Source organism: Pseudaestuariivita sp., assembly GCF_052825805.1.
The window spans coordinates 107,701-461,368 of record NZ_JBRBVB010000010.1 but is presented as its reverse complement, the minus strand read 5'-3'; the positions used below and the strand labels follow the sequence as shown (position 1 = coordinate 461,368).

The 353,668-nt window shown below is 65.7% G+C and carries 344 protein-coding genes, 3 tRNA genes, 5 pseudogenes and 1 riboswitch (1 of these 353 cut by a window edge); of the genes and pseudogenes, 166 read left to right on the top strand and 186 right to left on the bottom strand.

Translation table 11 applies throughout. The features are described from left to right. Positions 1-205 precede the first annotated feature (205 nt). Positions 206-631, top strand: a complete 426-nt coding sequence (locus ACU0B3_RS13880; protein ID WP_446261452.1) for a hypothetical protein — start codon at positions 206-208, stop codon at positions 629-631. Between the two features lie 59 nt (positions 632-690). Here the strand turns inward: ACU0B3_RS13880 and ACU0B3_RS13875 are convergent, their stop codons facing one another. Both ACU0B3_RS13875 and ACU0B3_RS13870 read right to left on the bottom strand, forming a co-directional pair. Then, on the bottom strand, positions 691-1,203 hold the full coding sequence (locus ACU0B3_RS13875; RefSeq protein WP_446261451.1) for a DUF992 domain-containing protein: 513 nt from the start codon (positions 1,201-1,203) through the stop codon (positions 691-693). Positions 1,204-1,399: 196 nt separating this feature from the next. Next, positions 1,400-2,233, bottom strand: coding sequence for a DUF6206 family protein (locus ACU0B3_RS13870; protein WP_446261450.1), 834 nt, complete (start codon positions 2,231-2,233; stop codon positions 1,400-1,402). Positions 2,234-2,541: 308 nt separating this feature from the next. Between ACU0B3_RS13870 and ACU0B3_RS13865 the strand changes: the two genes are divergently transcribed. Then, positions 2,542-3,063 carry a hypothetical protein gene (locus tag ACU0B3_RS13865; RefSeq protein WP_446261449.1) on the top strand — a complete coding sequence of 174 codons (522 nt, stop codon included), beginning with the start codon at positions 2,542-2,544 and terminating at the stop codon, positions 3,061-3,063. 21 nt (positions 3,064-3,084) lie between these two features. Here the strand turns inward: ACU0B3_RS13865 and ACU0B3_RS13860 are convergent, their stop codons facing one another. The 3 genes from ACU0B3_RS13860 to ACU0B3_RS13850 form a co-directional block, all read right to left on the bottom strand. Next, a complete protein-coding gene (locus ACU0B3_RS13860; protein WP_446261448.1) occupies positions 3,085-5,373 on the bottom strand; it encodes a glycosyl hydrolase family 28-related protein in 2,289 nt (762 codons plus the stop codon). A 205-nt stretch (positions 5,374-5,578) separates the two neighbouring features. Further along, positions 5,579-5,995 (bottom strand): DUF4864 domain-containing protein, encoded by a 417-nt coding sequence (locus tag ACU0B3_RS13855; protein ID WP_446261447.1) that lies wholly within the window; start codon positions 5,993-5,995, stop codon positions 5,579-5,581. Positions 5,996-6,075: 80 nt separating this feature from the next. After that, complete coding sequence (locus ACU0B3_RS13850; RefSeq protein WP_446261446.1) at positions 6,076-7,653, bottom strand: lysine--tRNA ligase; 1,578 nt, start codon at positions 7,651-7,653, stop codon at positions 6,076-6,078. A gap of 142 nt (positions 7,654-7,795) precedes the next feature. Between ACU0B3_RS13850 and ACU0B3_RS13845 the strand changes: the two genes are divergently transcribed. After that, complete coding sequence (locus ACU0B3_RS13845; RefSeq protein WP_446261445.1) at positions 7,796-8,221, top strand: tellurite resistance TerB family protein; 426 nt, start codon at positions 7,796-7,798, stop codon at positions 8,219-8,221. A gap of 252 nt (positions 8,222-8,473) precedes the next feature. After that, a complete protein-coding gene (locus ACU0B3_RS13840) occupies positions 8,474-8,842 on the top strand; it encodes a L,D-transpeptidase (RefSeq protein WP_446261444.1) in 369 nt (122 codons plus the stop codon). Positions 8,843-9,039: 197 nt separating this feature from the next. On the opposite strand, the gene dacB is transcribed toward ACU0B3_RS13840, so the two are convergent. Further along, positions 9,040-10,395: a D-alanyl-D-alanine carboxypeptidase/D-alanyl-D-alanine endopeptidase gene (gene dacB / locus ACU0B3_RS13835; protein WP_446261443.1), complete on the bottom strand. Its 1,356-nt coding sequence runs from the start codon at positions 10,393-10,395 to the stop codon at positions 9,040-9,042. Between the two features lie 349 nt (positions 10,396-10,744). Here dacB and ACU0B3_RS13830 point away from each other — a divergent pair, with 349 nt between their 5' ends. Further along, positions 10,745-11,608, top strand: a complete 864-nt coding sequence (locus ACU0B3_RS13830; RefSeq protein WP_446261442.1) for a DMT family transporter — start codon at positions 10,745-10,747, stop codon at positions 11,606-11,608. On the opposite strand, the gene ACU0B3_RS13825 is transcribed toward ACU0B3_RS13830, so the two are convergent. Next, positions 11,570-12,163: a nicotinate-nucleotide adenylyltransferase gene (locus tag ACU0B3_RS13825; protein ID WP_446261441.1), complete on the bottom strand. Its 594-nt coding sequence runs from the start codon at positions 12,161-12,163 to the stop codon at positions 11,570-11,572. The genes ACU0B3_RS13830 and ACU0B3_RS13825 overlap by 39 nt on opposite strands. A 59-nt stretch (positions 12,164-12,222) precedes the next feature. Further along, complete coding sequence (locus ACU0B3_RS13820; protein ID WP_446261440.1) at positions 12,223-13,149, bottom strand: LysR substrate-binding domain-containing protein; 927 nt, start codon at positions 13,147-13,149, stop codon at positions 12,223-12,225. 128 nt (positions 13,150-13,277) lie between these two features. On the opposite strand from ACU0B3_RS13820, the gene ACU0B3_RS13815 reads away from it, so the two are divergent. The 3 genes from ACU0B3_RS13815 to ACU0B3_RS13805 all read left to right on the top strand — a co-directional run bounded on the left by ACU0B3_RS13815 (position 13,278) and on the right by ACU0B3_RS13805 (position 16,584). Further along, on the top strand, positions 13,278-13,823 hold the full coding sequence (locus tag ACU0B3_RS13815) for a phosphoribosyl-AMP cyclohydrolase (protein WP_446261439.1): 546 nt from the start codon (positions 13,278-13,280) through the stop codon (positions 13,821-13,823). 289 nt (positions 13,824-14,112) lie between these two features. Then, positions 14,113-15,768, top strand: a complete 1,656-nt coding sequence (gene ettA / locus ACU0B3_RS13810; RefSeq protein WP_446261438.1) for an energy-dependent translational throttle protein EttA — start codon at positions 14,113-14,115, stop codon at positions 15,766-15,768. 189 nt (positions 15,769-15,957) lie between these two features. Further along, positions 15,958-16,584, top strand: a complete 627-nt coding sequence (locus ACU0B3_RS13805) for an NYN domain-containing protein (protein WP_446261437.1) — start codon at positions 15,958-15,960, stop codon at positions 16,582-16,584. 44 nt (positions 16,585-16,628) lie between these two features. On the opposite strand, the gene ACU0B3_RS13800 is transcribed toward ACU0B3_RS13805, so the two are convergent. Together ACU0B3_RS13800 and ACU0B3_RS13795 are read right to left on the bottom strand one after the other, a co-directional pair. Next, positions 16,629-17,234, bottom strand: coding sequence for an SOS response-associated peptidase (locus tag ACU0B3_RS13800; protein ID WP_446261436.1), 606 nt, complete (start codon positions 17,232-17,234; stop codon positions 16,629-16,631). Beyond that, on the bottom strand, positions 17,235-17,843 hold the full coding sequence (locus ACU0B3_RS13795) for an arylesterase (RefSeq protein WP_446261435.1): 609 nt from the start codon (positions 17,841-17,843) through the stop codon (positions 17,235-17,237). Between the two features lie 70 nt (positions 17,844-17,913). Between ACU0B3_RS13795 and ACU0B3_RS13790 the strand changes: the two genes are divergently transcribed. The 4 genes from ACU0B3_RS13790 to ACU0B3_RS13775 are packed head-to-tail and all read left to right on the top strand — an operon-like array spanning position 17,914 to position 22,704. Continuing rightward, the gene (locus tag ACU0B3_RS13790) at positions 17,914-18,600 is read left to right on the top strand and encodes an ABC transporter ATP-binding protein (protein ID WP_446261434.1); all 687 of its coding nucleotides are present in this window, start codon (positions 17,914-17,916) and stop codon (positions 18,598-18,600) included. Continuing rightward, on the top strand, positions 18,597-21,125 hold the full coding sequence (locus tag ACU0B3_RS13785) for an ABC transporter permease (protein ID WP_446261433.1): 2,529 nt from the start codon (positions 18,597-18,599) through the stop codon (positions 21,123-21,125). The genes ACU0B3_RS13790 and ACU0B3_RS13785 overlap by 4 nt, the downstream gene beginning before the upstream one ends. Positions 21,126-21,157: 32 nt before the next feature. Continuing rightward, positions 21,158-21,988, top strand: coding sequence for an inositol monophosphatase family protein (locus tag ACU0B3_RS13780; protein ID WP_446261432.1), 831 nt, complete (start codon positions 21,158-21,160; stop codon positions 21,986-21,988). Continuing rightward, positions 21,988-22,704: an SGNH/GDSL hydrolase family protein gene (locus ACU0B3_RS13775; protein WP_446261431.1), complete on the top strand. Its 717-nt coding sequence runs from the start codon at positions 21,988-21,990 to the stop codon at positions 22,702-22,704. Before ACU0B3_RS13780 ends, ACU0B3_RS13775 begins: the two co-directional genes overlap by 1 nt. A 111-nt stretch (positions 22,705-22,815) precedes the next feature. Here the strand turns inward: ACU0B3_RS13775 and gcvP are convergent, their stop codons facing one another. The 9 genes from gcvP to ACU0B3_RS13730 form a co-directional block, all read right to left on the bottom strand. Then, positions 22,816-25,656: an aminomethyl-transferring glycine dehydrogenase gene (gene gcvP, locus ACU0B3_RS13770; RefSeq protein ID WP_446261430.1), complete on the bottom strand. Its 2,841-nt coding sequence runs from the start codon at positions 25,654-25,656 to the stop codon at positions 22,816-22,818. Positions 25,657-25,773: 117 nt separating this feature from the next. After that, the gene (gcvH, locus tag ACU0B3_RS13765; RefSeq protein ID WP_446261429.1) at positions 25,774-26,133 is read right to left on the bottom strand and encodes a glycine cleavage system protein GcvH; all 360 of its coding nucleotides are present in this window, start codon (positions 26,131-26,133) and stop codon (positions 25,774-25,776) included. 16 nt (positions 26,134-26,149) lie between these two features. Then, a complete protein-coding gene (gcvT, locus tag ACU0B3_RS13760; RefSeq protein WP_446261428.1) occupies positions 26,150-27,265 on the bottom strand; it encodes a glycine cleavage system aminomethyltransferase GcvT in 1,116 nt (371 codons plus the stop codon). A 149-nt stretch (positions 27,266-27,414) separates the two neighbouring features. Next, positions 27,415-27,500: riboswitch (glycine riboswitch) on the bottom strand. A gap of 78 nt (positions 27,501-27,578) precedes the next feature. Further along, the gene (locus ACU0B3_RS13755; RefSeq protein WP_446261427.1) at positions 27,579-28,253 is read right to left on the bottom strand and encodes a hypothetical protein; all 675 of its coding nucleotides are present in this window, start codon (positions 28,251-28,253) and stop codon (positions 27,579-27,581) included. A gap of 385 nt (positions 28,254-28,638) precedes the next feature. Beyond that, positions 28,639-29,769 (bottom strand): M56 family metallopeptidase, encoded by a 1,131-nt coding sequence (locus ACU0B3_RS13750; protein WP_446261426.1) that lies wholly within the window; start codon positions 29,767-29,769, stop codon positions 28,639-28,641. Then, positions 29,756-30,151 carry a BlaI/MecI/CopY family transcriptional regulator gene (locus ACU0B3_RS13745; RefSeq protein ID WP_446261425.1) on the bottom strand — a complete coding sequence of 132 codons (396 nt, stop codon included), beginning with the start codon at positions 30,149-30,151 and terminating at the stop codon, positions 29,756-29,758. Before ACU0B3_RS13745 ends, ACU0B3_RS13750 begins: the two co-directional genes overlap by 14 nt. Positions 30,152-30,210: 59 nt before the next feature. Continuing rightward, a complete protein-coding gene (locus ACU0B3_RS13740) occupies positions 30,211-31,587 on the bottom strand; it encodes an MATE family efflux transporter (RefSeq protein WP_446261424.1) in 1,377 nt (458 codons plus the stop codon). After that, complete coding sequence (locus ACU0B3_RS13735; protein WP_446261423.1) at positions 31,580-32,089, bottom strand: PaaI family thioesterase; 510 nt, start codon at positions 32,087-32,089, stop codon at positions 31,580-31,582. Before ACU0B3_RS13735 ends, ACU0B3_RS13740 begins: the two co-directional genes overlap by 8 nt. Then, on the bottom strand, positions 32,086-32,514 hold the full coding sequence (locus tag ACU0B3_RS13730) for a PaaI family thioesterase (RefSeq protein ID WP_446261422.1): 429 nt from the start codon (positions 32,512-32,514) through the stop codon (positions 32,086-32,088). The genes ACU0B3_RS13735 and ACU0B3_RS13730 overlap by 4 nt, the downstream gene beginning before the upstream one ends. A 100-nt stretch (positions 32,515-32,614) precedes the next feature. On the opposite strand from ACU0B3_RS13730, the gene ACU0B3_RS13725 reads away from it, so the two are divergent. Next, entirely contained in the window at positions 32,615-32,983 is a 369-nt protein-coding gene (locus tag ACU0B3_RS13725; RefSeq protein WP_446261421.1) for a MerR family transcriptional regulator, read from the top strand. A gap of 200 nt (positions 32,984-33,183) precedes the next feature. Here ACU0B3_RS13725 and ACU0B3_RS13720 read toward each other — a convergent pair whose 3' ends face one another. The 7 genes from ACU0B3_RS13720 to ACU0B3_RS13690 form a co-directional block, all read right to left on the bottom strand. Next, positions 33,184-33,450: a DUF2160 domain-containing protein gene (locus ACU0B3_RS13720; RefSeq protein WP_446261462.1), complete on the bottom strand. Its 267-nt coding sequence runs from the start codon at positions 33,448-33,450 to the stop codon at positions 33,184-33,186. A 140-nt stretch (positions 33,451-33,590) separates the two neighbouring features. Next, positions 33,591-34,388, bottom strand: a complete 798-nt coding sequence (locus ACU0B3_RS13715) for a carbohydrate ABC transporter permease (RefSeq protein ID WP_446261420.1) — start codon at positions 34,386-34,388, stop codon at positions 33,591-33,593. After that, positions 34,385-35,248 (bottom strand): carbohydrate ABC transporter permease, encoded by an 864-nt coding sequence (locus ACU0B3_RS13710; protein ID WP_446261419.1) that lies wholly within the window; start codon positions 35,246-35,248, stop codon positions 34,385-34,387. The genes ACU0B3_RS13715 and ACU0B3_RS13710 overlap by 4 nt, the downstream gene beginning before the upstream one ends. A 61-nt stretch (positions 35,249-35,309) precedes the next feature. After that, positions 35,310-36,380 carry an ABC transporter ATP-binding protein gene (locus tag ACU0B3_RS13705; RefSeq protein ID WP_446261418.1) on the bottom strand — a complete coding sequence of 357 codons (1,071 nt, stop codon included), beginning with the start codon at positions 36,378-36,380 and terminating at the stop codon, positions 35,310-35,312. Next, positions 36,381-37,439: an ABC transporter ATP-binding protein gene (locus ACU0B3_RS13700; protein WP_446261417.1), complete on the bottom strand. Its 1,059-nt coding sequence runs from the start codon at positions 37,437-37,439 to the stop codon at positions 36,381-36,383. It lies immediately after the preceding gene. Positions 37,440-37,524: 85 nt separating this feature from the next. Then, a complete protein-coding gene (locus ACU0B3_RS13695) occupies positions 37,525-39,261 on the bottom strand; it encodes an ABC transporter substrate-binding protein (protein ID WP_446261416.1) in 1,737 nt (578 codons plus the stop codon). Positions 39,262-39,406: 145 nt separating this feature from the next. After that, on the bottom strand, positions 39,407-40,381 hold the full coding sequence (locus tag ACU0B3_RS13690) for a metal ABC transporter solute-binding protein, Zn/Mn family (protein ID WP_446261415.1): 975 nt from the start codon (positions 40,379-40,381) through the stop codon (positions 39,407-39,409). Positions 40,382-40,531: 150 nt separating this feature from the next. Here ACU0B3_RS13690 and ACU0B3_RS13685 point away from each other — a divergent pair, with 150 nt between their 5' ends. The 5 genes from ACU0B3_RS13685 (at position 40,532) to ACU0B3_RS13665 (ending at position 44,418) form a co-directional block, all read left to right on the top strand. After that, positions 40,532-40,999 carry a transcriptional repressor gene (locus ACU0B3_RS13685; protein ID WP_446261414.1) on the top strand — a complete coding sequence of 156 codons (468 nt, stop codon included), beginning with the start codon at positions 40,532-40,534 and terminating at the stop codon, positions 40,997-40,999. Continuing rightward, complete coding sequence (locus ACU0B3_RS13680; RefSeq protein WP_446261413.1) at positions 40,990-41,748, top strand: metal ABC transporter ATP-binding protein; 759 nt, start codon at positions 40,990-40,992, stop codon at positions 41,746-41,748. The genes ACU0B3_RS13685 and ACU0B3_RS13680 overlap by 10 nt, the downstream gene beginning before the upstream one ends. Then, positions 41,745-42,536, top strand: coding sequence for a metal ABC transporter permease (locus ACU0B3_RS13675; protein WP_446261412.1), 792 nt, complete (start codon positions 41,745-41,747; stop codon positions 42,534-42,536). The genes ACU0B3_RS13680 and ACU0B3_RS13675 overlap by 4 nt, the downstream gene beginning before the upstream one ends. Positions 42,537-42,601: 65 nt before the next feature. Continuing rightward, positions 42,602-43,588 carry a TIM barrel protein gene (locus ACU0B3_RS13670; protein WP_446261411.1) on the top strand — a complete coding sequence of 329 codons (987 nt, stop codon included), beginning with the start codon at positions 42,602-42,604 and terminating at the stop codon, positions 43,586-43,588. Next, positions 43,585-44,418 (top strand): PfkB family carbohydrate kinase, encoded by an 834-nt coding sequence (locus tag ACU0B3_RS13665; RefSeq protein ID WP_446261410.1) that lies wholly within the window; start codon positions 43,585-43,587, stop codon positions 44,416-44,418. The genes ACU0B3_RS13670 and ACU0B3_RS13665 overlap by 4 nt, the downstream gene beginning before the upstream one ends. Here the strand turns inward: ACU0B3_RS13665 and ACU0B3_RS13660 are convergent. Both ACU0B3_RS13660 and ACU0B3_RS13655 read right to left on the bottom strand, forming a co-directional pair. After that, positions 44,400-45,245, bottom strand: a complete 846-nt coding sequence (locus tag ACU0B3_RS13660) for an amidohydrolase family protein (protein WP_446261409.1) — start codon at positions 45,243-45,245, stop codon at positions 44,400-44,402. The two genes, ACU0B3_RS13665 and ACU0B3_RS13660, sit on opposite strands and share 19 nt — an antisense overlap. After that, positions 45,242-46,270 (bottom strand): aldo/keto reductase, encoded by a 1,029-nt coding sequence (locus ACU0B3_RS13655; RefSeq protein ID WP_446261408.1) that lies wholly within the window; start codon positions 46,268-46,270, stop codon positions 45,242-45,244. Before ACU0B3_RS13655 ends, ACU0B3_RS13660 begins: the two co-directional genes overlap by 4 nt. A 90-nt stretch (positions 46,271-46,360) precedes the next feature. Between ACU0B3_RS13655 and ACU0B3_RS13650 the strand changes: the two genes are divergently transcribed. The 3 genes from ACU0B3_RS13650 to ACU0B3_RS13640 are packed head-to-tail and all read left to right on the top strand — an operon-like array spanning position 46,361 to position 49,736. Continuing rightward, positions 46,361-47,161: a BtpA/SgcQ family protein gene (locus ACU0B3_RS13650; RefSeq protein WP_446261407.1), complete on the top strand. Its 801-nt coding sequence runs from the start codon at positions 46,361-46,363 to the stop codon at positions 47,159-47,161. Further along, the gene (locus tag ACU0B3_RS13645) at positions 47,158-48,249 is read left to right on the top strand and encodes a M42 family metallopeptidase (RefSeq protein WP_446261406.1); all 1,092 of its coding nucleotides are present in this window, start codon (positions 47,158-47,160) and stop codon (positions 48,247-48,249) included. Before ACU0B3_RS13650 ends, ACU0B3_RS13645 begins: the two co-directional genes overlap by 4 nt. Next, a complete protein-coding gene (locus ACU0B3_RS13640) occupies positions 48,249-49,736 on the top strand; it encodes an FGGY-family carbohydrate kinase (RefSeq protein ID WP_446261405.1) in 1,488 nt (495 codons plus the stop codon). The genes ACU0B3_RS13645 and ACU0B3_RS13640 overlap by 1 nt, the downstream gene beginning before the upstream one ends. A gap of 259 nt (positions 49,737-49,995) precedes the next feature. Here the strand turns inward: ACU0B3_RS13640 and ACU0B3_RS13635 are convergent, their stop codons facing one another. Both ACU0B3_RS13635 and ACU0B3_RS13630 read right to left on the bottom strand, forming a co-directional pair. Further along, entirely contained in the window at positions 49,996-50,907 is a 912-nt protein-coding gene (locus ACU0B3_RS13635; protein WP_446261404.1) for a carbohydrate ABC transporter permease, read from the bottom strand. Beyond that, positions 50,904-52,007 carry a carbohydrate ABC transporter permease gene (locus ACU0B3_RS13630; RefSeq protein ID WP_446261403.1) on the bottom strand — a complete coding sequence of 368 codons (1,104 nt, stop codon included), beginning with the start codon at positions 52,005-52,007 and terminating at the stop codon, positions 50,904-50,906. Before ACU0B3_RS13630 ends, ACU0B3_RS13635 begins: the two co-directional genes overlap by 4 nt. A 408-nt stretch (positions 52,008-52,415) precedes the next feature. On the opposite strand from ACU0B3_RS13630, the gene ACU0B3_RS13625 reads away from it, so the two are divergent. After that, positions 52,416-52,709 (top strand): hypothetical protein, encoded by a 294-nt coding sequence (locus ACU0B3_RS13625; protein WP_446261402.1) that lies wholly within the window; start codon positions 52,416-52,418, stop codon positions 52,707-52,709. 243 nt (positions 52,710-52,952) lie between these two features. On the opposite strand, the gene ACU0B3_RS13620 is transcribed toward ACU0B3_RS13625, so the two are convergent. Then, positions 52,953-54,578, bottom strand: a complete 1,626-nt coding sequence (locus ACU0B3_RS13620; RefSeq protein ID WP_446261401.1) for an extracellular solute-binding protein — start codon at positions 54,576-54,578, stop codon at positions 52,953-52,955. 208 nt (positions 54,579-54,786) lie between these two features. Between ACU0B3_RS13620 and ACU0B3_RS13615 the strand changes: the two genes are divergently transcribed. The 4 genes from ACU0B3_RS13615 to aat are packed head-to-tail and all read left to right on the top strand — an operon-like array spanning position 54,787 to position 57,886. Beyond that, positions 54,787-55,860, top strand: coding sequence for an ABC transporter ATP-binding protein (locus ACU0B3_RS13615; protein ID WP_446261400.1), 1,074 nt, complete (start codon positions 54,787-54,789; stop codon positions 55,858-55,860). Further along, positions 55,853-56,299: an RbsD/FucU family protein gene (locus ACU0B3_RS13610; RefSeq protein WP_446261399.1), complete on the top strand. Its 447-nt coding sequence runs from the start codon at positions 55,853-55,855 to the stop codon at positions 56,297-56,299. Before ACU0B3_RS13615 ends, ACU0B3_RS13610 begins: the two co-directional genes overlap by 8 nt. Before the next feature lie 3 nt (positions 56,300-56,302). After that, a complete protein-coding gene (locus tag ACU0B3_RS13605) occupies positions 56,303-57,205 on the top strand; it encodes a ribokinase (RefSeq protein ID WP_446261398.1) in 903 nt (300 codons plus the stop codon). A gap of 33 nt (positions 57,206-57,238) precedes the next feature. After that, positions 57,239-57,886 carry a leucyl/phenylalanyl-tRNA--protein transferase gene (gene aat / locus ACU0B3_RS13600; protein WP_446261397.1) on the top strand — a complete coding sequence of 216 codons (648 nt, stop codon included), beginning with the start codon at positions 57,239-57,241 and terminating at the stop codon, positions 57,884-57,886. Here aat and ACU0B3_RS13595 read toward each other — a convergent pair. The 6 genes from ACU0B3_RS13595 to ACU0B3_RS13570 form a co-directional block, all read right to left on the bottom strand. Then, on the bottom strand, positions 57,850-58,221 hold the full coding sequence (locus tag ACU0B3_RS13595; RefSeq protein ID WP_446261396.1) for a DUF2155 domain-containing protein: 372 nt from the start codon (positions 58,219-58,221) through the stop codon (positions 57,850-57,852). The two genes, aat and ACU0B3_RS13595, sit on opposite strands and share 37 nt — an antisense overlap. Next, complete coding sequence (gene mlaD / locus ACU0B3_RS13590; protein ID WP_446261395.1) at positions 58,218-58,664, bottom strand: outer membrane lipid asymmetry maintenance protein MlaD; 447 nt, start codon at positions 58,662-58,664, stop codon at positions 58,218-58,220. The genes ACU0B3_RS13595 and mlaD overlap by 4 nt, the downstream gene beginning before the upstream one ends. Before the next feature lie 16 nt (positions 58,665-58,680). Beyond that, a complete protein-coding gene (locus tag ACU0B3_RS13585) occupies positions 58,681-59,064 on the bottom strand; it encodes an NADH:ubiquinone oxidoreductase subunit NDUFA12 (RefSeq protein WP_446261394.1) in 384 nt (127 codons plus the stop codon). An 80-nt stretch (positions 59,065-59,144) separates the two neighbouring features. Next, on the bottom strand, positions 59,145-59,510 hold the full coding sequence (locus ACU0B3_RS13580; protein WP_446261393.1) for a Rid family hydrolase: 366 nt from the start codon (positions 59,508-59,510) through the stop codon (positions 59,145-59,147). A gap of 208 nt (positions 59,511-59,718) precedes the next feature. Beyond that, positions 59,719-60,978: an ATP-dependent Clp protease ATP-binding subunit ClpX gene (clpX, locus tag ACU0B3_RS13575; protein ID WP_446261392.1), complete on the bottom strand. Its 1,260-nt coding sequence runs from the start codon at positions 60,976-60,978 to the stop codon at positions 59,719-59,721. Positions 60,979-61,130: 152 nt separating this feature from the next. Further along, positions 61,131-61,757: an ATP-dependent Clp protease proteolytic subunit gene (locus tag ACU0B3_RS13570; RefSeq protein WP_446261391.1), complete on the bottom strand. Its 627-nt coding sequence runs from the start codon at positions 61,755-61,757 to the stop codon at positions 61,131-61,133. Positions 61,758-61,942: 185 nt separating this feature from the next. Between ACU0B3_RS13570 and ACU0B3_RS13565 the strand changes: the two genes are divergently transcribed. Beyond that, positions 61,943-63,166, top strand: a complete 1,224-nt coding sequence (locus ACU0B3_RS13565) for an FAD-binding domain-containing protein (RefSeq protein ID WP_446261390.1) — start codon at positions 61,943-61,945, stop codon at positions 63,164-63,166. 90 nt (positions 63,167-63,256) lie between these two features. Here ACU0B3_RS13565 and ACU0B3_RS13560 read toward each other — a convergent pair whose 3' ends face one another. Continuing rightward, entirely contained in the window at positions 63,257-63,850 is a 594-nt protein-coding gene (locus tag ACU0B3_RS13560) for a riboflavin synthase (protein ID WP_446261389.1), read from the bottom strand. A gap of 98 nt (positions 63,851-63,948) precedes the next feature. Between ACU0B3_RS13560 and ACU0B3_RS13555 the strand changes: the two genes are divergently transcribed. From ACU0B3_RS13555 to ACU0B3_RS13545, 3 genes are all read left to right on the top strand, one after another. After that, positions 63,949-65,238: a capsule biosynthesis protein gene (locus ACU0B3_RS13555; RefSeq protein ID WP_446261388.1), complete on the top strand. Its 1,290-nt coding sequence runs from the start codon at positions 63,949-63,951 to the stop codon at positions 65,236-65,238. 475 nt (positions 65,239-65,713) lie between these two features. Continuing rightward, positions 65,714-66,871, top strand: coding sequence for a polysaccharide biosynthesis/export family protein (locus tag ACU0B3_RS13550; protein ID WP_446261387.1), 1,158 nt, complete (start codon positions 65,714-65,716; stop codon positions 66,869-66,871). 3 nt (positions 66,872-66,874) lie between these two features. After that, positions 66,875-68,899 (top strand): capsular polysaccharide biosynthesis protein, encoded by a 2,025-nt coding sequence (locus ACU0B3_RS13545; protein ID WP_446261386.1) that lies wholly within the window; start codon positions 66,875-66,877, stop codon positions 68,897-68,899. Here the strand turns inward: ACU0B3_RS13545 and ribD are convergent. The 12 genes from ribD to ACU0B3_RS13485 all read right to left on the bottom strand — a co-directional run bounded on the left by ribD (position 68,896) and on the right by ACU0B3_RS13485 (position 82,346). Then, the gene (ribD, locus tag ACU0B3_RS13540; protein ID WP_446261461.1) at positions 68,896-69,966 is read right to left on the bottom strand and encodes a bifunctional diaminohydroxyphosphoribosylaminopyrimidine deaminase/5-amino-6-(5-phosphoribosylamino)uracil reductase RibD; all 1,071 of its coding nucleotides are present in this window, start codon (positions 69,964-69,966) and stop codon (positions 68,896-68,898) included. The two genes, ACU0B3_RS13545 and ribD, sit on opposite strands and share 4 nt — an antisense overlap. Before the next feature lie 20 nt (positions 69,967-69,986). Then, positions 69,987-70,457, bottom strand: a complete 471-nt coding sequence (nrdR, locus tag ACU0B3_RS13535) for a transcriptional regulator NrdR (RefSeq protein WP_446261385.1) — start codon at positions 70,455-70,457, stop codon at positions 69,987-69,989. 141 nt (positions 70,458-70,598) lie between these two features. Beyond that, on the bottom strand, positions 70,599-71,330 hold the full coding sequence (locus tag ACU0B3_RS13530; RefSeq protein WP_446261384.1) for a hypothetical protein: 732 nt from the start codon (positions 71,328-71,330) through the stop codon (positions 70,599-70,601). A gap of 51 nt (positions 71,331-71,381) precedes the next feature. Next, positions 71,382-71,822 (bottom strand): secondary thiamine-phosphate synthase enzyme YjbQ, encoded by a 441-nt coding sequence (locus ACU0B3_RS13525; RefSeq protein ID WP_446261383.1) that lies wholly within the window; start codon positions 71,820-71,822, stop codon positions 71,382-71,384. 9 nt (positions 71,823-71,831) lie between these two features. Further along, positions 71,832-72,113 (bottom strand): HlyU family transcriptional regulator, encoded by a 282-nt coding sequence (locus tag ACU0B3_RS13520; RefSeq protein ID WP_446261382.1) that lies wholly within the window; start codon positions 72,111-72,113, stop codon positions 71,832-71,834. 118 nt (positions 72,114-72,231) lie between these two features. Then, the gene (gene rpoD / locus ACU0B3_RS13515) at positions 72,232-74,217 is read right to left on the bottom strand and encodes an RNA polymerase sigma factor RpoD (protein WP_446261381.1); all 1,986 of its coding nucleotides are present in this window, start codon (positions 74,215-74,217) and stop codon (positions 72,232-72,234) included. A 167-nt stretch (positions 74,218-74,384) separates the two neighbouring features. After that, positions 74,385-76,325, bottom strand: coding sequence for a DNA primase (gene dnaG / locus ACU0B3_RS13510; protein ID WP_446261380.1), 1,941 nt, complete (start codon positions 76,323-76,325; stop codon positions 74,385-74,387). 45 nt (positions 76,326-76,370) lie between these two features. Continuing rightward, positions 76,371-76,910, bottom strand: coding sequence for a sarcosine oxidase subunit gamma (locus ACU0B3_RS13505; RefSeq protein WP_446261379.1), 540 nt, complete (start codon positions 76,908-76,910; stop codon positions 76,371-76,373). Continuing rightward, positions 76,903-79,827, bottom strand: coding sequence for a sarcosine oxidase subunit alpha family protein (locus ACU0B3_RS13500; RefSeq protein WP_446261378.1), 2,925 nt, complete (start codon positions 79,825-79,827; stop codon positions 76,903-76,905). The genes ACU0B3_RS13505 and ACU0B3_RS13500 overlap by 8 nt, the downstream gene beginning before the upstream one ends. Further along, a complete protein-coding gene (locus tag ACU0B3_RS13495; protein WP_446261377.1) occupies positions 79,817-80,092 on the bottom strand; it encodes a sarcosine oxidase subunit delta in 276 nt (91 codons plus the stop codon). Before ACU0B3_RS13495 ends, ACU0B3_RS13500 begins: the two co-directional genes overlap by 11 nt. Positions 80,093-80,167: 75 nt before the next feature. Further along, the gene (locus ACU0B3_RS13490; protein WP_446261376.1) at positions 80,168-81,421 is read right to left on the bottom strand and encodes a sarcosine oxidase subunit beta family protein; all 1,254 of its coding nucleotides are present in this window, start codon (positions 81,419-81,421) and stop codon (positions 80,168-80,170) included. A gap of 184 nt (positions 81,422-81,605) precedes the next feature. Then, the gene (locus tag ACU0B3_RS13485) at positions 81,606-82,346 is read right to left on the bottom strand and encodes a YebC/PmpR family DNA-binding transcriptional regulator (protein ID WP_446261375.1); all 741 of its coding nucleotides are present in this window, start codon (positions 82,344-82,346) and stop codon (positions 81,606-81,608) included. 117 nt (positions 82,347-82,463) lie between these two features. Here ACU0B3_RS13485 and ACU0B3_RS13480 point away from each other — a divergent pair, with 117 nt between their 5' ends. Continuing rightward, positions 82,464-84,236: an SLC13 family permease gene (locus tag ACU0B3_RS13480; RefSeq protein ID WP_446261374.1), complete on the top strand. Its 1,773-nt coding sequence runs from the start codon at positions 82,464-82,466 to the stop codon at positions 84,234-84,236. A 37-nt stretch (positions 84,237-84,273) separates the two neighbouring features. Here the strand turns inward: ACU0B3_RS13480 and ACU0B3_RS13475 are convergent, their stop codons facing one another. From ACU0B3_RS13475 to ACU0B3_RS13445, 7 genes are all read right to left on the bottom strand, one after another. Continuing rightward, positions 84,274-84,756: a YqhA family protein gene (locus tag ACU0B3_RS13475; protein ID WP_446261373.1), complete on the bottom strand. Its 483-nt coding sequence runs from the start codon at positions 84,754-84,756 to the stop codon at positions 84,274-84,276. A 9-nt stretch (positions 84,757-84,765) separates the two neighbouring features. After that, entirely contained in the window at positions 84,766-86,547 is a 1,782-nt protein-coding gene (locus ACU0B3_RS13470; RefSeq protein ID WP_446261372.1) for an SLC13 family permease, read from the bottom strand. Beyond that, positions 86,544-87,452, bottom strand: a complete 909-nt coding sequence (locus ACU0B3_RS13465; protein WP_446261371.1) for a DMT family transporter — start codon at positions 87,450-87,452, stop codon at positions 86,544-86,546. Before ACU0B3_RS13465 ends, ACU0B3_RS13470 begins: the two co-directional genes overlap by 4 nt. Then, on the bottom strand, positions 87,449-88,279 hold the full coding sequence (locus tag ACU0B3_RS13460) for a TIGR00282 family metallophosphoesterase (RefSeq protein ID WP_446261370.1): 831 nt from the start codon (positions 88,277-88,279) through the stop codon (positions 87,449-87,451). Before ACU0B3_RS13460 ends, ACU0B3_RS13465 begins: the two co-directional genes overlap by 4 nt. 44 nt (positions 88,280-88,323) lie before the next feature. Then, positions 88,324-88,408, bottom strand: a tRNA-Leu gene (locus ACU0B3_RS13455). Positions 88,409-88,471: 63 nt separating this feature from the next. After that, positions 88,472-89,023, bottom strand: a complete 552-nt coding sequence (locus ACU0B3_RS13450) for a tetratricopeptide repeat protein (protein WP_446261369.1) — start codon at positions 89,021-89,023, stop codon at positions 88,472-88,474. A gap of 31 nt (positions 89,024-89,054) precedes the next feature. Then, positions 89,055-89,531, bottom strand: coding sequence for an Lrp/AsnC family transcriptional regulator (locus ACU0B3_RS13445; protein WP_446261368.1), 477 nt, complete (start codon positions 89,529-89,531; stop codon positions 89,055-89,057). A 115-nt stretch (positions 89,532-89,646) separates the two neighbouring features. Between ACU0B3_RS13445 and putA the strand changes: the two genes are divergently transcribed. Genes putA through ACU0B3_RS13430 form a run of 3 tightly spaced genes read left to right on the top strand, consistent with a single transcriptional unit; the run spans position 89,647 to position 94,134 of the window. Next, positions 89,647-92,997 carry a bifunctional proline dehydrogenase/L-glutamate gamma-semialdehyde dehydrogenase PutA gene (gene putA, locus ACU0B3_RS13440; protein ID WP_446261367.1) on the top strand — a complete coding sequence of 1,117 codons (3,351 nt, stop codon included), beginning with the start codon at positions 89,647-89,649 and terminating at the stop codon, positions 92,995-92,997. A 31-nt stretch (positions 92,998-93,028) separates the two neighbouring features. Then, positions 93,029-93,769 carry a rhomboid family intramembrane serine protease gene (locus tag ACU0B3_RS13435; protein WP_446261366.1) on the top strand — a complete coding sequence of 247 codons (741 nt, stop codon included), beginning with the start codon at positions 93,029-93,031 and terminating at the stop codon, positions 93,767-93,769. Continuing rightward, positions 93,766-94,134, top strand: coding sequence for a GFA family protein (locus ACU0B3_RS13430; protein ID WP_446261365.1), 369 nt, complete (start codon positions 93,766-93,768; stop codon positions 94,132-94,134). Before ACU0B3_RS13435 ends, ACU0B3_RS13430 begins: the two co-directional genes overlap by 4 nt. 296 nt (positions 94,135-94,430) lie before the next feature. On the opposite strand, the gene ACU0B3_RS13425 is transcribed toward ACU0B3_RS13430, so the two are convergent. The 4 genes from ACU0B3_RS13425 to thyX form a co-directional block, all read right to left on the bottom strand. Then, the gene (locus ACU0B3_RS13425; RefSeq protein WP_446261364.1) at positions 94,431-95,213 is read right to left on the bottom strand and encodes an inositol monophosphatase family protein; all 783 of its coding nucleotides are present in this window, start codon (positions 95,211-95,213) and stop codon (positions 94,431-94,433) included. A gap of 71 nt (positions 95,214-95,284) precedes the next feature. Then, positions 95,285-95,596 (bottom strand): hypothetical protein, encoded by a 312-nt coding sequence (locus ACU0B3_RS13420; protein ID WP_446261363.1) that lies wholly within the window; start codon positions 95,594-95,596, stop codon positions 95,285-95,287. 160 nt (positions 95,597-95,756) lie between these two features. Beyond that, complete coding sequence (locus tag ACU0B3_RS13415) at positions 95,757-96,143, bottom strand: hypothetical protein (protein WP_446261362.1); 387 nt, start codon at positions 96,141-96,143, stop codon at positions 95,757-95,759. Between the two features lie 5 nt (positions 96,144-96,148). Next, complete coding sequence (thyX, locus tag ACU0B3_RS13410; RefSeq protein ID WP_446261361.1) at positions 96,149-97,057, bottom strand: FAD-dependent thymidylate synthase; 909 nt, start codon at positions 97,055-97,057, stop codon at positions 96,149-96,151. A gap of 181 nt (positions 97,058-97,238) precedes the next feature. Here thyX and ACU0B3_RS13405 point away from each other — a divergent pair, with 181 nt between their 5' ends. The 4 genes from ACU0B3_RS13405 to ACU0B3_RS13390 all read left to right on the top strand — a co-directional run bounded on the left by ACU0B3_RS13405 (position 97,239) and on the right by ACU0B3_RS13390 (position 100,922). After that, complete coding sequence (locus ACU0B3_RS13405; protein WP_446261360.1) at positions 97,239-98,321, top strand: hypothetical protein; 1,083 nt, start codon at positions 97,239-97,241, stop codon at positions 98,319-98,321. Positions 98,322-98,371: 50 nt separating this feature from the next. Continuing rightward, positions 98,372-99,682 carry a hypothetical protein gene (locus ACU0B3_RS13400; RefSeq protein ID WP_446261359.1) on the top strand — a complete coding sequence of 437 codons (1,311 nt, stop codon included), beginning with the start codon at positions 98,372-98,374 and terminating at the stop codon, positions 99,680-99,682. Between the two features lie 69 nt (positions 99,683-99,751). After that, a complete protein-coding gene (locus ACU0B3_RS13395) occupies positions 99,752-100,180 on the top strand; it encodes a VOC family protein (protein WP_446261358.1) in 429 nt (142 codons plus the stop codon). 4 nt (positions 100,181-100,184) lie between these two features. Then, entirely contained in the window at positions 100,185-100,922 is a 738-nt protein-coding gene (locus ACU0B3_RS13390) for a DUF1194 domain-containing protein (protein WP_446261357.1), read from the top strand. Here ACU0B3_RS13390 and ACU0B3_RS13385 read toward each other — a convergent pair. The 8 genes from ACU0B3_RS13385 to ACU0B3_RS13350 form a co-directional block, all read right to left on the bottom strand. Then, positions 100,897-102,690, bottom strand: coding sequence for an ABC transporter transmembrane domain-containing protein (locus tag ACU0B3_RS13385; RefSeq protein ID WP_446261356.1), 1,794 nt, complete (start codon positions 102,688-102,690; stop codon positions 100,897-100,899). The genes ACU0B3_RS13390 and ACU0B3_RS13385 overlap by 26 nt on opposite strands. Before the next feature lie 155 nt (positions 102,691-102,845). Further along, a tRNA-Gly gene (locus ACU0B3_RS13380) sits at positions 102,846-102,919 on the bottom strand. Between the two features lie 460 nt (positions 102,920-103,379). Then, positions 103,380-104,411 carry a GGDEF domain-containing protein gene (locus ACU0B3_RS13375; RefSeq protein ID WP_446261355.1) on the bottom strand — a complete coding sequence of 344 codons (1,032 nt, stop codon included), beginning with the start codon at positions 104,409-104,411 and terminating at the stop codon, positions 103,380-103,382. Continuing rightward, positions 104,411-104,992, bottom strand: coding sequence for a heme NO-binding domain-containing protein (locus tag ACU0B3_RS13370; RefSeq protein WP_446261354.1), 582 nt, complete (start codon positions 104,990-104,992; stop codon positions 104,411-104,413). The genes ACU0B3_RS13375 and ACU0B3_RS13370 overlap by 1 nt, the downstream gene beginning before the upstream one ends. A gap of 96 nt (positions 104,993-105,088) precedes the next feature. Beyond that, the gene (locus ACU0B3_RS13365; RefSeq protein ID WP_446261353.1) at positions 105,089-106,516 is read right to left on the bottom strand and encodes an aldehyde dehydrogenase family protein; all 1,428 of its coding nucleotides are present in this window, start codon (positions 106,514-106,516) and stop codon (positions 105,089-105,091) included. A gap of 185 nt (positions 106,517-106,701) precedes the next feature. Continuing rightward, complete coding sequence (locus ACU0B3_RS13360; protein WP_446261352.1) at positions 106,702-108,279, bottom strand: trimethylamine methyltransferase family protein; 1,578 nt, start codon at positions 108,277-108,279, stop codon at positions 106,702-106,704. Between the two features lie 88 nt (positions 108,280-108,367). Then, positions 108,368-109,096: an HAD family hydrolase gene (locus tag ACU0B3_RS13355; protein ID WP_446261351.1), complete on the bottom strand. Its 729-nt coding sequence runs from the start codon at positions 109,094-109,096 to the stop codon at positions 108,368-108,370. After that, positions 109,087-109,365, bottom strand: coding sequence for a DUF3572 domain-containing protein (locus tag ACU0B3_RS13350; protein ID WP_446261350.1), 279 nt, complete (start codon positions 109,363-109,365; stop codon positions 109,087-109,089). The genes ACU0B3_RS13355 and ACU0B3_RS13350 overlap by 10 nt, the downstream gene beginning before the upstream one ends. Positions 109,366-109,470: 105 nt before the next feature. On the opposite strand from ACU0B3_RS13350, the gene ACU0B3_RS13345 reads away from it, so the two are divergent. Continuing rightward, positions 109,471-110,853 carry a diguanylate cyclase gene (locus ACU0B3_RS13345; protein ID WP_446261349.1) on the top strand — a complete coding sequence of 461 codons (1,383 nt, stop codon included), beginning with the start codon at positions 109,471-109,473 and terminating at the stop codon, positions 110,851-110,853. Between the two features lie 24 nt (positions 110,854-110,877). Here ACU0B3_RS13345 and ACU0B3_RS13340 read toward each other — a convergent pair whose 3' ends face one another. The 4 genes from ACU0B3_RS13340 to ACU0B3_RS13325 form a co-directional block, all read right to left on the bottom strand. Then, on the bottom strand, positions 110,878-111,336 hold the full coding sequence (locus ACU0B3_RS13340) for a periplasmic heavy metal sensor (protein WP_446261348.1): 459 nt from the start codon (positions 111,334-111,336) through the stop codon (positions 110,878-110,880). After that, a complete protein-coding gene (locus ACU0B3_RS13335; RefSeq protein WP_446261347.1) occupies positions 111,336-111,737 on the bottom strand; it encodes a dihydroorotate dehydrogenase in 402 nt (133 codons plus the stop codon). Before ACU0B3_RS13335 ends, ACU0B3_RS13340 begins: the two co-directional genes overlap by 1 nt. Continuing rightward, complete coding sequence (locus ACU0B3_RS13330; protein WP_446261346.1) at positions 111,730-112,323, bottom strand: RNA polymerase sigma factor; 594 nt, start codon at positions 112,321-112,323, stop codon at positions 111,730-111,732. The genes ACU0B3_RS13335 and ACU0B3_RS13330 overlap by 8 nt, the downstream gene beginning before the upstream one ends. Positions 112,324-112,387: 64 nt before the next feature. Further along, positions 112,388-112,924, bottom strand: a complete 537-nt coding sequence (locus tag ACU0B3_RS13325) for an EF-hand domain-containing protein (RefSeq protein WP_446261345.1) — start codon at positions 112,922-112,924, stop codon at positions 112,388-112,390. A gap of 191 nt (positions 112,925-113,115) precedes the next feature. On the opposite strand from ACU0B3_RS13325, the gene ACU0B3_RS13320 reads away from it, so the two are divergent. Together ACU0B3_RS13320 and ACU0B3_RS13315 are read left to right on the top strand one after the other, a co-directional pair. Beyond that, positions 113,116-113,508, top strand: coding sequence for a DUF983 domain-containing protein (locus tag ACU0B3_RS13320; protein ID WP_446261344.1), 393 nt, complete (start codon positions 113,116-113,118; stop codon positions 113,506-113,508). After that, complete coding sequence (locus ACU0B3_RS13315; protein ID WP_446261343.1) at positions 113,505-114,203, top strand: NUDIX hydrolase; 699 nt, start codon at positions 113,505-113,507, stop codon at positions 114,201-114,203. The genes ACU0B3_RS13320 and ACU0B3_RS13315 overlap by 4 nt, the downstream gene beginning before the upstream one ends. A gap of 144 nt (positions 114,204-114,347) precedes the next feature. Here ACU0B3_RS13315 and ACU0B3_RS13310 read toward each other — a convergent pair whose 3' ends face one another. From ACU0B3_RS13310 to modA, 6 genes are all read right to left on the bottom strand, one after another. Beyond that, complete coding sequence (locus ACU0B3_RS13310; protein ID WP_446261342.1) at positions 114,348-115,250, bottom strand: EamA family transporter; 903 nt, start codon at positions 115,248-115,250, stop codon at positions 114,348-114,350. Positions 115,251-115,259: 9 nt separating this feature from the next. After that, a complete protein-coding gene (locus ACU0B3_RS13305; protein WP_446261341.1) occupies positions 115,260-116,129 on the bottom strand; it encodes a fatty acid desaturase in 870 nt (289 codons plus the stop codon). 189 nt (positions 116,130-116,318) lie between these two features. Then, positions 116,319-117,359 carry an aldo/keto reductase gene (locus ACU0B3_RS13300; RefSeq protein ID WP_446261340.1) on the bottom strand — a complete coding sequence of 347 codons (1,041 nt, stop codon included), beginning with the start codon at positions 117,357-117,359 and terminating at the stop codon, positions 116,319-116,321. Positions 117,360-117,364: 5 nt separating this feature from the next. Beyond that, complete coding sequence (gene modC / locus ACU0B3_RS13295; RefSeq protein WP_446261339.1) at positions 117,365-118,465, bottom strand: molybdenum ABC transporter ATP-binding protein; 1,101 nt, start codon at positions 118,463-118,465, stop codon at positions 117,365-117,367. Continuing rightward, positions 118,462-119,142: a molybdate ABC transporter permease subunit gene (gene modB, locus ACU0B3_RS13290; RefSeq protein WP_446261338.1), complete on the bottom strand. Its 681-nt coding sequence runs from the start codon at positions 119,140-119,142 to the stop codon at positions 118,462-118,464. The genes modC and modB overlap by 4 nt, the downstream gene beginning before the upstream one ends. Further along, positions 119,139-119,909 carry a molybdate ABC transporter substrate-binding protein gene (gene modA, locus ACU0B3_RS13285; RefSeq protein WP_446261337.1) on the bottom strand — a complete coding sequence of 257 codons (771 nt, stop codon included), beginning with the start codon at positions 119,907-119,909 and terminating at the stop codon, positions 119,139-119,141. The genes modB and modA overlap by 4 nt, the downstream gene beginning before the upstream one ends. 114 nt (positions 119,910-120,023) lie before the next feature. Here modA and ACU0B3_RS13280 point away from each other — a divergent pair, with 114 nt between their 5' ends. Beyond that, positions 120,024-120,671 (top strand): ImuA family protein, encoded by a 648-nt coding sequence (locus tag ACU0B3_RS13280; protein WP_446261336.1) that lies wholly within the window; start codon positions 120,024-120,026, stop codon positions 120,669-120,671. Positions 120,672-120,716: 45 nt separating this feature from the next. On the opposite strand, the gene ACU0B3_RS13275 is transcribed toward ACU0B3_RS13280, so the two are convergent. Next, positions 120,717-121,097 carry a DUF2147 domain-containing protein gene (locus ACU0B3_RS13275; RefSeq protein ID WP_446261335.1) on the bottom strand — a complete coding sequence of 127 codons (381 nt, stop codon included), beginning with the start codon at positions 121,095-121,097 and terminating at the stop codon, positions 120,717-120,719. 135 nt (positions 121,098-121,232) lie between these two features. Here ACU0B3_RS13275 and hisA point away from each other — a divergent pair, with 135 nt between their 5' ends. The 5 genes from hisA (at position 121,233) to ACU0B3_RS13250 (ending at position 125,005) form a co-directional block, all read left to right on the top strand. After that, complete coding sequence (hisA, locus tag ACU0B3_RS13270) at positions 121,233-121,955, top strand: 1-(5-phosphoribosyl)-5-[(5-phosphoribosylamino)methylideneamino]imidazole-4-carboxamide isomerase (RefSeq protein WP_446261334.1); 723 nt, start codon at positions 121,233-121,235, stop codon at positions 121,953-121,955. Between the two features lie 149 nt (positions 121,956-122,104). After that, the gene (locus ACU0B3_RS13265) at positions 122,105-123,472 is read left to right on the top strand and encodes a Hint domain-containing protein (protein WP_446261333.1); all 1,368 of its coding nucleotides are present in this window, start codon (positions 122,105-122,107) and stop codon (positions 123,470-123,472) included. Between the two features lie 34 nt (positions 123,473-123,506). Then, positions 123,507-123,881 (top strand): hypothetical protein, encoded by a 375-nt coding sequence (locus ACU0B3_RS13260; RefSeq protein WP_446261332.1) that lies wholly within the window; start codon positions 123,507-123,509, stop codon positions 123,879-123,881. A 48-nt stretch (positions 123,882-123,929) separates the two neighbouring features. Next, complete coding sequence (gene hisF, locus ACU0B3_RS13255) at positions 123,930-124,694, top strand: imidazole glycerol phosphate synthase subunit HisF (protein ID WP_446261331.1); 765 nt, start codon at positions 123,930-123,932, stop codon at positions 124,692-124,694. Then, a complete protein-coding gene (locus ACU0B3_RS13250; protein ID WP_446261330.1) occupies positions 124,691-125,005 on the top strand; it encodes a phosphoribosyl-ATP diphosphatase in 315 nt (104 codons plus the stop codon). The genes hisF and ACU0B3_RS13250 overlap by 4 nt, the downstream gene beginning before the upstream one ends. A 123-nt stretch (positions 125,006-125,128) precedes the next feature. Here the strand turns inward: ACU0B3_RS13250 and ACU0B3_RS13245 are convergent, their stop codons facing one another. The 3 genes from ACU0B3_RS13245 to ACU0B3_RS13235 all read right to left on the bottom strand — a co-directional run bounded on the left by ACU0B3_RS13245 (position 125,129) and on the right by ACU0B3_RS13235 (position 129,147). Beyond that, the gene (locus ACU0B3_RS13245; protein WP_446261329.1) at positions 125,129-125,599 is read right to left on the bottom strand and encodes a CoA-binding protein; all 471 of its coding nucleotides are present in this window, start codon (positions 125,597-125,599) and stop codon (positions 125,129-125,131) included. Positions 125,600-125,786: 187 nt separating this feature from the next. Further along, positions 125,787-126,872, bottom strand: coding sequence for a DUF2235 domain-containing protein (locus ACU0B3_RS13240; protein ID WP_446261328.1), 1,086 nt, complete (start codon positions 126,870-126,872; stop codon positions 125,787-125,789). After that, positions 126,847-129,147 (bottom strand): xanthine dehydrogenase family protein molybdopterin-binding subunit, encoded by a 2,301-nt coding sequence (locus ACU0B3_RS13235; RefSeq protein WP_446261327.1) that lies wholly within the window; start codon positions 129,145-129,147, stop codon positions 126,847-126,849. The genes ACU0B3_RS13240 and ACU0B3_RS13235 overlap by 26 nt, the downstream gene beginning before the upstream one ends. Before the next feature lie 195 nt (positions 129,148-129,342). On the opposite strand from ACU0B3_RS13235, the gene ACU0B3_RS13230 reads away from it, so the two are divergent. Together ACU0B3_RS13230 and ACU0B3_RS13225 are read left to right on the top strand one after the other, a co-directional pair. Then, positions 129,343-130,218 (top strand): phytanoyl-CoA dioxygenase family protein, encoded by an 876-nt coding sequence (locus ACU0B3_RS13230; protein WP_446261326.1) that lies wholly within the window; start codon positions 129,343-129,345, stop codon positions 130,216-130,218. Between the two features lie 24 nt (positions 130,219-130,242). After that, positions 130,243-130,836: an HD domain-containing protein gene (locus ACU0B3_RS13225; protein WP_446261325.1), complete on the top strand. Its 594-nt coding sequence runs from the start codon at positions 130,243-130,245 to the stop codon at positions 130,834-130,836. A gap of 259 nt (positions 130,837-131,095) precedes the next feature. On the opposite strand, the gene ACU0B3_RS13220 is transcribed toward ACU0B3_RS13225, so the two are convergent. Further along, positions 131,096-131,617, bottom strand: coding sequence for a helix-turn-helix domain-containing protein (locus tag ACU0B3_RS13220; protein WP_446261324.1), 522 nt, complete (start codon positions 131,615-131,617; stop codon positions 131,096-131,098). 451 nt (positions 131,618-132,068) lie between these two features. Here ACU0B3_RS13220 and ACU0B3_RS13215 point away from each other — a divergent pair, with 451 nt between their 5' ends. The 15 genes and pseudogenes from ACU0B3_RS13215 to ACU0B3_RS13145 all read left to right on the top strand — a co-directional run bounded on the left by ACU0B3_RS13215 (position 132,069) and on the right by ACU0B3_RS13145 (position 141,833). Continuing rightward, positions 132,069-133,580, top strand: coding sequence for a transposase domain-containing protein (locus ACU0B3_RS13215; protein WP_446261323.1), 1,512 nt, complete (start codon positions 132,069-132,071; stop codon positions 133,578-133,580). A 21-nt stretch (positions 133,581-133,601) separates the two neighbouring features. Then, positions 133,602-133,820, top strand: a complete 219-nt coding sequence (locus ACU0B3_RS13210; RefSeq protein WP_446261322.1) for a hypothetical protein — start codon at positions 133,602-133,604, stop codon at positions 133,818-133,820. 147 nt (positions 133,821-133,967) lie between these two features. Beyond that, positions 133,968-134,186 (top strand): hypothetical protein, encoded by a 219-nt coding sequence (locus ACU0B3_RS13205; protein WP_446261321.1) that lies wholly within the window; start codon positions 133,968-133,970, stop codon positions 134,184-134,186. Between the two features lie 108 nt (positions 134,187-134,294). Further along, the gene (locus ACU0B3_RS13200; protein ID WP_446261320.1) at positions 134,295-134,585 is read left to right on the top strand and encodes a hypothetical protein; all 291 of its coding nucleotides are present in this window, start codon (positions 134,295-134,297) and stop codon (positions 134,583-134,585) included. Further along, the gene (locus ACU0B3_RS13195) at positions 134,582-134,833 is read left to right on the top strand and encodes a hypothetical protein (protein ID WP_446261319.1); all 252 of its coding nucleotides are present in this window, start codon (positions 134,582-134,584) and stop codon (positions 134,831-134,833) included. The genes ACU0B3_RS13200 and ACU0B3_RS13195 overlap by 4 nt, the downstream gene beginning before the upstream one ends. After that, positions 134,830-135,039: a hypothetical protein gene (locus ACU0B3_RS13190; protein WP_446261318.1), complete on the top strand. Its 210-nt coding sequence runs from the start codon at positions 134,830-134,832 to the stop codon at positions 135,037-135,039. Before ACU0B3_RS13195 ends, ACU0B3_RS13190 begins: the two co-directional genes overlap by 4 nt. 9 nt (positions 135,040-135,048) lie before the next feature. Then, positions 135,049-135,240, top strand: a complete 192-nt coding sequence (locus ACU0B3_RS13185; RefSeq protein ID WP_446261317.1) for a phage protein GemA/Gp16 family protein — start codon at positions 135,049-135,051, stop codon at positions 135,238-135,240. A 467-nt stretch (positions 135,241-135,707) separates the two neighbouring features. Continuing rightward, the gene (locus ACU0B3_RS13180) at positions 135,708-136,040 is read left to right on the top strand and encodes a helix-turn-helix domain-containing protein (protein ID WP_446261316.1); all 333 of its coding nucleotides are present in this window, start codon (positions 135,708-135,710) and stop codon (positions 136,038-136,040) included. Next, positions 136,037-136,933 (top strand): annotated as a pseudogene (locus ACU0B3_RS13175) (Mu-like prophage major head subunit gpT family protein). The gene ACU0B3_RS13180 and the pseudogene ACU0B3_RS13175 overlap by 4 nt, the downstream one beginning before the upstream one ends. Then, positions 136,888-137,232 (top strand): annotated as a pseudogene (locus ACU0B3_RS13170) (phage protease); the annotation flags it as partial. The pseudogenes ACU0B3_RS13175 and ACU0B3_RS13170, both read left to right, overlap by 46 nt. Continuing rightward, positions 137,201-137,446 (top strand): annotated as a pseudogene (locus ACU0B3_RS13165) (phage protease); the annotation flags it as partial. The pseudogenes ACU0B3_RS13170 and ACU0B3_RS13165, both read left to right, overlap by 32 nt. 47 nt (positions 137,447-137,493) lie before the next feature. Further along, positions 137,494-137,871, top strand: a pseudogene (locus ACU0B3_RS13160) (phage protease); the annotation flags it as partial. Further along, positions 137,871-138,224, top strand: a complete 354-nt coding sequence (locus tag ACU0B3_RS13155) for a hypothetical protein (RefSeq protein ID WP_446261315.1) — start codon at positions 137,871-137,873, stop codon at positions 138,222-138,224. The pseudogene ACU0B3_RS13160 and the gene ACU0B3_RS13155, both read left to right, overlap by 1 nt. A 194-nt stretch (positions 138,225-138,418) precedes the next feature. Next, positions 138,419-141,565 (top strand): valine--tRNA ligase, encoded by a 3,147-nt coding sequence (locus tag ACU0B3_RS13150; protein ID WP_446261460.1) that lies wholly within the window; start codon positions 138,419-138,421, stop codon positions 141,563-141,565. 10 nt (positions 141,566-141,575) lie between these two features. Beyond that, a complete protein-coding gene (locus tag ACU0B3_RS13145; protein ID WP_446261314.1) occupies positions 141,576-141,833 on the top strand; it encodes a CBU_0592 family membrane protein in 258 nt (85 codons plus the stop codon). Positions 141,834-141,957: 124 nt separating this feature from the next. On the opposite strand, the gene ACU0B3_RS13140 is transcribed toward ACU0B3_RS13145, so the two are convergent. The 6 genes from ACU0B3_RS13140 to ACU0B3_RS13115 form a co-directional block, all read right to left on the bottom strand. Further along, complete coding sequence (locus ACU0B3_RS13140) at positions 141,958-142,482, bottom strand: DUF2937 family protein (RefSeq protein WP_446261313.1); 525 nt, start codon at positions 142,480-142,482, stop codon at positions 141,958-141,960. Between the two features lie 24 nt (positions 142,483-142,506). Continuing rightward, on the bottom strand, positions 142,507-143,427 hold the full coding sequence (locus ACU0B3_RS13135; RefSeq protein ID WP_446261312.1) for a serine hydrolase domain-containing protein: 921 nt from the start codon (positions 143,425-143,427) through the stop codon (positions 142,507-142,509). After that, a complete protein-coding gene (gene proS / locus ACU0B3_RS13130) occupies positions 143,424-144,758 on the bottom strand; it encodes a proline--tRNA ligase (RefSeq protein WP_446261311.1) in 1,335 nt (444 codons plus the stop codon). Before proS ends, ACU0B3_RS13135 begins: the two co-directional genes overlap by 4 nt. A gap of 204 nt (positions 144,759-144,962) precedes the next feature. Beyond that, positions 144,963-145,661, bottom strand: coding sequence for an AraC family transcriptional regulator (locus ACU0B3_RS13125; RefSeq protein ID WP_446261310.1), 699 nt, complete (start codon positions 145,659-145,661; stop codon positions 144,963-144,965). Between the two features lie 63 nt (positions 145,662-145,724). Then, positions 145,725-146,012, bottom strand: coding sequence for a putative quinol monooxygenase (locus ACU0B3_RS13120; RefSeq protein ID WP_446261309.1), 288 nt, complete (start codon positions 146,010-146,012; stop codon positions 145,725-145,727). A 12-nt stretch (positions 146,013-146,024) separates the two neighbouring features. Beyond that, a complete protein-coding gene (locus tag ACU0B3_RS13115) occupies positions 146,025-146,438 on the bottom strand; it encodes a hypothetical protein (RefSeq protein ID WP_446261308.1) in 414 nt (137 codons plus the stop codon). Positions 146,439-146,771: 333 nt separating this feature from the next. On the opposite strand from ACU0B3_RS13115, the gene ACU0B3_RS13110 reads away from it, so the two are divergent. Further along, complete coding sequence (locus ACU0B3_RS13110; RefSeq protein WP_446261307.1) at positions 146,772-147,287, top strand: fasciclin domain-containing protein; 516 nt, start codon at positions 146,772-146,774, stop codon at positions 147,285-147,287. 53 nt (positions 147,288-147,340) lie between these two features. Here the strand turns inward: ACU0B3_RS13110 and ACU0B3_RS13105 are convergent, their stop codons facing one another. Next, positions 147,341-147,802, bottom strand: a complete 462-nt coding sequence (locus ACU0B3_RS13105; RefSeq protein ID WP_446261306.1) for an Lrp/AsnC family transcriptional regulator — start codon at positions 147,800-147,802, stop codon at positions 147,341-147,343. Positions 147,803-147,911: 109 nt separating this feature from the next. On the opposite strand from ACU0B3_RS13105, the gene ACU0B3_RS13100 reads away from it, so the two are divergent. The 6 genes from ACU0B3_RS13100 (at position 147,912) to ACU0B3_RS13075 (ending at position 154,813) form a co-directional block, all read left to right on the top strand. Further along, a complete protein-coding gene (locus tag ACU0B3_RS13100; RefSeq protein ID WP_446261305.1) occupies positions 147,912-148,163 on the top strand; it encodes a DUF6356 family protein in 252 nt (83 codons plus the stop codon). After that, a complete protein-coding gene (locus tag ACU0B3_RS13095) occupies positions 148,163-148,921 on the top strand; it encodes a class II glutamine amidotransferase (RefSeq protein ID WP_446261304.1) in 759 nt (252 codons plus the stop codon). Before ACU0B3_RS13100 ends, ACU0B3_RS13095 begins: the two co-directional genes overlap by 1 nt. Before the next feature lie 66 nt (positions 148,922-148,987). Further along, positions 148,988-150,064: an AI-2E family transporter gene (locus ACU0B3_RS13090; protein WP_446261303.1), complete on the top strand. Its 1,077-nt coding sequence runs from the start codon at positions 148,988-148,990 to the stop codon at positions 150,062-150,064. Beyond that, positions 150,061-150,768 (top strand): chromosomal replication initiator DnaA, encoded by a 708-nt coding sequence (locus ACU0B3_RS13085; protein ID WP_446261302.1) that lies wholly within the window; start codon positions 150,061-150,063, stop codon positions 150,766-150,768. Before ACU0B3_RS13090 ends, ACU0B3_RS13085 begins: the two co-directional genes overlap by 4 nt. A gap of 64 nt (positions 150,769-150,832) precedes the next feature. Beyond that, the gene (locus ACU0B3_RS13080) at positions 150,833-153,001 is read left to right on the top strand and encodes an RNA degradosome polyphosphate kinase (RefSeq protein WP_446261301.1); all 2,169 of its coding nucleotides are present in this window, start codon (positions 150,833-150,835) and stop codon (positions 152,999-153,001) included. 267 nt (positions 153,002-153,268) lie between these two features. Continuing rightward, positions 153,269-154,813 (top strand): Ppx/GppA family phosphatase, encoded by a 1,545-nt coding sequence (locus tag ACU0B3_RS13075; RefSeq protein ID WP_446261300.1) that lies wholly within the window; start codon positions 153,269-153,271, stop codon positions 154,811-154,813. A gap of 291 nt (positions 154,814-155,104) precedes the next feature. Here ACU0B3_RS13075 and ACU0B3_RS13070 read toward each other — a convergent pair whose 3' ends face one another. The 6 genes from ACU0B3_RS13070 to ACU0B3_RS13045 form a co-directional block, all read right to left on the bottom strand. Beyond that, a complete protein-coding gene (locus ACU0B3_RS13070; protein ID WP_446261299.1) occupies positions 155,105-155,446 on the bottom strand; it encodes a hypothetical protein in 342 nt (113 codons plus the stop codon). Between the two features lie 38 nt (positions 155,447-155,484). Then, complete coding sequence (locus ACU0B3_RS13065; protein ID WP_446261298.1) at positions 155,485-156,489, bottom strand: endonuclease/exonuclease/phosphatase family protein; 1,005 nt, start codon at positions 156,487-156,489, stop codon at positions 155,485-155,487. Further along, entirely contained in the window at positions 156,490-157,182 is a 693-nt protein-coding gene (locus ACU0B3_RS13060) for a TerB family tellurite resistance protein (protein WP_446261297.1), read from the bottom strand. 92 nt (positions 157,183-157,274) lie between these two features. Further along, complete coding sequence (locus tag ACU0B3_RS13055) at positions 157,275-157,769, bottom strand: N-acetyltransferase family protein (RefSeq protein WP_446261296.1); 495 nt, start codon at positions 157,767-157,769, stop codon at positions 157,275-157,277. Further along, positions 157,760-158,377, bottom strand: a complete 618-nt coding sequence (locus tag ACU0B3_RS13050) for a VOC family protein (RefSeq protein WP_446261295.1) — start codon at positions 158,375-158,377, stop codon at positions 157,760-157,762. Before ACU0B3_RS13050 ends, ACU0B3_RS13055 begins: the two co-directional genes overlap by 10 nt. A gap of 4 nt (positions 158,378-158,381) precedes the next feature. Next, positions 158,382-158,882, bottom strand: coding sequence for an MAPEG family protein (locus tag ACU0B3_RS13045; protein ID WP_446261294.1), 501 nt, complete (start codon positions 158,880-158,882; stop codon positions 158,382-158,384). A gap of 132 nt (positions 158,883-159,014) precedes the next feature. On the opposite strand from ACU0B3_RS13045, the gene ACU0B3_RS13040 reads away from it, so the two are divergent. From ACU0B3_RS13040 to tmpT, 4 genes are read left to right on the top strand one after another with little or no spacing between them, the layout of a single operon-like run. Beyond that, complete coding sequence (locus tag ACU0B3_RS13040) at positions 159,015-160,016, top strand: membrane dipeptidase (protein ID WP_446261293.1); 1,002 nt, start codon at positions 159,015-159,017, stop codon at positions 160,014-160,016. Further along, the gene (locus tag ACU0B3_RS13035; RefSeq protein ID WP_446261292.1) at positions 160,013-161,665 is read left to right on the top strand and encodes a hypothetical protein; all 1,653 of its coding nucleotides are present in this window, start codon (positions 160,013-160,015) and stop codon (positions 161,663-161,665) included. The genes ACU0B3_RS13040 and ACU0B3_RS13035 overlap by 4 nt, the downstream gene beginning before the upstream one ends. Next, positions 161,641-162,147, top strand: a complete 507-nt coding sequence (locus ACU0B3_RS13030) for a hypothetical protein (RefSeq protein ID WP_446261291.1) — start codon at positions 161,641-161,643, stop codon at positions 162,145-162,147. Before ACU0B3_RS13035 ends, ACU0B3_RS13030 begins: the two co-directional genes overlap by 25 nt. Continuing rightward, the gene (gene tmpT / locus ACU0B3_RS13025) at positions 162,140-162,799 is read left to right on the top strand and encodes a thiopurine S-methyltransferase (protein ID WP_446261290.1); all 660 of its coding nucleotides are present in this window, start codon (positions 162,140-162,142) and stop codon (positions 162,797-162,799) included. Before ACU0B3_RS13030 ends, tmpT begins: the two co-directional genes overlap by 8 nt. Here the strand turns inward: tmpT and truA are convergent. Beyond that, positions 162,786-163,559, bottom strand: coding sequence for a tRNA pseudouridine(38-40) synthase TruA (gene truA / locus ACU0B3_RS13020; RefSeq protein ID WP_446261289.1), 774 nt, complete (start codon positions 163,557-163,559; stop codon positions 162,786-162,788). The two genes, tmpT and truA, sit on opposite strands and share 14 nt — an antisense overlap. A gap of 108 nt (positions 163,560-163,667) precedes the next feature. Between truA and ACU0B3_RS13015 the strand changes: the two genes are divergently transcribed. The 8 genes from ACU0B3_RS13015 to ACU0B3_RS12980 all read left to right on the top strand — a co-directional run bounded on the left by ACU0B3_RS13015 (position 163,668) and on the right by ACU0B3_RS12980 (position 172,861). Further along, positions 163,668-165,083: a YcjX family protein gene (locus ACU0B3_RS13015; protein WP_446261459.1), complete on the top strand. Its 1,416-nt coding sequence runs from the start codon at positions 163,668-163,670 to the stop codon at positions 165,081-165,083. Then, positions 165,080-165,532 (top strand): N-acetyltransferase family protein, encoded by a 453-nt coding sequence (locus tag ACU0B3_RS13010; RefSeq protein WP_446261288.1) that lies wholly within the window; start codon positions 165,080-165,082, stop codon positions 165,530-165,532. The genes ACU0B3_RS13015 and ACU0B3_RS13010 overlap by 4 nt, the downstream gene beginning before the upstream one ends. Continuing rightward, positions 165,529-166,542: a YcjF family protein gene (locus tag ACU0B3_RS13005; protein WP_446261287.1), complete on the top strand. Its 1,014-nt coding sequence runs from the start codon at positions 165,529-165,531 to the stop codon at positions 166,540-166,542. The genes ACU0B3_RS13010 and ACU0B3_RS13005 overlap by 4 nt, the downstream gene beginning before the upstream one ends. Before the next feature lie 46 nt (positions 166,543-166,588). Next, positions 166,589-168,214: an FAD-dependent oxidoreductase gene (locus ACU0B3_RS13000; RefSeq protein ID WP_446261286.1), complete on the top strand. Its 1,626-nt coding sequence runs from the start codon at positions 166,589-166,591 to the stop codon at positions 168,212-168,214. A 57-nt stretch (positions 168,215-168,271) separates the two neighbouring features. Then, positions 168,272-168,715 (top strand): hypothetical protein, encoded by a 444-nt coding sequence (locus ACU0B3_RS12995; RefSeq protein WP_446261285.1) that lies wholly within the window; start codon positions 168,272-168,274, stop codon positions 168,713-168,715. A gap of 413 nt (positions 168,716-169,128) precedes the next feature. Further along, a complete protein-coding gene (gene ileS / locus ACU0B3_RS12990; protein WP_446261284.1) occupies positions 169,129-172,125 on the top strand; it encodes an isoleucine--tRNA ligase in 2,997 nt (998 codons plus the stop codon). Next, complete coding sequence (locus ACU0B3_RS12985; RefSeq protein WP_446261283.1) at positions 172,122-172,370, top strand: DUF3253 domain-containing protein; 249 nt, start codon at positions 172,122-172,124, stop codon at positions 172,368-172,370. The genes ileS and ACU0B3_RS12985 overlap by 4 nt, the downstream gene beginning before the upstream one ends. A 38-nt stretch (positions 172,371-172,408) precedes the next feature. Next, the gene (locus ACU0B3_RS12980) at positions 172,409-172,861 is read left to right on the top strand and encodes a methylated-DNA--[protein]-cysteine S-methyltransferase (protein ID WP_446261282.1); all 453 of its coding nucleotides are present in this window, start codon (positions 172,409-172,411) and stop codon (positions 172,859-172,861) included. A gap of 481 nt (positions 172,862-173,342) precedes the next feature. Here ACU0B3_RS12980 and ACU0B3_RS12975 read toward each other — a convergent pair whose 3' ends face one another. Continuing rightward, positions 173,343-174,176, bottom strand: coding sequence for a prephenate dehydratase (locus tag ACU0B3_RS12975; protein WP_446261281.1), 834 nt, complete (start codon positions 174,174-174,176; stop codon positions 173,343-173,345). 119 nt (positions 174,177-174,295) lie between these two features. Here ACU0B3_RS12975 and ACU0B3_RS12970 point away from each other — a divergent pair, with 119 nt between their 5' ends. The 6 genes from ACU0B3_RS12970 to ACU0B3_RS12945 all read left to right on the top strand — a co-directional run bounded on the left by ACU0B3_RS12970 (position 174,296) and on the right by ACU0B3_RS12945 (position 181,429). Then, positions 174,296-174,820 carry a c-type cytochrome gene (locus ACU0B3_RS12970; protein WP_446261280.1) on the top strand — a complete coding sequence of 175 codons (525 nt, stop codon included), beginning with the start codon at positions 174,296-174,298 and terminating at the stop codon, positions 174,818-174,820. Positions 174,821-175,013: 193 nt separating this feature from the next. Beyond that, positions 175,014-176,957 carry an extracellular solute-binding protein gene (locus ACU0B3_RS12965; protein WP_446261279.1) on the top strand — a complete coding sequence of 648 codons (1,944 nt, stop codon included), beginning with the start codon at positions 175,014-175,016 and terminating at the stop codon, positions 176,955-176,957. Positions 176,958-176,961: 4 nt separating this feature from the next. Beyond that, positions 176,962-178,047 (top strand): microcin C ABC transporter permease YejB, encoded by a 1,086-nt coding sequence (locus ACU0B3_RS12960; RefSeq protein ID WP_446261278.1) that lies wholly within the window; start codon positions 176,962-176,964, stop codon positions 178,045-178,047. Between the two features lie 81 nt (positions 178,048-178,128). Next, on the top strand, positions 178,129-179,229 hold the full coding sequence (locus ACU0B3_RS12955; RefSeq protein WP_446261458.1) for an ABC transporter permease: 1,101 nt from the start codon (positions 178,129-178,131) through the stop codon (positions 179,227-179,229). Then, on the top strand, positions 179,226-180,806 hold the full coding sequence (locus ACU0B3_RS12950; protein ID WP_446261277.1) for an ABC transporter ATP-binding protein: 1,581 nt from the start codon (positions 179,226-179,228) through the stop codon (positions 180,804-180,806). The genes ACU0B3_RS12955 and ACU0B3_RS12950 overlap by 4 nt, the downstream gene beginning before the upstream one ends. Before the next feature lie 380 nt (positions 180,807-181,186). Then, positions 181,187-181,429 (top strand): hypothetical protein, encoded by a 243-nt coding sequence (locus ACU0B3_RS12945; RefSeq protein WP_446261276.1) that lies wholly within the window; start codon positions 181,187-181,189, stop codon positions 181,427-181,429. Positions 181,430-181,538: 109 nt separating this feature from the next. Here ACU0B3_RS12945 and ACU0B3_RS12940 read toward each other — a convergent pair whose 3' ends face one another. Further along, entirely contained in the window at positions 181,539-183,059 is a 1,521-nt protein-coding gene (locus ACU0B3_RS12940) for a D-alanyl-D-alanine carboxypeptidase family protein (protein ID WP_446261275.1), read from the bottom strand. Between the two features lie 274 nt (positions 183,060-183,333). Continuing rightward, positions 183,334-184,038, bottom strand: a complete 705-nt coding sequence (locus ACU0B3_RS12935) for an HAD family hydrolase (protein ID WP_446261274.1) — start codon at positions 184,036-184,038, stop codon at positions 183,334-183,336. Between the two features lie 120 nt (positions 184,039-184,158). Between ACU0B3_RS12935 and clpS the strand changes: the two genes are divergently transcribed. The 4 genes from clpS to hemF all read left to right on the top strand — a co-directional run bounded on the left by clpS (position 184,159) and on the right by hemF (position 187,209). Next, a complete protein-coding gene (clpS, locus tag ACU0B3_RS12930) occupies positions 184,159-184,473 on the top strand; it encodes an ATP-dependent Clp protease adapter ClpS (protein WP_446261273.1) in 315 nt (104 codons plus the stop codon). 7 nt (positions 184,474-184,480) lie between these two features. Further along, a complete protein-coding gene (locus ACU0B3_RS12925; RefSeq protein ID WP_446261272.1) occupies positions 184,481-185,452 on the top strand; it encodes a class I SAM-dependent methyltransferase in 972 nt (323 codons plus the stop codon). 9 nt (positions 185,453-185,461) lie between these two features. After that, on the top strand, positions 185,462-186,262 hold the full coding sequence (locus ACU0B3_RS12920; protein ID WP_446261271.1) for an SDR family NAD(P)-dependent oxidoreductase: 801 nt from the start codon (positions 185,462-185,464) through the stop codon (positions 186,260-186,262). A 68-nt stretch (positions 186,263-186,330) separates the two neighbouring features. Continuing rightward, complete coding sequence (gene hemF / locus ACU0B3_RS12915) at positions 186,331-187,209, top strand: oxygen-dependent coproporphyrinogen oxidase (protein ID WP_446261270.1); 879 nt, start codon at positions 186,331-186,333, stop codon at positions 187,207-187,209. A gap of 87 nt (positions 187,210-187,296) precedes the next feature. Here the strand turns inward: hemF and ACU0B3_RS12910 are convergent, their stop codons facing one another. Then, the gene (locus ACU0B3_RS12910) at positions 187,297-187,737 is read right to left on the bottom strand and encodes a nucleoside deaminase (protein ID WP_446261269.1); all 441 of its coding nucleotides are present in this window, start codon (positions 187,735-187,737) and stop codon (positions 187,297-187,299) included. 71 nt (positions 187,738-187,808) lie between these two features. Here ACU0B3_RS12910 and ACU0B3_RS12905 point away from each other — a divergent pair, with 71 nt between their 5' ends. The 10 genes from ACU0B3_RS12905 (at position 187,809) to dtd (ending at position 197,286) form a co-directional block, all read left to right on the top strand. Next, complete coding sequence (locus ACU0B3_RS12905) at positions 187,809-188,609, top strand: pseudouridine synthase (protein ID WP_446261268.1); 801 nt, start codon at positions 187,809-187,811, stop codon at positions 188,607-188,609. Between the two features lie 77 nt (positions 188,610-188,686). Then, positions 188,687-189,529 carry a TerC family protein gene (locus tag ACU0B3_RS12900; RefSeq protein ID WP_446261267.1) on the top strand — a complete coding sequence of 281 codons (843 nt, stop codon included), beginning with the start codon at positions 188,687-188,689 and terminating at the stop codon, positions 189,527-189,529. Between the two features lie 147 nt (positions 189,530-189,676). After that, positions 189,677-190,567, top strand: coding sequence for a 5-bromo-4-chloroindolyl phosphate hydrolysis family protein (locus ACU0B3_RS12895; RefSeq protein WP_446261266.1), 891 nt, complete (start codon positions 189,677-189,679; stop codon positions 190,565-190,567). A gap of 33 nt (positions 190,568-190,600) precedes the next feature. Then, positions 190,601-191,800 (top strand): toxic anion resistance protein, encoded by a 1,200-nt coding sequence (locus ACU0B3_RS12890; RefSeq protein WP_446261265.1) that lies wholly within the window; start codon positions 190,601-190,603, stop codon positions 191,798-191,800. Positions 191,801-192,377: 577 nt separating this feature from the next. Beyond that, the gene (locus tag ACU0B3_RS12885; protein ID WP_446261264.1) at positions 192,378-193,439 is read left to right on the top strand and encodes a DUF2927 domain-containing protein; all 1,062 of its coding nucleotides are present in this window, start codon (positions 192,378-192,380) and stop codon (positions 193,437-193,439) included. A gap of 42 nt (positions 193,440-193,481) precedes the next feature. Further along, positions 193,482-194,594 (top strand): SPFH domain-containing protein, encoded by a 1,113-nt coding sequence (locus ACU0B3_RS12880; protein WP_446261263.1) that lies wholly within the window; start codon positions 193,482-193,484, stop codon positions 194,592-194,594. Positions 194,595-194,601: 7 nt separating this feature from the next. Continuing rightward, positions 194,602-195,015, top strand: coding sequence for a Rid family hydrolase (locus tag ACU0B3_RS12875; protein ID WP_446261262.1), 414 nt, complete (start codon positions 194,602-194,604; stop codon positions 195,013-195,015). A gap of 33 nt (positions 195,016-195,048) precedes the next feature. Next, entirely contained in the window at positions 195,049-195,666 is a 618-nt protein-coding gene (locus ACU0B3_RS12870; RefSeq protein WP_446261261.1) for a cytochrome b/b6 domain-containing protein, read from the top strand. Between the two features lie 61 nt (positions 195,667-195,727). After that, positions 195,728-196,846, top strand: a complete 1,119-nt coding sequence (locus tag ACU0B3_RS12865) for a primosomal protein N' (replication factor Y) - superfamily II helicase (protein ID WP_446261260.1) — start codon at positions 195,728-195,730, stop codon at positions 196,844-196,846. Beyond that, positions 196,843-197,286: a D-aminoacyl-tRNA deacylase gene (gene dtd / locus ACU0B3_RS12860; protein ID WP_446261259.1), complete on the top strand. Its 444-nt coding sequence runs from the start codon at positions 196,843-196,845 to the stop codon at positions 197,284-197,286. Before ACU0B3_RS12865 ends, dtd begins: the two co-directional genes overlap by 4 nt. Positions 197,287-197,408: 122 nt before the next feature. Here dtd and ACU0B3_RS12855 read toward each other — a convergent pair whose 3' ends face one another. The 6 genes from ACU0B3_RS12855 to ACU0B3_RS12830 all read right to left on the bottom strand — a co-directional run bounded on the left by ACU0B3_RS12855 (position 197,409) and on the right by ACU0B3_RS12830 (position 207,161). Beyond that, positions 197,409-198,596, bottom strand: coding sequence for an HlyD family efflux transporter periplasmic adaptor subunit (locus ACU0B3_RS12855; RefSeq protein ID WP_446261258.1), 1,188 nt, complete (start codon positions 198,594-198,596; stop codon positions 197,409-197,411). Beyond that, the gene (locus ACU0B3_RS12850; protein ID WP_446261257.1) at positions 198,593-200,806 is read right to left on the bottom strand and encodes a type I secretion system permease/ATPase; all 2,214 of its coding nucleotides are present in this window, start codon (positions 200,804-200,806) and stop codon (positions 198,593-198,595) included. Before ACU0B3_RS12850 ends, ACU0B3_RS12855 begins: the two co-directional genes overlap by 4 nt. Beyond that, entirely contained in the window at positions 200,803-202,125 is a 1,323-nt protein-coding gene (locus ACU0B3_RS12845) for a TolC family protein (RefSeq protein ID WP_446261256.1), read from the bottom strand. Before ACU0B3_RS12845 ends, ACU0B3_RS12850 begins: the two co-directional genes overlap by 4 nt. A gap of 96 nt (positions 202,126-202,221) precedes the next feature. Then, the gene (locus tag ACU0B3_RS12840; RefSeq protein ID WP_446261255.1) at positions 202,222-205,095 is read right to left on the bottom strand and encodes an Ig-like domain-containing protein; all 2,874 of its coding nucleotides are present in this window, start codon (positions 205,093-205,095) and stop codon (positions 202,222-202,224) included. A gap of 260 nt (positions 205,096-205,355) precedes the next feature. Then, positions 205,356-206,450, bottom strand: a complete 1,095-nt coding sequence (locus tag ACU0B3_RS12835; RefSeq protein ID WP_446261254.1) for a Gfo/Idh/MocA family protein — start codon at positions 206,448-206,450, stop codon at positions 205,356-205,358. A 9-nt stretch (positions 206,451-206,459) separates the two neighbouring features. Continuing rightward, entirely contained in the window at positions 206,460-207,161 is a 702-nt protein-coding gene (locus ACU0B3_RS12830) for a GntR family transcriptional regulator (RefSeq protein ID WP_446261253.1), read from the bottom strand. A 107-nt stretch (positions 207,162-207,268) separates the two neighbouring features. On the opposite strand from ACU0B3_RS12830, the gene ACU0B3_RS12825 reads away from it, so the two are divergent. From ACU0B3_RS12825 to ACU0B3_RS12795, 7 genes are all read left to right on the top strand, one after another. Next, on the top strand, positions 207,269-208,423 hold the full coding sequence (locus tag ACU0B3_RS12825) for an LLM class flavin-dependent oxidoreductase (RefSeq protein WP_446261252.1): 1,155 nt from the start codon (positions 207,269-207,271) through the stop codon (positions 208,421-208,423). After that, positions 208,423-209,310: an aldo/keto reductase gene (locus ACU0B3_RS12820; RefSeq protein ID WP_446261251.1), complete on the top strand. Its 888-nt coding sequence runs from the start codon at positions 208,423-208,425 to the stop codon at positions 209,308-209,310. The genes ACU0B3_RS12825 and ACU0B3_RS12820 overlap by 1 nt, the downstream gene beginning before the upstream one ends. Next, entirely contained in the window at positions 209,310-209,828 is a 519-nt protein-coding gene (locus ACU0B3_RS12815) for a flavin reductase family protein (protein WP_446261250.1), read from the top strand. Before ACU0B3_RS12820 ends, ACU0B3_RS12815 begins: the two co-directional genes overlap by 1 nt. A 95-nt stretch (positions 209,829-209,923) precedes the next feature. Beyond that, positions 209,924-210,580 (top strand): TRAP transporter small permease, encoded by a 657-nt coding sequence (locus tag ACU0B3_RS12810; protein WP_446261249.1) that lies wholly within the window; start codon positions 209,924-209,926, stop codon positions 210,578-210,580. A 175-nt stretch (positions 210,581-210,755) separates the two neighbouring features. Next, on the top strand, positions 210,756-212,231 hold the full coding sequence (locus ACU0B3_RS12805) for a TRAP transporter large permease (RefSeq protein ID WP_446261248.1): 1,476 nt from the start codon (positions 210,756-210,758) through the stop codon (positions 212,229-212,231). Between the two features lie 62 nt (positions 212,232-212,293). After that, positions 212,294-213,364: a TRAP transporter substrate-binding protein gene (locus ACU0B3_RS12800; RefSeq protein ID WP_446261247.1), complete on the top strand. Its 1,071-nt coding sequence runs from the start codon at positions 212,294-212,296 to the stop codon at positions 213,362-213,364. 72 nt (positions 213,365-213,436) lie between these two features. Continuing rightward, positions 213,437-213,826 (top strand): VOC family protein, encoded by a 390-nt coding sequence (locus tag ACU0B3_RS12795; protein ID WP_446261246.1) that lies wholly within the window; start codon positions 213,437-213,439, stop codon positions 213,824-213,826. A gap of 63 nt (positions 213,827-213,889) precedes the next feature. Here the strand turns inward: ACU0B3_RS12795 and ACU0B3_RS12790 are convergent, their stop codons facing one another. Then, positions 213,890-214,360: a tetratricopeptide repeat protein gene (locus ACU0B3_RS12790; RefSeq protein ID WP_446261245.1), complete on the bottom strand. Its 471-nt coding sequence runs from the start codon at positions 214,358-214,360 to the stop codon at positions 213,890-213,892. 15 nt (positions 214,361-214,375) lie between these two features. On the opposite strand from ACU0B3_RS12790, the gene ACU0B3_RS12785 reads away from it, so the two are divergent. After that, positions 214,376-215,653 carry a cytochrome-c peroxidase gene (locus ACU0B3_RS12785; RefSeq protein ID WP_446261244.1) on the top strand — a complete coding sequence of 426 codons (1,278 nt, stop codon included), beginning with the start codon at positions 214,376-214,378 and terminating at the stop codon, positions 215,651-215,653. 167 nt (positions 215,654-215,820) lie between these two features. Here ACU0B3_RS12785 and ACU0B3_RS12780 read toward each other — a convergent pair whose 3' ends face one another. Beyond that, a complete protein-coding gene (locus tag ACU0B3_RS12780; protein WP_446261243.1) occupies positions 215,821-217,143 on the bottom strand; it encodes an aspartate aminotransferase family protein in 1,323 nt (440 codons plus the stop codon). A 115-nt stretch (positions 217,144-217,258) separates the two neighbouring features. Here ACU0B3_RS12780 and ACU0B3_RS12775 point away from each other — a divergent pair, with 115 nt between their 5' ends. Together ACU0B3_RS12775 and ACU0B3_RS12770 are read left to right on the top strand one after the other, a co-directional pair. After that, the gene (locus tag ACU0B3_RS12775; protein WP_446261242.1) at positions 217,259-218,218 is read left to right on the top strand and encodes a TAXI family TRAP transporter solute-binding subunit; all 960 of its coding nucleotides are present in this window, start codon (positions 217,259-217,261) and stop codon (positions 218,216-218,218) included. A 207-nt stretch (positions 218,219-218,425) separates the two neighbouring features. After that, positions 218,426-219,190, top strand: a complete 765-nt coding sequence (locus ACU0B3_RS12770; RefSeq protein WP_446261241.1) for a penicillin-binding transpeptidase domain-containing protein — start codon at positions 218,426-218,428, stop codon at positions 219,188-219,190. Between the two features lie 36 nt (positions 219,191-219,226). Here the strand turns inward: ACU0B3_RS12770 and ACU0B3_RS12765 are convergent, their stop codons facing one another. Continuing rightward, entirely contained in the window at positions 219,227-219,805 is a 579-nt protein-coding gene (locus ACU0B3_RS12765) for a ferric reductase-like transmembrane domain-containing protein (RefSeq protein ID WP_446261240.1), read from the bottom strand. A gap of 16 nt (positions 219,806-219,821) precedes the next feature. Next, the gene (locus ACU0B3_RS12760) at positions 219,822-220,307 is read right to left on the bottom strand and encodes a twin-arginine translocation pathway signal (RefSeq protein ID WP_446261239.1); all 486 of its coding nucleotides are present in this window, start codon (positions 220,305-220,307) and stop codon (positions 219,822-219,824) included. Between the two features lie 232 nt (positions 220,308-220,539). Here ACU0B3_RS12760 and ACU0B3_RS12755 point away from each other — a divergent pair, with 232 nt between their 5' ends. After that, positions 220,540-223,158, top strand: coding sequence for a TRAP transporter permease (locus tag ACU0B3_RS12755; protein ID WP_446261238.1), 2,619 nt, complete (start codon positions 220,540-220,542; stop codon positions 223,156-223,158). A gap of 68 nt (positions 223,159-223,226) precedes the next feature. Further along, a tRNA-Arg gene (locus ACU0B3_RS12750) sits at positions 223,227-223,303 on the top strand. Between the two features lie 66 nt (positions 223,304-223,369). Here the strand turns inward: ACU0B3_RS12750 and ACU0B3_RS12745 are convergent. Beyond that, positions 223,370-223,594 carry a hypothetical protein gene (locus ACU0B3_RS12745; protein ID WP_446261237.1) on the bottom strand — a complete coding sequence of 75 codons (225 nt, stop codon included), beginning with the start codon at positions 223,592-223,594 and terminating at the stop codon, positions 223,370-223,372. A 185-nt stretch (positions 223,595-223,779) separates the two neighbouring features. Here ACU0B3_RS12745 and ACU0B3_RS12740 point away from each other — a divergent pair, with 185 nt between their 5' ends. The 5 genes and pseudogenes from ACU0B3_RS12740 (at position 223,780) to ACU0B3_RS12720 (ending at position 227,188) form a co-directional block, all read left to right on the top strand. Beyond that, entirely contained in the window at positions 223,780-224,298 is a 519-nt protein-coding gene (locus ACU0B3_RS12740; RefSeq protein WP_446261236.1) for an RHS repeat-associated core domain-containing protein, read from the top strand. A 217-nt stretch (positions 224,299-224,515) separates the two neighbouring features. Further along, positions 224,516-224,980 carry a hypothetical protein gene (locus ACU0B3_RS12735; protein WP_446261235.1) on the top strand — a complete coding sequence of 155 codons (465 nt, stop codon included), beginning with the start codon at positions 224,516-224,518 and terminating at the stop codon, positions 224,978-224,980. Between the two features lie 5 nt (positions 224,981-224,985). Then, a pseudogene (locus ACU0B3_RS12730) lies at positions 224,986-225,183 on the top strand (RHS repeat-associated core domain-containing protein); the annotation flags it as partial. Positions 225,184-225,436: 253 nt separating this feature from the next. Next, positions 225,437-225,883, top strand: a complete 447-nt coding sequence (locus tag ACU0B3_RS12725) for an RrF2 family transcriptional regulator (RefSeq protein ID WP_446261234.1) — start codon at positions 225,437-225,439, stop codon at positions 225,881-225,883. 93 nt (positions 225,884-225,976) lie between these two features. Next, positions 225,977-227,188: an MFS transporter gene (locus ACU0B3_RS12720; RefSeq protein WP_446261233.1), complete on the top strand. Its 1,212-nt coding sequence runs from the start codon at positions 225,977-225,979 to the stop codon at positions 227,186-227,188. Between the two features lie 81 nt (positions 227,189-227,269). Here ACU0B3_RS12720 and comE read toward each other — a convergent pair whose 3' ends face one another. The 8 genes from comE to ACU0B3_RS12680 form a co-directional block, all read right to left on the bottom strand. Then, a complete protein-coding gene (comE, locus tag ACU0B3_RS12715) occupies positions 227,270-227,824 on the bottom strand; it encodes a sulfopyruvate decarboxylase subunit beta (RefSeq protein ID WP_446261232.1) in 555 nt (184 codons plus the stop codon). 1 nt (position 227,825) lies between these two features. Then, complete coding sequence (gene comD, locus ACU0B3_RS12710; protein WP_446261231.1) at positions 227,826-228,323, bottom strand: sulfopyruvate decarboxylase subunit alpha; 498 nt, start codon at positions 228,321-228,323, stop codon at positions 227,826-227,828. A gap of 8 nt (positions 228,324-228,331) precedes the next feature. Then, positions 228,332-229,315, bottom strand: a complete 984-nt coding sequence (locus ACU0B3_RS12705) for an alcohol dehydrogenase catalytic domain-containing protein (protein ID WP_446261230.1) — start codon at positions 229,313-229,315, stop codon at positions 228,332-228,334. Further along, positions 229,312-230,619, bottom strand: coding sequence for a histidinol dehydrogenase (gene hisD, locus ACU0B3_RS12700; RefSeq protein WP_446261229.1), 1,308 nt, complete (start codon positions 230,617-230,619; stop codon positions 229,312-229,314). The genes ACU0B3_RS12705 and hisD overlap by 4 nt, the downstream gene beginning before the upstream one ends. A 287-nt stretch (positions 230,620-230,906) precedes the next feature. Further along, positions 230,907-233,432, bottom strand: a complete 2,526-nt coding sequence (locus ACU0B3_RS12695) for a TRAP transporter large permease subunit (protein WP_446261228.1) — start codon at positions 233,430-233,432, stop codon at positions 230,907-230,909. A gap of 117 nt (positions 233,433-233,549) precedes the next feature. After that, positions 233,550-234,665, bottom strand: coding sequence for a TRAP transporter substrate-binding protein (locus ACU0B3_RS12690; RefSeq protein ID WP_446261227.1), 1,116 nt, complete (start codon positions 234,663-234,665; stop codon positions 233,550-233,552). 121 nt (positions 234,666-234,786) lie between these two features. Continuing rightward, a complete protein-coding gene (locus ACU0B3_RS12685; protein ID WP_446261226.1) occupies positions 234,787-235,455 on the bottom strand; it encodes a TerC family protein in 669 nt (222 codons plus the stop codon). Then, complete coding sequence (locus tag ACU0B3_RS12680; protein ID WP_446261225.1) at positions 235,452-237,074, bottom strand: GMC family oxidoreductase; 1,623 nt, start codon at positions 237,072-237,074, stop codon at positions 235,452-235,454. The genes ACU0B3_RS12685 and ACU0B3_RS12680 overlap by 4 nt, the downstream gene beginning before the upstream one ends. A 117-nt stretch (positions 237,075-237,191) precedes the next feature. On the opposite strand from ACU0B3_RS12680, the gene ACU0B3_RS12675 reads away from it, so the two are divergent. Beyond that, positions 237,192-237,962 (top strand): IclR family transcriptional regulator, encoded by a 771-nt coding sequence (locus tag ACU0B3_RS12675; RefSeq protein ID WP_446261224.1) that lies wholly within the window; start codon positions 237,192-237,194, stop codon positions 237,960-237,962. 189 nt (positions 237,963-238,151) lie between these two features. Here ACU0B3_RS12675 and ACU0B3_RS12670 read toward each other — a convergent pair whose 3' ends face one another. From ACU0B3_RS12670 to hisC, 5 genes are all read right to left on the bottom strand, one after another. After that, the gene (locus ACU0B3_RS12670; protein WP_446261223.1) at positions 238,152-239,381 is read right to left on the bottom strand and encodes an acyl-CoA dehydrogenase; all 1,230 of its coding nucleotides are present in this window, start codon (positions 239,379-239,381) and stop codon (positions 238,152-238,154) included. 63 nt (positions 239,382-239,444) lie between these two features. Continuing rightward, entirely contained in the window at positions 239,445-240,161 is a 717-nt protein-coding gene (locus ACU0B3_RS12665; RefSeq protein ID WP_446261222.1) for a 4'-phosphopantetheinyl transferase family protein, read from the bottom strand. Then, entirely contained in the window at positions 240,158-241,135 is a 978-nt protein-coding gene (locus tag ACU0B3_RS12660; RefSeq protein WP_446261221.1) for an extensin family protein, read from the bottom strand. Before ACU0B3_RS12660 ends, ACU0B3_RS12665 begins: the two co-directional genes overlap by 4 nt. After that, positions 241,132-242,064, bottom strand: a complete 933-nt coding sequence (locus ACU0B3_RS12655; protein ID WP_446261220.1) for a prephenate/arogenate dehydrogenase family protein — start codon at positions 242,062-242,064, stop codon at positions 241,132-241,134. The genes ACU0B3_RS12660 and ACU0B3_RS12655 overlap by 4 nt, the downstream gene beginning before the upstream one ends. After that, positions 242,061-243,158 carry a histidinol-phosphate transaminase gene (gene hisC / locus ACU0B3_RS12650; RefSeq protein ID WP_446261219.1) on the bottom strand — a complete coding sequence of 366 codons (1,098 nt, stop codon included), beginning with the start codon at positions 243,156-243,158 and terminating at the stop codon, positions 242,061-242,063. The genes ACU0B3_RS12655 and hisC overlap by 4 nt, the downstream gene beginning before the upstream one ends. Before the next feature lie 232 nt (positions 243,159-243,390). On the opposite strand from hisC, the gene ACU0B3_RS12645 reads away from it, so the two are divergent. Beyond that, positions 243,391-244,224: a 2OG-Fe(II) oxygenase gene (locus tag ACU0B3_RS12645; protein WP_446261218.1), complete on the top strand. Its 834-nt coding sequence runs from the start codon at positions 243,391-243,393 to the stop codon at positions 244,222-244,224. A gap of 528 nt (positions 244,225-244,752) precedes the next feature. On the opposite strand, the gene rpsD is transcribed toward ACU0B3_RS12645, so the two are convergent. Next, positions 244,753-245,373: a 30S ribosomal protein S4 gene (rpsD, locus tag ACU0B3_RS12640; protein ID WP_446261217.1), complete on the bottom strand. Its 621-nt coding sequence runs from the start codon at positions 245,371-245,373 to the stop codon at positions 244,753-244,755. A 291-nt stretch (positions 245,374-245,664) separates the two neighbouring features. On the opposite strand from rpsD, the gene ACU0B3_RS12635 reads away from it, so the two are divergent. The 4 genes from ACU0B3_RS12635 to gcvA all read left to right on the top strand — a co-directional run bounded on the left by ACU0B3_RS12635 (position 245,665) and on the right by gcvA (position 249,985). Continuing rightward, positions 245,665-246,489, top strand: coding sequence for an EAL domain-containing protein (locus tag ACU0B3_RS12635; RefSeq protein ID WP_446261216.1), 825 nt, complete (start codon positions 245,665-245,667; stop codon positions 246,487-246,489). Positions 246,490-246,711: 222 nt separating this feature from the next. Further along, positions 246,712-247,887 (top strand): acetyl-CoA C-acetyltransferase, encoded by a 1,176-nt coding sequence (locus tag ACU0B3_RS12630; protein WP_446261215.1) that lies wholly within the window; start codon positions 246,712-246,714, stop codon positions 247,885-247,887. Between the two features lie 115 nt (positions 247,888-248,002). Then, positions 248,003-248,725: an acetoacetyl-CoA reductase gene (gene phbB / locus ACU0B3_RS12625; protein WP_446261214.1), complete on the top strand. Its 723-nt coding sequence runs from the start codon at positions 248,003-248,005 to the stop codon at positions 248,723-248,725. 315 nt (positions 248,726-249,040) lie between these two features. Further along, complete coding sequence (gene gcvA / locus ACU0B3_RS12620; protein ID WP_446261213.1) at positions 249,041-249,985, top strand: transcriptional regulator GcvA; 945 nt, start codon at positions 249,041-249,043, stop codon at positions 249,983-249,985. A 328-nt stretch (positions 249,986-250,313) separates the two neighbouring features. Here the strand turns inward: gcvA and ACU0B3_RS12615 are convergent, their stop codons facing one another. From ACU0B3_RS12615 to ACU0B3_RS12605, 3 genes are all read right to left on the bottom strand, one after another. Then, on the bottom strand, positions 250,314-250,481 hold the full coding sequence (locus ACU0B3_RS12615) for a YdcH family protein (protein ID WP_446261212.1): 168 nt from the start codon (positions 250,479-250,481) through the stop codon (positions 250,314-250,316). Positions 250,482-250,587: 106 nt separating this feature from the next. Next, positions 250,588-251,355 (bottom strand): tRNA1(Val) (adenine(37)-N6)-methyltransferase, encoded by a 768-nt coding sequence (locus ACU0B3_RS12610; RefSeq protein ID WP_446261211.1) that lies wholly within the window; start codon positions 251,353-251,355, stop codon positions 250,588-250,590. 15 nt (positions 251,356-251,370) lie between these two features. Further along, positions 251,371-251,586: a putative signal transducing protein gene (locus tag ACU0B3_RS12605; RefSeq protein ID WP_446261210.1), complete on the bottom strand. Its 216-nt coding sequence runs from the start codon at positions 251,584-251,586 to the stop codon at positions 251,371-251,373. Between the two features lie 63 nt (positions 251,587-251,649). Here ACU0B3_RS12605 and ACU0B3_RS12600 point away from each other — a divergent pair, with 63 nt between their 5' ends. Next, positions 251,650-252,636 carry a polyprenyl synthetase family protein gene (locus tag ACU0B3_RS12600; protein WP_446261209.1) on the top strand — a complete coding sequence of 329 codons (987 nt, stop codon included), beginning with the start codon at positions 251,650-251,652 and terminating at the stop codon, positions 252,634-252,636. Here the strand turns inward: ACU0B3_RS12600 and ACU0B3_RS12595 are convergent. Together ACU0B3_RS12595 and ACU0B3_RS12590 are read right to left on the bottom strand one after the other, a co-directional pair. Continuing rightward, positions 252,629-253,471 (bottom strand): 4-(cytidine 5'-diphospho)-2-C-methyl-D-erythritol kinase, encoded by an 843-nt coding sequence (locus tag ACU0B3_RS12595; protein WP_446261208.1) that lies wholly within the window; start codon positions 253,469-253,471, stop codon positions 252,629-252,631. The two genes, ACU0B3_RS12600 and ACU0B3_RS12595, sit on opposite strands and share 8 nt — an antisense overlap. Then, entirely contained in the window at positions 253,458-255,164 is a 1,707-nt protein-coding gene (locus ACU0B3_RS12590) for a tetratricopeptide repeat protein (RefSeq protein ID WP_446261207.1), read from the bottom strand. Before ACU0B3_RS12590 ends, ACU0B3_RS12595 begins: the two co-directional genes overlap by 14 nt. Positions 255,165-255,436: 272 nt before the next feature. Between ACU0B3_RS12590 and ACU0B3_RS12585 the strand changes: the two genes are divergently transcribed. Further along, positions 255,437-256,222: a LytTR family DNA-binding domain-containing protein gene (locus tag ACU0B3_RS12585; protein ID WP_446261206.1), complete on the top strand. Its 786-nt coding sequence runs from the start codon at positions 255,437-255,439 to the stop codon at positions 256,220-256,222. A 3-nt stretch (positions 256,223-256,225) separates the two neighbouring features. Here ACU0B3_RS12585 and ACU0B3_RS12580 read toward each other — a convergent pair whose 3' ends face one another. Further along, positions 256,226-257,875 carry an electron transfer flavoprotein-ubiquinone oxidoreductase gene (locus ACU0B3_RS12580; RefSeq protein WP_446261205.1) on the bottom strand — a complete coding sequence of 550 codons (1,650 nt, stop codon included), beginning with the start codon at positions 257,873-257,875 and terminating at the stop codon, positions 256,226-256,228. Positions 257,876-258,084: 209 nt separating this feature from the next. On the opposite strand from ACU0B3_RS12580, the gene greA reads away from it, so the two are divergent. Both greA and ACU0B3_RS12570 read left to right on the top strand, forming a co-directional pair. Next, positions 258,085-258,555 carry a transcription elongation factor GreA gene (gene greA / locus ACU0B3_RS12575; RefSeq protein ID WP_446261204.1) on the top strand — a complete coding sequence of 157 codons (471 nt, stop codon included), beginning with the start codon at positions 258,085-258,087 and terminating at the stop codon, positions 258,553-258,555. A gap of 82 nt (positions 258,556-258,637) precedes the next feature. Then, positions 258,638-259,666, top strand: coding sequence for a hypothetical protein (locus tag ACU0B3_RS12570; protein WP_446261203.1), 1,029 nt, complete (start codon positions 258,638-258,640; stop codon positions 259,664-259,666). A 76-nt stretch (positions 259,667-259,742) separates the two neighbouring features. On the opposite strand, the gene ACU0B3_RS12565 is transcribed toward ACU0B3_RS12570, so the two are convergent. The 9 genes from ACU0B3_RS12565 to ACU0B3_RS12525 form a co-directional block, all read right to left on the bottom strand. Then, positions 259,743-261,824: a molybdopterin-binding protein gene (locus ACU0B3_RS12565; protein WP_446261202.1), complete on the bottom strand. Its 2,082-nt coding sequence runs from the start codon at positions 261,822-261,824 to the stop codon at positions 259,743-259,745. After that, complete coding sequence (mobB, locus tag ACU0B3_RS12560) at positions 261,821-262,318, bottom strand: molybdopterin-guanine dinucleotide biosynthesis protein B (protein ID WP_446261201.1); 498 nt, start codon at positions 262,316-262,318, stop codon at positions 261,821-261,823. Before mobB ends, ACU0B3_RS12565 begins: the two co-directional genes overlap by 4 nt. Beyond that, complete coding sequence (gene mobA, locus ACU0B3_RS12555) at positions 262,315-262,905, bottom strand: molybdenum cofactor guanylyltransferase MobA (protein ID WP_446261200.1); 591 nt, start codon at positions 262,903-262,905, stop codon at positions 262,315-262,317. Before mobA ends, mobB begins: the two co-directional genes overlap by 4 nt. Next, positions 262,902-263,783: a formate dehydrogenase accessory sulfurtransferase FdhD gene (locus tag ACU0B3_RS12550; protein ID WP_446261199.1), complete on the bottom strand. Its 882-nt coding sequence runs from the start codon at positions 263,781-263,783 to the stop codon at positions 262,902-262,904. Before ACU0B3_RS12550 ends, mobA begins: the two co-directional genes overlap by 4 nt. Positions 263,784-263,785: 2 nt before the next feature. Then, entirely contained in the window at positions 263,786-264,391 is a 606-nt protein-coding gene (locus ACU0B3_RS12545) for a hypothetical protein (protein WP_446261198.1), read from the bottom strand. After that, positions 264,391-264,525 (bottom strand): aa3-type cytochrome c oxidase subunit IV, encoded by a 135-nt coding sequence (locus ACU0B3_RS12540; protein ID WP_446261197.1) that lies wholly within the window; start codon positions 264,523-264,525, stop codon positions 264,391-264,393. The genes ACU0B3_RS12545 and ACU0B3_RS12540 overlap by 1 nt, the downstream gene beginning before the upstream one ends. Positions 264,526-264,648: 123 nt before the next feature. Beyond that, the gene (locus ACU0B3_RS12535; protein ID WP_446261196.1) at positions 264,649-265,107 is read right to left on the bottom strand and encodes a hypothetical protein; all 459 of its coding nucleotides are present in this window, start codon (positions 265,105-265,107) and stop codon (positions 264,649-264,651) included. A gap of 3 nt (positions 265,108-265,110) precedes the next feature. Then, positions 265,111-266,142 (bottom strand): MBL fold metallo-hydrolase, encoded by a 1,032-nt coding sequence (locus tag ACU0B3_RS12530; protein ID WP_446261195.1) that lies wholly within the window; start codon positions 266,140-266,142, stop codon positions 265,111-265,113. Next, entirely contained in the window at positions 266,139-267,860 is a 1,722-nt protein-coding gene (locus tag ACU0B3_RS12525; protein WP_446261194.1) for an acyl-CoA dehydrogenase, read from the bottom strand. Before ACU0B3_RS12525 ends, ACU0B3_RS12530 begins: the two co-directional genes overlap by 4 nt. 150 nt (positions 267,861-268,010) lie before the next feature. On the opposite strand from ACU0B3_RS12525, the gene ACU0B3_RS12520 reads away from it, so the two are divergent. After that, positions 268,011-268,940, top strand: a complete 930-nt coding sequence (locus ACU0B3_RS12520; protein ID WP_446261457.1) for an L-threonylcarbamoyladenylate synthase — start codon at positions 268,011-268,013, stop codon at positions 268,938-268,940. A gap of 164 nt (positions 268,941-269,104) precedes the next feature. Here the strand turns inward: ACU0B3_RS12520 and ACU0B3_RS12515 are convergent, their stop codons facing one another. Further along, complete coding sequence (locus ACU0B3_RS12515; protein WP_446261193.1) at positions 269,105-269,683, bottom strand: YqgE/AlgH family protein; 579 nt, start codon at positions 269,681-269,683, stop codon at positions 269,105-269,107. 98 nt (positions 269,684-269,781) lie between these two features. On the opposite strand from ACU0B3_RS12515, the gene ACU0B3_RS12510 reads away from it, so the two are divergent. Then, positions 269,782-270,603 carry a protein-disulfide reductase DsbD domain-containing protein gene (locus ACU0B3_RS12510; protein WP_446261192.1) on the top strand — a complete coding sequence of 274 codons (822 nt, stop codon included), beginning with the start codon at positions 269,782-269,784 and terminating at the stop codon, positions 270,601-270,603. Positions 270,604-270,607: 4 nt separating this feature from the next. Here ACU0B3_RS12510 and ACU0B3_RS12505 read toward each other — a convergent pair whose 3' ends face one another. The 4 genes from ACU0B3_RS12505 to ACU0B3_RS12490 all read right to left on the bottom strand — a co-directional run bounded on the left by ACU0B3_RS12505 (position 270,608) and on the right by ACU0B3_RS12490 (position 276,901). Further along, entirely contained in the window at positions 270,608-274,000 is a 3,393-nt protein-coding gene (locus ACU0B3_RS12505) for an efflux RND transporter permease subunit (RefSeq protein ID WP_446261191.1), read from the bottom strand. Positions 274,001-274,003: 3 nt separating this feature from the next. Further along, positions 274,004-275,464 (bottom strand): efflux RND transporter periplasmic adaptor subunit, encoded by a 1,461-nt coding sequence (locus tag ACU0B3_RS12500; protein WP_446261190.1) that lies wholly within the window; start codon positions 275,462-275,464, stop codon positions 274,004-274,006. 103 nt (positions 275,465-275,567) lie between these two features. After that, positions 275,568-276,113 carry a molybdenum cofactor biosynthesis protein B gene (moaB, locus tag ACU0B3_RS12495; protein ID WP_446261189.1) on the bottom strand — a complete coding sequence of 182 codons (546 nt, stop codon included), beginning with the start codon at positions 276,111-276,113 and terminating at the stop codon, positions 275,568-275,570. After that, complete coding sequence (locus ACU0B3_RS12490; RefSeq protein ID WP_446261188.1) at positions 276,110-276,901, bottom strand: uracil-DNA glycosylase; 792 nt, start codon at positions 276,899-276,901, stop codon at positions 276,110-276,112. The genes moaB and ACU0B3_RS12490 overlap by 4 nt, the downstream gene beginning before the upstream one ends. 113 nt (positions 276,902-277,014) lie before the next feature. On the opposite strand from ACU0B3_RS12490, the gene ACU0B3_RS12485 reads away from it, so the two are divergent. The 6 genes from ACU0B3_RS12485 (at position 277,015) to plsY (ending at position 281,473) form a co-directional block, all read left to right on the top strand. Further along, positions 277,015-277,974, top strand: a complete 960-nt coding sequence (locus ACU0B3_RS12485) for an aspartate carbamoyltransferase catalytic subunit (protein ID WP_446261187.1) — start codon at positions 277,015-277,017, stop codon at positions 277,972-277,974. Continuing rightward, positions 277,971-278,414 (top strand): hypothetical protein, encoded by a 444-nt coding sequence (locus ACU0B3_RS12480; RefSeq protein ID WP_446261186.1) that lies wholly within the window; start codon positions 277,971-277,973, stop codon positions 278,412-278,414. Before ACU0B3_RS12485 ends, ACU0B3_RS12480 begins: the two co-directional genes overlap by 4 nt. 14 nt (positions 278,415-278,428) lie before the next feature. Next, complete coding sequence (locus ACU0B3_RS12475; RefSeq protein ID WP_446261185.1) at positions 278,429-278,959, top strand: hypothetical protein; 531 nt, start codon at positions 278,429-278,431, stop codon at positions 278,957-278,959. 107 nt (positions 278,960-279,066) lie between these two features. After that, positions 279,067-279,582, top strand: coding sequence for an aspartate carbamoyltransferase catalytic subunit (locus ACU0B3_RS12470; protein ID WP_446261184.1), 516 nt, complete (start codon positions 279,067-279,069; stop codon positions 279,580-279,582). Beyond that, the gene (gene pyrC, locus ACU0B3_RS12465) at positions 279,579-280,862 is read left to right on the top strand and encodes a dihydroorotase (RefSeq protein WP_446261183.1); all 1,284 of its coding nucleotides are present in this window, start codon (positions 279,579-279,581) and stop codon (positions 280,860-280,862) included. Before ACU0B3_RS12470 ends, pyrC begins: the two co-directional genes overlap by 4 nt. Next, positions 280,862-281,473 carry a glycerol-3-phosphate 1-O-acyltransferase PlsY gene (plsY, locus tag ACU0B3_RS12460; protein WP_446261182.1) on the top strand — a complete coding sequence of 204 codons (612 nt, stop codon included), beginning with the start codon at positions 280,862-280,864 and terminating at the stop codon, positions 281,471-281,473. Before pyrC ends, plsY begins: the two co-directional genes overlap by 1 nt. Here plsY and ACU0B3_RS12455 read toward each other — a convergent pair. Together ACU0B3_RS12455 and ACU0B3_RS12450 are read right to left on the bottom strand one after the other, a co-directional pair. Continuing rightward, positions 281,470-282,246, bottom strand: a complete 777-nt coding sequence (locus tag ACU0B3_RS12455; protein WP_446261181.1) for an alpha/beta fold hydrolase — start codon at positions 282,244-282,246, stop codon at positions 281,470-281,472. The two genes, plsY and ACU0B3_RS12455, sit on opposite strands and share 4 nt — an antisense overlap. Before the next feature lie 6 nt (positions 282,247-282,252). After that, positions 282,253-282,849 carry a DsbA family protein gene (locus ACU0B3_RS12450; RefSeq protein ID WP_446261180.1) on the bottom strand — a complete coding sequence of 199 codons (597 nt, stop codon included), beginning with the start codon at positions 282,847-282,849 and terminating at the stop codon, positions 282,253-282,255. 104 nt (positions 282,850-282,953) lie between these two features. On the opposite strand from ACU0B3_RS12450, the gene ACU0B3_RS12445 reads away from it, so the two are divergent. After that, positions 282,954-283,970 carry a ribose-phosphate pyrophosphokinase gene (locus ACU0B3_RS12445; protein ID WP_446261179.1) on the top strand — a complete coding sequence of 339 codons (1,017 nt, stop codon included), beginning with the start codon at positions 282,954-282,956 and terminating at the stop codon, positions 283,968-283,970. A 34-nt stretch (positions 283,971-284,004) separates the two neighbouring features. Here ACU0B3_RS12445 and ACU0B3_RS12440 read toward each other — a convergent pair whose 3' ends face one another. From ACU0B3_RS12440 to ACU0B3_RS12410, 7 genes are all read right to left on the bottom strand, one after another. Then, positions 284,005-284,532 carry a GrpB family protein gene (locus tag ACU0B3_RS12440; RefSeq protein WP_446261178.1) on the bottom strand — a complete coding sequence of 176 codons (528 nt, stop codon included), beginning with the start codon at positions 284,530-284,532 and terminating at the stop codon, positions 284,005-284,007. Continuing rightward, positions 284,529-284,879: an H-type lectin domain-containing protein gene (locus tag ACU0B3_RS12435; RefSeq protein ID WP_446261177.1), complete on the bottom strand. Its 351-nt coding sequence runs from the start codon at positions 284,877-284,879 to the stop codon at positions 284,529-284,531. Before ACU0B3_RS12435 ends, ACU0B3_RS12440 begins: the two co-directional genes overlap by 4 nt. Before the next feature lie 153 nt (positions 284,880-285,032). Beyond that, positions 285,033-285,431, bottom strand: coding sequence for a F0F1 ATP synthase subunit epsilon (locus tag ACU0B3_RS12430; RefSeq protein ID WP_446261176.1), 399 nt, complete (start codon positions 285,429-285,431; stop codon positions 285,033-285,035). Positions 285,432-285,487: 56 nt separating this feature from the next. Further along, complete coding sequence (atpD, locus tag ACU0B3_RS12425; RefSeq protein WP_446261175.1) at positions 285,488-286,912, bottom strand: F0F1 ATP synthase subunit beta; 1,425 nt, start codon at positions 286,910-286,912, stop codon at positions 285,488-285,490. Between the two features lie 16 nt (positions 286,913-286,928). Next, positions 286,929-287,810, bottom strand: coding sequence for a F0F1 ATP synthase subunit gamma (locus ACU0B3_RS12420; RefSeq protein ID WP_446261174.1), 882 nt, complete (start codon positions 287,808-287,810; stop codon positions 286,929-286,931). Between the two features lie 12 nt (positions 287,811-287,822). Further along, positions 287,823-289,358, bottom strand: coding sequence for a F0F1 ATP synthase subunit alpha (atpA, locus tag ACU0B3_RS12415; RefSeq protein WP_446261173.1), 1,536 nt, complete (start codon positions 289,356-289,358; stop codon positions 287,823-287,825). Next, a complete protein-coding gene (locus ACU0B3_RS12410; RefSeq protein WP_446261456.1) occupies positions 289,359-289,925 on the bottom strand; it encodes a F0F1 ATP synthase subunit delta in 567 nt (188 codons plus the stop codon). It abuts the gene before it with no gap. A 352-nt stretch (positions 289,926-290,277) separates the two neighbouring features. Here ACU0B3_RS12410 and ACU0B3_RS12405 point away from each other — a divergent pair, with 352 nt between their 5' ends. Beyond that, on the top strand, positions 290,278-291,732 hold the full coding sequence (locus ACU0B3_RS12405; RefSeq protein WP_446261172.1) for a calcium-binding protein: 1,455 nt from the start codon (positions 290,278-290,280) through the stop codon (positions 291,730-291,732). A 147-nt stretch (positions 291,733-291,879) separates the two neighbouring features. Further along, positions 291,880-293,364, top strand: a complete 1,485-nt coding sequence (locus tag ACU0B3_RS12400; protein WP_446261171.1) for a calcium-binding protein — start codon at positions 291,880-291,882, stop codon at positions 293,362-293,364. Between the two features lie 281 nt (positions 293,365-293,645). Here the strand turns inward: ACU0B3_RS12400 and ACU0B3_RS12395 are convergent, their stop codons facing one another. After that, positions 293,646-294,389 carry a methyltransferase domain-containing protein gene (locus tag ACU0B3_RS12395; protein ID WP_446261170.1) on the bottom strand — a complete coding sequence of 248 codons (744 nt, stop codon included), beginning with the start codon at positions 294,387-294,389 and terminating at the stop codon, positions 293,646-293,648. Between the two features lie 244 nt (positions 294,390-294,633). Here ACU0B3_RS12395 and clpA point away from each other — a divergent pair, with 244 nt between their 5' ends. Together clpA and ACU0B3_RS12385 are read left to right on the top strand one after the other, a co-directional pair. Then, the gene (gene clpA / locus ACU0B3_RS12390) at positions 294,634-296,958 is read left to right on the top strand and encodes an ATP-dependent Clp protease ATP-binding subunit ClpA (RefSeq protein ID WP_446261169.1); all 2,325 of its coding nucleotides are present in this window, start codon (positions 294,634-294,636) and stop codon (positions 296,956-296,958) included. Next, positions 296,955-297,926, top strand: coding sequence for a M23 family metallopeptidase (locus ACU0B3_RS12385; RefSeq protein ID WP_446261168.1), 972 nt, complete (start codon positions 296,955-296,957; stop codon positions 297,924-297,926). Before clpA ends, ACU0B3_RS12385 begins: the two co-directional genes overlap by 4 nt. Positions 297,927-298,113: 187 nt before the next feature. Here ACU0B3_RS12385 and ACU0B3_RS12380 read toward each other — a convergent pair whose 3' ends face one another. The 3 genes from ACU0B3_RS12380 to ACU0B3_RS12370 all read right to left on the bottom strand — a co-directional run bounded on the left by ACU0B3_RS12380 (position 298,114) and on the right by ACU0B3_RS12370 (position 303,159). After that, positions 298,114-301,290 carry a peptidoglycan -binding protein gene (locus ACU0B3_RS12380; protein WP_446261167.1) on the bottom strand — a complete coding sequence of 1,059 codons (3,177 nt, stop codon included), beginning with the start codon at positions 301,288-301,290 and terminating at the stop codon, positions 298,114-298,116. Between the two features lie 3 nt (positions 301,291-301,293). Beyond that, positions 301,294-302,562, bottom strand: a complete 1,269-nt coding sequence (locus tag ACU0B3_RS12375; RefSeq protein ID WP_446261166.1) for a biopolymer transporter ExbB — start codon at positions 302,560-302,562, stop codon at positions 301,294-301,296. Between the two features lie 66 nt (positions 302,563-302,628). Continuing rightward, positions 302,629-303,159, bottom strand: coding sequence for a gamma-glutamylcyclotransferase (locus ACU0B3_RS12370; protein WP_446261165.1), 531 nt, complete (start codon positions 303,157-303,159; stop codon positions 302,629-302,631). A 77-nt stretch (positions 303,160-303,236) separates the two neighbouring features. On the opposite strand from ACU0B3_RS12370, the gene ACU0B3_RS12365 reads away from it, so the two are divergent. Then, positions 303,237-304,202, top strand: coding sequence for a DUF2125 domain-containing protein (locus ACU0B3_RS12365; RefSeq protein WP_446261164.1), 966 nt, complete (start codon positions 303,237-303,239; stop codon positions 304,200-304,202). A 199-nt stretch (positions 304,203-304,401) separates the two neighbouring features. Here the strand turns inward: ACU0B3_RS12365 and ACU0B3_RS12360 are convergent, their stop codons facing one another. The 8 genes from ACU0B3_RS12360 to ACU0B3_RS12325 all read right to left on the bottom strand — a co-directional run bounded on the left by ACU0B3_RS12360 (position 304,402) and on the right by ACU0B3_RS12325 (position 313,828). Next, a complete protein-coding gene (locus ACU0B3_RS12360; RefSeq protein WP_446261163.1) occupies positions 304,402-306,321 on the bottom strand; it encodes a beta-galactosidase in 1,920 nt (639 codons plus the stop codon). Then, complete coding sequence (locus ACU0B3_RS12355; RefSeq protein ID WP_446261162.1) at positions 306,318-306,926, bottom strand: 2-dehydro-3-deoxy-6-phosphogalactonate aldolase; 609 nt, start codon at positions 306,924-306,926, stop codon at positions 306,318-306,320. The genes ACU0B3_RS12360 and ACU0B3_RS12355 overlap by 4 nt, the downstream gene beginning before the upstream one ends. Then, positions 306,923-307,828: a 2-dehydro-3-deoxygalactonokinase gene (locus tag ACU0B3_RS12350; RefSeq protein WP_446261161.1), complete on the bottom strand. Its 906-nt coding sequence runs from the start codon at positions 307,826-307,828 to the stop codon at positions 306,923-306,925. The genes ACU0B3_RS12355 and ACU0B3_RS12350 overlap by 4 nt, the downstream gene beginning before the upstream one ends. Then, positions 307,825-308,592: an SDR family NAD(P)-dependent oxidoreductase gene (locus tag ACU0B3_RS12345; protein ID WP_446261160.1), complete on the bottom strand. Its 768-nt coding sequence runs from the start codon at positions 308,590-308,592 to the stop codon at positions 307,825-307,827. Before ACU0B3_RS12345 ends, ACU0B3_RS12350 begins: the two co-directional genes overlap by 4 nt. Beyond that, on the bottom strand, positions 308,589-310,673 hold the full coding sequence (locus tag ACU0B3_RS12340; RefSeq protein WP_446261159.1) for an alpha-galactosidase: 2,085 nt from the start codon (positions 310,671-310,673) through the stop codon (positions 308,589-308,591). Before ACU0B3_RS12340 ends, ACU0B3_RS12345 begins: the two co-directional genes overlap by 4 nt. A 1-nt stretch (position 310,674) precedes the next feature. Continuing rightward, a complete protein-coding gene (locus tag ACU0B3_RS12335) occupies positions 310,675-311,523 on the bottom strand; it encodes a carbohydrate ABC transporter permease (protein ID WP_446261158.1) in 849 nt (282 codons plus the stop codon). A 1-nt stretch (position 311,524) separates the two neighbouring features. After that, positions 311,525-312,520, bottom strand: a complete 996-nt coding sequence (locus ACU0B3_RS12330; RefSeq protein ID WP_446261157.1) for a carbohydrate ABC transporter permease — start codon at positions 312,518-312,520, stop codon at positions 311,525-311,527. Positions 312,521-312,601: 81 nt separating this feature from the next. Further along, positions 312,602-313,828: an ABC transporter substrate-binding protein gene (locus ACU0B3_RS12325; RefSeq protein WP_446261156.1), complete on the bottom strand. Its 1,227-nt coding sequence runs from the start codon at positions 313,826-313,828 to the stop codon at positions 312,602-312,604. A gap of 174 nt (positions 313,829-314,002) precedes the next feature. Between ACU0B3_RS12325 and ACU0B3_RS12320 the strand changes: the two genes are divergently transcribed. Both ACU0B3_RS12320 and ACU0B3_RS12315 read left to right on the top strand, forming a co-directional pair. After that, positions 314,003-314,806 carry an IclR family transcriptional regulator gene (locus ACU0B3_RS12320; protein WP_446261155.1) on the top strand — a complete coding sequence of 268 codons (804 nt, stop codon included), beginning with the start codon at positions 314,003-314,005 and terminating at the stop codon, positions 314,804-314,806. 30 nt (positions 314,807-314,836) lie between these two features. Continuing rightward, the gene (locus ACU0B3_RS12315) at positions 314,837-315,892 is read left to right on the top strand and encodes an ABC transporter ATP-binding protein (protein ID WP_446261154.1); all 1,056 of its coding nucleotides are present in this window, start codon (positions 314,837-314,839) and stop codon (positions 315,890-315,892) included. A 159-nt stretch (positions 315,893-316,051) separates the two neighbouring features. Here ACU0B3_RS12315 and ACU0B3_RS12310 read toward each other — a convergent pair whose 3' ends face one another. From ACU0B3_RS12310 to groES, 6 genes are all read right to left on the bottom strand, one after another. Continuing rightward, positions 316,052-317,179: an alpha-D-ribose 1-methylphosphonate 5-triphosphate diphosphatase gene (locus ACU0B3_RS12310; protein WP_446261153.1), complete on the bottom strand. Its 1,128-nt coding sequence runs from the start codon at positions 317,177-317,179 to the stop codon at positions 316,052-316,054. Next, on the bottom strand, positions 317,169-317,930 hold the full coding sequence (locus ACU0B3_RS12305) for an esterase/lipase family protein (protein ID WP_446261152.1): 762 nt from the start codon (positions 317,928-317,930) through the stop codon (positions 317,169-317,171). The genes ACU0B3_RS12310 and ACU0B3_RS12305 overlap by 11 nt, the downstream gene beginning before the upstream one ends. Before the next feature lie 20 nt (positions 317,931-317,950). Beyond that, a complete protein-coding gene (locus ACU0B3_RS12300) occupies positions 317,951-318,802 on the bottom strand; it encodes a DMT family transporter (protein WP_446261151.1) in 852 nt (283 codons plus the stop codon). Between the two features lie 45 nt (positions 318,803-318,847). After that, positions 318,848-319,831 carry a 4Fe-4S dicluster domain-containing protein gene (locus ACU0B3_RS12295; protein ID WP_446261150.1) on the bottom strand — a complete coding sequence of 328 codons (984 nt, stop codon included), beginning with the start codon at positions 319,829-319,831 and terminating at the stop codon, positions 318,848-318,850. A 93-nt stretch (positions 319,832-319,924) separates the two neighbouring features. Continuing rightward, a complete protein-coding gene (gene groL, locus ACU0B3_RS12290; RefSeq protein WP_446261149.1) occupies positions 319,925-321,571 on the bottom strand; it encodes a chaperonin GroEL in 1,647 nt (548 codons plus the stop codon). A gap of 67 nt (positions 321,572-321,638) precedes the next feature. Continuing rightward, complete coding sequence (groES, locus tag ACU0B3_RS12285; protein WP_446261148.1) at positions 321,639-321,926, bottom strand: co-chaperone GroES; 288 nt, start codon at positions 321,924-321,926, stop codon at positions 321,639-321,641. Between the two features lie 207 nt (positions 321,927-322,133). On the opposite strand from groES, the gene ACU0B3_RS12280 reads away from it, so the two are divergent. Then, complete coding sequence (locus ACU0B3_RS12280) at positions 322,134-323,129, top strand: TraB/GumN family protein (RefSeq protein WP_446261147.1); 996 nt, start codon at positions 322,134-322,136, stop codon at positions 323,127-323,129. Positions 323,130-323,215: 86 nt separating this feature from the next. Continuing rightward, entirely contained in the window at positions 323,216-323,734 is a 519-nt protein-coding gene (locus ACU0B3_RS12275; protein WP_446261146.1) for a hypothetical protein, read from the top strand. 216 nt (positions 323,735-323,950) lie between these two features. On the opposite strand, the gene ACU0B3_RS12270 is transcribed toward ACU0B3_RS12275, so the two are convergent. From ACU0B3_RS12270 to ACU0B3_RS12245, 6 genes are all read right to left on the bottom strand, one after another. Continuing rightward, entirely contained in the window at positions 323,951-325,972 is a 2,022-nt protein-coding gene (locus tag ACU0B3_RS12270; RefSeq protein WP_446261145.1) for a M3 family metallopeptidase, read from the bottom strand. A gap of 53 nt (positions 325,973-326,025) precedes the next feature. Continuing rightward, positions 326,026-327,072, bottom strand: coding sequence for a HesA/MoeB/ThiF family protein (locus ACU0B3_RS12265; protein WP_446261144.1), 1,047 nt, complete (start codon positions 327,070-327,072; stop codon positions 326,026-326,028). Next, positions 327,072-327,533, bottom strand: coding sequence for a dUTP diphosphatase (dut, locus tag ACU0B3_RS12260; protein ID WP_446261143.1), 462 nt, complete (start codon positions 327,531-327,533; stop codon positions 327,072-327,074). Before dut ends, ACU0B3_RS12265 begins: the two co-directional genes overlap by 1 nt. Beyond that, on the bottom strand, positions 327,530-328,723 hold the full coding sequence (coaBC, locus tag ACU0B3_RS12255) for a bifunctional phosphopantothenoylcysteine decarboxylase/phosphopantothenate--cysteine ligase CoaBC (protein ID WP_446261142.1): 1,194 nt from the start codon (positions 328,721-328,723) through the stop codon (positions 327,530-327,532). The genes dut and coaBC overlap by 4 nt, the downstream gene beginning before the upstream one ends. Before the next feature lie 93 nt (positions 328,724-328,816). Further along, positions 328,817-329,572 (bottom strand): ChaN family lipoprotein, encoded by a 756-nt coding sequence (locus tag ACU0B3_RS12250; protein ID WP_446261141.1) that lies wholly within the window; start codon positions 329,570-329,572, stop codon positions 328,817-328,819. Positions 329,573-329,622: 50 nt separating this feature from the next. Then, on the bottom strand, positions 329,623-330,501 hold the full coding sequence (locus ACU0B3_RS12245) for an RNA polymerase factor sigma-32 (protein WP_446261140.1): 879 nt from the start codon (positions 330,499-330,501) through the stop codon (positions 329,623-329,625). 210 nt (positions 330,502-330,711) lie between these two features. On the opposite strand from ACU0B3_RS12245, the gene ACU0B3_RS12240 reads away from it, so the two are divergent. Together ACU0B3_RS12240 and ACU0B3_RS12235 are read left to right on the top strand one after the other, a co-directional pair. Then, a complete protein-coding gene (locus tag ACU0B3_RS12240) occupies positions 330,712-331,584 on the top strand; it encodes a glutathione S-transferase N-terminal domain-containing protein (RefSeq protein WP_446261139.1) in 873 nt (290 codons plus the stop codon). Between the two features lie 96 nt (positions 331,585-331,680). Continuing rightward, positions 331,681-333,195, top strand: a complete 1,515-nt coding sequence (locus ACU0B3_RS12235; RefSeq protein ID WP_446261138.1) for a YifB family Mg chelatase-like AAA ATPase — start codon at positions 331,681-331,683, stop codon at positions 333,193-333,195. A 76-nt stretch (positions 333,196-333,271) separates the two neighbouring features. On the opposite strand, the gene gshB is transcribed toward ACU0B3_RS12235, so the two are convergent. Genes gshB through rsmI form a run of 3 tightly spaced genes read right to left on the bottom strand, consistent with a single transcriptional unit; the run spans position 333,272 to position 335,514 of the window. Continuing rightward, entirely contained in the window at positions 333,272-334,219 is a 948-nt protein-coding gene (gene gshB / locus ACU0B3_RS12230) for a glutathione synthase (protein ID WP_446261137.1), read from the bottom strand. Between the two features lie 60 nt (positions 334,220-334,279). Next, positions 334,280-334,681, bottom strand: a complete 402-nt coding sequence (locus tag ACU0B3_RS12225; RefSeq protein WP_446261136.1) for a YraN family protein — start codon at positions 334,679-334,681, stop codon at positions 334,280-334,282. Next, positions 334,678-335,514: a 16S rRNA (cytidine(1402)-2'-O)-methyltransferase gene (rsmI, locus tag ACU0B3_RS12220; protein ID WP_446261455.1), complete on the bottom strand. Its 837-nt coding sequence runs from the start codon at positions 335,512-335,514 to the stop codon at positions 334,678-334,680. Before rsmI ends, ACU0B3_RS12225 begins: the two co-directional genes overlap by 4 nt. A 115-nt stretch (positions 335,515-335,629) precedes the next feature. Between rsmI and ACU0B3_RS12215 the strand changes: the two genes are divergently transcribed. From ACU0B3_RS12215 to ACU0B3_RS12205, 3 genes are read left to right on the top strand one after another with little or no spacing between them, the layout of a single operon-like run. Then, the gene (locus ACU0B3_RS12215; protein ID WP_446261135.1) at positions 335,630-336,799 is read left to right on the top strand and encodes a penicillin-binding protein activator; all 1,170 of its coding nucleotides are present in this window, start codon (positions 335,630-335,632) and stop codon (positions 336,797-336,799) included. Then, complete coding sequence (locus tag ACU0B3_RS12210) at positions 336,789-339,569, top strand: [protein-PII] uridylyltransferase (RefSeq protein WP_446261134.1); 2,781 nt, start codon at positions 336,789-336,791, stop codon at positions 339,567-339,569. Before ACU0B3_RS12215 ends, ACU0B3_RS12210 begins: the two co-directional genes overlap by 11 nt. A gap of 1 nt (position 339,570) precedes the next feature. Beyond that, on the top strand, positions 339,571-340,251 hold the full coding sequence (locus tag ACU0B3_RS12205) for a uracil-DNA glycosylase family protein (RefSeq protein WP_446261133.1): 681 nt from the start codon (positions 339,571-339,573) through the stop codon (positions 340,249-340,251). A 100-nt stretch (positions 340,252-340,351) separates the two neighbouring features. On the opposite strand, the gene ACU0B3_RS12200 is transcribed toward ACU0B3_RS12205, so the two are convergent. After that, positions 340,352-341,053: an FkbM family methyltransferase gene (locus ACU0B3_RS12200; RefSeq protein ID WP_446261132.1), complete on the bottom strand. Its 702-nt coding sequence runs from the start codon at positions 341,051-341,053 to the stop codon at positions 340,352-340,354. 230 nt (positions 341,054-341,283) lie between these two features. Between ACU0B3_RS12200 and murJ the strand changes: the two genes are divergently transcribed. Next, a complete protein-coding gene (gene murJ / locus ACU0B3_RS12195) occupies positions 341,284-342,831 on the top strand; it encodes a murein biosynthesis integral membrane protein MurJ (RefSeq protein WP_446261131.1) in 1,548 nt (515 codons plus the stop codon). Positions 342,832-342,836: 5 nt separating this feature from the next. Here murJ and ACU0B3_RS12190 read toward each other — a convergent pair whose 3' ends face one another. Then, a complete protein-coding gene (locus ACU0B3_RS12190; RefSeq protein ID WP_446261130.1) occupies positions 342,837-343,541 on the bottom strand; it encodes a rhomboid family intramembrane serine protease in 705 nt (234 codons plus the stop codon). A gap of 127 nt (positions 343,542-343,668) precedes the next feature. Here ACU0B3_RS12190 and trpS point away from each other — a divergent pair, with 127 nt between their 5' ends. Next, positions 343,669-344,694, top strand: a complete 1,026-nt coding sequence (gene trpS, locus ACU0B3_RS12185) for a tryptophan--tRNA ligase (RefSeq protein ID WP_446261129.1) — start codon at positions 343,669-343,671, stop codon at positions 344,692-344,694. A 207-nt stretch (positions 344,695-344,901) separates the two neighbouring features. Here trpS and ACU0B3_RS12180 read toward each other — a convergent pair whose 3' ends face one another. Continuing rightward, on the bottom strand, positions 344,902-345,399 hold the full coding sequence (locus ACU0B3_RS12180) for a GNAT family N-acetyltransferase (RefSeq protein ID WP_446261128.1): 498 nt from the start codon (positions 345,397-345,399) through the stop codon (positions 344,902-344,904). Positions 345,400-345,476: 77 nt separating this feature from the next. Between ACU0B3_RS12180 and ACU0B3_RS12175 the strand changes: the two genes are divergently transcribed. The 11 genes from ACU0B3_RS12175 to ACU0B3_RS12125 form a co-directional block, all read left to right on the top strand. Then, the gene (locus ACU0B3_RS12175) at positions 345,477-346,724 is read left to right on the top strand and encodes a DUF2157 domain-containing protein (RefSeq protein WP_446261127.1); all 1,248 of its coding nucleotides are present in this window, start codon (positions 345,477-345,479) and stop codon (positions 346,722-346,724) included. Then, positions 346,721-347,266 carry a GDYXXLXY domain-containing protein gene (locus ACU0B3_RS12170; RefSeq protein ID WP_446261126.1) on the top strand — a complete coding sequence of 182 codons (546 nt, stop codon included), beginning with the start codon at positions 346,721-346,723 and terminating at the stop codon, positions 347,264-347,266. Before ACU0B3_RS12175 ends, ACU0B3_RS12170 begins: the two co-directional genes overlap by 4 nt. 80 nt (positions 347,267-347,346) lie before the next feature. Next, the gene (locus ACU0B3_RS12165; RefSeq protein ID WP_446261125.1) at positions 347,347-348,207 is read left to right on the top strand and encodes a branched-chain amino acid aminotransferase; all 861 of its coding nucleotides are present in this window, start codon (positions 347,347-347,349) and stop codon (positions 348,205-348,207) included. A 71-nt stretch (positions 348,208-348,278) separates the two neighbouring features. Continuing rightward, positions 348,279-349,661 (top strand): S1C family serine protease, encoded by a 1,383-nt coding sequence (locus ACU0B3_RS12160; RefSeq protein ID WP_446261124.1) that lies wholly within the window; start codon positions 348,279-348,281, stop codon positions 349,659-349,661. A gap of 96 nt (positions 349,662-349,757) precedes the next feature. Further along, positions 349,758-350,321, top strand: a complete 564-nt coding sequence (locus ACU0B3_RS12155) for a NifU family protein (protein WP_446261123.1) — start codon at positions 349,758-349,760, stop codon at positions 350,319-350,321. Further along, positions 350,314-350,742 (top strand): GFA family protein, encoded by a 429-nt coding sequence (locus ACU0B3_RS12150; RefSeq protein ID WP_446261122.1) that lies wholly within the window; start codon positions 350,314-350,316, stop codon positions 350,740-350,742. The genes ACU0B3_RS12155 and ACU0B3_RS12150 overlap by 8 nt, the downstream gene beginning before the upstream one ends. Before the next feature lies 1 nt (position 350,743). Next, a complete protein-coding gene (tsaB, locus tag ACU0B3_RS12145) occupies positions 350,744-351,316 on the top strand; it encodes a tRNA (adenosine(37)-N6)-threonylcarbamoyltransferase complex dimerization subunit type 1 TsaB (RefSeq protein WP_446261121.1) in 573 nt (190 codons plus the stop codon). Further along, complete coding sequence (locus ACU0B3_RS12140) at positions 351,313-351,729, top strand: GNAT family N-acetyltransferase (RefSeq protein ID WP_446261120.1); 417 nt, start codon at positions 351,313-351,315, stop codon at positions 351,727-351,729. The genes tsaB and ACU0B3_RS12140 overlap by 4 nt, the downstream gene beginning before the upstream one ends. A gap of 147 nt (positions 351,730-351,876) precedes the next feature. Then, positions 351,877-352,872 carry a BMP family lipoprotein gene (locus tag ACU0B3_RS12135; RefSeq protein WP_446261119.1) on the top strand — a complete coding sequence of 332 codons (996 nt, stop codon included), beginning with the start codon at positions 351,877-351,879 and terminating at the stop codon, positions 352,870-352,872. 64 nt (positions 352,873-352,936) lie between these two features. After that, positions 352,937-353,302, top strand: coding sequence for a nuclear transport factor 2 family protein (locus ACU0B3_RS12130; protein WP_446261118.1), 366 nt, complete (start codon positions 352,937-352,939; stop codon positions 353,300-353,302). 46 nt (positions 353,303-353,348) lie between these two features. Further along, positions 353,349-353,668 carry the start of an ABC transporter ATP-binding protein gene (locus tag ACU0B3_RS12125; protein ID WP_446261117.1) on the top strand. 1,216 nt of this gene lie beyond the right edge of the window, so the window shows 320 of its 1,536 coding nt (coding positions 1-320); its start codon is at positions 353,349-353,351; its stop codon lies off the right edge, out of view.

Below are 353,668 nucleotides of genomic sequence, written 5' to 3'. Positions count from 1 at the left end.
GTTGGGTTGTGGCGCCCGGTGGTGTTTTTTTTTTATTTGTGGGGGGGCGGCTGCCCCACCGTACCCGGGGTTATTGGGTGGTTGATTCTGTGGGGCACGCCCGAAACTGGTTAACGAACGTGTTATGGCTTGCCTCGCCGCGCCCAAAGCAAATCCACTGCACCTAGCCCCTCGCCCGCATCCTCCATCGCCCTAACTCACGGTGATGCGACTGATCCTTCTGCTCACAATTCTGCCTGTCCCCGCCCTTGCCTGGGATCACACGATCGGCCCGATCTGCACGCTTTGGCACGACACGCCCGAGGCGTCGATCCGGTTGACGCATGACCCGTCTCAGCCGCTCTATACGCTGACTGTCACACGCAAGCGGCCTTGGCTCGACAGTCCCTGGTTCGCGATGCGCTTTGCGGGCGGGCAGGAAAACGTGATCTCCACCAATCGCCATGCGCTCTCTGAGGATGGGACCAGCCTGACGGTCGCGGACAGTGGATTTGGCAATGTCCTCAATGGCTTGGAATTCAACACGCGCGCCTATGCCGTGACGGAGGGCGAGTTCGCAGCCTTCTCCTTGGACGGCGCCGCGCCGCATGTCGCGGCATTTCGGGACTGCGCGCCCGTCGCCGGCGTCTGACAAGAAAACCCCGGAACAGTTGCCTGTCCCGGGGTCCTCAAGGCACCGGTCTCCCCGGCTTAACTTGCCCGCGGTGCCAGCTCCAGCGAGGTCATGCCCACCGCCAGATTGAGTCCCTTTTTGCCCTCGATGCGCAGGGGCTGGAGGCCGACGTTCTTTTGCGTGCTTCCGATCAGAGCGTTGGCGCCGAGGCCGATGCCCAGTGCGGCGTCCGCGGAGAAGCCCACGAATTCACCGGTGATGGGGTCGTCGGACACGGCCGAGTCCTTGGGCGAGTAGACGACCCACGACATGAAGCTTTCGTCGCTGATGCCGACGTCGACGCCGAGTTTCTTGAGCTTGCCGTCGTAGAAGCGCTCGGTGCCGTCTTCGGCGATGAAACGGCAGTCGGCTTTCTTGGACGAGCCGAGCAGAAGACCGAAGCCGCCGGCGACGGTGCATTCTAGTTTGCCGAGGCGGACGGCCTCGGACTTGAGCTTGTCGGCGTCCGGGCCATTGGACTCGGCGATCACGGCCGAGGGGAGGGCGATCAGCGCGGCTGCGGCGCCAGAAATCGTGCGTGCAAAGGTCATCGTATGATCCTCTTTTCTGTCTGTCCCGGTCGGGAGCCCGCCGGGGCCGAAGCGCGTGGGCTTTGGCGAGGAGGGGTTTAGAGGAACATATGACGTGAGAAAAACGTGAAATAATTGCCTTAAAGAAGAGCATTACTCACGCTAAGGGCTCAGGCTGTTTCGATCAGACCAAAGCGGATACCGTCGCAAACGGTCCTCAGACGTTCGGTGCACCCTGCAGGCCCATCGCGCGGCGCAGGCCGACCCAGAGGCCGGAGAGGCGCGGCGGGATTGCAAGCCTGGCCAGCGTTTCATCGGTCCAGGGGCCCATCTCCCGCCGGGCAAAGTCGCGCCCCCAGTTGAGGAACGCCTCGGCATCATCCGGGCGCAGGCGGCAGGCCGAGCCGACAAGACCCACCAACGTCTCGGACGGGGAGTACCATTCGTCCTGGATCGCGGTGACGCGGGACTGGATGAGGGGGCCGACCGATCGCATCAGCCGGCTCTCCGAAAAGGTAAGCAGCAGCTTGCCCAGTTCGTCCCGCGAATACTCGATGAGCGGCGGAAAGGTGTCGAAGAAAATCGCCTCCCCCTCCACAATCGCAAAATTGCGGATCGAGGGGTGAAAGCCGACGCGCTGCGGGTGATCGCGCACGGCCAGCCAGAACCGCGCGATGACCTGCCCCGCCGCCTCGGCATCTGCCAGCGCCGCCTCGAGCGTACCTTGCGCGATGCGCGGACGCATCATGCTGGCGTCGGGCAGGCCCTCTTGCAGGATGACGGGAGCGCCGTCGACGACGTGAAACTCCGTCCGCGGCACGCGCACGCCGGCTCCGGTGAGCACGCCGACATAGGCGTCATGCGCCTCGGCCATGCGCGTGAGCACGGCTGCGTCTTTTGGTGCGCGGTAGACCTTGATGACGCGGCCTTTCAGCGGGCCGTCTTTCACGCGGAACGGCTGGGTAAAGTACCCCAGCCGTGAGATCGCACCGCCCCCTTCCGCGCGGTGTGCGGCAATGGCATCGGCAAGGGGGTCAGAAACGGATGTCATCGCAAAAGGCTCCGGCGGCTTGGGACCCGGGGGCTGACCCCCGGTGACACGCAGGCGCTATACGCAATCATTCGAGGCAACACCACCGGGGCAGTTAAGCGCGGTTAACGCTTCTTAAACCAAGTTAACCGACCTTGGCGCAGGTGATGACACGCAAGGCTCCGATACCCAGATGCCTCGCGACGCTGGCCCTGCTGGCGGCGCCTGGCCTGGTGTCCGCCGGCGCATGGCCGCGGGAGGAAGGAACGGCCTTCCTCAGCTTTTCACACAGGGTCGGTATCTCGACGGTCGCCCCGTTCACGACCCCAATGACCCAATACACAGCGCTCTATTTCGAGTACGGCGCGACGCCAAAACTCAAACTTGGCATCGACGCAGGCCGCTCCGTCTCGGGCGGCGGCAAGCTGGTGCTATTTGCCGGCTGGCCGATCTTTACCACCGACGATGGCCACGCACTGAGCATCGACATCGGCGTCGGTCAGATCGAAGGGGCGCAAGTGCTGCGACCCGCCATCTCCTACGGCAAGGGCTTTCAGCGCCGCGGCCTCAACCTATGGGCGGCCGCCGACGCCGCCGCTGAGGTCAAGGTTGCCACGAGGGAAGCGGACTACAAACTCGACCTGACCTTTGGCCTGGCCTGGCCGTCCGGCCTCAAGGCCTTTGCCCAACTGCAAACCGGCCAACCCTCGGAGTTCGACGCCTTTGCCCGTGTGGCCGGCAACGTGGTGGTCCCCAACCGATTTGGCTTTGCGACCGAGTTCGGCGTCGAATACGGCGTTTTCAACGACGACCTCATCCAGTTCAAAGTCGGCGTCTGGAAGGACTTTTGACCCGCCAGACGCCGCCGAACCTTAGCTGTCCATACGGACCTTGACGGCGATGCGGCCCGACACCGCCTCGCCCCACTTGGCGTGCACCTCCTGCCCGCCGGACCCGCGCCCGACGTCGAAGTAGGGCGCGATGTACCGCGTGCTGCCACCCGAAGACCGAATGCGCTCGCGGTTGGCGAAGCCCTCGACCTGCCGGGTCCGCGCCTCGAACGGCAGATAGTCCGAACAGTCGATCTCCCAGGTGCTCTCGGCAGAGTTCTGGTCGTGCTCGATCAGCGCCGGGTTCATCACCTGATCGCGCACGTTGTGGTAAGTGTTCCCCTCAAACAGCACGTCCTTGTTGCGCGAGTGATCGAGGTTCGAGAACGTCGTATCCACCCGCGCCGGCCGGTTGATCGACCCTCCAAGCGCACGGAACATATTGCCGGTCACCGCGATCCCATTCAGGAAATTGCCGCTGCCGTAGGGTTTGACCACCAGGAACGCGAACCACGGCGCAACGCGCGTCGTCAGACAGATATTGTTGGTGATCGAGCAGCCGGCAAAGCTGAACCCGCTGGAAAAGTCCGGCGTCTCATCGCTCTCGTTCGTCCACTCGATAAAGCAATTGTCGATGTAGTTGCTGCTGATCGTGGTGTTCACGGTGTTGCCGGCCAGCACGATGCCGGCGGTACGGATGCCGTTGGTCGCGCTGTCGCCCTGAAAGAAGTGGTTGCCCGTCACGATGTTTTGCGCCGAGCGCAGGACCGCGAAATGGCGCAAACGCGTCGAGCGGTTGTTGCGCAGCTTGACGTCGTTGGAATTGCCGTTGAGCGCAATCGTGACCCGGTTCTGCGCCAGCTCGGTGAACTCGCCCGACAGGAACTGGCAGCGGTCCACCAGCAGGCCCTGACAACCCGTGCCACACGACCAGATGCCCCGGTTCATCGGGCGGTCGATGATGCAGTCGCGCACGTTGAACGTCGCGCCCGTCGGCGCCAGCGCAATGCCCGACGCCTCGAAATTGCACACGAACTCGATGTCCTGCAGCTCGAATTTCGAAAGCTGATCGAACCCGGTGAAATCGAGCACCGGCTTGAACCGGCGAAAGGTATAGTTTTGCGTGCCTTCCGCGTCATAAAGCGGCGCTGACAGGGTCAGCCGCTGCGCGCCAACGTTGCGCGACATGACATAGATCTCGCGCCCCACACCATTGCCGGTCACGAGCGAGCCGACAGGGATGTTGGCGATGTTGCTGACGTTGCGCAGCTCCTTGTTGTCGCTCGTCGAATAGGTCCCCTGGCTCGACCGCACATCCGTCGCCCACGGCCCGCCCGAGCCCTCGACGTAGAATGTGCCATTGCGGATCTGCCGGCGCTCCTTGAACACCGTGACCGAGCCCACGGCGGCCTGCATGTCGATCGGTTCACTGACCGACACGACCCGCCCGCGCATGTCGAGCGTCTCGTGATCGACCGAGCTGAAAAGCGCCTGCACAGCCTTCCTGAAACCGACCTCCTCGTCATCGAACGCCTCGAGATAGGGCGGCAGGGAGAAATCCTTGACCAGCCGCAGGATCGCTCCGGACGGCATCGACAGACGGCCGATGAACTCCATCTCCGAATGAAGCGTCAACGTGCTGTTCACCCGGTAGGTGCCCTCTGGCACCAGAATACGCCGCCCGTTGGCCGCATCGTCCGCGGCCTCGAAGGCGTCCGTGTTGTCAAAGACACCGTTTCCGATCGCGCCATAGTCGCGCACATCCACATACGGCACCATGTCGCGCAGAAAGGCGCTCGTCAGATCCTCGATCACAAAATCATCGATCCGCACGACACCGCCGTTCGGCCCGGTCAGATCGATCCCGAAATGCCCGTAGTCCGGCTGCATCCCCCAGACGAGGTCCACCCCGTCCCGGTCTCCGGTGCCGACGATGGCCGACACCTCGACCACATCACCATAGGTCGAGATTGACTGCTGCGGCCCCGCGAGCGGCACACCAGTCACCGGGTTGTTGTTGCCCCGGCCCGCCCAGGCGCCGATACGCACATTCGGCAACGCGCCGCTGACGGCCTTCAGCCGCACCGTGATCCGCAGATAGCACCCCGGCAGGATCGGCGTGCGCCCGGTGTAAAGCACGCGCGTCGTCCCGCTCTGCTTAACGAGTTCCAGACAGCCGCCAAAGTCCTGATCTGCCGGCACAAACGCCGCATTCGCCGCATTCTGGTAGGTTGGCGATCCCGGCCGCCCGTCGCCGCTGGAATATGCCCCGAGCCCGTCCGCAAACGGCGCCGGCATAAATTCGATCCCATCCGAAATCGCCTTGTTCATCTCACCCTTTCCCGGCCTCAGCAGGCCTCGATCTGCCTCGCACGTCGGTGAGCTCCGACGCGGGAAAAGGGTGTAAGGCGCATACGTTAACGCGGCCTAGGACCAGCGCGCGCTACTCTGACTTGCGCGCACGGCGTCAACTTCTTCTGGCTAAAAATATCCAAATTCCAACGGGCTCAAACCGCGCCAACGCCGAAAGAAAAGCCTATACTGCGACGTCCGGCGCCGGCAGCTTGGTGACCCCGTCGATCTGCCACCCGTCCGGCCCCTCGGTCATGTAATACTCCAGCACATGCCCCTGCCCCGCCTGGTCGCGGACCAGCACACGCTGGCGCGTGATGCCATCCGCCTGATCCCGGTCGAGAAACTCTACTTCCGAAGGGCGCCAGACCATCGGATAGCCTTGACGGACCATCATGCCAAACCTGTCCGGGGTGCCGAAGAGGCGCTTGATGTTGGGCGAGGCGTAGGTGAACGCCTCGGCGAAATCATCGACCTTGAAGGCTTCGATCTGGCTGGTGATCGTCTCCTCGACCGTGGTCCGGGCGCCCTCGGCCCATGACGCGCCTGCAAGCCCCACAGTCAAGCTCGCAGCCAGCACCAATCCCAAAATCCGTGTCATCACGCGCCTCCATCCGGTTCTGAATAAGAACTCTAGCGCAAAATGACGTGCCGTCCACGTAAGGTGGGCCGAGGCCCACCTTACCCCGCCAGCTCTCCGGCCAGGGCCTTGTCGATGAGCGCCACCGTCTCCGGCACGCCGTAAAGCGCGATGAAGCCGCCGAAACGCGGCCCCTGCGAGGCACCCAGCAGCACTTCGTAAAGCGCTGTGAACCAGCCGCGCAGCGGGTCGAACCGGTCGCGCCCCACGGCATAGACCACCGATTGCAGCGCCTCGTCCTCGACCGGACCATCGTAGGCGGCCAGCGCCTCGCGCAAGGCCGTCAGCGCCTCCCGCTCCTGCTCGTCCGGCCGGCGCGGCTGGCGTGTGGGCTTCACATGGTCGTTGAAATACCGCACCGCAAAGCGCGCGGCGGCATCAAGGTCGGGATGCGTCTCCGCCGACGCCTCCGGCGCATAACGCTTGATAAAGCCCCAGAGCGTCTCGGTGTCCTGCGCCCCCGACACCGCCGCGAGGTTGAGCAGCATCGCAAACGGCACGACCAAAGTGCTCCCGGGCACATTATGCCCGTGGATGTGAAAGACCGGGTTGCCCAGACGCTGCTTGGCCTCCTGATCGGCATAGCCGCGCAGCTGCTGGTGGTACTCGTCGACTGCCTTCGGGATCACATCAAAGTAAAGCCGTTTGGCCGTCTTAGGCTTTTGGTACATGAAATACTGCAGGCTTTCCGGCGCGGCGTACGCCAGCCAGTCTTCCATCGAGAGGCCATTGCCCTTGGACTTGGAAATCTTCTGCCCCTGATCGTCGTTGAAGAGCTCGTAGGACAGCGACTCCGGCGGCGTCTTGCCCAGCGCGCGGCAGATCTTGGTCGACTGCGTAACCGAGTCGATCAAATCCTTGCCAGACATCTCGTAATCGACGTCCAGCGCCGCCCAGCGCATGGCCCAGTCTGCCTTCCACTGCATCTTGACGTTGCCGCCCGTGACAGGCAGCTCGACGCGCTCGCCGTCCGGCTCCTCGTAGACGATCGTGCCCTTGGCCACATTGCGCTCCAGCGTCGGCACTTGCAGCACATGGCCCGTCTTGGGCGACACTGGCAAAAAACACGAATAGGTCGCGCGCCGCTCCTCACCCAGCGTCGGCAGCATGATCTCCTGAATCTTGTTGAACCGCTCCAGCGCCGTCAGCAGCATCTCGTCGAACTTGCCCGCCTCGTAGTGCTCGGTGGCCGAGATGAACTCGTACTCGAACCCGAAGCTGTCGAGGAAGTCGCACAGCATTGCGTTGTTGTGCTGCGCAAACCCGGCATGCGTGCCAAAGGGATCGCGGACCTTGGTGAGCGGCAGGTTCAGGTCCTCGGCCAGCTCCGCCTGCATCGGCACGTTGCCCGGCACCTTGCGAAAGCCGTCCATGTCGTCCGAAAAGCAGATGAGGCGCGTAGGGATGTCCGACAGGACCTCGAAGGCGCGGCGCACCATCGTCGTGCGCGCGACCTCGCCAAAGGTCCCGATATGCGGCAGGCCCGACGGGCCGTAACCTGTCTGAAAAAGCACATAGCCCTTCTCGGGCGGCGCCTTGTGATACCGTTTGAGCACCCGGCGCGCCTCTTCGAATGGCCAGGCCTTGGCCTCCATGGCAAGCTCGCGCAGATCGGACATCTGAAACCTCCAAAGGTGGGTGCAAATCGGGCGGGTCGGCCCTGCGCCGCCACCCAGGCGCCTGACCTATTGCCCCGGCGCGCGCACGTCAATAAACTGAAGAAGCTTTGCCGCCCGCGGCCCTTTCCGTCAGGACACTTCCATGCCAGCCCCCGACACCGAACTGCTCTCCGCGCAGGACTGTCTCGTTGCGTTGATGATCGCCGTCTCCGCCTCCGATTCCAACCTGCGCACGGTCGAGCTGAAAAAGATCGAAAGCGCGGTCGAAATCCTGCCGGTCTTTGCCGACTACGATACCGACCGGATGCGGGAGGCGGCGCAGATCGTGTTCGATCTTTTCGAGCAGGAGGACGGCCTCGACGCGCTCTTCGGCCTTTTGCGCGAGAACCTGCCGCAGCGCCTTTTCGAGACGGCCTATGCGCTTGCATGCGACGTTGCAGTCGCCAAGGGGACGCTTGGCGAGGCTGAGCTGCGGCTCCTCGAGGAGATCCGCTACGAGCTGGACCTCGACCGCCTGCACGCCGCCGCGATTGAGCGTGGGGCGCGGGCGCGGCACCTGTCGCTGTAGCGCCTCGAGGCAGGCACGCCCCAAGGGCCGGAAATTCTCCCTGACCTGTGTACAGCCCTGTGGAGGGTCTGGAAAACCCGACTTTGCAAGTCGTTGGCACAGTTAACATTTGACCGGGTGCATGCCGCCGGGGCAACTTGTGGATATCTTCAATCGCCAAATTTGGGGATATCCATGACAGGCTCTTTCCGTGTTTCCCGTGTGTTGACGTTTTGTGTCTTTTTCCTTGCCCTTGCCCTTTCAGCGCCCGCCGTGCTTGCCGCGCCGCTCGTGGCCAAGGTCGACGTGTCAAGCCAGACGATGACCGTCTACCACCACGGGCAGATCGTCTATCGGTGGCCGGTCTCGACGGCGCGGTCGGGCAAGTGGACGCCGCGCGGCACATGGAGCGGCAAGTGGCTGTCCAAGAACCACAAATCGTCGCTCTACGACAACGCGCCGATGCCCTACGCGATCTTCTTTCGCGGGCACTACGCGATCCACGGTACGAACCAGATCTCCAAGCTGGGACGCCCGGCCTCGGCGGGCTGCGTGCGTCTGCACCCGGACCATGCCGCGATCCTTTTTCATATGACGCAGAGCCTCGGGCCGAAGAACCTCAAGGTCGTGATCCAGAACTGATTGGGGCAGGCGCACTTAAGGGCGCACAATCTGAGAACTAACTTTTTTATCTACGGGCGTTCACGCGCCGACCCGAGGGGTGGCGCATCGCGCCGCCCCAGTGGGGCGGGTCGGCGCGGCCTGACAGTGCCTGTCAGGCGGTTGCTCTGAATTAAGCGGCTGTCTGAAACGTTGAAGGTTGCCCCTTTGCCGGCCCTTCAGCTCCCGTAAACCCTACCCCACCTCTGCAGCAGCACCTGCTGCAGCTTCTTGGCCCGGGTGTTGTAGGTGCGCCCGCCCTCGGGGCGCTCACGTTCCGCGCGCGAAACGGCGTTCCGGCGCGGCATGTCGGCGGCGAAGATCGTGAACACGAGCGGCGTGCCATCCGCGGCGGTCGCATAACCCGAGAGCGCCGAGACGAAGTTGAGCGTGCCTGTCTTGGCATGCACCTTGACCGGGTGGCCGTTGATGACCTTGCGGTCCGGGCCGCGCATCGGGATCGACTTGAGGAGCGGCGCGATGCCCGTGCCGCGCGCCCGGTAGAGCACCGTGTTCATCGCCGAAGCCGGCAGGCGGGAGGCGTCGCCCAGCCCCGAGTGATCGACGAGGCTCGCGCCGCGCAGGCCATAGCGCTCGTTCGCCCAGCGCCCCATCTCGGTGGCAGAGGCGCGCAGGGAGCCCGCAGTGCGTCCGCGCCGGGCGGTCGCCGCAAGACCCAGCACCTCGGCCGTGAGGTTGGTGGAAAAGCGCAGCATGTCGCGCGCGATCTCTTCGAGCGGACCCGACAGATGGCGCGCCACCTGCCGCCCCCCGGGCGTGCCGCGCTGCATACGGGCGGCGGGCAGCGTAACGCCTTCGGCGCGGGCCAGCGTGCGAAAGACATCGCCAGCATAAAGCTCGGGCTTGCGCACTGGCAACCACCGGGCGCCGCCACCGCCGAGCGCACCGCTTGCCACGCTCCAGCTGTCGAAATCACCGCCGTCGCGGTACTCGTAGACCGGCAGGCGCCGGTCAGCGACGACCATCCGCGAGACCGTGACCACCGGACGGCGCGAGCCTGACCGCGCGTCCATGCTCACCGTGTAGCGCCCGCCCGAGCGGCGCCACTCGAAATGCACGCGGTTGTAGTTGAGGTTGAGCCCCGAGATCGCCGGATTGTAACCCACGTGATTTGGCTGGCCCTTGTCGATGTCATCGAACTGGGGCAGCGCGCCGCCCCAGACGCGGAACGCGCCGGAGACGCCCGTCACTCCCGCCGCACGCAGCTGCCCGGCCAGCGCCGCCAGCGCGTCGGTGTCGAGCGTCGGATCGCCCCCACCCGCAAGGATCAAATCCCCCTGCACGACCCCGCCCGCGACGGGGCCCGTCGCCAGGAGCCGCGTCTCGAACCGGTGGGAGGCTCCCAGCACGTCAATCGCATAGAGCGCCGTCAAAGTCTTCATCACCGAGGCAGGCGGCAGCGACGTGCCGGCATTCAGCTCTTCGCGGACCTGGCCCGTGCGGGCGTCGAGCACCTGAAAGCCGACGACGCCGCTCACACCCGATTGCGCGACCAGCTCTGCGCCGCTGGCCATGCGCGGCCGCTCCACGGGACGTGTCCCGTCCGAGGCGCGGGGCCCGGGACGGAGCTGCGGTTTCAGGGACCGGTCGGGTGCATTGGCGCAGGCCGCGGTCGCGGCAACTGAGGCCAAGGCAGCCAGTACGTGCCTGCGGGAATACAAACTGCTCATGGCGCGAGGTTAGCCACATCGCTGCGCGCGGCACAACGGCTCTGGAGTGGCGGGACGCTCACAATTGGGTGCTCCGTGGCCCGGGCGCGGCAGTGGCATCGGTGAGTCCAGCTGGCGGTTTAATCTATGACATGCGGCGCGGCGGCTTGTTCTCCCGTTTCGCTCGGCCGGCAAAGCATTTAGGGACTGCGCCATGTGGAGACTGGCACTCCTTTTGTGCTTTGGCATGTCGCTGATCCCGGCGGGCGACACGGCGGGCAAGCTCTTGCAGGCCGAGGGCGTGGCCGCGCCGTTTGTGGCCTGGGCGCGCTTTGTGGTGGGCGCGCTTGCGGTGCTGCCGTTCCTGCCGCGCGCGGAGTTTGCCTGCCTGCGCGATCCGCGCCTGTGGTTTCGCGGCGCGCTCATCGGGGCGGGTATCTTTTCGATCCTGACCGCGCTCTCACGCGCCCCGCTCGCGGATGCCTTCGCCGGGCTCTTTGTCGGTCCCATCGTGAGCGTCGTGCTTTCGGCACTGCTGCTCAAGGAGCGGGTCTCCGCGCTGCGCTGGCTCCTCGTGCTGGCCGGGTTTGCGGGCGTGCTCATGGTCGTGCGCCCGACGGGCAATGCCGAGCCATTCCTCGCCTTTGCCGTGCTCGCGGGGCTCTTTTACGGCGGGTTCCTGACCGCCTCGCGCTGGTTGGCCGGTGCGTTCACGCCCAAGACGCTGCTGGCCAGCCAGATGCTGGCCGCGATGGTGCTGCTGACGCCGCTCGGGCTCTGGTTCTGGCCGGAGATGTCACCGAAGATCATCGCGTTGCTGCTGGTATCCGGGCTCTGCTCGATGGGAGGCAACCTGACGCTGATCCTCGCCTACCGGCAGGCGTCGGCGGCGCAGGTGGCGCCCTTTGTCTACGTCCAGCTGCTGGCGGCCACGGCGCTGGGATACCTCGTGTTCCAGGACGTGCCCGCGCCGCTTACGTGGGCGGGAATGGCGGTGATCGCGCTCGCGGGGATCATCTCGACCCAGTTGCCGCCGCCCTCAGCGCACCCAGGCGCCCGAGGCGCGGATCGCCGTTGAGCTCTCCCTCCGCATCGCCAGGTTGACGAAGGCCCAGGCGGGCGCCTCGGCCTGCGCCAAAAGCCGCGCCTTGCGGCCTCTGAGACGGGCGTGGCGATAGACCTGCGCCGCCGGCGCGTGTAGCGCCGCCTGCCGGTCACCCGGACGCGCAAAGACACCCACGGGAACGGTGTGCAGGATGTCCTCCCAGTCCTGCCAGCGGTGGAACTGCACCAGGTTGTCCGCGCCCATCAGCCAGACAAAGCGCTGACGTGGCGCACGCCCGGTCAAGAGCGCCAGCGTCTCGGCGGTGTGGCGCGTGCCAAAGTCCCGCTCGAAGGTGCTGACACGGATGCGCGGGTGGTTGATCACCTTGTGGGCCGCTGCCACGCGCCGGTCGAACTCCGCCGGTCCCTGCGATTTCAAGGGGTTGCCCGGTGACATGAGCCACCAGACCTCGCTCAGGCCAAAGATGCGCAGCGCTGCCTTGGAGATGTGCAGATGCCCGGCATGCGCGGGATCGAACGATCCCCCCAAAAGGCCGATGGCCCGCCGTGTGTGTCCACCGCCAAACATGCGCGCAAAATGGCCCTGCAGCCATGCGATTGTCCAGAGTGCCGGATGCACCCCCTTGCTCAGCGAAAGCGCTCATCGCGCGCAGCCCGGATCTCCTGCTTGACCGCGATGAGGTGCCCCGCCAGCTCGCGAAAGTCGCTCTGGTTGGCCGCCGAGCGCCGCCAATGCAGGTGAATGTCGTGACGAGCGTTCGGGTGGTCGATCCGCCGCACGATAAACTCCGGGTCGCGGATCGCCTCGGCCAGCGCGTAAAGCGACGGCAGCACCGCAACGCCTGCGCCCATCACCGCCATCTGACGGATCGCATCGAGGCTCGAGCCCTCGTAGGCGCGGCTGACAAACGTTCCGGCCTCCGCCGCGAGCCGCCCCACGATGTCGTGCAGCGTAAAGTCGGGGTTGAGCGCCAGGAGCGGCCGGTGCGCCAGATCGTCCAGCGTCACCGGGCCCTCTTCGGCAGACAGGGGATCGTCGCTCGCCGCACAAATCCACAGCGTCTCGGCAAAAAGCGGAACGCTCTCGACGTTCGGCAGGTTGGTGGGGGTGCCGATGGCCGCGTCGATGCTGCCCTCGTTCAGCATCGCCAAGAGCTGGACCGTCGCGCCCTCGCGCACAACCAGTCGCAGGTCCGGGTACTGGCGGTGGAGGCGGCGGTTGGCGGTCGGCATGAAATAGGCTCCAATCGACGGCAGAACACCAATCGTCAGCTTGTCGCCAAAAAGCCCCATCGCCCCGAGCGCAATCGCCCGGAACTCGGTGGCGTCGTGCAAGAGCCTGTGCGCCCGCGGCAAAAGCGCCGCGCCAGTCGGGGTCAGCATCACCCGCCGCGAGGTCCGCTCGAAGAGCGCGATGCCCAGCTCGGCCTCCATCGTGGCGAGCTGCTTGGACAGGCTCGGCTGGCTGACGTTGAGCGCCGCCGCTGCCGCGCCAAAGCCGCCCTCCTCGGCGACGGCCACAAAGTACGACAGCTGTCGCAGGGTAGGACGCATGGCACCTCCAACAGAAGACATAGCGCAGGGCTATCGATCACAGGATTTCTTTCCATTGGTTTATCGATCCCGTCAACCCCACCTTGGCTGCACAGACGGAGACCCCGTCTGCTTAACCAGGAGACACCATGAAAAAGACCGTGACCTTTGCCGCCGCAGCCCTTCTTGCCGCCACCAGCCTGCCGGCGATTGCCGCAACCGAAGACACCACCGCCGAGCTGACCGTCTCGGACGTCGTTGCGTTCAAGACCGCCTGGGGTGAGGGCATCGTCAAAATCGGCGCCATCCACACCGAAGGTGGCGACTACCGCGCGGCGGCCACCGATCACATCGAAAACTTCTACGCCTATGGCGAGCGTCCGGTGCTGTTCAAGCCGACTCTGGCGGCTGACGACCAGTTCCGCGGCGACTTCGATGAGGCGTTGTCGTACTTTGTCGGCGGCGAGATCGCCGAGGACGGCGGCTTTGCCATCGCGCCCTACACGAACGTGCGGTGGGAGAGCGAAGGCATCGTCATCAGCGGCGACACGGCCATGGCGATGGGCAACTACTACTTCATGACCACCGAAGAGATGGAAGTGAAGGTCGAGTATACCTTCGGCATCGAGCGCATGGACGACGGTGATCTCAAGTTCGTCCTGCACCACTCCTCGATCCCGTTCACGCCCAGTTGACCCGGGCGATACGGCCGGGCGGCACCCCCCGCCGTCTGGTCGTCCGATGCACCCGGGCCCATGTCTAGTGCCTTGTGACCAGTGACCTGAGACTTGTGATCCTTACACGCGTACCCCGTTTGGCCCGGGATCTGACGGGCGCACCACACCCTAAAGCGCCCCGAGGAAGGAAGGCTCCGGCACGCCCGGAGCCTTTCGCCGTTTTGGCGAGGCGCCCGCGCGCCACCAATTGCACTCCGCCCCCCTCGCCGCTACATAGCCCCGCAGCCCATCAGCGCGGAGAGGTTCCATGGCCAGCTACCAGTACGTTTACCACATGGACGGCGTGTCCAAGACCTATCCCGGCGGCAAGAAATGCTTTGAGAACATCCGCTTGTCCTTCCTGCCCGGCGTCAAGATCGGCGTCGTGGGCGTCAACGGCGCGGGCAAGTCCACCCTCATGAAGATCATGGCCGGCTATGATACCGACTTCACCGGGGAGGCGTGGGCCGCCGAAGGCGCCAAGGTCGGGTACCTCCCGCAGGAGCCGCAGCTCGACGAGACGCTCAGCGTGCGCGACAACGTCATGCTCGCCGTGGCGGACAAGAAGGGCAAGCTCGACCGTTTCAACGAGCTGGCTATGAACTACTCTGACGAGACCGCCGACGAGATGGCCGCCCTCCAGGACGAGATCGACTCGGGCAACCTCTGGGATCTCGACAGCCAGATCGACGTCGCGATGGAGGCCCTGCGTTGCCCGCCGGACGAGGCAGAGGTGGCGACCCTCTCGGGCGGCGAACGCCGCCGCGTGGCGCTCTGCAAGCTTCTGCTCGAAGCGCCCGACATGCTGCTGCTGGACGAGCCGACCAACCACCTCGATGCCGAGACGATCGCCTGGCTGCAACAGCACCTGATCGACTACAAGGGCACGATCCTGATCGTCACCCACGACCGCTACTTCCTCGACGACATCACCGGCTGGATCCTCGAGCTCGACCGTGGCCGCGGCATCCCCTACGAGGGCAATTACTCGGCGTGGCTCGAGCAAAAGGCCAAACGGCTCGAGCGCGAAGCCAAGGAGGACAAGGCAAAGCAAAAGACGCTGGAACGCGAGCTTGAATGGATGCGGCAGGGCCAGAAAGCCCGGCAGGCCAAGTCCAAGGCCCGCATCCAGGCCTACGAGGAAATGGCTGGCCAGTCCGAGCGCGAAAAGATCACCCGTGCCCAGATCGTCATCCCGAACGGGCCACGTCTCGGCTCGAAAGTCATCGAGGTGGAGAACCTGAAAAAGGCGATGGGTGACAAGCTGCTGATCGAGGACCTTTCCTTCTCCCTGCCCCCCGGCGGCATTGTCGGCGTGATCGGTCCCAACGGCGCGGGCAAATCGACGCTTTTCAAGATGCTGACCGGGCAGGAACAGCCCGACAGCGGCACTGTCAGCTACGGCGATACGGTGCAGCTTTCTTACGTCGACCAATCGCGCGACGACCTCAACGCAGACGACACCGTGTGGGAGGCGATCTCCGGCGGCGCGGAAATCATCGAGCTTGGCGACGCGCAAGTAAACTCCCGCGCCTATTGCTCGTCCTTCAACTTCAAAGGCGGCGACCAGCAGAAAAAGGTCGGGCTCCTGTCGGGCGGGGAACGCAACCGCGTCCACATGGCGCGCCTGCTCAAGGAGGGCGGCAACGTCCTGCTCCTCGACGAGCCGACCAACGATCTCGACGTCGAAACCCTGCGCGCCCTCGAAGACGCCATCGGCGACTTCGCCGGCTGCGCCGTGGTTATCTCGCACGACCGGTTCTTCCTCGACCGCCTCTGCACCCACATCCTCGCCTTCGAAGGCGAGGCGCATGTGGAGTGGTTCGAAGGCAACTTCGCCGACTACGAGGAAGACAAGAAACGCCGCCTCGGCGCCGACGCCCTCGAGCCGAAACGGATGAAGCACAAGAAGTTCGCACGGTAAAAAAAAGAGCGCCGAAGCGCTCTTTATGGTTACCCGAACTGACGTTTGCCCGTGTAGCCGGCGTCGTTCGAGGGGGTTTGTTACTGGTGATATGTCCACAAAACATGGCTTCGTCAAGAAAAGATGTAGGCAAATCGTTGACAGAATGCTACGCACGGCGCTCGGTCGCGAGTAGTTGTGGTGGACGGGATGGAACGTACAGAATATCGCGTGCATATCTTTGCTGACTTCTGGAATTATACGCTTTCGGTACAGCGCCATCGCGCCGGTTTTTCAACTGATTGGAAGAAACTGCCCAAAGTTCTGACGCGCGAAGCAGGACAACTGATCGATCCAACAGCGATGGCCGTTTATTCTGGCATGAATGTATACGGCTCATACAATGCTGAAACGGAAACAAGGCTGAAAAACTGGGCATCAAGCGTGTTGGACGTGTTTCCTGGCGTTAATGCAAAGTTCATTCCCCGAACCAGGAAGAAGGGGCCGCCCTTGTGTCCGAGTTGTCATGCGCCAGCTCATAAATGTGTGGGATGCGGTGCGGATATGCGAGGCACTGAGGAAAAAGGCATCGACACCCGGCTTGCTACTGATCTCGTCAGCCTCGCATGGCAAGACGCTTTTGACGTCGCAGTGTTGATCTCTTCTGATCAGGATTTCGTCCCTGCCGCTGAACTTCTTCAAGCAAAGGGTCTCAAAGTCATTCATGCTGCGGTCCCGCCCAGCGGCTGGCACCTTAAGCAAAAGTGCTGGGGCTCCATAGACTTGACACAACACGTGAATGATTTCGAGTTTCACAAGAAGTCTCGCACTCCGTGACTGAGATCAGATATCGAACCGATATAGCTTCTTTGTGGCACTTTCTATGATGCCAAGGCATTAGGGTCAGCGCATTTTTCGATCTTGAGGAGGCCGTCTGGCCAAGGCACCAGGACAGCCTTGGCCGCATCTTCGTCACCGCATAGCCATGCCTCTTGGCCTTCTGCGTCGAGGATCACGCCCATGCGGTGGTGGATCGGGGCGACGTCGGCGTTGGGCGCGCAGGTGACTGTGGCGACTTGCGGGACTTCGAGGCCGCCGGGCGCTTTCCAGATGTCGTAGACGGCGGCAAAGACGCAAAGCGCGCCGTCCTTTTGACGCAGGGACCATGCCTGTTTGCGGCGGGTGGCACCGGTCCATTCGTACCAGCCCGTCGCCGGCACCACGCAGCGTTTGAGACCCTGGAAGGCGGATTTGTCGAAGACGGTCTCGGAGCGCGCGTTGATCAGCGTCTCCATCACCGGGCGCCCGCGCGCGTTCTTGCGGCCCTGAGGGATCAGCCCCCAGCGCATCCGGCGCCAGCCTTCGGGCGTGAGGCAGGTCAGCTCTTCACCCGGCGCCATGTTGAGGCGCGGCGGCTCTTGCATCGCGTCCGGCACGGCCGGGTCGAACCCGGTCAGGCCCGTGTCGAGAAAGAGCCGGCCCGGCACTCACTCGACCTCGGCCAGAAGGTCCAGAACACGGGGTCCCATGGCCGCAACGATCCGCGCCACGCCGTCGGCGTTGGGGTGGATGCCGTCGCGCTGCATGAAGGACAAAAAGCCCGCCTCGTCGCTCGGTAGGCCGCGAAAGAACGTGTCCTGGTGGAGCGCGCCGTATGTCTCGGCCAGCTCGTCGTGCATGACGTCGAACGCCTGCTTGTAATCGGGACCGTAGTTGCTGGGCGCCTGAAGCCCGACCACCAGCACCTCGACCCCTTCGGCGGCTTGCAGGATGCCTTCGAGGTTGGCGCGGGACACGGCCGGATCGATGCCGCGCAGAAGGTCGTTGCCACCTAAAGCCAGGATCATCGCGTCGACCTCGGGCGTGAGCGACCAGTCGATGCGCGAGAGCCCGCCCGCCGTGGTGTCGCCCGAAACACCCGCATTGATCAGCGTCACATCCGCGCCCTGCCCGCGCAGCCAAGCCTCCATCTGCGGGACAAAGCCCTGTTCGCGGGGCAGGCCGTAGCCCGCGGTCAGGCTGTCGCCGAAGGCGAGGAGCGTGATCGGCTCGGCGCTTGCCGTGCTGACGCCAAGCCCCGTGGCCACAAAGACCACGCCGGCGACCTTGCTCAGCTGTGTGCCCGCTCCATATCTGAACTGATCCGTACAGCCAGCGAGCCGCCCGATGACCGACCCCGCCCTTGCCCTCACCGATGTGGAGCTTGCGCTCGATGGCAATGCCGGGCGGGTGGAGATCCTGCACGGCGTGTCGCTGACCGTCGCGCGTGGGGAGACGCTGGGCATGGTGGGTCCTTCTGGGTCGGGCAAGTCTTCGCTCCTTATGCTCATGGGCGGCCTCGAACAGGCCACCGGGGGCACGATCACCGCGCTGGGTCAGCGGCTCGACACGATGGACGAGGACGCGCTGGCGCGGTTTCGCAGGGATCATATGGGGGTTGTGTTCCAATCCTTCCACCTGATCCCGACGATGACGGCCTTGGAGAACGTGGCAACCCCGCTGGAGCTCGCCGGAGACGCGGACGCCTTTGACAAGGCGCGCGCCGAGCTGGTGGCGGTCGGCCTCGAAGGGCGCGCGGGGCATTATCCCTCGCAGATGTCGGGCGGTGAGCAGCAGCGCGTAGCGCTTGCGCGGGCAGCAGCGCCGCGTCCGGACATCCTGCTCGCGGATGAGCCGACGGGCAACCTCGATGAGACCAACGGCAGCGCGATTGTCGATCTGCTCTTTTCCCTGCGCGACCGGCACGGCGCGACGTTGGTGATGGTCACCCACGCGCCAGCGCTTGCGCGGCTCTGCGACCGGGTGGTCACGATGCGCGACGGGCGGCTCGAAACGCAGGCCGCCGCGGCATGAGCTTGGCCGTTGCAGCGCGGATTGCCCGGCGCGAGATGCGCGGGGGCCTCAAGGGCTTTCGCGTGTTCCTCGCGTGCCTCGCCATGGGTGTCGCCGCCATTGCCGCAATCGGGTCGGTGCGCGCGGCCATCGAGGCCGGGCTGGTCGCCGAAGGCGCGCGCCTTTTGGGCGGCGATGCGGAGGTGCAGTTCACCTACCGGTTTGCCGACGACGACGAGCGCGCCTGGCTCGAAGGTGTCGCCACAGAAGTTTCCGAGGTGGTCGATTTCCGGTCCATGGCCGTGGTGCCGAAGGAGGCTGGCGACGAGCGCGCGCTGACGCAGCTCAAGGGTGTGGATGACCTCTACCCGCTTGTGGGCGAGGTGGTGCTGGACCCGGCAATCCCCTTGTCCGAGGCGCTGGATGGGGCGGATGGCCTGCCCGGCGTCGTCATGGCGCGCAATCTGGTGGACCGGCTGGACATCAGCACGGGAGACCGCGTGCGGTTCGGCACGCAGGATTTCACCCTGACGGCCATTCTCGACGTGGAGCCGGATGCGGCAGGCGGCGGCTTTGCCCTCGGACCCCGGTCCATTGTGCGCACCGAAGCGCTGGACAATTCGGGCCTGATCGCGCCCGGCACGCTCTTTGATACGCACTACCGCATGATGCTGCCGCCCGGCACCGACCTCGACGCCATTGCGGCGGACGCAGAGGAGCGCTTTGACGGCACCGGCGGACGTTGGACCGACGCACGCAACGGCGCCCCTGGCGTGGCGCAGTTCGTGGACCGGCTGGGCGCCTTCCTCGTGCTGGTCGGGCTCTCGGGGCTCGCGGTGGGCGGCGTCGGCGTCTCTGCCGCCGTGTCCGCGTATCTCGCCACCAAAACCTCGGTCATCGCGACGCTGCGCACGTTGGGGGCGGACCGGGCAACGCTGTTCTGGACCTACGGCATCCAGATCGGCGTCCTGTCGGCTATCGGCATCGTGATCGGTCTGGCGCTCGGGGCGCTCTTGCCCGTGCTGGTCGCCCCGATCCTCAGCGCGCGCCTGCCGGTGCCAGCGGTCTTTACCATCTATCCAGCCGCGCTCTGGGAGGCGGCGATCTATGGCGCGCTTTCGGCGGCGATCTTTACCCTCTGGCCGCTGGCCCGCGCCGAAGAGGTCAAGGCCGCGACCCTCTTTCGCGACGCACTTGGACGCGCAAAGGTCCTGCCCCGCGTGCGCTATCTGATCGTCGTCGGCGCAGCGCTCGCGCTGCTCGTCTGGACCGCGATCTGGTTCAGCGAGGCGGCCGAGCTGACGCTCTGGACCTTCGGAGGCATCCTCGGCGCGCTCCTGTTGCTCACCCTCGCCGCGCTCGGCCTTCGGCGCCTGTCGCGCAGCGCCGCCACACGCGTGCGCGGACGCCCCGCCCTCCGCTGGGCGCTTGCCTCCATCGGAGGTCCGCGCAACGCCACGTCTTCGGTGGTGCTGTCGCTCGGGCTTGGCCTGTCGGTGCTGGCCGCCGTCGGCCAGATCGACGGCAACCTGCGCGGCGCCATCACCGGAGAGCTGCCCGACGTGGCACCCAGCTACTTTTTCGTCGACATCCAGCGTGACCAGATGCCGGGGTTCTTAGAACGTCTCGAAGGCGACACCCAAGTCGCCCGCGTCGAAAGCGCGCCCATGCTGCGCGGCATCATCACCGAGATCAACGGAGCGCCCGCGCGCGAGGTGGCTGGCGATCACTGGGTGCTCGACGGGGACCGGGGCGTGACCTACGCCGCCTCCATGCCGGACGGCACGACGATCACCGAGGGCGCTTGGTGGGCGACGGACTACACCGGCCCGCCCCAGATCAGCTTTGCCGCCGAAGAGGCCGAGGAAATGGGCCTCGCGCTCGGAGACACGCTCACGCTCAACATCCTCGGGCGAGAGATCACCGGGGAGGTCACCTCGTTCCGCGAGGTCGATTTCTCCACCGCCGGGATCGGGTTCATCCTGTCGATGAACGAGGCCGCCCTGCGCGGCGCGCCGCATTCGTTCATCTCGACCGTCTACGCCGAAGAGGCCGCCGAGGCCGCCATCCTGCGCGACCTCAGCCAGGCCTTTCCCAACATCACCGCCATCCGCGTACGCGACGCCATCGACCGGGTGTCGGGACTGCTGGCCGGCATCGCGTCGGCGACGTCCTGGGGCGCTGCGGTCACGCTGGTCACCGGCATGCTCGTCCTCATCGGCGCTGCGGCGGCGGGGCTGCCCGGGCGCATCTATGAGGCTGCCGTCCTGCGCACCCTCGGCGCCCCGCGCGCGCGCATCCTCGCCAGCTTCGCCCTCCGCTCGGTGCTGCTCGGCCTCGGCGCAGGCGTCGTCGCGCTGGCGGCGGGCCTTCTCGGCGGCTGGGCGGTCAGCACGTTTGTGATGGAGACGGACTTCACCGTCATCTGGCCCTCCGCCATCCTCGTCCTCGGCGGCGGCATCGTAGCGACCACGCTTACCGGCCTGCTCTTTGCCCGCGCCCCGCTCGAGGCCCGCCCCGCCCAGGTGCTGCGCGCGCGCGAGTAGCCAAAGCGCGCCCGTTGAGGCACAAGCCCCCCATGACCTTTACCGACACAGACCTCGATGACCTCCTCGCCATCCTGCGACAGGCGTCACGGGACGAGATCCTGCCCCGCTTCCGCCAGCTCGCCCCGTCCGACATCTCCGCCAAATCGGCCCATGACGACCTCGTGACCGAGGCCGACATCCGCGCGGAGAAGGCCATCACCGCCGCGCTCCGGGACCGGCATCCTGATGCGCTGGTGATCGGGGAGGAGGCGATCGCTGCCCGCCCATCTCTGCGCAACCAGCTTACCGACGCCAAACTCGCCTTCGTCGTCGACCCGGTTGACGGCACCTGGAACTTTGCCCGCGGCCTCGCGACCTTCGGCGTGATCCTGTCGGCCAACCGCCTGGCGGAGCCTGTGCTCGGCGCACTCTACGATCCGCTTTTTGACGACGCGATCTGCGCGCTCGAGGACGGCCCTGCGGTCTACATCCGCAAGGACCGAACCCGCGACACGCTCAGGCTCGATCCGGCGCCCTCACCCGGCCTGACCGGCTTCCTGCCGCTGAACCTCTTGCCCGAAGACAAACGCCCCGCGATGGCCGCCGTCTACCCAAGCGTGAACCGCGTCCTCAACCTGCGCTGCTCGTGCCACGAGTTTCGCCAGATGGCGCTCGGCCACGTCGACTTCATGCTCTCCGCGCGGCTCACGCCTTGGGACCACGCGGCAGGCGCGCTCATCGTGGCGCGCGCGGGAGGCGTCGTGCGCATGCTGGAAGGCGCCGCCTATCGCTCGGACGTGTGCGACGGGTACCTCCTCTGCGCTCGCTCCGAAGAAGTCTGGCACGACATCGCCGGCCGCCTGTCGTTCCTTCTGGATTGATGGCGCGCGCCACGCCGCTTATCGACTGGCCCCTGCGCGCCGCGCTCGCACCTCTGCTCATCGCGCAAGGGCTCCACGTCCGCCGCACCGCACGCACGCTACAAGAACCGCCCGGCCCCCGCGCCGGCACGCAGCCAGAAGCCGCGCACCACCTCCTGATCGTCGGCGACAGCTCCGCCGCTGGCGTCGGCTGCGAACACCAATCAGAAGCCCTCTCCGGCCAGCTCACCTCAGCCCTCGCGCCGCACATGCCGCTCAGCTGGGAGCTCCGCGCCCGCTGCGGCGACCGCACGAAGGACGCACTCGCCAAACTCGACGCACCGTTCGAAAGAACGCCCACCATCGCCGTCACCGCCCTCGGCGTGAACGACGTGACCAAAGGCACAAGCGTCAGCCAATGGACCGCGCGCCAAACGTTACTCCTCAACCGCCTTACAGCCCTCGGAGCCCAACACATCTACGCCTGCGCGCTGCCACCCCTCGGCCACTTCCCGCTGCTTCCGAACCCACTCCGCTGGCTGCTCGGCCGCCAAGCCGAAGCCTTCGACGCCCGTCTCCAAACGCTCTGCCGCGCGCACCCAAACGCACGCCATGTCCCCTTCGACTTCCCCATGGACATCGAGCACATGGCCCCCGACGGCTACCACCCAGGCCCGGCGATCTACGCCACCTGGGCCAATCACCTCGCGACTTTGATCCTCAAGGATCTCGGCTAAGGTCCTTCTCTGGTTCGAAAATACCTCCGCCGGAGGCTCCCACGTCTCAGCACACACCACGGCCACAAGTCTCGCGCCCCAAGCGAGGCGGCCCGAAAGGGCCGACGAGCGCTACTCCGCTGCCTCCGCAAACTCTTCCATCGGCGGACAGGTGCACACCAGATTCCGATCCCCATAGGCGTTGTCCACCCGGTTCACCGGCGGCCAGTACTTGTCCACGCGGAAAGCCCCCGGTGGGAAACACCCCTGCTCCCGAGAATACGGCCGGTCCCAATCGCGCACCAAATCCTCCATCGTGTGCGGCGCATTTTTGAGCGCGTTGTTCTCCGCGTCCCCTCCCTCCTCGATGGCCCGGATCTCCGCCCGGATCGACAGCATCGCATCACAAAACCGGTCGAGCTCCGCCTTCGTCTCACTCTCCGTCGGTTCCACCATCAGCGTCCCCGCAACGGGCCAGGACATCGTCGGCGCGTGAAAGCCCGAGTCGATCAGACGCTTCGCGATATCCTCCACCGTGACCCCGGCGCTCTCCGCAAAGGGGCGCACGTCTAGGATGCACTCATGCGCCACCCGGCCCTTGGCCCCGCGATAAAGGACGTCAAACGCCCCCTTCAGCCGATCCGCGATGTAATTGGCGTTCAGGATCGCCACGCGCGTCGCCTGCGTCAGCCCGGCCCCGCCCATCATCAGGCAATAAGCCCAGGAGATCGGCAGCAGCGAGGGCGAGCCAAAGGCCGCCGCCGACACCGCCCCCTCACCCTTCAAGGGATCACCCGGCAGATGCTCGGCCAGATGCGCCTTCACCCCGATCGGTCCCATCCCGGGACCGCCCCCGCCATGCGGGATGCAAAACGTCTTGTGCAGGTTCAGGTGGCTCACATCGCCGCCCAGATCTCCGGGACGCGACAGACCCACCATGGCGTTCATATTCGCCCCGTCGATATAGACCTGCCCGCCATGCTTGTGTGTGATCGCGCAGACCTCCTTCACCGTCTCCTCGAACACGCCATGTGTGGAGGGATAGGTGATCATCGTCCCCGCCAGATTGGCGCTGTGCTGCTCCGCCTTGGCCTGGAAATCCTCCAGATCGATGGAGCCCTGGGCATCACACTTCACCGCCACGACCTTCCAGCCCACCATCTGCGCGGAGGCAGGGTTCGTGCCATGCGCGTTCACCGGGATCAGGCACACGTTGCGATGCCCCTCGCCCCGAGCCGCGTGATAGCCCGCGATGGTCAAGAGCCCCGCATACTCCCCCTGCGCGCCCGAGTTCGGCTGCATCGAGAGGGCATCATACCCGGTGATCTCACACAGCTTGGCGCTCAGATCCCCGATCATCTCCGCATAGCCCAGCGCCTGATCCTCCGGGCAATAGGGGTGCAGCAAAGAGAACTCCCGCCAGCTCACCGGCATCATCTCGGCGGCGGAATTGAGCTTCATCGTACACGAGCCCAGCGGGATCATCGCCCGGTCGAGCGCCAGATCGCGGTCCGCCAGACGCCGCATGTACCGCATCATCTCCGTCTCGGCGCGGTTCATGTGAAAAACCGGATGCGTCAGGTACGGCGTCTGCCTGATCAGCTTATCCGGCATGTGGTAATGCGGGGTGTAGTCCTTGTCTGCGCGGTCGATCCCAAAGGCGCGCCACACCGCCTCGATCGTCTCCGGCCGCGTCCGCTCGTCCAGCGTGATCCCGACCTTCGTCTTACCCACCGCGCGCAGGTTCACCCCCTCGCGCACCGCCGCGGCCAGCACGCCCTTCTGCAAAAGCCCCACGTCCACCGTGATCGTGTCGAAATAGGTCGCAGGCCGCACGTCAAAACCCGCGTCCTTCAGCCCTTCGACCAGCCTTGCCGTTTTGCGGTGGATGCGCTGCGCGATGGCCTTGAGCCCCTCTGGCCCGTGGAACACCGCATAAAACCCCGCCATGACGGCCAGCAAGGCCTGCGCCGTGCACACGTTCGACGTCGCCTTCTCCCGTCGGATATGCTGCTCGCGCGTCTGCAGCGCCAGCCGGTAGGCCTTGTTGCCGTGACTGTCGATGGAAATCCCCACAATCCGCCCCGGCATCGCACGCTTATAAGCATCGCGGCAGGCCATATAGGCGGCATGCGGGCCACCATAGCCAATCGGCACGCCAAAGCGCTGGGTCGAGCCCACTGCGATATCAGCCCCCATCGCGCCCGGCTCCTTGAGCAGCGTCAGGCTCAGAGGGTCCGCCGCGATGATGCCAATCGCCTTCTCCCCATGCAGCCCCGCGATCTGATCGGTGAAGTCCCGCACGTGGCCATAAGTCCCTGGATACTGGAAGATCGCGCCGAAGACCGCTGCAGCGTCGAGGTCTTCCGGCGCGCCCACGATCACCTCGATCCCCAAAGGCGCCGCCCGCGTCTGCATCACCGCGATGTTCTGCGGATGGCAGTTCTCGTCGACAAAGAACCCCTTGGCCTTCGACTTCGCCACGCGCATCGCCATGGTCATCGCCTCGGCGCAGGCCGTCGCTTCATCGAGGAGGGACGCATTGGCCACCTCCAGCCCCGTCAGGTCGGACACCATCGTCTGAAAGTTCAAGAGCGCTTCCAGCCGCCCCTGCGAAATCTCCGGCTGATAGGGCGTATACGCCGTGTACCAGGCCGGGTTCTCGAGAATGTTGCGCTGGATCACCGGCGGCGTGACCGTACCGTGATAGCCCTGCCCGATGAGCGAGGTCAGAACCTTGTTCTTCGAGGCCACCGCCCGCATCCGGTGCATCAGCTCCCGCTCGCTCAGCGCCTTGCCAAAGTCGAGCGGCTGCTCCTGCCGAATGCCATCCGGCACCGTCTCGTCGATCAAGGCATCCAGCGACGGCGCCCCGACCACCGCCAGCATCTCCGCCATCTCCTGCGGCGACGGGCCGATGTGGCGCCGATTGGCAAAATCATACGGCAGATAGTCGGTGGGTTCGAACGGCATGTCACTCTCCTTGAAAATCGCGCCTCTCAAAAAGGCGCAAAGGCGGGGCTCAAAGGCGCACCCGCTCCTGCTTCATCTTCCGAAATAAACTCAAACCCGGACGGCAGCGGCCGGGCGCTAGCCCACGAACTTCTTGTAGGCCGCCTCGTCCATGTACTCGTCCATCTGGCTCGGGTCCGACGCTTTCATCTTGAAGAACCAGGCATCCCCAAGCGGGTCGTCGTTGACCTTGCCCGGCTCGTCCGTCAACACCGAGTTCACCTCCACGATCTCGCCATCGAGGGGCGCGAGGATGTCGGAGGCGGCCTTGACGCTCTCGATCACCACCACGTCGTCGTCCTTGGCGACCTCGGTGCCTTCCTCGGGCAGCTCGACAAAGACCACATCGCCCAGTTGCTCGGAGGCATGTTCGGTGATGCCCACCACGATCAGGCCGTCCTCTTCACGCAGCCACTCGTGTTCTTCTGTGAATTTCATCGCTTTCTCCTGTTGGTTATCTCTTGAAGCCCGCGAGCACGAACGGCAGGTCCGTGACCACCACCGGCAACCGTTTGCCGCGTACCTCGCCCCAGAGCCGCGTGCCCTTGCGCGCGGCGCCATCCGCGACGAGGCCCATTGCGACCGGCTCTCCGACCGTGGGGCCGAAGGTGCCCGATGTCACGCTGCCAACCTCGGTCCTGCCGTCTTCGGCATCGAAAAGGAGGACACCCGTCCGCATGGGCGCGCGCCCTTCGGGCTTGAGGCCGACGCGGTGCCGCGCAGCCCCGCTGTCGAGCTCGGCCAGGATGCGATCCGCCCCGGGAAACCCGCCACTGCGCGCGCCGCCGGACCTGCGCACCTTTTGGATGGCCCAGGACAAGCCGGCTTCGACCGGCGTGATATCGGCATCGATGTCCTGACCGTAGAGGCAAAGTCCCGCCTCCAGCCGCAGGCTGTCCCGCGCGCCGAGGCCGACCGGCACCACGCCCTCCTCTGCGAGCAAAGCATCCGCCAAAGCCTCCGCCGCCGCCTCCGGCACCGAGATCTCGTAGCCGTCCTCACCGGTATATCCCGACCGCGACACCCAGCACTCGGCACCGTCCAAAGCATAGGTGCCAACGTCCAGAAACCGCTTCGCGGCGACGTCCGGGTTCAGTGCCGCCAGCGCGGCCTCCGCCCCAGGTCCCTGCAGCGCGATCAGCGCGCGGGTCTCGATCAGCTTCACGTGGATGCCCTGCGGCTCCAAAGCAGCGCGCATCCGCACCACGTCCTCGGTCACGCAGGCCGCATTCACAACGACGTAGAGGTGATCGCCGCGGTTCGTGACCATCAGGTCATCCTCGATCCCGCCCGCCTCGTTGGTGAAAAACCCGTAGCGCTGCCGCCCTTCGCCAAGCCCCACGATATCTTGCGGCACCAATGTCTCGAACGCCTCGGCCACGCCTGTGCCGCGCAGGATCACCTGCCCCATATGGCTCACATCAAAGAGGCCCGCGCCCGTGCGCGTCGACTGATGCTCGGCCATGACGCCCTCGTACTGGACCGGCATCTCCCACCCGGCAAAAGGCACCATGCGGGCGCCCAGCCGGACGTGCAGGTCGTAAAGGGGCGTGCGTTTCAACTCGGTCATGCCGTCTCCGTGCCTGAGGTGCGGGGGATGACCCGGCACCGCGCCGCCCTGCACGATGCCGCGCAGACCAGCCGATGCCCCCTCTGTCCTTTGGCCTGAGATCGCTATCCCTTCGGCGGCTCCCGCGTGCGAGCACTCTCCAGAGTGTTGGTGCCAAATCGGTCCTTGCGCCTGAGAGTTTCCGGGGCGGTTGCTCCTTCGGCAGGGCCTCGCGCCCTTCTCCCGATCTGACGCCTCTTGATTGCGTACAAACGCATACGGCGTCAAGCGTTCCGATCGGAAACTTTTACGGCCGCGCGGGCGGGCGCTGAAATCACCGGCAGATGCCTACGACTTCGGCGTCTTTCCAGGGGATGATCGTCTCGGTCTGCGGCAGTGCCTGGATCGGGAAGGCTTCGGAGATCATCGCCCGCAGCCGCTCCGTGCGCGGGGCCTCGGGATCGAGGGAGGCGCAGCAGACGTATTCCTCCACGATGGCGCCCTGCTGCTCGTAACCGTAGTCGAGAAAGGCGCGTGTCGTCTCGGGATCAAAGAGGTAAGGGTCCGCCAGCGTCTGATGCTCGCGCACGGCCTTGAGCGGATGATAGCCCGTCCGGTCGCGGTTCTGCCACTGCCAGACATGGGTCAACTCGTGCGCCAGGAGCATCGCCTCGAAGAGGTGGAGGCGGTCCGGGTAGGTCGGCACGTAATCGTCGAGGTAGAAATCGCGGGTAAAGAGCACCCGGTTGAAGAGCACCGCCGCCGCCGGCGCGCCGGTCAGGATGTCCTCGGTCGGCTCGGGAAAGATGCGCTCCTGGCAGGTCACACGCGGGCGCTTGGGGATGCGGAACGTGTATGCCTTGAGCGGGGCGTTGTTCACCAGCCGCACCTTGGACGTATCGAGCTGATCGCCGTGGACGGCCTGCGCAAAAGCGCGCTCGGTCTCGGTCAGAGGACGACCGCAGGCCGCCGCCAACAGCAAAAGAAGCACGAGCAAGGGATACCGCATGGGCGCAGGCTATGCTGCCGCAGCGAGCTTGGAAAGCGCAGAACGCTGTGTTGGAATAGGACCGATTGAGCTCGCTTTACCGGTTTCTTGGATTTGGTGCCTAAAGTAGGCAGCCTTTGACCTGATACTCGCAGAACGGCCGTTCACGCGCCGCCCGTTTTGCCGAAGGCAAACCTACGGTTTGACGGGGGCGGGTCATGCTGGAAGCATGCTTATGACGCGGCCTGACAGTGCCTGTCAGGTGGGCGCGTTGACTTAGGCGGCGCGTATCAGATTGAGAGCAGCCTGCTACAGTCGCTCGATTTCATGTTTTAAAGACAGCAGCTCGCATGAAGATGCTTCATGGTTGGGACGACGCGCGCCACGACTTACACCACCTCTTACCCTAGAACCCGGCGGGACGTGCCGCGCGGCTCTCCATCCGTTCGAGGTTCACGATGGTCGACAGCATCAACCGGTCCTGGCTCCAGTCGGCGGGCTTCTTGAGCGAGCCGACCGCCATCGCGAGGCAGAGCGCCCCCGCGACCAGAGGCACCGACAGCCACCACCCGCTGGCCCGCGCGGCGGGCTGGCGTGTCATCGCGTTGATCCGGTGGCGCAGCACGTCGATGTTGCGCCGCCCGGTCAGAGCGCGCTCGATCCCGAGGAACGGCACGCGCCCCACCATCGCCGGCACATGGCCGCGCGCATCGACGCTCGCCTTGCACACCGCCAAAAGGCAGTTCGCATAGGCCCGCGTCGAGATCCGGCCCCGGCGCAGCAGCGCCTGGTCGACCGATAGCTCGCGCAGCCGCTCGAGCCCCCGCTTCCACGCGCCAAAGGCCGGGTTCCAGAAGAAGAGCGGACGCAAAAGCTCGAGGCCAAGCTCCCACTCGACATCCGCGCGCCGCATGTGCTGCAACTCATGCGCAAGCGCGATCTGCATGGCGCGGGCGTCCTCGACCATGCGGGCGGGCAGGACCACGTGCCGCCGCCAAAGCCCGCGCGTCGAGAACGGCACCGCCGTGTCGTGACTGATGCGGATGTCGAGCCGGCCCGCACGGCGCAGCACGAAACTGCCGAGCACCAGCTGCCGCAGGGCCATGACCCGCACCGCAGTGCGCAGCGCGCCTAGCGTTACGCCGATCACCACCAGCCAGGCCACCCACTGCGCCACCGAGCTTTGCCCCTCGGCGATTTGCAGCACCGCCGTCTCCCGCGCACCGAGAAGCGCCGCAAAGGTGACCGCGTCCATCCCGATCCGCCCGTCGAGAAACTGCGCCAGCACAAGGTCCGAGGCGTTGAGCGACAGCGCCGGAAACGCCCAAGACCAACCCGCCAGCAGCGCCAGCGCCAGCACCGGGCTCGCCAGCGTGACGAGCATCAAACCTTGGGTAAAGTTGACCTGCGTGCGGTAATTGTACCTCAGCCTTGAGCGCTGAAAGGCAAAACGGCCCACGCTCCACAGCACAAACGCAAGGGCGAGCACGATGTTGGCATCGATGTAGAGATCGACCAGATACTTAGTCGTCTGCATCTCCCAGTCTCCTGTCCAAAAGCGCTCGAATCTCCTCCAAACTCTCCTGGCTCAAGCCGGCGTCGTCCACGAGACGCGCCACGAGTGAGGCAGGAGTGTTGTCGAACAATTTTGCGGAGAGGTTCTGCAAGGACCGGGTCTGGTACGTGTCTTTGGACAGTGACGGCGCATAGACGAGCTGCTTGCCCACCTTGCGGCTGGTCACGAATCCCTTGTCATCCAAAATGCGCATGATCGTGGCGGCCGACGTGTAGGCCAGGTTCCGATCCGGCGCGAGGCGCGCCAGGATGTCGCGCACGCCCCCCTCCCCTAACGACCAGAGAACGCTCATGAATTCGAGCTCGACTTCGGTCAGCATGTCATGTGTCTTTTTGCGTCGCATGAGGTCCGAAGCCGCGCGTGGCGCTCTTTCTTTGGTTGGTCTACGAAAACCTTAGAAGATCACGAGGACCTTGGCGAGGAATTTGTCACCGGCCGTCTTGTCACCGAGCGCTCGAGCGCGGGGTACCGCAACCCCAGCGTGATGCCGCGCGCGGCGAACGACACCAGCAGAGCCCACCAAAGGCCAAGCGCGCCGTAGGACGGCATCAACAGCAGGACGGCGACGACATAGGCCAGGAACGACAGCACCATCATGTTGCGCATGTCCCGCGCGCGGGTGGCGCCGATAAAGATCCCGTCCAGCATCCAGGCCGCCCAGCCGACAAGCGGCGCGGCGACCATGAACGGCAGGTAGAGCGCGGCGACCTCCTGCACCTCCACGTCCTTGGCCATGACCGCGACCAGCCAGTTGCCCGCCAGAGCAAAAAAGAGCGCAAGCGCCACGCACGTGGCCGCCCCCCAGACACCGGCCACGATGGCCGAGCGCCGCAGGCGCGCGACATCGCGCCGGCCATAGGCGCGCGCCACCAAAGCCTCGGCGGCAAAGGCGAACCCGTCCATGGCGTAGGCGGTGATGTGCAGGAATTGCATCAGCACTTCGTTCGCCGCCAGCGTCACATCCCCGAACCGGGCCGACAGGAACACGAACGACGTAAAGGTGGCCGTCAGCAGCACCGACCGGATCATGATGTCGCGGTTCACCACCGCCATCTCGATTACCTTGGCGCGGTCAAAGACGCGCGGCCAGTCGCGCCAGTCTGGCCGTTTGAACGCATCCCGGCAGAACCAGAGCGCAAGGCCCACCCCGCAAAGCTCGGCAATGACCGTGGCGATCGCGACCCCGGGCACGCCCCAGCCGAGGCCGAGCACGAACCACAGATCGAGGAGAATGTTCACCCCGTTCATCACCAGTTGCACCCAGAAGACGCCGCCCGTCCGCTCCATCGCCACAAGCCAGCCCGTCAGGGCAAAGACGGCGATGGCCGCCGGCGCGGTCCAGATGCGGATGGCGAGGTAGGTCTGGGCGAGGCTTTCGACCTCGTCCGAGGCAGGGGAGATCCAGAACGCCCCGGCAAAGAGCAGCGTTTGCAGCGCGATCAAAAGCGCTCCCGCCCCGCCCGCGATCAGGAGCGCACGGGTGAGGAGCGCAGAGACTTCGGCCGTATCGCCCGCGCCCTCGGCCTGCCCCACCAGACCCGCCGTGCCCATGCGCAGAAAGCCAAAGAACCAGTAGATCGTCGTGAGAATGATCGCCCCGATGGCGACCGCTCCGATGGGCGCGGCTTCCCCCATCTGGCCGACGACTCCGACGTCCACCGCCCCGAGGATCGGGACGGTGGCATTCGACAGGACGATTGGACCCGCGATGCGAAAGACGCGGCCATAGGTGATCGGTTGAGGCGTGCCCGGGAGGTCGGGCGAAATGCTTTCAGCCATCACGGGATGGCATCAGGAAGTGCGCGGTCGCCTGCGCAAAGGGACGCGCGCGGTTATCCTGCCACGCCTCCACCCGCACGCTCGCGTAGCGCCTACCCGACCGGTTCACAAAGGCCCTTGCATAGGCATCGCGCGGCAGGCCCGAGCGCAGATAGTCCACGGTGAAGTCAATCGTCTTGGGCAAGCGCGGCAAGGCGCCGTCCTCGATCCTTGCGATGTCGAGCGCCCCTGACTCCAGGTCAGCCCAGAGGTTGGCCCAGCTGAGCGTGATGATCGAGGTGATCTCCAGAAACGCCGCCGTCGCCCCGCCATGCAGGGCCGGCAACAGAGGGTTGCCGATCAGATCGTCGCTGTAAGGCATGATCCCAGTCAGCTCATCGCCCCGCCGCTCGAACCGGATGCCGAGAAACTGGATATACGGCACCGACCCTACCAGCGCGCCCAGCGCCGCGTCGCGCCGCTGCTTGACCACCTGCACAGGCTCGGGTGTCGGGCGGCTCATCGCTCGGACTTGCTCACGGTAAAGGCGCCCGTGGCCGTCGCCACTGGCCGCGTCCTGTCGTGATCCATCGCTGTCGCCCGCACAAAGGCGACCGTGCGCGTGACGTGATAGCACTCCGCGACGGCCGTAATCGTCTCGCCGGGCGTGGCGGGACGCATATAGTCGATCCTGAGATCGAGCGTTGCGGTCGACGGCCCGGCCCTTGGATGGCTCACGACCGCCGTCCCAGCGCAGGTGTCCATCAGCGCCGAGACCGCCCCGCCGTGCACGACGCCGGTTTCCGGGTCGCCGATCAGGCGCGCGTCATAGGGCATCTCGATCTCCGCCCGGCCCGCCTCCACGGACACCAGCCGCATACCGAGCGCCCGCGCGTGCGGCAGCGCGTCGACAAAGTTCTGCAAGGGACCGGTGACCGTCTCGGACATGCCTTTGGTAGACCGCAAACCCCCCGCCGCCGCAAGGCAGTTGATCGCGCGCCCACGCAAGCCTAGGCTAATGCGACCGCCATGTTTGGGGAGACATGTGATGGACGACACGCGCCTCAGCTTCAAGGAGATGTGCGCCAGGTTCGATGTGACGCCGCGCACGCTACGCTACTACGAATACATCGAACTGCTCGCACCCGAGCGCGACGGCCGCGCCCGCTGGTACCACCCGCGCGACGTCGCCCGCATGACGTTGATCCTGCGGGGGAGGAAATGGGGCTTCCCGCTCGAGGAAATCCGCCAATGGCTGATGATCTACGAGGAAGACGGCACCGACGCGCAGAACCGGGCTTGGGTGGAGCTTGCGGATCGGCAGCTTGGCGAGCTCGCGCAGCAGCGCGCGGAGCTGGATGAGGCGATTGCCGAGTTGCAGGAGACGCGGGACAAGGTGGCCGCGAAGTTGGGGTAGCAACGCACGCAGCTGGCCGTTGGCAACCATTGCCAAGAAAAACAGAAGTTCACGCGCCGGCCCGAGGGGTGGCGCAATCGCGCCGCCCGTTTTGCCGAAGGCAAACCTTCGGTTTGACGGGGGCGGGTCGGCGCGGCCTGACGGTGCCCGTCAGGCGGGTCCTTTATTTTAATCGCTGAGTTCTCTTACTTCCGAGGTACTCACACCTTCCAAAACGTGAACACGCTCCACGCGATCGCTATACCCAGCGCGCCCCAAACCGGCATCCCGACAAGCGCCAGCCACACAAGGAAAATCCACGCAGCCCCCAGCAGCGAGATAAAGAGCCTATCGCCCCGCGTCGTCGTCAGACCCAGAACCCCGCGCCGTTCCGCGCCACCCGGGCGCCAAATCTCCAGCCCCACGAGAAGGCCCATCGCGCCAAAGATAAAGCAGAAGACCGCAAAGGTCGCAGGCGTCCAGGCCATCCAGAAGTCCGGCCACAAAGGGTCCGTCCAGGAAAAGCCCTTCGGCTCCGGTTGACTGGCCACGTTGCCCCAGCCTTGCGCCAAGGCAGGCACTGGCAGCAGCGCCGCAAGATACACAAACCGTTTCATCAGGGGCCTCCTCACACCCGCCCAAGGGCAAAGCCCTTGGCGATGTAGTTGCGCACGAAATAGATCACGATGGCACCGGGAATGATCGTCAATGTCCCCGCCGCCGCCAGAAGGCCCAACTCGTAGCCCGCCGACGACGCCGTCCGGGTCATCGTCGCGGCAATCGGCTTGGCCTCCACCGCCGTCAACGTCTTCGCCAAGAGCAGCTCCACCCAGGAGAACATGAAGCAAAAGAACGCCGCCACCCCCACGCCGGAGGCGATGTTCGGCAGGAAGATTTTGGCAAAGAACCGGGGAAAAGAATAGCCGTCCACATAAGCCGTCTCATCGAGCTCCTTCGGCACGCCGCGCATGAACCCCTCGAGGATCCACACCGCCAGCGGGATGTTGAAAAGGCAATGCGCCAGCGCCACCGCAAGGTGCGTGTCAAAAAGGCCGACCGCCGAGTAGAGCTGGAAGAACGGCAACGCGAACACCGCCGCCGGCGCCATCCGGTTGGTCAAAAGCCAAAAGAAGAGGTGCTTGTCCCCCAGGAACCGGTACCGCGAAAAGGCATAGGCCGCAGGCAGCGCCACCGCGATCGAAATCACCGTGTTCAGCGTCACGTAGATGATCGAGTTGATATACCCCCAGTACCACGTCGGATCGGTAAAGATCGTCACGTAGTTCTCGAACGTCACCTGCTCTGGGAACAGCGAGAAGCCCGCGAGGATGTCGTTCGTCGTCTTGATCGACATCACGACCAGCCAATAGATCGGCAACATCAAAAAGAGGATGTAGAGGATGGGGATCAGGCTCTTGGCTCTCATTGCGCGTCATCCTTCGTCATCAGCGTGTAGAAGACCCAGCTCACCAGAAGCGTGATCGCGAAGTAGATCAGGCTCATCGCCGCCGCGGGGCCAAGGTCGAACTGCCCGAGCGCGATCTTGACCAGATCGATCGACAGGAGCGTGGTCGAGTTGCCCGGCCCCCCACCCGTCAGCACGAAGGGCTCGGTGTAGATGTTGAAACTGTCCATGAACCGCAGAAGGATCGCGATGGTCAGAACCGACTTCATCTTGGGCAGCTGGATGTAGCGGAAGACCGACCAGCGCGACGCCCCGTCGATGCGCGCCGCCTGATAATAGGCGTCCGGGATCGACACGAGCCCAGCATAGGCAAGCAGCACCACAAGCGACGTCCAGTGCCAGACGTCCATCACGATGATCGTGATCCACGCCGCCAGAGGGTCCTGGGTCATGTCATAGTTGATGCCCAGCACGTCGTTCATAAAATACCCCAGCATCCCGATCTTGGGCAGGGCAAAGATGTTCCACATCGCGCCGACCACGTTCCAGGGGATCAGCATCGGCAACGCCATCAGCACGAGGCACACGGGCACCCAGATGCCTTTCTTCGGCATCGACAGCGCGATCAGGATCCCGAGCGGGATCTCGATGGCCAGGATGATGCCGGTGAACATGAACTGGCGCCCGAGGGCGGAATAGAACCGCTCGGAGTTCAAAAGCTGCTGGAACCAGTCGAGCCCCTGCCAGAAAAAGAGGTTGTCGCCAAAGGTCTCCTGCACCGAGTAGTTGACGACCGTCATGATCGGCACCAGCGCATTGAACGCCACCAGCAAGAGCACCGGCAGGACAAAGAACCACGCCTTTTGGTTTTCGGTCTTCATGTCTTGGCTCGCTCTGTGAGTTTGCGGGGGCGCATAATTTTGCTGCGAAAATTATGCCGCCTCATGCTGCACCTTGCGTGATGTTCCAGCCGTCTCGGTAGGCGCGCGTGCGGTCGGGGCGGAAGCTCAGATGCACGTCCGTGCCGGGGGCGGGCGGGGTGTCCTCGACCTTGGCCTTGACCGTCAGATCGCCCATCCGCGCCTCGACAATCGCATGCCTGCCGACGTCCGAGACGCGGGATACGGTGGCGGGCAGACCGGAGCTTCCCAACGTCACGAACTCGGGCCTTACGCCAATCTCAACCGGGCCATCACCAGACACGCGGCCATCCACGGCCAAAGGCGTATCGCCCAGCATCACCTGCCCCGCATCGACGCGGCCTGGCAGGATGTTCATCCCCGGCGATCCGATGAAGTGGCCGACAAAGGTATGCGCAGGCCGCTCGAAGAGCTCGACGGGCGTGCCGATCTGCACCACCTCCCCGTCCTGCATCACCACCACCTTGTCGGCAAAGGTCAGCGCCTCGGTCTGGTCGTGGGTAACGTAGATCATCGTCGCGCGCACACGCTGGTGCAGCTCCTTGAGCTTGGAGCGCAGCTTCCACTTCAGATGCGGGTCGATCACCGTCAGAGGCTCGTCGAACATCACGACATTCACGTCGTCACGGACAAGGCCCCGCCCCATGGAGATCTTTTGCTTGTTGTCGGGCGAAAGGTGCGCAGCACGGATGTCGAGCATCTCCTCGACCTCGAGCATCGCCGCGATCTCGGCCACACGCGCCCCGATCCGCGCCGCGTCCACACCCCGGTTCTTGAGCGGGAAGGCGAGGTTCTCGCGCACAGTCATCGTGTCGTAGATCACTGGGAACTGGAACACCTGCGCGATGTTGCGCTTGTCGGGCGGCAGCTGCGTGACGTCCTGCCCGTCAAAGAGGATGCGCCCCTCGGAGGGCGTCAAAAGCCCCGAGACGATGTTGAGGAGCGTCGACTTCCCGCAGCCCGACGGCCCGAGCAAGGCGTAGGCGCCGCCGTCCTCCCAGGTCACATCGACCTCCTTGAGCGCGTAGTCCTGCGGACCCGAAGGGTTCGGCATGTAGGAATGCCGGAGCTTGTCGAGCTTGATCTCAGCCATCTACGCCACCATCCGCCCGTCCGGCGCGAAATAGAAACACTGCGCGGGATCCATGAAAAAGCGGTGCGCCTCGCCCACCTGGTAGGGATGCACGCCCGGCGCGAGGGAGACCCAGTCGGACGCGCCCATGCGGAAATGCGCGCTCGTTTCCGAGCCCGAAAGCTCGGTCACGATCACCTCGCCTTCGAGCGGGACTTGCGCCAGACCTTCGGCCTGCGGGACGACGTGGTGCGGACGGATCGCGACGTGGTAGGTGCCGTCTCTCAGATCCGCTGCCGCGCCTTCCAGCGTCCAGCTGACGCCGCTCATCTGCGCCTGGCTCCCCCGTTTGGCGACCTCGGCCACGTTGATGGGTGGATCGGAAAAGACCTGCGCCGCGCTCAGCGTCGCGGGCTTGCGGTAGATGTCGGCGGTCGGGCCGAACTGCACCACATGGCCGTCCTGCATCAGCGCGGTCTCCCCGCCCAGGAGCAACGCCTCTTCGGGCTCGGAGGTCGCATAGACCACCACGGCCCCACGCCCTTTGAAGAGCTCGGGCAATTGCTCGCGCAACTCTTCCCGCAGCTTGTAGTCGAGGTTCGCCAGAGGCTCGTCGAGCAGCACCGCCCGGCTCTCCTTGGCAATCGCCCGCGCCAGCGCGGTGCGCTGCTGCTGCCCGCCCGAGAGCTCCGACGGGCGCCGTTTGAGCATCGGGCGCAACTGCAGGATGTCCGCGGCTTCCTCGACCCGGCCTGCGATCTCGCTTGTCGCCATGCCGGCGACGCGCAGGGGGGAGGCGATGTTCTCGAACACCGACATATGCGGGTAGTTGACAAAGAACTGGTGCACGAGGCTGACATTTCGTTTTTGCGTGTTCAGCCTGGTGACGTCCTGGCCGTCCATCACGATCCGGCCCGAGGCCATCGGATCGAGACCGGCGATCAGCTTGATCAGCGAGGTCTTTCCCGCGCCGGTCTGACCGAGCAGGACGTTGAAATGTCCCGGCTGCAAGGTCAGCGTGGTGGGCTTGATATGGGTGATCTGCCCGACCCGTTTTGTTATCTCGTGAAGCTCAATCATGGTGCCTGCCATCAAGTAGGATGGGTGATATCACCCATCCTACGTCTGTGCCGGAGGCGGGCGGACCCGCCTCCGAGGGAGGTGCTTATTGCGACTGCCAGCGCGCCACGAGGTCGTCATAGTTGACGGTCTCGCCCTGCGGCTTTTCGTTCGCCAGCTTGGGCTTGGCGCCGCCATTGGCGAACCACCACTCGGCGTCGCGCTCCTCGTTCAGGCGCGGGCCACAGCCGCCGTAGACGTTCTGCGCCTCATCCGCGCGCTGCATGCGGGCCATGGTGATATCCATCTCCTCGGCCAGGCGGTCCATCGCCTCTTGCGGGGTGAAGGCACCGGAGTTCACGTCCCCGATCTGCTGCCACCAGATTTGCGCCAGCTTGGGATAGTCCGGCACGTTGATGCCCGTGGGCGACCACGCCACCCGGTCGGGCGAGCGGTAGAATTCCACCAGACCGCCCAGTTTGGGCGCGCGTTCGGTGAAGCTTTCGTGGTTGACCGAGCTGTCGCGGATAAAGGTGAGACCAACGTGCGACTTCTTCACGTCCACCGTCTTGGAGGTCACGAACTGCGCGTAGAGCCATGCGGCCTGCGCGCGATCCGACGGGGTGGATTTGAGGAAGGTCCAAGAGCCCACGTCCTGGTAGCCGACCTTTTGGCCTTTTTCCCAGTAGGGGCCGTGCGGCGAAGGCGCCATCCGCCAGAGCGGGTTGCCGTCGGCATCCACCGTGTTGTTGCCTTCGGACTGCGGCTTGACCATGTCGGCGGTAAAGGCGGTGTACCAGAAGATCTGCTGGGCCACGTTGCCTTGCGCCAGCGCCGGAAGCGACTGGTAGAAGTCATAGGACGCCGCACCCGGAGGCGCGTAGTTGCGCAGCCACTCGTCCCACTTGCGGATCGCGTAGACCGCTGCCGGGCCGTTGGCCGCCCCGCCACGCGTCACCGACGCCCCTGCCGGGTTGCACGAGCCGGCCTCCATGCGGATGCCCCACTCGTCGATCGGCACGCCGTTCGGCTCACCTTTGGAGCCTGCGCCCGCCATCGAGAGCCACGCGTCGGTCATGCGCCAGCCAAGGTCAGGGGCGCGTTTGCCGTAGTCCATGTGGCCGTAGATCGTGGTGCCGTCGATCTCCTTGACGTCGTTCGAGAAGAACTCGGCGATGTCCTCGTAGGCCGACCAGTTGACTGGCACGCCGAGGTCGTAGCCGTACTTTTCCTTGAACGCCGCTTGCAGGTCCTCGCGGTCGAACCAGTCCTTTCGGAACCAGTAGAGGTTCGCAAACTGCTGGTCGGGCAGCTGGTAGAGGTTGCCGTCCGGGCCGGTCGTGAACTGGATGCCCATGAAGTCTTCGAGGTCCAGCGTCGGCGAGGTCGTGGCCGACCAGTCACCGGCCATTTGCTCGGTCAGGTTGTACGCGAGCTGCAGGCGCGAGTGCGTGCCGATCAGGTCCGAGTCGTTGACGTAGCCGTCATAGAGGTTGCGCCCGGTCTGCATCTGCGTCTGCACGGCCTGCACCACCTCACCCTCGCCGAGGATCTGGTGGTTGACCTTGATGCCGGTGATTTCCTCGAACGCCTTAGTCAGAACATCCGACTCGTAGCCATGTGTCGGAATGCCTTCGGACAGGACGTTGATCTCCATGCCCGAGAACGGCGCAGCGGCGTCGATGAACCACTGCATCTCGGACATCTGTTCGTCTTTGCTCAGGGTCGACGGCTGGAATTCGCTGTCGATCCACTTTTGCGCAGCCGCCTCGTCGGCGAATACGCTGGTGCTCCCTGCCGCGACGGCCGATGCCGTCAGCGCAAGGACAAGATACTTACGCATCTGTCTCCTCCCAAATGGTTTATGGGACCGGCCTAGGCCAGTCCCCTCCACTCAAGCGGTTTGCGATGCGCCTGTCAAACTAATTATTTAGTAGACATGTCTCGGATTGTTTACTCGCTATTTCAGATGTTTGCGGGTCGCACCCTCACCCGGACGCCAATTCTGCGCTGCACGTATCCAGCGCTGTGGTAAAGGCGCCCATGAGGTCGGAGACGAAATTCGGTCCCATCTCGAGGCTCCGTCCAAGCGGGTCGAAGTCCACGACGCTATGGGGTGTGTCGGGCAGCACGGTGGCGATCAGGCGCGTGTTCTTAGTGCGGTCGGCGAGCATGCAGACGGGTGTGTCGCCCGAGAGCTGCTCGGAGAGCGCCTTGATCCGCGCGGCGCTCGGCGCCGAGCCGTCGGCTGGCACGATGGCCTGCGCGATCTCGACCCCGGCGATCTCCGCGATGTAGGCGAGCGCGTCGTGGGTAGTCGCCAGCTTGATGCCTTCGACCCCGCCGGAGGCCGCCTCGATGGCCGCCTTTGCCGCCGTCATCTCAGCCGAAAAGATCGCTGCGCGGGCCTTGTAGGTGCCTGCCATGGCCGGATCGCGGTCCGCGAGAATGTCGGCGATATGTTTGGCCCAGAGGCCCATGTTGTCCGGGTCGAGCCAGGCGTGGGGGTCGACGTCCGCCAGCTCACCGCTCCCGCCATGGTTGTGCCCGTGATCGTGCCCATGGTCATGGCCATCGTGCCCTTCCATCTCCTGGAACGGGCGGAGGTGCACGCCTTCGACGCGCAGAAGCTCGACCGTCTCCACATCACCTGCCAGCGAGGCGCGCGCGCGCTCCAGCGCGGGGGTCAGGGACGGCCCGATCCAGACGAAGAGGTCCGCGGCATCCAGCGCCTGCGCCTGGGAGGGGCGCAGCTGGTGGTGGTGCGGATCGGCGTCCGGGCCGACGAGAACTTCGGGCGCAGTGACTGTGAGCCGGGCGACCATCCCCTGCACCGGCAGGATGTCGGTCACCACACGCGGGGTCTCCGCGGCGAGGGAGACAGGCGCGAGGGAAAGAGGTAGGATGGCAAGCGCAGCAGCAAGGCGCCGCAGGGCAGACAGGCGAAGACGGGGGCGAGACACGGCGAGAGACTCCAGACAGATCAAAAGGGTGAGGCCCGGGCAGCCGGACCCACGCTTGTTAGCGGCACTGTTATATTATATCAACTCCTCCTGTGACGGGCGCCCTGCCGCCGCGCGCAGCGGGAGCACACGACACGGCAAGGAGCATCCATGGACCCGATCGGTTTTTCCCAGCACGACCACACGCGGTGCATCGCCACGGGACTGGCCGAGGCGGAGGCGCAATGCGCGGCGAGGGGCGTGCAGCTGACGGCAACGCGGCGGCGCGTGCTGGAAATCCTGTTGACCGAACACCGCGCTCTGGGGGCCTACGAGATCCTCGACATCCTGCGTCAGGGCGGCCAGCGCGCGCAGCCGCCCGTGGCCTACCGCGCGCTCGATTTTCTGGTCACGCACGGGTTCGCGCATCGGATCGAGGGGCTGAATGCCTTTGTCGCCTGCACCTCTCCGGGAGAGGCGCACGCGCCGGCGTTTCTGATCTGCACCAAATGTGACAACGTGGCCGAAACCGCCGCCGACCCACGCGGCAGCGCGCTGGGGCGCACAGCCGCAAGCGCTGGGTTCGAAATCGAGACCACGGTGCTCGAAGCCAAGGGCGTCTGTCCCAAATGCCGGTGACACACTGTGAAGACCGCCTGATCGCTGCAGAGGGTCTGGGCCTGCGCTACGGCCAGCACGCGGTGCTGAGGCACGTGGACTTGCAGGTGGCGCGCGGCGAGATCGTCACCATCGTTGGTCCCAACGGGTCGGGCAAGTCGACCCTGCTCAAGGTTCTGATCGGCGCGCTCGAGGCGACGGAGGGCCGCGTGCGCCGCGCCCGGGGCCTGCGGCTGGGCTACGTGCCGCAAAAGCTGATGCTCGACCCCACGTTGCCGATGACGGTGGCGCGGTTTCTGAGGCTGCGGGCGGCGGGCGCCTGCGACGTGCCGGCGCTTTTGACAAGTGTCGGCCTCGGTGACGTGGCGCGCCAGCAAGTGTCGGAGCTCTCGGGCGGTCAGCTGCAGCGCGTGCTTCTGGCGCGGGCGCTGCGCGATGCGCCGGACCTCGTGATCCTCGACGAGCCGACGCAGGGCCTCGATCAGCCGGGGGCGGCGGAGTTCTACCGCCGTATCGAGACGGTGCGCGCGCAGACGGGTGCCGGCGTGCTGATGGTCAGCCACGATCTGCACGTCGTCATGGCGGCCTCGGACCGGGTGATCTGTCTCAACGGCCATGTCTGCTGCGAAGGCGCGCCGGCGCAGGTCGCCTCCGCGCCTGAGTACCGTGCGCTCTTCGGGTCGGGCACGGGTGGCACGCTGGCGCTTTACCGGCACGAGCACGACCACCACCACGATCATGGTCACGGCGGGGAAACGCCCGCAACATGAGCTGGCTCGACGATTTCATGGTCCGCACCACGCTGGCCGCCATCGGCGTGGCGCTCGCCGCGGCGCCCTTGGGCTGTTTCGTGGTCTGGCGGCGCATGGCCTATTTCGGGGACGCGACGGCGCACGCGACGCTGCTGGGCGTCGCGCTTGCGCTGACGATCGAGGTCCCGGTGCTGGCCGGAGCGCTGGTGACGGCGCTCCTGATGGCGGCGGCGATCACCCGGCTGACGAGCCGCCATCTGGCGGCGGACACGGCGCTGGGCGTCCTGTCGCACACGGCGCTGGCCTTTGGCCTTGTGGGGGCCGCCTTTGTTCCGGGCGTGCGGCTCGACCTCTCGGCCTACCTCTTTGGCGACATCCTCGCTGTCCTTCACTTTGACCTGGCATTGATCTGGCTCGGCGCACTTGTGCTGACGGGGTGGGTGATCTGGCGGTGGGAGGCGCTTTTGACGGCGACGCTCTCGCCCGAGCTGGCCGCGGCGGACGGCATCTCCCCCACACGCGAGCGGCTTGGCCTGACGCTGGCGCTGGCTGGCATGGTGGCCATCGCGATCAAGGTTGTCGGAGTTCTGCTTATCACCGCGCTGCTTCTGATCCCGGCGGCGGCCGCGCGTCCCTTTGCCAGCACGCCTGTGCAGATGGCGCTCGGGGCGGCGGGGATCGGCGCGCTGTCGGCGGTGCTCGGCCTGCAAGCGTCGCTGCACTTCGACACGCCGCCGGGTCCGTCGATTGTCTGCGTGGCGGCGGTTGTCTTTGCCCTGTCCCGGGCCGGGGCGGCTCTGCGGTAAACGCGCGCTTGTTCTGACGGCGCCAGCGCTTAGGATCGGGGGACCCCACCAGAGGAGCGCTCCCGATGTCTCTCACCTCCGACGTGCGCTATGCCGCGCGGCTCAACGCGTTCAAGATTGGTGCCGCCGCCTACTGGCCGGGCAAGAACGACGTGACCCTGCCGGACATTCTGGCGCGCGCGGCGACAGCGGGGTTGACGGCGGCGGACCTCAACTACCCCGACCATTTTGCCAAGGACGATGTGACCCACATCCGGCAGGCGCTGGACGATACGGGCATGGTGCTGAACGGGCTGGCGATGCGGTACTACACGGATCCCGGCTACAAGCTCGGCGCGTTCACGCATCCTGATCCCGCCACGTGCCAAGCCGCCATCGACGAGACCAAGCGCGGGCTCGACACTCTGGCCGAGCTGGGTGGGTCGCTTATGACGCTCTGGATGGGGCAGGACGGGTTCGATTACAGCTTTCAGATGGACTACGCGCGCGCCTGGGAGGACACCCTGCGCGCGATGGAGGAGGTGGCGGGTCACAACCCCGACCTCGACATCGCCATCGAGTACAAGCCGAACGAGCCGCGGGGCTTTGCCCTCATGCCGGATGCGGCGACGACGCTGCTCGCGCTCAAGGAGTTGGATCAGCCAAACATGGGCGTGACGCTGGACTTTGCGCACATGCTCTACGCCGACGAGATGCCGGCCTATGCAGCGGCGCTGATCGCGCGGCATTCGCGCATTCTTGGCGTGCATCTCAACGACGGGTACGGGAAGTGGGACAACGGTCTGATGGTCGGCGCGGTGCATCCGATCCAGACGATTGAGCTGCTCGTCGAGCTCGAGCGCGCGGGCTATGACGGGGTGATCTACTTCGACACCTTCCCGGACCACTCGGGGCTCGATCCGGTGTCGGAGGCCAGGACCAACATCGCCGCCGTCACCCGCATGCGCGAGATCGCGGCCGGGCTGGTGGATCATGCCGATCTGCGCGCGGCGATTGCCCGGCAGGATGCGCCGGAGGCGATGCGGATCGTGCAGAAGGCGCTCATGGGATGAGCGTGTTCGTCTGCGGGTCGCTGCACCTCGACGTGGTGCTGCGCGCGCCGCATCTGCCGGGGAAGGACGAGACGGTGACCGGGTCTGCCGTCGACTATGTCTTTGGCGGGAAGGGCGGCAATCAAGCTGTGGCTGCGGCGCGGATGGGCGCAGAGACCAGGTTTGCGGGCCGCGTGGGGTCGGATGCCTTTGCCGAGCGGTTGCGAGAGGGGTTGACGGCGGCGAGCGTTGATATTGCTCAGTTGCAGACGGGTGCAGGTGCCAGCGGGATGAGTGCGGCCATTGTGGATGCGGCAGGCGACTATGGTGCAGTGATCGTGTCGGCAGCCAATCTGGAGATCGACGTTTCTCAGATCGAGGTCCCGCCGGTCACTGAGGTTGTTCTTCTGCAGAACGAAGTGCCAGAGGCCGTGAACCTTGCTGTCGCTGAAAAGGCCAAGGCGATTGGCGCGCAGGTCTGGCTGAACGCTGCCCCTGCACGCCCCCTCTCGCCCGCCCTTCTGGGCGGTCTCGATATGGTTGTGGTGAACCGGGTAGAGGCTGAGGCGCTAGGTAAAATTGCTTGTCCAGTGCTGACGACGCTGGGGAGCGCAGGTGTGTTCTACCAAGGCAAGGCTTTCCCGGCCTACGCTGTCGAGGTTATCTCCACCCATGGCGCAGGCGACATGTTCCAAGGTGCACTGGCCGCAGAGTGGGTGCGCATAAAGGACATGGCCCAAGCCATCGACTTTGCCCAAGCTGCAGCTGCCTTGCATGTCTCGAGCGATCTCGACGCAAGGACCAGGCTCGACGCCCAAGCCGTGCGAGACTTTCAGTCCTCCGGCAAGTAGAACCGCGCCGCCGTACCGCCAAAGATCATCGCCTTCTCTGCCTCGGAAAGCTCCTCCGTAAACGCCTCCGCCGCGCCGATCCAGCGGTCGTACTCGGCCTGCAAACGGCACACCGGCCAATCGGACCCCCACATGACGCGCTCCGGCCCGAATGCCTCGATCACGTGCATGGCAAAGGGCCTCAGATCGTCCTCGGTCCAGCCATCCGCCGCTTCGGTCACCAGACCCGAGAGCTTGACGCAGCCCGAGGTATCCTCCGCGAGCCGGGTCATGCCAGCCGCCCAGTCGGTGAACGCATCTTTCCCGGCCATCTGATCACGGATCTGCGGCTTCATGCAGTGGTCGTAGACGACCCGCAGGTCGGGATAGCGCGTGATCAGCGTGTGAAAGTTCGCGAGATACTGCGGAAAGCCGAGCGCGTCAAAAGTCAGGTCCAGTTCGATGAGCGCCTGATACGCCCATTGCAAATCCTCGCGCAGCATCCAGTCCACGTCGGGGATGTCCTGGATCATCGGGCGGACGCCGAGGAACTTGGGGTGCTCGGCCAAACGCTCCAGATGCGCGCGGTGTTCGGGGTCCTCGAAGTCGACCCAGCCGACGACGCCCAGGATCGACGCGTCGGCGTCGGCCAAGCCCAGCATGTACTCGGTCTCATGCACGGTCGCGGCGGCCTGCACGAGGATCGTGCCCTCGATGCGGTGCTGCGCGCGCGCCTCGGCGAGATCGACCGGCGCGTAGGAGCGGTTCAGAACCGCGTTGTCCTTCGGCATCCAGTCGTAGTCGCCCCGCGCGGGCTGCCAGTAATGCTGGTGCGCGTCGATCCTCATGTGGGCGCGTCCTCGCGCATCAGGCCCTCGGATTTAAGGTCAGACCAGAGCGCCGCCGGGATGTCCGCCTGCGCCGCCTGCAAGTTGCTCTCCGTCTCCGACACGCCCTGCCCGCCGGGGATCACCGCCACATGCGCGGGGTGCAGCAGCGGGAACTGGAAGGCCGCGTCGATCAGCCGGACGCCATGCGCCTCGCAAACCTTCTCAATGGCGCTCACCTTGTCGAGGATCTCCTGCGGCGCGGGATCGTAGTTGTAATACGCCCCCTGCCGCGCGCCCGTCGCCAGAATACCAGAGTTGTAAGGCCCGCCCGTCACGATCCCGATCCCGCGTTTCTCGCAAAGCGGCAGGAAGCTATCGAGCGCACTCTGCTCCAGAAGAGTATACCGACCTGCCAGTAGGAAGAGGTCGAAATCCCCGCGCTCCGCAAGCGTCTGGCAGACTTCCCATTCGTTGATGCCGCCGCCGATGGCCTGCACCACGCCCTGATCGCGCAGCGACAGCATCGCGTCATAACCGCGGCCCTGAAAGAACTCCTCGATCCGCATGTCGGAGATCTCTTTGGAGCCGTGCGAAAAGATGCAGAGGTCATGCACGTAGAGGATGTCGACCCGGTCCACGCCCAGCCGGGAAAAGGAGTGATCGAAGGACCGCATGATCCCGTCATAGGTGTAGTCGTATTGCTCACGGCGCGAGGGGACGTCGAACCACTTCCCTTCTCCCGCGCGGTATTCAGGCGCGCAGGGCTGCATGAGCCGGCCCACCTTGGTCGACAGCACGTACTCATCGCGCTTTTTCCCGCGCAGGAACGGGTTGAGCCGTGTCTCCGAGAGACCCAGACCATACAAAGGCGCGGTGTCATAGTACCGCACGCCGCCCTCCCAGGCCGCATCCAGCGTGGCGCGCGCATCCTCGTCGCTGATCGCACGGTAGAGGTTCCCCAGCGGCGCCGTGCCAAAGCCAAGCTCGGTGAAAGTCACCCCGCCGTTGCCGATCCGATCCCAGTGCCGCGTTGCAAGTGCCATGCTCGTCTCCTCAAGGTGGAGCCTCAGCATAGCGCTCTTTTCCTTTGCGTGAAGGGGGCGGCGCGCTACCCTTGGCACAAGGAGATTTTCATGCAGACAGCCTTCACCCGATTGTTCGACACCCCCAAACCCGTCGTTGGGATGGTGCATCTGGGCGCGATGCCCGGCACACCTTTGCACGACCCGGACGCAGATTTGCTGGCGGACGCGCGCCGCGATCTGCACGCGCTGCAGGAGGCGGGGTTCGATGCGATCATGTTCGGAAACGAGAACGACCGGCCCTATGAATTCGAGGTCGACATGGCCTCAACCGCCACGATGGCGGCGATCATCGGCGCTTTGAAGCCAGAGATCACGGTGCCGTTCGGCGTAAACGTGCTCTGGGACCCGATGGCGAGCGTGGCTTTGGGAACCGCAACAGGCGCGGCATTTGTGCGGGAGATCTTCACCGGCACTTATGCGTCGGACATGGGGCCCTGGACGCCCGACGCGGGCAAGGCGATGCGCTACCGCGACCGGCTCGGGCGCAAGGATATGGCGATGCTCTACAACGTGTCGGCCGAATTCGCGCATTCGCTCGACACGCGCCCCCTGCCTGACCGGGCGCGCTCGGCGGTGTTCTCGTCGATCCCCGACGCGGTGCTGGTCTCGGGCCAGATCACCGGGGAGGCGGCGGAGCTGTCGGACCTCGAGGCAGTGAAGAAGGCGGTCAAGGACGTGCCGGTTCTTGCCAACACCGGGGTCAAGCACGAGACGGTCGCCGATGTGCTCACCGCGGGCGACGGGTGCATCGTCGGTTCCTCGCTCAAGGTGGACGGCGACACGTGGAAGGCGGTCGACCCCGAGCGGGCCAAGGACTTCATGGCGCGCGTGCGGAAGGCGCGCGGATGATCGAGGGACTGCGGCGTGACCTGACGGACCTGATGCGGGTCCCGGGCCTCTCCGGCCACGAGGACCGCGTGCGCCGGGCGATTGCTGGCAAACTGACGGCGCTGGGGCTGGAGAGCCAGAGCGACACGCTCGGCAATCTCTGGACGACGTTCCACGGGAGCGCGCCGTCGGTCATGCTCTTCACCCACATGGATCAGCTTGGCTTCATCGTGCGGCGGCTGGAGGCAGACGGCTTTCTCAGGATCGAGCGTCTCGGCGGCGTTCCCGTGCGCGCCCTTCCCGCGCAGGAGGTCCTCCTTTGCGGGCGCAAAGGCGACGTGCCGGGCATCATCGCGCACAAGAGCCACCACGCCACGCAGCCCGGTGAAAAGGATCAGGTGCTGCCGATCCAGAGCCTCTATATCGACGCCGGCTTCACCTCCGCAGAAGAGGCCCGTGCGGCAGGCGTCGAGATCGGCACACCCGTCGTCTACGCTCCCAGCGTCACCGAACTTGCCTACGACCGCATTGCCGGCACCTCCGTCGATGACCGTGCTGGCTGCGCCGTCCTGCTCGCCGTCGCCGAGGCCCTCGCCAAGCGCAGCAAAGGCCCCACCGTCCACGTCTGCTTCACCACGCTTGAGGAGTTCAACCTGCGCGGCGCACAGCCACTCGCGCAGCGGCTAGAGCCGGACATCGCGCTCCAGATCGACCTCGCGCTCGCCGCCGACACGCCCGACATGCCAGACGCCGGAGAGGTCACGCTCGGAGGCGGCCCATGCCTCAGCCTCTATTCCTTTCACGGGCGCGGCACGCTCAACGGCGTGATCCCGCATCCCGTGATCGTGCGCCTGATCGAAGAGAGTGCCGAGGCCGCATCCCTGCCCTTGCAACGCTCGGCTGCAACCGGCGTGCTCACGGACCTCAGCTACGTGCAGCTGACCGGGCATGGCGTGGCCAGCGCCGATCTCTGCTTTCCCATGCGCTACTCCCATTCCGCGCGCGAGGTCTGCGATCTGAAGGACCTTGCAGACCTCACCACGCTCCTCACCACGGCACTGGCGCGCATCACCCCCGACTTTTCCCTCGACCGCGATGAGGTGACCTGATGGCCTACACGCTCGGCGTCGACATCGGCACATACGAGACCAAGGGCGTCCTTGTGGACACCGCCACCGGCGATGTGGTCGCCATGGCCAAACGCGCGCACAAGATGCTTGTCCCGCAGCCCGGTTGGGCGGAACACCGCCCGGAGGAGGACTGGTGGGGCGACTTTGTCCACGTCACCAAGGCTTTGCTCGCCGAAAGCGGGATCGCACCGGAAGAGATCAAAGCCGTCGCCACCTCCGCCATCGGGCCCTGCATGTTGCCGGTGGACAAAGACGGCACCCCGTTGATGAACGGCGTGCTCTATGGCGTTGACACGCGCGCCGAGAAAGAGATCACCGAACTCACGGACCGCATAGGCGCGGACACCATCCTCGAGCGCTGCGGCAACGCGCTCACCTCGCAATCGGTGGGACCCAAGATCCTTTGGCTCAAGCGCAATCACCCGGAGCTCTACGCTCGCACTGCGCATGTGCTGACCTCTACCAGCTTTCTCGTGCAGCGTCTGACCGGTGAAGTGGTGATCGACCACTACACGGCGGCGAACTTTTCCCCGCTCTACGATGTCGGAACCCAAACCTGGGTGGACGATCTGGCGGGTGACATCCTGCCTTTGGAGAGGCTCCCACGCCTCCTCTGGTCGAACGAGATCGCGGGCACCATCACCGCCAAAGCCGCTGCTGAAACGGGCCTCGCGGTTGGTACACCCGTCACCGCCGGCACCATCGATGCCGCCGCCGAAGCCTTCTCCGTCGGGGTCGATGCGCCCGGCGACATGATGATGATGTACGGCTCGACGATCTTCATCATCCTGCGCACGGACGCCCGCGTCGCCGACCCGCGCCTTTGGTACGCGCCGTGGCTCTTCGAGGGCGAGCACGCCTCCATGGCCGGGCTCGCGACCTCCGGCACGCTCACCCACTGGTTCCGCGACCAGCTCGCGCGCGACCTCGACCCGGCGGAGGCGTTTCCCGTTCTGGCGGCTGAGGCGATGGACTCCCCGCCCGGCGCCAACGGCCTTTTGATGCTGCCGTACTTCTCGGGCGAGCGGACCCCGATCCACGACCCGCAGGCGAAGGGGGCTTTCTTCGGCCTCAACCTCACCCACACCCGCGGCGACATGTACCGCGCCCTGATCGAAGGCATCGCCCACGGCACGCGCCACGTCACCGACACCTTTGCCGAAGTGGGTCAGGCCCCTTCGCGGTTGCGCGCCGTAGGAGGCGGCACACAGAATGCGCTGTGGCTGCAAGCCACGTCCGACATCTCCGGCATCGACCAGATCGTGTGCGACAAGACGACCGGCGCCAGCTACGGGGACGCGTTTTTGGCAGCTGTGGCGGTAGGCTTGGTGGAGCGCGGCGATATCACCCGCTGGAACCCGGTTGCGCGGGAGGTGCAGGCCGCGCCTTCCCAGGTCTATGACCATGTGCATGCCCACTTCAAACGGCTATACCTGCAGACGAAAGGCATCGCCGCGGATCTCTGAGCAACTTGTCTGTGCGGAATAGAGGCGTAGCCGCCGCACATCGACGGGCCGCCCCCCGGCACGTCGATACGTCAAAATCAGCGCGTCGCTCGGAGGTCTTCCGACAGTTTCAGGGATAAATTTGCTTAGAACCAGCGAGGTTCGACGCACCGCGGCCCGACGGTGCGCTCTGACTTCATTGCCACCAGTCGTCAGCGGTTTCGCCTTGATTCCGCACGAGATAGCCCAGACGCAAAACAACACGCCCGCCGAAGCGCTCTTACTTCACAGCCCCCGCCGCCATCCCCTTGATGATGTACTTCTCCAAGAAGATCGCCACGAACACCAAGGGCAAGATCGCCGCTGACGACAGCGCCGCCATCGACCACCAGTTGATCCCTTGAGAGCCCGTCTGCGAGGCCACCATCACCGGCAAGGTCGTGGCATTCGTCGAGGTCAAAAGCGCCGCGAAAAAGTACTCGTTCCAGCACAGCACCAACGACAAGATGAACGCCGCCACCATGCCCGGCAGCGCAATCGGCAGCACGATCTGCAGGAACGCGCCCCAGATGCCGAGGCCGTCGACCAGCGCCGCCTCCTCGAGCTCCACGGGAATCCCCTGGAACTGGTCCCGCATGATCCAGATTACGATCGGCAGCACCGTCAGCGTGTAAAGCAGGATCAGCCCGATCCGGCTGTCGAGCAGCGCCAGCGACTTGTAGAGCACGAGGAACGGCAGGGCGAGCACCACCGGCGGCAGGATCATCTGGCTGAGAAAAAAGAAGGAGATGTCCGAGTTCCGCATGAAGCCGAACCGGTAGTTGAACCGCGAGAGCCCATAGGCCGCCAGCGAGCCCAGCACCACCGCCAAGGTCGAGGCGCTCACCGCGATCACCGCCGAGTTCCAGAACCGCTTGAGGAACTCCTCCCGCACGGTCGAGACCTCGCCGATCAGGCGGGGCGAGAGGCCCAGCGACTCCCACCCGCGCCAGCGCGGCTGGAAATCGACCCAAGGGATCAGGTTCCCGCGCATCACGTCCGGGGCCAGCTTGAAGGACGTCGTCAGTGTCCAGAAGATCGGGAAGAGGCAGATGAACGCCCAGAGGCAGAGCGCGCCATAGATGGCCACCCGGCTCATCCACCACTTCGTGCGCGGCGCGGCGCCCCCGTCATCCTTGAAAATCGCGCTCATGCCGGGCGCTCCATCCAGCGGCTCACCAGCTTAAGGAGAGCGGTCACAAAGATGATGATCAGGATCAGATACACAATCGCCAAGAGCGTCCCGTACCCCACATTCGACCGATCCCGGTACTCGCGAAAGATGAACGAGGTCACAGAGTCCGTCGCGCCCCCCGGCCCGCCCGAGGTCACGTTGATGATGATGTCCGCCAGCTTGAGCTTGAAGATGATGCGGATCACGATCGCCGTCACCGACACCGGCAGCATCAGCGGAAAGATCACCTCCTTGAAGCTCTGCCAGCCCGAGGCGCCGTCCACCTTGGAGGCCTCGATCACCTCCTTCGGCAGAGCCTGCAACCCGGCGAGCAGCATGATCATCATAAAGGGGATGAAGGTCCACGCATCCATCGCCATGATCCAGAACCGCGCGAGCTCAGGCGAGCCAAAGAAGCTCGGCTCGAAACCCAGCTCCCGGATCAGACGCGAGACAGGCCCGAACCGCACCTCCAGCATCGACTTGCCGATCATCCAGGACACGGCCACGGGGCTCAGCATCAGGGGAAGGAGGAAGACGACGCGAAAGAACTTCCGCGCCCTGATCTGCGCGTTCAAAAGCAGCGCGAGGCCGAAGGCGATCACGTATTCCACGCTGACGGCGGCCACGTAATAGACCATGTTTTTCAATGCGTTCCAGTAAAACGCGTCGTTCCACATCTGCACCACGTTGTCCCAGCCGTTCGGCTGCGGCCCGGCAGCGGACGCAAGGTTCCAGTTGGTGAACGAGATGTAGAGCGCAAAGAGCAGCGGAAAGATCACGAGGCTGATCACGAAAAGCGCGGCCGGCAGGACAAACAGCGTCCGCTTCCCCTTCTCCCCGTTCACCAGCACCTGCGCGATGCAAAGGCACGTCGCCCAAAGCATGTAGGCATAAAGGACGGGTCGCCAGGTCTCGAACCCCGCCCCGATCCGGCCCGTCTGGTAAAGAAACTGCCAGACCGCCAGCAGCACACACAGCCCCGCCGACCCCCAGACCATGGCCTTGCCCAGCCTCTTGCGGCCCTCAGAAATGTCATCCGCCGTAACGGTATGCAGCAGATCGCCTTCGGTGCTCATGAGGTAAGGTTAGCGGGGGGATGGGGGGTTGGGAAGGGTGGAGTTTGGGGCTCGGGTCTCTCATCTTTGCGGGTCTGTGAGCCAAGGAGCCAGCTCGTTCCCGCTGCGCCAAGGTCCGCTTTCAAGAAACCAACCGAGTCTTAGCGATCGTTTTCGCATGAGACATAAACGTACCTGTTTTGGCGAAACCGACCCGTCGGCCACGGTCAACATCAATCCGTAGCGAAATGCGGTACGAAAGGCCTAGTACGAATCCCAAACCATCACGTGTCCTCGCCTAACTTCCGCCTGACTATCACCGAAACCGTCACAAATTACTACCTCGGTGGGATTAGTTAGCGCGATACAGCCAAACTTTTCATTTTCTCTTTGAACTTCTATTGACAGAAATCGCTTCTGGTTTTCTGATTGCCAGAGATCCAGCAAGTCAAACAGGCCCCGCAATGTCTGGGATTCGAAATAGAAAATGTTCCTTTTGTTTTCATCCATGGTGCTATTCCTTTTGCGAGCCGCCGTAAAAGCGGCACGGTGAAATTGAGGCTATTGGCTTCATTGCTAAAGCAGGCTGCCGTGGCGCCGGGCTTGTTAGGAAGCAAATTGCTCACGCTTTTTTTTGCGCCGCAAACGTACCGCGCAAGTTGGATTGGAGCAACAGCTGGAAGGTCACACAAAAGGTCCAAAGGCGAAATAAGCTTGCCATAAACGGTCGTTGGTAGCGCAAACGGTGCAGCAAGCCAAATCATCGAATAATCCTATTGCACAGACTTATGACGAAGCTCGATTTGACCCTGCGACATTTTTTGCGGACGTTAAGTCAGTCGAAATTGGTGAGCAGGGCGGCATAAGTCTAAGTGAGCTTCAAGCCGTCATTCACTCTAATTCAGCAATGCAAAAAACGCGGCCCCCGTAGGGACCGCGCAAAACCTCAAACCATAACTCCCAGGATCACATCCCAAGCGACGCTTTGTACACCGCGATTTGGCTTTCGCGGCCGATTTGGTCGGTGATGTTTTCCCAAGCCGCTGCAATCGCGTCGGCGGTTTCCTGGGCGGAGCCGTATTGGCCGGCGTAGCCCTTGGCCAGTTCGTCCTCGGCAACCGAGTAGTACTGGAAGATGCCCGGGATGCGGGGTTCGATGGCGGCATTCGGATGGTTGTAGCTGTCCGCGTTCGAGCCGAGGTAGTCCTCGATGTACTCCCGGTCGTAGCCGGCCTCTTCCCACTCTTCGAACTGGAAGTGCGAGTTGCGGTAGGGCTGGAAGCCCGACGGATACGCCGATGCCCAGAGCGACAGGTCCTTGCCCCCGAGGTGGGCGGCGGCGGACCAGGCGGCCTTCTTCTTCTTCTCGTCGCCCTCGACGGTCGCCATGACGTAGATGCCCCAGCCGATATAGGCCATGTTGGGCGCCTCGTTGCGGGTCTCTTCCCACTCGCCGGACTGCGCGTTGTAGACGCGGTCGGAGGCCGGGTTGATCCCGAAGGCCGCCACATCGCCCACGACCGACGTGTCCGAGGTGCGCGCCGAAGAGCCGACGTCGCCCCACCAGGTCAGCATCGAGCCGGTGCCTGCGAGGAACTGCTGGAACGCGGTTGTGCCGGGGTCGGCGTTGATTTGGTCGGCGGGATAGGCGCCCGCCTCGATCAGGTCCATCACGTCCTGGATCGCCTGCACCCAGGCCGGGTTGTTGACCATCGGCTTCATCGTTTCGGGCTCAAAGAGCCAGGCCGGGCTGTTCGGGTGCTTGGCGTAGGCTGCCGCGCGGTTCTCGAGGAAGTAGAAGCCAAAGCCGCCCCAACCCTTGAGCGGGTCGAGGTAGCCGTGCGCCGGCAGGCCGGTGAGCGGGTCTTCCTTGCCGATGAGGTCCTTGGAGACCTGGTTGACCTCCTGCCAGGTCTCGGGGACCTTCTCGCCGCCAATGGCGCCCTCGCCGAAGTAGTCCTTGCGATACGCGAAGGTGTGGCAGTCGCCGTCGATGGAGACGCGGTAGGTCTTGCCGTCCCAGGTGCCGACGGGCGCCTTGAGGTAGTCGACATAGTCGTCCATGTCGATCTGGTCCTTGACCCAGTCCGGCATCTCGGACGCAAGGCCCTTGCCGAGCACGTCGCCTTCGAACGGGGCGCCCATCTCGACGATGTCAAAGTCCACGGTGCCGGTCGCGATCGACTGCTGGAGGCGCGCGTTATAGTCGGCCTGCGCCAGGTCGATCCAGTTGATCGAGGCGCCGGTGTAGGCTTCCCAGGGTTTGAGGAACCCGCGGAAGAGGAAGTTGTGCAGGTTCTGGTTGTTGAGCCCCATGAACGTCAGCTCGACGCCTTCGAACTCGCCCTCGGCCACGTTCTCGCGGGTGGCCCCGAGGCAAATCTCGCCGACCTTTTGCCAGTCGCTGTCGGTGGGGGAGCCCATGCCGACGCCGGGGATCTTGAGGATCTCGGCGCGCACGTTCGAGTGGCCATCCGCAAAGGCGCCCTTTGGCACCATCGCCGCGGCACCAAGCGCCGCCGTGCCTTTCAGCATCTGGCGCCGGTTCATCTTTTGCGCGGCACGGATGTAGTTGTAGAGTTCGACTTTCATGTATTCCTCCCTAGGAAATCGTCAGTCTTTTTCGTGGGTTAAGGTCTGCTTGCGCGTTATGGCGCGGGCAGCGAGACGGGGGCACGATGCCCCACCTTTCCGTCAAGTCAGTATGAAGGCGATTCAAAAGCTGTCAACAAAAGCAGACTTTTGGGACCGTGGACACCTGTGGATCCATTGTCTAACGTCACGCCATGGGAGGGCGTTTATGGCCAACGTGACGATCCGGGATGTCTTTAAATCCTATGGCGCGGTGCAGGTGCTGCACGGGCTGAATGTCGAGATTGCCGATGGCGAGTTCGTGGCGCTGGTCGGCCCGTCGGGCTGCGGGAAGTCGACGCTTTTGCGGATGATCGCAGGGCTCGAGCCGATCTCGGGCGGGACCATTTCCATCGGCCCGCGTGTGGTGAACAACCTGCCCCCAGCCGAGCGTGACATCGCGATGGTCTTTCAGACCTACGCGCTTTACCCGCACAAATCGGTGGCTGAGAACATGGGGTTCGCGCTCAAGGTGGCCGGCACCGACAAGGCGGAGATCAAGCGGCGTGTGACCCAAGCCGCCGAGATCCTGAGCCTCACCGAGTATCTGGACCGCAAGCCCCGGCACCTCTCGGGCGGTCAGCGCCAGCGTGTCGCCATGGGGCGGGCGATTGTGCGGGATCCGCAGGTCTTTCTCTTTGACGAGCCTTTGTCGAACCTCGATGCCAAGCTGCGCATCCAGATGCGGACGGAGATCAAAGAGTTGCACCAGCGGCTCAAGACGACGACGGTGTTCGTGACCCACGACCAGATCGAGGCGATGACGCTGGCCGACCGAATCGTGGTGATGCAGGGCGGCGTGATCGAGCAGATCGGCTCGCCTCTGGAGCTTTACGACAACCCGGCCAACGAGTTCGTCGCGACCTTCATTGGCGCGCCGTCGATGAACCTTCTGGAAGGGCGCGCGGCGGGTGGTGTGATCTCGCTCGGTGGCACCGACGTGGCCTTGCCGCCGGGGATCATTGCCTCGGGCGACGTCAAGCTGGGCATCCGGCCCGAGCACTTGATCCTGTCGGACAAGGGCCTGCCGATGGAGGTCAAGGTCGTCGAGCCGACGGGGTCGGAGACGATGGTTTTTCTCAACTTCCACGGTCAGGACGTCACGGCAGTCTTCCGCGAGCGGCACGCATTCGAGGCCGGTCAGACGGTGCATCTGTCTCCCGATCCGGCGCATATCCACATCTTTGACGCGGCGGGCCTGCGCCTGAGACGCGACGCACAAAAGGAGCCTGAACATGCTTAAAGGCATCCCCCCGATCCTCAACGCCGACGTGCTCTATGCGCTGCGCGCCATGGGCCACGGCGACGATCTGATCATCGCGGACACCAACTTTCCCTCGGACAGCGTGGCGCGGGACACAACGCTGGGCGAATTGCTCAGGATCGACGCACCTGCCGCCGAAGTGGTCCAGGCCGTGCTCTCGCTCTACCCCATCGACACCTTCGTGGACGATGCCGCCGCGCGGATGGAGGTGGTGGGCGAGCCGGACACCATCCTGCCGGTGATGGAGGAGGTGCAGGCCGAGGTCTCTGCCGTGGACGGGCCGACGATGATCGGCGTCGAGCGGTTCGATTTCTATGACCGCGCACGGGACGCCTACGCGGTGATCCAGACAGGGGAGCGGCGTTTCTACGGCTGCTTTGCCTTCCGCAAGGGTGTTATTCCGCCGGACGAGGGTTAAGCCATGGGCCGCGTGACGATCCTCGGCGTCTTTGTCGCCGACACCGCCTATCGCGCTGACCGGATGCCGGTGATGGGCGAGACGATTTTGGGGCATTCCTTTGCGCTTGGCCCCGGCGGCAAGGGCTCGAACCAGGCGGTGGCCTGCGCCCGCATCGGGGCCGAGACGCACATGCTGACCAAGCTGGGCGATGACGATTTTGCGCAGCTGGCGCTTTCGACGTGGGAGGGCGCGGGCGTCACGCCGCACGCCACGAAAGTCGCGGAGAGCTACACCGGGGCCGCGCACATCTTTATCGAGGCAGCGACGGGCAACAATGCGATCATCATCGCGCCGGGCGCCGCGGCGCTGATCGGCACGCAGGACGTGGACGGTTGGGCGGAGCTGATCACCTCGGCGGATGTCTTTGTCACTCAGCTGGAGCAAAGCATCGAAGCGGCCATGCACGCGCTCAGGATTGCGCGCGAGGCGGGCGTGACGACGATCCTCAACCCTGCCCCTGCTGCCGATTTGCCCGAGGGGATGCTGGCGCTTTGCGACTACGTCACCCCGAACGAGAGCGAGGCGGCGGCGCTGGTCGGCATGCCGGTCGAGACGCCGGACGATGCCGCCAAGGCGTGCGAGCTTCTCCGCGCCAAGGGGGTGGTCACCCCGATCATCACGCTAGGGGAGCAGGGCGCCTATCTCGATGGGCATGGACTGGTGCCGGCGATCGACGCTGGCCCGGTGGTGGAGACAACGGGCGCCGGGGACGCCTTCAACGGCGCCTTTGCCGCGGCTCTGTCCGAGGGGAAGACGCCGCTTGAAGCCGTCCAGATGGGGTGTGCAACGGCGGGGCTGTCGGTCACCAAGGCGGGCACCGCGCCCTCCATGCCCACCCGCGCCGAGGTCGACGCGCGGCTGTAGCAACGGCGCCGCGCTTGTCCTAGACTGCGGTCCATGTCGGACCGCAACCCGCCCCTCACGCCGGACCTCTTGATGCACGCCTATGCGGCGGGTGTTTTTCCCATGGCCGAGACGCGCGGGGCGCAGGACATCTTCTGGGTGGACCCCCGACGCCGGGGCATCCTGCCCATCGGCGGGTTTCACATCTCGCGTTCACTTGCGCGCCGGATGCGGCGCGGCGGGTTCGATGTGACGGTGGATGCCGCCTTCACGGACGTGGTGGCCGGCTGCGCGGACCGCGAAGAGACCTGGATCAACGCCGAGATCGCGCGCGTCTACACGGACCTGCACCTGTCGGGACACGCGCATTCGGTCGAGATCTGGCAGGACGGCGCGCTTTCGGGGGGCGTCTACGGCGTGGCGGTCGGGGGCGCGTTCTGCGCGGAAAGCATGTTCTCACGCCGCACGGACGCCTCGAAGATCGCGCTGGCATTTTTGATGGACCGCCTCAAACGCGCAGGCTTCGTGCTGTGCGACACGCAGTTCCTGACCGACCACCTCTCCTCGCTCGGCGGGATCGAGATCGCCCGCAGCGTGTACAAGCGGCATCTGGCGGAGGCGTTGCAGCTGAGGCCGGACTTCGCCGCGCCGGGGCCGGCGACGTCTCAGGAGGTGGTGCAGCGCAGCACCCAGACGTCGTAGCGGGCGTGATCCATGGGGTTGAGAGCCGGCGACGACGCGATCATCCAGCCGGAAAAGACGTCTTGTTCCTCGCCCTCTTCGCGCACGGTCAGGAAGGCAAAGGCATCCCCCGACCGGTTGCCCTGCGGGTAACGGCATTCGCGCAGCTGGATCGCGATGCGTCCGAGGGTCTGCACTTGTCCGTTGCCAAGCTGCATGTCGCGCACGCGGCCTGTGACCTTGTCGAGGGCGCGGAGGATCACGCCGTCTCCATTCGACGTCGCGACTTGGGCGCCGGCGGGCAGCGCGGCGAGGCTTGCGAGGAGGCTTGTGAGCAGAGCAAACGCGCGGATCATTCCTCGCCTCCCGCCACGAAGCGCAAAAGGAGCGAGATCAGCGAGACCGCGCCCTGAGTGTCGAGAATTTCGGAGCCCGGATCATAGTTGAAGGGCGAGCCGCCCGGTTCGATCTCGACAAAGGAGCCGCCGAGCAACCCTTCGGACGAGATGAGCACCGAGCTGTCGTCCGGGATCAGCACGCCCTCGCGGATGGCGAGCACCATGTCCGCGCGGTAGGTCTCCTGATTGAGCGCGATGCCGGTGACGCTGCCCACCTTGACGCCGGCAAGCCGGATGTCGGTGCCAACACGGATGCCTTCGAGCGAGCGGAAGGAGGCGGTCAAATCGTAGCTGCTGCCGCCGGTCTGTGCGCCGGTGACCCCCGCCGTGTAGACGACAAAGGAGACGGCGGCCGCGAGGACCGCGCCGCCGACGAGGACTTCGGATGTGGAATGTGCCATCGGGCAGCCTCGCGGGTTACTCGGGCGACCACGCCTCGTAATCGCGCCGCTCGGCGGGCTCGGCCCGGCGGATCGAGCCCGCGGGCGCGTAGGCCAGTGCCGTGCCGGTCAGGTTTTCCTTGTGCGGCTGTTCCCAAGACTTGTGCGCCAGCGGGCGCTCGGTCGGAGGTTCCGTGAACGTGTGGTGCAGCCAGCCGTGCCAGTCGGGATCGACGCGGGACGCCTCGGTCTCGCCGTTGTACATGACCCAGCGCCGCTTGCCGTCGCGGGTCTGGTAAAAAACGTTGCCCTGGCTGTCCTCGCCCACACGGACGCCCTTGCGCGAGGTGAAGAGCGACATTCCGAGCGTCGAGCCGTGCCACCAGGTTACGGCGCGCAAAAGCGTGGTCATCAGGCCCATCGGGTCACCTCATTGATGCGTTGATCGACGTATCGCCCATTCCGGCGCGGCGGTCCAGAGGCTGCACGCGCGCTGCGCGGTCAGGTGCCGGGCAGGACGGCGGTGACTTCGATCTCGATCCGGTATTTGGGGTCGATCAGGCCGCATTCGATCATCGTCGCGGCGGGCGGGTTCGCTCCGAAGGTGCGCGCCAGGAGGTCAAAGCAGGGCTCGAACTCGTGCCGGTCGGGCAGCATGTAGGTGACCCGGACCACGTGGGCGAAATCGGTGCCGGCTTCCTGGAGCGCGGTTTCGATGATACCGAGCGCGTCGGCGCATTGCTCGAGCACCGTGTCGCCCTGCCCGACCGTCCCGGCGACATGCACCAGCCCGCCCGCGACGACGGCGCGGCAATAGCCGACCTTGACTTCGAAAGCGCCGCCGGAAGAGATGCGTTTGATGGTCATGGGTGGGGGGCTCCTGTGCTGTGAAATTGAAGTGTGGGACACGGCAGTGCCCACCTTACCAGTAAGGTGGGCACTGCCGATCATGGGTGATGCTGTCGTCGTTGGTTGGACAGTGGATGGAGAGTTGGACGGTGGATGGGTGCGAGCACCCATCCTACGGCGTGGCGCTGATGCGTAGGATGGGTGATTTCACCCATCCCTCTTCGGCTCACCCCGCGGTGGCCTTCTCGCTCTCGGCGTGGATCATCAAGGGCGCTGCGTCCGAATTGACCGCTTCCTCGTTCACGACCACCTCGGTCACGCTGTCCATGCCTGGCAGGTCGAACATCGTGTCAAGCAGGATATCCTCCAGGATCGACCGCAGGCCCCGTGCGCCCGTCTTGCGCTCGATCGCGCGCTTGGCGATCGCGCGGAGCGCCTCGTCGGTGAAGGTCAGCTCGGTGTCTTCAAGCTCGAAGAGACGCTGGTACTGCTTGACCAGCGCGTTCTTCGGCAAGGTCAGGATCGTGACCAGCGCGTCCTCGTCGAGGTCCTCGAGCGTCGCGAGCACCGGCAGACGGCCGACAAATTCCGGGATCAGGCCAAACTTCAGCAGGTCCTCCGGCTCGAGCTCCTGGAAGGTCTCGCCCACGCCCGCGTCGCTGTCGTCGCGCACATCCGCTCCAAAGCCCATCGCCGAGCCCTTGCCGCGTTGCTTGATGATCTTGTCGAGGCCGGCAAAGGCACCGCCGCAGATAAAGAGGATGTTGGTCGTGTCGACCTGCAAGAACTCCTGCTGGGGATGCTTGCGCCCGCCCTGCGGGGGAACGGAGGCGACGGTGCCCTCCATCAGCTTGAGCAAAGCCTGCTGCACGCCCTCGCCCGACACGTCGCGGGTGATCGAGGGGTTCTCGGACTTGCGCGTGATCTTGTCGACCTCGTCGATGTAGACGATGCCGCGCTGCGCGCGTTCCACGTTGTACTCGGACGCCTGCAGGAGCTTGAGAATGATGTTCTCCACATCCTCGCCCACGTAGCCCGCTTCGGTCAGCGTCGTGGCGTCCGCCATGGTGAACGGCACGTCGAGGATGCGCGCGAGCGTCTGGGCGAGCAGCGTCTTGCCGCAGCCGGTCGGGCCGATCAGCAGGATGTTGGATTTCGCCAGCTCGATGTCGTTGGTCTTTTGGGCGTGGTTCAGGCGCTTGTAGTGGTTGTGGACCGCGACGGAGAGCACGCGCTTGGCCACGGACTGGCCGATCACGTAATCGTCGAGGACCTCGCAGATTTCCTTGGGAGTCGGCACGCCTTCGGAGGATTTGAGGCCGCCGGCCTTGGTCTCTTCGCGGATGATGTCCATGCAGAGCTCGACGCATTCGTCGCAGATGAACACGGTCGGCCCTGCGATGAGTTTGCGGACCTCGTGCTGAGACTTGCCGCAGAAGCTGCAATAAAGCGTGTTCTTGCTGTCGCTGCCGGAATTCGTTGCCATGTCACACCCTCTCGGTCTTCGCGCAGCCAGTCCCGATGGCCAGCAAGACACATCCCGATTGTCCGCCTGGCGAGCAGCCTACGCGCTCGCCTTTTGCACCACAATGTCAAAATCGCGTTAATCCCGGCGGCGTTGCGCCGGGCGCACGCCTCTCAGCTTTCTGCCGCCGCGGCACGGCTTTCAACGATTTCGTCAATCAAACCAAAGTCCTTGGCCTCTTCGGCCGACATGAAGGTGTCGCGGTCGAGCGCCTTCTCGACAGCCTCGAGGGTCTGTCCAGTGTGTTTGACATAAATCTCGTTCAGCCGCTTTTTCAGGCTCAGCGTTTCCTCGGCGTGGATCATGATGTCGGTCGCCGTGCCGCGGTATCCGCCGGAGGGCTGGTGCACCATCACGCGGCTGTTCGGCAGCGACATGCGCATGCCGGGGTCCCCTGCCGCCAAAAGGAGCGAGCCCATGGACGCTGCCTGCCCGATCACAAGCGTTGCGATCTTCGGTTTGATGTACTGCATCGTGTCGTAGATCGAGAGCCCCGATGTCACCACGCCGCCGGGCGAGTTGATGTACATCGAGATCTCTTTGCTGGGGTTTTCCGCCTCGAGGTGCAAAAGCTGTGCCACCATCAGCGAGGACATCCCGTCGTGCACGGGGCCTGACAGGAACACGATGCGTTCCTTGAGCAGCCGCGAGAAGATGTCGTAGGCGCGCTCGCCGCGGCTTGTCTGCTCGACCACCATGGGGACGAGCGTGTTCATGTAGGTGTCGATGGGATCACGCATGGTGCCTGCCTTTGTCCGTTCGCGCGCCTGCCCTTTGTCGGGCGTGACCTGCGTTTGCCTCAGTCTAGGGAGGAGTCTTAGTCTCGCCCGTCCCCGGCTTCAAGGGAGGGTGGTGCGGTGACCGGCATGCGCTCCAAGCGCTCGGCGCCATTGATGGCGGCAGCCCGGGCTCTAGACCCTAGTACATGACACAGAGCACATCCTTTGACACGACGCGCGAGGCCGGCCTTGCCCGCCTCACGGAGTACCTGCCCAAGGCCGGCGCCTATGCGCGCCTGCGCAACTTTGACCTGCCCGGGCATCCTCATGTCTCGCAGCTTTCGCCCTATATCCGGCATCGGCTTGTGACGGAGGCGGAGGTGCTGAGCGCCACGCTCGACCGCTACGCGCCCTCGACGGTGGAAAAGTTCATCCATGAGGTGTTCTGGCGCACGTACTGGAAGGGCTGGATGGAGATGCGCCCGTCGGTCTGGGACATGTATCAGGTGGGCCTCAAACAGGCGTGGAATGATGTGCAGACCTCGTCTGGTTTGCGGCAGGAGTGGGAGGCGGCGTGCAAGGGCGAGACAGGCATCGCCTGTTTCGATCATTGGGCCAGGGAGCTGGCGGAGACCGGGTATCTGCACAACCACGCGCGGATGTGGTTCGCCTCGATCTGGATTTACACGTTGCGGCTGCCTTGGGAGCTGGGGACGGACTTCTTTCTGCGGCATCTCTTGGACGGCGATCCGGCGTCGAACACGCTGGGCTGGCGCTGGGTCGGCGGGCTGCACACGCCGGGCAAGACGTATCTGGCGCGGGCGGACAACATTCGCAAGTACACCGAAGGGCGGTTCGACCCGCAGGGTCAGTTGGCCGCCTTTGCCGTGCCTTTGGACGGGGCCGAGAACCCGCCGCGCGCGCCTCTGCCGGAGGGCGATGTGCTGAAGGGCGGCGTGAAGACCGGCGTGCTGCTGACTTATGAAGACTGCACGCCGAGCCATGTGTGGGAGGCGGTGCCGTTCCCGGATGCCTGCGCACGGCTCGCACCGGAGACGCAGTCGGGTATTTTACACATGGCGCCGCTTGTCGTCTCGAAGCGAGACGCCGCGCTGGATGATGCGGTCTCTCGTTGGCCGGGCAGTCCTGATGTGGATGCCCTCGAGGGGGCCGAGGGGATCGTGGCCTGGGCCAAGAGTTCGGGGCTTTCGCAGGTTGTCACGTCGTATCCGCCGGTCGGGCCTGTTGCGGATGTTGTGCGCGTTGCGGCGCGGGAGCTGGAAGGGGCAGGGGTCGCCGTGACTTGCCTGCGGCGTGACTATGACAGCCGGGCCTGGCCGCATGCGACGGCGGGGTTCTTCAAATTCAAGACGAAGATCCCGAAGCTTTTGGATGCGCTTGAAAAGCGGCAGATGTCGCTTTCGTTGTAAGCGAGAGTGGGGGCTCTGCCCCATCTCATGAAATGCGCACGCATTTTATGAGATTCCCCGGGATACTTTTAGCCAGAAGAAGTCCTGGGGTCAGCCTGCCTCGGCAAGCCGGGCGACGTAGCGTGCGAGCGTGTCGATCTCGAGGTTGATGAGGTCGCCGGTCTTGATCTCGCCCCAGGTGGTGACCTCCTTGGTGTGCGGGATAAGGTTGATGCCGAAGCGGCGACCGGAGACTTCGTTCACGGTCAGGGACGTGCCGTTGAGGGCGACGGAGCCTTTGGGGGCGATGAACTTTGCGAGCTCCTCGGGCGCCTCCATGACGATGCGGGTGCTGCCCCCTTCGTCCCGCATTTCGACCACGGGGGCGGTGCCGTCTACGTGGCCGGAGACGATGTGGCCGCCAAGCTCGTCGCCCACTTTGAGCGCGCGTTCGAGGTTGATGCGGCGTCCGGTCTGCCAGGCGTTGTGACCGATGTTCGTCATCGCGACGGTCTCTGCCGAGATGTCGACGTCGAACCAATCGGGGCCAAGGTCCACTGCGGTCAGGCATACGCCGTCGCAGGCGATCGAGGCGCCGATGTCGATGCTCGCGGTGTCGTAGGCGGTGCCGATGCGGGCGCGCAGGTCGCCCTTTTGGTGGACTTCGCGCAAGATGCCGACGTCGGTGATGATCCCGGTGAACATGTGGCTCCTTTCCGGCGGATATGGCGGCAAGCTGCCATAATTTCGCCCAGCTCGATGGGTAGGGTCGTGTCAAACGCCTTATGAGACAGAGCGCCCCGATGAGCAACGCCGCCCCTTCCCGCGTCTTCCTGTTCCTGCAGGGACCGCACGGGCCGTTCTTTCACCGGCTGGGCTTGATGCTGCGCAAGGCGCGCGCCGAGGTGTGGCGTGTTGGCTTTAATGCAGGCGATCGCGCGTTTTGGTATCACCCGGCGTCCTACATCCCCTACACCGATGCTTTGGCGGACTGGCCGGAGCGATTCCGCGCGCTGGTGGCCGAAAAGGGCGTGACGGACATCGTGCTTTACGGTGACACGCGCCCGGTGCACGCCCGCGCGGTGGAGATCGCCGAAGAGCTGGGGTTGACCATCCATGTCTTCGAAGAAGGCTACATGCGCCCCTATTGGGTGACCTACGAGCGGGGCGGGTCGAACGGGAATTCGAGGCTCATGGATATGAGCGTCGGCGACATGCAGGAGGCGCTCAAGCTGAGCGACATGGAGGCGCCTCTGCCGCCCGCGCATTGGGGGGACATGCGCCAGCACGTCTTTTATGGCGCGCTTTACCACTTTTTCGTGCTCTTTCGTAATGGAGCTTACCGCAACCTGCGCTCGCACAGGGCGATTCCGGTGACCAAGGAGTTTCAGCTTTACCTCAAAAGACTTTTGCTGATGCCGTTCCTGGCGCTCGACCGATGGGTGTCGACGCATCGCATCAGGACGGGCGGGTTTCCCTATCACCTGACGCTCTTGCAGCTCGAGCATGACAGCAGCTTTCAGCAGCACTCGAACTTCGAGACGATGACGGACTTTCTGCGCGTCGTGATCGAAGGGTTTGCCGAGGGCGCGCCGGGGCATCATCATCTGGTGATCAAGGCACATCCGCTCGAAGATGGGCGCGTGCCGGTGCGTAAAACGGTCAAGGCGCTGGCGCGGGCCTGCGGGATCCGCGACCGCGTGCATTACGTGCGGGGCGGCAAGCTGGCGGCGCTTTTGAACGATGCGCGGACGGCTGTCACGGTCAACTCGACCGCCGGGCAGCAGGTGCTCTGGCGCGGCATCCCGCTCAAAGTGTTTGGCCGCGCGGTCTATTCCAAGCCCGAGTTCGTCTCGACCCAGCCGCTGACGGAGTTCTTTGCGCAGCCCTCGCGCCCGGACAACAAGGCGTACAAGGATTACCGCCGGTTCCTCTTGGAGACGTCACAACTGCCGGGCGGGTTCTATGCCGCGCGCGGCCGGCGCCAGCTGATGCGGCAGGTGGTGGACATGATGCTGGCGGGCGAGGATCCCTACGACGGGTTTGCCTCCGGCACTGCAGCCCCACGCCAGCAGCTGCGGTTGGTAAACTAGGCTGCACCTGTTCCGGGCGGCGTCACCGCGGGGAGTTGAGCAGCCGTCAAAGGCCGCCTTGGCCCTCGACAACGATCAAGCAACATTCGCGGAGTCGATCCGCCAAACTTGTTTGATCCCGGCACCCGTCCACCCATCCGCGATCGGCGATCGGCGATCGGCGATCTGTTATCCCCGCGAAAACGACTGCGAGGCTCGCAGACAGGATCAGCGCACCGGAACACCCTTCACTGCGCCGGTATGCCTGCGAGCCGCCAGACCGAGACGGGCACCCCTCGCACCAGGCGCTTCATGGGCCTTGCGGTCAAGAAACCGGGCCACACAACCCGTGGTAAACCTGCTCGGTGAACGCGCCACTCTTGCAACAGTCTTGCCTCCAGACCTGCATTGTCCATGCCCCCGCTGGATTTTTGACCGCCACATCTTTACCGTGAAAAGAAAAAACTGAGGCAGAACTAGGTCGAGGAGACCGGCAGTGACATCCAGACCCACTCGTCTGGCGCGCTCCGTCGCGCTGTTGGCGGCAGTCGCCGTCGTTGCGTCTTGTGGACTTCCCCGCGCGGGACCGAACAAGCGTGAAATCTTTGCAGGCAGCGTGATGCAGGAGGGCGACGCCTTTGTCGTCTCGGTCAACGACCGCGTGACCCGCGCCACCGCCGTGGCGCCCGCGCTCGGCTTTACCGAGCACTTTCAGAACGCCGGCCTTCTGACGTCGGACGTGATCCGGCCCGGCGACACGCTGGGTCTGACAATCTGGGAAAACGTCGACGACGGTCTTCTGGCGGGCGAGGCATCGAACTCCACCATCCTCGAAGAGGTGCAGGTCGACAGCGCCGGCATGATCTTTGTCCCCTACGCAGGGCGCATCCGCGCGGCCGGCAACACGCCCGAGGCGATCCGCCGCGTGATCACGCGCAAGCTCGAAGACCAGACGCCGGACCCGCAGGTGCAGGTGCGCCGCGTCGCGGGCGACGGCTCGACCGTGTCGCTGGTGGGCGCCGTCGGCGGACAAGGCGTCTACGCCATCGAACGACCCACGCGCACGCTCTCGACCATGCTGGCGCAGGCCGGCGGCATCACAATCCAGCCGGAAATCGCGCAAGTCACCGTGATCCGTGGCACGATGCGCGAAAAGATCTGGTTCGAGGACCTCTACGACGACCCCGGTTTCGACATCGCCCTGCGCGGCGGTGACCGCATCCTGGTCGAGGAGGACACCCGCGCCTTTACCACGCTCGGCACCACCGGCACGCAGGCGCGCGTCCCGTTCGAGACGCAGAACATCTCTGCCGTCGAGGCCATCGCGCAGGTCGGCGGCCTTCTGGCGGCGTCGTCCGATCCGACGGGCGTCTTTGTGTTCCGCAACGAGGCAGGCGAGATATCGAACCAGGTGCTCGGACGCAGCGATCTGCAGGGCGCGCAGCGGATGATCTACGTGCTCGACCTGACGCGGCCGAACGGGCTGTTCCTGGCGCGCGACTTCCTGATCCGCGACGGAGACACGGTCTACGTGACCGAGGCGCCGTTCTCGCAATTCTCGCGGGTGCTGACAGCCGTGACCGGCACGCTCGGCGCCGTGGCCACGACCACGACCACCGTCGAAGGGCTCTCGACCACGCTCGAGGGCGGCTGACACATGACGTCGTCCTCGGACGGCTCCAAACCCGCCGCCCCCCCGCGGCGGGTTTTTGCATTCAACGGCGGTTTTTTCACCCAGCGCCGCGTCAGGCGCATCATGGCAGCCGCCGGGCATCCGGTGCGGTTTGGCTTGCCCCGCGCCGAAGACGCCGTGGCGGTATGGGGCAACTCCCCCACCGCCCACCGGGGCGAGGCCATCGCCGCCCGCCGTGGCGCCGCGCTGATGCGGGTGGAGGACGCCTTCCTCCGATCAGTCCATCCCGGCCGCGCAGGCGCACCGCCCCTTGGTCTGCTTATCGACCACAGCGGCGTGCATTTCGACCAACGCGTGCCGTCGGACCTCGAAAAGCTCCTGGCCTCCCACCCGCTTGACGACGCGCAGCTCCTGCAGCGCGCCCGCGACGGGATGGCCCGGCTCAAGGAGCTTTCCTTGAGCAAATACAATGCCTTCCTGCCAGACGCCCAAGTGCCGGACCCCGGCTACGTACTTGTCGTCGACCAAACGCGCGGCGACGCGTCAGTAACGGCCTCCAAGGGCAACCGCGCGCTTTTTCAGGAGATGCTCGTCTTTGCGCAGGAAGAGCACCCCGGAGCCCAAGTCCTGATCAAAACCCACCCCGAGACCGCCGCCGGACACCGGGCGGGCTACTACACCGAAGCCGACGCCTCGGCTCGCGTTGCGCTTTTTTCGGCCCCCGTCTGCCCGCACGCTCTGCTCGAAGGCGCCGTCGGTGTCTACACGCTCTCCTCGCAATTCGGGCTCGAGGCGATCATGGCCGGCCACAAACCGCGCGTCTTTGGCCAGCCCTTCTACGCCGGCTGGGGGCTCACCGCCGATGAGACCCCCGTCCCGCGCCGCGAAAGACGGCTGACCCGGGCGCAGCTTTTCGCCGCCGCCTATATCCTCGCACCGACATGGTACGACCCGTTTCGCGCCGAGGTTTGCGACTTTGAAACCGCGGTCGACATCCTTCACGCGGAGGTTCGCCGCTGGCGCGAGGACCATCAGGGCTGGACCGCCTCAGGCATGCGCCTGTGGAAACGGCGCCCCCTGCAAAAGGTGTTCGGCCAGGACCGCGCCATGCGGTTCGACGACACGGCGCGCGCGCAAGAAAAGGCCCGCGAAGACGGGCGCCGACACATGACCTGGGCCTCCAAGCCCGCCGCGCCCGGCTCAATAAGGGTCGAGGATGGCTTCCTGCGCTCCCGCGGTCTGGGCGCCGAACTCGTCCCGCCGCTTTCGCTCGTCGCGGACGATCTCGGCATTTACTACGACCCGTCGCAGCCCTCGCGACTCGAAGACTGGATCGCCCGCCGCGCCAAACTGCGGCCCGATCAGGACAGACGGTCGGAACGCTTGCGCCGCAGCATCGTGGACGGCGGCCTGAGCAAGTACAATCTCACACGCAGCACTCCCAACCTACCGGAAGGCAGGCACATCCTCGTCCCCGGCCAAGTCGAAAACGACGCGTCGATTCTGACTGGGGCGGGCGCGGTGTGTACAAACCTCGGCCTCCTGCAGGCCGCGCGTGCGGCGCACCCGCACGCGGTCATCCTCTACAAGCCGCACCCCGATGTGGAGGCCGGCCTGCGCCCCGGCGCGATCCCAATGGATCAGGCGCAGGGCCTCGCAGACCTTGTCCTGGATCACGCCGACCCGATCGCGCTCTTGGACGAGGTGGACGAAGTCTGGACGATGACCTCCTTGCTGGGGTTCGAGGCGCTGCTGCGCGATGTCGCGGTCGTGACGCTCGGCGCGCCGTTCTACGCCGGGTGGGGCCTGACCCGCGACCTTGGCGAAACGCCGGAACGCAGGACGGCAGAGGTCTCCTTGAACGGCCTCATCCATGCGACGCTGATCGACTACCCGCGGTATTTCGACCCCGTGACCGGGAAGGCGTGTCCACCCGAAGTCGTCGTGTCGCGCCTCATCCACGGCCCGCTGCCCCGGGCTGGCGCAGGCTTGCGCCTCTTGTCAAAAGTTCAGGGAAAGGCGGCGAGCTACGCCCATTTGTGGCGCTAGCGCGCGCGCCAGACCTGCATCACGTCAGCGCCAAGCACGCGCGTCTCGGCAAGCGCAAACCGTGGCGCCTCGGAAAGGCGCTCAACGCCCATGGCCCCGAGACCGGGCTGGCCCTCCGCGCCCAGCGCGATCCCGGCGGAAAAGACGACAAGCCGGTCGACCAGCCGCGCCGACAAAAGCGACGCGGCAAGCTGCCCGCCACCCTCGCAAAAGACACGCGTTATGCCGCGCTCCGCCAGCGTAGTAAGGGCCGAAGTCATATCGACATGGCGGCCCGCCTTGGCACAGACAAAAAGCTCTACGCCCTTCGCGCGCCAATCCGCCATCCGGTGTTCTGGCGCGTCACCGGTGTGCAGAAGCCAGACCGGCAGATCGCGCGCGGTCCGTGCAAGCTGGCCCTCGGTCGGCAGATCGAGCCGCCGGGAGACCACGGTGCGCACCGGCTGCGGCATCGGTCCAAGTCCACGCACCGTCAGCGACGGATCATCCGCACGCGCCGTGCCGCCGCCCACCAGCACCAGATCATGCGCCGCCCGCATCAGGTGCACTTCGGCACGGGCCTCCGGCCCGGTGATCCACTGGCTTTCGCCCGTCGCCGTCGCGATGCGCCCGTCGAGCGAAAGGGCAAGTTTCAGTGTCACCATCGGGCGCTTACGCTCGATGCGGCTGAAGAAACCGGCGTGGTCCTCGGAAGCTTCAGCGGCGCAGACGCCCGTGACGACCTCGACCCCTGCCGCGCGCAGCTTGTCAAAGCCTGTGCCGCTGACGCGTGGATCGCTGTCGGGCATCGCGGCTACAACCCTGGCGATACCAGCTGTGATCAAAGCATCCGTGCAGGGCGACGTTTGGCCGTGGTGTGAACAAGGCTCCAGCGTGACATAGGCGGTGGCGCCCAGCGCGGCGGCGCCGGCTTGCGCAAGGGCTTCGGTCTCGGCATGGGGGCGGCCCGAAGCTTTGGTCCAGCCGCGTCCGACGACCCGCCCGTCCTTGACGATGACGCAGCCGACGGCGGGGTTTGGCCACGTCTGCCCCATGGTGCGGCGGCCCAGCGCAAGCGCCATCCGCATCCAGCGGGTGTGGTTCGCGCTCACGCCTCCGGCTTGGACGTGTCGGGGCGCAACTCGCTGACAAACTTGTCGAAATCGTCGGCGGCCTGGAAGTTCTTGTAGACGCTGGCAAAGCGCACATAGGCGACGGTGTCGATGCGCGCGAGCGATTCCATGACGATCTCGCCGATGGATTTGGAGGAGATGTCGGTCTCCCCCATCGACTCGAGCCGTCGCACGATGCCAGAGATCATCTGGTCGACGCGCTCAGGCTCGATGGGGCGTTTCTGAAGGGCGATGCGGATGGAGCGTTCAAGCTTGTCGCGGTCGAAATCCTCGCGGCGCCCGCTCGATTTGATGACCACCAGATCGCGCAGTTGAACACGCTCGTAGGTTGTGAAGCGTCCGCCACAGGCCGGGCAAAACCGCCGCCTGCGGATGGCGACGTGGTCCTCGGCGGGACGTGAATCTTTGACCTGCGTATCGACGTTACCGCAAAATGGACACCGCATATGCCCCTCGCTCCTCTGCCTTTTGGGGTTGGTCCCCAATTATCCACAGCCCTTATAGGGCCATTGGCAGAGTTTGGGTAGCCATGAAAGGCACACCCAGCATGTTGCGGCACGCTGGGTGTCTTGGGGGCGACAGTGGCGTCAGCCCATGATGAAGTCGTCGACGATGATGTAATCCTGGTCGGCAGGCCAAACGATGACATCGTCGATGACGATGTTTTGCCCACCCGAGAAAGGCAGAACGATGACGTCGTCGATGATGATGTCCTGGTCTGCGGACACCGGCAAAATGATGACATCGTCGATCACGATGTCGGCGCCCTCGCGGGCCATGATGAAGTCATCAATGATGATGAACCCCTCGGCGCGATCCGAGACGATATCTTCGATGATGATGAACTGGTCCGAGCGATCGTCGATGATGTCTTCGATGATGATGAAGTCTTTGGCGCGATCCGCGATGACATCGTCGATGATGATGAAGCCCGCCGGACCGTTGCCGCCCGCGCCCGCCATGTCATCGATGATGTCGTCGATGATGATGTAGTCCTTGGACCGGTCGGCGATGATATCGTCGATGATAATGTAGCCTTGCGGGCTCGGCTCGACCGTGACGGTGGCCTTGGACCCTTCGCGCGCCATGATGAAGTCTTCGATGATGATATAGCCCGCGGTGTCGCCGCCGGAGGTCACCATATAGTCGATGATATCCTCGATGATGATGAAGTCGCTTTTGCGGCCCATCACGAAGTCTTCGATGATGACGTAACCTTGCGCGTCACCTGCGGTGCCAAAATCGAACGTGTCGCCTTTGGCGCGGTCATCGATGATGTCGTCGATGATGATGTAATCGCCGTCGGTCTTTCTGGACATGGTCTACCCCTTACTCTCTCGCGCGGACCATGCAGGGCGGATGCCCCTGCGTCAATCCGCCGTGCTGGAAACAAACTGTGCGGCAATGCGGCGGAAATGTGGCGCGTCGCGGTGCTCGAAAAGGTAGATGCCCTGCCAGGTGCCGAGCGTCATGCGCCCGCGCAAGACAGGGATCGAAAGGCTGACGGGCAGCACGGATGCCTTGATATGCGCGGGCATATCGTCCGGCCCTTCGAGCGTGTGGCGCAGGTAGGTGAACGACGGATCGGTGGCCGGCGGGACAAAGCGCTGGAGCCAGGCAAGCAGGTCGCGCTGCACGTCCGGGTCGGCGTTCTCCTGGATCAGGAGCGAGCAGGACGTGTGCCGAACAAAGAGCGTAAGGACGCCGTCCCGTTTCGGCAGACGGGCGGCGACGTCGGAGGTGATCTCGTAGAGGCCCTGCCCGCGTGTCGAAACGGTGATCTCTCCGTGGGGTGCAAAGGGCTGCGTCACGGCGTTTGCTCAGGTCCGAAAGAGCGTGTCGCCCAGCTGGTCGATCATCAGCTCCGCCTTGCCCTTGGAGGCGGCCTTGGCCTGGTCCGCATCGTCAAAGAGGTCGGCGCGGATCAGGCTGTGCGACTTGGCCTCGCCGGCGATTTCCTTGTCGATGCGCGCGCCGACGCGCCACTTGCCGCCATCGCGCACAGGATCGGGCGTGATCGTGTAGCCTTTGTAGTCATAGCTCGCGGGCGGCTCTGCCTCGGGTTCGGACTTGCCCCCAAAGAGTTTCGACAGCAACGACATGTCGGGACCTCCGATTGACGATCAGACGTGGGGTGGATCAAACGTTGGTTAGATTAGTCGGTGGTTAGATCAGTCGGTGGTCGGTCGCCAAGCCCGAAGCGCGGCGACCGCCAATAAGTCACTGATCGAGGAAAGACCGCAGCTTCCGCGATCGCGAGGGGTGCTTGAGCTTGCGGAGCGCTTTCGCCTCGATCTGGCGGATACGCTCGCGGGTCACGCTGAATTGCTGACCCACCTCTTCGAGCGTGTGGTCGGTGTTCATGCCGATCCCGAACCGCATCCGCAGTACCCGCTCCTCGCGCGGGGTGAGCGAGGAGAGCACGCGCGTCGTTGTCTCCTTGAGGTTCTCCTGGATCGCCGAGTCGAGGGGCAGAACGGCGTTCTTGTCCTCGATGAAATCGCCGAGCTGGCTGTCTTCCTCGTCGCCGATGGGCGTCTCGAGAGAGATCGGCTCCTTGGCGATTTTCATCACCTTGCGGACCTTTTCGAGCGGCATCTGCAGCTTGTCGGCCAGCTCCTCGGGCGTCGGCTCGCGGCCGATCTCGTGGAGCATCTGACGACCGGTGCGGACCAGCTTGTTGATCGTCTCGATCATGTGGACCGGGATGCGGATCGTGCGCGCCTGGTCGGCGATCGAGCGGGTGATCGCCTGACGGATCCACCACGTTGCATAGGTGGAGAACTTGTAGCCGCGGCGATACTCGAACTTGTCGACGGCCTTCATCAGGCCGATGTTGCCTTCCTGAATGAGATCGAGGAATTGCAGGCCGCGGTTGGTGTATTTCTTGGCGATCGAGATCACGAGGCGGAGGTTCGCCTCGACCATTTCCTTCTTGGCCTGACGCGCCTCTTTCTCGCCCTTCTGGACCTGCTGGACGATGCGGCGGAATTCGCTGATGTCGAGGCCGACATACTGGCCGACCTGCGCCATGTCGGTGCGGAGCATCTCGACCTTGTCCGCCGAGCGCTCGATGAACATCTGCCAGCCGCGACCCGCCTTTTGCGACATCTCTTCGAGCCAGTTGGGATCGAGCTCGCGCCCGCGGTATTCACCCACGAACTCCTTGCGGTTGATGCGCGCCTGGTCGGCGAGTTTCACGATCGAGCTGTCGATCTGCATGATCCGGCGGTTGATGCCGTAAAGCTGGTCGATCAGCGCCTCGATGCGGTTGTTGTGCAGGTGCAGCCCGTTCACCAGCTCGACTATTTCCGAGCGCAGCGCCTGGTAGGCCGCCTCCTGCTTGTCCGAGAACGTGTCGTCCTCGTTCAGCGTGGCCGAGATGCGGTTGTCCTGCATTTCGGCGAGTTTGGTGTAATCCTCGGCGATGCGGTCGAGCGTTTCGAGCACCTGCGGCTTGAGCGCGGCCTCCATCGCGGCGAGCGACATGTTGGCCTGCTCGTCGTCGTCCTCATCGTCGTCCTTGGCAATCGGGTTGCCGTCGGCGTCGAGCTCCTGCTCCTGCGCCTTGGCGGCGGGCTGTGCGGCGCCACCGGCGGTCGGCACGACGGGTTCCTCGACCTCGCCATCCTCGCCCATCTGGCCAGAGAACGTCGTCTCGAGGTCGATCACATCGCGCAGCAAGATGTCTTCGCTCAGAAGTTCGTCGCGCCAGATGGTGATCGCCTGAAAGGTCAGCGGGCTCTCGCAGAGCCCCAGGATCATCGTGTTGCGCCCGGCCTCGATGCGCTTGGCGATGGCGATCTCGCCCTCGCGGCTGAGAAGTTCGACCGAGCCCATTTCGCGCAGGTACATGCGGACCGGGTCGTCGGTGCGGTCGAGCTTTTCGCTCTCCCCGGACGACAGCGCGACCTCTTTGTTCTGGGCGGTGGTGGCGACCTCGGTGGAGCCCTTGTCCTCTTCCTCGGCCTCCTCGTCATCCTCGGTGACCTGGATGCCCATCTCGGAGAGCATCGACATCACGTCCTCGATCTGGTCGGACGAGACCTGGTCGGGCGGCAGAACGGTGTTGAGCTGGTCGTAGGTGATGTAGCCGCGCTCGCGCGCCTCGGCGATCATCTTTTTGACCGCGGCCTGGCTCATGTCGAGCGAGATTTCGGAATCCTGGACGTCCGTCTTGCGGTCTTCAGTGTCCTTCGGGGCCATGTCGTGCTCCTTTAACAGGGCTGCGCCGCGGGGCTGCGCGGATTACAGGGCTGCGCCGCGGGGCTCCGCGGAGGCTTCTTAAGGCGAATCACTCGAATCATCCTGATTCGCAACTGATTCGGCCAGACGTATAGGGGTCAAAGGTGACAAAATCCTTCAAACCCGTGCTATTTCGACCCTTTTCCGTGGCCAATCTGATCCATCAGGGCGTCAAAGGCGGCGCGTTCGTCGCGCCTCATGCGGGCGCCGTTGGCGCCGGTGTCGTATTCGGTGGTGTCCGTTTGCCCGCTGCGCATGGCGCGGTCGCGGGCTTCGGCGGCCTGGGCGAGACGCCAGGTCAGGGTTTCGTCTACGGGGCCATCTAGGTCTTCGACGGCTTCGGCCAACTCCAGCGCGTGTCCGCGCATCGCCTCGAGCTTGGCGAGTTCTTCGGCGAGGGTGATTTGCGCGAGCTCCGCGCCATCCGCCGTGCGCAGGCAGGGCGTGACGCGGACATGGGGATTGGCCATCAGCGCGTCAACCTCCGCCGCGCCGACCTGGCCTGCGACGTCCTGGTCGAGCCTGTCCGAGCCGAGGTTTTGCAGCACGGCGTCCAGCACTGTGCGCTGCGCGGGATCACCGGGCGCGAGCGCCTCGAGCCCGCTTTCAAACCGCTCGGCCAGCGCCGGATAGCGCAGACAGATCGCGAGGATGACCGCAACGCGCGTGCGCTCGGGCGCGCCTTCGTCGGCGACCACCTGGCTCGCGCGCGTTCCTGCGACCGGTTGCACGGGCGCCTGCGCGCCGCGCCACGCACCTTTGCCGCCCTTGGGAGCGCTCCGCTGGGGGCGGAAGAGCTGCCAGCGCAAGTCCTTGATTTCCTGGCCATAGTGCTGTCGGATCGAAGGGTCCTTGATCGTTTGCAGCACCGTGCGGAGCGTTTTGTCGAGGGCAGCCTTGCGCTCGGGACTGTCGAAGACGCGGCCCTCGGTCTCCCTCCGCCAGAGGAGCTGGACCATCGGCAGCGCCGCATCCAACGTCTCCTGCACCGCCTGCGGGCCTTTGGCGCGGATCAGATCGTCGGGGTCCTGCCCCTCGGGCATAAGCGCAAAACGGAGTGACCGGCCCGCCTCTAGCAGCGGCAGCGCGAGGTCGATCACCCGGTAGGCGGCGCGCAGGCCGGCCGTGTCCCCGTCGAGCGCGATGATCGGCTCGTCCGAGATGCGCCAGAGGTGGGCCAGCTGGTGCTCGGTCACCGCCGTCCCGAGGGGCGCAACGGACGCCTCGAACCCTGCGCGCGCGAGCGCGATCACGTCCATGTAGCCTTCGGCCACGATCAGGGTCTGGCCCTTGCCCGCCGCCTCACGCGCGGGTCCGTGGTGGTAGAGCGTGCGCGATTTGTCGAAGAGCTCGGTCTCGGGCGAGTTGAGGTATTTGGCGTTGTCGCCCGGGTCCATCGCGCGCCCGCCGAAGGCGATGCAGCGTCCGCGCGGGTCGCGGATCGGGAACATGATGCGGTTTCGGAACGTGTCATAGGGCTTGCCGCCCTTTTGGCTCGGCTTGGCGAGACCGGCGGCGAGGATCAGGTCCTCCGCGATGCCCTTGCCGGTGAGGTGGTCCCAAAGGACTTGCCAGCCTTCGGGCGCAAAGCCGATGCCGAACCGCTCCGCTGCTGCGCCATCGAGCCCGCGCCCCTTGAGGTAGTCGCGTGCCGCCGCGCCCACGCCCTGCCGGAGGGAGAGGGCATAGAACTGCGCCGCCTGCTCCATCACTTCGGTCAACTGCGTGCGGCGGTCCTGCTTTTCCTTGGCCTTCGGGTCGCGGGCGGGCATCTGGAGACCTGCTTCGCCCGCAAGGATCTCGACCGCCTCCATGAAGCTCACATTCTCGGTCTCGCGCACAAAGGAGATTGCGTCCCCTTTGGCGTGGCAGCCGAAGCAGTAGTAATAGCCCTTGCGGTCGTCGACGTGGAACGAGGCCGTCTTTTCTTGGTGGAAGGGACAGGGCGCCCAGAGGTCGCCCTTGGCCTGGTTGGACTTGCGCTGGTCCCACATGACCTTGCGCCCGACGACGTCCCCGATGGAGAGGCGCGTGCGCAGTTCGTCGAGGAATCCGGGCGGCAGGCTCATGTGTGTGAGTATCGCCCGCCGCGCCCCGAGTTCAAGGATTCGGGGCTAGAGGCTGGCGCGCCCGGCAACCTTCTGCATCGCCGCTTCCAGCTCGTGCCACAGTGTCTCAGCCATCGAGCGGAAGGCGAGGATCGTAAACTCCTCCGCACCCGTCCGTGTGATCGAGGCCGCCACGTGCATCACCTCCCCGCGGGTCGTCGCACCTTCGGGGAAGGCCGCTACGCGCAGGTCGATGGGGACAAGCCGGGCCAGCACGTCCTCGGCGCCTGCTCCAGACAGCGTCACCGCCACCCAACCATCCGATTGGTCGGTCACGGCGGCGTGCTCGGAGACCGCGTCGGCAACGGTCTCTCCAGTCACCAGAAAGCCATCTTTACCAAACCAGATGATACTGCCTTTTCCGTGGTTTACGCTCTTGAGCGGCGCTGGCAGCGACTGGCCCAGCGCGTCTCCGACAGCGCCCGCCTTTCCCTTAAAAGGCAGGACAAGCGTCAGCGGGCCAAGGTCCACCTCCGCCAGCGTCACATCACCGATGCTCACGGGGTCCTGTCCCGCGAGGGGGCTGAGGGGGGTCAGGTCAATCACGCAAACGCCCTCCTTCGGGGTCAAAGGCCACGGGCGCAACCACCTCGCAGACAAAGGTCTGGCCGCGCACATGGTCGACCAGCTTGACCTTTTCGCCCATCCGGTCAGGCCCGCGCTTGAGGAAGGCCAGCGCCCGGCTCTCGCCCAGCGCCGGGCAGTACGCGACCGAGGTGACGTACCCCTGATCGTTCTTGCGGACCGACTCGGCGCCCTCGTCAAAGAGATGCGCCCCACCGACCATCGGCATCTCGCTGCCATCGACGCGGCGCAGCGCCACAAGCCGCTCGCGGTTTTCGTCCTTCAGGCCGGGACGCTCGGACATGGTCTTGCCGACGCAGTCCTTCTTCTTGCTGACCATGCCTTGCATGCCGATGTCGAAGGCGGTTGTGCGTCCGTGGATCTCCGCATGGGTGATGAACCCCTTTTCGATGCGCAGCACGTTGAGCGCCTCCATCCCGTAGGCGCCGCCGCCGAGCTTTTCCGCCTCCGCCACCAGCGCACGGAAGAGCGCATCGCCATAGCGTCCCGGCAGCGCGATCTCGTAGGCGTGCTCCCCTGAGAAGGAGATGCGGAAAAGCCGGCCTGCGATGCCCGCCACCGACACCGGCCCGCACCCCATAAAGGGCAGGTCCACCGGCGCGTCACAGATCGCATCGAGGAGCGCGCGCGCTTTGGGACCGGCGACGGCGAACTGCGCCCATTGCTCCGTCACGCTGGCAAACCGTACGTCGAGGTCTGGGCGCAGGCACTGCTGGACAAAATCCAGATGCTGCATCACCTGCCCCGCCGCCGCGGTGGTCGTCGTCATCACGTAGTGGTTCGGACCCAGCCGCGCGGTCGTGCCGTCATCCATGACATGGCCATCCTCGCGGAGCATCAGCCCGTAGCGCACACGCCCCTCTTTGAGGGTCGAGAACATGCCGGTGTAGACGAAGTCGAGAAATTCGGCGGCGTCCGGTCCCTGGATGTCGATCTTCCCCAGTGTCGACACATCACAGACGCCGACGCTCTCGCGCACCATCGCCGCCTCGCGGTCGCAGGCCTCGCGCCAGGTCGTCTCGCCCTCCTTGGGAAAGTAAGACGGGCGATACCAAAGCCCCGCCTCCATCATCGGCGCGCCCATTTCGACGCTTGCCTTGTGCGAGGTGGTAAAGCGCTCGGGCGCAAAGCCCTTGCCCTCGGCACCTGCGCCCATCGCCGCGATCGGCACCGGCACAAAGGGCGGGCGGAACGTGGTCGTCCCCGCCTCGCTCACCGTGCGCCCGGTCGCATCCGCGAGGATCGCCAGCGCCGGGATGCTCGACCCCTTGCCCTGATCCGTGGCCATACCTTGCGTCGTGTAACGCTTCATATGCTCGACGGAGGCAAAATTCTCCTTGGCCGCCTGCCGGATGTCCTTGACCGTCACATCGTTCTGGAAATCGAGCCAGGCGCGGCCTTTGCCCTCGACCGTCCAAAGCGGGCTGACATCGTAGGTGCCGTCCTCAGCTTTCGGCAGCGCGCTGGCTTTGGCGGTCAGACCAAGCGCCTCGCATGCCTCCGACGCGACCTTTGCACCATCCGTCAGACAGCCCGCGGTCGAGAACACCCCACGCGCCGCACCTGCCGGGTGCAGCCCCGGCACCGCGCCCTCGGGCGGCATGAAGGCCGCGATGCGCTCATCCCATACCGGGCGCCCGCCCATGTGGCACGTCAGGTGCACACCCGGGTTCCAACCGCCGCTCACGGCCAGGCACTCCGCCGGCACGCGGACCGAGCCGTTTGGCCGGCGCACCACAACCTCGCGCAAGCCGCGCCGCCCTTCGGCGCCGGCAACCACTGCCCCTTCGTAGACGCGCGCGCCCACGTCCTCGGCCTGCCCCTCGCGGCTGTCGACGACGCAAGTGACTTCCACCCCTGCGGCGATCAGGTCGCGCGCGGTGCGGTAAATCCCAGCGTTGTTGCCAAAGACGGCGACGCGCTTGCCCGGCGCCACGGCGTATCGGTTGACGTAGGAGCGCACGGCGCCCGCCACCATCACCCCCGGCCGGTCGTTGTTTGCAAAGGCGATCTGCCGCTCGATCGCGCCGCCGGCCAGCACAGCCTGCTGCGCCACGATCCGCCAGAAACACGCCTTGGGCGCTGCCTCCTGCAGCGGCACATGTTCCGACACACGCTCGAGCGCGCCGTAGGTGCCCTGATCGTAGGCGCCTGTCACCGTCGTGCGCGTCATCAGCCGCACGTTTGGCATGGACCGCAGCTCCGCCAGCACACCGTCGACCCACTCCGAGCCGGACGTGCCGCCCACCTCTTCCCGCTCCGAGAGCAGCCGCCCGCCCATGCGCGTATCTTCATCGGCGAGGATCACATCGGCCCCGGCGCGTGCCGCTGTCAAAGCCGCCATCAGCCCCGTCGGCCCGGCCCCGATCACAAGCAGATCGCAAAAGGCGTAAGCCTTCTCATAAACCGCCTCGCTCGGCTTGCCCGACAGCGCGCCGAGACCTGCCGCCCGACGGATGAACGGCTCGTAGACCTTCTCCCAAAACGACTTCGGCCACATGAACGTCTTGTAATAGAACCCCGCCCCGAAGAAGGGCGCCGCCAGATCGTTGACGCTCAGCACATCCATCGACAGCGACGGCCAGGCGTTCTGCGACTTGGCACTCAGCCCGTCATAAAGCTCCTGCACCGTGGCGCGCACGTTCGGCGCCGCGCTCGCGCCGCGCCCCACGGTCATCAACGCATTCGGCTCATCCGAGCCCGCCGTCACGACACCCCGCGGACGGTGGTACTTGAACGACCGCCCGACCATGCGCACGCCATTGGCAAGCAAAGCAGACGCCAGCGTGTCCCCGGCAAACCCCGAATACCCGACCCCGTCGAACGAGAACCGCAGCTTTTGCCCGCGGTCGATCAGACCGCCTGTCTCAAGCCGCATCATCAGCTCCCGCCTCTTCGGCCAGCCGCGTGCCCAGCACTTCGTGCGTCACCGTGTTGCGCGTCACCACGATCCACGCCCCGCAGCCCGCCGCGTGGCACCAAAGGTCCTCACACACACCCGCCGGGTTCTCCCGGTCGTGCACGTAGTCGTTCCACGCATCCTCACCCGCATCCGGCGCAGGCCGCTGCAAGGCGCCCGCGAACCCGCGGTAGTAGAACTCCCGGCGATCCCGCTCGCCGCAAACGGGACAGTGCAGTCTCATGGCGCGGCCTCCCCCTTATTCTTCCAAAATAAACTCAAAACGCGCCGCCGGCAGCCTGGCCCGGCATCGCAGGTGTCAGTGCAAGTTGTGCTGAGAGCCCGTGCCCTCTTCGTCCATCAGTCCGCGCCCGGTGCGGAACCGGTCCAGACGAAAGCCCTCGGCGCTCTCGTGCGGCTGGCCCGTCGCCATCAGATGCGCGAGCGCGTAGCCCGAGCCCGGCACCGCCTTGAACCCGCCATAACACCAGCCCGCGTTGATAAAGAGCCCGTCGATGGGCGACCGGTCGATGATCGGAGAGCCGTCCGGCGTCATGTCCATGATCCCGCCCCAGGACCGCAGCACGCGCGCCTCGCCGATCATCGGCATCAGCGTCATCGCCGCCTCCATCACGTGCTCCTTCATCGGCAGGTTCCCGCGCTGCGCGTAAGAGGCGTAAAAGTCGATGTCCCCGCCGAAGACCAGCCCGCCCTTGTCCGACTGGCTGATGTAAAAGTGCCCCATCCCGAAGGAGATCACATGGTCGATGCAGGGTTTGAGCCCCTCGGTCACAAAGGCCTGCAGCACCGTGCTCTCGATCGGCAGGCGCAGCCCGGCCATCGCGGCCACCTGGCTCGACCGGCCCGCGACCACCATCGCAACCTTCTTGGCCCGGATCGCCCCGCGCGAGGTCTGCACACCCGTCACCTTGCCGTTCTCGACGTCGATCCCGGTGACTTCACACTTCTGGATGAGGTCCACGCCCCGCTGGTCCGCGCCGCGCGCATACCCCCAGGCCACCGCGTCGTGGCGTGCCGTCCCGGCCCGGCGCTGCAAGAGCCCGCCATAGATCGGGAACCGCAGGTTCTCGAAGTTCAGATACGGCACTTCGGCGCGCACCTCATCGGCGCTCAAAAGCTGCGCATCGTCCCCCTGGTTGCGGATCGCGTTGCCGCGCCGGGCAAAGGCATCGCGCTGCCCATCCGAGTGGCACAGCATCAGCTGCCCGCGCTGCGAGAGCATCACGTTGTAGTTGAGATCCTGCTCCAGCCCCTCCCAAAGCTTGAGCGAATGCGAATAGAACTGCGAATTGCCCGGCAAAAAGTAGTTGGCCCGCACGATCGTCGTGTTTCGCCCGACGTTGCCGCCGCCCAGATACCCTTTCTCCAGCACCGCGATGTTCTTGATGCCGTGGTTCTTGGCCAGGTAGTAGGCGGTCGAGAGGCCATGCCCGCCACCGCCGATGATGACCACGTCATACTCGGACTTCGGCTCGGGATCGCGCCAGTGCGGCGTCCAGCCTGTGTTGCCGGTCAGCCCCTCTTTCAAAATGCGGAGCGCGGAAAAGCGCATCGTCGTCCTCCTCTGCCCGGGCACGAGTCGCCCGAAACTTCGAGGACGTTACCAACCCCTGAACACCTCTGCCCAGACGAAAAGCGTCACATCATGTCGCATCGCAGCGCTCTGCCCAAACGACGCGCGCGACGGAGCGCTCCGGCCAAACGACGCGCGCCAGACGGCGCGAGGAGTGGCCCCGTCAGAGTTGATCGAGCACCTCGTCGGACGCCTCGAAGTTCGTCGTCACCCGCTGGATGTCGTCATCATCCTCGAGTGCGTCGATCAGCTTCATCAGCTTCTGCATGCCCTCGAGGTCCAGCTCCGTGGTGGTCGTCGGCTTCCACACGAGCTTTGTCTCGTCGGACTCTCCCAAGTCGGCCTCAAGAGCGGTCGACACATCGTTGAGGTCGGTATCCGCGCACCAGATCACGTGCCCGTCCTCGGAACTTTCCACGTCCTCGGCACCCGCCTCGATCGCGGCCATCATCACGGCGTCCGCATCCCCGGCATCCGCGCCGTAGGTGACCTCGCCCTTGCGGTCGAACATGAACCCGACCGAGCCCGTCTCGCCGAGGTTTCCGCCGTTCTTGCCAAAGGTGGAGCGCACGGTGGAGGCCGTCCGGTTCACGTTGTCGGTCATCGCTTCGACGATAACGGCGACGCCGCCGGGACCGTACCCTTCGTACCGGATTTCCTTGTAATCCTCACCCTCACCGCCAATCGCCTTCTTGATAGCGCGGTCGATGTTGTCGTTCGGCATGGACTGGCCCTTGGCCACCTTGACCGCGAGGCGCAGGCGCGGGTTCTTGTCCGGGTCCGGGTCGCCCATCTTGGCGGCCACGGTGATCTCCTTGGAGAGCTTGGAAAAGAGCTTGGACCGCGCCGCGTCCTGCCGTCCCTTGCGGTGCTGGATGTTCGCCCATTTTGAGTGGCCTGCCATGGCGCGTCTCCCTCTCACTCTGCTGCTGGTGCCGCTTCTACGCAGGCAAGCCGGGCCTCGCAAGGGGAGGCGCGCCGGCCCTTGCGCCCGCGCTGCATTTGCCAACATGGTGCGCGTATGACGACTGACCAGATCATCCTCTTCACGCTCTTCGGCGCTGTCTTTGGCCTGCTTCTCTGGGGGCGGTTCCGCTATGACCTTGTGGCCTTCTCCGCGCTGGTGCTGGGCGTGATCCTTGGGGTTGTGCCGACCGAGGACGCCTTCTCCGGCTTCGGCCATCCCGCGACGGTGATCGTGGCGCTCGTGCTTGTCGTCTCCGCCGGGCTGGTGCGCTCGGGCGCGGTGTTTCTGATCACCCGGACGCTTGTGGACAGCTCTCGCTCGATGGGCGCGCATATCGCGCTGATGGGCGGGATCGGCGGCGTGCTGTCGGCCTTCATGAACAATGTCGCGGCGCTCGCGCTCCTCATGCCAGTCGACGTGCAGACTGCGCGCAAGGCGGGCCGCGCTGCAGGTCTGACGCTCATGCCCCTGTCGTTCGCGACCATCCTCGGAGGCATGGTTACGCTGATCGGCACACCCCCCAACATTATTATCGCGCAAATCCGCGCCGACAGCCTCGGCGAGCCCTTCCGGATGTTCGACTTCGCCCCAGTGGGCGGTGTCGCAGCCATCGCGGGGCTTGCCTTCGTCGCGCTGATCGGTTGGCGCTTCATCCCCCAGCGGGAAGGCGCGAGCGCCGGAGCGGAGGATCTGAAGGAGTACCTCGCCGAGCTTGTCATCCCGCAGGAGAGCAAGCTCATCGGCCAGCGTCTTTCCGAGCTCGAAGAGGCGGCCGAGAAAGCAGACGTGCAGATCGTTGGCATCAATCGCGACGGGAAGCGGCGGGCGGGCACCTCCCGCGGCGCCCTGCTGCAGGCACAGGACGCGCTGGTGGTCGAGGCGACGCCCGAGGCGCTCGATGAATTCCGCACCGCGCTCAAGCTCGATTTTGCCGACGAGAAACGCGAGGAGCTGCTCAAGGCTGAGGGCGACGGCGTGGCGCTGATCGAGGTGGTCGTGACCGACACCTCCCGCCTCTCTGGGCGCACCGCGCAAGCGGTGGGTCTCTCGTGGCGTCGTCGCACGGTGCTTTTGGGGATCGCGCGTAAGGGACGGCGGATCACGAAACAAATGCGCAAGGTGACGCTGAAACCCGGCGACATCCTCCTGCTCCTCGCCCCGCGCGAGCAGGCGGACGACGTGGTGCAATGGCTCGGCTGTTTGCCTCTGGCCGACCGGGGCCTTGCCGTGACCGAAGATACCAAGACTTGGGCTGCCATCGCCATGTTCGCAGGCGCCGTCGCGCTTGCCTCCTTCGGGCTGGTCTACCTGCCGGTCGCTCTGGGGTTGGTCGTGGTGGGCTATGTCCTGACAAAGATCCTGCCGATCACCGAAATCTACGACCACATCGAATGGCCCGTCGTGGTGCTGCTGGGCTCCATGATCCCGCTGGGCGCCGCTTTGGAGACCTCGGGCGGGACCGAGCTGATCGCCGGCGCGCTCGTGGGGCTGACCGAAGGTCTGCCGCCCTGGGCGATCCTGACCGTGCTGATGGTGGTGACGATGACGCTGTCGGATGTGCTCAACAACACCGCCACCACGATTGTCGCGGCCCCCGTCGGCATCCAGATGGCGAATTCGCTTGGCGTCTCCGCCGACCCTTTCCTGATGGCAGTGGCGGTCGCGGCCTCGGCGGCCTTCCTCACGCCGATCGGACACAAGAACAATACGCTCATCCTCGGACCCGGCGGATACCAGTTTGGCGATTACTGGCGCATGGGCTTGCCTTTGGAGCTGATCATCGTGGGCGTCTCGGTCCCGGCCATCCTGATATTTTGGGGGTTCTGAAGAGACACAATTTTCATGCGAAAATTGTGCACTCCACTCACTCGTCCTTCTTGGCCTTCGACGGTTTGCTCGCCAGAAAATACGTCAGCGCCGCGATCACCACGGCTATGGCGATGCCGTATCCCATAAGGTCCGTCTCTCCGTCCCAGCCCACCACCTGGCCGAGGAAGAGCACCCCAAGCACAACGACCACCACGCCGATCAGCTTGTCCTTGAGATCATCCAAAGTCTTGATCGCCAGCCAGCGCGGCAAAGGCACATCGCTGTCGATGAAGAGCTCGTAAAGCCCCAGCCCGATGATGAAGAACACCGTCCCCAGAAGGAACAGATCAATCACCTCGATCATCTCCAGCGTCAGCGCCTTGGCGCCCTTCCGCGAAACCTCTCCCGTCTCGATCGTGGCCAGCACCAGCTGCACCACCTCGGCAAAGCCGTAGATCAGGATCGTGACCGCCGCGAGGAGCGCGCCAAGCACCGCAAGGATCACCATAAAGCGCGTCGCGCCGAGAAACGAGTTCATGGCACCCTCCTAAAGCGGCCAGATAAACGGGATCACCGCGCTCGCCAGCAAGCCCACGCTGAGGTTGAGCGGAATGCCCACGCGCATGAAATCGGTGAACTTGTACCCGCCCGGGCCATAGACCAGCATGTTGGTCTGGTACCCGATGGGCGTGGCAAAGCTGGCGGAGGCCGCGACCATGACGGCGACGACGAGCGGGCGCGCATCGACGCCCATCGCCTCCGCGAGACCAATCGCAACCGGGGTCACCACCACGGCGACCGCGTTGTTCGAAACCAGCTCGGTCAGCACGGAAGTCAGCAGGTACACCGCCCAGACCAGGAGGAACGGCGAAAGCCCCTGCAGATAGGGTGCGATCAGACCGACAATCAGCGTCACCGCACCCGAGGCTTGCAGCGCGGCGCCCACCGCCAGCATCGCAAAGATCAGCGCGAGGAGCCGCCCGTCGACAAAGGAAAACGCCTCGTCCGCGTCAATGCAACGCGTGACCAGAACCAGCGCCACGGCGAGCACACTCAGCAGGAAGATCGGCGCCACGCCGAACCCCGCCAGCGCGACCAGCGCGACGAGCGCGGCAATCGCCAACGGCGCCCGGCTCCGCCGAAACGCCTGCGCCGAGGGTTTGGAGACATCGACCATGTCCATGTCGACCGCGAGCCGCTGGATGTCGCCCGGCGCCCCTTCGAGCAGCAGCGTGTCGCCCACGCGCACCACGATCTCGTCGAGCGCCCGCCCGATGTTTTGCGCCCGCCTGTGCACCGCGAGCGAGTAGACGCCATAGCGCCGCCGCAGCCGCAGCGTGCCTAGCGAGCGGCCGACCATCTTGCATCCCGGGGTCACGAGCACTTCGACGGTGGTCGTCTCGACGGCGGAGACCTGATCGACGCGCTTCAGCTCCTTGTTGCGCTGGAGCGAGAGCAGCTCGGTCATCTGCGTGCGCAGCACGACCCGGTCGCCGACTTCGAGCATCACGCCCTGCAGGTTGCGCCGCAGCGAGACGTCACCCCGGATCACGTCGATCAGCCGCACGCCTTCACGCTGGAACAGCTGCACCCCCGTCACCTCGCGCCCGATCAGGTTCGACTCCGGCGGGATCACCGCCTCGGTAAAGAACTTCATCCGGCTGCGGTCACTCAAAAGCTGCGCCATGGAATCGCGGTCCGGCAGCAGGCGCGGCGCGATGAAGCGTAGGTAGAGCATCCCCCACACGATCAGGATCAGGCCCAGCGGCGTCACTTCAAAGATGGTGAACGCCTCCAGCCCCTCTGCCCGCGCCACACCATCGACCAGCAGGTTCGTCGAGGTCCCGATCAGCGTGAGCGTACCGCCAAGGATGGCCGCATAAGAGAGCGGAATGAGCAGCTTCGAGGCGGACAGCCCCATCGTCTTGGCCAGCTGAACAAAGACCGGGATCATCACGACCACCACCGGAGTGTTCGACACCACCGCCGACATGAGGATGACAAAGGCCATCAGCACCGCCACAGCCAGCGCGGGTGACTTTGCCGCAAACCCGTCGGCGTAGCGCGTGAAGGCGTCGAGCCCGCCGGTCCGCACCAGCGCGCCCATGACGATGAACATCGCTCCGATGGTCCACGGCGCCGGGTTCGACAGGACATCGAGCGCCGCGTCATACGGCAACACGCCCGTGACGAGCAGCACGGCGACGCCAAAAAGGGCGACGACCTCCGCCGGGTAGACCTCCCGCACAAAGAGGACGAACATCAGCCCAACGACACAGAGCGCCACGATCGGCTGCGCCGGAGCAGAGACGGCAAGCGCCTCGATCATCGGCCCACCAGCCCGCGCCGCACCTCGCGCGGCTGCACCAGAAAGAGGCCAAGCAGCATGACGGCCAGCGCCAGCCAAAGCGCGCCCTGATACCGCTCCCCCAGAAGCAGCATCGACCAGATGACGCCAAAGAGCGTCACCAGATACGACGCCTGCGCCGCAAAGACCGGCCCCGCCCTCCCGACAAGGCTCACGTAGCCGGCATAGACCAGCGCGTGCACCAGCGAGGAGAGCACCAGCGCGCCATCGGCTGCCGTATAAGGCCCGCGCGGGTCGATCCACTGGCCCGACCAAAGGACGAGCGGCAGGCTCAGGATCACGCCGACGACCGACGCGCCAAAGAGCACCTGCACCGCGTCCATCCCGGCGGTACCGAACCGGGCGACCACGTTGCCCTCGACGCCGTAGAAAATCGGCGCGATCAGCGCGACCAGCACCCAGACCGAGAGCGCCGCAGCCACGGCTCCCGCACCCGGCGCGGCAAGCAGGATCACGCCCACAAGGCCGCACACTAGCCCCGTGAGCCGCGTCCAGCCGAACCGGTCGTTGCCCAGCAGAACCGCGATGGGAAATGCAAACATCGGCACCGTCGCGATCACGATCGACAGGACGCCGCCCGGCAGATGCACCGCCGCCGTGTAGGACGCAGAGTTCGGAAGCAGCGTACCGATCAGAGCGATCAGCACCCACATCGCAACCTGCGCTCGCCCCGCGCGCAGCAGCGGCGCCAACCGGCGCTGCACAAACAGGATCACGCCCAGCGCGACGGCCCCGATCGCGAATTGCCAAAATATAAGTCCAAGCGGCTGATACCCGGTCGAGACCGCCACCTTGGCCAGCGGGATCGAAAGCCCCCACCCCGCGCCAAGCGTCAGGAGCGCGGCCAGCGCCTGCGCGCGGTTCAAAGGCCCGTCACCGGCGCTGGACCGGCCTGCTGCAGACGCCCGCCATGTCGGACCATCTCGATCCGCGTGGCCTTGCCCGTCCGGTCATCGGTCTCGACATAGACGCCCGACAGGGTCGCCTCCTCGAGCGCCGGCTGGAACCGCCCCTTCGGCATCCCGGTGATGAAACGGCGCAGCGGCTCGGCCTTCTCCATCCCGATCACCGAATTGTAGTCGCCGCACATGCCGGCATCCGTCAGATACGCCGTCCCGCCCGGCAGGATCTGCGCGTCGCCTGTCGGCACATGCGTGTGCGTGCCGACCACCAGCGACGCCTTGCCGTCCACGTAATGCCCCAGCGCCATCTTCTCCGAGGTCGCCTCTGCATGCACGTCGATCAGCACCGCCTGCGCCTGCCCGCCCAACGGATAAGGCTTCACAGCCGTCTCGACCGCGCTGAAGGGATCGTCGAACGGGCGCTTCATAAAGACCTGGCCCAGCACCTGCACCACCAGCACCTTGCGGCCCCGCGTCGCCTCGAAAAGCCGCGCACCCCGGCCCGGCGCGCCCTTGGCGAAATTCAACGGACGCAGAATGCGGCTGTCCTCCTCGATGGCGCGCAGCATGTCCTTTTGGTCGAACGCGTGGTCACCCAGCGTCACACAATCCGCGCCCGCCTCGAACAGCACCTCGGCATGCGCTGCCGTCAGGCCCGCGCCGTTCGACGCGTTCTCGCCATTGACCACGACAAAATCGAGCTTCCATGCCGCGCGCAGCTTCGGCAACTCGGACGCCACCGCCGCACGGCCCGCACGGCCCATCACATCGCCTAGGAACATCAGTCTCATGCCAACCGGCTTAGCACCGCGGCAGACACGAACAAGGGCAAAGGTGGTACCCGCGGCCGGACTCGAACCGGCACGGCACAAGGCCTAGGGATTTTAAGTCCCCTATGTCTACCATTCCATCACGCGGGCACGCGTGCCTGTCTAGGCGAGGCCCGCGCGGGACAAAAGGTCAAATCTTTGCGCTAGAGAGGCTCAGAGCTTGATCTCGGGACCGCCCTCGGCGTCCTTGAGGAACCGCCGCTCGCTCATCCAGGGGTTGAGCTTGAGCGCCGCGCGCAGCACCGCCTGCGCCTCCTCGTCCCGCTCGAGCCCCATCAGCGTCAGCGCCTTGCCACTCATCGCGCCGAGGTGCCGCGGCTGCAGCTCGAGCGCCTTGTCGAGGTCCTCCAGCGCTGCCTCGAAATCGGCGCGCAGAAAGTTGGCGAAGGCGCGCTGGTTGTACCCCTCGGCATAGGCCGGGCAGTAGTTCACCAGCGCGTCGAAATTGATGATCGCGCCCACGTAGTTCGAGTACTGTCGCTGGCGCATCCCATCGTCGAGGAACCGCTGGGAGAGCCGGTCCGGCGCGTCGAGCCAAATCTCCCACAGCTGCGCGTTGAGCGGCCGCGCGACCTGCTCGGAAGGCGCCATCGCCAACTCGGCATAAAGCTTGTCGACCTCCGCGCTGCGGTCCGGCGTCTCGGGACAGGTCTCCGCCAGCACCGGGCCAGCCATCAGGGCGAGGAAGGCAATTGCATGTCTCATACGTTTGAGCATGGCGCAGCCGCGCCGCAAATCAAGCCCCGAGCGCCTCCGTCCCGGCCTCCTTGACCGCCTGCATCGCCACAAAGGTCGAGGTCGAGGCGACATGCGGCAGCTGCGAGATCTCTTCGGCCAGCACCCGGCGATAGGCCGTCATATCGGCCGTGCGCACCTTGAGCAGGTAGTCGAAATTGCCAGCGATCATATGCGCCTCCTCGACCTCCCCGATGCGCGCGACACCGGCGTTGAAGGCCGACAATGCCACCTCCCGCGTGTCGTTCAGCCGCACCTCGACAAAGGCGACATGCGCCAGACCCAGCCGGATCGGGTCGAGCAGCGCGCGGTAACCCACGATCACGCCGCTCGCCTCCAGCCGCTTGAGCCGCGCTTGCGTCGGCGACTTCGACAAATGGATGCGTGTGGCAAGCTCCGTCACAGTGATCCGTCCATCCCGCGCCAGCTCATCCAGGATGGCCCGATCGTATCCGTCCAAAGTCAGATCGTCTTCCAAAACATACGTCCTCAGGTCTTTCTCCCGGCATATGTCGAACCACAAGGAACTCTCCTGCACAATGCGGCATATAATCACCACATGACCCTAGGCACTTTATGTTAAGGAAGCCGCCATGTCCGAAGACCGCGCCGCCCTCCGCCAAACGATCGACGCCCTGACCTACGCAGACGAGGCACGCCAGATCGCCCGTATGACTGAGCTCGCCGCGCTGGACACGGGCGACCGCGCACGCATCGCAGCCCATGGCGCGGCGCTTGTCTCTCGCATCCGTGGCACAACCGATCCCGGGCTGATGGAGGTCTTCCTCGCCGAGTATGGCCTCTCGACCGACGAAGGCGTCGCGCTCATGTGCCTGGCCGAGGCGCTCTTGCGCGTGCCGGACGCCGAGACCATCGACGCGCTGATCGAGGACAAGATCGCCCCCTCCGACTGGGGCAAACACCTCGGACATTCGACCTCCCCCCTCGTCAACGCCTCGACCTGGGCGCTCATGCTGACCGGCAAGGTCATCGCCGACACGCCCCCCGGCCCGGTCGGCCACCTGCGCGGCGCCATCAAACGCCTCGGGGAGCCCGTCATCCGCAAGGCCGTCTCCCGCGCGATGAAGGAAATGGGCCGGCAGTTCGTGCTAGGCGAGACCATCGCCTCTGCCATGGACCGCGCCGCCAAGATGGAGGTGCAGTGCTTTACCTACAGCTACGACATGCTGGGCGAGGCGGCCAAAACCGAAGGCGACGCCGCCCGGTATCACGCCGCCTATGCACGTGCGATCGCTGCCATCGCCAAGGCTGCAACCCACGACGACATCCGCCAGAACCCCGGCATCTCGGTCAAGCTCTCGGCCCTCTCGCCGCGCTACGAGCCCGCCCAGCACGCGCACGTCATGGCCGTCGTCGCCCCGCGCCTGGCCGAGCTTGCACGGCTTGCCAAGAACGCGCGCATCGGGCTCAACGTCGACGCCGAGGAAGCGAACCGCCTCGGCCTCTCGCTCGACGTGATCGACGCGGTGCTGGCGGACCCGGCTCTGGACGGCTGGGACGGGTTTGGCGTCGTCGTGCAGGCTTACGGCAAACGCGCCGAGGCGGTGATCGACTGGCTCCATGCCACAGCACGCAAGCACAACCGCAAGTTGATGGTCCGGCTGGTCAAAGGCGCCTACTGGGACACCGAGATCAAGGCGGCGCAAGTCGCTGGCCTCGATGCCTTCCCTGTCTTCACGCACAAGGCGGCGACCGACATCTCCTACATCGCGAACGCGCGCAAGCTCTTGGGGATGACGGACCACCTCTACCCGCAGTTCGCCACGCACAACGCGCATACGGTGGCGGCGATCCTCGACATGCAGGCCCCGGCGGAGAGTTATGAGTTTCAGCGCTTGCACGGCATGGGCGAGGCGCTGCACCGGCTGGTGATGCAGGATGCCGGCACGCGCTGCCGCATCTACGCGCCCGTCGGCGCCCACCGCGACTTGCTTGCCTACCTCGTCCGGCGCCTGCTCGAAAACGGCGCCAATTCGTCCTTCGTCAACCAGATCGTCGACGAGGGCGTGCCGCCTGCGGTTGTGGCGCAGGACCCGTGGGAGGCGCTCGCCGCGACGCCCCGCACCCTGCCCACCGGCGCGGACCTCTACCCGGATCGCGCCAATTCCAAAGGCTGGGATCTGGATCACCCCCCCAAGCTGTCTGAGCTCGAGGATGCGCGCGCAGCATTTGCCGAGACCACATGGAGCGCCGCGCCCATGCTCGCCGAAACGGCCCACTCCTCGCCATCCGAAGTCGTGGAAAATCCCTTGGGCGCACCGTCCCCCGGCACCGTCCAGCCCGCAACTGCGGAGAACGTCGACACGGCCTTCTCAGCCGCAGAGCCCTGGGACGCTGCAGACCGCGCCGACATCCTCCGCCGCGCCGCCGACCTCTATGAAGAGCACCACGCCGAACTCTTTGCCCTCCTCGCCCGCGAGGCCGGCAAAACCCTGCCCGATTGCGTGGCCGAGCTGCGCGAGGCGGTCGACTTCCTGCGCTACTACGCCAACCAGCAGCCCGATGCCGCGCCCCTTGGCCGGGTCGTCTGCATCTCGCCGTGGAACTTCCCGCTGGCCATCTTCACCGGCCAGATCGCCGCGGCGCTTGTCGCCTGCAATGCCGTGCTCGCCAAGCCCGCCCCCCAGACGCCGCTCATCGCCGCCCGCGCGGTCGCGCTCCTGCACCAGGCCGGCGTACCGCGCACCGCGCTCCAGCTCCTGCCCGGCGGCACCAAGCCCGGCATCGCGCTGACCTCCGACCCGCGCGTCGACGGCGTCGCCTTTACCGGCTCGACCGCCACGGCCAAGGCGATCCAGAAAAGCCTCGCGGACGCCAACCCCCGCGCCGTGCTGCTCGCCGAAACCGGCGGGCTCAACGCGATGATCGTCGACAGCACCGCCCTGCCCGAGCAAGCCGTGACCGCCATCGTCGAAAGCGCGTTCCAATCCGCCGGCCAGCGCTGCTCCGCCCTCCGCTGCCTCTACGTGCAGCGCGACATCGCGGAGGATCTCATCACCATGCTCAAGGGCGCAATGGACGCGCTTCACGTCGGCGACCCTTGGGACATCGCAACCGACGTCGGCCCGGTCATCGACGCCGCCGCGCAAGAGCGCATCGCGGATCACATCGACGCCGCCCGCGCGCAAGGCCGCGTCCTGCACGCAACACCTTGCCCGGAGCACGGCACCTTCGTCGCACCTACCCTGATCGAGGTCACCGGCATCGCCGACCTCACCGAAGAAGTCTTCGGCCCGGTCCTGCATGTCGCAACCTTCGAGGCGGACGAGATCGACGCCGTCATCGACGCAATCAACGCCACGGGCTATGGGCTGACCTTCGGGCTGCAAACCCGGATCGACGACCGGGTGCAGCACATCGCTGAGCGGATCGAGGCCGGCAACATCTACGTGAACCGCAACCAGATCGGCGCTGTCGTCGGCAGCCAACCCTTTGGCGGCGAAGGGCTTTCCGGCACCGGACCCAAAGCGGGCGGCCCCCTCTACGTGGCCCGCTTCACGAAGCGAGACGCGCCAGTCGGCGCGGCGAGCGGCCCCGACCAAACCTCCCTGCCCGGCCCCACAGGTGAATCGAACCGCCTTGCCCTGCGCCCACGCCCTCCGTTTCTCTGCCTCGGCCCCGGCAAAGACGCCATCGCAGCCCAAGCGGACGCCGTGCGCGCCCGCGGCGGCGAGGCTGTCATGTTGGACAGCCCACTCGACCCCAAGGCACTCATTGACATACCCACCCTCGGCGGCGTCCTCTGGTGGGGTGACGCGGAAACCGCCAAGCCTCTCGCCCAAGCCCTCGCCCGCCGCGCGGGTCCCATTATCCCGCTCATCACCGGCCAACCCGACACCGCGCATGCCTGGTACGAGCGCCACGTGTGCATCGACACGACGGCGGCAGGCGGAAACGCCGCGCTTTTGGCGGAGGTCTCTTGACCGTGCGCGCCGGGCCTTTACCGTCCGGCGCATGTTTCCCATCCGTGATCACAACCCGTCCGGGCGCACGCCCTTCGTCACCTACGCGCTGATCGCGCTCAACGTCGGGATCTTCCTCAGCTACCAGCACCTGCTAAACTCGAACGAGATCCTGCGCGTCTATTTCGACTGGGCGATGATCCCCGCGCGCATGTCGGATGGAGAGGGGTGGAGCGGGCTTTTCACCTCCATGTTCATGCATGGCGGCTGGATGCACATCGCCGGCAACATGCTCTTTTTGTTCATCTTTGGCGACAACATGGAAGACGAGATGGGCCATGTCCCCTTCCTCGTCTTCTATCTCGCGGCTGGCCTCGCGGCGGGGCTGATCCACTTCATTTCTGAGCCCTACTCTCAAATTCCCACCGTGGGCGCGTCCGGCGCGATCGCGGGCGTGATGGGCGGGTACCTGCTGCTCTTTCCCAAGGCCAAGGTCGACATCCTCTTCATCTTCATCGTCTTTTTCCGCATCTTCCCGATCCCCGCCTGGATCATGCTGGGGCTCTGGTTCGGGCTGCAGGTGTTCAACGGCGTTGTCGTCGACACCTCCGCCGGGGGCGTCGCCTACTGGGCGCATGCGGGCGGGTTCATCGCCGGGATCGTCCTGACCGCGCCGCTCTGGCTGCGCCTCGGCGGCACGGCGTTTTGGGACCGCACCGAAGGTCACCCGCCGCATCCCGAGGCCAAATACACCCTGACCCGAAGCTCGATCCCGAAAGTGCCGCGCCGATGACCTACCGCCTAACCTGCCACTGCGGCGCGATCGAAGCTGACGTTACGCTGGCCGAAGAGGGCCTCGACAGCGCCCGCCGCTGCGACTGCTCGTTCTGCCGCCGGCGTGGCTCACCGGCAGTCAGCGCACCCTTGGACGGCATGACGTTCCTCAAGGGCAAGGACAACCTGACGCGCTACACCTTCGGCACGCACACCGCGCAGCACCACTTTTGCAAGACCTGCGGCATCTACATCTACCACCGCCGCCGCTCGAACCCCAACGAGCTCGGCGTGAACGTCTTCGCGCTCGAAGGCGTCATGCCGCCGGATTTGGGCGAAATCGGCTGGGTGGATGGGGTGAACCATCCGTCGGATCGGGAGTAGACGGGGCCGAGAGTTCAAACTTCGCGATTGGCTCCAGCGAAACTGACGTTCACGCGCCGTCCCGAGGGGTGGCGCAAACGCGCCGCCCCATTGGGGCGGGTCATGCCAGAGGCATGCCTTCGGCATGGCGCGGCCTGACGGTTCCCATCAGGCGGGTACTTTGAGTTAGGCGAGTGTCATACGTCGAACGGTGAAACTGGATTTTTTGGTCCCGCATCGAGTCCGGGACTTGGAGCGCATACGCCAAACGCTGGGAACTCTGCGCCTCGGACCTGATCCGGGGCCTCTTACCAAACTCAGGCCCGAATAACCTTCGCCAACCCGTCAAAGAGGTTCCCATTCGCGCACAGGATATTCCCGTCGATCGGCGCACGCCCTTCGTCGAGCGCCTCGACCAGACCGCCGGCCTCCTTGACCAGCAACATGCCTGCAGCCACGTCCCACGCGTTGAGGCGGCGCTCCCAGTAGCCCTCGTACCGGCCCGCTGCCACATACGCCAAATCGAGCGCGGCAGAGCCCCAGCGCCGCACGCCCGCGCAGGTCGGCATGATCCGCGCCAGCTCTTGCAACGTCTCCGGCAGGTCCGCACGCCCGCCAAACGGCAGCCCCGTGGCAAAGACGCTCTCGATCATCTTGGACCGCCCCGACACCCGGATGCGGCTGTCGTTCAGCCAGGCGCCTGCGCCCTTTTCGGCCCAGAAAAGCTCGTCCTTGGCCGCGTCAAAGACCACCGCCGAGACGACCCGGCCCTTGTGCTCGAGCGCGATGGAGACCGCCCAGTGCGGCAGCCCGTGCAGAAAATTGGTGGTGCCATCGAGCGGATCGACGATCCAGCGGCGCGTTGGGTCCTCGCCGTCCTCGCCGCCGCCCTCCTCGGCCAGCCAGCCATAGGTCGGGCGCGCGCCGCGCAGGGCCTCGCTCAGGATCTCTTCGGCGCGCAGGTCGGCCTTGCTGACGAAATCGCCCGCGCCCTTCATCGAGACCTGGAGGTTCTCGACCTCGCGGAAGTCCTTAACCAAAGACCGCCCGGCGGCGCGGGCGGCTTTCATCATGATATTGAGGTTTGCACTGCCTTGCATGGCTCGCTCCGACTGGCTCGCGGCGCTCATACGCCACGGGCCAGATCATCACAAGAGCAAGGCTTGCCGCCTCAGTGGCCGTGCCAGCCGTGGTGGCCGTGGGTGTGACCACCGACTGTGACCGAGCGTGTGTGCGTGTGCGTGACGGTCTTCGAGACGCTGACGCTTTCCGTGTAGGTGCGCGTCGGTGCGTGGTGGTGGACATGCACGTTCGGACGTCCGCAGGACACCGCGCCATGCAGCGTCACCGGCTGCAGCCCGTGCGGGCAAAAGTTATAGGCGTGGATGTGGACCGGGTGCGCGCCGGAATTGTGCCAGTCGCCCGCCTGAGCCGCCGCCGCCGTCAGCCCGAGAGCCGCAATCGTGGAAAGAAGGATACGCATGTCTGCCTCACAGTGGTTTACTTTGTTTTTATGGGATCAGGCATTTGGCAGACCTGTGGATAAGTCAAGGCAATCCCAAGGCATGGCGCCGTTTGGCGTCAGGTGTGGCGCTTTTGACTCTGCGTCAGGTGAGGCGGTTTTTGCGCGCACTGCACGCGGTTTAGCCTTTGGCGACCCGCCGCCTCAGCACCGCGATCAGCACGAGAACCCACCCCAGCAAACCTTGCCCGTGATGGCTCAGTGATGGCCGCTCGGCAAAGGTCAGAAGCCGCCACACATGCCCCACATCCGGCCACGCCTTAACCACGACCTGCTGCGGCAAGCCGTCGAAGATCAGCCGAAAATACTGGTAGTAGACCTGCGGGCTCAGCCAGACAAAGAGCGTGAAGACGATGAGCGCAAGCGCCACAGATAACACACGCGGCCATCGCGCTGCACCGCGCCAAACGATCAGAACCGCAAGGCCCGCCAACACTGCAGCGACAAGCACCAAACCAACCTGCCCCTGCAGGCTCAGCGTGAAAAAGCTGTCTTCGGCGTAGGGCACCAGACCTAGCCGCCAATCACCCCATCGAACTCACGCCACTCGCCCTTGCTCATGCCCGACGTCTCTTGCGTAACCGTCTCCCCGGCGAGCATCCTGCGCACGCAATCTAGCGCCTTGGCCGACAACGTCGCGCCGCCCAAGCGGTAGTCCTCGAAGGCGGCGTAGGCGGCGGGGACCCAGTCGCGGACGATGTTGCAGATCGCGTCGGCGTAGACGCGGATTTCGTACTGGGCGTGGGTGTCGGCGCGCAGGCGCAGGAAGTGCAGGAGGTTGTGCAGGTCGACCTTCCAGTACCACTGCGTGTAGATGTTCGCGGGCAGGTTCATCCGGGCAAGCTCGCGCGCGAGGCCCTGCTGGCCGTCCTGGCTGATCATCTCTTCGTAGTGGTCGTAGGCGCGCATGGCGTCGTCCGTGAGATAACGCAACACGCGCTCGGCCTCGGCGCCCGACAGCGCCTCCCCCCGGCCCTGGTTGTTGACCACAGACTGCGCCGCCAAAGCGTCGGGCGCGGGGATGTAGAACTCCCGGTCGAGGATCGAGTAGCGGGCCGAGTACTCGTTCACATTCGCCGTCCGGTGCCGGATCCACTGGCGCGCCACGAACACTGGCAGTTTCACGTGCAGCTTGATCTCGCACATCTCGAACGGGGTGGAGTGCCAGTGCCGCATCAGGTAACGGATCAACCCCTCGTCGTTCTGCACCGACTTGGTGCCCTTGCCATAGCTCACCCGCGCCGCCTGACAGATCGCGGCGTCGTCGCCCATGTAGTCGATCAGCCGGACAAAGCCGTGATCGAGCACCGGATGCGCGGTATAGAGGTGCTTTTCCGCGCCCTCCGAGACCGTCCGCAAGGTCGGGCGCGCGGTGCTGCGCAGGTCGGCGATTTCGGCCTCTTGGTCCGGGGTCAGGGGCATGGCGGCGACTCGCTTTGGCAGATGGCAGGAACCCTCACTTTATATGGTGGGTGCGGGTCGGCAAACCCATACATGCGGTATCGCGCAAAAGCCTCACCTCGCGCCAAGCGGGTGCTGGCTGAATTGACTTCCCTCCCCGGTGTTCGATGATGGCGCCAAACGCGAAGCCAAAGGGGCAGGCATGCGCAACATCAGTTTGGTTATGGCCGTCCTGACGGCGCTTGCGGCGTGCAGCGGCTCCACGGGCAAGGACAACCCGTTCGAGGAAGACCCGGAAACGACGGACGGCACAGGCGCGGGTGGAGAGACCGGCGGGGAGAGCGAACGCGGCTTGCCTCCCGGCACCGACAACCCCTCCCCCGGCGGGTCGATCTTCCGCAACGAGGCACGCGACGAGCAGGGCGGCGGCTTTGCCGAGAACATCCAGTATAACAACGACCAGGGCCAGGACGAGTTTAGCGTCGACAACCTCGCCTTTGACGGGGACAACGTCTACGTGCGCGGCGGCACGGCGGGCGCGAGCCAGTCCGTCGGCAACCTCGGGCCTTTCGCGGTCTACGAATCCGACGTCACCGCCACCGACCCGGTCACAGGCAACGTCCTGCCGGCCAACGCCTACCGCGCCATCTACGGGCGCTCGACGAGCGGCCAGACCGAGTTCGCCATCGTGCGCAGCGGCGGGTTTGCCTCCTTCGGGTTTGGCGGGTTCATCTACCAGAGGAATGGCGGCGTCGTGCTGCCGACCGAAGGCGACGCGCAATACCTCGGCGACTACGCCGCGGTGCGCGTCTTCAGCGGCGGCGGCGGGCTCGAGTATGTCGAGGGCACGGCCGAAGTGCGGATCGACTTCAAGGACTTCAACGAACAGCAGAGCGGCGTCGCGCTGGTGGTCTATGACCGGCGCCTTTTCGACAGTGCGGGCAACGACATCACCGACGCCTACCTCGCCGCCCTCGATGAAGAGAACCAGTCCGCGGCGCTCATCCGTCCGCAGGGCGCGGGCGGCGACGTGCTGCCGAACCTCGCGCCGTCCGTCTCCCCCGACATCGCCGACACCAACGGGGAGCTTTTGGGCGGCATGTTCAGCACCGTCAGCTACACGGACGGCACGACGACATCCCTGCAAAGCGGCCAGTATTTTGGCATCCTCGGCGGCGCCAACGCCGAAGAGATCGTGGGCGTCCTCGTCGTGACCGAAGAGGATCCGCGCCGCCAGAACGTGACTGCGCAGGAAACGGGCGGCTTTATCGTCTACCGCCAATGACGCGCATCGGCGCGCTTCTTCGGATTGCGTCCGTTTGCCTGTCGTTTGCCATGCCGGCATCCGCCGAGACCGTCACCCTCACCCCGTCCGAGATGCGCGCCGCCGCGGCGCGGTCGGTGCTTGAAGGCCGGGCGGATCAGGCTGCGGGTCTGGCCGAGGCGCTGATTGCGCGGGATGCAAACGACATCGATGCCTGGCTGGTCCTGTCGCGCGCGCGGCGTGATCTGGGACAACATGCGCAGGCGTTGGAGGCGGGCCGGGAGGCGTGGCGTCTCGCCGAAACGCGCCCCCACCGCCACGCCGCCGCGCTGGCCCAGGCGCAGGCGCTCTCGAGCCAGGGGCAGCGCACCCGCGCGCAGCTGTGGCTGCGCCGCGCGGTTGAGGCCGCACCGACACCGCAGGCCCGTGCCACCGCGATCCGCGACTTTCGCTATTTGCGCGCGCGCAATCCGTGGTCAACGACGCTGAGCTTTTCCATCGCGCCAAGCGACAACGTGAACGGCGGCAGCGCCTCGGCCACGTCCGAGCTCTTTGGCCTGCCGCTGGCCTTCGCGCTTGAAGGCAGCGCCCGGGCGCTTCCGGGAACCGAGGCGACGGCGGGCATACGCGGGCGGTACCGGTGGCAGAACACCGGCGCTGTGCAAGTCGACCTGCTTTATGCCGCACAGCAGAGCCGGGTCTGGCTCTCGGACACGGCGCGGGACCGCGCGCCCGATGCCGACGCGCGCGATTTCGACACTGCCGAGCTGGGCTTTGGCCTGCGTCTGTCGGGGACGGCGGCAGATGGGCGCAGCGCGTGGTCCGTGACCGGTGAGGCGCAGCGGTTCTGGTACGGCGGGACGCCCTATGTGAACAGCGTCAAGCTGACGGCGACCGGGCGCACGGCGCTCGGCCCGCGCACGCTGCTGGCCGGTTCGTTGGGACATGAATGGCAGGCCGGACTTGGCACGCGGCCCGACGCCGGGATCACCCGCGCCCGGATGACGCTGGCGCGCGCCCTACCCGGCGGCGCCCGCCTCAGTTGGTCGCTCGGGTGGGAAGAGAGCGCAGCCGACGCCGACTACCTGACCTACACACGCCGCGACACCGGTTTGCGCCTTGCGCTCGGCGCGCCGGTGCTGGGGATGGACGTTTCTTTCGGCGTGACGGCGGCTGAAAAGCGCCACGATCAATCCGCACTTACCGGCGGCGCACGGGTCGAGACCACCTTCGGCGGCGACGTGACTTTGGTCTTCCGTGAGGCGGATTTTCTCGGATTTGTGCCAGCGCTACGGCTCGAGACGCAGCGGACCGACGGCACGATCGACCTGCTCGATGGCGCCGAGACAGGGTTTGGCCTGAGCCTGCAATCGGCCTTTTAGGACGCCCTGCCTTGGCGTGCAGCGCCACTTTGCTATGTCTTGAGTCAGCTTAGACAAAAGGAAGACCCGATGACGCTGCGCTATCTGCACACCATGGTCCGCGTGAAGGACCTCGACGCCTCGATGGCGTTCTACGCCCTGCTTGGCCTCAAGGAAAAGCGCCGGATCGAAAACGACAAGGGCCGGTTCACGCTCGTCTTCATGGCGCCCGAAGGCCAGGAGGAGTGCCCGGTCGAGCTGACCTACAACTGGGACGGCGATGACGGGCTGCCGTCGGATTCGCGCCACTTTGGCCATCTGGCCTACCGGGTCGGCAACATCTACGAGGTGTGCCAGCACCTGATGGACAACGGCGTGACGATCAACCGCCCGCCGCGCGACGGGCATATGGCGTTTGTGCGCTCGCCCGACAACATCTCAATCGAGCTCTTGCAAGAGGGCGACAGCCTCGAACCGGCGGAGCCGTGGGCCAGCATGGAGAACACCGGACACTGGTAGGGTGATGCTGCGCGCGCTGGCGCTGACGCTGTGCGCGCTAGCCGGGGCGGTTGAGGCCGCGCCGTGCCGGCAAGCATTGGCGCTGGGGCTCGATGTGTCGGGCAGCGTTGACGCGCGCGAGTACCGCCTTCAGCTGGACGGCCTCGCCGCCGCGCTTTTGTCGCCGCGGGTGGTGGAAGCCGTGACGCTTGGCCCGGTGGCAGAGCTGCGGGTGATGGTGTTCGAGTGGTCCGGTCCCGAGGCGCAGCGCGTGGTGCTGCCCTGGCGCGCTGTGCGGAGCGAGGCGGACCTTGCCTCCCTTTCGGCGCAGCTGCGTTCTGTCACGCGGGTGCCGATGGACGAATCCACCGCCATCGGGTCCGCCCTCCGGTTTGCGCAGGCCGCATTGGCCGAGCAGTCGGCGTGCTGGCAGCTGACGCTGGACCTCTCCGGCGATGGCCTGTCCAACACCGGTCCCCATCCGCGCGACGTCACGCGGGCAGGGCTTGGGCGGATCACGGTCAACGGGCTGGTGATCGGTCAGGACGATGCGCCCGCCGGGGACATCCGCCAGACTGGCCTTGCCGAGCTCAGCGCCTACTACCGCGCCTACGTCCTGCACGGGCCGGACCCGTTTGTGGAGACCGCACTGGGGTTCGAGGATTACGCCCGCGCGATGGAGGCCAAGTTGCTGCGCGAGCTGTCGACCCTGGCTGTTGGGGCGGTAGACACGGGCCTTATTCCGCGGCCAGACCTGCGGTGAACTGGAGCCGCGCAAGCCGCGCGTAGAGCCCACCTTCGGCCACCAGCGCGTCGTGCGTGCCTTGGGCGACGATGCGCCCCTCCTCCATCACCACGATGCGGTCGGCCTGTTTCACGGTCGCGAGGCGGTGCGCCACCACCAGCGTCGTACGCCCTTCGGCCAGCCGCGTCACGGCGTCCTGCACCGCGCGCTCGCTTTCGGCATCGAGCGCGGAGGTCGCCTCGTCGAGCAGCAGCACCGGCGCGTCGCGCAGGATGGCGCGGGCGATGGCGATGCGCTGTTTTTGCCCGCCCGAGAGCATCACGCCCCGCTCGCCCACATAGGTGTCGAACCCCTCGGGCAGCGCGCTGATGAAGTCATGCGCGGCTGCCGCGCGGGCGGCCTCCTCGACCTCGGCATCGGTGGCCTCGGGACGCCCGAACCGGATGTTTTCGCGCGCCGAGGCGGCAAAGATCACCGGGTCCTGGCTGACCAGCGCCAGCGACTGGCGATACGCCTCGCGCGGCATCGCCGTCAGATCGGTCCCGTCGAGCGTGATCCGCCCGGCGTCGGGGTCATAGAACCGCAAGATCAGCTGGATGATCGTCGTCTTGCCCGCGCCCGACGGGCCGACAAAGGCCACCGTCTCGCCGGGTGCGATCTGCAGGCTCACCCCGTCAAGAGCGGCAGTCTGGGGGCGGGCGGGGTAGCGGAATGTGACATTTTCAAAGGCGATGGCGCCCTCGGCGCGGGCCTCGATCACGGGCGATGCCGCCGGGTCCGAGACGCTGTCCTCGGCCTGTAGCAGTTCTACCAGTCGCTCTGTAGCGCCGGCGGCGCGTTGCAGCTCGGACCAGATCTCCGACAGCGCCGCGACCGAGCCCGCGACCATTACGGCGTAGATCACGAATTGCACCAGCTCGCCTTGCGTCATGGCGTCTGCGCGCACGTCGCGGGCGCCGATCCAGAGCGTGCCGACGACGCCGGCAAAGACGAGGAAGATGACGATGGCCGTCATGATCGCGCGGGTCGTCACCCGGCGGTAGGCGGCGCTCAGCGCCTTTTCGGTCACATCGCCAAAGGCGTTGCGGCTGAGCGTTTCGTGGGTGAACGCCTGCACGGTCTGCACGGCGCCCAGCGCTTCGGAGGCGTTGGCGGAGCTCGCGGCGATCCAGTCCTGGTTCTCGCGGCTGAGCTTGCGCACGCGCCGCCCGAGCGTGAGGATCGGCACGACGACGGCGGGCACGATCAAGAGGACAAGCCCGGTGAGCTTGGGCGAGGTGTAGAGCATCAGCGCCAGCCCACCCATGAAGATCAAAAGGTTGCGCAGCGCGATCGACACCGACGAGCCGATCACCGACAGGATCAGCGTGGTGTCGGTGGTGATCCGCGACAGGACTTCCCCGGTCAGCAGCTTTTCGTAAAAGGCCGGCGACATGCCAATGACGCGGTCAAAGACGGCTCGGCGGATGTCGGCCACCACGCGCTCTCCGAGGCGGGTGACGAGCGCGTAGCGCAGCGCGGTGCCCAGCGCGAGGAGCGCCGCGATGCCCATGGCCGCACTGAAATACCGGTCGAGAAGCGCGCCATCCGCGACGCCAAAGTTGTCGACCACGCGCCGCACCGCGATGGGCAGCACGAGCGAGACGGCCGCAGTCAGAACCAGCGCGCCGACGGCGGCGAGGAGCAGCTTGCGGTAGGGCAGGATAAACGGCCAAAGCGCGCGCAACGCCTTGAGGTCGCTCGATTTGGCGCGGTCTTCCTGCACGTGTGGGGCGGCGTCGGCCATGGTCTCTCCCGAATGGTCTTTTGCTTTAAGACCCGGGGCCGCAAGCCGTCAAGCAGGCTTGACAGGGCGCGGAGGTCCGTGAGGTCGCACCTCGTGCGGTGTTGCGTGTGGGGGAGATGCCGGGGCTTCGATCTCGCACCGGCGCGAGCAGATCGTGGAGCGGGTAGCGGGAATCGAACCCGCACCTTAAGCTTGGAAGGCTCTTATGATACCATTTCACCATACCCGCGCAGCGCTGATCTAGCACCAGCCACCCGCGACGTTCAAGCCGGTTTCATGCGAAGGGTTGGGGCCGGTTGGGACAGCGTATTCGGCTAGACGTCTAGCCTTTTTCGAGGCGGCGCCGCCCAAGGACCAACTCTTGCTTATAGCTACTTTGAGCGGGCCAACCTTCGGGCGACGACCGACAGCGTCCTTTCACCACTAAGAACATCAACCATAAATCACTTACGTTCGGACGGATGAGCACGCGCCGGCCCGAGGGGTGGCGCATCGCGCCGCCCGTTTTGCCAGAGGCAAACCTTTGGTTTGACGGGGGCGGGTCATGCCGGAGGCATGCCTTCGGCATGACGCGGCCTGACGGTTCCCGTCAGGCGGGAGCTTTGATTGAAGCCAATTTGAATTGGGTTTATGAACTAATGCTAAAGCGCGCGGTCACAAACTCTGTCTCGAGTCTGACTGCATAGGCCTCACGCGCCACGCGGCTCCCAAAACGTCGCCCGGGCGCGGCCGGCGCGTTTGGAGGCGTAGAGCGCTGTGTCGACGCCGGAGATCAGTACATCGACGCTTCGGTCCGCGACGTCGGTGCTGCGCAGGATCCCGACGCTGGTGGAGATTTCCGCGGTCCCCGGCATGCCCTCGAGCGGGATCGGCGCGGTGATGGCGTCGATCAGACGCTGCGCAATGTCCGCGAGGCGCGCGCGGTCCAGAAGGCCGGGGAAGATCAGCATGAACTCGTCCCCGCCGACGCGCGCGACGATGTCGTCGCTGCGCGTCTCGCCCTTCATAATCTGCGCCACATGGGTCAGGACCTGATCGCCGGCGGCGTGGCCGTGGGTGTCGTTGACCTGCTTGAAGTAGTCGAGGTCGAGCTGCATCAGGCTGAACGGGTGGTCCATGTCCAGAAGCCGCGCAAGGTGCGTGTCAAAGGCACGCCGGTTGGCAAGGCCCGTGAGCGGGTCGGTCTGGGCCTGCTGCTCGACGCGGGACATCGCCTCCTTGAGGCGGAGGTTCAGCTGCCGCGTCTCTTCCATGGCGGCCGATTTTGCCTCGACCAGGTAGAGGAGCTCGATCGTCAGGTCGGTGGGCGCAAAGTCACGGCTGGTCAGGTCGAAATCCCGAACCCCGTCGAGGATCGAAATCCCGAACGACAGATCCATCAGGACGCCGCCGCCCTCGGGGTCAGGCGCCAGGACTGCCTTGAGACGGGTGTGCGGCGGCGCGCGCAGCTTGAGATGCAGCTTTTCCGCGACATGGGCGTAAAGCCCGGTCACGGCAGGCGCACCGCGCGGGCGCTCGATCTCGAACAGCGCGTCGAAGGCCGCGCCGGGGGCAAAGGGCGTTTCGCCCGCAAGCGCGCACAGCACCTTGGAGATCGTGGGACCGGCGTGCCGGATCACACCGCTGGCATCGAGGCGCAGGTGCATCGGGCAAAGCACATCGCGGGCAGCATCCGGCGCTGCGGCGCGGGCCGTGGCTGGACTATGTGTCGGAGCGGTCATCACGAGGCCACCAGGTGAAACCGGCGCCCTTCGGCAAAACGGCTTTCGATCAGGCGGACCTCGATGGTCTCGGTCTCGCCGCTGCGCCCGGCGTGTTCGAGGAACACCAGCGCGCCATAGTCGTCCGCCATCGCGCGCAGCATGCCGACGCAGATGTGACCGAACCCGGCAAGCGGGCTGGTCACCTCGAGCCGGAATTCGTTGGGGCGCAGCTCCCAAAGCTCGAGCCGCGGCAGCTCGAGATCCGGCAGCGCCAGCCGGGCGCGGTCCGGCAGATCGTCGAGGGAGTTGAGAAACTCCGCAAACGTCTCCCCTCCGAAGCGCAAAAGGCGGCGCAGGGCTTGCGTGTTGGGATGTGACACGAGGTAGGTCCCCATGTCCTCCAGCACCTCGGCGCGCGGTTTGCGCAGCACCTGCGCCATCGCGCCGAGCACTGCGGGCGTCACGTCGTCGTCATAGCTCAGCATCGCCTCGAACCCGTCGAGGCCGGTGCCGCTCAGCCGCATCACGCGTGTCCAGGTGTCCGCGCCATAGGCGTCGGTACAAAACCCCTGCAGGGCCTTGTTCATCAATCCATGCATCTCACTTCCCCTCGACGCGGACCATCGCGCAAAGGATTTAACGAAACGCGAACATCTAAAATGCGCCGAAAAGGTTTGTGCGGAGCGGGCGTCTGGTCAGCGCGCGCCACTGACGGATTTCACCGTCTGAAAGGCGCGGATTCCCCAGAGACCGGCCTCGCGGCCGTAGCCCGAGGCGCCGCGTCCGCCGAAGGGGGCTCCGGCAACTCGGCTTTGTCCGTTCACCTGGACCATGCCGACTTCGAGCGCTTCGGCGACGCGGGCTGCGCGCGCGGGATCGCCTGTTTGCACGTAGCCTGCGAGGCCGTAAGGCCCGTGGTTGGCAAGCGCGATGGCGTCGGCTTCAGTCTCGAACGGCGTGATCGACAGCACCGGGCCAAAAGCTTCGGTGGTGAAAAGCGCCATGTCTGGCGTGACGTCCGCAAAGACCGTGGGGCGGGGGAAGAAGCCGCCTTGCATGTGCCCTGACACGCCGCCGGTGACCAACCGTGCCCCTTCGGCGATGGACTGCGCGATGAGCGCGTCGACCCGCGCCAGCTGTGCGCGGCTGACGAGCGGGCCAAAGTGGTCGCCGGGCTGGCCAGGGTCGGCAAAGACCGCCTGTTCGGCCTGCGCCTTGGCGAGCTGGATGACTTCGGCGTAGGTGCCGCGCTGCACCAGCATGCGCGAGGCGGCGTTGCAGGACTGGCCCGAGTTTCGAAAGCAGTGCGCGACGCCTTGAGTTACTGCGAGCGCTACGTCGCAATCGTCAAAGAGCAGGTTGGGCGATTTGCCGCCCAGCTCCATCACCGCCGGTTTGAGGTCCTGCCCCGCCCGCGCCGCGATCTTGCGTCCGACCCCGGTCGAGCCGGTGAAGGAGATGACGTCGACGTCCGCCTCCACCAGCGCCTGCCCGGTCAGCCCGTCGCCCATCACGATCTGCACCTGGCCCGCGAGGCCGGCGGCGTCGATGATCTGCGCCAGGATAGAGGTGCTGAGCGGCGCCAGTTCCGAAGGTTTCAAGAGCACCGCGCAGCCCGCGCCAAGCGCGCCGCCGAGCTTGAGCGCGACCTGGTTGAGGGGCCAGTTCCAGGGGGTGATGAGCGCGGCAACGCCCAGCGGCTCGTGCCGCGTCCAGTGGCCCGGCGCGGCCTCGGTGCGGTCCGGGGCATTCGTCAGGGCGTCGCGGGTGGCCTCCAGGTGGCCGAGGGCGGCGGTCACCTGTTTGTCGCGGGCAAAGTCGATGGGCGAACCCATCTCGGCGCTGATGGCCTGGGCGAAGTCCTCTCGGCGCGCGGTGATCCCGGTGATCAAAGCGTCAAGTGCGGCGAGGCGCGTGGGGATGTCGTCCTTGAGCGGGCTTGAAGCGGAGGCCGTGCGGGCTTTCTCCACTGCCGCGGCGATGTCGCTTGCGTCTGCGCAAGGGACTGCGCCCGCCGGGGTTCCGGTGGCTGGCGCTTCACGCGCGGCCGAGCGCACGTGGTCCCAACGCTCGGGCCCGGGCCAGAGCGAGGCGGCGTCAGGGCGCGGCAGGCGGGTGGTCATGGCGGTGGGCCTTCAGCTCGTGTCGCGCCATAGGCCCGGCGCGCGGGTGCAGTGTCAAGAGCGGCACGTGGAAGGTGGGCAGGATCGCGGCGAGACGGAACCCGCACGCTTGCGGCACTGCCCACCTTACCTGAACGCTGCGCAATCCTTGGCGGCCTTGCGCTCACATGGAGCCGATCCCGCGCTCAGAAGTCCGTCGGCGCCCCGCCCTCGGCCTTGCGGCGCTCAACATAGGCACCGAGCTCCTCCCGCCGCGCCTCGTCCATGGCTGGAGGCTCGAAACTGTGCACGATCTCCTTGTAGACCCGGTGCGCACGCTCGGCCGTCCAGACTCCACCCGCGACCTCCCACGCCTCGAAGTTCTTCCAGTCCGACAGGAACGGCTGGTAAAACGCGGTCGTGTAACGGTCCTGCGTGTGCTGGATGCCAAAGAAGTGCCCGTCGTGCCCAACTTCGGCGATCGCATCCAGCGCCAGCGCATCGTCATCCGTCGCTGTCAGGCTTGGGTCGAGGTAACGCTGGATGTGCTGGAGCACTTCGCAATCCATGATGAACTTTTCAGGGCTCGCGATCAGACCGCCCTCGAGCCAGCCCGCCGCGTGATAGACCATGTTGGTGCCCGACTGGACCGCCGACCAGAGGGAGTTCGACGTCTCCCACATCGCCTGCCCGTCCGGCACGTTGGCGGCGCACACGCCCGAGGCGCGCATGGGCAAGCCGTAGAACCGCGCCATCTGGCCGGTGATCTGCGTGGCGCGCATGTACTCGGGTGTGCCAAACGCAGGCGCGCCGGACTTCATATCCACGTTCGAGGTGAACGTGCCGATCGCGCAGGCGCAGCCCGGCGCGACGTACTGGAAAAGGGCGATTGCGCAGAGCGATTCCGCCAGCGACTGCGCCACGGCGCCCGCCAGCGTCACCGGCGCCATCGCTCCCGCGAGCGTGAAAGGCGTGACCACCACCGCTTGCCCCCGCCGGATGCAGCGCAGGCACCCGTCGATCATCGGCTCGTCGTGCTTGAGCGGCGAGGTCGAGTTGATGTTGGTGTACATGTAGGGCGTAGCCTGGAACTCCTCCTCGGTGAGGCCGTTCGCGATCTTGACCATCTCCATGACGTCTTCCACGCGCTCCTTGCCGAGCGAGTAGGCGTGCATGACCTTGTCCGTCAGCGTCAGCTTGTCATAGAGCACATCGAGGTGACGCACGGAGGCATGGATGTCCACCGGCTCCACCGGGTAGCCGCCCGCAAAGTGGATGCAGTTGAAATACTGCGTCAGCTTGAGCAGGTCCTGGCACTGCTTGCGCGTGCCGGAGACCTTCTTGCCGATTTCGAGGTCAAAGTAATTCGGCGGCGAGGACACGTTCCCGAAGGCGATATGATTGCCACCGATCGTCAGCTTGCGGTCCGGGTTGCGCGGGGTGAGCGTAAAGGTGCTCGGCGCCTTGCCGATCATCTCCATCACGAACTCACGGCCGAGGTAGACGATGTTCCCGTCGATCCTGGCGCCTGCCTTGCGGAAAATCTCAAGCGCTTCCTCGTTGAGGAAAACCACACCGGTCTCTTCGAGAATACGCATCGCCGCGTCGTGCACGCGCGCCACGCCATCTTCGCTGAGCGGCTCGACGGGCGGGTCGATCAGCACCGGCTGCTTCCAGGGCATCTGCTCGATGACCGCCGTCCCCCGGCGCGCGGCATTGCCGGCACGGCCGCCTCCCCTGCTGCGGCGGCGGGGCGCTGTGTTCGGTGCGGTGATGGCGTCCATGGCAGGTCCTCCTCGGTCGTCCCTACCTCGCGCAGTCCCGCACCGCGACGCGCCATCAAAATCGACACATCGTGTCGCTTTTTGCAAATCAGGCGCCGGAACCGGCCCCGAACCCTTCTAGGCTCAGCGCCGCAGGCAACTCCGCCACTGAGCCAAGGACGACGTCTGCCCACGGCGCCAGCACCTCGGCGGGGGCCGTCCCGGTCAGGACCGCGATGGTGCGTGTGCCTGCCGCGCGCCCGGCCTCGAGATCGTGCACCGAATCGCCGACCATCGCGCAGCGCGCTGGCGACACATTCAGTCGCGACGCCGCTGCCAGGACCGGGCCGGAGTCCGGCTTGCCGCCATGCCCGCTATCGCTGCCAATGACCACATCGAGGTGATCCAGAACGCCCAGCGCCGTCAGATGCGCGCGCGCGGAGACCTCTGCGTCGTTGGTCATCACACCCAGCCTCAGCCCTGCCCCGCCGAGCGCGTCAAAGAGCGGCACAAGCGGCATCAACGGCACAACCTGCGCTTCGGCTCCCTCTTCGGCGATCCGCCGCTCGAGCGCATCCGGATCGAGACGCGGCACTACGGCACTGGCGAGCTCCGCAAGCTCCCGATTGGTCCCGGCAATCGCGGGCGAGGTGTCTTCAAACCGCCGCGCCGCAAGGTCGAGCTGCCAGACGCGGCTCAGCGCTTCCGCCTCTGCCGCGTTCTCGGCAAGCGAGGCCACAAGATCCGCCGCAAACCCGCCCCAGGTTCCTTGCAGATCCAGAAGCGTGCCGTCCTTGTCAAAGATCAGCCCGCCAAGGGCCCACCCGGTCAGGTCCAATGCACCTCACCTCCGCCCGGCAGCGCCATGCGCGCCTGCATCGGAGCCTCGTAGGCATGCCCGCCCGCATCGCAAAAGGCGACCACCCAGGCGTCGTCCATCAGCAGAAAGTCCAGCACGGACGCCAGAAACGCCGGATCGCCCGCCTGCGCGCGCACATCCGCAACCGACGCGCCCGTCGTGCCCAGAAACACCGGCAGCAAATCGTCGTTCTGCGCCAGCCATCCAAGGGCCTCCAGCGCCAGTGTCTCGGCAGCCTCCTGACGCATCGCGCGGCTCCTTTTGCAAAGTCTAAAGGGTTTCTTAACCCTTCCGCGCGCATGGTTGTCAAAACACGAACGTCAAAACAAGAACGGTGTCGAGGCGAGCAGAGCATGCCTGTGAAAATAGTGATGGCCGACCCGGTGCCGACAAACCGGATTGTCTGGAAGGTCCGCCTGAGCGCGGCCTTTTACCAGGTCGTGCAAGCGGCCACCGCGGACGAGGTGGTTGCCGCCACCGCCGATGCCAGCGCCGACCTCGTGCTGCTGGGACCGGGGTTCGACCTCGGCGCCTGCACCGAGGTGATCAAACGCCTTGCATCGGACGGGCGGGACGTGCCGATCGCCACCCTTCGTCCCGACTGCGCAACCTCTGACCGCACCGCGCTCCTGCGCGCGGGCGCTGGCGACGTGCTTGGCCACGGCATTTCGACCGACCACATCCTCGCCCGGCTCCGCGCACTCCTGCGCGCCGCGCAAGCAGACCGGGAGCTGTCGCTGCGGGACGGCACGTGCCGCGCGCTCGGCCTTGGGGATTTTGCTCCGCAGAGCGCACGCCCGGCCAGGATCGCCCTCGCCGGTGAGGACACGCTCGCCGTCGCCCGGCTTGCAAGCACGCTGAAACCCGCGATGCCTTCGGCGCTCTTTGAAACGGACCTGCGTACTTGCCTTCTGGCCGACACCGGTCAGGGCGCACCCGAGGCGTTTGTCGTGCTGCTGGCGCCCGGGCGGCTGGACGAGGGGCTTGGCCTCATCTCCAACATCCGCGCCCGGCCCGCCTCGCGCGGCGCGGCGATCCTGGCGCTCGCCCCACAGAGCCTCCTTGACGCGGCCTGCCGTGCGCTCGACCACGGCGCCAACGACCTCATCCCTGTCGAAGTCGAAACCGCCGAACTCGAGCTGCGCCTGAGCCGCCTCATCGCGCGCAAGCGTGTCGCCGACCGACTGCGCCATACCGTCGAAAGCGGGCTCAATGCCGCCGTCACCGACCCGCTCACCGGGCTCTTCAACCGCCGCTACGCGCTGCCGCACCTGCAACGCATGGCCGCGCGCGACGCCGCCGGCGGACAGGGTTTTGCGCTGATGATCCTCGATCTCGACCACTTCAAGGCGATCAACGACCGCCACGGCCACGCCGCCGGCGACGCCGTCCTCAAGGAAACCGCGCGGCGGCTGACTGAAAACCTGCGCGCGCAGGACCTCGTGGCGCGCATCGGCGGGGAAGAATTCCTGATCGCCATGCCCGACACTGGCGCCACCGCCGCCCGCGCCGCGGCCCGGCGCCTCTGCCGTCAAATCTCCGACCAACCCTTTGTCCTGCCCGGCGCGTCCACCGGCCTATCGGTCACGGCGAGCATCGGCGTCAGCCTCGGCACCCACGCCGCGCGCGGCGCACCCAGCGGCATCGACACGCTCCTCGCCGAAGCCGACCGCGCGCTTTACGGAGCCAAGGCCCACGGCCGCAACCAAATCCATCTGTCGCGCGACGCTGCCTGACGCTGCCTCACCGCGCGACCTAGCTCAGGGCTTAAGCCGCTTGTCCAGATGCGCTTCGAGCCGGTCGGCATACGCCGCCCTTGCCTCCGCAGGAAGCCCCGAAAGATAGGCGACAAGCGCCGCCCGCCCCGCCTGATGCGACGGCCGGGACCGCTCCAGATGCGCCTCGATGTGCTCCGCAAACGCGCCCGCATCAAAGGGATCGGCCCTGAGGAGCGCAAGACTCTCGGCAAAGGCCACGCGCCGGTCGGCACCATCCGCCCTGTCCCGCCGCTGCACCCGCGCCTCCTGCGCCAGCGCCTTGCGCGCCTCCGGCGGCAGCGCGGCGATATACGGCATCCGCATCGCACCGTCCGCCGACCTCGGGCCATGACGGCCCTGCAAGAGCACGCCGGCCACAAGCCCCACGACAACCAAATTGAACGCCAAAGACAGCGCCAACACCACCCGCATCCAGCGCGGCGCTCTGGACTTATCGGACATCACGTCCCCCCTTCGCTGGCATCGAGCGCAAAGAATTCCACTTCCGGCTCGGCCAAAAGCGAGAGGCTGGCAACATCGCCCAGCGCAAGCACCTGCAGCGGTGCATCGAGCGCCGCAGGCTGCGCCCATCCGATCCAAAGCCCGCCCAGCCCCGCAGTGACGAGCCCCGCCGCAGCCGGCCAGCCGCCAACTGCATCGAGCACCTGCCGCCACCAAGGCGCTTGCGCGACCTCGATTTCCGGCGGCCCCGCAAGCGGCTGCGCTGCGTAGGCGTCCTCCAGCACACGCGCCAGGAGGTCTGGCGATGCAGGCTCTTCGGCCTCTCGACGCTCTGCGAACAGGTCGTCGAGCCAGTTTGCTTCCGGCGCGGGCTTATCGGCCTTGGTACGGCGGTCAGTCATCGTCAAACCCCAGTTCTGCGCGCTGGCCGGAGAGGGCCCCTGCCAGGGCACGTTTGCCGCGCGCGGTCAGACTTTCGACCGCCTCCACGGAGATGTCCATGATCTCGGCAATTGCCGGATTGGCGAGGCCCTCGAGGTGGCGCAGCACCACGGCCTGCCGCTGCCTGTCGGGCAGCGCCTGCAGCGCCGCATCCAAGGCCGCAAACCGCGCCGCCTGCTGCATCTGACCTTCGGCGCCCGGCGCCGGGTCGCGCGGTTCCGCGACCGCGTCCAGCGGGACGGGCCGCGCCGTCCGGCGCTGCCGCAGCCGGTCGATGCAGAGGTTCGACGCCACCCGGTAGATCCAGGTGGACAGCTGCGCGCCGCCGCTCTCCCACCGCGGCGCAGCGCGCCAGAGCCGCAGCATCGCCTCTTGTGCCACGTCCTCGGCCTCCGCCCGGGTGCCCAGCATCCGCTGCGCAAGGCCCAGCACACGCGGCGTATGGCGCAGTGTCAGAACACGCGCCGCGCTGCGATCCCCCGCGGCAAAGGCGGCGATCAGGGCGTCGTCGTCGAGCGCGTCCTCGGTGTCGAGCGGCATGGCCATGGCTCCGGCGTAGCGGCTTTGCGGGCGCGCGGCAAACCTGCCCCGCGCCCGCAGTGCCTGGCGTTTACCCGCGGTCCGCGCGCGGGCCTTTGTGGCGGGGACCGCCGTCCCGGCGCGCCTTCATCTTGTCGAGGGCAGCGCTGTACTCGGCCTCTGACAAAGCGCCGCTGCCGTCGGTATCGGCCCGGCTCAGCAGACGTTCGGCGCGGTCTCCACCGCGTCTGTCCGATCCGCCACGCTCTGCAAGTTCGGCAAGGCTCAGCGCCCCGTCCCCATCGGCGTCGAGCCGCTCGATCATGCGGGCGGCGTGCCGGGCGCTGCGCACGGCGGCGCGCTTGTCCGCGGCAGCGGCGAGCTCTTCGGCAGAGACCGCACCGTTGCCATCAGTGTCAATCGCCGCAAACCGAGCCGCCCACCGCGCCGCGCCAAAGGCCTCCAGCTCCGCCGCGGTGACCGAGCCGTCCGCATCGGCGTCCAGCTCTTCAAAGGCCGGCGCAACCTGAGCACGCGGCTCTTTGGCCGCCAGATCGCCCGCCGCCAAGGTCAGCGACGCGCCACCCAGAAGGGCAATCGCCAGATAGTGTGTCCCGAATTTCGTCATGGTCTTTCCTCATCCTCAAAATGCCGCGCCGTGTCTCGGCGGGGTCTGCAGGGTTTCACGGGAGCGCCTGGGCATTCCGTCGGGGGTCAGGCGCATTTTCTCGAAACCGTGCCGGCGAAAGTTTGCGACATCGGGCCGCAAAGCGCCGGAACCCGCTTTCAATCACTGCGTCGACAGGCGTATGACGGGCCATGTGCAGTGAACATGCAGAGCCCGAAGGCCAGTCCCGCAAGGCACGATCCGCCATATGGCGCGGGTGGCGCAGGAAATGCCCGAAATGCGGAAGCGGCCCGGTCATGGAGGGCTACCTGACAATCCGCAAACGCTGCCCCGTCTGTCACGAGGACCTCAGCCACCACCGCGCCGACGACGGCCCGGCCTTTCTGACGATCCTGCTTGTCGGGCACCTGATGGCGCCTTTCCTGCATGTGGTGTTCTTCCGCTTCCAGCCAGAGCCGCTTGTGCTTTTTTCGATCTTTGCGGTCGGGTGCGTGGCCCTGTCGCTTTACCTGTTGCCTCGGCTCAAGGGCGCCATCGTGGGTTACCAGTGGGCGCGCCGGATGCACGGGTTCGGCGCCGCATGAGCGCGCCTGCCACGATCCGCAATGCGGCGACGGTGATCGTGCTGCGCGACCGCAAGACCGCCCCCAAAGTGCTGATGGGTCAGCGCGGCGCCAAAGCGGCCTTCATGCCGAACAAGTTTGTCTTTCCCGGTGGGGCGGTCGATGCGGCGGATGCGGATGTGCAATTGACGGCGCCTCTGAACGCGCCTTGCGCCGCGCGGCTGGCCGAAGATGCCGCGACGGACATGGGCGCGCAGCTTGCCGCCGCGGCGATCCGCGAACTCTTTGAGGAGACCGGGCTGGTGCTCGGCACGCCCGCCTCGTGGGAGGGTCCCTGTCCTGCCTCCTGGGAGGGCTTTGCCGCCACGGGTCACCGCCCCTCGGGCGCGCCGCTGACGTTTGTCTTTCGCGCGCTCACGCCGCCAGGCCGGCCGCGCCGGTTCGATGCGCGGTTCTTTCTGGTCGATGCCGAGGACCTTGCGTCGGACCCCGACGATTTCAGCCGGGCCGAGGACGAGCTCTCGCATCTGCAGTGGATCGCGCTGCCGGATGTGCGCAACTTCGATCTGCCGTTCATCACCGAGGTCGTGCTGGCCGAGATCTCGGGGCTTGCCGCCAGCGACGGCCCGCCGCCCTCGGTGCCGTACTTTCGGAATGATGACGAAGAGAGCCTGTTTTTGCGGCTTAAGGGCCGTGCGCCCAGTCTGCAGGACTGACGGAGCTGGCGGCCTTAGACGTTATACCCATCGCTCAATTCAAAGCACCCGCCTGACGGGCACCGTCAGGCCGCGCCGACCCGCCCCCCCTGGGGCGGCGCGTGCTCGACCGATGCGATTGCATCAAGCTATCCGCCACCGCCGTCAGAGGATCAGCACCAGCGCCAGGATGCTCGCGGTCAACAGTGCGATGCCGGCGAGCTCGCGCCGTGTGACCGTCTCGCGAAACACAAGCACGGAGGCGGCGAGCGAGAAGAGCAGCTCCACCTGGCCGAGCGCGTTCACATACGCCGCCGTCTGCAGCGTGTAGGCGGTGAACCAGCACAGCGATCCGGCCATCGAGGTCAGCCCCACCCACAGCGCCACGCGCCGCGCGGCGATCACGCGGGTGATCTGGCCCGGCTCGCGCAGCCGCAGCCACAGCGTCATCAGCCCGGTCTGCAGCGCCGTCACCGCCGCCAGCGTCACCGCCGCGCGCAGGATGGCGCTGTCGGTCATCACCTCGAGCGAGGCGGCGCGGTAGCTGTTAGCAGAAATCCCGAAGAGAAACCCCGACAAAAGTCCCAGCAGCATCGCCTTTGACGTGAGCCGGTCCCGCCAGCTGAGATCATCGCGCGGCGGATCGGAGAGCAGCAGCACCCCGGCAAACCCCAGCAGGATCGCGCCGAGACCGGCAGCGCTCACGCCCTCGCCGAGGATCACGAGGCCGAGAAAGGCGGCTTGCAGCACTTCGGTCTTTTTCAGCGTGATGCCTACGGCAAAGTTGCGCGACTGAAAGATCAGGACGACGCAGACCGTCGCAGCGATCTGTGCCACGCCGCCTGCCACGCCGTAGACCCAGAACGCGCCGCCCAGTTGAGGCAGGGACGTCCCGGAAGACCAAAGCCACAGCGCCAGCCCCGTCGCCACGAAGGGCGCCGAGTAGACGAAGCGCGCAAAGGTCGCCCCACCCGCCGAGAGCGCCGCCGACGCGAGGTGCTTTTGCAGCATAAACCGCAACGTCTGAAAGAAGGCAGCCGCGACGGTCGCGACGATCCAAAGGTCCATGACGGCCTTTTAGGCCCCGTCCCCCGGCGCGCGCCAGTGCGGATGCGGCACGTCATCCTTGGCCCGGAACAGGTGCTTGCCGAAAATCTCGGCATAAGACGCGTAGCGGTATCCGGCGTTGCGCCCCAGATACCGCGCCGAGTTTGCCGCATAAAGCTGCGGCAGCGTCTGCCAGGGCGCCGCGGGGTGCATGTGGTGCACGATGTGAAAGTTGTTGTTCAGAAAGAGGAGCGCGAGCAGGCCCCGATCCTCGATCACGACAGTGCGTCCGCCAACGTGGTCGTGTGCCTGGTGCTCGAGGAACGTGCGGATTTTCAGCACCGCCATCGCCCCATAACAGGCCAGCAGATACGCCCAGAGCGGCAGCGCGCTGAACGCCGCAAGCCACCACAGCACCAGCGCCACCGCCGGCACGTGCAAGAGCCAGCCCAGCGCCGCGCGCATGTCGCCGCGCAGGATCGCGCGCGCGTCACTGGCCATAAAGCTCAGCTGCCCCAGCACCGGCCCGATCAGCATCCGCCCGGCCAGCGTGTTGTTCACCCGCATCACCAGACGCAAGACGCCCGGCATCCGGTCCCAGACCGCGGGGTCAAGGTAGTTGGATTCCGGGTCGTCATAGGGGTCGGTCAGCACAGCGTCCCGGTGATGCGCCAGGTGCTGATCGCGGAACCTGAGGTAAGGCACGAAGAGCCCAAGCGCCGGGAACACAAGCGCCGCGTTGATCCATGGCCGGTCCGTCGGGTGTCCGTGCAGGGCTTCGTGGCTGAGGGAAGAATGCAGCGTGAGCGCCAGCACCAGAACGGGGATCGCCGCCCAAAGAGGCAGCCAGATCGTCGCCAGGACCCATGTCCCATAACATAGCATCAGCAGCGCCATCATCGGCCAATTGGCCGCAAGGCGCTGCGTTCCAGCCTGTGAGCCGGGCATTCCGTGACCTCGTCTGCGGTTTCGATGCGTCCCTGCGCGCGAGCGCACTGCGCCGCGTCACACTTTTATGACATAACCACAAACGGGCGCATCGGGCGAGCTTTTTCCGTCCTTGCCCGCCACAACCGAGGACATCTTTGCCTAATACGGCATCGGATGCGCCTGATGCGCGGCGTTGATCTCGTCATAGACCTCGTCAGACAAAGCCACGTCGCCCGACGCGAGGATCCGCGGCAGCTGCTCGAGCGTCGTCGCGCCAAAGATCGCCGACATCATGAACGGACGGTCCATCGCAAAGGCCATCGCCAGATGCACCGGGTCAATCCCGTGCCGCTCGGCGATGTCGAGATAGGCGCCCGCCGCCTCGAACGCGCGCTCCGTCTTGCGGCCACCCAGCGCACCCGTGATCGACATCCGCGAGCCCTCGGGCACCGCGCCGTTCTGGTACTTGCCCGTCAAAAGCCCCGCCGCCAGCGGCGAGAACGCAAAACAGCCCACGTCCTCGTACATGCTCAGCTCGTTGAGGTCCGTGTCGTAGAGCCGGCAGAGCAGCGAGTACTCGTTCTGGACAGAAACGACACGCGGGCCGGCCTCTTCCTCGGCTAGTCGCAGCCACTGCGCCGTCCCCCACGCGCTCTCGTTCGAGAGGCCGAACGCGCGGATGCGGCCCCGGTCGACCTCCTTTTGCAACGCGCCAAGGCAGTCGGCCATGTCCTGACGCACTTTGGCCGCCTCGCCCTCGGGGCTGTACGTCCAGTTCTGCCGGAACATGTAGCTGCCGCGGTTGGGCCAGTGAAACTGGTAGAGGTCGATGTAATCCGTCTGCAGCCGCTCGAGCGCACCGTCGATTGTGCCCGGAATGCTCTTCGCGCTGATCGCCGCGCCATCCCGGATGTGCTTGAGCCCGTTGCCCGAATGCTTGGTCGCGATCATCACGTCCTTGCGGCGTCCGGTCTTGGCCGCCCATGTGCCGATGATCCGCTCGCTGTCGCCCTGCGTGCTCGGACCCATCGGGTTGACCGGGTACATCTCGGCCGTGTCGAGAAAGTCGACGCCATGCGCGAGGCACATGTCGATCTGCGCGTGCGCGTCGTCCTCGGGCGTCTGCGTGCCAAAGGTCATCGTCCCGAGGCACATCTTGGGAACGGTCAGGCCCGTGCGGCCCATCGGATTGCGGTGCATGTCGGTCAGTCTCCAGCTTTGGCGAGCGGCGCGGCGCCGATGGCGCCCGGCGCCACGGCCACGGTTTTCAGGATCGCAAAGACCTCAGTCCCGGGGGCAAGGTCAAGGGCGCGCGCCGAGCGCCGCGTGATCCGCGCCAACAGCCGCGAGGGCCCGAGCGCCAGCTGCACCATCACGCCCGGCCCCCGCCCCTCCTCGATGCCGGTGACGGTTGCAGGCACGATGTTGAGCGCCGAAAGCCCCTCGGGCCGGGTGCGCGCAAGCATCACGTCGGTCGCCGGCACACGCAGCCGCAGCGGCGAGCCCTCGGGCGCCTCGACCTCCGGCACGAGCAGCGTCGCGGCGGGCAGCGCAATCTCCGACAGCCCGTCCCCCGCATGGCGCTTTGCAAGCGTCCCAGGCAGGACCGCGCCCGCGTTCTGCACCCCGAGGTGCGGCACCAGCGCCGGATCGGACAAAAGATCGGTCGCCGGCCCGGAGGCCACGACCGTGCCGCCCTCGAGCAGCACGAGCGTGTCGGCCAGCCGCGCCACCTCCGCGATGTCGTGCGAAACATAGAGGATCGGCACGCCCGCCTCCGCCCGCAACGCCTCGAGAAACGGGAGGACCTTGGCCTTGCGCGCCGCATCGAGGGAGGCTAGCGGCTCGTCCATCAAAAGCGCCCGCGGCTGGCACGCCAGCGCCCGGGCGATGGCCACGCGCTGCGCCTCCCCGCCCGACAGCGTCGCGGGGCGGCGGTCCATCAGCGGGCCAAGTCCCAGCATCTCCTCGATCCGGCTTAAGCGCTCCGGCGGCAATCCCGACGCGCCATAGGCGATGTTACGCGCCACGCTCATATGCGGAAAAAGCCGCGCCTCCTGAAAGACGACGCCAAGCTGGCGGCAGTGGCGTGCCACGCGCACGCCCACACCGTCGAGCCTCTCACCCGCTACGGTGATTTCCGCCGCGTCCGGCTCAAAGAGCCCGGCAACCGCGCGGATCACACTCGACTTGCCCGCGCCCGACCGACCAAAAAGCGCCGTGACCCCCGCGGAACTTGCAAAGCTGATGTCGAGCGCGGCGCCCCCCGCAAAGCGGTGTTTCAGCACGACGTCGAACCCGCTCATCGCGCCGTCTTCCGCGTGAGCAGTTCGGAGGCGACGACCGCGCCCAGCGACAGGATCAGCGCCACGACCACCAGCCTCAACGCCGCCGCGTCCCCGCCCGGCACTTGCAAGAACGCGTAGATCGCCGAGGGCACCGTGCGCGTCTCGCCGGGGATGTTCGCGACAAAGGTGATCGTCGCGCCGAACTCGCCCAGCGCCTTGGCAAAGGCCATCACGGCGCCGGCGACGAGGCCCGTGCGGGCGAGCGGCAGCGTGACCGTCAGAAAAACGCGCAAGCGCGAGGCGCCGAGCGTGGCGGCGGCCTCTTCAAGCCTGGGATCCACCGCTTCAAAGGCGAGCCGGATCGGGCGCACCATGAGAGGCAGCGACATGACCGACGCAGCCAGCACCGCCCCCGTCCAGCGAAAGGCCAGCGGCAGACCAAGCGTCTCGAGCAAGGCCCCGAGCGGCGCGGCCGGGCTGAAGGTCAGCAGCAGCAGGTAGCCCGTGACCACCGGAGGCAGGACCAACGGGATGTGGACCGCCGCGCTGAGCATGGCATGACCGCGAAACTGTCCGCGTGCGAGGAGCCAGCCAAGCCAGACGCCAACCGGTAGCGTCAGGAGCGTCGCCCAGAACGCGACCTTGAGCGACAGTCGCACGGCCTCCCACTCCGCCGGTCCAAGCCAGCCCGTCACGGCGCGCCGAACCCAAGCTCTTGCAACGCGTCCTGCGCTGGCGCCGTCGCCAGAAACGCGACAAAGGCGCCCGCCGCATCGCTCTGATCCCCACGCAGCACGGGCGCCGCGTGGTACGTGATTGGCGCGTGGCTCTGCACAGGAATGTCCGCCACCTTTCGGACACGCGGCTCGGCACGCAGGTCAGTGGCGTAGACGATCCCCAGCGGCGCCGCACCCAGCGCGACCAGCGCAAGCGCTGCGCGCACGCTGTCGGTGCCCGCGATACGGTCCTCCAACAAAGGCCATAGGCCGAGCGAGATCAACGCCTCGCGCGCGTAGGTCCCTGCCGGCACGGCATCCGGCAGGCCCATTGCCATCCGGCCTGAGCCAAGGCGGTCTGTCAGGTCCGCCGAAGTCAACGCCAACGGCTCGGCAGCCGCCGCAGGCGCAATGACCACGAGGCTGTTGCGGGCGAACACGCGGTCCGAACCTTCGGCCACCACGCCCTGCGAGACGCTCCAGTCCATCCACGCGGCGTCCGCCGACAGGAACACCTCCGCCGGCGCGCCTGCCGCGATCTGGCGCGCAAGCGTCGCTGTACCCGCGTGCACCGCGCGCAACTCCTGCCCCGTCTCAGCCCGCCAGAGAGGCGCGAGCGCGGCCACAGCCTCGCCCAGCGACGCCGCCGCGTAGACGTCGAGCGGCGTGTCAGACGCCGCAAGCCCCCCAGGCGCCGCACCAAGCGCCCAGAGCACACAAATCAGACGTCTCAGCCACATGCGCATGGCGGCAGAGTGTCCGAGCTTTCAGCCCTCTGCAACCGTCGCACATTCCAAAACAAATGTTGAGAACAAAATACGAACATGGTTAAGTCAGGCACCCAGCCAGAGGTGTTTGACATGCAGCTGACCCGCACGCCCTCCGAGCGCAGCACGCGCAAGACCGCCGCCGAGACGGTGGCCCTGACGCCGGACGTGCAGCTGGCGCGTGGGCGCACGCACGAGGTCTGCGGTCTGGCGCGGCGCAGCTTCGCGGTCTGGCTGGCGGCGCGGATGCAGGGACCGGTGTTCTGGATCAGCCCTGCCTGGGAGCAGGCGAGCCTCAACCCGGCGGGGCTTTGCACCTTTGCCGAGCCGGGGCGGTTCACGTTTCTGGCGCCGAACCGGGCGGAGGACGTGCTCTGGACGATGGAGGAAAGCCTGCGCGCGGGTGCGGTGCCGCTGGTGGTGGCCGAGCTGACGGGCCTGCCCTCGCTCACAGCCGTGCGGCGGCTGCATCTGGCGGCCGAGCAAGGCGGCGCGGCAGGGCTGGGTGCGGCGCCGATGGGCCTGCTTCTGACGCCCGATCAGGGCGGCGCGCCGGGGGTCGAGAGCCGCTGGCACATGGCACCCGCGCACGAGCCCCCGCGCCAGCCGCCCTTTGGCACCGACCTGCCCGGACGCTGGCGCCTGTCGCGGCTGCGCGCCCGCACCGCGCCCGAGGCGCATTGGTGGATCACCGGCCTGCCCGGGCCAGCCGAGATCGCGCGCGTCGCCGCCGCAGCGTGACGGTATGTAAGGTGGGCACATGCCCACCCTACGCCCGCTCAGAGGTCAGTTGACGCGCGACCAGGTCTGCTTCTTGCAGATCGGCCCGACGCAGCCGGAGACCTTGAGCGTGTTGCCCGACAGGGACATCTTGGAGCGGTAGACCTTGTCGGTCGAGGGCTGCCAGATCTTGCCCGACTTGTAGCTGCCGCCGCCTTGCGCAACCATGTCCCAGACCAGGTTCTTGCCTTTGTTCTCGGTCGCAAACTCGCCCGAACTGTTGAACGCCTTGGCGATCTTGCCGCAGATCTTCCCGCCGCAGCTGTACATCTGCACATGCGCGTAATTGCCGTCGTCGACTTGCGTCTTCCAGGTGCCCAGCACCGGATCGGCGGCAGCTCCGCCTGCCACAAGCGCCAGCGCGGCGGCTGCGATGAAGTGTTTCATAATGTCCTCCCTTGAGTGGTGCTGCGACGGTGCGCCACGCCCCCGGGCCAGATCAAGCCTGACGTGGCGTTGCATTGCATCGCGCCCCCGCCCGTGGCAGGAGCCTGCCGACGCCGACCACCAGGGATGCCCGCCATGATCCTCTACCCCGCCATCGACCTCAAGGATGGCGCCGCCGTACGCCTCGTGCATGGCGAGATGGAGAGCGCCACCGTCTTCAACGACAACCCCGCAGCGCAGGCTGAGGCATTTGTCGCGGCGGGCTGCCAGTGGCTGCATCTGGTGGACCTCAACGGCGCCTTTGCCGGGGAGCCGGTCAACGCCGCCGCGGTCGAGGCGATCCTCAAGGCGTGTGACGTGCCGGCGCAGCTCGGCGGCGGCATCCGCGACATGGCCACGATCGAGCGCTGGCTCGACAAAGGGCTGGCCCGCGTCATCCTCGGCACTGTCGCGGTCGAAAACCCCGCACTGGTGCGCGAGGCCGCCAAAGCCTTCCCCGGTCACGTCGCCGTCGGCATCGACGCCCGTCACGGCAAGGTCGCAACGAAAGGCTGGGCGGAGGAGACGGAGGTCGACGCCACGGACCTCGCCCGCTCCTTCGAGGACGCAGGCGTCGCGGCCATCATCTACACCGACATCACCCGGGACGGCGCCATGAAAGGCCCGAACGTGCCCGCGACCGCGGCCCTCGCGCAGGCCGTCTCGATCCCCGTGATCGCCAGCGGCGGCGTGTCCTCCATCGACGACCTCATCGCGCTACGCGACTGCGGCGCCGCCCTCAACGGCGCGATCTCCGGCCGGGCGCTTTACGACGGTGCGATCGACTTGCGCGAAGCGCTGGCCGCCCTCGCCGCCTAACCACTATACTCCTTATGCGTGCATGCAGGCCACACATGCGCGCTACACACCCGACCTTTGCCAATTTCCGCCCCATTCACAGGTTAACGCAAGGTTAACGGGACAGAAGACCCGGATACAAAAATCCGGGGCGCGGGACAGGCGCAGGTATGGGTATTGGTGAGGCAGGCAGTCTGACGCGCGCAGCGTTCGACGACGGGGAGGTGATCCGCGTCACGTTCGACGTGCCCATCGCCGACCCCGTCATCATCCTCACCAGCACCAACTCGGGCGGCAACGAGTTCGCCCTGACCGTCCTCTCCAAAGACATCTTCGGCTTCGAGTTCATGCTCGACGAGTGGGAGGACGAGGACGGCGACCACCTCGCGGTCGAGACGATCAACTGGCTCGCCGTCGACGCCGGCGTGCACCTTTTGCCCGACGGGCGCCTCCTCGAGGCCGGCCACACCACCGCCACGGACGCCACCTCGTCGGTCAAGCTCACCGCAGAGTTCGACGCCCCGCCCGTCGTGCTCACCAACGTGATGAGCTACAACGAGGCGGACACTGTCGACAGCGATCCGTTCAACATCACCAAGTCCGGCTTTGACCTCGCCCTGCAGGAGGGCGCTTGGTCCGACGGCACACACGCGCCCGAGACCGTCGGCTACATCGCCGTCGCCGCGGGCGTGCAGACCGACGGCCACTCCGGCTCGGCGATCCACGGCGGCACGCTCACAACCGGCGACACGACCTACGACCTCGGCGCCGACTTCAAGGACAAGGTGGTGCTGGCCGAAACCCAGTCGATGAACGAGACCGACGCCGGCACCGTCATCATCCGCGGCCCCGAGAGCCCCAGCACCATCTCGCTCAGCTTTGACGAGAACTCGGGCGCCGGCTCCACCGCCCACGCGGACGAGACTGTCGGCATCGTCGCCTTTGAACACGGACGCATCGCCTGCTTTACGCCCGGCACACGCATCCGCACGATCCGCGGCCCTGTCGAGGTCACCGAGCTGGTACCCGGCGACCTGATCTGGACGCAGGACGGCGGCCACCAGCCCCTCCGCTGGATCGCGCGCACGCACCTGCCCGAACAGCGCCTCGAGGCCGCACCCGAGCTCGCCCCCATTCGCATCCGTGCACACGCCTTCGGCCCGGGCCTCCCGGCGCGCGACATGCAGGTCTCACCGCAACACCGGATGCTGCTCACCGGGTGGAAGGCGCAGCTCTACTTCGGCCAGGCGGAGGTCCTCGCTCCTGCCAAGGCGCTCTGCAACGACCACAGCATCACGCCCGCGGCACCCGCGCCCACGGACTACCTGCACCTGCTCTTCGACCGCCACCACGTGATCGAGGCGGGCGGCTGCCTGACCGAAAGCCTGCACGCCGGCGAGCTTGCCAAGACCGAGCTTGACCCCGCCGCGCGCCACGAGCTCTTCACGCTCTTTCCAGCCCTCCGCCAATACGAGCGCAGCTACGGCCCCACAGCCCGCCCCTGCCTGACCGTGCAAGAGACCACCCGCCTCCTCTAGCGCCCCCGGCCCGCATCGCGTTACACGGACGCTGATGCTGACCTTCACCGCCTCCCTCGCCACATGGCTCGCCCTCGGCCTGCCGCCCGCCTGCGCCGTGCTTGCCTTTGCCCACGCGCGCGAGGCGCACCTGCGCCCGGCCCGCCTGCGCATCGGCTTCTGGAGTTGCCTCGCCGTGCTCATCATGACCGGCGCCTTCCTCGGGATGGAGGCAGCCGGCCAGACGCTCGCCGCTGACGGCTGCTCCGCCGGGGCAGACGGCCCCGTCTGCGCCACGATCCGCTCGGAGACCGCGCAAATCCTCGCCGACATCTTCGGACGGCTCGCCGCCTATCTGCCGCTCGTCGCGCTGCTCACAGCCGCCATCGGCGCCGCCGCGCTGATCCGCGCCCTGCGCGCCCGCACGTAGACGCCGCCGTCGCGCCGCGCTACACGGCAGGCAAAGGAGACGCGACATATGCTCAAGACCCGGATCATCCCCTGCCTCGACGTGGCAGAAGGCCGCGTGGTCAAGGGCGTGAACTTCGTCGACCTGATCGACGCCGGCGACCCGGTCGACGCCGCCCGCGCCTATGACGCCGCCGGCGCAGACGAGATCTGTTTCCTCGACATCACCGCCACCCACGAGAACCGCGGCACGATGTTCGACGTGGTCCGCCGCACCGCAGAGGAATGCTACATCCCGCTCACCGTCGGCGGCGGCGTGCGCTCCGCAGATGACGTGCGGCAACTCCTGCTCGCCGGCGCGGACAAGGTCTCCATCAACTCCGCCGCCGTGCGCGACCCGGACGTCGTGGCGCGCGCCGCGGACCAGTTCGGCTCGCAATGCATCGTCGTGGCCATCGACGCCAAGACCGTCGTGCCCGGCAAATGGGAGATCTTCACCCACGGCGGGCGCAAGGCGACCGGCATCGACGCCGTCGCCTTCGCCGAAACCGTCGCCGCCAAGGGCGCCGGCGAAATCCTCCTCACCTCCATGGACCGCGACGGCACACGCGACGGGTTCAACATCGGTCTCACACGCGCTGTCTCGGACGCGGTCGACGTGCCGGTGATCGCCTCCGGCGGCGTCGGCACGCTTGACCACCTCGTCGAGGGCGTCCGGGACGGCGGCGCGTCTGCCGTGCTCGCCGCTTCCATCTTCCACTTCGGAACGTTTACCATCGGCGAGGCCAAGGCTCACATGGCCGCCGCCGGCCTGCCCGTGAGGCTGGCCGCATGAGCGCGCTCAAGGACCTCGACGCCACCATCGCCGCTCGCATCGGCGCCGACCCCTCGAGCAGCTGGACCGCCAAGCTCCTCGCCCAAGGCCCCGAAAAATGCGCCGAAAAGTTCGGCGAAGAGGCCGTCGAGGCCATCATCGAAGCCGTCAAGAACGACAAGGACGGCCTCACCAGCGAAGCCGCCGACGTGCTCTACCACCTTCTCGTGATGCTCCACGCCCGCGGCCTCAGCCTTGCAGACGTCGAGGCCGAACTCACCCGCCGCGCAGGAACCTCCGGCCTCACCGAAAAAGCCAACCGTCCAAAATAGCGCACCGGTCCTTAGCTTCTCTGGTTCCAAAATACCTCGGGGGCCGTCCGAGTGGCGCCATCGGTACAAGCCCGATGGACGGCGGCAGAGCCCCAAGAAACGTAAGGTGGGCAGATGCCCACCCTACGGCAGCTTCGAAGAAATCACCCCAGTGTTGAACCCACCCATCCGCAACTCTCCAAAGAGCCGCTGGTACTCGATCTTGGGACAGCGGTCCTGGATCACATCACAGCCCCGCGCCTCGGCCAGCCGCGCCGCCTCCGCGTGCCGCACCCCGATCTGCATCCAGACGGTCCGCAAGGACGGCAGCACCTCGAGCGCCTCCTCGACCACCGGCAACACGTGCTCGGAGCGGCGAAAGATGTCGACCATGTCGACCTCCGCGTCGATCTCGGCAAGGCTGCCGTAAACGACCTCGCCAAAGAACGGCTTGCCTGCATGACCGGGGTTGACCGGCAGCACGCGGTAGCCTTTCAGCGACAGGTACCGCGCGACGTAGTACGACGGCCGCACCGGGTTCATCGACGCGCCGACAACCGCGATCACCTTGGTGCGGGTCAGGATGGCCTTCAGCTGCGAGTCGGTGTGCGTCATGCCCGCACCTTGCCGCCACCAAGGCGGACGCGAAACAAAAAAACGCCCGGGACGGACCCGGGCGCAAGGTACGGAACGAGGGACAGAGTCGCATCAAGGCAGACGGTTCCGTCGTCTGCGCGACCCTTCGAACATGGAAGCCACAGGCGGCAGGAAAAAGCGCATCTCACCAAAGTGTTACCCAGTGTCAGGGCGTCGGCAGACCTTTGCCCATGCTCACGGCCAGGCGCGGCGTCCGCGCCGCGCGGCGCAAGGCCACGCTGCTGTGCACCCGCTCGGACCCGTCCAGACCCACACGGCGCGCGCGCCTCAGCAGGAACATCCGCCCCGCCCCGGCCCAAAGCCCGATCGACGGCGCGTGAGGATCGCTCGGAAACCGCGTCTGCCAGCCCTCCGGCAGCGCCAGACCCGACGCCTCCGCCCGCCCCAACATCCAACACAAGGTTGCGTTCGACAGCCCGCGCGCGGGCGCGAAGCCGCCCAGCTGCCCCCCGATATCGCCATGGGTGCCGGGGAACCAGACCTGCTCGATCCGCGCCGCGTCCCTCGCATCCTGTGAAGACCACAGCACCGGGGCGTAGATCGCGCGACGTTCGTTCAGCGCAAGCGCGTGGCAGGCCCGGCGGACATTGGCGCCGAGCTCGGTCGAATGAAACGCATGCCGCCTCTCGGTCAAACGCCAGAGCAGCGGCAGGCGCAGGCCCAGCGCCTTGACCGTGTCCCAGACGCCGATCATCTCGATCGGCACATCGCGGTGGCACATCTGGCGCGCAAAGGCTTGCGCCTCGCCACTCGCAGGCCCCGTCTCATAAAATCCATAGATGTCGCGTGTGTTGTCCCGCGTCGCGCGCGGCGCGCGCAAAAGGCCGAGCCGGTCGATCACGCCGCCCAGCGAGCGCACCGCATAGGCGCCGCGCGAATAGCCAAAGAGGAAGATGCGGTCGCCCGGACGATAGGCCCGCGCGAGCCAGCGGTAGGCGCGGCGGATTTGGCGATTGAGGCCACGTCCGGTTGCAACGTCCCGAAGCGAGCGCCAGCTCTGCCACTGGATGCCCGGCTCGTAGTAGACCTGCACCCCGTCCATGCCCTGCAACAGGCGATAGGTCAGGCCGGCATTGGTCTCACCACCCGGCGCAAGCGAGGACATCGTACCGTCGAGGATCACGACAAGGGTGCGGGGGTCAGGCTTTGCCGATCGCGGCGCACTGTCAGCCCGGCGGAGACACCACCGGGCGCGTGTGAGTGCTCTATTCAGCCGCGAGGGGTTCGGCATCCTTCAGCATGTCCCACACCCGGAGCGGGGTGAACGGCATATCCGCCTGACGCACCCCCCGGGTCCAAAGCGCGTCGTGCACCGCGTTTGCCGTGGCCGCCATCGATCCGACGGTGCCGGCCTCGCCGCAGCCCTTCATGCCCATGACATTGGCCGTCGAGGGTACCGCTTCGGTCGAGAAAGCGATCATAGGTACAAGATCGGCCCTCGGCATGGCGTAGTCCATGAAACTTGCCGTGAGGAGCTGGCCCTCGTCGTCGTAGACCACGTGCTCGGTCAGCGCCTGGCCAATGCCCTGCACCACGCCGCCGTGGACCTGGCCTTCGACCAGCATCGGGTTGATCAGATTGCCGAAATCATCGACCACCGTGTATTTACAAAGGGTTACGACGCCGGTCTCGGGGTCGACCTCGACCTCCGCCACATGCGCCCCGTTGGGGAAGGAGCGGGCGTCGAGCTTGGTGCGCGCCTCGTGCTGCAAGAGGTCGTCCCGGCCCGCCTCGCGTGCCTTTTCGGCCACATCGAGCATGGTCATCACCACGTTCGAGCCCTCGACGCGGAAGGTTTCGTGATCGAATGTTACAGCATCCGTCTCTGCTCCGGTCAGCTCTGCCACAAAGGGCGCGAATGCCGCCACAATCGTGTCCACCGCGCCCAAGACAGCGGTGTTCTGCGTGGTGACCGAGCGCGAGCCGCCCGTTCCGCCGCCCTGTTTGATGCGGTCGCTGTCGCCTTGCACGATGCGGACTTTCTCGGGCGGGATGCCGGACTGGTCGTGCAGGAACGTGGTGTAGACCGTCTCGTGCCCCTGCCCGTTCGACTGCGTGCCGACGTAGAGGTCGACCATTCCGTCCTCGGCAAACTCGACGCGCGCGGTTTCCGACGGATCGCCCAGGATCGACTCAATGTAGTAGCAAAGGCCCAGCCCGCGCAGCTTGCCCTGCGCCTCGGAGGCGGCGCGGCGGCTGTCAAAGCCGCTCCGGTCCGCCGCCCGCTCCGCTGCCGCCAGCACGCGCTCGAAATCGCCCACATCGTAGGTCTCGTCGACCAGCGTCGAATAGGGAAACTGCTCGGGCTTGATGAAGTTCGTGCGGCGCAGCGCCCAGGGATCGACAGCAAGCTCGCGCGCTGCCTGGTCCATCAGGCGCTCCAAAAGGTAGATCGCCTCGGGCCGCCCCGCCCCGCGGTAGGCGTCGACCTGCGTGGTGTTGGTGTAGACACCCTCGACGTGCAGCCAAGCGGTCGGCATGTCGTAGACCCCGGTCAGCACCCGCGAAAAGAGCTGCGTCTGGATCGGCTGCGCGAATTGCGAATTGTAGGCGCCGAGGTTGCAGATCGTGTGGACCTTGTAGCCGGTGATCCGGTGATCGGCGTCAAAGGCGAGCGCGGCGGTGTGGGTCAGGTCGCGCCCGGCGTTGTCGCTCAGCATCCCTTCGGTCCGCTCGGAGGCCCAGCGCACGGGGCGCCCCAGCGCCTTGGCCGCAAAGGCGCAGAGCATGTTTTCGGGGTGCTCCATCGCCTTCATCCCGAAGCCGCCGCCGACGTCGGGGTTGGTCACGCGCACGTTGCTCGGGTCGAGGTCGAATTTCTCGGCCAGCTTGTCCTTGGTCCCCCAGACACCCTGCCCGTTCACGCAGAGATGCAGGCGCGTGCCGTCCCATTCGGCGTAGCAGGCCCGACCCTCCATCGCGTTCACGATCACACGGTTGTCGAAGACGTCCATGGTCACCACATGCGCTGCCTCAGCAAAGACCGCCTCGGTCTTGCCTTCGTCGCCCAGCCCCCAGTCAAAAGCGCGATTGCCCGGCGCCTCGGGGTGGATGGTCGGGCCGTCGAAATCGAGGCCCATGTGCACCGGCAGGTCGTCCACGTCGAGCATCACCAGATCGGCCGCGTCCCGTGCCTGCGCCAGCGTCTCGGCGACGATCAGCGCCACCGGCTCGCCCACGTGGCGCACCCGGCCTTTTGCCAGCTCGGGCCGCAGGGGCGCCGCGCCTTTGGAGCCGTCCCGGTTGGTGACCAGCGAGCCCGCCATGCCGAGGGTGAAGCCACCTGCCTCGAGGTCCTCGGCGGTCAGCACCAGGTGCACGCCCTCGGCCTCCCGCGCATCCGCGACGTCCAGCTCGGTGATCTCACCATGCGCCACCGAAGAGCGCACCACGTAGGCATGGAGCGCGTCCGCGGGCGCGATGTCGTCCACGTAGCGTCCACCGCCCGTCAGGAACCGCACATCCTCGATCCGGGTGACGGGTTGGGATTTGCCGAACTTTTCCATGGCTGCACTCCTCGTGGCGGGTTGGACGACCGGCGGGCACAGCTGCGCCGACGGACGGTCTCGCGAGACATTAGCCGCGCGCGCGCCCGTGTCCAGCGCTGGCCTGTTCGCGGCGCGCCCATGTCGCGGGCAGGCAGGCGCGATCGCCGGGGGTGTGCTTAGCTCGCAGGCATGTGCATGGCAGGGGAGGTGCCGATGCCGCTTGATCTGAGTGCCGGCCGTCTGACGGCCGAACAGCAGGACGCCTATTGGCGGGACGGGTTCCTGCACCCGATCCGGGTGCTGAGCCCCGAGGCCGCTGCCGCCTTTCGCGGCACGCTCGAACGGATCGAGCGGGACTGGCTCGCCGCCGACCTGCCGCAGCCGTTGAGCACCTACAAGCGCCTGAACAGCCACGTGGTCATGCCCTTTGCCGCCGAACTGGCGCGCGATCCGGCGGTGCTGGAGGTGGTGGAGGGGGTGCTTGGACCGGACATTCTGATCTATTCGGCGGAGCTTTTCATCAAGGAGCCGCACACACGGCACATGGTCTCGATGCACCAGGACCTGACGTACTGGGGACTGGGCGCGATCGACGGGCTCGTGACGGCCTGGATCGCGCTCTCGCCGGCGACGCGGGCGTCGGGCTGCATGGAGTTTGTCGCGGGCTCGCACAAGAACCCGATCCTGGCGCATACCGACACGCACGATCCGGCGAACCTGCTCAGCCGCGGTCAGGAAGTGCAGGTCGAGATCGCGCCCGAGGACCGCGTGGAAATCGCGCTTCAGCCCGGTGAGATGTCGCTGCACCATGGGCTGACGATCCACGGCTCGGGTCCGAACGGGTCGGACGACCGGCGCATCGGCTTCGTGATCCGCTATATCCGCCCCGACATGAAGCCCTTGGGTGGGCGCGACTATGCGATGACGGCGCGCGGGCGGGGCAATCCGGCGCATTTCACGCCGCTCCAGGAGCCGCGGGTCGCCTTTGCGCCGGACGCGCTGGCCTTGCACGAGGAGATCCGTCAGCATCAGGCCAAAGTCATGATGGCCGGCGCCACGGGCGCGTCGGCTGCGGGCATGTACGGATAGCCTAAGGGCAAGAGGGAGGCGGCGATGGAGCGCGTCAAATTCACGGCGATGAAGGACGGCGACGCGGAGGACTACGCGCTGCTGCACCCCTTGGAGGTGGATTACGCGAGTGGCACGGCGACGCGGCTGCTGGAGGCGCTGGTCTCGCTGGACGCCTCGCTGTCGGGCTATCAGGTCACGCGGCTCGGGCACTCGCTGCAATCGGCGACGCGCGCCGAGCGGGACGGGGCGGACACCGATTGGATCGTCTCGGCACTGCTGCATGACATCGGCGACATCTTTGCGCCCTACAACCACGACGAATACGCGGCGACGATCCTCAAGCCGTTCGTGCGCGAGCAATGCACCTGGGTCGTGGAAAAGCACGGCCATTTCCAGATGCTCTATTACGGGCATCACGTCGGCGGGAACCAGCACAAGCGCGAGGCGTACCGGGGGCATCCCTACTTCGACGATTGCGCGGCGTTTTGTGAACGGTGGGACCAGGCGTCGTTTGATCCCGGCTACGACACGTTTCCGTTGGCGCATTTCGAGGCGCGGGTGCACGAGGTTTTTGCCCGTAAGCCGTATGATCCTGCGGTGATCCGGTCCGGCGTGCGAGTGCCTTTGATGGCGTGACCTGAAGGAACTGCTGCGCCGTGCTGTTTTTTTGTGGGGGAAACCCCCACACCCCCGGATGGGGTGACGCGTTTCAGATGGTTTGATACCGGCGGCGGAATTGGGTCAAGCGAAATCAATGGGTTAGGGGCGGTGCGTTTCAGTTGGTTTGATACTTCTTGCCCGAAATGCAGCCAATTTGCAGCGAGGCGCCGCTACCTGCGTTCAAAAAATTGTTTGTTTTCAGTGTGCGAGGTGCGGAAATCGAAAACCAATCTGTTTACGGTTCACGCGTTGGGATTGCGGAGCTGATCGCATCGTAGGTGCGCGCTCTATCGCGACGCAATTCCTTTCCGAGCTCGTCTGTCCCTCCGATGAAATTAGAGAAATCGTACATCGCTCTGGCCGCCCACTCGGCAATATCGCGGTTGGCGATCTTCAGCTCCCCTTCGTCGGTTGTACGCTGAGTTGGTCCAGTTTCAAAAGCATCCAAATAAGCCAATTCGGTCAACAGGTCGGAAACCACATAATACACTCCGATCGCATATTCCTTGCGAGTTGAACCCGGCGCAAAACTATCTTCTGACCGCCCGACGAGCCAATCTACGGATACACCGAAATTGTCGGCAATCGCGACCAATGCTGTACGGCCCGGTAGCTTCGGCTTTTCAATTCTAAGGTAACTCTCAAGGCTTCCTTTGGAGATCCCGCATTGGTCAGCCATTTCCTGAACAGTCAAACGTCGCCTTAGCTTCAACATGTGAAGCCTGGCGCGAAAAGCATCAGCGAAGTTCTCGACCACTTCTGTTGATATCTTACAATTGTAAGCCCTTTACCTGACAGAAGTACGGAAAGCCGAGATCGGACCCTCCTTAAGACAGATCCTAACACCAACAATGGCAAGCGCGAAAGCGAATATCTGGACGTTCGCCTTGGTTTTATCCGTCAAGGAACAAGTCTCCATGCTTGGTGCAAGACCCATGGGATCCACATGCCAAACGTCAAAGCTGCCTTCGATGGCAGTTGGAACGGGGGACAAAGCGCAGCACTTGAAAAAGCGCGTCATCGAAGCATCGGAACGATAGACGGTGCTTGTCTACGTCCGTGATCTCACCGGCCTAACTTGGCTCCCGAAAACCAAAATGGGGGTCTTTAAGTGGTTGAGAACACGGGCGGTGGACCTTGACCGATCTGAGAAAAGCTTCCGTGTGCGACTGGCTGATTTACCTGACGAGGCTCGGCGAGAGTATGTCGTGCGCGAAGGTGTATCCCTCGGGCTCGACATGGGCGCGCGGGATGATGCTGCGCACGACCAATTTATGAAGGCGGTGCCGTCTTTGCGGGATGAAGCGGAGCGGAAGGCTGCGATCCTGCGGTTGACGGTGGCGCTCAAATCCGAACTGTCCTGGTCAAAGGTCCAGGCGGAGGTCGAGCGGCGGTTTGGTCAAAAGGGCACGTCGCTGGCGACGCTCAAGAAAATGGCGCGTGACCTGCGCGGCGTCGATCCGATCAACTATGCTCCCGCCCTGTTGCGAGACCAGCGGGGAGGGGCGGCCAAGGCGGCGTTCTGCGATGATGCCAAGCGGTTCTTTTTGACGACGATCCGCGATGCGTACAAAGACTTCCCGCTGAAACGGGCCTGGGCTGACACGCGGGATGTCGGGCGCAAGATGGGCTGGAAAGTCCCGTCGTATCCAACGGTCTATCGCTGGTGGACGCGCGATCTGACCGAGGCGCAGCGGCGTGTTACACGGCTCGGTCAGAGTGAGGCGGCGTGGTCGATGTACCAACCGAAACTGCGCGACAAGACAAGCCTCGCGCCGCTCGAAATCGTGTCGCTGGACGGGCGTACGCTCGACCTCTTTGTTGAGGGTCCGAACGGCACGCCGGTGCGTCCGGTGATGATCGCGCTTGTCGATGTCGCGTCCAATTTTGTTCTCGGGTACGAACTTTCGACTTCTGAAAATGCGGTGACAACACAGCGGCTTATCCGAACGGCTTGCGCGCGGTACGGCACGTTGGAATGGCTCTATCCCGACAACGGGTCGGCCTTTGCAGGCCATCTGATCGCAGGTGGCACGGACCACAAGTTCCGGCGGGTGGCGGGCGCTCCGGTGCAGCCGTTCGGGATCTGCAAGCTGCTCGGCATCAAGATCAAGTTCGCGTTGCCAGGCAATGCGCAGGCCAAGATCGCGGAGCGGACCTTTGCAGCGCTGTCGCGTTCGATTGATGACCGCCCGGAGTTCGCCAAGGCGCATGCCGGGCACCACGCCGGAGCCAGGCCGAAGTCGTCCACAGTGCCGGCCCCGTGGGAGCGTCTGGAACAGATCGTTGCGCGAGAAGTGCTGCGGCACAATGCGGAGGTCGGGCGGACGTCGCAAGGCGCTCAAGGCCGCTCTTTTGAGCAGGTGTTCCTTGATGGCTTGGCGCAAACCGTCCGGGTTCAACCCACACGGCGACAGCTCTATCTCGCCAGCCTTGAGTTCAAGCCGCGTTCTGTCGATCGCCACGGGCGCATCCGCTGGGATGGCTGGCACTATGGCGACGGCAGCACTTACGATGACCTGATCGTGCATCACGGCAAAGGCCGGATCGTCGTCGGGCGCGACCCGGACAACTTTGATGCACCGGCCATCGCTTTCGACGGCGACGGGCGGCTGATTTGCGAGGACATCGCGCCGGTCCGGGCGGGTGACTACAAAAGCAAAGACGGTGCGCGTGCGCTTCACGAAACGGCAAAAAAGGCCCGTCAGCTTGCGGCGTAAAGTGCAGAGCTGAACGCCTACATGGCTGACAAGGAATTCGCGGACGCGTTGGCTGCGCTCGATGACGTTGCACCGCCCGAGCCAACTGACACGCGCCCGGTCGTGGCAGGACACTTTGCCTCGCCATTGCGCAAGAGACCTGTGGACGCCAAGGCTAAGGCAGACGGCATACCGGGCGAATACATGAAGAATTTCAATGCTTTCTTGGCGTCCGAAAAGGGCGCCGAGAGAAAAGGCTGACCAGGCGCGGCAACGCATGGCCAGCCATAACCATGAGGGCACGCCCTCATTAGCACCGGGCGGGACAAGGGACGGCTCCGAAAGTCTATCGAGGAGCGCATCACCAAAACCCTCGACTATCTGCGCAAGTCCATCGGCCAATTCACGATGATCGCCGGTATTCCCGGTTGCGGAAAATCGCGGACGTGTGTCGACTATCTGCGCTCCCGTGCCAACGTGATAGCCCATGTCGCGGTGGCAGGAGAGTGCACCAAATTTGATTTGCTCTACACGCTGTCAGAACGCCTCTACCTTCCCGATCCGAACTCGCGGCGCATGGCTGAAAGTTGCCGCAGTCTTGGCCTCAGCGATCCTATTGGCGCATAACGCCTTTGGCGTGACGCTTAAACAAATCCACCATGTTAAGGTGTTCGCGAGAGATGGCGCACACATCAAGCCGGCGATGCAGGATTTGAAACTGGTTCCGGGAGCGCGATGATGGTGGATCGTATCGTGGGGATCACACTTGAGCTGCGCGCGGATCAATTCGAGCACATTTGGGCCGCAAGTGCGCAAGCGTTGGACTATCCGAACGCCGTTTTTAACGGATGTCTTGAGATTGATGAAGCGCTTGAACAGGGCGACCTAGCGCGCGCGGGAGCCGAGCTGGACGGCCTTAAGGCGGACGTTGTCACCATGTTGCAAATCGGCGCGGTACTGCACGCCGCCGGACGTCGCGCCGTAGTGTCCGACCCGGATGGCGAGCTGCGGGAGTGGGTGCAATGACGGATCGAACGCAACCGGCTGACGCGGTCGAGACGGCCGAGAAGGTGATCGAAGCACTGTCTCACCTTGTCACGCTCTGCCGCACTGTGCGCGACGGCGTGGCGCTACACGGCATGGGCAATGACGAAGTCATCGCCGCACTCACGATAGGCGGCGGCTACGCGGAGAGCGTGCTTGATGGTCCCGGCGAGGAGCTGGTGCGGATGGCCGGTCAGATCGACCATGTTTCCAAGGAGCTTCTCCAATGAAGATCACACCGAACATGCTGAAACTCTTCTGGGTCGCGGTGCGCAAGCTTGGCCTTTCGGACGCAACCGTGCGGACGGCGCTCGTGCAGATGGCGGGCGTCACCAGCTCGAAGGAGCTGGACCGCGCCGGGTTCGACGCGATGATGGGCTTTTTCCAGTATTGCGGGTTAGACCCGGTCACGCCGCAAGGGCAGGATTATGGCTAGCGCCCCGGCATGGCGAGCTTTGCGCAGATCGAGCTGATCCGCGCGCTTTGGAATGAGTACACGACGGGCGAGACCAGTGAAGCGGCTTTGAATAAATGGCTCCTGCGCTGCTTCAAGGTTGGTTCCCTGCGGTTCCTGACGGCGGCGCAAGGGCCCAAGGCGATCACGGCGCTCAAGGCGATGAAAGCCCGCGCGGCCTGATCGCAATTCTACGGAAGTTCCGGGGGCGGTGCTGACGGGCGCCGCCTCTTTTGCTAAAATTTGGATTATCGCGGGGAGAAGCCCGTAGAGCGCGCTCCTCCCGTTTTGGCTACCGTCCCTCGGAAAATCCCCACTCGCGCTTCCTGACCCGTTTAAATGGTGTTCTAAGGACGTGCTGAGCAAGTCGCGTCGCTTCATTTTGCAGCCGGGGTGGAGGTTTCGGGATTGCGCGCTTAAAGTCCACCTGCGCCTGAGTCAAATCGGCGAGCCTGCGACTATGTGCAGCGGGGGAGTTTCCGTCCCCCCAGGCGCACCTTCCAACCGACTACAGAGTGTTGTGGACTACGGTCCCGGGTCAGGACCCTTGTCCGGGGTGGCATGGTGCGCTTATGCCAACGGACCCCACAGATATTCCTTCCTGCGCCGACTGCCAGCTCTTGGGTTTGCCCGTAGCTGGCTGGCTGCTCATGATGGAGCGTGACCTAGGCGTCCAGAAGGTACGCGCGTTTCTGATCGAGCGCGGCGGGCGTGAGTTCGAAGTCCCGAGCCGCCCTGATCCTGATCCGACGCGTGAGTGGCTGCGCCGCGTCATGGGCAAGGGACGCATCACCGTTCCAAAAGGGCCGACCTCTCACGCCGCGCGTCAACGTCTGGCGATCCTTCAAAACCTCCGAGAGGGGCGGTCCATCAGCCAAACAGCGTTTCGTGTCGGGTGTCATCTGCGCACCGTGCGACGCCGCAAGGTCGAGTTCATCGAACGCAATCTTCTCATTTCACCTACGAAAGACACAGCGCCATGATCGCGGGCGGCGCTTCCATTGAACTGGCCTTCAAAGGCTTCAAGGCAAAATACACCGACGCCTACTCCAGCGCGGAAACTCACCGCGACAAGGTCGCGATGACCGTGCCGCCCTTCGCCTGCCAGGAAACCTATGGCTGGCTCGGCCAGTTCCCACAACTCCGCGAATGGCTGGGCGGCGACCGCGTCGTCAAGAACCTCGCCGCGCACGCCTTCACACTCGAAAACCGCAAGTTCGAGAGCACGGTTGGCGTCAAACGTGAGGACTTTTTGGGCGACCGGCTCGGCGTGTTCGCGCCAATGATGGCGGAGATGGGTCACCTCGCGGCGCTGCATCCCGAGGAGATGATCTTCGGTCTCCTCGCGTCGAGCTTCACCAATCTTTGCTTTGACGGCCAGCCCTTCTTTGACGCCGATCACCCGTCGACCGACAAGGACGGCAACCTGGTGACTGTGAGCAACGTCGCTGCTGGCGCGGCGACGCCCTGGTTCCTCCTCGACACCTCACGCGCAGTGAAGCCGCTGGTCTGGCAAGAGCGCGAGAAATACGACTTCCAGAAGGCCACAGCCGCAAACGACCATCATGTCTTTATGACCGATGAATACCTCTTTGGCGTCCGGGCGCGTGTAAATGCGGGCTACGGTCTGTGGCAGATGGCCTACGCCAGCCAGCAGCCGTTGACCCCGGCCAACTACGCCGCCGCCCGTGCCCAGATGTAGGAGTTCCGGGGCGACAGTGGGCGCATTCTTGGCATCAAGCCGACAGCGCTCGTGGTCCCGCCGACGCTGGAAAGCGACGCACTCCACGTGCTCAATACGGAGCATGTGGACGGCGGTGGGTCCAACCCATGGAAAGACACCGCCGAGCTGATCGTCACACCGTTCGCAGCATGATGGGCGCCGATCTGCAAACGTCGCATTGCGAGGCCGTAGCGGAACTAGCGGTCAGTCCCGTGCCCGACCTTGTCCACCTGTTGCCGCGTGGGGCGGTGGCTCGGTGCGATGGGCGGCGCTGGCACATGGTCAATGTTGGCCGTGTAGCGCGGGCGTCGATCCGGGAGGGCGTCGATCTGGTCATCGACTACGAGCACCAGGGCGAGGACCAAAGCCGCACCGGCCCCGTTCCGGCTGCCGGATGGATCCGGGATCTTGTCGCAAAAGATGACGGCCTGTGGGGCCGCGTCTCGTGGACCTCTAAAGCACGCGACGGTCGAATTTGCCGTCAAATTCGACCCGATCGCCAACCGCGCGTACCGGTACCTCAGCCCGGTGATCGTCTATTCCCGAGACGGGACCGTACACCGCATCAAGGGTGCAAGCCTAGTGCACCGTCCCAACCTTCACCTGACCGCTCTTGCAAGCGAGGAGACAGACATGACCGCAACAGCTGGACTTGAACGCATCGCCGACGCGCTTGGGCCCAAAAAAAATTTTAACAAGCCGAAAACGCGACCCTTGACGAAATGGTCGCCGCCATCAAACGTGAGCCTGATCCGGCCAAGTATGTGCCGATTGCGGCGTTGCGCGATGCCCTATCCAAGAGGAGTGAGGCGGCGCAAGCGGCGAACGCTGAGGGGGCCGAGCGTCGCGTTGAAGACGCGATGCGAGACGGACAAATGACACCCGCGATGCACGACTGGGCCGTGGCGCTGTGCGCACAGGACCCGAACAGCTTTGACGCGTTCATCTCTTCGTCGGCGGCTCCTTTTGCTCATCTCAGCAAACCGTCGGCGCTTGCAAATCGCCACCCCAACAAGCCCGTCGCCACAGCCGATCCGATGGCTGAAGCGATCTGCTCGCAACTTGGGCTGGAGCCGGGTCGCCTCGACTGATGGGCGATGCCGAGCAGCACCGTTCGCTGGCCGAATTGCGCGCATCCGTGGGCTCGGCGAGGGCCGCGCTGGAAAATGCCTTGGCGGCTGTCGATCACCTCGCAGAAATGCTCGAAACTTGTGGCTTGGACCTGCCGGAAGTGGACCGTTCACTGGCCGTTAAACGCCGTGTCAATCGACGCCGCAAAATCGACATGGACCCCGAATTGCATGCGTTCGTGGACGCTCGCATCGAAAGGCTGCCATACACGACACTCGCCAAACAGATCGCCGCCCACTTTCCGGCGGCGCGCCGCATCGGCAAATCGGCCCTCCACACCTATCACGTCAGGGAACGCGCACGCCGGGCTTGACCCATCCGAACACTTCCGGCCACATTCGGGCTCTTCCGAGTTCAAACCAACTGATTTGACGGGGTAAGAGCATTAGAAACACAACATGGGGGCCAGCCCCCATACCCCCGGGATATTTTCAGCCAGAAGAAGCGACGGGTTTTCCTTGGCCAAGCCTTTGGGTATGTGCGGCGCACGTAATGGAGGCTGGACCCATGGGGCTCGACAAGACGTTTGACGCAAGTGCCGCCGAGGCGCGGATTTCCAAGGCTTGGGAGGACGCAAATGCCTTTGCCGCGGGCAAGCACGTGGCCAATGCAGAGGACAGCACCTTTAGCGTCATGATCCCGCCGCCCAACGTGACGGGCGCGCTGCATATGGGCCATGCCTTCAACAATACGCTTCAGGACATTCTGGTGCGCTGGCACCGGATGCGGGGGTTCGACACGCTCTGGCAGCCGGGCACGGACCACGCAGGCATCGCCACGCAGATGGTGACCGAGCGGGAGATGGCCGCGAACGGTGAGAAGTCGCGGGCGGAGATGGGGCGCGAGGCCTTTACCGCGCGCGTTTGGGAGCAAAAGGTCAAGTCGCGCGGCACCATCATCGGCCAGCTCAAGCGGCTCGGTGCCTCCTGCGACTGGTCGCGCGAGGCGTTTACCATGTCGGGTGGTCCGGGCGCGCCGAAGGGGGAGGAGGGCAACTTCCACGACGCGGTCATCAAGGTCTTCGTCAAGATGTACGAGGACGGGCTGATCTACCGCGGCAAACGCCTAGTGAACTGGGACCCGCATTTCGAGACGGCGATCTCGGACCTCGAGGTGGAGAACGTCGAGGTGCCGGGGCATATGTGGCACTTCAAGTACCCTTTGGCGGGCGGTGCCACCTATGAATACGTGGAGAAGGACGAGGACGGGAACGTCACTCTGCGCGAGATGAGGGACTACATCTCGATCGCGACGACCCGGCCGGAGACGATGCTGGGTGACGGCGCGGTGGCGGTGCACGCTTCGGATGAGCGCTATGCCCCGATCGTGGGTCAGCTTTGTGAAATCCCGGTGGGACCCAAGCGGCACCGCCGCCTGATCCCGATCATCACGGATGAATACCCCGATCCCGACTTTGGCTCGGGCGCGGTGAAGATCACCGGGGCGCATGATTTCAACGACTATGCCGTGGCCAAGCGCGGCGACATTCCCTGCTACCGGCTGATGGACACCAAAGGCGCGTTGCGAAGCGATGGCGCGCCGTATGCGGAGGCGGCAGAGATCGCGGGCGCAGTAGCGCGCGGCGAGCGGACGCTGAGTGAGGCGGAGGTCGACGCGATCAACCTGGTGCCGGACGAACTGCGCGGGCTTGACCGGTTCGAGGCGCGTGACGCGGTGGTGCAGCAGATCACGGACGAGGGGCTGGCGGTGATGACCGTCGCCTCGGACCCGCGTCTGGGCAAAGCCGCGGTGGTGCCGGTTGCCCCCGAAGAGGGCGGCGAGGCGCGCACGGAGGCCGAAGAGCTGGTCCCGCTGGTCGAGGCCAAGGCGATCATGCAGCCCTTTGGCGATCGCTCCAAGGTGGTGATCGAGCCGATGCTGACCGACCAGTGGTTTGTCGACACCGATCAGATCGTGGGCCCGGCGCTGGACGCGGTCAAAAAGGGCGACGTGACCATCGTGCCGGAGAGCGGGGAGAAGACCTACTACCACTGGCTCGAGAATATTGAGCCCTGGTGCATCTCACGCCAACTTTGGTGGGGGCATCAGATCCCGGTTTGGTATGGGCAAAAGATGCCCAAAAAAGGTGAGCCTCTGCAGTTAGGCGAGCGCGTATGGTTCTGTGCAGAGAATGCCGAAGCAGCCACCAAAAAAGCAGAAGACTATTATGGTCGTCCAGTTGTCGTTTGTGACAGCCCAGCGGATCTTGAGAATTTCTCCGAGCAAGCACTCGCATCGATCTTCGAAGCTGGACCGATGGAAACCTACGAAGACGGAGTGAAGGTCGCTTCGCAAGAAAGTGGACCTCTCAAAATCTACCGCGACCCAGACGTCCTCGACACCTGGTTCTCGTCGGGGCTTTGGCCCATTGGCACGCTCGGCTGGCCGGAAGAGACGGAGGAGCTGAAGCGCTACTTCCCCACGTCGGTGCTGGTCACGGGGCAGGACATCCTCTTCTTCTGGGTTGCGCGGATGATGATGATGCAGATGGCCGTTCTCAGCGAAAAGCCCGTCTCGGAGAAAATCCCCTTCAAGGACGTCTACCTGCATGGCCTTGTGCGCGACGCCAAGGGCAAGAAGATGTCCAAGTCGGTCGGCAACGTCGTCGATCCCCTTGAGATCATTGACCAATACGGCGCGGATGCACTGCGGTTCGCCTCGGCGGCGATGGCGGCTCTTGGGGGTGTGCTCAAGCTCGATCTGAAACGGATCGAGGGGTACCGCAACTTTGGCACCAAGCTTTGGAACGCCGCGCGCTTCGCGGAGATGAACGAGGCGGTGGGGCCTGACCGGAAAGCCGCGAAGGACGTGCCAGATGCCAGCCTCGCCGTGAACCAGTGGATCATCGGCGAATGTGCCAAGGTGCGCGCCGAGGTCGACACCGCCATGGGCGCCTACCGTTTTAACGACGCGGCAAGCGCGCTTTACGGCTTTGTCTGGGGCAAGGTCTGCGACTGGTATTTGGAGCTCTCGAAACCGCTCCTCCAAGGCGATGACGCTCAGGCCAAGGCAGAGACGCGAGAGGTGCTCGGATGGGTGCTCGACCAGTGCCTGATCCTGCTTCATCCGATCATGCCCTTCATCACCGAAGAGCTTTGGAGCGCAACCGCCAAGCGCGAGACCATGTGCGTGCACGCGCCCTGGCCGGAGTACGGCGCTACCGTCGTGAACGCCGAAGCGGACGCGGAGATCACCTGGGTGATCGCGGCGATCGAGGGCATCCGCTCGGTGCGCGCGCAGATGAACGTGCCGGCGGGCGCGGTACTCGACGTGCTTACGGCGGATATTGAGGGTGCTTCGCGGGGCTACTGGGATCGCAACGCGGCGATGATCCAGCGGCTTGCGCGGGTGGGTGCGTTGCAGACGGTGGATGCTCTGCCGAAGGATGCGGTGACGGTGCCGGCGCCGGGCGCGACGCTTGGCCTGCCGCTGGCGGATGTGATCGACGTGGCGGCTGAAAAGGCGCGGCTCGAAAAGACCGCCGGCAAGCTTGCCAAGGAGATTGGCGGCATGGAGGGGCGTCTCAAGAACCCCAAGTTCGCCGCCAGTGCGCCCGAGGAGGTCGTCGCCGAGACCAAGGCCAACCTCGCCGCGCGGCAGGAGGAAGCGGGCCGCATCGCGGAGGCGCTCGCCCGTCTTGCGGAGATGAGCTGAGGGGGCCGACATGATGGAGCTTGCGTGGCACGACTGGGTCGGCTCGTTCGGCACGCTTATGGTCGTGTCAGCCTATTTTGGCACGCAGGCGCGGCTGATCAACTCGGAGGACCTCGCGTTCCCGGTGGTCAACCTTGTGGGGTCAGTGCTGATCGCGGTGTCTCTGTCCTACACCTTCAACCTCGCTTCGGCGCTGATGGAGGGGTTCTGGATCCTGATAAGTCTTTTCGGGATTTGGCAGGCGTTGCAGGCGAAGCGGTCGCGCTAGTAGCGGCCCAATACTCCGATGACAGTAGTTCACGCGCCGCCCCATCGGGGCGGGTCGGCGCGGCCTGACAGTGCCTGTCAGGCGGGTGCTTTGATTTAGGCGGAGTTCCTATTATGGCAGGCCCCTACCCCGCCCGACGCCGCGCAGGCGCCCGGCTCCGCCGCAGCGCGCGCCCCGGCAACCGCAGGCACCAGAGTAGCGCGGCAATGACCATGAGCCCGGCGGCAAAGCCGAGCCCGGCAAAGACCGCCCCTTCAAAGGTCACGGGAACCGCGGGCTTGTAGTCTTCCCACGCCCGCTGCGCGATGCCGGGATCGGTGAAGCGGGCGGCCTGTGTGGCGCGGGTAAAGGGACCTGCGCCCTTGAGCGCCGCGAGATCGGCCTCGAGATTGGCGTGGCGCGTGATGGTCGTGGCCATCGTCTCTGCCCTTTCGGCGCCTATGGCACCGCCTTGCGCCAGCTCCACCAACGCCTCGGACCGGCTGAGGCCGACGTCGGCGGCGTCCGCGTCGAACTCGGCGACCATCCGTCCCAGCTCGTCCACCGCCCCCGCCAGACGCTGCGCATATTGCTGCGAGAACTCGGGGAATTGCGACAGGCCCACCGCGCCCGTCAGTCCGCCAGCCAGCGCCAATGTGCGTGCGATCATGGCCGTTCCCTCCCCGGCTAACCTTCAGTTGGCGGCCTGCATGGCCTCGAACAGGACTTCGGACAGCTCAAGCGCCGCCGCGTCGTCGATGCAGGCATCATAGGCGGCCACGACCGTCCAGTCACCGGCCTGGGTCAGGGCAAAGGCGCCGGAATTGGCAAACCGTGGCACGCAAGTCCCGCCAAAGTGCCAAAACCGGGTGCCTTCGGACGAAAACCGGACAAAGGTGCCGAGACCGTAGAAGACCTGCGCCCCCTCGAAGATGTAGAGCGGCGTGTCCCGCGGGTCTTTGCGCGCGCCGTCGAACCAGTACGCATGCAGGCGGGCGTAGCCCAATGGCGCGATGTGCCAACCACCCCAGGCCAGCGCGTGGCCAGCCAGCTCGGACGCGCCGCCAGTGACGCCCGCCGGAGCCAGCACCCGGGCCGCGCAGGCGTCCTCGACGCCTTCCGGTGCAACCGCCGAGATCATCTCGGCAATCAGCGCGTAGTTCTCGTTGTTGTAGTCGAATTGACCGACGCGCTTGGCTTGCACTGCCCGCTCCCGTGCCCGGCGCGCCACGTCGCCGTTCGGCTCCTTGCCCATGTAGCGCAGCGAGCCGAGCAGACCTTGCGTGCTGTCCGGGCCGATGCCGCCGGTGTGCAGGACAAGCTCCTTGAGCGTGACGTCCGTCCCGCCTTCGGGCGTGTCGTCCCAGGCCAGCAGCCCCTCGTCCACAAGCTCGGCAGCGCATAGACCGGTGATGGCTTTGGAGAGCGACGACATTTCGGCAGGCGCATCCGCCGCCCAGCCATGATCGTAGCCTGTCAAGTCGCCCTCACGGATCACCGCCAAGGCGCCGTTCGGGATGTCATGCTTTTGCAGCCAGTCGTCAAACGCCTCCGAGGCCGGCTCCGCCGCGAGCGGCAGGGCCAGGAGCGTCACAACGGCAGCGAGCCGGATCACACGCCGTAGATCTCGCGGACGCGGGCGATGGCCATCTCGGGCGCCAGTTCCTCACGCTCGCCGGTGCGGCGCGAGGTGAGCTCCACCACGCCGTTCTTGAGCCCGCGCGGACCCACGGTGATGCGCCAGGGCAGACCGATGAGGTCCATCGTCGCGAACTTGCCGCCTGCCCGCTCCTCCCGGTCGTCGTAGAGCGGCTCGAGCCCGGCGGCGGTCAGCGCCTTGTAAAGGTCCTCGCAGGCGGCATCGGCGGCCGCATCGCCCTGCTTGAGGTTCACGATCCCGCAGTGGAAGGGCGTGACGCCCTCCGGCCAGATGATCCCCTTGTCATCGTGCGACGCTTCGATGATCGCGCCCAGAAGGCGGCTGACGCCGATGCCGTGCGAGCCCATGTGGACCGGGACCTGCTTGCCGTCGGGACCCTGCACGGTGGCGCCGAGGGGCTCGGAGTACTTGGTGCCGAAATAGAAGATCTGCCCCACCTCGATCCCGCGCGCCACGCGGCGGCGCTCTTCGGGGATGGCCTCAAACGTCGCCGCGTCGTGCGTCTCGTCCGTGCGCGCGTATTTCGAGGTGAACTCTTCGAGGATTGCCGCGCACTGCTCCTTGCTGTCGTAGTCGATGTCCCGGTCGCCGAACGTCAGATCGGTCACCGCGCTGTCGTAGAACACCTCGCTCTCGCCTGTGTCGGCAAGCACCAGGAACTCGTGCGTGTCGTCCCCGCCGATGGGGCCCGAGTCGGCGCGCATCGGGATCGCCTGCAACCCCATGCGCTCGTAGGTGCGCAGGTAGCTGACGAGGTGGCGGTTGTAGCTGTGGAGCGCGTCCTCGCGGGTCAGGTCAAAGTTGTACCCGTCCTTCATCAGGAACTCGCGTCCACGCATCACGCCAAATCGGGGGCGGATCTCGTCCCGGAACTTCCACTGGATGTGGTAAAGCGTCAGCGGCAGGCTCTTGTAGCTGGCCACATAGCTGCGGAAGATATCGGTGATCATCTCCTCGTTCGTCGGGCCATAGAGCAGATCGCGCCCGCCCCGGTCGGTGATGCGCAGCATCTCTTCGCCGTAATCGTCGTAGCGCCCGCTCTCGCGCCAGAGGTCCGCGCCCTGCAGCGTCGGCATCAAAAGCGGGATGTGCCCGGCGCGCTGCTGCTCCTCGTGCACGATCTGCTCGATCCGGCGCAGCACCTTGTAGCCCAGCGGCAGCCACGAATAGATGCCCGCGCTCGCCTGTTTGATCATGCCTGCGCGCAGCATGTAGCGGTGCGAGACGATCTGCGCCTCGGCAGGCGTCTCCTTGAGCACGGGCAGAAAGTAGCGGGTCAGGCGCATGGGGTGTGGACCTCGGGTCGGAAGAACTGTGGGTCACTGGTTACGCAAAGCCGGTGGGCTCCGCAATGCGCAGGTGGGGGTGCGAGCCGGTGGAGGGTTTGGAATTCGGGGGGGGGGCGTAGCAGGGATGGGGCCAGCGTTCATGTCCGCGTGGTGAAAAGGGCGCACGCCATTCCGGGCGGCACAAACGACTGCTCATCCGCCTCAGCCTCGCAAGGCTTTGCGAAACTCCGTCGGTGTCTTCTCTGCAAAGTTTCGAAACGCGCGGTTGAACGCGCTGAGGGAATTGAACCCGACCTCTCCGGCGATCTGAATCACCGACAACTCATCTTCGGCCAATAGCTGCACCGCATGGATCATCCGCAACCGCGACAAGGTCTCCGACCAAGTGAGCCCGACTTCATCGCGAAACCGTCGCTGCATGCTCCGCTCGGATAGATTGACGCTCCGGGCGATCATGCCCGCGGTGACGGGCTCGGAGAGGCGTGCTTCTGTCTGGTCAATCGCGTTCTGCATGACGGGCTCTGTTGCCGCGGGCCGCTTGACGTCGACCGACCTCGCCGAGAGATCAGCGCAGACATCCAAAAGCGCCCGAAAGAAGAGCTCAGCCTGGGGAGGATGTGTGGCCTCCGGTCCCCATCTCTTGCAATGCCGGATCATGTGTCGCGCCATCGGTGACATCTGAAAGACCGTCGCACGCGTGGGAAAGCTCGCGCAGAAGCCTGGCGACGTGAGCACGGAACAGGTCGTTACCGGTTTTCTGATATCGACGCGCATCGGCGTTTGTGCAGGCACCCACGCCGCGAAGCTGGGAGGGAGTATCAAGGTTTCGCGTCCCACGGTGACCCTCAGCGCGCCGCTCACCGCATAGAGCAGGTAGTCACGCTCGAACGCCGCGTCCAAGGGAGGACGCGGCGCAAGGTCTTGAAAAAAGCAGTATGCCGGAGGGGGGTCCGTCGCCATGGTCTAGATCGTATCCACCTCGGCGATCGTGGTCACGGGCGGCTTCGTCATCAAGGGACGCAAGCCCGCGCCAAGCGTGGCAAATGTCTCGCTCGACCGGTAGGCGTCGAAGTTTTCCATCGTCTCCCAATGCTGCAGGACCGCAAGGCCATCTTCCGAGGGTCTTCGGTACACTGCGTAGTGCGCACAGCCGGGCATCGCACGCACCGCATCGATCTGGTCAAAGAACAGCGCAACGGCGGCATCGAGATCGGCGGACGCGAACTCGGCCTCGACAGTGATGAGCTTCATGCGTGTTCCTCCTCACAGACTTTCGACGTTGCCGGTGGCGATCCGGGTGACGATGCCGCGAGGCTCGCCTTTGGCAGCGTCCAGGACGACAAAGCCGTCTGGACTGCGCAGAAGCTGCGTGCAGCTGTTGCGCGGACCATTCTCCCAGTCGATACAGTATTGATCGCCGTCAAGGCGCCATGTGCCGACCAGCTTCAATCCTGCGGGGAGCTGAGCTGCGGCGGAGCCGTTTTCGCCATAGTAAATAGGCGCTGTTCCACCCTCGGGCGCGCCCGGCGCTCCAGCGGGGATTTCAACGTAGAGCGTGTTGCCGGTAACGAGCGCATCCAGCTGGGCCGCGTCCATCACGGTATCTGCACGTGCAGGCGAAGATATCGTGGCAGCGGCAAAGAGCACTCCGATTTGAATCCGATTTTTCCGGGTCATGTTCCGATCCTCTTTTGATGATCAGAATTTATCTGGAGCTCCGATGGCGGTCTTGCGCGCGTTCGCCAAATGTGCGCCCTGAGCCGCCAATTGCGCGCCACGGGACGTCGCCGTTTTGCGTTGAGAACCGTGTTTGGTCGCAGGTCGCCTGCGCCGGACCCGTCGCACCCTTGCAGTGCAATCTGGAAACAGTTCACGCCTGCGTGAGCGGATTGAACCGATCCAGGAAACAGCACGTAACCCAAGGCACGTACGCCAAGGATACATCTCACCGTGTTTCTCAGTGTGGGCCTTGGGTGTGGGTTCGTAAAAACCAATTGGGAGATACCCCCTATGACCTTCTCTTTCAAGAAAGCCGCGCTGGCGGCGGGCCTTGTGTTTGCGGCCTCGACCGCGTCGGCGAAATCGATTGTCGAGATCGCCTCGGAAGACGAACGCTTTTCGACACTTGTGGCGGCCGTCTCGGCGGCGGGACTCGTGGAGACGTTGTCGGGTCCGGGTCCGTTCACCGTCTATGCGCCCGTGAACGACGCCTTTGCCGCGCTTCCCGAGGGCACGGTCGAGGACCTGCTGCTGCGTGAGAACCAGGACCAGCTGGTGTCGGTCCTGACCTACCATGTCGACGACCGGGCGCTGAGCGCGTCGGACTTTGCCGAGGGCGCGAATTTCTACCAGCCGGTGAACACGGCCGAGCGGCTCTGCATCGACGCGTCGAGCGCGGGTGTGACGATCACCGACTCGACGGGCGAGGCGGCCAACGTGATCGTCGCCAACATCGAGGCGGACAACGGCATCATCCACGTCATCGACAAGGTGCTGCTGCCGGGCGCGCGTCCGGCCTGCCACTAAGCTAATCCGAGGCCCGGGCGATCCCGCGCGGGCCTCACATGCCGACGCATGGATTAGACCGGTAGGGCGGTCACGTCCTTGAGCTCCTCCATCACGAAGGAGGCCGAGATGTCGGAGACGTCCACCCGTGAGATCAGCGTCTTGTAGACCCGGTCGTAATCGGCCACGTTGCGCACCCGCAGGCGGATCACGTAGTCGAGATCGCCGGTCATGCGGAACGCGCCCAGCACTTCGGGGATGGTCGTGACGGCGCGCTGGAATTCCTCGAGCCAGGCCGCGTCGTGCCGGTTGGTGCGCACCAGCACGAACACCATAAGCCCCAGTCCCACCGCCGCCGGATTGAGCCGTGTAACGCGGTCCCGGATCACGCCCGCCGCCTCCATCTGCCTCAGCCTGCGCCAGCAGGCGTTGCGCGAAAGGCCGGCCTGTTCGGCCAGCGCGTCCATGCTAAGGCTGGCATCGCGTTGCACGGCGTGCAGGATACGGCGGTCGGTATCGTCGATGACATAGGGCATATCTGGGATGATGTCCCATGTTGTGTGCAATTTCCAGCACAGAACGGGACACATGGCTGAATTTGGTGAGGCAAGCTGTCGTTAACACAATCCCATCTACGGAGCCTCCATGTTTGCCCGCCTGTTCACCGATCACCCCAAGGCCGTCGACGAGACCTATTTTCAGCACATGGGCGTGGCGCTCGGATTTGCTGGCACTTTGGCGCTGGCGGCGGGTGCGGCGCTGGTGCACGCGCTGATCCCGGCGCTCTGCGAAAAGACGGCGAGCACCACGATTGCGCGCCTCTACGCCAAGACGTCCAAGCGCGGGCCGGAGCCTGCCACCGCGACTGAGACAGCAAGCCCTGCCAAGGCGGCCTGATGTGCCGACTGCTCGCCTACCGCGGGCCGGCGATCCCGCTGGAACGGTTGCTGGTGACGCCCGCGCACTCGCTGGTGCGGCAGTCGCAATATGCGGCGGAGGCCAAGCTGGCCGTCAACGGCGACGGGTTCGGCATGGCGTGGTACGCGCCCGGCTGCGCCGAGCCCGCGGTCTACCGCGACACGCATCCGGCCTGGTCTGACGAGAACCTGCGCAGCCTCGCGCGGGCGGTCCGCACCGAAGTGTGCCTCGCGCATGTGCGGGCGGCGACCTTTGGCGCGACGGCGCGCACCAACTGCCACCCGTTCACCTTTGGCGCGTGGAGCTTTGCGCATAACGGCCAGCTTGCGGACTTTGCCGAGCGGCGGCGCGCCTACGAGGCGCTGGTGCCGGACGCGCTTTATGTGCATCGGCGGGGGAGCACGGACAGCGAGGTCCTGTTTCTGCTGCTCCTCGCCAATGGTCTAAAGACGGACCCCGAGCGCGCAACACAGCGCACGCTGGCGCAGATCGCCAAGGTCGGAGACGGCGCAAGGCGCCCGACGCGGATCGCCTGGGTGCTGAGCAACGGGCAGGATGTCTGGGCGCTGCGGTGGTCCTCGGACGGGCGCGCGCCGAGCCTCTACCGTTCGGACGCCCCCCTCGACAGCGGCGGCGCGGCGTTCAGCTCGGAACCGCTGGACGGCGCGGTGGAGCGCTGGACGCGGCTGCCGGAGGGCGCGCTGGTCAGCCTGACGCGGGAGACGCAGCCGGCCTGAGGCTTCCCCTTGCAATCGCCCCGGGCGGGCGCGACATTGGCGCAAACTTAGCCGGAGCGTCACACCATGGGCCTGCCCGTTCAGGATCAACTCAAGTATTGGGGCATCGCCGCGGCGGTGTTCATGGTGCTTCTCTGGGCGCTCGGGGATGTGCTGCTGCCGTTCGTGCTGGGCGGGGCGATTGCCTATTGCATGGACCCGATTGCCGACCGGTTGCAGCGCATGGGATTGAGCCGCGGCGCCGCCGTCGGCGTCATCACCCTGACCGCCGTTCTGCTGAGCATCGTGATCCTGATCCCCGCCGCGCGCATTCTGGTGAGCCAAGCCGTGCAGCTTTTCGAGGTGGCGCCGCAGCTCTTTGATTCGCTTCAGCGGTTCGTCGACGAGCGCGTGCCAAAGACCATCGGCAACGGCATCGAGGTGCCGGACACGTTCAGCACCATCGGCGACACGATCCGCAGCCGGGGCGGACAGCTTGTGGACACGCTGATCGGCTCGGTCTCGGGGCTGGTGAACGTGCTGGTGCTGTTCTTGATCGTGCCGGTGGTGGCGGTGTATCTGCTCGTGGACTGGGACAACATGATCGCCAAGATCGACGAGATGCTGCCCCGTGATCACGCCCCGACCATCCGCACGTTGGCTGCCGACATCGACAAGACGCTGAGCGCCTTCATCCGCGGCATGGGCTCAGTCTGTCTGATCCTCGGCACCTATTATGCGGTGGCATTGATGCTTGTGGGCCTACAATTTGGCCTGATCGTCGGGTTTGTTGCCGGTCTGTTGACATTCATCCCCTACGTGGGCGCGATCATCGGGGGCGCGCTGGCCCTTGGCCTCGCGCTCTTCCAGTTCTGGGGGGACTGGATGTCCATCGTGATCGTCGCCGTGATCTTCCAGGTCGGCCAGCTGATCGAAGGCAACGTGCTGACGCCCAAGCTTGTCGGGTCGTCCGTCGGGCTGCACCCGGTCTGGCTGCTGCTGGCGCTGTCGGTCTTTGGCTCGCTCTTTGGCTTTGTGGGGATGCTTGTCGCGGTGCCGCTCGCGGCGGCGATCGGCGTCGTCGCCCGCTTTGGCGTGGCGCAGTACAAGCACTCGCGGCTCTACCGGGGGCTCGAGACCTCCGAGGACGAGCCGCAGGAGTGACGCCGGACAAGACACCAGACCCCATGCCCGAACAGCTGCATTTCGACCTGCCCGTGCGCACTGCCCGGGGGCGCGGCGACTTTGTCGTCGCCGGTCCCAACGCGCTGGCGGTGGCGCTGGTCGAGGGCGCTGAGTGGCCGGCCGGGCGGCTCCTGCTGATCGGACCCGCGGGCGCGGGCAAGACGCATCTGGCGCAAGTCTGGGCGGAAAGCGCCGGCGCGCAGGTCCTCAAGGCAACCGAGCTGAGCAAAGACGACGTACCGGACCTCGCCCCCGGCGCCACCGTGATCGAGGATGCCGACACCGCCGCAGGGCATGACGCCTTCGAGACCGCGCTCTTTCACCTGATGAACCTTGCGCAAGCCGAGGGGGGGAGGCTCTTGGTCACCGCCAAGTCCCCGCCGCGCGACTGGCCCCTCGCCCTCCCGGACCTCAAGAGCCGGCTCGGCGCGGTGCAGATCGCCCGGATCGAGCCGCCCGACGACGCGCTCCTCGCGGCTGTGCTGCTCAAACACTTCAATGACCGGCAACTCTCGCCCACGCCCGAAGCGATCTCGTGGCTGCTGGCCCGCCTAGCCCGGCGGTTCGACGCCATCGGCGAGACTGTCGCGGCCCTCGATGCACGATCCCTGGCCGGAAAACGCGAGATCAATCGCGCACTGGTGCGTGACTTGGCCGCCGAGGCTCCCCATCTGTTTGACTGACCCGCGCCTCAGCTAGGCAAACAAGGTCATACGGCAGACACATTTTCAGGGTTAAAGCAGGGCCATGTCCGACACCGATTTTCTCAAAGCCGCCTTTCCCGCCCCGACCGATATGCCGGAGCTCGATCCCGAGACCCCGGCGCGCTTCTTCAACCGCGAGCTGAGCTGGCTGGGCTTTAACTGGCGCGTGGTCGAGGAGGCGCAGAACCCGCGCGTGCCGCTGCTCGAGCGGCTGCGGTTCCTGTCGATCTCGGCCTCGAACCTCGACGAATTCTACACAGTGCGCGTCGCGGGCCTGCGCGAGCTGGCGCAGAACGGCATCACGACCCCCGCCGCAGACGGCCTGACCCCGACCGAGCAGCTTGTGCTGATCAACGAAAACGCCCGCGCGCTGCTGGCCAAGCAGCAGGACGTGCTGGCCGATCTGACGGACGAGATGTCGGCCGAGAACATCCACATCCTCAGCCGCGAGGACCTGACGGACGAGGACCTGCCGCATCTCGAGGAGGTGTTCCTGTCGGGCGTCTTCCCGGTGCTGACGCCGCTCGCCATCGACCCCGCGCACCCGTTTCCGTTCATCCCGAACACCGGCTACTCGCTGGCGCTGCAGCTCGAGCGCAAGGGCGACAAGCGCCCGCTGCAAGCGCTCCTGCCAATCCCGGCGCAGATCGCGCGCTTTGTCGCGCTCAAGACGGGCACCGGCCAGTCCTATCTGCCGCTCGAGGAGCTGCTGCTCCTCTTCATCGAGCGGCTCTTTCCGGGCTATAAACTCAAGTCGCATTTCGATTTCCGCGTGTTGCGCGACAGCGACCTGGAGGTCGAGGAAGAGGCCGAGGATCTCGTGCGCGAGTTCGAGGTCGCGCTCAAGCGCCGCAAGCGCGGCGAGGTGGTGCGCCTGACCGTGTCCAAGGGTGCCGCGGGTCAGCTCAAAAGCGTGGTGATGGAGGAGCTCGGCGCAACCGAAGACGAAGTCATCGAGCTCGACGGCATGATCGGCCTCGCCGATCTCAAGGAGCTGGTGACGAACGACCGCCCCGATCTGCTCTGGCCCTCCTTCAAGCCGCGCGTGCCGGAACGGGTGCAGGATTTCGACGGCGACATGTTCGCCGCGATCCGCCAAAAGGACATGCTGCTGCACCACCCCTACGAGACCTTCGACATGGTCATCCGGTTCCTGCAGCAGGCCGCGCGCGACCCGGACGTGGTGGCGATCAAGCAGACGCTCTACCGGACCTCGAACGAGAGCCCCATCGTCTCGGCGCTCTGCGAGGCCGCCGAAGAGGGCAAGTCCGTCACCGCGCTTGTCGAGCTCAAGGCGCGGTTCGACGAGGCTGCCAACATCCGACAGTCCCGCCGGCTGGAACGGGCGGGCGCGCATGTGGTCTACGGCTTTCTCGACCTCAAAACGCATGCCAAGATCTCGACCGTGGTGCGGCGCGAGGGATCACGGCTCGTGACCTACACGCACTACGGCACGGGCAATTACCACCCGATCACGGCGCGCATCTACACCGACCTGTCGCTCTTTACCTGCGACGCGGCGCTGGGGCGCGATGCGACCAAAGTCTTCAACTACCTCTCCGGCTACGCCCAGCCGGAGGCGCTGGAAAACCTTGCGATCTCGCCAACCACGCTGAAGCCGCAGCTGCTCGAAAGCATCGCCGCCGAGGCCGTGAACGCCCGCGCCGGCAAGCCCGCCGCCATTTGGGCCAAGATGAACTCGCTCGTGGACGCGGAGGTGATCGACGCGCTTTACGCCGCCTCGCAGGCAGGGGTGGAGATCAGCCTCGTCATCCGCGGCATCTGCGGGCTGCGCCCCGGCATCAAGGGCCTGAGCGAGAACATCCGGGTCAAGTCCATCGTCGGCCGGTTCCTCGAACACTCGCGCATCGTCTGCTTTGCCAATGGCCACGCGCTGCCGTCGAAGAAGGCGCGGGTCTTCATGTCGTCGGCGGACTGGATGGGCCGCAACCTCAACCGCCGCGTCGAGACGCTGATCGAGATCGAGAACCCCACCGTCAAGGCGCAGATCGTCAGCCAGATCATGGCCGCCAACCTCGCCGACGTGGCGCAAAGCTGGATCATGGCGCCCGATGGCTCTTTTGTACGGCCAGATCCCGGCGAGGGGTTCGCGTTCAATTGCCACAAGTTCTTCATGGAGAATCCGTCGCTTTCGGGGCGCGGTTCGGCAGGGGCCAAGGACGTGCCGAAGCTGACGCATACCGAGGATTAGGGCGGGCAAGGCTTCACCGGAGATATTTGGCACAGAAGTTCACGCGCCGTCCGTTTTGCCGAAGGCAAACCTACGGTTCGACGGGGGCGGGACATGCCGAGGGCATGCCTTTGGCATGACGCGGCCTGACAGTGCCTGTCAGGCGGGCGATTTGATTCAGGCGGTTCCGTTTCTGGAAAAGCGTTTCACCAGCACTCCCCCAACCGATTGACGGCTGGAAATCCCTCCTTCATGGTCCGCGCCAAACGGCGAGCGTTTGGGGACGACATGGACGGCACAAGTGAGCCGCAGGAGCGTGACTGGGGGCCTTTCGGGCGCCCGCTCTTTGACGATGCCAGCAGCCGCAAACTCTCGCGCGTGGGTGTGGTCGACGTAGGCTCGAACTCGGTCCGGCTCGTGGTGTTCGACGGCGCAGCCCGTTCGCCCGCCTACTTTTTCAACGAAAAGATCATGTGCGCGCTCGGCGACGGCGTGTCGGAGACCGGACGCCTCAACACGACCGGCAAAGAGCGCGCGATGGCCGCAATGCAGCGTTTTCAACGGCTTGCCGACGGCATGGGGCTCGAGCCCCTGACGGCGGTGGCGACAGCGGCGATGCGCGACGCCGTGGACGGTCAGGCGTTCGCCGAAGAAATCGAGGCCGCCACCGGCATCAAGGTCTGGATCATCGACGGCGCCGAAGAGGCGCGGCTCTCGGCGCAAGGCGTGCTCCTTGGCTGGCCCGGCTCCTACGGCCTCGTCTGCGACATCGGCGGCTCGTCGATGGAGCTCGCGGAGATCGAGGGCGGCAAGGTCGGCAAGCGCATCACGTCCGATCTTGGCCCGCTCAAGCTCAAGGCGCTCAAGGGAGGCCAGCGCGGACGCCGCGCGGCCATCAAAGAGACCGTGGCCAAGCTCGCGGCGCACATGGGCCCGCAGTCCAACCGGCTCTTTCTCGTGGGCGGCTCCTGGCGGGCGCTCGCGCGGATCGACATGAACCGGCGCGGCTACCCCCTCAAGGTCCAGCACGAGTACCGGATGCGCCGCAAGGACGTGATGGAGACGGCCAAGTTCATCGCAGCCAGCGATCTCGAAGAGCTGCGGCAGGCGTGTGGCGTCTCGTCAGGCCGGATCGTGCTGGTGCCCTACGCCGTCGAGGTGCTCAAGGAGCTGCTGCACACCTTCAAGCCGCACGACATCGCGGTGTCGAGTTATGGGATCCGCGAAGGGATGCTCTACGAGCAGATGCCGCAGGCGCTGCGCGATCGCGATCCGCTGATCGAGGCGTGCCGGTTTGCCGAGGCCAAGGACGCGCGCCTGCCGGGGTTTGGAAAGACGCTCTACGAGTTTGTCAGCCCGCTCTTCAAATCGGCCCCAGAAGAGCGCAAGCGCATTATCAAGGCCGCCTGTCTGCTCCACGATGTCAGCTGGCGCGCCCATCCCGACTACCGGGCGGACCTGTGCTTTGACAACGCCACCCGCGCCAACCTCGGCGGGCTGCGCCACTCCGAACGCATCTACCTCGGCCTCGCGCTGATGTACCGCTACCGCAGCAAGCTAGACGATTCGCAGTTCGCCGGACTTTTGGATCTGCTCACGCCCGAAGACCGCCTGCAGGCCGAAGTGCTGGGCAAGGCCATGCGGTTCGGCGCGATGCTGTGGATGAGCCGCGACACGGAGATGGGGACGTTCAAGTGGTCGCCCAAGAAGAAGATCCTGCGCCTCAGCCTCAACCCCCACAGCTGGCCGCTTTACGGTGAAGTCGCGCAGGCGCGGTTGCAGTCTTTGGCCTCGTCGCTCGAGGCGGAGCTCTCGGTGCAGTTGAAGACGTGAAGTGAGAGCGAGGTCCCGGGTCGAGCCCGGGACGCGGAGGGCTACAGGCCCCGAACTTGATCCGGGGGTGTCTGACCATATAAGCCGATCCGAACGAGCTTTTCTCTAGTCTGAAAATAACAGAAATTCACGCGCCGTCCCGCGGGGTGGCGCAATCGCGCCGCCCCAGGGGGGCGGGTCGGCGCGGCCTCACGGTACCCGTGAGGCGGGCGCTTTGGTCTAGGCGAGTTTCCTTAAGCCTGAGCCGAGGTATTTTGATTTGTACCGAAGGCCCGCTTGCCAGACCGGACCCTAAAGCTCAATCTCACCCTCGACGTTCGGCTTACGGCGGATGATGATGTCGCCGTTCGGCAGGACTTCGGGCATCTCGTATTGCGTCCAGTCGTCGACCTGATCGAGCAGCGAGCGCAGGCCCGGACCCATTTCCTGCGCGAACGAGCGCAGCGCGGGTTCCATCTCTTCCATCAGCTGCTCGAGCTCGCCAAGCGCCGGCTCCATCTCCTCCATCAGACCGCGGAAGAAGAGTTGCGCGCCGCGCTCCATAAGCGTCATCCCCTCGTCTTCCTGCGCGCTGGCAGGCGCGGTCGTCAAAAGGCAAAGCGCGAGGGCGGGGGCAAGAAGCAGCTGTTTCATACATACAAAGATAGGCACAAACGCGCCGCAGTGAAGGGTCAGAGGTCAATATCGAGCGTGACCGGGAAATGGTCGGAGGCGGTGAGCAGGGCGTGGCGCAAGGATGGCGTTTCCCAACACTCGGGATCGTCGAACGGATGCCAGATGCGCCAGGCTGGCGCCCTGGTGCGCAAATCGGGGCTGACCATGATGTAATCGAGCAGCGCCTGCAGGTAGCGTTTTTCTTCGCGCAAGTAGAACCGCGCGGTGCTTGGGTGAGCGCCCAGACGCCGGACCAGCGCCTGCCGCGCGTGTGGGTCGTAGAGGCCGGCCGTGCCGTCCGCACCCATCACGATCTCCACCGACGAACGGCCGAAGAGGTGCTCGTACTGGTCGAGCCCGGGCCCGTCGTTGAGGTCTCCCATGACGATCAGGGGCGCGCCCTGCCCCAGCACCTCCTCGATCCGGCGCCGCAGCCAGATCGCCTGCGCCAGTTGCTTGCGCCGATTGGCGATCGAGATGCGCATGACGGCATCCGGCGTCTTGGCGCCGTGCGGTGCCTTGGATTTCAGGTGTGCGCCGATCAGGTTGAGACGCTGCCCGGAAGCGGTCTCGACCGCAAGCTCGAGCGGCGGCTTGGAGAACTGCACGAGGTCCGCCTGCGCATCGATGTCGAGGTCGATCTCGAACGTGCCGTCGAATCGGGGAGCCCTTTTGCTGTCTCGCGGGGCGTGCACCGCGCTCAGCACGTCCGGGTCGCAAAGCAGCGCGATTTCCTGCTGGGTGGTGTTGGTGAACCCGATCAGCGCGGTGCGCGCGCGCAGGCCGTAATGCGCGGCAAAGGCCTCCAAGGCGCGGGCGCCGTCCCGCGCGCGGTGGCTGTCGGGCGCCTCGATCACCATGACGGCATCCGCGTCGAGCGTCTGGAACACGTGGCCGAGCGCTTCGGCTTGCGCCGCGCGCGTCACGCCATGGCGGGCGGAGCGGTGGTCGTCGAGCAGCAGAGCGCCGGTGTCGTCAAAGAGCGCGTCGAACCATTCGACGTTGTAGGTGGCAAGCCGCATTCAGGCCGGCTCGGGCGCCGCCGTGCGCGAGATCGTCTCCCACGCCTTGTTGATGTCCTGCATGCGCCGCTCGGCGAGCTTGACCGCCTCGGGCGGCACGCCGCGCGCGATCATACGGTCGGGATGGGTGTCGCGCACCAGCTGCTTCCAGGTCTTGCGGATGGTCTCGAGCGAGGCATCGGACGGCACGCCCAGCACCACATACGGATCCTTTGGCGCGCCCGGCACGAAGCGTGCCTCGAGCGACTGGAACTCGGCCGGCGACAGCTCGAAGATCGTCGCAACACGTTCCAGAAACTCGTGCTCGGCGTCGTGGTAGTGCCCGTCCGCAACCGCGATGTGGAAAAGGCCCTCCATCAGCTCGGCAAAAGGACCCGAGCGTCCTGCGAACATCACCTTGATCTTGCGAGCGTATTCCTCGAACCCCGCCACGTCCTGCCGCGCGAGGTTAAAGACGCGCGCGGCGTTCTCGGCGTCGGCGGCGGGGATGTGAAAGACCTCGCGAAAGGCAACGACCTCGCCGCGCGTGACCAGCCCGTCGGCCTTGGCCATCTTGGCGCCCAGCGCGATCACGGCGATGGTGAACGCCACGCTCCGCTCGGGCGGCGTGCGCAGCCGCTCAAACACCTGCGCCAGCGGCTCGCCAGCCGCGAGCGCGGCCAGAGCGTCAGAGATACGGGCCCAGATGGACATGGAACGTTTGCGCCTGCGGTTGAAAAGTCGGTCTCAATTTTTACCGTCACAGCTTCGCAGCCCCCGCGCACGGGGGCAAGTCTGTCAGGCCGTCATGACAAAAATTTGTGGAAGAGGTGAAGATCGAGGCTCCGTCCAAACTTTACCCCCACCTTTGGCAGCACGACCTCGGTGTCGAATCCGTGCCTGCGGTGAAAGGCGATGGCCGGAGCGTTCTCGCCGCTCACACCACCGATCAGGACCGAGGCGCCGCCCGCCCGCGCGCTGAGCTCGATGTCCTTGAGGAGTTTGGCTCCGACGCCCGCGCCCTGCGCTTCGGGCGCGAGATAGATCGTGTGCTCGACCGTGCGCAGGTAGCCCGGACCGCCGCGAAAGGGCGCAAAGCCGCCAAAGCCGATGATCCGGTCGGTCTCGGCCACCATCCACGGCTGCCGACGTTCTTGCCGCAGATAGATGTCCGCCCGCAGCGCGCGCAGCGTCTTTTCTTCGGTCGTAAAGGTGATCGTGGTGTCGCGGATGATCGGGTTCCAGATCTCCGCCATCGCCTCGGCATCCTCCCGCGTGGCGCGGCGCAGCGTTACAGCCATCGCCTGCCGCCCGGCGTATCGAAAGAGGCGTGCATCGCGCTCCGGTCGCTTTGCTCGATCACCAGACGCGGGTCATCAATGAGCGGTGCCAATGCTTGGGCAAGCCCTTCCGCCTCAGGTGTCTCAAGCACCAGCTGCCGCAGCCGCACACCTTGCTGGGTGAGGAGCGGCGCCGGATGCGCCGTCCCATGCCAGCGGATCAGCGCCGGAAAAAGATTGGCAAAGGGCAGGATCCCACTCTCCGGCACCGCCATCTCCCAGCGCAGATCGCCCCGCGCCAGAGGCACAGGCACACCTGTCCCCGGCGCTTTGGCCGTTGCCGCGTCCATATCCTCCGTCCGGCAAATCCAGTTGGTCAGCCGTGGAAGGCCCCGGAAACGGTCGAGGTCGAACCAGCGCGGATAGTCCGGCTTAGGCGCGTCCGGGTCGATGGCAATGACCTCGAGGTAGAGCCCGTCTTCCAGCCCCAAGAGAAGATTGTGCGTGCCGAAATGCGCGTGCTGTCCGCCCGTTTGAAGCGGCACGCCAAGCGCGGTTTCGACCGCCGCGCGCCCCTCATCGAGCGTGGTGCAGGCAACGGCAAGGTGGTCAAGGGAGATCAGGGCCATGCGTTCAACTCCAGGTCTGGATCGAGACGATGACTGCCCAGAGCGCGGCAACAACTGTCGGATAAAGACCGGCGGCAAAACCGAAGACCCGCAGCGTGCCCGCGCGATGGAACCCAATCCAATAGAAAATCCGGCTGACCGCAAACGCAAGGCCCAGCACGAGGATCATCCCGGGCCCCGTGCCGCCCAGCAGGATCGCCACCGCCGGCCAGATACAGGCCGCCAGCACCAGCTGCTCGACCGTGTTGGTGAGCGCCCGGTTGTCCTTGGCCGCAGCCCCCTGCAGCGCACCGCCTGTCACCATCGCGTCGTCCGAATACCGCCGCATCACGACGCTCAGCATCATGGCCATCAGCACCAGACCCGGCGCGAGAAAGGCGGTGAAGATCGTCGGGATCACGCTGAACACCGGCAGCACCACCACCCAGCCGCCGAGGTAGATCACCAGCGCCGTCCAGACGAGCGCCGCCCCCACGCCGACAAAGACAAACCTGCGATCACCCATCTGACGCTCCCTCAAGTTGCTGCGCAAGGTTTCCCAGATCGCGCGGACCTGCAATGACTTTTGCCGTTTTTGCGCGCCGAGCGACGGTTTGGTGCTTTGCGACCTACCGCGCCTCGGGCTAGCGTGCACACTATGACGACACGCCCGCCCCGCATCGACAACCTGCAGTATTGCAACGTCTCGCCCAAGACCTTCGAGCAGATACGCGCGGGCGGGCTCGATGCCGTGCACGTGACCATCGCCTACCACGAGAGCTTTCGCGAGATGGTGCTGCGCCTCGAGGAGTGGAACCGGCATTTCGAACGGCACCCGGATCTGATCTTCAAAGGCACCACCGCCGAAGACGTCACGCGCGCGCAGGAGAGCGGGCGGACCGCCGTCTTTTTCGGCTTCCAGAACCCCTCGCCCATCGAGGATGACATCGGCCTCATCGAGATTTGCCACCAGCTGGGCGTGCGCTTCATGCAGCTGACCTACAACAACCAATCGCTCCTCGCGACGGGCTGTTACGAGGAGGAGGACACCGGCCTCACGCGATTTGGCAAGCAGGCGGTGGCGGAGATGAACCGCGTTGGGCTGGTGGTGGATATGTCGCACTCCGCCGAGCGCTCGACGCTGGAGGCGATCGACCACTCCGCCCGCCCCATCGCGATCACCCACGCCAACCCGGACTGGTGGCATCCCGCGCGGCGCAACAAGTCGGATGCCGTGCTCAAGGCCCTGACCGCACGCGGCGGAATGCTCGGTTTTTCGCTCTACCCGCACCACCTGGCGGGTGGGACCGGCTGCACGCTCGAAAGCTTCTGCCAGATGGTCGCGGAGGCCGCAGACCGCTACGGCGCGGAGAACCTCGGGATCGGCACCGACCTTTGCCAGGACCAGCCTGATAGCGTCGTCGAATGGATGCGCGTCGGCCGCTGGTCCAAGGTCATCGACTACGGCGAAGGCTCGGCCGACAACGCGGGCTTCCCACCCATGCCCGGCTGGTTCACGGACAACCGCGACTGGGACAACCTCGACGCTGGGCTGCGCGCAACTGGCCTTTCGGACGCAGAGGTCGACGGCATCATGGGCGGGAACTGGCTCCGCTTCTACGCCGAGAACTTCGGCCCCCTCACAGGAGACGCGGCATGAAGGACTTCACCCTCCCGCCCCAAACCGCCCTGCGCCCTCCGTCGGAGGTCATGCGCCTCAAACGCTTCGGCAACATGTTCCCGACGCGCCTGTCGTTCCTGCGCTCCCTCATGCGCCGCCTCAGCGCTGAGAACGCGCGCCCCGAGCGCCGCGTGTGGGAAATGGACGCGCGGGGTTTCGGCCACGCGGTCTACACCGTCACGCTTGGAGGCCACGCCTATTCGCTTGTCGCCATCTCCTCGGACCTGCCGCCTGAGATGCGCACCGACCGGGTGATCGCCACCGCCTGGGACGCGGCCTTTGTGCTTTATGACGGGGTGCCAGACGCCTCCGAGATCGCTCGCATCCGGGACAGCGCCCCCCGCCAGGAAGCGGGGCGGTTCACCGAGCGCGACCTCGTCCTCAGCCGCGCGAACAAGTCCGTCCGCCTCTTCTCCCACGTTGCCGAAGCGCTCAGGGGAGGCCGCCAACCAGACACACAAATGGTCCGCGACATAGGCTACCTGATGCGCACTACGGCGGTCTACGGCAACGGCAAGTTCGGCATTTCCGACCGCGCTCGCATCGCCGAGCGCCCCGGCCTCGACGGCCCCTTCGCGGTCGAGATGCTCACCGTCTGGCTCATCCGCGGCTTCACCCACGACCTCGTCGAACACGTCGGCGGCGGCACGCTTGAGCCGGCCACCAAACGCCACCTCGGGATCGGCAATGCGACGGGCCTTGGCATGGCGCCCTTCCTCGTCTCGCACCCGGTTCTGCTCAACAACTGGATGCTGGCGAGAGAGACCGCCCTGGCCCGCGTGCGTGCGGTTGAGGTGCTGACCGAAGATCAAAAGGAACGCATCAGAGCGCTCGCCCAGCGCGCCCAGACACACCTCTCCGAATGGTCCGCGCCGGACCCCGTCCACGACGACGCCATCCGCGCGCTTGAGGTAGACTTCGCCGCTTTCTGCGAGACACATCTGACGGATGCCACGCTCTCCGGCCCCTACCCGATCAACGCACTCTACGAGGCTGCGGACACCACCGCCTTACAAGAGCTGGTCGCCGCCCTCCTCATCGAACCCTTCCCCGAGCTTGTCGATGGCCTGACCGAGTGCATGGCCGATCCTTTCGGATACCTCGGCGCAGGGCTCGCGGGCACCGCAGACCTCAAATCTGCCATCGAGTCGTCCTTCGACTGGGCGCTGAACATCGACTACACCGACGCCGAGGAATGCCGCCGCTTCTGGTACGTCAGCGCCGAAAAGCTCGAGCCGCGCCTCGGAGACCGCCACGCAGAGCCCGGCGCAGACCGCGAAAGCCCGCTCGACATCGCCCGCCGCATCGCCGCGCTTTACGCCGATCTGCCGGACCAAAGCCAGCCGCTCGCAGCCTTCCTCGACGCGCACCCGCAGCACCTGATGGCCGTCGAGCGCGTCGAGATCGCGACCCAGCACCCCTACTCGGAAATCCGCGACAACCTAATTGCCGCCACCTGCCTGCCGATCGACATGCTCCGCGCCAAGCTCAGCTTTTTCGGTGCGACCAAGTTCGACCCCAAATCCGACCTCTGGACGCGCATCACGCTCTGCCAGGGCGCGCCGCTGGCCTCGGACCTCGGCACGGCGCGGGCGGATGATTGGTGGCTGCCGGTCTGGGACAGTTGAGCTTTTCGTGGAACGAGGTTGCCGCGCTTGCCGCCAAGGCCGCGCGTGGCGCGGGCGCCGACGCCGGCCAGGCGGCCGTGTTTGGAGCCGCGCTGGTGCGACATCTCGGACAGGCGCGCGATACCGGTGAGATCCTCGACGCTTTGGAGAGCCTACCGCGCGGTCCGATCCACGCAGGTCCCTTGCTTTGCCGCGCGAAGCGGGCAGAGGCGTCAACGTTCGACACCCGAGAGAGACTGCCGCAGGGTGTGGCGCGCAGCTATGCCGAAACCGTAGGCCAGCCCGGGACAAGCCCGCTCGAAGTGACCACGTTGGACCAAAGCTATACCCTTGGTGCGGACGAACCCGCGCCGATGCCCGAACGCCTGACCCTGCCCACACCCCTCCTGACCCGCCTCAACCGGCTGGCCAAGGAGACTTACGTGCCGAACTCCGACGCCTCGCGCGCGGGTGCAGGTGCGGGGACGAGCGACAATGACTGACGGGCCGGTCAGCGCCGAAGAAGCCGAGAGCTGGCACGCCCGCTGGCGCGACAAGCGTATCAACTTTCACCAATCGGAGGGTCATCCCAAGCTGCGCCGCTGGCTTCCCTCTTTGCAGTTGGTCGCGGGAGCTCGGCTCTTCCTCCCGCTCTGCGGCAAGACGGGCGACATCGGCTGGTTGCGAGGCCAAGGCTTTTCCGTCGCCGGCGCCGAGCTGTCGGAGATCGCCATTGCCGAGCTCTTCGCGGAGCTGAAGCTGACACCGGAGATCCGAGAAACAGGCGCGCTCAAGCACTACCACGCCGATCACATCGACATGTACGTCGGCGACATCTTCGCGCTGGACCTTAAGACGCTCGGCACAGTGGACGCCGTCTATGACCGTGCTGCGCTGGTGGCCCTGCCGCAGGACCTCCGCGCCGCTTACGCGCCGCATGTCACAACTATTACCGGCACAGCGCCCCAACTGCTGATCGCCTTTGACTACGACGCCAGCACCGTCTCAGGCCCGCCCTACCCGGTGCGCAAGGGTGAGATCACCCGGCTCTACGCCGGTCACCACGTCGAAAGCCTCGCCGACGACGACATGCCCGGCGGTCTCAAGGGCGTCAGTCCGGCGCGTGAGCAAGTCTGGCACCTCACCGCGCGCTGAACGGGTCCTCTGGATAGCCAACGCCCGTCAGGTAAAGCCCCTGCGGCGGCGCCACCGGCCCGCAGCGCGCCCGGTCCGCGGCCTCGAGCGCGTCCGAAACGTCATCCGCGCTCCAACGCCCGGCGCCCACACGCTCCAAAGTCCCGACGAAGCTGCGCACCTGGTTGTGCAGAAACGACCGCGCGCGAAATGTCAGGTGCACCTCGGCGCCAAAGAGACCCTCGACACGGCGCACCTCGGCATGATCCAGCGTCTTTACCGGCGATGCGGACTGGCACATCACCGAGCGGAAGGTTGTGAAGTCATGGTGCCCGACCAGCCTCTGCGCGGCCTTGTGCATGGCAGCGGCATCGAGCGGATGCTTCACTTGCCACACCTGCCCCGCCCCCACCGTCATCGGCGCGCGGCGGAGCGCGATGCGGTAGAGGTAGCGCCGCTCCACGGCTGAGAACCGCGCGTGCCAGTCCTCCGGCACACGCGCCGCGTCCACAACCGCCACGGGCGACGGCTTCAGGTGGTAATTCAGCGCCTCGGACAGCCGAAACGGCGTCCAGTCCTGCGCCATGTCGCACTGCGCCACCTGACCAAGCGCATGCACGCCGGCATCCGTCCGCCCGGCGGCAGCGATGCGCGGCACACCGCTCTCGAGCTGCGCAAGCGCCGCCTCCAACGCGCCCTGCACCGACGGCTGGTCCGCTTGCGCCTGCCACCCGGCAAAGGGCGCGCCATCGTATTCGACCTTGAGAGCGTATCGCGGCATGGGCGCGGCTTAGCGCGGCATTCCCGGCGGAACAATCCCCGGACCCGCGGTCTGGCGTTCAGGGACCACCGCCCCTATGTCTACCGCCACGACGCAAGGAGCATGCCATTGGTCATCACCCGGATAGCGGACGGCCTGACCCGCCAGGTCGAGGCGGTCGGGGACACGGTGTCCGGCGCGTTCTTCGAGCCGGTGATCCGCCTTGGCGTGACCGGGCTGGCGCGTGCGGGCAAGACGGTGTTCATCACCTCGCTGGTGGCGAACCTTCTGGACCGGGCACGGATGCCGCACCTTCTGGCGGCGCGTGACGGGCGGATCGAGGCGGCGTTCCTGCAGCCCCAGCCCGACGACACCGTGCCGCGCTTCGAGTTCGAGGATCACCTGAACGCGCTCACCTCCCGCACCCCGAGCTGGCCGGACAGCACCCGTGCGGTGAGCGAGCTGCGCCTGTCGCTGCGCGTACGCCCGACGGGCCTGCTGGGCGGGCTGACGGGTGCCAAGACGATCCACCTCGACATCATAGACTACCCCGGCGAGTGGCTGCTGGACCTCGGCCTGTTGGACAAAACCTACGCGGAGTGGAGTGCGGAGACGCTGGAGCGGCTCGCCTCCCGTCCCGCAGCCGACGCCTTCCGGGCGGCGTCCAATGAGGCGACCGGCCTCAAGGCGTGGAAAGAGCCGCAGGCCAAGGCGCTGGCCGAGACCTACACCGCCTACATGCGCGCTGCCCGGGCCGAGGGGTTCTACGACGTCACGCCCGGCCGCTTCCTGCTGCCGGGGGATATGGAGGGCTCACCCGCGCTGACCTTTGCCCCGCTCCCGCCCGAGACCAGCCCACCCCGCAAGGGGCTTTGGCGCGAGATGGAGCGGCGGTTCGAGGCGTACAAGGCGCGCGTCGTCAAACCCTTCTTCCGCGATCACTTCGCCCGGATCGACCGGCAGGTGGTGCTGGTGGACGCGCTGGGCGCGATCCATTCGGGGCCTGCCGCGGTGGAGGACATGCGCCGCGCGATGGCCGATATCCTCGGCGCGTTTCGTCCGGGGCGGAATGCCTTTCTGACGCAGCTTCTCTTTGGTAAACGCGTGGAGCGCATCCTCTTTGCCGCGTCCAAGGCAGACCATCTGCACCATAGCCAGCACGCCAGGCTGCAGGCGGTCATGGAGGCGCTTAACCGCGACGCCCGCGACCGTGCGCGTTTTGCCGGGGCGGAGACGGCGGCGATGGCGATTGCAGCGCTCCGCTCGACGACCGAAGAGATGGTGCCCCACGCCGGCACCGAGCTTCCTTGTGTGCGCGGCACCCTGCTCGACACTGGGAAGGAGGCGGCGTTCTACCCCGGCGCGCTGCCCGAGGATCCCTCACACCTTTTGACGCCTGCCCGTGACGGGGCGGAGGCATGGCTCGACGACGACTTTCAGGTGATGCGCTTTGCGCCCGCGCCTTTGACGCTCAAACCTGGCGAAGGCCCGCCGCATATCCGGCTCGACCGGGCCGCGCAGTTCCTGATCGGAGACCGGCTGTGAGCGCCGTTGCCCTGCGCCCGGGAGCCCCCCTCGACGCCGGCTGGATCGGCGGGCTCCTGACCGCGTTCGTCGAGGAAAATCCGTGGATGCCGCGCCTGCACACCGCCGCCGAGGACGTGGCGCACGCCGGTGATCTGATCGCGAGGGGGTGGGTGACGGTGGCCGAGGACCAAGCCTTCATCGCGCGCGACGGCGCCGTGGTGCACGCGCTTTACGTTGACGCCAAAGCGCGGCGGCAGGGTCTGGGCGGGCGCCTTCTCGAGGCAGCAAAGGCGCACTCGCAAGAGCTGCGGCTCTGGACCTTTCAGGCCAACACAGGCGCACAGGCGTTCTACCAGACACAAGGGTTCCGCGAGGGTCTGCGCACCGACGGACAAACCAACGACGAAGGGTTGCCGGACATCGAATTCGTCTGGGACCGCCCGGGCAGCGAGGAGCAGGCGGCATGAGCGAGACCCCGAAAGGCCCGGTCCTCTTTGAACGCGATACCGCGCCGTCCAAGCCCTCGCCCGCCGAAGCGCCGCCCGTCCCGGACCCGGTGCTGCCGGAGGGCAGAGACGCGCCAGACGGCGCGACGATGACGCAAGTTGCCGCGATCACGGCGGGCCGTCCCTCGCGGCTGGCGCGCTGGTTCTGGGGGCTCTTGGTGGCCCTGACGATGCTTGTCGTCTCGGTCTGGGCCTATGGCTTTGTGACCGATCTGCTCGCGCGGTTTCCACTGCTCGGCTGGGCGACGACGGGGCTGATGGCTGGCTTTGTGCTGGTGCTGCTGATCATCGGATTGCGGGAGCTCGCGGCCTTTTCCCGGCTCAGCCGGATCGACCAGTTGCACCGCGACGCCGCCGCAGCGCTCGAGGATCAGGACAGCGCCGCTGCGCGCAAGGTGGCAGGCGATCTGGTCCGGCTCTACGCCCGCCGGGACGAGACGCGCTGGGGCCGGGACCGGCTGGCCGAGCTGCTCCCTGACCAATTCGACGCGGACGCGATCCTGTCGCTGACCGAGGCCGAGCTCTTGGCCCCGCTCGACACCCGTGCTGAGGCCGAAGTGCAGGCCGCCGCCCGGCAGGTCGCGACCGTGACCGCGCTTGTGCCGCTCGCCTTTGCCGACGTGGTGGCCGCCCTCACCGCCAACATCCGCATGATCCGCCGCATCGCCGAAGTCTACGGCGGGCGTTCGGGCACGCTCGGCTCCTGGCGCCTGATGCGAGCGGTGATGACGCATCTCGTAGCGACTGGCGCAGTGGCCGTGGGCGATGATCTTATCGGCTCGGTCGCGGGCGGCAGCGTGCTGGCCAAGGTCTCCCGCCGGTTCGGCGAGGGTCTGGTGAACGGCGCGCTCACGGCGCGGGTGGGCGTGGCTGCAATGGAGGTCTGCCGGCCCCTCCCCTTCCGCGCTGAAACGCGGCCCTCGGTCTCCGCGCTCGTGACACGCAGTCTGACCGGCCTATTTTCGCGGTAGTGCCAGCGGGCTTTGCCGGCGCGCGACGACGCAAAGGAACACGCATATGGAATCACTGGCCGCCAACCTGCGCGAGATGCAACGACGCCCGCTGTCGGACGAACACATCGCCGAGATGCGCAAGCTCGGCACCGAGCGGACCTATGCCGAAGGTGACATCGTGGTCGAGATCGGCGACCCGGTCACGCATTTCATCTTTGTCGAGGAGGGTGACATCGAGATCCTCGATTCGATCACCCGCGAGCGGTATCTCGAGGCGTCCCTCGGGCCGGGTCAGTACCTTGGCGACATCGCGTTCCTGACCGGAGGGCGCTACACCGTGCCCTTCCGCGCCGCCGAGGACACCCGCGTGACGGTGATCGAACGGCAAAAGATGCTCGACCTGATGACGCGTGTGCCGGAGCTGTCGGACATCGTGATCACGGTCTTTGCCGCGCGCCGCCGCCGCCAGATCGAAGAGCAGGACACCGCGCTGCGGATCATCGGCGCCGAGGCGGACCGGGCGATGCGGCAGATTGCCGACTTTGCGACCCGCAACCGGGTGCCTGTGCAGCGGCTCGACCTCAACTCGGAGGGCGCGCGGGCGTTAGGCGCCGCCTGCGGGCTCGACCCGGGCGCGCCGGGTGTCGTCTTTGGCGGCAACCAGCTGATCGAAAATCCGTCCCGCGCGGGTCTTGCCGAGCTGATGGGCCTGTCGCTCGAGCTGGATCCGACCGACACGGTCGACGTGCTGATCGTCGGGGGCGGGCCTGCGGGGACGGCAGCGGCGGTCTACGCCGGGGCCGAGGGGCTGTGCGCGCTCGTGCTCGAGGATGTCGCCATCGGCGGGCAGGCCGGCACCTCGAGCCGGATCGAGAACTACATGGGGTTTCCCACGGGCATCTCCGGCGCGGACCTCGTGTGGCGCGGCGAAATCCAGGCGCGCAAGTTCGGCACCCGCTTTGCCATGCCCTACCGGGTGACCGCGCTCAGCGCCTGCGAGAAGGGCCATTTTCACGCCACGCTCGACCGGGGAGAAGTGGTCAGCGCCCGCTCGGTGCTTGTCGCGACCGGGGTGCAGTACCGCCGCCTGCCCTTGGACGGCATCGAGGAGCTCGACGGCGCCGGCATCTACTACGCCGCAACCGAGAGCGAGGCGCGTTATTGCAAGGACACCGAGGCCGTGGTGATCGGGGGCGGCAACTCGGCGGGCCAGGCGGCGATGTACCTCAGCCGCACCGCCAAACACGTGCACGTGCTGGTCCGCTCAGGCTCGCTGGCGGCGTCCATGTCGAGCTATCTGTCGTCGCGGCTCGAGGCGGACCCGCGCATCACGATCCACTACCACACGCAGGTTGGCGCGCTGCACGGCGATGATGCGTTGACCGCAGTGACTTTGCAGACCGGCGGCGAGACACCGCGCACGTGGGAGCTGGAGACCAGCGCGCTCTTTATCATGGTGGGCGCCGCGCCGAACACCGGCTGGCTGAGCGGGCTTGCGCAGCTCGACGACAAGGGGTTCATTCTGACCGGCGAGGCCGTGGGTGGTGCCTCTCCCTACGAGACCTCGACGCCGGGCATCTTTGCCGTCGGCGACGTGCGCGCGGGCTCCGTCAAACGCGTGGCCAGTGCCGTGGGCGAAGGCTCGGTGGTGATCTCGAAAATCTGGGAACACGTGAACCGCGACGGGTGATCCCGCAGATTTTCCGCAAGAAAAATCTGCGCCGTCCTAATGTCAGTGAGCCAACAGATGACGCGAGGCCCGATCGAGCCATACCACGCCCGCCCGCTCGCCGCAGGCGGCCATGTTGAGGCGCACGGTGCGCGGTTCAAGCTCTACCACCTGAACGGCGCACCGGAGGCCACGGTTCTGGACACGCTTGTTGCGGGTGCCCGACCCGAGATCGCGCAGATGGGCGACAGCAACGGGCTGGGCTTTGTGATCCTTCATACGGGCAGTGCGGGCGTCACGGGCAATGCCTTCTGGTGGGTGCAGGGCTCGGTCCTCTGCCAACACCACCTGCGCGTGCCCTTTGGCAGCGCGCCGCTCGGGCCGAGGCCGGTGGTCGGCTACGTGTGGGAGCTGGAGGTCATCGCGCGCGAGCAATCCGCCTGGCGCCGGCATATGATGGACGGCGCGCCGCAGCCCGGTGCATACCTCGACGACTGGGCCGGGACGCAGCATGCCCACTAAGACCGGCAAGCCGCAAACCTGATACACATCGCCTTATCCAAAGCGCCCGCCTGACAGGCACTGTCAGGCCGCGTCATGCCGAAGGCATGCCTCTGGCATGGCCCGCCCCCGTCAAACCGAAGGTTTGCCTTTGGCAAAACGGGCGGCGTGTAAACTTCGGTATCGCTATATCAGTTTCAAGGGCGCCAGCGATGGACGCACCCACACAGCACATTTTCCGCAAGAAAAATGTGCGGGCTCGCCACCTTTACGCGCCGCATCCCCAAGCGTATAGGACGGCGCATGACGCTTTGGATCCGCGCCATTCGAATTACATGCCCGGCGCTCTGACCAGAGCGGCCGGGACTGAGGTGCTGGCCCCGCCGCACCGCCCTCACTCGACATGACATTCCCCAAGAGGATGGACGATCTCCATGTGCGCCGACACGCCTGAGAGCACCCCCGACTACAAAGACACGCTGAACCTGCCCAAGACGGACTTTCCGATGCGCGCGGGCCTTCCCAAACGCGAACCTGCCTGGCTGCAACGCTGGGAAGAGATGGACGTCTACGGCCAGAACCGCGCCAAGACTGGCCGTACGCCCTTCACCCTGCACGACGGCCCTCCCTACGCGAATGGCCACCTACACATCGGCCACGCGCTCAACAAGACGATCAAGGACATGATCGTCCGCTCGCACCAGATGCTCGGCCACGACAGCCGCTACATCCCCGGCTGGGACTGCCACGGCCTGCCCATCGAGTGGAAGATCGAGGAGCAGTACCGCAAGAAGGGCAAGAACAAGGACGCCGTCCCGATCAACGAGTTCCGCGCCGAATGCCGCAAGTTCGCCGAAGGCTGGGTCGACATCCAGCGTGAGGAGTTCAAGCGCCTCGGGGTCACCGGCAATTGGGACGAGCCTTACCTGACGATGAACTTCCACGCCGAACGCGTGATCGCCGAAGAGTTCATGAAGTTCCTGATGAACGGGACTTTGTACCAGGGCTCCAAGCCCGTGATGTGGTCGCCGATGGAGCAGACGGCCTTGGCCGAGGCCGAGGTCGAGTACCACGATAAAGAGAGCTTCACGATCTGGGTGAAGTTTGAGGTTAGCGCCGCAGGAGAACCAGTTTACAAGGCCAAGTGGCGCAGCATTGGCGAACCGCCGCACATGGAGAAAGCAGCTTTTCCCGAAGAGCTTGTCGGTGCGAAGGTGGTGATCTGGACAACTACACCTTGGACCATGCCGTCCAACAAGGCAGTGGTTTTCGGTGAAAGCATTTCGTACGGGCTCTACGAGGTGTTTGAAACACCAGACGTTTGCTGGGCAGAAGTAGGAGAACGCTTCATCCTGGCGAACGAGCTTGCAGAGGACGTCTTTGAAAAGGCGCGTCTGTCGAAAGGCATGTACTCCAAGATACGTGATGTTACCCCAGCCGAACTATGGGCACTTGAACTTAAGCACCCCCTCGCGGGCGCCGAAGGCGGCAAGGGCGAGTGGGACGACATCCGCGACTTTCGCGCCGCCGAGTTCGTGACCGACACCGAAGGCACCGGGTTCGTCCACTGCGCCCCGTCCCACGGGATGGAGGAGTACGAGCTCTACCGAGACCTCGGAATGCTGAGCCAGGTCATCACCTACAACGTCAAGGATGACGGCGGTTTCCGCGATGACCTGCCGTTCTTTGGCGGCACGTACATCCTGAGCCGCAAGGGCGGCGAGGGGAACGCCAACACCGCCGTGATCGACAAGCTGGTCGAGGTCGGCGGGCTCTTGGCGCGCGGCAAGATCAAGCACTCGTACCCGCACTCCTGGCGGTCGAAGGCACCGGTGATCTACCGCAACACGCCGCAATGGTTCGCCGCCATCGACAAGCCTGTGGGCGACGGGCAAGACACGCACGGGAAGACGATCCGCGAGCGGGCGCTCACCGAGATCGACAACGTGAAATGGACGCCTGCCTCGGGACGCAACCGCCTGCACGCGATGATGGAGCAGCGCCCCGATTGGGTGCTCTCGCGCCAGCGCGCCTGGGGCGTGCCGCTGACGTGCTTTACCAAGAAGGGCGCTTTGCCGACCGACCCGGACTTCCTTTTGCGGAACGAGGACGTGAACGCGCGGATTGCCGAGGCGTTCGAGGCCGAAGGCGCGGATGCGTGGTACGAGGACGGCGCCAAGGAGCGCTTCCTCACAGGGCTCGTCGACCCAGACGCGTATGATCAGGTCTTCGACATCCTGGACGTGTGGTTTGACTCCGGGTCCACCCACGCCTTTGTCCTCCGCGACCGCGAGGACGGGACCGAGGACGGGATCGCCGACGTCTACATGGAGGGGACCGACCAACACCGCGGCTGGTTCCACTCCTCCCTCCTGCAATCGGTCGGCACGACAGGCCGGGCACCGTATCGCAACGTCGTCACGCACGGGTTCACACTCGATGAGAAGGGCATGAAGATGTCCAAATCCATCGGCAACACCATCGTGCCCGACGAAGTCATAAAGCAATACGGCGCCGACATCCTGCGGCTCTGGGTGGCGCAGACCGACTACACCGGCGACCAGCGCATCGGGCCGGAGATCCTCAAAGGGACCGCAGACAGCTACCGCCGCCTGCGCAACACGTTCCGGTTCCTCTTGGGCAATCTCGACGGATGGTCCGAGGACGAGCGCATGGATGTGGCAGAGATGCCGGAGCTCGAGCGCTTCATCGCGCACCGGCTGAGCGAGCTCGATGCCCATGTGCGGGCGGGCTATGCCAAGTTCGACTTCCAGGGGGTCTTCCAGGCGCTCTTCCAGTTCTGCACGGTGGAGCTGTCGTCCTTCTACCTCGATATCCGCAAGGACGCGCTTTACTGCGATGCGGAGACGAGCGAGACGCGGCGCGCGGCGCGGGCGATGCTGATGCTGGTGCTTGAGCGGCTGAATACGTGGCTGGCGCCGATCCTCGTCTTTACGATGGAGGAGATCTGGCTGGAGCGGACGGGCGACGGCTCGATCCACCTGCAGGACTTTGTCGCAACGCCCGACTGGACCGACGCGGCGCTGGCCGAAAAGATGGCCCGCATCCGCGCGGTGCGCCGTGCTGTGACGGGTGCCCTGGAGGTGAAACGGACGGACAAGACCATCGGTGCCTCTCTCGAAGCCGCGCCCACGGTCTACGTCGACGCCGAGACCGCCGCCGCCCTGCCGGACACAGCGACCTTGGCCGATCTTTGCATCACGTCTGCGATCACCGTGTCAACGGACCCTGCTCCTGCCGATGCGTTCACCATCGCGGACGCGCCGGGCGTTGCGGTGGTCTTTGCCAAGGCCGAGGGCGCCAAGTGCCAGCGCTGCTGGAAGATCCTGCCCGATGTTGGCAAGCATGGCTTCCCGGGCGTCTGCGGGCGCTGCAACGAGGCGCTGATCCTGAGGCGCGATGTTGCGTGACGGACAAGCCGTCCGATGAAGACATCCGTGCCGCGCTGCTGGAGCTTGCCTTCCAGCGCTGCACGGATAAGACCTTTTGCCCGTCCGAGGTGGCCCGCGCGCTGGCCGAAGACTGGCGTCCGCTGATGCCGGAGGTGCGGCGGGTCGCGGCGGAGATGACGGACCTGCGCGCCACGCAAAAAGGCGAACCTGTGGACGTTGAGACGGCCAAGGGTCCGATCCGACTGGGCCTGCGCAAAGGCTAGCCTTGCCCGCGGGCGCGTTTGCCTGCAACTCTGCCGCCATGCCGCGACTGACCGTAGACACGCCGACAGGGCCGATCACGCTGACCCAGGACGGGGACGCGCTGGTAGCTGCCGACTGGGAAAGCGGTGGCAGCGACTGGACGCCGCTCTTGACCCGCGCGGCGGACCAGCTGACCGCATATTTCGCGGGCGTGCGGCAATCGTTCGATGTGCCGTTAGACGTGCGGGCGTCGGACTTTCAACAGCAGGTCTGCGCGCAGATGGCCGCGATCCCGTTTGGCGAGACAACCACGTACGGCGCGATCGCCAAGGCGCTCGGCGCCCCGGCGCAAGCCGTGGGCCAGGCCTGCGGCGGCAATCCCCTGCCCGTCCTGATCCCCTGCCACCGCGTGCTCGGCGCGGGCGGATTGGGCGGCTACTCCGGGCGCGGGGGTGTCGAGACCAAGGTCTGGCTTTTGCGGCACGAGGGGGCCGGTGGGCTGCTCATCTGAGCGCGGGTTTTGGTGAGGGTGCGTTGACCGACGTGTCGATGACGTCCGCGGTGCGCACATAGCCCACCCTATAGCCGCCCATCAGCTGTCATCGGCAGTGCCCACCCTACACTGAATGGGGTGGGAAGACCGGCGGTTCGTACGCTTACTCGAGAGGCAGCGCACGTCTTACAGGCGCGTTTTCGGCAGTGCCCACCTTACTTTGACGAGAAGGGAGGAAAGGCGTTTTGAGCATACTCTTGCAGGGGCAGTTCCTCTGCTGCGACGTCTCAGACACTTGCTTTCGGCAGTGCACATCTGACGTTGAGAAGTTGGGAGGAAGTATGTTTCGAACACGCTGGCGTAGTCGGCCGTGTTCTCCTGCCGCCTTGTCCCGGACACATATTTTCGGCAGTGCCCTCCTTACCAGTAAGGTGGGCACTGCCGAATATGGTTAACGCAGAGCATGTGATCCAAGTGACTACACACCCAAATGCGCAGATCAATCGCGGCGCGGATCGCGCGGGTAGGTCCCGAGCACCTTGAGGTAGCTCGTGAAATACGCCAGCTCTTCGAGCGCCAGTTGTACGTTCCGATCGTCGGGATGACCCTCGATGTCGGCGTAGAACCGCGTCGCGGTGAACGAGCCGCCGACCATGTAGCTTTCGAGCTTGGTCATGTTCACGCCATTCGTCGCAAACCCGCCCATCGCCTTGTAAAGCGCGGCGGGGATGTTGCGGACCTCGAAGACGAAGGTGGTCATCATTCCCGTGCTGCCGCGGCGGTCCATCCGGGCGTCCGGCTCCATGATCAGAAACCGCGTGGTGTTGGTGTCTTCGTCCTCGATCCCCTCGGCGAGCACATCAAGTCCGTAGGTCCGTGCAGCCAGAGCCGACGCCAGCGCCGCCTCATCGTTGCGCCCGTTTGCGGCCAGATCGGCAGCCGCGCCTGCGTTGTCCGATGCAGCTTCGGGCGTGATTCCGTGTGCACGCAGGAACGCGGCGCATTGGGGGAGGAGCACAAGATGCGCGCGGGCTGTTTTGACATCCTTAAGCTTGACCCCCGGGCGGGCGAGCAGGGCGATCTTCACCCGCACAAAGGCTTCGTCGACGATGTGCAGGCCCGATTCCGGCAAGAGCCGATGGATGTCCGCGACCCGGCCATAGATCGAGTTCTCGACCGGCAGCATCGCGGCGCGGGCGCGGCCGGCGCGGACGGCCTCGATCGTGTCCTCGAAGGTGCGGCAGGGCAGGACCTCCCAGTCGGGACGCGCGGCCTGGCAGGCTTCGTGCGAATACGCACCCAGCGCGCCCTGAAAGGCGATCGGTCCCGGCATCTGGCACTCCCCCGCGCAATCGCCCGCAAAAAGGGCGTTTCGTCGCGCTGTGTATCTCTTGCCCTCCCCGCTTGGAAGCGCATATGTACGCGCGACACGCCAGAAAGGATTCAAGCTCGATGTTCGATACGATGACCCTGACAAAGATCGTCGGTGCCTTTTGCGGGGCCTTCCTGATCTTCCTGCTCGGCAAATCGCTGGCTGAGGACACGTATCACGTGGGCGCCGCGCACTACGGGGACGAGGACCACGCACCGGGCTATCTGATCGAGGTCGCCGAGGCCGAGGTGGACGAAGAGCCCGAGGAGACGGTCGATTTTGCCGTGCTTCTGGCCGAGGCCGACCCTGCCGACGGCGAGGGCGTCTTCCGCGCCTGCCGCGCGTGCCACAAGCTCGAAGACGGCGAAAACGGCACGGGTCCGCACCTTTACGCGGTGGTCGGGCGCGAGGTCGGCGCGGTTGACGGGTTCGGCTATTCGGGCGCGCTGTCCGAAGTTGCGGAGGTCTGGACGCCGGAGAACCTCAACGGATTTCTCGAGAACCCGCGCGGCTGGGCGCCGGGCACCTCGATGGGCTACTCGGGCCTGCGCAAGCCGGAGGACCGTGCCAACCTGATCGCGTATCTCGACACGATCGGCGGGTAAAGCTCCCAAAGTTCATCGTTTTAAGCGTCGTACCCGCCGGGTGCGGCGCTTTTTTGCGTGCGCACGGCCTCTTCACGAACCGTTCACAAATTCGCACCTTGAATATGGGCAAATGCCCGCGCAGGCTTACATGGCACGACAATAAAGGTGACCCGCGCCGCTTGGATGCCGCGGAAATATTGGGAGTTCTGCCATGTCTGACGATCTTCTTCTGCCCCCCACCGGATGGGCGATGAACCGCCGCTCTGCACTGGGCCTGATGGGCGCCTCCGCGCTGACCGCCGGGCTCATGCCGACCAGGGTGATCGGCCAGACGGCCAGCGGCGAGGAGATGATCACGAGCCATGGCTACTCCTTTTACGGCGATCTGAAATACGCGGCCGATTTTCCGTATTTCGACTACGTGAACCCGGACGCCCCCAAGGGCGGGCAGATCACGCTCTCCGAGCGCGGCACGTTCGACGGGTTCAACCGCTGGGCTTCCAAGGGCAACCCGGAGAGCAACTCGGGCGTCGTCGCGGAATCGATGTTCGCCCGCGGCGCCTTCGGTGCGGCCCCGCCTGCGGACTCGCTCACCGACAGCTACTGCCTGATCGCGCGCGAGGTCGAGTACCCGGCGAACAAGACCTACTGCGTCTTCCATATGCGCGATGACGTGGTGTTCTCGGACGGCTCGCCGCTGCGCGCGCAGGACGCCGCGTTCACGCACAACCTCTTTCTCGAGCAGGGCATCCGGTCCTATGCGCGCGCCGTCTCGCGCCGCATCACCGGGGTCGAGGTCATCGATGACCTCACCATCCGCTACACCTTTGCCGACGAAATCTCGCGCCGCTCGCTCATCAGCCAGGTCGGCGGCACGCCGATTTTTTCGGAGCGGTGGTTCAACGAGACCGGCGAGCGGCTCGACAGCCCGTCGGTCGCCTCGCCGCTGGCCTCGGGGCCCTACGTGGTTGAGGATTACGACATCAACCGCTACGTCGTTTACGCGCGCAATCCCAACTACTGGGCCTGGGACCACCCGACCAACGTCGGCCGGCACAATTTCGACCGCGTGCGGTTCGAGTATTTTGCCGATGCCACGGCGGAGTTCGAGGGTTTCAAGGCAGGCGTCTACACCTTCCGCAGCGAAGGCAGCACGCGCCGCTGGGCGACGGGTTACGACTTCCCGAACCTCAACGAAGGGCATGTGATCAAGCAGGAGATCCCTTCGGGCAACGCGCCGAACATGTCGGGAGTGATCTTCAACACGCTCAAGGCTCCGCTGGACAACCGCAACGTGCGGCATGCGTTGCAACTGGCGCTGAACTTCGAGTGGATCAAGGAATCGCTGCAGTACGATTTGACGACGCAAACGGTCTCGTTCGTGCAGAACCAGGACTGGGAGGCCAAGGGCCTGCCGGAGGGCAAGGAGCTGGCGCTGCTGGAAAGCCTCGGTGATCTCGTCCCGCCGGAGATGCTGACCGAAGAGGTCGTCACCCCGCACACCTCGGACCCCTCCAACCCCAACGACCGCCGCAACCAGCGCCGCGCGCTGCGGATGCTGGCTGCCGAGGGCTGGACGGTGAACGACGCGGGCCGGCTCGTGAACGAAGACGGCCAGACGATGGACCTGACGTTCCTGGTGATCTCGTCGTGGGACGACACGCGAAAGGCGATCATCGACCGCTACGTCAACACGCTGCAAGCCTGGGGCGTGAACGTGGTGGCAGACGAGGTGGACAGCGCGCAAGGCCAGCAGCGCTTCCTCGACAAGGATTACGACATCATCCACACGCGCATCCTGACGTTTGCGGCCGCCGGCACGGGGCTCAACCAGCTCTTTGGGTCGGAGACGGCGGAGGTGTCGTCCTACAACCCGTCCGCCCTGCGCTCGCCGCTGGTGGATGCCATCGTCGAAGCCGCGCTCGACACCGACAATCGCGAGGACGAGGTCACGGCGCTGACCGCCCTCGACCGCGCGCTGCGCTACGAGCGGGTGATCGCGCCTGGCGGGTTTGTGCCGGCCTACTGGGTCGCGCATTACGACATGTTCGGACGCCCCGAAGAGCTGCCGCCCTATGCGCTCGGCGTGCTCGATTTCTGGTGGTACGACGAAGAAAAGCACCAGGCGCTGATCGACCAGGGCGTGCTGTCGTAAACCGATGGGCGCCTACATCCTCAGACGTCTGCTGCTCATCATCCCCACCCTTCTGGGGATCATGATCATTAACTTTTCCCTGGTGCAGTTTGTACCGGGGGGACCGGTGGAGCAGATCCTTGCCCAGATGCAGGGCGAGGGGGATGTGTTCGAGAGCTTTTCCGGCGGCGGCAACGACGTCGGGGAAGAGACGTTCGGCTCGGACAGCGAGTACATCGGCGCGCGCGGGCTCGACAAGGAGTTCATCGCCGAGCTCGAAAAGCAGTTCGGCCTCGACAAGCCGCCGCTCGAGCGGTTCTTCATGATGCTCTGGGATTACATGCGCCTCGACTTTGGGGAGAGCTACTTCCGCTCGATCTCCGTGGTTGATCTGGTGCTCGAAAAGATGCCCGTGTCGATCTCGCTGGGGCTTTGGTCGACGCTGATCGCCTACCTCATCTCGATCCCGCTGGGCATCCGCAAGGCGGTGCGGGACGGCTCGTCCTTTGACACCTGGACGTCGGGCGCGATCATCGTGGCCTACGCGATCCCGGGCTTTCTCTTCGCGATCCTCCTGCTCGTGCTCTTTGCGGGCGGGTCGTACTACCAGATCTTCCCTCTACGTGGGCTGACGTCCGACGGGTTCGAGAACCTCAGCTTTATCGGCAAGATTGCCGACTACATCTGGCACCTGATCCTGCCGGTAACGGCGCTGACGATCTCCGCCTTTGCGACGCTCACCTTGCTCACGAAGAACTCCTTTCTCGACGAGATCAAGAAGCAGTACGTCATGACCGCCCGCGCCAAGGGCCTGCCCGAGAGCCGGGTGCTTTACGGCCACGTCTTCCGCAACGCGATGCTGATTGTGATCGCGGGTTTCCCGGCGGTGTTCATCGGTGTCTTCTTCACCGGCTCGCTCATCATCGAGACGATCTTTTCGCTCGACGGGCTGGGGCGCATGGGGTTCGAGGCGGCGGTGGCGCGCGACTACCCGGTGATCTTTGGCACGCTTTTCATGTTCGGTCTTATCGGCCTCGTGGTCGGGATCCTGTCGGACCTGATGTATGTGCTGGTCGATCCGCGCATCGACTTCGAACGGCGGGAGGGCTGAGCCATGGTTGCCAAACCGGATCTTCCCGAGACGCCGCACGACCAGCCGGTGCCCGTGCCGGAAGCGCCCAAACGCTTTGCCATGTCGCCGCTGAACCAGCGGCGCTGGCGCAACTTTCGCAAGAATGGGCGGGCGTTCTGGTCGCTGATCATCTTTTCGTTCATCTTTGTCGCCTCGCTCTTTGCCGAGTTCATCGCCAACGACAAACCGATCCTCGTGGAGTACCGGGGCGGCTACTACATGCCGATCTTCAACTTCTACGCGGAGACGGAGTTCGGCGGCGACTTTCGCACCGAGGCCGCCTATCGCGACATCGAGGTCCGCTGCCTGATCCGCTCCGGCGGGCTCGAAGACTGCTTTGACGACCCCGAGGGCATCGTCGAGCAGATCGAGGCCGGCACGTTCCAGGCCACCGACTTCGACGAAGGCTGGATGCTCTGGCCACTGATCCCCTATTCCTACGACACCTCTGTCGACCGCCCCGGCGCAGCCCCCCTGCCCCCGGGTGACGGAAACCTCCTTGGCACCGACGACACCAAACGGGACGTCTTTGCCCGCGTGCTTTACGGCTTCCGCCTGTCGATCGTGTTCACCATCATCGTGACCGTCGCCGCCTCCATCATCGGCATCATCGCGGGTGCGGTGCAGGGGTATTTCGGCGGACGCACGGACCTGATCTTTCAGCGCATCATCGAGATTTGGGGGGCGACGCCGTCCCTCTACATCATCATCATCATGTTCGCGATCCTGGGGCGCAGCTTCTGGCTCCTTGTGTTCCTGACCATCCTCTTTGGCTGGACCGCGCTCGTGGGCGTGGTGCGCGCCGAGTTCCTGCGCGCCCGCAACCTCGAATACGTGCGCGCGGCCAAGGCGCTGGGGGTCAGCAACTGGACGATCATGTTCCGGCACATGCTGCCGAACGCGATGGTGGCGACACTGACCATGCTGCCTTTCATCGTGACCGGCACCATCGGCACGCTCGCGTCCCTCGACTTTCTCGGGTTCGGCCTGCCGGCCTCGGCGCCCTCGCTGGGGGAGCTGACGCTGCAAGCGAAACAGAACCTGCAGGCGCCCTGGCTTGCCTTCACCGCCTTCTTCACCTTTGCGATCATGCTGTCGCTTTTGGTGTTCATCTTCGAAGGCGTGCGCGACGCGTTTGATCCTCGGAAGACCTTTCAATGAGCCTCCTCGACGTCACCGACCTGCGCGTCTCCTTTCGCGCCGATGGCAAAGTCACGCCCGCCGTCAAAGGCGTCTCGTTCAGCGTCAACCGCGGGGAGACCGTGGCGCTGGTGGGAGAGTCCGGCTCGGGCAAGTCCGTGACGGCCCTCTCCACCGTGTCGCTCTTGGGTGAGAACGCCATCGTCGAAGGCTCTGTCACCTATGAGGGCGAGGAGATGGTGGGCGCCGAGGAGCGCCTCCTCCGCAAGGTGCGCGGCAACGACATCTCGTTCATCTTCCAGGAGCCGATGACCTCTCTCAACCCGCTGCACACGCTGGAAAAGCAGCTCGGCGAAAGCCTCGCGCTACACCAGGGCATCGTGGGCGCGGAGGCGCGGGACCGTATCCTCGACCTGTTGCACAAGGTCGGCATCCAGAACGCCGAAGAGCGGCTCGGCGCCTACCCGCACCAGCTGTCGGGCGGGCAGCGCCAGCGCGTGATGATCGCCATGGCGCTGGCCAACAAACCCGATGTGCTGATTGCGGACGAGCCGACCACGGCGCTCGACGTAACGATCCAGGCGCAGATCCTCGAGCTGCTCTCCGAGCTCAAGGACAGCGAGGGGATGGGGATGCTCTTCATCACCCACGACCTCGGCATCGTGCGCCGCTTTGCCGACCGCGTCTGCGTGATGAAGGACGGCGAGATCGTCGAGACCGGTGCGACGGCGGCGATCTTTGATGCGCCCCAGCATCCCTACACGCAAAAGCTGCTGAGCGCGCATTCGGTCGGCAGCCCCGATCCTGTCGCTCCGGGAGCGGAGGTGGTGGCGGGTGCTGAGAACCTCAAAATCTGGTTCCCGATCCAGCGCGGCCTATTGAAACGCACCGTGGGTCACGTCAAGGCCGTCAACGACGCGACCTTTACCGTGCGCGCCGGAGAGACGCTCGGGGTCGTGGGCGAATCCGGCTCGGGCAAGACTACGCTGGCGCTCGCCATGATGCGGCTGATCGGCTCCGAAGGGGTGATCCGGTTCGACGGCGAGAACGCCCGCGACTGGTCCACCCGCAAGCTGCGCAGCAAGCGGCGCGACATGCAGATCGTGTTCCAGGACCCCTACGGCTCCCTTTCGCCGCGCATGACCTGCGAGCAGATCATCGCGGAGGGGCTGTCCATCCACAAGGTCGAGGGCGGTGAGAACCCCCGAGCCTTGGTGGCGCAGGTGATGAGCGAGGTCGGCCTCGACCCGGCGACGATGCACCGCTACCCGCACGAGTTCTCGGGTGGCCAGCGCCAGCGCATCGCGATTGCCCGCGCCATGATCCTGCGCCCCAAGCTGGTCGTGCTCGACGAGCCCACCTCGGCGCTCGACATGACGGTGCAGGTGCAGATCGTGGACCTTTTGCGCGATTTGCAGCGCAAGTACGGCCTCGCCTACCTTTTTATCAGCCACGACCTGAAGGTGGTCCGCGCGATGAGCCACAAGGTGATGGTCATGCGGCGCGGGGATGTGGTCGAGCATGGCGAAGCCGAAGAGATCTTCCACAATCCGCAGACCGACTACGCGCGCGAGCTTTTGAGTGCAGCGATGACCTGACGGGGGTTGGGCTTGCTCTGCCTCATATGGCAACCGATAGCTGGCTCAAGAACAACTGACATTCACGCGCCGTCCCGCGGGGTGGCGCATCGCGCCGCCCGTTTTGCCGGAGGCAAACCTACGGTTTGACGGGGGCGGGTCATGCCAGAGGCATGCCTTCAGCATGACGCGGCCTGACAGTGCCTGTCAGGCGGGTGCTATAATCTAGGCGCAAAAAAATAGCTGCACGGCCGCGCCCCCACCACCGTCGCCATTTCGTCATCAATGGCGCGGATACCGCCGGACTTTGCCGAAAAGGCGGCCCGGGCTGCCTGCATTTGTCCTTGATACCCAGAAGGGGTCGCGACGTGGCCACATCTTCGCCCGAATTGGAGGGCCATATGATCCTCAACACAACGATGGTTGAGGAGAACGACATGGCCCTTATCACGATGCTCTTTGGCGGTGTTGCCGGCACGTTCGCGGCTGTGACCGGCTGGCTCCTCTTTGGCCTCAGCCTCGGCAGCGCGGCGATGCTCTACGCGGCTCTCGCATTCTGCCTGCCCTGCGCCGTGATCGCGGTGGCCGCCGTCAAACGCGCGGATGCAGCGCCGAAGGGCCACCCGCTGCACGCGCGCGGGTAACCGCAAACCATAACTCCCTCAGTGTTCTACAGACCTCAGGCCGACCCTTCCCGGGCGGCCTTTTTCTTTGTCATGCAATGCTGTGCATGGTCTGGTGCGCTGGCACGGCTCAGGAAGCAGGGCCGACCATGAAACAGGTCGCACCGCGGCTTTGCAGGCGGCGGCAGGCCAGGTCCGCGTCCTCGCGGCTGAGCCCGGTGAAATTCGCCTCGAACCCGGTGGAGCGCTTGACGATGCGGCGCGCGCCGCCCGAGAGCACGCTGGTTTCAGCCAAAGCGGTCTTGAGCAGCACTTTTTCGGCGGCAAAGCGGCTGGGGTAGCGGCCGAGCGTGACACCCCAGTGCCGGCCGCCGGAGGTCGACAGACGCGTGACCACTTCCTGCACCGCCTGCCGCTGAGGCTCCGGCGCACGCGCGGCAGTCCCGCCTGTTGCGGCAAGGACCAGCGCCGCCGGGCGGGCGGAGGGTTTGACGCTGCGCTGAGGCGCGGGCGTCGCTGCGACTTGCACGGGCTCCGGCGTCGGCGCTGTGGGCGCGGGCGTGACAGTCACCGCGACGGCCTCGACCACAGCCGGGCTTGCAGCCTCGGTCACGGCCTCTGCGGCGGCGAGCGCCTGCGTCGCCTCGAGCGCGGCGTTCAGGTCCTGCGCCACAGCCGCCACAACGACCGAGGTGTCGGGGACCGCGCGCGCCTGCGGGCGGAGCGATGTCTTTACCGCGCCGACCACGCGGAGCGTCTTGCCGGCGCTGCCGGGCTTTTTCTGAACCGGGACCGCCTTGGCGGTCAGCGTGGCGCCTTGCGGACCCGGGCCGCGATAGGCCGGCATCTTGGGTTTGCGGAGCGCCACGCGGGTCGGCGCCCGTTTGAACCCCATGTCCAACAGCTCGGCCACGCGTGCGTTGCGCGTTGCCGTCGAGCGCCCGCCGAAGACCGTTGCGAGCACCCGCTCCCGTCCGCGCTCGGCGGAGGCGACGAGGTTGAACCCGGCGGCGCGGGTGTAACCTGTCTTGATCCCGTCGGCGCCCTTGTAGTTCGACAAAAGGCGGCTGTTGGTGTGGCTGACGTGGCGCACGCCCGCGTCGGCGGTCTTGCGCGAAAAGAGGTTGTAGTACTGCGGGTAGTCATAAATCACATGCCGCCCCAGGATCGTCATGTCCCGCGCGGTCGACATATGCCCGGTCTCGGTCAGGCCGTGCGCGTTCTTGAAGGTCGTGCGGGTCATCCCGAGCTGCTTGGCCGTGCGGTTCATCCGGCGGGCAAAAGCCGCCTCGGAGCCCGAGATCGCCTCGGCAATTGCGGTGGAGGCGTCGTTGGCGGACCGCACTGCAGCGGCGCGCACCAGATAGCGCAGCTTGATCCGCTGGCCGGGTTTCAGACCCAGTTTGGAGGGCGGCTCGGCGGCGGCTTTCTTTGAGACGCGCACGCGCGTGTCCATCGTGATCTCGCCGTTCTGCACCGCCTGAAAGACGACGTAGAGCGTCATCATCTTGGTCAGTGACGCCGGGTGCAGCCGGGTGTCGGCGTTGCGCGCGTGCAGGACCTCGCCGGTGCGCGCATCCATCACCATCGCCGCGTAGGGCGCGGATTTCACGGATGCCGGCACCAAAAGGAGCATCCACAAAAGCGACATGAAAATGAGCCCTGCTCGGGCGGACACTCGAAAGCGTTCCGTCACGGGTGACCTGCCTATATCTCTGCCTCGCGCCCCCGGATTTGCTCCGATGAGCTTTATAATTACCCGAAAGCTAGCACCTAAAGAGGTTTGAATAAACTCCTCATTTCAAACATTTTTTGTGCAGTGGCCGCTTGCAACACCGCAAAATATTGCGCTTTGAAAGCAGCAGACCGCAAGGACAGCCAATGGGGCGAAACTGCGGCGGAATGTGGCGCGAATGGGGCGGGCTTCACCCCTGCTGCGCGAGCCAATCCGGCAGCTCGGAGAGGTCCGTCATCTCGATGAATCGCGGCTGGTTTTCGGGGGCGTCCGCGTGCTCGAGGTGCCAGGCCAGGTCTTGCGGCACGAACACGCCCCACCCGCCCGCGTCGATCATCGGCAGCACGTCGGACTTCATCGAATTTCCGACCATCACGCCGCGCGCCGCGCCGTCTCCGTGCCGGTCAAAGATGCGGGTGTACTGCGCGGTCTGCTTGTCCGAGACGATCTCGACAGCAGCAAAAAGCTCGCCCAGCCCCGACTGTGCCAGCTTGCGCTCCTGATCGATCAGGTCCCCCTTGGTGATCAGCAGAACGCGGTGTGTCTCGGCGGCAGCCTCCACCGCCTCCCGCGCGTGCGGGAGGAGCTCGATCGGGTGTTCCAGCATCTCGTGGCCTGCATCGATCAGCGCGCGGATCACGGAGGCCGGCACCCGATCCTCGGTCACGTCGAGCGCGGTTTCGATCATCGACAGGACAAACCCTTTGATCCCGAACCCGTAGCGCCCCAGGTTGCGCCGCTCGGCCGCCTCCAGCCGCGCATCCAGCGCCTCCGCCTCCGCATAGGGGCGCAAGAGGTCGGCAAAGCGCGCCTGCGTGAGGCGAAAGAACTTTTCGTTGTGCCAAAGCGTGTCGTCCGCATCAAAGCCGACGGTGGTGATGTTTTTGGCAGGCATCTGCATCCCCATGGCCTTCGGCTCTTTTCTGACAGGCCCCGTACATTATATAGAGCGCTCTGACACGCAACCGCGCCAGGCTGTTCGATGATGCTGCACCCGACCTTGATGGCTGACAAGATGTCCGACGACCTGGATGGGACGGACATTGATCTTGCGACCAAGGTCAAACCCAAAACAAAGCGTCCGCCGCTCTACAAGGTGCTGCTGCTCAATGACGACTACACGCCGATGGAGTTCGTGGTGCATGTGCTCGAGCGGTTTTTCGGCCTCAGCCATTCGCAGTCCTTCGAGATCATGCTGACGGTCCACAAGAAAGGTGTCGCGGTGGTGGGTGTTTTCAGCCACGAGATCGCGGAGACCAAGGTGGCGCAGGTGATGGATTTTGCGCGCAAGCACCAGCACCCGCTGCAATGCACCATGGAAAAGGAATAGCCGGGCGGTGTCCGCACGGTTGGCGTTGGCGACGGAGGCCGGGCTCGACCTGACCGGTGACGTGCTGGTGGTCGGTGCGGTGCGCGGCCAGGACCTGAGCGCGCTGGACCGGGCATCCGCGACTCTGCTGTCGACGTTTTATCCCGATTTTGCGGTGCTTGAAGGTGCGGGCTGGCGTGTGCGGACGGACTGGCCGGAGCGCGCGGAGACCGTCGTTGTCTGCCTGCCCCGCGCCAAGGCGCTTGCACTGACCTGGGTGGCCAAGGCGGCAGAGATCGCGACACAAACGCTGGTGATCGACGGGCAAAAGACGGACGGCGTCGAGTCGATCCTCAAGGCTTTGCGCAAGGTCTCGGCACTCGATGGCACGCTCTCCAAGGGACACGGGAAGCTCTTCTGGTGCGCGCCAAGCGATCAGATTGCAGCGCTTGCGCCTCCGCCACCGCCGCCCGTCGAGGGATTCGCTGTGGCGCCCGGCGTCTTTTCAGCCGATGGGATCGACCCGGGCTCGGCGCTGCTGGCAGAGGCTTTGCCGGACAAGCTTGGACCGCGCGTTGCAGACCTTGGTGCGGGCTGGGGGTACGTGGCACGACAGGTCCTAGCGCGGGAGGGCGTTGAAACGCTGCACCTGGTGGAGGCCGACCATACCGCGCTCAGCTGTGCCAAGGTCAATGTCGCCGACGCGCGCGCGCAGTTTCACTGGGAAGACGCAACGACGTGGCGCGCGCCAGACCGGCTCGACACGGTGGTGATGAACCCGCCATTCCACACCGGGCGCGCGGCGACGCCGGACCTCGGGCAGGCGTTTGTGACGGCGGCGGCACGAGCGCTTGGCCCGCGCGGCACGCTGTGGATGGTGGCCAACCGGCATTTGCCGTACGAAGAAACGCTGGACAGGGCCTTTGCACAGGTCGACACCGTTACGGTGACAAATGGGTACAAAGTGCTGACCGCGCGGGCTCCGCGTCGCGGGCGCTGAGGAGGCCACATGGCGATTTCCATCGAAGGCAAGACCGCCATCATCACAGGCGCCGCGAACGGCGTGGGTCTGGCGCTGGCGCGGCACATGGCCGAAGCGGGCGCGAATGTCATGCTTGCGGACATGGACGAAAAACGCCTTGCCGACGAGCTGGGAGATGCACCCGACGAGGGCGAGATGCGCTACTTTGCCGGCGATCTGCGCAAGCGGCTGACGGTGGCGAACCTGCTGTCGGCAACCATCGAGGCGTTCGATCAGGTCGACATCCTCGTGAACGCGAGCCGTCAGGTGATGCCGACCGATCCGCTCGATCCCGAGGATACGTCGGTGGACACGCTGATCGAGCAGAACTTCATGACCGCCTACCGGATCACGCAGGCCGTGGCACGGCGGATGATCAAGCAGGCCGACGGGCGCGACGTCAAACAGGCGGGCGCGATCGTGAACATCTCGTCGATTGCCGCGCGCCGGGTGCATCCCGAATTGCTCGGGTATGCCGTGTCCACGGCGGCCTTGGATCAGATGACCCGCTCGATGGCGGTGGCGCTCGCGCCGCACCGGATCCGGGTGAACGCCGTGGCCATCGGCAGCGTGATGAGCGCGAGCCTGCAGGGCGCGCTCCGCGAGGATTCTCAGGCCCGCGAGGAGATCGAGGACATCACCCCGCTCCACCGCATCGCAAGCCCCGGGGAGTTGGCCGAAGCGGTGCGCTTTCTCGCCTCCGAGGCGGCGGGTTTTGTCACGGGCCAGGTGATGACGGTCGACGGCGGGCGCTCGCTCCTTGATCCGGTAAGCGCCGCGGCGCATTAGCGCCTTTCCGTTGTTGCGCCATTTGTGACATGATACCTGTCAGAAAGATCTGACAGGAGCCGCGCGCCATGACCATGCAATTCGACGCTGAAAAGACCCGCGCCAGCGCCTGGTTCCGGCAGCTCAGAGACGACATCGTGGCGGCCTTCGAAGGGCTCGAGACCAGGTATGCCGGCGAGAGCGGGCCGGGTGCCTTTGACGTCTCCGAGACGCGGCGCACGGCCGAGGATGGCAGTGACGCGGGCGGCGGGCTGATGAGCGTGATGCGCGGAGGCGCGGTCTTTGAAAAGGTCGGCGTGAACGTCTCCACAGTATACGGCACGCTTGGCGCGCGCGCGCAAAAGGCGATGGCCGCACGCGGCGTGCCGGGCATGGAGAGCGATCCGCGTTTCTGGGCCTCCGGCATCAGTCTGGTGGCGCATATGCAGAACCCGCACTGCCCGGCGGTGCACATGAACACGCGCATGTTCTGGACGCCCCATGCCTGGTGGTTCGGGGGCGGTTCGGACTTGAACCCCTGCCTCGAGTACGACGAGGACACGGCGCATTTTCACGCCACGCAAAAGGCGCATCTCGACCCGCATGGGGAGGAGCTCTACCCCAAGCTGAAGGCTTGGGCGGACGAGTATTTCTTTGTCCCGCACCGGGGTCGCGCGCGCGGGGTCGGCGGCATCTTCATGGATGATCGCAACACCGGCGACTGGGAGGCTGATTTTGCCCTGACCCAGGACATCGGGCGGGCGTTCCTGCCGGCTTACCTGCCGCTGGTCGAGAAGCGAATCGGCGATGCCTGGGGCGAGGAAGAGCGCGACGCACAGCTGCGCCACCGCGGGCTTTATGCCGAGTACAACCTTGTCTACGACCGCGGTACCAAGTTCGGGCTCGAGACCGGGCATGACGCGAATGCGGTGCTCATGTCCCTCCCGCCGCTTGCGAAGTGGAACTGACAGAGCGGAGCTGACGCGCTCTCATCTGTGGGGGCAGGCCCCCACACCCCCATCTCTTGGGGCTCTGCCCCAAACCCCGGGATATTTTTAGCCAGAAGAAGATCTGAGCTGCGCGAAAAAGGCTTTGAGTTGGGCCTCGGCTTCGGCGGCCTGGATGCCGTCGATGACTTCGGGGACGTGGTGGCATTGGGGGTGGGTGAAGAGGCGCGGGCCTTGGGCGATGCCGCCTGATTTTGGGTCGGCGGCGGCGTAGATCAGGCGGGCGAGGCGCGCGTGGCTGATGGCGGCGGCGCACATCGGGCAGGGTTCCAGCGTGACGGTAAGGGTCAGGCCGGTGAGGCGTTCGGTGCCGAGGGTCTGGCAGGCGGCGCGGATGGCGAGGACTTCAGCGTGCGCCGTGGGGTCCTTGAGGGCGCGCATCTGGTTGCGGGCCTCTGCGATGATCCGCGCGCCATCTGAGATGACGGCGCCGACGGGGACTTCGCCGTGCTTTGCAGCCTCTTCGGCCAGCGCGAGGGCGCGGGGCATGTGGCTGGCGAAGCTCTTTCCGGTGGAAGGTTGTCTGGCGCAAGTCATGGTGCGCAGGTATAGGCGAGGCCATGGCAGCTTCTCAACATCCCGGCGACCGGATCGCAAAGGTTCTCGCGCGCAGCGGCGTGGCCTCGCGCCGCGAGGCAGAGCGCATGGTTCTGGCGGGGCGCGTTGCGGTGAACGGCAAGGTCATCGACAGCCCGGCGCTCAACGTGACAGACGCGGACAAGGTGGCGGTGGATGGCAAGCTGCTCGGCGCGCCCGAGCCGGAGCGGCTGTGGCTTTATCACAAGCCGGTGGGGGTTGTGACCACGCATAAGGATCCCGAGGGGCGGCCGACGATCTTTGACGATCTGCCGGAGGGGATGCCGCGGGTGGTGAGCGTGGGGCGGCTCGATCTCAACTCCGAGGGGCTTTTGCTGCTCACCAACGACGGCGGGGTCAAGCGCAAGCTGGAGTTGCCGAGTACGGGCTGGCTGCGCAAGTACCGTGTGCGCGTGCATGGCGCGCCGACGGACGCGACCTTTGCGCCTTTGCGCGAGGGGATTACCGCCGATGGCGAGCGGTTTCAGCCGATGCAGGTCACGCTCGACCGGCAGCAGGGCGCGAATGCCTGGGTGACGGTGGCGCTGCGCGAGGGCAAGAACCGGGAGATCCGGCGGGCCATGGCGGCGGTGGACCTGAGCGTGAACCGGCTGATCCGGGTGTCCTACGGGCCGTTCCAGCTGGGGCAGCTCAAGCCCGGCGCGGTGGAGGAAGTGCGGCGCCGCGTGGTGCGCGACCAGCTGGGGCTGGAGCAGCCGCCCGAGGCCAAACCCAAACCCAGACGCGGGCCGCGACGGAGAGACGGTGGGCGAAAGTCCCCGTAAAGCCGCTCTGCCCTTTCTTGCGGCTAAGGGTTAAGCTTGGCCGGACGTAAAAAGACAAATACCCCGGGGGACCGCGCATGGCCGACCTTTTGACACCCGAGAACCTCGGCAACCTCGTGATGCTGATCTTTCTGCAGGCGGTGCTGGGGTTCGACAACCTGCTTTACATCTCGATCGAGAGCCAGCGCGCGCCGGTGGCGCAGCAGGCGGCGGTGCGGCGCTGGGGGATCATTCTGGCGGTGCTGCTGCGGATCGTGCTGCTATTTACCATGATCCAGCTGATCGACGCGCTGGCCGAGCCGTTTCACGTCTTCGAACCCGGCGGGTGGATCGAGGGGGGCGTGAACTTTGCCACCTGTGTGTTCGTCGTCGGCGGGATCTTCATCATCTATACTGCGGTGAAGGAGATCAGCCACATGCTGACAATCCATGACCTTTCGACCGATGTGGAGGCCAAGTCGGGCAAGTCCGCCGTGCAGGTCGTGATGCTCATCGTGTTGATGAACCTCATCTTTTCCTTTGACTCGGTGCTCTCGGCGCTGGCGATCACGGATGTCTTCGTGCTTTTGGCGACGGCGATCCTGCTCTCGGGCGCGGCGATGCTGCTGCTTGCGGACGGGGTCACGCGGTTTCTCGAAAAGAACCGGATGTACGAGGTGCTGGGCCTTTTCATCCTGCTGATCGTCGGGGTCGTGCTCCTCGGGGAGGCGGGTCAGGCCGCGGTGCATGGCGTCGAAAGCGTGGGTGTGCCGCATGACGAGGCCAAGGCGCTGGCGCTCAAGCTCTTTGGCTACGAGGTCATTCCGATGTCCAAGACCACCTTTTATTTCAGCGTAATTGTGCTGGTGGCGGTTGAAATCATCCAGTCGGGATACACACGTAAGCTCAACCACGAGCGCCGCACCGGCGCGCGCCACTGATCCTTGACGCCTGCGCTGGTGCGCCTAGGCTTGTCGTGACCCCCGGGGAAAGCTGCCGATGACCGGAACTGCCTTGCAAAAGATCGCCTATGTGGCGCTCATCGTCGTCCTGTTCGGTGTCAGCTCCGGCTGGCTGGGAGGGCTGTGATGGCACAGAGGTTTGGCGGCAAGTACTCCCCCGGCGGCAGCACTGAGGGCGATGAACGTCCCAGGGCGGAGGCGTTCGAGACGGCGCGTGTCGATCCGGCGGGGGCGCGGAGCAACGTGCTGTTTGTGCCTGGCGTCGTGCTGCTGTTCACCACGATCACCGATGGCGCGTTCACCATGGCGGCGGGGCTGCTTGGCGCGGCTGCGCTGACGCTGGCGGCCTGGCTCCTGCGCGACGGGCTGAGGGCGGAGGCGGAGTACCACAGCCGCAAGGTCGCCCGGCGCCCGGCCATTCCGCGCAAGATCTTTGCCAGTGCGCTGACAGGGTTCGGCGCGGCGTTTGCCGTTGTCGCACATGCCGGCGCCGCCCAGATCATCGCGCCGTTTATCATCGGGGCGGTGGCGACCGTGCTGCACGCGGCGGCCTTTGGCATCGACCCGCTCAAATCCAAAGGCATGGAGGGCGTCGACACCTTCCAGCAGGACCGGGTGGCACGCGCCGTGAAGGAGGCCGAAAGCCACTTGCGCGGCATGCAGGACGCCGTGAAACGCGCAGGAGACCGGCAGGTCGAGGCGCGGGTGGAGCGGTTCACCGACAAGGCGCGTGAGCTATTGAGGGTGGTCGAGGATGACCCCCGGGACCTCACGGCGGCCAAGAAATACATGGGCGTCTACCTGCTGGGTGCGCGCGATGCGGCGGTGAAATTCGCCGACATCTACGCGCGCAGCCGCGACACCCAGGCGCGCAGCGATTTCATGATGCTGCTCACCGATCTCGAAGAGAGCTTTGGCGACAAGACGCAAAAGCTCCTGCTCGACAACAACACCGACCTGACCGTCGAAATCGACGTACTGCGCGAGCGCCTCGCGCGTGACGGCGTGCGCCGCTGACCCCATTTCCCTTAGCTGCCAAGGAAGCTGAAGATGTCCGACACCACCCGCCAAAAGGCTCAGGAGACCCTCGCGCTTGTCGAGGAGGTCAACGCGGTCGTGCTGCCCGAGCCGGCTGACGCCAATGCCATTGTGCCGCTCGAGCAGGCCGACGCGCCCGTGGGCGCCGAGATCCGCAAGCGGATGGGCGAGATCGACATGGGCGACACGAACTCGATCGTGGCCTTTGGATCAAGCGCGCAGGCCGAGTTGCAGGAGATCAGCCAGGCGATGCTGGCGGACGTGCGCAACAAGGACGTGGGCCCGGCGGGCGACAGCCTGCGCGGGATCGTGACCACCATTCGCGGCTTTTCGGTCTCCGAGCTCGACATGCGCCGCGAGCGCTCCTGGTGGGAAAAACTGCTCGGACGCATGGCGCCCGCCGCCAAGTTCGCCGCCCGCTTCGAGGACGTACAGGGCCAAATCGACAAGATCACCGACAACCTTCTCAAGCACGAGCACACGCTTTTGAAGGACATCAAGTCGCTCGACATCCTCTATGACCGGACGCTGACCTTCTACGACGAGCTGGCGCTCTACATCGCCGCCGGCGAGGAAAAGATCAAAGAGCTCGACGCCAATGACATCCCCGCCAAGGAGGCCGAAGTGCAGGCCGCGCCCGAGGGCGAGCAGGTGATGAAGGCGCAGGAGCTCCGCGATCTGCGCGCCGCGCGGGACGATCTGGAGCGCCGGGTGCATGACCTGAAACTGACGCGGCAGGTGACGATGCAGTCGCTCCCCTCGATCCGGTTGGTGCAGGAGAACGACAAGAGCCTCGTGACCAAGATCAACTCGACCCTCGTGAACACTGTGCCGCTTTGGGAGACCCAGCTGGCGCAGGCGGTCACGATCCAGCGCTCGGCAGAAGCCGCCCGTGCGGTGCGCGATGCCAACGATCTGACCAACGAGCTTTTGACGGCCAACGCCCAGAACCTGCGCGAAAGCAACAAGATGATCCGCCAGGAAATGGAGCGCGGCGTCTTCGACATCGAGGCGGTCAAACAGGCGAACGCGGACCTCATCGGGACCATCGAGGAGAGCCTCCAGATCGCCGACGAGGGCAAGGCCCGCCGCGCCGCCGCCGAAGCCGAGCTGCAAAAGATGGAAGCCGAGCTCCGCGACACGCTGGCGGCCGCCAAGGCCAAGAAGACGGGTCTCGGCGACACTGCCGGCACCGCCGTGCCTGCCAGCTGAGGTGCAGCGGGCGGACGGATATGGTTCTGAACCGGCGCGCACTTCGGTGCGCGGCCGGGCTTTGGCTGGGTCTTGGCTGAGCCGCTGCGTGGTCCGAGCGTCTCGCAGGACTGCCGGCAACGTCGCGATGAAGACACCAGCTGCCCGTAAGGTCGGCAGTGCGGTAGAAACCGTTAAACATGCCTGCCGAGGAAAAGCGACGGACGCTGAAAACGCTTCAGCGCCGCCTTTCGCATGCAAAGTTCGAGGCACTGTCGCGTCTCAGTTGCCTGACCTTGGCCGCAACGTAGGTGACCTGTCCGTCCGTATGATCCGTTATCTGCGATGTAAGATGGGCACCGCCGCCACCGCTGTCATCGCTTTGGTACCTCCCCTCCCCCGGAAGGTGGGCACTGCCGAACGGCAGCACGCGCACCTTAAGGCTGGCACTGCCGTCACGGTTTCTACGGCCTTCGCTCCCTCCCTCCCCGGTAAGGTGGGCACTGCCGCTATTTCTTTGGCTTCGGGTCCGGCTTCCAAAGTCCGCACAAACCTTTCCCTCACCCATAAGGTAGGCAAAGCAGTTGCTTATGTGGCGATGGCACTCCCTTTCACGCCGTGCAAGAACCCCTCCCTCACCCGTAAGGTGGGCACTGCCGAACGGCATCAAGCGCCCCGTAAGGTGGGCCATGCGCAGACCAGCCGGGTCTGGCTCGCCGCAGGGGCGTGCGTGCTGCTGGCGGGGTGCGATATGGCGTCGTGGCCCACCGCCAATGCGCCCCGCAGCTCGCTCACGCCCGAAGTGCGCACGCCACAGCCGGCTCCGCCCCCGGCCCCCACAGCCCCATCCCAAGCCAGCCAGCAACTCGCCGCCTACTACGCGCGGATCGAGGCGGACCTCTTGGTACGCGGCCTCCTGCGCACCGACGGCGGCGGGATCGACACGCCCTACTCACGGCTCGACCTCGTGCGCAACTTTGAGCGCATCGCGTTCTTCGACGAATACGCGCGCGGCGGCGGTCTGCGGCAGTCCGACGGACGCGCGGGGCAGCTCAAACGGTGGGGTCAACCGGTGCGCGTAGGCGTCACCTTTGGCGCGTCCGTCCCCGACCGCGCCCGGGCACGCGACCGCAGCGAAGTCCAGCGCTACACCCAAAGGCTGGCGCGGGTCACCGGCCACCCGATCAGCTTTGGGGCGCCCGGCACCAACTTTCACGTCTTCATCGCATCCGAGGACGACCGGGCCAGCTTGCCTGCGCAGGTCCGGCAGATCGTGCCGAACATCAACCCCGCCGCGCTCGACCTCTTTGCCAACCTGCCGCGCTCGATCCACTGCTTTGTGATCGCCTTTGCCGGCGGGCCGAACCCGTTCGAGTACACCCAAGCCATCGCGCTGATCCGGTCCGAGCACCCGACCCTGCTGCGCCGCTCCTGCATCCACGAGGAGATCGCGCAGGGACTGGGCCTGGCCAACGACAGCCCCCGCGCGCGCCCGTCGATCTTTAACGACGACGACGAGTTCGCGCTGCTCACGACCCACGACGAAGAGCTGCTCGCCCTCCTCTACGACCCGCGCCTGCGCGCCGGCATGACGCTGAGCGAGGCCCGCCCCATCTACTCCGGCATCGCCACCCGCCCCACCGGCGGGCAGGCGCTTTGAGACCTTTCGACCTTTGAGTCACCACGCAGAAAGACCCGATCCATGAGTATTTTCGACTTCCTCTCCGGCCAGTTCATCGATGTCATCCACTGGACCGACGACAGCCGCGACACGATGGTCTGGCGGTTCGAGCGGCACGGGCACGAGATCAAGTATGGCGCCAAGCTGACCGTCCGCGAGGGACAGGCGGCGGTTTTCGTGCACGAGGGCCAACTGGCCGATGTCTTCACCCCCGGGCTCTACATGCTCGAGACGAACAACATGCCGATCATGACCTCGCTCCAGCACTGGGATCACGGGTTCAAATCGCCCTTCAAATCAGAGATCTATTTCGTGAACACCAACCGGTTCACCGATCTCAAGTGGGGGACCAAGAACCCGATCATGCTGCGCGACCCGGAGTTCGGCCCGACGCGCCTGCGCGCCTTTGGCACCTACACGGTCAAGGTGGCGAACCCCGCGCGCTTCATGTCCGAGATCGTCGGGACCGATGGGGAGTTCACGACGTCCGAAATCTCCTTCCAGATCCGCAACATCCTCGTGCAGGAGTTCTCGCGCACCATCGCCGCCTCGGGCATTCCCGTGCTCGACATGGCCGCCAACACCCGCGAGGTGGGCGAGCTGATCGCCAAGGCGATCTCCGGCACGATGGAGCAATACGGCCTCACTTTGCCCGAGCTCTACATCGAGAACATCTCCCTGCCGCCCGCGGTGGAAAAGGCTCTCGATGAGCGCACCTCGCGCGGGATCGCCGGCAATCTCGACGACCATATGAAATGGAAGGCCGCAGAGGCCATGACCCAGCCCGGCTCCGCCGCGGGTCAGGCCATGGGCATGGGCATGGGCGCCGGTCTCGGCATGCAGATGATGAACCAGTCCGTGCAAGGCCCCTGGGGCGCTGCGCCTCAGCCCGCCGCAGCAGCCCCTGCGCCACCTCCCCCGCCCGTCGAACACGTCTGGCACATCGCCGAGAACGGCGAGACCAAGGGTCCGTTTTCCAAAGCCCGCCTCGCCGAGATGGCCGGTTCCGGCGCTTTGAAGCGCGAGACATTCGTGTGGACCGCCGGGCAAGACGGCTGGAAGAAGGCCGAGGACGTGATGGAGCTCGCGCAGCTCTTCACCGTCATGCCGCCACCCCCGCCTCCGGGCGCCTGACGCAAAGGTGACTGACACGCGCGCCAACCGCGAGGTGATCGCCCCTGCCGCCTTGGCGGAGGCGGTTGCCGCCACGGGCTTCAGCCCCGCCGTGCGCGCCGGCGACGTCGTCTATTTCACCGGCGCCACGGGTGGCGAAGCGGACGGGACGATGCCCGAAGACGCCGCGACACAGACCCGCAACGCGCTGGAGAAGGTCCGCCTTGTGCTGGCGGAAACGGACGCAGACCTCGGCCACATCGTCGAGGTCACCGCCTATCAAACTGCCCTGCGGCGCGACTTTGCCGCCGTCGAGGCGGTGTTCCATGACGTGCTCGGCAGGCCGCTCCCTGCCTGGACCGCCGTGGGCGTGGCCGAACTCCGCCGCCCCGGCGCGGTGATCGAGCTGCGGATCGTGGCGCATGTCCCGCAGGTCTCGTGAAACTAATTGCGCCGCCCGCTCGTAGGTCCTGACATGCGCGCCGAAACCGCCATACCCCAAACGTCCCACGCACCCCGCCGAGTGCTGTTAACGGACGTTCTTGCCGGCCTCACCGCGCGCCTGCCAACCAAACGCACCACGCTCAAGCTTTTGCACTGGACGCTCCTGCCCTTCTTTGTCTGGTTCATCTTTGCCGACCCCGACGCGCTACGTGCCATGGGTCCGCGCGTCTTCCAGTTCCACTCGCTGATGGGGCTGGGCTTTGTCGTGATCGCGCTGATCTGGACGGGCTTCTACCTGCGCCATGGCCTCCTCAGCCGCCCGGGACCCAAGCTGCCGGGCTGGGCGCGCAAGGTCCATCGGGCCATGCATCACACGCTGATCTGGGGGATCTTCCTTGTCGCCTTCGGCGGCTTCCTCCTCGGCCTTACCTCGAGCTTTCTGATGAAGGCCGGCGGCTTTCTCCCCTTCGCCCCGCCGCTCAACATGCCGCAGGCCAATCACCTCATCGGCCTCGCGCACACCTATCAATTCTACGCCCTCGCCGCGCTCGGCCTCGGCCACGCAGGGTTTCACATTTGGCGCCACGTCCGGCTCAAGGACAACGCGCTCCGCATTATGGCCCCCAAGGCGCTGCACCGCTGGCTTTAACTGCCGGGCCAAAGGGGCGCTCCGCTCTGGTCCTCGCCCACGGCCCTGCTATCCTTGCCGCATGAGCGCCGAGACCCCTGCCCCGTCCATCACCCTCGAAGACCACCGCTTTCCCTGCGACAATTGCGGGGCAGACCTGCGGTTCGCGCCCGGCACGGACAAGCTCGAGTGCGACCACTGCGGCAACACCCAGACCCTCGACGGCGCCGGCCCCTGGGGACAATCCTCGATCCAGGAACTCGACTTCGAACGCGCCGTCGCCGACAAGCTGCCCCAGGCAGAGATGGAGGAGACCCGCGTCACCACCTGCCCCAACTGCGCCGCGCAAGTCGAGTTCGACGCCAACGTGCACGCCGCCGAGTGCCCCTTCTGCGCCACCCCCGTCGTGACGGACACCGGTGCGCACCGGCACATCAAACCCAAGGGCCTGCTCCCCTTCGACTTCGATGAAAGCGAGGCGCGCAAAGCGATGAACGACTGGCTGGGCGCGCTCTGGTTCGCACCTAACGGCCTGCAGGACTACGCCCGCAAGGGGCGCAAGATGCAGGGCATCTACGTGCCCTACTGGACCTTCGACGCCGATACGCAATCGGCCTATTCCGGCCAGCGCGGCACCGTCTACTACGAGACCCGCACCGTGATGCGCGACGGCAAGCACGTGCAGCAGCGCGTCCAAAAGGTGCGCTGGACCCCCAAACGCGGGCGCGTCGCAAGGTTTTTTGACGACGTGCTCGTGCTCGCCTCGCAAAGCCTGCCCAAACGCTACACCGACGCGCTCGAACCCTGGGACCTGTCGGCCCTCGAGCCCTACCGCCCCGAATTCCTCGCTGGCTTCCGCGCCGAGGGCTATACCGTCGAGCTCGAGGCCGGCTTCGCCGAGGCCCGCGCCCATATGGACCGCGTCATCGCCCGCGATGTCAAATTCGACATCGGCGGCGACCGCCAACGCATCCACCAGATCGACACCAAAGTCCGCGACGTCACGTTCAAACACGTCCTGCTGCCGGTCTGGCTCGCCGCCTACAAATACCGCGGCACGAGCTACCGCTTTGTCGTCAACGGCCGCACCGGACGCGTGCAGGGCGAACGGCCCTACTCGGCGATCAAGATCACACTCGCCGTCATCGCCGGCCTGATCGTCGCCGGCGCCATCGGCTTTGGCGTGGCGGTCACGCAATGAGGGCGCTGATCCAACGCGTCACCGAGGCCCGCGTCGACGTCGCAGGCCAGACCATCGGACGCACCGGCCCGGGCCTCCTGATCCTCGTCTGCGCCATGCCCGGCGACACCGAAGAGACGGCGACGAAACTCGCCGCCAAGATCGCCAAACTCCGCATTTTCCCCGACGAAGCAGGCAAGATGAACCTCTCGCTCGCCGCAGCTCAAGGCTCCGCCCTTGTCGTCAGCCAGTTCACCCTCGCCGCCGACACATCCCGCGGCACGCGCCCCGGCTTCAGCGGCGCCGCCAAACCGGACGTCGCCAAACACCTCTACGAACACTTCTCGGACGCCATGCGCAACCAGGGCATCCCCACCGAAACCGGTAAGTTCGGCGCCGACATGCAGGTCACCCTCACCAACGACGGCCCCGTCACCATTTGGCTCGACACCGACGCCTAGCCCGTCCCCAGCTTCTCTGGTTCAAAAATACCTCGGGGGGCCGTTCATTTGGCGCCATTGGTTCAAGCCCAATGGACGGCGGGCAGCGCCCCCATGAAAAGTAAGGTGGGCAGATGCCCACCCTACGGCTCGCGCAAAGCCTCACGCGATTTGTAGAGCGGCTTCAGCAAATACTGCAGCACTGTCTTCTCGCCCGTATGCAGCTCGACCTGCGCCTGCATCCCGGGGCGGATCTCGATGGACTGCTGGCGCTCAGTCAACTCCGAGAGGTCCACGTTCACCGTCACCTTGTAGTGCGGATCGCCGTCCGCCTCGCGCGCGCGCTCGTCCTTGAACGTGTCGGCCGAGATGAAGTCCACCCGCCCTTTCAAGGCGCCGTAGATCGTGTAATCGTAGGCCGAGAGCTTGACCGTTGCCTCCTGCCCGCGCCGCAAGCCCGCAATGTCTTCGGGGCGCACACGCGCCTCCACCCGCAGCTCGTCGCCAAGGGGCGTGATCTGCAGAATCTCCTCGCCCGGGCGCACGACGCCGCCGATCGTCGTCACGTTAAGCTTGTTCACCACGCCATGCAGCGGCGAGGTCAGCACCGTCCGGTTCAGCTGATCCTCGCTCGCCTTGAGGTTCTGGCGGAGCGTCGCCAGCTCCTTCAAGACATCCGAATATTCCTGCGCCCGCTCCAGCTCGGTCTGGGTGACCACCTCGTCGAACTTCACCTGCGCGTCGGCATGCGCTTTGCGCGCGCGGGTGACTTCGATCAGCGCGACGACCTTCTTGGCCAGCATGTCCTCGAGCAGCCCGCGCTCCTTGGCGGCCTGCGCCAGCACGCGCTGCGCCCCGTCCCGTCGGGAGACGAAATCAGACTGCCGTGCCCGCAGCAGACCACGTTCCGAGGCGACGATCTCAGGGGAGTGCTGCGCGAGGGCCTCCGGCACCTGAAACTCGGACGCGCCTTCGAGCTCTGCCTCGATCCGCAGCTGGCGCACTTGCAGCGCGACCACCTGATCCTGCAAGTCATCCACCGAGGAGCGAAACTGCGTGCCGTAAAGACGTGCCAGCACGTCGCCGGCAAGGACTTCATCGCCCTCCTGCACCAACAGCTCGCGCAGGATCCCGCCCTCGAGGTTCTGGATGATCTGCGGGCGCGAGGCGGAGATGATTTCACCGTCGGCGCGCACCACCTCGTCGAGCCAGGCAAGCGACGCCCAGACGACAAATCCCAGAACCGCCGCTCCGATCATCCAGATCAGCGCCGAAGAGCTGGCGGACCGTTCCTCAAGCTGCTCGGCAAAGTTCGTGCTGATCGCGCTCATCGGCCTACTCCTGCGGGTTGTTTCACGCCCGCCAGATGGCGCAACACCTCGTCACGCGGCCCGTCGATGGCCATCCGCCCGTTCTGCAGGATCAGCGTGCGCGCGGTCAGCGCAAGGATCGGCATGCGGTGCGTGGCGATGATCGCCGTGCGCCCCTCGAGCCACTTTTCCAGCCGCGAGACCAGCGTCTTTTCCAGCGTCTGATCGAGCGCCGCCGTCGGCTCATCGAGGAGGCACACCCGGGGGTCCTGCAGCCAGAGCCGCGCCCAGCCGATCGACTGGCGCTGCCCGACGGAAAGGCCCTGCCCGCCGTCGCCGATCTCGAGATCGAGCCCCTTGGGATGCGCCTTCACGAACTGGCCGAGCCCCGCGAAATCCAGCGCTTGCATGAGCCGCGCATCATCGCGCTCGAGGAGCGTCAGGTTGAGGTTGTCGCGGAGCGTGCCGGCAAAGAGCCGCACGTCCTGCCCGAGATACCCCACCAGACGCCGCACATCGCGCGGCGCGATCTGGCCCATGTCGGTGCCATCCAGCATGATCCGGCCCGACGACGGCGCATAGAGGCCCGAAAGCATCTTCAGCAGCGTCGACTTGCCCGAGCCGTTGGCGCCCAGCACGGCGACCTTCTGGCCCGGCTTGATCTGCACACCCGGCACGTCCACGACCGCCGGGCTCTCGTCGTCATAGGCAAACCGCACCTCGCGCAGCTCGAACGCCCCCTGCACGGTGTCGCGGCGCAGGTAGGTGCGGGTTTCGTCCTCGTCCTGCGGCGCATCCACGATCCGGTCGAGCGCGGTTAGGGCCGTCTTCACGTTGCCCCAGCGCGCCAACACGCCCGCCAGCTGCGTCAAAGGCGCGAGGGTGCGCGACGTCAGGATGCCGACGGCGATGATCGAGCCGACGGTGAACTGCCCGGCGAACACCAGATACGTCCCGGCGATCACGGCACAGACATAGGTCGCCTGCTGCACGCCCGCGCTCCAGTAGCTGAGCGTGGAGCTGAGCTTGCGCTGGTCCGAGGATTTGAGCGCCGAGAGCGCCACCAGCTCGGACCAGACCCGGCGGATGCGATCCTCCCCGCGCTGCGATTTGACCGTGTCGAGCTCGAACACCGCCTCCTGCAACACACGGCCCGACTTGATCGAGGCGCCCTGCATCTCTTCGGTGAGGCGCATCATCCGCTTTTGCATCAGGAACGACGGCAGGACCATCAGCACACCGCCCGCGATCAGCACCCACACGACGGGCCCCGCAATCGAGGAGACCAGCAGCAGGAAGATGAAGATAAACGGGATGTCCGCCAGCGTGCCAATCGTGGCGGCGGTAAAGAATTCGCGGATCGAGGAGAACTCGCGCATGGTGCCGAAAATCTCGCTCGGCGCCTTGCTGTTCATCTCCGAGCGCATGCCGAGCACGCGGTCCATGAGCATCTGTTGCAGGCTCAGGTCGATCTGACGGCCGACGTTGTCCATCAGCCGCGCCCGCGCGATCTTGAGACCCGCTTCGAGGAAGAGCGCCAAGGCGCAACCCGCCGCCAGCACCCAGAGCGTTGCGACGCTTTGGTGCGGGATCACCCGGTCGTAGACCTGCAGGCTGAAAAGGGCGACGGCGATGGCCAAAAGGTTGGCCACGAAAGAGCCTGTCGCCACCTCGAGGAAGTAGCGTTTGAAGCGGGGAAACTCCGCCCAGAACCAGTGCTTCTTGCGCTCGGCGGGCGCATGCGTGCGGGCGATGTCGTCCAGCGCCTGTTCTGCCTTGATGAGCCGCCCGGTGAAGTAGGGCATGAATTCCTTGGCAGCGACCTCGGCACGGTTGTCGGGCGCGCCGGGCTCATAGACGGTGAGCAGACCCTTGGCCTGCCCGAGCACCAGCACCACCTGACCGTTCGACATCTCCGCGAGCGCGGGCCAATCGGTCGGGGCAAGCGTCTTCATCTTGCGGACGGAGGCGCGCAGGCCGGTGGCCTTGATCCCCGCAAAGAGCGCCTCGAGCGAGGTGTCCTCGGCGCCGGATTTTGCCATCGCGTCGAGCACGTCGCGCCCCTGCGCCTCGACACCCAGAAGGCCCACGTAGGTGCGCACCAAGGCTGCACGCGCCATACGCTGGCTCGTGTGCGTGGACGTGGCCTTCGGCGGTGTGGGCGAGTTGACCGGCGGCTGGGGCGCGGCGGTCGCAATCGGGTTGAGGCTCAGCTTGGAAGGTCCGCTCATATGCTGGCTCCGTCTGCGAGCACACCCAGCTCGCGTGCAATCTCCAGCTCGGTCCGGGCGGCCTCGTAGCGCAGCTGGATGCGGCGCTCTTCGGCGGCGGCGTAGGTCTCGTAGACGCCGACGACGTCCATCACCTGCCGCGTGCCGCCCTGATATTGCGACTGGAAAAGATCGAGGTTTTTCTTGGCGTTGCGCGCCAAGGTGTCAGCTTCGGCGGATTGCCGGTGCTTGGCGGCAAGCGTCGCCTCGAGCGCGCGCACCGTGCGGGCGGCGTCCTCGCGGGCCTCGGCCACATCGCGCGCCGCGCCGTCCTCGACGGCCTTGAGCGCTTTGAGCGTGTCGCCCGTGCCAAGCCCCAAAAGCCCGTCACCCAAGGTGATCGCGCCCGAAGAGCCGTCGCCCGAGACGCTGCCCGTCGCCTTCACGCCCGGCAGGGCGCCTGCCCGGTCGAGCCGAGCCCCGGCGATCTTGCGCGCGGCTTCGGCCTCGGCCAGCAGGACAGACAGAGGCTCGGCCACGACGCCCTCGGCGTTGACCGAATTGATCCCGCGCACGTCATCAATAGGGCGCGCGGACATGGCATTGAGCTCGGCCAGCGCGGCAGCAGTCATCTCATGACCGCGTGATTGCGTGGCGCGGATTTCGGAAAGCTTGTGGCGCAACACGTTGAGGTCGGACATGTCCGACACGCCGCCTTTGACCCGCTCGTGCATGACCCACTCGAAATGCGCCATGTCCTTGAGCGAGGTGGCCGCGCGGGCGGCGGTCTCCCGACCCTCTTCGGCGGTCAGGTAAAGGCTCAGCGCCTCGTAGACGCGCTCGTTGGTGTCGTCCGAGAGCGTGACGGCGGCGACCTCGACATCGGCCTTGGCAAAGGCGCGTTCGGCCTTGAGGCGGCCATTGTCGAAAAGCACCTGCTCGATCACCAGCGAAGCAACGAAATCGCCCATCGAGCTGAGGGAGATGTTGGGTCCGATCTTGGGAAGCCAGTTCTTGGAGGCGGCGGAGGCACGCAGGCGCGCGGCCTGCAGCTCGGCCTCGGCAGCGCGCGCGCTGGCGGCCATCACCGCATCGGACACTTCCGCGTAGGGACCTGACGTGGACAGAACGGAGGGGCGGGTTTGGAGCGCGCGGATGACGGCCGACTCCTCGGCCTCCTTTTGGCGCTGTGCAGCTTCCTTGGAGATGTCCTGATCGGACGGCTCCGGCGAGGCCGACTTGAACCGGGAGACAAAGTCGCCGGCTGCGCCGCCCTCCCCGCATCCTGCGAGGGCGAGCGATGCCGCAAGGCACACTGCGCCTAGCTGTTTCCTGCCCATCTTACACACCACCCATGACCCCTACCGGAGTTCTTGTTGTGAGGGGGCGGGGGGATCTCTGCCCCCCTCGCCCGCAGTCTTGCGTGTGGTCGTACCTTAGATCGACACGTTGGTGATCTCGTCCTCCACGCGGATGGTCGAGTCGCCCATGTCGTAGACGTTGAAGGTCGTGCCAAACTCGGTCTGCTGACCGGTGAGCGTCGCGCCGGTGATCGTGACCTGGTCGTCCATGCCGCCGTAGACCGTCAGGATGTCCGAGTTCTCGGACATGGCCGTGATCTCCGCATCGGTGATCGTCAGCTCCGCCTCGTCGGCGAACTGCAGGTCGATCGCCTCGATGTTGTAATCGAGGAGCGCCGGGTTCGAGAGATCCACCACGTCGGTGCCCGCCTCGTCCAGCGCCTGATAGGTGCCGGTGAGGTTGCCCGCCTGGTCGCGTGCGATCAGCACAAGGTGCGAGCCATCCGGGACGGACTGGTCAAAGAACATGCTCGTCTGGCCGATGGCCGGGATGTCGACCTGCGTGTGCGGCACTTCGTTGATCGCGCCCGCTGCGGTCTCGACGTAGACCTCCTGGATGTCGTTGGCCGCATCGACCGAGACGCCGATGACGTTGCCTTGGAAATCCTCGGTGTAGGTCGCGACCTTGGTGGCGAAAGGCGCCTCGGTGTCGACGTGCACGCTGTCGGAGATTTGCGACACGTTGCCCGCCGCGTCAGTTGCAGTGACGGTGATGTCGGCGCTGTAATCCGCGTTCATCGCAAACGCCGACGAGGGCACCACCACCGACCAGGCGCCGGAGGCGTCCACGGTCGCAGTGTAGTCCGTTCCGTCAAAGTTCACGACCACCGACGAGCCGGCCTCCACCGTGCCGGTCAGCGTCACGCCGCCCAGCGCTTCGGAGACGTTGACCATGCCGTCGCCGGCGATGGACGAGGCCGCCATCATGCTGAGTTCGTTGACATATGTGTCGATCTGGACCGGGCGGCTGACCGAGGCGGTGTTGCCTGCGGCATCCGTCGCGGTGACCATCGCGGTCGTGTCGAACTCCTGGTTGGCGAGGCCCGCGCCGGAGAAATCGGCGCTCCACGTGCCATCGGCTGCAACTGTCGCCGCGACCGTCATGCCGGCAAAGGACACCATGACCGAAGAGCCGCCCTCGACCGTGCCGGTGAGCGTGATCACGCCTCCGCTTTCGGTCCCGTTGACGACGTCGTTGCCCGCGATGGGACCGTCGAGCGTGAGGTTCTCGACCGACGGGTCGACCATGACCGACGACGTGGCCGTCGCCGTGTTGCCCGCCGCGTCCGTCGCAGTTGCGTTGACCGCAAAGGAGCCGCTCGTGGCCGGGACCGCACTTGCCGGGAAGGACACCGTCCAGGCGCCCGAAGCCGACACCGTGGCCGGCAGCGTCACGCCGTTGAACTCTACCGACACGGACGAGCCGGGCTCGACCGAGCCGCTGAAGGCGAGCCCCTGCAGGCCCTCTTCCGCATTGACGATGCCGTCCGCGCCGCCATTGGCGTGGGTGATGTCGAAGGTGTTGACCAGAGTGTCGACGTTGATCGTGCCCGACGCGCTGCTGGAGTTGCCCGCACCGTCCGTCGCCGTGGCGGTCACCGTGACGGTGGTCTCGCCGGTCGGGAAATCACCCGGAGCAAAGGTCACCGTCCACGCGCCGTTTGCATCCACCGTGGCGGGCTGCACGACGCTGCCGACCGTGACCTCGACCGTGGAGCCGGGCTCCGCCGTGCCGTTGATCACGACGCCGTCGGCGTGTTCGGTGCCGTTCACCGTGCCGTCACCCTCGGTGGTGTCCGTGTCGATGGACACCGTGCCGATCGTGTCAATGGCAAAGGAGTCGTTGAGGGTCGTGGTGTTGCCGAACGAATCCGTGGCCACGATCACAACCGGGACGTCGAGCTCGCCGGTGGGCAGCTCGCTGCTGGCGAACTGGACCGTCCAGGTGCCGTCTGCGCCGACAACCGTGCTGTGCGTGACGCCATTTGCTGTGACGGCGATCGAGGCACCGACTTCGCCCGTGCCGGAGATGTCGATGCCGTCCGAATGGTCCGCGTCGTTCACGACGAAGCCCACCGAAGACGCGCCGCCCGTGACGGCCACGTCCGGTCCGGTCGTGTCGATGGTGACGGTGCCGCCGGTCAGCGCCGTCTCGGTGCCGTTCGGGTCGGTCACGACGGCGGTGATCGTGTAGACGCCGTCCGCCGGGAAGTCGTCGCCGTCGAAGGTCACCGTCCAGGTGCCGTCGTCGCCCACGATGGTTTCGATGGTCTTGTCGCCCACGGTGACAACCACGGTGCTGCCGGGCTCGCCGGTGCCGGTCACGTCGATCGTCTGGTCGGGTTCGGAGCCGTCGCCGCCGATGGTCACCGGATCGTCGTTGTCGATGGTCGGGGCTGCCAGTTCGTCCGAGCCGCCGCTTTCGCTGTCACCGCCGCCCAGCGCGGAGACCGCGAGGCCCGCTGCCGCGATGCCGCCCGCTGCCGTGCCAAGCCCGCCGATGCCCAGAAGGCCCGGCGCCAGCATCGACACGGTCTCACCGCCCGGCCCTGCGGCCAGAACTTCGGCGCGGTCCGCAAAGATCAGCGCGTCGTCGGCGCTCCACTTGCCCCAGACTTCGGAGGGTCCGTAGCTGGCAAAGAGCACGCCGTCCGAGCCTGTTTCGAAGAGAACTTCGCTCAGCAAGCCATCGGTCGACAGGTAAAGGCGCGTCGTCGGAACGCCGGTGTCGGCAAAGTAATCGTCGATGGTCACGACCCGGCCATCGGCCAGAGTGATCACCAGTTGGTCGCCATCGCGGAAATACCCGCGCAGATCGTTTTGGGCGAGGTTCAGCGAGACGTCATAGCCCCGGCCGCCCTGAATGATTGTTTGTTCGGCACCATCCTCGATGATGCCACGTTGCACATTGCCCGCACCTGTGCGGACGACGAAATTAATCGCGCTCATGAAACTTACCGCTCTACCTCAAGGGGCCACCTCTTCCGGGTGTGCCACGTTTTGCTCTGCATTCTGCATATCGCGGCGGGGGCGGTATCGCTAGATTTTAATGGGCTTTTTGGAGGCACCGCGGCCCGGGCGCCGCAATTGCGGCAAAAATGGCACCATTTGTGGGCGGCCCGGCAGGCTTTCGCTAGATGCAGTATTGCAAGCCGATCACAGCCGCGTCCGCGGAGTGCCTTGGTGGCCAGTAGGGGGAAGCGGGGGCGCTATTTCACCCCCACCGCCTGCCCCGCCAGCGCCGAGCTTTGCGCGGCCATCCCCATCTCGACCGCGCGCAGCCCGTCGATCAATGAGACCTCCGGCCGCCCGCCGCGCCGCACCACGTCGAGGAACCGCGCGTGCTGATAGAAAGTCGACCCGTTGTGATCGCCCGCATCGAGGATCGTCGGATCGACCGGGATCTCCACGACCTGCGGCCCTTTGGGCTGGCGCGGGGAAACTATCACCTGCGGGACCGGCGGCACACCAAGGTGCGTCGGCCAGAACCGCCCCGGTCCCGGCACAAACGCCTCGATCTTGCCGTTCGGACCCACGGCTGAGATCTCCTCCTGGTAGCGCGCGCCCTCGGCATACATGCAAAGCTCGAGCATCGCCCGCGCCCCGCTGTCGAAATCCACGATCACATAGGCGCTGTCCCAGATGTCCGGCGTCTCGCCGCCATAGCGTTCCGCCAGATGGTTCACCTCCTGGCCCGCGCTCGCCATCACCCGCACCGGCTCGGCCTTGAGCACGAAACGCATCAGGTCAAAGAAGTGGCAGCACTTCTCCACCAGCGTGCCGCCCGTGTAGCGGTTGAACCGGTTCCAGTCGCCCACCTTGGGAAGGAAGGGGAAGCGGTGCTCGCGGATCGTCAGCATCTTTACCCCGCCGGTGGCGCGCTGCACTTGCTCCGCAAACGTCTGGATGGGCGGCATGTAGCGGTACTCCATCGCCACCCAGATCGGCGCCGGATAGCTTTCTCCGATTGCCCGCACACGCGGCGCGTCGTCCGGGTCGGTAAAGAGCGGCTTTTCAATGAGGAGCGGCAGCGGGTTGCGTGCGGCGATCTCTTCGAGCTGGCTGACGTGCAGGTAGTTCGGCGACGCCACGAGCAGGCAATCGAGATCATCGCGGCTGAGCAGCGCCCAGACGCTTTCCATCATCTGCGCGTTCGGCGCGATGGCCTTGGCGGCCTGCGCCATGATCTCGTCCGGCTCGTAGATCGCCGCCACCCGCGCGCCCTGCAAAAGGGCGATGTTGCGCAGGTGCTCCTGCCCCATCATCCCGCAGCCGATGATCCCGTAGTTGATCACCTTGTCCATCCCAGTTCCTTACCTGATGCGCGCCACGTAGGTGGCGACGGATGTGTCGATCCAGTTGAGCGAGGCTTCGCACGCCTGCCCGGTGTTGTCCCAGCTGATGCGCGTGACACACAGCGTGTGCGCGCCCGGCCGCAATCCAAAGCGTTCCGGCGCCCAGCGCGGCACGGCGCCCATACCGCAGCGGTCCTCGGCCCGGGCAATCCAAAAGCCCAGCGCCGTGCGGTAGTGCAGATAAAGCGACTCCGACAGGTCCTCTGCGCGCAGCACCTCCGCCCGACTGCCATCGAGCCAAATCTCCTCAAGCACCGCGGGAGTGCCGGAAAGACTGCGCAGACGCCGGATACGGTGACCTTCCGCGCTGTCTCCGAAATACGGGAGCCCTTTCGGTTTCATCTCGCGCGCAACCGAGAGGACCTCTGCCGTCGGCGTCCCGCCGCCGCCGAGCAATTCGGTCCGAAAGAAGGCATAGACGTTGTCCGGCTGCGCACGGCTTTGCACGTAATTTCCCGACCCCTGCCGCCGCTCGAGAAAGCCGTCGTCCGTCAGGCGCGCCAGTGCCTTGCGCAACGTGCCGACCGAAGTGCCGAAGTCCTGCGCCATCTCCCGCTCGGGCGGCAGCTTATCGCCGGCCAGATACCGCCCCGCCGCGATCTCGCGCGCGATCAGCTCGGAGAGCTGGGCGTAAAGCGGCAGGGAAGCTTGATCGGTCACGGGCGCTCTCGGCTGGCCGCGCGGCGCGGCAGGTTCAATTGATACACTATTGATCTACCAAAGCGCGGGTGGTACGCAAGACCCATCTGCTGCTGACCGAGACACCCATGACGATTGTGCCCATCACCTCCCCCGATCTCGACGCTGCGGAAGTGTCCTGGTTCTCGGCGCTGTGCTCGGACGATTATCAATTCCTCGGGGTGCCGGACGGCGCGCTGCGTTCCTCCTGGGCGCATTGCCGCGACATCGTGCTGGAGGCGGAAAAGCAAGGCTTTCGCAACATCCTGTGCCCGTCCTCGTATCAGGTCGGTCAGGACACGCTGTCGTTCGTCGCCGGCTGCGCGCCGCTCACCTCCGACATCAACATGCTCGCCGCCGTGCGCTGCGGGGAGATGCAGCCAATCATGCTCGCCCGCACGCTGGCCACGCTCGATCACATGATGGAGGGGCGGCTGACGGTGAACATCATCTCGTCCGACTTTCCTGGGGAGAAGGCCGAGAGCGCCTACCGCTACCAGCGGTCGCGCGAAGTGGTGGAGATCCTCAAGCAGGCGTGGACGCAGGACGAGATCAATTACGAGGGCGAGGTCTACCAGTTCAGCGGGCTGACCACCGGCCCGGCCAAGCCCTACCAGACCGGCGGGCCGCTGCTCTATTTCGGCGGGTACTCCCCCGCCGCGCTCGAGCTGTGCGGTCAGCATTGCGACGTCTACCTGATGTGGCCGGAAACGCAGGACATGCTCGCCCAGCGGATGAAGGACGTGAACGCCGTCGCCGAGCGCTATGGCCGAACGCTGGATTACGGCCTGCGCGTGCACATGATTGTTCGTGATACAGAAACAGAGGCGCGCGAATACGCCGATTACATCGTCTCCAAGCTCGATGACGAATACGGTCAGCTGATCCGCGACCGGGCGCTCGATTCCACCTCGCTCGGCGTCTCGCATCAGGCGCGTGCGCGCGAGCTGGCGGACAAGTTCGGCTACACCGAGCCGAACCTCTGGACCGGCGTGGGCCGGGCGCGCTCCGGCTGCGGCGCGGCGCTGGTGGGCTCGACCGATCAAGTGCTGAGCAAACTCGAAGAGTACCAAAAGATGGGCATTCGCGCCTTCATCCTGTCGGGCTATCCGCATATCGAGGAGGCCAAGCACTTCGGCACCCGCGTGCTGCCGCAGATGAAGACGTGCTCCCTCCCACACGCCTATGGCCGCGTGCCGGGCGAAGCGCCCAAGACACCCCTAGCCGCCGGAGAGCGCCGCTGATGGACCGTATTCAGATCACCGATGACTTGAGTTTCTCGCGCCTTGTCTACGGCATGTGGCGCCTCTCGGACGACGCCAACACCTCGCCCAAGCACGTGCGCGCCAAGGTCGACGCTTGCCTCGATCAGGGGATCACGACGTTCGATCAGGCCGACATCTATGGCGGCTACGAAGCCGAGGAAGTCTTTGGCGCTGTGATGACGCCCGAGCTGCGCTGCAAGATCGAGATCGTCACCAAATGCGACATCGTAGCCCCTGCGGGCCGCTATGCCGATGCGCGGATCAAGTACTACGACACCTCCCGCGCGCATATCCTCGCCTCGGTCGATCACTCGCTGCGGCTGATGAAGACAGACTACATCGACACGCTGCTGATCCACCGCCCCGACCCGATGATGGACCATCACGAGACGGGCGCCGCCCTCGACGAAGTGATCGCCTCGGGCAAGGTGCGCAGTGTCGGCGTTTCGAATTTCAAGCGTCACGACTGGACGCTGCTGCAATCGGCGATGAAGGCGCCGCTGGTCACCAACCAGATCGAGATTTCGGTGCTGCACCACGTCCCCTTCACCAACGGGGATGTCGCATATCTACAGGAGGCGGGCGTGCCGATCATGGCGTGGTCGCCGCTCGCGGGTGGCGCACTTTTCGAGGCCAAGAACGCGGGCCTGCGTGACCTTCTGAGCAAGATCGGCGCCGAGTTTGGCGTCGACGACACCGCCGTCGCGGTGGCGTGGCTGCTCGCGCACCCGGCAAAGATCATCCCGGTGCTCGGGACCAACACGCTCGAACGGATTGCAAAGATCGGGGATGCGGCCAAGGTCACGATCGACCGGCAGACCTGGTTTGAAATCTACACCGCCGCGCTAGGTCACGAAGTTCCCTGATGTCAGCCGAGCCGCGCCATCCCATGACCCAGACCTTTGCCCCCTCGCCCGACACCGCCCGCGATCTGCGCAATGCGCTCGGGCAGTTCGGGACGGGCGTGACGGTGGTCACCTGCATCGACGGCGAGGGCCCCCTGGGCATGACGGCGAACTCCTTTGCCTCGGTCTCGCTCGACCCGGCGCTGGTGCTATGGTCGCCGGCCAAGGCGTCGAAACGCTACCCGAGCTTTGTCGCCGCCAAATCCTTTGCCATCCACATCGTCGCTGCCGAACAGGCCGGGCTTTGCGCCGGCTTCGCGCGCGACGGGCGCGCCTTTGATGGCGCGGACTGGGCGCCTGGCGCAAACGGCGCGCCAGTTCTGAAAAATGCGCTTTCGGTCTTTGAATGTGAGCAATCGGCCTTGCACGATGCCGGCGATCACACGATCATCCTGGGCAAAGTGACGCAGGTCACGACCCGGCCCGGCGCGCCGCTGATGTTCTTTGGCGGGCGCTACGGCGGCTTTGCCGAGGGCTAGGCGCGACTGAAGCTGAGGCCACGCGGCTGACACGACACCCGAGCGCCCCGCTCGACCAAAACAACAAGGGGCGCCGGACACAGGGAGGAGAGAGGATGCCTGCGCTTTTCGCGCTTTTGGCGCCGTTCCAGCTGTTCAACGACCACGTTTTGCGCGTGGGGCGCTGGATCGCGATGGTGTGCATCGCCCTGATGGTGGTGTTCATCCTCGTGCAAGTCTTCTTCCGTTATGTGCTGAACAACGCCCTGCCCTGGCCGGACGAGGCGGCACGGTTCATGATGCTGTGGATGACCGGGCTGATCGCGCCCTCGGCCTACCGCCGGGGCGGGTTCGTGGCCATCGACATGATCGAGCGGGCGCTGCCGAGCGTGGTCAACCGCCTCCTGACGCTGACGTTGCTGGCGATTGCGCTGGCGGTGCTGCTGGTCGCGGTCCAGCACGGCAACAAGCACGTCACCTCCGGCTGTCTCTTCAAGACCTCGACGCTCTGGCTGCCGTTCAAGTTCGAGTTCAACGTGCCGCTGCCATTCGACCTGAACCTGACGCTCTGCACGCGCCAGGCGTGGACGTTTGGGCTCGAGTGGGGTTGGCAGAAGATGCCGCGCGCGGTGGTCTTTGCCTCGCTCTACGTCGGGGTGATCCTGCTGATCATCGTCAACATCGAACTAATGCTGCGCCAGATCATCGGGCTCTTCGGCGGCGGGGACCGGCTGCGGTCCTTTGAAGACGCCTCGATGCAGGGGGCGACGTGATGGGTATGGCGCCTCAGTTGCAAAGCCTGCCGCGCACGCGTCATCCGCGTACCACTTTCAAGTATTGCGCGCCGGATCGCTTGCGGTCCGGCATGTGCCCGCCCGCCCCCAAGGCGGGCACATACGTGCCCACCCCGGGCGGCCACATGCCTTTTGTCGCAACGGGAGCCACCCCATGCTGATCTGGTTCCTCCCGCTCTTCCTGCTCTTCCTGATGGTCGGCCTGCCGGTCTTCTTCGGGATGCTCGCAGCCCCCGGGATCATGCTCTTCCTCAACGGGCAGGAGCGTGACGTGGCGCTCCTTTACCGCAATGTCTACAACGGGATGGACAGCTTTCCGCTGATGGCGATCCCGTTCTTCATGCTCGCCGGAGAGCTGATGAACCGGGGCGGGATCACCGAGCGGCTGGTGGAGTTCTCCCAAGCGCTCATGGGTCACCTGCGCGGCGGGCTGGCGCAGGTCAACATCCTGTCCTCGATCCTCTTTGCCGGTCTGTCGGGCTCGGCCGTGGCCGACACCTCCGCGCTCGGCTCCATGCTGATCCCGGCGATGGAGAAGGAGGGCTATTCGCGCAAGTTCGCCGCCGCCATCACCGCCGCCTCGTCCGTCATCGGCCCGATCATCCCGCCCTCGGGCATCATGATCATCTACGCCTACGTCATGGGCGAGTCGGTCGCGGCGCTCTTCCTCGCTGGGATCGTGCCGGGCATCCTCGTGGGCGTGGGCCTGATGGTCATGGTGCGCCTGACCGCCGACCGCTACAACCTGCCCGCCGCGCGCAAGGTGGCGCTGTCGGACAAGCCGCTGTCGAAGCGCGAGGCAGTGTTCTCCTGGGTGCTTTTGCGGCTCAACTTGGGCGGTCTCCTCTACCTCATCGCGCCGCTTTCGAGCGAGGCCGACAGTTTCCTCAAGCTCGGCGTCTTCGCGATTTGCCTCGCAGCGATCCACGGCTTCCTGCTGCTGGTGCGCCGCGGGGTCAGCCACGCCTTTCGCCTGACCTGCAAGCGCGCCGTCGTGCCGCTGCAGACGCCGATCCTGATCCTCGGCGGCATCCTCATCGGCATCTTTACCCCGACCGAGGCCGCCACCGTCGCGGTGGCCTACGCGCTGGTCGTGGGCTTTCTCATCCTCGGCTCGATGAAGGCCAAGGACCTGCCGCAAATCCTGATGAACGCGGCCTCGACCTCCGCCGTCGTGCTGCTGCTGGTCGGCTCGGCAATGGCGTTCAAGACGGTGGTCTCGCTCTCCTACGCGCCGCAGATCATGGCGGAGTTCATGCTGTCGCTCAGCGAGAACCCCCTGATCCTGCTGTTCCTGATCAACCTGCTGTTGTTTGTCGTCGGTATGTTCCTCGATGCAGGCCCCGCCATCATCATCCTCGGCCCGATCCTGGGCCCGATCTTTGTCGACCTCGGCGTGCACCCCGTGCATTTTGCCATCATCATGTCGGTGAACTTGACCGTGGGGCTGGCAACGCCGCCCATGGGGCTTGTGCTCTTCGTGGCGAGTTCCGTGTCAGGCGAGAAGGTCGACAGCATCGCCAAGGCCATCCTGCCGTTCCTTGCCATCGAGATCGTGGTGATCTTTTTGATCACCTACATCCCCGCCATTTCCATGACGATCCCGCGCCTGACAGGGTTCGTTCAATAACCACCGCCGTAGGATGGGTGATATCACCCATCCTACAACAGAGCATCAACAGGGAGACACTCATGCTCAAACACCTCACCAGCGCGGCGCTTGCCGCCACGATGACCCTGGGGGCTGCGGCCACCGCATGGGCGGACGGCCACGCAATCACGCTGCGCGCCACCGCCAATTCGAACGAGAACGACGAGGACTATGACGGCCTGGTGGTCTTCAAGAACTACGTCGAATCCGCCTCGAACGGCGCGATCAGCGTCGAGCTCTTCATCGGCACGCAGCTCTGCGGCAACGGCACGGAGTGCCTGCAGGGCATCGCCGACGGCACCATCGACATCTACGTGGCGACCTCGGGCGGCTCGTCGGGGATCTTCCCCTTCGTGCAGGTGCTCGACCTGCCCTACCTGATGGCCGATGACCGCGTCGCCGAGGCCGCCATGGCGTCCGGCACCGAGTTCATGAACACGATGAAGGCGATGACGCTGGAGAATTCCGGCGAGGCGATCCGCCTGATGACCGTCGGCAACACCGGCGGCTGGCGCAACTTTGCCAACACCCAGCGCCCGATCGAAGAGCCCGGCGACATGGCCGGCCTCAAGATCCGCACCGTCGTGGCCGACCTGCCGCAAGAGCTGGTCCGCGCGCTCGGCGCCTCCCCGACGCCGATCCCGTGGCCCGAACTCTTCACCTCGTTCCAGACGGGCGTCGTCGAGGGCTCCAAGAACGGCATCACCGACATCATGAACATGAAGTTCCCCGAAGCGGGCCTGCAGTACGTGACACTCGACGGCCACGCCTACATGGGCGCGCTGTGGTTCATGAACAACGAGCGGTTCCTCGGCATGGACGAAGGCATGCGCCGCGTCATCGTGGACGGCTTCTACCAGCTGCAGCAGGCCACCTTTGCCTCGCCCAAGCGCAAGTCGATCCAGGCCTACGAGGACTTCGTCGCCGGTGGCGGCAACCTCTACGTGCCGACGCCCGAGCAAAAGGCCGCGTTCAAGGACGCCGCAGCCCCGGTGTTCGACTGGTTCAAGGACAACATCGACGGCGGGGAGCGCATCTTTGACGCGCTGAACGCCACCGTGGCCGAGGTCGAAGCGGATCTCGAGGCCGTGCGCGCCGCCGACATCCAGTAATCCGCTGGACATCCTGCGTAAGGTGGGCAGTCTCTGCCCACCTTTTTTGTTGGCCCGGGAGCCGCCGCCATGATGGGTTACGTGACAGTCGGGTCGAATGACATGGCCGCCTCCGAACGGTTCTACGCCGCCGTCCTGCCCGCCCTCGGATACACGTCCGAACGCTACCAGGGCGATCTCAGCTACCTGCCACCCGCCGCGCTTGGCCCGGCCGCGCCACATTTCTACGTCAAGGCGCCCTTCGACGGCAAAGACGCCTCCGCAGGCAACGGCGCGATGGTGGCGTTCGAGGCACCTTCGCAAACCCTAGTCCGCGATTTGCACGCAACCGGCCTTGCGGCAGGCGGCACGGATGAAGGCGCCCCCGGCTTCCGCGCCGCCTACAGCGCCAACTTCTTTGTCGCTTATCTGCGCGATCCCAGCGGCAACAAGATCGCCCTCTTCACCACGTCAGACGCGTAGCGTCCGCGCCAAAGCGCCGCAGGTCAGCACCACGCTTGATCCCTTTGAAAAAACCGCCAAAACTCAGCGGAAGGGATACATCCACACACGGTAATCGTCGATCAGCTCATGCGCCTTCTCGATCTCTTCGCGGGTCATCTTCTTGACCACCTCCTCCTGGCTGATCGCCGCGTCGGGGTCGCCGCCGATGGCGCTCAGGACGTACCACATGTAGGCGCGGATGAGGTCCGGGGCGGGCATGCCGATGCCAACCTCGTAGTACCATCCGACGCCGGACTGCGCGCCGGGGTGGCCCTTCATGGCGGAGCGCAAGTACCAGTCGAAGGCGCGGATCGGGTCCCGCTCGACGCCGAGGCCAAGCGCGTACATGACGCCGATCAGCTCTTCGGCGTCGGCGTTGCCCGAACGCGCGGCGGGCCACATCAGCTCGTAGGCTTTCTCGAACTCCCCGGCCTCCATCAGATCGCGCGCCTCTTCGATCTCGGCAAACGCCGGAGCGGCCAGAAACGCAAGCGTTATCAGAAGCTTCTTCATGTCCTGCCCTTCCTCTTGGCGACCAATGCAGCGGCCGAACTGCCTGCCCCTCTGACGGAGGCGGACTTTCATCCCGTGGACCCGGCCAAGGCGCAGCTCGGCCAGCTTTTGTTCTACGATAAGATCCTCTCCGGCAACCGCAACATCTCTTGCGGGACCTGTCACCACCACGACCTTGGCGGCACCGACGGGCTGTCGCTCGGCCTCGGCGAGGGCGGCACCGGTGTCGGTCCCAAGCGCACAGCCGGAGTGGGCGACGACCGCATCCGCAAGCGCATCCCGCGCAACGCGCCCGCGCTCTGGAACCTCGGCGCCAGGGACATCCGCGTGCTCTTTCACGACGGGCGTCTCGAAGTGTCGGACATCTACCAGAACGGGTTCAACTCTCCCGCCGAGGAGTGGCTGCCGCAGGGCCTCGAGACCATCGTCGCCGCGCAAGCCGTCCTGCCGCTCGTGGCGCAGTTCGAGATGGCCGGCAACCCGCGCGAGAACGAGATCGCGGGCGCCATCCACGACCGTATCGACACCGCCTGGCCGATCCTCGCCAAGCGCGTGCGCATCATCCCCGCATACGGCGAGATGTTCGTGGACGCCTTCGATCACATCGACGAGTCTTCCGAGGTCACGATCGTCGAGATCGCCAACGCGCTCGGCGCCTTCATCCAGTCCGAGTGGAAGAATTTCGACAGCCCGTTCGACCAGCACCTCGCCGGGACCAAGCCTTTGACCGGGGACGCGCTCGCCGGGATGGATCTCTTTTACGGACGCGCGCAGTGCAGCACGTGCCACGCGGGGGCGCTGATGACGGATCAGAGCTTTCACGCGCTAGGCTTGCCTGCCTTTGGCCCGGGGCGCACGCGCCGCTTCGATCCGATGCCGCGCGACGTGGGCCGGATGGGAGAGAGCGACGCGCTCGAGGACGCCTACCGCTTCCGCACGCCGATGCTGCGCAACGTGGCGCTGACCGCGCCTTACGGTCACAACGGAGCCTTTCCCGATCTGGCGTCGATGATCCGGCATCACGCCGATCCCGCTACCTCGCGGGCGGCGTGGACGCGCGACATGGCCAAGCTGCCGGACGCGCCGTGGATTTCGATGATCGACTTCGTGATCCAGACCGACACGCGCGAAATGGCGCGGCAGGCGGCCAAGCTCGACATCCAGCCGGTGGCTTTGACGGACGCCGATGTCGCTGCGCTGGAAGCGTTCCTGCACAGTCTGACCGGAGAGTCTGCGCTCAAACGCCCGCTGGGCCGTCCTGAGGCGGTGCCGTCTGGTTTGCCTGTGGATTAGAGCATAAGAACTTCAGCCTGATACAAACCCGCTCAATTCAAAGCACCCGCCTGACGGGCACCGTCAGGCCGCGCCGTCCCGCCCCCTGGGGCGGCGCGATTGCGCCACCCCGCGGGACGTCGCGTGTCCATCTGTCGTAAATGCGTCTGGGTCGAAGAGCGCTGCTTCTACACATCCAACGCCGTCTCCACAGCACCACTCAGCTTGTCCACGATCTCGTCGAGGTGGCGATCCTCCATGATGAAGGGCGGCGCGAGGAGCACATGATCACCCTTCTGCCCATCGATGGTCCCACCCATCGGGTAGCAGATCAGTCCCGCCTCGAAGGCCGCCTTCTTGACCTTGGCATGCAGCTTGCGCGCAGGATCGAACGGAGCCTTGGTCTCGCGAACGGCCACCAGCTCGATCCCGCGAAAGAGGCCCCTTCCCCGGATGTCCCCCACATGCGGGTGCTGGCCAAACGCGGCTTCCAGCCTCTCCTGCAACGCCTCCCCCAAAGGCGTGACCCGGTCCACAACCCCGTCATCGACCAGCCGCTCGACCACCGCCAACGACCCCGCACAAGCGGCAGGGTGACCGAGATACGTGTGCCCGTGTTGGAAAAAGCCCGACCCTTCGGCAATTGCATCGTGGATCGCGGCGGTACAGAGCATCGCGCCGATGGGCTGGTAGCCCGCCCCAAGCCCCTTGGCCACGGCGCAGATGTCGGGTGCCACGCCGTCCTGCTCGCAAGCAAAGAGCGTGCCCGTGCGCCCCATGCCGCACATGACTTCGTCGAGGATCAGGAGGATCCCGTGCCGGTCGCAGAGCGCGCGGATGCGTTTGAAGTAGTCGGCCACCGGCGGCACCGCTCCCATGGTTGCCCCGACGACAGGCTCGGCGACAAAGGCCATGACCGTCTCTGGTCCCAGCCTTTGCACTTCGGCCTCCAGCTCCGCCTCGAGCCGCGCGGCATACGCCTCGGGCGTGTCCTTCCCTTGCCCGCGATAGGCGTAGCACGGGCTGACATGAGACATGTGCACAAGCAGCGGCTCGAACGGCGCGCGCCGCCATGCGTTCCCACCCGCCGCCAGAGCGCCCAGCGTGTTGCCGTGATAGCTCTGCTTGCGGGCAATGATGTGCTGGCGTTCCGGCTGGCCGATCTCGAGAAAGTACTGCCGCGCGAGCTTGAGCGCCGCCTCCATCGCCTCGGACCCGCCCGAGACAAAGTACACGCGGTCGAGCTCCCCAGGTGCCAGCGCGATCAGCCGGTCCGCGAGCGCCTCGGCAGGCTCGGAGGTGAAGAACCCCGTATGCGCAAAGGCCAGCGTCTCAAGCTGCGCCTTGATCGCCGCCGTCACGTGCGGATCGCCATGCCCGAGGCAGGACACCGCCGCCCCGCCCGAGCCATCGAAATAGGCCTTGCCGGACTCATCATAGAGGTAGACGCCCTCGCCGCGCACGGCTTTTGGCGGCATCGCGGTGCTGTTGCGGGCAAAGACATGGTTCATGGGGCGCTCCAATCCGGGTCCGGGCCACGCGCTAAGAGTTGCAAGTTGACGCGAATCCCGGCTCAATGTTGCGCACGAGGTTCCGCAAGGGAACCAGCCAATAGGGAGCAAACACATGAAAAAGCAGCTTTTCGGAGCCCTCACAGCCGGCGTCATGGCGCTGGGTGGCGGCGTGTCCGCGCAGGAGTTCATCTCGATCGGCACAGGCGGCGTCACGGGCGTCTACTACCCCACCGGCGGCGCGATCTGCCGTCTGGTGAACCGCGACCGCAAGGAGCACGGAATCCGCTGCGCCGTCGAATCCACCGGCGGCTCGGTCTACAACATCAACACGATCAAGGCCGGTGAGCTGGAATTCGGCGTTGCGCAATCCGACTGGCAACACCACGCCTTCAACGGAACGTCCAAGTTCGCCGACAACCCGTTCCCCGAAATCCGGGCGGTCATGTCGGTCCACCCCGAGCCGTTTACCCTGATCGTGCGCGGTGACAGCGACATCAACGGGTTCGAGGACATCGCGGGCAAGCGCGTGAACGTCGGCAACCCCGGCTCGGGCCAGCGCGCCACGATGGAAGTCGTGATGGAAGCCTTCGGCATCGGCATGGGCGATCTGGCGCTCGCGACCGAGTTCAAGGGCTCGGAGATGGCCAAGGAGCTCTGCGATGGCAACATCGACGCGATGATCTACACCATCGGTCACCCGGCCGCCGCCATCAAGGAAGCAACCACCACCTGTGACGCGCGGCTCGTGTCGGTGACCGGCGCGCCGATCGACCAGCTGGTCGCGGACAATCCGTTCTACCGCGTGGCGACGATCCCGGGCGGCATGTACAAGGGCACCGATGGCGACACCACGACATTTGGCGTGGGTGCGACCTTTGTGACCTCAGCGAACATCCCCGAGGAGACCGTGTACGTCGTGGCCAAGGCGGTGATGGAAAACATCGACGACTTCCGCAACCTGCACCCAGCGTTCGCGAACCTCGATCCGGCGCAGATGGTCAAGGATGGCCTCTCGGCACCACTTCATGACGGCGCTGCGCGCGCGTACAAAGAGCTGGGCTTGATCGACTGATCCGGCTGCTTGGTGGGGGCGCGCGTGTGCCCTCACCCTTCTCTTGCCTCAAACTGGCCTGCGGTTTGTGCTTACCCGACGTGCATCCGCCCAAAGCCGGAGATGGAGCTTGCCAAGTCGCGTCGCGACTCCTGCATAGGTCCGAGGTCAGGCTTGCAGTCCAAAGCACGTTTTCTAAGCCGCCTATTGTGCGCCGCGATGATCTGCGTGTCTGCGACATCGGGCGCAGCGCAGGAGAGCGACGTGTCGCACGTCGTCTCAGACGTACGGCACCCACGAGAAAGCCTGGCAGTCGTCGCAACGCGCCTGTCCGATGGTCAAGTGTGGTCGAGCAACGAGGCGCGGGCAGATCGCCGTTTCTCGCCTGCCTCGACCGCCAAGATACCCCACAGCCTGATCGCGCTCGACGAAGGTCTCGTGAACTCAGAGACAGTCTTTGCCTGGGACGGGGTCATCAGGTCACGCAGCGTCTGGAACCGCAACCAGACGCTCAAAGGCGCGTTCCAGAGCTCCGCCGTCTGGGTCTTTCAGCACATCGTCCGTCTGGCCGGCGCCGAGGTGATGGCACAACGGCTTGCGCAGTTTGGCTACGGCAACGCGGACATCGGCGGTCCCGAACAATTGGCGACCTACTGGCTCGACGGCACCTTGCGCATCTCCGCGTGGGAGCAAGTCGATTTCCTGTCGCGGCTCGCGCGGGAAGAGCTGTCTGTGTCTCCAACGACGTACGCCGCGGCGAAGAACATCATGCACAGCGACAGCGGCGAGAATTGGGAGATGTGGTCCAAGACCGGGTGGCACCACAGAGCGTCCGCGATGGACATCGGCTGGTTCGTCGGACGGGTGGCCTGCGGCTCTGACACCTACGTCATCGCGCTCAACATGGACCTACCCGACACAAGGTTTCTGTCCGCACGCAAGGCCAAGGCCTACGCCGTCCTGACCCACATCGGGGCGTTTGATTGCAGCTAAGGGGCGCTCGTGTACGCGCGTATCGCGGTCTTTCTTTTAGCGCCTTAGCGCCGTGACCGCCGCCCAACCAGCCGCCACAAGAACGGCAAGGCTGAGTGCCCATTTCGACCAGACCTCCATCGTGCCTTCGATAAGGAGGGCATGGGCGACGGTCCCTCCGGCCGCCAGCAGCGCGAAGGCGACGTGCAAAACCCGCCATGTTCGCGGCGCGAGGCGGAGCCGCCGGCGGAAGGCGGCAAGAGCGGCGGCAAAGATCACGCCCCACATCGCCAGGGCGCCCCAGACGCCGAAGGGCGTGGGGGAGGCGAAGGTCAGCACGTCGATCACGTCCGGGGGGCTGGTGATCCAGAGCCCCGCGATGTGCACCGCGACGGCCAGCACCAGGGCGAGGCCGATCAGGCGATGCACTTTGCGCGCGGAGGGAGGTTTAAGGCCCGGCAGGGCTCCGGCAATGGCGAGCGGCTGGATCAGGAGGAGACCGAGCGCGAGCACGCCGGAAAAGCCTGCGATGATGTAGATCGGATCGCGCCAAGCGAGCAGTGGGCTTAGGGCGGAGAGCGCCAAGGGCGCGCCCACGGCCACGGCAATGGCCGTCCAGATTGCGGCGTTGCGCATCAGGGCGCGCGGCGGGTCAGGCGGGCACGAGGACGAAATGCGCCTCGAGGCTCGTGTCGGCGGAGCTTGACATCACGGGGCGCAGGAACACTGTCTCGAACGCGTCGCTGTCGTAGGCCAGATGCCCGTGCGCCTGGCCAAAGGCGGGCACGATCTGCGGCATCTCGAGGCGGAAGACACCGCTGGCGTCCGTGAGCGTGGCGCCATGGCTCGCAAGGTCGCGCTCGTGGCCTTCTGTGGTGTGTGCCCAGATCTGGATGCGGGCGCCTTCGATGGGTGCGCCGTCGCCCGCGCGGCGCACGGTGCCGGACATCCAAAAGCCGCCGCCACCGATCCGCTCCACGATGGGCGCGCCCGGGCGGTAGTTGTTGGCGCCTCCGCGCATGGTCGGCGTGGGCGCCAGCCCTTGCGCGCGGGCTGGCACGGTGAGGCCGGTGGCACCAAGCGCAAGCGCGGCGGAGCCGGTGGTCAGAAGCGTGCGGCGAGTGGAGAAGCTGGACATGGGTCTGGTCCTTTCAAAAAGGCAGGATCGCATTCGTCATGGATCAAAGGTGCGGCGATCCCCTTCCGAGATCAACGGACCTGACGGCTTTGTGAGCGCGGCCTGCGGTGCTTTGCCGAGGGCGCGGCTCAGAGAAGAGGCAGCCGATGCCAGGGGCGTCCGACAGAATTCCCTTGCGCGACTCCCCCGGGCCGGGACAGCCTGACACAAAATAAGGCGACGGGGACAACACATGGCCAACACGACAGAGCGCAGCGCCGACGACATGGTGGCCGAGGCCGACACCGGCGCGAGAAGCCCGGCGAACTGGCAAGGCACGCTGATCATCGGGCTGTGCATCACCTGGTCGCTCTTTCAGCTCTACATCGCCTCGCGCGTGCCGGGGCAGCTGGCGCAGGCAACGGGCATGAACATCTTTGCCAACATCGTGGCGCAAGCGCGGTTCGTGCACCTCGCCTTTGCGATTGCTTTGGCGACGCTGGCGTTTCCGCTGTTCAAATCGTCCCCCCGCGACCGCATCCCCGCCTATGACTGGGCGCTTTTGGCGCTTGGGGTGGCGTCCTGTCTTTACCTCGTCGTCTTCCGATTCGAGATCGCCGACAGGCCGGGGCTGTGGAACACGTCAGACATCGTTATGTCCTCGATCGGCATGGTGGTCCTGATGATCGCGGTCTACCGCTCGCTCGGCCTGCCGCTCGTGATCATCGCGTCCTGCTTTATCGCCTTTGCCTTCTTTGGTGGGTACTCGGAATGGGCGCGGAACATCACGAACTATGGCGGGGCGTCCTTCTCCAAGGCTTTGGGTCACTACTGGATGCAGACCGAGGGCGTCTTTGGCGTGGCACTTGGCGTGTCGACCTCGATGATCTTCCTCTTCGTGCTCTTTGGCGCTTTGCTTGATCGCGCGGGCGGCGGGAACTGGTTCATCAAGGTGGCCATCGCCTTGCTCGGCGCTTTGCGCGGAGGCCCGGCCAAGGCGTCGGTCCTCTCCTCGATGATGACCGGCATGATCTCCGGCTCGTCGATTGCCAACACCGTGACCACCGGTACGTTTACCATCCCGCTGATGAAGCGGATCGGGTTCCCGGCGGAAAAGGCGGGCGCGGTCGAGGTGGCCTCCTCCACCAACGGCCAGCTCACCCCGCCAGTGATGGGCGCGGCGGCGTTCCTGATGGTCGAGTACGTGAACATCCCCTACATCGACGTGATCAAACACGCGTTCCTGCCGGCGGTGATCTCGTACATCGCGCTCCTCTACATCGTGCATCTCGAGGCGCTGAAGATGAAGATGCAGGGCCTTGAAAAGCCCGGTCGCCACATCGGCCCGCTGATGATCCTGATCCTGTTCCTGTCGGGCTTTATCTTCCTCGGGGCCTGCACATTCGTGATGATCGGCATTCGTCACATGCTGGCGCCGGTCATGGGCGACACGATCTACGTGGCGGTCGGGATCGTGGCCGTGCTTTATCTCGTGCTGCTCTGGGTCGCTTCGCGCTACCCGGATATCGAGATGGATAGCGAGGACGGCCCGGTCAGCGCGCCGCGCCTGACGCCGACGCTGCTGGGCGGTGCCTATTTCGCGCTGCCGATCTTTATCCTGGTGTGGAACCTGATGGTGCGCACCGAAGAGCTGGATCGCCTCTCCCCTGCCCTCTCGGCCTTCTGGGCGACGGTGTTCATGATCATCGTGGCGCTCACCCACCGCCCGCTCAAGGCGATGTTCCGGGGCCAAGGTTTTGGTGGCCAAACGGTGCAAGGCTGGGTCGACTTCGTGAACGGTCTGATCCTCGGCGCGCGCAATATGATCGGGATTGGCGTGGCGACAGGGGCGGCGGGCATCATCGTCGGCACCATCTCCCTGACGGGCGCGCACCAGGTGATCGGCCAGGTGATCGAAGTCATCTCCGGCGGGAACCTGATGATCCTTCTGATCCTGGTGGCGGTCCTGTCGCTGATCCTCGGGATGGGTCTGCCGACGACGGCCAACTACATCGTGGTCTCCTCGCTCATGGCGCCGGTGATCGTGAGCGTGGGGGCGCAAGCGGGCCTCGTAGTGCCGCTGATCGCGGTGCACATGTTCGTCTTCTACTTCGGGATCCTCGCCGACGACACGCCCCCCGTGGGTCTGGCGGCCTACGCGGCGGCGGCGATTTCCCGTGGGGACCCGATCATGACGGGTGTGCAAGGCTTTGCCTATGACATCCGCACGGCGCTCCTCCCGTTCCTCTTTATCTTCAACACGGACTTGCTGCTGATCGATGTGGGCTTTGCAAAGGCGATCCTCGTCTTCTTCATCTCCCTCATCGCGATGCTCTTGTTCGCGGCGGCGACGCAGGGGTATTTCATCGCCAAGAGCCGATGGTACGAGACTGTCGCTCTCCTCTTCATCGCGTTCATGCTGTTCCGGCCTGACTTCTTCCTCGACCAGGTGAGCGAGAAGTACAGCACCGCCGCCGGACCCGCCGCGATCACGCTGATGGAAGGCGCACGGGACGGGCAAGACGTGCGGCTCATCATCGACGGGCCTGATTTCGACACCGGCGAGAACCGCCCGACAACGGTGGTGATCCCGGCGGTCAATGGCGATGCAACGGGCGCGCTTGATGCGCAGGGCCTGACGGCCTTCGCCGAGGGCGAGGTGCTGGTGCTCGAAGAGCCCTTCCCCGGGACGCCGCTCTTCGAGCAGCTGGGGCTCGAGTACGACTATTACGGTGACACGCCCGTGGTGATCCGGCAGGTGCAGGTCGAAAATGACCGCCTCCCAAAGGAGCTGTTCTTCATCCCCGCGCTTCTGCTCTTGTCGCTCCTGGTGCTGATGCAGCGCCCGCGCGCGACACAGCCGGCGTTCTGAAACCAATCCGCCGCGCCCGCGATCAACGCTGGCGCGGCCTGCCGCGTGACGCTAAACACACAGCCAGCGGTCCCTTAGCTCAACTGGATAGAGCAGCTGACTTCTAATCAGCAGGTTCAGGGTTCGAGTCCTTGAGGGATCGCCACTCTGCCATGCTTTTTTGGACCGAGCCTCTTGTCGGGTCGCATGCCCCCGAACGCTAGAACGCTTGTCAGTACCAATGGTGAAAAGCTGTCCGTCTCCGGCTCTGTTGCCAACGCAATCCGAGCAACCCCGACGGGGTGTCGAGCAGGTACCGCGCGGCGGGTCCCGGCGTGGCAGAGCGCAAATGTGCGGCGTAGAACGTGGGCTCTTCGGGCGGTGCGCTGTCCTGCGCCAGCACAAGCCTCGCCAGCCGTCCGTCGGCGAGCGCGCCCGACATCAGATGTTCGGGCATCCGGCATCGACCAAGCCCATCCCCCAGAAAATCCATCCTAGCGGCTGAGGTCGGCAAAACGCTATTGCCGCGCACTGACGCAGCCAAATTTCGGGCCCTCCGGTGCCGCAGGATCCCGGCAAAACAAGCCGTACAAAGGGCTCGAGGTCCTCCGGTGCCAGCGGAGCACGCAGTGCCGCAAGCGGATGGGAGGGCGTCCCAACCTGCACGGTGGCGTCGTCGATGAGCCAAAAGCCCTTTGGTGGAGTGCACACGTCCACCGCCCCGACTTTGGCCTACGCTTCCCGGGGCAATTCTATCACTGGGAGACGGCGCTCAATCAGAACTGGATGCGGGATTATGATCCGACGACGAGGCGGTGTGTCCAAGCTGATCCGTTGGGGCTGGTGGATGGGGCCAGTGTGTATGGGTATGCGTTGCAGTCGCCTGCGCGATTTACTGACCCAACCGGCGAATTCATTCCACAACTCATCGGAGGTATTTTGAGAGCTGGAATTGAATACCTGACAAACCCCTGCGCGACGGCAAAGGATACTGCCATCGCAGGAGCTCTTTGTGCCGTTGGTGGGGGGGGTCTCGAAAGCACTGTTTTTAGGGCACGGCGCGAAGTCTCTCACTCGGGAAACCGGCAAACAATGGTCGCACAGTCTCAGCAAAAAGACGGTGAACAGGAACACTTCGGGAGGCCTGAACAAGGCACTTAATCAGCGTGGCGGACTCAATGGGTCTTGGGATTCGCCGAAACGGCATTTCAAGCACGATCCGGCGCGGTACCCGAAAGGTCGGCGGAATATGGGGGAACGGCTGGACCCAAGATTACAAAAACTGGATCGAATTCCGGACTGGGCAAAAGGCACTGTGGCTGGAAGTTTCGCCGCAGCAGGTGTTGCTGGCGTTGGCAGTGAATGTGGGTGCAATTGAATGTTGGGAAATATCTCTAAGGTATTTCGGTATTTGAATGCACTCGGGCACTACCAAGCTGGCGCGGGCAGTTGGTCACTGCGCCCGCATGAAGAGGCGTTCATCGAAGCCGTTCTGCAAGAGCTTTCAGAAGACGTGGCAAACGTGGTTCGTCGGCAGTTGGCGCGCAAAGACTTTGTAGAACGCTCCAACCCGCGGATAAACGTCCTCTCACCTTTCGATTTGAACGATGTTGAGAAGATCGACTCGTCCGAATTTGACGACGCGTTGTACAATGTGCGTTTTCGAATGGATGGCAAAAGGCAGACGGCACACGTGACCTTTTACGAACGTCGATTATTTTCTGTGGAAACCAAACTGCCGGGTAAATCGTACATTGGCAAAACGATTTCGGTGGAAAAGGTTGAACGAGGCATGGCACGCGACACGATGACCAAGGAGATCGACAGGTCCGAACACGGTTAGTTGAGGTGCACACGTCCACCGGCCCCGACTTTGGTCTGCGCTTCCCGGGGCAGTTCTATCACTGGGAGACGGCGCTCAATCAGAACTGGATGCGCGACTATGTTCCTACGACGGGGCGGTACATCCAGGCTGATCCGTTGGGGCTAGTCGATGGCGCGAGTGTATATGGGGATGCGCTGCAGTCGCCAGGGTTGATCGTTGATCCCTACGGGTTAGAAGCGCAGATACCGTACGTGTTGCCAAATAGCCCTGCCGAACTTGATGAGTATTGGAAGCGGAGCAACCCAAGAAATCCAAAGCAGACATCTACGCGAGATCACGAAGGCGGTCGCTGCGGGCGACGTCGTGCAAGCCCTCACTGCAGCAGCGCTACGCGTTGGAGCCGTCGGTTGTCCACGCCACCCGTTCCCCACACCGCATCTGTTCGCCTGCGCGCGGAGCCTCTAGTCTGGCGCCATGCGCCGCGACAACCGCCTTTCTCGCACGTTGCACGTCCTGATCCATATGGCCGATCAGGACGCGGCCGTGACCTCGGATGCCATCGCCGAGATGCTTGGCACCCAGGGGCCGGGCGTGCGGCGGATGATGGGTGGGCTGCGCGAGGCGGGGATCGTGACCTCGACCAAGGGGCATGGCGGCGGATGGCGCCTGACGCGCCCCTTGGCCGAGATCACGATGCTAGACATCTACGCGGCGCTCGGGGAGCCGGCGGTCTTTGCGATGGGTCCGGCGCGGGAGAACCCGACTTGCCTCGTGGAGCAGGCGGTGGACGCGCGCCTCGGCGTTGCGTTCGACCGCGCGGCAGCGCTCTTGCGCGCCGAGCTGCAGGCCGCGTCGCTTGCCGATATTGCCGACGACTTCGAGCGCCGGCTCGCCGCGCACACGGGCAGACCTACGACCTGACCAGTCGTAGAGCCGAACCTAGGGCCGGGAATGCTTGACCCATGTGCTTTCTCGTAACATATGAATGCACGTTACTGTCACGGAAGATGCACGATGTCCCAAGACCGCCCTGACCCGCGACCTTTGGTGCCGAGCCCCGGCCTGCCGATCACCGTCGCGGTGCTTGCAGTCTCCAGCATGACGGTGCTCGCCAATGCGACGGTTGCGCCGGCCTTGCCCGGGCTCGCGCGCGCTTTTGCGAGTACGCCGGGGATCGAGACGTTGGCCGGGCTCGTCGTGTCGCTGCCCTCGCTCGCGGTGATCTGCACAGCGGCGCTCTTTGGCTGGGCGGCGGATCGGTATGACCGCTCGGCGCTCTTGTTGGTCGCGCTCTTGGCCTACGCGCTTGGCGGCGCGTCGGGTCTTGTGGCGGAGACGATGCCGCTTATCCTCGCCGGACGGTTGCTGCTCGGCATTGGCGTGGCCGGCACGCTGACGATTGCGACGCAGATCGCGGCGGACCTTTGGCACGGGGCCGACCGCGCACGGTTCATGGGCTGGCAGGGCGCGGCCATTTCAGCCTCCGGCATCCTGTCGCTGCTCGCCGCCGGCGCGCTGGCCGAGGTGCACTGGCGCGCGCCATTTGGCGTCTACCTTCTCGCGCTGCCAGTGGCCGTTCTGGCCTGGATGGCCCTGCCGCGCAGAGCGCGAGGCCAGTCCAATACGCCGCAGTCAAAAGACACGGTGCCATTCCCCTGGGCGGTGCTGGCCCTGACCGGAGGCATCCTGTTCCTTGCCATGGTGTTCATCCTGCTGGCCGCGACGCGGCTGCCGTTTTTGCTGAACGAGCTCGGCGTCACCTCGGCCAGCGTGATCGGCGCAACACTTGCCCTGATGACCGTGGCGAGTTTTCCGGGCGGGTTTTTCTACGGCCGCATCCGTGCACGGTTCGCTCCGCCGGTGATCGCCGTGGTGTCGCTGGCGGTTATGGGTTTGGGCTACGCGCTGATCTCACAAGCCGAGACGCTGCCGCTCGTGGTCGCCGGCGTGCTTACAACGGGAGCGGGGCTGGGCGCAATCATACCCAACCAGAACGTGTGGCTGATGGCGCATGTGCCGGACACTGCGCGCGGGCGCTCTTCGGGCATGATGACGACGCTGCTCTTTGCCGGGCAATTCGCCTCGCCCTTTGTCTCGGCAGCCGTGCTGGCGGTCACGGACCTGTCGGGCGTCTTTCTGGTCTTTGCGCTTGGCGCGGGGATGGTCGCAGCGATGCTCGGCGCCAGCCACATCGTGACGCGCAGCCGCGCCGCAGGCTCACACTAAATGTCTGATCTCCCCCAAGAAAACAGCCCACATGACAGATGCCTATCACGCGGGCTGCCAGACTTTGTCCCGCGCGCGGCCCTACTCTGCGACCGCCGTCATGAAGCGGTCGCGGATGACGACGGGGTCCTTGGTAATGACCGGGACCTTGATGTTGCCGCTCTCGCATTTGGTGACGATGACGGTCATCTTCTTGGACGCGATCGCCTCTTCTAGCACGCGGCCGGTTTCTTCGGCCTGGCACTCGACCACGTTTTCGCAGCCGCAGGCCCGGGCGACGTCGGTGAGGTTCGTCTTCTTGCCGGCATAGGTCGGCTGGTCGCCGGTCGAGCCGTAAGAGCCGTTGTCGACGATCATCAGGATGAAGTTGTCCGCCACGTTGTTCGCAATCGTCGGCAGCGTGCCGAGGTTCGTCAGCACCGAGCCGTCGCCGTCGATGGAGATCACCGTCTTGTCCTGCGCCAGCGCCAAACCCAGCCCGATCGACGACGCCAATCCCATCGTGCCGAGCATGTAAAAGTTCGTCGGCTGGTCGTCGATCAGGTGCATCTCCTGGCTCGGCAGGCCGATGTTGCAAACCACCAGATGCGGGCGGAGGATCGGGGCGATCTCTTTGAGAATTTCCGAACGGATCATGTCAGTACCCTCCCCAGAAGGTTGCGTCGGTCAGGATGGCCACGGGCTTGTTGCACATGAACGTGTACTTGAGGATCGCGTCCAGCTCCTTGGCATCTTCCTGGTGGTGGAAGTGGTAGGTCGGGATGTTCAGCTGCGCGAGCAGCGCCTTGGTGTGCACCGCCATCTCCGCCTGGCAGGCCACGGGCTCGAGCAGCTCGCCGCGGTACGAGATCAGCATCGGCAGCGGCATCCGGTAGAACTGTGTGAGCGTCACCAGCGTGTTGATCGTCACCCCGATAGCCGTGTTCTGCATGATGATGCAGGGGCGCTTGCCTCCCATGAAGGCACCGGCACAGAGGCCCATCCCTTCGTCCTCTTTGTTGGAGGGGATATGGTAGATTTCGGGGCGCTTTTCGACCTCGTCGATCACGCCGCCGAGCTGCTTGCAGGGGACGGTGGTGACAAAGTCGATGCCGTTCGCCACCATGTCGTCCACGATCTGTGTGCTGATGCTCATGTCGGTCCTTAGGGCTTGAGTAGAATTTTGGGCGCGGCCACCCGGCCTGCGCGGATGTCGGCGAATGCTTGGGGTCCGTCCGCGAGGGAGCGCGTCTCTGTCCAGTCGAGCGCGCCGAGGCGTCCCTCGAACATGGCCGCGCAAGTGTCGCGAAAGTCCTGGGCAGTGTAGGCGTAGGTCCCGATAAAGGTGACCTCCTGCAGCGTCATGCGCCGGATATCGAGGCCGCCCGCGCCGGAGCCAAGGCCAACGTGCAGGATCGTCCCACCGGGCATGACTTGCGCTGAGGCCGTCGCCCTTGTGCCTTCGTACCCCACGGCGTCGACCACGAGGTCAAAAAAGCCTGTCGCCTTGTCAGGCTCCACCGCGTCAAAGGGTTGGTCCTGCAGATAAGCGAGGCGCGCCGCATTCGGCTCGACGAGCGTGACGTGTGTTGCACCTTGTGCGAGTAGCGAGAGCGCCGAGCCCACGCCAATCGCGCCGCCACCGATGACAAGGGCGGATTTTCCTTCCGGCTGGCCAAGGCGCGCGGCATGCCAACAGACCGCCAGCGGTTCGGCGAGCGCAGATTTTTCGAGCGAAAAATCTGATGGCACGTCGACGAGGTTCTCCTCCGGCATCGAAATGATCTCGGCAAAGGCGCCGGGGCGCGGAGGCATCGAGATGATCTGGCGAGTCTGGCTGAGGTTCGTGCGGCCTGACTGGCTGAAGGGACAATTGGCGTCCACGACCAGAGGGTTCACCGTCACGCGCCGCCCATCCGCCGTGATCCCCGCCGCCTCGTGCCCCAAGATCAGCGGCGCGGGGCGGCGCTCGTCGTGGCCGAGGTAGGCGTGCATGTCGGACCCGCAGATGCCGACCGCCTTAACCGTGATGAGGGTGTCCGTGCCGCCCGGCTGACCCGGCGGCACCGCGTGGCCCGACCCCGGCAGAGGGTCCGGCACATCGCGCAGAACCAGCGCTTCGGGACCTTCGTAGACCAGCGCCTTCATTCGGCGGCCGACAGGTCGAAGTTCTCGCCGGGGAAGTACTTGGCGAGCCGGATGTCCGCCGTGCGCGCATGCCCCTCCATCCCTTCGAGGCGGGAGATGCGGGCGGTTGCTTCGGCCACACGCTTGGCCCCGTCCCGCGTGGCGCGCTGCCAGGTGACGATCTTCATGTACTTGTGGACCGAAAGCCCGCCCGTGTACTTGGCCGATTGCGAGGTCGGCAGGACGTGGTTGGTGCCCGACGCCTTGTCCCCATAAGCGACCGTCGTTTCCTCCCCGAGGAAGAGCGAGCCATAACACTGGAGCCGCGAGAGCCACCAGTCCAGATCCTCCGCCTGCACCGTCAGGTGTTCAGGCGCGTAATCGTCAGAGCAAGCCGCCATCTCCTCGCGGTCTGCGCAGAGGATCACCTCACCATAGTCACGCCAGGCGGCACGAGCGTTGTCGCGGTTGAGCTCGGGCAACTCTTCGATCAGCTCCGGCACGCGGGTGAGCGTCGCCTCGGCCAAAGCGCGGTCGTCGGTCACAAGCCAGACGGGCGAGTTGTAGCCATGCTCCGCCTGCCCCACCAAATCGACGGCGACGATCTCCGCATCGGCGCTCTTGTCCGCGAGGATGAGCGAGTCCGTCGGGCCTGCCACCATGTCGATCCCCACGCGGCCGAAGAGGATGCGCTTCGCCTCCGCCACGAACTGATTGCCGGGACCCACGAGGATGTCCGCCTTTGGCAAACCAAAGAGGCCAAACGTCATCGAGGCCACGCCCTGCACCCCGCCCATGGCGAGGATGTTGTCCGCGCCGCAGAGATGGGCGGCATAGACGATGGCGGGCGGGATGCCTTCGCCCGGACGCGGCGGGGAGCAGGCGGTGATCGTCTGCACGCCCGCGACCTTAGCGGTGGTCACCGTCATGATGGCCGAGGCGACGTGGCTGTAGCGCCCGCCCGGCACGTAGCAGCCCGCCGCGCGGCAGGGGATCGCCTTTTGACCGGCCATCAGCCCCGGCACGACCTCGTACTCGACATCGCGCAGCGTCTCCTTTTGCGCCTCGGCAAAGCGGCGCACGTTGTCGGCGGCAAAAGCGATGTCGTCCCGCAGCTTTTGCGGCACCAGATCTGCCGCTGCGGCGATGTCCTCGGCGCTCAGGATCGTCGGCCCGTCGTATTGGTCGAACTTCTTGGCATAGGCCAAAGCCGCGGCGTCACCGCCCGTCTCAATCTCGTCGAGGATGTCCATGACGATCTTGCGCGTCTCGCTTGCGTCCGTGCGCGCGTGCTTTGGCGCCTTCTTGAGATACTCGCGGGCCATGGGGTCTCCCTGCCTAAAATTGGTACTTTTATTCTCAGAATACGGCGGGCGCGTCCTGTCAACGCACATCTTTCCTTTTCACGAATGGCAAAACTTGGCTTCGGGTTTTGCAAATCAAGGCGCGGAAAGCAGTCTCAATAAGATGCTTTTGCGACTTGCCGGCCATGGGCAACAAGGCACCCGAAAAGCGCCGTTGGCGGGATCGCAACCAGCGACTCAGACCGGGACAGAAAAACGCCGCGGCCCGGGGGTCGCGGCGTTCCAAAGCTTGATCGCAGAGGGGTGCGCTAGCCGCCCATCACCCGCGGCAGCCACAGCACCAGCTGCGGGAAAAGGAGCAGCAAGATCAGCCCGGTCAGCTGCACCAACATGAACTGCATCATGCCGAGGTAGATGTCCTTGAGGTCCCAATTAGGCACGACGCCCTTGAGGAAGTAGGCCGAGAGCGCCACCGGCGGCGAGAGCCACGCCGTCTGCAGGTTCACCGCCACGAGGATGCCGAACCAGACCATCAGGTCGTAGCGCTCCAACCCGTAGATATCGAGCGCGGCCACCGTCGGCAGCAGGATCGGCACCACGATCAGCACGATCGGCACCCATTCCAGCGGCCAGCCCAGAAGGAAGATCAGCGCCATCACGAGCAGCAGGATCAGGAAGGGCGCCATGTCGAGGCCCAGCAGGATCTCCGTCATCATCTTGGGCGTGCCAAGCGACGAGAACTGCGCCCCGAAAAAGTTCGAGGCCGCAACTAGGAACATGATCAGCACCGTGATCTCGAGCGCCTTGATCAGGCTGTCGAAAAAGCCCGGCAGCGTGAACTTGCGGTAAGCGACCGACAAGAGGATCGCACCGAATGCACCCATCGCCGCAGCCTCGGCCGGCGTGGCAAAGCCCAGCAGGATCGAGCCCAGCGCAAAGGAGATCAGGATCGTCGGAGGCATCAGCCCGGCAAAGAACTCGTCCCAGAGCTGGGAGAAGTAGAACTCGGTATCCGCGTCCTTGCCGTAGATCGGACGCGCAAGGAACGCCAGGAACACCATGAAGACCGCCAGAACGATGGACCAGACCGAGAGGCCGTCGCCCGAGTTGGCGAACACCATGTAGATGTGGAACAGCACCGCAATCGGCAGCACGATCCGCAGGACTTGCACGTTGCGGTAGGCGGCATAGGCCACGGCCACGGTGGCCGCGAGCACCAGGAGGCCGCCAAAGGGGATGAACCCGAGGCTGCCGCCGAGGCCCAGGCCGAAGACGCGGCAGATCGTCAGGATACCCAGACAGACCAGCGCAACCTCGGCGCCGTAGTATTTCGACGTGTCGGGCTGATCTTCCGGCCCCAGGATCGGACCCAGCGACGGGTTCAGCCAGCACCGCCCCAGCGTGTAGAGCAGGTAGAGCGAGGCCAGCAGAGCGCCGGGGATGAACGCGCCGCGGAAGAGGTCGAGCGTCGAGACCTCGAGCACCGGCCCCATCACGATCAACATGATCGAGGGCGGGATCAGGATGCCGAGCGTGCCGCCCGCGGTGATCGTCCCGGCGGCGAGCTTCACGTCATAGCCGGACCGCGACATGGTCGCCCCGGCCATGATCCCAAGCAGCGTCACCGACGCGCCCACGATGCCGGTCGCTGCGGCAAAGATCGTCGACACGATCAGCACCGCGATAAAGAGCGAGCCGCGCACCCGCGCCATGATCATCTGGATCGAGGCAAAAAGGCGCTCCATCAGGCCCGCGCTCTCCATCACGATGCCCATGAGCACGAAAAGCGGCACCGCCATCAGCTGGTCATTGAGCATCGCCGAGTTGGTCTGGAGGGTAAAGATGAACGCCGTCTTGAGGAAGTTGTCCCCCCAGATGCCGAACACAAAGGCCAGGAAAATCAGCGTGAACGAGATCGGGAACCCGATGAAGATCACGAACAGCATCGCGCCCAGCATGATCAGGCCGATGGTGGGGCGGGACAGGTCCGGGCGGGCCTTCATCAGATCGGTGAACCAGTCGCCGCCGATCACGTAATCGGGCGTAAAGACCGCCATGACAAGCCAGACCAGACCGATCAGGTAGACCGGCAGCAGCCGGACAAAGATACGCTCGCGCGCCTTTCCCATCTTGTGAAAGGCGCGAAAGATCTCCGGCAGACCCTGCAGCAGCAAGAGCGCGCCGCCGATCGGCATGGCGATCCGGGCCGGCCAAAGCAAAGGCCCCCAGGCGCTGTCGACCTGGTTGGTCTCGCCCTGCGCCATCAGGTCCATCCAGGAGGCCCAGGACGTCCATTCGAACCCACTAAAGCTGTAGCCGCCGGCAAAGGACTTCCACCAGAATTGCGAGGCAACCCAGGTGAAGAAGATCATCGACGGGATAAAGAACAGCAGATACGCAACGGCATCCACCGTCGCCTGCGTCTTATCCGACCAGTTGCGGTAGAGGAAGTCGGCACGGATGTGCACCCCGCGCATCAACCCGTACCCCGCGCCCGCCATCCACAGGACACCTGCGATCATCCGGCTGAGGTCATAGGCCGTCAGCGTCGGGCCAAGCCCAAGCCCCCGCGCAAACTCCTCGTAGCCGGCGTTCGCCAGGATGATGAAGGAGTTCCGCGAGAACACCTCCCAGACCACGATGGCGATCAGCGGCACCATCAGCAGCGCGATGAACTGGCCTGCACGGTAGTTGAGCACGTCGATGGCCGCGGTGATCGGGCGCTGCCAGGCCGTCATGTCCTCGGGCGTCTCCCCCGGCGCTTCGGCACGGCGCTCGGCGATCAGCTCGTCGGCGATCTCCAGGTCTTCTGGGCGTGGTTCTTCGGCGGCCATGGGGTGTCCCTCTTCATTCGGAAGGTGCCGTGGCGGTCGGCACCTCGCCAATAAAGACGTCGCGTTTCGGGGGAGGTGGTAGGATGGGTGCTAGCACCCATCCTACGCGAGGGTCGCTTACTTCAGCGTGTCCGCGTATGCGCGGCCGAGGTTCGCGTTCGAGGTTTGCGCACCGGACCAGAACGGCACGGCGATGGCGGCAAAGTCCTTCTGGGACTGCCACACCTGGGCAAAGAACTCGTTCTCGTCAGCGGCGGCCTGCAGGGCGTTGTTCGCTGCTGCCGAGTACTCGGTGAAGTAGTCCGCCGGGGTGTCCTCGAGGATCACGCCGTGGTTGTCGACGAGGTCCTTCAGCGCCTTGCCGTTCTCGTAGATACGGTAGGACATGGACTTCGACAGCGACGCGGTCGAGGCGACTTCGAGGGCTTTCTTCTCGAGGTCGGTCAGCGAATCGTAGAAGTCACCGTTGACATACATGTCGGCGTTCACGACGACCTGGTGCAGACCCTGCAGGTAATAGTGCTTGAGCACCTTCTGGAAGCCAAAGACCGAGTCAGGCTTCGGGCAGCACCACTCGGCTGCGTCGATGGTACCTTTTTCCAGCGCCGGCAGGATGTCACCGCCGCCCATCGCGACCGCGGGCACACCCACGTCAGCGTAAGCCGCGCCAACCATGCCCGGAGGCGCGCGGAAGCGCATCTGCCGGAAGTCGTCCATCGAGGTGATCGGCTCGGGGAACCAGCCCAGGGCCTCGGGGCCAACCGGCTGCAGCATGAAGCCTTTGACGTTCACGCCCATCTCGTCCCACAGCTGGTCGTACAGCTCTTTGCCGCCGCCGAACTGGAACCATGACAGGAACGCGATGTTGTCCATGCCGACGCCAGCGCCCGCAACCGGCGCGCCAAAGAGGTTGGCCGCGACGTGCTTGCCGCCCCAGTAATGCGTCCAGGCAAAGCCGCCTTCGACAAGGCCTGCGTCCACGGCGTCCATGATGTCGCGCGGGCCGACAACGGCACCGGCGGGCAGGACTTCGATGGTGAGCGAGCCGCCCGTGAGGGCCGCCACGTCGTCACCGAAGGCGCGCAGCATCACAACTTCGTCCGCCGTCGTCGGCAGGACCGACTGGATGCGGAGCACTTTGGCGTGACCGTCGGCAAGCGCCGCCGTGGCCATCGCCGTCAGGCCAACGGCAGCTGCCGTCAGGCCCTTTGCGAGGGTAGAAAGATTGAACATGATGTTCCTCCCGTTTTAGTGCCTTCTTTTGACGTTTGATCCGGGCCGCGAAGGCGATCTCGATCCGGTTGTCCTCCCAAGGCCCCGCCAATCTGCGGGACCCCGAAATCTCAAAATGCGGTCAGTGCCCCTTCCCGGTGGCAAAGCCCTCGACCAGCCCCAGCATCGGTCCGACGCCGTGGTTGATGTCGAAGAACCCGCGGTAGAACATCTCGCCTGCGACGTAGACGAGCACGAACAGGCCGAGCCAGCTGATCCAGGGGTACTTGGCCAGAACCTTCATGATGATGGTGGCGGCAAATGCCATGAGCACGATGGCAAGGCCGAGGCCGAAGACCAGCATGACCGTGTCCCCGTCCGCGATCGCGGCCACGGCAAGCACGTTGTCGAGGCTCATCGAGACATCGGCCAGCGTGATCGACCAGAGCGCAGACGCCATGGTCCGCCGCGGCGGGCCGGTGTAGCCGGCCTCGGGATCCTCGGCGGTCTCCATCGCCTCTTCGGCCTCCTCGGGCTGACCCTCGCGGATCTCGCGGTAAAGCCGCCAGCACACCCAGAAGAGCAGCAGCGAGCCGACAAACAAAAGGCCGGGAATACCCAGCAGTTTGGTCGCGACCACGGCAAAGACGATGCGCAGAACAGCGGCGATCACCATCCCGTAGAGGATCGCCTTGGCCCGCAGCTCGGGCGCAAGCCCTGCCGCCGCCATGCCGATGATCAGCGCGTTGTCGCCAGACAGGATCAGGTCGGCGATGATGATTTTTCCAAAATCGAGGGCCGTGTCCATCATGCGACGGCATCCTCGAGAATCATGTCAGACACTTTCTCTCCAATCATGATGCAGGGGGCGTTGGTGTTGCCGGAGACGATCTGCGGCATGATCGAGGCATCCGCGACGCGCAGCCCCTTGATCCCGCGCACGCGCAGGCGTTCGTCGACCACGGACATGGTGTCCTGTCCCATCTTGCAGGTGCCGGTCGGGTGATAGATCGTGACGGCCGTGTTCCGCGCCCAGGCGAGCGTGCCGTCGTAATCGTCGTAGGCTACCTCGCGGCCCGGCGCGTATTCTTCGGTCACGTAGTCCTTGAGCGGGCTGTGCGCGGCAATCTTGCGCGCAACCTGAATGCCCTTGACGATGGTCTGCTGATCGAGGTCGGTCGCCAGATAGTTCGGATGAATGTCCGGATGCTCGAAGGGGTTATCCGATTTGAGCTCGATATGCCCGGCGCTTTCCGGGCGCAGCTGCAGCACCGACGCGGTAAAGGCAGAGAACTTGTGCGGTCCATCCGCAGGTTTGTCCGCCGAAAACGGCTGGATGTGGAACTGGATGTCCGGCGTCTCGAGCCGCGGATCGGTCTTGAGAAAGCCCGTCCCGAGCGAGGCCGCCATGGTCATCGGACCCGTTCGCTTGGCCGCGTATTCGAGCGCGATCAACGCCTTTTTGAAAAGCGAGTTCGTCTCGACATTGATGGTGCTCAGCGTGGTCTTGTAGACCGGACGCGCCTGCAGGTGATCCTGCAGGTTCTTGCCCACCCCCGGCACATGGGCGACCGACTCGATCCCGTGACGGCGCAGCTCCTCGGCGTCGCCGATGCCGGAGAGCATGAGGATCTGCGGGGAGCCGATGGCGCCCGAGGACAGGATCACCTCCTTGCGGGCGCGTACCGTGATGCTCTCGCCCTTGCGGCTGACGACGATCCCCTTGACCTGCCGGTCCTCGATCACCAACCGCTCGGCCTGCGCATCGGTCAGGACCTCAAGGTTCTCGCGCTTGCCCCGCACGGGCGTGATATACGCCTTGGCCGACGAGCAGCGTTGCCCGTTGCGCTGGGTCAGCTGAAAGTAGCCCACCCCCTCCTGGTCGAGCCCGTTGTAATCGGGGTTGCGTTTGTAGCCGGCGTTCACGGCCGCATCGACCCAGTGGTCGACGATGTCACGCGAGAGGCGGGTGGGGTTCACCGACAAGGGCCCGTCCTTGCCGCGCACGGCGTCCGGGTCTGGCGTATCCCCGCCCCAGCTCTCGGCCCGCTTGAAATACGGCATGACGTCGTCCCACGCCCAGCCGGTGTTCCCCAGTTGGCGCCAGTGATCGTAATCCTGCGCCTGCCCCCGCACGTAAAGAAGGCCGTTGATCGACGACGAGCCTCCCATCACGCGCCCGCGCGGCCACGAAATCGCACGCCCCGCAATGCCCGGATCCGCCTGCGTCATGTAACGCCAGTCCGAGCGCGGGTTTCCCATCGTGCGAAAGTAGCCGACCGGAATGTGGATCCACGGATCGCGGTCGCGCGGTCCGGCCTCGATCAGGCAGACCGAGTAGCGACCGGAATCACTCAGGCGTCTGGCCACCGGACAGCCGGCAGACCCCGCGCCGACAACGACGAAGTCGAATTCCACATTCCCTCCCATGGGCTCCCGCCCGCGCGCTTGTCCCTCCACAAGATCAAAAAATGAGACTTTTTGTCTTGTTTTTGCGCGATTCCACTGTATGGCTAGGAGACACGATCCGGCAAGAGATTTATTTCGATGGATGTCGACGCGCGTATACCGACCAACCTGCGCACCCTGCTGATCCTCGAGATCGTGGGGCGCAGCGACCAGCCCCTCTCCCCGACCGAGATCAACGCCTCGCTCGGTCTGCCAAAGCAGACGATCCACCGGCTGGTGGCGACTTTGGAGCGGGAAGGCTTCCTGCACCGCGACGGCGACCGCAACAAGTTTCGCCCTGCCCGCCGCGCGCGCATGATGGCCACCGGGCTGATGCACGCCTCGCAAAGCGCGATCACCCGCCACCAGATCCTCGAGGACATCGCGGAGCAGACCGGCGAGGCGGTGAACTTTGTCGTGCCCGAGGCGTCGGGGATGAACTACCTCGACCGTGTGGATACAAACTGGCCGTTCCGCATCCAACTGCCGCGCGGCTCACACGTGCCGTTCCACTGCACCGCGAGCGGCAAGACGTTCATGTCGAGCCTGCGCCCCGCCCGCCGCCGTGCCTTCGTGATGGGGCTGACGCTCGACCGGCGCACCCGCAACACGCTCGTCAACTCCGACGACCTGCTCGGAGAGCTGGTCGAGATCGCCCGGCGCGGCTACGCGATCGACGATCAGGAGTTCATGGACGACATGTTCGCCATCGCCGTGCCGATCACCGATCCCGACGGCCGCTTTGTCGCCGCCCTCGCCACGCACGGCCCCAAGCAGCGCCTCAACGAGGACCACGTGGACGACTGCGCACGCGTGCTTTTGAGCGGCGCCGAACGGCTGCAACAGACCCTCTTTGCAGAGGGACCTTAAACCTGATGCAATCGTAACCGCTGTGCACTCGCCGTCCCGCGGGGTGGCGCATCGCGCCGCCCCATGGGGGCGGGTCATGCCGGAGGCATGCCTACGGCATGACGCGGCCTGACGGTGCCCGTCAGGCGGGGGTTTCCATTTAAGCCGGTGTGTCTGATGCTAAAGGTAGCCTGTATCCAACTCAGCGCTCTAGAAAAACGCCTGCAGACCAGTCTGCGCGCGTCCAAGGATCAGCGCGTGTACATCATGCGTGCCCTCGTAGGTGTTCACCGCTTCGAGGTTCATCACGTGCCGGATGACCCCGTATTCATCGCTCACCCCGTTGCCGCCGTGCATGTCCCGCGCCTCGCGCGCGATGGCGATGGCCTTCCCGCAATTGTTGCGCTTCATCAGGCTGATCAGCTCCACCGGCGCCGTGTGATCGTCCATCATCCGCCCCAGCCGCAGAGAGCCTTGCAGCCCCAACGCAATCTCCGTCTGCATGTCGGCAAGCTTTTTCTGCACCAGCTGCGTCTGCGCCAGGGGCTTGCCGAATTGCTGCCGGTCGAGCGTGTATTGCCGCGCCGCGTGCCAGCAGAACTCCGCCGCGCCCATCGCGCCCCAGCTGATCCCGTAACGCGCCCGGTTGAGGCAGCCGAATGGCCCTGCCAGACCCGAAGCATTCGGCAGAAGGTTCTCCTCGGGCACAAACACATCATCGAGCTGGATCATGCCTGTGACCGAGGCCCTCAGGGAGAACTTGCCCTCGATCTTCGGTGTCTCGAACCCGTCCATCCCGCGCTCGACGATAAAGCCCTTGATCTTCCCGTCATGCGCGTCGGACTTGGCCCAGATGACCGCCACATCCGCGATCGGAGAGTTGGTGATCCAATTCTTCGCCCCCGAAATCCGGTACCCACCGTCCACTTTCCTGGCGCGGGTGAGCATGCCCGCGGGGTCCGACCCGTGGTCGGGCTCGGTCAGACCAAAACAGCCGACCATTTCGCCCGACGCGAGCTGAGGCAGGAATTTCTGGCGCTGCTCTTCGGTCCCGTAGGCAAAGATCGGGTGCATCACGAGACTGGATTGCACCGACATGGCCGAGCGGTAGCCCGAATCGACCCGCTCCACTTCGCGCGCAGCGAGCCCATAGGAGACGTAGTTCGCTCCCACCCCGCCATAGGCTTCGGGGAGGGTCGAGCCCAGCAGACCCAGCGCCCCCATCTCCCGCATGATTTCGCGATCAAAGGTCTCGTGGCGGTTCGCCATCAGCACCCGCGGCATCAGCTTGTCGTCGCAATAGGCGCGGGCGGCGTCGCGGATCATCCGCTCTTCCTCGGTCAGCTGCGCGTCGAGGCCGAACGGGTCCTCCCAGTTGAGTGGCGCAGGCTTGGCGCGCGCACTTTCGGGCGTCATGGCGTGTGGCGTATCGTCTTTCATCGGGGCACCTCCAGTTGGCCTCGGGTGTATCCCAGCGCGTCTCAGCCGGAAAGAGGCAGCGCGTCACACCACGCGGCTGTCGATCATCCAGGTCTCGACCGCACCGGCGTCGAGGCTCCAGGTCAGATCGAACCGCGTGCCGGCGTCCAGCTCGTCCGTCAGACTGCGCGTCAGCTCGAGCGTCAGGCCATCCCCCTCCACCTCGACCACGCGCGCCGCATCAAAGCCAAAGACGCGCTGCACTTCGGGGTGGAGCGCCTTGAAAAGCGTCTCCTTGGCGCAGAACCCCAGCGTGTCGGCCACCGCCGCCTCAGTGGAGACCGGCGCAAGCACCTGGCGGTCCGCGATGCTCAGCGCCTCGCTCCGCAGGGCAGAGAGGCTCTCGCCCTGCGCGATGTCCTGGATGTCGAGCCCGACGCGCCAGAGGCCCGGCACCACCAGCGCGCCCACCTCGGAATGGGTGTGGCTGATCGCGCCCGATGCGCCCAGTGGCCACTCGGGTGCACGCGACGCGGCGCGTGGCAGCCTCGCAGGCAGTCCCAGCACGGCGAGCGCCGCCGACGCCAGCACCCGGCCCGCCGCGAACTCCGCCTGCCGGCCAAGGTCCCACCCGGAAAATCCCTCCGGCGCCTCGGGCCAGGGTTTGGGCGGCACGAGCCGGCTGTAGGACGCTCGCAGCGCAAGCCCGCCCAGACGCTCCTCGACGCGCACGTGAGACAGCGAAATCCCGATCTGCCGGGAGAGATCCAGTACCGCTTCGTGCGCGGTATGGGTGATCATCGGCAGTAAGAGCCGCTGCGATAGCGCGCCGTGTCGAAGTGGAAGTGATCGCGGTGGAACCGGTCCGCTTCGGGGCCCAGCACCGTGCCGAAGGGTCCGCACGCCGCGCGGTGCATCTCGCGCAGCATCCGGCCCTCCCGGCCCTTACCCCAATCCTTGAGCACGCTGATCTCTGTCCCGTCGCGGGTGTAGAGCGCCGCGATGTCGATGGCGCGGCCCTTGCCGTGCTCGCTGATCTTGCCGCCCGGCAGGTTGTTGCGCGTCCGGCAGGCATAGTGCGCCGCCACGCGAATACGCTGGAGCCCGCCACCGTACGAGCCGATGGCCGGACGTGCGCCCGTGTTGATCCAGTTCTTGATCGCCTTGGCCGTCGGGCAGTCCATGACCGACAGCGTCGACAGGCGCACGCCATCGACCGCCTTGAGCTTGATCGCGCTCTGGATGCCGCAGCCGCGCAAACGGCCAGGCACCGTGCCGACGACTTCGCCCTGCAGCGACAGGTCCCCGCAGACCGAGCCGCGTTTCAGCGCCTGTTGCTCCTTCTGCCGCTTGGACATGATCCGCTGCACCATGCCTTCGGGACGGAGCGCGGGACGCAGCGACACCGTTTCCCCCATCACCAGCACCGCCGGTTCGGGGTTTGGCAGATTGGCAGCCAGATCATCCGACGTCGGCGCAACCGAGACGGGCGCCACCGCCGAGACTTGCGCCCAGCGCGGGCGCGACGTGGGGCGCACGGCATCTATCGGGGAGATGACCTCCACCGCCGGCACGACGCGTGACGCAACCGGGCCTGCAAGTGCAGCGGCCGGTCGGGCCAGAGGCCGTAAGGTGGGCAGTGCCGTACGCAGCAGAGCTTCCATGGCGGGACTTGCATCGCCCTCGGGACGCGGCATCGGGCGCGGAGACGTTTCCGGAGCGGCACTGCCCACCCCGGCCAGACATGTCACCACAAGCGCCCAGATCAGCCTCATACCTCACCCTTGCCTCCGCCTGAGCCCCGTCCAAAGTTTGGCTCACTTGTATCCTGCCCGGCCTCGATGATGCCACGGCGGATCGCGCGCGTGCGGGTGAAATAGGCGTGAAGGTGCTCACCGTCACCCGTCCGAATGGCACGTTGCAGCGCAAAGAGCTCCTCGGTGAAGCGCCCAAGCACCTCGAGCGTCGCCTCCTTGTTGGTCAGGAACACGTCGCGCCACATGGTCGGATCGGATGCTGCAATCCGCGTAAAGTCGCGAAAGCCTGCCGCCGAGTAGTTGATCACCTCGCTGTCCGTCACCCGGCGCAAATCGTCCGCGACGCCTACCATCGTGTAGGCGATGAGGTGTGGCGCGTGGCTGGTGACGGCCAGCACAAGGTCATGGTGGTCCGGCTCCATCCGATCCACGTTCGAGCCAAGTCCGCGCCAGAACGCCTCGAGCCGCGCGATCTCCGCCTCCGGCACGCCGGGCGCCGGTGTCACCAGACACCAGCGGTTGTCGAAGAGTTCGGCAAAGCCCGAGGTCGGCCCCGAATGCTCGGTCCCCGCGACAGGATGCGCTGGGATGAAGTGCACACCTTCCGGCACGTAAGGCCCGACGCTGTCGATCACGTCCCGCTTGACCGAGCCGACGTCCGAGATCACCGCCCCGGGTTTGAGGTGCGGCGCCATCTCCTTGGCGACCGCCTCCATCGCGCCGACGGGCACGCACAGCACCACAAGATCGGCGTCCTTCACGGTCTCCGCGATCGTGTCGCACACTTCGTCACAGAGCCCGATCTGGCGTGCGGTGGCGCGCGTCTCTGCCGACCGAGCGTAGCCCGCAACCTCGCCCGCGAGCGTGCCCCGCCGGATGCCCCAGAACATCGACGAGGCGATCAGCCCCAGCCCGATCAGCGCCACTCGCCCGTAAAGCGCGCTCACGACACGTACGCCTTGGTATGGCCCGCCTTGAACGCGCCCACGGCTTCGGCCACGCGGCGGCAGGCGTCTTCGTCCCCGACCGTGATCCGCAATGCCGCCGGCAGGCCGTAGCCGCCCACCTGCCGCACGATCAGGCCTTGCGTCTGCAAAAAGGCGTCACAGGCTTGCGCCTCTTCTGGCGAGGCAAACCGCGCGAGGATGAAATTCGCGCAGGACGTGTCCGACGGCACGCCGTGCTCTGCCAGCGCCTCGGCCAACCAGCTCCGCAGCCGCGCATTCTCGCGCTGGCAGGCGACCGCGTAGTCCCGGTCGCGGATCGCCGCCTCAGCCGACGCCAGAGCAGGCGCAGACAGGTTGAAAGGTCCCCGGATGCGGTTCAGCACGTCGATCACCTCCGCCGTGCCGTACCCCCATCCGACCCTCAGACCACCCAGACCATACAGCTTCGAAAAGGTGCGCGTCATAAAGACGTTGCTGCGCTCCGTCACCAGCCCTGCGCCGCCGTCGTAGCCGTCCACGTATTCGGCGTAGGCCCCGTCGATCACCAAGAGCGCCTGCGGAGGTATGCCGTCCGCCAGCCGCGCCAGCGCGCTTTGCGAGATCATCGTGCCGGTCGGGTTGGCCGGGTTGGCGAGGAACACCAGCCGCGTGCGCTCCGTGCAGGCCGCCAGCAGCGCATCGACGTCCACGACCCGCTCCCGCTCCGGCGCCACCACCGGCGTCGCCCCTGCGGCCAAGGCGCTGATCTTGTACATCAAAAACCCATGCTCGGGGTAGAGCACCTCATCCCCCGGCCCGGCATAAGCCTGACAGAGGAAAGTGATGATCTCGTCTGAGCCCACCCCGCAAATGAGCCGGGCAGGATCGAGGCCATGCACCTCTCCGATCGCCGCACGCAGGCCTGCGTGGTCGGTCGAGGGATATCGGTGCATGTCGCGCGCCGCCTGCGCCAGCGCGTCGACCGCGCTTTGTGGCGGGCCCAGCGGGTTCTCGTTCGAGCTGAGCTTGACGGTGTTGCCGCCCTTCTCGCCCCCCTTGCCGCCGACATACGGCGCGATGTCGAGGATGCCCGGTTGTGGTGTGATCTGGCCCATCTAGATGCCCTCTCGTCGTCGTGCCGGGGGTGTAACTTGCCGCCGCGTGCAAGACCAGCGCGCAAAAGCGCCCTGTTCCGGCCGGTAGAGGCTGCAAGCGTTGTGACCAAAGCACGCAGGCGTTGCGCTTGCCACGCGCGCCGCCTTGCATGCGACCTACCGTGTGGTCACACTTTCGCCGCAGTGGTGTGGTCCGCTCCCGCCCAAAATGTTGTGATTCACGAGGCCCAAGATGAGTGTTCTTCCGCTTGACGCGCAAAACCTGACGCTGGACCGCAAGGCTGCCGAGGCGGCGGGTGCCGCGTTGGCCGAAGAGTACCAGTCCGGAAAGCCGTTCCACTACATCGGCGTCGACAACTTCCTGCCGCTGGAGATCACCGAAAAGGTGCGCGAGGAGGCGCTGATGCTCCGCCAGAAGGAGGCCGAGCACTCGAGCCTGCAGGAGCACCTGAAATCTTCGTACAACCCCGATACGCTGCCCGATTATTCCCGCAGCGTCTTTCACGCCTTCAACAGCCTCGCGTTCATCCGCTTTCTCGAGGAGATGACCGGGATCACCGGGCTGATCCCCGACCCCTACTACTTTGGCGCCGGCATCCACCGGACCGAGACAGGCGGCTATCTCGGCATCCACGCCGACTTCAACTACCACCAACGGATGAACCTCGAGCGGCGCCTCAACGTGTTGATCTACCTCAACCCTGACTGGAAGGACGAATACGGCGGCGCCTTCGAAGTCTGGAACAGCGGGATGAAGAACAAGGTCGCAGGCTTCACGCCGGTGATGAACCGGATGTGCTGCTTTTCGACGACGTCCGACAGCTGGCACGGCAACCCCGAGCCGGTGAACCACCCCGAGGATGAGCCGCGCCTGTCGATCGCGCTTTATTACTACACCGCGACCTGGGACGAGGGGCGCATCGCGCACTCCACCCTCTTCAAACCACGCCCCGGCACGACCGACGTCGCCGCGCGCACGCCCTACATCCGCAAGGGGCTGGAACAGGCCCTGCCGCCGATCGTCTATCGCGGCGTGTCCAAGGTGCTCTACCGGATGGGCATGTAGTCTTTGGTGGGCGGTGGGCGTTGCCCACCCTACCGTGGGTGGCGATGGATCGTCTTGTAGGCTCGGAGAGGGCCACTGCTGGTCTGGAAAACAGCGCCCAGTTCAAAGCGCCCGCCTGACGGGCACCGTCAGGCCGCGCCGTCCCGCCCCCTTCAAACCGAAGGTTTGCCTTCGGCAAAACGGGCGGCGCGATTGCGCCACCCCGCGGGGCGGCGCGTGCACAACTGTTTGTCAGGCATCATTTACATGGCCATTTGATTGGGACGGCAGGAGCCAATCCAACCCGGCCAGAGTCAAGACTTCGGCTTGAGCTGGCTTTCCCTCTCCAACTCAAAGATTAGACCAGTTCGGCACGCGTCCTCACGCAACGCCCGCCTCGTAAGGTGGGCACTGCCGAACACCATCGACATCCGGGGCAGAGGCATGTGCCCACCTGAGCAACACCCACACCCAAAACCGCCGGAGCCTGCAAAAGCAAAAAGCCCGCCAAGTGGCGGGCCTTCCAGAGTCGCGCGGCAGGAAACCGGATCAGTTCTGCGCGTAGTATTCGATGACGAGGTTCGGCTCCATCATGACCGGGTACGGCACGTCGCCCAGACCCGGGGTGCGCACGAACGTCGCGGTCATCTTGGAGTGGTCCACGTCCAGGTAATCCGGCACATCGCGCTCGGGCAGGCCAGCGGCCTCGAGCACCAGAGCCATCTGCTTGGACTTGTCGCGTACCTCGATCACGTCGCCCTCTTTCACGCGATAGGAGGGGATGTTCACGATCTGGCCGTTCACCGTCACGTGCTTGTGGTTCACGAACTGGCGCGCGGCGAAGACGGTCGGCACGAACTTGGCGCGGTAGACAACCGCGTCGAGACGGCGCTCCAGCAGGCCGATCAGGTTCTCGCCGGTGTCACCCTTGACCCGGGCTGCGTCCGCGTAGATGCGCTTGAACTGCTTCTCGGTCAGGTCACCGTAGTAGCCCTTGAGCTTTTGCTTGGCGCGCAGCTGCAGGCCAAAGTCGGACATCTTGCCCTTGCGGCGCTGTCCGTGCTGGCCGGGGCCGTACTCGCGGCGGTTGACCGGGGATTTGGGACGACCCCAGATGTTCTCGCCCATGCGGCGGTCGATCTTGTACTTGGCAGAGGTGCGTTTGGTCACCGTCTGGTCTCCTTCTCAAATATGAAGGGCGTTGTCCTTTGGCACATGGATCACCCCAAGCGCCCGACAGGCATCCCCTTGCGGGGGCCACCAACACCAATGTCGCGCCGTATACAGGCGCTGCTCGCTGAGTCAACACACCCCGCGCGGCACATCGCTACCTGCGCCAAAGGTTCCACACGATCTGCAAAACACTCTGTTGACGGAAGTTACCCGAAAATGACCGCGCCGGTTTACCAATTATTAGACTAGACACGGTTATTTGCCTGCAAATTCGCATGGAGAGCACAAATGGTGCAGGCACGATTCATCGAAATGTCCGACGTCAATCCGCTGGCCTTTGCCGTGGCCAAACGCGACGGCGACACACTCACACTAGTCAAGGACGCGATCCGCAACAAGCGCGTACACCTGGCCTTTCAGCCGGTGGTCCAGACGCAGCGCCAGACCCGGGTGGCCTTTTACGAGGCGCTGATCCGGGTGGAGGATGCGGGCGGGCGCATCATCTCGGCCGGGCAGTTCCTGCCGCAGATCGAGAGCCACGAATCCGGCCGCGTCCTCGACTGCCTCGCGCTGGAAAACGCGCTTGGCATCCTGCGGGAGAATGACGGCCTGCGCCTCTCGGTCAACATGTCCGCGCGCTCGATCGGGTACCGCGGCTGGACCGACATCCTCGACAGGTCATTGGCGCAGGACCCCGAGCTCGGCAGCCGCCTCATTCTCGAGATTTCCGAGGATTCGGCGATGACCGTGCCCGAGCTGGTCGTCGAGTTCATGCGCGAATACCAGGCGCGCGACGTGGCCTTTGCGCTCGACGATTTTGGCAAAGGGTTCACCTCGTTCAAGTACTTCCGCGACTTCCAGTTCGACATCCTCAAATTCGACGGCGACCTGATCCAGGGGATCTCGCAGAACCCCGACAACGAGGTGCTGACCCGCGCGCTGCAGAGCTTTGGCGAGCATTTCGACATGTTCACCGTCGCCTCCAAGGTCGAGGACCGCGCGGACGTCAAGGTGCTCGAGGACATCGGCCTCGACTGCCTTCAAGGCTACTACTTTGGCGCCGCGACCATCCGTCCGCCCTGGCAGGTGAGCGAGGAGATGGCCGAGGGCTGACCCGGCGTCAGCGATCGGCTCTTGGCAATTGGTCGTTTAGCGCGGCCAAACCCTTCTGGAAATGCCCGGTATGCGTGCGCTGCAACGCTGCTTCTCTGCCCTTACGGCAGGGCTGGCTTGTGGCGGGCGGCGTGATCCGGTAGGCGGTGCGCGAACCCGGGCCGCCCTGCGTCCCTCTCGGGATGTGGGTGCGGTCCAGTCGCACCACCCGAGGAGACCTCCATGACCAATGTCGTCATCGCCTCTGCCGCACGCACCGCCGTCGGCAGCTTCAATGGCTCGCTTGCCACCACCCCCGCCCACGACCTGGGCGCGACCGTCCTCGAGGCCGTCGTGGAGCGCGCCGGCATCGACAAGTCCGAAGTCTCCGAGACGATCCTTGGCCAGGTGCTGACCGCGGCGCAGGGCCAGAACCCTGCCCGGCAAGCGCACATCAATGCCGGCCTTCCCAAGGAAAGCGCCGCCTGGGGCATCAACCAGGTCTGCGGCTCGGGCCTGCGTGCCGTCGCGCTGGCCGCGCAGCACATCCAGCTGGGCGACGCCTCGATCGTGGCTGCCGGCGGACAGGAAAGCATGTCGCTCTCGACCCACGCCGCGCACCTGCGCTCGGGCACCAAGATGGGCGACCTGAAATACATCGACACGATGATCCGCGACGGACTCTGGGACGCCTTCAACGGCTACCACATGGGCCAGACCGCCGAAAACGTCGCCGACCAGTGGCAGATCACGCGCGAGGCGCAGGACGAATTCGCCGTCGCCTCGCAAAACAAGGCCGAAGCGGCGCAGAACGCCGGCAAGTTCCAGGACGAGATCGTCCCCTTCACCGTCAAAACGCGCAAGGGCGACATCGTCGTCGACAAGGATGAATACATCCGCCACGGCGCCACCATCGAGGCCATGCAAAAGCTCCGCCCCGCCTTTACCAAGGACGGTTCGGTCACGGCGGCCAACGCCTCGGGCATCAACGACGGCGCCGCAGCGGCCCTGGTGATGAGCGCAGAGGAAGCCGAAAAGCGCGGCATCGAACCGCTGGCGCGCATCGCCTCTTACGCCACGGCCGGGCTCGATCCCTCGATCATGGGCGTCGGCCCGATCCACGCCTCCCGCAAGGCACTCGAAAAGGCCGGCTGGTCCGTGGGCGATCTCGACCTCGTGGAAGCCAACGAAGCCTTCGCCGCACAAGCCTGCGCCGTGAACAAGGACATGGGCTGGGACCCGTCCATCGTGAACGTGAACGGCGGCGCCATCGCCATCGGCCACCCGATCGGCGCCTCGGGCGCGCGCATCCTCAACACGCTGCTCTTCGAGATGAAACGCTCGGGCGCCAAGAAGGGCCTCGCGACGCTCTGCATCGGCGGCGGCATGGGCGTGGCCATGTGCCTCGAACGCCCGTGAGGCATCCGTAGGGTGGGCAGCTTTGCCCACCCTACATCCGCGCCGAAATAAAGTTGCAAATCTGGACGCCAGACGGCAATTAAATTCCCAAGCAGAATCACGAGGAGTTCCCCCCATGGCACGAGTTGCACTGGTCACTGGCGGATCGCGCGGCATCGGCGAAGCGATCTCGAAAGAGCTGAAATCCAAAGGCTACGAGGTCGCGGCGACCTATGCCGGCAACGACGAAAAGGCCGCGGCCTTTACCGAGGCGACCGGCATCAAGACCTACAAATGGAACGTCGCGGACTACGAGGCGTCCAAGGCCGGCCTCGCGCAGGTCGAGGCGGACCTCGGCCCGATCGACGTCGTCGTTGCCAACGCCGGCATTACCCGCGATGCACCATTTCACAAGATGACGCCCGAGCAGTGGCACGAAGTCATCGACACGAACCTCACCGGCGTCTTCAACACCGTGCACCCGATCTGGCCCGGCATGCGCGAGCGCAAGTTCGGTCGCATCATCGTGATCTCGTCGATCAATGGTCAGAAAGGCCAGTTTGCACAGGTGAACTACGCCGCAACCAAGGCCGGTGACCTCGGCATCGTGAAATCGCTCGCGCAGGAAGGCGCGCGTGCGAACATCACCGCCAACGCGATCTGCCCCGGCTACATCGCGACCGAGATGGTCATGGCCGTTCCGGAAAAAGTCCGCGAAGCGATCATCGGCCAAATCCCCGCAGGACGTCTGGGCGAGCCTGAAGAGATTGCGCGTTGCGTGTCCTTCCTCGCCTCGGACGACGCGGGCTTCATCAACGGCTCGACGATCTCGGCCAACGGTGCGCAGTTCTTCGTCTAAGCGCGCCAGCCAGAACAAGAAAAGGCCGGTCCAGGTGGACCGGCCTTTTGCATTCCGTAAGGCCCCTCGCGCGCGGGGCCAGCGGAAATTCAGCGCGCCCAGCCAAAGAGGCGGGCGATAAAGGCGCCGCGCGCCTCGTGGGCTGCGCGGTAGGCGTCACGGGTGCGGGCGTCAGGCGTTGTCTCGATCATGGGAGCGTTCTTTCGTATGCGGTGTGGGACTGGTGTGTTTCTTGTCTGACCCAGAGATAGACGCCTGCCACGCAACCGACAAACGAGACTTTTCACGGCTTCACTTAAGCTGTACTTAAGTGAGATGTCCGACCGCCTCCCTCCGCTGACCGCTTTGCGCGCGTTCGATGCCGCCGCGCGTCACATGTCCTTTGCCAAGGCTGCGGCCGAGCTCAACGTGACGCCGGCGGCGCTGTCGTTCCAGATCAAGTCGCTCGAAGAGCATCTTGGCGCCCCGGTCTTTCGACGCCTCAACCGCGCGGTCGAGCTGACCGACGCGGGCGAAACGCTTGCGCGCGGGACCACCCCGGCCTTTGCCGATCTGTTGCAAGCGTGGCGGGCCACGCAGCGTGTGACCGACAACAGCGTGCTTTACGTGACCTCTGGCCCGGCCTTTGTCGCCAAGTGGCTGGCGCCGCGCATGTACGGATTTGCCCAGGCGCACCCGGAGACCGAGCTGCGCTTTGCCGCCGGGCTCAAGCTGATGGACCTTGCGCGGGACGGAATCGACGTGGCGATCCGGTTCGGGCGCGGGGATGACGCCGGGCTTTTCTCGCGCTCACTTGGAGTGGAGTGGCTGACGCCAATGATGATCCCCGAGCTGGCACAGCGCTACGAGACGCCCGAGGCGCTCAGGGACGCACCGCTGATCATCGACGACAGCATCACCTTCCTGAGGCCGCGCGCGGACTGGGCGGCCTGGTTTCGCGCTGCTGGCGTGAATGCGCCGGAGGTCAGCGGTGTTCACTTCAGCCAAGCCGACCACGCGATCGACGCCGCCGTCTCGGGCGCCGGCGTGGTGCTGGCGCGCGGCACGCTTGCTGCCTTTGACCTGCGCGCAGGACGGCTCGTCGCGCCGTTCCGCACGGCCATCACGACCGAAGCGCATTTCCGTTTTCTGTGCCTGCCCGGCCACGAAGAGCGCCGCGCCATCGAGGCGTTTCACGCCTGGGTGATGGAGGAGAACAAGATCGTGCACGCCCTGCAGGGCAATCACGATCTGGTGCCGATCACGGCGCTTGGTGGTTAGTTCGGCCAGTCTCTAGCTAGATACACATCGGACTAAATCAAAGCGCCCGCCTGACCGGCACGATCAGGCCGCGTCATGCCAAAGGCATGCCTCCGGCATGACCCGCCCGCGTCAAACCGGAGGTTTGCCTTCGGCAAAGTGGGCGGCGCGATTGCGCCACCCCTCGGGTCGGCGCGTGAACTTCTGTTGCAAATGCCACAGATTTAACGTCGCTTGCGAAAGCACGCGCCCCTAGGACTAAGCAAAACGCACATCCCACAAAAAACGGCGCAACACCCGATCGGGTCCTGCGCCGGCACACTCTTGAAGAGACCTGTGGCGATCCGCGTCAGCCTGCGCTGAGGCGGGTGATCTCTTCTTTCAGGCGGAGTTTCTGCTTTTTGAGCTCAGCAATCTCAAAATCGCTCGACCCGGGGGCGCGTTGCGCAACCTCGACGGCGTCGGAGAGGGCAGTATGTTTTTTCTTCAGTTCTTCCAGATGGGAACTCAAGCTCATGCGATACCTCCAATTTTGATGATGTACTCAACATAAAACCACAGGGTGTGCGTTCTGTCACGCCGCACGCGCAGCATCCCGCGCAGCGTTATCGCTAAAATGCCAATTATCGGGCAATGCCGGGAATTTGGTCATTCCAGCCAAGTGCGGTGCCGTCGCGCAAAAGCGCCTCGACCTGCGCGGTATAGGCACCTCCATCGGCGTGACTGTCGCCGGCGTGCAGGACCAGCGGCGCGAGCAGCACCGGGTCCGCCCGGCCACCGTGGCGCGCGCGGATCAGCACCAGCTTGGCCGGACGATGCAGTCGCGGCGCCACGGGTCGAACCGTGATACGCCCCCAGCCCGCGCCCAGCGCGACGAAGGCATCCTGCAGGCGCTCGGCGCGCAGCACCATCCAGAGCCAGCCCCCGGGTTTCAGCCGTTTGTGCGCGGCCTTGCACCACGTCTCGAGCGGCAGATCCTCGGCAAAGGCCGCGGCCTTCCCCGCGTCACGCGCCTGGGTCACATCCTCCGGCCGGTAATACGGCGGGTTCATCACCACGTGATCGAACCGCTGCGCCTTGAGCTCTTCCGGCAGCGCCGCCAGACACCCGGGCCAGACCTGCATCTCTGCCCCGGCCTCTTCGGCATTGCGGCGCGCGAGGGTGGCATAGCTCTCCTGCCGCTCGACGCCCGCCAGCGCCAGCCCCGGCACGCGCGTATGAAGGCACAGGGCAATCGCCCCAACACCGCATCCAAGGTCCAGCACCGTCTGCCCCGCCCGCGCCTCGACCGAGGCGGCGAGCAGCACCGGGTCCACACCGGCGCGATACCCCTTCATCGGTTGCCAAAGATGCAGCCGCCCGCCCAGGAACGCGTCGCACGTCACGCTCATCGACAGGCCCCGCGCCTAGCCGTCCAGCGGCACGCCGCCGTCCTGCATCAGCCGGCGCGCGCGCGGCAGATCATCTTGCAACACCATGAGACGGCGCGGCAAAATGCCAATGGAGCCTTCGAGCACGCTCATATTTACGTCCAACTCGAAGCACTCTATGTCTGCATCGGCCAAAAGAGCGCGCGCCAGCGCAATGGCAGTGATGTCATTGGTGCGGAGCAGCTCTTCCATGCGCCAGTCTTACGAGGTGATCGCGGGGCGGTCGACCCCACCGGGAAAGGAAAGAAACGCCAGATGAGCGCAAAACCGCATGAAGCCCTGGCCAAGATGCTCGCAGACGACATGGCGGCGGTGAACGATGTGATCCGCACCCGCATGGCGTCCGAGCACGCGCCGCGCATCCCCGAGGTCACCGCGCATCTGGTCGAGGCCGGCGGCAAACGCATCCGCCCCTTGATGACGCTCGCGGCGGCGCGGCTCTGCGGGTACGAGGGCGCGCATCACGTCTCGCTCGCCGCGACGGTGGAGTTCATCCACACCGCGACGCTCCTGCACGATGATGTGGTCGACGAGAGCGACCAGCGGCGCGGGCGCCCGACGGCAAATTTGCTTTGGGACAACCAATCGTCGGTGCTGGTGGGCGACTACCTCTTTGCCCGCGCGTTCCAGCTGATGGTGTCGACCGGCAACCTGCGCGTGCTCGACATCCTGTCGAACGCTGCCGCAACCATTGCCGAAGGCGAAGTGCTGCAACTGACGGTTGCACGCAACATCTCGACCAGCGAGGAGACCTACCTCAAGGTCGTGCGCGGCAAGACGGCGGCGCTCTTCTCCGCCGCGACCGAAGTCGGCGGCGTCATCGCGGGCGCGGAGGAGGACGTGGTGCGCGGCCTTTTCGACTACGGCGACGCGTTGGGGATTGCGTTCCAGATGGCCGATGACCTGCTCGACTGGCAGGGCGATGCGGGCGCAATCGGCAAGAATGTCGGCGACGATTTCCGCGAGGGCAAGCTGACGCTGCCGATCATCAAGGCGATTGCCAAGGGCGGCGCCGCGGACCGCGATTTCTGGGCGCGCACCATCGGCAAGGGCAAGGTCGAGGACGGTGATCTGGAACATGCGCACGCGCTGTTGACACGGCACGGGGCGCTGGCGGAGACGCGGCAGGCGGCGCTCGACTGGTCGGCCAAGGCGCGCATGGCGCTCGAGGTGGCGCCGGAACACGCGCTCACGTCCGAGCTTCAGGACCTCGCCGATTACGTGGTCGCGCGCCTCAACTGACGCGCTTGGCCAGGGGCGCGGAAGCGACCCACCAACCGGGATGTTGCGCCTGAATATCCGCGGCCAGCTGCGTCGCCGCGCGTTCAGTCATGCACAGGCCAAAGCACGTCGCCCCCGACCCCGACATCGCGGAAAAAGGCGCAGGCGCAAGCGCTTGCAGGACATCGTCGATCACCGGCGCGACGGTCTTCGCGGGCGCGGTCAGGTCATTGCGCTGGCGTTTGAGCCAGGCGATGAACGTCCCGGCTGTTGGAAAACGCGGAATGCTCTCTGGCATCGGAGGATGCTCTTTTACCTGCAACGCGCGGAAGACGTTCGGCGTCGCGACAGGCACACGCGGATTGACGAGTACCGCCCAAAGTGCCGGCAGCGGGTCCAGCGGCGTGACGTGCTCCCCGACCCCGCGCATCCGCACAGGGCCCGGACCGGCCAGGCACACCGGAACGTCTGCGCCCAGCGCCTCCGCCCCGGCCGCAGACCCGCCGCAAAGGGCAATCACCGCGGCCGCATCTGCCGACCCACCGCCCACGCCGGCGGCAGCTGGCAGGCGTTTGTCGAGGGTCACGTGGACAGGAACCTTCGAGGCGTGGCGCGCCGCGCGCAAGACGAGATTCTCCTCCCCGCCCGGAACATCCTCCGCGTTGGGACCGGTCACGGTCAGCCCCCAATCCGAGAAGGGGCGCACGGTGACCTTGTCACCGATCTCGGCAAAGACGACCAGGGAGTCCAGCAGGTGGTACCCGTCCGCCCGCTGGCCGATTACGTGCAACGTCAGGTTGATCTTTGCACGGGCGAGTGCGGAAACCTCCGCGACCAACGTGTCAGCCGCTGTCATCGGCCAGTTGCAGCGGCGCGGCGCCTTCCTCCTCGAGCACGACGTCGAGACCGACCTCGAGCTTGCGGCGGATGCGGTCCGGCTGCACCTCTTCGAGGTTCGTGTCATCGGTGATAAAGCTCAGCGCACGGCGCCACTGGAATTGCGCCTCGAGCTCGCGCCCAACCGCCCAGTAGACATCGCCCAAATGGTCGTTCACGACCGGGTCGACGGCCTCGAGCTCCACCGCGCGCTCCATATGGTGCACGGCCTCTTCAAACCGCCCGAGGCGATAGAGCACCCACCCGAGGGAATCGACGATGTAGCCGGAGTTCGGGCGTTTCTCGACGGCGGTCTCGATCATGCCGAGCGCCTCGTCGAGCTTGATCCGCTTTTCGACCAGCGAATACCCGAGGTAGTTCAGCACCTGCGGCTGGTCGGGATTGATCTCGAGCGCGCGGCGGAAGTCAGCCTCCGCCTGCGGCCAGCCATCGGTGCGCTCATGCACGATCCCGCGGGTGTAATAGACGAACCAGTTCGGCTCGTCGTTCTCGGCATTGATCGCAATCGCACGGTCGTACGGCGCGATGGCTGCCTCGAACTCCTTTTCGCGGCGCAGGATGTCGCCGAGCGTCGCGTGCACGTTGCTCAGATGTCCGTGTGTTTCGGCAAGCTGTTTGAGCGTTTCGACCGCCGCATCCGCGCGTTCCGCATCATAAAGCGCCTCCGCGCGGCCAAGCTCCGCGATGTGGAACGCAAAGCTGCTGCGCGGCACCCGGTCATAGGCGGCAATGGCGAGATCGAACCGCTCGAGCTGCTCGAGCAGGTTGGCGATCATCAGCGTGCTTTCCACCAGCTCGGGACGGATATGCTCGGCGATGTTGGCGTAGAGCAGCGTGTACTGGTCCTCCGCCTCGTCCTGCAGCACCATCGCGATGGAAAAGAAGACCTCGGCCACACCGTCCCGCGGCGTGCGGATCGTGGTAAAGGGCAGCGTCTCACCCGCCTCGAGCTGCACCCGCATCGCGGCAAGGCCCGGATCGAGCGGCATCCCGAAGGCAACGTCGAGCAGCGTCAGCGCGTCCTCGTTCCGGCCAAGCTGGCTGAGCACCTCGGCCCGCGCCATGATCCCGCGCCGCGTGCGCATCGAGACATTGGCATCGTTGGCTTCGAACACCTCGTGCGCGGCCGCGTTGTTGCCGAGCGAGGCCAGCAAAAGCGCCTTGTGGTAGTTCGCGAACCCTTCCAGCCCCGCCTGCTCGGCCAGCCGGTCGAGCACCATGATCGCGCTTTCCGCATCCCCCTCGCCAAGGTGCGACCAGGCCAGGATCAGATCGGCGGTGAGCGGGCCAAGCCCGGCGTTGCCGTCGACCCGCGTGCCAAGCGCGCCGTACGCGCCGGTTGCCGCAAGGTCCGCGGTGATCGCCAGATCCGCCACTTGGCTCTTGAGCCCGGCAGCCTCGAGCGCGCGTGCAATCTCTGCAGCCTCAGTCACCTGGCCAAGGGACAGATCGGCGAGCGCCGCCTGTTCGAGCATCCGCGCGTTGGTGGCGTCCCGCGCCAGCGCCGCGTCGAAATAATTGGCGGCGGCCTGAAAATCGGCGCGCGCCATCGCCTGCTGCGCGGCGAGATACGAGCCCGACAGCGAGTCCGCGTAGGCCCCGCCAGCGCTCAGAGCCAAAACGGCGGTCGTAATCCATGCTTTGTACGTCATTTGATCACACTCCCTCAGCGCATCCCACTGCGCCAGATCACGTTAGGCAGAGCCTTCCGGCATGACAACCAACCACCAAAAAAGGGACGGCGAAAACACGCCGCCCCGGGTCTAGGTGCTGAAAAGACAAGCTGAACAAATTTCGCTGGCGCTAGGTGTGCTGGCGCCTGCCACTCACGGTGCTCATGGTTGCGGATGCGCCGCGTATCCCCCAGCCGGCTTGCGCGAAATTGCTTGGGAAACGGGGATTTATTCGGCAGACTGATTTCACGATGCGCGAAATCGAGTACCCTTTTCAGACCGAGCCCAAGCTTTTTGGCTTTATGACTGCGCTTGTCGTGCTAGTCACGCTTGGTCCCTTCGCGACCTATGACGACCTGTCGCTTTTTGGTCGCATCATCTACTGGAGCGTCATGCTCACGCTGGTGGGCTTCCTGATCGAGTTCGCCAATCACGCCGCCCTCAATGCGCGCAGCCTGCGGCGCGTGCCGCCTGTGGTGCGGGCGGGTCTGGCGACGGTTCTCGCGGCCTTCCCCGCGACGTCCTTCGTGATCTTCGTGGACCGGAGCATGCGTGCCTCGCAGCTTGGCATCGAGGATTACCCCAACCTCTTTGTGCAGGTGGCGCTGTTGTCGCTGGCGATGACAATGGCGGACCTCTTTATCTGGCGGCGGCTCTTTGGCGGCTTGCCGCGTGAGGCCGCAGGGCCGTCGGCCGCGCCCGCACCACAGGCCACGCCGCTGGCCAAGCCCAAGCTTTACACACATCTGCCGCCTGAGATGCAGCAGGCGCGCATCGTGTCGCTGTCGATGCAGGACCACTATGTCGAAGTCACGACCACCGCGGGCAGCCATCTAGTGCTGATGCGGCTCGGCGATGCCGTCGCCCTGCTGGAGGGTATTCCGGGCACGCAGACGCACCGGTCGCACTGGGCGGCGGCGGACTTCATGCGCGACCTCGCCCGTGCGGGACAGAAAACGCGCCTCACCCTGACGGATGGGCGCGTTCTGCCGGTCAGCACGCGGTATGTGGAGCAGGTGCAGGCCCTGCTCCCTTAGCCTTTACATGTTCGGGTAGTTCGGCCCGTCGCCGCCTTGCGGCGTGGTCCAGACGATGTTCTGGGCCGGGTCCTTGATGTCGCAGGTCTTGCAGTGGACGCAGTTCTGGAAGTTGATCACGAACCGCGCGTCCTTGTCCGCCTCCTGCACGTACTCGTAGACGCCCGCCGGGCAGTAGCGCTGCGAGGGACCGGCGTAGGTCGGCAGGTTCTTGGCCACCGGCACCGAGGCGTCCTTGAGCTTGAGGTGCGCGGGCTGGCTTTCCTCGTGGTTCGTGAACGAAAACGCCACGTTGGTCAGTCGGTCAAAGCTGAGCTTGCCGTCCGGCTTGGGGTAGTCGATGGGCGCGTGATCCGCCGCAGGCTCGGTCGCCTCGGCGTCGGACTTGCCGTGCTTCATCGTGCCGAGCAGCGAAAAGCCGAGCGTGTTGGTCCACATGTCAAAGCCCCCCAGCGTGAGCGAGGCGACGAGGCCGCGCTTGGACCAGAGCGGCTTGACGTTGCGGACCTTCTTGAGGTCCTGACCGATCGCGCCAGTCCGCACTTCCGTCTCGTAAGACGACAGCTCGTCCGAGGCGCGCCCGTCCTGGATCGCGGCATAGGCGGCCTCGGCGGCAGCCTTCCCCGACAGCATCGCGTTGTGGTTGCCCTTGATCCGCGGGACGTTGACCATCCCGACCGAACAGCCGAGCAGCGCCACGCCGGGCGCGACCATCTTCGGCATGGACTGGTAGCCCCCTTCGGTGATCGCCCGCGCGCCATAGGCGACGCGCTTGCCGCCCTTCAGGAGCTCGGCCACCATCGGGTGATGCTTGAACCGCTGGAACTCCATGTAGGGGAACAGGTGCGGATTCTTGTAGTTCAGGTGCACCACAAACCCGACATAGACCTGATTGTTTTCAAGGTGGTAGATGAAGGACCCGCCACCGGCATTGCCGCCCAGAGGCCAGCCCATCGTGTGCGTGACCGAGCCCTCGCGGTGCTTTTCGGGGTCGATCTCCCAGATCTCCTTCATGCCGAGGCCGTATTTCTGCGGCTCGCTGTCGGCATCGAGGTTGTATTTGGCGATCACTTCCTTGGACAGCGATCCACGCACGCCTTCGGAAAGGAACACGTATTTGCCGTGCAGTTCCATCCCCGGCTCGGTGTTCTCGCCGATGGAGCCGTCTTCCTCGAGGCCGAAGACGCCCGCGACGACGCCTTTGACCTCGCCGCTGTCCCCGTAGACCAGCTCGGAGCAGGCCATGCCGGGGAAGATCTCGACGCCCAGCTCTTCGGCCTGCTCGGCCATCCAGCGGCAGACATTGCCCATCGAGACGATGTAGTTGCCATGGTTGTTCATCAGCGGCGGCATGGGGAAGTTGGGGATGCGCACCTGGCCCGCCTCGCCCAGCATGTAGAACTTGTCCTCGGTCACCGGCACGTTGAGCGGCGCGCCCTTGGCCTTCCAGTCGGGGATCAGCGCGTCGAGACCAACGGGGTCGAGCACCGCGCCCGACAGGATGTGCGCGCCCACTTCAGAGCCCTTTTCGAGCACGACAACCTCGAGGTCGGCATCAAGCTGCTTGAGCCGGATCGCCGCCGACAGGCCCGCCGGGCCCGCGCCCACGATCACCACATCGTATTCCATCGTCTCGCGTGTCACGTCGGCCATGCCATCTCTCCAAAACCTGCGCGCAATAATGTTCCACGCGGAGGTATAGACGCCCGCTTGCGCCGTCAATTGCGACACTGCGTTACGGCTGCGGAGCTTTGCGCATGGCGGCGGCGGACCGGCGAGAGCCCTTGAATGGTGCTGCACTTGCAGGCATGTTGCGGCGATCAGACGTGACCGCACGCAGCGCTTCCCGCAAGAGAGATCCTATGGACAAGATACCGATGACCCGCGCGGGGGCGACCGCGCTCGAAGCTGAATTGAAGACGCTCAAGTCCGAAGAGCGCCCGGCGATCATCCAGGCGATTGCCGAGGCACGCGAGCTGGGCGATCTGAAAGAGAACGCCGAGTACCATTCCGCGCGCGAAAAGCAGGGCTTTATCGAGGGCCGGATCAAGGAGCTGGAGGGCGTGCTTGGTCTCGCGGAGGTGATCGATCCCAAGACCCTGTCTGGCGCAATCAAGTTCGGCGCGACCGTCACCGTCGTCGACGAGGAGACCGACGAGGAGAAGACTTGGCAGATCGTCGGCGAGCACGAGGCGAACATCGACGCGGGCCTCTTGAACGTGCGCTCCCCCATCGCGCGCGCGCTCATCGGGAAGGAAGAGGGCGACAGCGTCGAGGTCCGCACGCCGGGCGGTCAGAAGGATTATGAAGTGCTCAAGATCGTCTACGTCTGACGTGCCGGACTGCGCGCCCGCTTGGATCCCCGCTTGGATCGACGTGACCTGAACCAAAGACGCAAATGCATGACAGATCACCATGACTGATCCCAAGTCCGACACGCCATCTGCCACGCCCTCGGACGCGACGCCGCCGGGTATCTATCGCAAGCCGCGCCGCACGCCGCCCGGCACGGTGGAGATCGTGTCGGTCATCCTCGCCGTTCTGTGGCTCGTCGGGTCGGGCGCCTATGTGCTGACGGCAGGCACCGACCTCGATCCCAGCGCGGGTGGGCTGCGGTTCGTGCTCGTGGCGCTGATCGTCTTTCTGCCAGTCGCGATGATCGCTGTCGCGGCGCTTGCCGCGCGCGCCAGCCGCGTGATGCGCGAGGAGAGCGAGCGTCTGCACACCGCCATCGACGCCATGCGGCAGTCCTACCTCAGCAACCTGCAGACCAGCCAGGGCGCGCCGAGCTCGGCGCTCACGCGGCGGCTCGATGAGCTGGCCCAGGGCCAGCGGAAGACCGAAGCGATGATCGCGAGCCTGCCGATCTCGAAACCGGACCCGGCGCCCGCGCCTACTGCCGAGGCGCCGCTTGCCCCGCCCGCCGGGCAGGTCGCGCTCGAGCTTGGCACCCAGGTCGAGGAGATGGAGCCGCCCCTGCCGCGCGAGGATTTCGTGCGCGCGCTGCATTTTCCCGAGACGGTCGAGGACGAGCAGGGCTTTGCCGCGCTGCGCCGCGCGCTCAAGCACCGCGACGTTTCGAAACTGGTGCAGGCCGCGCAAGACGTGCTGACGCTTTTGAGCCAGGATGGCATCTACATGGACGATCTGCGCCCCGATATGGCCCATCCCGATGTCTGGCGCAAATTCGCGTCAGGCGAGCGGGGGCGTCCCGTGGCAGCGCTCGGCGGGGTCCGCGATCGCTCATCGCTCGCGCTGACGGCGGGCCGGATGAAGCAGGACCCGATCTTTCGCGACGCCGCGCATCATTTTTTGCGGATGTTTGATCGCAACGTGACGGTGTTTGCGCGCGAGGCGTCGGACAGCGAAATCCAGGCACTTTCGGAGACGCGGACGGCGCGCGCCTTCATGTTGATTGGGCGTGTGGCTGGGACGTTTTCCTGAGTTTTCTGAGCTCCTCGCTTGCGGAACGTGTGGGAGCCTCCGGCGGGGATATTTGTGGCCAGAAGAAGCTACGGGGTCAGGCGAAGAGGCTGGCGAAGGGCAGGTAGGTGACGGGTGTGCCGGGGGTGATGGTGATTGCCTCGTGGGGGAGTTCGACGAGGCCGTCCGCCCAGCTGAGGCCTGAGATGCGGCCTGAGCCTTCGGAAGCAAAGGTTTCGACGCCGTCGGGGCCGAGGCGGGCGCGGAGGTATTCGCTGCGACCGGGCTTTTTGCGCTTGGTGAACGCGGCGGGCAATGTGAGGCGCGTGGGCTCTTGCCAGGGGCGGCCAGCCAATGCGTGGAGCGCCGGGCGCGCAAAGATCAGCGTGCAGACGAGCGCGGCGACGGGATTTCCCGGGAGGCCAAAGACAGGCGCGCCCTGCCATTGTCCCAGCGCCATCGGGCGCCCGGGTTTCAGCGCCAGCCGCCAGAGGTGCATCGCGCTGGTCTCTCTAAGCAGGGCGGACACGTGGTCCTCGTCCCCTGCGGAGGCGCCGCCGGAGGTGATCAACACGTCGGCCTGATCGGCGGCCTGATCGAAGGCGCTGCGCAGGGTGGCGCGGTCGTCGGGGATGATCCCGAGGTCGATGGGCGTCATGCCCCATCCGCGCACGACTTCGGCGAGCATCGGGCGGTTGGCGTCGAAGGTGCTCGTCGCGGGAGCGTCCGTGGCGGGATTGCAGAGCTCGTCGCCGGTGGACAGGATCGCGACCCGAAGCCACGCACGCACGGGGACGCTGGCTTGGCCAGTGGCCGAGAGCAGCGCGAGATCGGGGGCGGTGAGCTTGTGACCCGCGTCAAAGAGCGGCGCGCCGGCGGTGACGTCCTCCCCGGCGGGGCGCGCGTTTGCGCCGCGTTTGAGCGGGCCGTTGAAGGCCACCTCCCCCGCCGCAACGGCGCTGTCCTCTTGCAAGAGCACCGTGTCCACGCCGTCCGGCAGTGCGGCGCCGGTGAGGATGCGGATGGCGTGGCCGGGTGGGACCGATCCTCGGAAGGGCTGGCCGGCGGCGGCGCGGCCGGCCACCAGCGGCATGCGCTGCGGGCCGTCGCCCGCCGGGCCGGCAAAGCCGTAACCGTCGACCGCGCTGTTGGCGACGGGCGGATTGGCGCGCGGAGCGATCAGGTCCGTCGCCAGGATGCGCCCGCCAGCCTCGTGCGTGGACACCTCTGCCGCCTCGGTAATGGGATGCAGGTTCGCCTTGAGATGCGCGAGCGCCTGATCAACCGGCAGCCAATCGACGCCCGGCGGCAGGGCGAAACAATCGTCGCTGAGGCGCGGCGGCGCGGGGCGCAGCGCGTCGTTTAGCGCCTCCTCAAAGCCAAGGCCGAGGATCCACCCCTCCTCCGGCGCAGTGACATCGAGTATCTCGGCAAGCGCAGCATCATCCAGCCCGGCAAAAGCGCTGGCCATCAGCTGCACCTGCACCGCGTCCTTGATGCCGCCTTGGGTTGCCAGCGTCCGCTTGACAGCGGGATCGAGGAGGGACGGCCAAATCTCGGCAAGCGTGATGGGTGTGTCCTGCGTCTCGAACGGCCAGACGGCGATCTGGCCGGCAAAGCGGCGCCGGAGGCGCGCGAGCACGGGCAGCCCCATGAGCGTCTGCGAGCCGACGGACCCGGTGGTGAAAAGCTTCCAGACCGCAGAGGCGCCCTTGGCGATCTCCTCGACCCTGCGGCGCTCGGGGAAGGCGGAGGCGTAGCCGGCCTTGTTCGGGGCGAGATGCGCGTAGCTGTGTGACGGCGGGTGCCCCCAGAGGGGCCCTTGCCCGCCGAGCAAGCCATTGATTTCGTTCGCGACTTCAAAGCGGTTGTTGGTACTCGCGCTGTCGGTGATGCGTGCCTCGAGCCAATCCCAGACGGCAAACGGGTCGGCAGAGCCGGTAAGCGCCTCGGCAAAGCCGGCGGGGTATCCGAAGGGGAAATCGAAGCCGATCAACAGCTCTTGCCCCTCGGACAAGGCGCGCTCGATGCGCGCGGTCAACCAGTCCTCGGCGGTGATGCGGTTCTTGAGGTAAAGCGCCTCCCCGCCGTCCTCGCTGAGCCAGATGCGGTCGGGGCGGGGCTTGTCGATCGTGTCGCTGGCGGCGGACCAGTCGACCATGATCGTGGCACGTGTCACAGGCCCAGCTCGACGCGGATGAAGGCGGCGATGGCGGCGGTGTCGTCGAGGTGCAGGACCGGGACGGGTGCGCCGGGCTCCGAGTCGCTGGCGACGGCGCGGATGGTCGGGTCCTGGGGCGCGATCAGGGGCTGGCCTGTGGCGGCGCGGTGCGCCTCGATCTTGGGGTGGCCGGAGCGCTTGTAGCCCTCGATCAGCACCAGATCGACGGGCGCGAGACGCCCGAGCAGGTCCTTGAGAGGCGGCTCGGGCGCGCCGCGCAGCTCGGTCATCTGTGCGACACGCGTGCCAGAGGCGAGCAGCACTTCGGAGGCGCCCGCCTCGCGGTGGCGGTAGCTGTCACGCCCCGGATGATCGACGTCGAACCGGTGATGCGCGTGCTTGATGGTCGACACCGTCAGCCCCTCACCCACGAAATGCGCGACGAGCCGCTCCATCAGGCCGGTCTTTCCCGAGTTCTTCCACCCGGTCACGCCGTAGACCTTCTGCGTCATAGCAGCGACCGGGCGTGGGCCAGGTCCTCGGGCGTGTTCACGTTGAAAAACGCGGCATCGTCCGGGAAGGTCGCAGTGCCGGCGCCGTGTTTGTCGGTCCAGCGGACGACCTTGCGGAGACCGTCTTGGAGCGCGTCCTCGAGGTCGGCGCGCAGGGCAACGGGCCAGAGGCCGAACGTCGGGTGGCGGCCGTCCACGGTGGCCGCGAGGGCGAGGTCATTGCCCGTGGCTTGCAGCTGCGCGACGAGATCGGTCGGGAAGAAAGGCGTGTCGCCAGCGACGGTCACGATGTGGCGCGCCCCCTGCTCTGCTGCCCAGTCGAGGCCGGCAAGCACTCCGGCGAGAGGGCCGGGAAAATCGGGGAGCGTGTCGGCAACCACAGGCAGAGCGGTGTGCGCGAACCGGGCCGGATCGCCGTTGGCGTTGATCGCCATGCCGGAGACCTGAGGAGCAAGACGCTGCATCACGTGATCGAGGAGGGTTTGGCCACTCCCGAGTTCGAGCAAAGCCTTGTCGCCACCGCCCATGCGGGTGGCCTTGCCGCCGGCGAGGATGACGCCGAGGGGCTTGTCCGATGAGAGGCTCATGCGCGGGCGCTCTTGCGGCGGTGCTTGGGGTCTTCGGCGGCGACGGCGGCGGGGTCGGTGTCACGCACGAGACGCACCTCGCCGCTGAGGCAGACAAAGCGCTGACCGCGCAGACGCCCGATCAGTGTCAGGCCCACCTGCCGTGCGATGTCCACACCCCACGCGGTGAAGCCGGAGCGGGAGACCAGCGTCGGGATGCCCATGAGCGCGGTCTTGATGACCATCTCGGACGTGAGGCGCCCGGTGGTGTAGAGGACCTTGTCCCCGGCGGGGATGCCATGGCGCAGCATGTAGCCGGCGACCTTGTCGACCGCGTTGTGGCGACCCACATCCTCCATATAGATCAGTGGCTTATCGCTTTCGCAGAGCACCGTGCCGTGGATGGCGCCGGCGCTGAGGTAGAGCGACGGCAGGCGGTTGATCTGGTGCGAGAGGCTGTAGAGCCAGCTGGTGTGCACCGGTGTTTGCGGCAACTCGAGCCCTTCGAGCCCCTCCATCATGTCGCCGAAGACAGTGCCCACGGCGCATCCGCTGGTGCGGGTCTTTTTCTTGAGCTTGTCCTCGAAATCCGTGTGATCGGCAGTGCGCACCACGACGGTTTCGAGCTCTTCGTCGTAGTCGATGGCGGTGATCGTGTCGGCCTCGGACAGCATCCCCTGATTGCGCAGGTAACCGACGGCGAGGTACTCCGGGTAGTCGCCGATCGTCATCATGGTGACGATCTCTTGGCGGTTGAGGAACAGCGTCAGGGGGCGCTCTTCGACCACCGCGAGGGAGGTCTTAGCGCCGGTGTGGTCATACCCTTCGACCGCGCGGGTCAGGCCCACGGCGTCCGGGTCCGGCGCGATCCAAAGGGAGCTGTCCTCGGACTGCGCCACGCTCAACCCTCGGGCGAGAAGGCGTCGATGGCCACGGACTTGTCGTCGGCGTCGTCTTCGTAGAGCTCGCGCGTGCTGACACCCGGCAAGGCGCCGAACTGGTCCATCAGCTGCTTAGGGTAGAACGTCGTGCGGATGCTGCGCGTCTCGGGCAGGCGGCTGAGGATCGACGACGTGTGATTGGCGCAGAACGCCTGCGGCGCGGGGCCGTTTGCCTCGACCAGGCGGATGGCCTGTTCGGCGGAGGCGGCGGAGATCACCAGCCGCTGGATCACCACGTGATACGTCTCGCGCGCATGGGCGCGGGCGTAGAAATCCGCGTAATGCGGGGTGATCCCGTAGAGCACGTCGTTGCGCTCGGGCAGCGTCTCGTGCCGGACCGAACCTGCGGGGTCAAAGATCACCCGCTGCGAGGGCGCGTTTACCATCAGTGAGGTATGCGCGCCCGCCCCGGTGCGGTTGCTGATCATCGTGTAGAGCGTCAGCGCGGGCGGGCCGTCGTGGCGGTACGCCTTTTGCCGCATCACCGCGAGCGAGACGTCGTCGCGCGGCGCAGCGCAAGCCGCCAGCGCCGCCGGCAGCATCACGAGGAACGCCCGGCGTTTCATCAGCCGTTGACGAGCCCTGCAAAGATGATGATCCCGATCGAGACAACCGCGACCCAGACCGACCATTTGACGAAGCCGTCAAACGTCTTTTCCTGGGCGGTGATGTCCATTTCGCCGTGTTTGTGCTCTGCCATGGTCCTGGGCTCCCTGAGGCTGGGGTGGGTATGCAATCGCGTGCAGCTTTAGGCCATCTGCGGTGCGGTGTCACGCCGCCACACACCCTTTTGCGCGGGACGTTTGGTCTCAGGCGTTTGGTCTCAGGCTTCGGGCACTGGATCGGCGGTCAGACCGCGCGCGAGGCGGAAGCCGATGCGGTTCGGCTCGGAACGCTCGGGCGCCTTCGGCAGAGCCCGCAGCATGACGCTGAGCTGGCTGACGTGCTGCACCAGCTGAGTGCGCGCGCCGGTCGGGTCGGTGCCGGTGAAGGTGATGAGGTCGGGCTCGAAAAAGCCCATGCCTTCGATCCTGAGGATGCCGATGTCGCCGCCGGCAAAGCCCATCGCCACCTCTTGCTCGCCATCCAGCGTCTTTTCGAAGTTCTGGATGTAGAGGATCAGCCGTTCGTAGGCCCATTGCGCGGGGCTTTTGCGCGTGGGCTGCTGGCTCGCCTCCGTGTCCTGCCGCGTCTCGCCGCTTTCCGGGTCGCTGTCGAACTTGCGCCCGAGCACCGCGTTTTCGGCGGCTTCGGCGGAGGTCTGAATATCGGAGGCGCTCATGTCTCAGCCCTTTGTCTGGTAGAGCCAGGCGCCGTCGTCCCGGCGCGTCCGGCTCACATCGCCAAGGTGCCACAGGTGGGAACAATGCGCGACCGATTCCACCAGCGCGAGGCCGTATTCCGCCGGCCCGATGGTCCGTTTGAAAAGTGGGGCAAAGCACTCTCCGGCGGTCTTCGGGGTCCGCAGATGGTCCCGCAGGCGGTCGAGCGCCGTGTGGTGATTGTCCTCGAGCATCTGCATCCGCTTGGGCAGGCCGGTGAACGGCAGCTTGTGTCCCGGCAGGACGAGGTGCTGGCCCTGCGCAAAGGCGGCAAGGCGCTGGCAGCTGGCGATCCAGTCGGCGAGCGGGTCCGCCTCCGGCTCGGTCGGGTAGACGCCGATGTTGGGGCTGATCGTCGAGAGGATCTGATCGCCCGCCAGCACCAGGTCATCGCTCCAGAACGTCGCATGATCGGGCGCATGGCCGCCGCCCAGCCGCACCGTCCAGTCACGCCCGGCCATGTGCAGCGTGTCGCCCTCGCTCAGCCGGGTGAAGCCGAGCGGCATTTCGTGCACCCCGTCGGAAGTGTTGAACGGCCGCTCGTGTCGGCGCATCTCGAGCATGTCCGGGTCCATCCCGGCGCTCTGGTAAAAAGCGATGGCCTCGGGCGTGTAGCGCTCCTGCACGTCGAGCTTGAGCATCCGCGCCATCAGCCAGGCGGTGCGCGTCATGTGAAGCGCCGCGCCCCGCGCCTGGAACCAGCCGGCACAGCCGACGTGATCGAGGTGGTGGTGGGTGACAAAGACATGGGCGACGGGCCTGCCGCCGCAGACCTTACCCAGCGCGTGTTCCCAGAGGCCGACCATCTTTTTCGAGTGGAGGCCGGTGTCGATCACGCTCCAGCTGTCGCCATCGTCGAGGAGGTAGACATTGACGTGGTCGAGCTTCATCGGCAGCGGCAGGCGCAGCCAGATCACGCCGTCCGCCACCTCCTGCCAGGCGCCTTTTTCGGGCGGCTCGGGGAAGGGATACCTCAGGCCGCCCGCTTCGCTCATGCCGGGATCAGATCTGCGGTCTCGATGGCGTAGAGGTCCTCCGCCCCCGCGCGCGCCTCGGTCAAAAGGCCGACATGCTGCGGCAGGAGGCGGGTGATGTAGAGCCGGGCAAGCCGCGCCTCGGCGCTGTCCTTGCCACCCGCCACGGCTGCCTTGAGGTGGTAGAACCCGCCCAGCACACGCGCGAAGCCGTGCAGATACGGGACCGCGCCGCCGAAGCGGGCGTTGAGGTTGTCCTCACCCACCAGTGCCTCGGTCGTCTCGCGCAGCGTCTCGGTGGCTTGCCAGACGGGGCCGGCGAGCTCGGGGAACGCCTCGCGCGCGCCTTCGGCAAAGGCCTCGACCTCGTCGAGCAGCTTGTAGGCCGCCTCGCCACCGTCCATCATCTTGCGCCCGACAAGGTCCATAGCCTGGATGCCGTTGGTGCCTTCGTAGATCGCCGTGACGCGCACGTCGCGGGAAAACTGCGCGGCGCCGGTTTCCTCGATGAACCCCATGCCGCCGTGGACCTGCACGCCCATTTCGGAGACGCGCATGCCGGTCTCGGTCCCGAACGCCTTGGCAATGGGGGTCAGCAGAGCGGCTTGCGCGGTCCAGCCGGCGTCGCCGGTCGCGTTGCCGAGGTCGATCGCTTTGGCACAGGCGAGCGCGATGGCGCGGGCGGCAAAGATCTCGGCTTTCATCGTGGCGAGCATCCGGCGGACGTCGGCGTGGTCGAGGATGGTGCCTTCACCGCCATCGACAGGCGTCCGCCCTTGCTTGCGGTCCTGCGCGTAGGACAGCGCATGCTGGTATGCGCCTTCGGCGGCACCGATCCCCTGCCCGCCCACACCGAGACGCGCGTTGTTCATCATGGTGAACATCGCCTTCATCCCGCCATGCTCGGGCCCGACCAGCCAGCCGGTGGCGCCGTCGTACTGCATGACGGCGGTGGGCGAGCCGTGCAGGCCCATCTTGTGCTCGAGGCTGACGACCTTGAGGTCGTTGGCCACCCCCGGCGTGCCGTCCTCGCTCAGAAGGCGCTTCGGCACCATGAAGAGGCTGATCCCCTTGGTGCCCGGCTTGCCGTCCGGCAAACGCGCAAGCACCAGATGGCAGACGTTCTCGGTAAAGTCGTTGTCGCCCCAGGAGATGTAGATTTTTTGCCCGGTGATCGCGTAGGTCCCGTCGCCGTTCGGCACGGCCTTGGTCCTGAGCGCGCCGACGTCGCTGCCCGCCTGCGGCTCGGTCAGGTTCATCGTCCCGGACCATTCCCCCGAAATCAGCTTGGGCAGGTAGAGCGCCTTCAGCTCATCGCTCGCGTGGTGCTCCAGCGCCTCGATCTGGCCTTGCGTCATCAGCGGGTTGAGTTGGAGCGAGAGGCACGCCGCCGCCATCATCTCGTTCACCGCCGTGGTCACGGTCATCGGCAGGCCCATGCCGCCGTGTTCGGGGTCCGCCGCAATTGCGACCCAGCCGCCTTCGGCGATGGCCTTGTAGCCCTCGGCATAGCCGGGCGAGGTGCGCACGATGCCGTTCTCGAGCACCGCTGGGTGCAGATCACCGGGACGTTGAAGCGGTGCAAGCACCTCCTCGCACATCTTGCCAGCCTCCCCGAGGATCGCGGCAACGACGTCGTCCGTGGCATCGGCGTACCGCTCCGTCGCGGTCACGTCCTCTAGGCCGACCACGTGGTCGAACAGGAATCGGTATTGGTCCACGGGGGCGCGGTAGGCCATGTCTGTCACCTCATCAAATGCGTCTCGCGCGCCTTGCGCGGGCAAGGCACGGCGCGTAGGTCGAAATCTGACAAACATGGTAAGCACCCGGCTGCAACCTTCAAACGCAACGCCACGTCACGGGAGGGCAGCGTGCCAAAAACGCAAGTCATGCACCCCGATGCGGCGGGCCTGAGCGCGGCGGCAGAGCTGCTGCGCAGCGGGGCGCTGGTGGCCTTCCCGACGGAGACGGTCTACGGCCTCGGCGCGGATGCAACGCAAGGCGCGGCGGTTGCGGGGATTTACGCGGCCAAGGGGCGCCCGAGCTTCAACCCCTTGATCGTGCACGTGCCGGATGCAGCGAGCGCCCGACGTTATGTCACATGGTGCGACACGGCAGAGGCGCTGGCAAAGGCATTCTGGCCCGGTCCCATGACGCTGGTGCTGCCATTGAAGGAAGGCCACGGGATCGACCCGCTGGTGACGGCGGGGCTCGAGACGCTGGCGATCCGGGTGCCCGCCGCGCCGCTCGCGCAAGCCCTGCTAAGGGAGGCCGACGTGCCCGTCGCCGCGCCATCGGCCAATCCTTCGGGGCGCATTTCGCCCACGACGGCGGCGCATGTGCTGGCAGGTCTCGACGGCAGGATCGCCGCGGTCCTCGATGGAGGACCATGCGAGGTCGGCCTTGAATCGAGCATCTTTGCCGTGGGACCCCCGGTGCAGGTGCTGCGCGCGGGGCATGTGACGGTGGAAGACGTCGAGCATGTTCTTGGGGAGAAACCTATGCCGTCCGTCTCACCTGGTATCACAGCGCCCGGCCAACTTGCCTCGCATTACGCCCCCAAGGCGCAGCTGCGGCTCAATGCGACCTGGGCCAAAGACAAAGAGACCCTAATCGGCTTCGGCAATGTCGAAGGCGACATGACCCTGTCCGCGTCGGGTGATCTGGTGGAAGCGGCGGCCACGCTCTTTGCCCTGCTGCATCAACTCGATGCGCGCGGCGTGACACGGGCGGCAGTGGCTCCCATCCCGGACGAAGGGCTTGGAATCGCGATCAACGACCGTCTGCGCCGGGCTGCTGCACCTCGGGACGCAGTTTAGATTGAGCGGAATTTATTTTATCCAACAGTGCTTAAACCAGAGCACCTGCCTGACAGGCACTGTCAGGCCGCGCCGACCCGCCCCCATGGGGCGGCGCGATTGCGCCACCCCTCGGGACGGCGCGTGCATTTCTGTTTCTCATTTGCATAAGCCGCGGCTGCCTCTCAATTCGGACGCGACGCACCCGATCCCAGGTTAAGCCCGTCGATCCCCAGTACCCGCATCGCGGCGCCGTATTTCTCGCCATCGGGCAGATCGAACAGCATGTCCGCAGGCGCCTCGGCCACCAGCCACCCGTCCTGCTGGATTTCGTTCTCGAGCTGGCCCGGCGACCAGCCGGCATAGCCCAGCGCGATCAGGCTCCGCTCCGGTCCATGCCCCGCGCCGATGTCGCGCAAAACGTCGAGCGTCGAGGTCATGCGCAGATCGCCCGCAATCTCGGCCACGGGCGCGTCCGTCGCGTATGTCCCGTCAAAGAGCACGAAGCCGCGCGTCACCTCCACCGGACCGCCAAAGTGCAGCGCGTGATCGTCGCGCACGCCCCGGTCTGGCAATTCCAGCTGCGCCAGCATCTCCTTGAGACGCGCGCCCTCCGCGGGCTTGTTCACGATCAGGCCCATCGCGCCATCCTCGGAATGCGCGACGATCAGCACCACCGCCTTCTCGAACCGCGGATCCGGCATCGACGGCATCGCGATCAGCACCTGCCCGGTGAGGTCCAGAGAAGAGGTCGTGGCAGCCATGGCAAAAGGATGGGCACCGCCACGGAGGATTGCAAGGCGCGCCGCACATGAGCAAATCGTGAGTTGGCCTCGGCGCGCGGATCCGGCATTCAGGCGGCATGACCCGGCTCATGCCCCTCCTTGTGACCCTTTTCGCGGCGCTCGCGTTGGCGCTGCCTGCGAGCCGTGCCGCTGCCAAAGACGGCCTCGATAGCGTCCTCACGGCCAAGGTGCTGCCCGGCTGGCGGATGCAATCCGGCGTGCATGTGGCCGGGCTTGCCCTGACGCTCGAGCCGGGGTGGAAGACTTACTGGCGCGTGCCGGGAGAGGCGGGCATCCCGCCCAAATTCACATGGCGCGGCTCGGGCAATCTCGCCGGGATCGAGGTCGTCTGGCCGACGCCCATCGTCTTTGACCAACTCGGCACGCAATCGGTCGGCTACAAGGGCCGCGTCGTGCTGCCGCTGCGCCTGCGCGCGCAAGACGCTCGCGCGCCCGTCCGTCTGCGCGGCAAGGTGGTCATGGGGGTCTGCCGCGACATCTGCATCCCCGTCTCTTTCAAGATCGACACCACGCTCGCGCCTGCTGGGACACGGGACGCTGCGATCGTCGCGGCGCTTGTCGACCGGCCTCTGTCCGCGCGTGAGGCGGGCGTGCGCAGCGCGACCTGCCGCATCCGCCCGATCGAGGGCGGCGTGCGGGTCGATGCGCAGCTCGCCCTCCCCCCTACTGGCACGAAAGAGGCGGTGGTGATCGAGGCCGCCGACCCGCAGCTCTACATCGGGCAGGCCAAGACTGCGCGCGACGGGGACACGCTCAGCGCCAGTGCCAAGGTCTACCACGTGGACGGCGGCGCCTTTGCCCTCTCGCGCGAGGCGCTGCGGTTCACCGTGATCGGCAGCCGGCACGCGGCCGACATCGCAGGCTGCAGCGCAGGCTAGGCCCTTACGCGGCCGCCCGCGCCGGGCGGACGAGCACCATCGCCAGCGCGTAGGCCGCAAGGCAGAGCACCGCCAGCCCCGCGGCAAAGAGCGCCACCGCCCCCGTCATCGCCATCCCGGCAAAGGCTAGCGGCGCCAGCGCCTGAGGCAGCGCGCCCGTAACCAGCGTCCAGCCCAGCGTCAGCCCCGCCCAAACCGCGACCAGGAGGCTCACGGCCTGCATGAATCGCCGCGCCGGCGCCGCCCGGAAACGGAGCGAGCGCTGGTAGCTCTGCCGCAGATGCTGCACGTCCTCCTGCATCGCCACCAGCGACGGCACGACCAGCAGCACCAGCAGCATCCCAAAACCCAAGCCGTAGATCAGCGTGATCACCGTGGGTTTGAGGAACTGCGCCTGCACCGACCCTTCGGAGAGCAGAGGCATCAGCCCGAGCACCGTCGTCGCTGTCGTCAGCATCACCGGGCGCAGGCGGTCCACCGCCCCGTCGATGATCGACGGAATCAGCGCGCGGTCCTTGGCGTATTGGTCGATCTGGGTGATCAGCACGATGCTGTCGTTGATGATGATCCCGGTCATGCCCAAAAGGCCGACCACCGTGAACATGCTCAGCGGCACCTCGTGGAAATGATGCCCCCATATGGTGCCCACAAGGCCAAACGGGATGATCGCCATCACCACGATGGGGCGCGACCAGCTGGCAAAGACCCAGGCGAGCACAAGGTAAATCCCCGTCAGGCACAGGATCAGCCCCAGCTGCGCATCGGCGAGGAACTGGTCCTCCTGCTCGCTCAGCCCGGCCAGGATGTACTCGACCTGGTTCTCCTCCGCGATGCGCGGCAGGATGTCGTTCGTGAGCATCTCCTGGATCTCGGTGGCGCGCGCCGGGTCGTCTTCGGAGATGTCGCCGGTCACCGACACGATCTGCAGACCGTTTTCGCGCCTCACGGTCGAAAAACCTGTCCGCCGCTCCACGCTCACGATGTCCGCCAGCGGCACGTAAGAGCCCGAAGCACTGCGCATCTGCGTGCGTTCGAGGAAGTCCGCGGTAAGCTCACCCGCGGGGAGCTCAACACGGATGGTCGCAGACCGGGGACCCAGCGGATAGGTCGCTGCCTCGATCCCGCCAAGCCGGTGCCGCAGCACTGTGCCAAGCCCGTCGATGGTAAAGCCCAGCGCCTGACCCTGCGGGGTCAGCTCGAGGATCAACTCCTCTTTGTCGTAAGCCAGATCGTCCTCGACGGCGGAGACCTCGGGGAACTGGCTCAACGCCTCTTGCAGCGCGATGGAGGCGCCTTTCAGCGTGTCCGCATCCGCGCCATAGAACTGCACGTCGAGCGCGTCACCGCCCGGTCCCTGCCGCCATCCGCGGAAGCTGACCGTTTCGACGAGCGGCAAGCGACGCACCTCGTCCTGCAGCTCGCCCACGAACTGGAAGGCCGAGTATTCCGGCCGCAGGTCGGCATCGATCAGCTCGATGGAGATACCGCCCAGAAGGTCCGCCGACTTGGTGTCCGTCCCGGCGAGCCCGCGCCCAGCATTGCCGCCGATCTCGGCAATGACAAAGTCGAGCGGGTTGCGGCCATACCGCTCTTCGTACTGCGCCGCGAGCGCATCCGTGGCGCGCTGCATCTCACGCATCATGGCTTGCGTGTCCTCGCGCGTCGCGCCCTCCACCATCGCAAAGTTGCCGGTGACAGACGAGCGCTCGGGCGCGTTGAAGAACCGCCACTGGACCGAGCCGTCGATAAAGAGCGCGACCTGGCTTGCCAGCACCGCAATCGTCCCCGCCAGCACCGCGTAGCGCGCGCGGATCACCAGCGCCATGAAGGGGCGGAAGCCGCGCTCGCGCACCCATTCGAATCCCCGGTTCACCACCCGCGACGGCACGTCGTACCAGCGCTCCCTCGCCGAAGCGGCCAGCGCGTGCGCCATGTGGTTAGGCAAGATCAGGAAGCACTCCACGAGGCTCGCGATCAGCACCACGATCACAGTAAACGGGATGTCGGCGATAAGGTCTCCGAACCTGCCCCCAACGGCCACCAGCCCGAAGAACGCGATGATCGTCGTGAGCGTGGCGGAAAAGACCGGCAACGCCATGCGGCGCGCCGCGTTCTCGGCAGCCAGCATCGGCGGCTCCTTGAGGTGGCGGTAGCGCCAGTCGGAGTGCTCGCCCACCACAATGGCATCATCGACCACGATCCCCAGCGTGATGATCAGCGCAAAGAGCGAGATCATGTTGAACGTGATCCCGGCCACGTACATCAGCGCCACGGCGGCAAACATCGCCGTCGGGATGCCCGCCGCGACCCAGAACGCCGTGCGCGCGTTGAGGAAGAGGAAGAGCAGCAGCACCACAAGCCCAAGCCCTTGCAGGCCGTTTTCCAGCAGCATGTCGAGCCGGCCCGAGATCGCTTCGGCCCGCGTGCGGATCAGCGAGACCTCGACCCCCTCGGGCAAGGTCAGTGCCATCTCGTCGGCAACTTCCTGCACCGTCACCTGAATGCCGATGGCGTCACCCTGATCCGAGCGGTCCACCCGGATCGAAATCGCCGGCTCCTCGCCTACGAAATACGAGCGGTCCCGGTCGATGCCGAAGACGCGCACCGTGGCGATGTCACCCACCGTCAGCTTGGACCCGTCCGGGTTCGAGCGCAGCACGATGCCCGCGATCTGGTCCGCGCTCCGCTTTTCGACGCCCGTGCGTACGCGCGTGTTGGTGCCCTCGACGTCGCCCGCCGGGTCCGCGTCCACCTCCGAGGCGATGGCGTCTGCGATCTCGCGCATCGTGATGTCGAACGCGATCAGCCGCGACGAGGGCACTTCGATCACCGTTTCCGGCGCAGCCAGCCCGCGGATGGTGGTGCGCGTGACCCCGGCGGCAAAAAGGCGCGCGGTGAATTCGTCGGCGAACCGGCCCAGCTGCTCGACCCCCACGGGGCCGGTGATCACGACGTCGGTGACCCTGTCCCGCCAAGCACCGCGGCGCACCGTCGGATCGTCCGCCTCCACCGGCAGGTTCGAAACCTGATCGACGGCGGCCTGCACATCGTCACCCGCACGGGACATGTCCCAGCCCGGCTCGAACTCCAGCCGGATCGAGGCGCTGCCCTCCCGGCTGGTCGAGGCCGCGCTTTCGACCCCTTCGACAGCCAGCAAGGCGGGTTCGAGGAGCTGAACGATCCCGCGGTCCACGTCCTCGGCCCCCGCGCCGTCCCAGCGCACGTTGACCGACACGTTGTCGACGATCACGTCGGGAAAGAACTGCGCCCGCATGTTGGGAAAGGCCACGGCCCCCGCCGCCAGCATCAGCACCAGCAGCAGATTGGCCAGCGTCCGGTGGCGCGTCAGGTAACCGAGGATACCCTTTGGCGGCGGCAGATCGCGGGTGGTGGCCATGGCCTAGCCTCCCATCCGGCTCTCGAGCCGTTCGACCATGCGCGCCGGCACCTCCGGCGCATCGAGCTGCGCCAGCATCCGGTCGCGCACCTCCGCCGGCATCCGCGTGTTGCCTTCGAGAAACGCCTTGAGCTTGGCCCGCCGCTCATCGGTCAGGGCGATGGTCTGCGGCTCTTCAGGCACATTGGTGTCGGGCCCGGTCTGCAGCACGCGCACCTTGATGCCCGCGCCCAGCACGGGCGAGCGCTCGCTGACCACCTGCGCCCCGGCAAGCCCCTGAGCGCGCACCAGAATGTCGTCCCCCTGACGCCGCAGCAAAACCACCTCGCGCTCTTCGAGCCGCTCCTCGGCGCCGACGACCAGCACCCGCTCGGAGGCATCGATCGCCGCCGCCGGCAGACGCACAACCCGGTCGAGCGCCGGCTCGTCCACCGTCACGGTCACGAAATCCCCCGGCTTGAACCCCGGCGCGGCGCCCAGCCGGGCAAAGATCAGACGGCCCGTCTGCCCTTCCTCCACGGCGGCACTGTCCCGCGAGAGCGTTCCGGTCGCGGTCAGGTCCGTGCCAAAGACGTCGAGCGTCGCGCGCACCTCGGCCTGCCTCAGCTGTCCGGCCTCGTCCAGCAGCCGCGCATATTGCGCGGTCGACACCCGAAAACTCACCTCGAGCGCCGACGGGTCGATCAACTGGCCGACCTCGCTATTGGCCTGCACCAGCCCGCCCTCGACCAGCGACACCCCCGTGAGCGTCCCGTCAAAGCGCGCGGTCAGCGTCAGATCACCCAGCCGCCGCTCCGCCTCGGCCACCGCGATCTGCGTCCGCGCAAGGCTCGTCGCCGCCTGGTCGACGCGTGCCTCCGCAGCCGCCAGCGCCTGCCGCCGCGCCAGCGCCGATTGCCGCGCCGAAGACAGCGCCAGCTCCGCCGCCTCGCGGTTGGCCGTCGTGCCGACGCCGCGCGCCGACAGCTGGTTTTGCCGGTCAAGCGCCGTCTCGCGCAGCGCGACCTGCTCCTCGCCCGCCGCCAGCTCGTCCCGCGCAAGGGCCAGCGCCCGGTCCGCGTCGCGCACGGCCGCCTCGGCATCGAGCAAGTCCGAGGCCACGCGCTGCCGCGCCAGCTCGGCGTCGGTGGGATCGATCTCGACCAGCACTTCACCCGCTTTGACCTGCCCGCCCTCGACGAAATTCTCGGAGAGCGCCACCACCGTGCCACCCGCCGCCGTGCGCAAATCGAGCGTCCGGCGCGACTGCACCTCGCCAAAGGTGATCAGCTGCGGCACCTCGCGGCCCGGTACCGCCTCGGTCACGTTCACGGCAAAAACACGCTCGCGCGCCGGACGCTCCCGCGGCTCCTCGGATATGCGCGCCTGCACCGCATCGCGCACGGTCCCCGCCGCCCAGGCCATCAGCGCCACTGTCACCCCAAGGAGGAAAAGGCCCGTCAGGGCCTGCCGGAATACGCGCATCGAGGTCCTCGCAATACGGGCTGGGTCCCGTCAGATATAAGCCACGCAGGCACGCCGCCAAGCTGGCGCACACCCACGTGATCGCCCCTATACACGCACGGCGTCAGACTTTCCGTCGCAAATGTTCGTCCAGACGCGGAAAAATCTCGACAAAATTGCAAGGCCGGTGCCGGTAGTCGAGCTGCAACGCCAGGATCTCGTCCCAGGCGTCCTTGCACGCGCCCGGCGAGCCCGGCAGCGCAAAGAGGTACGTGCCCTGCGCCACGCCGCCCGTCGCCCGCGACTGCACCGCCGAGGTCCCGATCTTTTGCATCGAGATCATGGTAAAGACCGTGCCAAAGGCGTCGATCTCCTTCTCGTAGACATCCCGATGCGCCTCGACCGTCACGTCGCGTCCCGTGAGCCCCGTGCCGCCGGTAGAAATCACCACGTCGATCTGAGGGTCCGCGCACCAGCCGCGCAGCTTGGCCGCGATGACCTCCCGGTCGTCCGGCACCAGATCGCGCGCGGCAAGCCTGTGCCCGGCGCCCGTCACCCGCGCCTCCAGCACGTCGCCCGACTTGTCATCCTCGAGGCTGCGCGTGTCCGACACCGTCAAGAGCGCAATCCGCACCGGGACCATGTCCCGCGTCTCATCAATCCGGCTCATCCGCGCTCCACCCGTTCTGCAAGGTCCAACATATCCGCCCAGGCCTGCTTCTTGGCCGCTGGATTCCGCAAAAGGTAGGCGGGATGCAGCATCGGCAGACAGGGCAGACCCTCCGCCTCGCTCCACTGGCCTCTGAGCCGCGTGATCCCCTTGCGCCCGAGCAGTGCCTGACAGGCGTGATTGCCCACCGCCACCAGCACCTTCGGCTGCGCCAGCGCGATATGCCGGCGCAGGAACGGCAGCATCATCGCCATCTCGTCCGGCTTCGGGTCACGGTTCTGCGGAGGCCGCCAGGGCAGCACGTTTGTCAGGTACACCGTCTCTTGCCGCGAGAGCCCCCCGGCCTCCAATATGCGGTCGAGCAGCTGCCCGGCCCGCCCCACAAAGGGCTTGCCCTCACGATCCTCGTCCCGCCCCGGCGCCTCGCCCACTAGCATGACCGGCGCGCCCGGGATGCCATCGGAAAACACCAGCGACCGCGCGCCCTTCTGTAACTCGCAATGGGGATACGCCGCCACCGCCGCCTTGAGCGCTTCGAGCGAGCCCGCAGCCGCCGCAGCCCTCTCAGCATCGGCAACCGGGTCCCCGCCGGCTGGCACCGCCGTAGGCTCCGGCGTCGCCGCCCGAACCGGCGCCGGCTTGACCGAATCAGATTTCACCGGCGCAGGCACCGCCGTCCGGGCCACCGGCACATCACCAATCGCCTCGTCCGCGCCCAGCTCGATCTGCCAGGCAAGCGCCGCAAGGGCCTGATGCGAGTCCATCTCCATGCCCCAGACATAGGCCATCCCGGGACAGCCCTCCAACTTCTTCTGGCTAAAAATATCCCCGCCGGAGGCTCCCGCCCTTGGACGCCCGCGCAGCCCCCGCCTATAAGAGCGCCACGCCGCAAGGAGCCGCCATGACCTTCCGCCAGTCGCACCTCCTCGGGATCGAGCCGCTTGCCCCGGACGAGATCACCACGCTCCTCGACCTCGCGGACAGTTACGCCGCCCTCAACCGCGGCTCGAAACACGCCGACGCGCTGGCCGGGCTCACGCAGATCAACATGTTCTTCGAGAACTCGACGCGCACGCAGGCGTCGTTCGAACTGGCAGGCAAGCGCCTTGGCGCGGACGTGATGAACATGTCGATGCAGACCTCGTCGGTCAAAAAGGGCGAGACGCTGATCGACACCGCCCTGACGCTCAACGCCATGCGGCCCGACCTACTGGTGGTGCGCCATCCTCAGTCGGGCGCGGTCGATCTGCTCGCACAAAAGGTCAACTGCGCCGTGCTCAACGCCGGCGACGGGCGGCACGAGCACCCGACCCAGGCGCTTCTGGACGCGCTCACCATCCGCCGCGCCAAGGGCCGGCTGCACCGCCTCACCATCGCCATCTGCGGCGACATCGCGCACAGCCGCGTGGCCCGCTCGAACCTGATCCTGCTGGGAAAGATGGAGAACCGCGTCCGCCTCGTCGGCCCCCCAACCCTCATGCCCGCAGGCATCGAAGAGTTCGGCGTCGAGGTCACGCACGACATGGCCGCGGGCCTCAGGGACGCCGACGTCGTGATGATGCTCCGCCTGCAAAAGGAGCGGATGGACGGCGGCTTCATCCCCTCCGAGCGCGAATTCTACCACCGCTATGGTCTGGACGCGGCCAAGCTGCGTCATGCCAAAGACGACGCCATCGTCATGCATCCCGGCCCGATGAACCGCGGGGTGGAGATCGACGGGGAGATCGCCGACGACATCACCCGCTCGGTCATTCAGGAGCAGGTGGAGATGGGCGTGGCGGTGCGCATGGCGGCGATGGACCTTTTGGCGCAGAACCTGCGCGCCCGAACTGCGCGCGGACTTGGCGAGGTCATGGCGTGAGCGCGCCCGTCGCGACCTTTCGTCCTGCGCGCCGTGCCTATGCAAAACGCCTCGCCCTGCTCTTTGCCTTCACCATCGCGGTGCTGATCCCCGGCTGGGCGTATTTCGGCGTCTGGCAGAGCCTCGCCGGATCGGTCCTGCTCGCGCTCTGCTACATGTTCGCGACCGACGAGCTGAGCCTCTGGCGCCGCCACGCACAGGCGGTCTGGACACTGACGGATCAGACACTGACCTATGCCAACCCGGTCGAGGAAGCGGAGGCGCACAGCCTGCCGCTCACAGAGATCGCGCAGACCAAAGTCCGGCTCGGCACCCACGTCGTGCTGCGCCTGACAAACGGCACCGCAATCACGATGGCCTACCTCTCCGATCCGAAGGGCGCCAAAGCCTCGATCGACGCGGCGCGGGCTGGCGCATCTGGGAACAAAATCACAGGCTGACGCGCTACCCTCCCATGACACTTACAATCGCCGCACATGATCACGGACGGGTCGACGTCTTCTCCATCGACCTGCCCGCCGCCGAGGCCGCTCAGTTCGACGCGGACCCCGCGCGGCTCGGCGTTCTTTTGGGAGAGACGCCGCTCGCCACGCAGGTCGACATATTCGACACCGCCGTCATGGGCGATCTCGGCCTCCACGGCTATCTGCGCGAGGGGATCGGCGTGCCCGAAGAGGCGCTGGCGCCGCACGCCGCAACGCTCGGCAACATCACCCACGCGGTGGTTCTGCGCGCCGAAGCCTTCCCGGAGCGCCCGGTCACGCTGCACCCCCAGCCGCCGCTCAACCATGTCGTCACGCTCGGAGAGCGCGCGGCGGAGGTCGACCTGACACCCCTGCAAAGCACCTCGGCCAGCGGCAGCCTGCAGCCGCCGCCGATCCCCGGCACGGTCGCGCCCCGCATCCCCAAATGGGTCTGGGCGATGCTGGCCGTGATCTTCTTTGCGATCCTCGTCGCCATCATCCCGATCTTTGCCCGCTCCTGAGGCGCTGACTCAGACGTCCCAGATTGCCTCCCCCGCGCGAATGCGGCAAACAGCCCATGAGCCTAGAGGCCGGGTGCACCCGGCAGGCACCACGGGACAGGGCACGGATGGCCGACTGGGACAGCATCCTCGACAACGGTGAGCGCATCCTCTGGCAGGGACGCCCGGATGGTCGGTTTTCGGTGCCTGTGCAAAACTGGTTCATGGTGGTGTTCGGACTTTTTTTCACCGGTTTCGCACTTTTCTGGATGATCTTGGCGAGTGGCGCGGGCGGGACGTTCTGGATGTTCGGACTGCTCCACTTCAGCGTTGGTTTCGGCATCATCTTTTTCAGCGTTACCTGGCCGACCTTTGTACGCCGCCGGACGTGGTACACGCTGAGTGACAGACGCGCCTTCCTTGCTACCGACCTGCCGCTGAGCGGCAAACGCCTCAAGAGCTACCCGATCAGCAGCGACACAGCGTTAGAGCTGGGCGGGGATACACCCGGCTCCGTCTATTTCGCACACAGGACGAAACGCACCAAGAATGGCACGCGGAGCGTGCCGGTCGGCTTCGAACGGATCCCCGACGCCGCCGACGTCATGCGCCTGATGCGGGATGTGCAACGAGGTGCTGCATGACCGCCAAGCTCTTTCACAACGCCACACTGATCGACCCGGAGGCAGACACACCACGCCTCGGCGCGCTGCTGGTCAAGGACGGGCAGATTGCCGAGGTCTTTGACGAAGGCGTCACGCCCTCTCTGCCCTCCGCCGACCTTATCGACTGTCGCGGCAAGTGCCTCGCCCCGGGCATCGTCGACATCGGCGTCAAGGTGTGCGAGCCCGGCGCGCGTCACCTCGAGAGCTACCGCTCGGCGGGACACGCGGCGGCGGCGGGCGGGGTCACGACCATCGTGACGCGCCCCGACACGGACCCCGCGCTCGACAGCCCCGAAACGCTCGAGTTCGCCCGGCGCCGCGCGCAGGAGGCGGGCGTGCGCGTACACGCCATGGCCGCGCTCACCAAGGGCCGCGCGGGCCAGGAGATGACGGAGATCGGGTTCCTCTCGGACGCCGGCGCCGTGGCCTTCACCGATTGCGACCACGTCACGACGAACACCAAGGCGTTGCAAAGGGCGTTCACCTACGCGCGCCAGCTCGGCGCGCTGGTCATGTGCCACGTGCAGGAGCCGAACTTGAGCGCGGGCGCCGCAGCCACCTCGGGAAAGTTCGCAACGCTGCGCGCGCTGCCCGCCGTTTCCCCTCTTGCCGAGCGGATGGGGCTGGAGCGGGACATGGCGCTCGTGGAGGCGACGGGCGTGCGCTACCACGCCGACCAGATCACGACCGCCGCGGCACTGCCCACCCTACGGCGCGCCAAGGACGCCGGGCTCGACGTGACCGCCGGGGTCTCGATCCACCACCTGACGCTAAACGCGCTCGACGTGGCGGACTACCGGACCTTCTTCAAGGTCAAGCCGCCACTCCGGGACGAGGACGACCGCCGCGCTGTGGTCGAGGCTCTGCGCGAAGGGCTGATCGACATCATCCATTCGATGCACACGCCGCAGGACGAGGAATCGAAGCGCCTGCCGTTCGAGGAGGCCGCCTCCGGGGCGGTGGCGCTCGAGACTTTGCTCCCCGCCGCCATGCGCTTGCACCATTCCGAGGGGCTGAGCCTGCCGCAGATTTGGCGCGCCCTGTCGCTCAATCCCGCGCGGCGGCTGGGGCTCGAGGGCGGCAACTTGTCGGTGGGTGCGACTGCGGACCTCGTGCTTTTCGATGCCGGCGCGCCGTTTGTCCTCGACCGCACGACGCTGCGCTCGAAATGCAAGAACACGCCTTTTGACGGGCAGCGGATGCAGGGGCGCGTGCTGGCGACCTACCTGGGTGGAGAGGTGATCTATGAGCGTGCGTGATGCCTGACGTGACCTCCTCCGCCGCAATTCTGGCGCTTTGGGCGCTGATTGGCTACGGCCTCGGCTCGGTGCCGTTTGGCGTGTTGATCTCGCGGGCCTTTGCGCTCGGAGACCTGCGCAAGGTCGGGTCGGGCAACATCGGCGCGACAAATGTGCTGCGCACCGGCAATAAGCTCGCGGCCTTCCTCACCTTGCTCCTCGATGGCGGCAAAGGCGTCGTCGCTGTGCTGCTCGCGCGGATGCTGGCCGGCGAGGACGCGGCGCAGCTCGCAGGGCTCTGCGCCTTTGTGGGGCATTGCTTTCCGGTTTGGCTGGGGTTCAAGGGCGGCAAGGGCGTCGCGACGTTCCTTGGGCTGGTGCTTGCACTGGCCTGGCCGGTCGGCATCGCGGCCTGTCTGACTTGGCTCGCTGTCGCTGCGCTCTTTCGCTACTCGTCGCTTGCCGCGCTGGTGGCGGCTTGCGCCGCTCCGGTGTGGGCGGTGATCCTAGGACGCGGGGAGGTAGCTTTGCTCTGTGCCGTGCTCGCCGCGATCATCCTCTGGCGCCACGCCGAAAACATCGCGCGACTGCGTGCGGGCACCGAGAGCAAGATTGGCGGGAAAAAAGCCTAGCCGATCAGTCGTGCAACCTCGGCTGGATGGCTGAGCGGCACCATATGCCCTGCCCCTTCGATCACGTGCCGGCTCGCATGAGCGACGCGCGCAGCAAGCGCCGTCTGGATGGCCGACACGATCGGCGGGCTTTCAGCCCCCTCGATCAGCGTCACCGGACAGCTCAGCGCCTCGAGACGCCCCAGCGCGAGCATCCCGCCGACGTCGTCGATGATCCCCGGCTCTCCAGCCGGGATCAGGTGGATGCGGTCCGCCATCATCTGCCTTTGCGGCTCGGGCAGCGCCTCCCACGGCACGCCGCCACCCCAGATGGAGGTGAACTCCCGCGCCGCGCTCCGCAAGTCGCCACGCCGGTAGGCATCACCAAACCCGGTGAACTGCGCCTCGTAGACCGCCCGGCTGGCCGGGTCATGGGCAAACGCAGCAGCAAAGAACACAGGCTCGATCAGCGTCAGGGAAGCCACGAGATCCGGGCGTTCGAGCGCCACGCGCAAAGCAACAGTCCCGCCAAAGGAGTGACCGACCAGATGCGCAGGACCCGAAAGCGCCTCCATGCGCGCCACGACTGCGTCGGCGGTCAGTCCCTGCAGCTCGGCGTCACCAGGACGCCAATCCGGCGAGGCGCCGTGCCCCGGCATGTCGCAAGCCAACACCTGCATCCGGCCGTCCAAAGCCTTGGCCACACCCGCCCACGCCTTTCCGAAGGCGAGCGAGCAGTGCACCGCGACCAGCGTCCGAGGCCCCTGCCCGAGCTCGTGCCAGGCCAACTCCATCGCCGGTCAGCGATCTGCGAGGTGCGCGTCGAGATCGTCGAGCCGGTCCTGACCCCAGAACCGCGCGCCGTCGTCGGTGATGTAGAACGGCGCACCAAAGACGCCGCGCGAGGCCGCCTCTTCGAGGTTGGCCGCATATTCCTCCGCGCCAGCCAGCATCCCGGACTGCGCCAGCGCCGGGTCAAAACCCGCCGCCTCGAGACAAGCCGCGATCACATCGTCCTCGGCCACGTTCCGCTCTTCGGCCCAGCACGCGCGCGTCACGGCATGGCAAAGCGCGCCCAGATCGCCGCCGCCCACCTTTTGCGCGGCGATGATCGCATACGAGGAGGGCGCGGGGTTGGTCGGCCAATGCGCCGGGTGCAGGTTCAGCGGCATGCCGAGCTTGGCCGACTGCCGCTCCATCTCGATCAGGCGGTACTCCTGCCGGGCGGGGTGACGCTCCTTGGGTGGCTGGCCACCCGTCTTGCCAAAGAGCGCGATCACATCGCAGGGCTTGTAGGTGATGCTCGCGCCGTGCCGGGCGGCAATCTCCTCAAGACGGGTGCCGGCGAGATAGGTGTAAGGCGAGATGGTCGCAAAGTAGTAGTCGATATGCGTCATGGGAGCCTCCCTGGCATCTGGATCGCTTTGACGGGTCAGGTCTGCGTGATAAGGCACCGGCACGCAACACGAATCCATGTGTGTGCCACGGGGGACAGATCACCATGCCAGCGAGCGCCGCGCCCAAGATCATCACGGGCAACTCGAACCCTGCCCTTTGCGCCGCGATCGCCCGGCGCATGTCGATCCACCGCGGCGCCAAGGTCGAGCTGGTCGACACCCGGGTCGAGCGCTTCAACGACGGGGAGATCTTTGTCGAGGTCTTCGAGAACGTGCGCGGCGAGGACATGTTCATCATCCAGTCGACGTCGAATCCGGCCAACGACAACCTGATGGAGCTCTTGGTGATGGCCGACGCGCTGCGCCGTTCCTCGGCCTCGCGGATTACCGCCGTCATCCCCTACTTCGGCTACGCCCGGCAGGACCGCCGGACCAAGGCGCGCACGCCGATCACGGCCAAGCTGGTGGCGAACATGCTGGTCGGCGCCGGCATCGAGCGGGTCCTGACGATGGATTTGCACGCGGCTCAGATACAAGGCTTCTTCGACATCCCCGTCGACAACCTCTACGCTTCGCCGGTCTTTGCGCTCGACGTGGCGGCGCAGTTCGCGGGGCGGATGGACGAGCTGATGGTCGTCTCCCCGGACGTGGGCGGCGTGGCGCGCGCGCGCGAGCTTGCGAAACGGATCGAGGCGCCGCTTTCGATCGTCGACAAGCGCCGGGAAAAGGCCGGGGAAGTCGCCGAGATGACGGTGATCGGGGACGTGACCGACAAGGTCTGCATCATCGTCGACGACATCTGCGACACCGCCGGCACGCTCTGCAAGGCCGCCGAAGTTCTGATCGAGAACGGCGCCAAGGAGGTCCACTCCTACATCACACACGGCGTCCTCTCGGGCCCGGCCTGCGAGCGGATCACCAAATCGGTGATGAAATCGCTGGTCGTCACCGACTCCATCGCCGCCACGGCCGAGGTCAAGGCCACACCCAACATCCGCATCGTGCCGACCGCGCCTATGTTCGCGCAGGCGATCCTCAACATCTCGTCGGGGCAGTCGGTCTCGTCGCTCTTCGAGCTCGACACGCTGATGCCGATCTACGAAGGCACGCTGGGGCGGTAAGCCCGAGAAATAGGCGCAGCTTATTTTTGGGCGCTCAAGACCCTGCCGCCAGTGCCTCCGCCTCGACGCGCTTCACAAACGCGTCCTTGCCGTCCATGTAGCTTTCGCTCGTTGCACCCTGCTGCGAGACCAACCGGCGCTTGAGCGCGGCATAGTCAGCCGCAACGTCGGGGTTCGCCCGCAAGTGATTGCGAAACGCGAGGTGGCGCCGCGCGCCAGGACTGCCCGTTTCAAAGATATGCAGGTGATGCGTGCGGGTGCCTGCCGCATCGGTCTTGCGGCAGTAAAGCCGGCCCGGGATGCCGAACGCGCCTTTGACCTCGTAGCCCAGCCGCGCGAATTCGGCAGCCTGCCCTTGGGCGTCTTCGAGCCGTTCAACCTCTCCCAGCATGTCGATGATTGGCTTGGCGCAGAGGCCCGGCACCGACGTGCTCCCGATATGGTGCAGCGTGACGAGGCCCTGTGGCAGCTCTGCTGCAATCCGCGCCGCCTCGTCGGCAAAGGCCGCGGGCCAGGCCGGGTCATACGCGACGATCCGCGGCGCGGCAGGCGCCGGGGTCACTCGACGTCCCAGTCGTCCGAATTCCTCTGACTGCCAATCGCCAGCCAGTTGACATGCACACGCGCCACACGTGTGTCACCCCAAGTGCGGAAGACCACGTCGAACCGGTCATGCTCCACGTTCTCGGCCCGGACGTCGACGCGCAGGTTGGTGCGGTTGTCCATGTCCCAAAGCGCGATCCCGACATGCACCATCGGCGGCGCGTCGAAGCCTTCCGCAAAGATGATCTTGCGGCGGCGCTCGCGCGGGCCGGACCCGGTCCACATCGGACCGCCCTCTTCGAAATCGGAAAAGAGATCGACGCGCCCGTCGTCGATCACGATGTCGCGGCCAGAGAACTTTTTCATGCCCAGTACTTCATCACTTCAGTCTTGCGTCACACACCCTATACGCGAGTCTAGGCACTCGGCGCCGTCGATCCACCCCAAATTGCAAACGGGCCCGAAAGGGCCCGCGCGTGTCGTGATCGAGGTCACAGCGTTCGTGTCAGACCGTGGCGGTCAGACGCCCAGCTGCGCCTTGAGCGCTTCCATGTCGGCGACCATCTTGTTAGCCGTGTCGACGCCGGAGCCGGTGGCGGAGCTGGCTGCCGCCTGCGCCGCCTCGATCAGGGCGTCGATGTCGGAGGCGGTCGCCTCGTCTGCCGGGATCGCGCGTTCTGCAAGCACCGAAGTGCCCGCAGTACCGATTTCGGCAAAGCCGCCCGTGACCGCGTATTTCTTGGTCCCGTCCGGGCCGACCACCGTCAGGATGCCGGGGCGCAGGGTCGAGATGACCGGTGCGTGATCCACCATCGCGGTGAAGTCCCCGTCCGCGCCGGGGATCTGCACTTCGGTGGCCTGCATCGAGGCGAGGCTGCGCTCGGGGCTCACGAGATCGAATTGCATCGTGTCTGCCATGTCTGTCTCCTTAGCCATGCCAGATGGGTGCAAGCACCCATCCTACGCTTGATCGCCTAGGCCGCTTCCGCTGCGAGGCGCTCGGCTTTCTCGATCACCTCGTCGATGCCGCCCACCATGTAGAAGGCCGCTTCGGGAAGGTGGTCGAATTCGCCGGCCACAACACGTTTGAACGAGTCGATCGTGTCTTCGAGCGGGACCTGCTTGCCGTCCGAGCCGGTGAAGACCTTCGCCACGTCGAAGGGCTGGCTGAGGAAACGCTGGATTTTCCGGGCGCGGGCCACGGTCAGCTTGTCCTCTTCGGAGAGTTCATCCATCCCGAGGATCGCGATGATGTCCTGAAGCGACTTGTAGCGCTGCAGGAGACCCTGCACGTCACGCGCGACTTCGTAGTGCTCTTGGCCGAGGATCAGCGGGTCCATCAGACGCGAGGTCGAGTCGAGCGGGTCCACCGCCGGGTAGATACCCAGCTCGGAGATCGCGCGGTTGAGAACGGTCGTCGCATCCAAGTGCGCAAAGGTCGTCGCCGGCGCCGGGTCGGTGAGGTCGTCCGCAGGCACGTAGACGGCCTGGATCGACGTGATCGACCCGTTCTTGGTCGAGGTGATCCGCTCCTGCATTGCGCCCATGTCGGTCGAAAGCGTCGGCTGGTAGCCCACCGCCGACGGGATCCGGCCAAGCAGAGCGGACATTTCCGAGCCGGCTTGCGTGAAGCGGAAGATGTTGTCGACAAAGAACAGAACGTCGGTCCCGGTCGCATCGCGGAACTGTTCGGCCAGCGTCAGGCCGGTCAGGGCGATCCGCGCACGCGCACCCGGAGGCTCGTTCATCTGGCCGAAGCACAGCGCGATCTTGGAGTCAGTCAGGTTGTCCGGGGTCAGAACGCCGGATTCGATCATTTCGTGGTAAAGGTCGTTGCCTTCCCGCGTCCGCTCACCCACGCCGGCGAAGACCGACAGGCCCGAGTGCACCTTGGCGATGTTGTTGATGAGCTCCTGGATGAGAACCGTCTTGCCCACGCCGGCACCGCCGAAGAGGCCGATCTTGCCGCCTTTGGCGTAGGGGGCGAGGAGGTCGATCACCTTGATGCCGGTCACGAGGATCTCCGCCTCGGTCGACTGGTCGGCAAAGTCCGGCGCCGGTGCGTGGATCGGGCGATACTCGTCCGCTTCGACCGGGCCCTTTTCGTCGATCGGGTCGCCCGTCACGTTGAGGATGCGTCCCAGCGTCGCGGTGCCAACCGGCACGGAGATCGGGCCGTCGGTGTCCTTGACATCCTGACCGCGCACGAGGCCCTCGGTGGAGTCCATCGCGATTGTCCGCACGGTGTTCTCGCCGAGGTGCTGCGCAACCTCGAGCACCAGGCGGTTGCCGTTGTTGTCCGTTTCCAGCGCGTTCAGGATCTCGGGCAGGTGATCCTCGAACTGCACGTCAACGACAGCGCCGATGACCTGCGTGATTTTGCCGACTGCGTTTGCCATGTCGTCTCTCCAGTCCTTAGAGCGCTTCTGCGCCCGAGATAATTTCAATCAGCTCGTTCGTGATGACGGCCTGACGCGAGCGGTTGAACTCGATGGTCAGCTTGTCGATCATCTCGCCCGCGTTGCGTGTGGCGTTGTCCATCGCGGACATGCGCGCGCCCTGCTCGGAGGCGCCGTTTTCCAGCAGGCCCGAGAAGATTTGCGTCGCCACGCCGCGCGGGAGGAGATCCGCGAGGATCTCTTCTTCGCCCGGCTCGTAGTCGTAGAGCGTGGCCGCGCCGCCTTCGTCACCTTCGTCTGCCTCGAAAGACGCCGGGATGATCTGCTGCGCGGTCGGCGTCTGGCTCACGACGTTCACGAACTTCGAATAGAAGAGCGTCGCGACGTCGAACTCACCCGCGTCAAAGCGCGTGAGCACGTCCTGCGCGATGCCTTGTGCGTCCGCATAGCCGATGCGTTTGACCTCCGAGAGGTCCACGTGGCCGATGATGTGGTCGCCCAAGTCACGCTTGAGCTGATCACGGCCCTTCTTGCCGACGGTGAGGATTTTCACCGTCTTGCCAGCCGCTTTCAGCTCTTGCGCCTTGACCCGCGCCAGTTTGGCGATGTTCGAGTTGAACCCGCCACAAAGGCCACGCTCTGCCGTCATGACGACCAGCAGGTGCACCTGATCCGAGCCCGTGCCCACGAGGAGCTTGGGTCCGCTGTCGCTGCCGCCGACCGAAGCCGCCAGCTGCGCCATCACCGCGTTGAACCGCTCCGCGTAGGGGCGCGCGTTCTCGGCGGCCTCCTGCGCGCGGCGCAGCTTCGCCGCGGCGACCATCTGCATCGCCTTGGTGATCTTGCGGGTCGATTTGACCGACTCGATCCTGTTTTTGAGGTCCTTGAGACTTGGCATGCTCAGGCCCTCTTACGCGAAGTCTTTGGCGTATTCGTCAAGCACGGCCTTGATCTTATCGGCGGCGTCGCCCTTGATCTTGGGATCTTCGTTCGTGATGTAGTCCAGAAGGTCCGATGCCTTGCCACGCAAATGCGCCAGTAGGCCCTGTTCGTACCGACCGACATCGCCCACGGGCAGGTTGTCGAGGTAGCCGTTGGTGCCGGCAAAAATCACGCAGACGATTTCAGCGTTGGTGAGCGGCGCGTATTGCGGCTGCTTCATCAGCTCCGTGAGGCGCGCGCCGCGGTTCAGAAGACGCTGGGTCGCGGCGTCGAGGTCCGAGCCGAACTGCGCGAAGGCCGCCATCTCGCGGTACTGCGCGAGCTCGAGCTTCACGGTACCGGCCACCGACTTCATTGCGTTGGTCTGTGCCGACGAGCCCACCCGGCTCACCGAGAGACCGGTGTTCACCGCGGGACGGATGCCCTGGTAGAAGAGCTCGGTCTCGAGGAAGATCTGGCCGTCTGTGATCGAGATCACGTTGGTCGGGATAAAGGCCGACACGTCGCCGCCTTGCGTTTCGATGATCGGCAGCGCCGTCAGCGAGCCCGAGCCGCTGGCCTCGCTCAGCTTGGCCGAGCGCTCCAGAAGGCGCGAGTGGAGGTAGAAAACGTCACCCGGGTAAGCTTCACGGCCCGGCGGGCGACGGAGAAGCAAGGACATCTGGCGGTACGACACGGCTTGCTTGGAAAGGTCATCGTAGATGATGAGCGCGTGCTTGCCGTTGTCGCGGAAATACTCGGCCATCGAGGTGGCGGAGTACGGCGCGAGGAACTGCATCGGTGCCGGGTCGGACGCGGTTGCGGCCACCACGATGGTGTAGTCGATGGCGCCGGTCTCTTCGAGCTTGCGCACCAGCTGCGCCACGGTCGAGCGTTTCTGACCAATGGCGACGTAGATGCAGTAGAGCTTCTCGCTGTCGTCCTTGGCCGCGTCATTGTACGACTTCTGGTTGAGGATCGTGTCGAGCGCCACGGCGGTCTTGCCAGTCTGGCGGTCGCCAATGATCAGCTCGCGCTGGCCACGGCCAATCGGGATCATCGCGTCCACGGACTTCAGACCCGTCGCCATCGGCTCGTGCACCGACTTACGCGGGATGATGCCCGGCGCCTTCACGTCCGCGACGCGGCGCTCGGAGGCGTCGATGGCGCCTTTCCCGTCGAGCGGGTTGCCGAGGCCGTCGACCACCCGGCCCAGCAGCGCTTCACCGGCTGGCACGTCCACGATGGAGTTCGTGCGCTTGACGGTGTCGCCTTCCTTGATGTCCCGGTCAGAGCCAAAGATCACCACGCCGACGTTGTCGGCTTCGAGGTTGAGCGCCATGCCCATGATGCCGCCGGGAAATTCGACCATCTCGCCGGCCTGGCAGTTGTCGAGGCCGTAGACGCGGGCGATCCCGTCACCCACCGACAGAACGCGGCCGACTTCGGCCACTTCGGCCTTTTGACCGAAATTCTGGATCTGGTCCTTCAGGATCGCAGAAATCTCTGCTGCTTGGATACCCATTTATCCGACCTCTTTCATGGCATTCTGGAGAGCGTTGAGTTTGGCACGCACCGATGTGTCGATCATCTTCGACCCCACCTTTACGACGAGACCGCCGATGAGGCTTTCATCGACGGTCGCCTTGATGTTCACGTCCTGGCCGAAGCGCGCCTTGAGCGTCTCTGCCAGCTTCTTGGATTGCGCGGCGGAGAGCGCCTGCGCGCTCGTGACCTCTGCCGTGACCTCGCCCTTGTGTGCGGCGATCATCGCGTCGAGATGCGCGAGCATGTGCGGCAGCACGAAGAGGCGGCGCTTCTCGGCCATCAGGCCGAGCACGTTCTGCATGACCGGCGATACGCCGACGGCCTTGGCCACGGCGGTGATGGCCTGGCCCTGCGCCTCGCGCGTCAGCACGGGCGAGCCGATCATGTCGCGCAGCTCCTCGCTGGTGTCGAGCGCCGCGCCGAGATCGTCGACGCTGGATTCAAGTTTTCCGAGGTTGTCGTTGTCGCGGGCGATTTCGAACACCGCGGTGGCATAACGTTCGGCAATGCCGGAAGAGATCGAAGCTGGTTCGGACACGTCCACCCCTTTGCTTGTCGGCCCGCCTTTGCACGCCGAATGCGGCAAAGTGTAGGGCAGCATGGCAGGGCGCACAGGCATCCCCGCGAAAATCAGCGCGTCTCTAGCAGAGGGTTTTGGGATGGGCAATGCGCATCGCGCTAACATTCTGCGGTTGCATCGTCATGGACTTCAGAAACTTTTGCCACCTGCGACGATGTGCCTGATTTTTGCCGGCGAGGCGGGGCTTGATGTACCCTGCGAATCCGCCCGCCGCCCCGATTGCGCCCCCCCTGTGAACACAGTGTTTCCTTATTCGAAGGTAAATGGTGCGGTGGCTGCGTGTTAACCCTTTGACGTTGAACAAAAGGGTAGCGGCATGTTCGGATTCGGTTTGGTGGCGCTTTTTGGGCTTTTGGTGTTCGGCGCCGCGTGGGACAGCACGGATGATGACACGCGGGACGACGACATGGCACCTGAGCCTGATCCGATGCCCGATCCCGATCCGATGATGCCCGATCCAGACCCGATGACTCCCGAGGACCCCGACCTCGGCGCCACGCTCTCGACCCGTGACGACGGCACGATCGAGATCGAGCTGGGCGCAGACGAGACCGGCAGCATCGTTGCCGTCCAGACGCAATCCGAGAGCACCTCCGCCAGCGGCAACGATGTGGTGACGACCTTTGGGGTCGAATTGGTCCTCGTGCCGGAAGGCACAGATTTGGAGGCGGCCATTGACGACAACACCGACGTCGCCTTCTTCGACGATCTGCTCGATGATCTCGACGTGACGCGTCTTGCGTCATACGATTTGGGTGCGATCCGTGAGCAAAGCGACGGGGACGGAGTCTTTGTGTCTGAAATCGAGCGCGATGCTCCACCTGAATTTGTGGTCATCGACGGGACGGTCTCGCGGATCGACGCCGTGGGCGAGGACGACGGCGACGGCTTCATCGCGACGCGCAGCGATCCGATCGACACGCCTGGTGTGCCGCCGCTTGATCCTTCGGTGCGTTTAGACTTGATGGCCGAGGTAATGGGCGAGGTGCTTGTTGGCGGCGACGGCGCCGATACGCTGGAGAGCTCTTTCCTCGACACCCAGGTCTTTGGGAACGGCGGTGACGATCTTGTGGTCATCTCAGGTGGCGCGAGCCTTGGTGACGGCGGCGAGGGCATGGATACGCTGCGCATCGGGCTCCTTGAAGACCGCGGCGAGGTAACGCTCAGCGGCGGCGAAGGAGCGGATCTTCTCGAAGTAGATGGCCTCGCAGACGACGGCGCGGTGCGCCTTTTTGGGGACGGAGGTGACGATACGATTTCAGCATCTGCGTTCGTGGGTGGAGCATTCGTCGACGGCGGTACAGGAGACGACGAAATTTTCGTTGAAGACGGACAAGTCTTCGCAGATGGCGGCTCGGGCAATGACACTTTGACGGCGCTAAATGGTGGTGAAATCAGCGGTGGGTTTGGGGATGATGTCCTTAGAAGTTCGATTTTTGCCCCGACCAATATTGGTGACATTGCGGAGCTTACGGGAGATGCAGGCGAGGACAGTTTCACTATCGTGGCATCACTTTTTGACAATGGTTTGGTTGAACCAAGCCTTTCGCGGCCGATTGCCGAAATAACAGACTTTACGCCTGGAGTTGACGCGCTCGCGATCGAGACTTCGACAGGAACGGACCTCTCAAACCTTGAAATCAGTGACGATGGCACGGACACGACGATCAGCTTTAATTTGGAAGAAGGCGGCGCGATACAGAGCCAGTTCTTCATTGCGCGCGGCGTCACAGGGTTGACGACGATGGATGTTGCATTGGTGACAGTGTAGCGCAAACTCCGCTGCACCGCGACCAACCCTCCGTCTTCCCGACCACCACAATCCCACCAAATCGTGGACACAGTGTTTCCACATTCGCAGTCAAGCGATGTGGATAAACTGTGTTAACGAAGCCTTAAATTTCGAAAGGCTTGAAAGATGTTCGGATTTGGATTGGTGGCCCTGATGGGGCTTTTGGTGTTCGGCGTGGCGTTCGACTCGTCGGACACGGACGATGGATCGTCCGGCGATGGCGGCGGGGACGACATGATGATGCCTGACCCGGATATGCCTGACCCCGACATGCCGGATCCAGACATGCCCGATCCCGATATGCCGGACCCGGATATGCCGGACCCCAATCCCGAGCCGGACCTTGGCGCCACCCTGTCGACCCGCGACGATGGCACCATCGACATCGAGCTCGGCGAGGACGAGACCGGCGCCGTGATCGCGCTCCAGACCGAGACGACCTTCTCGGACGGCGAGGACGAAGAACTGCGGTACGGCGTCGAACTGCTGCTTGTCCCGGAGGACGTCGATCTGAGTGCCGAGATCTCGGCGAACCCCACGACGCCCCTGAACGAGCTGCTCGACAGCCTCGAAGTGACACGCCTCGCGACCTACGACCTTGGCGAAACACAGTTTGAAATCGCCGATCAGGATTTGATCGTTATCGGCAACGAGCAAATCGCTCCCCCGACGCTCAACGTGGTGGACGACACGCTCGGCCTGTTGCGGGCGACGGGCACCGATTCCGGCGACGGGATTACCGCTACCGGCGTCGAACTCCTCGACGCACTCGGCGCACCGCCCCTCGATCCCACACAGCGGGTGGACCTAATCAATATCGAAGAAGGAGGGACCCTCATCGGCGGCCTCGACGCCGACACGTTGGCCTCTGGCGCTGCAGACTCGACGCTGCTCGGCTCCGACGGGAACGACCTGATCCGCATGAACTTTTCCGGTGCAGGCTTTGGCGAGGACGGCAACGACACCCTGCGCGTGGATGACCCGCTGATCGACACGGGCGGCGACGTGCTGCTCGACGGCGGCGCCGGGAACGACTTGCTGACCGGCACCAGCACGCAGGACTTTGCCGACCTGACCCTCGCAGGTGGCGAAGGCGACGACACGATTCTGGGGTCCGCCTTTGTCGGGGGCTTGGACGTGATCGGCGGCAACGGCAACGACGTGATCGAGGTCTCGCAAGAGCTCGCCGAGGCGTCTGGCGGCGCAGGCGACGATCAGATCACCGTCAGCGGCGGCGCGGCAGCCATCGGCGGCGTGGGCGACGATGAGCTCATATCGCTCTTCGCGGAAGACCCGGTGTTCGGTCCAACCCTGGGCGGAGGCATCCTGACGGGCGGTGAAGGCGCAGACACGTTTGCGATCAACACCACGGCCGTCGGCCAGGCGGGCAATGCGCAGGCGACGATCACGGACTACGCGCGCGGCGAAGATGCGATCACCATCGAGACATCTGACGGCTCGTCGATCTCCGGCCTGAGTTTCGAGCCAGGCGCAACCGGCACGGTGATGACCTTTGATATCACGCTCGGTGGCGCGACCGAGACGCAATCGGTTCTCGTCGAGGGTGTGTTCGATCTGACCGCGGACGACGTGACGGTGTTTACGCCGTAGGCGCAGGGAGCGGGCGGCGTGTCGGCCTGAATTGGGGCCTACATCTGGCGAACCAAGCTTGATACCCATCGCTTAATTCAAAGTACCCGCCTGACAGGCACTGTCAGGCCGCGTCATGCCGCGTCATGCCAAAGGCATGCCTCCGGCATGACCCGCCCCCGTCAAACCCAAGGTTTGCCTCCGGCAAAACGGGCGGCGCGATTGCGCCACCCCGCGTGACGGCGCGTGAACAACCGTTTCGATCGTACCAGGCGTGATATTTCAGGTTTTCATCGCCAGCTCTAAACCGGCGCCGCCTTCCCGCGCACGGGCGCAAGCACCTCGAGCGGCTTGCGCTTGCGCGCTTTCTCCCCGGTGCCGGTCATCGCCTGTACCCGCTTGGACGCCTCGACCATCAGCACGCCCGAGGGCGTGACCGTCGGCATCTTGCGCCCGGCGCGCTCGATGATCGGGGCGGCCTTCATCCAGAAGCGCCGCGTCGAGGGCGGAAAATAGAGCATGGAATCGTGCGTCTCGGGCAAGAACTCGTGCGTGCGCAGCTGCGTCTCGAGCTGGCTCAGCGAGTAGGGCCGGCCGTACCCGAAGGGCGTGCCGTCCCGCCGCGCCCAGAGCCCGGCACGGTTCGGCACGATAAAAAGCGCCTTGCCGCCCGGACCCAGCACGCGCCACGCCTCGCTCAGCACGGCGGACGCCTGCTCGGAGGTCTCGAGCGCGTGCATCACCACCAGCTTGTCGATGTGGCCGGTCTCCAGCGGCCAGGCGGTCTCCTCGCAGAGCACGCTCACGTTGGGGCGGTCCGTCGGCCAGGTCATCACACCTTGAGGGCCCGGCATCAGCGCGATCACCCGGCGGGCGTCGTCAAAGAACGGACGCAGGAGCGGCGCGGTGAACCCGAAGCCCGCCACCGACTGCCCTTTGGCCTCCGGCCAGATGCGGCGCATGCGCGCACGGATCACCTGCCCCGCCGCACGACCCAGCGCATGGCGGTAGTAAAAGTCCCGCAGGTCTTGCACATCGAGATGCATCGCGCGGCTTGAATCTCCTTGCCTGGACCCACATCTACCGCTCCCCGCCAGCGCCGTCATGTCCTGACGCGGCGTGTCGCAACAATGTGCGGCATGGCAGCCTCACACCGAATTGTAGCACGGCAAGAGAAGAAAGTTCTTGAAGCCGCGGCGATATAGACCAAACTTTAATCAACACAGGCGATGCTGAGGGGGACGCGACCCGTCCCGAGGCAGGCAGCACACAAGCCGGAAGGAGCCCGACGTGCCTTCATTTTCGACCACACTGGAACAATCCATCCACGCGGCGCTGGCGCTTGCCAACAGCCGCTCCCACGAATTTGCAACGCTCGAACACCTGCTTCTTGCGCTGATCGACGAACCCGACGCCGTGCGCGTGATGAAGGCGTGCAGCGTCGACACCGACGAGCTGCGCGGCGCGCTGGTCGATTTCATCGACGACGATTTGAGCAACCTCGTGACCGACACCGAAGGCTCGGAGGCCGTGCCGACCGCCGCCTTCCAGCGCGTGATCCAACGCGCCGCGATCCACGTGCAATCCTCCGGCCGCACAGAAGTGACCGGCGCCAACGTGCTCGTCGCCATCTTTGCCGAGCGCGAGAGCAACGCCGCCTACTTCCTCCAGGAACAGGACATGACGCGGTATGACGCCGTCAACTTCATCGCGCATGGCGTGGCCAAGGACCCGGCATTCGGCGAGAGCCGCCCGGTCACCGGCTCGGATGCCGATGAGAACATCGAGGGCAACGCGAGCGAAGAAGGCGAGGCCAAGGAAAGCGCACTTGCCAAGTACTGCGTCGACCTCAACGAGAAGTCTCGCCAGGGCGATGTCGACCCGCTCATCGGACGCTCCCACGAGGTCGAGCGCTGCATCCAGGTGCTCTGCCGCCGCCGCAAGAACAACCCGCTCCTCGTGGGCGATCCAGGCGTGGGCAAGACCGCCATCGCAGAGGGCCTCGCGCGCCAGATCGTCGCCGGCGACACGCCCGACGTGCTGTCGAACACGACCATCTACTCGCTCGACATGGGCGCCCTTCTGGCCGGCACGCGCTACCGCGGTGACTTCGAAGAGCGGCTCAAGGCTGTCGTGACCGAGCTCGAGGACCACCCTGACGCCGTCCTTTTCATCGACGAGATCCACACCGTGATCGGTGCGGGCGCGACCTCGGGCGGCGCCATGGACGCCTCCAACCTGCTCAAACCCGCCCTGCAGGGCGGCAAGCTGCGCACCATGGGCTCCACGACCTACAAGGAATTCCGCCAGCACTTTGAAAAGGACCGCGCGCTTTCCCGCCGGTTCCAGAAAATCGACGTGGCAGAGCCGACCGTCGAGGACAGCGTCAAGATCCTCAAGGGCCTCAAACCCTACTTCGAAGAGCATCACGACATCCGCTACACCTCCGACGCGATCAAGACTGCCGTCGAGCTGGCTGCGCGCTACATCAACGACCGCAAGCTGCCGGACAAGGCCATCGACGTGATCGACGAGGCCGGCGCCGCGCAGCACCTCGTTGCCGAAAGCAAGCGCCGCAAGACCATCGGCGTGAAGGAGATCGAGGCAGTCGTCGCCAAGATCGCCCGCATCCCGCCCAAGAACGTCTCCAAGGACGACGCCGAGGCGCTGCGCGATCTCGAACGCAACCTCAAGCGCGTGGTGTTCGGCCAGGACAACGCCATCGAGGCACTCTCGTCCGCGATCAAGCTGGCGCGCGCAGGTCTGCGCGAGCCTGAAAAGCCCATCGGCAACTACCTCTTTGCAGGCCCCACGGGCGTCGGCAAAACCGAGGTGGCCAAGCAACTCGCCGACACGCTGGGTGTCGAGATGCTGCGCTTCGACATGTCCGAGTACATGGAAAAGCACGCAGTCTCCCGCCTCATCGGCGCGCCTCCGGGCTATGTCGGCTTTGACCAGGGCGGCCTTCTGACCGATGGCGTCGACCAACACCCGCATTGTGTGCTCCTCCTCGACGAGATCGAAAAGGCGCACCCGGATGTCTACAACATCCTCCTGCAGGTGATGGACCACGGAGAGCTGACCGACCACAACGGGCGCACGGTGAACTTCCGCAACGTGATCCTGATCATGACGTCGAACGCGGGCGCCGCGGACATGGCGAAAGCAGCCGTCGGCTTTGGCCGCGACCGGCGCGAGGGCGAGGACACCGAGGCAATCGAGCGCCTGTTCACACCCGAGTTCCGCAACCGTCTGGACGCAACGATCTCCTTCGCACCGCTGCCGAAGGAAGTCATCCTGCAGGTGGTCGAAAAGTTCGTCCTGCAACTCGAGGCGCAGCTTCTGGACCGCAACGTCACCATTGAGCTCACCCGCGATGCGGCGGCCTGGCTCGGCGACAAGGGGTACGACGAAAAGATGGGCGCCCGTCCGCTTGGCCGCGTCATACAGGAGCACATCAAGAAACCGCTCTCCGAAGAACTGCTCTTCGGCACGCTGGCCAAGGGCGGCGTCGTCAAGGTGTCCGTCAAGGATGGTGAACTGGTGCTCGAGACCGAAGGGCTCGAAAAGCCGCGCATCTCCGGCTCGAAACCGCCCCTTCTGACGGCGGAATGACCTTGCGCGGGCTCACCGCGCTTGCCTTGATCTGTGCGGCCTCCACCGGGGCCGCACAAACGCCTTCCGAGCACACGATCACCCTCACCTGGCCCGTCGAGTGCGTGCCGGGTGAGACCTGCTTTGTCGAAGACTACATGGACCGCGATCCCGCCCCCGGCGCCTACCAGGACTTTGCCTGCGGGCTCAATGCCCGCGACGGACACCGCGGCACTGACATCGCTCTTTTTGACTGGACCTCCGACGTCGCGGTTGTCGCCGCCGCCCCCGGACGCGTGGCCGCCACCCGCGACGGTATGGTCGACGACTGGCGCATGCCCGGCGTGACCGACAGCAATGCCTGCGGCAACGCGGTGCGCATTGCCCACGCGGACGGCTACCAAACGCTCTACTGCCATCTCAAGGAAGGCAGCCTCGCCGTCGAGGACGGCCAGACCGTGGAGGCCGGCGACGAGCTTGGCCTCATCGGCGTCTCCGGCATGACGACCCACCCGCACTTGCACTTCGCGCTTTTGCAAAATGGAGACCTCGTCGACCCTTACGACCCCTTGGGCGAGGCGCGCTGCGACGCGAGCGCCGAAACCCTCTGGGAAAGCGCCCCGCCCTACGACCAAACGATCCTGCGCCTTGCAGGCTTTGCTACTTCGGTTCCCGATTACGACGCCTTGCGCAGCGGCTCCGCCCGGCTCGAGACCGCGTCTCCGGGTGATCCGCTCGTGGTCTACGTGGAGGCGGGCTACGCCGAGCACGGCGATGTGGTGACTATCCGCGCCGAAGGGCCTGAGGGCGAGATCTTCAGCCATTCCCGCGTGATGAAAAGCCCCCGCGTCAGCCAGCTGCCCGCCTTCGGCAAACGCGCCCCAGAGGGCGGCTGGCCAGTCGGAGACTACACCGGCCAGATCACCCTCACGCGCCAAGGCCGCATCGTCGCAAACCGCTGGGCGCATGTGACGGTGGTTGAGCGCTAAAAGCGCGCGACCTTTCGCTTGATATAGGCTGCTCAAATCAAAGCGCCCGCCTGACGGGAACCGTCAGGCCGCGCCGACCCGCCCCCGTCAAACCGCAGGTTTGCCTCCGGCAAAACGGGCGGCGCGATTGCGCCACCCCGCGGGACGGCGCGTGCACCTTCGTTCGTCTAGTATCAGGTCAGAGCAACTACCGCTCCGTCAGCTTCAACTCGATCCGCCGGTTCTGCGCGCGGGCCTCGCGCGTGTCGGCCTCGTTCACAGGCTGGTACTGGCCAAAGCCGTTGGCCGCGAGGCGCTCCGGCGGGATGCCGAGAAAGTCGATCATAAAGCGCACCACCGAGAGCGCGCGCGCCTGGCTCAGCTCCCAGTTGTCGGCAAACTCGCCACGGCCCGACAGGGGGATGTTGTCCGTGTGCCCGTCCACGCGCATGATCCAGTCGATCTCGTCCGGGATCTCGGCAGCGATGTCGCGCAAGGTGCCGGCGATCTTGGAGATCTCGCGCTGGCCGAGCACCGAGAGATCCGCACTGCCGGGATCAAAGAGGACTTCGGACGAAAAGATGAACCGGTCTCCGACGATCCGCACACCGTCCTGCTGCCCGATGATCTCGCGCATGCGGCCAAAGAACTCGGAGCGGTAGCGTTCCAGATCACGCGCCTGCGCTTCGAGCCGCTTGCGCTCCGCCTCTTCGAGCTCTGCCCGTCGCTTTTGCTCGGCTGCCGCCCGCGCGAGGGCCGCGTTGAGCTCTGTGCCGAGCGACTGGATTTGCACCCGCGCAGCCGTGTCCCGGGCGCGCGAGTCGTCGAGCAAAGCTTGCAGCTGACCCAGCTGTTCGCGCAGCGCGGCGACCTGGCGGTTGAGCACTTCGGCCTGCCGCGTCGCCTCGCTCGCGCGCTGGGTTTCGCTTGAGAGCTTGTCCTCGGCCTCGCGCAGCAGAATTTCGCGCTGCTCGGCTTCGGTCAGTTGATCCTCGGCAGACGCCTCCGCCGCGCGCTGCGCCGCAAGCGCCGCCGTCAGCTCTTCGCGTACATCGATATTCTCGGCCTCGCTGGCCCGTGCCGCCGCCAGCGCTTCGGCCAGACGTTCCTCGAGCGAGCGGTTGTCTTCCTCGAGCCCGGCCCGCGCGGCAGCAGCGTCGGCTAGGGCGCGGGACAGTTCGTCGTTTTTGTCGGCCAGTTGGTCCTGGAGCGATGCAATGCGCTCGAGTGCGGTGGCAAGGTTGGCTTCGGTCGCCGCAAGCGCGTCGGCGGCCGCCTGCCCTTCGGCGGTGCGGTCGCGAAGCGCGGCGACCGTGCGATCGAGGCCCGCGATTTGCGTGACGGCTGCGGAGAGGTCTTCGGCCAGAAGGTCCCGCTCCATGGCAAGCGCCTCGCTCTGCGCCTGCGCGCTCGCCAGATCGCTGCGGGTGGCAAGAAGGTCCGCGTTGATGTCGTCGAGCGTCGCGCCCTGCGACGAGAGCCCAGCTTCGGCCCGCGCTGCGCGGCGCGCCGCCGCGTCGGTGGCAAGACGTGCCGCGTCGAGATTGGCCTGCAGGCCGGCGATGGTCTGATTGGCGGACGCGAGACGCGACAATGCGTCATCGAGGTCGACTTCCACCCCAGCCAGCCGCGTTTCGGTGCGCAGCGCGGTGTCCCGGACCCCTTCGAGGTCGCGCACGTCGGCTTCGAGCCCGGCGATCGTCTCGTTGGCCTCTGAGAGACTGCCCGTCAGGCGCGTGCGTTCATTCGTCAACGCGTCGGCGCGGGCGTTGGCACTGGCCAGCGCGCTGCGCGCGTCGATGAGGTCGGTGTTCACCTCGCCAAGGCGGTTGCTTTGCGTCGAGAGGGTTTCTTCGGCAGTGATCGCGCGGCGGGTGGCGGCGTCGGTGGCGGCACGGGCATCGCCCAATTGGCGTTCTAGAGATGCGCTGCGAGTGCTGGCGTCTTCGAGCCGTGCGAGGGCAGCGGCGATGCGGGCTTGGAGCTCCTCCTCTTTGGACAAGAGTGCGGCGCTGAGCGTCTCGCCCTCCTGCCGGGCGGCGGCAAGCTCGGCTTCGGTTCGGGCGAGGCGCACGCGCAGTTCTTCGAGCAGACGCGATTGCTCTGCCACCAATGCGTTGGCGCGGTCGGCCTCGGCGCTTTGGGTGGCGAGATCCTGACCCAGCCGCGCCTCGGTCTCGGCCAGCTGCGATTGCAGGGCGGTGAGGGCGGCGTTGGTGTTCGCGAGCTCGATCCGCGCGGCGGCAAGCTGGCGGGACGTCTCGGTCCGCGCGACTTGCGTCTCGTCGAGGGAGGCGCGGAGGGCGGCAAGCTCTTCTTCAGCCCGGATCCGGGCAAGCTGCTCCTCGGCAAGGCGATTGCCCACCTCGCGCTGCTCCTCGATCCTGAGAAGCGCGTCCGCGAGGGCCTGCTCAAGCGACGACGCACGGGTCGTGGTGTCGGTGTTCTCTGCCAGCGCGGCAGCGAGGCGCGCGTCGAGGTCCTCGGCCTCCTGCCGGGTGGCGGCGAGGAGCGTCAGGGTCTCCTCGGCCTGCCGGCGCTCCTCCTCAAGGCGAAGCGTGAGCGCAGTCAGCTCGGCGTCGGCGTTTTCGAGCCGCTCGCGGAGAAGTTCCGCCGCAGCGGCCTCCGCGATGCGAGCCTTTTCCTCGTCACTGAGGCGGGCCTCGAGGTCTTGGACGTCTGCGGTGAGGGTCTGCACCTCGGCCAGACGTTCGGCGGAGAGCGCCTCGATGGCTTCACGTTGCGCGGCGGCGAGCCGGGCGGCCTCGACCTGCGCGTCGATCTCGTCGCGGGCCTGCGCGAGCGCGAGGTTCAGCGCCTCCTGTTCGGTCAGGAGCGTGTCGCGGGCGGTCTCGAGCGCTTCGTTGTCGGCCAAAAGCGTGGCGATCCGGTCGCTCGAGGCGGCCTGTTCGGCCAGCAGCGCGGCGACCTGCGTCTCGAACGAGGCGATGCGCGCGGTGGCCGTGGCGTTGGCGTCCTCAAGCTCCTGCACCTGATTTTCAAAGGCGACGATGCGGGCGTTCGCGGTGGTAAGCGCCTGACGATTGCGCACGCCCTCGGCGGTCAGCTGCGCGATCAGGGCCTCCTGTTCGGAGGCGCGGGTCGTGGCATCGGAGAGGGTCGAGGTCAGCTCACCCACGCGGGTTTCGAGCGTTGCGGACTTGTTCTGTTCGAGCCCGAGCGCCTCGGCCAATGCCGCCACCTCAGCGGAGAGGTCACTCAGCTCGCTTTCCTGGCCCGAGATCGTCTCGCGCAGGACGTATTGCACCACCATGAAGATGGTCAGCACGAACATCAGCACCAGCAGAAGGCCGGTCATCGCATCGACGAAACCGGGCCAGATCGAGCTTTGGACCTTTTGACTGCCGCGCCGCGAGAGGGCCATGGCCTAGCCCTCCTTGCGCTTGTCCTGCGCCTTTTGCGCGGCGAGGGCGGAGGCACGCTGGCGGGCGCGCGGAACCTGTTGGGGCGTGGTGCCGCCGGGTGTCGGCGAGCCTGCCGGCATCCGCGACTGGCCAAGTGCGCGCGAGAGACTCGCAAGGTCCGTGCGCAGCTCGGCCATGCTTTCCTGACGGCCGGCGGAGAGCTCTTCGAGAATGCGCAGCATCTGCACGTCGATCGACCGCAGGCGCATCCGGCTTTCGGCGTCCATCCCCTCGCCCCGGTCCTGATGTTCGAGCACGTGCATCAGCCGCTCCTGCCCTTCGGCGACGCGCAAGAGGGCAGAGTTGGTCGAGGAATTCTTTTCCATCCGCTCGGTCATCCGCTCGACGCTGTCGGCCAGCTGTCCCAGCCGGTCGTCGGTGCTGGCGCGGTTGATCTCGGACTGGCCGAAGAGGTGCTGCAGCTGCTCCATCTGCTCGGCAAAGTGGTCGAGCACGCTCACCACCACGTTGGTGTCAAAGCTGCCCTCGCCCTCGCCGGTGGCAAAGCTGAGGCGGGTGATGGAGCTCAGCCATTCTTCGAGTTCGCGGTAAAACCGGTTCTGGCCGTGGCTCGCGAACAGCTCGAGCAGGCCGACCACCAGCGAGCCTGCCAGACCCAGCAGCGACGAGGCAAAGGCCACGCCCATCCCGCCCATCTGCGCCTCGAGGCCCGATTGCAGCCGGCGGAAGACGTCCGCCCCCGTCTCGCCATCGCGCGGTTCGAGGTTGCCGATCGTGTCAACGATGGCCGGCACCGTCGTCGCCAACCCGTAGAATGTGCCGAGGAGGCCAAGGAACACCAGCAGGTTGACGATATAGCGCGTAATCTCCCGCGCCTCGTCGATGCGGGTGGCGACCGAGTCGAGCATCGATTGCGTCGACTGGGACGAGATCTGCTTTTGGCGTCCACGCGATTTCAGAAGGTTCGCCAGGGGCCCGAGCAGGCGGGGCGCTTTTCCGTCGTCGCGCATCCCGCCCTCGGCGGCAAACGCCTCCACCCAGCGCACGGACTTGATCAGCTCGACGACCTGATAGATCACCGCCGCCACGCCGATGGCGAAGACGAACAGGATGAACCCGTTGAGGTAGGGGTTCGCCAGGAACACGGGCAGCACCCGCGGCAGGGCGACAAACGCCCCCGCGCCCACCAGCCCCAGCACGACCAGCATCGAGACGATCTGGCGGATGGGCTGGGAGAAATAGGGTGAGGCCTCTCGGCCGGGCTGCTCCATCAGGACGGCTCCCACCGTTCTTGGTTGGCCGTTAGTTTAAAGGTCCGGCGCACGCCTCGCAAGCGGTCAATCTGTCAGCTCACGCACACGTTCCGACAACCACGCAAGGTCCGGGTCGGCGATGTCGAGGCTGGTCAGTTTCTCGGTCGTGCGGTGCAGGTACTCGCTGTTCGGACCACGCCCGCCGACGGCCGTGGCCATGATCTGCGCCTGCTCTTCGAGGGTGAGCGCGCCGCAATATTGCGCGTGATCGCGGTTGATCACGTAGGCCAGCGCCGTCACAGCGCGCCCGTCGTCGAGCGCCAGCTCTACCTGCCGCTCCTCGTAGGCCGAGGAGATGAGCTCGCGCGCGCGCAAATCGGCCAGCACTTGCGCCTCGTCCGCCTCTGCAACGCGCAGCGCGACACCCCGGCACGAGGCCGCCTCGGCCACGTCGAGCGCCAGCACCAGCCCCGGATCGTCATGCGTGCCGCGGTGATGGACCGAGCGCATGCAAAAGCTGCGTGCATGGCCGCCGAGCGTCGCCAACACGCATTCGGCGGGGGCAAAGCCGGGGTCCCACAAGAGCGACCCGTATGCGAACACCCACATCGTCATCTGACGTCTCCCGCGGCGCTTTTCCTTTGACAGGTGTGCTTGTAGACAGCCGCAGCGAACAAGGGAATGTGCGATCTGTGAAACAGCTTCTGGCAGCGATCCTCGTGGCGGCCCTGGCGTGGTCGGCCTACTGGTGGTGGGGCGCGGCTGCTCTCGAGGCCGACGCCGCCGCGTGGCAGGAGGCGCGCCGCGACGCGGGCTGGCAGGTCGAGATGTCGCCGCCGGAGGTGCGCGGCTACCCCAACCGGTTCGACCTGACGCTGACGGACATCACGCTGGTCGACCCAGCGCGCGGGCTGGGGTGGGAAGCGCCGTTCTTCCAGCTCCTCCGTCTGAGCTACCGCCCGTCGCACATGATCGCCGTCTGGCCGGATACGCAGCGCTTCTTCAGCCCCGGCAGTGCGCTCACGCTCGAGAGTGACCGCATGCGCGCCTCGGTGGTCGCGGATGGCGAGACGCTCGACCGGGTGACGCTGGTCGCCGATGTGGTGAACCTGATCCCGGACGCTGGGACCTCGACGGCCCTGGCGCGCGCGCAGCTCGCCGCCCGGCGCGAGGGGCCGAACGTCTACCGCCTGTCCCTGACCGCCGAGGGCCTCGTGCCGCCTGTCGGGCTGGTGGCCATACCGCGCTTGCCGGCGACGCTCGACGCGGTGTCGCTCGACGCGCGGCTGCGCTTCGACGCGCCGTGGCAGACGGACGTTGCCACGGGTGTGCCGGGCCTGACGCAAATCGATCTGACCCTCGCCGAAGCGCAGTGGGGAGAGATGCAGCTCCGCCTGACCGGCACGCTGGACGTCGATGCCTCGGGGCTTTTGAATGGCGAGCTGGGGGTGCAAGCGCGCGATTGGCAGGACATGCTCGCCGCGCTGCGCGACACCGAAGCGCTCAGCCCGACCATGATGACCGCGCTCGAACAGGGCCTGACGCTTTTGTCGCGGCTCGGAGGCAATGCGCGCACACTCGACACCACGCTCGAGGTGCAGGACGGCACACTTTATGCGGGTCCTTTGCCGCTGGTGCAGCTGCCACGCCTGAACTGAGGGTTTACGCGGATGCGTCATAAAAGAAGCCCCGAAAGCGCGGGTGGGAGAAAACCGCGCAATCGAGGCAGGTATCCGTATTATCCGACATCGCATAAAGCGCCGGATTGACCTAGGGGTAACACAAGAAGTGGCGTTTGCGCAGTCAGGGATACCCTACCTCGTGGAAGGTGTGCCTTTTTTGTCGCGCGTGCAGCGTTTACGCTAACGGCACGCGCAGCATGTCGATGGCACCAACCGGCCCGTCAGGCGTCTCGTGCGGGCTCGCGTCATAGTTGATCCAGAACCGCTCCGTCCCCGTCTCCCGGCACCGCAAACCACCTGGCAGATGCGCCACCTCGAGCCCTGCCAGATGCGCAATTTCTGCGAAAACCCGCGCAAATCCTGCCTCGTCGAGCCAGGCGCCAAGGTAGAAAAGATCACCCGCTCGCTTGCCGACGCAGGTGCCATCTGCGGTGGCCAGGAACGTCTCCGCGTTCCCTTCCAGCACCTCGAGATAACGCGTCGCCGACCCGCCCCCTTCGAGCGGGCGTGGCATGTCCTCACGGATCGACTCCACGTAAGCCACAGTACAATCGAGCCCCGGCAGCGCCGGTGGCAGCGGCACCGGGATCGTCATATGTTTGTCCCGCGCGCCTGTTCGCGGACCCAGCACAACCTTGGCACCGCTCGCCGCAAGCGCCTCCTTGAGGCCGTCATCCATGTGCATCATCCCGGGCGCAAGCACCATCTGGTAGCCCGTGAAATCGCGTGTCTCGCCGCGCAGGATATCGATCGAAAAGCCCAGCTTTCTCAGCGCCTTGTACGTCTCGAACACGAGACCAAAATAGCTCAGCCCTGCCCCGTGCGGCTGCGTCGCCCAGGCAAAATCCGCGTCGTAGTCAAAGAGGATCGCCACCGGCGCCTGCTTGGGTGCAACGCTGTCACCCTGCATCTCCGCTGCGACTTGCGCCGCCTCTGCAAGCGCCGGCGCCTCCGCGCTGTCAGGCCGCAAAAGCCCGGCGTGCATCTGCTCCTGCGCGAACGGCGCCTGGCGCCAGCGGAAATAGCAGACCGCCTCCGCCCCGTGCGCAAACGCCTCCCATGTCCAGAGCCGCACCATCCCGGGCAAAGGCGCAGGGTTCACCGGCGCCCAGTTCACCGGGCCGGGCTGCTGCTCCATCACCCACCAACGCCCCCTCCCTACCGAACGGTAGAGGTCGTGGTGAAACGCCTGAAAGTCGGGGTCCCCCTGCCGCGCATAGGCCCGCTGGTGGCTTGCATCCGCCCCCACCCGGTCCTCGAGAAAGCCCAGCGGATAGCTGTCCCAGGACGCGATCTCCAGATCATCGCCCACCGCGAAGTGGTCGAAATCCGTGATCCGCCCCATGTAATTGTGCGTGATCGGCGCGTCCGTGTGGCAGCGGATGATCTCCGCCTGCATCGCATTGAACGTCTTCACCTCGTGCGACGCAAACCGCCGAAAGGCCAGCACATGTGCCGGGTTTGGCTCGGTCACGGTCAAGTTCGGCAGGTCGATGCTCTCGAAATCCGGGTAGTCCATCGACCAAAAGACATTGCCCCACGCCGCATTCAGCGCGTCGATGTCACCGTCATTGCCCTTCCCCGGAAACTGCGCACGAAGCCACTCTTGGAACGCCGCGCGCGCCGCATCCGAGTAGCTGAGGATCGTGTCATGGCACCCATACTCGTTGTCCGTCTGCCAGACCGCGACGTGCGGATTGGGACTATACCGCTCGGCATAGCGTTCCGTGATCCGCGCCGCCTCCTTCCGGAAGCCCTTGTGACTAAAGCAGTAATGCCGCCGAGATCCGTACTTGCGCGGTCGCCCTTCGGAATCGACTGCCAGCATGTCCGGGTGCTTTTCCACCACCCAGCGCGGCGGCGTCGCGGTGGGCGTGCCCAGCACGACCTTGAGGCCAGCAGAGCCCAGCACCTCGATGGCCTCATCCATCCAAGCCCAGTCAAAACGCCCTTCCTCCGGCTCGACCTTGGCCCAGGCAAACTCGCCGATCCGCACCCATGTCAGACCCACCTCGACCATGCGGCGCGCGTCCTCCGCCCACTGCGCCCTTGGCCAGTGTTCGGGGTAGTAACAGACGCCGAGGGAGCGCTTCATCCGTGAGCCGCATCGTAGGCGGAGACGAGGGCCTTGGCCTTCTCGGCAACCACCGCTGCGCTGTCACCGGGCTTGTAGATCGCGGAGCCGATGCCGTAGCCGTCCGCGACATCCTTCCACTCGTCAAAGTTGTCTGCGCCCGCACCGCCCACGGCGTAGACTTGCGTACCTTTCGGCAGCACTGCCCGGATCGCCTTGAGCCCGTCAGGCCCCATCATCGAAGCGGGGAAGATCTTGAGCCCGTCCGCCCCCGCCGCCAGCGCGGCAAAGGCTTCGGTGGGCGTGAAGACACCCGGCCACGAAGCAAGACCCTGTGCCTTGGTCTCGAGGATGACTTCCGGGTTGCAGTCGGGCGAGACGATCAGCTTGCCGCCCGCGCCCGCCACCTCGCGCACCGCCTTGGGTGTCAGCACGGTGCCAGCGCCGATGGTCGCGCGGTCGCCAAACACTTCTGCCATCATCTTGATGCTGCTCAGCGGGTCGGGCGAGTTCAAAGGCACTTCGATGGTCGTGATCCCGGCGTCGATGATGGCGCCACAGACGTCCACGGCCTCCTCGGGGCGCACGCCGCGCAGGATGGCGATCAGGTTGCGTGTTTGGCTCATGCCGTCTCCTTCAGCGCGGTCCAGGCCGCGCGCAATCCGTCCAGCGTCAGGTGCGTGGCATCCACCCGCTCGACCTCGGCGCCCTGCGCTTTGAGGGCTGTTTCGTAGGCGTCTCCGATGCCATCCGCGCCAAGGATCGCGACACGTTGGCCCAGCCAGTAGGGACGCGCACCTGCGAGCTCGGCACCAATCAAAAGCCCCGACAAACGCGACCGCGCGGCCGCTGGAGCGAGGCCGGCCAGAAGGCCGGACGAGCGGATCCCGAAGAGGTGTGCGGACATCCCGGCGGGCCGCGCCATCGTGTCGGACACGGCGGTGAGGAAGGCGTCAGCGTCCCATCCTTCACCGAGCCCGTGCCGCAGCACCGATTGACGCGACAGGAGATCAAACATCTCCCCCGTCATAAAGGTCTGGAAACTCACGATTTCCCGCGCCGAGATACGCGCCCACTTGGTATGCGTCCCCGGAAGGCATACAACCCCGTCGAACTCCGGCTCGCGCGCAAGAAGCCCCGCGATCTGTGTCTCTTCCCCGCGCATAACGTCCGCCGGGCTCTGTTGTTTCACGCCAGGCAGGATGAAGACGCGCAGCCGCTCGGACGCCGTTGCAACCCGCGTCGCATCCGCAGCACTCGGTGTCTCGCAAGGCGTCGTCGCATAAGGCGCCTCCGCCCATCCCTGCCGCGCGCCGGCCATGCCGCAGATGATCACCGGGACCGTGCCCGCCTCTGGCATGTCACCACCAATCGCCCGCAGCAAGGCGCTCTCGAAGGCGCCGCCGGGGGCGAGTTTGCCCATGCCCTCGTCCGAGTCCCGCTCCCACAGCACCGCCTCTGCCGCATCCAGCGCCCAGAGCCGCAGGTGGGTCGTGCCCCAATCCGCCGCGAAACAGGCGACGCTCATCCGGTCACCACCACGCCGCCGTCGATCACCAGCGCCTGGCCGGTCATCGCCTTGGAGATGTCGGAGGCCAGAAAGAGCGTGCCGCCGATAATGTCGTCCGGCTCGAGCGGGTCCTTGAGGCATTGGCGGTCCAGATGCGCGGCAAGCCCCTCTTCGGTGACCCACAGGTCCTTTTGCTTTTGCGTCAACACCCAGCCCGGCGCGAGGGCGTTTACGCGGATGCGGTCCCCGCCAAAGTCGCGCGCAAGGCTACGGGTCATGCCGTTGATCGCCGAGTTCGCCGCCGTATAGAGCGGGTAGCCCGCGTTGCCCATCATGTAACTGATCGAGGAGAAGTTCACGATCGCGCCGCCGCCAGCCTCTTGCATGCCCGGGATCGCCGCCTGGCAGGCGAAGAAATACGCCTTTAGGTTGATCGCCATCATCCAGTCGTAGAAGGCCTCGTCGACCTCGAGCGGGTTGTGGCGCTTGTCGTTGGCGGCGTTGTTTACAAGCCGGGTGACCGTGCCGTGACGCGACGACGCCTCCGCGATGGTCTCCTTGAGGTGCTTGGTGTCGGTGATGTCGCATTGCATGAAATGCGGGCGCACGCCGTGCTTCTCCTCCATCTCGTCGCAAAAACCCGTCGCATCCGAGCGCCCCACAAAGGCGACCTTGGCGCCTTGCGCGAGGAACCCGTCGGTGAGCGACGCGCCGATGCCGGACCCGCCGCCGGTGATGTAGACGGAGGCGTCTTTGAGGTCGTGAAAGGTGGCAATCGTCATAGGCGGTCTCCTTCGAGGACCCACATCGTGTGCGGGAAGTTCCAGGGCAGCGTCAGCCCGTGCGCCATCAGGTAGCGCCCCGACAGGGTCACCGGGCCGTCCTTGAGCGGCTGGGGTCCGCGCGACCAGAACGGGCGGCTGTCGCGGTTCACAAGCTCCACGCTGTACATGGCATCCGGCGCAAGACCGGTCAAACGCAGGGGCCTAGGGCTGATCTGGCGCGAGGTGTCGGTGGTGCCGGCAAAGACAACGAACTTGTTCTTTGTCTGGCAGAGCTGCTGCTCGGCGGTCACGGACGGGTCGGCCGTGTCGAGGCGCAGGATGTCGGCCTTCAGCATCCAGGCGCGGTGATGCTTCCACCAGGCGGTCACTTCGGTGAGCACGCGCGCCTCTTCGTCAGAGAGCTCGCGCGGGTCCATCTCGAACCCCATGTGCCGCTGCGCCGCCACCCATGCGCGGAACCGGATATCGAGCGTCCGCCCCGAGGTGTGGCAGTGCCGCGGGCCGACATGGCTGCCGGTGATCGCCGCGGGCAGGAACAGCGCTGCGTTGTGCTGCATCCGCAACCGCTCGACGCCGTCGTTGCTGTCCGAAAGCCAGACCCGCTGGGTGCGTTTTAGGATGCCGAAGTCGATGCGTCCGCCACCCGAGGCGCAGCTCTCGATCTCCACCTTGGGAAAGTCGCCGCGCAGCCGGTCCAGTAGCGCGTAGGACCCGCGCGTCTGGCTCGCATCGGGCGCGGGTAGCACGCGGTTGTGGTCCCATTTGATATAGTCAATCTCGTGATCGCGCAGGATCTTCGAGATGCGGTCATAGAGGAAGTCGCGCACCTCCGGGTTGGCCATGTCGAGCGCCTTCTGGTGACGGCCGAGCACCTGGTCCTCCCCGCCGAGCGCCCAGTGCGGATGCGCTTTGTGGATGTTGCTCTCGGGGTTGATCATCTCCGGCTCGAACCAGATGCCAAAGGACATGCCAAGGCCATGCACGTGGTCGATCAGGGGACCAAGACCGTCGGGATACTTGCGCGGGTCGACCTCCCAGTCGCTGAGCGAGGAGGTGTCGTCGTCGCGCTGGCCGAACCAGCCGTCATCGAGCACGAAGCGTTCGGCGCCCAGCGCGGAGGCGCGCTCGGCGATCTCCTTGAGCACCGGCAGCTTGTGATCGAAATAGACCGCCTCCCAGCAATTGTAGTGCACCGGGCGGGCGGTCGAGGACTTGGGCCAGGTCACGATCCGGTCGCGCAGGTGGCGTTGGAAGGCGACGGCGCAGCCGTTCAGTCCCCGGTCGGAATAGGTCACGTAGAGAGGCGCCGAGGCAAAGCGTTCGGCGGCCTGCGTCTCCATCCGTGCCGCGTGACCCCATTGCACCTGCCGGCGCCCGTCGGGCAGCTCTTCGGCGATCATCCGGTGTCCGCCGGACCAGCCGTAGTGGAAGCCGAAGACCTCCCCTTGGGTGTTCGTCGCGCCGCGACAGGGGATTAGGAGGCCCGGGAAATGCTCGTGTCCAGTGCGCCCCGTCCGGTTCTCCCGGTAGCGCATGCCAGGTGTCCAGGGCACGCGGTTGAGCTGGAACTCCCCGCACCAGCGCCCGGAAAAGTCGATCATCTCGTCCGAAAGCTGCGGCGCAGGCAAGACCGGCGCTGCGAGCCAGTGCAGGTGCACGGGCCGCGTCGCCGTAAGCTCGGACCAGCAGGTGATCATCCCCGAGTGGCGGTCCGTCTCGAAATGCGCGCAGAGCGTCAGAGCGTTGGCGGCGTCTTCGTAGCAGAGCGTCAGTCCGGTCTCGGTGTGCTCCTCGGAGGCAAAGCAGAACTTGGGCAACAGCGGCGTGCCGTCGTTGTCCCGCACGATCAGGCCCGGCTGGCCGGGAAAGGTGCGCGATGCCTCAGGACAGATCGACAGGTCCGGGTGCTCGTCGAGCATCCCACCCGTCACGTCGAGCATCTGCGCCGCGTGCAGGATGCCAAGGTCCTCGCCCTCCGGCAGGGACGCGCCCCAGTAGACAACCTCGGGCAAGCGGTCGCGGTGGGCGGCAAGCACAAGTGTCTGCCGCCCGTCATCCAGGCGATACTGTCGGTTCATCTTACTTCACAGCACCCAAGGTGAGACCGGCGATGAAGTGCTTTTGCATCAAAAAGAACATCGCGACCGGCGGGATCGCGGCGAGCAGCGAGGCCGCCGAGACGAGGTGCCAGTTGTTGACGAACTGCCCATTGAGCGCGCGGACACCGGCGGTGATCGGCTTGGCGCTTTCGCCCTGGGTCAGCACGTTCGCCCAGAAAAAGTCGTTCCAGACAAAGGTAAAGATCAGCACCGCCAGCGCCGCGATGGCCGGGCGCACGAGGGGGAGGACGACGTACCAGAATATCTTCCACTCCTTGACGCCTTCGATCCGGGCGCTTTCGATCAGGTCGAACGGCAGCGCCTTGATGAAGTTCCGCATGAAGAGCGTGCAGAACCCGGTCTGGAACGCCGCGTGGAACAGGAACTGACCCGCGATCGTGTCGTAGAGCCCCGTCTGGACGGACATGTCGCGCACCGGCACCATGAGGATTTGGAACGGGATGAAGTTGCCCGCCACAAAGAGGAAGAACAGCGGCAGCGCCACGCGGAAGCGGTAGATGGCGAGCGCGTAACCCGCGAGGCAGGCCAGCGAGACCGAGATCAGAACCGTGGGTACAGTGATCAGAACCGAGTTGAGCATGTACTGCGCCGCCGCCGACTGTGTGAAGACAGCCGTGTAATTCTCGATCAGGTTGAACTCGGACGGCCAGCCGAAGACGTTGCCGGCGTTGATGTCCTTGGCCCCCCGGATCGAGGTGGCAGCAATCGCCAGGAGCGGCAGAAGCCAGATGATCAGCGCGACGGGCAGGAATGCCTGATAGCCGAACCGTTTTGCGGGGGTCGCGTGAGCGATGGGACGCGGAAACATATCAGCGGCCTCCCTTCTCGTCCTGGTACATCCGCCACAAGAAGTAGCTGATGAAGATGAGCATGATGGCAAAGAGCACCACCGCGATGGCCGAGCCGTAGCCGTAGCGCTCGCCGTATTCCGAGATCGCCGTCTCGAACATGTAGTGACTGAGCACGTTGGTGGACCCGAATGGACCGCCCTGCGTCATGATCGCGACCATGTCGAAAGAGCGGAGTGCGCCGATCACAGTCACGACGACGGCGATAAAGGTCGCGGGGCGCAGCTGCGGCCAGACCACGTACCACAGCATCTTCCACCCCTTGGCACCGTCGAGACGGCCCGCCTCGATCTGGTCGGAGGCGACGTTGTTGAGGCCGGTGAGGTAGAGGATCATGCAGTAGGCGATCTGCGGCCAAAGGCCCGCGGCGATGATGCCGTAGGTGGCAAAGTCCGGCGAGGACAGGATGTCCGGCGGGTTGCCCTGACAGCGGAAGGTCACATTGCCAACGATGTTGACCGTCTCTTCGCAGTAGAGCGCCTTGTAGATCGAGCCGACGACGCCAAAGTCGGGATTGTAGAACCAGCCAAAGATCAGGCCGACAACGACCTGAGAGATCACGAAGGGGAAGAAAAAGAGCGACTTGTAAAGCCGCATCCCCGGGACCTCCTGGTTGAGGAAAAGCGCGATGAAAAGCCCCAGCGGCACAGCCAGCATGAAGAGGACGAGCCAGAGGACGTTGTTGACGAGAGAGGTCCAGAAGTTCGGATCGTCCCAGAGCTTGACGTAGTTTTCAAAGCCCACCCAGGTCGCGGTCGAGTTGCCATCCGCATCGTAGAGCCCGTTCCATTCAAACAGCGACAGGTAGAGCGATTCAAAGATCGGCCCGACCACGTAGATCGCAAAGAACACCAGCGCGGGCGCGAGGAAAATCCACGGCGCGACGCTCAGCTTGTTGCGTTGCAGCCAGGTCGCCTCGGTGGGCGGGTTGGTGTCAGGCAGGGTGGCATGGGCCATGGGGTCACCTCGCAGCGTGGGGGTGAGGTGTAGGGTGGGCATATGCCCACCCTACGGGTTTCGCTAAGTTCCGATGGGATCTTAGTTGTAGACTTCTTCCTGGACCTCATCGAGGCGCATCAGGACTTCGTCCTTGGTCGACGTGTCGAGCATGAACTTCTGGAAGCCTTCCATGCCCGCCTTGGCCATCGCCGCCGGCGCGTCACGGTCGTAGAACTGCGCCAGACCCGTTGCCGAGTTCAGCAGCGCAAAGCCTTCCTGGATGAACTTGTCGTCCGAGATCTCGGCCTTGGAGTTGATCGGCAGCTGGCCAATCGTTTTGTTCCACTGCGTCTGCACGTCAGGACGCGCCACGAATGCCAGGAATTTCTTGGCATCCTCGACGTTCTTGGCGTTCGTCGGGATAAAGAACGCGTCCGCGGGCGCTTCTTCGGCGCGCGGGATCGACGCGTCGATCACCGGGAACGGCATGAAGTCGATCTGGTCTTCGGTGAGACCGGCGTTCTTGTAGCCGTCCACCGAGAAGTTGCCCATCACATACATCGCAGCGTCACCGTTGGCGAAGGGCGCGATGGCGTCCTGCCAGCTCATCGAGGCGTGGTTGTCGACAAAGCCACACTCGTTGATGAGCTGCTCCCAGTTGTCGAACGTCGCCTTGATGCGCTCGTCGGTGTAGGCGATCTCGCCGGCGGTCAGCGCGTTGTGCACGTCATAGCCGTTGGTGCGCAGGTTGATGTAGTCGAACACACCTGCCGCGGTCCAAAGGAACTTGGTGCCGATGGTGAACGGGGTCACTCCCTGCTCTTTCATCTTGGCGCAGCCTGCGAGCATGTCGTCCCAGGTTTCGAACTCTTCGAGCTCGAGCAGATCAAAGATGTCTTTGCGGTAGTAGATGCCCCACTGGTAGTACGAGTAAGGCACGCCCCAGATCTTGCCATCGCGCGACATGGTCGCCTTGATCGCGGCCAGGTCCTCGTTGAAGCCGTTCTCTTCCCAGACGTCATCGACCGGCTGGAACAGGCCCGCGTCCACAAAGGGCGCCATCCGGTTGCCCGGGTACCAGGACGTCACGTCGGGCGCGTCGGCGGTCAGGAAGTTGCGGATCGCCGTCTTGTGCGCTTCGCGATCGTTGATGTTGACGATCACGTTGATGTCGGGGTTCTCTTGCTGGAAGAGCGCGACCGCGTCCTCAAAGCCCTTCTTGGGGCCCGGGTTCAGGTCGTCGAAGTTGATGACAAGATCGCGCGCCAGGGCGCCGGACGCCATCAGCGCCACAGCCGCCGCTGCGGTGGTGAATGTACGGAACATGTAGTCCTCCCATGTGTTCCAAAACGTTGAAGCAGCTCCGATGCGCCCTCCCCACTCCTCCGAGCAAAGGTTTCACATATTGGAACCACGTCTCAACTATTGAAACGATGCGGCAACCTTGCTACCGATGTCAACAGTTTCGGCGCACAAAAGCACACCGAGACGGGAGGAGACATGAACACTCAGGCGTCAGGCCCGGGTGCCGGGGACGGCACCGTGGGCAAAGCATTGGACGTGCTGGATCTGGTTGCGGCGCAGGGCCGTCCGGTCCGGTTTGCGCCCCTGCTCGACGCCAGCCCGCTTCCAAAGGCGACGCTCTACCGGCTTCTCCAGACCCTGACGAATCAGGGCATGCTGTCCTTCGATCCCGACACCCAGACCTACGCGCTTGGCCTCCGCCTCGTGCGCCTCGCACACACCGCGTGGCGGCACTCGTCGCTTGCGCCGATTGCCCGGCCTCACGTTGACGCGCTCGCGGCCAAGGTGGGCGAGACGGTGCACCTCGCCCAGATGGACGCCGGCCAGGTGATCTACGTCGACAAGCGTCACGCCTCCGAGCCGATCGAGATGTTCAGCCAGGCCGGCAAGGTCGGCCCCGCCTATTGCACCGGCGTCGGCAAGGCGATGCTCGCCTTCATGGACCCCGCCCGCCGGGACGCCGCCATCGCCCGCCAGCTCTTTCTTGCGCACACCTCCGCGACCCTCGACACGCCCGCCAAGCTCCTGCGCGAGCTCGATACGATCCGCGCCACCGGCCTCGCCTTTGACCGCGAAGAACACGAGCCCGGCATCATCTGCATCGCCGCCCCGATCCTGAGCGCCCCTGGCCGCGTGATCGGCGCGCTCTCGGTGACCACATCGACCAGCCGCCACAGCCTCGACGGGCTCACCGCCTTCCGCCCGGACGTGCAAGCCGCCGCCTCCGCCATCGGCGCCGCCGCCCACGACTGGCAGTTCCCGACCGAACACGACACCTGAACCCAAGACACCCAAGCCTGAGGAAAAACCATGTCCGGAGTGACACTCGAAAAAGCCATCAAGCGCTACGGCGACGTGCAAGTCATCCACGGCGTGGACCTGCAAATCGAAGAGGGCGAGTTCTGCGTCTTTGTCGGCCCGTCTGGCTGCGGCAAGTCAACCCTGCTGCGCATGATCGCCGGGCTCGAAGAGACCACGGACGGCACGATCAAGATCGGCGCCCGCGATGTCACCCGCGTCGACCCAGCCGAGCGCGGCGTAGCGATGGTCTTCCAGACCTACGCGCTCTATCCGCACATGACCGTGCGCGAGAACATGGGCTTTGGCCTCAAGATGAACGGCGTGCCCGCCGACACGATCAAGGAGAAGGTGGCCGAGGCCTCCCGGATCCTCAAGCTCGACGAGTATCTCGACCGCAAACCCGCCGCCCTCTCCGGCGGTCAGCGTCAGCGCGTCGCCATTGGACGGACGATTGTGCGAGGGCCCGAGGTCTTCCTCTTCGACGAGCCTCTCTCGAACCTCGACGCCGAGCTGCGCGTCGACATGCGCGTCGAGATCGCCCGCCTGCACAACGAGATCGGCGCGACGATGATCTACGTCACCCACGACCAGGTCGAAGCGATGACGCTCGCGGACAAGATCGTGATCCTGCGCGCCGGGCATATCGAGCAGGTCGGCAAGCCGATGGACCTCTACAACGACCCGGACAACAAGTTCGTCGGTGGCTTCATCGGCTCCCCGCCCATGAACTTCCTCACTGGCACCGTGAAAGTCGGCGCCGTGCACGTTCCCTCGCTCGGCCAGTCGATCAACGTGCCGGTGACCCTGCCGTCCGACGGCACCGAAGTCTTCGTCGGCCTGCGCCCCGAACATCTTTCACTCACCAGCGATGGCACCTTGAACGTGACCCACGCCGAAGCGCTGGGAGGCATCGGCTACGCCTACTTGATGTCCGATCAGGGCGAAAAGCTGGTGGTCGAGAACCGCGAAGACCCTGGCATACAAGCAGGCGCCACCCGCGGCGTGTCCTTCGATCCTGCGCGGGCTTACTTGTTCGATGCCAAGACGGAGGCGCGTATTCGGTAGAGCGGGAAGACAGCATCCAAGTGCTTCTGCGCCTAAATCAAGAGACCCGCCTGACAGGCACTGTCAGGCCGCGCCGTCCCGCCCCTATGGGGCGGCGCGATGCGCTACCCCGCGGGACGACGCGTGAATTCCCGTTACGAAAGCAAAATCAAAGGCCGCTCAGGCCCTGAGCAACGCCTCCGCAACCTCAGCAACCATATGCGTGACCTTCCCGTCCGCGATGGTCGCCCCGACGCGACCCGTTTTCGGGTCGAGGAGGACCACGTCCGCCCGCGCACCGGGCGTTAACGCTCCGCGATCCTCTAGCCCCAACAGCCGCGCAGGCCCGGAGGACACCATACCCCAAGCGGCGTCCCACCCGATCTCCCGCGCCAAAGCCATCGCGGCAAATCGGGGCGAGGGGTAGTGGTAATCCGACGCCAGCGCATCGCACAGCCCTTCGGCAATCACCTCCCGCGCCGAAACCTTCCCCGCATGGCTCGCCCCGCGCATCACGTTCGGCGCCCCGAGGATCACGCCTTCCGACGGCGCGCTGGCAGCCTCCACCGTCTCGGGAAATTCGGCAATCGTCAGCCCCCGCGCCTGCATCGCCCTACGCGTCTGCGCATCCGGGTCGTCATGGCTCCCGAGCCTCACACCCTTCGCCGCCAGCCGCTCCGCCATAGCCTGAACCGCCCCCGGCACGTCACTGCTCCACGCATGCAGAGCTATCATCCGAGCGAGGTACTTCTCCGGATTCACCCCCGCCTTGAGCGCCTGCCCGGTTAACCGAGGTGGCCTCTTCCCATCGGCCAGCTTGGCATGCGGAAGGTGGTCGTTGAACACGACATAAGAGATGCCGAACGTCTCGATCAGCGCCTCGGCGGAGTCAAACTCGTCCAAAACATGCGACTCAAGGCGCAGCTGAATGCGTATATCTGTGCCGAGCGTCTCATGTGCTGCCAAACCGGAGCACAGCCGCCGCGCTGCCTCCGGCCCGCGCATGCCGCCTTCCCAGCTCCAGAACTGCGCCAGAACTGCCGTCGTGATCCCGTTGGCGGCAAGCTCCGCCTCGACCGATTGCAACCCGCTCGCCATGTCGCGCAAGGCACCCCTCCGGGGCGCCACGTGCCGCTCGAACCCGTCGCCGTGCATGTCAACGATCCCAGGCATGGCCAGCCAACCCGGCAGGCGCACGCGTTTGGCCTGAGGCACGGCGCAGATCAAACCCTCCGTCAGGTGCAGCTGATCGGCCCACCCCTCCGGGGTCAGCACCTGTAACCCCTCCAGCGTCAGATCAATCGCCACCCAGCGCCTCTTCGGCCACGTCCACCGCGAGGGTCGCAAGCTCAGCCACCGCATCCGACGCCGTCACTGCCGGATCAAACCGGCCGTCCTCGAGAAAGCGCAGGGTCTGCACAAGCACCTGCGGGCTCACCATCATGAACGTATGCGTGACCGGCAGAGTGATGTGATCAGCCATCCCCTGCAGACGGGTCGAGGCGACCGATACCTTCCCATCGTCCGGGCCGGGGATGAGCGACGAAAAGTAGGGGTTGAGCGAGCGGTCTCCCGCGATCACGCCAAGCTCGAAATCCGCAGGCGGCAGCGCATCGGGCAGACCCGAGGTGCTCAGCTGCCCGCCCGCCGGCCCGTTGAATAGCTGAAAGAGCGCCAGATCCCCCAGCGCATCCACCAGCTCGCTGCCGTGGTTGGGCGGGGCCAGCATGACCACGCGGCCAAGCTCCGGGATCTCGTTCCGCGTCAGGTAGAGCCGCAGGAGAATCCCTCCCATCGAATGCGTGACGAAATGCACAGGCGCCGTCCGGCACTCCTTGCGCGCGCTCGGCAGTGTGTCAGCGGCCAGCGCGCCCACGACATTCTGGCGTGACGGGTAACCCGGGCGCACGACCTCGTAGCCGGACGCCTCCAGCGTCTCCTCCATCACGGCAAAGGACGCCTCCGTCCGCGCCAGCCCGTGCAGCAGCACGACGCAGCCGGACGACGCCGCAGCGGCGGAGGGCAGAGCCAAGGTCAAAGCAAGGAGCAAGGCGCGCATGGCAGGCGATATAGGCAGGCTCACCGCCGCGCACCAGCCAAACCGAGCGTCACACCCGCCAGCACCAGAACACCCGGCAGGATCAGGCCGAGCGTGAGCGCCTCGCCGAGCAGCAGCGCGCCAAAGACGATCGCGATCACCGGCACCGACAGCTGCGCGATGGCCGCGCGCGCCGCGCCAAGGTGCGGCAGCACGCCGTACCAGAGCGCATATCCCAGCCCCGAAGTGATCGCGCCCGACAGCACCGCCCAGAGCGCACCCACCAGCGAAAGCTCGATCACGCCCAAGGCCAGCACGCCAAGGCCGAGCAGCAGCGCCACAAGGCTCGCTCCGGCAAAGTTCACCGCCGTCGCCGCAAGCGGGTCGACCGCGCCGCGACCAATCAGCGAATAGACGCCCCAGCCGACCCCGGCCGCCGCCATGAGCGCCGCGTAGGGTGGGCTGACATCCACGCGCTGCCCTGGCCACAAAAGCCAGACCAGCCCACCGACCGCCAGCGCGGCACCGGCAAGCCGGCTCGCGGGCATCCTCTCCCGCGCCATCAGAGCCGCCGCAATCATCGTGACCTGCACCGTGCCAAAGAGGATCAGCGCCCCGAGCCCGGCATCAAGCGACAGGTAGGCCAGCGAGAACCCGAAGATGTAGACAGAAAGCGACAGGACCCCCGCGACGCTCCCATGACGCCGGGCGCCGCTCAGCTTGCCTTGCACCAGCAGAAGCGCGCCCAGCATCACCGCCCCCGCCCACAGGCGGATCACGCCAAAGCTCACCGCGTCGATCCCGCCGCCCACAAGCGCCGCGCGGTTGATGATCGAGTTGGCGGCAAAGGCGCCCATCGCGAGCGCGGTCAGCAAGAGGATGCGGGTGGTCATGGCCCGGGCTACGACGTTCGCCGCGTGCCCGCCAGCGGCTTCCGATCACTCTGCCGTGCGCTCGGCCCGGCGCGCGAGCTTGGCGGCAAGGTTGGGTCCCACGCCTGGGCGGCTCCAGGGGCAGACCGCGATGCAGATCGCGCAGCCCTGCGTCTGGTTAAAGAACGGCAGGCATTTGTCGAAATCGACGTACCACTTTTCCACGCCGCGCACGGTCTGCTTGACGGGGCTCAAAGCCTCCGGCGGGCAGGCATCCTCGCAGATGCGGCAGCTTTGGCAGAAGCCGTCGATGCCGTGCTCCACGGGCGGTGTCGGCGCAAAGGGCGCATCGGTGAGCACTGCGCCAAGCCGGAAGGACGCGCCCAGATCGCGGTCGATGATCGAGCCGTGTTTGCCCAGCTCACCAAAGCCTGCGGCCAAGGCGGCAGGGATCATCGTGAGGCTGCTGGTCATCGGGCCTGTCACAGGCTCCGCTTCCCAGCCTTCGGAGCGCAGCCACGAGGCGATGGACTTTGCCGCCATGGCCGCGCGGTTGTATTGCTGCATGACCTCGGCGCCTGCGCGCGGCGCGGGCGCGTGGCTGATCTCGGCATAGTCGTGCTGGACGCCTGCGAGGATCACGCGGCTCTGGGAGACTTTGGTGCCTTCATAGACCCAAGCCTCCTGCATCTCGGCCACGCCGATCTTTTCGCAGATGCCGTCCGCGATGAACTGGTCGAGCAGAGAAGTCCACTCGTCCGGCGCCCGTTCGGCAGGTGTCTTGGCCAACTCAGCCATCGGCGCGGCAAAGATCTCCTGCCGCTTGATCCGCGCCTCGGCAAAATCGGGGATGCCGGGATCGACGGTAAAGAACCACCGCTGCGCATCCCCATGCGCGATGTCGTCCGGGTCTGGCGCCCAGTAGACCATCTCTGGCCTGCGCCGCTCGCTTTCCCCCAGCCCGTTGATTTTATTCCCCGACACCTCCGGCCAGGCCGCCATCTGCGCGGGATCGGGCGTGAACGGACGATGCGGGTTCTTGCGGGGCATGGGGTCAGCCTACCCCAAGCCATGAAAAAGAACAGAGCGCAAAAGAAAAGGGCCGCCCAAAGGCGACCCTCTCAATGCTCATGCCGGGCTGGCTTACATCATGCCGCCCATGCCGCCCATGTCGGGCATGCCGCCCGGTGCGCCGCCAGCGCCCGGCTTCTCGGGCTTGTCGGCGACCATGGCTTCGGTCGTGATCAGCAGGCCAGCAACCGAGGCTGCGTCCTCGAGCGCGGTGCGCACAACTTTGGCCGGGTCGATCACGCCGAACTTGAAGAGATCACCGTACTCTTCGGTCTGCGCGTTGAAGCCGAAGGCCGTGTCCGAGCTCTCGCGGATTTTGCCCGCGACAACCGCACCGTCGACACCTGCGTTCTCGGCGATCTGGCGCAGGGGCGCTTCGATCGCTTTGCGCACGATGGCGATGCCGGCGTTCTGGTCGGCGTTTGCGCCTTCGAGACCTTCGAGCGCCTTGCCGCCCTGAACGAGAGCGACACCGCCGCCCACGACAACGCCTTCTTGCACGGCAGCGCGGGTTGCGTTCAGGGCGTCATCGACGCGGTCCTTGCGCTCTTTCACTTCGACTTCGGTCATGCCGCCAACGCGGATGACAGCCACACCGCCTGCGAGTTTCGCAACGCGTTCTTGCAGCTTTTCACGGTCGTAGTCCGAGGTGGTCTCTTCGATCTGGCCACGGATCTGAGCGACACGCGCTTCGATCTCGGCCTTTTCGCCGGCACCGTCCACGATGGTGGTCTCGTCCTTGGTGATCGAGACGCGCTTGGACGTGCCGAGCATGTCCATGGTCACGTTCTCGAGCTTCATGCCGAGGTCTTCGGAGATGACCTGGCCGCCGGTGAGGATCGCAATGTCCTGCAGCATGGCTTTGCGGCGATCGCCGAAGCCGGGCGCCTTGACCGCTGCGATTTTCAGACCGCCGCGCAGCTTGTTCACGACAAGCGTGGCAAGCGCTTCACCTTCGACGTCTTCGGCGATGATGAGGAGCGGTTTCTGCGACTGGATCACCGACTCAAGGAGCGGGACCATCGGCTGCAGCGACGAGAGTTTCTTCTCGTGCAGCAGGATCATGCAGTCTTCGAGCTCGGTCGTCATCTTGTCGGCGTTGGTCACGAAGTACGGGCTGAGGTAGCCACGATCGAACTGCATGCCCTCGACAACGTCGGTCTCGGTCTCGAGGCCTTTGTTCTCTTCGACGGTGATGACACCCTCGTTGCCAACCTTTTGCATCGCGTCAGCGATCTGGCGGCCGATCTCAGCTTCGCCGTTGGCGGAGATGGTGCCGACCTGCGCGACTTCGTCGCTGTCTTTGACTTCGCGTGCGGAGGCCACGATCGCTTCGACGACTTTGGCGGTTGCCATGTCAACGCCGCGCTTGAGGTCCATCGGGTTCATGCCCGCTGCGACGGCCTTGAGGCCCTCTTTGACGATGGCCTGCGCCAGAACGGTGGCGGTGGTGGTGCCGTCGCCCGCTTCGTCGTTGGTGCGCTGGGCCACTTCTTTGACCATCTGCGCGCCCATGTTCTCGAACTTGTCCTCAAGCTCGATTTCCTTGGCAACCGACACACCGTCTTTGGTGATGCGCGGTGCGCCGAAGGATTTGTCCAGGACCACGTTGCGGCCTTTGGGGCCCAGCGTGACTTTGACGGCGTCGGCGAGGATGTTGACGCCTTTCAGCATCTTGTCGCGCGCGCCGGAGTCAAATTTGACGTCTTTAGCAGCCATGGTGATAGCTCCTTGAAATTTCAGTTAGCGATACGCCGAGCAATGCGCCCGGCAAGCCGGCGTGGGATCAGCCGATGATGCCCATGATGTCGGACTCTTTCATGATGAGGAGGTCCTCACCGTCGAGTTGCACCTCGGTGCCCGACCATTTGCCGAAGAGGATTTTGTCGCCCTCTTTCACATCCATCGCGATGCGGTCGCCATCGTCGTCCTTGGCGCCTGCGCCAACTGCAACAACAACACCCTCTGCGGGCTTTTCTTTCGCGCTGTCGGGGATGATCAGCCCGCCAGCGGTTTTCTCGTCGCTCTCAACGCGACGCACCAGCACCCGGTCATGAAGCGGTGTGAATGCCATGTCTCTGAGTCTCCTTGGCTCAAAGTGTCCCTTGGCCGGGCCCATTCAGCGGCGCCTCGGCCGTTAGCACTCACCATCCGCGAGTGCCAACGGCGGCTATCTAGGGACCTCGCCCGAGCCTGTCAACGGGGATCATGGCGAAAATTCGGAGCGATTTGGCAGGCTGTCTGCATTGAGGATCGGGGCCCCGCGCCCTACCTTCGCGGCATGTTCAAAAGCGCTCTCCGTCTCGCCGCTGCCCTGACTTGTCTCTGGCCTGCCGTCGCGCTTGCGCAATGCACCGGCACCGATCTGCGCACGACGCTGTCGCAGGATTTCCTCGACCGGGTAGATGTCGTGGTCGCAGAGACGTCTTACTCCGAGGGCAACCACTGGCGCGCGACCAAGGACGCGCACGTCCTGCATCTGGTTGGCACCTTTCACATGGACGATCCGCGGATGGAGGCGATCGTGGCGCGCCTGCGCCCGGTGATCGAGACATCCGAGCGGCTCTTTGTCGAGGCCGCGCCCGAGGATCAGGAGCGCTTCGAGGCGCAGATCGGCGCCGATCCGTCGATGTTCCTGCGGCTCGAGGGACCGACCCTGCCCGACCTTCTGCCCGAGGAGACCTGGCAGACACTCCGCACGCAGCTGGCCGACCGCGGCCTGCCGGCGGTGATGGCGGCCAAGATGCAGCCCTGGTTCCTGTCGATGATGCTCGGCCTGCCTGCCTGCGCGATGGAGGCGATGGCGACCTCGCAGGGCGGTCTCGACGGGGCGATCACGGACCTTGCCGAGGCGCTGGAGGTCCCGATCACCGGGCTCGAAGCGCCGGAAGAGGTCATGTCCGCGATCAACGCGTTGCCGCTGCAGACGCAGCTCGACATGCTGGTCTGGGGGCTGCCGATGGCGGCCTATTCCGAGGACCTTTTTGTCACGTTGCGCGATGCCTATTTCGAGGAAAAGCACGCCTTTATCTGGCATTTCGGGTCCGAGCTCGCGCGCGAGAGTGGGCTGATCGCCGACGTGGACTACGCCAGGACCTCGGCCGAGGTCAGCGACGTGATGCTCGACACCCGCAACGCGGCGTGGATGGAGATGCTGCTGGGCGCATCCGAAGAGCGGGTCATGGTCGCCGTGGGCGCGGCGCATCTTTTTGGCGAGACGGGGCTTTTGCAGGCGCTCGAGGACGCGGGCTATACGCTGGAGCGGCTGCCCTTCTGATCCCCTCTGCGCGGTTTTTCTTGATTGGTGAGGCCACAAGATTTACCCAAGGAGAAGAGCAGAATACCAAAACCTTGAGGTCACCCATGTATCGCGCGCTGCCCCTTGTCGCGGTTCTGGCCGTCGCAGGATGCGTCACCAGCACTCAAACCGTTCCCGTTCACCTCACGCCTGGCGCCTATGCGATGCTCTACGGAGCCACGCCGCCGCCCGCCAAGACCGGCAGTTTTCGCTCGGTCGATGAAACGACTGTGACGGTGCCAGCCCAGCCGGCGCCGCAGATCACGCTCCCGGCGTCTCAACCCATCGTGGAGCGCGCGCCAGCTCCGGCACCCCGCGTCACGCAAGCCGCTGTGGCCGCGCCTGCGCCTGCTCCAACCGGCGGTGACGACACCTGCGGCGCTTCGCAATACGCGGGCCTTGTGGGCGGCCCAGTACAGGCCGCCGTGGACGCGGACTTGCCGACGCCCACGCGGTTTTACGGAAGCCAGGAACCCATCGACACGCGCACCACGCCCGCACGGCTCAACATCGTGGTGTCCACCGTCGATCCAGCAGTTGCCCTCACCAACGGTGGCACGGTGACACGCGTCTTCTGCGGCTAGAGCAGAAGACCATGCACCCGATACACTCGAAACAGACGTTCACGCACCGACCCGTGGGGTGGCGCAATCGCGCCGCCCGTTTTGCCGAAGGCAAACCTACGGTTTGACGGGGGCGGGACGGCGCGGCCTGATGTGAACGTCAGGCGGGTGCTCAGATTTATGCTTTTCCCACCAGGTTTAGGGTCTGGCCCACAGATTTTTCCTGCGAAAAATCTGCTACGCCGCCAGACCGCGCCCTTTGAGCAGCGCCTCAACTCCGGGCATCCGTCCACGGAAAGCAGTGTAGAGCTCTGCCGGATCGCGTGAGCCGCCCGCCGACAACACGTGTTCCTCGAGCCTGGCCGCGAGACTTGTGTCAAACGCGTCGCCCTTTTCCTCGAACGCGGCAAAGGCGTCGGCGTCCATGACCTCGGACCACATGTAGCTATAGTACCCGCTCGAATAGCCATCGCCCGCGAAGACATGCGCGAAATGCGGCGTCGCGTGGCGCATGACGATGGCGCGCGGCATGCCGATCCCTTCGAGCACCTCGGCCTGTTTGGCCATCGGATCAGCCGGCGCCGGACCGTCGTGGAACGCCAGATCGACAAGCGCCGATGCGACGTATTCCACGGTCTGAAAACCCATGTCGAAGGTCGCCGCCGCCATGACCTTGTCGATCATCTCCCGCGGCATCGCCTCCCCCGTCTCGGCATGCACAGCATAGTCGCGCAGGACCTCAGGCACCTCGAGCCAGTGCTCGTAAAGCTGCGAGGGCAGCTCGACAAAGTCGCGCGCCACCGACGTGCCGCTGATCGAGCCGTAGGTTACATCAGACAGCATCTGGTGCAGCGCGTGGCCGAACTCGTGAAAGAGCGTGCGCGCGTCGTCGTAGCTGAGGAGCGCGGGCTGACCGGTGGAGGGTTTGGCAAAGTTGCAGACATTTACCACGATGGGAGACTGCACCTCGGGGTGTTTGGCCTGCGAGCGGAAGGCAGAACACCACGCGCCCGACCGTTTCGAGCTGCGCGCGAAATAGTCGCCGATGAAGACCGCGAGGTGCTTGCCGTTCCGGGTGATCTCCCACGCGCGCGCGTCCGCGTGGTAGAGCGGCACGTCGAGCGGCTTGGCCTCGATCCCGAAAAGGCGCCCGGCGCAGGCGAACATCGCCTCCAGCATCTTTTCGAGCTGCAGGTACGGCTTGAGCTCGGCCTCATCGAGGTCATGCTCGGCCTTGCGCCGTTTCTCCGCGTAATAGCGCCAGTCCCAGGGCTCGGGGTCGGCGTTCACGCCGTCCTCCTGCATCATCTTGCGGATCACTTCGGCGTCGGCATCCGCTTGGCGCTTGGCCGGGGTCCAGACCTGCATCAAGAGATCGCGTACCGCCTCTGGGGTGCCGGCCATCTCGGTCTCGAGCTTGAAGGCGGCAAAGGTGTCGTAGCCGAGGAGCTTGGCCCGTTCCTCCCGCAATTTGAGCGTCTCGGCGGCGATTTCGCGCGTGTCCGTCTCCCCGCCATTCTCGCCGCGCGCGATCCATGCGCGCCACGCGGTTTCGCGCAGGTCGCGGCGCGGGGAGAACTGGAGGAAGGGCACAATCAGCGAGCGCGAGAGCGTCAGGATCGGGCCGTCCTTTCCGGCCTCCTCCCCCGCCGCGCGCGCGGCATCGACGACGAATTGCGGAAGGCCCTCCATGTCCGTCTCGCTGAGCGGCATGGACCAGTCCGCCTCGTCCTTCAGCAGGTTCTGCATGAATTGGGTGCCGAGGGTGGCGAGGCGGGCGGTGATCTCCTTCATCCGGGCGGCGTCGTCTCCGGTCAGCGCGGCGCCTGCCCGCACAAAGCGGCGGTGCGTGAGCATCAGCACGCGTGCCTCCTCCTCGGTCAAATCGAGCGTTTCGCGCTGGTCCCAGAGCGCCGCGATCCGGTTGAAAAGCGCGCGATTGGCGGTGATCTCCGACGCGTGATCGGCAAGTTTCGGAGAAAACTCCCGCTGCAAAGCCTGCCGCGCATCCGTGCTGTCCGCACCCGCGAGGTTGTAAAAGACGCCCAGCACTCGATCGAGCTTGGCGCCGGTCGCCTCCAAAGCGGCGATGGTGTTGGCAAAACTCGGCTGCTCGGACTGGTCCGCAATCGCATCGATCTCGGCCTTATCCTCGGCCAGCGCGACCTCGAAGGCGGCTGAAAAATCGTCGTCGGTGATCTTGTCGAACGGGGCAATCCCAAAGGGCGTGTCCCAGTCTTGCAGCAGGATGTTCGTCATCGGAGCCTCGTTGAATGTCTTTTTAAGGATGTGGGGGCACTGCGCGCGAATGGCTAGAGCGTGCCGCACACCGGGCAGTTCGGATCGCGTTTCAGCGTGATGGTGCGGGTCTCGCCATAGAGCGCGTCATAGATCAGCATCTGCCCGCGCAGGGGCGTGCCGGCGTCGGTGACCATCTTGACCGCCTCGACCGCCATCATCGCGCCGACAACGCCCGGGAGCGGGCCAAGCACGCCCGCCTCGGCGCAGGTGGGTGCAGAGCCGGGCGCGGCGGGTTCGGGGAAGACGCATTTGTAGCACGGCCCGCCGAAGGCCGGGTCAAAGACGGCCACCTGCCCCTCCCATTGCGAGAGCGCGCCGGAGACAAGCGTCTTGCGCTCCGCCACGCAGGCGGCGTTCACGACGTAGCGCGCCGCGGTGTCGTCAGTCCCGTCGAGCACGATGTCGTAGTCGGCGATGAGCTCCCGCGCGATCTCCTCGGTGATCTTGCGGTTGTAGGGGCGCACTGTGACGTAAGGGTTCTGGTCGGCGATGGCGGCGGCGGCGGAGTGCACCTTGGGCATGCCGAGCCGCGCGTCGGTGTGGATTGTCTGGCGCTGCAGGTTCGAGTTCTCGACGACGTCGTCGTCGATCACGCCGAGCGTGCCGACGCCCGCCGCCGCGAGGTATTGCAGCGCCGGAGAGCCGAGCCCGCCCGCGCCGATCACCAGCACCTTGGCGGCCTTGAGCCGTTTCTGGCCTGCCCCGCCAATCTCGCGCAGCATGATGTGGCGCGAATAGCGGTCGAGCTCGGCCTCGGAGAACGTCCCGCTTTGCGTGGGCAGATCGACCGCAGGCGTCTCGGGCGTGGCGCGCGCGCGCAGCCGGCGCAGAAAACCGCGGTAAGCCAGCACCAGCGCGCCGAGGCCGATCAGCATGAGCCAGGGCGCGGCGCTCTCCCCGGTTGCCATGCGCAGCGCGTTGCCCTCGGGCAGCGCGAAGTGGGCGAGGATGACGCCTGACAGCAGGATCAGGATCATCGTCAGGCGCGCAGCGCGCGACGCGCCGGTCAGCGCGCCCACGCCCCAGAGCGCGCCCATCATGGCAAGCACCAGGAGCATCAGGTCATCCCCGTGGAGCCGAACCCGCCTGCGCCACGCTCTGTGTCATCGAGGGCGGCGACTTCGGCAAAGGTGGCCTGCACGACCGGCGCCACAACCAACTGCGCGATGCGCATGCCGTGGGTCAGCGTCACGGGCTCTGTACCGGCGTTCATCACGATCACCCCGAGCGGTCCACGGTAATCGCTGTCGATCGTGCCCGGCGCATTGGGCAGGGTCAGCCCGTGTTTCAGGGCAAGGCCAGAGCGGGGACGGACCTGCACTTCAAAGCCGTCGGGGATCGCAAGCGCCAGCCCCGTTGGCACCAGGCTGCGCGCGCCGGGGGCAAGGGTGATGTCCTTACCGTCCTCGAAATTCGCACGCACATCTGCGCCTGCAGCACCGGCGGTCGCATAGGCCGGCAGCGGGACAGCGGCGTCAAAGCCCGGCAACCGCTTGACCTGTAGCTGGGGCGCGCTCATGCGAGCGCCTCCGCGATGCGGGCGGCGAGCCTTTGGGCGACGGCGTCCTTGGCCATGCGCGGCCAGTCCTCCACCCCGCTGTCGGAGATGAGGTGCACCGCGTTCTCGCGCCCGCCCATGATGCCCGTGGCGGGGCTGACGTCGTTGGCCACGATCCAGTCGCAGCCCTTGCGGGCGCGCTTGGCCGTAGCGTGCGCGATCACGTCCGTCGTCTCTGCGGCAAAGCCGACCACCAGCGCCGGCCGCCCGGTTGTCATTTGCGCGACGGAGGCGAGGATGTCGGGGTTCTCGGTGAAGCTGAGGGGGGGCAGGCCGCCTGCCTCCTTCTTGATCTTCTGGTCCGAGGCGCCATCGACCTTCCAATCCGCGACGGCGGCGGCAAAGACGGCAGCCTCCACCGGCAAGGCGCCATGCACGGCGTCGAACATCTGCTGGGCCGTCTCGACGGGGATGACTGTCACACCAGACGGCGGCGCGACGTCCGCGGGTCCGGTTACAAAGGTCACCTCCGCCCCCAGCGCCGCCACAGCCGCCGCGATGGCCGTGCCCTGCGCGCCGGACGAGCGGTTGGCGATGTAGCGCACCGGGTCGATCGCTTCGTGGGTGGGGCCGGAGGTGACCAGCACGCGCTTGCCCTTGAGCGGTCCGGCGCCGAGCTGCGCCTCGATGGCGGCAACGATCTCGAGCGGTTCGGCCATGCGCCCCAGGCCATGCTCGCCGCAGGCCATGTCCCCGGCGTTCGGACCGACGAAGCGCACACCGTCGCTTTGCAAGGTGCCGAGGTTGCGCTGCGTCGCGGGATGCTCCCACATGCGCACGTTCATCGCGGGCGCGAGCAGCACCGGCGTGTCGGTCGCGAGGAGCAGCGTCGTCGCCAGATCATCGGCGAGCCCCTGCGCCATCCGCGCCATCAGGTGCGCCGTGGCGGGCGCAACGACCAGCAGATCGGCAGAGCGCGACAGCTGGATGTGACCCATCTCCGCCTCGGTCCCGAGGTCGAAGAGGTCGCGGTGCACCGGATGCCCGGCCAGCGCCGTCACCGACATGGGCGTGACGAACTGGGCGGCGGCCTCGGTCATCACCGGCATCACCTCGGCGCCGCGCTCGCGCAGGCGCCGGATCAGCTCGAGCGTCTTGTAGGCAGCGATCCCGCCCCCGATGATCAACAAAATCCGCTTGCCCGTCAGCATATTGGCTCCCCAGTCGCCCAGCCTTGAGGCCAGCCCCTCCGGTGTAGAAAGCGCGTCCGCGCTTGGCAAGCCGCTGGGCCTCCCGAGCCGGGCCTACTGGAATGCCGCGCAGGGATCGCCGCGACCGGCCTCGGGCGCGGTGGTGATCAGCTGATCAAAGAGGTCTGCGCCCTCCGCGCTCTCGCGCAGGCCAAGGGCAAAGACGTCGAGCTCCGGCGCCGCACGGGAGAGGTAAACCGGCACGCCCCAGTCCTTGCGCGCGTGACCCCAGCCCGTGACGAGGACCACGGGCGTGCCATGCGCCTTGACCGCCGCGCGCACCGTCCGGGCAAAGACCGCGTCACGCAGGCGCTGCGCGTCGACCATGCCCGGCATCATCTCGCGCGGCATGGCCTCGCAATGGTTGACGAACTGCATCTCTTCCCGCGTGTTTTGCTCGCCGTCCGGCAGTGGGGTGCCAAGGCCGTAGTCGGCAGCGCCCGCGCCAAAGACCGCCGCCGCGCCGTCCGAGAACGCGCGCCGCATGTCTTCGGGCGGGACGGCTGTGCCGAGGACGCGCGCGCCTGCGGCGGCTTCGAACACGGGCAGGTAGTCGATCAGGCCCGGCCAGTGAAATCCATCGCCGGCCAAAGCGTCCGGCAGACTGCCTGAGGCGAGAAGGCCCGAGATTCGCGAGGCCTCGCCCGGGGTCAGCTGCTCAAACACAACCGCTACCGGCTGCAAGGCGCGTATCGCCTGTGCCTGAAAGGCTTGATGCGCTGCGGTGTTGTGGCGCTCGCCGAGGATCACGACATCTGCCTGGGACGCCGCCGGATCGAGTTTTTCATCGGCATGGCTTGGCGCTGCCAATAAAAAGGCCGCGACGGATATCGCGGCCACTGACAAAACCCGGTGGGGGGTCACAGAAGGAATTGGCGCACTTCGGGCGTTTGCGTCTCGAGCGCGCGGCGCATTTTGCCAAACGCGGCCGCCTCGAGCTGACGCACACGCTCCTTGCTCAGACCCAGCTCCTGGCCGAGGTCTTCGAGCGTGCGCGGCACATCGCGCAGCTTGCGCTCACGCACGATGAACCGCTCACGGTCGTTCAGATCGTTGAGCGCGCCTAGCAGCCAGCCGCGCAGCTGCGCGGTGTCGTGGCTGTCCTCGACGATCTCGGTGGCCTGCACACCCTCGTCTTCGAGCGCCTCGATCCACTCGCGCCCCTCTTCATCAGAGGATTGCGTCGCGTTCAGCGAAAAATCGGAGCCCGAGAGCCGCCCCTCCATCATCTCCACGTCGTGCAGCGGCACGCCGATCTCGGTCGAGACCATCTGGCGGATCTGGTGGCGGTCCAGGCTCTCGCCCTGCTGGGCGGCCTCACGCTCGATCTGCGCCTGCACGCGGCGCAGGTTAAAGAACAGCGCCTTTTGGCTGGAGGTCGAGCCGGTCCGCACCATCGACCAGTTGCGCATCACATAGTCCTGGATCGACGCTTTGATCCACCAGACGGCATAGGTCGAAAACCGCACGCCGCGATCCGGGTCGAACTTGTCGGCCGCCTTCATCAGGCCCAGGCCGGCCTCCTGGATCAGGTCGTTCATCGGCGCGCCATAACGCCGGAACTTGGACGCCATCGAGATGGCAAGGCGCATGTAGGCGGTGATCAGGCGGTGCAGCGCCGCCTCGTCGCGTTCGTCGCGCCAGGCGTAGGCAAGGCGCAGCTCGGTCTCGGCATCGAGCAGCTCGGCCTTCATCGCGCGGCGGGAAAAGGCGGCGTCGTGGTTGGCGTCAAGCGGCATGGTCGTCTCCCCGGCAGAGCCTGGCACGACTTTTGGCAGCGCACGCAGGCATTTTGTCGTTCGATGTGAGGAATACGCGCGCGGTCTCGGAATGGATCAGTCTGAGCGCAAGAAATTTTCAACTTTTTGCCGCGCTCCATCATATTATGTGCAAATCGACGTCACAATTGATCGTTTGAACCCGGCGTGCGCGTCTGAAACGGTAGCGGCATGACTTACGTTCTGCACATTGGCGACTACGCCTATTCGAGCTGGTCGCTGCGCGGCTGGCTCCTCTTCGAAGCCTTTGGCATCCCTCGCAAAGAGCGGCTCGTGCCCTTCGACACCCAATCCGTTGCGGCACAGATGGCGCCGCTTGCACCCGCCAAGACCGTGCCGACGGCCGAGACACCCGAGGGCGGCGTGCTGAGCGACACGCTCGCCATTGCCGAGGCGCTCTCCGAAATGCACTCGGATCGCGGCTTTTGGCCGGCAGAGCCCCGCGCCCGGGCCGCCGCGCGGTCCATCGTGGCAGAGATGCACAGCAGCTTTGGCGCGCTCCGGGGCGACTGCCCGATGAACCTGCGCAAAGCCTATACCACCTACGCGCCGAGCGCAGAGGTCGCCGCCGACGTCGCCCGGATCGAGGCACTTTGGTCCCACGCCCGCAGCTTTGCCGCAGAAGGACCCTGGCTCTTTGGCGCCTACTGCATTGCGGACGCGTTCTATGCGCCCGTCGCCGCGCGGATCGCGGGCTATGGCATCGCGGTGGGCGCGGAGGCGCAGGCTTACGTCGACCAGCACCTCGCCGACACCGCCTTCCGCCGGTGGCGCGCACTCGGGCTCGTGGTCGGCGCCGATCTTCCGTGGTACGCAAAACCCTTCGAGACACGCGCGTGGCCTGGCCCAGCGCCTTTGCCGGCCCGCGCATTCGACGGCGATCCCTCTGTATCCGAGAACGACGCCTGTCCCTACAGCGGCGCGCCCGTCACCCACGCCCTTGAACTGAATGGCCGCGTCTTTGGTTTCTGCAACGCCACCTGCCGGGACAAGACCGTGGCCGATCCCGAAGCCTGGCCAGCCTTCATGGCGCTCACGTCGTAACCCCAAAAAGCGGTTAACACTTATTAAACCGGTGCTGCCGCAGTCTGTGCGCGACCTTCGGGGCTATGCCCCCGCGTTGGCCGTCAGGGAGCGCCCATGTCCGCACATGCCTACACCGTCGCGTTCGAGGGCGTGACCGCCCGCCAGGTCGACGTGCAATGCGCGGTGACACCCGGCCTGCCTGCCTTCTCCATCGTGGGCCTGCCCGACAAGGCGGTGAGCGAGGCGCGCGAGCGGGTACGGGCGGCGCTCTCGTCTTTGTCGATCGCCCTGCCCTCGCGCCGGATCACCGTGAACCTATCGCCCGCCGACTTGCCGAAAGAGGGCTCGCACTTCGATCTGCCGATCGCGCTGAGCCTGCTCGCCGCGCTCGAGGTCGTGCCCGCCGATGCCATCGCCGGCGCTGTCGCCCTAGGCGAGCTGTCCCTCGATGGCGCGCTGGTGCCGGTCATCGGCGCGCTGCCCGCTGCCATGGCTGCCGCCGAGCAGGATCGGACGCTGATCTGTCCCGATGCCTCCGGCGCCGAGGCCGCCTGGGTCGGCTCTGCACAGGTCATCGGTGCGAGCACGCTCGCCGCCATCGTGCGCCACTTTACCGGCCAGGCGCCGCTCACGCCCGCCGAACCGGGCGAGCAGACAAGACCAACAGATGTTCCCGATTTTGCCGACGTGCGCGGACAGGAGCGTGCGAAACGCGCGCTCGAGATCGCCGCGGCAGGCCGGCACCACACGCTCTTCGTCGGTCCCCCGGGCGCGGGCAAGTCCATGCTGGCGGCGCGCGTTCCCGGCATCCTGCCGCCGCTTTCGCCTGCCGAGGCTCTCGAAACCTCGATGATCCACTCGATCTCGGGCCTCTTGAAGGACGGCGGCATCTCGCGTTCCGCGCCCTTTCGCGAGCCGCACCATTCGGCGTCCATGGCCGCCCTGGTCGGCGGCGGACGGGGCGCGAAACCGGGTGAGATCTCGCTTGCGCACAACGGCGTACTCTTTCTCGACGAGCTGCCGGAGTTCACCCGCATCGCGCTCGAAACGCTGCGCCAGCCGATCGAGACCGGCTCGGTCATGGTCGCGCGCGCCAATGCCCATGTGCGCTATCCCTGCCGGTTCATGCTGATCGCGGCGGCCAACCCGTGCCGCTGCGGGCATCTGGCGGACCCGGGCCGGGCGTGCAACCGCGCGCCGCTCTGTGGCGAGGATTACATGGGCCGGATATCCGGCCCGCTGATGGACCGGTTCGATCTGCGGGTCGACGTTCCGCCGGTCCACTTCACCGATCTGACGCTGCCGCCGCCGGACGAAGGCACCGCCGAGATCGCCGCGCGTGTAGCCCAGGCGCGCGGCATGCAAAGCGCCCGGTTTGCGGAACACTCGGATGTGCGGGTCAATGCCGAGATGCAGGGCCCCTTGCTCGACCTTTATGCCGCGCCCGACGAAAACGGCACCGCACTCCTCGGCCAAGCGGCCGAACGGTTTGGCCTGACCGCACGCGGCTACCACCGGGTGCTGCGCGTGGCCCGCACGATTGCCGATCTCGAGCGAAGCGCGACGGTCGCGCGGCATCACATCGCCGAAGCGCTATCGTTCCGCACTCCGTCCATGGTGAACGTGTGAACACAGTGAGTGACATTCACGCTCTTAAAGTGCGCCATGTGTTATGCTTCCGACCGACTGCAGCTAGGTCATGGGTTTATCCCGCGCGTTCCGCGACACGCGCCTCGACCGCGTCCCAGATGCGGGCGGCGATGTTGGTGCCGTCGAACCGCTCGAGTTCCTGAATGCCGGTCGGGGAGGTCACATTGATCTCCGTGAGGTAGTCGCCGATCACATCGATCCCGACGAACACCTGCCCCATCTCGCGCAGTTTGGGACCGATGGCGGCGCAAATCTCGCGGTCACGGGCCGTGAGCTCCGACGGCTCGGGCCGTCCGCCGACGTGCATGTTCGACCGGGTCTCCCCTGCGGCAGGCACGCGGTTGATGGCCCCCACGGGCTCGCCCTCGACGAGGATGATGCGCTTGTCGCCTTTTGAGACGTCCGGCAAAAAGACCTGCGCAATCAACGGCTCGCGGCTCGACGCGGTGAAAAGCTCGTGCAGCGAGGCGAGGTTGCGGTCCTCCGGCCTTAGCCGGAACACGCCCGCGCCGCCGTTTCCGTAGAGCGGTTTCACGATGATGTCCTGGTGCGCGTCCTTGAACGCGCGCAGCCTCTCGAGATCGCGGGTGATCAGCGTGGTCGGCATCAGGTCCGGGAAATCGAGGACAAAGAGCTTTTCCGGCGCATTCCGAACCCAGAACGCGTCATTTACGATCAGAACGTCGTCGCGGAGCCGGTCGAGGAGATGCGTCGTCGTGATGTAGTGCATGTCGAAGGGCGGGTCCTGGCGCAGCCAGATCGCATCCATCTCCGCAAGATCGATGTCCTCTGCCGGCGACAGGGCTGCATGCGCGCCTTGGGTCCGCGCCACGCGCAGAGCTTGCGCACGCGCTTTGACCTGACCGCCATCGTAGGCAAGGGCATCGGGGTGATAGACATAGAGATCATGCCCGCGCGCCTGAGCCTCTTCGGCGAGCCGAAAGGTGCTGTCCGCGTTAATGTCGACCGCCTCGATCGGGTCCATCTGAAAAGCGACGCGCATGTGACCTCCGCAGGGTTGTGCGATGCCGGTTTGACCGATCACCATGGCCGAGGCAACGGGTCACATGCAGCCAAAGGCATTCTCGATGACCGAAACCCGGCCCTGCCCGTCCACCAGCGCAACGTCGAACCGCGCGGGCGTCAGACCGCGCCCGGGCTGCGTGTCGAGGTACTCGGCTGCGCTGAGCGCAATGCGCTGCATCTGACGCGCGTGCAGGCGCTCTGCGGCTTCGGCGTGGCTGCGCGCAGCTTTCACCTCGACAAAGACGATTTCGCTGGCGTCCTGTACGATCAGGTCGATCTCTCCGCCGCCGCCGGTCCAACGTGTGCTGGCAACCTCACAGCCGCGGCTTTCGTAGTCGCGCGCCACGCTCTGCTCCGCAGAGAGGCCGCGGTGATAGGCCACCGCGCCGCGGTGCTGGCGGGCTGTTTGTGGACGAGCTGACTGCGCGGCTACGATCATTCCGTGTCTCCTTCGAGATCGCCTTTGAGCGCGAGCGCACGTTGATAGACATCGCGCTTGCGGAGCCCGAACTGCTGGGCGACCTCGTGCGCGGCAGTTTTGACGGGGTGGTTGGACAATAGCGCGCGAAGGGTGGTGTCGACATCCTCTAAATGAGGTGATGGTAAACGGCCGGGTCCGAGGAGAAGCACGATCTCACCCCGGGGCGGGTTTGCCTCGACACTTTTCAACAGAAAATCGAGCGTTCCGGTGCGCGTCTCTTCGAACTTCTTGGTTAACTCACGGCAGAGCGCGGCGGGCCGTTCTGCGCCGCAGACGGCGATGGCGTCGGTAAGGCAGGCGGAAATGCGGTGTGGTGATTCGTAGAAGACGAGGGTTGCCGGCACCGTGTGGAGCGCTTCGAGCGCCTTGCGGCGTGCAGCCGATTTGGGTGGCAGGAAACCGTGAAAGAGGAATTGGTCTGTGGGCAATCCGGCGACGGCGAGGGCTGTGAGTAGGGCGCTGGCGCCGGGAAGCGCGGTGACCGGGTGGCCCGCCTCGCGGGCGGCACGCACGAGGCCAAAGCCGGGGTCGGACACGAGGGGTGTGCCGGCGTCGGACGCGTAGACGACGGATTTGCCGGCGGCGATGGCCTCCATCAACCGTGCGGCAACCGAAGGATCGGAGTGGTCGTGGTAGGCGGTGATCCGCCGTCCGGCGAGGGGGACCGCGTGCAGCTCGAGAAGTTTGCGCAGCGTGCGGGTGTCTTCGGCAACCAGCATGTCGGCATTTGCGAACGCATCGAGCGCGCGCAGCGTGATGTCGCGCGCATTTCCGATTGGGGTTGCAACCAGATACAATCCCGGCGCAAGGGGAGCATTGTTGATATATGGCACTGGAAGTCCCTGTGTGACGGACTATGCTGACGTGTGCCCCGGCGGCGCGGGGTGTTTCAAGGAGTTACCGGCCATGCTCGCTGTTTTCAGGAAAACCTGCACAAAGGCGCGCGCGGCGCTTGCCGGGGTGTCGATGATGGCGCTTGCGGCCTGTGATCCCTCTCTGGTGACCAATGCCCTGCCCGGTGGCGGCGCGGCTGGCCAGTCGGTCGATCCGGGCGAGGCTGTGCCGGTCGCTCTCCTGTTGCCGACCAGCGACAGCAATGGTGGCCCGGTAGCGCGCAGCATGGAGAACGCCGTGCGGCTTGCCGTGGCGGATCTGGCGGGCAAGGCGAGCATCGACCTGCGGGTCTATGACACCGAAGGCTCTGCCGCGGTTGCGGGTCAAAAGGCGCAGGCCGCCGTCGATGCGGGCGCCAAGATCATCATCGGGCCGCTCTTTGCCGAGGCTGCCAACGCGGCAGGCCGGGCGGTCGCGGACGATGACGTGGTGGTGCTGGCGCTGTCGAACAACGCCTCGATCGCGGGTGGCAACGTCTTTGTCATGAGCACGACCTTCGAGAACACAGCCAATCGGCTCATGTCCTACGCCGCGCGTCAGGGCAAATCCTCGGCAGTGATCCTCCATCAGAAGAACCTCGGCGGAGAAGTCGGGCGGAACGCGTTTACCGCCGCAGCATCCCGCAACGGCATGTCGATCGTCGACACGGTCTCCTACGACTTCAACCCCGCTGCCGCGACGGCCGCCGGCACGCGCGCCAACGCGGCGATGCAGTCGACGGGTGCGGACACGTTGTTGATCACCGCCGAGGCGGCAGGATCACTGGGGCTCGTGGCCGGCACGCTCGACGCGAGCGCGGGCCAGTCCATCGGTCTGACCAATTGGGACAACAGCCAGGTGCTGAGCCTGCCGAGCCTGCAGGGCGGCTGGTTCGCCACGCCCGACAGAGGCCGGCTGAACACGTTCGAGAGCCGCTACAGCGCGCGCTACGGCAGCCCGGCGCATCCCCTGTCCCCGGCGGCGTATGACGCGATGGCGGCTGTGGGCACACTCCTTGCCGGCGGGCGCCGCGATGCGCTGACCACCCGCGCGCTCACCCGGTCCAACGGGTTCGAAGGCGCGGCGGGCATCTTCCGTCTGCGCTCGGGCGGCACTGTCGAGCGCGGCCTTGCCGTTGCGCGCGTCGCAAACGGCAGCATGGTGGTGATCGACCCGGCCCCGCGGAGCTTCGGTGGGTCCTGACACCGCAACGCTCGAGCGGGAGACGGCACGGGACGACCTGATCTGCCCGGCGCGGGACATCTTCGACCTCGAGACCGTGCTGGAGGCGATCCGCGCGGAGCGTGACCCGGGCGCGCCATTGCGCCCGGTGGCCGTCAAGCTGCTGGCAGAGGCGCAGAAATCCGGGCGGGCGGCGATTGCGACAGCCTTGGCAAAGCGCCCGTTCGAGGCGGACGCCGCGATCCGCTCCTATGCGGTATTGACCGACGGGCTGGTCGAAACGGCCTGGCGGCTCGCCACCGAAGACCTCCACCCCCTGCCGATCCCGAGCGAGAACGAGCGTCTCGCGGTGCTGGCCGTGGGCGGCTACGGGCGGGGCGAGATGGCACCGTTCTCGGACGTCGATCTGCTGTTCCTCACGCCCTACAAGATCAGCGCCCGCGCCGAGAGCGTGATCGAGTCGATGCTCTATATCCTGTGGGATCTGCGGCTCAAGGTCGGGCACGCCAGCCGCACGGTCAAGGATTGCCTTCGGCTCGGCGCGACGGACTTCACCATCCGCACCGCGATGCTCGAGCAGCGCACGCTGGCGGGTGATACCGCCCTGGGTGAAGAGCTCGCGACGCGCCTCAGGAACGACCTTTTCACCGGCAGCGAGAAGGCGTTTGTGACCGCCAAGCTCGAGGAACGCGGCAAGCGCCTGCAAAAGCACGGCGGCCAGAGGTATCTCGTGGAGCCGAACGTCAAGGAAGGCAAGGGCGGGCTGCGCGACCTGCAGTCGCTCTTCTGGATCATCAAATACGTCTACGCCACGGGTGACCCGCAGGTGCTGGTGACGCGCGGCGTCTTCAGCGCGGACGAGTACAAGACGTTCGAGCAGGCCTATGCCTTCCTCTGGGCGGTGCGCTGCCACCTGCACCTTGCCGCGAACCGCGCGACCGAGCAGCTGACCTTCGACAAGCAGGTCGAGGTGGCCGAGGCGCTGGGGTACGAGGACCGGGCCGGGCGGCGGGCGGTCGAGGTCTTCATGCAGGACTACTTCCGGCACGCCACGCGGGTGGGCGAGCTGACGCGCATCCTGCTGACCTCGCTCGAGGCCGACCACACCAAGGAGGCGCCGCTGCTGACGCGGCTTTTGCAAAAGCGCCCGCCCAAGCTGCGCCCGGGCTACGTCGTGGTGAACAACCGCCTCGCGATCACCGACCCCGCAGCGTTCCTGCAGGACCGGCTCAACCTCTTGCGCATCTTCGGCGAGGCACTGCGCACCGGACTGCTGCTCCACCCGGACGCGATGCGGCTGATCGCGGCCAACCTGCACCGGATCGACGAGGAGATGCGCGCCGACAAGGAGGCGCAAAAGCTGTTTCTCGGGCTCCTGCTCAAATATGGCAACCCCGAACGCGCCCTGCGGCGGATGAACGAGCTGGGCGTTTTGGCCGCGTTCATCCCCGAATTCGAGCCGATCGTGGCGATGATGCAGTTCAACATGTACCACCACTACACGGTGGACGAGCACACCATCCAGACGATCCGCACGCTGGCGCAAATCGAGCACGAGGAGCTGGTCGAAGAGCTGCCCGTCGCCTCCGGCATCCTCAAGGAGGGGGTGGACCGCAAGGTGCTCTATGTCGCGCTGCTCTTGCACGACATCGGCAAGGGGCGGGACACGGACCACTCGGTGCTCGGCGCGCAGATCGCGCGGACCGTGGCGCCCCGGCTGGGACTGAACAAGGCGCAATGCGAGACCGTGGAATGGCTGGTGCGCTATCACCTTTTGATGTCCGACATGGCGCAGAAACGCGACATCGCCGATCCGCGCACCGTGCGCGACTTTGCCAAGGCGGTGCAGACGGTCAAGCGGCTCGACCTGCTAACAGTGCTGACTGTCTGCGACATCCGCGGGGTCGGCCCGAACACCTGGAACAACTGGAAGGCGGCGCTGATCCGCGCGCTCTACCGCCAGACCCGGCGCGCCCTCGAAGAGGGAATGGAGGCGCTCACCCGCGAGAACCGCGGCGCTGATGCGAAGCGCGCGCTCCGCGAGGCGCTGCCGGACTGGACCGGCAAGGATCTGAAAACCGAGATCGGACGCCACTACGATCCCTATTGGCAGGGCCTGCATGTCACCGCGCACGTCGCTTTTGCCCGGATGCTGCACGGGCTGAGCGATGACGAGATCGGCATCGACCTGCACCCCGACGACGACCGCGACGCCACCCGCGCCTGCTTTGCCATGGTCGACCACCCCGGCATCTTTTCCCGGCTCGCCGGCGCTTTGGCGCTGGTCGGGGCCAATGTCGTCGACGCGCGCAGCTTTACCACCAAGGACGGCTATGTGACGGCGGCCTTCTGGCTGCAGGACATCGAGGGCAAGCCCTACGAGGCGTCCCGCCTGCCCCGCCTTTCGGGCATGATCCAGAAGACGCTCAAGGGCGAGGTCGTCGCGCGCGAGGCGATCAAGTCCCGCGATGTCATCAAGACCCGCGAGCGCGCCTTCTCGGTGCCGACGACGATCACCTTCGACAACGAAGGCTCGGACATCTTTACCATCATCGAGGTCGACACACGCGACCGCCCGGGCCTGCTCTACGACCTGACGCGCACGATGACGGACCTCAACATCAACATCTTCTCCGCCGTGATCGCCACCTACGGCGAACAGGTCGTCGACGCCTTCTACGTCAAGGACATGTTCGGCCTCAAATTCTACTCCGAAAGCAAACAGCGCACCATCGAACGCCGCCTCCGCGACGCCATCGCGTCGGGCGTCGAGCGAGCTGAGGGAGGGTGAGATGTCGGGGCCTGCCCGCGGTTTGCCGCCATCGAACGCAGCGTCGCTCGAGGGCAGGATCGCGGCAGAATACGCCCTGCGTGTCGCCGCGCACCCGAATGCGGGCCTCGGTTGGCGCTTGCTCTACAGCCCGGCTCGCGTGCTGGGTGGCGCAGATGTCGCATTTATAGGGCTCAATCCCGGCGGGGGCAAAGAAGCCATCGCGAGCCCTGAGTTCTCCTGCGAGACCGGCTCCGCCTACCGTGCAGAAGTGGAGTGCTGGGGCAAGAGCAGCCGCTTGCAAGAACAGGTCTTGGCCCTCTTCGACAGGCTGGGCGTCGCGCCGGAAGATGTCCTTGCCGGAAACCTCATTCCCTTCCGGTCGCGGAGCGAGGCGTCGCTAACCGAGCAACCCGAAGCACGGGCATTCGGCGAAAAGCTCTGGCGCGAGATCCTTGTGCGCGCATCACCGCGTCTTGTCGTCACGATGGGGCGCACGACCCACATCTCCATCCGCGATGTGCTCGGCGTGACGGCCGCAGCGCGCCATCCGGTCGGATGGGGCCGCGTTTCTGCATTGCGCGGGGTATTCCCAGGCGGCACGTGGATCGGACTGCCGCACTTGTCGCGGTTTTCGATCATGACCCGCCCGTCGAGCGCTGACGCGCTGAACAGTCTCTTTGCGGGAATCTGCCGAGCCTAAGCCCGCGCGCCTGTTGCCTCAGATTTCCGAGCCAAGCCTGCAATGACCAAAGGTGGGGGCGCGGCGGCGCCGCTTGCCCGGAATGCCGGTTGCTATGCAATCACTCGGAACTATCGACAGACTGCGCAGACCACACCCGGCGGAAGGCGATGAGCTTGCCACGGGCGCAGCCAGGGTCGTAGGTGAGGCCGCTTGCGGACATGCAGTCCACGATCTTCTTGATGGTCGAGGTGGGGTACTGGGCCGGGTGCAGTTCCATAATCACCTGCCGCACGTGCTTGGGCCAGGGTTTGTCGAAAAGTTCGGCCTCTCCCCCTTCGATGTCCACGATCACGATATGCGGGCGGTGCTGGCGGAAAAGGCGGAAGAGCCCCAGTCGCGGCACCCGCACGATGCCGCGCCGTTTGACCTCGGCGCCCGCCAGCGAGGACGCCCAGAACCTGCGGCTGATGTGGAACTTGGTTGTGGCGCCTTCTTTGGCGCCCAGCGCCACGGCTCCGTGGATCAGCGTTGTCTTGGCCCCGCCGTTGCGGTCGAGATTGGCGCGGATCACATCCAGCGTCTCGGGGTTCGCCTCGACCGTCACGACGTTTTCCGGGTCCGTCTGCTGCGCGCAGAGCGCGCTGATATAGCCGATGCCGCCTCCGAGCTCGAGGACCCGCTGCCCGGCTTGCACGCGCATCTTGACCGCGCGCGCCTCCGCCTCTTCGTAGCGGCCTTCGGCAAGCTTGCCCGTCAGCTTGTCGTCGAGCAGCGTCTCCGGCACGTCCAGCACCACACCGTTGATCGCAAATTCAGGCACAAAAGACCTCACACCGCTTGAAAGCACGCATATCTCGGTACCGCAAAGCGGACCCGTGTCGCCACCGCGCGGGCGGTCGCCACACATTTTGCCAACGCATTGTGCCTTTTCGAGCAGCGCCGCTTTTCCACATTCGGCGACATGACGCAGCGTGCGAGGGGCGGCGCGCCAGACGTTTCTTCCCCTGCCCCCGGCGTTGCGGTAGATGCACCCAAAAGCACCGGAGCCGCATGAAACCCATCCGCTTTCTCTCTGCCTTCCTGACCGTGGGGGGCTGGACGTTGATGAGCCGCGTTCTGGGGTTTGTGCGCGACGCGATGATCCTGGCGTTCCTCGGGACCGGGCCGCTTTATCAGGCGTATGTGGTGGCGTTTCGGCTGCCGAACCTCTTTCGCCGCTTCTTTGCCGAAGGGGCGTTCAACACGGCGTTTGTGCCGATGTTTTCGAAACGGCTGGAGACGGATGCCAGCGCCAAGAGGTTTGCCGAGGACGCGCTGTCGTGGCTGGCCTCAATCCTGATCGTGCTGACGCTGCTCGCGCAGCTCTTCATGCCCTGGCTGGTCTGGGCGACGGCGGCGGGGTTCGAGGGGACGGAAAAGTTCGACCTGTCGGTCGAGTTCGGGCGGATTGCGTTCCCGTACATCCTCTTTATTTCGCTGGCCGCCTTGCTGTCGGGCGTGCTCAACGCTACCGGGCGGTTTGCCGCTGCGGCTGCGGCGCCGGTTCTGCTCAACATCTTTCTCATCGCGGGGATGGCGGGGGGGTTTTACCTCGGGGGAGACATCGCAAGAGCACTGATGTGGTCGATCCCCGTGGCGGGGGTGGCGCAGCTGGCGCTGGTCTGGTGGGCTGCGGCAAAGGCGGGCTTTGCTCTGAGGTTGCGCCTGCCCCGCCCCTCGCCCGAGATGTGGCAACTGGTGAAGATCGCGGTTCCGGCGGCGCTGGCGGGCGGTGTGATGCAGATCAACCTCGTGGTCGGCCAGATCGTGGCCTCGACCTTTGACCGGGCGGTGGGCTGGCTCTTTGCTGCCGATCGGCTTTACCAGCTTCCTTTGGGAGTTGTGGGGATTGCAGTCGGGATTGTGCTGCTCCCGGACCTGTCGCGCCGACTTGCCGCCAAGGATGACGTGGGTGCGCGGGAGGCGTTCAACCGGGCGGGAGAGATTTCGCTGGCGCTGACGATCCCGGCGGCGGTGGCGCTGATGGTGATCCCTTTGCCTCTGGTGTCCGTGCTCTTCGAGCGGGGCGCCACAACGGCGGACGATTCAGCGGCCATCGCCACCGCGGTCACGATCTACGGCCTCGGCCTGCCGGCGTTTGTTTTGCAAAAGCTGCTCCAGCCGCTCTTCTTTGCGCGGTCGGACACGCGGCATCCGTTTCATTATGCCGTCTGGGGCATGGTGGTGAACGCGGGTCTGGCGATTGGCCTCGCGCCTGTGATCGGCTGGACGGCGCCCGCGATTGCCGCAACCGTGTCGGGCTGGCTGATCGTGCTGCTGCTCCACGTGGGCAGCCGCAGCATGGGCGAGGTGGCGCGGTTCGATCCAGGCTTGCGCAAACGCGTGTGGCGGATCGTGCTGGCCTCGGCGCTGATGGGAGTGGTGCTGTGGTTCGGGCAGATCGTGCTGGGTCCGAGCCTTGGCAGTGCCGGCGTGCGGTACCTGGCACTTGCCGCGCTCGTCGTTCTGGGAATCACCAGCTACTTTGCCTTTGCGCATGTGCTGGGGGCGATCCGGCTGAGTGAGCTTAAAGCTTCCCTCAAACGCAGCAGGTCCTGACAGCTTCATTCGCGGCGGAGTTTGGAGAGCATCCTTTGGACCCCGCCGGGCGCCAGGAGCGGCGCGAGGGCCAGCCCGGTGACAAAGCCGAAGAGGTCCGCGATCCAAGTTGGGCCCGCGCCGTAGAGCAGACCAAAGAGCAGCTGGATGCCGAGCAGGAACCCGATCAGGGCAAAGGCGCGGACCTGCGGCTGGCCGGACTGGCCGAGCTTGACCCAGAGCACGAACGTGTAGGCGCCGACGTAGCCGTAGACCGCGGGGTAGACACCGTAGAGCGGGACCTCGCTGTCCGTGATGAGCGCATAGGCGAGCGCGCCCCCGATGCAGGACGCAAAGAAGAGGACGAAGGCCGCGAGGTTGCCATAGGCGTCGCCCGCCATCTTGCCCAGCGCCAGCATCATCACGCCGCCGATGAGCGCGTGGGTGAAGGAGCCGTGCACGAACGGGTAGGTCACAAACTGCTGGAGGTGTTCCCGCGGGAAGCGGCTCTGCTCGACCATCCAGTCAAAGACCGGGCCAAAGAACGCGTACTCACGGAGCGCGCCCAGCCGCCACCCGATCGCCTCGGGTCCGCCGACATAGCCGGCTGCGCCGAGCGTGAAGATCATTTCGACACCCAGCACGGCGGCAAAGAGCGCCAGCACCACCGGCGGGATCGGATTGACCGGCGCGATGGGCGGCGTGTGGTGCGGATCGGGCGTGTCGGACATGGCGCATCGGGCTCCGCGGCGGGAGCGCTCCTTGACGGGGTGCTGCGCCATGGGTACGCCAGCCGCGACGCCTTGAAAAGGCGGAGTGCTGATCCGGCCCTCGCGCCGGCCCGACGGAGACACAGCCATGTCCGAGACCAAGTTCACGCCCCGCGTCTTTTCCGGGATCCAGCCCTCGGGTGGGCTGACGCTGGGCAATTACCTCGGGGCAATCAAACGGTTCGTGCAGATGCAGGAGAGCGGCATCGAGACGCTCTATTGCATGGTCGATCTGCACGCGATCACCGTCTGGCAGGACCCGGCCGCGCTGCGCCACAACACGCGCGAACTGGCGGCGGGATATATCGCGGCGGGGCTCGATCCGGCCAAGTCCATGCTCTTCAACCAAAGCCAGGTGCCGGAACACGCGCAGCTGGGCTGGGTCTTCAACTGTGTCGCCCGGATGGGCTGGATGCAGCGCATGACCCAGTGGAAGGACAAGGCGGGCAAGAACCAGCAGAACGCCTCGCTGGGGCTCTTTGCCTATCCGTCGCTGATGGCCGCGGACATCCTGATCTACCACACGACGCACGTGCCGGTGGGCGAAGACCAAAAGCAGCACCTCGAGCTGACGCGCGACATCGCGATCAAGTTCAATAACGACTTCGGCGTCGACTTCTTCCCGGTCACCGAGCCGGTGATCGAGGGGGTCGCGACGCGGATCATGTCGCTGCGCGACGGGTCCAAGAAGATGTCGAAATCCGATCCCTCGGACATGAGCCGGATCAACATGACCGACGACGCCGACACGATCGCAAGCAAGATACGCAAGGCGCGCACGGACCCGGACGCTCTTCCGTCCGAAACGGACGGCCTCGCGGAGCGCCCCGAGGCGCGCAACCTCGTGAACATCTACGCCGCTTTGGCCGAGACCGACGCGGGTACGGTGCTGCGGGACGTGGGTGGCAAGCAGTTTTCGGAATTCAAGCCGATGCTGGCGGAGCTCGCGGTCGAAAAGCTGGCGCCGATCTCTGGGCGCATGTCCGAACTGATGGATGCGCCGGACGAGATCGATCGCATTCTGGCCGAAGGCGCGGGCCGCGCGCGCGCGATTGCCGCGCCGATCCTAGCGCAGACCTACGAGATTGTGGGGATGGTGGCGCCTGGGCGGTAGGCGTGTCCGCGAGTGGCTGAGTGTGGGAGCCTCCGGCGGGGAGTGAACAGGCTTCCCGGAAACGCTCCTGTGGAGCGTTTCGCCTGTGAACGGGCGGAGCCCATCGAACGACTCGCATGCGCTTGCGGCACAATTCGGGAGCCTCCGGCGGGGATATTTTTAGCCAGAAGAAGCTGGGACGCGGGCGCGCAACGAGGGGACGGTGCGTCAGAGGCGTGGCATGGGGGTGTCGAGGGCTTTTTCGTAGCGCCAGCAGCGGAGCATGAAGGGGCCGGCGGAGGTGGCGAGCGGGGTGTCTTCCTCGCGGGTTCGGGTCCAGCCCGCGCGTTCGTAGAAGGCAGCGCCGCGTGTGTTGCCGGTGGCGCAGGAGAGCCAGGCGCGGGTGGCGCCTAGCCGGGCGAGGCGGGCTTCGGCGTCGTGCATCAGGGCGGCTGCGGCGCCCGTGCCGCGGGCGGCGGGAGCGACGTAGACCTGGTAGACCTCGTCTTTGAGCAGGGAGACAAAGCCGACTGGTCCTGCGGTTGTCATGGCAATGCGGGTGTGCGGTATAAGTGCGGCGAGCCGGTCGGTGAAGTTTTCAAGCGTGCGCAGGTCGGTGAGCGTCTGCGGGACGATTGCGGCGTGCGCCTCGTGCCAGCCGGCGTGCCAGATGGCGGCGATCTCAGCGGTATGCGCCTCGGTCATTTGGGTGAGCCAGATGTGCATAGCACAACCTTAGCGGAAATTGCGGGTTTGGGGAAATCCTGACTTGCGGTGTAGCGCGGGGCGGGCATCCTCGGGGCATGCGTTGGCTGGCTTCACGAAAGGCGCTGCATGCGGCAGTCGATGACTGGGAGGCGCGGGGTGTCTTGCCTCGCGATGCCGCTGGCCGTTTGCGCGAGGACCTGGGAGCGCCGCCAGCGCGGAGGGGGTTCGGCGCCTTTGTGGTGCTTGCGGGTGTTGCCTGTCTGGTCCTTGGCGCGCTGAGATTTGTGGCGGCCAACTGGGACGCGATGCCGCGGCTGGTGCGTCTGGGCCTGCTGGTTGGCACGCTTTGGGGCGCCTGGGGCGGTGCGGTCTACGCCCGCCATCGCGGCTGGCGGGTCTGGTACGAGGCGGGGGTGGTGCTGGCCTGCGGCCTGTTCGGCGCGGCGGTGATGCTGGTCAGCCAGATGTACCACATCCAGGGAGATGCGTCGGCTCTGGTGCGCCTGTGGGTGTGGGTGACGCTGGCGGCGGCTGCGGTGACGGGTGCGAGGGCGGCCTTGGTTCTGGCGCTGGTGTTGGGCGCAGCGCTGCACATGATGGAGCTGGTCGATGATCCCTGGTCGATCCATTGGCATCCGCTCGGGGTTCTCGTGTGTGCCGGCGCGCTGGCCGCGTGGTGGCGGAGCCTTGTACCGGCGCATCTGGTCGCGCTCGGGCTGGGCGCCTGGGCGATAAGTTCGGTGATGGGGAATGCCGATGCGCAGGGAGGCGCGTATCTCGTCGTCTTTGCGCTGGCGGGCTTGGTTGCGGCGGCGGCGCGGTTCAGTCTTGCGGGCCCGCGATGGCTCGGCGGGTTCGAGGGCGCTTTGCTGGTCTATGCGCTGCTGACGGCGGGGCTGGTGCTGGTGCAGCCTTTTGCTCTGCCGGTCGAGCTTGAGTGGATAAACGTTTCGGCATGGCAGTGGGCTGAGCTGGCGGCGTGCGTTGCGGCAAGTGCCGTGATGGCCTGGCAGAGTGCAGGCGCGGCGCGCGGCGATCTCTTGGGTCTCGGCCTTGCGCTCGGCCTGGCCGCGCTGGTTTTCTTTCACCTGGCGGTGCCGGTCTTGACGGATGCGGTGATCCTGCTGCTTGGCTTGGGTGTGGTGCTGATGGGGTACCGCGCGGACCTGATGGCCCTGCGCGTGCTCGGCGGGCTTTGGGTCACCACGGTGCTGCTTGTGATCTATGCCAAGACGCTGGGCGATCTGTTGTCGACGGCGGCGTTCTTTGTCGGAGCCGGGTTGGTGCTGCTGCTGAGCGCAGGGCTGGCGGTCTGGCTTGCAAAGCTGCGGGGGGCGCGATGAGCCGGCTTTTGGTCCTGGGGTGTCTGGCGGCGGCGCTTGTGCAGACGGGGCTGATCGGGGCGATGCTGCTGGACCGAGCGGCGCGGCTCGAGGCCGGGCGGGAAGTCACGCTGCGCACGACGATGGTCGACCCGCGGGACCTCTTTCGCGGACATTACGTGACGCTGAATTTCCAGATCGCGCGGCTGGACCGGCGGCGCGTGGCGACGCCGGATATGACCGGAACACCGGATGACGCCGCACTTTACGTGCGGCTGAGACCGGGTTCGGGCGGGGTCTGGGAGCCGGTGGACGTTCATTTTGCTCCGCCGTCGCAGGGCGTTGTGCTCAAGGGTGAGTATTCGTTTCATTCCGAGAACCTGCTCGGGGTCAGCTTTCCTTTCCGGCGCTACTACGCGCCCTACAAGCGTGCACAGGAACTTGAGGATTTGCGCGATGCGGGGGAACTAGGTGTGATCCTTGCTGTGACCGAGGACGGCAGCGCGGTGATCAAGGGGATCGCGGTGGGCGGCAGCCCGGTCTATCTCGAGCCGCTGTTCTAGAGCCCGCCCCCCCAAGCGCGCCTTTACTCCCCCTGCCCTCCCGGGCATGGTGCGCCCGATCAAGAGCGGAGGCACATGGCATGGCGACAGGCACCCAGATCCGAACCTTTTTCAATGGCGCCTGGCTCGACGAGGACGCCGCCGTGATGCGCGCCGCCGACCACGGATCGTGGCTTGGCACGACGGTGTTCGACGGGGCGCGGCACTTTGACGGGCGCACGCCGGATCTCGAGGCACACTGCGCGCGGATCAACCGCTCGGCCGAGGCGCTGATGATCACACCCACGGTGACAACCGAAGAGATGGTCGGCATCATCCGCGACGGGCTCAAGGCGTATACGCAGAACGAGGCGGTCTATGTTCGGCCGATGTACTGGGCGCTGGATGGCGGGGACCTCGGGATCGTACCGAAACCCAACGCAACGGGGTTCGCGATCTCGCTCGAGGCGATCCCGATGGCGCCCGAGGGCATGTCCTCGACCCTCACCCGCACGCGGTTCCGCCGCCCGGTGCTGGAGGACGCGGTGGTGGATGCCAAGGCGGGGTGCCTCTACCCCAACAACGCGCGGATGTTGGCGGAGGCGCGGGCCAAGGGCTTTGGCAATGCGCTCGTCACCGATGCGATGGGCAACGTGGCGGAGACGGCGACGGCCAACATCTTCATGGTCAAGGACGGGGTGGTGTTCACGCCGATCCCCAACGGGACGTTCCTCGCCGGGATCACGCGCAAGCGCCACATGACGAACCTCGCCGCCGATGGGGTGGAGGTCGTGGAAAAGGTGCTGACGTTTGCCGACTTCGAGAATGCCGACGAGGTGTTCATGTCCGGCAACATGATGAAGGTCACGCCGATCACCGCCTTTGACGACGTCTCGTATCAGGTCGGCCCCGTCACCCGCCGGGTGCGCGAGATGTACTGGGACTGGGCGGCGACGGCCTGAAAACACGTGAATGATTGCGCTCCGCATCGGCAGCCATGACTCCGCGTTGATCAGCGTGTAATACGTAGCACATGCGCCTTTTTACCATTACCTTTTGTTTGTTGAGTGTTGTTCTGACAGGCCGACCGGCTCAGGCCGAATGGCGTGACACCATCTTTTCTCCCGAACAGCTTACCCATGCTGAGATAGTGTATCTGCAAGCCGCAGCTGCACTGTTTGGTGACTATAATGGACTTCTGGACGGAAAGTGGGGACGCCGAAGTCAAAGCGCCTTACATAAGGCCACCGACAGCAACGTGGTGCGTTGGCGCAATTTGACGGGGCTTATTGACCGCACGGACCATGCTTTCTCTCGCGACGGTTGGGATGTCCTGAATTTTGAACATTCGGGAACGTCGCATTGGGCGCCGATGGAGATCGTGAACCTGGAAAAGCACCCTGACCACACGACCTTGGTCACTCTTGATCGCAGCTTGCCGCTTCGCGTGATGTTCGAATATCCGCAAAAAACCTACGAACAGCACTTGTGGCTCCAGTCAGCCCATGTCGGGACTGAGCCATTCTATCATCGCAGCAAGCCCGACTTGATGATTTCGTCAGGCCGCATTTCCAGTGGCAAAAACGTGTATCTGCGCTCAGAGAGGCGCGGAGAGATTTATGCCACGACGCTTATTCAGAACACTTCCGGTCAGCAAGGCCGCGCCAACCTCATCGCGGCCAGTTTCAAACTGCGCCACCAATCGATGCCTGTGTTGCCAATGGATGGCGTTCTAGCGGCGTTGCGATCTAGCGCGAAGCCCACGCCACCTGCGCACCCCGAGCCCGGCGCAAGGGCCGCCGGTGCACCAAGTGGCACTGGTTTTTACGTCAACGCCACGGACATTATGACTGCAGACCATGTCGTTGATGGCTGCGCTTGGGTCTCGCTGGCGGACGGCACTGCGTTGACCATCCTTGCGCGCGACCCCGACCTCGATTTGGCAGTGCTCACATCTAGTCGCCGTGCGCAGACTTGGCTGACGATGGGCACCACCCGCAAGCCGCGGCTGGGGCAGAACGTGTTTGCATTAGGGTTTCCATTCCTCGGGATGTTTGACCAAGGGCTCGCCGTAACAGGCGGCAACGTCAGCGCTCTTCCAAGCACATCTGGCAAGCGGGCCCGCATGATGGTGTCCGCTCCGGTGCAGCCGGGCAACTCCGGCGGCCCGTTGATCGGAGCCAATGGCACCGTACTTGGGGTCATTGTCTCGCGCGCCGATGATATTGCCGTTCTGGTTCATCAAGGCGCTCTGCCACAGAACATGAACTTTGCCGTGCCGCCAGACCAGGTGACGGGATTCCTCGCGACCCACGGCATCTTTTTCGGGCAAAGCGACGTGACCGGGTTGGACCTTTCTGACGGCGTGCCAAGTTCAGTTCAGGATGCGGTCAAAGTTGTGCAGTGCCACCAATGAGCCACCAATAGACACCAGACTTAGAATCATTCCAAACTCTTGACACCCAACTGCGGCGCGGTCATGTAAAACGCCTAGCCAAGAGGACCCCGGCCGATGTTCATCCAAACGGAATCCACGCCCAACCCCGCAACGCTCAAGTTCCTGCCCGGCCAAACCGTGCTCGAAATGGGCACCGCCGATTTCCCGAGCGCCGAAGGCGCGGACGCCTCGCCGCTGGCCACGCGCATTTTTGCGGTGGATGGCGTCACGGGCGTGTTCTTCGGCACCGATTTCGTGACCGTGACCAAGGGCGAGAGCACCGAGTGGGACCACATCAAACCCGCGATCCTCGGCGCGATCATGGAGCACTACCAGTCCGGCCAACCCGTCATGGCGGGCGGCGCGGCGCAGGCGGGCTCGGGCCACGCCGAGCACACCGGCGAGGACGGAGAGATCGTCGGCCAGATCAAGGAGCTCCTCGACAGCCGCGTCCGCCCCGCCGTGGCGCAGGACGGCGGTGACATCACCTTCCACGGGTTCGAGCGCGGCGTTGTCTACTTGCACATGCAAGGCGCCTGCGCGGGCTGCCCCTCGTCGACGCTGACGCTCAAGATGGGGATCGAGAACCTTCTGCGGCACTACATCCCCGAAGTCACCGAAGTGCGCCCGGTTGCCTGACGACACGGCCTTTGCCGCGCGGTGCTATTGCGGCGCCGCGCGTTTGCGTTTCAAAGCAGCGCCCCTGACGGTCACCTACTGCCATTGCGACGATTGCCGCCGCTGGACCGGCGCCGCGGCGCCTGTGCTTGCCGGGTTTGCCGCAGCTGACGTCGAGGGGCTTTTGACGATCGGACCGGGGAAATCCTTTGCCCCCGGGGTCCGCCGCTGGCACTGCGCCGAATGTGGCTCTGCCATGGCGGGAACCTTCGACTATGTGCCCGATCAGGTCTGGGTCCCCCACGGCGTGATCGAGGACGCGGCAGACCTCGTTCCGAGCTACCACTGCTTTCAGGACCGCGCGCACCCTTGGGTCAACTCGGATGACCTGCCTGGCAGCACCGCAAGCGGCCGCGACGCTCTCAACGCAGCAAAGCGCTGACATGGCCCGCCTCACGCTTGGCTTCGACACGTCCGGCGCCTATTGCGCTGCGGCACTCCTGTCAGACGGCGCGCTGCTCGAGGCCACCGCCGAAGACATGCGCCGCGGCCAGGCCGAGCGCCTCATGCCCCTGATCGAAGAGCTGCTGACCCGCCACGCCGCCACCTGGCAGGATGTGGCCCGGATCGGCTGCGGCACCGGTCCGGGCAACTTCACCGGCATCCGTATCGCGGTCTCCGCCGCGCGCGGGCTGGCGCTGGGGCTCGGCGTTCCGGCCTTCGGCATCTCGACCTTTGACGCGTTACACCACGACGCGCCGGAGGCAACCGCGCTCGTCGCAGCGCCCAAGGATCAGGTCTATGCCCGCGCGCCCGGCGGCGCGCCACGCCTCGTGCCAAGAGCCGAGGTGACCGGCCCCAGCATCGAGGCCACGGACCCGGCAAAGCTCGCCGTGACAATCGCCCGCCTCGCGGACACAGCGGACCCGGACACGTGGCCCGCACCGAAACCGCTCTACCTCAAACCGGCGGACGCGGCGCCGGCCTCCGACCCGCCGCCGGTCATCCTCGGATGACACCCGCCGCGCTTGCTGCCCTGCACAGCGCCGCCTTCACGGAAGAGCGCGCCTGGAGCGAGACCGAGTTCGCAAGCCTTCACGCCGCAAAAGGCGTCTTTGTCCTTGGTGACCCGCGCCACGCCGCCCTGGGGCGCGTTGTGCTGGACGAAGTCGAACTGCTCACGCTCGCCGTGCATCCCGATCACCGCAGACAGGGTCTTGCCCGCGACCTCCTCGCAACCTTCGAAGAAACGGCCCGCGCGCATGGCGCCAAAACCGCATTCCTCGAAGTCCGCGCCGGCAACCGGGCCGCCAACGCCCTCTACGCCGCCGCCGGCTACGGCGAGACCGGACGCCGCAAGCGCTACTACACCCTGCCGGACGGCACCCGCGATGATGCGATTTTGCGCGCCAAACCGCTCTTGCCCTAAAGGCAAGCCGCCCCAAGCGCCCTGGGTCAAAGAATCCGGTTGACGCTTTTCTCGGCTTTGGCCCTAATCTGCGCATCCTTCGGGCACCTCGCCGTGTCCGGGTCAGAGGCGCGCGTCTGCTGCGCGCCACAACACTGGGAGACATCAATGACCTTCATGCACAAAGCCCTCGGCTCGGTGGCAGCCCTGGCGCTGACCGCGGGCGCTGCGGCAGCCGAACCCGCGCTGATCTTCGACCTCGGCGGCAAGTTCGACAAATCCTTTAACGAAGCGGCCTTCAACGGCGCACAGCGCTGGGCGGAAGAGACCGGCGGCACGTTCCGCGAGATCGAGCTGCAGTCCGAAGCGCAGCGCGAGCAGGCGCTCCGCCGCTTTGCCGAAGCAGGCTCGAACCCGATCGTGATGGCCGGCTTCGCGTTCGGCACCGCGCTGGGTGAAGTCGCCGCCGACTACCCCGACACCAAGTTCGCGATCATCGACATGGTCGTCGACCAGCCCAACGTGCAATCGGTCGTGTTCAACGAACACGAGGGCTCGTACCTCGTCGGCATGCTGGCCGCGATGAGCTCGGAAACCGACACGGTCGGCTTTATCGGCGGCATGGACATTCCGCTGATCCGCAAATTCGCCTGCGGCTACGCGCAGGGCGTCAAGGCGGTCAACGCCGACGCCACCGTGATCGCCAACATGACCGGCACGACGCCGGCAGCCTGGAACGACCCGGTCAAGGGCTCCGAGCTGACCAAGGCGCAGATCAGCCAAAACGCGGACGTGGTCTACGCCGCAGCCGGCGGCACCGGCGTGGGCGTTCTGCAGACGGCGGCGGACGAGGGGATCCTCTCCATCGGCGTCGACAGCAACCAGAACTACCTGCACCCGGGCCAAGTCCTGACCTCGATGATGAAGCGCGTGGACAACGCGGTCTATGACGCCTTCTCGGCAGGCACCGACCTCGAGCCGGGCTTCCAGGTCATGGGCATCTCGAACGGCGGTGTCGGCTACGCGCTCGACGAGCACAACGCAGAGCTGATCACCGACGAGATGAAAGCGATGGTCGACAAGGCCGCCGCCGACATCTCCGCCGGTACGCTCATGGTGCACGACTACACGTCGGACGACAGCTGCCCGGCACTGTCCTTCTGATCTGACTTTGAAGGGGTCGCGCTGTGGTGCGGCCCCTTTGCCTTGAAAGACGTAAGGACCTGCCATGCGCGACGCGATCACCGAGTTCTTCGACGCCTGGGCGATGGCCGATGAGACGCCCCGCCGCGCGGCTGTCGAAGCCGCGACCGCGCAGGACGTTTCCTACGCCGACCCCCGCACGCCCGAACCGATCACCGGCCAGGACGCGCTCACCGACTATGTCGGCATGTTCAGCGCCAACGCGCCGGGATGGACCGCCCGCGTGCTGGCCTCGGACGAAGTGGCCGGCCTCACCCGCGCGACCATCGCCTTTGGCGGCAAGGGCCCGGACGGCACCGAGATGGTCCAGCACGGCCAGTACTTCATCGAGCAATCAGACGGTCGCATCACCCGCATGACCGGATTTGCAGGCACCGGCAGCCCCGACTGACCCCCGTAAGGTGGGCATCTGCCCACCCTACCCCAGAGGACGTGACGTGACAGACACCGCCCCCGCGATCGAGCTCAAAGGCATTTCCAAGGCGTTCGGCCCGGTGCAGGCCAACAAGGACATCTCGATCCGCGTCATGCCCGGCACGATCCACGGCATCATCGGCGAGAACGGCGCGGGCAAGTCCACGCTCATGTCCATCCTCTACGGTTTTTACAAAGCCGACGCGGGCGAGATCTACATCAACGGCAAAGAGACCCGCATCCCCGACAGCCAGGCCGCCATCGCGGCGGGGATCGGCATGGTCTTCCAGCACTTCAAGCTGGTCGAGAACTTCACCGTCCTCGAAAACGTCGTGCTCGGCGC

What these genes read in the sequence shown, in the direction of transcription:
- ACU0B3_RS13045 (WP_446261294.1), bottom strand. Translation starts at nt 158,882, where the DNA reads ATGGGTGATCGCAGGTTTGTCTTTGTCGGCGTGGGGGCGGCGCTCGTC.
- ACU0B3_RS12760 (WP_446261239.1), bottom strand. Translation starts at nt 220,307, where the DNA reads ATGTCCAGCTTCTCCACTCGCCGCACGCTTCTGACCACCGGCTCCGCC.
- greA (WP_446261204.1), top strand. Translation starts at nt 258,085, where the DNA reads ATGGACAAGATACCGATGACCCGCGCGGGGGCGACCGCGCTCGAAGCT.
- coaBC (WP_446261142.1), bottom strand. Translation starts at nt 328,723, where the DNA reads ATGCTGACGGGCAAGCGGATTTTGTTGATCATCGGGGGCGGGATCGCT.
- ACU0B3_RS12160 (WP_446261124.1), top strand. Translation starts at nt 348,279, where the DNA reads ATGCGCCTTTTTACCATTACCTTTTGTTTGTTGAGTGTTGTTCTGACA.
- ACU0B3_RS13250 (WP_446261330.1), top strand. Translation starts at nt 124,691, where the DNA reads ATGAGCGCGCTCAAGGACCTCGACGCCACCATCGCCGCTCGCATCGGC.
- ACU0B3_RS13585 (WP_446261394.1), bottom strand. Translation starts at nt 59,064, where the DNA reads ATGGGCCTGATGACCACGCTTTTGCGCGCCGTAACCTGGTGGCACGGC.
- rpoD (WP_446261381.1), bottom strand. Translation starts at nt 74,217, where the DNA reads ATGGCCCCGAAGGACACTGAAGACCGCAAGACGGACGTCCAGGATTCC.
- truA (WP_446261289.1), bottom strand. Translation starts at nt 163,559, where the DNA reads ATGCCGCGATACGCTCTCAAGGTCGAATACGATGGCGCGCCCTTTGCC.
- ACU0B3_RS12815 (WP_446261250.1), top strand. Translation starts at nt 209,310, where the DNA reads ATGTCAGCCGAGCCGCGCCATCCCATGACCCAGACCTTTGCCCCCTCG.
- ACU0B3_RS12510 (WP_446261192.1), top strand. Translation starts at nt 269,782, where the DNA reads ATGACCCGGCTCATGCCCCTCCTTGTGACCCTTTTCGCGGCGCTCGCG.
- ACU0B3_RS12615 (WP_446261212.1), bottom strand. Translation starts at nt 250,481, where the DNA reads ATGAGCTTGAGTTCCCATCTGGAAGAACTGAAGAAAAAACATACTGCC.
- ACU0B3_RS13480 (WP_446261374.1), top strand. Translation starts at nt 82,464, where the DNA reads ATGACGACTGACCAGATCATCCTCTTCACGCTCTTCGGCGCTGTCTTT.
- ACU0B3_RS12240 (WP_446261139.1), top strand. Translation starts at nt 330,712, where the DNA reads ATGACTTACGTTCTGCACATTGGCGACTACGCCTATTCGAGCTGGTCG.
- ACU0B3_RS12430 (WP_446261176.1), bottom strand. Translation starts at nt 285,431, where the DNA reads ATGGCAGACACGATGCAATTCGATCTCGTGAGCCCCGAGCGCAGCCTC.
- ACU0B3_RS13275 (WP_446261335.1), bottom strand. Translation starts at nt 121,097, where the DNA reads ATGAAACACTTCATCGCAGCCGCCGCGCTGGCGCTTGTGGCAGGCGGA.
- clpX (WP_446261392.1), bottom strand. Translation starts at nt 60,978, where the DNA reads ATGGCAACGAATTCCGGCAGCGACAGCAAGAACACGCTTTATTGCAGC.
- ACU0B3_RS13035 (WP_446261292.1), top strand. Translation starts at nt 160,013, where the DNA reads ATGAAGGACTTCACCCTCCCGCCCCAAACCGCCCTGCGCCCTCCGTCG.
- ACU0B3_RS12280 (WP_446261147.1), top strand. Translation starts at nt 322,134, where the DNA reads ATGTTCAAAAGCGCTCTCCGTCTCGCCGCTGCCCTGACTTGTCTCTGG.
- ACU0B3_RS12205 (WP_446261133.1), top strand. Translation starts at nt 339,571, where the DNA reads ATGTCGGGGCCTGCCCGCGGTTTGCCGCCATCGAACGCAGCGTCGCTC.
- ACU0B3_RS12135 (WP_446261119.1), top strand. Translation starts at nt 351,877, where the DNA reads ATGACCTTCATGCACAAAGCCCTCGGCTCGGTGGCAGCCCTGGCGCTG.
- ACU0B3_RS12835 (WP_446261254.1), bottom strand. Translation starts at nt 206,450, where the DNA reads ATGGACAAGGTGATCAACTACGGGATCATCGGCTGCGGGATGATGGGG.
- ACU0B3_RS12595 (WP_446261208.1), bottom strand. Translation starts at nt 253,471, where the DNA reads ATGACAGCGGCTGACACGTTGGTCGCGGAGGTTTCCGCACTCGCCCGT.
- atpD (WP_446261175.1), bottom strand. Translation starts at nt 286,912, where the DNA reads ATGGCAAACGCAGTCGGCAAAATCACGCAGGTCATCGGCGCTGTCGTT.
- ACU0B3_RS13430 (WP_446261365.1), top strand. Translation starts at nt 93,766, where the DNA reads ATGACCTACCGCCTAACCTGCCACTGCGGCGCGATCGAAGCTGACGTT.
- ACU0B3_RS12995 (WP_446261285.1), top strand. Translation starts at nt 168,272, where the DNA reads ATGACGCGAGGCCCGATCGAGCCATACCACGCCCGCCCGCTCGCCGCA.
- ACU0B3_RS12190 (WP_446261130.1), bottom strand. Translation starts at nt 343,541, where the DNA reads ATGTCCGACACGCCCGATCCGCACCACACGCCGCCCATCGCGCCGGTC.
- ACU0B3_RS13825 (WP_446261441.1), bottom strand. Translation starts at nt 12,163, where the DNA reads ATGTTTGGCGGTGGACACACACGGCGGGCCATCGGCCTTTTGGGGGGA.
- ACU0B3_RS13735 (WP_446261423.1), bottom strand. Translation starts at nt 32,089, where the DNA reads ATGAGCCGCCCGACACCCGAGCCTGTGCAGGTGGTCAAGCAGCGGCGC.
- ACU0B3_RS12605 (WP_446261210.1), bottom strand. Translation starts at nt 251,586, where the DNA reads ATGGAAGAGCTGCTCCGCACCAATGACATCACTGCCATTGCGCTGGCG.
- ACU0B3_RS13140 (WP_446261313.1), bottom strand. Translation starts at nt 142,482, where the DNA reads ATGATCGCACGCACATTGGCGCTGGCTGGCGGACTGACGGGCGCGGTG.
- ACU0B3_RS13060 (WP_446261297.1), bottom strand. Translation starts at nt 157,182, where the DNA reads ATGTCCATCTGGGCCCGTATCTCTGACGCTCTGGCCGCGCTCGCGGCT.
- ACU0B3_RS13705 (WP_446261418.1), bottom strand. Translation starts at nt 36,380, where the DNA reads ATGGCTGAGATCAAGCTCGACAAGCTCCGGCATTCCTACATGCCGAAC.
- ACU0B3_RS12880 (WP_446261263.1), top strand. Translation starts at nt 193,482, where the DNA reads ATGAGTATTTTCGACTTCCTCTCCGGCCAGTTCATCGATGTCATCCAC.
- gcvA (WP_446261213.1), top strand. Translation starts at nt 249,041, where the DNA reads ATGTCCGACCGCCTCCCTCCGCTGACCGCTTTGCGCGCGTTCGATGCC.
- ACU0B3_RS13745 (WP_446261425.1), bottom strand. Translation starts at nt 30,151, where the DNA reads ATGCGACGCAAAAAGACACATGACATGCTGACCGAAGTCGAGCTCGAA.
- ACU0B3_RS13405 (WP_446261360.1), top strand. Translation starts at nt 97,239, where the DNA reads ATGCGCAACATCAGTTTGGTTATGGCCGTCCTGACGGCGCTTGCGGCG.
- ACU0B3_RS12955 (WP_446261458.1), top strand. Translation starts at nt 178,129, where the DNA reads ATGTCGCCGCTGAACCAGCGGCGCTGGCGCAACTTTCGCAAGAATGGG.
- ACU0B3_RS13330 (WP_446261346.1), bottom strand. Translation starts at nt 112,323, where the DNA reads ATGGCCATGCCGCTCGACACCGAGGACGCGCTCGACGACGACGCCCTG.
- ACU0B3_RS12975 (WP_446261281.1), bottom strand. Translation starts at nt 174,176, where the DNA reads ATGCCGGGACCGATCGCCTTTCAGGGCGCGCTGGGTGCGTATTCGCAC.
- ACU0B3_RS12370 (WP_446261165.1), bottom strand. Translation starts at nt 303,159, where the DNA reads ATGACGATGTGGGTGTTCGCATACGGGTCGCTCTTGTGGGACCCCGGC.
- ACU0B3_RS13050 (WP_446261295.1), bottom strand. Translation starts at nt 158,377, where the DNA reads ATGGCCCTGATCTCCCTTGACCACCTTGCCGTTGCCTGCACCACGCTC.
- ACU0B3_RS13305 (WP_446261341.1), bottom strand. Translation starts at nt 116,129, where the DNA reads ATGATGGCGCTGCTGATGCTATGTTATGGGACATGGGTCCTGGCGACG.
- ACU0B3_RS13545 (WP_446261386.1), top strand. Translation starts at nt 66,875, where the DNA reads ATGACGTCGTCCTCGGACGGCTCCAAACCCGCCGCCCCCCCGCGGCGG.
- ACU0B3_RS13090 (WP_446261303.1), top strand. Translation starts at nt 148,988, where the DNA reads ATGGGCCTGCCCGTTCAGGATCAACTCAAGTATTGGGGCATCGCCGCG.
- ACU0B3_RS12695 (WP_446261228.1), bottom strand. Translation starts at nt 233,432, where the DNA reads ATGGCCGCCGAAGAACCACGCCCAGAAGACCTGGAGATCGCCGACGAG.
- ACU0B3_RS13325 (WP_446261345.1), bottom strand. Translation starts at nt 112,924, where the DNA reads ATGACGAAATTCGGGACACACTATCTGGCGATTGCCCTTCTGGGTGGC.
- ACU0B3_RS13695 (WP_446261416.1), bottom strand. Translation starts at nt 39,261, where the DNA reads ATGCGTAAGTATCTTGTCCTTGCGCTGACGGCATCGGCCGTCGCGGCA.
- ACU0B3_RS12530 (WP_446261195.1), bottom strand. Translation starts at nt 266,142, where the DNA reads ATGAGCGAAGCGGGCGGCCTGAGGTATCCCTTCCCCGAGCCGCCCGAA.
- ACU0B3_RS12570 (WP_446261203.1), top strand. Translation starts at nt 258,638, where the DNA reads ATGACTGATCCCAAGTCCGACACGCCATCTGCCACGCCCTCGGACGCG.
- ACU0B3_RS13350 (WP_446261350.1), bottom strand. Translation starts at nt 109,365, where the DNA reads ATGCGTCAGGAGGCTGCCGAGACACTGGCGCTGGAGGCCCTTGGATGG.
- ACU0B3_RS12500 (WP_446261190.1), bottom strand. Translation starts at nt 275,464, where the DNA reads ATGCGCGTATTCCGGCAGGCCCTGACGGGCCTTTTCCTCCTTGGGGTG.
- ACU0B3_RS12940 (WP_446261275.1), bottom strand. Translation starts at nt 183,059, where the DNA reads ATGTCGCTTTTGTGGATGCTCCTTTTGGTGCCGGCATCCGTGAAATCC.
- ACU0B3_RS12660 (WP_446261221.1), bottom strand. Translation starts at nt 241,135, where the DNA reads ATGAGGCTGATCTGGGCGCTTGTGGTGACATGTCTGGCCGGGGTGGGC.
- ACU0B3_RS13605 (WP_446261398.1), top strand. Translation starts at nt 56,303, where the DNA reads ATGGGCCGCGTGACGATCCTCGGCGTCTTTGTCGCCGACACCGCCTAT.
- ACU0B3_RS12960 (WP_446261278.1), top strand. Translation starts at nt 176,962, where the DNA reads ATGGGCGCCTACATCCTCAGACGTCTGCTGCTCATCATCCCCACCCTT.
- gcvP (WP_446261430.1), bottom strand. Translation starts at nt 25,656, where the DNA reads ATGCCGTTCGAACCCACCGACTATCTGCCGTATGATTTTGCCAATCGG.
- ACU0B3_RS13620 (WP_446261401.1), bottom strand. Translation starts at nt 54,578, where the DNA reads ATGAAAGTCGAACTCTACAACTACATCCGTGCCGCGCAAAAGATGAAC.
- ACU0B3_RS13370 (WP_446261354.1), bottom strand. Translation starts at nt 104,992, where the DNA reads ATGCATGGATTGATGAACAAGGCCCTGCAGGGGTTTTGTACCGACGCC.
- ACU0B3_RS12970 (WP_446261280.1), top strand. Translation starts at nt 174,296, where the DNA reads ATGTTCGATACGATGACCCTGACAAAGATCGTCGGTGCCTTTTGCGGG.
- hisF (WP_446261331.1), top strand. Translation starts at nt 123,930, where the DNA reads ATGCTCAAGACCCGGATCATCCCCTGCCTCGACGTGGCAGAAGGCCGC.
- ACU0B3_RS13260 (WP_446261332.1), top strand. Translation starts at nt 123,507, where the DNA reads ATGCTGACCTTCACCGCCTCCCTCGCCACATGGCTCGCCCTCGGCCTG.
- clpS (WP_446261273.1), top strand. Translation starts at nt 184,159, where the DNA reads ATGTCCGACGACCTGGATGGGACGGACATTGATCTTGCGACCAAGGTC.
- ACU0B3_RS12485 (WP_446261187.1), top strand. Translation starts at nt 277,015, where the DNA reads ATGACCTTCCGCCAGTCGCACCTCCTCGGGATCGAGCCGCTTGCCCCG.
- hisC (WP_446261219.1), bottom strand. Translation starts at nt 243,158, where the DNA reads ATGGGCCAGATCACACCACAACCGGGCATCCTCGACATCGCGCCGTAT.
- ACU0B3_RS12920 (WP_446261271.1), top strand. Translation starts at nt 185,462, where the DNA reads ATGGCGATTTCCATCGAAGGCAAGACCGCCATCATCACAGGCGCCGCG.
- ACU0B3_RS13700 (WP_446261417.1), bottom strand. Translation starts at nt 37,439, where the DNA reads ATGATTGAGCTTCACGAGATAACAAAACGGGTCGGGCAGATCACCCAT.
- ACU0B3_RS12705 (WP_446261230.1), bottom strand. Translation starts at nt 229,315, where the DNA reads ATGAAGGCGCTGGTCTACGAAGGTCCCGAAGCGCTGGTTCTGCGCGAT.
- ACU0B3_RS12950 (WP_446261277.1), top strand. Translation starts at nt 179,226, where the DNA reads ATGAGCCTCCTCGACGTCACCGACCTGCGCGTCTCCTTTCGCGCCGAT.
- dacB (WP_446261443.1), bottom strand. Translation starts at nt 10,395, where the DNA reads ATGGCCAGCGGCGCAGAGCTGGTCGCGCAATCGGGTGTGAGCGGCGTC.
- ileS (WP_446261284.1), top strand. Translation starts at nt 169,129, where the DNA reads ATGTGCGCCGACACGCCTGAGAGCACCCCCGACTACAAAGACACGCTG.
- ACU0B3_RS13740 (WP_446261424.1), bottom strand. Translation starts at nt 31,587, where the DNA reads ATGGCTGAAAGCATTTCGCCCGACCTCCCGGGCACGCCTCAACCGATC.
- ACU0B3_RS13470 (WP_446261372.1), bottom strand. Translation starts at nt 86,547, where the DNA reads ATGATCGAGGCGCTTGCCGTCTCTGCTCCGGCGCAGCCGATCGTGGCG.
- ACU0B3_RS12275 (WP_446261146.1), top strand. Translation starts at nt 323,216, where the DNA reads ATGTATCGCGCGCTGCCCCTTGTCGCGGTTCTGGCCGTCGCAGGATGC.
- ACU0B3_RS12585 (WP_446261206.1), top strand. Translation starts at nt 255,437, where the DNA reads ATGCGCGAAATCGAGTACCCTTTTCAGACCGAGCCCAAGCTTTTTGGC.
- ACU0B3_RS13675 (WP_446261412.1), top strand. Translation starts at nt 41,745, where the DNA reads ATGAGCTGGCTCGACGATTTCATGGTCCGCACCACGCTGGCCGCCATC.
- hisD (WP_446261229.1), bottom strand. Translation starts at nt 230,619, where the DNA reads ATGGCCCGCGAGTATCTCAAGAAGGCGCCAAAGCACGCGCGCACGGAC.
- ACU0B3_RS12645 (WP_446261218.1), top strand. Translation starts at nt 243,391, where the DNA reads ATGAGTGTTCTTCCGCTTGACGCGCAAAACCTGACGCTGGACCGCAAG.
- ACU0B3_RS13230 (WP_446261326.1), top strand. Translation starts at nt 129,343, where the DNA reads ATGCCGCTTGATCTGAGTGCCGGCCGTCTGACGGCCGAACAGCAGGAC.
- ACU0B3_RS12470 (WP_446261184.1), top strand. Translation starts at nt 279,067, where the DNA reads ATGGCCGACTGGGACAGCATCCTCGACAACGGTGAGCGCATCCTCTGG.
- mlaD (WP_446261395.1), bottom strand. Translation starts at nt 58,664, where the DNA reads ATGGCACATTCCACATCCGAAGTCCTCGTCGGCGGCGCGGTCCTCGCG.
- dtd (WP_446261259.1), top strand. Translation starts at nt 196,843, where the DNA reads ATGAGGGCGCTGATCCAACGCGTCACCGAGGCCCGCGTCGACGTCGCA.
- ACU0B3_RS12725 (WP_446261234.1), top strand. Translation starts at nt 225,437, where the DNA reads ATGCGCCGCGACAACCGCCTTTCTCGCACGTTGCACGTCCTGATCCAT.
- ACU0B3_RS13680 (WP_446261413.1), top strand. Translation starts at nt 40,990, where the DNA reads ATGCCGGTGACACACTGTGAAGACCGCCTGATCGCTGCAGAGGGTCTG.
- ACU0B3_RS13755 (WP_446261427.1), bottom strand. Translation starts at nt 28,253, where the DNA reads ATGCGGTATCCCTTGCTCGTGCTTCTTTTGCTGTTGGCGGCGGCCTGC.
- ACU0B3_RS13830 (WP_446261442.1), top strand. Translation starts at nt 10,745, where the DNA reads ATGTGGAGACTGGCACTCCTTTTGTGCTTTGGCATGTCGCTGATCCCG.
- gcvT (WP_446261428.1), bottom strand. Translation starts at nt 27,265, where the DNA reads ATGACCGAGTTGAAACGCACGCCCCTTTACGACCTGCACGTCCGGCTG.
- ACU0B3_RS12685 (WP_446261226.1), bottom strand. Translation starts at nt 235,455, where the DNA reads ATGATGGACACGGCCCTCGATTTTGGAAAAATCATCATCGCCGACCTG.
- ACU0B3_RS12540 (WP_446261197.1), bottom strand. Translation starts at nt 264,525, where the DNA reads ATGGCAGAGCACAAACACGGCGAAATGGACATCACCGCCCAGGAAAAG.
- ACU0B3_RS13685 (WP_446261414.1), top strand. Translation starts at nt 40,532, where the DNA reads ATGGACCCGATCGGTTTTTCCCAGCACGACCACACGCGGTGCATCGCC.
- ACU0B3_RS13245 (WP_446261329.1), bottom strand. Translation starts at nt 125,599, where the DNA reads ATGACGCACACCGACTCGCAGCTGAAGGCCATCCTGACCCGCACCAAG.
- ACU0B3_RS13185 (WP_446261317.1), top strand. Translation starts at nt 135,049, where the DNA reads ATGGCGAGCTTTGCGCAGATCGAGCTGATCCGCGCGCTTTGGAATGAG.
- murJ (WP_446261131.1), top strand. Translation starts at nt 341,284, where the DNA reads ATGAAACCCATCCGCTTTCTCTCTGCCTTCCTGACCGTGGGGGGCTGG.
- ACU0B3_RS12845 (WP_446261256.1), bottom strand. Translation starts at nt 202,125, where the DNA reads ATGGGCAGGAAACAGCTAGGCGCAGTGTGCCTTGCGGCATCGCTCGCC.
- ACU0B3_RS13610 (WP_446261399.1), top strand. Translation starts at nt 55,853, where the DNA reads ATGCTTAAAGGCATCCCCCCGATCCTCAACGCCGACGTGCTCTATGCG.
- ACU0B3_RS13845 (WP_446261445.1), top strand. Translation starts at nt 7,796, where the DNA reads ATGCCAGCCCCCGACACCGAACTGCTCTCCGCGCAGGACTGTCTCGTT.
- dnaG (WP_446261380.1), bottom strand. Translation starts at nt 76,325, where the DNA reads ATGAGCCTGCCGCCCGGATTCCTCGACGAACTGCGCACGCGCCTCTCC.
- ACU0B3_RS13205 (WP_446261321.1), top strand. Translation starts at nt 133,968, where the DNA reads ATGATCGCCGGTATTCCCGGTTGCGGAAAATCGCGGACGTGTGTCGAC.
- ACU0B3_RS13555 (WP_446261388.1), top strand. Translation starts at nt 63,949, where the DNA reads ATGAGCAACGCCGCCCCTTCCCGCGTCTTCCTGTTCCTGCAGGGACCG.
- ACU0B3_RS12680 (WP_446261225.1), bottom strand. Translation starts at nt 237,074, where the DNA reads ATGGGAGGGAATGTGGAATTCGACTTCGTCGTTGTCGGCGCGGGGTCT.
- ACU0B3_RS13000 (WP_446261286.1), top strand. Translation starts at nt 166,589, where the DNA reads ATGGAATCACTGGCCGCCAACCTGCGCGAGATGCAACGACGCCCGCTG.
- ACU0B3_RS13200 (WP_446261320.1), top strand. Translation starts at nt 134,295, where the DNA reads ATGATGGTGGATCGTATCGTGGGGATCACACTTGAGCTGCGCGCGGAT.
- groES (WP_446261148.1), bottom strand. Translation starts at nt 321,926, where the DNA reads ATGGCATTCACACCGCTTCATGACCGGGTGCTGGTGCGTCGCGTTGAG.
- modA (WP_446261337.1), bottom strand. Translation starts at nt 119,909, where the DNA reads ATGCGCATGTGGCTGAGACGTCTGATTTGTGTGCTCTGGGCGCTTGGT.
- ACU0B3_RS13180 (WP_446261316.1), top strand. Translation starts at nt 135,708, where the DNA reads ATGATGGAGCGTGACCTAGGCGTCCAGAAGGTACGCGCGTTTCTGATC.
- ACU0B3_RS13490 (WP_446261376.1), bottom strand. Translation starts at nt 81,421, where the DNA reads ATGCGCTTTTCCGCGCTCCGCATTTTGAAAGAGGGGCTGACCGGCAAC.
- ACU0B3_RS12170 (WP_446261126.1), top strand. Translation starts at nt 346,721, where the DNA reads ATGAGCCGGCTTTTGGTCCTGGGGTGTCTGGCGGCGGCGCTTGTGCAG.
- ACU0B3_RS12885 (WP_446261264.1), top strand. Translation starts at nt 192,378, where the DNA reads ATGGCACTCCCTTTCACGCCGTGCAAGAACCCCTCCCTCACCCGTAAG.
- ACU0B3_RS12905 (WP_446261268.1), top strand. Translation starts at nt 187,809, where the DNA reads ATGGCAGCTTCTCAACATCCCGGCGACCGGATCGCAAAGGTTCTCGCG.
- ACU0B3_RS12380 (WP_446261167.1), bottom strand. Translation starts at nt 301,290, where the DNA reads ATGGCCCTCTCGCGGCGCGGCAGTCAAAAGGTCCAAAGCTCGATCTGG.
- ACU0B3_RS12345 (WP_446261160.1), bottom strand. Translation starts at nt 308,592, where the DNA reads ATGACGATTGCCACCTTTCACGACCTCAAAGACGCCTCCGTCTACATC.
- ACU0B3_RS13310 (WP_446261342.1), bottom strand. Translation starts at nt 115,250, where the DNA reads ATGGACCTTTGGATCGTCGCGACCGTCGCGGCTGCCTTCTTTCAGACG.
- ACU0B3_RS13155 (WP_446261315.1), top strand. Translation starts at nt 137,871, where the DNA reads ATGGGCGATGCCGAGCAGCACCGTTCGCTGGCCGAATTGCGCGCATCC.
- ACU0B3_RS13425 (WP_446261364.1), bottom strand. Translation starts at nt 95,213, where the DNA reads ATGCAAGGCAGTGCAAACCTCAATATCATGATGAAAGCCGCCCGCGCC.
- ACU0B3_RS12580 (WP_446261205.1), bottom strand. Translation starts at nt 257,875, where the DNA reads ATGGCCGACGTGACACGCGAGACGATGGAATACGATGTGGTGATCGTG.
- ACU0B3_RS12180 (WP_446261128.1), bottom strand. Translation starts at nt 345,399, where the DNA reads ATGCACATCTGGCTCACCCAAATGACCGAGGCGCATACCGCTGAGATC.
- ACU0B3_RS13710 (WP_446261419.1), bottom strand. Translation starts at nt 35,248, where the DNA reads ATGAAGACCGAAAACCAAAAGGCGTGGTTCTTTGTCCTGCCGGTGCTC.
- proS (WP_446261311.1), bottom strand. Translation starts at nt 144,758, where the DNA reads ATGCGCCTGACCCGCTACTTTCTGCCCGTGCTCAAGGAGACGCCTGCC.
- ACU0B3_RS13475 (WP_446261373.1), bottom strand. Translation starts at nt 84,756, where the DNA reads ATGAACTCGTTTCTCGGCGCGACGCGCTTTATGGTGATCCTTGCGGTG.
- ACU0B3_RS13530 (WP_446261384.1), bottom strand. Translation starts at nt 71,330, where the DNA reads ATGTCCAGAAAGACCGACGGCGATTACATCATCATCGACGACATCATC.
- ACU0B3_RS13875 (WP_446261451.1), bottom strand. Translation starts at nt 1,203, where the DNA reads ATGACCTTTGCACGCACGATTTCTGGCGCCGCAGCCGCGCTGATCGCC.
- comE (WP_446261232.1), bottom strand. Translation starts at nt 227,824, where the DNA reads ATGATCCGTTCGGAAATTCTCAAAGAGATCGCCCCGATCCTCCGCCCG.
- ACU0B3_RS13615 (WP_446261400.1), top strand. Translation starts at nt 54,787, where the DNA reads ATGGCCAACGTGACGATCCGGGATGTCTTTAAATCCTATGGCGCGGTG.
- tmpT (WP_446261290.1), top strand. Translation starts at nt 162,140, where the DNA reads ATGACTGACGGGCCGGTCAGCGCCGAAGAAGCCGAGAGCTGGCACGCC.
- ACU0B3_RS12755 (WP_446261238.1), top strand. Translation starts at nt 220,540, where the DNA reads ATGGCCAACACGACAGAGCGCAGCGCCGACGACATGGTGGCCGAGGCC.
- ACU0B3_RS12155 (WP_446261123.1), top strand. Translation starts at nt 349,758, where the DNA reads ATGTTCATCCAAACGGAATCCACGCCCAACCCCGCAACGCTCAAGTTC.
- ACU0B3_RS13790 (WP_446261434.1), top strand. Translation starts at nt 17,914, where the DNA reads ATGACCGACCCCGCCCTTGCCCTCACCGATGTGGAGCTTGCGCTCGAT.
- ACU0B3_RS13055 (WP_446261296.1), bottom strand. Translation starts at nt 157,769, where the DNA reads ATGGCTGTAACGCTGCGCCGCGCCACGCGGGAGGATGCCGAGGCGATG.
- ACU0B3_RS13500 (WP_446261378.1), bottom strand. Translation starts at nt 79,827, where the DNA reads ATGCGGCTTGAGACAGGCGGTCTGATCGACCGCGGGCAAAAGCTGCGG.
- ACU0B3_RS12315 (WP_446261154.1), top strand. Translation starts at nt 314,837, where the DNA reads ATGTCCGGAGTGACACTCGAAAAAGCCATCAAGCGCTACGGCGACGTG.
- pyrC (WP_446261183.1), top strand. Translation starts at nt 279,579, where the DNA reads ATGACCGCCAAGCTCTTTCACAACGCCACACTGATCGACCCGGAGGCA.
- ACU0B3_RS12900 (WP_446261267.1), top strand. Translation starts at nt 188,687, where the DNA reads ATGGCCGACCTTTTGACACCCGAGAACCTCGGCAACCTCGTGATGCTG.
- ACU0B3_RS13075 (WP_446261300.1), top strand. Translation starts at nt 153,269, where the DNA reads ATGGACGGCACAAGTGAGCCGCAGGAGCGTGACTGGGGGCCTTTCGGG.
- ACU0B3_RS12360 (WP_446261163.1), bottom strand. Translation starts at nt 306,321, where the DNA reads ATGAAGCGCTCCCTCGGCGTCTGTTACTACCCCGAACACTGGCCAAGG.
- ACU0B3_RS13570 (WP_446261391.1), bottom strand. Translation starts at nt 61,757, where the DNA reads ATGCGTGATCCCATCGACACCTACATGAACACGCTCGTCCCCATGGTG.
- ACU0B3_RS13650 (WP_446261407.1), top strand. Translation starts at nt 46,361, where the DNA reads ATGCAGACAGCCTTCACCCGATTGTTCGACACCCCCAAACCCGTCGTT.
- ACU0B3_RS12140 (WP_446261120.1), top strand. Translation starts at nt 351,313, where the DNA reads ATGACACCCGCCGCGCTTGCTGCCCTGCACAGCGCCGCCTTCACGGAA.
- ACU0B3_RS13120 (WP_446261309.1), bottom strand. Translation starts at nt 146,012, where the DNA reads ATGAAGCTCATCACTGTCGAGGCCGAGTTCGCGTCCGCCGATCTCGAT.
- ACU0B3_RS13070 (WP_446261299.1), bottom strand. Translation starts at nt 155,446, where the DNA reads ATGAAACAGCTGCTTCTTGCCCCCGCCCTCGCGCTTTGCCTTTTGACG.
- ACU0B3_RS13235 (WP_446261327.1), bottom strand. Translation starts at nt 129,147, where the DNA reads ATGGAAAAGTTCGGCAAATCCCAACCCGTCACCCGGATCGAGGATGTG.
- ACU0B3_RS12865 (WP_446261260.1), top strand. Translation starts at nt 195,728, where the DNA reads ATGAGCGCCGAGACCCCTGCCCCGTCCATCACCCTCGAAGACCACCGC.
- ACU0B3_RS13145 (WP_446261314.1), top strand. Translation starts at nt 141,576, where the DNA reads ATGATGGAGCTTGCGTGGCACGACTGGGTCGGCTCGTTCGGCACGCTT.
- ACU0B3_RS12805 (WP_446261248.1), top strand. Translation starts at nt 210,756, where the DNA reads ATGCTGATCTGGTTCCTCCCGCTCTTCCTGCTCTTCCTGATGGTCGGC.
- ACU0B3_RS12825 (WP_446261252.1), top strand. Translation starts at nt 207,269, where the DNA reads ATGACGATTGTGCCCATCACCTCCCCCGATCTCGACGCTGCGGAAGTG.
- ACU0B3_RS12735 (WP_446261235.1), top strand. Translation starts at nt 224,516, where the DNA reads ATGTTGGGAAATATCTCTAAGGTATTTCGGTATTTGAATGCACTCGGG.
- ACU0B3_RS13005 (WP_446261287.1), top strand. Translation starts at nt 165,529, where the DNA reads ATGAGCGAGACCCCGAAAGGCCCGGTCCTCTTTGAACGCGATACCGCG.
- atpA (WP_446261173.1), bottom strand. Translation starts at nt 289,358, where the DNA reads ATGGGTATCCAAGCAGCAGAGATTTCTGCGATCCTGAAGGACCAGATC.
- ACU0B3_RS13395 (WP_446261358.1), top strand. Translation starts at nt 99,752, where the DNA reads ATGACGCTGCGCTATCTGCACACCATGGTCCGCGTGAAGGACCTCGAC.
- ACU0B3_RS12300 (WP_446261151.1), bottom strand. Translation starts at nt 318,802, where the DNA reads ATGACCACCCGCATCCTCTTGCTGACCGCGCTCGCGATGGGCGCCTTT.
- thyX (WP_446261361.1), bottom strand. Translation starts at nt 97,057, where the DNA reads ATGCCCCTGACCCCGGACCAAGAGGCCGAAATCGCCGACCTGCGCAGC.
- ACU0B3_RS13665 (WP_446261410.1), top strand. Translation starts at nt 43,585, where the DNA reads ATGAGCGTGTTCGTCTGCGGGTCGCTGCACCTCGACGTGGTGCTGCGC.
- ACU0B3_RS12635 (WP_446261216.1), top strand. Translation starts at nt 245,665, where the DNA reads ATGGTGCAGGCACGATTCATCGAAATGTCCGACGTCAATCCGCTGGCC.
- ACU0B3_RS13100 (WP_446261305.1), top strand. Translation starts at nt 147,912, where the DNA reads ATGTTTGCCCGCCTGTTCACCGATCACCCCAAGGCCGTCGACGAGACC.
- ACU0B3_RS13715 (WP_446261420.1), bottom strand. Translation starts at nt 34,388, where the DNA reads ATGAGAGCCAAGAGCCTGATCCCCATCCTCTACATCCTCTTTTTGATG.
- ACU0B3_RS12400 (WP_446261171.1), top strand. Translation starts at nt 291,880, where the DNA reads ATGTTCGGATTTGGATTGGTGGCCCTGATGGGGCTTTTGGTGTTCGGC.
- ACU0B3_RS12790 (WP_446261245.1), bottom strand. Translation starts at nt 214,360, where the DNA reads ATGAAGAAGCTTCTGATAACGCTTGCGTTTCTGGCCGCTCCGGCGTTT.
- ACU0B3_RS12490 (WP_446261188.1), bottom strand. Translation starts at nt 276,901, where the DNA reads ATGGCCTATGTCTGGGGCATGGAGATGGACTCGCATCAGGCCCTTGCG.
- hemF (WP_446261270.1), top strand. Translation starts at nt 186,331, where the DNA reads ATGACCATGCAATTCGACGCTGAAAAGACCCGCGCCAGCGCCTGGTTC.
- ACU0B3_RS12335 (WP_446261158.1), bottom strand. Translation starts at nt 311,523, where the DNA reads ATGTTTCCGCGTCCCATCGCTCACGCGACCCCCGCAAAACGGTTCGGC.
- ACU0B3_RS12800 (WP_446261247.1), top strand. Translation starts at nt 212,294, where the DNA reads ATGCTCAAACACCTCACCAGCGCGGCGCTTGCCGCCACGATGACCCTG.
- dut (WP_446261143.1), bottom strand. Translation starts at nt 327,533, where the DNA reads ATGAGCGCGCCCCAGCTACAGGTCAAGCGGTTGCCGGGCTTTGACGCC.
- ACU0B3_RS12455 (WP_446261181.1), bottom strand. Translation starts at nt 282,246, where the DNA reads ATGGAGTTGGCCTGGCACGAGCTCGGGCAGGGGCCTCGGACGCTGGTC.
- ACU0B3_RS12305 (WP_446261152.1), bottom strand. Translation starts at nt 317,930, where the DNA reads ATGCGCGCCTTGCTCCTTGCTTTGACCTTGGCTCTGCCCTCCGCCGCT.
- ACU0B3_RS13725 (WP_446261421.1), top strand. Translation starts at nt 32,615, where the DNA reads ATGGACGACACGCGCCTCAGCTTCAAGGAGATGTGCGCCAGGTTCGAT.
- ACU0B3_RS13400 (WP_446261359.1), top strand. Translation starts at nt 98,372, where the DNA reads ATGCCGGCATCCGCCGAGACCGTCACCCTCACCCCGTCCGAGATGCGC.
- ACU0B3_RS13335 (WP_446261347.1), bottom strand. Translation starts at nt 111,737, where the DNA reads ATGACTGACCGCCGTACCAAGGCCGATAAGCCCGCGCCGGAAGCAAAC.
- ACU0B3_RS12325 (WP_446261156.1), bottom strand. Translation starts at nt 313,828, where the DNA reads ATGTTCCGTACATTCACCACCGCAGCGGCGGCTGTGGCGCTGATGGCG.
- ACU0B3_RS12745 (WP_446261237.1), bottom strand. Translation starts at nt 223,594, where the DNA reads ATGCCCGAACATCTGATGTCGGGCGCGCTCGCCGACGGACGGCTGGCG.
- ACU0B3_RS13195 (WP_446261319.1), top strand. Translation starts at nt 134,582, where the DNA reads ATGACGGATCGAACGCAACCGGCTGACGCGGTCGAGACGGCCGAGAAG.
- ACU0B3_RS12405 (WP_446261172.1), top strand. Translation starts at nt 290,278, where the DNA reads ATGTTCGGATTCGGTTTGGTGGCGCTTTTTGGGCTTTTGGTGTTCGGC.
- ACU0B3_RS13115 (WP_446261308.1), bottom strand. Translation starts at nt 146,438, where the DNA reads ATGACCCGGAAAAATCGGATTCAAATCGGAGTGCTCTTTGCCGCTGCC.
- ACU0B3_RS12375 (WP_446261166.1), bottom strand. Translation starts at nt 302,562, where the DNA reads ATGGAGCAGCCCGGCCGAGAGGCCTCACCCTATTTCTCCCAGCCCATC.
- ACU0B3_RS13785 (WP_446261433.1), top strand. Translation starts at nt 18,597, where the DNA reads ATGAGCTTGGCCGTTGCAGCGCGGATTGCCCGGCGCGAGATGCGCGGG.
- ACU0B3_RS13815 (WP_446261439.1), top strand. Translation starts at nt 13,278, where the DNA reads ATGAAAAAGACCGTGACCTTTGCCGCCGCAGCCCTTCTTGCCGCCACC.
- aat (WP_446261397.1), top strand. Translation starts at nt 57,239, where the DNA reads ATGTCGGACCGCAACCCGCCCCTCACGCCGGACCTCTTGATGCACGCC.
- ACU0B3_RS12795 (WP_446261246.1), top strand. Translation starts at nt 213,437, where the DNA reads ATGGGTTACGTGACAGTCGGGTCGAATGACATGGCCGCCTCCGAACGG.
- ACU0B3_RS13385 (WP_446261356.1), bottom strand. Translation starts at nt 102,690, where the DNA reads ATGGCCGACGCCGCCCCACACGTGCAGGAAGACCGCGCCAAATCGAGC.
- ACU0B3_RS12525 (WP_446261194.1), bottom strand. Translation starts at nt 267,860, where the DNA reads ATGGCCTACCGCGCCCCCGTGGACCAATACCGATTCCTGTTCGACCAC.
- ACU0B3_RS12690 (WP_446261227.1), bottom strand. Translation starts at nt 234,665, where the DNA reads ATGTTCAATCTTTCTACCCTCGCAAAGGGCCTGACGGCAGCTGCCGTT.
- moaB (WP_446261189.1), bottom strand. Translation starts at nt 276,113, where the DNA reads ATGAGCCGGATTGATGAGACGCGGGACATGGTCCCGGTGCGGATTGCG.
- ACU0B3_RS13630 (WP_446261403.1), bottom strand. Translation starts at nt 52,007, where the DNA reads ATGAGCACCGAAGGCGATCTGCTGCATACCGTTACGGCGGATGACATT.
- ACU0B3_RS13880 (WP_446261452.1), top strand. Translation starts at nt 206, where the DNA reads ATGCGACTGATCCTTCTGCTCACAATTCTGCCTGTCCCCGCCCTTGCC.
- ACU0B3_RS12910 (WP_446261269.1), bottom strand. Translation starts at nt 187,737, where the DNA reads ATGCCCCGCGCCCTCGCGCTGGCCGAAGAGGCTGCAAAGCACGGCGAA.
- ACU0B3_RS13820 (WP_446261440.1), bottom strand. Translation starts at nt 13,149, where the DNA reads ATGCGTCCTACCCTGCGACAGCTGTCGTACTTTGTGGCCGTCGCCGAG.
- ACU0B3_RS12775 (WP_446261242.1), top strand. Translation starts at nt 217,259, where the DNA reads ATGAAAAAGCAGCTTTTCGGAGCCCTCACAGCCGGCGTCATGGCGCTG.
- ACU0B3_RS13460 (WP_446261370.1), bottom strand. Translation starts at nt 88,279, where the DNA reads ATGAGACTGATGTTCCTAGGCGATGTGATGGGCCGTGCGGGCCGTGCG.
- ACU0B3_RS13095 (WP_446261304.1), top strand. Translation starts at nt 148,163, where the DNA reads ATGTGCCGACTGCTCGCCTACCGCGGGCCGGCGATCCCGCTGGAACGG.
- ACU0B3_RS12740 (WP_446261236.1), top strand. Translation starts at nt 223,780, where the DNA reads ATGGGAGGGCGTCCCAACCTGCACGGTGGCGTCGTCGATGAGCCAAAA.
- ACU0B3_RS12245 (WP_446261140.1), bottom strand. Translation starts at nt 330,501, where the DNA reads ATGCCGCTTGACGCCAACCACGACGCCGCCTTTTCCCGCCGCGCGATG.
- groL (WP_446261149.1), bottom strand. Translation starts at nt 321,571, where the DNA reads ATGGCTGCTAAAGACGTCAAATTTGACTCCGGCGCGCGCGACAAGATG.
- ACU0B3_RS13345 (WP_446261349.1), top strand. Translation starts at nt 109,471, where the DNA reads ATGCCTGTGAAAATAGTGATGGCCGACCCGGTGCCGACAAACCGGATT.
- ACU0B3_RS12450 (WP_446261180.1), bottom strand. Translation starts at nt 282,849, where the DNA reads ATGACGCATATCGACTACTACTTTGCGACCATCTCGCCTTACACCTAT.
- ACU0B3_RS12610 (WP_446261211.1), bottom strand. Translation starts at nt 251,355, where the DNA reads ATGAGCGTGACGTGCGACGCGTTCCTGGGCGGGCGGCTGCATCTTTGG.
- ACU0B3_RS13855 (WP_446261447.1), bottom strand. Translation starts at nt 5,995, where the DNA reads ATGACACGGATTTTGGGATTGGTGCTGGCTGCGAGCTTGACTGTGGGG.
- ACU0B3_RS13495 (WP_446261377.1), bottom strand. Translation starts at nt 80,092, where the DNA reads ATGAGACTGCACTGTCCCGTTTGCGGCGAGCGGGATCGCCGGGAGTTC.
- ACU0B3_RS13225 (WP_446261325.1), top strand. Translation starts at nt 130,243, where the DNA reads ATGGAGCGCGTCAAATTCACGGCGATGAAGGACGGCGACGCGGAGGAC.
- ACU0B3_RS13240 (WP_446261328.1), bottom strand. Translation starts at nt 126,872, where the DNA reads ATGCCGAACCCCTCGCGGCTGAATAGAGCACTCACACGCGCCCGGTGG.
- ACU0B3_RS12350 (WP_446261161.1), bottom strand. Translation starts at nt 307,828, where the DNA reads ATGAGCGTCGCCTGTTTCGCGGCGGATTGGGGCACGACCCACCTGCGG.
- ACU0B3_RS13780 (WP_446261432.1), top strand. Translation starts at nt 21,158, where the DNA reads ATGACCTTTACCGACACAGACCTCGATGACCTCCTCGCCATCCTGCGA.
- ACU0B3_RS13860 (WP_446261448.1), bottom strand. Translation starts at nt 5,373, where the DNA reads ATGAACAAGGCGATTTCGGATGGGATCGAATTTATGCCGGCGCCGTTT.
- plsY (WP_446261182.1), top strand. Translation starts at nt 280,862, where the DNA reads ATGCCTGACGTGACCTCCTCCGCCGCAATTCTGGCGCTTTGGGCGCTG.
- mobB (WP_446261201.1), bottom strand. Translation starts at nt 262,318, where the DNA reads ATGACGCAGAAGGTCTACGGCGTGACCGGGTGGAAGAACTCGGGAAAG.
- ACU0B3_RS13640 (WP_446261405.1), top strand. Translation starts at nt 48,249, where the DNA reads ATGGCCTACACGCTCGGCGTCGACATCGGCACATACGAGACCAAGGGC.
- ACU0B3_RS13485 (WP_446261375.1), bottom strand. Translation starts at nt 82,346, where the DNA reads ATGGCAGGCCACTCAAAATGGGCGAACATCCAGCACCGCAAGGGACGG.
- ACU0B3_RS13365 (WP_446261353.1), bottom strand. Translation starts at nt 106,516, where the DNA reads ATGACCACCCGCCTGCCGCGCCCTGACGCCGCCTCGCTCTGGCCCGGG.
- ACU0B3_RS13210 (WP_446261322.1), top strand. Translation starts at nt 133,602, where the DNA reads ATGGCTGACAAGGAATTCGCGGACGCGTTGGCTGCGCTCGATGACGTT.
- ACU0B3_RS12720 (WP_446261233.1), top strand. Translation starts at nt 225,977, where the DNA reads ATGTCCCAAGACCGCCCTGACCCGCGACCTTTGGTGCCGAGCCCCGGC.
- ACU0B3_RS13280 (WP_446261336.1), top strand. Translation starts at nt 120,024, where the DNA reads ATGCAGCTGACCCGCACGCCCTCCGAGCGCAGCACGCGCAAGACCGCC.
- ACU0B3_RS13805 (WP_446261437.1), top strand. Translation starts at nt 15,958, where the DNA reads ATGGAACGTACAGAATATCGCGTGCATATCTTTGCTGACTTCTGGAAT.
- ACU0B3_RS12545 (WP_446261198.1), bottom strand. Translation starts at nt 264,391, where the DNA reads ATGAAACGCCGGGCGTTCCTCGTGATGCTGCCGGCGGCGCTGGCGGCT.
- ACU0B3_RS12330 (WP_446261157.1), bottom strand. Translation starts at nt 312,520, where the DNA reads ATGGCCCATGCCACCCTGCCTGACACCAACCCGCCCACCGAGGCGACC.
- ACU0B3_RS12445 (WP_446261179.1), top strand. Translation starts at nt 282,954, where the DNA reads ATGCCAGCGAGCGCCGCGCCCAAGATCATCACGGGCAACTCGAACCCT.
- ACU0B3_RS12165 (WP_446261125.1), top strand. Translation starts at nt 347,347, where the DNA reads ATGGCGACAGGCACCCAGATCCGAACCTTTTTCAATGGCGCCTGGCTC.
- ACU0B3_RS12780 (WP_446261243.1), bottom strand. Translation starts at nt 217,143, where the DNA reads ATGAACCATGTCTTTGCCCGCAACAGCACCGCGATGCCGCCAAAAGCC.
- gcvH (WP_446261429.1), bottom strand. Translation starts at nt 26,133, where the DNA reads ATGAAATTCACAGAAGAACACGAGTGGCTGCGTGAAGAGGACGGCCTG.
- ACU0B3_RS12520 (WP_446261457.1), top strand. Translation starts at nt 268,011, where the DNA reads ATGCACCCCGATGCGGCGGGCCTGAGCGCGGCGGCAGAGCTGCTGCGC.
- ACU0B3_RS13560 (WP_446261389.1), bottom strand. Translation starts at nt 63,850, where the DNA reads ATGTTCACCGGGATCATCACCGACGTCGGCATCTTGCGCGAAGTCCAC.
- ACU0B3_RS13670 (WP_446261411.1), top strand. Translation starts at nt 42,602, where the DNA reads ATGTCTCTCACCTCCGACGTGCGCTATGCCGCGCGGCTCAACGCGTTC.
- ACU0B3_RS12420 (WP_446261174.1), bottom strand. Translation starts at nt 287,810, where the DNA reads ATGCCAAGTCTCAAGGACCTCAAAAACAGGATCGAGTCGGTCAAATCG.
- ACU0B3_RS13435 (WP_446261366.1), top strand. Translation starts at nt 93,029, where the DNA reads ATGTTTCCCATCCGTGATCACAACCCGTCCGGGCGCACGCCCTTCGTC.
- ACU0B3_RS13390 (WP_446261357.1), top strand. Translation starts at nt 100,185, where the DNA reads ATGCTGCGCGCGCTGGCGCTGACGCTGTGCGCGCTAGCCGGGGCGGTT.
- ACU0B3_RS12965 (WP_446261279.1), top strand. Translation starts at nt 175,014, where the DNA reads ATGTCTGACGATCTTCTTCTGCCCCCCACCGGATGGGCGATGAACCGC.
- ACU0B3_RS13520 (WP_446261382.1), bottom strand. Translation starts at nt 72,113, where the DNA reads ATGTCGTTGCTGTCGAAACTCTTTGGGGGCAAGTCCGAACCCGAGGCA.
- ACU0B3_RS13320 (WP_446261344.1), top strand. Translation starts at nt 113,116, where the DNA reads ATGTGCAGTGAACATGCAGAGCCCGAAGGCCAGTCCCGCAAGGCACGA.
- ACU0B3_RS13080 (WP_446261301.1), top strand. Translation starts at nt 150,833, where the DNA reads ATGTCCGACACCGATTTTCTCAAAGCCGCCTTTCCCGCCCCGACCGAT.
- modC (WP_446261339.1), bottom strand. Translation starts at nt 118,465, where the DNA reads ATGAGCGGGTTCGACGTCGTGCTGAAACACCGCTTTGCGGGGGGCGCC.
- ACU0B3_RS13730 (WP_446261422.1), bottom strand. Translation starts at nt 32,514, where the DNA reads ATGTCCGAGACGGTCACCGGTCCCTTGCAGAACTTTGTCGACGCGCTG.
- ACU0B3_RS13645 (WP_446261406.1), top strand. Translation starts at nt 47,158, where the DNA reads ATGATCGAGGGACTGCGGCGTGACCTGACGGACCTGATGCGGGTCCCG.
- ACU0B3_RS12175 (WP_446261127.1), top strand. Translation starts at nt 345,477, where the DNA reads ATGCGTTGGCTGGCTTCACGAAAGGCGCTGCATGCGGCAGTCGATGAC.
- ACU0B3_RS12675 (WP_446261224.1), top strand. Translation starts at nt 237,192, where the DNA reads ATGGATGTCGACGCGCGTATACCGACCAACCTGCGCACCCTGCTGATC.
- ACU0B3_RS13660 (WP_446261409.1), bottom strand. Translation starts at nt 45,245, where the DNA reads ATGAGGATCGACGCGCACCAGCATTACTGGCAGCCCGCGCGGGGCGAC.
- ACU0B3_RS12935 (WP_446261274.1), bottom strand. Translation starts at nt 184,038, where the DNA reads ATGCCTGCCAAAAACATCACCACCGTCGGCTTTGATGCGGACGACACG.
- ACU0B3_RS13595 (WP_446261396.1), bottom strand. Translation starts at nt 58,221, where the DNA reads ATGATCCGCGCGTTTGCTCTGCTCACAAGCCTCCTCGCAAGCCTCGCC.
- trpS (WP_446261129.1), top strand. Translation starts at nt 343,669, where the DNA reads ATGTCCGAGACCAAGTTCACGCCCCGCGTCTTTTCCGGGATCCAGCCC.
- ACU0B3_RS13150 (WP_446261460.1), top strand. Translation starts at nt 138,419, where the DNA reads ATGGGGCTCGACAAGACGTTTGACGCAAGTGCCGCCGAGGCGCGGATT.
- ACU0B3_RS13340 (WP_446261348.1), bottom strand. Translation starts at nt 111,336, where the DNA reads ATGTCCGATAAGTCCAGAGCGCCGCGCTGGATGCGGGTGGTGTTGGCG.
- ACU0B3_RS12505 (WP_446261191.1), bottom strand. Translation starts at nt 274,000, where the DNA reads ATGGCCACCACCCGCGATCTGCCGCCGCCAAAGGGTATCCTCGGTTAC.
- ACU0B3_RS13040 (WP_446261293.1), top strand. Translation starts at nt 159,015, where the DNA reads ATGACGACACGCCCGCCCCGCATCGACAACCTGCAGTATTGCAACGTC.
- ACU0B3_RS13775 (WP_446261431.1), top strand. Translation starts at nt 21,988, where the DNA reads ATGGCGCGCGCCACGCCGCTTATCGACTGGCCCCTGCGCGCCGCGCTC.
- ACU0B3_RS13450 (WP_446261369.1), bottom strand. Translation starts at nt 89,023, where the DNA reads ATGAGACATGCAATTGCCTTCCTCGCCCTGATGGCTGGCCCGGTGCTG.
- ACU0B3_RS13565 (WP_446261390.1), top strand. Translation starts at nt 61,943, where the DNA reads ATGACACAGAGCACATCCTTTGACACGACGCGCGAGGCCGGCCTTGCC.
- ACU0B3_RS12355 (WP_446261162.1), bottom strand. Translation starts at nt 306,926, where the DNA reads ATGAGCCAAACACGCAACCTGATCGCCATCCTGCGCGGCGTGCGCCCC.
- ACU0B3_RS13360 (WP_446261352.1), bottom strand. Translation starts at nt 108,279, where the DNA reads ATGGACGCCATCACCGCACCGAACACAGCGCCCCGCCGCCGCAGCAGG.
- ACU0B3_RS12515 (WP_446261193.1), bottom strand. Translation starts at nt 269,683, where the DNA reads ATGGCTGCCACGACCTCTTCTCTGGACCTCACCGGGCAGGTGCTGATC.
- ACU0B3_RS13420 (WP_446261363.1), bottom strand. Translation starts at nt 95,596, where the DNA reads ATGCGTATCCTTCTTTCCACGATTGCGGCTCTCGGGCTGACGGCGGCG.
- ACU0B3_RS12295 (WP_446261150.1), bottom strand. Translation starts at nt 319,831, where the DNA reads ATGCCCCGCAAGAACCCGCATCGTCCGTTCACGCCCGATCCCGCGCAG.
- ACU0B3_RS12945 (WP_446261276.1), top strand. Translation starts at nt 181,187, where the DNA reads ATGATCCTCAACACAACGATGGTTGAGGAGAACGACATGGCCCTTATC.
- ACU0B3_RS12820 (WP_446261251.1), top strand. Translation starts at nt 208,423, where the DNA reads ATGGACCGTATTCAGATCACCGATGACTTGAGTTTCTCGCGCCTTGTC.
- mobA (WP_446261200.1), bottom strand. Translation starts at nt 262,905, where the DNA reads ATGAGCCTCTCATCGGACAAGCCCCTCGGCGTCATCCTCGCCGGCGGC.
- ACU0B3_RS13865 (WP_446261449.1), top strand. Translation starts at nt 2,542, where the DNA reads ATGACCCAATACACAGCGCTCTATTTCGAGTACGGCGCGACGCCAAAA.
- ACU0B3_RS12265 (WP_446261144.1), bottom strand. Translation starts at nt 327,072, where the DNA reads ATGCTCCTGGTGCTTGCCATGATGGGCGCGCTCTGGGGCGTGGGCGCG.
- ACU0B3_RS12270 (WP_446261145.1), bottom strand. Translation starts at nt 325,972, where the DNA reads ATGACGAACATCCTGCTGCAAGACTGGGACACGCCCTTTGGGATTGCC.
- ACU0B3_RS12215 (WP_446261135.1), top strand. Translation starts at nt 335,630, where the DNA reads ATGCTCGCTGTTTTCAGGAAAACCTGCACAAAGGCGCGCGCGGCGCTT.
- ACU0B3_RS12475 (WP_446261185.1), top strand. Translation starts at nt 278,429, where the DNA reads ATGACACTTACAATCGCCGCACATGATCACGGACGGGTCGACGTCTTC.
- ACU0B3_RS12810 (WP_446261249.1), top strand. Translation starts at nt 209,924, where the DNA reads ATGCCTGCGCTTTTCGCGCTTTTGGCGCCGTTCCAGCTGTTCAACGAC.
- ACU0B3_RS12395 (WP_446261170.1), bottom strand. Translation starts at nt 294,389, where the DNA reads ATGCATCTCGATGTGCAAGACCTGCGGGACTTTTACTACCGCCATGCG.
- ACU0B3_RS12130 (WP_446261118.1), top strand. Translation starts at nt 352,937, where the DNA reads ATGCGCGACGCGATCACCGAGTTCTTCGACGCCTGGGCGATGGCCGAT.
- ACU0B3_RS13110 (WP_446261307.1), top strand. Translation starts at nt 146,772, where the DNA reads ATGACCTTCTCTTTCAAGAAAGCCGCGCTGGCGGCGGGCCTTGTGTTT.
- ACU0B3_RS12225 (WP_446261136.1), bottom strand. Translation starts at nt 334,681, where the DNA reads ATGATCGTAGCCGCGCAGTCAGCTCGTCCACAAACAGCCCGCCAGCAC.
- ACU0B3_RS12665 (WP_446261222.1), bottom strand. Translation starts at nt 240,161, where the DNA reads ATGATCACCCATACCGCGCACGAAGCGGTACTGGATCTCTCCCGGCAG.
- ACU0B3_RS12535 (WP_446261196.1), bottom strand. Translation starts at nt 265,107, where the DNA reads ATGAGCGCCTCCGATATTCAGACCTCCGCCGAAGCCGCCGAAAACGCG.
- nrdR (WP_446261385.1), bottom strand. Translation starts at nt 70,457, where the DNA reads ATGCGGTGTCCATTTTGCGGTAACGTCGATACGCAGGTCAAAGATTCA.
- ACU0B3_RS12890 (WP_446261265.1), top strand. Translation starts at nt 190,601, where the DNA reads ATGTCCGACACCACCCGCCAAAAGGCTCAGGAGACCCTCGCGCTTGTC.
- ACU0B3_RS12855 (WP_446261258.1), bottom strand. Translation starts at nt 198,596, where the DNA reads ATGAGCGCGATCAGCACGAACTTTGCCGAGCAGCTTGAGGAACGGTCC.
- ACU0B3_RS13635 (WP_446261404.1), bottom strand. Translation starts at nt 50,907, where the DNA reads ATGAGCGCGATTTTCAAGGATGACGGGGGCGCCGCGCCGCGCACGAAG.
- ACU0B3_RS13105 (WP_446261306.1), bottom strand. Translation starts at nt 147,802, where the DNA reads ATGCCCTATGTCATCGACGATACCGACCGCCGTATCCTGCACGCCGTG.
- putA (WP_446261367.1), top strand. Translation starts at nt 89,647, where the DNA reads ATGTCCGAAGACCGCGCCGCCCTCCGCCAAACGATCGACGCCCTGACC.
- ACU0B3_RS12385 (WP_446261168.1), top strand. Translation starts at nt 296,955, where the DNA reads ATGACCTTGCGCGGGCTCACCGCGCTTGCCTTGATCTGTGCGGCCTCC.
- ACU0B3_RS12630 (WP_446261215.1), top strand. Translation starts at nt 246,712, where the DNA reads ATGACCAATGTCGTCATCGCCTCTGCCGCACGCACCGCCGTCGGCAGC.
- ACU0B3_RS13300 (WP_446261340.1), bottom strand. Translation starts at nt 117,359, where the DNA reads ATGCACCGCAATCCGATGGGCCGCACGGGCCTGACCGTTCCCAAGATG.
- gshB (WP_446261137.1), bottom strand. Translation starts at nt 334,219, where the DNA reads ATGCGCGTCGCTTTTCAGATGGACCCGATCGAGGCGGTCGACATTAAC.
- ACU0B3_RS13720 (WP_446261462.1), bottom strand. Translation starts at nt 33,450, where the DNA reads ATGGCCTGGACGCCTGCGACCTTTGCGGTCTTCTGCTTTATCTTTGGC.
- tsaB (WP_446261121.1), top strand. Translation starts at nt 350,744, where the DNA reads ATGGCCCGCCTCACGCTTGGCTTCGACACGTCCGGCGCCTATTGCGCT.
- ACU0B3_RS12895 (WP_446261266.1), top strand. Translation starts at nt 189,677, where the DNA reads ATGGCACAGAGGTTTGGCGGCAAGTACTCCCCCGGCGGCAGCACTGAG.
- ACU0B3_RS13580 (WP_446261393.1), bottom strand. Translation starts at nt 59,510, where the DNA reads ATGACCATCAAACGCATCTCTTCCGGCGGCGCTTTCGAAGTCAAGGTC.
- ACU0B3_RS12670 (WP_446261223.1), bottom strand. Translation starts at nt 239,381, where the DNA reads ATGAAAGACGATACGCCACACGCCATGACGCCCGAAAGTGCGCGCGCC.
- ettA (WP_446261438.1), top strand. Translation starts at nt 14,113, where the DNA reads ATGGCCAGCTACCAGTACGTTTACCACATGGACGGCGTGTCCAAGACC.
- hisA (WP_446261334.1), top strand. Translation starts at nt 121,233, where the DNA reads ATGATCCTCTACCCCGCCATCGACCTCAAGGATGGCGCCGCCGTACGC.
- ACU0B3_RS13655 (WP_446261408.1), bottom strand. Translation starts at nt 46,270, where the DNA reads ATGGCACTTGCAACGCGGCACTGGGATCGGATCGGCAACGGCGGGGTG.
- ACU0B3_RS12870 (WP_446261261.1), top strand. Translation starts at nt 195,049, where the DNA reads ATGCGCGCCGAAACCGCCATACCCCAAACGTCCCACGCACCCCGCCGA.
- ACU0B3_RS12590 (WP_446261207.1), bottom strand. Translation starts at nt 255,164, where the DNA reads ATGACGTACAAAGCATGGATTACGACCGCCGTTTTGGCTCTGAGCGCT.
- comD (WP_446261231.1), bottom strand. Translation starts at nt 228,323, where the DNA reads ATGAGCATCAGCACACAGATCGTGGACGACATGGTGGCGAACGGCATC.
- ACU0B3_RS12980 (WP_446261282.1), top strand. Translation starts at nt 172,409, where the DNA reads ATGCCGCGACTGACCGTAGACACGCCGACAGGGCCGATCACGCTGACC.
- ACU0B3_RS12840 (WP_446261255.1), bottom strand. Translation starts at nt 205,095, where the DNA reads ATGAGCGCGATTAATTTCGTCGTCCGCACAGGTGCGGGCAATGTGCAA.
- ACU0B3_RS13750 (WP_446261426.1), bottom strand. Translation starts at nt 29,769, where the DNA reads ATGCAGACGACTAAGTATCTGGTCGATCTCTACATCGATGCCAACATC.
- ACU0B3_RS12320 (WP_446261155.1), top strand. Translation starts at nt 314,003, where the DNA reads ATGAACACTCAGGCGTCAGGCCCGGGTGCCGGGGACGGCACCGTGGGC.
- ACU0B3_RS13375 (WP_446261355.1), bottom strand. Translation starts at nt 104,411, where the DNA reads ATGACCGCTCCGACACATAGTCCAGCCACGGCCCGCGCCGCAGCGCCG.
- ACU0B3_RS13315 (WP_446261343.1), top strand. Translation starts at nt 113,505, where the DNA reads ATGAGCGCGCCTGCCACGATCCGCAATGCGGCGACGGTGATCGTGCTG.
- ACU0B3_RS12340 (WP_446261159.1), bottom strand. Translation starts at nt 310,673, where the DNA reads ATGAACCGACAGTATCGCCTGGATGACGGGCGGCAGACACTTGTGCTT.
- ACU0B3_RS13065 (WP_446261298.1), bottom strand. Translation starts at nt 156,489, where the DNA reads ATGCGGCTTGCCACCTACAACGTCGAATGGTTCGACGCGCTCTTTGAC.
- ACU0B3_RS12235 (WP_446261138.1), top strand. Translation starts at nt 331,681, where the DNA reads ATGTCCGCACATGCCTACACCGTCGCGTTCGAGGGCGTGACCGCCCGC.
- ACU0B3_RS12600 (WP_446261209.1), top strand. Translation starts at nt 251,650, where the DNA reads ATGAGCGCAAAACCGCATGAAGCCCTGGCCAAGATGCTCGCAGACGAC.
- ACU0B3_RS13870 (WP_446261450.1), bottom strand. Translation starts at nt 2,233, where the DNA reads ATGACATCCGTTTCTGACCCCCTTGCCGATGCCATTGCCGCACACCGC.
- ACU0B3_RS12850 (WP_446261257.1), bottom strand. Translation starts at nt 200,806, where the DNA reads ATGAGCGGACCTTCCAAGCTGAGCCTCAACCCGATTGCGACCGCCGCG.
- ACU0B3_RS13850 (WP_446261446.1), bottom strand. Translation starts at nt 7,653, where the DNA reads ATGTCCGATCTGCGCGAGCTTGCCATGGAGGCCAAGGCCTGGCCATTC.
- ACU0B3_RS12765 (WP_446261240.1), bottom strand. Translation starts at nt 219,805, where the DNA reads ATGCGCAACGCCGCAATCTGGACGGCCATTGCCGTGGCCGTGGGCGCG.
- ACU0B3_RS13265 (WP_446261333.1), top strand. Translation starts at nt 122,105, where the DNA reads ATGGGTATTGGTGAGGCAGGCAGTCTGACGCGCGCAGCGTTCGACGAC.
- ACU0B3_RS13190 (WP_446261318.1), top strand. Translation starts at nt 134,830, where the DNA reads ATGAAGATCACACCGAACATGCTGAAACTCTTCTGGGTCGCGGTGCGC.
- ribD (WP_446261461.1), bottom strand. Translation starts at nt 69,966, where the DNA reads ATGCGGATGGCGCTTGCGCTGGGCCGCCGCACCATGGGGCAGACGTGG.
- phbB (WP_446261214.1), top strand. Translation starts at nt 248,003, where the DNA reads ATGGCACGAGTTGCACTGGTCACTGGCGGATCGCGCGGCATCGGCGAA.
- ACU0B3_RS12435 (WP_446261177.1), bottom strand. Translation starts at nt 284,879, where the DNA reads ATGAAAAAGTTCTCTGGCCGCGACATCGTGATCGACGACGGGCGCGTC.